The following is a 461,373-nucleotide window of genomic DNA, read 5'->3' on the forward strand; positions in this document are numbered from 1 at the left end:
TTTTTATCGTTGATGCAATCAGCGACGGGGTAGAGAAAAAGAAAATCGAATCGTATGGCCAGTATGTCAATGTGGATGGGAAAAAGATGAATGTGCTTATTCAAGGCAGTGGAGAACAAACTGTTGTACTCCTACCGGGACAAGGAACCCCGACGCCTGCACTTGATTTCAAATTGCTGATCGATGAAATTACCCCTAATTATAAAGTCGTGGTGGTCGAGCCTTTCGGTTATGGTTTGAGCGATGAAACCGAGAAGGAGAGAACGACTGAGAATATAGTAAGTGAGGTTCACGAAGCAGTGCAGCAACTGGGTTTAGACCGTTACATTCTAATGGGACATTCCATCGCGGGACTTTACGGAGCGACCTATGTGAACACATATCCGGATGAAGTTCTTGCTTTTGTCGGCATCGATAGCAGCGTTCCCAATCAACCCGGAATGGATGTCAAATTACCTTTGAACGCCATGAAATTTCTTCAAAAATCAGGTCTAATGAGATTGGTCCAAAAAGTGAGCGGAGATCCCTATGAATCGCTTGCGTTCGATGAGCATACCAAAGAACAGATGCGTTTGATTTCGAATCAAGTCGCGACCAATCCAACGTTGATGAATGAACTGGGCCACCTCGGTTCCAATTTCAAAAATGGAGAAAAAATCACAATGCCAAATGACTTGCCGCTGCTTCTCTTCGTTCAATCGAATAACGAGCACAATAAACAGTGGATTCCGCTGCATGAGGAGCAAGTCAAACAATCCGCACAGGGCAAAATGATCCCAATGGAGGGGTCCCACTATCTGCATCATACAAAATACAAAGAAATCGCTGAGGCATTCAAAGAGTACATGAAACAAATTCAAATTCAATAGTAGGGTTGATAATTAAACTGCGGAGCCGAACTTGGTTCCGTGGTTTCTTTGTTTTTTCATTTATAAACACGATTTTTAAACCTTATTCCTGGGACATTGGAGTATGGTATACCTCAAGACAAATTTTGGTCATTTCGTCTATGGATTTTGCAAAGTCTGATTGTATCCATTTAAGGAGAACATTATAGAGGGCCCCCGCTTTAAAGTATATTCGGTACACATTCTCGTCGCTTTTGTCATGAGCAGTAGAAAGCATCATTTCATTCAAGCAATCCAGAATTACATGATCAAACTTTGCACTCTGAAGTGCTTTGTAGATGTTCCGCTGCTGAAAAATAACTTCAAAAAGCACTTTGATAAATTTTTGAGGTTCTTTAGCTTTGCCTGTTAATTCATTGGTGTAAGGTAAGAGTCTTTGATTAATTTCGAAAATAAGCGAATCGACCAAATCCACCAGGATCTCTTGCTTGGAGGAATAGTTGTTGTAATAGGCTGTTCGAGAAACCCCTGCGCGCTTCACAATATCGGTGATGGTGATTTTGTCAAAAGGCTGTTCCTGGATCAAGAAGACTAATGCCGTACAGATGGCTTCTCTTGTCAAACGGTTGGTTTCTTTATTGGAACGATGCTTAGAGGTATTTGGACTGTATAATTCATGATTTGAGATGACATTTCCCCTCCATTTGTACATTCTGATGTTCGTTTCATTGTTTTTCATGAGTATTTTCAATATGCTAAAACCATAAGGCATTACAAATGTAATGTCAAAATAATCGTTAGTTAAAATGGGAGGGCGTCATGTTAGAAATCTTATATAGACGATTGTCAGTGGTGCTGCTTTTGATCCTAGCACTATGTGCTACGGTATTCATTGGCAAAGAAACGGTAATCTCGATCATGACCATTATCTTTTTGTTAGCAGAATTAGGCATCTCTTTTTTACTATTAAAGAAGCGTGAGAAGTTACATGTAGTATTTATTAGTGCGATGGTGGCAGAAGGGTTATTTTTAATCACAAGAAATTTTTGGCTGCTTGCGCTTTCTATCCTCTTGCTGATCATAGCGGGCATATGGAGAGGACTCTTGGGGCAAAAGGTAAGCAGAAGAGTTACTCCGTTTCTAGTGGTTCGTAAAGTGTTATTCAGCATTGCTGCACTTATCGTTACTGCACTTTGGGGTATTGGAATCTATGCAAAACCTATTACAACACCTGTAGCATTAGCTGCTGATACGACAGTGACGATCGATGAACGCAAATTGGATTCTGCAGCAGTGATGCTCAAAGATATTGAAGTAATGAATTCTTTTGGAAGCCGTACAACCGGCTCTGAGGGTCACAATCAGTTTATTGCTTGGCTGAAGCAGCAGGTATCGGATATGGGGCTGCAAGTTTATCGTGATCGCTATACTTTTGACCGATGGGAAGAAAAGAACAGCGCTTTAATGATTGATCAGCAGGCAATTCATGTCTCTTCAGCTTTTCCCTATTCCGGGGAAACTGACGAAAAAGGTGTAACTGGGGAGCTGGTGTATACGAAGCGTGGTGAATATGGCCAGGCCAGCGGAAAAATTGCTGTCATTGAAATTGAGAATTTCAGAAATTTTCCAAGTGGGATCGTTATGAATATGCGGGATTCATCACCAATGGACAACCAAATTACCCCAAATGAAGGCGATCTAGTCCTCACTACAGCTTTAAAAGAAGCTAAATTGGAGCAAGCGAAGGAAAAGGGCGTAAAAGCTGTTGTTTTAGTCTGGAAAGGGGTATCTGACGATAAGGTTGAAGAGCAATATGTGCCTTTTACCACCGATTATGCTGGAATCCCTGCGATCTGGGTTAATGAAACGGAAGGGCAAAAGGTTATCAGGGCAGCTCAGGAGCATAAAGAAGGTACGGTTATTTTAGAAGCGGTAATACAAAAAGATGCCCCCACAGAATCCTTTTATGTGAAAATTGACGGTAAGAATAAAGACGAAGCAATTATCGTAAATACTCATACGGATGGGATAAATGTGGTGGAGGAGAATGGCGCTGTGGGCATGCTGTCTATGATTCGTTACTTACAGCAGGAGCAGCCGGAACGTACGATGATATTTGCTTTTGTGACAGGGCATTTTAGATTACCGGAGTTCAAAGGGTCCTCTCAGGCAACTTCCACCTGGATGGAGGGGCATCGAGAGCTGTGGGATGGCAAGAATGGCCATTTAAAAGCTGTAGCTGGAATTACGGTCGAGCATTTAGGCAGCATGGAGTGGAAGGACGATGATACGGGTCACTATGGTCCAACTGGACAAATAAGTACAGAATATACCTATGCGGGCAATGAAATGATGGCAGCCATTTGGCTGAAGGCTATTGAAAAGACAGATAGCACACGTACTGTATTATTGCGTGGACATAACAAGTTTGAGTTTGGAGAGAGTCAGCCCTTATTTGAAGCAGGGATACCGGTGATTGGTTTCATTCCAATGCCCGACTATCTGCTCGTGGATAGTGACAACAGAGAGATGGACAAATTTGATGCAAAGCTAATGCATACGCAAATTGTATCGTTGCTGAAAGCGGTCAAGCTAGTGGACGGAACGGAGACGACTAAGCTTGGGAAGTCAGATGGGTATTCTTTTTTCTACGGCCGTACTAAATGATATTGGCAGATCAAGATTTGTCATGACGAAGATGACATTAGCTTTAATTCAAAAAACACTGATGATTTGAGTCAGTGTTTTTTTATTGCAAAAGGGGGATATATTACGGCTCAAAATGAGAAAATATCGTTTTTTTGCCAGCATCGAAGTAGGAGGGAACTTGTGACATCATATATACACTAATCAATCAATAGCTCCTTCGGGTACTTTTTGTGTTATTCACTGAGTTGTCAGAAAGATTTGACCCTTTCTTGAACGTTTAGGGATTAAGAGATATCTGTGATTGAATTACTTGCAATTTAAGATAAGATGATTTTAATTATTAGGTCACATTATAATTTTGACTGCTCAGTATCAGGTAAATCGGGCTCGCCAACTCTTGCTTTGTGAATTTTTTCTCTTTTTACATAGCAAAGAACGATGAACGTCATACTAAAACGAACAGGCAACGATGTCGCTGAACCTTGCTAAACCTGATATTGAATGCAGCCAACAGTTAGCAGGCCTAATCATAGAAAAATGAACAGTGTTTTGAAGGGAGCAGTAAAGAATGGCAATTGATACGGTGCTATGGAGCAGGCTGGTGACAGGCTTGACTCTCGGGTTCCACGTTATTTTTGCGACGATTGGCGTCGGTATACCGCTAATGATCGCTATAGCAGAGTTTATCGGGATTCGGAAGAAGGACCCCCATTATACACTTATGGCAAAGCGGTGGTCTCGAGGATTTGTCATTTCTGTGGCGGTTGGTGTCGTGACCGGTACAGCGATTTCACTACAGCTGGCCCTGGTATGGCCGAATTTTATGAAACTGGCTGGGAATGTCATTGCACTTCCGTTATTCATGGAGGTGTTCGCGTTCTTCTTTGAAGCTATCTTCTTGGGCATTTATTTGTATACATGGGGTCGGTTCAAAAATCCGTATATCCATTGGCTGCTGACGATACCGATTGTCGCCGGGGCAGGCATGTCTGCCGTTTTTATTACGACGGTGAACGGATTCATGAACCAGCCTGAAGGCTTTGTCATGGAAGCAGGCCAATTCACAGCGATTAACCCGGTGCAAGCGATGCTGAATACGGCGACGTTCTCCAAAGTGTTCCATGTATTAAGCTCGGCCTATTTGACAGGAGCTGCCTTGTTAGCCGGGATTGCAGCCTTCGCGATGCTGAGAAAAGGTGTGTCCGCATACCACAAAAAATCTTTAAATCTCATGATGGCGGTCGTTTTACTATTCGGTTTGCTGAACACGTTAGCCGGTGATGTGTCTGCCAAGTTTTTGGCCGAGCATCAGCCAGAGAAGCTTGCAGCGGCAGAGTGGCATTTTGAGACGAGCAGCAGTGTGGATTTGGTACTATTGGGATGGCTGAATGCAGAGCATGAAGTTCTAGGGGCTCTTCATCTGCCGAAGCTGCTCAGCTTCCTGGCCTTTGGAGACTTTAATGCAGAGGTGACGGGGCTCGAGGAATTCCCCAAGGAAGAATGGCCACCGCTTCTCGTTCATTATCTGTTTGATTTAATGGTCGGAATTGGATTTACTCTGCTCGCGATTTCGTTTCTATATTTTCTGTTTGTGTTCTGGAAAAAGCGTAATGAGCTTAACAAGTGGATGCTTCGCATCATCGCACTGAGCGCCCCTCTCGCTTTTCTGGCTGTTGAGCTGGGATGGTTTTATGCAGAGATTGGCCGACAGCCGTGGATTATCCGTGGATATATGCGTGTTGAGGAGGCTGCCACGTCTTCACCGAATGTAAGAATTATATTCTTCGCCTTATTGCTCTTGTACATCGTTCTCGGCAGTATGTGTGTAATCGTGCTGAGACGCTTGTTCAACAATAATCCGGCAGAAGCTGAGATGGAGAAATGGATAAAGGATCATCCTAATCAATTTACGGAAAAGGGGGGCACTGAATGATGAGTTACGAATTGATTGGCATCTCGGTGCTCTGGCTGTTTTTGTACGGCTATTTAATTATAGCTTCCATTGATTTCGGAGCGGGTTTCTTCGCCTTTTATGCACGTTTAACAAAGCAGGATCATCTCATTAATCGTCTGATTTCCCGATATTTATCACCCGTATGGGAGATTACAAATGTATTTTTTATCTTTTTCTATATTGGCATCGTCGGTTTTTTTCCGGACACAGCCTATTATTATGGCTCCGCGTTACTTGTTCCGGGAAGCATTGCAGTGATTCTTCTTGCGATTCGCGGTTCATTCTATGCTTTTGAAAATTACGGTTCCAAGAAAAACATAGTATATCTTTTTTTGTACGGAGCTACAGGTTTGCTTATTCCAGCATCGTTGTCAGTGGCGCTAACTTTGTCTGAAGGCGGCTTTATCGTGAAGCAGGGGGAAACGGTTTCTCTAGATTACTGGGCGCTGTTTACCAATCCGTTATCGTGGAGTATCGTTGGACTGGCAATCGTGTCCGTTTTGTTCATTAGCGGCTCATTTCTGACATTTTACGCTTCTCGGGCGGAGGATCATTCCGCGTTGAAGCTGATGCGCAACTACGCCCTGTTTTGGAGCACACCGACGATAATCCTCGCACTGACAGCATTTATCTATTTGGGTCAACACAATGAGCGGCATTTTCAAAATATGATGGATTTATGGTGGTTGCTGGCACTTTCCGTTGCTTTCTTCATGATCGCGATGTGGCTATTATATAACGGACGCCGTTACGGATTAGCTTTTATATGCGTCATGTTGCAGTTTTTCTGTGCCTTTTTTGCTTATGGGATTGGGCAATACCCTTATATTCTTGATCCGTATATCACGATTCAGAGCAGTGCAACTTCACCTGCAATGGGTTTAGCGTTAGTTATTGTGTTTATCGGCGGTCTATGCCTGTTGATCCCATCCCTTATTCTGGTCTTCAAACTCTTCCTGTTTGATGCAGATTATGTAAAAGGGAAAAAATAAAGATGTTTAATCCATTACGGCATGTTTGAGGTTTCCCTACAAGCCTATAGATAAAGGAGGTGTGATCTGTGAAGAGGAAATCCAGTCTGATTTCTCAACAAATGTCTTCACAAAGGAAAAACAGGGCTCTCCTCGCAATCATTTCACTAGCGCTTGGTATAGCTATTGTGAGTCAGGCTGGGCTGCTTGCTGAAGCAGTCCAACGGATTTTTGTCGAGAAAGCTTCATTTTCATCGGTTATCCTGTTGCTCGGCATACTTCTAGCTGTTATGGCTGTACGCACACTGTTGTCTTATGGAAACGGTATAGTTGGCTTACATATGGCTGCCACTGCTAAGACAAATATGCGCGCTGCCGTGCTGCAAAACTTGACTCATGCCTCCATGCCTTCAACCCTTCGTGGACAGACGGGAGGAAAGGTCAGTGTTGCTCTGGATGCTGTGGATGAGGCCGATAGTTATTTCAGTCAATACATGCCGCGTATGATGGAAGCTGCTATCATCCCGGTTCTGATTTTGGTCGTTACATTTATCCAACATGCCAACACAGGTTTCATTCTATTGTTTACTGCTCCGTTCATCCCGCTGTTCATGATTTTGGTAGGGCTGAAAACGAAGAACAAATCCGAAGAAAAATATGCGCAACTGGCTGAGTTCTCAGGGACGTTTCTGGATTCTCTTCAAGGACTGGTGACATTGAAAATATTTGGACGGGCTTACCGTCAGCAACAGGAGATCGAGCGCAGTAGCTTGGGTTATCGTGATGCCACAATGGGCATTTTGAAGATTGCGTTTACGAATACCTTCATGCTGGAATCGATCGTAATGCTTAGCATTGGCATTGTCGCTCTTGAACTGGCCATCCAGTTGCTCGTTTTCAAAGCTATGACGTTCCACACCGCCTTTCTCGTTTTGCTGCTCGTTCCCGAGTTTTACAACCTGTTAAAGAATACGGGAACGGCCTTTCACAGTGGCCGAACAAGTATGGGTGCGGTTCGTAAGGTGGAACAGATGCTTGAGGAAACGGCAGGGGGGAGCAAAAACCCGAATAGCAATGAAGGCGCAGGGACATCCACTGAAATCGACGTGATCACCAACATAGATAAGGTTGGTGATAGGACCGACAGTATAAGCAAATTGGAACTTACCCATTCTGGAGACCTTTTAATACCGCCGTCCATCGTAATTGACCAACTCCGGTTTCAGTATGCTCCAGATTCTTTCGAGCTTAAGACGGGGCGGATCCAGCTTAGTCCAGGAGAACACATTGCCATTGTTGGCAAAAGCGGTTCCGGAAAAACGACTTTGCTACATCTCATTGCCGGTCTGCTGAAACCAGAATCGGGAACGCTTCTGGTGAATGGAAGTCCACTCTCGCAATACGATGAAACCGAATGGTTCGAACATGTTAGCTACATTACACAGCATCCGTATATTTTTGCAGGCACATTTTCTGAAAATATTGCGATTGGTGCTCGTGGGAGCATCTCCAGAGCAGAAATTGAGCGGGCGGGGGAAGAAGCAGGACTCGCTGCGCTTACAGCCCAATTAGAGCATGGATTTGATACCTTTGTTGGTGAAGGAGGCCGGGGACTGTCTGGTGGGGAAAAGCAACGGCTTGCCTTAGCACGCGCTTTTTTGAAGCGTCCTGCTATCATTTTGTTTGATGAACCCACAGTTGGACTGGATTTGCACACCGAGCGGGTACTGCAACGCTCCATAGCCAAACTGGCAAAAACGGCTACAATGATTACGGTAGCTCACCGATTATATACGATTCAACAAGCCGACAAGATTTTGTTTATGGACAATGGAGTGTTGGTGGACTCGGGACGACATGACGAGCTTCTGGAGCGCCTGCCTCAGTATGCCGAGATGATTGATGTAGAGCGGAAAGGGGGGATATCCTCATGAATGAACTGGCTGTTCTGTCAAAGGCGATGATTCAGGAGCGCAAGGATATCATTCTTTCGATTTTGGGTGGATTTATCGCCGGCATAGCCGGTGTGGCACTCTTTTCTGCGAGCGGATATCTGATTTCGCAAACGGTATTTGCGCCACCGCTTTATACTTTAATTGTACTCACCTCCATGGTCAAACTGCTGGGTCTGCTTCGGGCGGCGAGTCGTTATGGAGAACGCTTGTATTCTCACCGGGCGACATTCTCCATGCTTAGCCGTTTACGTACATCCTTTTTTGCCAAGCTTATTCCTTTAACGCCTGGTATATTGAACAAAAATCGAAGCGGGGATCTGCTTGCGCGGATCGTTGGGGATGTGGAAAGTTTGCAAAATTATTTTTTGCGAGTCGCTTATCCTCCGATCATGGTCGTCATGGTGTTTTTGGCTACGGTGCTGTTTACTTCTACCTTTTCGATCTGGATTGCCGTTTTGTTTGTAATAGGTATGCTGGTAACGGCATTCGTTGTACCGGGAATTGTGTTACTCGGGCAGCGGAGAATACATGGACGCGTTCGTGAGCAGAGGGCGCAGCTGTCCACGGAAGTTACCGAAGTGTTGTACGGTTTCCGGGATTTAAAAGTATATGGTCAATTGGCACAGCGGGAGGAACATCTCCAGCATGCTTCCACTGTATTGGCAGCTGAGCAGCAACGAGCAGCCGGGCAACTGCTGCGCGGGCAGTCGATGCACACTTTTGTTACGTTTTTCGTTTCCTGGGGAGTGCTTACGCTTGGCGCCTATTTAATTATGGAAGGAGCGCTTGCAGGCGTATTTCTTGCCATGCTGGTTATGGCATCACAAACCGTATTTGAAGAAGCGGCGGCTATGGCCACATTACCCGCGTATAAAGAGGATAGCGAACACGCAGCCAAACGACTGACGGAAACAGTTCAGACCTTTGATGAGCAGTCTTCGCAGCCAGGTGGCACATTGTCTGTTGATCATGCCGTTACGATGGAGCTATCCGATGTTACGTTTCAATATGAAGGGGAGTGGAGACCGGCGCTCAGGGATGTATCCCTACACATTTTACCTGGTTCCAAAACGGCGATTGTCGGGCCGAGTGGATCAGGAAAATCAACGATTATCGAATTGCTGCTCAAGCTGCGAACACCAACGGCCGGCGATATACGGTTAAACGGCATTTCGGTGAAGGAACTGGATGAAACGAGCATTTGGCAAACGGCTACTGTAGTGTTTCAGCAAAGTCATTTCTTCCGGGGAACGATCCGGGACAACCTGCTGCTGAATGGAGAAGAACATGCAGACGAACAATTGTTGGATGTGCTAGCTAAAATGCAGCTGCCCGATACATCGTTGACCGATATGGTGTATGAAAAAGGGGAGAATCTGTCAGACGGCGAGAAGCAGAGGTTGGCTCTGGCGCGAGCGATGCTCCGCAAAGGACGGGTATGGCTTCTGGACGAACCCACTTCATCGCTGGATTATGTGACAGAGCATCATGTTTTGAAGCAACTCTACGCACAGGCGGCTAATGATACGCTTCTCCTGATTTGTCATCGGCTAACCGGATTGGAAGAGATGGACCAGATTGTGGTCATGGACCAAGGCAGGCTAGTCGAAACGGGGTCCTATTCGGAGTTGATGGGGCAAAAAGGCTATTTTTATGAGATGAAACAAATCGAACAGCAAATGATCGGAGAAGTTGGAGTGTAAAAAAAGCAAGAGCTCCTCTGAGCATTCGATCAATCTTACCAAGCAACAGGCTAAAGAATAACTTCCGGTGTAATATCGGGAGCAGTTCTTTAGCCTGTTTTGCGATTCTCGCCTAGACTATAATCCACGTTTGTCTTAAACGATGAGCAGTTCTTCAAAAACTGGTAATAAAAATCGCTTCAGAGAAAAACGCTAAACCGGCTCAAATTGTATTAGCACACGTAAATTGGAACGTCTGGAAGAAGAAATATATAAAATTAAACAGTAAAATATCCATTATATCCATTAATGATGGCATGTTGAACGATGGGGAGGTTTAATCTCGGAGAAGCCCTCAATTTACGTGACACTAAAAAGTTGATCTATTTTGCAGATCAACTTTTTAGTTTACTATGTTAAGGGAGAAGAGACATCTTGTAGGGAGATTATTTTCAATGATTATTGCTTATAAATTTGTTCTCCAAGACAGGATACCCGCGTTCATGCTCCTGCACGCCTTCATTGCAGATTCTGGGGTATGAAGTTCCTCACCCCAAGTAACATAATATCGGAATTCATAGAATCCTCCCAGTGTCGCCTTAAAGTTTGTCTCCCAATAATTATTCATGGGCCATGAGTACAGGTGGGCTGGATCATGGGCAAGCTCCGGATGGCCGCTCAGAAGACGATCCTCATAGTCTAATGAACCGATTTGAATCAGCGGCGTGTCCGGCATGGCAATCGCAATCCCTCGTCCTTCACTGATATACGCCACACCCTCATCAACACAGTAGAAATCGGCAAGGGAACCCGGGAGTTGGTCGATACGCGGTCGTACTGACGCACCGGTTTTTTCAATCCATAGTTCTTGCTGCGGTGAAGAGGGAGCACTTCCGAACGGAAGAGAAATGTATAGATTTTCTGGGTCCCATACACTTTCCTTATGCATGCGTACGGCAACATCAATTCGCGCACGATCACTGTATAAGGTGACAAGTAAGGAATAATGACTGCAGCCATTGACGCTGTATGTCAGACGAACTTTAGCGTATAGTGCGCCTTTTTCAACAATATCAACATTAACCAGTGTTCCCACAGAAGTAATTGCATCAGGGCCTCTACGATTGCGTCCCATCTTGCGCCGAACATCATACATACCAAATTCGTTAGCTGCCCGAGTCACATTATAAACAGGAGAAAATGCATGGTGATTCCGATCTGCACGAAGCAGGTTCTGATTCACGGTCTTGTCGATCCATTTCGTGATGCCAGCACCGATCTCCCATTCAAGTCTTACGTATTGCGATTCCATATATTTCGGCGTAACGTGAAGCTTCGGTGCGACTGGCGGGATGATATCCAACATACGATCCGAGCCTACATAATCTGTTCGATACGCAGTTACAGGTTTGTGATTGATAAGTGACTTGATCGTCAATTGTACCTGCTGCTTTGGCTGAAGCGTTACCGGAATGGTAAGGATGACACCGCGGTGCCCTGTAACCATTTGCACCTCATATTCAGTGCCCGTCGATTCATCCATGACTTCAAAACCGTTCTTCAATTCCGATATATTCCAGCCTTCCATAATGAGTTCAGCATAATCAGTTTGCGCAAAATCATTAGGATTATATAACTCAAATTTCATTGGACAATTAGGACGAAGCAAAGCGTCACCGCGAGCCTCAAGGATGTCGTATAAAGCGGTATGAGCGAGTGAGCTGGCATTGGCCGCATAGGCTTCTTTCCTGCAGCCAAGCTCTTGAACGAACGGATTCCAAGGTTCGGTGACCGAGGAATGATAACCCCATGTATGCTCAGCGAATAGCGCTAGCTCATATTCCATTGCTTCAAGACGTTCTTTGGAGACGATCTCGCATGCGGGATCTAATAGCTTCACCTTTGTATAGACACGCTGTGCTTCACGGAAAATCTGTACATGCATCGGCGTCGTCGCCGAGCCATCTGTCCACCAATCTGGCCAGTCCCCACGGAAGGTCTCGATTTCCTCGGGATGCTCCTCTGCATAAGCTCTCAAATCTGCAAAGAAATCGTCCAAGGTCGCCGGTTGAATCCGGATGCGTTCGCCATGCTTCTCATTCCATGGATTCACAAAATCCATCAACGCTGCGTTCGGCGAGCCGTTGTCGGTAGGAAGTCCGGACACCATCACCGGTACGAACGGGAACGTGTAACCATCAGCAACCAATTGCTGTAAATAACGATCAAAACGTGCTTCGGCCACTTCAAAGGATACACCGTTTCGGACATCATGATCATCGCGAATCGTATAAGATCCGCCAATGCCTGGGGTCAATCCAAGATCATTGCCGAACATGTAATGCTCACCGCTCCAGGTGAGAATACGATCTCCTTTCGGCGTTTCCCACCAGAACGGAATCTGCTTCTTCCACAGTGGAAACATGGAATGATGCGTATGAATACATGTAATCAAATTCTCGATACCTGCATCCGCCAGCACTTGACTGTATCCCCAACCAAAGCCTGTAATGTCTGCCGTCATCGCAGAACGTACCGGGAATTGAATCGATTGTCCATAATCTGTTATCCGCTTAATCATGATAGAGAGTATCTCTTGATTTAATTGCTCACCGAAATTGAGATAGGTGCCGGAGAGACCGATATAACCTTTCTTCACCGCATGAGCGAGTTCTTCTTTTTCTATGTCTGTGGCTTTCAATAGGAAGGATTCAACAGGCCAATAGGTTTCACATACCCACTTATAGCCTTTTAAGTCAGGTCTGGCGCCGCTCTCAATATCACGTACAATTTGCAGAGCCTGCCGAATATAATTGACATGATATTGACGAATTTTTTCTTGACGCTCGGTATAGCCGACATCGGTATGGGAATGTTGAATGACGTAAATTGTCCAAGGTTTGTGCTGATTCATCGTAGAGCTCCTTTCGGAATTACAGGATTATCGAATCGAGATATAAACGAAGGGAAATTATATATGTGATTGAAAATACAGCTTGAAGCGGAACAAAGCATCTTCTTCATACCATGCTTGGAAGTTCGTTCCCCATACATTGTTATGCAAATTCACATGCATACCTCCGGTAAGCGGAGCAAAAGTATGATCAAACTGAAGCAAGCGTGGCTTTCAGGACAGATAAGTGCAGCATCCAACGTATCGATTTGCACTTTTCCATCTGCTGCTGCATAGTACATCCCTTGCTGAACCGCATGCATGTTGAGATTTCCACCTTGAACGACATCCAAAGGTGAGATGAGTTGTCCGATTTTGTCCAGCTTCCATTGATTTGGATTGTTCACGATCGGATTAAAGCTCATCCAAGAAGCTTCAGGAAGGCGATAGGCATCTTTGTCAAACCACTGCAGCTTGCATTCCACTGTATGCGTATGTTTTTTAAAGACATACTCAAGCGTTAATTCCCGTGGAGCGCCCATACGCTCACATGCCGCTCTCGGCATACGTAGGTTTGCAAGCACGACATCTTGCTCTTCACAAAAGACAGCCTGCAAAGACTGAAGCCTTGGTGTCATAACTTCATGTGCTATCCACTCGTGGGTTAAGTCCATCCCTGGTTTCCCAAAATCTCCGGTTGCCCACACATGCGTATGTCTCCATCTGAGATGATATTCACGATACCATCGGTCATAATCGGCCTGCGAATAAGTTTCGTAGGAGAATAAACCAATTTGATTTTTTGGACCGGCCCATGCCCGACCGCGAGCATCTTTCAGTCCGACAATTGCGCCACTATCCTCAAACACAACCTCAAAATCTCCTAATACATAAGGCTGGTCACTTGATAAGATAGTTGCATCCGTTAGAGTGCTACGAGATGGTTTCAACGCGAGCAGGGCAACTTCGGCTTTCTCTTGTCGTTCAGGTTGAAGTGCTTGGATTGCTTGTTTCAAGTATTCACGCTGTTCCTGCCAAGACTTCTCTATAAGACTAAAGGAACGTGCATTTAGCTTGGCATCGGCTTCCTCACCAAACATTTCAATCATTTCAGCGCGGGAGTTCATTTCGTAGAACCGATATTCCAGCGGGTTTAAGTTGATATCGACCTTATCGCGTATGCGTGCTTCTTGGAAGTCATCTTTACCATAGTGGATATAATCTGCAAGATATCTTTTGATATCTACACCCCACGTATGCTCAGGAATCATAATTAACTCATCACAGAAATTGCGATATTCTTCATCGCTGTCTGTTAACGCCCCTTCTTGCAGCCACTTACTCTTCAAGCGTAGCAATTCTCGGTAACATGCTAATTTGTAAGGGTCGGTGGAAGAACCGTGAATCCAGCTGTCGCCGATTTCTTCTTCTACGACAGTTAAGGTATTACGAATAGCCCATACCTTTTCGGCATACTGGTCTAATGTGGAAGCTTGTATCACTGCCTGCGGATAAGCTTCTCGCAGCTTGGCGAACTCAGCTTCAATCTGCTGCACCGTAGAAGGGCCATGATTATCATGGGTATGCGCGAAGTAAAGGATATCGTTCAAACTTTCGATGTCAAAGGTTGTGCCGTAATCTTTGCTGTAGTGGACAACAATTTCAGATCCGTCCGTATTTCGCCATAAGAACATTTCAGGAACGTTAGGAACATTGCTGGAAGGGTTAACGCCTAAGTGCAAATACTTTAGACCAGCCTTTGCCATATGCGTGATTAACGAGCGTGTATGACCGGGAACGTCCGTCATTTTGGCTGCGATCGTACGCTTGCCAAATCGCTCATCAAGTCGCGTCGCCATTTGAATGCCATAGTCAAGCAATTCGCGATCATATAACTCGGTATATGTGGTGAAAGGAAGACCATGCCATCTTAAATAATCCTTTGCAATCGCTTCTTCGACTTGTTGTCTTACTTCGTCGGAACCGTGCTTTAATAGATGATGGATTAACCATGAGCCCGTTGTCCAGATAAAGGAACCTTTCTCCGGGTTCTCGGCAAAATATTTCGCTGTTTGAATCGCACTTGGAAAAAATCGCCTCATATATCGGTCCGTCACATTTTTCGCGAAATCCGTGTAGCCAATATCCAAGTGTGTTTTGAATATAACGTGAATGTGTGTTGCGCTCTGATTCAAGTTCATCGCTCCTTCCTCATAATCACGATTTCAGTGTATAGCAATTTATCTCATTTGACTTTTCGATTTATATTGAATAGGATCAGAAACAAATCATGCAGAGGTGGAGTATAGATTGTGGCGAATTATATCAAAAATGAACGGTGGGTATATGTCATAGAGGGAGAGAATGGCAACTCGGCTCGAGTAAAGGATTTATTGTTAATGGGGTATGACCATTTTAGCAAAGCGATGCCTTTAACGAATCATGTGCATGAGGATGCATACGAATTCGTCTATGTTGATCAGGGGGCTGTCGACTGGGAGATCGGAGACGAAACATACCATACGAATGCCCAGCAAGTTATACATACAAGTCCGGGGGAACGGCACCGTGCCAAATTTGATTATATTGGTCCATCCACCATTTGGTGGATGATTATTCGCGACCCAGCCCGAAACAAGGAATGGTTCGGGCTTCAAGAGGAGGAGCGTCAGATCTTCGTTAATTGGATGCAGAACTGTCCACGCATTCAATTGGTCAGCAAGGACGTTGTCGTCTATTTCAAACAATTGAAGCAGCTTCTACAGAACCAGAGTACGGTACTGCTGGAATTTCAACTTCGGCATTATGTCATGGAAATTTTGCTGCATCTATTTCATCATTCGCAGCTTGTTGTGCATTCCCCAAACATGCATACCTACACGCAGCAGCTGAAGGACAGACTTCAGCAGAATCCATCTGCTCGTTATTCAATTGAACAGCTTGCAAAGGAGTTCGGGTTGAGTGAGTCGCATTTCTATCGTGTGTTCCGAGAGACGAATGGACAATCGCCTATAGTGTATATGGAACGAGTTCGTATAGATTGTGCAAGCCAGATGCTGAAGGAATCGAAGATGTCCATCACGGATATTGCCATGGAACTTGGATTTAAGACAAGTCAGCATTTTGCTACAGTATTTAAAAAAATGATAGGGGTGACACCGAAGGCCTGGAGAAAGCAGAATATGCAGCGATGAATTTGGTATTGAAATTTTGAAAACACTCGTCATATAACGGAGTGGTCATATGAACTTAAAGATTGATCGGCAGGACTTGATGAACAGGTTTATTCTCGAACGCCGGCCCGGACAGTGCTTCTCAACTAGCGCATTGGATGTACTTAAATCTTTCAAGTCAAATAAAGCGCTTAAAGCTTTCGGCAATTTGTTGATGTTTCTACGGACGCGATTCTGAGATACAGCATCGCTTACGCTACAGCTCATTAATAGTATGGAAGTTTCTCTAGATTCGTTGCATGTAATAGTGTATAAATATTGGATAAACTTATAACAATTTGGGTATTCAAACAACTCAAACAAAATAAGAAAGGAAAACTTCTATTATTAAGATAAATCTATTATGGGAGGTTTTATTATGAAGAAAAAATTGATGATTTCCTTATTTGCCTCAGCTTTACTTGTGCTTCCAGTAATACCGGTGCATAGCTTTGCAGCGGATACATCCAAACCTACGATCATAAATAACGGCCAAATTAACAACGGTCGAGTTCTCATTCCGTTACGAGCTGTTTCAGAAAATTTAGGCGCAAGTGTGGAATGGTTTCAAACGGAGAAAGAAGTAAAGATTAAAAATGGAGACTCGACCCTCTGGCTTGCTGCAAATTTCAAACGCGCAATTATTGAATCACCACCGACTACAGATAACCCGGATATTCCGCACCGGGAATATATTGATATAGATACTGCCACGCAGGTCATTAAAGGAACAACCTATGTTCCGCTACGCTTTGTCGGTCAATCGCTAGGTGCAAATGTCTTATGGAACCAACAGTCTAAGCAGGCGACCATAACATTGGGGGGTAAGGAACTCGTAGTCAACATGGAGCAACAACCTATTCAAATCTCTGATAAGCAGAAAATTATGGATCCACGGTTAAAACAACTCTCCGATAAATTAAATCAAGCAGCTGATATCTCTTCAAATAAAAATATTAGTTCCTACTTCAAACCGTACTTTACCGATAAATTAATTAAGTCTATCGTTCAAAATAAAGGCTTGAATACAGCTAGTACCTATGAATCGCCTGCCTCGTCGCCAGTATACATTAACAAGACTTTAGCCACGCTTGCGCAATCGGTTATATTGGCAAATGGTCTAACAGGAGAAGATCAATATGCCGAGGATCGTACGATCACTCTCGTATTTACGAATGGTGTATGGAAGGTCGATAGCGTCAGCAAGGGGTTGAGGGTACTAATCTCAGGGTTCTCAGATTTTCAACCTCAATAATTATTCATAGGCTCCTGATATTTGAGTAAGAAAAACAAAGAAAGCCCTCACAAGAAGGGCTTCTTTGTTATGTTTATTAATATTAAAGTTTGAAAAGCAATATGTGCCAGGGGAGATGCTAAAAAACGAGGGGTTAATAAAGAAGATTTATTCTTGAGATTTTTATTGCAGTCACATTTTAGGTTGAGCTCTTCGTTGTATAGAGTGAAAGGGGGGGAGACAGCTTGAATGATACGGAGTTAAATCAGATCATTGTAGATGTGTTGGATGGGAACACAGAACAATTCGAGAAAATCATGGAGATTTATCAAAAACCGATTTTTCTCTACTGTTATCACATGCTGGGCAATTATGCCGAAGCCGAGGAAAACGCACAGGAGGTATTTTTGAAGACCTTCAGCACCTTGAAAAAATATACCCAATATCAGATGGATTTTGGTGCCTGGGTATACAAGATTGCCTACCATCAATGTATCGACATCATCCGTAAGCGAAAGTTGGTGAAATATTTGCCTTTCTTTTACCAAGATGAGAAAGAAAATAATGAAGTCGATTTGCATATTGAAGCCAACTATTTTGATGAATCCGTACATCAAGCCATGGCAAAATTATCGGCGGAAGAGCGTAATTTGTTAATCTTACGTTGTGTCGAGGATAAAAGCTACCAGGAGATCGGATTGATTCTCGGCAAAAACAGTGCCAGCCTTCGTAAAAAGTACGAACGTGCATCTGCAAAATTTCGAAAGTATTATGCTCAAGTGAAGGGAGTGGGAGTGTATGAATATGGACAGGGATCGGGATTTGAAAAGACTGTTTGATGACCCGAGCATTCCCGACGCCGACTTGACAGGAAAAGTAATGAGAATATTACATGCTAAGCCAAAAGAAAAGGAGAGGTTTTTTATGAAATATAAAGTTGTTTTGACTGCGTGTGTAGGGATGATGTTAATGGCCTCCACAGGTTATGCGGCAGTTCAATATCATTCTTTGACGAATAAGGATGGCGAAGTCGTATATGAGACTAAATCGACGAAAGATTACGGAAAAACAGAATCGAAAGATGAGATAGAGCGTTACAAGGCATTTTATGAACTTAAGGATAAGGTGCTAAAGAACGGGGAAGCTGGGCTGTTCTATATGGTTGCCAATAATCCGAATCATGAAACAATTCTTGGAACGAAGGTGACTATCTTCCAAGATCTTTCTCAATTGAGAGATAAGATTACGGATAAATCCATTAAGATCGCAGACAAAGTCAATGGAAATTATACATTCCAAAAGGCGGACGTAATCTTTAAAAATGCTCAGGAAGTGAATCCTCCTTCTTCGGAAGAAAAAAAGAAAATGGCAGAAAAGCTGAGAAGGCAGGCGGAAGAATCCAATCAGGGATATGCCATGATGCCGGTTGAAATGACAGATCAGTTTTTCCTTCTCTTTGCTACGTATCAAAATGGCGAAGATAAAATCGGGGTTAATATCACTAATCTGAGTGGAAAGAGCGATCCTACAATGTATATTGACGAGAAGGTTGAATTTAAGCAGGAGAAGGTTCAAGTGAAGGGAGTAGAAATGCTGCATACAGAATTTGCTCCTTCGCAGACGCACGAGCTGAAATGGGTATACGAGAGCCCAGACAAAAAGGTGAAATACGCCTATACTTTACGTGGAGACATAAATAAAGTAAGCAAAGAAACTTTGATGAAAATTGCAAAAGGCTATTTGGAATAATAAATATTAAAAACAACGGGAATCTTCTCCCATCCAATTGGGGGGATTCCCCTCTAGTAAACCATAGTCCTTCTTCATTTTTTATCATAATCGTTTCTAAGCACCGATTTTAATTCCGTGGAACAATGCAAAAGAACGGCCGCTGTTCGCATCATTTGCGACAGGGCCGTTTTTTTGTTTTTCATAGGTTAGCTGTAAATTGCTATTCTTGCCAAACACTCATAGGGTCCCATGGCTTGATCTGATTGTCATATTTTCCAGCCAAAAAAGCTTTCATGTCTTCCAGCTTAGCAGGCACCTCATTCCAAACTGGATGGGGTGGTAACCCTCGTTTGCTTTTCAATAGGATATCCACTGTAACATACAAGCGTTCTGGCTGAATCCAATGAAGGAAGCGGGAAATATCCATTTGCTTGGTCAGGGACAAGGAATCGATTTCGTCATTGTAATGCTTGTTGAACTCGCTGATCAGGTTCAAGAGGTAGTCTCTCTGCTCCTTCACGAAATCCAAGCCGCAAATGGCGCCATGCCCTGGAACAACGATTTCGGGTTTAATTTCATCAATAATGCGATCAAGCACTTTAACCCAATTGAGGGTTCCCTCTTTGCTGTATGCCGTACAACCATTAAACACGACATCGCCAGCGAACAGCACTTTTTCTTTTGGCATCCACAACAGTAAGTCACTATCAGAGTGGGCTGGAGCTACGTTGTGAATCATAACTTCTGTATCACCAAGACGGATGTTGATATCGTCCTTTATCTCAATATTCGGGAGCACCCATTCTACGCCTTCCAGGTCAAATCCTTCAAATTCCGCTGCAAAAAACCGTTCGCCCGGAGTCGATTCCGAAGAATTTTTTCCTCTTCTGATGACGCTGTCCATCCAAGCGATATTTTCGGTGAGACGCTCTCTGGAGGCTTCCTTGTGCATAATAATACAAGCATCTTCAAACACTTTGTTTCCCCAGGCATGGTCGCTGTTATAGTGCGAGTTCACCACATATGCGGGAGAGCCGCCATTGCTTACTTCCATAAAAGCCTCCCGCATTTCCCGCGCATGGAACAAATCGAAAAACGTGTCATACACCAACCCGTCACCCTTGTTGATGAATCCGGCATTGGCCCAACTGATCCCGCGATACGGCGAAATACCAGCAAAGACGCCATCTGCGACTTCAAAAAATTTAACGCGAGGTTTTTGGATAATACGTCCATACTTCATAAAAATTCTCCTTTACGTATATGTTTTTAGGATAAGGCATACTGACTATGGCTTTATTATAGAGAACGGAAAACATAAATGCAAGCATGTACTTGCATGCATTTATGCTGTACGATATGATAGTAACAGAACAACATCACACTACATGTATGGAGGCGCTGCAACATGAAGCTAGTAACCTTTCAAACCAAAATATCCCAGGAACCTTTGTTTGGGCTTGTAATTAACGAGAAATTTGTCGTGTCTTTTACCGCAATCATGAAAAAGCAGGGAACATTCGTTGACAGTCTTGAAAGTATGGACAGCTATCTTCATTATTTGCCGGCAAGTTATGATGCCGCTAAGGAGTTGATGCAATATGCTGTCGAACAGTCGCATCAATTTAATGAAAATGAAATCTGCCCGATTGTAGCGGTAAAACTGCTGCCGCCAGTTCCAAATCCGGCTGCGCTTATCGATTTCGGGCTGACGCCAAGACATCTGAGAAATGCTGGCGTAAATCTGCTGCAAAGAGAATATACAGGGCCGGAAAGAGAAGAGCTTAAACAAAAAATCGCTGAAAAATTCCAGCAAGATCCGAATAAAGTAACTTTCAGTTATTACAAATGTAACCATAATGCATTAATTGGCGATGGAGATACGATTCATTGGCCTTCGTACTCTTCCTACCTGGATATTGAGCCGGAGCTGGCCTTTGTTACAGGGATGGAGAACTGCATTGCAGGTTATGTTATTTTTAATGACAGTACTGTCCGCGATGTGCAATGGCCGGATTTCCAGGGGCTGACCGGACCGACGCGCTGCAAAGATTTTGATCGCAGCAAAGGCATAGGGCCATTTCTGGTTACGCCGGATGAAATCGACAATCCGCTGGTACTGGATGTGAATGTATGCATCGGGGAGAGACTGCACTGGAAGGGGAGCACATCCGAGTATTCTGCACACCCTGCAAAAGTGATGGAGGAGGTTCTCAAAGTTTTCACGCCGCTCCCGGGCACGATTATTGGAATGGGGACGATACCGGATTGCTGCGCAATCGAGACCGAAGAATGGCTGTTGCCCTCTGACCGAATCCAGATTACATTTGATAAATTAGGCACGCTCACGCAATTGGTGCCTGATCATGTCAAGATTACGGAACCAAGCCGCTGGGAAAAAAGAAGCGATTTGCCTTAAAAAACGTTTATCAAAATGATGAACCCCGACCCTGCTGCATATGCAGAACTTGTAGTAGAATAGGATTAACATATGCAAAAGGAGAACTACAATGCAAACTTCAGACAGAATCATTGAAGCCGCGACACAGCTCATCAAAAAGAATGGCTATCGGGGAGTAAGCACCAAAGCCATTGCAACGGAAGCTAAAGTCAATGAATCTACGATTTTTCGGCAATTTGGAAGCAAGCAAGGCATATTGGAAGCCATCATTGAAAGACATTCGGATATTCCGCAATTTGAGAAGCTGTTAAAAGAGGAAGCGACCGATAATCCGGAAGTCGATCTGCTGAATGTAAGTCAGCAGTACCGTTTGTTTTTCCATAAAAATGCGGACATCATTTTGATTGGCATCCGCGACAAAGGAATGCTTCCCGAATTAGACAGAGTGCTCGCGGATCCGCCGGCGAAGCTTCACTCCTTGCTGGTTGAATATTTTGAACGATTGCAGAAGAAAAAAGTTATCGCCAGACAGGATGAGCGTCTTGTCGCAATGTCTTTTCTCTCGATGTGCTACGGATTTCAGATGAGCGAGCTGATTCACCGGCAATATCAATCCCAATTCGTCACCGAGGAAGAGTTCTACAAGCATAGTGTCTCATTGTTTGTTAAAGGAATTTTAGCCCAGTCATAAGCATTATTGATTTATCCCATTCATCTAATGGAAGAGCATGCAGCGAGGGTTGATGATGTGGTAATTATTAAGCATGGAACAATCGTTGCAGATGGAACATTGGAGAAGTAAAAGGTAACCCTTCCACGATGGAGGATACCTTTTTTTGCTCATGAATGTAGTTTTTAGTAATGGAAAATAAAATACGTGGATGCATTATATAAAAAACATGACTCATTAAATTAAGCCCAATTTTTTCTAGGGCTTTTTTTGTTTGGGTCCTCAGGATTGTATTTGGTCTATACTCAAACTTTCGAGCCAGAGTTATTGTACAGCTTTAAATCAAGACAATCATGCCTATTGCATTGGAATTATCCAGGGCTGTACTTACTTAATATCTTATAAGAAATTCTTGAAATTACAGAAATTTATCCAGTAGGGGGATGCTATTATACAAATACAAATAAAGACGAGGTGATGATATGCAAGCAAAATTGGCAGCGGACGCCATTCCCCTCCCCAAAAAGCGGAACTCATGGATAAGGACGATAAAAAAGTATAAAGTGATGTACGCTCTCTTGTTCCCGGCATTAGTTTACTTTGCCGTATTCAAATACATTCCTATGGCGGGAATCATTATTGCCTTTAAAAACTATAACCTAGCTTTGGGACTATGGGATAGCCCATGGGTGGGATTTAGAAATTTCACAGATTTTATGAACGGCGTTTATTTCTGGGACATCATGAGAAATACGATTATCATATCCCTGTATAAGCTGTTGTTCGGTTTCTCAGCTCCTATCATACTTGCTTTGCTGCTCAATGAAGTTTATACCCAATGGTTTAAGAAAATCGTACAAACGATCACTTATTTACCCCACTTTCTATCATGGGTCATTGTTTATGGAATGATGGTGGCATTATTAGCCCCAGGGGATGGTCTTTTTAACATGATCTTGAAGGAAACTGGAGTTGAACCCATCTCATTCCTAACGGAACCTGCCTGGGGCAGACTGCTGATCATCTTATCTGAAATATGGAAGGATATTGGATGGGGAGCGATATTGTACCTTGCAGCATTAGCAGGAATCGATCCAAGCTTATATGAAGCGGCTAGAATTGATGGCGCTTCCAAGTGGAGACAGCTATGGCATGTAACACTTCCCGGCATTCGAGGCGTGATGATTCTGATGCTGATCCTTAAATTAAGCCATATTCTGGATGCTGGTTTTGACCAAATATTCATGTTTGCCAACAGCTTTAATCAGGAGAAGATCGACATTATCGACACATGGGTATACCGTGAAGGGCTCGAGCGACTTAAGATTGGCTTGGCTACTGCTGTGGGATTATTTAAAGCGGTCATCGGATTTGTTTTAGTGTTGGCAGCGAATAAGCTCGCCAAAAAATTCGATGGGCAAATTTGGTGAGGTGGTTATCAAAATGATCAATTTGACAATCGGAGAAAAGGTCTGGCAAGCATTCGTTTATTTTATTCTTATTTTGCTAGCTCTACTTTGCTTACTACCCTTTCTATATGTGGTTGCTGTTTCAGTAACGCCAGAATCGGAAGTGCTAAGAAGAGGAATTGTTATTATACCAGAAACCTTTACCTTTCTAGCCTATAAAGAAGTATTCATTTCTCATGGTATTGGGCAGGCGTATAAAATCACATTGTTTCGAACGATTGTAGGCACTGCTCTCAATGTGTTCTTTACGGTAATCGCGGCATATCCGTTATCCAAAAAATATTTGCCGGGTCGCAGCCCATTTTTACTATTCATTGTCTTTACCATGATGTTTGGGGGAGGATTAATTCCGACTTATTTACTAGTCCGCTCTCTGGGATTGCTAAACAGTCCGTGGGTACTGATTATTCCAAATCTCATTAGTGCATTTAATCTGGTGATCATTAAAGGCTTTTTCGAGCAATTGCCTGCTGAAATCGAGGAATCAGCGAGGGTAGACGGTGCAAGTGAACTTCAGTCGTTATGGCGGATCATTTTACCTCTGTCCTTGCCCGTCCTTTCCACAATTTCTTTATTTTACGCAGTCGGGCATTGGAACAGTTACTTCGATGCTATTGTTTATATCAATGATTCCAACTTAATGCCGCTTCAAGTGATCTTGCGCAACATCCTGCTTAACGTCGCAACACAAAGTGCTGATTCGCTTGCCAATACCGGAGCTGTTAGTACGTTCGCTATACAAATGGCAGCAGTTGTCGTAACTACAGTTCCGATTTTGATCGTTTACCCATTTATGCAAAAGCATTTTACCAAAGGTGTGCTCTTGGGATCGGTTAAAGGTTAAAAAGATATTCCAACCTGAGTTGTTACGGGGAAACCGTGATAATATAGAAGCAAAGGAGAGGTCATTATGCAACGTAAAGCGATTACATTTGCTATTCTGACAGCAATGGTCGGTGTGGGAACAGTATTGTCAGGCTGTGGGGAACAAAAAGAGGTTACATCGACAGCTTCGGGTAATTCACAAGGCCAGTCTAGTCCCTTTGAAACCAAATTGAAAATTTCGATGTTTAACCAAGGAACTTTCAATGCTGCTGCTCCGATTCCTCCCCGTGAAGAAGATATCCAACGCCAAATGTTGGAGAAAGCAGTAAATATCGACTTGGAAATGATGATTCCTCAATCAGGGCAAGCAACGACTAAATTAAATACGCTCATTGCTGGCGGAGATATTCCAGATTTGATCTTTTTAAAGAGCCGGGCTGATCTCGCGCAATATTATGACCAAGGCGTTCTTGCAGATTTGACACCGTATCTGGATCAATTCCCTGAACTGCAGAAACGTTTTAGCAACGACTCCTGGGAGGCGATGTCCTATCAGGGAAAAACCATTGGGGTTCCAGGTTATGATAACGTAAACGGTATTAGTCGAAGCTTCTTTATCCGTAATGATTGGCTGAAAAAGCTGAATATGGAAGTGCCAACAACACCTGACGAGCTATTTGAAGTTATGAAAGCCTTTACAGAGAAAGACCCGGACGGCAATGGTAAAAATGATACGTACGGATTCATAGGCGGTATGAATAAAGAAGGCAATCTGCAAACCTATGGCTTCGATAGTTTGATGTGGATGTTTGGAGTCAATCCTCCCTCAGCCATTGATGTGAAAGACAATGAACCAGTGTTCCTGTTTACCGACCCAAAAATGAAAGAAGCACTCGCTTATATCAATAAAATGATGGAAGCTAAAGTTGTAGATCCAGACTGGGTGACGATGAATACTCCCGATTTATTGGACCAAAAGTTATTTAAGGGTAAAGTTGGCTTTATGATAAGAGATGCCCGCAGGCTGGAACCAGATTATCAGCAAAAAATGAAAGAAATCAGTGGAGAGGTGCCGGAATGGATCGTCATTCCTCCAATGACAGGTCCTTATGGTGATCAAATTGTAGAGAGAAAATCGTTCCAAGGCAATTCATGGGCCATATCCAAGAAAGCGGATAAGGACAAAATCATTCGGATCTTGTCCATGCTGAATTATCTCTTTACCGACAAAGACGCATATCCGAATTTTGCATACGGAATTAAAGGGATTCATTGGGATTTGGTAGACGGCAAGATCAAAAATAAAACCTCCGAATTATCAAAGGAAATGAAAGAAAAGTACTTATGGGTCGATCATTATAGAATGCCGCGTCGTGGTGATGATGCTGAGTACTTCAGCTTCCAGAATCCTAAGACGGCAGAAGCTTTTGAGAACAATCAGAAATACGTGGCGGCTACGTTGCCCGGGAATTTATTGACTGAAGACCCGAACGATTCATTGGCTGCTGACCGCCAACGCTACATTAATGAAAGCTTGGTCAAATTTATGACTGGCAAAGAGCCTCTTTCGAACTGGGACAATTTCCTTAATACATTGGAAACTAAGTTTGACATGCAGAAGTATAAAGATTCAGTAATCAAGCAATTTAAAGAAGCAGGCTTAATCAAGTAAATCAAACGAAGAGAGCGGCTATAATTAGCCCCTCTCTTTATTGAAATATAAGAAAGTATAAGTTTTACTTTATACTTTATCCTTCTATTTTTCGAAGAAACGCTTATCGTCCTTAAAAAGGACGCCGAAGGCGTTTCTTCTTATCATATGCTATTATTTGTATATTACAGATTTAAAAGGAAGATGATCGATGCGAAGAAGAATCAGCTTGCCTTTAAAACTTTTTTTTATCGTGTTTGCATTTGTATTAAGCTGCATAATCTTGATAAGCCAATTGTCTTATCGTTATGTCCAAAAGGAAATAAGAACCTCTGACATTTATTACACCAACCAAATACTTGATAAGATTGATCAGTATTTCACAGTTAATTTTTCCTCCTTCCAGACGATGCTGTTCTCGGTCGAGTCATCGGTGAAAGCCAACATTGACAATCCGGACGTGATTAAAAAGCAATTAAGAGAGCTCTATGAACTCAACAGTAATTACGTCAGTAATATTTATTTGATCAAAAACGATTTATCTATTCTAGGCGGAAGTACACCTACCCGAATATTTGATGAACCTTTAGCTGAAAGAGAACCATTGTTTGATGCAGCTGACAAGAATAGAAGGATTACATTTGTCAGTGATCCTTACAAATCTAAATATTCCGGCTGGACAGTTACGATGGTCCGATATCTGAACAGTGCTCCGTTTCCTATGGCCATTGCAGTAGATTTAGATCTAAATGCCATTGAAGATACCTTGTTCAAGATTAATAAAAAAGAACAAATGAATCTGGCTCTAATCACCGCATCGGGAAAAATCATTGCCGGATTTTCGGAAAATAAAGGCCCCCTGAATGTTCAAGATCATACTTTTTCAATCGGTGAAACGTCAGCAGAAGAAATTCTGGATACTACAGAAACAAACCTTCAACTGCACACCAAGGAGGGGATTCAAGTTTCCCTTCTAAAAAAACCGACTGAAAAATTCAACTGGACCATCATCTCAATCAACGATGAATCACGCTTGAAAGCTGCTTTATCCAGATTGGAAACCTATTATATCGAGCTTCTAGCTGCTGGTTTTCTCTTAAGTCTGTTCGTTTCCTTCTTTATTGCCAAATATATAAGGAACCCGCTCTATGCACTCAAAACAAAAATGAAGCGGGTGGAGCAAGGCTCCCTCACAACTACAATATCGATTAACCGAAATGATGAGTTTGGAGATCTCTCCCGAGCATTCGATCGTATGCTGCAGCAAATTGTGGAACTGATTCGGGGAGCAGAGCTTCATAACGAACTTGAACGAAAGCTGGAAATTCAAGTGCTGCAGTCTCAAATAAACCCTCATTTTCTGTATAACACGCTTGGTTCTATCAGTAATGTCATACGACTCGGACAAATAGAGAAAGTAGATGTGGTGATCGAGTCTCTCATTTCAATATTGGAATATGGGATAGCCGACGCTTCGGAGAAGGTATCACTGCGTCAGGAATTGCAAAATGTATCAGACTATATCGCGATCCAGAACATCCGCTATAACCGAAACTTCCACTTAATCGAAAATATCGAAGCAGGGCTAATAGATTTTCCGGTTTTTCGAATGCTGTTGCAGCCCCTTGTGGAGAATAGTATCTTCCATGGTTATAACGGAGGGGGGATCGAAGGCCCTATTACTATTCACGCGTACAGGGAGGGTGGCAACGTCATCATAGAAGTAGTTGATCAGGGCGAGGGAATTCCAACTGATAAAATAAAGCATATTTTAATTTCAGAACCGGGGGATGTGGAATTGAAAAGGAAAAGAATCGGGTTAAATAATATTCATGACCGAATCAGACTTCACTACGGAGAACAGTTCGGGCTCCAAATCATAAGCATACCTAAGGAAATAACCCGGGTTCGCGCCTTATTCCCAGCAGGCTTGTTTAAAGGAGATGCATGATGATGAGAGACTACACCTGCTTCATTGTTGACGATGAAGATCTAATCATTCAGAGATTGGAATTGTTTTTTCACGAGCGCTCCCTTAGGGATAAGCGATTTCATTTAGTGGGAAAAGCGAATAATGGGCTGAAGGGGATAGAGGAGATCGTAAAGCTTAAGCCGGATATCGTAATATCTGATATCGTCATGCCGCGAATGGATGGGATTTCCATGATTGAGCAGCTAAAGCCAAAGCTTCCCCATACCCAATTCATTCTTTTGACCGCTTATTCATCCTTTGAATACGCCCAGAGAGCTATTCAAGCCAACGTATTGGAGTACATTGTTAAGGTTCCGCTCAGAGATGCGGATTTGGATCGAGCTTTAGATAAGGCAGCCGGGATTTTAAATGAAGTTAAGAAAAAAGAAGCGGAATTTCAATCTTTAAACGTATCCGTGCTTGAAAATAAATATAGAGTCCGCAAGCAATTTTTTAACGAGCTTATCAGAGGCGAAATCCCTTCTCATCGGGCATCAGATTTTGCCAATCGTATGCAGTTTCATTTCTTTCAAGCCAACTATCGCTGCTTTATTGTCGAAATGAATATGTATGAAAGTTTCCGAAATGATTATTCAGCGTCTGATCAGAACATATTGAGGTATGCGATTACAAATATAATCGAAGAAACGGTGATGAATGGTGGCAGTGGTGTAGCTGCGGATCTATCCGATAATCGGTTTATTGGCTTTCTATCCTGGGAAAATAATCGTAGTGATCTGGAAACGGAATATGATTGCCAGACATTGGGGGGGCAGATCGTCTCCCATTTGCATCAATATTTGAATCAAAGGGTATCCGTCGCTTTTGGAGGTCCACACCGAGGCTGGGAATCCATCAAACAAGCTTACACGGAAGCACAAAATGTGAGTGATGATTTCTATTATCATACAGAGAAAGTAGTAAAAACACCCATGCATCGGTTCCATTACCATAATGACAGAAAAGAAGAATTTCAGCAGAAATTGGCTGATTTTCTTGCTGGGGTGAAAAGAAAGGTTTCCAAGGAAGAGCTGGAGAAAGCATTTGCTGATCTGAACCAATTTGTTACGGACCATAAAATCCATAAGTCCATTATGGCGCCTATGTTAAGAGACTTGTACAGAGACATTATTGTGAAGTTTAAATCGGGGAACAAGTTGGCCACGGAAGTAGCAGAGTTTCCCATAGAATTTTTAGCTTTTCGGGAGCAGCTTGCCTATATTGGCGACTTTACCTTTGAATATGTGCACGCTGGCCAACTTTTGCATCGTATAGAAATCATGAGTGCTATGCGGTTTATAGAGAAAAATCTGAAACAGCGATTAACGCTCGAGGCGATTGCCGAGGAAGTGAATTTAGCTCCATCGTATTTTAGCAGCTTATTCAAAAAAACAATGAATGAAGGCGTTATCAGCTACATCAATCGTAAAAAAATCCAATTAGCTCTCGAGCTGTTAAATGTTCAGGATTATTCTATATTGGAATTGTGTGAGGAAGTAGGAATTGTGAATGAAGGTTATTTTTGCAAATTATTTAAAGAATATACGGGTGATACTCCTAAGCAATATCGGATAAAAATGACACGGTATGAATCCAATTAAGGTTGCAAAAAATGTGTGATTTTTTCGCGAAATCATGTAAAAAAAAAGGGAGCAAAAGGATTACCATGATAGAAGGATCTAATCATGGAGGTTATCAAAATGGAGCTTATTAAAGGAGATGTAACCGTCGTCGGCGGAGGTATTGCTGGGATATGCGCTGCCATTGCTGCCGCACGCCAAGGGCTGCAAGTGTCACTTATTAATGATCGACCGGTTCTTGGGGGAAATGCGAGCAGCGAGGTCAGGGTTCATATCAACGGGTCGGCATATCTCGGAAACAGTCCATCCTATTATGCACGCGAAGGAGGGTTGGTGGAAGAACTCAAGTTGAAGATTTTCCACTATAATCCGTTATACAACAAGAAGCTGATGCTTTCGCTTTCGGATACGGTCTTGTTGGATATGGTCTATGCTGAGCCTAACATTTCTCTATTTCTGAATACATGCGTGCATGAGACGGGCATGGAGGACGGCAGAATTAAATGGGTGGAAGGCCTTCAATTGGCTTCCGAAAGGAAATTCCGTTTTGAAAGCCGAACCTATATCGATTGCTCTGGAGATGGAGTTGTCGGATATCAGGCAGGTGCTCTCTTCCGATGGGGGAGAGAAGCGAAACATGAATACAAGGAAGAATTGGCTCCTGAAGTGGCGGACCATTACACCATGGGCGATACGATCCTGTTTCAAGCCCGTGACGTAGGATATTCCGTTCCATACAAAAGACCTGGCTTTGCGTATGATATTACGAAGTTGGCCTTTTTCGATAGTATCAGAAAAGGCTTAAACCATCGGGCTTTTCCAAGAAAAATCAACGGGCTTGGCGGATTGTGGTGGCTGGAATACGGCGGACATATGGATATTATCAAAAATAATGAAGATATCGCGTTGGAGCTGCGGAAATTGGTATACGGGATTTGGGATTATCTCAAAAATAGCGGTGAATTTGATGATGTAGACAATCTCATTTTGGATTATGTATGCCCGATCCCGGGAAAGCGGGAGTCGAGGCGGTTTATTGGGGATCACATGTTGTCTCAGAACGATCTCACAGCAAAGCCGCATTTCGAAGATGCTGTATCCGTCGGTGGATGGTATATGGATTTACATGCTAATAAGGGCATCTACGATGAGGGACCGGCTACAGCTTGGAATTTCGTGCCTGGATTGTACAATATCCCTTTCCGCAGTTTATATTCACGAAATATTCCTAATCTCATGTTCGCTGGTCGCAATATAAGTGCTACCCATGTGGCTTTCGGATCTACAAGGGTTATGGCAACCTGCGGTTGTATGGGGCAGGCGGTTGGAACGGCTGCTTCGTTGTGCTCGAAATATGAGGTAGACCCCGCGGCCATAGTCGAAGCTCATATGGGGGAGCTGCAGACGCTATTGCTTCGAGACGGACAAACCATTGTAGGCCTTCAAGAGGAATTGGATCCTTACTTCGCTGACGGATTAACTATTCGTGCCTCGTCTCAGCGCAGCTATGACAATCTTCATCCAACCGAAGAGATTTCCTTGGAGAAAGGGTTATGTTTGGTCTTGCCGATTCAGACATCCGTGGCTGAAAGCGTACGGTTCAAAATTAAAAATAGCTCCAAGCATTCGGAAACTCTACATGTGAAGCTTTTTGGCGGGGAATGGAAGGAAAACTACATTCCAACCAGCGAGTTGAGAGACTACCACTTGGTTATTACAGCCGGTCATGACGACTGGATTACGCTAGACTTGGACTGCAAGAAACCGGCTGACGACAAAATCTACATCATATTGGAGGGCACGGCGAGCCTTGCCATATACGGTAATGAAGAGAAATTGACAGGAGCGGTCAGCTTCCACTATAGGCCGGAAGAGCCGTCCAGGCTGAAGAAATTCAATAAGAGCATTTGCTTTAAGGACCTGATGCCAGCTCAGAATATGTATAGTCCTGAGAATGTTGTCAATGGCTACTCCAGACCTTATGGCCAACCGAACGGCTGGATTTCTGAACATTCGGAAGGACAGGAATGGTTGGAATTCTGTTTTGCAAGCCCCAAAAATCTGGACGAAATCCATCTTGTTTTTAATTCGCAGCTGGATTTGGAGCATTTCAACGACCCGATTGAGTCCCTTATCCAAGATTATGATATGACCTTGACCTTAGAAGACGGAAACGAGAGGACAATCATAACTCGTGGAAATTATCTCACGTTGAATAAACATAAGATAGATGCGAATGGTGTAACCCGAATCCGGATTAATTTCGGAGCAACTTATGGTTCGCCTTATTTTGAAGTGTTTGCTGTGAAATTGTTTGCTCCTAAAATCGATAAATGAGGACAGGTGAAGTCACGATGAAGGAATTATTCCCTCGTAAAGGGCTCCCCAATATAATTCAAAAATTGGAAAATGGGGATACCGTAACAATCGTCTATTTCGGCGGCAGTAATACACGTTCTGAAGGCTACAGGGTTATGACGGCGGATTGGCTTCGTAAGCAATATCCTAAGGCGGATATCCGCTCTGTGAATGCAGGCATTGATGGGACAGGATCGGATTTGGGTTGTGCCCGTTTGGAGACAGATGTACTGCGTCATCGACCTGATCTAGTATTTGTTGAATTTGTCGGTAATGATGGCGGAGATCCCGAATCCAAGGCGCGGATCGAAGGGATTGTCCGTCAGATCCGCAAGCGGAGCCGGTTTACTGATATCCTGTTCGTTTATACGCTGAAGGAGCGGGATGTGGCCTTATTTCAGTCTGGAGAATACCAGAAGGGGGCTCTAATGCAAGAGGAAGTGGCCGACTATTACGGTATTCCTTCGATTCATCTGGGCGTAGCGGTCAGTCACTTGGTGTCGGAGGGAAAACTCGTTTTCACCTCAAGGGAAGACGTGTCCATTTCCGGAGCCGTTGTTTTTACACATGATTCGATCCATCCGACTATTCCCGAAGGACATCAGATTTACACGGATACGATCACCCGGTCATTTGAAAAAATTAGAGAACTTCAGGATCATCCAGGAAGGTCAGTACATCACTTACCTCAGAATCCGTTGGTCCCGGCTAATCCTTGGGAATATGCGAGCATGCTGTCATTGGATAGTCTTACCGATTTTTCCGCAGGATGGTCTTACATGACTCCCGATGATTGTGCTTTAGTACGCGAGTACAATTGGTTGTTCCCCGGCCTGTGGCGAGCAGTCGATCCTGGAGAGGCTATTACGGTGCAGTTCGAGGGAACCCATATCGGGTTATTCGATATCGGGGGGCCTGATTCTGGCAGATTGAAGGTGTCGGTGGATGGTGGGGAACCCTTTATTGTCGATCGATTCACACTACACAACGATCATAATCGTAATCAGTATGTATTCTTGCCGGAGCTCCCGAATGGGAAACATACGGTGCGCTTCGAAGTCGATACCGAAAAGACAGACAAAGCGGCTGTATTTGAGGCATGCGGCAATGAACGAAGTATTGAGCATGTTCGGCAGCATCCAGATTGGTATGATCAAACGGTGATCCAGCTTGGGAAGTTGTTATTGGTGCAGCCGCCATTATAATTAATCATAAGGTTTTCTCCAATTGAAAGACCTATATCATACTGACTGCAGTTGAGCGGCCAGTTATGATGTAGGTCTCTTTTTTAAAGGAAGACAAAGTCGTTTCTTCTTGCTTAAAATCTTATAAGAAATTCTTGAAATCAAAGAAATTTCACAGTTACGTGACATGCTATGATAAAAACGACGGAGCGGGATTAGCCAGAAGAATACGGCTGATTGCTTCTTTATGATCTTAGAACAAAGGAGGGTTTTATTATTTTGTAAGCGTTATCAACTTAAGGGAGGCTGTGAGTTGTATGATAAAAAGGAAGCTGTTTTTCTTAATCGTTTTCATCGTGACGATATTAGTTCCTTTCAGCCTAGACGGAATAAGGACCGCTTATGCAGAGACCTTACCGTATAAGACGATTATCATCGATGACGGGAGCATCACGATCAATGATGTTGTGACACCTGATGTGGGTAACGAGAACAACGGATATTCGGCTCCAAATTGGACCACAAGTACAGGGGTGAAGGGGTATGATAACTCCAGCTCCAAATATACGAGTACAGCAGGCAGAACGATATCATGGAATCCACGATTGGAAGCAGGAACGGCGAGAATTTCGTTATACAAGCTTAACTGGGAAGATAAAGCGGATAGCAATGTAAAAATTGAAATCGTCCACAATGGAACGACGGATGTTCTCTTTATGGATTTGAGACCTTCATTTGGCGCTTCTGTGGGATGGGTTGATTTGGGAGAGTACTATTTTTCCGGAGTTGGTAACGAATTCGTTAGATTAACTCGGTCTACCAGCACAACCAGCACGATACTTACTCGTGCAGATGCGGTCAAGTTCGAAGGGAATATTCAGCAAAAAGAGCCTCATAAGACGATCATCATTGATGATGGAAGCATCACGATTGATGATGTCGTCACTACTGATGTAAATAACGCAAATAACGGGTTCTCCGCTCCTGATTGGACTACAAGTACGGGAGTGAAGGGATATAATAATTCCAGTTCCAAATTTACCGATGCAGTAGGAAGAAGCATCACATGGAATCCGCGATTAGAAGCAGGGACGGCGAAAATTTCATTCAACAAGCTTGATTGGGCGGATAAAGCAGACAGTAATGTTAAAATCGAAATTGTTCACAATGGGATTACGGATGTCATGTTTATGGATCTGAGACCCTCGTCGGGGCCATCGGCCGGATGGGTTGATTTGGGGTCCTATTATTTCAGTGGTGATGATAGCGAATTTGTCAGACTGACTCGAACACAACCTACGACCGGAAAAATCATTACGCGGGCCGATGCGGTCAAATTTGAAGGGAATATACGGCAGCAAGCTCCGCCGTTGCCTCCGCTGCGCAGCCGTACATTGGCGAATCTCAGTTACACGGAAAAAGGCAGCATCGAAAATGCCAGCTATAAGGCTACCTTTTATGAAGCTGCTTGGGATGAAGGCAAAACCATCGTTCGTGATATGTTCTACAAGGATACGGATACGGGGAACTGGATGCCTGTTAATAATGTGGCGGAAAGACTTGAAGAACAATGGGTCTTATTGGATGGGAATGCGGGGAGTCGAACCAATTATTACGATACGATGAACAAACGCTGGATTACATTCGACGAGATCAATTTCCCAGACAGCCACACGGCGATATTAACCGATTCTTCACATGAAAGCGATTACGATTTACAAGTGAACTGGTCTATGTCAGGGGACAAACCTGATGTTTCCTTCGCCTTTACACCTCGCAAGGATGGCAATTATGTAATCGGTTATCAGTCCTTCACAACAGAGCAAATCTCAGACGTCAATGAAGTGTTAAATGGTTTCAGATCACACGCCAAAATGGTAGGTTCAGTGGAATCAACAAGCTTAAGGGAACTAAGCGCTCCGATGAGTCTACTTGAGAAGAATGACGGTTCGGGGAATCCATTGACATATGGGGTATTTGTACCGTCGGATGAGCTTCCGGTTGAATTTGAACCGACGGGAGGCGTTACGAAGCAAAGGCTTGGCATGAGCCTTGTCAACAACGAAGGCAGCGTGCAGCCAATCTTGTATGCTCCTCAATTAGGGACCTATTCGCAAATGAACGCAGAAAGCACTTATCAATTTCATATGGGACTAATCGCTCAAAAAAGCAAATTGTATGAGTCCTACGCGGATATTCTTCGCAAAGAGTACGGTTATTCTGCATACCGGGAAAATGTATCAGATCAGTCGCTTACTGACGCGATGTTCAATATGATCGATTTACTTAAGATAGAGCCGCAAGGGGATGACTCTGTTGATTATGTCCCGTCACCCAGCGGGTGGTGGAGCCGTGCCAAGGGCTTTATTGACATCGAAAACGAGGATAGCGTTCGAACAAGCTCGAATGCAGTTCTTTTGGGGGCTTACTATTTGACTGGGGATGACCAGCTCTACGATACGAGAGCATTGCCGTCCGTCCAGTATGGCTTATCGCGAAATGGTATAGGCTGGTCGCCTACGCAAAAGCCAGTATACGGTGTGCCGTCGTTATGGAAAATGGCAACCTTGCCGTTTGATTTTTCAAGCGTAACCGCTCTCAATCAGATGATGGGTACTTCGGCAGGAATTGGAGCACTGGCACAGGAAGAATACCTCGTGCGTGATCCTGACCAGAAAGACCGTGGTCCTGTCATTCAACCCCTGATGATGTATCGTATGACGGGAGATACTCAGTATTTACAGGCTGCCAAGGATGCAGCCGACAGCTATATCATGCAGCATATTGATACGCCTGCATCCGTCAATCTGAGTAAAAATGAGTTCATTTATTATTATAGCAAGCTGTGGATGGAGATCTTGGAGCTTTACGAGGAAACTCAGGATCCCAAATACTTGAATGCCGCTTATAAGGAAGCAAAACGGTATGCAACGATGTTTGTTGCTCGTCCGGTTCCTGAAGGTAGCGTTACGATTCCGCAGCCTGAGACGTATAATTACGCGAAGTCGTTCCATTGGCCGGAAAGTGGTAAATATCAATATCCTCGGATCAAGCTCCCAGAAGATCTAGCCGGAGGCGTACAAGCGGATAGTTGGCTTGTTTCTCCCAATGGATTGACGTTTGAAGCGGGAAGTACAACTGGCTATTATCGGATGAATGCTCAGGAAGCTCCATTCATGCTGAGATTGTCGCTCTATACAGGTGATAAACTGCTGCAGGATATTGCTCATAATGCAGTTATTGGACGATATTCTAGTTATCCAGGTTATTACTATAAGGGCTTCGCCGTTAGCCAACTTGAGCCAGAGTTTCCTCTGGAAGGCCCAAGCGGGGCTACATCCATCTATTATCACCATATCCCGGGACAGCTCGGGCAAACGATGGATTATTTGATCAGCGAACAAACGTTGAAATCGAATGGTAGTATTACATTTCCTTCTGTTTTTGAAACTAATTTTTTATGGTTCAAATATCACCTCTATGGAAATAAACCAGGGAATTTTTACGGTAATTCCGACGTTTGGCTCTGGATGCCCAAGGGGATTATCAAGACCAACCAACCTCAATTGAACTGGATAACGGGAGAGAGCGGGAATAAATTCTACATCGGGTTAAGCAACGAATCATCAGCTGAAGTCCAGACTCCGATCGAATTGAATGCGCAAATCATTGGGTTCAACCCGGCACAAGATTATACCGTAACCATCATCCGCGACAATGGCACACCAGAGCAAGCGGTTATGAGTGGTGGAATCATTCAAGCCACGGTTTCAAGCAAAGGAATAACCGCTATCATTGTAGAAGGACTCAACATTGATGTGCCGCTGCACCAGGTCAGAACTGCTGATACATCGGATGCAAGCTATTTCTTCGATATCCACAGTCCAATAGATGCGGTTAAAGGTATGCTGATCGTCAAGCCCGACGAAACGGCCTATGATGCTTATGTGCAGGCAAAAACGACAAAACCAGCGACGATCCATTATTCCTTGGATGGCGGAGTAACGTATACAACCATTCCAGATACGATCTATCCGATGGAATGGTCGATACGGGTAAACGATTTATCCCAAACCTTCACTTATTATGTGGAATCGGATGGGAAACAGACCCGCAAGCGGACACTCTATTTGCCTGATCAAGTACAAGAAACTCCAGTTCAACCGGATTGGCAGGAGAGTTCATCGATCATTGTGGATAATACGGAGGCAGAGACAGAAGGCGTCTGGATACGGGATACAACGGCTAACGACTATTACTATGATAACTATGTGTACGCCAAATCGACTGCCGGCACAGCGACAAGCAGAATTAAATGGCGGCCTGAGCTGCCGGAAAGTGTTACTTACAGTGTGTATTACAAGCTTCCGCAAATAACCGCTACAAGTGAAAATTGGGCAACGAATGCCTCATTTACCGTTTATTATAGTGGAGGCTCCGAGACGGTTACCGTTGATGAGACAACGGCCAATGGGACTTGGGTGCACCTGGGAGATTATCCTTTTGCAGCAGGCGATAGCGGATATGTCGAATTAACCAATAAGGCCAACAAGTCACGGGTAGTTGCCGATGCGATGATGTGGGTGGATCCAAACAGTATGCCGCAATTGGAGTCTGTGGTGATCCTGTCGGATCGGGGTGAACTGCAAATGACTCAAACCGCACAACTAAGCGTAACCGGCTATTTGGATAACGGTCTGATTGGTGATCTATCACAGGCAAATGTGCAGTATTTCGTTGATCGAACCGATCTGGCTGAAGTGGACAGTAGCGGTATGTTGACCCTTCTAAGTCTCGACGGAGAAACGGATCATATTGAGGTATGGGCCACTGTAACGATTGACGGGGTGACCTTAACAACACCTTCTATGACAATTGCGATCAGGGACTTAACGGTTATTGTCGACAGCACGAATACGACTGGGTTATACACGACAGAAGGATCTTGGAGCCAAAGCAATTTAGCTGGATACAAAATTGGGGTTAAGTCCCGTTATTCTACCGTTCAAGGTTCATCAGCGACGTGGAAAGGCCAGTTCCCAGAGGGGAAATATACGGTCTCCATTTACAAGCTCGTCCATACGACGGCAAACGATAACTATGTCAAAGTGGAAGTGAAGCATCAGTCGGTTACCGAGGTTACGTATATTGATGCAACCGTCGGCTCATCAGGTTGGGTTAATCTAGGAACGTTCGACTTTACTGGAGACGGCAGCGAGTACGTTCGTCTAACCAGGGTTACTCCGACAACGGTAGATCCGCCAACTCTACCTGTCGATATGATTTATACGAGGGCTGATGCAGTCAAGTTCGAACGGCATTCCGTTAGCCCGGAATTGCTTGCAAATGGGGTGCCAGGTAAACCGATACTTTCGAATAATAGCGGTGTTGCGACAGGTATAAATGATGGCAATTATGAGGTTACAATGAATATGTGGTGGGGAAACAATGGCTCACTGTATAAGTTATACGAGAATGGTCAATTGATCCAAACGAAGTCACTGGCCGATGTTTCGCCAGCCGCCCAGACTTCCATTATTCCTATTCAAGGAAAGCCGAATGGAACCTATGTGTATACATGTGAGTTATCGAATTTGTATGGAACGACTTCATGTGATCCACACACCGTCACCGTGGCTGAGGCGAAGCCCGGCAAACCTGTTTTGTCTAGTGACAACTGGGATCAAGATGGGGACTATAACATTACTGCTAATATGTGGTGGGGCACGAACGCAACACAGTATCGATTATATGAAAATGGCGAACTTATTGAAACGCAATCTTTATCTTCACAAACACCAAGTGCTCAATCGGCCACTACACAAATTTCAGGGAAATCTCCTGGCATCTATCACTATCGCGGTGAGTTTATGAATGGAAGTGGAACAACGGAAAGTGATACGATACAGATTATTGTAAAATAAACTTATGAGCTGAGTGGATGAGAACAATCCATTCGGCTTTTTTATTTCCTGGAATTTAGTATAGAGCTATACAAAAAGCTAATCTTTCAAGGCTCTCAACTGGGTGATATCTACATAATACTGCTCATGCTAGATTAGCAGGGCGTTTTCAACCAAACGTGGTAATTTGAACATGTCAAATTTGTTCTAATTCAGTCTAAATAAGCGCTTACATTAGGGGGTGGCTAAACTTACAATAATGTCTAACCATTTAAATTTGGGAACTTCTCCTGCAACGGAGAAGAATTTCACTGTCATGGCTTTCATGCAAAGCTAGGTTGAATATTGGAGAGGAGGCTGTCATGGGGATTACAAGACGAAAACCAACATGATTATCTTGTTTACCGCTCTGATTGTTCTTGCTTTACTCATGTTGGGCTTAACTAACAAAAAGGTGGAACTGCCTGAAAATTGGATATTTACAGTAGATGGATACGCCGTAACAGAGGAAGAATTTCAATCTTTTGTCAAAGAGCAGAGAGCTATAACGGTAGACTATTTCTTCAGAACTTATGGGGCCAAAGTAGATGAGGGCTTCTGGACACATCAATACGGCAAAAATCATGAAACCCCCTCTGAATACGCCAAAAATTCTGCGATGACAGCATTGCTAATGTCCAAGCAGGAGCAATTTATTGCACACAAGCGAGGAATCGCCCCTTACCAAAGCTTTGATGAGCTTAAATCCGACATGGAAGAAGAAAATGTTAAGCGAGCTAAGATGGATGATTCAGGAGAGACTTACTATGGGTTGCCTCAGTTTGATTTATATCAATACATGCAATATTTAAGTGGCGCCCGTTGGCCGGATTTGATAGAAACCCAGGTAAAGAAAACGAAAATGAGCGACACCGAGTTACAAGTTGAGTATGCATCAAAAAGTGAGGAATATGTTCGTGTTGCTGATAAATTAACGGCTGCGTTAGCGACAGCGGGGCAGGCCAAAGAAGAAAAAGTGCTAAATCGTTTGGATATATCCAAAGAAGATACCGAGTCTCTTAAGTTCTGGGAGTCTTTAGCTGCTGCTTCTGTAGGTGAGACAGTAATCGGTAAATATATGGGTGAGGATGTCGTTGCTACATTAACCACAAAACCGGAAATCACCAAGCTTAAACTGGAAGAAGTGAAAGATTCCATTCTATACGGATCGGCGGAGTCTGACTTGCGAGCGTTAATTGCAAATACGAATGAATTGAAGATCGTGTATAACGGTAATCGATTCAGTGAGTTAGTAGTGAACTAGAATAGTTAGTTTTTAAGTTTATAAAAATCTATGTCTATTGAGACTTCCATAGATACAGATTTTTTATAAAGTATAAATTTATTAATTTCAAAGGGAGGAAATTTTGGAATGATACGATGGAAATGGATGCAAAAAGCTTTGTCGATAGTTACAGCTACAACGTTGGCATTCCCTGGTCTGTTCGGCTTGGCACCTTCTTCCGAAGTGTCAGCTGCGGGAGGGAGCGAATCTTTTGACTCCGTTGTACTAGAATTGACACAAGCGGCAGGTCAAACAGGTAGGGTAAATCTTACGTATAAAGGTTCACCTTTAAGCAGTCTGGTTAAAGGACCGGTTATTGACGAGGTAAGTTATGATTCCAGCAATTCACAACTTTTAACTGTTAATAATCAGGGGAACATTACTTTATCTAACGGTTATACATTTGCGTCGCCAGATGCTCCGGGCGTCCCGGTGACAATCACGGCCAGGGCGGGTTATTACCCTGACTCAGAAGTGTTAATCATGGAGGACTTCGAGAACAACAATGGTCCGATGACATCTATGAGCAAATTAAGCTCGTCATTCACGCTGTCCGATGCACAGTCCCGTTCTGGATTGAAAGCGATTACACCTTCGGATGATACGAATAATGAAAAGGTAGCTCAAGATGTGGCATTGCCGGCTGGCAGCAATTATAAGATGACGGCATGGTATTTTGACCCGTATCCTAATGAGGAGAAGACTGCGACGGATAGAACGCAATTTGCTATTGTAGATGGTAAAAATGCCACCTTTGCCGGGACATTCTATCAAAGTTCAGAGGCTGATGTTATTCATAACCCGACGAAATATACTTGGGCTTATGCACCATCATCAGCGGGTACAGCAGGCAATCGTTGGAAAGATAGCGGGGCTTTACGTTCCACAGGCTGGCATAAATTCGAGTGGCTTATTACACCGAATGGTGCGACGTTACAAATAGACGGAACATTAATATCCGATTCAGCGCAAAGTGATATTTATAAAGCTATGAAGAGCGGTACAACCATTCAGCCTAAAATAGCTGGAGGATGGAACAGCCAATCAGGGAATAAAGCTTATATTAAAAATAAACATCTAATTGACGATTTTTATGTTGTAAAAGATGTGGCTACAACAACAGGTATCAGAACATTAACAGTGAATTTGGTACCTCCCGGCGGATTGCCAAATTTAGAAATAATCACTCAGCCAACAGCGGCAGAAGTGAAACAAGGTGAGACAGCAACATTTAGCATTACGGCATCAGCCGCTGCTACTGCTTATCAATGGTATGTATCTGATGATGAGACTGGCTTGAGCGGGACAAAAGTCAGCGGAGCTGATAAGGCAGTATTAACACTTTCCAATGTGGACGCAGCTTCACAACAAGGCAATTTTTATTATTGCGAGGTTTCCTCGGCAGAGGGAGTTGTAGTGAAATCCCATGCTGTACCGTTGTTGATAACCACCAATACGCAGGGGAATGCACCAATTAATCCAACGCTTGACTCGGATTCGGGTATTTATAATGGCTCTTCCAATTACGGGGATACCCTTGTAACACTGTTCAAAGACGGTGTACCTGTTGGTTATTATTTATCGAAAAATGGGGGACCCGACCAGCCTAACAATCATGAAAGGCATCATGTTCTGCCCTATGCAAGGGCACTGGGAGTGGGCAACTACACGGTTACAGCTATTGTCATAAATAATGCGGGAGATATCAGTGAAGAAGTTGCAGCATCCGGAATATTAAAGATCGAGAAATTGCCTGTACCGGCAAATGCCAGATGGAACGGCACGTACGCTACATGGGATCGCGTCGCTAACGCATCTGCCTATTCGGTTCAACTCTTCAGTAATGGAGTGGCTAAAGGAAGCCCGATTGCAGCAACAAGCAATGATGCGGCTTTGTCCCCGACTTTAAATGATACATTTAAAATAAAAGCAAACGGCAACGCAACGTCACGATTCTTAGACTCCGATGAGTCAGGGGAGAGTGCACAATATTCAGCGAACATTGCGCTAATTCGCCAGAACGATACATTACGGGCAGGAGATAGAACGCGGTTAATGGTTGACACAGCTGATGTGTTCGTTGCTGATAACATCAGCTTCAGTCCGGCGGATCAAGACAAGGATAAGATTGAAGTTGATGATGCCGGATTCGTGACGGTTAAGAAAGGTTATATTCCGACAGGGAACGAAGAAGTTACTGTACATGTGAGCGTTGATTACTTCAATAAGGCTGACACTAAGTTTCACGATGGATTTGAAGGGGAGAAGAAATTTTCAAATGGTGCGAACGGATATGTTCACAGCGATGTGATGTCCCGTACCGGAGGAAAGGCCGCGACATCAAGCGGCGCCGGTCAGGTGGCGACTGTTCCAGGTACCTATAATTATGCCCCTGCAACCGGTAAGACAACAATCGTTACTGCTTGGTACTATGATGATGGCAGAGCGGCTTCCAATGACCACGCTGTCTTTGGTTTAACCCCATCATCCAATGAACATATCGCAATAAATTATGGCAATGGAGATGGCGATTGGGCCGCAAATCTGACCAATTACGCAGTCAGGCCTGGTTCATCCGGGAGATTCTATCCTGTAGATGTCCAGCGAAGCGAAGGTTGGCATAAATTTCAATGGTTCGTTACATCAACAGGAACAACCTATAAAATCGATGGACAAGACATTCAAAGGCAAACAACAGCTGGCGGAAATTTTGATACTCCAGTTAAGAACAATATTTCCAAGATCGATGCATTGCAGCTTGCTACGAACTGGGGCAACAAGCCTGGAACGGTTAAGGATATACAGAACAGGCATTTTATCGATGACGTATATGTTATCGATAGTGGAATAGCAGCCCAAACCGGAACAGCTTCTATTACGCTAAAGCTCTTGCCTAAAGAGTATAGTCACTTGGAAGACAGCACATATGTTATTGGTCTGGATGACTATAATATCACCGTAAATCCTGATTTAACGGATCTGGCTGGAGTGAAGATCGGCGCTGTAACTCTGCTGCGGGATGTGGATTATACGGTTAGCGGTAATGTATTGAAGATTAACAGAGAATCATTCACAAGAAATAATATCGTGCCGGGAAAATATACCGTTAGACTTGATCTGTATCCTGCCGAAATCACCTTCGAGTTGAACATTGTACCCCTTGAAGTCCGTGATTATTATCTCTCCAATAACGGTGACGATCATGCAGATGGACGCACACCAGCTACGGCATGGAAATCAATCTCCAAGATTAATGAATATGTATTTATGCCAGGTTCAACTATTTATCTGGATGCGAATAGCGTATGGAACGAACAAATCAGACTGCGCGGCAATGGTGAGGAAGGAAATCCGATTACACTTACAAAATATAATACGACCGACCCTAACCAACGCCCGGTAATTAATGGTGGAGGAACAGCGTCGAGCCCATCAGGCATTTCCTTAAACGGTACCATAGAGTTATATGACGTAAACTATTGGGTAGTCAGTGGAATTGAAGTAACGAACATCGGCAATGCGGCAGGTGACGGCCGCTCCGGTATCGCTGTAATGTCACGGATTTCCAAGCTGGGACAAGGTCAGTTTAATATTCAAGATTATGCTGATGCTCGTATGCAAGGAATCGTCATTCGAGATAACTATGTTCATGATGTTAATGGGCTGCACCAAGCAAATGGAGCAAGTAAGGTATCCGGCGGCATCATTATTAATGGTTATGTGGATATATTGGTTGAAGGCAACAAAACCCTTCGTTGTGATAACGAAGGTATTCGCAATAATGCCTACGGGCCAAGCAATCCTGGGACTAATAACACAGGCATTACTTGGAGTAATTCTAGCTATCCTTGGGCATCCAACGCTGTGTTTAGAAACAACTGGGTTTCTAGTTCGGTTGGAGATGGCATTGTCATGTCCGGCGGGAACAACTCCCTTGTGGAACGAAATGTGGTCACAGACAACGGTTATAGCTATTTAAGCGATAAGAGCGGCAATCTGGTTACGAACTGGGGGCCAAATAATACAACACCAACATATCTAGGTTCGCAAAACTATGCGGCTGCGTGGATTATGGCAAGTAAAGGCACCATCTTCCGCTATAATGAAGCTGTGGATAACCCTTATCATGCAAGTAATGACGGTATGGCTTGGGACATTGACAACTATTGTCAGGACAATGTGTATGAATACAATTACAGCCGAAATAACTATGGTGGTTGGTACTTACAGATGAATGCTGCCAAGGGCAATATCGTTCGCTATAATATTAGCGTGAACGACGGCCGCAGCCCCGATTTTAACAAGAGCTTTAACAGTCTAATATTGCTTGCAGGAGGTTCTTCAACGAGCGAGGAATTAAGTGGCTTATACTATAACAATGTCATCGTCACACCATTGAAGAATAGCAGTTCGTTAGTATTTGACCCGACAGCCTCCAACTTGCACATTTATTTCCAAAATAATATATTTGCCTACACTGGGGCAAACAACCAGGTTGGTCTGAAAGGCGGGGGAACATCAGCTCCATTTACAGCCGGACGGTTTACGAACAACATTGTGTATCCGGCTAATCTTTTTGGCAGTATGAACGCAGGTGGAGGCGGATATCTAGGTGCAGGCGTAACAGCAACAGACAACCGCTATGTAACGGAAGAGGAACTGAATTCTATATTAAAAGACTATAAATCTGCGCCTGAACATTGGATTACCAACAGTGGGACAGTGGATGCCAAGCTTGATTACAGTGCGATGAACGGGTTCCGTCTTGCGGATGGTAATAACCTGGCCTATGGTGCAGGTGCCGAGATTGTAAGCCCATATGTGGATCGGGCGAATGCTCTGCCTCATATGACGGAGAGAACAGACTTCTTCGGCAATTCACTTAGCACTCGAACGCATTCCATCGGCGCGCACAACCCTTATGCGGTAACTTTTGATTCCAATGGGGGCAGTGAAGTTGCGGTGAAGTTCGCTGACATGGGCGGTACAATTACCGAGCCAACAGCGCCGACAAAAGATAAAACTGTTTTCGGCGGTTGGTATCAAGATAAAGGATTAAACGATGCTTGGAATTTCGATGCTGATCCTGTTACAAGGGATATTGAATTATATGCGAAATGGGCTGAAGACGCAGGTACGGCACCAACGATAATGACGAATTCGCTTGTGGATGGCAAGGTAGGACAACCTTATTCGGCAGTTCTTACCACTGATGGCGATAAGCCGATCAAATGGGCCGTTGTAGAGGGGCAATTACCATCAGGATTGAGCTTGGATGAAGATGCAGGTGTTATCTCTGGTACACCGGATCAATGGGGTCAATTTAAGTTCAAAGTTCAAGCAAACAATGACGTTGGCAGTGACACAAAACAGTTCAATATAGTGATCACTGAAGATGTCTCAGTTGATACAGCTCCGGAGGTTATCACTAAGAATTTACCAAATGGCAAAGTTGGACAACCGTATACAGTAACACTAGCGGTATATGGCAGTGAACCGATTTCTTGGAAGGTCCAGGAAGGAGATTTGCCAGTAGATTTGAACCTAGATGAAGCAACAGGCGTTATCTCGGGTACGCCTCTAGAGGCGGGATATTACGAATTCACTGTTGCAGCAACGAATGATTTTGGTAGAGATGAGCGAGAATTGAGCATCGAGATTAAAGAAGATAAGCCAGTGGATACAGCTCCGGAGATTATCACTAAGAATCTGCTAAGCGGCAACGTTGGACAACCGTATACGGTAACATTAGCGGTTTACGGCGACAAACCGATTACCTGGAAAGTGAGTGATAATTATTTACCTGCTGGGCTGAATTTAGAAGGAGCTACGGGTATTATTTCAGGCGTGCCTACTGAAGCGGGAACTTACAAATTCAATATTACGGCTTCCAATCATGCTGGCATGGATACGATAGAGTTAACTATTGTAATTACTACAAATGACAGTGGTGGCCATAATGGCAATAACAATGGCGGCAATTCAAATGGCCACAGCAGTACGCCGACTCCTTCGCCAGAGTCATCAGTAGCGGAGCGTATTGATGCTACAATCAAAGAGCAGCTGAAGAAGGGTAATTCCATTGAATTGACGATGTCAGCCGGAAAAGATGAGCTTGAGATTCAAAGCGATACGATCGGTGCGATTATTAATGCCGACAAACCGCTAATCGTTACGAATGACACCATATCTGTTAAATTGTCCGCTGAATTGTTGAAGCAGTTGAATACAGGAAAGCGGATGAAGGTTGTCATTATACCTGTAGATGAAAGAGGCGGAGCTATAGGGCGGGGATATGAATTAAAGATCTTCGTGGATGGCCGGGAAGTAACGGATTATACAGGGCTTATACCCGTAACCTTCGATCTGTCAAAAGAGAAGTTGTCCACAAATGATCTTAGCCTGTTATGCGGTGTCATGCTTCGGTTGAACGGTAACATGGAGCGTTTAGGCGGCAACTATGAGCGTGAGACAGGTAAATTTACTTTCACGGCAAAAGGACTAGGTTATATCTTCATTACAGCCAAGCCTGAACCTGTGAAATTGGAATTCACTTTAGGAAAGACAGGATATAAATTGAACGGAATCGAAATGAGTATGGACGTTGCTTCAACGGTAGTTAAAGGCAGAACGTTAGTCCCACTGCGCTTCATTGCCGAGAGCTTAGGAGCAAATGTAAGCTGGGATAACGTTACGAAAACCGTAATGATTACTTTGAAAGGTCAGACTTTGTCGATTAAGATCGGTGAACTTGCACCAGGGATGGATGTAGCAGCTGAACTTGTAAACGGTCGTACTATGCTCCCATTACGTTTCATTGCTGAGTATTTTGGTGCAAATATATTCTTCGATAATACTTCGAAATCCATTAGTATCATGAAGTAGTATTTCCTAAAATTAGCAGCTATGCTCGAAACCCTCTAACATGCACTGCCATGTTAGAGGGTTTTCTAGTGTGCGCCCGGCATAGACGATAACTTGGCGGTGAAAGTCCTCTATTAACGAACAATAAAATTGTCTTAACTGGAAACAATTCTTTAGATTGTGTTAATCTGTCTAATAGTGAACTCGGTTTAGAAAGAGGGAAGTTACTTGAAAAGAAACGTGTTATATATTGAAGATAATGAGAAGATAGGCAGTTGGGTAAAGGAAGAATTGGAACAACGAGGATTTTCAGTACAGTGGCTGCTTTCTGGTGAAGGAGCTGAAAAAGAAGTAAATCAGCATGAAATCGTTATTTTGGATATCATGTTACCCGGTTTAGACGGATTTACTGTGGGGAAACGATTAAAAAAGGCAGCTCCTGCTGTTCCTATTTTGCTGTTAACTGCTCGAACATCGATAGATGACAAGGTAGAAGGGTTACAATTTGCTGATGACTATTTAACGAAACCATTCCATACGGATGAACTAATTGCTAGATTAGAAGTATTAATCCGTCGAAAGGGCGGAACACATTCCGAACGCATTTCATTAGGGAATTATATTGAAGTAGATCCGGAAATCCAAACGGTATTTGACAAACACACAGGAGAAGAAATTATATTGACAGGGAAACAACATCATATTTTGATGTACTTCTTACGCCACCCTAATCAAGTTTTACCAAAAGAACAAATCTATGAAGCCATCTGGGAAGAAGCTTATATCACAGGTGATAAAACATTAATGGTACATATTCATCGACTGCGTCAAAAGCTGGAACGCCATCCAGACTCCCCAGAGATTATTGAAACATTGAAGGGAATAGGCTATCGGGTGAAACTATGAAACAGACTAAATCATTATTTCGTCGTTTTCTAAAAGGACATTTTCTATTTATCTTTTTACCTCCGATCGTACTTATTTTCTTATCTGCGTTCATTGCGTCTCCTTTTAATGAAGAAGAGCTGAATAAGTTAAATTATTTTTACATTGTACTTCTTGTGTTTGGTTTTATTATTGTCGCATTTGTGGTAATCTCTTGGATTTTCTTCTTGAGACTTCGTAAACGTCTCACCTGCTTACAGGAAGTCATGTCATTTTCAGCTAATCATAACTCATTTCCTAAACCAATAGCTGTTCAAAGTGATCGTATGGATGAAATAGACCAGTTAGGAAGTTCCTTTAATTGGATGATTCAACAGCTTGAAGACAGTCGCAAGCGAGAACATGAAGAGGAATTGTTACGACATCGACTCATCGCGAATTTATCTCACGACTTACGAACGCCGCTTACCATTTTGAGAGGACATGTCACCCGATTAAATAAAGAATCAATGAGTCTAGAAGGACAAAACTCATTATCAGAGATGAACCATACGATTACTAGAGTCGGAGATCTAATGGATGATTTACTTTCCTATACATTGCTTACATCAGGAAAACATCCTTTTGAGCCCACTTCAACAGATATTGGACGTTTAGTAAGAGCATCTGTTGCTGCGTGGTATCCTGTATTTGAAGAAAAAGAAATCCGAATCGAGGTTGATTTACCGACAGAGAAGACTTTTTATTGGGAAGCAGATCCTAAATGGATGACACGTGTTCTGGATAATTTATTTCAGAATATTCTTCGCCATGCAGCAGAGGGGAAATATGTAAACATTGTGGTTGATGTAGAAAAAGAACAGATCATTGTTGCAGACAGAGGTCCGGGGATGGATAACTCTTCCTATGAGCGTGGGGCGGGGATAGGTTTATCGACTTCAAATTATATGTTGAATAAAATGAAGCTTAAAGCTGACTTTACATCAAATGAAAACGGCACAACAGTGGCTATTGGTAGAGCTTAACCTAAAGTTAAACCAGAAGTAAACAGCAGGATAACCGAGATGTAACTTTGCTTCTTTATAATTAGAACCATAACAGAAAGGAAGTGTTATGGTTGCTTACAATTAATAACTTAGTCAAACATCGCGGAACTGGGAAAATCTTATCAGGTATCAGTTTTAAAGCTAGACCTGGCAGAGTAACTGGTTTTCTAGGTCCAAATGGAGCAGGTAAAAGCTCTACACTTCGCATCCTGCTTGGATTAGATCGTGCTACCTCAGGGAGTGCACTAATCAATGGAAAGCCATACGCAGAATTACATAATCCTGTATCAACAGTAGGTGCCGCACTTGATGGATTTGGAGCTCATCGTATGCGAACAGGACGGGCACACTTGCGTTGGATTGCCCGTGCCGCAGGATTGTCTAACTCACGTGTCGAGGAAGTTCTGGAAATAGTAGGTCTTACTAATGCAGCCGGAAAAAGAGTTGGGAAGTATTCTCTTGGTATGGGGAGGAGACTTGGAATAGCAGCTGCGCTACTCGGTGATCCAAAAGTATTGATTTTAGATGAACCCGTAAATGGGCTCGACCCAGAAGGAATTCGGTGGATTCGGACATTTTTACGTGAACGTGCTGAGTCTGGAAATACGGTGTTGTTATCCAGTCATCTAATGGGAGAGCTTGCAGAGACGGTTGATGATGTGGTGATTATTAAGCATGGAACTATCGTTGCAGATGGAACATTGGAAGAAGTAATAGGTAACTATTCCACGCTGGAGGAAGCCTTTTTTGCCCTGACATCTGAAAATGCGGGTGAAGTTGTATGAGCGCATTTAACGCGGAACTATCTAAATTGTTCTCCTTACCGGGTATTTGGCTTGCTTATCTCATTGGAGCGTTTGCCCCAGCGCTTATTGCTGCCTTGGACAGCATAGCACAAAAAGAGGAGATTATAGCTGGAGTTAGCACGCGGCTATCGGAAGTTGGCTATATCGGGTTAGCTCTTGGTGTGCAAGGCGTTATTATTCTTGGTGTGCTTGCTGTCAGCAGTGAGTATTTGACAGAGAGCAGTGAATCTGGTGGAGGACAACAGATTACAACGAGTTTAACTGTTGTTTCATCCCGTCTTCATTTTTTGCTGGCAAAAGCAGGCGCTGTGACTTTGATCAGCATACTGCTTTGTATTGTTGCTATTATGACAACTGTGTCTGTAAGTCATCTTATTCTTGGTGAATATGCCCCTGCATTTGAATGGTCCAGACTTATCGGTGCCATTTGTTACTGGACATTCACTGCTCTTTTAGCACTTGGAATTACTTTGCTAACTAAGAATGGCATCCTCCCGCTTGCTGTGCTCATAATAAATTCATCCGTTGTATCATTTAGTGTCCTGTTGTATAGGGTTACAAAGTTGGCGTTTTACTTACCAGATAGAGCTGGCGCTGAAATGTTTATGTTTACGGACAACACGTCCACAGGCAGTTTATTCGAGAGGTTTCACACCCCCTTCACAGGCGGTTTAGTCATGTTTGCCTGGGTAGTCGTTGTTTTCATTGTTGCAGCTATTGTATTCCATAGGAGGGACGTTGCAGCATGAGTGTCTCATCTAGTAGAAAGATAACACAAATCCTGGGTGCTGAACTGGATAAATTAGTTACATTACCATTGATAGGGCTCACTCTTTTGGTTACATTCATTCTTAATTTAGGTTTAGCCGCCGCTTTTACTTCTGTTGATCTACAAGGGGCAGCAGGAACGCAAAATATACTGAATACAGGACTTTCTTCTATGGGATATCTTCAAGCAGGATTCATTATTCTTGGTATCTTAGCTACTTGTTCAGAGTATACAGGGGGACAGATTCGAACTACTTTAACTACGATACCTTGGCGAGGGTTTCAATTATCCACGAAGTATTTGGCCTTGACCATTATAACCATTCCTGCGGCGTCTTTTACTACTGCATCAGGTGTACTATATACCTTTATCATGATGAAAGACACAGCAGTAGTGATTGAAATAGACGAAATGATAAAATCATTAGCAGGTGCAACAGGCTATCTAACTTTAACCACACTTCTCAGTGCAGCTATAGGTGCTTTATTAAGACGAACTACGCCTGCTTTAGTGGTACTGCTTGGCTATTACTTCATTGTCAGTCCATTGTCGAAAGATTTTCTACACAATACTAAATATTTTTTTCCAGATACAGCAGGATATTATATGTATATGCCGCCTTCCTCCGATGAAATAAATGTCCTTACACCAATGGAAGGGACAGGTATTTCCCTGTTATGGACACTGATCTTTATTACAGCAGCTATTATATTTTACCGTAAACGAGATGCCTAACTCTGAACTAGCTGATTTGATCATTAAACTAGAATAATATGCAACAAACATTGATGTTTGGATAAAAGATGTTTATGAGCAATTCAATGACTAAGTATTTGCTCTTAAGAACGGACACCAATATGAGTGTCCGTTTATTTTATAAATCTGGACTGATCAGTTCAGATATGTTATATTTCAATGACGGGAGGTGTTACTTATCGCTAGGACAAAAGAATTTAACAAAGATCAAGCGCTGCATCAAGCTATGCTGTTGTTTTGGAAAAAAGGATACGAAGCGGCTAGCATACCGGATTTACTAGAGGTGATGGGCATTAGCCGATCCAGCCTTTACGATACGTTTTCCGACAAGCAAACCTTGTATACAGATGCCCTTGAGCATTATAAAAAGGGGAATTTCAATAAGCAGGCTATTCTTGAACATGCATCTAGTGTTAGAGATGGAATTCTTCAATTTTTTGAGTATCATATTGCTTCAGCATACGATACCAGCCTGCCGGGCGGGTGTTTTGTTACGAATGTAGCTACAACATTGGAGTCGCCAGATGAAAAAATTAATGAGTTGATAAAGACTAGTTTTTTGGAATTAGAGCAAGCTTTTTGTGACCTTTTAGAAAAGGGCCAGCAACGGGGAGAAATTGATAAAACGACTGATATCAAAGCGTTGTCTTATTTATTGTTGAATTTACATCAAAGCATTAATATTATGGCCAAAGCAGATCAGAATCCGGAACGTGCAAAAGAGATGATTAGCTTTGTAATAGCAGGAATCTAATTTTTTTTAATTATTTCGGAACGATCGTTCCGTTATCATGTTTCCCATATTTTGAAGGTGCTAATTAAGGAGTATGTGTTAGACTATATTTTTTTAATTATTACGGAACGATCATTCCATTATTGAGAAATCCCTCAAAATAAGGAGAGGTGTCTAATGAAAGTATCGTTTATTGGGCTTGGAAATATGGGGCTCCCAATGGCCCAAAATCTATTGAAAGCGGGTTATGAATTAGTCATCTTTAATCGGACCCCTGAAAAAGTTGAACCCTTAATGAAACAGGGAGCACGATATGCCAAAACACCGCTAGAGGCAGTGAAAGAAAGCAATCTTGTAATTACCATGCTTTCTGATGATGCTGCTTTGAAGGAGGTCGTCGAGGGACCAGATGGTGTTCTGAATGGATTGTCGGAAAATGGAATTCACATCTCTGCCAGTACAATCAGCGTAGATCTGGCTCGAAAATTATCCGTCTCGCATGCGGAGCGAAAGCAACACTTTGTGTCTGCCACGGTGATGGGGCGCCCAGATGCCGCTAAAGAAGCTAAATTGCGTATTATTTTAGCCGGTCCGGAACAAGCAAGACAACGGGTACTTCCCGTTTTAACAGTATTGGGTCAAGAGATAGTAGAGATTGGGGATCACGGCGAAGAAGGGAACGTTGTGAAAATTGGTGTTAACTTTCTAATTGCTTCAATGCTGGAAGCTTTGTCGGAAGTGCAGCTAATGGTAGAAAAGCACGGTATTGATTCGTCCCGATTTATGAATGTCGTGAATGCTCTTTTTCAATCTCCAATATATCAGAACTATGGAGCGATCATGAGCGAACAACGCTTTGAACCGGCCGGTTTTAAAATGAAGCTTGGGTTAAAAGATGTTGCATTGGCTATTGAGGCAGCGAAGTCCGTTCAAACTCCTCTACCTTTAGGTCAGCTTATCCACCATCACTTGTCTGAAGGAATCGCCAATGGTTATGGTGAGTTGGATTGGACGGCTTTAATCCGTTGTCTTGAGCATTCTTCTTAAAAAATTGGGTTGCACCGATGATGTCGGGCGAATTGCTAGAGAAAATATAAGGAGAGATTAACTATGGAAATAGGTGTTACTTCGTTCATAGAAACAAAGCCTGATACTGAGACCGGAGTTGTGATGAGTCACGCACAGCGATTACGAGAAGTCGTCGAAGAAATCGTCCTTGCGGATCAGGTAGGACTTGATGTGTTTGGCATAGGTGAGCATCATCGTGAAGATTATGCAGCTTCATCACCCGCAGTGGTGTTGTCTGCTGCAGCCCCCCTAACAAAGCGGATTCGATTGACGAGTGCTGTGACGGTTCTTTCATCAGCTGATCCTGTCCGTGTGTTTCAGGATTTTGCCACGCTTGACGGCTTATCCAATGGACGTGCCGAGATTATAGCGGGCCGGGGTTCCTTTGTTGAATCCTTTCCGCTTTTTGGGTATGACTTGCATGACTATGAGGATTTATTTAATGAAAACATCGAGCTGCTTCTGAAAATACGGGAATCTGAGAAAGTTACATGGAGTGGAGGACATCGATCAGCGATAAATAATCTGGGTGTATACCCGCGCCCTGTTCAGCACTCTTTACCCATATGGATTGGTAGTGGCGGTACCCAGGAGTCTGCCGTGCGTGCAGGACTTCTGGGCCTGCCATTAGTCCTGGCGATTATCGGTGGAAACCCAACCAATTTTGCACCGCTTGTACAACTGTATAAAAAGGCGGCAGCTCATGCCGGACATGATGCATCACGGCTTCAGGTAGGTTCACATTCCATCGGATTTGTTGCAGAAGATACGGAACAGGCAGCAGAACTCTTTTTTCCGTCAACCCAGTACGGTATGAATAAGCTCGGCAAAGAACGGGGGTGGGCGTACTACGATCGTTCCAGCTATGATGCTGCCCGACGCTTTGATGGTGCGTTGTATGTAGGGGATCCGGAAACAGTCGCCCAAAAAATAATCCATCTGCGTAAGCATGTAGGGATTACACGATTCATGATGTATGTTCCCTTAAGTACGATGCCGCATGAGTTGGTTATGCGGGCTATAGAACTGCTCGGTACAGAAGTTGCGCCGCGAGTACGAGAGGAAATTGCCAAGTGGGAAGCTCAAATGGGATAAGGATTATCTATGAATAAGACGTAAACGAACGAATTCATTATTTTATTTGGAGGGATTATTATGAGTGTTGAACCACGTATACTACCAGAATTAAGAGAGGTTTATTCACAATTTCCTGGGTTTGAATTGGAGAAGAATTTAGAGTGGAGCAGGAGCTTAGTTTCAGCTGCATCCGTGGAAGGATCAGAGCATGTAAACACAACCAGGCGCAAAATCCCGAGGGATGGAGGCGAGATGCTGGTGAAAATTTATGAGCCTGCCGGGCGAACGAATGACTTGTTACCTGCCATGCTATGGATTCACGGGGGAGGATACGTGTTAGGACATCCGGATATGGACGACGAATTATGCGAACGTTTTGTTCAGACAGCTGAATGTATAGTCGTATCGGTTGATTATAGGCTTGCTCCCGAGCACCCTTATCCGGCGGCGATCGAAGATTGTTATGCTGGATTGGTATGGATGACGGAGGAGGCAGCCTTGCTTGGCATTGATGTGGATCGGGTTGCAATTGCCGGTGCTAGCGGTGGCGGCGGACTGACAGCAGCACTCGCGCTGATGGCGCGTGATAAAGGAGGACCGTCTCTTATTTTCCAAATGCCATTATACCCGATGCTTGACAACCGTAACATCACACCGTCCAGTCATGAGATTACGGAAGCAGACGCAATCTGGAAACGAACAGACAACATAGCAGCTTGGAACATGTACCTGGGCGAGGAGAGCGATGTCAGAGGAGAATCTACTTATGCAGTACCCTCGAGAGCGGAGAACTTGGCAGGTTTGCCGCCAGCCTATACTTGTATAGGTCAGCTCGATCTATTCCGAGACGAGACAATGGAGTATGTGGCACGACTTGCACAAGCAGGTGTGGATGTCGAATTCCACCTGTATCCCGGTTGTTTTCACCTTTTCGAAATTTTTGCTCCAGAAACAGAAGTGAGTCAGCGCGCTGTTCAGGGCTATATGGATGCGATGGCCCGGGCACTTCATCCTAGCTAATTATAGGGACTAAAATAAACTGCGAATACGCAGAAAAAGTTGAATGGTTATTTAAGTAGAGACACGTAATTATTCGGGAAAGATTCATAAAAAAGATGAGGTTGTTGATTTTAAAAACAGCCTCATCTTTTGTTATATATTATTGATTTCAAAAAAGGCTTAGATTACTATCGTATTGTTCATTGGAAGCTTATTTCTTCAATTTTTATTTACATGATGCAAAACAGTTTAAATATTGATAGGGTAGGCTTATATATTTGTAGACAGCTTGATCCAAATTATATCTAGTGATAAGGAGAATACAACATGTGGGATAAGATTAAGGGTGGGCTTTACGGCTTATTGATTGGAGATGCTCTTGGTGTCCCCTATGAATTCAGATCAGTGGAGCAGCTCCCACCTCTGGAGCAGATTGAGTTTACTCCTCCTGTGGGCTTTCAGCCCACCTACCGAGATGTTCCAGCCGGCACCTGGTCGGATGATGGTGCGCAGGCACTATGTCTGCTGGAGAGTCTGATCGATAAAGGTACACTGGAGCTAACTGATTTTGCTGACAAATTGGTCGACTGGTATCATGAAGGTAGATGGGCAGTAGCCCAACAAGTTTTTGATGTTGGAATACAAACCAGTCGTACGTTGTCTACTTATTACCAAGGAATGTCCCCTTACGAGAGTGGCAATACAGTTCCTGATGGGAAAGGGAATGGGGCGCTAATGCGCGTGCTACCACTTGCCTTGTGGCACAAAGGAACAGATAAACAACTCGTTCAGGATGCACATACTCAATGCCTTGTAACTCATGCACATATCTGTAATCAGGTATGTTGTGCCTTCTATGTGTTAATTGCACGTGAACTGTTGCAAGAGCAAGACTTCAATCTGTGCTACCGAACTGCTCTTAGCAAGCTTCGAACGATCTACCAGCAGATGCCTGAGCATGAACGGGAGCTCGAAGAGAACATTCATCCAGATAAAGTATTCTATGGCGAAGGATCTGGTTATGTTGTGGATTCCTTGTTCAGTGCGTGTATGATCCTCCAAACCTGCACTTCCTACGAAGATGCCGTCAAACGAGCAGTTGCCTTAGGCAACGACACGGATACAACAGCCTGTATCACAGGTGGTCTTGCCGGAATCCGATATGGGTATGAGCATATCCCTCAGCGCTGGATCAACCAGCTGCGAGAGACAGATCTGGTTGATCAACTGCTGCTCCGTCTTCAATCTGCATGAGGAGTACTAGGTTCTATTAGCACTAACTATGAGGAGGAATGGGAATGAACGCAGCAGTACAGAGGTTTTTAGACGATGTGTGGAGCGAGATGATAACCATATACAACAAAGAGACTATAAGAATAAATGAATTCATAGGAAATCGTCCGCTCCAGGCAGGGATAAAGGATTATCTTCAGGTAGCTTGGCGTGACGGAAAAATACATATTGAAGTTGAAGAACCGTTCGATTGGACGGACAGCTCTTATGAAATCGAAGCAGGTCCTTATATCGCCGAACTCACGGATGAATTAATTAGATCTGAACTTTACCCGGCATTATGCAAGAGAGTGGAGGAGCTTTTTTTATCAGAGAAGTTAGGTCCTCGTTTTTTTGATTACCGATTCCAGATCGTACTTTCCTTTGAAATGGAGGACGAAGACTTAACACTTTGCGTGCATCTGGTTAACGAAGAGAAGCTGAACGAACTCCGCAAATCATTACAGAAGTTTATAACATCCAAAATCATGTCTGATCTTCCCGTATTGCCGAGTGTTGATGACCAGTTTTTCTTTTCTCATCACTTGATGAACCCTGATCTTATACAGCAAGAAGAAAATGCGGTTGGCCCATTAATTGAGCATTTATCCGACAAGCTCAGAAGTAATAGGCGACGCTTAGACGAATGGACTGGCCAGTATACTTTGGCTATGGATAATTGGATTCAAAATATTTTTCTTCCATGCTATTTTGTGCGTACAGGCAGCTTTAGAATGGATTGGATACCTAAAGAGGATATGGCGCTTATGGATCCGAATGCAGATCAACTTTCCTTTTTTGTATATGCCGCTCTGCAAATTGGAAAAACGAAACCGGACATCCGGGAACAATATTTGAAACTAGCTGTCCAGCTTGGTTCAAAACACGCAGCGGAGTATATCCTGAGGGGAAGCGGGAAATTCACTCCAGTATATAAAGGGACCCGTGTTGAAGTTGATAATAATGATGTAACACAGAGCATTGAAGTCCGGATTTTGAACGAGGAGGAAGCAGCTTATGGAGAAGCATTGGATCACATTACCGAATTGCTGCAGCAGGGATTCCCGAAGGAATATAACCTGAAGCTGAAAAGCAAACAAAGGAACTATCTTCCTCTAAAAAAAATGGCTAAATCAGGTCTTCATCAGTTTTTTGCTGGTGCACTAGCCTATCCGTCTCTTTTTCCTAAGCTGGCTGCGTATGCGGATATCGCTATGGAGCCCTATGCGTGGTACAAGGACACGGAACCGGGTGAAAAGTCGGTCATGCCTGGTACCTATGCTGTACTCGGATTAGGATTATATAGCAAGGAATATTTCTCACTCGTCTCTCGTTATATGGAGAGGGTAGATTCGGAGCACCAAATGATACAGCATAGTTATGCGGAGACCTTTATTGATACGCACGGTGTGGAGGCTGAGCTTATGCCAGTTCTAGTCGACATTCTGCTAGCAGGAAATGAGGAAGCAAGAGCTGTCAAAAACTTCGTGATCGATCGGGTCGAGCTTGCAGAAGCGCTGCTTCAAGAGCTGTCGCCTAAAGAAATATATGAACGGGAGCAGGTTCTATACCGGATATTCGGAAGCCGTGCAAAGCTGGAAAAATCCGTGAAGTCAGAGCAGACGGAACTTGAGCTTAGAGTTATTCTCTCGGAGCTACTGACTCTTATAAGTTAATTACGATATATAAAAATGGAATTCCCTATTGGTTCGGGCAGGAAGATGATGATGTTTTTATTGTGGCTTCAGTGGAGCCAAGTGGTTTATCATTTTATGCACAGATGAGTAATAGTGATTAGAGTTCTTGGATAGAGAGATTTAAATTGGAAGCGACAAAAGTATTAGGATTTGATGTTGGTGAACCCGAAGACGGGTTTATGTAATGAAGTGCACAATTTAATTGTGGGGATGATTTCGTGTTTACTGAAATGGTAGCTCAATATTTACCTGTTCTCTTAGAAAAAGAGGGTGATTATTTATTCGAGTATAAAGACGGAATAGTAAACCTTAAAAAAACAGTCCACCTATTGGTACGTTAGTTGAACAAGATTAGAGGAAATCCCTTTTAATAGGGGTTTCTTTTTATTTTTACAAATTTAAAGTTAGTTCTGTTGATAAGCCTTAAATAAGTACCTGCCTGTGGAAATAGAAGAATTTGCTTGCCCTTCGCAGAATTTTCTGTTATTTTTGATAGTAACAATATGTTATTAACTAAATGATACTAAGTATAACTAATTTTTTTTTCGCTCTATGAATGAGTGGAAAAAGCGGAGGGATGTAAGATGAAAAAGGTAGCGGCTAACTGGAATCTGTTCGAAATTACGTGGTTGATACTATTTACCTCAATCGCTGTCGGGTTTACAGTGATTACAAAGGACTCTTTATTCGGATTCACGGTATTTATTACTGGGGTGTTATGCGTGGTGCTAGCAGCGAAGGGCAACCTGATGAGCTATGTTTTCGGCATGTACAATACCATCGGTTATGCTTATTTGGCCTATATTAACGGTTTGTTTGGAGAGGTTATGCTGAATCTGCTATTCTTTGTTCCAATGAATGTCATTGGCTTCTACATGTGGAAAAATAATCGCCAAAAAGACGGTAGACTGACCATGCGGCAGATGGATCTTAGAAGACTGCTCCTCGTTGGGATGGTCTGTGTAATCGGCTGTTTAGTGCTCGGATTTGGGCTTTCGTTCATTCCGGGACAGAATTCGCCTTACATTGATGCCACTACAACGGTACTGTCTGTTGTGGCGACCTTCTTAATGGTTAGAAGATTCAAGGAACAATGGCTGGTCTATATCGTGCTAAATCTCTTTACGGTGCTGCTGTGGGCGATTCGCATGCTGGAGGGCAGCGGGGAAGGCCTACTGATGATCGTGATGTGGAGCGCGTATCTGGTCAACGCAGTTTACGGGTACTATATTTGGAATAAAGGGGCGAAGGAGGTGGCGGCATGAACACGCTTGGACTAACACTGGGGAAGTTTGCCCCGCTGCATAAAGGCCATCAGTTCATGATTGAAACGGCGCTACAAGAGGTCGATGAATTGATCCTAGTCATTTACGAAACGACAGTCACTCCGATCCCGCTTCATGTCCGGGCAAATTGGATTCGCAGGCTCTATCCGGAAGTCCGGGTAATCGAAGCTTGGGATGGTCCGGATGGATATTCGGATGACAGGGAGCATGAGGTTCGGGAAGAACAGTATATACTCGGTTTGCTGAACGGAGAGCAAGTAACGCATTTTTACTCGAGCGAATTCTACGGCAAACATATGAGTCTCGCTTTGGGTGCAATAGACCGGCGGGTGGATGAAGCCCGAGAGCGGGTCCCGATCTCAGCGACGATGGTCCGTTCCAATCCATATCAGTACAGGGAGTTCGTAAGTGATATCGTGTACCGGGATTTGATCACGAAATTGGTATTCGTTGGAGCGATGTCAACGGGTAAGTCGACGATCACCGAAGCACTGGCACAGCGATATTGCACAACGTTCGCAAGCGAATACGGACGCGATTATTGGACCGAACATCAGGTGGACCGCCGAATCGGCTTGGAAGCGTTCGATGAAATCGCGGTGGGTCATATCGAGCGCGAAGAACAGGCAATGCTTGCGGCGAACCGGGTTCTGTTCGTCGATACCAATGCGATCACGACGTATATGTTCGCCCTAGATTACCACGGCCGGGCCCCCGAGCTGTTAACCCGGATCGCTCTGGAGAACGCGCAACGTTATGATCTGTTCTTCTTATGCGCTGACGATATTCCTTACGACGATACGTGGGACCGCAGCGGGGATCAGAAGCGGCATGTCTTTCATAAACAGATTATCGCGGATTTAAAGGAGCGGCGGATCCCCTATATTACGCTGTGGGGGAGCCTGGAGGAACGTATACGCAAGGTAGATGAAGTGTTGGCAAAGTTCGAGCCTTACGGAAACTATTTCGGAGAGCTGAACGATTAATTCAAATATAAAGGAGGCATACCCACTTGGATTTGTTGGATAAGGATGGACTTACGGAATCTGAATTTTTGAAGCAATACAAGGCAGGCGATTACGAGCGTCCTTCAGTGACAACGGATATGGTTATCTTCACTGTGACGGAAGACGAGGCTGACAGTTATCGCAAACTACCAGAAAAAGAGCTACGCGTCCTACTAATTCGCCGGGGGGCTCACCCCTTCCTGGGCAAATGGGCGCTGCCTGGCGGTTTTGTCCGGCCGAATGAGACGACTGAGCAGGCAGCAGTAAGGGAACTATGCGAGGAAACCGGCGTGGAAGATGTTTATCTGGAGCAGCTGTATACGTTCAGTGATATCGGGCGCGACCCACGAACCTGGGTAATAAGCTGCAGCTATATGGCTCTGATTAACAGCGACAAGTTGGAGTTAAAGGCAGGAGATGATGCAGCAGACGCCGCCTGGTTCAAGGTATCCTATCGGCCGCTGCGGGAGCAAAAAGAGCTGTTTGAGGACGGATACATCAAGACGCTGGAGTACGAACTCAAACTAAGCAGTGAAGAAGAAGAACTTTCGGCGGTCGTGGCGAGGACTATGACAGCGAAGACTACATCGACTGGCACGGATTATGAGATCGTATCGAATGACGGATTGGCCTTCGACCATGCGAAGATCATAGCATGCGCTATTGATCGGTTACGGGGAAAAGTGAATTACACCGATATTGCACTGCACTTGATGCCGAAGCTTTTTACCTTGACGGAACTGCAGCAGGTTTATGAGGTAATTATGGATAAAGAGCTGTTGAAGGCGGCCTTCCGGCGTAAAGTAGCCGATCTTGTAGTGGAGACCGATCATTATACCGAAAATGCGGGGCATAGACCATCCCGCTTATATCGGAGAAATTTGGAGGGTTAACGATGATTTACAATATCGATGAGTTAAGAAAAGCATATAACGAGGGGAAAAAGTTCAAATTCGTGTTTTTTTGGGGACATACACCGCCTAAGGACGGGAGCGTTGATAAAAGCTGCTTCAGCCAATGGTGGCTGTGCACGTTCACGGTAGAGGGAACGCAGTACTCATGTGCCGAGCAGTTTATGATGGCCGAGAAGGCAAGGTTGTTCGGCGATGACGAAATGCTGGAGTCCATCCTTAAAGCTAAGCATCCAAAGGAGATGAAGGCTTTTGGACGTGCGGTCCAGAACTTTGACAAAGATATTTGGGATAAGGAATGTTACAGCATCGTCAAAAGAGCCAGCTTGGCCAAATTTTCGCAGAATCCGAAGCTTAACGATTATCTTAACTCCACGAAGAACCGCATCCTCGTCGAGGCTAGCCCGCGGGACCGTATTTGGGGGATCGGCATGGGCCAGTCCAATCCGGATGCGGAGAATCCCATGAAATGGCGGGGCAGAAATCTGCTGGGGTTCGCACTGACGGAAGCGCGGGACGAGTTGCTGCGGAGTTAGATTTATACAAGATTAAATTAATGGACTTGAGGAAATCAATGACAGGATGAGGGATGACCGTGAAATATACCGATTATATCTGCCTGAAAACAGGAAGATACCAATCAGTAGGAAAGTTTGGCGATAATATTTATGCATATGAGGTCCTTACGGGGGTAACCGACTCCCCGGAGTACCATCAAATTTCTAAGGCGGAATTCGATTCTTTTGAAACTTGGAGCCAAGAGTACATTTCGGATCTTAAAAAAATGTATGAAATCATTAACCGTCCCGTTATCTGCAGCGGCTACTTAGGGAGAGCGGAACTTGATCCTTCACTGCTTCGGAATATTTAGCTGTAAATAATATCTTCTACTGAGAGTATAGAAACGATTCTTCGCTCAGAGGACAAGAACATAGTCTCACTGGATGCCGCGCTGTGCGCGGCTTTTTTTATCGGTACATGTTCTTGTCTTTTGTTTAGGGCAAGAACTTGTCCCCAATGTCACTTAATGATGATATACTTACCTCATTAATTATGATATTGATAATCAATATCAATTGAATTGATAGGTGATATATAAATTGCAAAAGGTGAGATGAAGGAGCGCAGATAGATGCAAGACGAAGCAGCAGCAAGCCAGGTATTTACACCGGAGATGATCGATACGATGGCCCACATTTGGACACGTTCGATCATTACATTAATAGATGTACGTTTTCAGAATGTAGCGTCCCAATACCCGTTGGAGCAGTATAAAATGCCTAGTAGCATGTTTATCTATGCATGTGGAGGAGAAGCACAAATTCAACTGAATGAAACCACATTTGGAATGGAACGCTTTGGTTTAGTTCACGGAGGGAAGGGGAGCCTGCTCAGTATTTCGCCTAAAGGGGAGAATGTGAAGACCTTTATGGTATTTTATAAAGCAGAATTACCTCTTTTTTTCAAGAGGCACCTGCAGCAATTACTGGAGGAAGTAAATCCATTTGTTCAACAGTATGGTTATACACCAAGTAATCCTATCTTGCTACTCGATTGGTTTCAACAGATGATGAATGGCTGGAACCGCGGCAAAGCGATGGATCAGCTGCAGGCCAAAAGTTTTCTATATCAATTGATACATGGGGTGTTCAGAGATTTTGAGAGTGGTGAAATTCGGTATCTCCAGCCAGATCCAGCCTGTTCTGCCAAGATATATCTCGATAAACATTACATGCAGCCGATTATGTTCCAAGAAATTGCTGATATGTTTGGGATCAGTGGCGGGCAATTGACGCGGCTGTTCAAAAAAAAGGAAGGCATGAGCTTACAGGAGTACCTCATTCAGAGAAGGATTGAAGCTGCCTGCCATGACTTGAAACATACAGAAGCAACCATTAAAGAGATCGCAACAGGATCTGGTTTTGCAGATGAGAAAAATCTGTTTCGGATGTTTAAGAAGTATTACAAGATGACACCAAGTGATTATCGGAAAATAAACGCACTATCTATGCAGGTTGATGGTATTGATAATGATTCTCATTTTCTTTACTATGAGAGGGAACTAGCGGGTCTAGTCCAGTCTTATAGAGAAGGGGAATCAACCATGTTTGGAAAAGTAAGAAGTAAAGAAATGATCTTGGCGGCGACGATGAGCTTGATGCTGTTATTGTCGGCATGTGCGTCGGGAACGCCATCGAATAACGGGGGAACGGTGAATTCAAACCCTGCGCAGACACAACAGACGACACAACCGGAAGTATCGGAGACGAATGCTTCAGAAGCAGTCTCGCAGACGAGAACGATATCCACAGTAAAGGGTGACGTTAAGGTACCGAACAACCCTCAGCGTGTTGTAGTCGATTATTTGGTTGGTGATGTGGTGGCCCTAGGTGTAACTCCTTTAGGAGTGGCGAGAGCGGCAAGGGACGGGAAAGAGGCTGTTTTTGCTAACCATATTACAGACTCTATTAAAATAGCTATGGAGCCGGAAGATGTCATGACTCTTGAGCCTGATCTGATCATTTTAGCATGGGGCGATGAAAATTATGAAGATTTATCCAAAATTGCCCCGACAATTTATGTCCCTTATGGTGATATGACTACAGAAGAGCGGATACATTTTATTGGTGATGTTTTGAACAAGCAGGAAGAGGCTAAGGCTGTTCTGAGTGCTTATGCCGGAAAAATAGAAGAAGCGAAGCTAGCCCTTCAGAATGCAGGTCTTTCAGACGTGACGATTACTATGGGGGAATTCAGTGATAAAAGTAACTACATCGCTGGAGCCAAGCATGCGGTTGGCGAGCTTGTTTATGATGGACTTAAAATGAAGGCACCTTCAAAAGTTCAAACTGATATTATTGACACAGATAAATATTGGGGAGATATCTCTATGGAGGTCTTGGCTGCTTACATAGGGGATTATCTAATCGCTATAGGAGATACGGAAGTCCCTACTGATAATGCGGTCTGGAAATCGCTACCTGCTGTGCAACATAATCGGATCATATCGGTGGGTACATCGCTATCTTGGTCCACGGATATAATGACTTCCAGTGCATTGATTGATCATATTGTAAATCAATTGCTGGCTATGGCTAGATAAGGATTTTGACGAGGTAAAAAGAAGTACTCCAATTTGTAAATATGACTATCAGTAGGTAAGGAAAGGAAAGCGTAATGAAAAACAAGCCTGAACAAAAACGCCGTGGGGCGGTGAATTTCACCATGTACATGGTGGTAGGGCTTGGATTAACGGTTCTCATGTCGGCGGCGTCGATTAGCTTCGGCGCCGCCGACATGAGGTTAGCGACTGCATGGGAGGCTATTTTCCGATTTGATCCAACGCTCACTGAGCATCAAATTATACAAACCCTACGTCTTCCGCGTACCGTAGCCGATCTGATCGTCGGATGCAGCCTTGCGGTATGTGGGGCTATTATGCAGGGAACGACGCGAAATCCGCTGGCTGACTCCGGGCTGATGGGCATCAGCTCTGGTGCAGCATTCGCGATTGCTCTTTGCCTGGCCTTTCTGCCGGGTTATTCGTATGGGCATATGATGCTGTTTGCTTGTCTGGGAGCAGCACTCGCGACCGGGATCACTTACTTCATCGCGTCACTGGGCAAGCGCGGGATGACGCCTCAGCGGCTGGTACTGGCAGGACTGTCCATCTCTATGCTATTTGGCGCACTCAGTCAGTATTTAGCGATCAATTATAATCTGGGTCGAGCATTAGCATTCTGGACAGCAGGCAGTACAGCGGGGGTTAAGTGGGGGGAATTGCTGATCATCTCACCGCTATTTGTTGGTGGTGTACTGCTGGCGCTGGCGCTATCTCCTTCTGTTACACTGCTCAGTTTGGGGGATGATGTGGCAAGTGGACTCGGTATTCGTAGCGGACTGGTCAAAGGTTTATCGACGATTATCGTGCTCGTGCTGACTGGATTGGCTGTTGTCTTAGTTGGTCCGATCGGGTTTGTTGGTCTGATTACCCCACATATTGTGCGATACATGGTCGGTGTCGACTATCGTTACATTATTCCGGCAGTTGCACTATATGGTGCGTTGCTGACCGTGTCGGCCGATCTGGCTGGCCGCTTGATCAATAAGCCGTTCGAAACACCGATTGGTATTATATTTTCTATCATTGGTGTGCCGTACTTTCTCTTCCTAGCTCGCAAGCAAAGGAGGGAATCTGAATGATCAAGCAGCGTTATACGGTGCAAAGGGGCATTATCGTCAATATAGTGCTTATGGTGCTCATCCTTATGTTTGCTGTCATTAGCATGAATTCTGGCAAAATGAATCTTTCACCGCTAGAAGTGCTGAATGTTCTCCTCGGAAACGGTACAGATAAGCAAAATCTGATCGTGTTCGATTTTCGCCTGCCACGAATCACACTGTCGATCTTGGTAGGTCTGGGAATGGGAGCGGCTGGGGTCGTGATGCAGAGTTTGCTGCGTAATGACATGGCTAGTCCAGGGACGCTGGGGATTAGTTCGGGATCGGGTTTGTTTGTCCTGTTCTTCGTCGTATTCATCGCATCGACAGGAAAGGGCTCCTTTATTGCCCTACCACTACTGGCCTTTGTTGGCGGATTATTTGCGGCGGGATTGATCTTCTTATTGTCGTATCGCCGTGGGCGAGATATTTCGCCAATCGGTTTGATCTTAACCGGGGTCGCACTCGGAAGCGGGTATGAAGCGCTGACCACCTTCCTGACTCTCAAGCTGAATGATTCGCAGATGGATTTCATGCTGCATTGGCTGGCGGGAAGCTTATGGGGCGCTGATTGGCGTTATATTTCCGTACTGGCACCATGGGTCTTGATTTTACTCGGCTATATTTTCTACAAGTCTCGCATACTTAACACCCTCCATCTGGGCAATCAGACGGCAGAAGGGCTGGGTCTTGCCGTGAAGCGGCAGTTTTTGGGGTTGTCGATCGCTGCGGTTGCTTTATCCTCTGGCAGTGTGGCCGTGGGCGGAAGCTTCTTTTTCGTTGGCTTGATCGCTCCGCATGTGGCAAGAAAACTGGTCGGGCCCGATCACAAATTGCTCATTCCGGCTGCCAGCCTGACCGGAGGATTAGTCGTGGTGCTGGCTGACACGATTACGCGCACGGTTAGCTTGGGGGGAGATGTGCCGACGGGAATCGTCATTACGGTCATCAGTGTTCCGTACTTTCTTTATTTACTATCGAAGGCCAATTAGGAGGACGTCATGGAAAGTATTACAGCGCAACAAATCGATATTGCCTATAATGACACGCTTATCGTAAAAGAACTGAACTTGCAGATTCCGCGTGGACAGATTACCTCGATTATTGGTCCCAATGGATGCGGCAAATCAACCGTACTAAAGGCAGTCGGTCGGTTGCTCAAGACGAATAATGGTACGGTTTATCTGAATGGCGCCGATATCCGTACGCTGTCCACCAAGGAAGTGGCCAAGCAGATGGCGATTCTGCCGCAGACGCCGACCGCACCGAGCGGTTTGACGGTCGGTCAATTAATCGCCTATGGGCGTTTTCCACATCAACGGGGCTTCGGCAAGCTCTCCAAAGAGGATAAGCAAGTAGTAGCCTGGGCTCTATCGGTTACACAGCTTACAGCGTTTGAGCATCGTGAGGTCGATACGCTATCTGGCGGTCAGCGTCAGCGCGTATGGATTGCGATGGCGCTCGCCCAGCAAACCGATCTGATCCTGCTGGATGAACCCACAACCTATCTGGACCTGGCGCATCAGCTTGAAGTGCTGGAACTGCTCTATGAACTAAATCGCAGTCAACAGGTGACGATTGTGATGGTGCTGCATGACCTGAATCTGGCAGCACGCTTCTCCGACTATATGGTGGCGATTCGTGAGGGTCAGGTGGTGGAGCATGGTTCGCCAGAGCGTGTAATGACGGTACGGACGCTGCGTGAGGTATTTGCCATTGATGCCGAGATTATGCTGGAACCACGAACAGGGCGACCGGTGTATGTGACGTACGAGCTCTTGCGTGATAATCGTAGAGAACAAGGTGTGGATCAAGGATTCCCAAAAGCTAAGGAACAGAAGGAGGCGATTGCCACTTGAAAATCGCATAGCGTGTCCTCCTAGGCGCACGGAAATACTGGTGCAGTTAGGCATTGGATTTGCCGGTGTCATGATAGCCACGATTCAACGCGTATAGCCTTTGGTGTAGCTTCCACAAGCAACTAACTCCATGAAAGTGGGCTAAGGCTTGTTGCAGAGGGGAGAGATAATAATAAATAACAACATATCCTAAATTCACAGCCGCAGGTAACTAGCTTGCGGGCTTTTTTTATTATTCGGAGCACTAGATTACGTGATTAATTTGAGAGAACCAGTATATATAACTCTAAATGAAGCAAGGAGGACTATTGAAGGTATCAGAGGAATGCGCAACAAGCAGATTGCCCGGAAACTGCAGATGGGGACCGCAACACAGCAGTTGAGAAGATCAGCTGGTTCAGACTCAGGCGCACAATCACAATAGAATCTAAACGTGGCTGAAATCTTGGAACAGATGTATCACACGGTGAAGACAAATCGGGCTGAACCGTACCATAAATAGGGTGAAAAGTTGAGTTGAAGGTTGAAGCTTTAATGCTAAATATATCAGGAATAGTTCTCCATCATTTGATATAAATAATTTCGAAAGTCTTCAACATAGGTTTTGGGCTCTACAACTTTTAGATGAGTGCCGAAGCTTGCTAAAAGTTGAAATCCCATACGATTTTGTGGGACATAAATGGTTGCTAATAAAAATCCAGAATTATGGTCTTCAATACTTCTTCGACCATACCTTTCGATGATTTGATCTTTTATGCTAGGCGATATCCAGGCCTTAATCGTGACGAATTCAGGTAGATAATTTGCTTCGTGTACTTGCTCTGACCAATCGTCTCTAGGATGAAACGCGCGTTCATCCATAGTAATATGATCGATCCGAGATAACTTGAAAGTTCGATATCCCTGTCGATGTAAACAGAATCCTTTCAAGTACCAACTCGATTCGCTAAAATGCAGCTCATAGGGCTCGACCATTCTATTCGTTACAGCCCCGTCCTTATCTGTATAATCAAACGAAACCAGCCTCTTTTTTGAAATGGATTCTTGATATGTCTTTAAGGTTTCAAGAATCTCGGACCGACCTTCCCAATCATAAAACGACAGTTGAATGGAACGATTTAGAGACAATGGACTAACCATTGCCTCTATTTTTTTTATCGTTCTTTCAACTTCTTCAGTACGGAGGATTTGTTCCAATCCGCCGAGCGCAGTTAATATATTCTGTAAATCGGAGCTGCTTAAAAGGCGTTTATCAACCTTGTATTCATCCATTATGCCGTAGCCCCCTTTGACCCCATTGACAGAGTAGATCGGGATGTTCGATAAGCTCAATGTTTCCATATCGCGAAGGATCGTTCTTTTGGAGACATTGAATAGTTGTGAGAATTCCGTTGTAGAAACAACCTCTTTTTTCAGCAATATCATGATAATCGAAATGAGTCTCTCCACTTTGTCCATAATTGCCCTCTTTTTTTTCATGATTTCAGAAAGGTGACACCTAGATGTCACCTTTTATTCATTATACTACAAGTATCACAAGAAGGAGGTTTTAATTCAATGTTTAATCCAACCGATTTTCCCAAGCCCACCCTTATTTCAGCCAACGGTGTGGAACTCGAAGTGTTTGAAGCAGGCCGAGAAAACGCAGGAAAACCTATTGTACTCTGCCACGGCTGGCCAGAGCATGCCTTTTCTTGGCGCCATCAGATGGACGCACTTGCCGCAGCGGGCTACCATGCCATCGTCCCCAACCAGCGGGGTTACGGCAACTCATCCCGTCCGACCGAAGTAACAGACTATGACATTGAACACTTGTCGGGTGATCTCATCGCGCTTCTCGATCACTATGGATACGAGGACGCTACCTTTGTCGGTCATGACTGGGGTGCATTCGTCGTTTGGGGACTGACCTTGTTGCATCCAAACCGCGTCAATAAAGTGATAAATCTGAGCTTGCCTTACCAAGAGCGCGGAGAAAAACCCTGGATCGAGTTCATGGAAGAAATACTTGGCGGCGATTTCTATTTCGTCCACTTCAATCGACAGCCAGGCGTCGCGGACGCCGTATTCGAAGACAATACATACAGGTTCCTTCGCAACCTGTACCGGAAGAACGAGCCTCTCAGAGCACCTGAGCCAGGTATGGCGTTGATCAATCTCGCCAGAGCAGAAACACCGCTCGGTGAGCCCGTATTGAGCGAAAGCGAGCTGGCCGTTTACGTCTCCGCATTTGAAACATCAGGGTTCACGGGCAGCATAAATTGGTACAGGAACCTTGACCGCAACTGGCGCTTATTGGCGAAAGTGAACCCAATCATCCAGCAGCCGACCCTCATGATCTACGGCGACCGGGATGTGGTTGCGAAGTCTGAAAACCTGACAAAGTTCGTGCCCAATGTGGAAGTGGTCAATCTGGATTGCGGTCATTGGATCCAGGAAGAAAAGCCGGAAGAAACAAACCAAGCGATTTTAAAATGGCTGGAACAATGGGAGATGTAGTTTTTTTCAACAACCAAGAAGAGTTTAACGATTGGTTAGAAGAACATCATGCTGAAGCTAGTGAAATTTGGGTGGGCTATTTTGGGATAAGTACAGGTCGTGCAAGCCTTACTTGGTCTGCATCAGTAGATGCCGCTCTTTGTTTTGGGTGGATTGACGGTATACGAAAAACCATTGATAAACAAAGCTATAAGATTCGCTTTACTCCGCGCAAAGTAAATAGTGTATGGAGTGCTGTGAACGTAAAGAAGGTAAAAGCACTAATACAGTTTGGAAAGATGAGACCTGAAGGAATGCACGTCTTTAACAACAGAACCGATGCACAAGGCTATTCCTCTGAACAAAGAAACGTGGAACTTGCTAAAGAATATGAAGAACAAATCAAGGCAAATCAAACAGCCTGGCTATTCTTCACTAATTTATCACCATCCTATAAAAGAGATTCAATCTGGTGGGTAATGAGCGCCAAGAAAGAGGAAACACGATTAAGAAGGCTTGGAATATTGATCGCTTCATCTGAAGAAGGGCTAAAATTTCAACATTGCAAAAAATATATTACAGAATAAGGAAATATAAATAACAAAAGAATGGTTAAAAGGATTTTTGGTACTGCATAAATCTGGGTCTATTGTTTCCCTGATCTATAGGAGAGAGGAGCTACTGTATTTCTCAATCAATTAGGGTTTAATTCTCATCAAAAGTCAGAACGTTTTAAATGCGAGGCATAAATCAAATCGCTAAATGAAGAAGGGATGAAACAGCTCATCCAAAATCGCAACCCCCTTCATTTTCATGGTACAGCCGACCCTCATGATCTATGGTGACCGGGATACGGTCCAGAGGTCTGAAAACCTGACAAAGTTCGTGCCTAATGCAGAAGTGGTCAATCTGGATTGCGGTCATTGGATCCAGCAAGAAAAGCCGGAAGAAACAAACCAAGCGATTTTGAGATGGCTGGAAGAGCAGAATGATGCTGAATAGAGTCGCTTAGCAAGCAAAACTTAGAAAAACAATAAGGACACCCAAACAGGCAAGGTCATTAAGTTAAGCTCAAAGGTAAGAACGGGAATAAAAATGGAATTCAAAACGGCATGGGAAAGCCCCGTGCCGATCGCTGTCAATACGAGTCCTGAATGAACTTCATTAACAATCTCTTGAATTTCAAGTACTGTCCATGGAGATGTCTCGTCCACGCTCAATGCATAATCAACATAGGTTAAGTTCGACGGAGTAACATCTGTTACTCCAGTAGTGTCAAATATTGAGTGGTCAGGCGCATCGCCAGCTTGCTGAACGTAGTAAGCATTAATCGTATCCAACGCGGCTTGTGGAGACAATGGTGCAGGTGTTTGTGTAGGTGTCTGCGTTCTATAGATGTTACGCTGAACCGTACCATTAAATAGGGTGAAAATTAGTTGTGAATGAAGTTTATATAGAGATAAAATTAACCCCTAAGATGACTCTTAGTTTTTTTCATATGACTTAATACAACAATATTTACAAATTCATGATACGATATTGCTAAATCGGGAGATAGATGCTCCATATTTAAGATAGAATTAATTATTGATAGAACTGTTGAAGATGAATCATAACAAAATGATTGATGATCAACCAAGAATGTTTACTGAAACTATTATGACTCTGTAGAATGGGGGCCAATATATGTCATTAGCTAATAAAAAAGAAGAGTGTTTACTTATAGAGACATTAAAATCGCATATACCAAATGTAGAGGAATTACTGAATCCAGCAGTTGAGGAATCAGAAATAAATCTTTTCGAGAGCATGATGAACTGCAAATTTCCAGAAGATTTCAGAAAGCTATACATGAATTTTAATGGAGAAGGAGAGCAGATTTTTGGCATAATGGCTGGTCTTGGTTGGATGAACATTGAATCGATAGTAAGCAACTGGAAGTCCCTTTTGGAATCAGCGTACGATATTATATCCAGCAAATCAGATGTAATAAAAGATGGGAACTACAGAGAAGGCTGGATTCCTTTTGCTGAAGATGGTGGTGGCTCATTTTTGGCAATAGATTTAGACCCCGGAGAAAAGGGCGTTTATGGGCAAATTATTACGATAGATCATAATTCTCATTTTTCCTATGTTATTGCAGAAAGTTTGGGACATTTCTTTGAATTTATCGATTCGAGTCTCAGAAATAGTAGTATTGGTATTCGTGAAGAAGAAGATATAATCATATTATCCCGTGAAAGTGGAAGTTTGTTAGATGATATTTTGGCTCTGACTAATTTGAATATCGAAGAGAACAGCCTTATCCCTGTAAGCGGATTTTGGGAAGAGTATTTTAAAGACGATGTTGAAAGTGGTTTTGTATCTTCAAAAACATTGAAAAAAAAGAGAATGGTATTTATTAGAGCTGATCAAGCTCAAAAATACGGAGCAATATCTTTGGATATTTTAACCCATATGGTTAATCTTAAAGAACTTATTATACATGCGGATGAAATTACTAATTTTGATGTACTTCAACGGTTGACTTCTTTAGCAGAACTTGTGATAGGATCAGAAGCTTTTAAAGAGTCTGATTTGAAGTACTTGGTTTCTTTAGATGGGTTAAGGAAGCTAACATTAATAGGACTTCCATTAAAAGATATACATACACTGAAAGATATAAAGAAATTAAAGAGTTTGAGATTATGTAGAATGAACTCAATTGATAGGGGATTAATTGGAACTATAAAAAATTTGAAGGAACTAAGTTTAGAAGAAATGGAGGTTGGCGACCTGCTTTATATTTCAAACCTTAGTAAGTTAATAAAACTAGAGCTCAAACAAGTGACAATACCACATTTATCATTCTTAAAAGCTTTAAAGAATCTAACGGTTTTTGAGACAGATAGCTGTGCAATAGATGAATCACATATAGAGGTTATAGGAGAATTGAAGAAATTAAAGCAGTTCACTTATCCGGTTGGAGATTTAACAATACTCAAAAATTGTATGAGTCTAAAGCAGATTGGAGTAGATGCATCAAGACTTAAAGGTTTGGAGGAAATTTCAGACTGTAATATAGTCGATATAACTATATTTCATGCAACATCGAAAGAGAATGCGAAGTCCGTAGTCGCGGAGTTTAATAAATACTTTAAACTTCAGTCATATGGATGGCAAGTAACATGGAAAGATTAATGAAGCTTGCCTACACTGAGCTTTATCATTATAGGGTGAAATTTTTATAAAAGAAAGGAGACTAGCCATTTTGGTTAGTCTCCTTTCTTTTTGCCGTTAGACCAACGCTGATACCTAATAAAATAGTAATGATGAAGCAGAAAAATTGTAGACATAAGATTTAAACCATTGACCTTTCCGCTAAGTAATCAGAGGGGCCTTTTTTGCGAAACAAGAAATAATATACATGGGTCTGTGAAGTTTACAATTGTAATCTAATTATTGAACGTCTAGCATTAAGTATATTGGAGCGACGCATTAGGCGGATAAGGCGTACTACAGGTTGTTTATATTATCCTCGCATAATTTACTCGAAATGGAGAGCTTATGAAAAAGACTATTGTTTGTGTAATAGCGATACTTATCGTATTCTCAGGATTCGCAACACAAAGTTATGCGGCGTTGTCAGATACGCAATCTGCGGCAATACACGCGTTGCTGGATGATGCCCGTCGTATATCAGGTGTGCCGGGAATGTCAATCTCGATACTAGCTGATGATGAAATTTTCTACTTTTCTTCCGGGTATGCAGACCGTGAAAGTGGGTTGTCTGCAAGTGAGAACACACTATATGAACTGGCCTCGGTCAGTAAAGCCTTTACCGGCATGGGTATTCTGCTGTTGGAGGAACAAGGGCTGCTGTCAATGACTGACACTGTCCAAAAATATTTACCTTGGTTTACGTTAAAGTATCAAGGAAAAACTGTTGATATGCAAAGCCTTACACTCAATAACTTTCTTCACCATACTAGCGGCCTAACAAATGGTAAGCATTCTCAAAATATTCCACAAGGCAATACACCAGATTTGCTGCAAAAGACTGTGGAAATGCTGGTAGATGTTGAGTTGGCGTTCCCTCCCGGTGAACAGTACAACTATGGGACCGTTAATTATGACGTATTGGGTTTGGTTATTGAGATTGTGTCGGGACAAAGCTATGAAGACTTTATGAGGGAACAGGTATTTCAGCCGTTAGGTCTTCACCAGACGTATGTTTATAAAGAAGATGCTCAAGCCACCGGACAGTTGGCACAGGGCTACCGTTCTTCCTTTTTTATGACAACTCCATATAACGCGCCGGATTTTTCCGGGAATAAACCCGCAGGCTACATCATTTCTTGTACAAAAGATATGGCGCGTTGGATGGGCATACAGATGGGTATTGTGAAGGACATACCCGAAATATTCCATACGGTTATCGAAAAATCACATCAGGGTGATATGTCTGTTCCGGCTGTCAACGAAATGTATTATGCGGCGGGCTGGACGGTAAACGCCAACCAAACGATTATAGAGCACCCAGGAGGAAATCCCAATTTTGGAACCGAAGTGATCATACTGCCAAATGAACGAACAGCCGTCTGCTTGCTGACCAATGGCGCAAATATCAATAGAAGCATGGTACTAAAAGTTAAAGAGATATTAGACGGCAATCTAACGCAGTCATATGAAATAAGCGGCACACAGCTTTTGGACATCATTTTATCGTCTACCACAATTATTTTTTGCCTATTGGCCGTTCTGTTCTTTCTCTTAGGATTACGCAGAAGGAAGACGAATGAGCGGCAGCCAATGACAAAAAAGCGAATAATCGTAACAGCTATTTTGCTGATGGCTACGATTGCCCTGTGTATAATGTGCTGTGCATTAGATTGGCCAACGATACTTATTTGGCAAACATATAGTGTTCTTACAGCCTTGATTTCTTCAGCATTATTAACAGCAAGCATTACATGGTTTGTATACACTCAACGGTATAATAGTCTCATAAGAGGTGGGGCAGAGCGCGGTTTTTTTGATTTATAAATACATGTTCTTGTCGCGATCAAAGGACAAGAACATGTAACCATTGCCGCTAGAAGCAGAGGGGGAAGGAACATAAAAGGATATTTTTGATTTTAGCAATTTATTTTACAACCCGATTGCACCTATTGAACTTCCATATCACTTATTTAGCATATTTATCAGCATTGTCTAATCCTCATCCTTAGCTGGTCCTCGCTCTGACCCTTCCTTACGACAAATCCTTTTTATACTGGATGGCCATGTAAATTCCACCAGCTAAAAACGCTAGCGCATATTTGAACAAGAAAAAGATGTTCCACATATACTCTTTAGGAAAAATCATGTCACATAGAATAATTGTCAACAGCATAAAGTAACTGCTTTTCAAAAAGATTTTATTTGTCCGTTCATCGTCTTGCCCAATCTTCTTATAAAATACATAGGTGAAAATCGCACTACCCATGAGCAGTAAAAAACCTACTCCAATGAGAATATTCCAATTTCCCGTAGATTGCTCAGCCCAGGACTTTAAAGGGTGAAAAATTGCGTTATGGATATCAGAAATAGACTTAATTTTCATTTTGATCATTTCCTTTCAAATAAGTAAAAACATCGTTTACATCAACATTAAAAAAATCGGCAATTCGAAAAGCCAATAGCAGAGTCGGCACATAATTCCCTTTTTCCATTACGAAAATGGTTTGTTTGGAAACCCCGACTTTCTCTGCTAATTCTTGCTGAGACATTCTGGCAAGTACACGATATTCATAAACCTTATTGGATATCGAATCACCGAAATCTTTCTTCATGACCATCACCTCTTGAATCAAATTATAAACTGATTTTTAACAAATGTAAAGTATACTTATACTTAGTTACATAATACATTTATGTTTACCTGGAATACTTTTATTTAACAAAAGCCGGAATGCAGAAAAAACCTGACGAAATTCATGATTCCGTCTGGTTCACATATCGATCTAATGTAATTTATGTTTTTTTGTGGTGCAAATCGATGAATGATTGCCACGATCGTGCAAGAACAATTCACAGTCAATAGCAGACGGATCGCAATCGGATTACTTAACGGATCTGGGATGGACGAAATCCATGCCTTTTAGCACACCAGGCAACAAACAGAGCAAGAAGGTATTGATAGGCATCACGATATCCACACCTTGCTTCCCCGCAGCCTGAGCAAGTGCTGTCTGCAACAATGTTGCCGCACCACCGAATGTCAGCCCCCACAGCGCAACAGAAATGAAGATAATAGTACCATGCTCACTCCAAAGTCCTAGTACAAGAGATATCAGAGCAAATCCGGTAAAACTGATGAGAACCAACGGACGCAACCAACGATCAATGAAAATCCCAATCACCCAGATTCCCACCAGTGCCATAATTCCAAAAACAAGCAGAACCTGGCCAAGATAGGGTTCAAGCCCCATATCATCTAGGAAAGGAGAGATATAGGTGTACAAAATATTATGAGCCAGCATCCAGGCAAGAACCACAACCAAGATAGGAATCAGCCCAGGTGTGAGTAAAACTTTGAATACTGAAATGCGTTTATCAGCCGACTGTCGCTGTTCAATTATCATTTCCCGGTAGTTTATTCAAGGATGCTACGAAAAAACTATATATTTAGATTTTCATACTCAGATTAATGCCTGATTGAAGGATTTAATGAAAATAAATTAAAAAATACCATACTATTTTAACAAAAAATTACGGAACATGTATTTCCGATTTGATATCATGTTGACTTAAAAATTTCATTAAATCATTACTCAGCTGTACAATCTCATTGTTAGCATTATTCGCATAATCCGGCAACATCATATCCCTAACCATCTTAGTTCGTAGCCATGTCATAAAGAAAATATCCAAAAATAAGTTTGGAAATTTAAGCACCATTTTAAGTATTGGAGGATCAATTAAAACGCCCGCTTTTTGTATTTCCCTAAGATACGCTTTTAAAGTGACTGTTATTTTGCGTGCCGTCTTTCTGGTTCTGGCTGTTTTTTTGTCAATAATCTTATTCTCAGAATGCAAAAAACTCAACATGGCAATATCTGATACGGAATGTGTGATTAGATACGCTTGCATATCCTTTTTAATAACGTAGGGAAGCTTTGCTGTTTTAAATAGTTTTGCGAGGTTTTCTATGCGTTCTGTCGCTACACCATTAATTTCTCCAAATGCAGTTGCCGCTATATACTTTGGTAGAAATCGCGCATGTAATACCCCATCTTTAATCTGTCCGCCGAAGCCGGGAAAAGCTGGTAAAAGTCTATCCCCTACGATATCCAGCCACGAAGAAAATCCAATTGAATTACTAATCATCGTAACTATATTTTTGCTTTGATTATCTTTTAGCGCTAACAATGCTGATTCGGACCGATCATAACGAACAGTAACGAAAATAAAATCGTATACATCGTCATTTTCGAGCGTATCCATGACATTCACTTGTATCGATCTAACTGTACCTTTTTCTATATACTGCAGGCCATTTTCTCTTAATGATGTATATCTATTCGAATGTGCAAACAGGCTAACGTCATACCCTGCTTCAATAAGCTTTATTGCGTACATGCTCCCGATGACACCTGCACCAAAAATTAAAATTCTATCTTGTTTTGCTGACATATAAACCACCCCTACTTGTTAATATTTCCTTTTTATTATCCGACAACATGTTGTATGATGTGATTATAAATCTTCATTATTCCTTGATCAACCATCAGTTTTTTATGATTTGTCGGATGATATTCTTATTCACTAGTAGGAGGGACACATGAAAAAGCAACCCCAAATAACGGAGAAAACGAGACAAAAATTTGTAGAAGTTTTTTGTGAGCTATATAGCCAAAAGCCGATTGAGAAAATTTCGGTTCAGGAAATTTCCAATAAGTCAGGGTATAACCGCAGCACCTTTTATCAATACTTTACTGACATTTACGAATTGTTAGACTCTGTTGAAAATGACCTATTGAATGAAATGAAAAAAGAATTGGCAAATAAAGAGCTATCGATGGATACGGTTCAAGACACGCTCTATTGTCTGGATAAAAAAGAACATCTCCTGGTTCTTAATGCCCTTTTGGGTGATTATGGAAGTGTCCGTTTTTTAAAACGCTTAAAAAAAGAAATCGCTTTGAATCAATTAGAATTAAACGTTCCGCAAAACCAATCCTTAACGCCATACTTCATTGAGTTTTACCTGACAACTGCTCTTTCTTTGTTTCGTCTTTGGCTCCAGCGTCAAAAGGATTTATCGTCAGAAGAATTTTTCAAGTTAGTGGAGAACCTATATTCAAGAGGGATTACGCCCTATTTTAAAGAATGAGTCTGTCATTCAAACCAAATCCATATGTTCTGTAACAATAAAAAAGCGCGCATAAGCTTGTTTACACAATATACTCCATAAAAACTGACCTAACTTACTCTTAAGGTGGACGATGTTATAGACCAAGAGATGGGGCGTTATTGCTTATATATGTACGGAGTGAGAGATATGAACATCATTAATCAATATAGCAATGAGGATTTAGCAGATTTTCTACACAGTGCTATTATGCATCATTAATCTCAATTGTGAACAGGAAAATTGGGCTGAAAATAGGAAAACCACAGATTGAACTAACGGGAAACATGGGGAACTTCATCGTTATAGGACCCTTAATGAAGTATATTCATGCTGGCAATGGACAACGCTTAAGGTTAAGTATTATCTTATGCGGGAGGTCATCACTTCTTGAAATTTGAACTAGGACGTTGCTTACTGAATGAACGATTGATGGAATCCGGGAAGTCAGCGGAATGGCTGGCAAAAGACTTGCTTTTTAAACCGGAACGAGTTTACGACTTTATTGAAAACAAAAGAGTGATGCCACTCAAAATTGCCATATCGATCGCCGATTCCATCGGTTGTGATGTTCGTGCCTTGTATGAATTAATTCCGAATGATAATGAAGTAAAGGGAGATTAATGGAATAAGTGGTAGGTTGCATTAAGACTACGAATGTGATCCATTAAGCTAAGATAATGGGAAACGATAGCTCTATCAAAATAAGAAGGCAGCCGGTCAAATGATCGGCTGCCTTTGTTAAAATAACGGGCAGTTTAGATTACTCATGATGAGGATGACGAGAATCACAATTGGAGGAACAGCTTGAGCCAGATCCATGACGACAGCCTTGGGATTGAAGAATTTAAAATCCATGATGCTGCTCGGCATACGCGTGTAGCGCATCCAGCTTTCTTCCCAAAAGCAGGTCGAGTTTGGTTTCGCCTCGAATATCGTGAATACCGGTGTTGTAAGTGTGTTCCTTTTTAATTGCAAAGTATCAGTTCCGCCTGGTCTTTCGCTTGATGCCATGCTTGCTTGAGCAAATGATGGCTCTCTGCCGGAGCTTCTTGCATTCTGACACGATGTGTTGCCGTGGAGACCAGTGCCTAGTTTACGGACTGCAAACGAAAAACAAGACTGTATTGTTCCTTGGAGCCAACACACGAATAAGACCAAACAAAACCAATATTGCACCGCGAACAGGCCAAGCGTGCAAAAAACACTTTTTACCAAAGATGCTGAAATGACGAATCTTGCTCGACGTATTACGGCCATCTCGCTTTATAACTTCTTCGGAGTGGCATAGAGGACAGGCCTGTTTGTAGGCTACCAGTGAGGCTTCCAAATGTACTTCTGTTTCATGGATCGAGACAACGCTATGATGTTGTAGTTCTGGTAATCCAAGCAGTTCGTTAATATACTGGATGGGCATCTGTCATAGCCTTTTCGTGTTGTTTGGTTGGACTTACAACATTACAAGATTTGCAGATGTTTTTCCATTTCTATCCTCGGTTTTACTCCGTTTTAATTTTCAACCGCAAAATTTGATTTTGAGCCTCAATTAATTGTGTAATTTGAGTGAACTCCCATCGTTTTTGTTACCGAAATATGTATATGGGCATATAACTAATTCTATAATTTAAAAGTCGAAAGGATGATAAACTTGTCTAGAAATTTAACTACACCAGATGGAACTACAGTATTTCCCTTTATAGCTCCTCAAGTTATTAGTGACCAAATTACACAAGGTAGAGTGGGGCACTACTATAAATCTTCAATTCCTGGGTTTGGATTAGTAACTTGGCAACTTGTAAGTTTCACGGTGCCAGCACCTGGAGCTGATATTGGATCAGGTACAATCTCAATGAATATTATCAATCCCGATGGTACAATGAGTTTTACTCAAGTAAGTAACCAAGATATAGTTGGGTTGCAATATATCGGTCCAGTATTGCCTGTTACCCCACCGCCACCTTCTGTTACACAACCTAAGCCCGTATGGTGTTCTTCAGCACCTTGGCATCCGGCTTGCTGGCGCGCTGAAGGCCCCTATCAGTATTATAGAGGCTATGATACGTACTGGGTACCTGTTCATATTCCTAAGAATTAATGTTGTCATCAATATCTTTAGAGGGAGTAACACTTCGATTTAACCACTGATTACAAAAAGAGAAAGTAGTAACATGTGATGTTAGTTTCTAGCTTCAAACTCCATTAAAGATTTCGGCTAGTGATAATATGTATTCTCGTAAATCAAGTTATTTCATATAAAAAAACAAGCAACCTACAGTTGATTTTTATGTAGGTTGCTTGTTTTGATTTCTAGTCCTCTAGGTTGTATTATCGGAGTTCGCATTTTATACTCTTTTCCCGGCCTTTGAATTCATCTTTTATTAGCCAAGTGACGGTTTAATCACCTTACCTAACTCACTCACTTTTTCGGGTAACTTTTTTATGCATGGTTTATCAAATTTGAATTTGGGGGCTCCTTTTTTGATGCCAAAGTGTTTCTCAACTTAGATCTACTATTTGTTCCATTTATAAGCGTTAGTGTGAAATTATAAAAATTGATCTCATCGAATCCGACAAAAATTTGTGAGTGCCACCAACACGAGTGGAAGTGTTGGATGAGTACAATACGCGTTTAATGGTTCTGTAATATAAGGAATAAATGGCTCAATCAGAAAAAATGAAAAGATACTGTCCCGTGTAAAAGGAACAGTACCTTGCCTTTACGTTTGGCTTTGCTTCTAAGCGATTGAGATTTATTGTCATTTGGTGCTCGCCTACTTTTTCGTAGGATAATCTATCTTATGAAAAAAAAAAAAAAAAAAATGACTTTACGTAACGTTCATCCAACTTATTGAACGTGACAGGAAGATGTCGTTACGCGGGCATGTTCTTATCTCGACTTTGCTTGGATTATCTTAAGCCTGGATAGTTCTTTCGCTGTGAGGCGCCGGGTATAGGCAGCATTGCCGTTATGCGTATCGACTATCTTGATTCGGCCCGCACTCTGACCCGCTGGACGTGCCACACGGACTCGGAGTGCACTTAATGCCCAATCAATGGGAAAGGCAACCGAAGTCTTTCCATCCGTTGTTCCGGCATAATTTACAGCGGCCGCATAGTTATCTGAACTTCTCAGCCAGACTGAGCCCGAGTCGCCGGGAAGTGATATAGGTGTATTGCTCAGAATAATTGATTGATTGAGGAAGGTAAGCACGCCGATATCCGAACCATAATCTACTTGTACATCCGTATTTACCGAATCTACTTTTCCTCTGGTCAGTCCAGATGTCCGTCCTACTTTTTTGAAGCGTTCGCCTACACGGTAGGAGGTGACATGACCGGGAATAGTGCCTATCGTTGCATACTGTGGGCTGACAATGCTGTTGCTTAGCGGACGGGACAAGGCTGCATCAACCCGGTTTGAACCGCTGGTAGTCAGGGTAATAAACTGCGATAAATACCCGACACGGTTCCTTGGTGTCCTGCTTTCATCCGATCCGCCGGGCTGCAGTGTTTCTGCGCGATTGCGGGAGTTGGTCGGGTTGGTGAGCACATGGTTATTGCTGAATAAATACTGTTGATTGCCCCTGCTTACAATTAAGCCTACGGTTCCTGATCCGCCTGTGGTACCGATACTGTATCCTGCGATTACCGGACGAATCCGGTCCATGTAACTTGCGTTGCTGCGGATTTTTTGGGTTTTCACTACTCGTATCGGGACTTTTACAGTCTTGCCTCTAATTTGTGAGGAGAGCTTCGAACCAAAGCCTAGCGTCGTGCTGCTGACCGCATTAGCATAGAGGATCACGGCTGCGCCCTTTTTAGGATGTTTGGGATCATAGTATCCGACTCCGATCCCATGAATTCTCCGGTTCTTAAGTACTGTTTTCGAAATGTTATTCTTGATCACAAGAGCTTCAGCAAAAGAGGCCACTATTCATCACCTAATCTCATTAGAATAAGATAGTATATTAACCATGCGCACAAAAGGAATGGGCACTAATCATTGCATTTATGTGATAATGGTGAAATTGGTTAATAAAGATTGACGACAGTTATATCTGTCCAGCCATTATCTCCTCTTTAATTTAAGCTGTGAGCGATTTGTCGAAATACTGCTTATATGAGCGACATAGTTCTAAACGTGCTAATAGCCGGCCATTTAACTGAAAAAACCTTCATATACGTCAAGAGAGGCCGAACCGATGCAAAGCTTGAATGCTGGAGACGAGGATGCCTAAGGCACGGAAAAGGGAATAAAATAAGGGGTTAGAGTGGAAAGGATGCCTGATTACATCTTGTGAAGTCAATATTTCAGCATATTGGTCTTACTTTTGGTACGAGGCACTACGTACACGTAATGTTTTCGATCATTTAAACCACCATCATGAAACTGTACAGAAGATATATAGTGAAAGAAGTTGGGATATCGATATTTGGCTGACATCTTGGAAATTTACATCCATGATTTTGTTGAATCGAAAAGATATATACTCGATTTCTACAAAAATCTGATAAATAAAATATTGCTGTTGCTGAAGTTGTTTTAATCAACTATTTTAAGCCCCATATAATAAAGATTTCAAAAAAATATTTCAGTCATCGGAACATGAGTATAAAGAATGTTATGTATTAGATCTCGATTATGTAATTGAGGAGTTTGATACAACTGGTTTAGGTTTTAGGATCAAGAGTCAAGTGTTCGAAATAAGTAAAGAATATTTGTTAAATATACATTTGATTCGTAATCATCAAACCTAGCCCACCTGTAGCCCTTAAGCAAATAGTAGGTCCCACCAGTTCCATTTCCGATAAGCCAAAATTGGATTTGAGCAGCAGATATTTAAACATCCGCACCGGATCAACTACGGTTCGCCCGTTATCGTGGCAATAGTTTTGTTCAATTCTTAATATACAAAGCTAAAATAATTCGTTCATTTGACGCAGCAGGGGATCGTTAGGAATCAAAATATGGTTAAGCTTTGCAAACGGGCTCAATATAGAAACTCTGCTGCTCAGGGAGCATCAAAACCACCAGCCTTTAATTGGATACTTTAAAAAAGAAAAAAAAGAGACATTCCTCATAAAAATGAGAAATTGTCTCTTTTGGGGGGCGTAGGACTTTTTAAGTGACCTCTTTCTAGATGAGGTAAATGTTATTGTTGTTACTACTTAGCAAGTTAAGCGTGAATATTTGTGACTCTCCTTTAATCTGCCATTAATAAAATTAAATCACTTGAATTAGCACGGTGTCATTCGAAGACGACAAGTTCCTCCTGAACCAGAGCATCTAAAAGATACAGTTTGTGCAGTGGCAGGAACTTGATAAGTCGCTAGCGTGCCACCAGGATTTAAAGAGATCTCTGATCCAGGAATAATAAACCTTCCATCATCTGCAACCAGTGTAAATGTACAGCTACCAATATTTGAAATGGCTTTTAATTTTGGTGCAGGCCCCCCAAATCTTTTCACAAGAGTGAAGTTTCCACCACAAGCACCTATCAGGTCCACTGTATTTTCACTTATAGTCGATCTAACTCTGGATAACTTTGGTGCGCGAGTAATGGGAGCTCGTTTTCGTTTACCATTTGTACGAGTACTTGTAATTCTCTTAACTTTCTTAGAACAATTACATGACATATGTTATCACCTCGTAGTTTTAGTCTAGATTATACGTAACTCACCTTAACAAAAAGAAGTCCTTAGTATACATCTTCCACCTGTACCAGATTGACAACGGAATAAAATCTGATGTGGAGGAAATGCGTTAGGACCAAAAACATACCTAGCTAGTACATTGCCTGGTTGTAGCGTGTACTCCGAATTTTGAATTACATTTCCATTACGATCTACCGCGAGTAGTGTGAATGCACAATTTCCTACGTTACGAATTGTGTTAAACTCAGCAGAAAGTCCATTAGTTCTAGCTAAAATCAAGAGCTGACCACAATTTCCTGAAAAATCAAAAGTCTCACTCAGTTCTGTAGATCGAACCTTTCTTTTTCTTGGGACTCTAATTTCAGAAAGATTGATTTTTTTTAGGCGAACTGTTTTACTTTTGGTTGTTTTTCTGCATTTACATGACATTGAACTTACCTCCTTACACAAGATAAGACAGTATATTAAGGGGAGAGACAATACGTATGATCTATTATCCAATTTTTATAAAATATACCTTAGCCCTGTGATTGAAATAACATTTCAAGTTGAATTATATGGAGGAAGTATCTTTTAGAGAAAGATCATTTTTATAGTATAAGTACAAGAAGTAATGATGCAGCTTTAAATGGAGGAAGTTCAGGTTTTGAAATGATGACCAGTGCAATTCAAAGTTAAGTGAAAGAATACTCCAATCTATAATTAGACAGAACAAGGAGAAGGGGATTAGTAAAAATATTCTATTATGGATTCACGATCAGTGGTTGCGAGTTTCTCTATACTATTTTTCTGCAACTGTTTAAATTATTCAGAGTCAAGGTTAACGCAAAAATCTAATATTAGATGGATAGAAGTTCTTGAGTTAACAAAATCTAAATTCAAAATTGCTTTTAAGCTAGTAGAATCAATGACAAAAATTAAAGTGGATGTTTTATACAAGAAATAGAATAGTGCTGATTCAGACTTTAAAAAGTATAAGTGACCTAAGGAGTACATGGATTCGTTTATAAAAAAACATGACAGATAAATTCAAAATCAAAAAATATTTGTAGTTAACGACTGAAACAGCAACCGTTCTTTGACCGGTTGCTGTTTCATTAGAAGGAGGAACTTTCGGCAATGGGACCAAGTTCTTGTGCGACAATGTCGAAGGACAAGGACTTGGTACTATTGCCGATTTGAAAACCATTAAAATACATAATCATGTACAATAATCAATAAGTAATTATACACCATCAGACCTTATCCATATCAGTTGAAGCCGCTAGTAAACAATGAAGAGAAAGCTATAACTGCGTTACATCAAAATTGAGGCCCAAACAATTCAACAAGAAAAACATTCTTCCTATCTTTAAACAATACTGTAGTGCCCAACTATACTAAGTTTGTATCCAGGTTAAAAAACCTCAAGCCCAATAATGCTGAGTTGAAAGAAATACATAACTACTATCTGACAGGGGCAAAACTCCAGCTGGAAGGGTTCATTAGTAAATACTTCAAATAAATAGTTTAATAAAAAGAACCCAAAGTACTTTAAGGGTTCTTTTTTAATGGTTGACACGAACTTTGCTACATTCCCGATATGATTTCATCTACTGCAGAAAGTTAAAAGATGCCATTGTTCTTAAGCTGACGGGCAGGCAATATGGTACTATTTAGGAGGAACTGAGATGTCTAACCCCATATTTGTTCATTCATGGAGGGACTTATGAAGCTGTTGATCGTAGAGGACGATATTGGAATATCGCACACAATTGCAAGAGTTATGCAGGATGAAGGGCATAAGGTTACGGAGTGTCATAACGGAGAAGAGGGCTTGCATCACGCATTGTACGGCGAGTTCGATTTAATTATTTTGGATATTATGCTGCCTAAGGTTGATGGATTTACGTTCATCCAAGAGCTGAGGAAGCAAAGAGTGGATACCCCGATTCTTTGTCTGACGGCAAAAGACGGATTGAACGACCGGGTAAAGGGGTTAACGATCGGAGCGGACGATTATGTGTTGAAGCCATTCGAAATTCCAGAGCTGATTGTCAGAGCTAAAGTGCTGTTGCGCCGTTATGGCAAGGTTAATCAAGAAGAGCAGATTAGCTACGGCCCGATTGCTATTCAAGTTCGAAATCGAGCAATAACGGTCGCAGGAGAAGAGCTGACTTTAACAGAAAAGGAATGTGAGCTGCTTGAGTACCTGCTCATGAATAAAGAGCAGATCGTGACGAAAGAGCAAATCTATAACCGAATTTGGGGACTGGATTCGGAAGCGGGGATTGGCATCGTCGAGCTCTATGTCCATTATCTAAGAAAGAAGCTGTCTTCATGGCATGCCGATCAATATATCCAAACCGTAAGAGGTTTGGGCTACATACTCAGAATAAACAAGTAGTTTTTCAAAGGGAAATCAAAGGTTCATCTTATATATTCTTCTTATACTCTATAAAGGAGAGATTGATGAATGAACCTTGTAAGACAGATGTTTAAGAACACCCGATTGACTATTTTATTAGCTGTGGTACTTCTCGTATTGCTGATTGCAGGCGGTTTGTTTGGGCAGACCCAACATCAGCCAGAGAGTTTAGACGGATTGATTCAGAAGATGGCGGTAGATACGCTTAAGAATGACCCTGAGACACAGCTTTATTTTGACGTGAAAAATGTGGAGGGAATCCGATGGGATCCCACTAAGCTTACGGACCTGTCGGATGCCGATTACGAATTATTAAACGATAAGAGAAATGACTTGTTAAAAAAATTGAATAACTATGATGCTGCTATGCTTTCCCCGGAAGACAAACTCACCTACGATATCCTAAAATGGGACCTAAGCGCGGCGCAGCAGGTATATAAATATTGGGATTTGAACACGAATGACTACCTTTCCCTAACCAATTTTCCGCCGTATTTCGCGAACAACTATCCGATTCGCAGCCAAGCAGATGCAAAGAATTATATCGTTGCGCTGAACGGTTTTTCAGATAAAGTCGCACATGTCATTAATAGAATTCAAGACAGACGGGAGAAAGGTATTGTCCCTGCTTCTGAATTTCTTAAGGAAATGCTTACGAGTTACAGCAAATTGCAGAATACGAAACCGGAAGAAACGATTCTGTACAGTTTGTATGCAGAGAAATTAACCGAGTTAAAACTCGATCCCTCCGAAGAGGAAACGCTGAAAAAAACGTTAGCGCAAACCCTAACCGATCATGTACTGGCTTCTTACGGCAAACTTGCCGATGTGATCAAGAATGATCTTATGAAGCAAGCATCCGTGAACCAAGGAATCTGGAATCAGCCGGGCGGCAGCGAGTATTATTCTGCAAGGCTCAAACTTACTACGGGTACTGACCTTAGTCCTCAGAAAATTCACGAGATCGCTAAACGCAAGGTAGAAGAGATCGAGAAGGAGCTAAGAAGCGGGGCTTCGGGTCACGCACAAACTACATCTGCAGCCAGATTCCTAACTGGAGATAAATTGCTGCAAGCGTTAAACAGCAGTTTGTCGGATGCCACGCCCTACTTGTCCGATTGGTTTGAAGAGGAGCTTATCCCGGATCATCCCGTGGATGTGCGGGCGTATTCGGCTCTTTTCGCATCGGCAGGTGGAATGTATATCCCCTTATCTATAGATGGTGATAGGAGCGGGAGATTTGTCATTCCACTCGAAAATCCGACCTCCGAAGAAATAGTTAAATTGCTTGCCTTGCATGAGGGTATTCCAGGACATCACTTTCAATTCTCGATTCAATATGATCAACCATCCATTCCATTAATCCGCAAAATAACGATGACGGCTGGATACGTAGAGGGATGGGCGGTCTATATGGAAAGCTTATGCGCGGAGAAGGGGTTGCTTGATCGGAATATGGTACTAAACCGTTTTCTGGGCAATTCCATGGGTACCGTGATAGATACGGGTATCCATGGGCTGAAGTGGACAAGAGAACAAGCTAATGAGTATCTGGTTAGGGTTACCGGAACGGGGAACGATGCTTTGATCGACAGTGTCATTGCCTATCCTGGACTTAACGAAAACTATGCGATCGGATCGGAGCAATTCCAATCCCTTCGGGAGAAGGCGGAAAGCGAACTCGGGGATCGCTTCGATATCAAGGCATTTCATTCCGTTCTTCTTCGAAACGGGAATATGCCATTTCCAATATTGGAACAGCAAGTGAATCAATACATCAAATCCGCCAAATAAAAGGAGAGCAAACCCCGGTATGATTAAACGCACGTTAGTACGAATGACGATATGGAACAGCACGGTTGTATTTTGCTTGCTCGTCACACTGGGGGGAGCGTTATATGGGTTGGCACATTATCGGATCTATTCCGATATTGACCGTCATCTGGTGTTTAATATTGACCACATGCAACAAATTTCTCTAAGTAACGGGGAGCAAGTACTTAACATTGATTCGAAGGAACCGGAACGTTTTATGATGTCATTTTATTGGGATTCCAACGATGCATTGATTCAAAGCGTATATTATAAAGTACCATATATCGAATTGAGTTCGATGCTTCGGGAAAAACAAAACCACATGCGGCCCGAGTCGATACTCGTGGGTAAGAAAACCTATCGATTCGTGAGCAGACCCTATCAGGGTAAATTGCCAATAGTCGAGAAACTGTCGAACATTCCTTTGAAAACAATTCAGATATTTACGGAAATTTCCGCCGAGGTGTATTATTTGAACCGGTTATTATGGTGTATTAGTATTGGAATCGGTGTCGGCGCGTTATTATCTATCATCGCAGGTTACGCTTTGGCTAGACGGGCGCTCATACCAATTCAGAAGGCTTGGGATAAGCAGCAGCAATTCGTTGCAGATGCCTCTCACGAGTTGAGAAGTCCGCTCTCGGTCGTCCGAGGGCAAACACAAATATTGTTACGCCATCCCGATCATACAATCGAGGAAGAAAGCGCTCCAATTTCAGCCATTCTGAAAGAAACCAAAAGAATGAGCAACATGGTAGACGGCCTACTTCTTCTGGCAAGAGGTGATTCACATGAGGAGGTTATCTCATGCACACCTGTTCGTATTGACGTGATCATTAAAGAGATCGCCAAAAAAATGGAGCCAATAATGGATTACAAGCAGTTGCGGGTACAGCTTCATGTCGAAGGCTCGGAATTGCTCATGAATGGAGATGAGAATCGTCTCATACAGTTGTTCATGATTTTGTTGGACAATGCCATTAAATTTACGCAGGTGGATGGGCAAATCGATCTTGAGTGTCTTAGGCAGGGGAAATCAGTTCTTGTAACCGTCAAGGATAACGGAGTGGGTATTTCGGAACATGAATTACCACTCGTATTTAATCGCTTTTATAAGGGAGATTCCTCTAGAAGTAGAGGGGATCATGGAGCAGGTCTAGGGCTATCGATCGCACGTTGGATCGTCGATCAACATCAAGGTACTGTCCACATTAGCAGCGGGGTAGGGTGTGGTACGACAGTTATGATTCGTTTTCCGGTGATTAGTTAAAAATAATAGTACTCTTCAAAAGAGACTTACAATTGTTGTCGGGACTTTTGGGTTTGGGGATATCTATAGAACGCAGCAAAGTTCTTTATTATCCATTATTTTCAAAAAAAAGGGAAACTAGTACATACTGTGCAATAAGCGAAGAAGATTATCTGGTTTCGCTACCGGTTATTAGCGCATATAAACAAAGAGTGATTATCGCTCAATGTTTAACTTGGATGTGATGCCTTGTACGAATTTCAAAAAAACCGTTGAATCAGCTCAACGGTTTTTTTAAATGCATTTGTGTGTCGTCCTATAAGTGGTTGATGAAACTCAGAGCAATTGATATGGCTAGTCGAAATCGCAAGGCTCTAATTAATGATGTGGTTATTGCTCGGAACTCGGAAGAGGAAGTGATAAATAGATCAAATAATATAAACCCCTAGATTGTGACCATAATCCATATTGTAAGAGGACAAGAACATAGACCTATTGGATTCCGCGCTAGGCGCGGCTTTTTTGTTTTATCGGTACAAGTTCTTGTCCTTTGCTTAGGACAAGAACTTGTACCGATTGCCGAAAATGGACAAGAACATGGTACTATTGACGATTTGGCGAATATCTAATTCGGATATTTATGACATTCAGCAATGGCCCCAACATTATTCTTAGAAGAAGTTTAAACGCTATTGTTATGGTAATACTAGCGCTGGTCGAATCTGGTAGCGAGCCGAGCCAAGAGACTCATATAGAACTATGTATAATCTAAGTAGAACGCATCTTAGTAACATATGTACAAAATACGGGTTTTGTGAGGAAGTAGTATATAAATTAAAGGAACCAACCAATTTGATTCAAATTATTGCCAATTTACTGTCTATTAATGATTATCTAATCAATGTTCAAAACTGTTCAAAATAACTGCCCTTTCCTAAGCAATTGATTCTTATTTAGTAATCGTATTATCTAAAACGAGTATTAAGCTTTAAAGCTCATCAAGTCACGCATAAAACATTAAGTACTAATAATGTTTTTATTGTTTGCATTAGATTACATAACTCTCGATCATATAAAAAGTCAAATATTCCCATTATTTAACTTTTATAATCATCCTCATACATGTTCATCTTTAAACCTTCAATTACAAAGTAACTCTTCAGCTATCCTTAATTGTCTTTCCCGTTCTTTAGTAGCTGCCTCTGCAACTGAAGAATGATCTGATATGTAATTCACCAGTTTTACTGCATAGTCACTGCAAACCATAGCGTGTCCTCGCATATGTCCAGTTGCAATGGCTTGTGCAAAAGAACGGGCAGCATACTTACTAGCCTCGGTTGTGGACTCTTTGGCCAATTCATTGACTATGAATCCAACTTTTCTTAAATCAAAGGCTCTAATCTCACCAGTTATACGCTTTTCTAGCGTTTCTATACCTAAATCAACACGCGGGTCATTTACAAGCTGTTGGTCCAGATGATCCAGGTGCTCAACTGCTACTTTCAAAGCCCATTTGGCCAGAAACTTCTGTGGCAGATTTTCAAGCATGACTTCAAGTAGATTTCTTAATTCATGGTTATCTATAATCTTTATCTTTGGACTAGTATAAGTAAACATGTTAGTTTCTCTTAATTGCTGTTCATGTTTATTCCATGCATATTCCTCAATATTCAACGAATCACTCCCCCATTACAACACGGCACTATTTAATTGCTTCAGATCTTCTTTTATAAAAAGAGTGTACCATACTGAAAAAATGTAAATTATCCATATTCTACGCGAATAGTCGCCTTTATTACTCCGGTGCTGGGTAAACATTTCTTCGATGATATTCATATTGAATATTTCTTCAATGCCACTATAGCGGATTTGTTCAAACATTATATTTGAAATTGGAGTTTTGAGCCAATCACGAATGGGCACGGGAAATCCTAGTTTCGGGCGATTCACAATAGCTTCCGGAACGATTCCTTCCATAGCTTTACGCAAAGCAAGTTTTGTTTTTTTTTGCCCAATCCGATTGGACACAGGTATTTTACTAGCCGTCTCGAAAACCTCTTTATCTAAAAACGGGACTCTTAATTCTAATGAATGTGCCATGGACAGCTTATCTGCTTTTGATAAAATGTCTCCAGGTAACCAAAAATTCAGATCAATAAACTGCATTCTTGTCGTAGGGTCTAGGTGAGCTGTCTTATCATAAAAAGGCTTAACGATATCCGCGGGATGTAAAAAGCTATTCTGAGCGTGTACCGATTCGTGGAGCAAGTTCATCTTACCGCTTTTGTTAAAGATATTAGCATTTCCGAAAAAACGCTCTTCTAAAGGTGTCAGACCCCGAAGTAAATAATTTTTGCCATAGAAATGATAGGGATATACAGATAATGATTTTCGTAACGAATCCTTTATGAAGTTAGGCATCCAGGTTATCGGTCTTAATGCATTTGGCTCTCTATAGATTCTATACCCTCCGAATAATTCGTCAGCGCCTTCCCCTGATAGGACCACCGTGACATGTTCTTTTGCAAGCTGGTTTAGATGATAGAGTGCAATAGCGGAAGGATCTGCAACAGGCTCATCTAGATGCCAGACCGTTTTCGGGATACTTTCAAAAAAATCTTTTTGCGATAAAATGTGAAAATAATGATCTGTCCCCAGTTTGGCTGCCGTTTGATTTGCGATGATTGTTTCATTGTTCAGCCCTTCAAATCCAATCGAAAAGGTTTTTGTTGATTCTTCTGCTCTCATCATTGCAGCTATTGCGGTGGAGTCAATTCCACTGGACAAAAAACATCCTCTATCCACATCACTTTGTAAATGAAGGTTTACAGACTCTTTCAATTTCCACTGAATTTCTTCGGCATAGTCTGCTAAAGATCGTTCTACCGGTTGAAAATGGGGTTCCCAATATTTCTCGATCTTCATTTCACCATCCGAGTTAACAAATAATCGCTCCGCAGGTCCTAATTTATGAATGTGTTCAAACATCGTATCAGGATGCGGGACATACTGAAAAGTTAAGTAGCTGAATAAACTTTGATATTGAAGCTTTCTGGGTACCCCTTGCACTGCAAGTATGCTTTTAATTTCCGAAGCAAATAAAAGATTATTTTCGTCTTTGTAATAATAAAAAGGTTTGATCCCGAAATGATCTCTGGCAGCAAAAAGAGATTGTTCCTTAAGATCCCAAATCGCAAAACTAAACATTCCACGTAAATGATGGACACAGTCCTTGCCGTATTCCTCAAATAAATGCACAATGACCTCTGTATCTGATTGCGTCTGAAAGTGATGTCCTTTTAGCTTTAACTGATTTCGTAGTGTTTTATAATTATAGATTTCACCATTAAAAACAATCCAAAGGGTACGATCTTCATTCGTCATCGGTTGATTACCATCACGTAAATCAATTACAGACAATCTGCGAAAACCAAGTCCAATGTGAGAATCGAGCCATACTCCCTCATGATTGGGACCTCGGTGATTCATAACCCCTGTCATTTGTTTTAAGGTTTCTTCATGTGGTGGCTGTCCATTATATTTTAATATTCCTGCTATTCCGCACATACTATGGTAGTCCTTCCTATAATAAAGATTAGGATATAGAGTGCCCATAATTGCTTTGATAAATTTATCATTTTTTTCTAAAGGATTCACTTATTTGAAAATACAAAAAAAGAAAAGCCTGTATTAGCAGGCTTTTCTCATTCATTCTTACTTTATCTCTCCCATAAAACTTCTAAAGTTCTCGACGATATCTTTGGATCGGGTATGGTGCAAATAATGCTCCCCATCAAGCAACATCAATTTCCCGTGTAAGGAGTCTTTAATCTGTTCTTTATGCAGGGATTCCCAGCCTGGAACATCCGTATTTTCTTTCACTAGGAAGAAAATAACAGGAAGATCTTTTGGGAAATTTAATGTTTCCGTGGCTTTGAAATTACTTTTAAAATGCTCTGCTTCGCTGATGATATTTGGATTCATCATGTTTTTAAGTGAAATCATTCTATTTTGTTCTTTAGTTTCCTCATCATCACTTGGTGTAACGATTTGGGCTGGATTGAGCTTTACCAGCAATCTCATAAATCCTGAGTTTTTAAGCAGCTTATAGGTTCCTGATGGAAATTCTTCATCGTTGCCCCCTTGTGTGGGTACGCTGCTGTCGATGCCTACGAATGCACTAACTTCGTTTTCGTATTTGTTCACATAGTCCAGTCCGTAAATTCCCGCTATAGAATGTCCCATCAGAATATAACGATCTATCTTTAATTCTTGTAAGGCTTCATGAAGCTCACTCACGATATTGTCGACCGTTCGTTCTTTTGTGGTGACATCGCTTAGTCCATAACCAAACGGCTCAACTACTACAACTTTATAGAAAGGAGTCAGTTCATCTACAAGTGGTTTGAAATCAATTACGGGTGATGCGGTTCCAAACCCTGGGAGTAACACGACTGTTTCCTTGCCTTGCCCTTGTATGGTAACATTCATCTTTTTCCCGTCGACAGGTACAAGCTGACCATAGGGTTCTATTTTTCCTTTCTCCACTTTATTGCTGATCACATTGACTGTAAAAACGATGACCAGAAAAAGTGCTAGGAGTATGACTATAGCGACTATTACTTTAAGTAAAATTAATAATGTTTTTTTCATACTTTCATTTCCTTCCTTGATGTTTCTTTTAGTTTCTCCAACTTCTGCACCCCTTCATGTTATCCCTTATCTTTTGTCTATTTCATTCTAACAATCCAGTCTTAGATCCTGTGTAACGCAAGTTTAATTGATTCTTAACTTTCACCAGCTCCTAATGATAACGAATTAAGCTTCTGTTAAGATTTATATAACAAAAAACACCTCTAGATATCCGTCGATCAGCCATAGGCTAATCTAATGTTATCTAAAGGTGTAGTTTCCACTTATTAGTTCATTGATTATTTACGCGCTGCACGAAGCTTCTCAGGGGTTACATCGTTTCCATCCGGATCTAAAATTGTCACGCCAGAAAGACTGTTACGAACTTGTCCACGAATTTCACGCAGATAGTCTTCACGCAATGCGATCTGTTCAACCCATTCGCCTTGTGTCAAGCCTACTTCACGTTCTTTCTTAGCTAATTCATTGATGCGAGTCAAACTTGTAATCATCTATGTTCCTCTTTTCTTAGTTTTAATTAGCTTACTAACGGTTATGGCGATTAGTCCCAGATTCAAGCTAAATTATCGGCCATTTGTTTCATAAGTCTTCTTAATAATAAACGTTCTTCAGGTATAATTCCGGCTAGTAATTTATCCAGCTGTTTGTTCCAGATCTGTTCCACAGGTTCGCAGAGATTACGTCCGGCTGGGGTTAGATACACTCGGCTAACTCTGCCATCTTCAGAATCTCTTTTTCGAACAACAAACCCATGATTTTCAAGAGATTTCACCATATTTGTTATGGTTGGAGGCTCACAATTCAAGCGTTCACTTAGCTGTATTTGTGTCATTCCATCTGTTCTCCATAACCGGCATAATAACTGTTCTTGACCCACATGAAGATTAAGTTCTCTAAGCAGTTCTGCATAATCTCTACGCATTTCCGCTGATATTCTATCCAGTAGTTCCCTTATCTCATCTTCTATCACAGATATTTCCTCCGTACTGCCTTACAAATTACTTAGCAAGCTAATAATATCACGATTTATTAAAAATTTCAAATAAATGTCCGGTAACGTTCATCCTGTCTGCTGACCAAACCATAAAAAAAGGAGTAAAACCACAAGATCACATAGATCTCGGTTTTACTCCTGCTTAGTCGACACTTGACTTCGTTCTCAATTATTTTGTGGAAGCCGTACTTCAAACATCGTCCGCACTACACTGCTTTGTGCAGAAACTGTTCCAGCATGTTGTTCCACAATGTTTTTAGTGATAAATAAGCCCAGTCCCGTACTCCCTGTGGGATGCGTTCGCGCTCGATCCCCGGTGTAGAACATATCAAAAATACGCGGGAGCTCTTCCGGATCAATACAATCTCCATAGTTAATGATCTCAATAACGACTTCATTTTCCTCTAAATACCCATGAATATCAATAAATTGACCGTCGCTTCCATATCGCGCTGCGTTGGTGAGGAGATTCTCAAATACACGCGCCAGCAGCTCACCGTCACCCTCTATCTTCAGAGGTTGGGTTACATCCAAGCGGGAAGTAAGACCATTTTTCTCAAAAACGGGATATAACTCTTCATTTAACTGCAAAAGAAGCTCACTCAGGTCGATCGAGGTTTTTTCAAGCGTAAGCTTACCATAGTTCATTCTTGTGATTTCAAATAGCTCATCAATTAATTTTTCCAAACGTTGAGATTTAGTATAAGCGATCGTTGTATAATGTCTGGTCTGTTCTGGCGTTAATTCATTGTCCTTCAGGATAAAATCCAAATAACCTATAACGGAGGTAAGTGGTGTACGCAGATCATGTGCCAGATTTAATACAAGTTGATCTTTACTGCTCTCCGCAAAGTCGCCCCGCTCGATAGCTTCCTGTAGATGATCAATAGCCAGATTGATATCATGGCCAATAAGGCCGAACTCATCTTTAGAAGGGATATCCACCCGCTCCGAGAAATCACCCGACGCCAGCTGATGGATCCCTTTCGAGATTTCCTTGAAATAATTTGCATATGGTTTAGTAAATATAAAAAAGAATAAGATGGCCAAAGGAATGAAGATAATCAAAAACGCATTAACATCACCGATATCCCGCATCAAGTAGCGAACTTTAGTCAATGGATTTTCTAATAAGACCTCTGATCGATAATATCTCTGCAGAATTTTATAGATTGAAAAGGTAATTCCACCGGATACAAGCATACTGGCCATCAGCAGCATAATCATTTTTGTGCGAAAGCTATAGATCATTTTAGGCATTGGTTATATACCCTTCCCCTACTATTTATCTTTGTAGTGACAATGGTATATGAATTCATTCAAAATCTCAAATCCTTCGAATCAAAGATCTTTCCGCACAAAAATCCGCAGAGAAATGATATATGAACAGCTAAGCAAGAATATATAAGCCAGCCCTAGGATTATAAAGGGAATGACCGTACCTTTCACTCCAAAACTCAGCCATCTGTTCACATCAGGTATCCACTGGATCAAAAAGCTAAACACGTTCGGTCCAAACATAACAATCATCATAAAAACAAGATTAACCACTTGCGCTCCCTTTGCCCCTAACCAGTAATGAATCGGTAAATAAAGCATCGCAAGGAGAGGGAAAATGGATAACGTAATACCAACCTCTTGCCAAAAATGAGGGGTTACGGCTTTACCTGTTACAATAATCAGGAGATAGGTAAAGGACGTGGCTGCCAGCCCAACAAGCGCATACGGAAGGATCGAAAAATATTTGGCACGGACAAGCTCTTGTCTCCTTACAGGGAGATTAACGAGAAACCGTTGCGTCATCTGCTGAGTATCCATTGAGCAGGAGCTTATCAATAACAGCATGGGTGGCATTACCGTAAATAAACTGAAGCTATGATAGTTCGAGTAAGCTATAAAAATAAAAAAGGGGATTAGCAGCATCAGAAATTTACGCAGAAGAATGAAGTCTTTTTGAATTAAAAAAAATGATTTATACACTTTACGTCCTCCTTAGCTTATAACTCTTCCTTGCTAAACAATCGTAGTGAAATCCTATAAGAGCAGTACAATATGGAGAGATAAACAATCCCTATCAAACCAATCGACAACAGATGATCCTGCAGCTTTATGTCGGTAATTGTTAAGAAAAAGGATGAATTTGAGAGTGAAGATCCAGTGTTCAGGGTGGTAATCGTTATTACTACATTAAAAAGGATATTGAAGTAATAGTTTTTGGAACCAAGCCAATAATGAATCGGCAGATAAATAGACGCAGCCAAAGGAATCATAAGTAACGTTAAAGATACCCCTATCCAATAAAACGAGCTAATGGAATATCCAAATGAAAAGGAAATTAGTAACAAAGCTAAAGAGCAAACCAAACCGATGAAACAATAAGGAATAAGTGATAAGTATTTAGCCAAGATAATCTCTTGCCGTCTTACTGGTAACCCTATCACAAACTTTGTGTTGTTATTCTGTGCATCCATAGAACAGGAGTATACGAGCAACAGTAAAGATTGAAAAGTAGCAAACATGCTGGAGTTATCCAGTTGAACATATGCGATGAACAAGATACTCAAGAGAAATATAGGGATAAAATTCCGCAGGAGAATAAAGTCTTTTCGAATCAGCAACAAGAGATTAAACATACAAAGCGTTTCCCTTTACCGTAAAATACATGATTTCTTCCAGAGTAGGTGTTTCGCATATGGCATGACCTCTAAAGAAGTGTTCCCCCTCAGAGCGATTGTTCAGAAGACCCTCGAAACCAACTTCCGTCTCTCTAAGCCCGATGAACCATTTTCGTACATCCCGATCAAGCAACTCTTTATTGCCTTTTACCAGCATGTATTTGTTGGCTAGAGATTCTTTCATTTCATTAAATACTAGATGCCCTTCGTTCACAAAAACAATATAGTCCGCGATCCGGTCCAAATCAGTCGTATTATGCGTTGAAAAAAGAATAGACTTCTTCTCATCTTGGATATGCTCACTAAGCAAATCAAGCAACTCTCTTCGGAATATAGGATCAAGTCCTGCAGTAGGTTCATCCATAATGAGCAGATCTGCACCATGTGATAAGGCAATGGCGAGCGAATACTTCATTTTCATTCCTTTGGAGAGCTCCTTAATCTTTTTCCGCGGGGAAAGCTTGAACATCTCTATGTATTTCCTATACGTTTCTTGATCCCAACGACTATAGAAAGGAGCAATAATCTTACTCATCTGATCGATGGTTAATTGATCGTAAAAGTAATTCTCATCGGAGACATAGCCAATCCGATCCTTATTCTCTGCTTCATGGATAGACATCTCTTGGTCAAAAATCTTGACGCTGCCATGATCAGGAAACACCATCCCCATCATCATTTTTATTAATGTTGTTTTCCCTGCCCCATTCGGTCCAATTAGCCCCGTGATATACCCTTCTTTGATACCGAACGTAAGTTCGCATAGGCTAAAATGGCCATATTTTTTAGATATTTGGTCCAATTGAATGACTTCTTTCATTCTGTCTCCTCCTCATAAAGCAATTTCAACATCTCACTAAACTCAGCAAAATTAATCCCCAGCATTTTACTCTCGTCGATAATCTCCTTCATTTTGTTCTCCATAATCCGTAGCCGTTGTTCCCGAATAAACTCCTGATCTGCACCAGAAACAAAGGAACCTTTCCCCACAATTGAATTGATAAGCCCTTCTCTCTCCAGTTCTTCATAGGCTCGTTTCGTTGTAATTACGCTAATCTGCAGCTCTTTGGCTAATAGCCGGATAGAAGGTAATGGGGTGCCAGACACTAACTCTCCTTGCAGAATCATCTGGCGGATCTGGCTGACAATCTGTGCATAGATGGGTTCACCGGAAGTGTTGGATATCAATATGTTCATGTAATCGTGCCCTCACTCCTAGTTTATGTGTTATCAATGTATATATGTAATATATACACTATACCCATTGTTGTCAATTACCTTTCTTGTATCGGCAAAAAAGCTGATTCCTAGGATCTAAGAACCAGCTAACACAGTTATCAGATATTTTCTCTATCACAATAATCCCGCACTTTTTAAAAAACGGCTAACAATATCTATCTGATAGCGAATCCGTAGCTCACGATCAAGGCTCCAGCAGGTTTCCACAGTAAATGCTTTAGCCCCTAATATACGGGTAACGGCTGCCCTTGAGGAGCCGGGGCGCTCCCGTAAACGGATATTAAAATGATAAGCGGTTTTGGGAATCGTTCGATTAATGCCTTTGATGACACGTTTTGCTGTACCTGTTCCTCGGCTTCCCGGAGTGACGATGATCGACTGGCCAAGTCGCTTCGGATTTTTTTGTGACAACCCATTTGCTTCATGAAGATCCAGAAACCAGGTGGGACGATATCTTAGTACTAGCTGTAGCAAAGCTGAAGCTAATGGATGTTTTGCCGCCGTTTTGCTAGAACGTGGAAAGGTGCGATTTAAATCGGGTACACCTCTGATCCGTTTGCGGTAAGCTTTTTGATTCATTAGAGGTACTACAATGATCGTGCCCCGGTGTATATACAACCTTCTCTGGTTAAAATGTTCTACAATGATCTGTGCGGCACGAATACTTCCTGTCTCATTCCCATGTATCCCCGACACCACCATAAAGACAGGACCAGGAAGCTCACCTCTAATCACATAATAAGGAGTAGCATAAGCTGTGGACGATGCTAAGGTATAGCTTTCAACGATCATAAAGGATCACCTCCACATTTAGATAATCCATATATGTGTATTCCGATGTCTCCCAGTTGTCCTAGACAGATAAGCAAGAAGAAACGACGTGGTCTTTTTTAAAGATAGCATTCGGTTTTCGTAGAAATACAATCAAAAAAAGCCTGATTTCTCAGGCTTCCTTAGTCCTAACTAGTTAATTTATTTATACGCCGGGAGCCAGTTTCCATGGGCTGTGATCAGCTCGTCGCACATATTTGTAATGTCATCCATCGACAATTCAGCTGCTGTATGTGGATCGAGCATTGCGGCGTGATAGATATGCTCTTTCTTATGGGTAATCGCTGCTTCGATCGTTAACAACTGTGTATTAATGTTTGTACGATTCAGTGCGGCGCACTGTGGAGGCAGATCTCCCACGTAGGTCGGAGTTACTCCGCTTCTATCTACTAAACAAGGGACCTCTACACATGCTTCTTTTGGCAAATTAGTGATAAGACCTGTATTCATAACATTGCCACCTATTTTGAAAGGCACATTAGTTTCGATAGCTTCCATAATATAAGACGCATATTCATGCGAACGTTCATGTTTAAGTTCTTTGTTATTAACCAATTCTTCACGCATTTGTTGCCAACGTTCAATTTGATCTACACAGCGGCGTGGATACTCGTCGAGTGGAATTTGAAACCGTTCGATAAGCTCTGGGTAATTACGTTTGATAAAATAAGGATGATACTCTGCGTTATGTTCCGAAGATTCCGTAATGTAGTAACCGAATTTAAGCATCATTTCATAACGGACCATGTCTCCGTGATGTTCTTGTTGCTTCTCAGCGGCACGGCGTTTAATTTCCGGATACAAATCCTCGCCGTCTTTAGTAACCTCCAATAACCAAGCCATATGGTTAATCCCAGCGATCTTAGCCTGAACACCTGTCTGATCCATACCCAGATGCTCGAACAAGCCCGGAATACAATGCTGCACACTATGACATAATCCCACCGTCTTTACACCGCCATAGGTATTCATCACATTGGTCAGAACTGCCATAGGATTTGTATAGTTCATAAAGAGTGCGTCCGGACAAACCTCCCGTACATCCGCAGCAAAGTCCAGCATCACTGGAATAGTACGCAGGTTACGGAAAATCCCACCTATGCCAACTGTGTCCGCAATCGTTTGCCGCAAGCCATATTTCTTCGGAATTTCAAAATCTGTGATGGTGCAAGGATCGTAACCTCCCACTTGGATTGCATTAATGACATATTTAGCTCCACGCAAAGCTTCTTTACGATCCGTATAGGATTTCACAACACAAGTGCTGCCGCTGCTCTCTTTTATATTATTTAGCATATTCTCGGAATCTTTCAGGCGTTGTAGATCAATATCATACAGGGCAAGTTCAAACCCTTGCAGGGCTGGCGTTCTCATACAATCTCCCAACACGTTTTTGGCAAATACGGTGCTACCCGCTCCGATAAATGTAATTTTAGACATGTGAAATTTTCCTCCTTATAGGTGAGGTGAACGGTATTAACATCGCAGTTTTATGGAGTAGAGTAAACTATAATTCCCTTATAAACACTAGGATGTCAGATCATAACCGTCTGCTCTCTTCACTAATCACTATAAATGAGAGCGGTCCCAATGAGTATGGAGAAATACAAGAGATATATGGACGTTTGTTGCATTTGTATATTCAATCCTATAATCTAAATGTATTATAAAAGCAATCTTGGGGAGGTTCTAAGTAAATGGCTTCAGAGCATTATCATTTTACAGCAGGGTTTAATCTGGCTCCCGATGATCATGACCTATCTGTATTATTCAGCGGAGAAGGCAAACCCGTTCCTGGCCATAAAATGGGCCCCTCTGTTCATGATTACTATCTCATTCATACAGTAATTGATGGGGAAGGAGTTTTTCAAAGTGGCAGTAATTCGCAGGGATGTAGTAAGGGGGATACCTTTGTTATTTTTCAGGGGGCGTTATTTAGCTATCAGGCAGACATGGATCGTCCGTGGACATATGTATGGGTGGCCTTACAAGGGGAAGCGGTTGAACAGCTACTACACGAAGTGGGAATTACAAGGGACAAGCCAATAATCCACTTAGATAACCTAATAGAGATACATAAAATATATGAACATATTCGTTTATCCTTTCAGCAATCTGCTTATCCTCGACTGGAGAGCTTAGAAGCTTCGGGTTGGCTGCGGCTGCTAGTGCACAAATTCGGTGTTGCGAACATAAGTTCGCTTCCCTCTCAATCGATAGAATTACCGGATGTTATCGACCGTCAGATCGATCAAGCGATCCGTTGGATTTCTCTACAGTTTCATCAACAGATCAGTATCGACCATATGGCATCGTCTCTAGGCTATCATAGGGCTCACCTCTCTAAAGTCTTTAAACAAAAGATCGGCATGTCTCCCAAACAATATTTATTAAAGGTTCGTATGGATAAAGCAAAAAAACTGCTAGGAGGCACGCTGACCATCGACCAGATCTCTTCCTCGGTCGGTTTCAATGACGCGTTATACTTCTCCAAGCAGTTTCGTAAATGGAGTGGCATGTCTCCAAGTGAATTTCGAAATCATCTTCGAACGGGCAAATGATTGATGTATCTTACGTTTCTTTCATGGCTTTAGATAAAATTGAGCTAACAAACGTTGTCTTTCCTTCACAATAAGCATCAATGTCATAACGATGTTGTTCTGCCAAGCGTTGTTTAACCTCTGCATACGCTTGACGCGCTGCTGTATTCGATCGCAGATAGTCTCTGAAAGCGATATGCTCCAAGTAGCCTTTTCCATCCTTAGGACATACATACAGATGATATTTCATAAATCCATCATCCTGAAGTCTTTGAAACGCTTCTCTTCCCTCTATTCCCAAGTTCCCTTGGTGTTCATATCCATGCTGTTGTAAACGTTCTATGATTTGTGGGAGTACATCGTAGCTGTCCATCACAAGATCAAGGTCGATGATAGGTTTAGCAGCTAGCCCTTCAATCGAAGTACTGCCCACATGCTCGATAGAAATAATAAGATCTCCGACATAAGATAAGAGCTGTTCTTTTAATCTATTGAATTCTGCCTTCCACTCTGGGTTATACGGGACAACCTCTATAACTTTCGTCTTCTCAGCGATGATCAAACACCTCCCGGGTATAATAAAAGGTACTGTAATCCGTTTCTAGCTAATCTCTGGTATATCCTCTTTCTCGATCACTCTATAGACGATCCATATGCATAAAGCGGCTACAACTAGCGTTCCCCCCATTAAGCAGACACCACTCCAGCCCCAATGCTGCCATGCAAAACTTCCCAGCGTGGATCCAATCGCTCCACCTGTAAAAGTGCTGACCATAAAAACAGTATTAATACGACTGCGAGCCGCTGGTTCAAGTGCATATATGCGTGTTTGGTTACTGACCTGTGACCCCTGTACCCCAAGATCCAGAATTATAACTCCTGCAATCAAACTCCAGATCGTAAATCCGGCTAAACCAAAAAATCCGTAAGCAATTAATGTAATTAACAGTAGGATTCCTACAATCTTTTTGGGAGCAATTCTGTCTGCTAACCTCCCGATAAATGGAGCACCAGCAGCACCTGCTACACCAATAAGACCAAACAATCCTGTAATAGAGCTACTGTAGTGATAAGGTTCTCCTTCCAGAAAGAAAGCTAGAGAAGTCCAGAACACACTAAAGCCGCCAAACATGCAAGCCCCAATTAAAGATGACTCACGAAGCGTCGAATATCTGCGAATCAGTTGTCCCATTGATTTCAGCAGATCTGAGTACGAGGAATTATTGTCTGGTTTCGTTGCCGGGATTAGCCGATAAAGAATAAGGGATAACAATAACATGACTACTGCGGCAATCCAGTACATCGCTCTCCAGCCGAACATATCCCCTATAATTCCGGATATTGTTCTTGCTAGCAAAATACCAAAAAACAATCCGCTCATTACTGTGCCTATAACCTTCCCCCGCTCCTCCGGTAAAGCTAACTCAGCCGAGAGAGGAATGATGACCTGCGGCACCACCGTAGTTATGCCGATAGCAAAGCTGGCGATATACATCCAAGTGAGGTTTTGTGCGGTAGCGAAACCAATTAGTGACAGTGATACAGCAATAAGAAGTCCTGATATCAGTGTTCTGCGTTCACGAATGTCACCTAGTGGAACAAAAAATAACATTCCCAGCGCGTAGCCGATTTGAGTAAGCATCGATACATATCCCACTGCGTTAGAGGAAGCATTAAATGTGCGTCCTATCTCAGCTAGGAGCGGCTGATTATAATACATATTTGCCACGCTTAGTCCTGATGCAATGGCTAGAATTAGGATGAATTGCTTAGATAGACCTTCTCCTACACGAACAGCAGCGCCTGTGATAGATTGTGTCATGAAATTATGTGCCTCCGTTCACGTATGCTGCTTCAAACAGCGAGCTTTATTTTCCCTAATATATTATAACAGTCAATGTCAACCTTCCTTCTTCAATAGATTAATGATTAGTAAAGGAAAAAATATAAATATCTTCATAAGTACAATTTATAGTAAAATATATAAATCTGAGCTAGGAGTGGATGAACGTGCACCAGAACGAACGAATCATAAACAAATTACAAACGAATCCCTTAAAGAATGTAAGTTTGTTAAAAATGTTAAACTCCTTCCACGAAGTCATGGAAACACATCTAGTTGAGCATGGTGATCAGTGGGGTATTGTATTACTTCTTCCAGCCACAGCATACGCATATGATCATAGGGTATATCCTCAAGCGGATTACATCGTATTTTTGGATTACAGCTGCCCCGATATATTTCCAGCTTTACTACCACTGCTCCCAGCACAGGCGAAGCTTGTTTTTAAACTACAGGATGTGAAGTACCAAGAGGCACTGTCTGCGCATTTTTCTTTAGAAAAAACTCGGGGGTTTTTCTCTTACAGCACAACTGAGGGGTTAAGGTATAGTAAGGACAAAGAGGTGTCAATCAATCATTCATTTGACGACAGACTACTTCCACTTTGGGCTGCTAACCATTACAATAAGGAAGAAATTGAGGAATATTTCCAAAAAGGAGCGTTTTCCGTTTCAATCTTTCAGGGCGACAATCCGGTTAGTACCTGCCTAGCGTTCCGAAATGAAGAGCAGATTTGGGAAATCGGCGCTGTTCATACTTTAGAAGCATTTCAAAGATACGGATACGCGAAAATGGTAGTTCGCACAGCCATACAAGAAACGTTAGAACGAGGCTTTATTCCACGCTATCACGTCCTTGAAAGAAATCAAGCGTCCATTCGTCTAGCTGAATCTATTGGACTTGTCCCTTGTGTGCAGCTAGAGCACTGGATTAACTACATTCAATAACAATTTCTATTGGAGGTGATTTTAATGAGCTATCCACCAAACGACAATTTGAATTATTATCAGCCTCCACCCCCTCCGGCACCGACGAATGGCAAATCAATCGCTGGTTTTGTCTTGGGAATCCTCTCTATTGTTGTGCCTTATATTGGTTTTCTGTTAGGAATTATTGCGATTATTCTATCCGCCTTATCGCTGAAGGAAATCCGTAATCGTTATGAACAAGGCAAAGGCCTAGCGATTGCAGGCCTGGTATGTGGAATTGTGGGCACGCTGATGTACGCAATTATTATATTATTCGTCGTTGTGTTTGTTTTTGCAGCTTCTACTTACTAACCACGAAAAGGATCTCAATAGCCATCATCGGCTGCTGAGATCCTTTTTGTGTTAACACGTTTATCCAAGTGAACTCTTCATTCAGTCGTGGAACCAAAATCGGTGATTTTAAGCTTTACATCAAAGGTCAATGGCATCCGAATAAATTCCTCGTCCCAATGATCCTTGATCTTTTTCCAAACCTGCGGTTTTTCTATGCTGAACCAATTTCCGAACCCTGCTATATCCACTTTGTAGGTAGAATGCATTTTGTGAATAAGAGCATTGATTTTTTCGGTTAATTTTTCCTCGAATATCTTCTCCAATTCTTTGAAATAGGCAACTTCCGCGGAATGCTCATTATCATCCCAATTCTCAATAAGACGTCCATCAGACTCAATGGCTACATGAATAGAGAACTTCTCATCCGCAGTCTCCTTCAGCGTAATCTTGCTCTTAACTGATTTAATTTCATAAGTAATCGCTTCATTCAACTGATTATAGGCTTTAATGCTCCCACCTTTTATGTCCCCTTTGATCCAGGCAATACTCTCCACATCCTGTTGATCAATATTGCCAATCCACTGTCCTGTGTCTCCCTTGATAATACCTGCTCCGGAAAATTCCACCTCACCTTGTGCCTCCACAACGTTCTGTAAAACAAAGCTTTGCCTGGAGTACATAAGTGCATCTAGATTAGACAACGTTATGCCCTTCATAACTTTACTGGTTCTGAAGTGGTTATGAATCATGTCTGCCAGACGAAAAGAAGGAATCTCCTCCGAGGTTGTTTTAAGTGTGTCGGATGCAGGCCCTTGGCTAAGAAATATAAGACAGCTAGGGCGGATATCATTATCTCGCAGTAAAAAGTCCATTAGCCGTCTGATCTTCTCCTGTTGCACCAGTTTCTCAGATATGACAACAACCTTGAGGTGATGACCTATAATCGGACGGTTCTTACGTATTGAGATTTGGCGGAATATCTCAAGCAGAGAATCCCCTGTCTCAGAAATATTGTGATAATGAGTTTGTGGTGTTGCGCCATCTTTGCCAGAGTTTCCGAGTATTTTTTCAGGCACAATTTGTACCGTAGCCGTCAATTTATTTTTCTTAAAATAGCTTCCTCCGAGTTCCTCAAACTCCCGTTCGACTCCTTTCGGCTCCCCCTTGTCAAGCGCCAATCCCGTATAAACACTCAAGTCTTCAATCTCCTTACTGCTCCAGCAGCCAGACTGCGTAAGCAGAATCACGAATACCAATAGTAGGCGAATAACCCGCTGTCTAAACATTCTGCTTGAGTCCTTTCTTCCTAATGATTAATACAATCGACAATAACAGTGGCAGCATTATAAAGATCAGCACACCCATATAGCCAATCGCATCACCAAGACTAAAGACATCATTGATGCGCTGAGGGATCATCGTACAGATGAAGATGATGGGCATTAAAGCGAACATAACCGGATGGATCTTTAGGTGGAATACCTGGGAGATGCCAAGTGATGCATTAAAGAAAAAGCTGCAAAAATTACAGAACATCTGCATCAGCCAAATGACGAGCAACGGAAATTCAAATCGTTCAAAAAAGAACCCTGATATTTCAAAGCTCCGTACCAAATCTATCGTAGGCCAGGTGCTGGTGATTACAGAATTGATGGATAGGCCGCCGATAACCATCACAACAGTAACCAGATACAATACCAGCGGGATACTTAAACCGACCATCATTCCTTTGACCGCTTGCTGCGGATGCTCCATAAAGGCCGTCATTGTCATCACAACCTCACAACCGGTAAAAATCAGGATGCTCGACTTCATGCCTCGGATCACCGGCATCATGCCTTCACTCAGAAAAGGACGCAAATGCTGGATATCAAATATTCTGGTACTTAAGATATAACAAATAATCAGAATAAAAATACTGATCGGAAATACAATCTGAAACACGCGGGCCATGGAATTAATCCCGCCATACACCAAATAAGTGCCCACCCAGATGAACGGCATCACAATCGCCCAGATCGGTGTCCCTTCCAGAAGAAAGAACAATGTTACTTCCGCCAGAACGCGGATTTCGAAACCCGCAATCACAATAAAGTAAAGAATCAATATTGTACTCATTACACTGCCTGGAAAATTCCCAACAATTCTTTTAGAATACTGAAAGACAGTCTTCCCTGGAAATTGCTGGCTAAGCTTCACCATAACCAATATGACCAAAGATACGACGATACCTCCCAGCACTACTGAAATCCAGGCATCGGGAGTCTGCACAGCCTTAACAACATTTCTGGGCAAAGTCAAAATTCCCGCACCTAGCATTGAATTGGTCAAGATTATGGAAGCCTGCGAGGTTGTGATCTTATCATCAGTTCGTTTAAACACTGTGGTCTCCCCTCTGCTCCTGCTAAGAATACATTCTCTAGGACCTGCGCTTTTTCTTCTGGGTCTTCAGCATCTCCGGTCTTCGCTTCATGATCGATAACGGTGCACGAACGAACAAATCCTTCCAGTCACTTAAGCGGAAAGGGGAAATAGGGGTGACGTAAGGAACTCCAAAGCTTGAAAGCCGAGTCAGATGGCTGCAAATAAGCAGGAAGAAAAGGATGGTTCCGAACATGCCCAGGACCGCCGCAAATAACATGCCTGCGAATCGTAAGATCCGGAGAGTAATCCCCGCACTGTACATCGGTATGGAAAACGAAGAGATCGCTGTCACAGCTACAACAATTACCAAAAAAGGACTTACAATACCAGCCTGTACCGCGGCATCTCCAATGATTAGACCTCCGACAATCCCCATTGCCGGACCTATGGGCTTCGGCAGCCGAATTCCAGCTTCACGCAAAATTTCAATGGAAATTTCCAGAATCAACACTTCAATTAATGCAGGAAAGGGTACACCTTGGCGTGTTTCGATAATGGAGATCGCCAGTTGTGTAGGAATCAGTCCCGGATGAAAAGAGATAAAGGAAATATACAGCGCCGGAGCCAACAGAGCCAGAAATGATGCGCAAAACCGGAGTATCCGCAAAAGTGTACCCGGAATCCAGCGCTCATAATAATCCTCAGGAGACTGCAAAAGCATACTGAACGTCACTGGAACAACGAGTGCAAACGGTGTGCCATCCAGCAAAATCGCGACTCTTCCCTCTAACAAGGATGCAATTACCCGATCGGGTCTTTCCGTATTCTGTGTCTGCTGAAACGGGCTTAAATAATCATCCTCGATCAACTGTTCCACATAGCCGGATTCCAGAATAAAGTCCATATCAATTTTGGAGATACGTTCCTTCACTTCCTGGAGCAGATCAGGATTCACAATGTTTTTCATATAAGCGATAACCAGGTTCTTCTTGATTTCGCTGCCTACTTCAACCATTTTCATTTCCAGATTCTTATTAAGCCCTTGGCGCCGCAGCATAGAGGTATTCTCACTAAGCACCTCAGTAAAGCCAATCCGAGGCCCACGCAGTAAAGCCTCCGAGGTCGGCTCAGTAATCGCGCGCACGGATCCATGCGGAGAACCCACCAGCAACATCTCACGCATGCCTTCGACAATCAGCGCAGTGTATCCGAATAGGACAAACTCCTGCAGTTGGTCTAAATCCTTGGCTTCACTAAGCTGAGCTAAGGGGAGCATATTCTGTTTCAAGTAGTTGTATATTCCTTCTGAAGCCTGCGTTTCGCCGGCATACATCAGATTCTGCAGCACCTGCTGATTGATTAGCTCCTCGTGCTGCATCCCCTCTACATAGACCAATGCGGCACGTGCCTGTATACCTTTAACTGAGAATTCACGAAAATGTACATCACTGTTCTCCCCCAATGCCGTTTTTATCGCTGTCAGATCGGCATCATAGTCCTGGGTAAAAGCAGTAGACACAGGAGGCTGCGGATTTACTTCCCGATTGTCATTCTTCTTCAGTTCCGCATCCTGTGATTTGGCCTCTGTTTCCTTGGAGCGTCCGCTTCCAACATAAAAATACAAATGCCTGTAAAGATAAAAAATCCCTACGGGAAAGAGCAGCGTAATCGCCGCCTGCATAAAAATTGTCCAGTCCGGAATATAAGAGACTATTTTAGGCCACATCGCAATCATCCTCTATAGGAATCTGTTAGTACTATTCTCCTTCCACCCTATTCTTATGCAACATTTGAAACTTAAGGAAAGTTCATATATCAGCATTGGTCCGGACATAACAAAACGCCCGCATAAGCGGACGTCTGCAATTTAGAGTATTTTCAACAGGTACTGCTTAAGGTTAATTAGGTTGCTGCCACTGCTTTAAAACCTCAATCAAACCCGGGACATCTAATCCATCCAAGGAAAAAGCTTTGCGCAGCAGCTCATGCGGTATGAACTCATCGTATTTTCCGAGATAGGGTGCTTCATCTGGGGATAACAATGATAATGGATCTGTGGCAGCCATACTTTCGGCAATGATCTCTGCTTCCAGCGTTTCTGCATCTGTTTTACCAGCAACGACCATATAATAAGGTTCCATGGGAACGATAGAACGCAGTCCCAGAGGGCTCTTCAGATTGTTCTTCAGAAGGCGCTCCAGCGTGCGGAATTGCCGACTGCCCGCCCAGGGCAGAATGAACATGGAATCTCCACCTGCCGGCATAACGGACCGCACAAGCATTCCACTTTCCTTCGCTAAACGACGAGCTCGTTCGAGCCGCGTAGCCGCACTCGGAGCTAAATAAGGATACAATGAAGTGGCTCCTAAGATTTCACGGATTTTGGTCATGATGCGTGTATGTACATCCCCACCCGCACCAAGCCACAACGTATCTACTTTGCCGCGTGAGGTTTTCACATAAACGGCTTTATGGCGATTATCCACCTCTTCTACCTTCCAAAGCTTACCTGCCAGAGTAAAACAGTAGCCTGGTGGTGGAACCGTTGTGATCGATCCGATTTCCTCAGTCCCGTTATAGACCACATGCTCTTCATCATCTTTGAAGACCGCGTAGAAGCGGAAGTTATTCACGATCTTCTCTCCCGCCATCCCGATGATCAAGCTGCCTTCGTCCATCTTCTCAATTTGTCCCATGCCTAACATATAGGTCATGAAAATATCATAATCAGTAGGATCTATGGTTTTAAACGAAGGCAAACTCAGAACCGCTTCTTTTAAATCATCCGGTTCGGCCTCACCCATACTTTTCAAAATGCTCATCGTCTGATGGTACAGCAGTCCAACTGGCAGCTGACGCACGACCAGGGGTTCCACCCATTTCTCGCGCACATATAGCTCAATTACCGCTATCGCTCGAAGCAGTGTCCACGGCATCCGCGCCGGAAGCTGAGCTTCCTCGTCCTCTTCCTCGGGCGTGACAAAGATCATCTCGGATGCAGCGTCTCCACGCCTGCCCGAGCGGCCTAACCGCTGCACAAAGCTTGCGCAGCTATAGGGAGCGCCGACCTGTAGCACTCGCTCCAGCTCGCCCAGATCAATACCCAGCTCCAGCGTCAATGTCGCTGCGGCAACAGCCGGTCCGGTGCCTTGCCGCAGCGCGGCTTCCGTCTCTTCACGCAGCATCGCGGAGATGCTGCCATGGTGAACGTGAAATACATCCCGTTCACCACGCTTCGCGGCCGTTCTCCGCATCTCTAGGGTCGCCGTCTCCGCATCTGAGCGGCTGTTGGTGAAGATCAACGCCTTCTTCAGATGCGTATGATCATAAATAAAATCGTAATAAGACTGCTTCGCACGTTCTAAATGCTCCGCCTGCACCTCATCCCGTGCATCCGGGAAAGAAAAATGCTCCACACTTAAACGGAGCTTACGCCCGCCTTGTGGAGCGGACACTTCAACGCTCTCCCGCGTGCCCGCCGCCAGCCACTCTGTGACAGAAGCGTAGTCACTCAGCGTAGCTGATAGACCGATTCTGCGAGGATGACATCCCGCCATTCGTGAGATTCTCGCCAGCTGGCTTAACACCTGGATCCCCCGGTCAGCTCCCATAAAGGCATGCACCTCGTCAATGACAATAAAACGTAGATCATGGAACAACGCTGGTATAGCATTCGGGCGGTTCATCAACAATCCTTCAAGCGATTCCGGGGTGATTTGCAGCACGCCTGAAGGATTCTGCACCAGTTTTGTTTTATCGGCTTGAGGTACATCTCCATGCCAGTGCCACACCGGAATATTGCCTTCACGAAGCAAATCATTCAAACGTGTAAATTGATCGTTGATCAAAGCTTTCAAAGGGGCGATATACAAAATGCCAACCGAACCGGAAGGACGTTCATACAGCTCAGTAAGCGCTGGGAAAAAAGCTGCCTCTGTCTTACCTGAAGCGGTACCTGAGGCAATCAGCAGATGATGCGGGGTATCAAAAAGCACCCGGCAGGCATCCACCTGTGCCTCACGCAAAGTCTCCCAGCGGTTCTTATAAATAAACTCTTTAATGAAGGGAGCCAGCCTATAGAACGGATTATCACTCATAATTCAAACTCCGCCAGGAATCCATCCAGTTCATTTTGCTCGGTCTCAGCTGGCTTAGCCGTTTTTTCGCCGACTAGCTGTTCAAAAGTAATCTCCGGATGCTGGTGGAGCGTATGCAGCAGATCCATGAAATCACGTACTACCTCCCGTGGAGTCAAGAGTTCCTCAGCCCCTAATCTTCCAACCGCTTCCTCCATAAAATGAACCAATTGTTCCTGTGATAAACGTGCTTCATAACCATAATGTAGGGCGTGAATCTCTTTAAGCTTTTGCAGCAGTACAAGAATTTCCTCGTGTGATAACATGTCCAGTGCAATGATAGGTCCAGTATAATTGTTCAGACCCGCCGCCACGTACCGGCCAGCAACCAATCGCGATCGCAGTGCCTCATAACTAAATAAACCACGCCGTCCATCTTCCACAAATTGCGGAGTTCCCCCTATAAAAATCCCTAAGTTCTCTGCCTTCCCCTGCATCGTATCATTGAACATGGTAAGCAGCTTTTCATAGTTGCTCTGACGGGAAATACTGTTCGTAATTTTATAAAGATTGACACCTTCATCAATAAACAGCAGCAGACCTTTATAGCCAATAGCCGCAGTAAATTCCGCCCAAAGCTTCATATAGTCATACCAATTATCATCATCAATAATCACGCCAACTCCAAGCGCTTTGCGGGCTTCTGTCCGAGTTGCAAATTCTCCACGCAACCAGCGAAGCGAATCCTGTTTCTGGTCATCATCGGCCAGCTTGTGTGCATTCCAATAAGAGGCGAGCACTTTGGCAAAATCAAAACCATGTACCAAACCACGCATTTCAGAGGCTACAGCGTAAATTCGCTTCTCTACTTCTTCACCAAGCTGAGGGTGATCAGGCCCATATTCCTTCTCCTGCATCACGGACTGCTGTAGCGTAATAATCCATTTCTGCAGGATGATCTCCAACGCTCCACCATCTGGACGTGTGCGGGTCGATAAATGGCTCATTAGCTCCCGGTAAGTCGCTAGGCCTTGTCCTTTAGTTCCTACTAACCTACGCTCAGGGGACAGGTCAGCATCTGCTACTACAAAATCCCGATCCATCGCGTAATTACGGATCATCTGAAGCAGAAAGCTTTTGCCGCTGCCGAATTTGCCTGTAATCAGCTTAAAAGCTGCCCCACCCTCTGCAATGTTCTCCATATCTCTTAATATGGCCTCAATCTCCGGCCGACGGCCAACGGCTATGTGCTCTAGTCCGATACGCGGAACAACACCAGCCGTCAACGAATTGACTAGCGCAGTTGTCATTCGTTTAGGTATTTTTAATTCACTCATCCAAAGTTCACCTCATTAAATATTGCGCAGCATAGAGATATATTCCTCAACAATGTCTTCCCCCTCAATGATCAGATCACCAAGAATGTCCATTGCGATTTCATTAATCTCATCAATTAGAAGCTCTGACATCGTGCCATTAGCAGCAGCCAGCTTCAGTAAAGCTTGACTTCCATTCTCATCCAAAAGAGCAAGCAGTGCTTCCCGTTGTAGTGGACTTAAAGCATTGGCAAACTGTTCTGCCTCCGATCCTATGCTAACCGCTTGAGCTTCTTCAATCACCTCTACAGGCAACAATTCTTCCTTACTATCTTGTATTGGATCAATTTCACCGATAGTTGCTTCGAGCTTGCTATCCTCGTAATCTTGCTCGTCCATATTCTCAACCGTAAGCATCGTCCGTACAATTTCAGAATCACTTTGCAGGCGTTCTAGTTTCTCCGGATCTATGACGACTGTCGGCCCTTTGTCTTCCTGCGTCTCTTTAAGGTACTCACGCTTTAGAAAACGAGTGATCAAATCATCCATATCGGCCTCTACATTAATACCTTTAAGTCGTCCGCGGTAGCCCATCAGTTCCCGGAGTTTATTCTCAGTCAGACGAAATAACCTTGTAATCAGACTGCGAAGTGGTGGAGATTTACTAATACGTACAACCGGTATAAGAACAGAATAGCCATATAATGAAATATCATATACGGCACTTCGGAATAAATAACGCTCCCGCATCACCGCTGGTCCAGGCGGAAACATTTCAACTAGATTGGAGCCGTGTTTCCGGGTGACATAAGCATTAATTAACGCCACGACCTGCGGAATGTATTGTTCAAGAGCCTCATTGCCTTCTCCGATGTAGAACTTGGATTTACTAATATCATAGTCCGACATTGCCGTTAATACTGCGAAGGTTAGCTGCTCAGGAGCAGTCGTCAGTCCTCTCATTAATTCAAGCTCCGCCAGATCCCCAGCAAGACCACGTGAACGAGCCACAATGATAGAAAGCGGGACATCCAAATGATGTACAAAAGAGAAGTCCGCGATCCAGCCGCCAAGATATTGATCCAAACGTTTATAACTTTCCCGGTAAGCTTCCCAGATCAGATTTAGCTGCCTATAGCCATCATTAGGGTCAGTCCACCCCACGCCATTAATAAGCTCATATACATGCAGAAAAATATAAGAAAGATCTGTTTTCAGATATCTGCCTTGTCTAACTTCATTCCGCCAATAAAAATACCATCTGCTTTGCGTGCCTGTCATATGGCCATATGTAGGCCAGTAACTCTTAAAAGGAACAAAAAGCGCTGAGTCCTCAGTTTTTTCAACTAATTCCTTCGCTCTTGTTACGAACTGGCCTTCGGTGGTAGTCACAGGCTCCGGCGTTTCCATCTCTGTATCCCAAAGCTGCAGCTGTAATGAAGGTTCAGGGGTTGAATTTGTTTTGCCATTATTCTTAGAAGATGACTTAGGCAGCGCAGGTTCAGGGGAATTTCGCGGCGGAATCGGTACATTTTGTTCCGTACTTTCCCAGACTAATTCTGTGAAATGCGGTTGCTTCCTATCATTACTCATGTGCGATCGCTCCGTCCTTATAAATAAGGATTAATGTAAAAAAACGGTCCTGTTCACAACTGTGAAGGAACCGTTTTGTTCTTACGTGAATAGTGGTCATCCATACAGGACGACAACATCGTTTCTTCTTGATATTTTAGCATTGTTGATAGATTAACATCAAGTATGTAATGCAGAATCTCACTTTAGAGAAGCTCGGTTCCCTTTGTTTCTTTGCCAAGGAACAATACCGCTAATGCACCGATAATAATCGTTACAAAAAATAGCATAAAGATCGAGCCAATCGCCATAGATTTACCTACTAGAACCCCTACCAGCAAAGGTGCGATAATGCCCCCAATCCGGCCAAAGGAAGTTGCTAAACCAGCGCCTGTGGAACGAATAGCCGTTGGGTACAGCTCTGGCGTATAAGCATACATGCCACCCCAAGCGCCAAGATTGAAGAAGGATAAACAAATTCCTGCAGCCATCAGCATGCCTTCAGTAGTCGCATTTCCGAACCATGCAGCGCTAACTGCAGTGAACAGCATATAGATGACTAGGACAAATTTACGTCCGAACTTTTCAATAAAGTAAGCGGCAGTAAAATATCCAGGCAGCTGAGCGAGCGTCATAATAAGCACATACTCGAAGCTTTTGACCAAGCTGAAGCCTTTAAGTACCATAACTGTAGGCAGCCATAGAAACATGCCATAATACGAGAACACCACCGTAAACCATAAAATCCACAACATAATTGTAGAACGGCGATATTCTGGCGACCATACGGTAGCGATCCTTTTCTTCAAGGAAACGGGTGCCTTTTTAATCTCAGCAAATTTCGGTGAATCATCAATCGCCCGTCTTAGATATAAAGCGTAGAGTGCAGGTACAGCCCCAATTCCGAAAGCTATACGCCAGCCATAATCAGGGATAATGAAGAACGCGATTAATGCAGATGCAATCCAACCGACTGCCCAAAAGCTCTCCAAAAGCACAACCGCACGGCCTCTCTCCTGAGCAGGCATGCTCTCTGAGACCAAGGTAGAAGCGACAGGCAGCTCACCGCCAAGTCCAAACCCCGCGATAAAACGAAGCACACAGAGGATCGCAAAGCCTGTTGCAAATGCAGATAATCCGCTTGCCGCCGAGAAAATAAGGAGTGTCCACAGCAATACCGGTTTACGGCCAAAGCGGTCTGCTAATATCCCTGCCGCTGCAGCACCTACTGCCATACCGACGGAATTAATACTAGTCAATATACCGATCTGCTCCGGTCCCAGATTCCAATCCTTAGCTAAAGCTGCTACAACAAAAGAAATCATTCCGACGTCCATCGCATCGAACATCCAGCTCAAGCCAGCGCTGAAGAGTAATTTCCTTTGTTTCGGATTCCGCAGCAGTGTCATTTGATTCACTTCGAAGCCCCCTTATTTCAACCTGTTAACCAATAAACTTACTTTTGATTGTTTCACTTATACATTTTAAAATTGAAGTGCTCAAAAATCAAGAAATAAAGCAGCATTAAAGTATTGCCTAGCCAGCGATTGAAAATAACAGGTCTGCACAGAAATTGTGGCGATAAGCAGCATATTACGAACGGATTCTCTCTGCGCTCTCGACAAATGTGTCAGCCGGTTAATCACACGATCTATAGAGCTTTTTAATGAGGTATCATCTTTCCAAGAGAACTCCTTGTGCAACACTTGATCTACTTTACATTGCGTCTGAATCGATGGATTGCTTTTGATCTCCTCAAAAAGCCCTGCATAGGCGTAATACAGCTTGGCCGGTTCAATTAGATCATCATCATCGCGATCCGGCTTTAGGAACATTAGCTGGAACAGTTGGCGGATACTTTCAAAGTTAAGAGCAGATTTGAGATCATCGATAATAAACAAAAGCGCCGCCTGATTAACCGAATATTTCTTTCCTTCTTTAGGCGAACCGAGATATTCCTTGAAGTCGCGCTTGACCCAATTTTGCATAGCTGTGACGGTCAATGTGGAATACTCTATAAGATGGCCCAATGAAGCAATTTCACCAAGTGAAAAGCCTTTTACATGGCCGCCTTTAATGATCTTTTGTAATATGGGTGGAACATTGGTTGATAAAAAAGCGGGCAACGAAGTCCCCTTTTGTAATTCTTCACGGTGAAACTTTGCCCATGCCTCTTGGAGGATATTCAGCGGTTTCCGGTCTGACAATCCGGTCAATGAAAGCAGTAGACTGGACATCTCCACACGAGTCAATGCAAATGATTCCATATCTGTTTCCCTCCACCATTTGATATTTTACTGAAAAGTTCGTAGAATAGTTCATAAGAACTCATAATAATGAGTATAACCTATTTTAGGAACGAAAGGGATGGTAAAGATTATATGGGTATAGGACTTAGTTTGACGTTGGTGGTTATTTTGATTATTTTAACCGCTTTTTTTGTAGCAACAGAATTTGCATTGGTGAGACTTAGAGGTAGCCAGATCAGTCAAATGGTGCTAGACGGAAAGAAGAATGCCTTAGCAGTACAGAAGGTATCCGCTAATCTCGATGGCTATTTATCCGCTTGTCAGCTCGGGATTACTATCACTGCGCTGGGTATTGGTGCACTGGCAGAGCCTGCATTCGAACAGTTATTGCTTCCTATTTTCGACTGGGCCAATATCAGTTCTAGTGTGAGTCACCCTCTTGCGTTTTTACTCGCATTCATCATTGCAACATTCTTACACGTCGTTGTCGGAGAACTTGCTCCTAAGACGGCAGCTATAAACATTCCGGAAAAAATCGGTCAAATTACTTCACCGCTGATTATTTGGTTCTACAGAATTTTGTACCCTCTCATTTGGTTCATGAACGGTTCCGCTAATATGCTTGTTCGTCTTTTTGGGATGAAACCAGCTAGTGAGCATGGAGACGCGCATAGTGAAGATGAGATTCGTTTGATCCTGTCCGAGAGTTACGAAAGCGGGAAAATCAATAAAGCCGAATATGGCTATGTTAACCGAATCTTTACTTTTGATGAGATGCTCGCCAAAGAAATCATGGTTCCGCGAACCGATATGGTATGTCTTTTCACCAATCATTCGTTGAAAGAAAATTTCGAAATTATCCGCAAGGAGCAATATACTCGTTTCCCTGTGGCACAAGGCAGCAAGGATAATATTATCGGAATGATCAACACGAAACAGCTCTATTTGCAGTATGATAACAATCCTGATTTTGATTTTCATAGCTTAATTCAACCCGTACTGACAGTATCTGAGGTGACACCGGTCAAGAATCTTCTAACTCGTATGCAGTTGGAGCGTGTGCATATTGCCTTGCTGCTTGATGAATATGGTGGAACATCCGGTCTCATCACGATTGAAGATATTTTGGAAGAAATCGTTGGTGAAATCCGTGACGAGTTTGACGGTGATGAACGCAGAGAAGTCGAAAAAATAAGCGATACTAACTATCTGTTCGATGGTAAGGTATCTCTGTTAGAGGTCAAGGATCTTACAGGGCTTGATTTCGAAGATGAAGAAGTGACCACAGTTGGAGGCTGGGTATACAGTCATATCGCAGATCCAGCCATTGGCAAAAGTATTGTTCGTGACCATGTAACATTGACCATCCGCGAGATGAACAGATACCGTGTCCGCAAGGTTGAAGTTGTTATCGAACAATCAAGCAACACTGAATCATCATAAATTACGAAATCATAACCTTTATTCATAAAAAAAAGGATAGGGTCATCAGATTAAATCTGACACTCTATCCTTTTTTCTTTTTGGAGAATTTTGCTCATATAATACTCATCCACCCACTTACCATCGACAATAAGAGATTTCCGCTTCGTCCCTTCGATTTCAAACCCGCTCTTGGTATACAGCCCCAAAGCAGCTTGATTATGGGTCATGACGGATAACTCAAGACGAACAATCCCATTGTTCATAGCCCAGATGTCCATCTCCCGGAACAGGCCAGCCCCAATCCCATTCCCCTGATATTGTTTCTGAATCCCAATCACTATGTACGCGCTATGTCTATTGCGTCTAACACTTCCACCTCTAACAGACAAGTAACCTGCCAAATGATCGTCAACCTCTGCCCCTATAAGAATTGAAGTTTCTGCTGCCAGAAAGCTTTCGAGCATTTCTTTGACCTGACAAAGACTAGCTTGTCTTTCATCCGGTTCCAATACCATAAATTTGGACTCTTGGTCTAACTGATGCTGAAGTCGAAGCAATTCACCTGCATCCTCCGGCACCAGTTCTCTAAGTGTAACCATCATATCATCACTTCCAATCGTAAATAACTATAAGTACTTCTTGAATACCTTACTGGAGCTGCTATCATAACCAAGAATTTCGTAGAAACGATGCGCTTCTTCTCTCTTTGCAGCACTTGATAACATAATCTTAAGGGCTCCCTTGGAGATTGCTACATTCTCGGCATGTCTCATTAGCATTGCGCCATACCCTTTTCCTCGTACTTTTTCAGCCACAATGACTCTTTCTATGACAGCAAAGGGCCTATCGTCACACAAAGCATCCATACAAAAATGAAGATGTAACGACCCGACAATTGTTTCTTGTTCTTCGCACACATATAGAAAACTCTCCGGATGATCTGCTATCTGCTTCAGCCGCTCAGGAGATACATGAATAGCTGGATGCTCAGGCAGCAAAATCCGATAAAGTTCTTCAATGAAGGTAGCGTCTTCGGGCACTGCTTCTCTTATCATTCGTCTACTCCCTTCTATACAACGATTAACAACGACAGACCATGATCACATTTCCATCGGGATCTTTAAAATTAAACCAATGATCATGCTCAATATCCGTGAGAATCTCTCCTCCGTTGGCCTTTACATAATCATAAGCAGCATCAATATCCTCGGTGTTAAGATGAAACGAAGGGATGTTTAGAACAGATTCAGCGGTGTAAATCTTACTGTCCAAAACGATGCCCGGTCCCTGCATAGGGACTACATATAAATGACCGAATAATACCTCTCCATCTAATGGGAGTCCAAGCAATTGGCAATACCATTGTTTTGATTTCTCAATATCCTTTACCGGAATAAAAACAGCACCAATCTGATTCAGAATCGGACTTATCATCATTAAGAAAGCCTCCTCTTTTAAGTTGACGGATAGGGTGTTATTCTAGAATAATTCGATAAAATATGTCAATTACCTCCCTCCATTTAGGGAAGGGCTGGTAAGTTGTGTTATAATTCTGTGAGCATTACTCCAATATCACGTACGTCAGGAGAATTACATTGGCTAACCTGAACTTCGGTGGTTTTAAAATGACCCCGCCCAAAGTTTTATCACTAGGATTCTTAATCCTTATCACTGCCGGGACTTTTCTGCTTAGTCTCCCGGTCTCCTCAACATCCGGACAAATATCCTTTATCGATGCCTTGTTTATGGCGACTTCAGCCACTTGTGTAACAGGCCTTGCGGTCATTGATACGGGAACTCAGCTAACTACCTTCGGACAAGTTGTTCTACTCATTTTATTTCAAATCGGAGGATTAGGCTTTGTAACGATGGCTACTTTGATTACCTTGGTCCTTAATAAACGGATATCCTTGAAAGAGCGAATCCTTTTGCAAGAATCCATGAACCAAAATTCGATGCAGGGAATTGTACTCTTAATCCGTAGAGTCCTGATCTATTCTCTTGTTATTCAGCTGTCGGGGGCCGTGTTGTTTGCTGGAAGGTTTATGATGGATATGCCCTTTGGGAAAGCAGCATATTATGGGATTTTTCACAGTATATCTATCTTTAATAATGCAGGCTTTGATCTCTTCGGAGATATTCATGGGCCGTTTAGCGGACTTACTCGTTTTGTAAATGATCCCATTGTTAACTTCACCTCAATGAGTCTCATATTTCTTGGAGGGATTGGTTTTATCGTTCTGTCTGATCTTATGGACTTTCCTAAACGCAGAAGACTCACTCTTCATTCAAAGGTTGTTCTATGGACTTCTCTTATATTGATTGTTATTGGTGCGGGGCTGTTTTTTTTACTGGAGTTTAATTCTACGCTGAAGCCCTTGAGTGCAAGCGGAAAGTTTTGGGCGACCTTTTTACAAGCGGTAACTCCGCGATCTGGTGGTGTCACCACCATTGAAGTTCCACTTTTACGGCAATCCACACAATTTCTGATGATTCTATTGATGTTTATCGGAGCTGCACCTGGGTCGACGGGTGGAGGAATCAAGATCACTACATTCGCCGTACTGGTTACTGCAGTAGCTGCGCGATTACGAGGGAAAGAAGATATTGTAATGTTCCGCCACCGGATCGCTAAAGAAAATGTATATAGAGCCCTTACTATCACATTAATGTCTCTTATGCTGCTTGTCATCGCTACGATGTTATTATCCTTAACCGAGAGCGCTGAATTTCTAACTGTACTTTTTGAAGCAGTATCTGCTTTTGGAACCTCAGGCTTATCTATGGGCCTTACTCCGGAACTGACTACGGCAGGAAAGGTTCTAGTGATTATCCTGATGTTTATGGGCCGGACCGGACCACTTACACTTGCTTATGCTTTGAAACCAAAAGGCAGTAAAGAACTGTACCGTTACCCAGAAGGTAAGATAACGATTGGATAATCATGATATGGCCAGCGGCTACCAGATAATGCCGCTGGCGTCATATCAATAATATTATTGTTCTTCCACGATTTCTTGTTGATCAAGTGCAGCATCCAGCAACTGATTGTACACATCATCGTTATTCTCCAGCAATGCATCCGTTTCTAAGAACTGTTCCTCGCTCCCAGGCTCACCCGCAAAGCTTAGACTGTAATCCCATTCCGTTCCTCTTGTACTGAAGAAAGTAATTTCATATGGAGCCTTATGATTTTCGAGAGTGAATACAGTCCTCCCTACATAACTTTTATCTTCTTTACGGCTCATTTCAGCACTTACGATCTCTAAATTCATCCACTTATCTTCCTTCCTATCATCAAATCAGCTACCCTTTCAGTATATCATTGAAATGAATGTAATTCCTTCTCTTTGCACTGTAAATTCCACGTAATTGACTTTTTTCATCCGGCGGTTAATAATTTAGTACAATGCTTGTAAAGTACTAAACTATTAGTAAATGGAGGAAATTACAATGACTGATTTTCAGGCTAAGCTTAGTAAATATGCAGATTTAGCTGTACAAATAGGTGTTAATGTTCAACCCGGGCAAATTCTAGTGGTGAATGCACCGATTCTTGCCGCTGATTTCGTACGTCTAATTACCGCTAAGGCATATGCTATCGGAGCAAGTTTAGTTAAGGTGAACTGGAGTGATGCAAGCATTACACGCCAACAGTTTGAACACGCTGCACCAGAGGTATTCACTCAGCCTCCTACTTGGTACGCAGGTGAAATGACTGAATTCGCCGAAAAAGGTGCGGCTATCCTTAACGTGATCGCTGAAGATCCTGATGCACTTAAAGGTATTGATCCAGTACGTATCTCCAATTTTCAAAAAGTACGAGGAGCTGCCCTCACCAAATATCGTGAAATGCAAATGTCCGACAAAGTGAGCTGGAGTATTGTAGCTGTTCCTTGTCAAGCTTGGGCGGATAAAGTATTCCCTGAGGTTCCAGCCGAAGAACGTGTAGATAAACTCTGGGAAGCCATTTTCCACACTGTGCGTCTTGACCGTGAAGATCCAGTAGCTGCATGGCAGGAGCATCTTGACACCTTGGAGCAAAAAGCGAATGTACTCAACGCAAAAAAATATAAAAAGCTGCATTACATAGCACCTGGCACTGACCTTAGCATCGAGCTTCCTGAAGGCCATATCTGGGCACAAGGAGACAGCATTAATGCAAAAGGTCATTCTTTTGTAGCCAATATGCCTACCGAAGAAGTCTTCACTGCACCACTAAAGACTGGTGTTAATGGCACTGTAAGAAGTACAAAGCCACTTAGTCATGGCGGCAACATCATCGATGGCTTCTCTATTAGCTTTGAGAACGGCCGTATTATAAGTGTTACTGCTGAGCAAGGTCAAGAAGCGCTAGAGCACCTCATTAGCATGGATGAAGGAGCGAAATACTTAGGGGAGGTTGCCTTGGTTCCTCATAAATCCCCTATTTCTGAATCCAACATTCTTTATTACAACACATTGTTTGACGAAAATGCTTCTAATCACCTTGCTATAGGTATGGCTTATGCCTTCTGTTTAGAAGGCGGTAAAGACATGAATCCAGAGCAGTTAATTGAGCATGGCCTCAACAATAGTGTAACCCATGTGGATTTCATGATCGGGTCAGCTGAGATGAACATTTACGGGATAACTGCTGATGGAACTGAAGAACCTGTCTTCCTGAATGGAAACTGGGCGTTCTAATTTAAGCACACAAGAGATACAGGATATTGGGAGGAATAGAAACTATGTTGGATTTCAAGCAAAAGCTGGAGAATTACGCATTGCTGGCCGTGAAGATTGGCGTTAATATTCAACCGGGTCAGACACTCGTTGTGAATGCAGATATTGTATCCGCAGAGCTTGTGCGACTTGTGGTTCGTAAAGCCTATGAAGCTGGCGCGAGACTTGTAAAGGTAAACTATAGTGATGAAGTTGTATTACGTACACGTTATGATCTTGCTCCATCTGATTCCTTCCTGGAGCCGCCGCAGTGGCAAGCCGATGAATTAGAGGATCTTGCTAAAAAGGGAGCCGCATTTCTAACCATTATCTCCGCTGACCCAGATCTTTTAAAAGGCGTTGAACCTGGAAGAATTGCAGATAATCAACGTATTTCTGGGCAGACCCTAGCACCTTATCGTGAGTACTTAATGGGGAATCATGCGAGCTGGAGCGGCCTTGCCTTCCCATCAGCCTCTTGGGCGGCAAAAGTGTTCCCTGACGCTCCATCAGAGCAGCAGGTTGAACTATTATGGGACGCCATCTTTAAAGCCACACGTGCGGATCAGGAAGATCCTATTGAAGCATGGAGCCGCCATTTAGATGGACTCAAAACTCGTTGCGCTTCCTTGAATGAAAGTAAGTTTCGCAAGCTGCATTATACAGCACCTGGTACAGATTTAACTATTGAGTTGCCGGAAGGACACATCTGGTGTCAGGCAGGAGCTGTGAACGGTAAGGGCGTCCCTTTCCTAGCCAACATTCCAACGGAAGAAGTGTTTACTGCCCCTCTGAAGTCTGGTATTAATGGTAAAGTGAGCAGCACTAAGCCACTTAGCTACGGCGGCAATCTAATCAATAACTTCACGCTGACCTTTGAGAACGGTAAAGTGATTGATTTTACTGCTGAAGAAGGCGCAGAAACTCTGGCATCACTAATCGCACTGGATGAAGGCTCTTCCTATCTTGGTGAAGTTGCTTTGGTGCCTTTCCACTCTCCGATTTCTGAGAGCGGTATTCTTTATTACACTACGTTGTATGATGAGAATGCCTCCTGTCATTTGGCTTTAGGTGCAGCTTATGCCTTCACAATTCAAGAAGGAATTACGATGACTAAAGAACAGCTGTTGGAAAAAGGAATGAATCAAAGCCATACCCATGTTGACTTTATGATGGGCTCACCTGAAATGAATATTGACGGAATTAACGATGATGGAACAACAGTACCTATCTTCCGTAATGGGGATTGGGCTTAAGGCTTAAACAACACCCGTTAGATCCTAGATAGAACCAACTTCAAACAACCCGCTTAGCTCTCTAATTAGAGAGTAAGCGGGTTGTTTTTGTTTTAACAGCAACATTTCAGGTGGTAAGATGCCCAAATTTGAATAAAAGTTCAATATTTGTTCACACTATTGTTGATTTACGTTCACAAATATGTCACAATACAGTTAAGGATTGAATTTCCAAGGAGGGGATTATCATGTTGAGAGACCCAGTATCCAAAGAAGTTGACAGCCTCGAAGAAGAACAGCTAGAAATTCAACCACCGGTAGATTCAAGAATTGTTGCATCTAATGCTATTAAATACACTGCCTATGTTATGCTGCTTTTTGGATTCTTGTATTTCCTGATTGCTTACTTGGCGCCTATGTTGGAACCTTAATGTGATGGATATAATTTTATTGGAAAACGCTTACGGTTAATCACTCTCTATGGAGCAGTGATTAACCGTTTTTATTAATTCCATGAGAATGCTTTGTTTGTCCAAGCTATTGCTGTTGGCGACCATACCCCGTTCATCTTCGTTTGTATCCAAGCTACGGCCTCTTCTCTATCCCCTTCAAAAGCGGATAAACCGTTATCTGACATCCAGTGACTGACCGTCTCGAACGAGGTGCTGCTCCAACCATTTAAATCACCTTCATCATTCAGGCGTTGGTTGATGCCTGAGATCACCATATCTAACGATCCTTGCAGCTCAGTAACCGCGTTATCGAAGGCTGTTTTCTTTTCTTTTGCCTTCATATCAGCCTCTGCCCGAAGTTTACGTGTATCAATGCCTTCATGTTCACGAACAATCTGCAGTAAGGTCACAGCTTCTTTACTAGCCAACCCATCCTTATACCGCTCTTCAATAGATTTGGTACTGCCTACTGCTGCTACAAATGCCGGGAACCACTCCCTTGAGACCAAAATAGCCTTTTTCTTAATAAACTTTCCGTATCCTGCAAGACCCTCACCTGGAAACTGCGCACGCCATGACCACGGATCTAAATCTGTTCCAGTATGCCAATTCTCGGGCTTAGTTAAGCCGTTTAAAGACGGGTGCCCGTGAATCAGCGCAGCAAGCGGTAAAATCCCCAAATTCGCAATAATCTCTGCTGTTTCCCCATAAGTGGTGACACTACCTTGTTCATATTCCTGACCCATTTGTTCATCATCTCCTAGATCTAATTTAATCTGATTTCATATTTCCAATTCCGGTTATAAAAGTGCTAATCAAGCGGGTTAGACTCTCGTTAGTATCGAGCGCCATACCAAATCCACCCTTTTGCTCCAATGAGGCGAATCCATGTAGAATACTCCGTAATCCTCTTACGGCATGAAGTTCTCCTTCTTCACCTAATTGATAACTCTTCATCACCTGAATTATAAACTGCAAAATATGCTCACCAGCCGCTTCAAGCTCCGTGTTCTCCTGTTCAGGCGCTCGTAGTGTAGTCTCATACAAACCTGGTCTACTTCTAGCAAAATCCACATATGCTCGGCCCATCGCGTGTACAGCAGCATCTCCATTTAATCCCTCAGCTGCGTTCGACATGCATGTAAATAATAACTCTAAACCGTAAATGGCGAGCCCAGTCCGCAAATCCTGCAGGCCATTTATATGGTTATATAGTGACGGGGAACGAACACCTAGTTTAGCTGCTAGTGCAGCCAAGGTAACAGCTTCTATACCTTCAGCATCGGCAATTTCTGCAGCTCTAATCACTAGCGTGTGACGATCTAATCCTGCTCTAGGTGACATTTAATTACTCCTATCCTGAATCATTTGTGCCTTACGTATGGCTTTCTCCATCTCTTGCTTTGGCGCTTTAAGTAAGTTGCCGTGACCCACAGCAAGTAAAGCTGGAGATAACTCTAGAAGCTTAATCGCACTATTCAGAGCTTGAGCTTTATTCCATGTAGCCATTGCTGGAAAAGGAAACAGGGGGATGATGGTTCCTGCCACCGCAGTTCCCCGGAAGGTCTGAAGAGCATCCCCCACGATTACAGCACCGCTGCGTGAATCAAAGAAAGACATAGAGCCGGGGGTATGTCCTGGAGTGTGAATCGCTGATAATGAGCCAATGGTATCCCCTTCGTGGAGAAGGACGTCTGGCTTGGTAGCTATCTTCTTCGGCACGCCTCCCTTAATAGGGGTCTGAGGTTCTCCTTCCCGAAGTGAACGATCTCCATGAAGTAATGCCGAATCTCGCTCAGAGATGTACACCTGAGCCTCTGGACGTTGCTTTTTCAGTCCATCCAGTGCCCCAATATGATCATCATGCGCATGCGTTAAGATTATGCGTGTAAGCTTCTTATTTAGCTTCGCTTCAGTCTCCATAATTCCTTTTAGACTAAATGGCATAGCGGCATCTATTAAAGTCAATCCATCGTTTTCCTCAATAATGTAACAATTCACTGGAAAAAAATTTGGCATCCAAGTCAACTGCAATAAATGACCTTCACGTGTTACTCTCATCCTTATCCCTCCGATAAACTAATGGTATTAGCTTAAATATAAACTAATGACATTAGTTTTGCAAGAGGTGGTTATCTTTAATCTTTAATCTTTAATCTTTAATCTTTAATCTTTAATCTTTAATCTTTAATTCTCAATGTTCTTGTCAGCATTTTTGTTGGATTTATTAATTATGTACCACATCGCCCAAGTGATCCCTATGAAAAAAACAACCGCCCCCACGAGAGTACTCGATATATTTTTTCTAATATCCACTTCTCCCGCTTCTCTAAAATCAAGCAAAAATGTTAGCGTGGCCCAAATAATCGTGCTGATAACTCCCGATATTAAATGAATCTTCTTAAACCGTCTGAGTTCTCCTTCCTTACTAGGCAGCAGGTATATCCCATCTTTGACACAACGAACGGTAACATACAAGCAACCTAACAGCACAATCCCAAAAGTATCAACCCAATATTTGATGTCCCACTCCAGGATAAATACTTTTACCAAAAGGCTAATCATAAATCCCACTAACACAATCAACAATCCGTGCGTACTAAACTTCTGAATTTCTGTGATAATTCGTTCGTCTTTAATTTTTGGCCCTTTCACAACTAATCCTCCCAAAAAATATCGTTTAATGACGTATCCAACGCCTTGCAGATGGCTATGCACAGCTTAATCGTCGGGTTATAGTTACCAGCTTCAATCAGGCCGATCGTCTGCCGTGTAACCCCTACAACTTCCGCTAACTGTTCTTGGGAAAGATTCTTTTGGATCCTAGCCAGCTTCAACTTGATGTTTTTGTTCTCTCCCACTCTATAACCCCTTTTAATGTTTGTCATGCATTCCATTTTCCACCATTGTAATCTATATCGGTCATTATGTACATTATATATTGCATTTAATTGGTGGGATCAACGTTTGACTTTAGGATCGACGTGTCATATTAGGGGCAACGTTTCATATTAGGATCCAGACTCCATTTTCCATTCCCTCTCCGTCAGGAAATACTTTCTCCCCACCGTTGGATCAAATGGTGAAGAGTGATTGTAACTGAGTACATAGCCAGTCAGCTGCGATGCCTAACTCGCCGCCTTTGCTAGTATGTAAGTACACTTTTGCCAATATTTCGGACTCAGATGACCTTATTATGCAAATTCGAGTGTTTTCTGCGGGGCATCGGACTCAATTGCAGCTATTTACTCAAAACCACACAGATTCTGCGCCGTTACAAGGTAATAAGAGCTATGCGGTCCGATACATCTGCAAAATGACTCAAAAAGCTCAAATAGCTGCAATACGGTCCGTAACATACTGAGGGTCTTTAGTTAGTTTGGGTAGTTTAGGTTAGTTTGGAGTTAGTTCACTTATTCGCCGTTGCATCGGACTGAGGAGTCCTTATTTCGTAGATTTGCAGCTAATTGACGTGCTATCGGACCCAGTTGCAGCTATTTACTCATAACCACACCAATTCTGCACAGTTACAAGGTAATAAGAGCTATGCGGTCCGATAGATCGGCAAAATGACTCAAAAAGCTCAAATAGCTGCAATACAGTCCGTAACATACTGAGGGTCTTTAGTTAGTTTGGGTAGTTTGGAGTTAGTTCACATATTCGCCGTTGCATCGGACTGAGGAGTCCTTATTTCGTAGATTTGCAGCTAATTGACGTGCTATCGGACCCAGTTGCAGCTATTTACTCATAACCACACCAATTCTGCACAGTTACATGGTAATAAGAGCTATGCGGTCCGATAGATCGGCAAAGTGACTCAAAAAGCTCAAATAGCTGCAATACAGTCCGATACGGAGATCAGTAGGAAGCCCGCAGAAGGTCAATAGGAGATCACTATGAAGTAAGTAGAAGGTTGAGCCACATCAGCAGAGGAACCGGCAGCGAAACGTGATCAGCACCCAGTAGCCCTCCCCCTACTTTCGCTAGTCTAAGCAAAAAAAAAAGCATCCCTAAGGATACTTTTGATAATTCGACGCTTATGATATTTCGATACTTTTGATCTTTCGATACTTTTGATCTTTCGATGCTAATGATCTATCGATGTTTTTGATCTTTTTGATCTTTCGACGCTTTTAATATACGAATGCCTTCGACTTTCCTTATTCCACTACGCCATTCTCTGGATAGAAGTCTACGATCTTCAGCAGCTCCGAAGCGTCTGTGCGTGGACGGCTGTCAGGTACAGTCTCCGGATATCCGGCATGGATCATGGCTACAATTTTTTCGCCGGGCTTCACACCAATTTTAGTGCGGAATTCAGGGTTGTTGATGTATGGATCAGTCTTCCAAATTGTCCCTACACCTTGCTCCCAAGCTGCGAGCTGGAAGTTCTGTACAAGTGCGGACGCTGCTGCAAAATCCTCGTCCCACTCTCTCTGCCGAGGATCTTCAGGCATTACTACGATTACTGTTAATGGAATATTCGAGATATATTCTTTACGTTTAGCAGCCACTTCTGGATCAGCTATAGCACGTTTTACAAAAGCAAATGCAGATTCAGCTAGGAATTTCGAACCTTCCCCTTGAAAAGCAATAAATCTCCACGGCTCACGCACACCATGATTCGGTGCCCATACCGCTACATTTAATAATTCCTCTAAAAGGCCTTGTGGAAGTGGATCTTTTTTAAAAAGCTTAATCGAGCGTCGTTCTTTTATTATTTCGGCCACACTATTCTGTTGAGTCTGTTGAGATTGCGTCATAAGATCCACTCCCTAATATAGTAATAATGATAATCATTATCACAAATGATACAGCATCTTTCTGCCTTTTGCAAATAACAGGTAACCTTTCGAATCACAGTTAATTTCATATAAAAACAACCGATATACTTCGCAGAAACTTTCGGATGTTATTGTTTCTCTGCATATTAACTCTTGAATTCACAAAAAAACACCGTTCCCGAAGGAACGATGTTCACAGCTTCAGCCGAATCGGCCCATGATATATTCTTGCGTCATTTGATTCTCTGGATTGGTAAAGACTTTATCCGTCTTATCATATTCGACAAGGGAGCCAAGATAAAAGTATGCAGTATAATCAGAGATCCGAGCTGCCTGCTGCATATTATGTGTCACAATAACGATGCGAAGCTCTTCTTTCAACTCCTTGATTAGCTCCTCTACTTTACCTGTGGAGACCGGGTCTAGAGCTGATGCTGGTTCGTCCAAGAGCAGGATTTGCGGGTTAACCGACAACGCTCTAGCAATACAAAGACGCTGCTGTTGTCCACCGGAAAGTGCAAGCGCTGAATCTTTTAAACGATTCTTTACCTCATCCCACAATGCTGCTTTGCGAAGACTGCTCTCAACAATCTCATCAAGAGCCTTTTTACCTTTAATGCCATGATACTTAGGTCCAAAAGCGATGTTATCGTAAATCGATTTATAGAACGGATTTGGCTTTTGCCATACCATCCCGATCTTCTGACGCAGCTTAATCACATCCGTACCCGGAGCATTAATATCCACTCCATCAATCCAGATGCTTCCTTTTGTTTTTGAACCAGAAATTTCGTCATTCATCCGGTTCAAAGAACGAAGAAAGGTTGATTTACCACAGCCGGAGGGGCCGATCAGTGCAGTAACCGTATTTTCAGCAAATGGAAGGCTTATCCCCTTTACTGCCTCATATGTTCCGTAAAAAATACTCAGGTCTTCGGTTTGAAAAGATTCACGCACTGCTGTTGCCGACGTTCCCATCGATTACTCCTCCTACATCTCTACTTTAATTTGTATGATTAGTTCATTCTTTTTGAAGCTGTAAGCTTACGATAAATAAATCTTCCGAAATAACGTGCTGCCAGATTGAAGATTAACACCATAATTACAAGCACCGCCGAAGCTCCCGCAGCAATCTGTGCAGCATCTGGAGCTAGACCTTCACTGTTGACCTTCCAAATGTGGACAGCCAGCGTTTCCGCTGGACGGAAGGGATTCAGTGGTGAATTCGCACTAAGTGGATTCCAGTTGGTGAAATCCAATCTTGGACTACTCATCCCTGCTGTGAACATCAACGCAGCTGCTTCCCCAAAGACACGGCCAGCGGACAAGATAGTACCTGTAATAATTGTAGGTAATGCTACCGGAAACAACACCGAGGTAACAATTTTCCACTTGGACAATCCTAGTGCAAAACCGGCCTCTTTTTGTTGTTTTGGAACACTACGGAAAGCTTGCTCCGTAATCCGCACCATCAGCGGCAGATTAAAGACCGTCAATGCCAGCGCACCGGAGATTAAGGAGAAGCCCAGATTGAAATAGTTAACAATCAGCAATAGACCAAACAAGCCGACTACGATGGAAGGGAAAGATGACAATACTTCAACAATCAAGCGAATAAAGCCGGTAATCTTACCGGGACGAGCGTATTCCGCCATATAAATACCGGCACCCAGTCCAAGCGGAACTGTAATAATAAGTGTCAGTACCAACAGGAATAAGGAGTTAAATAGCTGCGGTCCGATCCCTCCACCTGCACGAATCTTTTGCGGTGCGGAGAAAAGAAAATCCCAACTGATATGGCTTAAGCCTCTAATGAGGATATATCCCAAAAGTCCAAGTAGAATGGCAACGATGAGCATCGCGAAAAATACAATAAGACTGGTGGCAATTTTATTTACGGTTCTCGGCTTCAAATTTTATTTCTCCTTTCAAGCATTCTCACAAAGAAGACAAATACGAAAGTCATCAGCATGAGAACCAGTGCCATACTCCACAGTGCATTATTGTGAGGTGAGCCCATGGTCGTGTTCCCCATACCGAGTGTGATCACACTGGTCAAGGTAGAAGCTGACTCAAAGAGTGATTTTGGTACGAATGGCGCGTTCCCGATAACCATTTGTACAGCGAGTGCTTCACCGAAAGCACGAGCCATTCCCAATACAATCCCTGTCATTATGGCAGGAAAGGTTGTTGGAATAATCACCCGCGAAATCGTCTGCCACCGGGTGGCACCAAGCGCATAGGAAGATTCTTTTAAGTTTTGCGGCAATGAAGCCAGCGCGTCTGCAGCCACGCTTGTAATCGTCGGAAGAATCATTACCGAGAGCACAAGCGCGCCTGCAGCTACCCCGATGCCTTGGCCCGGCAGGTTGTTGCGTAGAAACGGTACAATTACACTTAATCCGATGAAACCATATACTACCGAAGGAATCCCTGCCAAAAGCTCAATAACAGGTTGAAGTAATTTTTTGCCCCACCCTGGAACAATCTCAGTCATAAATAACGCAGCGCATAAGCTAAGTGGACTAGCAATCAATGCGGCAAGCAAAGTAACCAGGAAGGAGCCCGAGATAAATGGAAAAGCTCCGAAGGAAGGCGTATCCGCTTCAGGCGACCACTTTGTACCGAAGAGAAATTCAGAAACTGTAGCATTGCCACTTGTGAAGGTTGAAATTCCTTTAGACGCTACAAAATATACCATCGATACAATGATTGTTATCAACAGTAATACACAGAAGGACATATAAGTACGTCCAACAAAATCTTCAATATGATGTTTTTCGAATCGTGAGTTCTTTAGTTTCACCCTCAATTGCTCCCTCTTTCTAAAGTGAAAAGAGAGGCAGATGTATCCGCCTCTAATCACTTGAGATTCTAATCAATAACATTGCCTAGAATTAAATTACTTAGCGGTAACAGTTCCTGCAACGTCGCGAACAACTTGCATTTTAACAGCTGGGATGTATCCAAGTTCAACAACTTCACCTGTTTGCACTTCGTCAGTTAAGAAAAAGTCGAGGAATGCTTTTACTGTTGCATTAGGTTCACCATTTGTGTACATATGCTCGTAAGCCCATACTGGGTATTTACCCGAAACAACATTGTCAACAGATGCTTCTACACCGTCAAGACTAAGTGTTTTAATGGAATCATCCAGGTAAGAAAGAGCAAGGTATCCGATTGCCCCTGGAGTTTCACCGATCATTTTCTTAACCGTACCGGAGGAATCTTCTTGAATCGAACCTGGGATATCTTCTGTTTTGGTTCCAAGTGCAAAGCTTTCAAAGGTAGCACGAGTACCGGAGCTGCCTGGACGGTTGATGATTTGGATTTTTTGATCCGCTCCGCCGACTTCAGACCAGTTAGTGATTTTACCAGTGAAAATGTCCACCAGTTGTTGTTTAGTCAAGCTATCCACACCAGCATCAGGATGAGATACTGCTGCGATCGCTACTACTGCTACTTGATGATCTACGAGTGCTGCTGCTTTTTCCGCATCTGCATCTTTTAATTTTTCTTCTGCGAATACGTCAGAGTTTCCGATATCTACTTGTTTCTCAGCTACTTGAGTAAGACCAGTACCACTGCCACCGCCTTGAACTTGAATGTCCACGCCAGTGTTTTTATCCATGAAATTCTCTGCTACCAGCTCAACCAAGGGTTGTAATGCTGTTGAACCTGAAGCCAGAATCGAACCACTTATTTCAGCGCCGCCGCTTCCTTCGTTAGTTGCTGCAGCGTTTCCTCCTGTGTTGTTAGCCCCGCCGTTACCGCAAGCCGATAGTGCCAGTACGCTTGTTAAAGCCAAAGTCATGATCCATGATTTTTTGAATTGCATTGTTTTGTCTCCTCCTAAATGGTTTGTTAGCATGGCTCCCTGATCAGTTCATACCAAACTGGCTTCGAAAGCTTTAACATGGTGTTGTGGAGCTTGGCCCCCATATGCATGGTTACTGTAAAAGTTCATCAAACGCATATGTTATATGTTGTCCGGGACTTCTTGGCCCCTCTGACTCTTCTTATTCTAGAGCTCGTTCGTTAGAGAAACTTCTTATCTTTGTAAAGCGAACGAAAAAAATACCAATATAAAGTGTATACCTGTATAGATATAATCTATAATGGAGATATAATTTATAATCCAACTTAGCATTATGTGGAGGAAAGTCATGAATATTATGAAATTGAACATCGTAGTTCTAATTGAAAAATATAAAAAAGTAACCGATGTAGCCGCAGAATTAGGCCTTAAACAACCTACTGTATCTTTTCATATGAAGAATCTGGAGGCTGAGCTCGGAACCCCTCTATTTCTTTACCGAAGCGGAAGAGTGCTGCTTACGGATGCTGGACGGGCCCTTTATCAATACGCCCTCAAAATCGTCTCTCTCACAGCAGAAGCTGAGCGCACAGTTAAACAATTTTCTTCCCCCTCAAAAGGAACATTAGAGCTGGAAGCCAGTTTTATTCCTGCAACTTATATTTTACCTAATGTGTTAATCCAATTCATGAAACTCTATCCGGGGATTAACAACTCTTTGACTGTTCAAAGCGATGCTTTGTTACGTGAGCGTCTCCGTAGTCGGGATATTCAGATGGCCATTTTACATACTGCGGATTGGCAGGACGAATCTTTTGATTTTCAGCTTATTGTCCGTGATGAACCTGTCCTAATTTTTGCAACTGGTCATCCATTTGAAGGCCTAGAGAAATTAACACCTGAACTAATTGCCAATGAGCCGTGGATTCAGCATGAGCAAGGATCTTGTTTACGAGGGTATGCCGATCAATGGGCACAATTCAATCAAATCCGTTTATGGAACCGATCCGAGTTGAATTCTCCAGAAGTGATTAAGCAGTTAGTTAGCGGGAGTGATTGTGTTGGTATATGTTCTAAAGCGGCGGTTAAAGCTGAGATTGAGCTAGGTAAGCTTAGCTATGCCAACCTGCCAGGGATTCTGCCTGAAAGCGGCGGGTTTGTGCTCGGCTGGCGTAAAGATCATATTTTAACACCGTTGCAGCAATCCTTTGTTGATATAGTAACGACTCTTGATCTTTAAAAAACAAGGAAGCTTCTAAAGCCGCAAACGGTTTTAGAAGCTTCCTTGTTCATTTATTCTATAAAAGGAAACATTAATTTCTCATTTTCACTTAAATACATATTCTCCTTCGTGATGATCACGGAGCCTGTATCTATTATCCGTTCCACTTTCTCACCCTCAACAGCTTCAATCGCCGTCTTCACAGCTAAGTACCCCATATTAAAAGGCTTCTGCATTACCGTGCCAAGCAAGATCCCTTTTTCGAGGAGCTTCACCTCATTGCTAGAATTGTCGAACCCAAATAATTTCACTTTGTCCTGAAATCCCATATCCATAATCGCCTGCCCAGCACCTAGTGTAGAAGGTTCATTAAGACCTATTATCCCCTTTAGATTTGGCTCGTCCTTTAGTAAATCAACAGTTAACTGGTACGCTTTTCGCACGGAACCATCACTGTATAATGTAGGCTGCACATCATGAACTCCATTCTCTAAAAGGGCATCACGAGCCCCTCTTTCCCTCTCAATTGCGGTGGCAGAGCCTTGTACAAAGTTAACGATAGCGACTTTATCCTCTGGATCGATATATTTTCTTAACTCCTGTCCTGCCTTACGTCCTGCTTCATAATTGTCTGTAGCAATAAAACTCTCTGATACACCACCGCTTAAGCCCGAATCTACAGTAATAAGCGTAATGCCAGCTGATTTGATCTTTTCCGCGATTGGAATGAGGCGATAATAATCCGTAGCAGATAAAATAATGGCGTCAGGCTTTTCCTTAATTGCTTGCTCCAGCAGTTCTATCTGTTGATCTACATCAAGCTCTGTATCCGTTCCAATCGTGCGAACCTCTGCGCCGAACTCCTTAGCCGCTGTTGCCACACCTTGTTTCATCACTTCCCAGAATTCAATACTGCTATCGATAGTCTTGGGCACATAAATAATGGTCCTAACCTTTGCGTCAAGCTCATTTGTAAACATACGATAGGCTAATGAACCCAAAGTAACAATGAAGAGCAGTAGCAGAGTATACAGGCCAATTTTTGACCGTAAAGCGCTCATTGACTCTCCTCCTCATAAATCACAGGTATTCGTAAAGTGGCCGTCGTTCCTTCCTCCATCTCGCTTGCAAAAGACAAACCGTATTTCACACCGAAATACAGCTGGATACGATGGTTCACATTCGCGACACCTACACCGCTGCCAGTCTTGAAATCTGATTTTTGCAGCAGTACCTTACCCATTTGCTCTTCATCCATCCCAATACCGTCATCAATGACCTGTACGATAATATCGTTCTGTTCTTGTCTTGCTCGGATCAGAATGTGCCCTTGCTCAGGATTATGTTTTATGCCGTGATAGATCGCATTTTCAACCAAAGGCTGAAGTACCATTTTTAAAATGCTGCAGGTTAGGATATCTTCTTGTACCTCTATGGAATAAGTGAATTTATTACGATAACGCATGTTCTGAATCGTTAAATAGTGCAGAATATGCTCTAATTCTTTGGCCAGCGGAATCAATTCCTCACCCTCACCAATTGTTGAACGAAGCAGCTTGGATAGAGATGAAGTCATCTCCACCACTTCCTCCATCTTTCCTGTCTCTGCCATCCAAATAATCGAATCAAGTGTATTGTACAAAAAGTGAGGTTTAATCTGCGCTTGCAGTGCCTTCAGTTCACTCACACGTTTCATCTCTTGCTCCAGAACGATCTGTCCCATTAACTCTTTAATCTTCATCATCATAAGATTAAACGTACGAGCAAGCTTGCCGATTTCATTCGTGCTCTCAATCTCCACGCGTATGTCGAACTCTCCACGTTCCGCTTTTTTCATATTCAGCTCCAAATTCTTCAGCGGTTTGGTCAGTGCGTAAGAGAGAAATATCGATATAGCCATAGCAAAAATCAAACTAATTGCTCCCCATAAGGCGGCGGTTCCTTGCATACGTTGCTTGTTCGCGACCAAATCATCCGGATAAGTGACTCCAACTATTTTCCAGCCAAAGCTGGTAGTGTCCACAGTGTACAGTTTCTGATCATTCCCCGTGTTAACCGTAACAGATCCACTCTTGATCCCAAGGACCGTCTCTAATTGTTCGAACTTGAGCTGGGAGTAGATCAACTGCTGTTGTGGATGATAGACAAGGCTACCTGCGGGATCGACGATAAAAACATAACCTCGTTTTCCCAGTTCGATTTGTTTACATAGATTATTAATTACACTGTAATTGAGATCTACGAGCAGTACACCTTGTTGATCCGCTTCCGTCATAGCATTCGCATTCGAGAGTTTTCGGCTGATCGAGACTACCCACCGGTATTCATCTTGAAAGATGTGCTGCACATGAGAGGAAGAAACTGCAACGTCTAATTGATTCATAGCTTTTTGATACCAATCTTGAGCTATTAGTTCAGGAAGCGGTTTCAAAACAGCATGCTGTCGATCCGAAACGGTCATGCCATCTGAGCCTGCATATAATATAGAGGAAATATCCGAGCGGGACTGAACGACTGACCGGAGATAATGACTGGCAAGCAGTTTATTCTTAAGCGCCTCTTCTTCATCTAATTTCGAGCTTTTTATATATTTCTCTAGATCACTGCTAGTTAACACCAGAGCAGCTATGCTTTCCATATTACCAATGTAATTCTCGATATTTAGTTTTACTTGTTCTATTAATTGTGAAGTATAGGCTACAGAATTGCCCTTGACCGCGGCTGAGGACAGGCGATAGGAAGTATAACTCAGGACAATAGTTGTGCAGAGGATAAGAAGTGAAAAGGAGATAGCAATATTAGTATGAATACTTCGGCTGCGGAAAAAGCGCTGTGATCTCATAGAGAGAGATTCTCCTTCTGCCGGTGTCGATATTCCTTCGGTGTGCTTCCTACATTACGTTTGAAAATAACACTAAAATACTGTGGATCAGCATAACCAACTCTGGCAGCGATATCATATGTCTTCAACTGTGTGACCGTAAGGAGTTCTTTTGCTTTTTCCAAACGGAGTCGAGTCAGATACTCTATAAATGTTTCACCGGTATGCTGTTTAAAAGTTGCACTGAAATAACTGATGCTCATAAAAATATGGCTGCACAGCTCATTGAGTGAAAAGCTGTCATTACAATAATTCTCGCGAATATAAGCTTCTGCGGCTTGCATCTGAGAAGTCCGAACCGTTGTTCTCTGTTCCGATAGTTTAAGTATCAGCGCATGGCAAGTCCTCTCCAGATAATGCCTTGCTTCATCTAACGTCTTAAGCGTAGCAACCTCTGCGAACATATTATGCGAAACAACTACTGTATTTGGGAAGCCGATGTCGACCACATAGTTCATCAAAGAAACCAGCAGCTGATAGATGCTGCTACGGCAGCCTTCTATAGAGGAGGTATTACTTTTAAGCTCCTGAAACCACTTCAACAGAATTTCCGATACAGCAGAAGCTTTACCTGTCTTTAAAGCGGATATAAATTGCTTTTCCCATGAGGTGAAATGCGCCTGATCCAATCCCTTCCCAAACTCAAGATCCTGTATGGAGATAACTTTATCTATGCCTAAAAGGTAACGATATTCTATGGAGGAGATCGCTTCTTGGAAGGATTGTGGAATTTGTTGCAAAGTATTATATTTTCTACCGATGCCTATGGTGGATGACAGCTTCAAATATTTATTTAAGCTACCCTGGACTTGCTCTGCAAGATGCTGTGTTGTTACTTCTACCGTCTCTGAATTGCCGGATAATATCGCAGCGATTTTTCCATCTCTCGTCTGGAATACCACTCCGTCTTGCTCTTTCTCAAGCTGCTCTTGAACAATGTTAAAGGCGCCGAAACGCAGTAGCTCTGCATCAAAAGCTAGGTCCTGGCTTCGTTTCTCCAATTCTATATCTATAACGAGCGCAAGGTACACTTGACCCTGCAACGGAATATGAAAATAACTCAATTTATTCTCGATTTCTTCGCTTTTCATTCGAGTAGTTACCAGCTGCTCCAAGAATCGTTCCCGCAGCAATGGAAGACTCTGATTAAGTTGCATACGAAGCTTAACTAAATTCGCTTTTTGTAGATGCTCTTCATCTAAATCCTGCTTCATCTTACTTAGAAATTCAGCAAACTCACGTGCATTAATCGGTTTTAATAAGTACTCAGTCACCTTCAGTGTTATGGCCTGCTTCGCATATTCGAAGTCTTCATATCCAGTGACGATAATGACCTTCATATCCCGGTACCTATCCATCACAGCTCTGGCCAATCCCAGTCCATCCATAAAAGGCATACAAATATCAGTAATAATTACGTCAGGACGATGCTGCTCGATTGCTTCCAGTGCATCTCTGCCATTATCAAAATCACCAACCAGCTCAAACCCATATTTACTCCATGAGATCTTATGTTTGATCCCTTCACGAACCTCATCTTCATCATCAACCAGAATTATCTTATACATCCAACACCTCCACAACTTTGAACTTATCAGCATAAGCATAATAGAGGCCGCCTGCGGGAGGCAACCTCTATTATTAAACTCTATTCGTATAGTAGAGGTTTGATCTCATCGGAATCCATATTGTTTTTATCATACCAGTGGAACCCCGTGTCGATGTTCTTTTCAACCGCTTCCCCTTTAATCGCTTGCACAGCTGCCTTCACAGCTTGATAGCCAATACCAATGGGGTCTTGTGTAACAGCACCAGCCACAACACCACTGCGGATAGCATCCATCAACTGCTTGCCAGAATCAAAGCCGACGACTACGATCTTACCATTCATTTGCAATTCATTAACTGCATTAGCCACACCTACAGCAGAGCCTTCATTAGAGCCATAGATTCCTTTCAGATCCGGATTTGCCTGCATCATCGCTTTCGCAAGGTCTGTGGACTTTAACTGATCTCCACCTCCATATTGCGGCTCTAACACTTGAATATCCGGATATTTTGCTTTCATTTGTTCCAAGAAGCCATCGCGACGCTGTTGCCCTGTGCTGCTCGTTTGGTCATGTATGACAAGGCCCACTTTACCTTTCTTGCCAATCAGTTCAGCCATTTTATCTGCGGCCAAAGCAGCTGCTGCTTTATTGTTAGTCGCTGCTGTTGCTACAGGGATATCACTGTCTACACCAGAGTCAAAGCCGATGACCGGAATCTTATTTTCCTTTGCCTTTTCTAGATAAGGAATCGCAGCTTTGCTGTCCAGTGCAGCAAGCGCAATTGCAGCTGGCTTCTTGTCGAGAGCGGTTTGCAGCATCTCAATTTGTTTATCCACCTGACTCTCATTTTCTGGACCTTCGAAGGTAATCTCAACATCAAATTCCTTAGCAGCTTTCTCCGCTCCTTGCTTCACCGCTTGCCAGAATTGATGCTGGAACCCTTTTGATATGACTGGAATGTATGGTTTGTCTGAACCGGATGCACTCTTGTTACTATCATTGTTGTTACATGCACTCAGCAATGTAGTGACTAATAATAGACAGGCAAGCATGATAAACCCTCTACGACGCAGTTTCATTTGAATCTTCCCCCTCGTCATTTGCTTTGTATATCACTCCGGATGGAGATCATACCAAGTTTATTGCTTACGGCGGCGTAGAATATCAGCGTAAACCGCAATAATGATTACAACACCGACAATGACCGTCCGCCATTCCTGAGCCACGGACATAATCTGCAAGCCATTCGTCAGCACACTCATAATCAGTGCGCCAATAATCGTGCCTAGAATAGAACCTACACCTCCACTTAAGGAAGTTCCGCCAATGACCACTGCCGCAATAGCCTCTAGTTCATAGCCAGTGCCCAGTGATGGCTGAGCTGAATTCAAACGTGATGCCATCAGGATTCCTGCGATTCCACTAAAGATTCCTGTAATGGAATAGATAATAATCTTCCATTTGACTGTGTTCACACCTGATAAGCGAGTAGCTTCTTCATTACTGCCAAGCGCGAAGTTGTAACGCCCAATAATCGTCTTAGACAAGATTATGCTTGCGATCATACCGAGTAATAAGAAGATAACGATGGTGTTGGGTATACCGGGGATCATTTTACCCATGGCGATCTTGGCGAAGATCGGATCATCGTTGAAATAAATAGGTTTGGCTCCGGTGATGACAAGCGACAAGCCTTTGGTGACCATCATAATCGCCAGAGTGGCGATGAAGGGTGGAATGTTCATCTTCGCCACCATCAAACCGCTGACAAAGCCACACAGTGCTCCAGCCAGAATCCCACCTACAATGCCTACCGGGACGGGCAGACCCCAGAATGTAATAATGACTCCAACCATAACAGATGAGAATGTCATTACAGTACCGAGAGCAAGGTCGATGCCGCCCGTAATAATAACAAAGGTAGCTCCAAGCGCTAATACTCCGATTACAGCTGTAGAAACTAGAATTCCGACAAGATTTGAGAATTGAAAAAAGTTGCTGGAGGATAAAGAAAATACGATGACCAATATGATCAGACTGGCAAATGCCAATATTTTTTGTTTGAATCCGGATTGCCCTCCCGATTGCTTCATACCCGCTGGCTGACTAATCTCTTTATCCGCGATCTTCATAGTCCTGACACCTCCGGTTAACTCTTGAACAGTTATGAACGTTTCGTCGCATATTTCATAATCGCCTCCTGCGATGCTTCTTCTGCGGGGAGTTCTCCTGTTATACGCCCTTCACTCATAATGATAATCCGGTGGCTCATTCTTAGAATCTCAGGAAGATCTGAAGAAATGATAATGATCGCCTTCCCTTCGCTCGCAAGCTGATCCAGCAGCTTATAAATTTCACTTTTCGCGCCTACATCAATACCTCGTGTGGGCTCATCGAAGATGAGTACATCACAGTCTCTAGTCAACCACTTGCCGATGACCACTTTCTGTTGATTACCTCCGGACAGAAACTTAACCTTTTGACCTACACTTGGAGTTTTGGTGGCTAGCGCTTCAACATGCTGCTCCGCTGAGCTTCGCATCTCCCGCTCCTTCATCCAGCCAAATGAATTACGGAATTTATAAAAGGAGGCAATCGCATTATTCATGCTGATATCCATATCCACAAGCAATCCGAAACGTTTGCGGTCTTCGGACAAATACCCAATACCATGCTGTACCGCTTGATGTGGCTGACGTATCCGAACCGATTTTCCATGGAGCATAATTTCACCCTCATCGATGGGATCGGCACCAAATACGGCACGTACAACCTCGGTACGTCCAGCTCCCATTAAACCAGCGAAGCCCAAAATCTCACCTTTATACAGATGAAAGCTAATATCCTTGAACGCATGCCCTCTAGAAAGCTTCCGAACTTCTAAGACAACTTGCTGAGTCTGTTTCGCAATCGTTGGTTTCGACGTTTGATATAATTCACGTCCAACCATCATGCTGATGATCTGATCAATCGTTATTGAATCGGTACGAACGGTATCTACATAACAACCATCACGCATAACTGTAATGCGGTCTGTAATTCGCTTCAATTCATCCATGCGGTGAGAGATATAAATAATTCCCACACCTTTATCTCGTAGCTGCTCAATCATTCGAAATAACTCGTTAATTTCTGTATCTGTTAACGCGGCGGTTGGTTCATCCATGATCAATACCTCGGCTTGGAAAGACAAGGCTTTAGCGATTTCAACCATTTGCTGATTAGCAACAGTCAGGTCTGATACCAAAACTCTGGGATCCAGCTTCAGATTCATTTGATCAAACAGTACCTGTACCCTGCGATTCATCTCCACATCATCAACGAACCATTTCAGAGCTTTACGCGGCTCTCGTCCAATGTAAATGTTTTGGGCGACTGTAAGATGAGGCATTAAATTCAATTCCTGATGGATGATACTAATTCCAAGCTCCTGTGCTTCACGGGTATTAACAATCTCCACTTCATTTCCCTTGTACCACATTTGACCAGCATCCTTGGAATAGACACCTGTCGCAATCTTCATAAGGGTAGACTTGCCAGCGCCATTTTCTCCTACTAACGCATGAACTTCACCACGCTTCAGCTCAAATTGACATTCATTCAAAGCATGAACACCTGGGAAAAACTTGTTGATTCCCTCCATACGAAGCAACACTTCGTTCATTTTGATATCCACCTCAAATTCTTTGAGAATGCCTTAACCCTTAAAGTAATCGCTTTCAATCCGGAATGTAAAATCATTGTATTCCCTATAAGTTGCCATTGTAATGGAATAATCTCCGTAAAAAAGTTTAAAATTTTATGTTTTACATACAAAAAAAGCTGAACCGAGAGCACCTCAGTTCAGCACAAATGTTATACCCTAAAAATCACATGTCAGCGAACCCTCCTAAAGGCTTGCGCCATTTCCAGCCACCAATGTGAAGGTCTTAGGAATTCCCTTATCATACACGTCGGAAGATAGATTAGGTTCTTCTACTAATTGGCGGATCACTAGTCCGCTATTAGCTGCTGCGGTTACAATTTCTCCGAGTGTCCAGCGGCGCCAATACACAACACTATGCTCTTGTTCACCTGCTGGTTTACCTGTGGAAGGCAAATACTTGGAATAGGATACCTTCTTCTCTTCCAATGATGAGTCAAAATAATCTCCGTTTACTTTGTGTTTGCGTACCTTCGCAGTAGATCCCTTCGAGGAAATAAGCTTGGTCGTTACCGGATGAAAATCGCGGAGTACAAATACGCCTCCAGGAGATAGCAATCGGCGAGCTGTTTCCATGAATAGTGTAAGGTTGGTAAAGTAATGAACAATGCCTAACTCTGCAAAGACGATGTCATATGAACCATCAAGGACGTCTTCTGGCAGCTTAAGAATATCTGAGACGATATAGGTTAGTGGTACCCCTGCTTCTTGGGCAAGATCAGCCGCATATCGCGCATTGGCTTCCGAGAAGTCAGCAACCGTTACTTCCGCACCTAGTAATGAGAGTGCCACGGCCTTCATCCCGTTTGAGCCCATTAAATTCATCATTTTCTTACTCTTCACCTCTCCAAAAAAAGAAAGGAGCGGGTGAAGCTTTGCACTTGGTTCCTTTATTAATTTTGCAGCTGCTTCTGACGGTGTACCAAACCGAGTTACCCAAGCGGTATAAGTATCTTCGTTCCAAAGCTCTTCGCTTGTTGGCACAGCGTTTTTTTCTGCCTGATTATTTGAATATTGATTCTGCTCTTCCATCCATTGCTACCCCTTTATGTGTAAAATATCTGTTATGAAACATTCTGAATGGCATCAGCCATCCGGATGGTTTTCCTTCTTCCCGCGTACAAATATACTGCGAGGCCAATCATAACGAGCAGCCCACCTGCCCATTGTAAGGTTGTTAGCTGCTCACCCAAGAGTAAATACGCTAAGATACTGGCACCCACTGGTTCTCCTAAAATGTTCATTGAAACCGTAGTCGCGGATACATATTGTAGTAACCAATTAAACAAAATATGGCCAAACACCGTTGGCACCACTGCTAACAATACAAAGATTCCCCATTCCTTGGCCGGATAATTAAAAAAGGAAATCCCCATGAACAGATTGTATACGGCAAACACGCCAGCGGCTGATAAGAAGACAATCAAGCTATATAAATAAGAGGGCATGCGCACCACTAGCTTTTGACCGATCAGCATATGTACAGCTACCGCGACAGTGCCTCCGACCGATAATAGATCACCTTTTAGATTATCCGCAGAGATGCCGATATCCCCCCAGCCGATAAACACGACACCGCCAATCGCAATGCCAAGCCCTAGAATAGCGGACAGAGCTGTCTTTTCTTTATACAAAAAATAAACACCCAGCATAATGAATACAGGCTCCAGCGCCATGATCATTGTTGAACTAGCTACCGAAGTATACTTTAATGATCCCATCCATAGCAAAAAGTGCAGCGCAAGCATTGCGCCTGAGAGGATGAGCATTAGCCAGTCTTTTTTACGAAGAGCAAAAGCAGCTCCACTATAGGGTCTTGCAAAAGGCAGCATCAGCAGTGAGGTAAATAATAATCTGTACATGCCTTGTATAGATGCAGGTGCATCAGACCATTTAATAAAAATGGCGGAAAAAGAGATGGCCACAATCCCTATCAACATTAATAGTGGAATCGGAAGTGGCTTTTTTTTAAGTTTCACATGTTACGCGTCCTTTCAATATCTTAAGTCACTTATGTTAATTTAACGCAGACCGTGAAAAAATGCATCTATTTTCATAAGATTTCACTAAAAAAAGCACAAGCAATGTCATTTCTGACGAAAGCTCATGCTTCTTAAAAGGCTACGGCTTCAGAACAACCTTGATGCAATCCTCTTTTTTCTCACTAAAAACGTCATAGCCATGCTCCGCTTTACTAATTGGCAGGCGATGCGTAATGATATCTGTAGGATCAAATTTATTTTCTTTAATCATCTTATACAGCAACGGCATATAGTGAATCACCGGCGCTTGTCCCATCTTTAATGAAATGTTCCGTTCAAATAGCTGACCCAGCGGGAACATATTGTAATTAAGTCCATAGACTCCTACAAGCTGGATGGTTCCGAATTTACGTACGATATCTGCGGCCATTCTGAATGCACTGAGCGAGCCTCCTTGCAGCTTCAGAACCGTTTCCACTTTCTCCAAGGCAGATATTTTGGCATCTAGACCCACACAGTCAATAACCACATCTGCGCCCCCACGAGTGATCTCCTTCAAATGAGCCCCAATGTCCTTGATCTCTTCGAAATTATAAACTTCAACATTATTGGTCAGCTTCGCATGTTGCAATCGGTAGCCGATATGGTCAACAGCAATGACTCTAGAGGCACCTTTGATCCAAGCAAACTTTTGAGTTAGCAGTCCAACGGGCCCGCAGCCGAGAACAATGACTGTATCTCCCGGCTTCACTCCCGCGCTTTCTACTCCCCACCAAGCAGTAGGAACGATATCCGATAAGAAAAGAAGCCGCTCATCTTCCATTTCTGCATCCTCAGGAACGACAAAAGGGCCGAAATTACCATAAGGAACCCGCAGCAATTCAGCTTGTCCGCCTGCAAAACCGCCATAAGTATCGGAATAACCAAGATAACCGCCTGTGTCCTTGGCGTCATTTGCATTGTCGCATTGGCTCTCCATCTCATGCTGGCAGAAAAAACACTGCCCACAGGCGACATTAAAGGGGATGATGACTCGGTCACCTTTTTTGACTTTAGTTACGTCAGGACCCACTTCTTCAACAATCCCCATCGGCTCATGACCAATAACATAATCATCATGCATACCTGGAATTTCCCCGTTATAAATGTGCAGATCCGAGCCACAAATCGCCGTAGTGGTAATCCGAACAAGGATGTCATCTTTTTTCTCAAGTGTCGGATCAGCTACTTCTTTAACTTTCACTTTTTTCTTCCCTTGGTAGGTTAGTGCTTTCATGCTGTTAATCCGCTCCTTTGGAGATGGTCTAGAGATATAATTTTCATGCCTTTCTATGTTATATCCCTAAGCCCTAACCCCTTATCCATGAAGAAGCGGAGAATACATCATTAGTGCGTAATTATCAGTTACAGCTTCATCTCCAATTAGATCTCCAGAGCGTGTATATACTTTTCGACTGATCTTGTTACTGCGTATATATCCGCCCCAAGGCTCTAGACTAATCCTATGATCACTTTCGTATACTTCATAATCATAAAGGGCCTGCTCATTGCATCTCCACTCCCCGTGTAAATGGCTATCGTCCAGCCAGAGCTTTAGTTGATACGTTTGAGCGGTGTTATTTTTTAATTGAAGATCCAAATAGTTATAAGAACAGGTCGCCCCGCTTCCAAAAGGTTGCGTACGTTGTTCATCTGGAAATACATCATAACTGTGACGATGCCGTTCCATAACGGTAAGTGGCGTATGCAGTGCCATCCAATAGATCAGATTAGACAACTGGCATAAGCCTCCTCCAACCCCGGAATGAAAACCACCATAATGCAGCACCATACCTTGCAGATACCCTTTTCGCTTAGTGGGCTTACCAATACTTCTCCAGTAGGAAAAAGTCTCCCCCGGGTGCACAACAAGTCCATCCAGCTTCGCAATTGCCAGCCGTAAGTTAGTTATTTTATTGTATTGAAGCACCATATCTACATTCCGAAGACTTCTTAATAACGGGGTAGCATGAGTCATAGCTGCATAAGATAATGTTTCATCCGTACGCTGCCTCGCTATTTTGCTTCGTCCAGTGCACCATTTCAAATATCTTTTCCAAATAAAATATCGTTTGCCAGCAAACAATCTAAGGCGAGAACGCTGAATAGGCTTCATGGCAGCCTGGGGTGTATTCATCTAGAACTGAACCTCGCTTTCAGCTCGTAACTGGGCGAATCTACCTCCAATTATCGCATTATGATGCTTAACGATCTCCCTACTACTCAGAACCCCATTATCAAAGGTGCTATGAGCGTCTGAGACCAGTACACTTTTATATCCCATGCTGTATGCGCGTCTTATTGTCGTATCCAGACAGAATTCACTTTGCATCCCACAGATCACCAGATTCGTAATCCCGAGCTTCTGGAGTTCATCTTGCAGTTCCGTTCGGTGAAAAGCATCCCAAGTAGGCTTCTCAACGATAACTTCGCCTTCCTGCGGTGTGATGCGGTGACTGATCTGCCAAGTGGGTGTACCTTTTGTGTACTCCTCATCTTCGGTATGTTGAATATACACAATAGGAGTACCTGCTAATCGAGCTTTTTGCTGAAGGGAGACAATCCTGTCCATCACACCCTCTTCATCGTACAGCTTTAGATCATAGGAGAACATGGCTTCTTGAACATCGATAATTAATAGTGCTGTTGATTGTTCCAAATGAATAACCTCCAAGAGCTTTTTTCAAAATCATACCAGAAACTGGGACAGACTATCTACCTACTAGAAGTTACAAATGTTAAAAATAAAAACCGAGTATCTGTAAGCAGATACCCGGACGATTTCATCAATCTTTTACTTGCCACGCTTATTATGCCAGATCAATGCATGCAGCTGTGGAAGTACACGAACCTTGTTCATATCCGAATCCACGATTACTTTATTAAACAACCACTCCAGCCTTCCCAGAAGTCGAGCAGAAATGTTGCCCTCTTCCGTGACATCATCATTACCAGGCTGCAGAAAGAGCTGCACATTCGGATATCGCTGGTGAACGTTTTTCGCATAATCAAAATCCTTATCATCAAACACTACGACCTTCAAGCTATGCGTAGAACGACCCAGTTTCTCCATCTTACTCATGATGTTATCTAGCATTTCCCAATTCGTTGTCATTCCTGAGCTTGGGGGTTTAGGACTGATTGTCAGCACATCCACGTCATTGAACCAATCCTGCCATTTACTCCCCTGAGTTTCTATCGCTGCTTTTATTCCACGCTCATGAAGCAGTTTGATGAAGGTACCTATTCCTTCACCAATCAAGGCAGGATTACCGCCTGAAATCGTAACACAGTCGAAATTATCTCCAGCTAACGCCAATAATTCATTTATGATTTCTTCTGCTTCCATCATGCGAACCTTATTCTTAGCCGTACCATCCCAAGTAAAAGCGGAGTCACACCAGCCGCAACGATAATCGCAGCCATAGGTGCGGACAAACATCGTCTTCACTCCAATTACCGCACCTTCGCCTTGAATAGTTGGACCGAACATTTCAATTACAGGAATCTTACTCACAGTCACAGCCTCCATACAAACGGTAGGATGGCCCTTCATCCGGAACATCTTCAGCCAGCACCTCTGCCCAAGAGGTTGGAGTCTCCCATAGCTTTACCGAGTACAAAGGCAACCCTGCTTGCTTAAGCTTGTAGGCAATATATGAAGACATATTCTCTACTGTGGTGCGGAAAGACAACAAGGCTACTTTGGAGCCCGTATTCGTTAACGTCTCTAACACAGGTTCATTTCCCATGGCAAGAAAAGCGTGATCTAAACGATCTACAAGGCTTTGTTGTACTGTCATTTTGATATCGCTGAAATCAATGACGAAACCTTCATCCGAGTGGCCTTCCGCGGCCATAGGTTTGCCCTTAAGCACTACTTCGAGCTTATAAGTATGTCCGTGCAGGTTGCTGCATTTCCCTTTGTGTCCCACTAACTGGTGTGCCGCATCGAACGTAAATATTTTGCAGACTGAAACCTCGTTAAGCATTAAGAACCGGCCTCCATTCTCTCCACCTCATATTGCTCAAGACCACGCTGACGCAATAGACAGGCTGGACAAGTACCGCAGCCACTGCCAATAATACCGTTGTAACAGGTCAGTGTGTGTTCGCGAACATAATCAAAATACCCAAGTTCATCGGCCATTTTCCACGTTTCTTTTTTATCCAGCCACATTAGGGGAGTGTGGATCGCAAACTCATAGTCCATAGATAAGTTCAGCGTAACATTCAATGATTTCACAAAAACATCACGGCAGTCCGGATAACCGCTAAAGTCCGTTTGGCAAACCCCAGTGACGATATGGGAGTAGCCCAGTTGTTTAGCTAATATTGCGGCAAAAGATAAAAACAACAAATTCCGTCCATCAACGAAAGTACTTGGAAGCTCATCTCCTTCACCAGCCACGATATCTATATCCTGACGGGTAAGTGCATTGGGTGCCAGCTGATTGAGCAGCCCCAGATCAAGAATATGCTGTTTTACATTAAACTTAGCTGCTATCGCTGTTGCAACTTCGATTTCAGCCGCATGACGTTGATTATAGTTGAAAGTAACTACCTGCACTTCCTCATACTGCTGCAATGCCCAAACCAGGCAAGTGGTGCTATCTTGTCCGCCGCTGAATACGACGAGTGCTTTTTTGTTCATATGAATCTCTCCTTATCACAAGTTGGAATTTAGCGGTTGTCCACTTTTTCTGGATAGAGGTCGTGATTGATTAAGCGGTGTTCCGCCATCGCCTCATACTTCGTACCCGGTCTTCCATAGTTGCAATAAGGATCAATTGAAATGCCTCCGCGCGGAGTGAACTTGCCCCATACCTCAATGTAACGCGGATCCATCAGTGAGATCAGATCATTCATAATAATGTTGACACAGTCCTCATGAAAATCACCATGGTTGCGGAAGCTAAACAGATACAGCTTTAATGATTTGGACTCCACCATTTTTTGTTCAGGAAAATACGAAATATACAGCGTGGCAAAATCCGGCTGACCCGTTACAGGACACAAGCTAGTGAACTCAGGGCAGTTGAATTTAACAAAATAATCACGCCCGGGATGTTTGTTATCAAACACCTCCAGAATGTCTGGATCATAACCAAACTTGTACTGTGTTCCCTGATTACCAAGCAAAGTAACTTCTTGCATTTCCTCTTTCAATCTTCCTTCTGACACGACAAAAAACCCCTCTCTTTTCCTTCGGCCTTGGCCGGTAATGGAAAGAAGAACGAGATTTCGAAAACTTGGCTCCACTAAGAAGAAACGGAAGCAACGTCCGGATAAAGGACAGCAACCGCTTGTACTGTTTAATATATTCTTAGTTTTTTATAGAGGGAGTTCGCGAACCTCTCCTGCACAACTTTAGCGCAGACTTCTTCTTAAAGCATATTGCGTCTTGAACTATACCATGGGTAGCCCGCTCCTGACAAGTTCTACTCTTTACTGTTACCTTATATAGATCAACAAATAACTCCAGGTTACCGCGGATAGATCTGCGTATGTAGAGTTTATGAAGTTCAAAAACAATGCCAATTTGCTCGTGAATTTATTTTTTAATCACATGAATTATTCATACAGTTAATTAATATGTGGCAAAAAAAAGGATTCAAATCCTAAGAAAAGGGTAACTTATTCATAATAATCTTCGAGCTAAGGGTGGGAGCATTTTATGGAACAAAGTATACAGCAGCTTATGGATTGGCTTAACAATCATTTGAATGAAACAATCGCTATTGAAAAGAAAGAACTTCGTGATTTGGATAAAGTTCATTTCAATTTAGAGTCCGTAGATTTCCGGAGTGCAGACGACGTAATTGATGAATATCTTGGAAGTGCACTGATATTAAGAGGTTTTGGCAGCACACTTAACGCCGATGGTGAACTGGTATCCCTGCCACAATCCACTTATGATTTAGCTGTTGAAGGTCTTCAAATCGTAGACTTAGCCGACCGCAAGGCAGAAATAACTACGGACAGAGCTAATTACACCCTTTCAGTAGATTAAACGAACATGATTATGATAAGCAAAAAGAGCCCACAGTGATCTGCGGGCTCTTTTTGCTTATCATTTATTCTTCTCCAATGATCTCCACTTCCGTTTCCAGCTCTACACCGAATTTATCCTTCACAGTCGCTCTTACATGGTGGATTAGCCCGATGTAATCACTGGCTGTTGCATTATCTGCATTCACAATAAATCCCGCATGCTTCTTGGATACCTCAGCACCGCCGATTCTTGTACCCTGTAAGCCGCTCTCTTGAATTAACTGACCTGCAAAACGGCCTGGAGGCCGCTTAAATACACTCCCACAGGATGGATACTCAAGCGGTTGCTTCGATTCACGTAAATAAGTTAGTTCATCCATTTTTGCCTTGATCGTTAAAACATCACCGGAAGTCATAGCAAATTTGGCCTCAAGTACAATATACTCACCGCTTGCGAATACACTTTTTCTGTATCCCCATTGCAGCTCATCTCCTTGCAGAGTTACCAATTGCCCGTTCTTATTTATAGCTAGTGCACTATGCAGGACATCTTTGATCTCACCGCCATAAGCACCTGCGTTCATATAGAGCGCTCCACCAACTGTTCCTGGAATGCCACAGGCGAACTCAAGACCCGTAAGCTCCTTATCACGCGCATATCTGGAAACATCAATTATTTTGGCACCACATTGCGCATATAAGAGATTGTCGCGAATTCCCATTTCGGTAAGTCCTGCTGTTTGCAGAACGATTCCACGTACCCCTCCATCACGGATAATCACATTGGAGCCATTCCCAAGTACCGTAAGGGTTATCCCATTTTGTTCTGCATATGTAACGATCTTTTGAATTTCATCATAAGTAGCTGGTGCAGCCAAAATATCAGCTTTGCCGCCCATTTTAGTGTACACGTGATCTTTTAAATTCTCATGACTTTTCACTATTCCTGCGGTCATTAGCTGCTCTAGATCATCTTGAATTTTGTCAATATTCATGTTTTCATGCTCCTTTAACCATGTATAAATGATGGTCCTTGATCTATTTTAAAGAGTTATTATGAAATTGTAGGCAACCACAACTGTAACAACGAACAGGCTCCCTTGTCAATGACGGGAGCCTGTTCGTTGTATGATTTTAGATGATAATTACACAGCTTTATAGGCAGCAAGCTCGTAAGGAAGACACAGTGGCACACCCGTACGTGGATCCGGAACGATATCCGCTTCAATTCCAAACACTTCCCGCAATACATCTGGTGTCATAACCTCAGTAGGTGAGCCTTCGCTAACCACAGTACCGGACTTAATCGCTACCATATGCTGCGCATAACGAGTAGCATGATTCAAATCATGCACGACCATGATAATGGTACGGCCTTCTTCCTCATTCAGCTTTTGCAAAAGTTGAAGAACTTCGAGCTGATGCGCCATATCTAGGAACGTTGTAGGCTCGTCAAGGAATAAAATATCTGTTTCTTGAGCCAACGCCATAGCGATCCAAGCGCGTTGACGTTGTCCACCAGAGAGACGGTCAATAGGGCGATCATGAAAAGATTCCATGCCCGTAACAGAGATGGCGTTGGAGATGATGTTGCGATCCTCTGCGGTCATCGTGCCAAATCCTTTTTGATGAGGGAAACGACCATAGCTGACCAGCTCAGATACCGTCAGACCGTCAGGAGCCGTTGGGTTCTGCGGTAGAATCGCTAGCTGACGAGCAACCTCTTTAGTTGAAAAGTTATGGATCGATTTGCCGTCCAGCATTACGGTGCCACTCTTCGGCTTCATAATCCGGGCCATCGTTTTGAGGATTGTAGATTTACCGGAGCCGTTAGCGCCCACTAGTGCGGTGATTTTCCCCGTAGGGATAGACAAGTTCAATCCCTTAACTATAGTAGCCTCAGCATACCCAATACTTAATTCTTCTGTATTCAAACGTTCTGACATGATCTACAACTCCCTTAAAAGTTTTATGGAGCTATGCTCCTAAGTATGAACTAATTTACGCTTTCGACTTGGCGAGTAAATATAAAAAGTAAGGTGCGCCAATAATCGCAACCACAATGCCAGTAGGAACTTCGGCAGGTTGCAATACCCATCTACCAATGGTATCAGCGGTAATCATAAGAAGCGCCCCTGTCAAAGCACTAGCAGGTAATAACACCTGATGACGGGGTCCCACCAGCCTGCGAGCCAGGTGTGGTGCTATCAGGCCGACGAAGCCAATACCTCCACTTACCGCGACGCAGGAGCCGGCAAGCGCTACGGCTGTTACCAGAAGGAGAATACGTTCCTTCTCCACACGCATTCCTAGACCTAATGAAGTATGGTCCCCTAGATTCAATACATTTAGAACCCGGGCTTTATAGAAGGCGAACGGTAACAGAATCGCGATCCAAGGCAGCAAAGCAAGGACGAATCTCCAATCCCCACCCCATATTTTCCCGGCGATCCAAGTAGCTACAAATTGATAATTATTAGGATCAAGCCTAAGTGCCAATACAAGCTGGCAAGCATTGATTCCTGCAGCGACCGCAATCCCGATAAGGATCAGCCTTGTAGGAGACAGACCATCTGCCTTCCGGTAGGCAAGAATATAGATTAAAGCTGCGGTCAGGCCAGCCCCACCAAGCGCTAGGAGAGGCAAGACAAATACCGGAGCTGCTGTTGTAGCCGGAAAAAACGAGATAAAAATGATTACCGCAAAACCTGCACCAGCACTTATGCCCAGCGTAGCCGGTTCTGCGAGTGCATTACGTGCGAGACTTTGTAGAATACAGCCCGATACTGCAAAGCCCGCTCCAACTAACAATGAAATTACGATGCGGGGTAATCTGAAATCAAATAAAATAAGCTTTTGCTGATGTGTTCCATCACCCATGAGTGTATGTAATACCTCTAGTGGGGATAGACGCATAAACCCTGTATTCATACTGACTATAAACACAACGACGATCAGTATAGCAAGGAGCACTAACACCGTTAAGGCGCGTGTGCGGCGTTCTTTTTCATCTGGAGTAAGGGTTAATTTGGGCATTACAGCTCCCCCTTCCGCTTACTCGCTAAATAAATAAAGAACGGTACGCCGATGATGGCAATTAAAGCTCCTAGCGGTGTCTCATAAGGTGCATTTATCATTCTTGCGGCAATATCTGCAAAGATAATCAATAAGCTCCCTAGAACTGCCGAGCAAGGGATAATCCAGCGGTAGTCCACTCCAACGAAATAACGTGTAACATGTGGAATAATTAGTCCTATAAAAGCAATCGGGCCAACCGTTGAAACCGCACTTCCAGCTAAGATAACCACAACAATCATACATGCCAATTGAACTAACCTTGTCCGCTGCCCCAGACCAACCGCAACTTCTCTTCCTAAGCTGAGCAATGTGACGGATCGTGATAACATCATCGCTGCAATTAAGGCTACGGCCACCCAAGGGAATATAATCTTGATCTGAGTCCAGCTAGCTCCACCCATCCCACCAGCTAACCAGAAGGCTATGTCCTGAGATAAGTTGAAAAGAATAGCTACTCCCTGACTAATAGCAACCAATAAAGCACTAACTGCCGAACCTGCTAATGTCAATCGCAAGGGGGTCAGGCCATTAAAAGAAAGCGAACCGATTCCGAATACGATAAAAGAGGCCACAGCGGCACCGATAAAGCAATACAACATTAGTGAAGTGAATGAGAGTGAGGGTGCAAAAGCAAATACTATGGCCAGCGCTACCCCTGCTCCTGCATTCAAACCTAACAGCCCTGAATCCGCAAGCGGGTTTCTTGTCATCCCCTGCATGATAGCCCCTGCTACTGCGAAGCAAGCACCGACTAAGGCGCCAGCAATAGCACGTGGAAATCGCAGTTCTCTAATCACCTGATGTTTTTGTAAATCTGGATTGAAATGAAATATAGCTTCCCATACCGTAGCTAACTTGATATCTGCCGCACCCACTGAGACCGAAAGTGCCAATCCGAAGGCAATGGCAGCAAGTCCAAAAATAAGAATACCAATGGCAGCTGCCGGTCGGGTATGTAGAGCTTTTTTGGGTTCATTTTTAATACGATTTGCGAAATCTGAGGGTGAAACCATGAGTCGTCTCCTTATTCAATAGTTACAATGGTTTATATGATAACAACAATCATTCTCATTATCGCAAAAATATTTATGTTGTACAATTGCAGGAACGATTTTTCCGTACTATGGGATTGGTTTATAAAAAAATGGTGCAGATCTTTGTATCCCGAGATACTTGATCTGCACGCCCTTCCCCACCGAAATGATCAGTCTCATTCATGGTGAATTACGACTTTTATTTCACAAGACTTTTTAGCACATCGTCAATGATTTTGCTGCCAGCGTTCGCCCCACTGTAAAGCCAGCTGCTTGTTGAGCTCATTTCATGCACATTTCCAGCTTTTACAGCTGGGATGCCCTTCCAGATTGCACTATCTAGGATTTCCGAACCTTCAGTCTTATCACTATTTACAAGGAAAATATGATCTGCGGTCAGCTCAGAAAGCTTCTCTAGTGAGATCGGATTCCAAGTTGCTCTTGTTCCTACTGGGATCTCTGTTACTAAGTTAGGCAGCGTTACGCCAAGGTCTGTATATAATACAGCTCCACTGCTGCGGGTTTCGTCTACAATATAGAAGTTTTTTTGCACCAACCATAAAATAGCCGCGGACTCTTGTCCAATAGCTCCTGTAAGCTGTTCTTTCGCAGCCGCTGCTTTAACATCATAATCTTTAATGGCTTTTTCTGCTTCAGGGGTTTTGTTCAAAATCTCACCCATCTTAAGCAACGATTTGCGCCAATCTTGATTTAGTTCATCCCCAATTACATAAGTGGGTGCAATCTTATTCAACTGATCGTAAATCCCGTTCTGAACAGAAGACTCCGATGGGATGATAATAAGATCCGGAGCAAAGCTGGTTACAGCCTCTAACGGAAGGTCGTAACTAATTGTAGGAACATCCTTCAATTCAGTGGCCAGATAATCCTGAACGCCGTTTGTAACTGACCATTGAGCTACTGGAGTTACACCCAGAGTTACCAAAGAGTCTTCCAAATATGAACCCAGAACGCGCTGTGGATTAGCCGGAATCGTTACTTTATGACCCATTGCATCTGTTAACGTCTTAGGTGCAGCAGGTGCCTCTGTAGATTCTGCTGTAGGCGCTGTTGTAGGCGCTGTTCCTGCATTTGATGAGCTTTCAGCATTATTATTACCACAAGCGGAAAGTATTAGCGTCATCACTATTAGTCCGCTCATCGTCACTTTCATGCTTCCTGATCTTTTTCTGTTAAGCCAAAACATTAAAAACCCTCCTATATGTAACTGCTTTGATATTCAAAGGTGACCTTTACCTCTGCTTCACTTTTAAATGATATTGATTCTCATTCTCTGTGTCAACATATAAATTTCAAATTCTGTGGATTTGCAACAATTTCCTTCATATAAAATACAAAAGAGGTTATATTCCGAACGTTCCGGATATAACCTCATCTTTAATCTTCTACTTATTTATTTAAATGATACGGGACAGTCGCTACTACAACGTCCTTTTGATTCATTAGATACGAGCGGATTAAAAAGCTGGTCTGATTATGAAGCACGGCTTGCCACCAATGTTTGGTAATAAACTGTGGAATCAAAATCGTGATGTGATCCGTCGCAGCGGTCTTCCACTCTACCGTATCGATAAACTTCACTAACGGACGAATGATACTACGATATCTGGAACGAAGAACAATCAGGCGTACACCTGGATTCCATTCCTCCCACCGTTGCTCCATCTTATGAATGTCTTCTTCATCAAAGCCTACATACACAGCAACAACATTATCTGTTAGAGACTTCGCATAGCTGATGGAATGTAATACAGCACGTGTAACCCCTGCAACAGGAACAACTACAGTACTTCCTTTAATTACAGGTTTATCAGTAGCCGGACATATACGCAGTTGATCCGCAGTATTCAAATAATGCTTATGAATACGGTGGAACACGAACATTACAGCAGGTAAGAAAATGAATGCCATCCATACGCTCGAGAATTTAGTAATGATAAATATAAGCGTAATCGTCAATGTAGTCAGCATACCGATGGTATTTACTACAAATCTTTTCACCCATCCAGCGGGTCTTGTTTTGATCCAATGCACCATCATCCCCAGTTGGGATAAGGTAAAAGGAATGAACACGCCTACCGCATATAGTGGAATCAAACCTTCCGTATTCCCATGGAATGCAGTCACAAGTATGATAGACATAACTCCTAGAAAAATAATGCCGTTTGAGAAGCCCAGGCGGTCACCACGGACCATAAATGCATGTGGCAGATATTTATCTTTTGCAAACATAAAGGCGAGCAGCGGAAACGCTGAATATGCTGTATTAGCTGCCAAGAACAAAATCACTGCTGTAATCCCTTGAATGAAAAAGTACAATCCGCCACGGCCAAAGGTCGATTCAGCGATCTGAGAGACAACCGTAGCCTTTTCATCTGGCACAATCCCATACCAATATGCCAGCACAGTGATTCCGGTAAACATAAAGCCAAGGATAAGTCCCATGATCATTAGCGTCTTGGCTGCATTTTTCTCAGCCGGTGCCTTAAAGTTTGGGATCGCATTAGATACGGCCTCAACCCCCGTTAGGGCTGAACAACCAGAGCTAAACGCTTTTAATAGTAGAAACAAACTTACATTAGATACGGCGCTGCCTATTTCAGGAACATTCGCATGCGCGCCACCCATTGCATATTTAACGATACCGGAGATAATCAGAACAACAATCGAAACCACAAACAAATACACTGGAATTGCGATAAATGAAGCCGATTCAGTCACTCCGCGAAGATTAATGATTGTTAATAAAACGATAACAGATACAGCGATGAGAACAGTATGATTATGAAGACTTGGAAAAGCCGATGTGATCGCATCCGTCCCTGCCGAGGCACTAACCGCTACGGTAAGAATGTAATCCACCAATAATGAACCCCCAGCGAGCAGCCCTGTCGGAATACCAAGATTACTCTTGGCTACGATATAAGCTCCGCCTCCTTGCGGATAAGCAAAAATCGTCTGCCGATAGGATAAAATCAGGATGGCCAGCAGGCCCAATACGGCTAATGCAATTGGCAGGGAATACCAGATGGCAGTAAACCCGGCAGCCACTAGTACAATCAGAATTTGTTCCGTTCCGTAGGCTACAGACGAGAGCGCATCAGAAGACAGAACAGCCAGTGCTTTAACCTTGGATAACTTTTCATGATCGAGTTCATTCGACTTCATCGGACGTCCGATCAATAGTCGTTTTACCTTGCTTACCATGGTGGATACAGTTCCTTTCTTTGGGAGCTGAAACGGAATTTCCGTGCGCTGTTTTCATCGGTGGATTTCATAAATGCAGACACAAAAATAAGCATACGGAAATGATCCGCATGCTTATGCATGGTCATTTTCCCACCTTGCTTACGAGGTTAGCTGGCGGATTCGGGCTGTGGTTATAGCCCTACGGTAGAGGTCTGTTCGACCCGGTTCCGATTCACCCCATTGGCATGAATGCCAAGTTTGGTTCCCCCGTTTTTCCTAAGAAAATTCAGCGCATATTCAACTTCTCACAAGGTCTAATATTAGTCTACAAAGTGCCTACAGTAAAGCGTTGAAAAAAATGAAAAAAGAATGAAAAAACATCCAATAAGCTCAAATATAGCGTCTTATTGGATGCTCTCTTTCATTATCTTCAATTATCCCTCTAGCCCGTGATTTTAATACCTTTTCAGCTTTTTTGTAACTTCCAAAGTAAAAACTAAAATCCTAAGCTCTCCTCAGCATCTACTTCAATCACTTCTTCTTCCCTACGTCCATACCAAAGAAGGAGACTTATTAGAGCAAACGCTATTAAAGCTAACAAAGGAATCGTTATAAATCCGAAGTAGTTCAAGTAATCTTTATTACAAGGAACACCAACTGTACAAGGTAGAACTTTACTTAATGCTGGAATCTTCTGTTCCGCATAATGATAGATTGAGATACTGCCACCAATCAAACTTAATGGAAGCACATAAGGAATGATGCGCTTATCTCCACGGAAAGTGGCAATTCCCAACAAAAATAACTGCGGATACATAAAAATCCGCTGAAACCAGCAAAGCTTACAAGGTTCATACTTCAAGACTTCACTTAAATACAAGCTACCAGCTACAGCAACCAAAGAGACGAACCAGGCCAGATAGAGGCAGTTACGCTTGCAAAAAGATAGGAATTTTGTCACTTTGCCTCCACTGCTTTTGCGGCGGTGTTAATTTCAGATGTAATCGCTTCAATATCGAAAGGTTCAGCCGTTTTCACTCCATTAATGTAGAGCGAAGGCGTAGTTGTCACGCCTGCGTCAGTTGCCAACTGAATGTCTTTCTTCAGCTCATCTGCATAAGTTTTCTCTTGGATGTCTTTACGCAACAGATCGTAATCGATCGCTAATTTCTCTTTTTCAGCAAGGCTTACCAAGAAATCCTCAGTGGCCCATTCCACGCTCTCATCCCCTTGCTGCGCATACACAACATCATAGAACTTCCAGAATTCATCCTTATTCTGATGGTATACAGACAATGCAGCTAGTGAAGCTGTCTCAGAGTCAGGACCAACGAAAGCCATATTTACAAAGTAAAGAGCTGCTTTTCCCTCGTTGACAAAATCTTGAACAATTTTCGGTTTCATGGAGCCAGCAAACTGGGAACAAGCTGGACATTTGAAATCACCAAATTCAACAAGCTTAACAGGTGCATCCTCATTACCAATCCTAGGTAGCTCACTGTAATTGAATTCTACCGGTTCTCCTGTAGAGACATTCTTTGCTGCATCTTTCGAAGCTAACATAAACAATCCAACAAAAATGATAACTACTACAGCTATTGAACTAATAACTAAAATTCTCGTTTTCTGCTTCTGTTGCTCCTGTTCTACCCGTCGTTTCTCTTGTTTGCTCAACTGGGGAACATTTGGACTTTTTTTAGGTTTACTCAAGGAGAATTCCTTTCTGTCCTCTAGGGACTAATGTAGTTTTTATCATATACATTTAAAATTATATAATTATTAATCTCTTTTTGGCAAACAGTATGGTCAAAAAAAACAGCGTGACTCCAAAAGGAGAAACGCTGCTCTTATATTAAAAATATATAATTCCATTAAGCTCCAGCTTCTTCATTCAATAACTGTAACCGCAATAGCTTAATTCGAGAAATTCGCTTATTCTCAGTCTCTTCTACAATAAATAGATGATCATCAAATTCTACGGATTGCCCTTTTTGAGGTGGATTAACCTCCAATTTAGAATACAGCCAGCCGCCTATCGTATCGTAATCCTCAGTCTCCATATGAAGACCTAAAAGATCATTAATCTCTTCAATAAGCATCAAACCGTCAATGGAGTGTTCATCCTCGCCAAGCTTCTCAACACCGGGACGTTCCTCATCAAATTCATCCTGAATTTCTCCAACAATTTCCTCCATGATATCTTCCAGTGTCACCATTCCTGAAGTACCCCCATACTCATCGATCAATATGGCGATTTGTGTCTTCGCACGCTGCATAACTTTCAGCAAAGCGCTAATCTGAATGGATTCCGGCACGGTCAATATTGGACGAATTAATTTCTGATAACTTTGTGGACGATCCTTAATTAAGTCCTTTATATGGATGAAGCCTAAAATATGATCCTTATCACCGTCACAGACGGGATAACGTGTCCTCATGCCATCATAGGCAATCTCAAGGTTCTCCTCAGCAGAAACATGATTATTCAGACAGATCATCTCTGTCCGCGGAATCATGATCTCCCGAGCCATGGTATCCACAAATTCAAAAATATTGTCAACTAACGCCATTTCAGTATTATCTATAAAGCCGCTTTTGTTACTTTCCTGCATGATAATACGAATTTCTTCTTCCGTATGCGCCGTTCCCAGCTCTGAAGCCGGGGCTAATCGGAAAATTTGCAGTAAACCACGCGCCAGCCCATTAACGATCCATATCACTGGATACATGATTTTGTAAAATACATTCATCGGTCCTGCTGTTAGTAAAAGGACAGATTCAGCCTTGTTAACAGCAATGGTCTTAGGTGCAAGCTCACCTAATACGATATGCAAGATAGTAATGAACATAAGAGCAATAACCAAAGATACAACATTAACAGCAGTTTCTCCTAAACCTATGCTTCCTAATAAAGGCCCGATAAGATTAGCTATAGCTGGTTGACCCAGCCACCCTAATGCAAGCGAAGCCAATGTAATGCCGAGCTGACAGGCTGAGAGATAGCCATCCAGGTTGCTGACAATGCTTTTTGCATTAAAAGCTTTTTTACTACCTTCTTCAATCAGAGTATCAATTCTACCACTTCGTACTTTCACCATTGCATATTCGACTGAAACAAAAAATCCGTTTAACAATACCAACAAAATAATAAGACCAACATGTAATATACCGGGTAAAGGGTCGCTCAATTTATACTCCTATCCACCATTTTCCGTACATGGATGGATAGGCCCACCTCCTTCGTTTTTTCAGAGTATTGGCAAAATAATTGCCGTTTGTTCCTTTCAGTATCAATTTCCCAATGGTTTCATCTCCAGTCTAGAATCACGTTTTTGAATATATACTTTATTATATTAATATATTGGGGCAAACCGCAAGCATGCGTGTCCTTTTGAAAAAAAATGGGCGATGATTATCAAGATTATTCCATAAATTCATCACAAAAAAAAAGAACTCCTAACCGTTTGGCGTTGGAGTTCTTCTCATCGAAGATAGGTTAATTTAGCGACAATTTCTCATCGTTGGAGGATTGCCAATTACACCTGGGTATTGGTAAGTAAGGGGCTCATCGAAGGTAGCATAATCAAAATAAATCATAAGTAAGACGGTGCGTTGGCCGGTCGCAGGGTCACTGATAATAATGTGGTCACGGCCTGCCGCTTCCAGCACACCCTTGTAAACTTTGGCATTCCAGTCTTTATTGTTCTCATAAGTAAAATAAAACGTACCTACTTTTCCTAAATTCAGGCGGAAAATATTCTCAATGTAGGATTGTTCGAACGTTTGTGGTGGATTCTGAACTACTACTCCCCCTGGAGTCATTGGACTGCCACTGCTTACTTGGGGTGGCATGCTGCCCATGCCTTGCATTCCAGATGACATCGGCATTCCGGAAGACATTGGCATACCTGAAGAAGAGACACTACCGATGGTATAAGTTACGGGGCGGTAAGGTTGAACGATCATTTACTGAAACCTCCTAAATGTTTATCAGAGCATAAGCTCCTTTGGACACTACTGAAACTTACATTTGGACACAATTGAAATCACACTTACTTCTGTGAGAATTACTCATTTTATTGAGTAATTCTCTTTGCACAGTTACCATCCTAATTGCCGATAAATACAGTCGGGCAATCTTCTCCGGTCGGAGTAAAGAAGCAATGGGCTTTAAAGCGGCCTGTGTTTTGTTGGTTATACCAGGTTGCAGGACAATCACCTGCGGGTCTGAAGAACCACAAAGCATTGGTAGCTGGCCAGGTTCTTTCACCAGCAATTACACGTTTGGCTAGACGGATATCTGCTTCTCTGGCTCGCTGGTAGAAGTATCCCTTCTGCGGCGCTTCGAAACCTCCAGGACTTTGATAGACCATATCATTCACATTCCGAATGTTATTAAAGTCCAAGCAATTGCCAAGAATCCGGTTGACGCCAACATTGCCGACCATGAGCATGCCGAGATCTCCATCTTCCTCAGCTTCCGCTCTCATCAACCGCGCCAGCACCTTCACATCTTCCGAGTTCGTTTTGATGACGGCCACGCTGTCTCCTCCTTGGGGTCACTTCTTGTAGCAACCTCGTTCTTAACTGCATGCTGTATAGTATGTGCATTCGCCTAAGAGGTGACAGTTCCCGCCTATTTTTTAGAGTAGGGATCTTTTCTTTTAACTACTCAGCAAATCCCCATTATCTACACTCTAAGCTGCGTATGTCCATATGCTGCATATGTCCAATTACATTTGCGCTACAGCGTCGGTGTCGGGGTCGGGGTCGGTGGCAGCATCAGAGTTGACGTCGGGGTTAGCTCAGTGCCAGCATCAGAGTCGACGTCGATGTTAGCGTCGAATCGGTGTCGATGTTAGCAACAATTATCAACGTCAGCTTCGATGTTCTTGTTAACGACAGCTTTAGCATCAGAGTCGACGTCGGTGGTAGCGTCGAACGGTGCTGGAATCGGGCTCGGTGTTAGCAACAATGTCCACGTTAGATCAATTTTCTTGTTAGCAACTGCGTCAACGTCAGCACCCGCTCAGAAGGCGCTATCGGACACAGCTGACCTTATTCGCGATATTAATCCACTTTTCGGATTCTAACGGACCCCAAAGCCCCTATTGGCCCGCAAAGCACCGATTATAAGCCTCTTTCTAATGAATAGCTGCATTGGAGTCCGAAACTAGGCTCAAAAGACTGTGAATTTGCAAATAACGTCATCTGGGTCCGCAAGGTGCGAGGGTAATGAAGATCTGACACTTAATAGATGATCGCACCTACAGTTAGCTTTCAGAGCTACAGGACCAATGAGCTTGAATGGTACATAACCAAAACGCAAAACAGCGATCCACCATGAGCATGAGGATCGCTGTTTTGATTTAATACATATGACTACTCCGCAGTTGAGTATTGTGCCTGTCGTTGGAATCCATGATATCTGGTTCCTTGATAAGTAAGCATTCCTCTATCGCCTTCAGCACTCAAGCCATATTCATGGCCATCTACTTTAAATTCCATGCGACTACCGCCCTCCAGCTCGTACGTTAAATAGTAAGTTGTACTTGTACGAGTTGAGCCATTCTCTTCCTGAAGCTGCTGCTGTCGTACTTCAGTCCGTTTGCTAACGATATGCGCAGGGATTGTTAGTATGGGGGAGCCATTGTTCCTGCCCCATTGAAGCAAGCCCCTGCCTGCTGATATAGCAAGAATACCAATCATAACAACGATAAAGATCGGCATCACCGTTCCGGCAAAATCAAACATCCATGAAAGATCCGGGCCCATTCCCATGACAGTTTCCCCCTTCTTCCTCTTGTAATTCAGCCTAATTGCTGCGTTCTGAGTACTTCTGTACATGTATATGCCTCATCTAGTCCAGAAAGCATTAAATAAGTGAGACTAGATGCAAAAAAGACCACTTCGTTTTCTTAGAAATCAAGAATTCGAGTGGTCTCTATACAGAGTTTTCAGTTATTAAATTAAGCATGAACTAGGTCTAGCAATTTCTTAGTTTCGTCCGTCTGATCGTCTAACATTCCATTCTCAGCCCAGCAAGCTCTGCATTGTTCTTCAGTTTCACAAAGATGAGCGTCATCACAGTTGTAGCAAAGTTGCATAAGGTTTCTTGTCATATAATCTGTTTCGAATGTTTTCATTGTAATCTCTCCTATTCGATGTCTGAGTTTGTGAAAATTTGAACTTGTTTTCTATGTGTTAAATATATCACAGGATTCTTTAAATGTCATGTGATTTTTTTCACATTTATAAAGAAAATTTTAAATAAGTTTTTTCCTTATATTCAATCATTCACAAACAACAATAACCCCCCACTCTTCTAACAACAAAAGAACCTACCATCAGGCAGGTTCTTATTCCTTATTACATTACGCGCCAGCTGATACCACCATTCGTAGTCTGTAACAGTATCGAGCGCTTGTCCTCTTTTTTCTCAATCAAAAGCCACCCCACCTCAGTGGAAAAAAACTGCAGCTTTACAATCTCCGGATATTCCAGAAGCTTAGATCGCAGTACACTGCTCTCTTTAAGAGGTAACCAGGTCGCTCCTTGATCAATCGTATGGTAAAGGGTGTCGCCGAGTATGGTCCAACCGATCTGTGAATTCAAAAAAGTCGGAGCAATTAGACGATTAACACCAGCTTGTGCGTTCAATCCAAAGGAAGCGAATTTCCAATTAGCACCGCCGTTAGCTGTAAAATATCCATGGTAAGTGATCGTTTTTTCTTTATCCTTTTGACAGCCAACAGACATCCAACCAGTAGACTTAGTAGCATCGAAGAACTCCGGTTTGCCAGTAATTACTCGGTCACAATCTTCTAAACGTTCGTTAACTAGAAAAGCTGGCCCGAGGCTCCAGCTCTTACCGCCATCTTTTGTCATAAAGATTTTGGGAAGAGCACCTGTCTGTAGTGTCACAAATCCATGTGTACTATTGCGAAAAATCATTCCAGTGGTGACCCCGGCAAACGGTATCGAATCATTTGGGAAATTCGGATTGTATTGCTCATTCTGCATCACTTCTTCCCAAGTGGCCCCACCGTCTGTCGTTGAAAAAAGTGCCTTGTTCTCTTTATTGGAAGAAGCGTTCCATGAGGTCATCAGCCAACCCTTTCTGGGTGAGTTGAAATATACAGAGGATACTGTATTCACATCTCCTAAAGATGAGATTTTCCAGCTTTGGCCACCATCTGTGGTTCGCAGCACAATCGTTTCTGTCGAGCCAAAAGCACTTCTTATAATCCAACCATGAGATGGATCCGTGAAGAAAATCCCCTTCCCATACACAGGATTGGAGAGGAACTGCACATTTGGTGCTGGTGAAATATTAGCCCAAGTTGCTCCGTTATCCCGGGTCAAGTACAACCGGAGTTCGTTTTTGGTAACCCCCCAGGCCAGACCCTCACTTTCACTAAGTAGCTGAAAATCTGTAAGACGAGTCTGAATTTGATATTTCGGAGCGCTATCATTGTCAATATGATTGGCGTCTGGAGTAATCAGGGTTATCGTCTGTCCTTCTTCAGGTGCCTCTGTCGGCTGTGGCTGCTGAGTAGGTTCAGGGGGAGGAGATGAACAAGCCGTGACCACCCACGCTAACAAAATCAGCATCAATATTAATCTTATTCCCTTCAATCCAGCAATCTTAGATGCCAATAACCTCTCTCCTCTCGGATGGATTGAATCTTATTTATGATTCAAATTACTATTACGATAGCCATATAGTGCATAGATTAGAAGTCCAACAACTGTCCAAATTAGAAAACCAATCCAAGTCTCACTTCCTAGATTATACATCAAAATACCACAAGTTGCCGCACTTAACAGCGGAATGAAAGGTACCCAAGGAACTCTGAACCCTCTTTTTAAATCCGGATGAATATATCTAAGTGCGATTACCCCTAAAGACACTACAAAAAAGGCAAACAATGTTCCTATGCTTGTCAGATTTGCCAACCGGTCCAGTGGGATGAAACCCGTTAACACAGCTATTAAGATACCTACCATCCATGTGCTTCGTACAGGTACCTGTGTTTTAGCATTAATCTTAGATAAACTTATGGGCAGTAGGCCATCACGTGAGATGGCAAATAACAGCCGAGTTTGACCGAATAACATCACGAGCAGTACCGTAGTCATTCCCGCAATGGCTCCAACAGAGATCAGACCGGCAATCATATCCTGATTTACAAAGCGAAGCGCATAAGATACAGGATCACTAACATTGAGATCAGTATATGGAACAATACCCGTTAATACGAGTGAGACAAGAACGTACAAGACAGTACAGATAGCAAGGGATGAAATAATTCCAATCGGCAAATCACGTTGGGGTCTTTTCACCTCTTCAGCAGCGGTTGCTAGCGCATCAAAACCTATGTAGGCAAAAAACACTGTGGCCGCGCCATTGATCACGCCATGGTACCCAAAAGGGAGAAACGGAGTCCAGTTCTCTGGCTTCACATAGAAAAATCCTGTTACGATAAATAGAAGCACCACTGCTATTTTGATAAAAACCATGATTGCGTTAAAGCGTGCCGTTTCCTTGGTTCCCCGAGTCAGTAAATAGGAAATCAACAAAATGATGATTACTGCAGGCAGATTTATTATTGTACCCGCTTGTGCATTATAAGCCCCCGATAGTGCGGTTGGAAGATGTATCCCAAAGCCCTCTAATAACCCCTGAAAATACCCTGACCAACCGCTGCTTACAGCCGCTGCGGCAACTCCGTATTCCAAGACAAGATCCCAGCCTAAGATCCAAGCTAATAGTTCTCCAAAGGCTACATAACTATAAGCATAAGCACTCCCGGAAACAGGAATGGTCGAAGCAAATTCCGAATAACATAATGCCGAGAGCACACAGGCAAACGCCGCTAGTAAAAAAGAAATTATAAGACCAGGACCTGCATGTTCTGCTGCGGCAACTCCTGTCATTACAAAAATACCTGTGCCGATAATGGCTCCTACCCCAAGCATTGTTAGATCCAGGGCACCCAACGTCTTGTTTAACTGCGTCCCCTCAGAACTTGTGGGTATGTGTAGAGCCTTTTTACGAAATAAATCCATCCTTACATTCTCTCCTGTCTAGTCTTGCTAAGATAATGAAATAAAAATCACATTTTAGTATGGCCTTAATTAGGGTAATGCATTAAATAAGATCAGCTTGAAAACACTACCGTTAACGATTATGATGGACAAGATTGAAACCAAAAATTTGAAATATTAAGGAGATGGAGACATGGCCCCCCCAAAACCCAATCGGGTCGTAGTTATCGGTACTGGAGCAGTTGGTACAACTACAGCCTATACATTATTGTTACGTAGACGTATGCCCGAACTCGTACTTATTGACGTTAATCATCAGAAAGCACTTGGCGAAGCACTGGATATGAATCACGGCATGCCTTTTGTCGGTGGTGTGAAGTTATGGGCTGGTACTTATGAAGACTGCCGTGAAGCAGATATCATTATAGTCACTGCCGGTGCATCACAAAAACCGGGAGAAACCCGGATTGATCTGCTTCGTAAAAATATTTCGATTTTTAAAGATATCATTGAAAAAATTACAAAGTATAACCAACATGCCATTCTACTTATTGCAACTAACCCTGTAGATATTCTGTCTTACGCGACTTTGAAAATAAGTGGGTTTGACCGCAGACGTGTAATTGGTTCTGGTACGGTACTTGATAGTGCTCGTTTTCGTTATTTGATCGGTCTTCACAAAGAAATCGATCCTCGCAGTATTCACGGGCAGATCATCGGTGAACATGGAGATTCAGAGCTTCCGGTTTGGAGTCTTGCGAATGTAGCTGGGATTGATCTTGGTTTTGACGAAGCAGAACGCGAAGAAATCTTCCAAGATACCAAGAATGCAGCCTATGAAATTATTGATGCCAAAGGCTCAACCTCTTATGCAATAGCTCTTGCACTGGACCGAATTGTAGTCTCCATTCTTCATAATGAAGGCGCCGTGTTGAATGTTTCTACTTTATTAAACAACTATAACGGGGTTTCGGATGTCTATCTCGGTGCACCTTGCGTAGTAGACCGCTCGGGTGTTCGGCAGGTACTGGACCTCCCACTCAATGAAACCGAACAGGCTTTATTCCAGAAATCCGCTGAGAAGCTAAAAGCAGAAATAGCTAAGCTAGAATTGTAAGCGTATATGGCTGGAAACAGCCTTTTTTGAATACAAAAGACACAAGAAACCGTCCTTTTTATGCGTGGAGCGTTGCCTCCACTATGAAAAGGACGGTTTTTAATATAACACGAATTAACTTAGCCTGCCAATGACAAAAAGATCCTTTAGCAGGCCAGGCTCACCTGAAATTCCGGATCTTTTTTATCAATTTATTTAGTGATAGGCTGCTTGTAATATTCTTTGAGAACTTGTTCGGCTTTTTTGCCATAAATATCAAAACCACGGTCAATGGAAGCCTCTTCCAAGGCATATAATTTCGTGCTCCAGTCCCACCAGAAGTAACCGGCAAACCAAGGTTCATTCCAGAATGCTTCCAGCGCTGACCGATAGAAGTTGGCTTGTTCATCTTCTGAATACGGTAAGTCTGTGTATGTAAAGTCCCATGGCATGGTGGCACATCCATGCGCACTTCGGCATCCAATCTCGATGAATACGAGAGGCTTGCCAAATCGCTCAGAAAGTGACTTAAGCCGCGGTTTCTGCCGCTCCCAACCTGCCAGCATATTCTCATAAGAATCTCCCGGCACGGAAGCTACCGGATAATAAGCGCTGGTTCCGATAAAATCCACCTCATCCAGCCACTCGATTCCTTCTTCTTTGCCATGATTGGCATTATAAATGATCGGCCCTGTATAAAGATTGGTGACCTCTTGAATCAATTGTCTCCATTCCGCAGTTCTAGACTCTGTGCCTACCATTTCGCAGCCGATACAGAACATCTCACATTCAAGATCTTCCGCCAACTCTGCATAGTGTTTAATGAAATTTGTATAAGAACGGAACCATGCTGCCCAATAAATCTCTCCCTCTTCCGGAAATCCAATCCTAGCTCTCCAAATGCCATCCCTCGAATTCACAACAGGTTTAAGACAAACTTTAAGACCAAGCTGTTTTGCCTGTTGTACCGCATGTGCGAGATCACGATCTGTCACCGTGTAACCGTAATCATAATGAATTTCTGTTGAATGCACTGTGTCTTGCCATGTCCAAAAAGATAAGGCGATCCATTCACTTCCTGTCTCCGCCAGCTTTCTCATCGAATCTTCTGCATATTCTGTACGGTATTCACCTCGTTTTGATCCCCAGCCATAAGTCATCCCTTTTAGAAATACATCCTTCACGATTAGGACCTCCTATAAAAAACTCTTAATAACTGTTAGAATAAATCAATACCGTTATAATAACAAGTTGTTTTTTGTTATCAATTTCCTAAGGAGGTTTCTTTCTTTTCAATCACAGCTGGATTTGTAATTTAGACATAGCCTCTTCCTTCTCACGACTGGTAATATGTGTGTATACGGTTGTAGTCTGGATCGAGGAGTGACCAAGCAGTTCCTGTACAGTGCGCAGATCTGCCCCTTTTCTCAGCAGCATGGTTGCAAAGGAATGTCGGAGCTTATGACTTGAATACGGACGACGCTGTGCTGCTGGCACATCCCTTTGGAAACGATCAAAGGTATCTGCTGCAATTTGCTGAATGCCGCGGATCGACAACCTGCGTCCTTTTTGTGAAATGAACATCGCTTCCTCTTTACTGCGCCAAGGATCTAACCTTTCTGCTAACGCAGAGTCGAGAAAAGGTACTACATCCTCGGGAACCGGCACATTACGCCATTTACGCCCCTTCCCAAACACACGGAGGGAATGTCTTTCTACATTATAATCACTCAAATTCAGTGTGTGGACTTCCCCCACCCGAAGCCCCATATAGGACATCAACAAAAAAACTGCTAAATTGCGCTTTTTGTATTTACCATCTATAGAAGATAAAAACCGACCCAGATCACTTTCATCTAAGTAGACCGGCTCACGATTGATCTCCGTTTTGGATTTCTTAATCCCGGCTGCCGGGTTGTTCTGAAGTAATTCCAGCTCGATCAATGCCTTGAAAAAACAGTTAATCGCAGCATGCTTCCGGTTACGGGTCGCATCACTCACTCCACGTTCGCGGACAGAGGTCAAAAAAGAAATGACATGCAGCTTCTTCACCGTCTCAAGCTTTTTACCATTCAGGCTGTCTAAAAATTGTTTCACATCTACTAAATAGGATTTTTGCGTATAGGGAGTGTACCCGGCATCCTTCATCCAGATGAGAAAGGCCTCCAGCCCTTCTTCGTAGTCTTCACACCACTCATTCATGCCTTAGAGCCTCCTTGTTAACGTTGATCTATATTAGACTTCTCCATTGCTCAGCATGTTTTTGTATCGCAAGTAAGAACTCCGTCAGTACGGGCGATTTCCATTTCTTATGATGATAGGCGATCTGCGTCGCCACACGCTGTGATTCATCATTCCAATTCAACCTGGCAAGTTTGCCTTCGGAGAGTTCATTTTTCACAGTAATTAATGGAAGAAAGGCAATGCCAAGATCAGCCATCACACATTGCTTTATCGCCTCGATGCTCCAAAACTCTAACGTGGGGTCAGGAAATACACCGTAACTGTTCAAATGCCGTTCAAATAAAGTCCGGTAGGAACAGCCCGTTTCAGTATGAAGTATGGTCACTCCTTTTAAATGAAGGGGTTCTACCTCAGCAAGGTTTAATAAGGGATGATCTGGCGCTGCGATCAGCGTCATCGGCTCATGTACTAATGTTTCTATATTTAAATCTTTATCTTCCGTCTCAGGTTGCAACAAGAACGCTAAATCCAGTTCACCCGAACGGACAAAATCTGATAGTTCCCAGCAAGCTCCAGGCTTCAGAAGAATTTGCACCTTCGGATATTTAGCGCGAAACTCCTTAATAATACCTGGTAAGCGAAAAGCAGCTAGAGATTCAGGAGCCCCAATCCGTAAAGAACCCGTAAGCTCACTATCCGAGCGTAACGCGTCCTCTGCTAAAGTGTGCATTCTGGATATTTCCTGAGCGAACGGGAGCAACCGACGCCCTGCGTCGGTTAGGATAATCTTTTTACTGATCCGATCAAATAATGGCTGGCCAATTTCAGACTCTAGTGCTTGGATTTGTGCAGTAATACTGGACTGTGCATAATCAAGCTTCTGTGCTGCTCTAGTAAAACTGCCCGTCTCCACTACCACTAAAAAGGTAAAAAGATGACGTGACTCCATGAATTTCCCCCTAAATGAAAATGAACCATCGGAATATCGAATGGATACTATTCAAAAATTCTGTTTTTCCAATGGATCTATTATCTGCTACTCTAGAACAAAAGACAAGGAAAGCAGGATAAAAAAACATGAAGGAATCCGGTTCAAACACTTTACAAAAAAACATTGGCATGCCTCAGGCTATTGCCCTTTACATCGGGGCTGTGTTGGGTTCTGGGGTCTTAATTGTTCCTGGTTTAGCTGCAGAAATGGCGGGTCCCGCTTCATTACTGGCGTGGGGATTTATGTCGTTGCTGATTTTGCCGATGGCCTTATCAATGGGTCTGCTCTCTGCTAAATTCCCTAACGCTGGAGGCGTGTCCCATTTTGTAACGCTTGCTTTTGGTCCAAAAGCTGGCTCACTGGTAGGATGGTTCTTTCTGATGTCCGTTCCGATTGGCGCACCTGTTGCTGCACTGACTGGAGCTGGTTATATGACCGCCGCTATGGGCTGGGACGAATCTGCAAGAATTACTATTGCCGCTATTATGTTGGTCATTGGCCTGATTACGAACTGGATTGGTATGCAGGTAGCTGGAAAGGTACAAATAGCGGTAGTTATAGCGATTGTTGCTGTGCTGGTCTTCTCCTTTGCTACTGCACTGCCCCGTATGGAAGTCGAACACTTCACTCCCTTTATCCCACATGGATGGATGAGCATTGGCCAGGCTGCTGCAATCTTATTCTGGTGTTTTATTGGCTGGGAGGCTGTCTCACACCTATCTGAGGAGTTCAAGGACCCACAGCGTGCCGCCGTTAAAGGAGTAACTATCGCCGCTATTATAGTAGGGATTCTATATTTTCTCTCCGCACTAGCAACTGTTGGTACACAAAGCTACCTCAAAGGTGGATCAAGCACTTCACTCGTCTGGATTATTAGTCAGCCTCTTGGGCGCTGGGGAGGATTTATTGCCGGACTTACCGGTCTGTTCATCTGTACAGCCACAATTATTGCCTATGCAGGAGCTGCCTCACGTGTGGCTTATGCTTTATCCCGCCAAGGCTCTGCACCGAAATGGATGGGTAAAATATCCAAACAGTATCATACTCCTATCGGTGGCATAGCTTTTCTTCTGCTCTGTTTTGTATCGGTGATGACGCTGTATGGCAGCGGGTCCCTCTCCATCACCACTCTGATCCAGTTTCCGAATGCTACTTTTATCCTGACTTATATCGGAGGTTGTGCTGCAGGAATACGTCTGCTCAAAGGAAGTCGCTTAGGTGTGACGATAAGTTGGATTTCCTTTTTAGCAACAGCTGCTGTGTTTCCTTTTACGGGCTGGGCAATAGGCTATCCGCTACTCATTACTTTGGTATTCGTTTGGATTATCCGTAATAAGCGTAAACAGAGGATGCGTGTCACTGAAGAGATTGGTCCTGAAATGCATGAGGAACAACAAAAGGTGTTGTAAGGCTCTAACTGCGTTTGAACCTCTCCCTAAGGAATAGTTGTACTGGTGTCCGAAACCGTGCTCAATAGGCGATAAATGTGCAAATAGCGTCAAATCTCTAACTACTTCTAAACTGGCATTCGTTTCAGCAGCTGCTTAGATGGTTATGGAATGAAGAGGGTATACTAGACTATGACCAGTCAAAGGAGACGATAAATCATGCCAAACAAAACTAAGATCATTCTTGAGCCAGCTGCTCAAAAATTTGCTGATGATAATGCGAAACCTCCCTTTCTACCTGACCTTGGGCCAGAAAAAGGCCGTGAAACGGTAGATAGCGTACAATCCAGTGAGATATATAAACCTGAAGTTGATATTGAAGATCTAATGGTGCCAGGTGGACCTAACGGTGATGTTTCCATAAGAATCGTTCGTCCCCCAAGCTCCTCATCAGCGTCGCTGCCTGTTATCCTGTACATTCATGGCGCAGGCTGGGTGTTTGGGAATGCTCATACCCATGATCGCCTGATCCGTGAACTAGCTGTCGGAGCGGAGGCCGCAATTGTTTTCCCAAATTACAGCCTCTCCCCAGAAGCTAAATATCCTACAGCTATTGAAGAAATCTATGCAGTACTCCAGTGGACAGCTGAAAAAGGAAGCGAGCACGGATTAGATACTAGCAAGCTTTCTATAGCCGGAGACAGTGTTGGTGGGAATATGGCCGCTGCTATTACTCTAATGGCTAAAGAACGGAGTGGGCCGAAGATAGCGAAACAACTATTATTCTATCCGGTAACGGATGCCTCGTTTGATACTGAATCCTATCATGAATTCGCCGAAGGCTATTTCTTGCAGCGGGACGGCATGAAATGGTTCTGGGATCAATATACTACTGACCCTGAGGAACGTAATCAAATCACGGCCTCCCCTCTTCGTGCTAGCCTAGAACAGCTGCGGGATTTACCAGATGCACTGGTCATTACTGGTGAAGCAGATGTGCTACGGGATGAGGGTGAAGCTTATGCCGCCAAATTGCGGGAAGCTGGCGTGAATGTTACGGCTGTCCGCTTCCAAGGCATCATTCATGATTTTGTCATGCTGAATCCTTTAGCCGAGACTCATGCTAAAAAAGGAGCTATCAAGTTAGCGACAACATGGCTTCGTGAAGGTTTCTAAACAAATCAACTGTTGACATATTCTTTTACTAGGCGAATTGGTTCACACAGAATTCTTGTGCGAAACTGATTCGCTTTTTATTGTTAACATAATATTTATTATGTTAACAAGTGTATTTTTACAATTGAGAAACAAATATCCATTCTCTGCGTCAATATATTATAAATGATGTATAAGGAGCTAAAATCGTGAAATATGTACCGTTTATCCTAAAGACCGTTATATCTTCCTCCTTGCTCGTATCTGGAGCTGGTATATATTTGTCTAGTGCTCAAGCAGCAGTAACAACCTCTGCCTCCTCTTCAACAACCGTCGACTCTATCACCACAATTCAACCCTTATGGCACGACAAGGCAGATGGTCAAGGAATTTATAGCCAACTGGCTCCTATTGCAAATGGATTATTCTATTATTCATCAGGCGGGACACTAAAGGCCGCCGATCTCACTACAGGCAAAGTTAAATGGTCCTACAAAAACGGAACAAATCCTGAGATTATAACGAATAACTCGGTTTTCTTTATCACTTATGAGGGTTATCTTGTAAAAGTTAATGCTCAAACGGGGAAATTGCTTTGGAAGGTTAAGGCTGCCAAAGATCCGATTGAGATCGGTGCTTTCGCGGAGTTAGTTAACGGAGTGTTGTACTTCCGGAACGAGCATGGTGGAATTGCAGCTTATCATCCGGTCACTGGTAAAAAGATCTGGGAGAATAAAGACATCCCTATGTATGTAGGAAGTATCGACGGTCTTTATAACGGGGTATTGGTAGTATCCAGTACCGTTGATAATAGACGCACACAGTTTTTCGGTCTCGATCCGGCTACAGGCAAGAAGTTATGGAGAATTCAGGGATTTTATAGCTTTGTTGCTTACCGGGATGGTGAATTATTACTCCGCGAACAAGCCAATGCTGCAAATGATGCCTCTAACGAGCCTCTTAAAGGCTATCAGTTGACCTTGATACATGTAGATGTTAAAACTGGAAAAGCGAAGACCAAAAAGAACTACAAACCGCTCGAAGATGTCAGTAGACTCGGTAATTATTTTACATCACTTCAAGGCTCGTATCTATATACAGTCGATGGAGGTTTAGACCAATGGGGTGGTCATCCACTATACCGCTTTACCTTAGGTCAAGAAACAGCGAGTGAACCCAAAAGTTATGAGGAGTACGGAAATTGGGTGGCTGGTCCAGTAAATAACATGGCTTTTTTCCAAAAGGATGCACAGATTACTGGCGTTCAAATGAACGATAATCGCATTATAAGCTTCAACGGTCCGGACAGTCCCGCGCTTAGCGTTCAATTTCTGGGTAAGGGGATTTACGCTGGCTATGAGAATGGCTACTTCTATATCATAAATGCAGAAACAGGCAAAGCGCTTGGCAAAGTAAAGACCGGAGCACAACAATACGGCACACTATTTAGTGCGAATGGTATTCTCTACATCCAGACGGAGGACGATATATTCGCGATTTCCCTGCCAAAAGAATTAAAATAGTTGTTGTTACTCCTCATCTTTTGCAGCCACTTCTCGTTTAAACTCACTGGTTCGACTCTCCAGATGAACTGACCCGCTGTTTCCAATCTGGAAGGTCGTGCCAGACCCAATCGATAGAATTTTAATATATTGTATATTAATTGTTGTTTCCACGGAATCCTTTAATATCACAAATTCATCCGCTTCATTCCCTTGCTTTGTCCATACAGGGATAGGAATGTCTATGAGTGTAGTATCTTTCGGGTGATTATTAATCTCCTTTATGTTAAAAAGATAATTCTCCTTGCTTCCCAGGAATTTAGATTGAACCCGGTTTACAGATCCACATATAAAAATAGAACTGTCGGACAGATTGTTGATATAAACATCTTGTATGCGTGAGGTGTGCATAGGTTAACTGCCTTTTTTGACTTGATCTGGCGCGCTCTGAGTATATTCTATTACGCTGTCAAACGCCGAGGAGCAATGAATGGATTGAGTATCCCCTACTAAAAATACTGATGAACCCGAGATCGAAACGACTTTCACTGCATTGACACTAATATCTCTATTGATCACCGTTATCTTCATTCGTCTCCCGCCTTCCGGTTATATTTATTTCCAAATGCCGCTCTACTGCCATAACGATATCTCGTTTGATTTGCTCTACAATAGAAGCGCATTCCTCGTCAGTGTATCCACGCCCTTCTTCTGTGGCAGGGAGTTGGTTTACATACTCGTTAATCCGTCCATCCATTTGATTCAGCAGATCCTGAGTCACCATTTGGATATATTGCTCATCAATGCTTAAATTCTTCTCTTTTTCTAAACGTGAAAATTGCGAGGGAACCTCTTCTTGCACATACTTCAAAATCTGTGGGCGAATCTGATCCGATAAGGCAGTTGTACCATCCTCCCGCTCCCCTATAGGTTTACCGTTGATCATCGCTTCATCCAGATTGTTTCCCTCATTCGGTGTAATGCCTATATTTAAAGTGCCTTCCAGCTTTTCGATTTTTAATTGTTCAAAATGATAATTGATAGGTCCTATACTTGCAGATTTATTGTTCTTTATGCTGTCTACATCGCCTTGCAAATCGCGAAGCTGCTTCTCTAACTGTTGAATCTTCTCCGCTTGCAATCTTAGTGTATTAAAAACCTGCTGAGCGTAATACGGATGCATACAACCCCCTCCTATGGTTTATTGTATGCGGGGACAAAGAGCCTAATTCAGATGTGCATATAGTTCCGCCGCTGGCGGTAAGGATACAAGGGGTGAAGCCATTTTTTCCGCTGGAGTCGTTGGAGCCGATGATGGAGCTCCAGAGGTCTCATAATTATGAGACAAAGTATTGATTCGTCCCGATGTCCCTACCTGAAGAACCGAAGAATTAGAGATAGTGCCGATTTTTAGATTATAGATCGATATGCATTGATATACCGTAATGTTCATTTAAACCCCACCCTTAAGGAGGTGATACTTGATCCACCACATCTGAATCCATCGTATTTGTACTGCTGGCCGCATTATTCGTTATATTCGTACCTATGGAGTCACCTATGGAGAAGGAGTTGGCACCGGCATAAATTTTAGAGTTGCTGCTCAGGATAACGGATGCCGTATTTCCTACTAAGACTGTGGAGCTGGGGCCTACGCTATTGATTTTAATATTGCCGATGATTGAAACCACCAAACCACTCCTCCTTTCGGAATGATAAGCTATTCTATGTAGATATTCGCCCAGATGTCACTGAATAAGTCAAACGCCCATACAATGGATAAAAACCGTAGGAGGCGCAGAGCTATGAGTCCCAATAAGACGAACCCTTTAGATTGGATGAATGAAGATCCCTTTTTTAAGAAAAAGTTATCCTTGAAAGCTCTTGAAGAACAGTGGAAGTTGGATCCTAACCAAATTGACGGGTATGTCGAAAAAGTAATCCGTGAAGCAACTGCAGCGACCTCCTCTTCATTTATGAACGAAACCACAAGTTTAAGTTTTGAGCATATCGACACTCATAATCACCTGATTACCAAAATTCGTATTCCGAACGGAATTCACCCCGAAAGTATATGGGCACAAATCAATCGCACACAAATTAAATTAACAGGTTTAGGAAAAGATCATAGCGAGATTATTCAGTTGCCAGTTCCCGTCATTCCAGATCAGAGCAGAGGCACTTATAAACAAGGTTCCCTGCAATTCAGAATGCCTAAAATGTCAGCGGGAAGATTCAAAGATATCGACATCCGATATTTATAAAATATCCCTTTAAAATCCACCTGTTTTACTCGTCCAAGTGCCCCATTCCCCCTAAAAAAACGTCTTAAAATCAAAACAGCGTATAATTTAAGTTATACGCTGTTTTTTGAGGGTGTTTTTTGCCCCTTTTTCATCCGATTTTCTATTCTTTTCGCTCTTCGAACTTTAAGTTCTTCTTGGTCATAAGATGGAGTATCAAGAGTAAAGGTGGGGGCAAATTATGTCTAAAAACAAACGCGGCAAAGCACTTTGGCGCATTCCATCCCGGGCTAGAGGAACATGTCCGATCTGTGGCAGCACACGTATTAAGCTGTTGTACTTCGGGAAAGGCATTTCAGGTGAAAAGCTTAATGTATGTAAGAAATGTGATGGGAAGCAAAAGGCATGAAAGCATTTAGCAGATAATTCACAGAACGGGTTACCAAATAAAGTGCGACCTTAACCTCGAAACTAAGCTCGACAAAAAAGCTATCGCACTTTGCTTGGTAATCCTTCACTTACAAAAACTTTTATAGTTCAATCCGATAGCGTCTTTCCTCATTCGTTAGAATGAAACCGACAGATTCATATAGCTGTAATGCAGAATCATTTTCCGTAAGCACCATCAGAGATGCCTCTTCCAGTCCGTGGGTTCTAAAATAGCTCAATGCTTGAAAAAGCATGTACTTAGCAATTCCGGATCTTCTCCATGGCTCAAGTACAAATACATTTTCGATGTAGCCACCCTTCTCTTCCTGCCAGACCATTAAGCTACCCGCAACCTTCTCCCCTTCTCGAACAACAAGTGATGTCCAGAGCGGATTTTGTTTAAATTCAGCTAACCGTTCTTTCCCTAGCGGAGTTTCCGGCCAAATCTCAGCTTCTAATTCCAAATAATGCTCGTCTTCTTCAGGCGTCTCCATATTCCAGGTTGCGAATTCAAGTTCCTTAGCCAGAGTGGGTTCAGACAAGCCATCACTTAGATTGTGTTTCATCTTAAATAAGCTATTATAATGAGAGAAGCCCTTCACTTTTTCGAAAAATTGAGTATTCAAGACTTCTGCCGAATCGTTCCCTACACATAGAGTGGTTTTGTAATCCTTTGATAACGTTTCTTTTAATTCGAGTGCTCTTAATAAGAGTGACTGATAAACTTTTTCTAATAAATCATAATCGCCTTCACGTTCTGGTATTGTTTTTAAGTTCAGGTAGATCGAATGTCTGCTATCCTTGGAACGGCCGGGCGGAACAATATTGATGATGCTCACTTGACCTTTGGCCACCATTTTACCGTCCTCGAAAGCGCAATATACATTTTCCCAATTTTCCTCTGTGCCAACCCACCAAAAAACAACATTCCCCTTTGAAGATACTGTGTTATAAAGTTCACCAAGTAATGGCATGTCACCTTGTTCAAAATGACGGATAGTAGTCAATACAAAACCCCTTTTCAAATCATTAATATGGAATATATTTATAATAACATGCAAGTCCACGCTTGATTTGGTAATGAATTTTTATAACTAACTTCTCCTTGTTGTAACATTTTTTAAGTAACCCCTGTCTTACTTATATAGGGGGACTGAAGGATGAGAAAACGATTTTTTATAGGGATTACGATATTTCTGATTACTTGTGGAGTTGCTCTTGGTGTTGGGACGATATCAAATCTTCTGAGTCCGTTTAAAAGCTTCTCAGTCATCGTAGATAATCAATCTGATGTTGATATTAGCTCTATCGAAGTAGGATTAATTCGTGCGGATTCAAAGAAATTGTATACAAGTCCAATAAAAGCAGGACAAAAGAAAAAATTCAAACCAAAATTGAGTTTAAATGGTGAAGGTGCTATATATCTTCGATATACCAACTCTAACGGACAGTCTAAAGAACAAACCGTGTGCGGTTATACCGAATATTTATCAGGTCATTCCAAAGTCACGATTACTAATGAACGCACAACCGTTGTTCAGCAATGTAATTAAATCCATTCACATCTGACCTTCAATTCTGCTTCACTCTGATGAGAGATATGTCTTCTAATAGGATAAAAAGCCGCCATTAAGGCGACTTGCTAATCAAATAAGATTTAGTTTTTTAATTTGGAAGATGGGTCGGATCCAATCCTAGAGGGAATACTTCCTCAAAGTTATCTTGCTTTTCATATAAGCTATACCAAGTCTCTGCAATAACATCAGGATCACCAGCTGTTCCTGCTTGTATCATTGTCCCTATGGAAAGATGGCCGACAAATACTCCTTTATCTATTAACTCATTGTGTAACGCAGTAGCATAATTTCGTATACCAGACATAACAATGCCGCCATTTCCTACAAAAGGCAAAGGGAACATAGCAGAAATACCAGTGGTAAAAAGAATGGCTCCTGATCCTCTATGGATCATATTGGGTAATACTTCATTAACCGAAAGAACGGCGGGTAGCAAGTAACTGTTTATTTGTTCCAACACACTTTGAGGTGTAGTTTCCAGCACATGAGTGAATTTATCCCACCCTGCATACGGACTGAACTCTAGTACATCGATTGAACTAAACTCTTTTATTATCGCTTGAAAGACTTGTTTTAGAGCTGCTAAATCTGTCACATCCGCTACAAAAGATTGTGCTTCAATATTAAGTTTCTTAAGTTCACTAATGATCATTGATAATTTCTCGGGATTGCGTGAAATGACAGCCACCCTAAATCCATTAACTCCGAATTTTTTAGCTAGAGACAATCCTAACCCAGGCCCTGCACCCACGATAACAATATTTCTCATTTTTGATGAACTCCTTTTCTATGATATATTAAAGTAACAGCTGTTGCTTTAATTGCTAATATACAGCTACTAATTTAATGTATCAATCAACAATCAACCTGCAAATGTTGCTATAGCAACAAAATTGCTAAATTGTTGGGTAGGAGTGAAGTAATGGCTACTAAAGTAAACAATATTCGGCTGACACAGACTAAACAGTCTTTAATTGACTCCTTTTTACGGTTAGTTTCCCTGAAGGATTTTGAGAAAATAACAATCGTCGATATAACAAAGGGAGCTAAAGTTAATCGAGCCACGTTCTATGCGCACTTTAATGATAAATATGAATTATTGGATTATATTATGGGTGATTCGGCATCCGCTGCTATTGTAAAACATACTGAAGGTGAAATTAAATTCGATCAAGAAGGCATCACTCAACTCGTATTATCGGTATTCGATTTCTATCAGCAACCAAACATACAATGCCGCAGCAGTTATATAGGGATGGTTGTCCCTCAATTGAAAGAGAAGATTATAAATGAGCTGAAGGTTCACTTATCTAACGCTTTAGGAGATATCTACCCAGATAACGGGAAAAGCTTTTATGTACCGATCATCGCACAAATGATCCATGAAGGTGTCTATCAATGGGTAACAGGGAATAATACTATAAATCAACAAGAAGTCGCCGAGAGAATTTCATCATTAGTCTTACGTGGGCTGCAATCGTAATTTAAAATCAGAAGATTCCTCAGACCTTTCCGCTGCCTGAACACTAAGGGGCCGAGTACGTCATTTTACAGACGAACTCGGCCCCTTGTGATACAGAATATTATCTGACCGTGCAACACATCAATCGATTACACATTCCCCGAAAGATTTAATTGCCATGACACACCAAATTGATCCGCTACCCAGCCAAATTTCGAACTGAATGGATATTCGCCTAGTGGCATGAGCACCTGTCCACCCTGGGATAATGCTGCATAGACGCGGTCAATTTCGGCTTCACTTTCACAATTCACATATAAGGATACCGCTGGAGTAAAGCTGAATCCATGCTTCACGTAGCTATCTATACACATAAAGACTTGTCCATGTAATGAAAAAGTAGCCTGCATGACACTCCCTTCAGGGCCTGCTTCATTTGCTCCATAACGTTTAATACTGATGATTTCGGAGTGATCAAATAAAGAAGTATAGAAATTCATAGCTTCTTCAGCTTTTCCTTCGAACATTAGAAATGTCATTATCTTTTGATTCAGTTGCTTCATAATCGTCCAGCTCCTTAAAGTAATTTTATGCAGATCATCTCATATCATTAACGCTTTCGTATACTTTCAAACGGGCATATACGGTTTCGAGAATGGGATACACAACTTGACCAGGTACAGCCATCGCCAAAAGTGCACCATGCAGATGCTCAGCTTCCACTGGCAGATGTTTTAGCATATCCCTATGCATAGAGGAAGTAAATTCGGGTAGCACCGAATCCATCTTTTGCATCGTGGCAGTCACCATATCTGCTCCAACAGGCATACCTGCACTTTGCGCTATACTCACGATCTCATTCAGAAGCTGTTCATAAATAGTACGCGCTGTAGATGAGGCTAAAATGGGTCCAACCGAGCTATCCATTAAAGTTGTAATCCCGCTTAAACTAGCTACGAATATATATTTCTGCCACACTTCGTGCTGAATATCAGAGCTTAGTATCACAGTGAATCCTGCTTTATCCAAATGACTGAGAAGTTTCTGCGTTCGTTCTGACTCCCCACCCGCCCATTCACCAAACACAATACTATGAAAAGAACTACTTTGTATGATAGCTCCATTAGAACCTAACGTTGTCTCGATATAACAAAGACCACCCAGTACCTTTTCTGCTCCAAAATGCTGCTGCAAAATACCAAAATGTTTATACCCATTAAGGAGCGGGAGAATCATAGTCTGTTCACCGACGAAAGGGGTAAGATCCATCATCACCTGAGGCAAATGATAGGCCTTCACTGCAATAATAATACAGTCAAAAGGCTCTGCCTTCTCCCCATATGTAATCGTCCGAACGGGAGTCTGAAAGTCACCATGCACACTTTTTATTGCCAGACCCTCATCTTCTAACTGCTTTTGTTTAGTAGAACGGACTAGAAAAGTTACATCTTCCCCTTTTTGAACCAGACGCCCTCCAAAATAACCACCAATAGCTCCTGCACCCACGAATAGAAAACGCATGTAAGTCTCCCCTTTTTTCACCTTATTTTTAACAAATAAAAAGACCGCTTAGCTTATCCGCTAAACAGGTCCGAATGGCAAAAAAAGAGTCAAGTATCGACCGTTCTTTTGTCTCGGTCCATACGGATCTGAGCAAAATCCAACGAGTTCACCTCCATGGCTACAAATAAATTACTATTCATAAATCTGATCCATCTAGAGCGCCATTCGATTCTATCGATACAGCCTCCCTGGAAAGTATAACAAAAGAAAACCTTAAAGCCTAGTTTTAATCCATAACTTAGAGATGTCCAGAAACCCGAAGGAACCGGTGTGCAGACCAAACAGGCTTTGATTTAGCTGAGCTTTTTTATTCATATGACAGCCATGCAGCACCCAATAATTGTCTCGTAGAATTCCCTCCGCTTGATTCAGCAGTTTCACCCGTTCATCCTTTGGAGATTCTGTGAAAGGACCTAATACCTTCGAAAACAATGAAATCTGGTCCTCTCTAAGCAAAGAAAATAAATAATTAGATTTATTATTAAAGTAGTTAATCATTCCCCATTGCCAATCATCTTCTAAAACCTCTTCAGCAAGCTGGATCTCGGCTGTTGTCTGTATATAATCTGCCTTAAATTCATTGAAAAAATATAACTCAATTTGCAAACCTACGGAGGCAGCGCGTGTTTGGAGCCATAACGCTTCTTCTCGTTCTTCTTTTTTATCCTTAGTTGCTAAAGTAATGACTTCTCCCTGATACCCGTTTTCCGCTAAAAGCGCTCGGGCATGTTCCAAAGTTGGATCTAGAAGCTCTCTCTTACTGCTCTCCCATGGCAAAAAGCTATCTGCTGGAGTGATACGATTGCCACCCAATTCTTTTATTAAAGCCGTTCGACTGTAAAGGATACGGATCACTTGGCGAAACCATAGCTGCTGATGAATTCCCTCTCTATGAAAATTAAACAGAATATATCTGCAGCCTAAGGCTGGGTAATCTATACTGTGATTGCTGATGATATCAGGTAAAAGTTCCCCATGTTCAGGATCTGGCAGCTGGTATTGGCGTTCATTAGAAGCCTCTTTTGGCAAATACCAAATCTCAACACGATCCAGGAGCGGCCGAATTCCAAAATAAAAATCAAAAGCTGCGAGCACCAAAACATCCTCATTCAGATCCAATAAACGGTAGGGACCTGTACCGCTTACTTCACTAGTGATGTCTATATCATAAGGAAGAATGGACATGTGAATACAACTGAACAGATGCAGAAAAAAGAGATTTGGACGTGACAACACAAACCGGATTCGATGATCTCCTTCAACCTCTACTCGTTCGATATCCTTATAAAGGCTAACCGCTGGGCTGTTCAAGTCGATAAGCCGTTGCAGCGTCTCTTTTACATCTCTCGAGGTCATGATTCTTCCGTGATGAAAGCGTACCCCCTTGCGGAGGTAAAAAATATAACTTGTATGGCCCTCATTAGCTTCCCACATATGGGCCAAACCAGGAAGAAAGGTATCGGTCGTTGCGTCATAAGTAACTAGTGTGCTATAGATTTGACCCAGCAAATAGGATTCAAAAGCGGTGTATACATAAGCAGGGTCCAGCACTTCCATATGCCGGTTACGGGTAATCCGCAGGACGTCCAGCCCTGAGGTTGACTCTGCTTCACTACGGAAACCCATCTGTTTATTTAACATCGTTAATAATCGTTCCTTTAAGGGTCCGGTCACCTGATCGCTGCTCATCAATTCGATAGCTTCTTTTATCTTCCCTTTACTGACTAACTCCTGAAAGCTATCCTCGAATACCTCATCAATACTTTTTAAAAAAGTAAGTTGAGAGATATGCCCCCTGCCTCTCCCCGGCTGCCATTGAATATATTCCTGCTCTTCCAGTTTCCGCAGCACGAATTTAACATTACGTGGAGTGCAAATCAGGATCGAAGCCAATAAATCTATCGTCACAGGAACAGGTTCATTCACTTTGAACGAACTAGTAACGCCTGCTGCTAAACATAAAAAATGATTACTTATCTGGTCCAAATGGTTCACTCCTTTAAAGGTGAAATGGTCAATGTAATTCTTACACTTTTCCTTCCCCCTTTTATCATTATAATTATACATAAATCAACAAGGAATATGCAGCAACAATATTAGAGCAATAAGACTAGGAGATCGTAATCATTATGAATCAGCATCTAAGGCACATTCACCCACTAGCCTGGACAATTATCATCGGCACCATGTTCGGACGTCTGGTGACCTCGATGAGCATCCCGTTCTTATCCATCTATCTAACCCAAGTTCTCGGAGCTTCCCCGACACAAACAGGGATTACGGTCGCGGTTAGCTCGCTGGCAGGCGTATTGGCCAGTTTTTATGGCGGTTATATTTCTGATATTGTTGGTCGTAAAATCGTCATGTTAATCTCGGTATTTGGCTGGGCAGCCGTCTTCTTCGGATTCTCAGTGGCTCAACATCTATGGGTATTTTTCCTGGTGAACACCTTGAACGGCTTATGTCGATCTGTATTCGAGCCTACTTCACGGGCACTTTTGTCCGATATTACACCACCCGAGAGTAAGCTGCTTGTCTTTAATCTTAGATATGCAGCAATTAATCTTGGTGTAGTATTTGGTCCAATCATTGGGCTACAGCTTGGCTCTGCGGAATCAACTTTTCCTTTTCTAATCGCAGGAATCGTATATGTTGCATATGGAATTGTATTATTCATGCAATTTAAGGCACATCGTTCAAGCATGCCCGCCCGTACACAAGCTCAAGCACCACGTTTACTCGAAGCTTTGACAATCACCGGTAAAGATCGTGTGTTCCTACCTGTACTCCTGGGTACCATCTTTTGTGTATTAGGATACGGTCACTTCGGCTCAACAATGGCTCAATATTTAGCGATGAATACGCATTTCACCAATGGTGGGCAATTATTCTCCTATATGTTGTCACTGAATGCTATAACAGTGTTAGTAGTGCAGTACCCCATTGTACGAACGGCAAGTAAATTCCCGCCGATTGTCCCTTTAATCCTTGGGAATATCTGCGTTGCACTTAGTCTTCTCTTAGTGGGGCTTGCTGGTGGTGTGGCTCTATTAATGATCAGTGTAGTTCTGTTCACTATAGGGGAAGTCTTACTCTTTACGATGATGGATATGTTGATCGATCGGATTGCCAAAGCTGAAATGAAAGGAACGTACTTTGGTACGATTGGCTTTAATAATTTAGGGAGTGTTATGGCACCTATCTTCGGGGGTGTGTTGTTAGACCATTATGGCGCTCAGAATGGCCTTGCGATCTTCGTACCCTTGGCTTTAACAACAGCTTTTGGTCTTCCTTTTCTTCTCGTAGCGCACAAAAGACTTGTTGCCAGAGAGAAATTAACACTTGGTGTTGAAACTAGAGCAATAAAAGGATAACTTATCCAATTAAATACGTCATTTACTGGATCATACTCATATTAGTTAACATAATCATTATTATGTTAACTAACTATATGAATTAATTCATTTATCAGAAAATCGGGACCGTATCTTTGCAGAATATGCAATAGCTACGGTCTCTTTTACATAGAAAAAACGGTTAATCATATATTCCCTGCAGAAAACTCAACTGGCCTTTCACATATTGCCTTAGCTCTAAGGGCTCAATGATTTCGGAATGTCCTATTATGCTCCAGATATTAGCACATGCACTTTCATAACCAAACATATTCACCTTTAAAATGAATGCATCCCCTTCTTCTCTCATTTCCATGACCTCTAGCTGAGATAAAGAAGACCTTGTTCTCTTATCGGCTCTAATCACAACAGGATAGACCTCTTCCTCTTTACAAGCTTGCTTAAAAACCTGTCCCTGCTGCTTCCAGTGCTCTTCTAATGAAAAATCCATAGGTATAGAGTACTCTTCTTCCACAAGCTGCGTAGAGGCAATTCGCTCACATTTAAATGTGCGGATGTGCTTAGCTTCTTCACAGTAGGCTATAAGATACCATTCCTCTTTTTTCACCACAAGACCATAGGGCTGTAATTTCCTGTATGATATTTCTCCGCTAACCTTTTGGTACGCAATCTGTAGTTTATGAGATCGCCAAACGGCTGTCCGAATAGATTCCAGACAGGGAATTTCTATTCGTTCTGTCCACCAAGGTGTGTCATCAAAATAAAAGCGTTTTTGCGCTTTCTGAATGTCAGGTTGGTAGGATGCGGGCAATGTTTTTTGTAATTTCAACAGCGTCGTCTTCAGCTTAAGACCCGATTCAGAATGGCCCCCAGAATAGATGCCCATACCTGTTAAATATAGATTGATTACATCTTCACCATGTAACTGCTTCAGGTTAACTGTGTATCCCTCCATTAAGGAGATGCCACCATTGGGCCCCGACATAGACAACAAAGGAATTCCAGCTTCAGCTAGCACATCAATATCTCTATAGATTGAACGTACAGAGGTCTCCAAGGCTTGAGCTAGTTCATTAGCCTTCATTTTCCCTCTCGATTCCACTAATAATAAAATAGCAATCAAACGATGCAAGCGCATGAGAACCTCCGAGCTTTTCTTTTTTATCTAGTATACTTCAAAATTCTTGCCATGATGTTGTCAACAATAACAGGTTATGATTAGTTCATTACATAAAGGGAGCTGAAACATATGAAAATTGCCGTATTAGGAACAGGGTTCGGAGCTTATCATGCAGAATTATTGACGAAAAATGAGCGTGTAGACAAAGTTATTGTTTATGGTAGAAATGAAGCTAAGCTGCAAAATTTAAAACAAACGTTAGGCGTTGAGATTACCACAAATATAGAGGATATCATGCTTGATACCACGATTGATGTGATCGATATCTGTCTGCCCGTGACTTTACATAGACAGTATGCCGTTGAGGCGCTTAAGCATGGAAAACATGTATTCTGTGAGACCCCCGTATGCTTTAACACTGAAGATGCCCTTGCGATGAAGGAAGCAGTACAACGGTATGGTAGACGAATCCTCGTGAACCAATTTATTAAATTTGATCCTGCGTACAAATATTTATACGAAACCACTTCTAAAGAGAAATATGGAAAGCTTTTAGCCTTCACCTTAAAAAGAGAAACGTCTCCTCTCTGGGGGGATCTCGGACTTCATTCTATCTCCACAAATCTGATGATTCACGAACTTGATTTTGTAACGTGGCTGCTTGGATCGTTAGAAGAATACTTTGTGTGGGGAACCGATGGTGGACGAAGTGAACAAGCTTTAGTGCGTACCCATTTTCAGAAAACGAATGTCTCCGCAGAGATCGTTGTATCCTCACAAATGCCAGCTGGTTATCCTTTTTCCGTAGGGTATGAGGCTTATTTTGAACAAGGAAAGCTAGTCTATCAAGAAAGTGACGACATGAACGGCACGGTTGAAGGATCATTAATTGAATATACCTCTGCAGGTAAACAGCAACTTTTGTTAGAACAAGCTAATCCTTTTGAAAAGAGTATTACGCATGCTCTCCAGTGCTTAGAGGAGGGTTCTACATCAATAATCGAGTTAGACTATGCCTTACAAGCTATGGAATTAGCAATAAAAATAGAAAAAAAGCTTGTTTAAACATAAGGGTTGGTGTAGATATCCTTTTTCATGGTTTTTGTTTGTATGGGCGTAGAATTTGTAGAATTACTGGTTAGTAGCTAGGGAGAGGAATAGGTTTTGAGTTTTCTATTGTGAATTTTTCATATGTTGAAATTGTAGAATAAAGTAGTAAATTTAGTCCTTTTTGGAACGCTATGGTTAGTTCTTGTTCATAAAAAGCTGTTATTTCACAGCATTTTGGAGGGATTTCATCCTTGGGATTAAGGTCTTTCAATTAGAGGATAAACTAGTCATACGATGGAAATTCTCAAAATTAGAATGGCTCCTTATAAAACCAGCGGCAGTCTCGGACTGGGAAATAAAGTCCTATCTTTACTCCACCTCTATTTACTTTTCCCATTTAAAGTACAAACCTACATCACGTTATTCTGCCCGTTAGCTGAACAGGCTGCCTATAATCTCGGCAGCCTGTTGTCATTGTGCTATCGTGCCCCATTAGCGTAATCGCGAGATTTATTAAATCTAACGATTAGTTTCAGAAAACTGAATCGATTGGATTGTATCAGTTAGCGGGTCAAATTGGATCGATACAAAAACTCCAAACTCGTTACCTGCTTTGCTTCTAATCCATAGTTTGAATTTCTCTTCAGACTTCTTAGGTGTTAGTTCAGTACGACCAATGTGCTTATAATCAATTATGACTGCATTGTATCTTTTTTGTGTTTCCTCTACTGCAATTTTGCCCCATTTTGCGTATTCAGGCGCAGCCTCTACTGTAACAGTGGAAAAAATAAGTATCGCCAAAAATGATATCAGTATTTTTTTCATAATAACCGCCCATCTGGAGAAGTTTTCAGTAATATCTCCCACTTTATCCAAATGTATTCTTAGACAACTTAACGCCAGCGTGCAGTCTACAACTTTATTTTTAAATTTATCAAGATCTAGATTTAGGAAAGTCAGATATAATAAAGGGTTCCACATATTAGTCATGACTAATATGTGGAACCCTTTATGCTTAACTATCGTACTCCGTTAGGATTTCTGTGGAACGAATATTTTAAATCGCATTGTTACTCATACGGCATCTTGTCCTTACCCATATATAACACACTGTTATATATGGGGTAATAGATGTAAAGTCGTTGGGTGTTCCATTCTTGTATATTTACCTGATACTCCCATATCTTTTATTGTATTGAATTCATCAACTCATAGTAATATTTAGAATCACTAGTCTTATTAAGGCTATACCAGGCGTCTAATGTTTTTGGAGAAAACACATCCAAAGCTTTCAAGATGTGTGCAGAAAATTCCAACGGAGCTATTCCAGATGCGGTGATCAGTTTTCCATCAGTTACAGCAGACTCCATTTTGTAATACTTTTCTCCTGTATAAGTGGGACAGATCATTTTAAGGTATTCTAGATCATTGCTTGTATGCCCACGTGAATTCAGCAATCCTGTCTGGGCAAGTCCCATTGTAGCACCACAAATCGCTGCAACCCATATACCTTCCCTTAAACACCTTTCAGCGATTTTTAAGAGGGGGTGGTGAATGGTTTCTGTCCATGTATCTCCACCGGGTAAAATCAATAGATCGGATCTTTCAATACTGCAATCATCCAATTTGATGTCAGGTAATATTTTTAATCCGCCCATTGTAGTTACTGGAGTCTTATCAATTCCCACGGTAACTATTTTTGATGGGGCCAGCCCCTTTTTATAATATCTTCCCGAGTTCAGTTCGGCAGTTACGTAGCCTATTTCCCAGTCTGCCATTGTGTCAAACACATAAAGATATACCGTATTATTCATTTGCAAGTTCTCCCTATTTTACAATTCATCAAGTGATACCAACCATCGGTAATCAATGATTATCATCATTATAAAATGACTTCACTGACATCCGCTGTCAGTGAAGTTTTTAAAGTTGATAATATTCCATTAACTCCGACACAACACCAACAAGTTTTTCCTTCAAACTCTGTGGTTCGATTACTTGAATGGATTTCCCGTAGGATAAGAGAAAATTAGGAACATAGGTATGAATTGATTTTTCCTCAAGTAAAAAGATTGCTTGATTTGATGTACGCTCTTTCAGATGATGCCCCAAAAACCAATGCAGGCATAAGTCATCCAACGCCTCTGACCTACCTTCGATAATTAAAGCAATTAACCCGTCCTTGCCGACTAAATCAGGTAATAGATTTCGCAAAAAAAATTCCCGAGCCAAAAAATCTTCGGAACGTTTAAATATGTTTTGAGTCCGCTTGATTTGTAAAATCCGTTCTACCCGAAAGCTGCGGATCTCATTTCTCAGGTGGCAAAATGCAACAATATACCATTTATTGTTCCAGTACACCATTCCATAGGGATCTATCACCCTAGTCTTGGGTTGATCATCACGGCGTGTGTGATAATCAATTTCTACAGAGAATTCGTTTGCTACAGCTTGCTCCAATTCCGCCAATACTGGCTGAATAGAAGGGTCTCCCTTACGGTTTATAACTTCAAATCCGGCTAAATGATGGCTGAGAACACTTTCCTGTTCCTGATTCGAATACATTTTCAATTTGGATGTCGCATTAGCTAAAGCCTCACTCAAAGGGTATCCGGCTTCTTTTGCAAAAACAGCAGCATGAAGAAGTGCTTTTTTTTCTTCAATATCAAATAGCAGAGGTGCTCTGATAAAATTATTCAGTAAGCTATACCCGCCATTATGACCAGTGTCGGATATTATAGGCACTCCACTGGCACTTAGCGCATCAATATACCGATAGACTGTCCTTATATTTATTTCTAACTTTTCGGATATTTGTTTTGCGGTCATTTTAACACCCGAATTCAGCATCCATAGGATTGCCAGCATATTATCGTTTTTTGGCATCACATATACCTCATCTTTTATTAGGATCGCTCAAAATTATTTGCTTTGCGAATCACCTGCATCCCTTTATTCATCAATCTTTCAGCCTTTCAATCCTCACTTAGCAATCTATAAACAACAATCTGCAATTTTTAACATTGCTGCTCTTAGCTCAACTCAACATTCTACTTTACCACAACTTGTGATACAGTTCACCGCGCTGTTTGTAACGGTAAGTTTTTGGGCCATCCTTTGCAGAATGCTCTTTCTTTGATCCGCTAGGTTCCAATTGCCCTAACCGCCGTTCAGGGGACTAAAGAATATACACAGCATATACATCACCTGGAAGAATGGATATTTCCAGTTTCAATAAACTTGAGTGATGCGTATAGCCTTTACCAAGTAGACAGTTAATAACGCCTTTACACAAAAACAAACTTACCATGCGTCTGCTCATGAGCAGTAACGCACGGTAAGTTCCATCAATAATAACTCTTTATTAGGTAATATGTTGTATTTTTTTGAAAATATCTTCCTTCTTCATTTATTTATGCCGTCATCAGTATTTAAGCTCACTATTCTTCCACATGGTATTCCCTTCCTTGTCGAAGCCTGTCATCTCGGTAGCGCTCATCAATTCGCCTGTTTTGACATCAAAGAAAGCGCTCATTCTCAAACTGTCATTCTCACGATTAGGAGAATTCGGCGAGATACCCATAACTCTTAGCAGCAGACGTGTTTTGGAGGAGTTAGGATCAGTATTATACCCGCTGATAGTAAAATGATACCCCTTGATCCAGTCATCTGCTATAGCAGGATTTCCTGGTTTCATCCCCAGTCTCTCAACAGCTTGTTTAACTGCATCGGAAGAATCGATTTGAATATCAGATATCGCATACTGTCCTTTTACAAGTAAATTCTTATCGTGCTTTTTCACATCAGTCTTAATGGCCATTCCATTATCGATCTTGATATAAATAAAAACATTCCCTTTCTTGCTGCCAAATTCGAGATTCCAAGCATCTCTTGTTCCATCCGAACCATCGGTTCGTTCCTGGGAAACAGAAGTGTCATCCGTGCTTGTTATGTTAATAAGTAATGGCTCTTCTTCCGTCAGCTTCTTCGCCTCTGAGTACCCAAGGCGCAGTGCCTCCATCGCGGTTACGCTCTTCTTTTCATTGGTTCCCTTATTCGTTATTGTGGCAGCTGGTTTCTCTATCTCGTTAATCATCTCACTGGTTGTTGTGGCGGCCTGTTCCTCTGATTTGTTAGAAGAGCCGTCGAAAAGAACATTTTTCATACTGAAGAATAGAACGACCATAATCACAACCAATGTAATTGAGGCAATGCTAACATATTTCTTCTTACGCAAGGCTGCTTCTCCTTAGTTAATGAGTATAAGAAACTTTGGTTACGCCATAATTAACTGCTGAAGTAGTTTACGTACTGTCCACACAATGACGATTAAATTTTCCAATTTTTAACACACCAAAATCATACAATATTGTTTCCTTAAATGCAATTCTTGTCGCATATTTTAAAATAACGGCTACTATTTACATTAGCTCGAAACGAAATTGATCCTAGCTCACTGGTTTCAAGGGTTAAACTTGCCCCTATTTATGATACGATTCACCGAGTCTGATCTTAAACTAAGCTGCCCGTAAGTGAATAAGTTAACAGTTATTCCCTCGAATCCTTTGATAGACCTCCGCATAGGAAAACTTAAGTTGTTCTCGCAACTTTTTATTTTCTTCTTCGAGCTTCTTCATCTTTCGTTTTAACGACGCAATGATGGTGTCCTTGTTGTTTTCATCGAACGCCAACAAATAATTGCATTTCTCCGCCTCATGCGTTACACTCTTTACATTGACAAATTTGCAGGTCTATAAAAAGGAGGTTAACGCGCCCATGTGCCCCCGTACCAAAGAACAAAATGAGCTCATACGCATGCAGCGCAGGGAACAAATCCTGGACTTCGCCGCGCGCACCTACTTCCGTACGGGCGGAAGCTTTGATATTCGCGACGTCGCCCGCGAGGCTGGTCTCGGTTATGGCACGGTATACCATTATTACCCCAACCGGCATTTACTAATAGAAGATGTGCTGAGCAGCGGCTTCGAGCGATGTGAGCAAACCCTGACTCAATGGGCGAACATCAGCCGGGACACCCCTGACGACAGGCAGTTGTTAACGTATTGCAAGACGTTACTCCGGTTGTGGCAGTCAGATGCCCGCGCATATCTCGTCTACAAAATGGCAGCGGAACATTTTACAGGCTTGCCAGAGAAAGATCGGCATCCTGCCAAAAGACGATTCACGGAAAGACTGTATGTTCCACTCCAATCGATCATCCAGCGCGAAGACGACAGCGTCGACCTTATGCTTGCCGTGTTGGTCAGCTGCTGCGGTCTGCACTACTATGCGAACACTTCCGAGTTGGACATCGATCGAATTGCCCAGCTCGCGATGCAAGCTATTACAAAGGAGTCCTAATACAAACATGGTTATCTTAAAAAGCAAGTATGAAATCGAAGCCATACGCAAGGCATGCCAGGTTGTGGCCGAATGCCATCGCACAATTGCCCCGCTCATCAAACCGGGCATCACAACGAACGAGATTGAGCGCATATTCGAGGATATTATTTTGAAGCACGGCGCCAAACCATACACGAAGGGTTACAATGGCTATCAATATGCGACCTGTGCCTCCGTCAACGACGTAATTGCACATGGCTTTCCTACAAATAAGCCACTTGAGGAAGGCGATATTGTGACGATCGACACGGTAGCGGAGCTCGACGGCTGGCTCGGCGATTCAGCCTGGAGCTATGCGGTCGGGAAGATCTCACCGACGGCTGAGAAGCTGATGCGCATCACGAAGGAGTGCCTTGACCTCGGCATCGCGCAGGCACAGCCCGGCAATCGGCTCGGAGACGTGACGAGCGCAATCCAGCGGCATGCCGAATCGAACAACTTCGGTGTCGTGCGCGACCTTCTCGCTCATGGCATCGGTCGTGACCTTCACGAGGAGCCGACCTATATGCATGTCGGCAAGCCCGGCAAAGGCCCCCGCATCAAGGAAGGCATGGTATTCACGATCGAGCCCATGATCACTGAAGGCACCTACAACATGACAATTGATCAGGACGGCTGGACCGCCCGGACGCTGGACCGCAAGCTCGCCGCCCAATACGAGCATACGATCGCCATCACCTCTGAAGGACCACAAATCCTGACCGCGCAATAGAACAATTAGAAGCCGACCAACGAGAGGGTCGACTTCTTTTTTATTTATTGAGCAGAAAACGAATGGCCCGCGGACCGATTAAATTCTTAATGCGAAAAGGATGCTAAACTTAGAAACAACAAAATCCCCCTCAATCTGAGGGGGGGGGTCTATCGCAATGCATTACGTTTCTCCTAACATTTCCTACAAACACTAATGATAGATGAAGATGACAGAGAAAACGGCATTTTATCCCAGTCAGCATATTGATGTTCGACGCAAAAGCCGTGACGAGTTAATAAAGAATGTAGCGTATTCGGATCCGTGAACCGACAAGCAATTCGGGAGGTCGTTCGCTTATACCCCCAATCACGCATCGTGACCCAATGCATGATATGCTGGCCAGCATCGTAACATTGGGTGCCTGATACCTTGACGTTATTTCCATCCTTATCAATAAATGATCCCCATTCTGTCTCCTCTTGATCGGATAAATCCGTTCCCTCCGGATTTCGGGTCTCAAATGCAAAGATTCCATGAGGTTGTAAATGTTTGTGAACGGTCGTGAGCAAATCGCTTTGATCTTGATCACTTAAAAATGCCTGAAAAGCATTACCAGTCAAATAAATCATCGAAAATCGCTTGTCCGATTCGAAGGTACGGGCATCACCTTCCATAAAAGTAACAGTCAGCCCTTTCGCCTTCAACCGCGCATACGCAATCATCGCTGAAGAGATATCTACACCGGTCATTGTTATACCGGCTTTCGAGAGGGGGATCGTTGTTAAGCCTGTACCACAAGCAAGTTCTAACACTTCCCCAGGACTCGATCTGGCAAGCTCAAGATAGAACTGATATTTGTCCATTTCACCGTCAAATTCAAGATCGTAATTTACCGGATCTTGAAATTCTTCAAGATTGCTATGTTCAATCAACACCATTCCCCCTTTCATTCCTTGTTAGAATATAATCGAAATAAATGCTAATCGACAGCCATCGCGCTTAACAGTATTATTTTACTATTTTTTTGATAACACGTTTGGTGATAAACGGTTATAATCAATTTTTATCAAACATACCAGTCCTCGTTAGTTCAACCTGAACGTTCCATTTCATATTTTATAAAATATACTTTCACCATTGAGGAAGGGGCGACAATACTCAGCGCATAATTTGGGCATTCTTTCACGCATCCAATCATGAACATGTACATTCTCTATCTGGAAGACGTAATACCCAATAATAGCGACCAACATTAAACCTTCTAACTGTAGTAGATCACTCGCTGTATTTTCACACTCTCTGTAATAACCCTTTAGGAAAGTATCTCTTCGATCGGAAGGCAGCATCATAGCTCCCATGGCTACATCAAGTAAAGCATAACCTTTTCCGAAAAAGCCAAAATCGATAAAACGCACCTTTCCTTCGGTTGTGATGATGATATTACCCATACACAAATCCCCATGAATAAGGTCCGGGCCAGCCTCCCCGCCATGGTCATCTAACCGGGAGTTGATCAATTGCAGCGTTTGTTCAATGACATTAGCATCAGGAGGCGTAAATAAATTCTTTTTCACACCCGAATGAATCACACGGATCATCCGTTCATTATAAGCTTTGCCTTGACTCGGGCGAATCTCCATACCTGAATGTTCGTACTGCCGAAAAAAAGTATGCAGTTCTGCTATTTGAGATCCCAGTTCTTTTACCAGTTCAAGATTGTTAACATCATTCATATTCATGTCTCTTCCATCCAACCAGGTGAGGACGGAGCAGTTTAGCAGTTCACCTTCGTATTCAATGATCGTAATAAGTTCACCCTCATTGTTTCTTACGGGAGCCTGTATTTCGTTGGTGCTCCAGCTTCCCAGCTTCTCAAGCATTTGCAATTCTCCAAGAATGCCGCTGTATGTATGTTGCAGACCTTTCATGTCCTCTATAAAAGGGTCATGAATGCGGAGTAAATATGATTTTCCCGTTCTGTCATTAACACGATAGGTTCTGTTCTCGTTATGCCTTAAGAAAATAATCTCAGGCTGTTGGATATCGTACCTGCCTAGTAAGTCCAAAAGCTTCTCGTTCGTCATAAGGGACTCCTTTAAAATAGAAGGATTCATTGATTCAATCTTCGTCTGAGTCATAAAAATTGAAATCTACTACATTCTAAAAATCATTCAATTCACCAATTGTACTTCTACAACATTTTCGAAATATCCTGCCTATAGCTTGACGAAGCTGCCGGAATGATTTTTCGCGGCAGCTTCGTTGTGAAAGGATATTCAGCGCTCAGTTTCAATAGTCCAACCAAACTCTTTTATTTCTTAGTGATAGGCACCCATATTTCACTTTTAAAATTTGGCGATGTGATATCTTTGTGCTCATTCCATAGAATTTCAGGCCCTTTAATTAGCTCATATCCCGATGACGGAGCCCATTCCGAATATATTCGCCCCCAGATCTCTTGTAGCGCACTCGGAAAAGAGCCGACGACTGTGAACACAGCCCACATAGAGGCCGCCACTTCCAACTGATCCAAGCCATTCCATGCGTCTTTCGTAGTGGCAACGCCAATATAATGATCGAACTCTCCTTTTTCCTCCATACGTCCTTCAGAAAAATTTGTAGAGGCGCTTATAAACCCTGAGGGCTCAACATCAGAAAATCTCTTCATCTCATCAATCATTTCCGGCGTCAACCCTTCATACATAGACGCAATCTCCGGATTGACCCCTTGGAAAATGATTGGAACCCGTTTTTTTATGCCCACGATGCGGAAAGACTCTTTGTTTTCAATCCGGTAATTCATTTCATTTCCTCCTTTGATAGTCAGCTGAAACGACATCCGAGGGAACGCCTTAAGGGAATGTCCATGGACCCGAGCTTCTGAAGGACTAACCCCATGCAGGCTATGGAAAGCCCTAGAAAAGGAATCCGGCGAATTATAACCATACTTCAGAGCGGTATCGATAATTTTGATATTACTTTGTGAAAGCTCGAGTGCTGCCAAAGTTAGACGTCGACGCCGGATGTATTCCGACAGAGTAATGCCTGCTAGGAATGAGAACATGCGAGTAAAATGATATTCCGAACAGCAGGCTATTTTCACAACCTCCTGATAATCAATGGGATTTGTTAGGTTCTCCTCAATATAGTTTATTGCTTTGTTCAGTTGTACCAGCGTATCCATGACGTTGCCTCCCCTCGTTAATTATAAGGTTATCAGAGATGGTTTTTATCTTCCCGACTTTATCTGCACGATTCTGTAGGGTTTTTTCATGTTTCGATGAACAGAGACTCAATACGAGGAAGTTACTCTCTTCTCACAAGAAGGACTACTTTTTTTGAATGTCAAAATCATAGTTAACATAATAATAATTATGTTAACTATGATTCGAAGTGCGTTCAGAAGCTCGATCGTCCACTCACTTTCACAACCTTTTCATAGCAAGAGCAAAACGCTCTATCGTCTCTTTGGATAACCCATTTACGTTCTTATTTTTTCCTTTTACCATCCGCAGTACAAACCGGTCTAACAAAGTTAGCTTCTCTTCATAGATCTCATCTCCAAAAACTTCTTTCGTCACCGATTGGTCATATAACACTTCTGGAAACGCAGATTTCAATTCTTGTGAGGCCTGTTCACCTGTTGCTCCTGCACAAACAAACAATCCTACTCGTTTTTTCCCTAGTTCATTTTGATATTTTGTTGTAAAATCAGTCATTTGTTTTTGGATTTTCCCATAATAAATAGATCCTCCCAAGATGACCGTATCATATCGTTCCAGTGTCGGCTCTTTAGCATGCATCAGGTTAACTACTTCGGTTTCTTCGCCCAGTTGAGATTTTAATAAATAAGCCGCTTTCTCCGCACACCCATATTTCGAGGTATACATAATTATTGTCTTCATTCTAATCACTCCCTGCCGCTCGCTGGTCACATATTATCTTAAGGGTTCACGTACATGCTTTAACAAAATAACCATACAAGCAGCAATAGCTACAGTCATCGTCGGAAAAATTACACATTCGGCTATAGACACAGCCACACCGCTATAGATCATTGCCACCAGCATTGCCGTAATTGCTAGCAGTAATGTAACTCCTTTAAAAACAACGACAGTTGCCAGTAGGTACCCAAAAGGTTGTCTACGAATGACCATAATCCCCGTTACAATTGCTAATGGGACTAAGATCGCAAGATCCAAAACTTGAATTACCAATGTACTATAGTGCTCTAGCCCTTGTGGCGGTGTTCCCCCCAGTAGTGAATTCAGTATTTTCCCTAGCCAGAGCAATAAAATCATAAAAGCAATAACCATTAGGGAAAAGCCGATTCCTTTAGAAGGTAAACTGTTTTTAAAGTAAGTATGTATGGATTCTTTGTCGAAGGAAAATAAGGCTAGGATGAATGCGAAAAAACTTAAAGAAAACAACAGCACATAAACTAAAAACAATGAATTGTACATCGTCAGAAAGCTGTAGGATACGTAAGTATATAAAAAGTACCCCAAAGTGCCCGTAAGGAGCATCCTCCCCTTTATCGAGCCTTTAATTGTCATGATGAGCGAACTGAGCAGTAAAGGTATGGCAAGAAATAATGTAACTCCATCCTGTGCTTTAGCTTGTGCCGCCGCAGAGACAGAATCATGGCTGTACACTCCTGACCCCTGAAGCTTTACATCCTCGCCCCATATTGACGTGAAAGTATATTTTGTTCCATCACTTATCCCATCTGAAAACAACCCAACCGCTGTTGCAAACACTGCAATAACCGAAATCAACACCGACAGCGCTACGACTTTCCTTATATGTTTTATAACAACCTCCCCCTCCCTTCATGAAAATATTTAGATTTCACCTGGAAGCAATAGCAACCATTGAATCCAAATGACATGAAATCAGAGCTTCGACCTGATCATCAGGCAGATCCTTTTCGACAAGCAACCGCATAATTAAACCGAATGCTGCACTCCATATCACCTGAGCAGTGAGTTCTACGAAAGCTTCTTCACGGTTTTTTTGTGCTTCAGATCTGAGCAGGCCCTGGCAGAGCATCCCAATCGCTTTACGCTCCTGTGCAGCTCCTCTAAATAGAACAGCTGTGTAACTAAGAACAGCCGGTGTATCGTTTAGCATGACATTCCGGTATTCTACACCCGTAGAAAGAGACATCCTGATGAACTTCTCCAATGTTCGTTTTAAAAGTGTATCTGGAGGTAATTCCTGCTGTACCTCTTGTTGCACAGACTGAAGCTCAGAAAGCATATCCGTATATTTTTGTTGCAAATAGTTCTCGATAATCTCTTCTTTGCCTTTAAAATAATGATAAATAATTCCCGGTGAATATTCGATTTTCTCAGCGATTTTTCGGATAGACAGCTTCTCTATTCCCTCTTCGGCAATCAATAAAGCTGCATTTTGCAGGATTAGATTTCTCATTTCTTCACGCTCACGTACTTTTCGTTGTTCTTTAGTCATAAATTTGTCTCCTCATGTGTTGAACACCGTTTAATCTTTGAACACTGTTTAATATATGTTTTGGATTAGTATTATGTCAATATCCTTAGTCACATGTATTCCCCTCCTCCAATCTACATATCTGGACATAAAAAATCCGCCAGTCTATATAGACTGACGGAACCTTTAATTTGTGAAGTTAAAGGACTACAGACAGAGGGTTTTAGTAATGATAACCAACAGGATAAACAGAACCAGAATAGCTCCTGTGGAAGTGAAACCACCGTATCCTCCTGCAAATTCGCCCATTGTTGACTCCTCCTTTGTAATTGAGTACATCATAAGATATGCAATATTGCCCTCACTGACTGGGTATTTTGAACACAAAAAATAAACCAACGACCTTTTTTATGGTGAATGGTTTAATAGGTTGACATAATAAATGTTATGTTAACTATAATAGAGAGCATAAGATGCTCCCTACATCACAATTCGTATATGTTCTTAATAGCTAGCCCGTTTTATAAAAAATCACAATTTCCTGACCTTCCGTCTTGACGCTCTCTTTGTCATTCTCTACTGTCTAGCGCTCACTCGCTTAGCCCCTTTTTCAATCCATTTGCCGTTAGTAGCAAGCTCCTTAGCTAAAAGAAACCAGCAATATAACGGTTTTTATTTCTTAATCCTATTAATAGTTAATGTGTTGAAGTATTGGCTGGGGTTGCCTTGCTGTGGATTAAAGCGCTCTTGAAACTCTCCATGGGTATAGTCCCCGATCACTTTATGCCAGAAATCACGAGCAGGTGTATTCGCACGGACTTGTGAAACCTTCCATTCGCCAGGGTACATATCAAAAAGCTTATGCGCAGCCCATGTACCTACACCACTTCGGCGGTATTTTTGCATCACAAAAAACTCAGTCATATAAAACTGGCCTTCAGGATTACGCAGTAATCTGTCCACTAAAGCAAAACCAGCAATATGCCCGTCCACCTTAAACAAATATGCGAATTTATTATTTCCGCTACTCCAATAAGCTTCTAGTCCCGGATAGGCCGGAAATACCCCGTCTTGATTGACATCAAATTCTAAATAACGGGTGAAATCATATAGGTAGAACTGCATTAATCTGCTTATAGTATGCTTACGTTCTTTGGGAACCAGCTCAATTTCAAGTTTCATTATGTGCACCTCTGACATTTATGTTTACTTCACATCATGTTTCAACCAAAAATCCCTTTAGTACCAAGGGTTTTCTCTTCTCCATCAGGTCAAAATCACAAATAGGTCACATTTTCTTTACTAAAGACTCATTACCCTGTCTAACGTGTCTGCAACTTCTTGCTGCATAGATGGGATCACATGACTGTAAGTATCCAACGTTATGCCGACTTTAGAATGTCCCATTCGTTCTGAAAGGATCTTCACATTAATGTTTTCCTTTATCAGAATCGTAGCATGGGTATGACGTAAGCTATGGAACGGGATGTGTGGCATATTGGCTTTTATCAAATCTTTTTTATATGCTGTAGTAAGAGCGTCTGGAAAGATATTCTTCCCATTTTTATAATTAAAAATAATCAAATCCATATCAATGAATCTTGATCCTAGCCGCAACTTAAATTCTAAATACTTTTTTCGCTGTTCCTTTAGGATCTCAATAAGTGCGTTTGGTATAGATACTCTACGGACACCAGACGATGTTTTTGCGCCTTGTTTAATGGTCTTTCCGAAGTTAACCAATGTCTGATTGACTGCAAGCTCTTTTTTCTCAAAGTCGATATCCTGCCATCTTAGTGCACATATTTCACCTTTTCTAAGTCCGCAATATAGAGCTAGTGCATAAGCACAATAAAATCTATAATCTTTTGCTACTTTTAAAAATTCCATAGTTTGTTCAAGAGTCCATATTTTCATTTCGAGTTTCACATACTTGGGAAGTGTTACTTTTCGCATTGGATTGTCTTTGATAATTTTATACATTATGGCTTTGTCTAGTGCCTTCTTTACAACTGTTACGACTCTATCAATTGAATTTCTTGCATAACCCTCTTCATGCATACCTGTAACGAATTTTTGACATTGCATTGGGGTAAGTTTCTGAAGTCTTATGTTACCGAGTTTAGGTTTAATATGATTTTTAAAAGCCAAATAATTATGATAATAAGTTGTCTCATTAACCTGTAGAATTCTATCAGTCTTGAACCAATCCTCAAAGAAATTAGCAACAGTTAATGTGTTTGGAGAAGAGTATTGTCCAGCGTTGACCTCGTTTTTGAGTTCAAGCATTTTTTCATCAGCTTCACGCTTAGACTTAAACCCCTTTCTTCTTATTTGTTTTCTTTCACCAGTTTCATCCTGATAATCAAATATAAATCTCCAAGTCTTGGTTTTTTCATCGTATTTAGGAACTGCCATTTCAACACTCTCCCACTCTAATAGAATAGGAGTCAAAGCATGTGACTATCTTATATTATAACACATGATTTTGACTCCTATATAATGTTAACTATATGTATTATTAATCATATTAATCACTTTCCTTCTCTTAGCCACTTATCAAAAACTTCTTCATGCACTAAGTATCTTCGACCAATTACGAGTAGTATTGAAGTGATATTTGCGCCAAATTGTGGAGTTTCTTTATATATAAGGTTTATCCATGATTTAGCCCCGTTTTCCTGATTTCCTACCCCATCCAATTATGAAAGTGTAAGCAATCCATAACGAGCCGTGAAGGTGAATTGCCGTAGGCAAGAGGATGGTGCGGCAGGTCTATTATTTTGACAGTACTGCTTGCCAGTGCTGGAAATATAATAGAGTTGGTATTAGCATCCTGATTTTAACTTGAACTATGAACAATAACTAAAGTGCAAGGTCAAGTACACCGTCATAAAACTTGCACAAGACGCAAGTAGTATTCCGTAGCCATCCAACTGCATTGGCTGTCCTCAAGTTGATTATGGTTATGTTGAGTTTAACTATTCCTCTCACATCAATTCTAAGCTACGATTTGTTTGATTACTCTCATATTTCAGACTTCTATGTGGGTAGTGATCACTTTAGTTGCATGAAGATATGTTAATTGTTACCATCTCCAATCATATTTTAAATTGCAACACAAAAATGCCCTACCAAAATGTTCGACTGGCAGGGCATTAAATATTTATGTTCTATAGATTAAATCTTTAGAATTGTCTTGCACTTACATCAACATTAAGCGCATGTCCAGTGGTACTGTAGATATATACTCCAAAAGTATCAGTTATTCCGCCACCTAACATATCCTTAAATGAGATTGTTTTCTGCTCACCAGCAGCAATCTTAACATCTGTAAACACGCTACCATTCAATTTTATTTGAAATTGAACTGGATTACTGCTCTTATTCTTCATCCAAATATTTAAGTTAACACCATCAGAAGCTGTACAAGTAAATGAATCATTAAAAGCTCCACCTGTATGAGAAACAGGGATTATCTTATACGCCTCTGAGAAAAGTGAAACTAATGGTGGTTCAATCCCATTTCCAACCTGTAACCTCGTACCTGGCCCTTCAATAATATTATTTTCAAAAGTATATTCACCAAAATGAATTACATCAGTATTTTCAGAGAATGGAGATACTGTAGAAACTTCAGACACTGGAGTTACTGTAGATACTGTAGAATTTTGCGTCGTCGTTGAATCTCCAAAACTTGTTGCAGAAGCAGCAGGAGTCAACAGAAGAGATGTTGCTAAGCCTAGTTCTAGTAGTTTAATCAAATAAATCGCCTCCCAGAGATATATTAATTTGGATTACATTGTTATTATACCATTATTACCCTTATTTGTTTATAGTATCTTATTACTATAATTACTAATCTGTTTATAAGTATCATATCTTCTACAATTTTTGTTTTCAATCGATAATTTTTAATATTTTTCCACACATCATTTACCTTATATTGTAATTTACGTGGATATTGTTTTACATTAAAATCCCCTAATTAATTATTTTATTAGTTATTTTGAATCATTTACACTTGTGTAATTGATAGAAAACAACTAGCTAACAGTAACATTATCCTTAATTATACAATTTTACTGTTATAAACATAAAAGAAACACCTGACCAACTTTTGTAGGGAGGATGAAATTTCGTCCCCCTTTGCTGTTACATAAGTTCAATACACCCCATCGTTCAGCAAAATTTTGCGTAATGTTAGTTATTTCGTATCACCATAGCGCTCCGTCAAATTTGACGGACAGGTTAGACAATGTATGTTCAACATCCCCCCTTTACTTGCTTTGGGGTTCCCAAAACGGTAGATGTCTGTCAATTATCGTGAATCCCGACAATCGGAAATTTTCCGGTGGCTACATCCCCTAACGGTTCAAGAGTTCATAAGTATTAATCCTATTTACAGAAAATCCGTGATTTGAACGGTGAATTATATATGAGTTTCTGTTTTCCCTTTTAGGGTAAACATTGTCACATGCTTTGACTCGGTTTAGAAATCACAAATAGGTCACAAAAAGCAGTCAAAACGACTTATTTTCAGTCATTTATCAGTACAAGTCAGTAAATACAATTTCGTCACTAACCCTTTAACAGTAAGCTTTCTCAGTGTTTTCAAGGCTTTTTCAGAAGGCTAAAAATAGCCCATATGATTTTTACTTCACATCATAAAGCTTAGCGGCATCAGGAGCAAGGCTCGGACCTAGTTTCCCCTTCATTCGAAGTCCAATCTGGGACAAAACATGTTAAGATAGAAGGAAGAGATTTTATGCAATCTATGGAAAAAGGTGAATCACATGAGCGTTCAAAAGAACGATGACCGTAAAAAACTTGATCAAAAGCTACCCCTCATGCCCTGGTTCGTTCAGCAGTTTATTGATTATAAACGCCCTGATCTCTCCCCTTCCACACTGCTGGAGTATATCCGGGATTATGAATCTTTTTTCGGCTGGTTGCGTGCAGAGGGCTTATCTCAAGCCGGCTCAAATACCGAGATCACACTTCTAGAATTGGAAACCCTACATATGGACAGTATTGTCGGATATCGGTTGCATCTAACTACTCGCGCCGAGGGAACGAACACTCGAGTTACTGTATCCCGTAAGTTATCTGCATTACGCTCCTTATTTCATTATTTAAGTCAAATCGCCGAGGATGAGAACTTTTATCCATTGCTTAAACGCAACATTATGGCTAAGGTTGAGGTCAAACGAACACATAAGCCAAAGGATACTGCCGCTAAGTTAAAGGGTAAGATTTTGGAAGATGAGGAATTACTGGAGTTTGTGGGGTACATTTATGAAGGTTATGGACGGGATGTGGAAGGTAACAAACAGGCTTATTATTCGTTTCAATTAAATCATGAGCGCGACGCCTGTATTGCCAGCTTAATTCTGAACTCTGGCCTGCGTGTGTCTGAGGTAGTCAATCTAAACGTAGACGATTTGGATGTTAACAACAAGCTGCTATATGTCACCCGCAAAGGGAATAATGACGAAACGTTCAAGACACCTGTCTATTTTCGAGAGCAAGCTAAAGATGATCTAGCTCTTTATCTTAGTCTGCGCCAATCTCGCTACAAAACACCCAAGAGAGAAAAAGCCTTGTTTATCTCTCTCCCTAACGGGCGTCAAGAAGGCAAACGTATGACCAAACGTGCGATTCAAGAAATGATTATTAAGTACGCTAAACGCTTTGGTAAACCGTATCTTACGGTTCATAAGCTGCGTCATTCTTTTGCAACAGATTATTATCTGCAAAATGATATTTATAAAACGAAGGAACAGCTCGGGCACGCATCCACCGAAACAACTGAGATCTACGCTCATCTAACGGATAAAACGATGTCCGAGGCGATCGAGCGGCGTACCGATAATTAATCATCACCAAGGGGAGCTTATACTTCGGATGAGTAGCCGCTCTTCGCTAGTGCAGAGTTGTTATCGGTCTCAGCGGACCTTAAATGCAGGATTATCTCACATTTGGGTGGCTAACGGACCCCCAAGGTCGCTATTGGCCTGAAATACGTAAATATGAGCTCCATTCTATGAAATAGCGACGCTGAGGTCCGAAACCCCGCTTAAAAGGTGATAAATAAACAAATAAGATCATCTGAGTCCTTAAGCATCCGCGGGGGATTAATCTCGGCAGTGGTGTAGGCTAATAACTCCAACCAGCAGAGCAGCGACTCTTCCGATAGGAGAATTGCTATGATAGTGTTGCCTACCCGGGCATTTCATTCTCGCTTTTTTTCAAATTTGAGTACAACCGGCGGGCACCCCTAACCCTTTTATTGTTGCACTAAAAACCCACTTACGGTACGCAAGTGGGTTTTCTTATTCTAGTTTCTGGGGTAAAATCTCCCTTTAAACCGGTTGTAAGCGACTATTGGGTTAGCGCGAAAACTGTTTTTTGTTTATCTATTGTGAATTTTTCATATGTTGAAATGTTGGCAATAATAACGTTGGCTTAGCAATTATATGGCGATTTCTGTGCGTGCGTGGATATCAAATACCTTTTAATCATCGATGGCCAGAGTACCCTCCACATCTAGCCCCGAATCTCTCCTGGCAGCTTGATCACTGTTACCTTATCTCCGGCAGATAGCCCCTTTTCTTCTGGGGGTACAACTATCAAACAGTCGCTATCCTTGATCGTGACCGTTACGGAAGATTCATCAATGAGTGCCGGATAAGCAAACAGGCTGCCGTCTTTAATTTCTAACCGAGCTCGCACAAATCTAGTAAAATTATTCACTCTTTTATAATCTGTGCCGAGTGTAGCGCTCCATTCCGGTAAAAAAGGCTGAGAAGCACTTTGCATCAGTGAAATCACAGGCCGTGCAAACAGTTGAAACCCAACGAAACAAGCCCCCGGATTCCCGGATAAAGCTAACAGCAGCTTACCCCCTCTAACCGCAGCAGTAGTTACGCTTCCCGGACGCATCGTCACTTTGTTGAACAACATATTACCACTTTGTTCGCGAACCAAGTCGCCCATGATATCATAATCCCCCACAGAAACGCCACCCGTTGTAATCACAAAATCATAAGTTTCCAGCGCCATCTGTACTTTACTTCTAGCCAGCTCCAGATCATCCACAATAGCGCCTAACATTACTGGAACCCCCCCTGTTTCTTTGACTAGAGCTTCTAGCATAGGGGAGTTACTATTGCGGATTTTGCCAGGCTCCAGCGGCTCATGCACTTCCAGCAGCTCTGTTCCTGTGGCAAAGATGGCTACCTTGGGACGACGATAGACTTTCACGGTATGTAATCCAAACGCTGCAAGAACAGCTATATCCCCCGCAGAGATTAACCTTCCTGTAGGCAATACAAGATCACCTTGGCTTAATTCGAAACCTTGAGGTGTGATATTGCTGTTTGCTTCTAGTTTTTTTCGAATTCCAACGTAAGTCTTTCCTTCCTCTTCACGTCTCTCCGTGACCTCCAGCATCACCACAGCATCTGCACCAACCGGTACTTGTGCACCCGTCATAATTCTTGCGGCTGTTCCCGGAGTTATATCTAACGCAGGCACTGCGCCACACGGAATATTATCCACAATTTCTAACCATACCACTTGTCCATTAACACAGTTACGGGTATCCCCCGCGATAATCGCATATCCATCCATACTAGATCGATTAAACGCAGGAAATGGGTGTGGAGCAATCACCTTTTCAGCCAAATAACGTCCACAACACTCATCCAGCGATACGTCTTCTGATTCTAGCGGATTGGCATATTTGATTATTTTGGCCTGAGCTTCTTTTACTTGCAGTGCTTCACGCTGAAATTTATTATCCTTCATAAAGACCTCCGCTCTGAATCGTCGATGTTTGCAGTAATAGGTATTATTTTAACATGAGACCTCTTGAAGTAAAATTATAAACACAAAAGGCCACCATCCATGTTTATGGGCAGCAGCCTTTTCTACAATATTTTTTCCGGTATAGTGATCCATTACTTCTCTACTAGGCTAGGATGCTCTAATTACCTTTACATCCCCAGGGATTATTTTCTCCCCTTCATAAAGCATAAACCGTCCATGTTGCCACTCTACACGCAGTAGACGTGAATCATCTGATTGATATTGCCACACATGCTGCTCTCCACCATTCATAAATGGCGTCTGACCTGCAACAGCGACAAAACCTTCATATTCTTCCTCCAGGAAAAATGTATAGCCATCGAGCTCAAGCGTTGCTGGAACCTCAGCAGGATTATCTAACCGCCCATCGATAGGTCTGTACAATCCATATTGCAGCTGTTCCCGCTCTTCTATATGAAGATAAGATATCTGGCTTCCATCTCTAAGGGTCAGAACTACAGCATTACGGCCCCGATTATGTGTCCGGCCAGTAACTTCATAGGTGACAAGCGATACTTCACAAATGTCTCCGGGAGACAAATTAAGCATACTTTTTTGAACTTCCTGAGGCGCTGGCTTAGAGAAAAGGTTACCTATACGTTTCCACATACTCAACTTGATCGTTCCTCCTACATAAAGGCAGTAATAATTAAAGCACCCGTAATTTGCAGTGAACCTGATAGCAGGCCATATCCGATTTTACCAAGCTGTGTACCATGATCCAGATCCAGCTTCCCCCAATTTGCTAGTAGAAGTCGAACCGTTCTTTCTAAAATTAACAAAAGCAAAAATGATACCAACGAAATCAGCAACGCATCTAACAAACTATTAGAAGCCGCTATCGATGAAGATAAAATGAAGGCCTGAGCTAAAAGCTTCATTACAAACCTTGTAGTCACCGCCATATTTCCAGCCTTTAACTCTTCTATATCGTTATAACGAGTAAAAAGTGAATCTATATACATCAGTACAAACAGCAACACAGCGCCGCTCACCGTCCACACGACCATGGACACCAGAATATGGAGATCCATTCTATAGCCCCCGCTTAATCATTTTGCATGCCTTTCATAAGCATAGATAAAGCGAAGAAGAAACGAATTTCTGTCTCCCCTTCGCCTGTGAACACCAGCCGTGAACCGGCTAAAGATCAAATGTTATTGCTTCTCGTATTGTTTCATCAGAGCCGCCAGTTCATCTTCAACCGCTTGATCTTTGTTCAGCTTCTCGAATTCATCATCCAGAGATTTATTGCCTGAACTCATCTCATTGCTGGCTTCAGCCTGAGCTTCTGCTTGCAGCATTTTATCTTCCATACGTTTGAGTCCTGCAGACGCTGAATCGGAACTAAATCCGCTCATTGCTTTGTTGATCTCGGTTTGAGCTTTGGCAGCGTTATAACGTGCAACCAATGTCTCACGTTTGTTCTTCATTTGGGTAAGCTGTTTGCGCATCTCTTCAAGCTTGCCACGAAGGTTATCCGCAGAGGCTTTGTTCTGATCAAAGCTGGCTTTGTATTCTACCAGTTTAGCTTCAGCAGCATTTTTCTCTTCCAGAGCGCGGCGAGCAAGGTCAACATTACCCGCTTGAGCTGCTGCATGAGCCTGTTGGGTGCGTTTGTTAACAAGCGCTTCTTGTTCTTCATACAGCTGTTTGAATTTCTTCTCAATGGCGATTTGCGCCGCTACAGCTTTTTCTGCATCTTCTAAATCTTCGGTCATATCACGAATGTATTGATCTGTCATTTTAATCGGGTCTTCTGCTTTGTCAATAATCGCGTTCACATTAGACATGGTTAAATCGCGCAATCTTTTAAATATAGACATGGTTTCATTCCTCCAAAAGATAATTTAATTCCTCACATGCTATCTTTTACGTAGAATTGCCACTACCGTTTCATATTTGTTGCGCTAAATATTGATTTACTTTTAAATTCACAATTTCCACGACTTCCATAATACCTTCTTTCGTGAGATTGTCGTAATGAATCCCCATCACTACTGTGACCGTCTTGTTCAGCGCTTCAGCTACTCTGATCGCAATGGGCTCGCTTATCGTGTGCTCTTTATGATGAGGAACCGCTGAAGTCAGTACTTTAACCTGCTCCCCCTCCAGATAAGCAGTACTCGTCGCACCAATATGCCGAACACCTCCACTAATTAAGAGCAAGAGATCACGTCCGACAGCCGTCGCCTTCAGCTCAATATCCTCAGGATCAATCTGGTTAGTAGTCATTAGTATTCCCCTCACTACTTCACTTTATATAATGCCCCGTATTTCCTCTAGTGATTGAATATTTTCTTCAACCATAAATTGCTCAAGCTCTGCAACTAGCTGACTACCTGCACGCAAGTTCATAAAATTATAAGTTCCCACTTGGATAACTGCAGCACCTGCCATAATAAACTCGATGATATCCGTTGCTGAAGTGATGCCACCCATTCCGATCACGGGAATCGTTACGTTTTGTGCGACTTGATGCACCATACGCAGAGCGACAGGCTTAATCGCAGGTCCAGACAATCCAGCATATAAGTTATTGAATACACTGCTTCTACGGCGGACATCAATCTTCATTCCTGAGATAGTGTTGATGAGCGAGACAGCGTCTGCACCCTCCTCCTGACACATTTGTGCCATTTCAACGATATTTTCGGCTCCCGGCGACAGCTTTACAGCGAGGGGCAGTTTAGTTGCGCGTCTAACAGCCTGTACTACTTTTTGAGCTTCTGAAGTTTGGATCCCAAACGCAATGCCGCCCTCTTTAACATTTGGACAAGAAATATTCAATTCAATCATGTCTACTGCTGTCTTACCTGCACTCGCACGAGCATCTGCATCCCGCTGAATCATCTCAGCTCCAAGAACATAATCTTCAAGTGTGCCTCCACCCAGGTTGACCAAACGAGCGGTGTCGAGTGTTTCCCAATAAGGGCATTCTTTATCTAAAAATGCAGCTACACCCGGATTCTCGAGTCCCACACTATTCAGCATACCAGAAGCTGTCTCGTATACACGAGTGCCGGGATTCCCCGCTTTCGGATTGAGGGTTAACCCCTTGCCAGAGATTCCGCCCAGCAGAGACACATCATACAGCTTGCCATATTCACGGCCAAAACCAAACGTTCCAGAGGCCATTATTATTGGATTTTTAAAATGAACGCCAGCAATTGTTGTGTTCAACTTAGTCATGGAAAAGCACCTCCTCAGAAAGAAACACAGGTCCGTCTGCACAGGCCTTCTTTTGACCATCACGGCAGGATACACTGCAGACCAGACAGGCTCCAATCCCACAAGCCATTCGGTTCTCTAGAGAAAGGTATACTTTCGTTCTACTGCCTGCTTCTTCAGCAGCAATGCCTTTACGTTGAGCAGCTTTAAGCATAGGGTGTGGGCCGCAGACAAAGACATGATCATATTGGCTGAAATCCACACTATCCAAAATTAAACCGCCAACATCGACTACAAGCTCACTTGCAAGTGGGCGAAACGCTTCTGTCCGGTAAGCTTCACGGCTAAAGCCCAAAAAAATATCACTCCCCGGATGCTGCTTCGCACAATAATAAAGCGGTGCAATTCCGATCCCACCGCCGATGAGTGCAACCTTCCCTTCGACCTGTGGAAATCCATTTCCAAAAGGGCCCTCAAGCTCTACCGAATCACCTGAACCCAGTCGTGAGAATATCTCCGTACCTTCCCCAACGACGTGATACAGAAATTCAACACTATCCTCGTGTACTTCATGTATACTTAAGGGTCTGGATAGGATGGGGTAAGCTCCCCATGCCCGTAACATGTAGAATTGACCCATTGCTCCGCCACTATTCGTCTCTACCTTAAGGTGATACACACCATCTGTCAGCCGTTCGTTACTTAGAACCGTCCCCACGTTATCAAGCTCCTTCAAATTTTATCTTTATTAAGATTGCCTTAGAAGGAGCATAAAATCTGTGACAAACTTCACACCGAAAATGGTCTAGCCTCTTTTCCAAATCCCACGTTCATAAGGTTTAGGTACATCATGTACGCCACCAAGCGCTTCTTCAGCATGTAAAGCCCAATAAGGATCACTTAACATCCCACGGCCAATAGCTACAAGCTCCGCCCTTTTTTCTGCAATGATGGACTGTGCCTCAGAATAGGCTTCAAGCCGTCCTACCGCAATTACTGGCACTTGTAATCCACTGCGAATATATTCTGCCAGATCTGCTTGGTAGGCTGGGCCCGCATTAGGTCCACCATTAGAGCCAATGGGACCTTCACCACCTGAAGACACATGGAACATATCCACTCCAGCATCCTTATATCGGCGGCAAAACGCCAGGGCATAGTCAGCATCATATCCACCATCAACATATTCTTTCGCGGAAACCCTCATGATCAAGGGCATATCTACTGGCACTACTTCTCGAATTGCTGCAACTACTTGTACTCCAAAAAGTGCTGGATCTTGTCCATATTCATCCAATCTGATGTTGGTCAGAGGTGAATGAAACTGGTGAATTAAGTAGCCATGCGCACCATGAATCTCCACAGTATCAAATCCTGCCTCCACAGCTCTACGAGCGGCAGCACGAAAGGCTTCTATCATCTCAAGGATGCCTTCCTTAGAAAGCGCCTGTGGCTGCTTAGAACGAGCATCAAATGGAATTGCAGAAGGGGCAACCGGCGGTTCAGCATCGACTGCTTTACGTCCAGCATGACCTAGTTGAATGGCTATTTTTGCCCCATAGGCATGTACACTATCTGTGAGCTTACGATAAGCCTCTATATGTGTATCACTCCAAATCCCTGTATCCCGGTTCGTTATTCTACCGTCTGGATGGACTCCAGTCATCTCGACAATGATTAGACCAGTACCTCCAACAGCACGGCTTACATAATGAACAAAATGCCAATCATTAGGAATTCCATCCTCTTTATCCACCGAATACTGGCACATAGGCGGCATAACAATACGATTTTTCAGCGTTAAACCCTTCAATTCATAAGGTGCAAACAATTCTGACATCCTTGTCCCCATCCTTCCACCTGTCTATAATTGGCCCGGGAATATCCCGTTCTATTTAGTATACACGCATTAGGGTGTGCAAGAAATCTTTACCAGAGCCCTTGAAGAAACGGCATAAATTCATCCTTCAATGGAGATAACAATGAAGAATATGGTGATGATCAGGTAGTAAAGGAGGCATAGGGGGATGTATGATCAACGGAGAGTCCAGAAACTGCTAGTAGTATTAGGATCAATCATTGTCCTGCTATTTCCAACCTCTTCAGCAGAGGTTGCTTCAGCCCCAGCTCAGAGTCAGAAACCCTCACAGGATCAAATTAAAAGCACGCAAACCACTGACGAAGACAAGGCGATATCTGCGGGAACTTCTACTACAAATAATTCAACGAGCAGCAACAATAAGAACACTAAGGGCTTGTCTCTGAGTCAGCTATTACACAAATATCCCGAGACCTTTAAGACCAGCGGTCCTCGGAATAAAGTCATCGCCTTAACTTTTGATGATGTGCCTGACCCAAGGTTTACACCCCAATTGCTAGATGTTCTTAAGAAATATCATGTCAAAGCTACCTTCTTCGTGGTGGGAAGCCGAGCTGAGAAACATCCCGCTCTAGTGAAGAGGATGATTAGAGAAGGACATGCTATTGGAAATCACTCTTATGATCATCCTCAGTTTGTGAAGCTAAAGATGCATGATTTCAGATCACAGATCATTGAGACCGAGAACATTATTCAAACCTTAGCCGGATATAAACCACGCTTGATTCGTCCACCCTATGGAGATATCTCTGAGCAACAGTTGAGATGGGCAAAAAATCATGGTTATAAGCTTGTAAATTGGAATGTGGATTCGTTGGACTGGAAGGGACTTTCCAAAACTCAAGTTAGAAATAACATCTTAGCTAATGCTGGAAAAGGAGCAATTATCCTTCAGCATGGTGGAGGTGGGCCGGGTAGTGATCTTCGCGGAACGATTCAGGCTTTACCTGAGGTAATCACGATTATGCGTAAACGTGGCTATTCCTTCGTTACCGTTCCTCAATTGCTGCAGGTCTCTAAAAATAAATAAACAAGAAACGGAGGCAGCCGCTAAGGACTCCCTCCGTTTCTTGTTTAACCTATTTAACCCATTTCATATCTCTATAATAAATCTCTATATTTTTATCTAGCTATTTAACAATGTATAATTGTACATATTGATAACCAAAATCGGCTACAAAGCTTTGGCTGCCTGGGATAAAGATATCGATCCGGTTACCTTTAATGGCACTTCCCATATCGGTTGCAGTAGCCAGAAAAGCTTCTTTAGGCAATCCTGCGTGTGAATGTCCGGTAACCAATACTTTTGTTCCGAGAGGAATTACACTTGGATCAACTGCGATGGTTCCTAGCTTGAGTGGGTTCCCGAAATAATCAACGGCACCCCAGCCTCCATTCTCACTAGCCGCTGAGGAATAAGCAGAAGCCTTAACTTGTATCGATTTCTCGTAGTTAAAGGACTTGCCCCATGCTTCAACTGTTTTTGATTCTGGAGTAACATTCAGGCTTGGTGTAAGCACTGGAGTTTCTGTCGTAGCCACAGACTCTGCTTGCATTTTACTTGGGATCGTTATTTTAAGTCCATCGTAAATATTAAGAGCAGCAACGTTTGGATTAGCTTTCATTAAATCATTAACACCGACATTGTATTGCTGAGACAGAGTATAGAAAGTATTGCCTTCCTTTGCAATATGAACGCTGTCTGCAAAAGCAGGAGCGGTGTGCAGCAATGCACTAATTCCCATAACTGCAGCAAGGGTTTTAATGGTTCTGAACTTGTTCTTCATAAATGCCTCCTCTTTAGATGGGCGTAAGCGGTATGACTTCCGTATACGCTCGTGTACATTTCCTGTACTTATGTACATCTTGTGTGATGTCCTGATGTATTGTTGTCATTTGTAAAACTGACAGGACTTAATATATCACAATTTTGTAACCTATGCGTATGTAATTGTTACCATTCTGAAATAACATGTTTAATTATTGTCTTTTGTCCATTAAGAAGTTAACGTAATTTTGATTATGTTAACTAAATAGCGACAATCACATCCTATTATATAAGATAATTAAATAATATTCTTTGAGATTTTACATAGATTTAACATTTCGTGCCTCATCCAATAGTAAAATGATAGAATATGATAAATAGATTTGAGATATAGACATCGAAGCATATTTGGAGGTCCCATGAATACAGAAGAGATTAAAAACAATCAGAGCAGTCCAGCCACTGCTTACCTCAATAGGGATTTGAGCTGGATCGAATTTAACCGCCGCGTACTCAAGGAGGCGCAGGACCCTGATAACCCTTTAATGGAACGTGCCAGATTTCTGGCGATCGTCTCGAGCAATCTGGATGAATTCATAAGCGTTCGTGTGGCGGGAATTCAGGATCAGATCCGGGCGGGCTATACTAAAAAAGATTTCACAGGCTACACCCCTTCCGGGCTGTATAAACGCCTCATCAAACGCGTAACCAAAATCATTGCCGATCAATACCGGACGTTCCGTGATATTTCGCGGAGTTTGCATAAAGAAGGCATCGTATTTGTGGATTATGAGGATCTTACCCATGCCCAAGAGCAGTCCATAGAACAGTATTACCGGGATATCATCTATCCTGTACTAACGCCAATGGCTGTTGATCAGAGCCGGCCGTTTCCACTCGTGCACAGCCAGTTTATCTACCTAGCTGTTGTTCTTACTCGTAAGAATGGTCTTGAGGAGGAGCCTTATTTTGCTATCCTGCAAATTCCTTCGAATCTGCCAAGATGTATCCCTCTTCCCCACCGCTCTAATAGTAAGAAAAGACAATTTGTATTTATTGAAGATGTGATCCGCCATCACATTCAAACCTTATTCAGCGGTTACGAACCTGTTGCGGTTAGTGAGTTTCGTTTGACTCGTAACTCAGATCTTACGATCGATGAGGAAGGTGCAGAGGATCTGCTGGAAGAGATCGAAAAAGAGCTGCGCAAGCGTCGTCGCGGGGTGCCAGCCCGTTTGGAAGTACAAAAAGGTATCCATCCCTATGCTCTTGAGCAGCTGCAAGCGGAATTTGAGCTGGAGGACTTCGTATTTGAAATTGAAGGTCCGCTTGATCTAGGCTTTCTTCGTAATTTTGCCGGAAGCTTAAAAGGTTTTGGTTACATGAACTATCCACCTATTGAGCCGGTTTATCCTGCTGAATTTCAAGAAAACGAGGATTTCTTCGAGGTGCTGCGTGAACGGGATGTATTAGTCTACCACCCTTACGAGTCTTTTGATGCAATGACAGACTTTATCATTCAAGCTTCAGAGGATGAGCAAGTGATGGCGATTAAAATGACCTTATACCGTGTCAGTGGAAATTCTCCACTTATTACTGCACTAGCCAATGCTGCGGAGTCTGGTAAGCAAGTTACAGTGGTTGTAGAGTTAAAAGCTCGATTTGATGAGGAACGGAACATCGCTTGGGCACGCCAGCTTGAAAAATCAGGCTGTCATGTCGTTTATGGTCTGATCGGACTCAAAACGCATGCCAAAGTGACCTTGATTGTCCGCCAGGAAGGCCCTGAACTGCGCCGTTACGTGCATGTAGGCACAGGAAACTATAATGACAGTACAGCCAAGGCCTACACGGATCTCAGTCTATTCACCGCCCAAAGCGATATCGGACTGGACGCTTCTGAGCTGTTTAATCAAATGACTGGATATTCGGCTAATTTTGACTGGCATTCCTTCATTGTTGCACCGACGAATATGAGCTTATCCTTGCAAAAGCTAATGATGCGTGAAGCTGAACATGCACGGGCAGGCAGACCCGCTCGCATAATCGCCAAGATGAACTCGCTCTCTAATCAGCAAGTGATAGACGATTTATATAGCGCAGCCCAAGCCGGTGTCTCCATTGACTTAATCGTGCGAGGGGTTTGCTGCCTACGTCCGGGAATAGAGGGCTTAAGCGAAAACATTACCGTACGCAGTATTGTAGACCGTTTTCTGGAGCACTCCCGGATCTATTATTTCGAAAATGGCGGCAAACCTGAGGTGTATTTATCCAGTGCTGACTGGATGACTAGAAACCTAACCCGCCGGATTGAGCTGATGTGTCCTGTCAGAGACAGCGGCATCCGTAAACAGATCGTCAAAATTCTAGAGTTGTCTCTAAAAGATAATGTTAAAGCCAGCTTCTTGCAGGCTAATGGATATTACGAACAACCAGACGACAAAAAGGCCCCTTTCCGGAGCCAGTTTGCTGCGATGGATGTTACACGTTGGAAGGGAAGCCGAGTTTTACCTTCACCGCCCAAGCATTCTTAAATGCTTTTATCGCGTTCTCAATGTCCTCTAGGCCAATTAGCAGTGACGATGCGCCCTCTAAGTCCAGATGAAGCGTATTGCCGTGCAGATTGGCCTTCAGGCCGCTTACAATTCCAATCTCCGTGCTGTCCAACGCAATGCTAAGCTGGACAAGCGACCCGAGCTTATGAATCCACTCTTCGTCGGATGGCAGCAAAATGTCCTTATGTTGTTGGGACAATTTCTGCTTCCGGCTTTTTGTGCTGTATGAGGCAATCATGGCGCAAAGAATAAGCTGACGGTGGGTAAGTCCACGAATCGGTGAATTCATCAACCAATACAAAGTATGTCTTTTGGATTGGTAATAGTTAATATTCGTTCCCGTACGATGCAGCATGATGGACACGTAAATTAACATCTCGTGCTCTGCTCTATTCGATTCATCTTTAAATGCGTCAAACAGGCTGAGTGCCAGCTTGTTGATATGATCTAAATACCGTTTAGAAGTATGAATATCAAAGCGAATGATCGTGTTTAAGCTATATTCCAATGCACTATCACGCACTGGCTGCTCCGGCTCCAGCAGATCATGCAGCAAGCCTTCTCTGAGCCCTTCCCCGCTGATTACCGCCTCACTCGCCCCAATATACTGATACACCGTATGGAAAATAATCAACCCGGATACAATGATATCCGCCCGACTCTTAGATAATCCATCTAAATCCTTACGTTTTTCGTAAGGCATTGAAGGTAGGGTGTTCATAAAGTGCTCGATCGTCTCACTGGTCATCGTATAGCCATGGGAGTTAGGCAATGAGTATGCTCGTGTCTTCTGATCCAGCTTCCCTAAGGAACGAACCGTCCCTCCTAAACCGAATAAAGGAAGCCCAGCTTTGGCATTTAGCCAATCATGCTCAACCAGTCTGCCCAGAACAAAGGTCTGCAGCTTGTGAATCTGCTCATCGCTCCAATTCCCACCTTGGCCAAACATTAGGTTGGTATTTACTGCCCCGAACGGGAAAGAAATGCTGTGTTGATAACGCCGCTCACAAAAAAGAGTGATTTCAGTACTCCCGCCACCAATATCAATGACATAACCATCCTCTACATTAAAGGCATTAATAACACCCAAGAAGCCATAATATGCCTCCTGGTGGCCACTGATCACCTCAATCGGAATGGAAGAGGATTGTGACAAAAAGCTTATTATTTCACTTGAGTTAGCCGCATTACGAATGGCTGCCGTTGCACCCGCCCGAATGGTTTCCACTGCAAAAGCGTTGCAGATTTCCTTAAACTGCCGCAAGACCGGAACAATCGTTTCCATGTCCTTTTGTTCCAGTCTATTCTCCTTCGTAATCTTCTCACTAAGGCGAGCGGAGTACTTACACTCCTTGATGATCTTATAGCCTCCTTCGCGCGTTGTATCATAAATTACAAGACGAATGGAGTTCGAACCAATATCAATAATGCCTATCCGGCGTAGATCATCTCTCATTATGTATGTACTCCTTTTCCTGTTGATTGACTGACCATCTATTATACATGGTTTACATAAATAAATGAACTCAGCCCCCAGCGATATATTCCCACATTACCCTCAGGACCCTATAACAAAACGGCCACTGGATACTTGTCCAGGGCCGTTTTGACGAATTCTTTATAATACTTTACTTAAAAAATCCTTAGTCCGAGCATGTGTAGGATTACCGAATACTTGTTCAGGAGTACCCTGTTCAACGATGAACCCGCCATCCATAAACAGAATGCGGTCACCCACTTCACGGGCAAAGCCCATCTCATGTGTAACAATAACCATTGTCATTCCGTCTTCGGCAAGCTTTTTCATAACCTCAAGTACCTCTCCTACCATTTCCGGATCAAGCGCTGAGGTAGGCTCATCAAAAAGCATCACATGGGGCTGCATGGCTAATGCACGAGCAATCGCGATCCGCTGCTTTTGTCCACCGGACAATTGAGCTGGATAAACATCCTTTTTATCTTCAAGCCCTACAGTCTTGAGGAGCTCCATTGCGAATTTATCGGCCACAGCCTGCTGCTGTTTTCTTACTTTAATCGGTGCGAGCGTAATGTTTTGCAGAACGGTTTTGTGCGGAAAAAGGTTGAACTGCTGAAAAACCATCCCCATCTTCTCACGCGTTGCATTGATATCATGCTTCTTTGAGGTGATCGATTCCCCTTCAAAAGTGATCTCGCCACCTGTAGGCTGCTCCAATAAATTCAAGCAGCGCAGAAAGGTACTTTTTCCCGAACCACTGGGCCCGATTACAACGACAACCTCACCCTTTTTAATCTCCAAATCGATTCCTTTGAGAATCTCCAGCTTTCCGTAATGCTTCTGCAGGTTCTTAACGGCGATCATCGGTATTCAGCCTCCTTTCGAGTCTACCTAGGATCTTGGAAAGCGTAAATGTTAGAACAAAATACATAAATGCAGCAATCACGAGTGGTGTCATGCCATCATACGAAATCGTTGTAACTGTACGAGCTTGAAACATCAAATCCGTTACTCCGATAAATGAAATAATCGATGATTCCTTGATAATGGTAATGAACTCATTACCGATTGCCGGAAGTACACTTTTAAGTGCCTGAGGAAGTACAATATGACGCATGGTCATCCCTTGTTTCATTCCAAGTGAACGTGCGGCCTCCGTTTGTCCACGATCGACACCCTGAATCCCGGCACGAAAAATTTCTGCCAGATAAGCAGAACTGTTAATGGAGAGTGTAATCGCCCCGGACTGAATCGGAGTAAACTCAATCCCAAACGTCGCCAGCCCGTAATGGATGAGAAACAATTGCACAAGCATTGGAGTGCCCCGCAAAAATTCAACCCAAGCTGTGGCTAAGAAACGTAACACTCTCCATTTTGACATGCGTAGTAGAGAGACGATAATCCCAAGAATGAAGCCAAATAATACACCAAGAACAGCAAGTAGCAAGGTATATTGTAGTCCAGTCAAGAAAAGATCACGATAATCATAAGCCATTCTAAATAAAGTAATATCCAATATCTTATCCTCCTATCTCCAAAAAAATAGAAAATAGCAAAGTTCCGCTATTTTCTGTAATACACATACATTTTACTTCAGCAGACCTAAAGCAATATACATTCCATTCCTTACTTCGTGCTTTCAGCAAGCTCGCTGGCAGCCGCTACATATTCATCAATCTTACCTTCTGATTCTAGACGTTTAAGTGTAGCATTTACTTTATCCAGAAGCTCTGTATTGCCTTTTTTAATCCCAATTGCGTATCCATCATCTTCTACTTCAGGCTTAGCATCGGTAATTACAAGACCCGCTAAATTCTTAACAAAAGATTTGGCTACAGGTCCTTCAATAATTGCTGTATCGATACGGTTAGATTGCAATTGCAGAACGATCTCGGAGATTTTACCAAGAGAAGTGATCTTTGCGCCTTCAATCTCTTTGGCGATTTCTTCTTGAATAGAGCCTGTCTGTACACCAATTTTGGTACCCTTCACCGCGTCCATAGTAGCGTATTTATCTTTATCTGCTTCGCGTACTACAATAGCTTGTTCTGCTTTGTAATAAATATCTGAAAGTTCAACCGCTTTTTTGCGTTCTTCAGTCGGGCTAAGACCGGAAATCACCATATCTACGCGTCCACTGGACAATTCGTTAAGCAGTGAATCAAAAGGCAGATCCTTAACTTCAAGCTCAGCGCCCATGTCGGCAGCAATTTCCTTAGCAATGTCGATATCAAAACCTACGATGGTATCTTTTCCGTCCACTACTTTATGGAATTCGTACGGAGGAAAATCTGCACTTGTTCCCATAATCAGCTTTTTAGTAACTGCACCGGAATTTGCATTACCACTAGCAGCGGTATCATTATCATTTTTATTTTGACCGCAGCCTGAAAGCAGACCTACCGCTAATACCATTCCTAAACTAAGTTTACCCCATTTGTTCATTTCTATATCTCCCCTATTCATATGAAAAAATCTAAGTTGACCCAATGACTGACTTATTATAAATCAGAACGCATGAATATGCAAAGGCATAATTGTGACAATAACTTCCTTTTAATGGATTTCTATGAGGTGAATTCTATAATACGCAGCTAAAAAATCACTTTTATTCACGTTGAAGCTAAATTTATACATTTTTACTATCCCCTATACTGGCTAAATCATTCGACTGTTTATTCCTAATTTCATAAAAAAAGGACTGCTCCCAGAGTATTTACCATACTCCCAGGTGCAATCCCTTATTAACCCATTACAGAATTCGTTAAACTTTATCTGGTTATATCATCGTAGATATCCATGTACTGCTGAGCGGATACATTCCAGCTATAATCTCCCGCGAAAGCATTTTTTGTGATCTTTTTCCAATGTTCAGGCTGCTTGTAAAAAGAAAGCGCCCGGCGCAGCGTAAACATCATATCGTGTGCATTATAATTGCTGAACGTAAAGCCATTGCCTTCACCGGTTTCTTCATTATAAGCGTGCACAGTATCATTTAGGCCACCTGTCTCACGGACAACGGGTATGCTACCATACCGTAAAGCGAGCAGCTGGCTGATGCCACAGGGCTCAAACTTAGACGGCATAAGGAAGATATCGCTGGCAGCATATATTTTTCGTGAGAGTGCATCATTAAATAATATCTGTGAAGACAGCTTGGTCGGATACCGCCATGCCGCTTCCTTGAACCAACGCTCGTAGGATTCATCACCTGTTCCAAGCAGCACAAATTGAATATCCTCGTGATATAGCAGCTCATCCAGCACTCGGGTAAGCAGATCTAAACCTTTGGAGTCCACGAGACGCGTGACCATGGCTACCATTGGGATATTAGCATCCACAGGTAATCCCAGCTCTTCCTGCAAGGCTACTTTGTTCTCCGTCTTCTTGGTCAAATTAGAACGATAACGGGTAACAAGGCTCGAATCTGTCGCTGGATTATAACTTTTAGTATCAATGCCATTCACAATCCCACTTAAAACATCTGACCGTGCGTTCAACAAACCATCCAGGCCGTAACCATAATAAGGTGTGCGAATTTCTTCTGAATAAGTCGGACTGACGGTCGTGACCCGATCACTGAATACAATCCCGCCTTTTAAGAAATTCACATTACCATAGTACTCCACACTACCAAAATAGCTGCTATCCAGACCTAACAGCTCTCCAAGTACCTCATAAGGAAACACTCCCTGATACAACAGGTTATGTATTGTAAATACACTCCGCATTTCACTGTAAAATGGATTGTGGCGATAATGCCCCTGTAGCAGCATTGGAATTACGGCCGCGTGCCAATCATGGCAATGCAGTACATCAGGCTGGAAATCAATGGCTGGCAGACACTCCAGCACTGCACGATTATAGAACGCAAACCGTTCACCATCGTCCATATAACCATAAATTCCATCACGGCCAAAATAATACTCGTTGTCGATAAAATAAACGGGGATACCCTCATAGATAATGCGTTCAATTCCACAGTATTGTTTTCGCCAGCCAATTGGAACATACACTTCCGTTAAATGCTCCATTTGAGCGGTGAACTTGTCAGGAATCCCACGATATTTAGGCAAAATCACTCGTACATCTACCCCGGCAGCCTTCAGCGCTTTAGGTAATGCTCCAATGACATCGGCCAAACCACCCGTTTTGACAAAAGGATGGGCTTCAGCTGCGGCAAATAAAACCTTCATGATTATTTCCCCCTTAAACTGTACGGATTCTCTATTCGTACTTAGATCTATAACTCTTTTGCCTCTTTATTCTTACCCATTCGTGACGTTTTTTTAAACACCAGGAAGCTAAGGGGCGGAAGAGTCAGCTCTATGCTGTTCACCTGATTGTGCCATTCCAGCTTAACGCTCTTTTGAGGGACATTGTGCAATCCGGAGCCACCATACTCTTCATTTTCTGAGCTAAAGAGCTCTTCATAAGTCCCGGCCCGTGGCACGCCTATACGATAATTGTGCCGTTCTACCGGTTGAAAATTGATGACTATAAGCAGCGTATCTCCTGGTTTCTTCCCTCGGCGTATATACGAAATCACACTTTGATCATTGTCATCCGCATCAATCCACTGATAACCCTCTTGAGAATGATCCAGCTCCCACAACGCTTTTTCGGAGCGATACAGTTTATTAAGTGCAGCCGTGTAGGCAAGCATACGACGATGGCTCTCATAATCCAACAGCAGCCAGTCCAGCTGCTCCTGATCCTTCCACTCGATAAACTGACCGAATTCCCCACCCATAAACAGAAGCTTTTTACCGGGATGAGAGATCTGATATCCCAGCAGCTGCCTGAGACCTGCGAACTTTTGTTCATAAGCACCCGGCATTTTGTCTAACAAAGACTTCTTGCCGTGAACAACCTCATCATGCGATAGCGGCAATGCGTAATTTTCGGCATAAGCATAACATATTGGGAACGTAAGTAAATTATGATGATAAGGGCGCCCACCAAAATCATGTTCTATGTAGCCTAGCGTATCATTCATCCAACCCATATTCCATTTGTAATTGAAGCCAAGGCCCCCTTCATGCACTGGTGCAGTAACCCCCGGCCAAGCACTGGACTCCTCAGCCATCATCAATGCTTTTGGGAAATAATGAAAGATAGCCTTGTTCAGATTCTGGATAAATTTGATGGCCTCCAGATTCTCCAATCCACCATTAACATTCCGCCGATATTGATGATCCCGCTTTTCGAAATCTAATCGAAGCATACTCGTAACCGCATCTACACGCATTCCGTCGATATGATAATACTCGAACCAAAACAGCGCATTAGAAATAAGAAATGAAGAAATCTCCGGCTTACTGAAATCAAACGAAAGTGTCCCCCAGCCTGGTTTTTCAGCTAACATTGGATCGGCATATTCATAAAGTGGCGCTCCATCAAACATACGTAATCCGTGTGCGTCTTTGGCAAAGTGAGCTGGAACCCAATCTAAAATCACACCGATACCTGCCTGATGCAGCTGATCGATCAAATACATTAACTCATGGGGTTCGCCATAACGGCTGGTTGCCGCAAAATACCCCGTCCCTTGATAACCCCAGGATAGATCATATGGATGTTCTGCCAACGGCATAAATTCCACGTGTGTATAGTTCATCTCCACCAAATAAGGAATTAACAGCTCGCTCATTTCCCGGTAGGTGTAGAACTCTCCATCCTCTTTTTGACGCCAGGTACCGAAGTGCATTTCATAAATGTTCATTGGTTGTTGATATGGAGCTTTGCTTTTCCGACGCCATGCTGCATCTCCCCAGCGGTAGCCATCCAGTTCTGTTACTACCGAAGCCGTTGCCGGTCGAACCTCAGCTTTAAAAGCAAAAGGATCCGCTTTAAGGAAACTTGATCCATCTGAGGCAAGAATCCTGTATTTGTAAAAAGTTCCCGGCTCTATTCCCGGAAAAAAACGACTCCAAAATCCTGAATCGGGTATCTTATATAACGAGTCCACGCCCTGTGTTCCGTCCCAATCATTATGATCACCAGCTAGTCCTACATATGTCGCATGAGGAGCCCACACGGTAAAGCGCACACCGGTAACGCCTTCTTCAGCGGCAGTGTGTGCACCCAGCATAGAATAGCTACGATAATTGGTGCCCTCATGGAACAGATAGATATCAGCAGCTGACGGAAGGGTCTCGATTTTTGCTTTTTCAGCCAATTCTACACCACCTTTTTCAATGTGCTTGTACCTATTACCTTACCCGAATATTACCATTTTGAAAATGTTTTGATGTTAAAAGAAAAGATTTTCTGATAAAGAAATATTAATTGTAATTTTTCTGTTTACAAAGCAATATATTTCACCTATGTCGTTTCAAGCGCTTGTCGTAAGTTTATATTACAAGCATTGACAAAATAATGGGAGGGATAACAAATGAACAACAAAAAAGATTGTATCGCCATGTTATTGGCAGGAGGGGAAGGCCGCAGATTGGCTCCCTTGACTTCCAGTATGGCTAAGCCTGCAGTCCCTTTCGGTGGACAGTATAAAATTATTGATTTCCCGCTAAGTAACTGTGTAAATTCGAACATTGATACAGTAGGTGTTCTGACACAATACGAAGCTGACTCTTTGCATAATCATATCGGTGAAGGTGAGCCTTGGGGCTTAGTTAGTCAAAAGGATAAAGGTGTCACACTGCTTCCTTCAGGTGTTGAAGGCAGAGACAGTTATACAGGGACTGCTGATGCGATTTATAAAAACATTGACTTTATTGATAGCCGCAACCCAGAACATGTGCTCATTCTATCCGGTGACCATATTTACCATATGAATTACCGTAAGATGCTGAATTATCATATTGAAAAAGGAGCAAAAGCAACCATCTCCGTAATGGAGGTTCCTTGGGATGAGGCTAGTCGTTTTGGAGTAATGAACGTAAACGATGATCTGAAAATTTCCGAATTCGCGGAAAAACCTAAAGTACCAAAAAGTAATCTTGCTTCAATGGGTATCTACCTGTTCGAGTGGGCTTATCTGAAGGAGCACTTGTTGCGGGATGCAGCTAATCCTAATTCCAGCCATGACTTTGGTAAAGACGTAATTCCTACCATGCTGGATCAGAACGATGATTTATTCGCTTACCGTTTCAAGGGTTACTGGAGAGATGTAGGTACAGTCGGCAGTCTCTGGGAAGCACATATGGACCTTCTGCAAAAAGACAATGGCATGAAGTTAGACAAGACTCATTGGCCTATGTATAGTCGGGTTCGCCGGACTAAGCTTGCAGTTCATAAACCACGTGTACAGAACCCAGCAATGGACTCTCTCGTGAATGAATCCTGCTCCCAAGAAGGTAGTCTACAACGTTCTGTAGTCTTTAATGGGGTAGAAATCGGTAAGATGAGCCAGATCAAACAAAGTGTTATTATGCCTGGAGTTCGCATTGGCCGTGGAGTGCTGATTGAGAATGCCATTATTGGTGAAGGGGCAATCATTAAGGATGGAGCAGTCATCAAGGGAAGCATAAATAATATCGTTGTCGTTGGACCACATGAGACTGTGGCTGCCAAGCCGGCGGTCCGAAACCAACCTTCCCGTCTGTTTCAGGATGTGTATGAGAAGACAGGACGTTTGCGTGAAGTTCTTCCTTCATAACAACCATTATATAGAAAAATACTTTATATAAAAAGGGGCTGTTGTCCTGGTCGATCATGACCAGAGCAACAGCCCCTTCGGTTGTAAAGAATTAGTGATTTTATGAATTACGGCTAGCCGTCCATTCTCTGTCTAATATGCTCATTTCCACACAATCTACATATTGCTCACCGAATAAAGCAGACTCACGTTGAACACCATCCCGCTTAAAGCCAACAGCTTCATAAGCTTTCAGGGCAGCCGTATTGAAATCGAAAGCACCCAGAGACAGACGATGCAGGTCCAGACCTTCAAATCCGATTCGAAGCATCTCTTGCATCATCCGTTTACCAATGCCTTTACCTTGAAACTCAGGATCTACTACTACCCTGCCGATACGTGCAGAACGATTAACCCGGTCAATGGCTGAAAAGCTAATATGGCCCACTACCTGCTGCGTAGCTTCTTGAATTGCACAGAAGATAAGACGATCGGATAAGCCTGGATGATTAGCATCCTTTAAGTATTTAACAAGCTGCTCATCCTCTAAAGGATAAGTTAGCGAAGGTCCTGCCCACTGCTTCAGATACTCTGGAGAAACACTCCAGCGCTTTAAGTGTTCAAAATCAGATTCTGATATAAATCTGAGAATCAGACGGTCTGACTCAGCACCTTCCTCAAAATGTTCATATAAGTTCACTAAACGACCATTTCCCATATCGTTAGTGCCCATGTAGTGAAAACCCATGCTCTGATAATAACGATTGAGCTTAATGTTATGTGCCACAGTGTCAAACCTAAGGCTCTTACAGCCTAGATCTTTGGCTAGAACTACTGCATATTTAAGCATTTGCTGTCCAAGTCCTCGGCCGCGGTGGGAGTCTTTCACAGCCAATCGGTGCAAATAAGCGTAGGACTCATCATTTTTACTGCCCCAGTACTGTGGATCACTGAATTGCAACGTGAACATGCCAACTACAGCCCCATCGTCAAGGGCTAAATAAACATGTCTGTCAGCAAAATATCCTGCTATATCGGTCTCGGTAAATTGTCCGGGTGTCCATTGCTTAATTCCATTAAGCTCCATCCACCCCGCCGCTTCTTGCAGTAGCCTCAAGATGTCGCTAACCCGATCTGGCTCTCCACGAACTATACGGATCGAATTCTTCGTTACCCCCATCTCACGTTAGGCCTCCCAATCATCTAATTCAGGAAAGGTAGCTGTCACTTGAGTTACCTCTTCTGTGATAACTTCCGGCTGTGGTTCTGTAAGAGGCAAGATGACGGTAACTTCCGTTCCTTTTCCAAGCTCACTTACCATATCAAGTGTCCCATTATGAAGTTCTACAAGTTGCTGTGAAATCGCTAACCCCAAGCCTGTTCCTCCATTAAGTGCATCCACTTGAAAGAAACGGTCCTTCACTCTGGATATATGTGCTTCACTAATCCCTATCCCGCTGTCTCGTACCATAATCGCTGTTTCTGTAGCAGACAGTCTCTTTGCTGACAGTTCAATACTGGAATCTTCATGTGAGAACTTCACTGCATTGTCTACCAAGTTTAAGAATACCTGTTTTAGCCGATTGGCATCCCCTTTAACAAAGATCGCATCTTCACATTCCAGCAACAGATGTATTCGTTTCTTTTCCGCTTTAGCCCAAACATTCAGTATCGTCTCTTGCAGCAGTACCTTTACATCTACAACCCCAATCGACAGCTTCATCTGGTTCTGCTGCAGCTTAGAAAAGTCGAGAATTTCTTCCACCAGCCCAATCAGACGTTCACTTTCTTTGGAAATGATGCTGACTCCAAGTTTTGTCTCCTCCGGATCATACCCGCCGGATACCAAGGTTTCACTCCAGCCCTTGATACTTGTAAGAGGTGTCCGCAGCTCGTGAGAAATGGATGAGATAAAATCATCCTTAATCTGATTACTGCGTACAATTTCCTGAGCCATATAATTCAGCGTTGAAGCCAAATCACCAATCTCAAATTTATAGTCTCCCTTAATCCGTACGTTGAATCTCCCCTTCGCCATCTGAGCTGAAACTGCCGTTATATTATTCAGCGGCTTCACAATCGAGTTGGCCAGTCCGAAGCTAAACCCAACAACTACAGCCATAACAGCTGCAGCAATAGCAGTGGACAATAAAGTTAGATTAAGCAAATCATTATTGATTTCTTCTAGTGAAGTAATATACCTTAGGACATACTTATCCTGTCCATGAATCTGCAGCATTTTGGAAACCGCCATTACGCTCTCATTCGTGCCTGCCTGACGCCCTACCCAGCGTCCAACGCTGCCGCCAACGGCTTCTGGTACATCACTGGTCGTAATGGTCCGATCCGGCTGAAAGCCAGTGGAACTAGTGATGATATCCCCATTTAGCGATAAGATTTCCAGCTCCGTCTTGCTCAATGAGAACCTCTCCAGTACTTCTTGTAGCAGATAGATGCTATTATCGCTGGGTATCATGTTCTTTTGAAAAAACGACTCTGAAACAGAAATGTGATTTTTAATCTTGCTGTATACACTGTCATAATAATATGTTCTGATGGCCAGCAGGAAGATAACTTCTACGAGGAGAAGCGCCAAAAAAACTACAAGAATGTAGTGCAGAACAATCTGTCTGCGCATCCCCTTCTTAATCATTGTCCTTGGCCTTTCCATCTATATCCGTGCCCCCATACAGTCTGCAAAAATTCCGGCTCCGAAGGATTGTTCTCAATCTTCTGGCGTAAGCGCCGGATATTTACATCTACAATTTTGGGATCACCCATATACTCCTTGCCCCACACATGATCCAACAGAAGATCGCGGCTAAGTGGAGTGTTTTCTTTTTCAAGAAAGAATTGAATCAGAGAGAACTCCGTGGGCGTCAGTTCAATGGCTACATTATCACGTTTGAATTGTTTGGTAATAAGATCCAAGCTGAAAGGCCCCGAATGAAAAGAAACCTTGGCCGACTGTTCACGATGCACATTTACACGGCGCAGCAAAGATTGAATACGCGCAATTAGCTCCGTTGGGCTAAATGGCTTACTAACATGATCATCTGCACCTACGGACAAAGCGTAAACTTTATCCTGCTCCTGAACCTTGGCGGTAAGAAAAATAATTCCCAAGCGTTCATTAGTCTCCCTAATCCGTCTACAAACTTCAAATCCATCAATGCCGGGAACCATAACATCCAATAACGCAATATCAATATCAGGTATAGTGGTTAATTTATGCAATGCTTCATTCCCGTCAGCAGCCTCCAGCACTTCGAAACCATTACGCTTCAAATTAATGACTATGAAACTGCGAATGGACTCTTCATCTTCCAATATCAGAACTTTACTCATCTATTCCCTTCCTTTCAATAGGGGAGGCAATCTTATTGCTTCCTTCTTTAGTTGTACTTTGTTCTAGCTCACCACGGTAGCCGATGACTTTATCTAAATCCCGTCCAAGCAGCTCCCAGCCTTCATTCTTAGCCTTATCCCATTCCGAAGGAGAAAAGAAGGAAACCTCAGCAAAAGTCTCTCCGGTATCAGTCATGATGAACTTAAGGTTTTTATCCAGAACAGATTTCGTATCAATACTTACCTTTCCATGCAGCTCTGGATCAAAATTAATAGTAAAGCGATCCGATGGATCACGATATAGCTGGACTGCAAAGGTTAGGCCATCTTTTCCATCCCATTTATAATAGGAGGTGAAATAAGGAATATCTGCGGGGTCGAAATACTCCCATCCTTTTGGCGCTTCAAGCAATCCAACTTCAATAATGCCATCATGATCGATATCTTCGCTTGCAATCAGACGATCTTTGTAAGTCCTCGTATCACCTGGCAAAACCACGCGCAGCTTGTTATGCTCCATAAGAACCATTAAGCTGTAGGCGGATTGGAAATCCACCGAAGCGTCTAATACGATTCCTTCTTTATCCTTAGCAATCTTTCCTGCGACAATATTGTAATAATTAGAAAAATACGGATCGATATCCTCGATCTTATCGAGCACCTTAAAGCCATCATTGTACTGATAGATCGAAATGGTTGCAAATTCATTTCTTTTAAAATAAACAACGGTGATGTCTTCAATTCCATCCTTGTTAAGATCATCAAGCATATATTTGGTGTAAGGAAGTGAAAGCACTTCTTCCAATGATCCGCTGGAATAGCTATACACGACGAGGCCTTTTTCTTCCCCGCGTGAATAACCTGTAATGATATTCAGCTTCCCGTCACCTGTCATATCTTTCAGATCGACGGACTCCAGCATAGTTCCATCCCCATCAAAAACAAGCTTTTTGACCCAGGCATCTCCTTGCTTCTCTAAGATCATCCCGTGAATCTCTACAGCTTCGCTTGGCGTTCTATAGAACACCAACGACTCCATAATTCCATCGTTATTGAGATCCTCTGTGAAAATTGAGCTCTCATCATTAACCGGGCGGATCAACTCCGTACCCGCTGGAATATGTGAATTTATAGCAGCCATAAGTGTTGCTTTGTCAGCAGACAGCTGCGGAGCTTTCATCTTCGAAACGGGATCACTGATGAAAGTACAACCCGAAAGTACGGATAACGACAGTGTTGCAGCTGCCAGGCACCTAAGACTTTTTATACTCAACCTCATCACTCTTTTCCTTATCCGTGTCCGAACTTTACAAATTTGCGCGTTCCTGAGACGTTAATCTACGTCCCTTTATATCATGCTTAATTCGTCCATCTTCTAGTACCCATATACGTGAAGCGAAACGTTCAGCCAGTTCAATAGGCAGCACCGTCACTACGGTAAGACCCGTCTCTTTACACAGTCTGCGCAAAGTTTCCAATACACTTTCTGCGGATTTGGGGTCCAGACCCGTAACCGGTTCATCCGCTAGAATTACTTTGGCACCATGAGTTAATGCTCTAGCAATCGCTACACGCTGACGTTCTCCACCGCTTAGCTGGCTAGTCTTCATCTTCGCTTTGTCTAGAAGTCCAAGGGCATCTAATTCATCCATCGCACCCATATAATCATCTGAACGAACCATCCCTGTAACCATACGCCACATTGGCGTCTGTGCGGACTGGCCGATCAGCACGTTTTTCAGCGCTGTGCGGTTAGGATTGAGCTCTGCATTCTGCTCCAGGTAAGCCCACTCCCGTCGAATTTTTCTTTTTCCGGAAAAGGCACTCGCCATAATATCCGTACCGTCCACTCTAAAATTCCCTCTGTCCCACTTCTCTCGCAGCGCTAAACAGCGTAATAAAGTGGTCTTACCGCTCCCACTCGCTCCAAGTATGGCTACGAGCTCACCCGGCTCTAATTGAAATCCTATATCCTGCAGGACCGGATTTTTGTCTTCCCCAACTGCCTTGGCTAAGTGTTCAACTGTGATCATAGTTCAGCCTCTCCCTGTCTTCATCTATAATCTATAGTGTACTCTGAATGTGAGTTCAATTTCCATGCGAGCACTCGTTCTTATCTTACCTCAATTTCTAGGTTGTGGCGAGAATAATAACCCCAGCAAGCCGAACACGATATATAAACCACCCATCAGGGCGAAAATACCGCCGCTTAAGCCCACTTGCAGCAACAAACCACCAATGCCGGGGCCGATAATACTGCCAATACTAAAATGGAAAGAAGCAACCACATTAGCAGCAGGCAGTAGATGTCGTGGCAAAATATCCGCGGCCAGACTTAGCCCTAATGAGAAAAAGGAGCCCACTAATCCTCCTGCGATCATCAGAAGTACCATTGTCAGCGTAAAATGATCACCTGCCAGCGGCAACATCGCAAAGGCGATCCCGCCTCCGATCCCGGCAATAATCAGTACCCGCTTGCGGCCAAACCGGTCGCTCCACAGACCTAATGGAAACTGCAGAAGCAGTCCTCCAATCCCCGCAAAAGGCAATAACGCTGCAATTTGATCTGTGCTGTAACCGATACGCAGACCATATACCGGAAAGCTGCTATTTAAGCTGGCTTCCATAAAGCCATATAAAAGGGCTGGAATTAAAGCGAACCAGGCTAAGCTGTAACAACGACCGAAACGGCGAACCTGGCTTTCACCACTCTCCGCTTTATCTGGCCGGGAATCCGGCAGAATTGTAGTCACAAGGATTAAGACTAACAAAAATAGAAATGCGAGAACAATAAAAGGCACGGCCTGTCCATAACGCAGCAGACTTATCCCAAGTGGTCCTAAGCTAAAACCCAGACCATAGGACATGCCATATAGTGAAAGATTACGCCCGCGATGCTCGGCAGGTGTCATAAGCAGAACCCAAAGCTGGGCCCCGTAATTAATCGCAGCATCGCCCACACCCACAAGCAGACGCAATACAAACCATACCTTGATCCCTGTAAAAAAGGGAAACATGAGCAAGCTTACTAAGACTAAACTAATCCCACCAGCTATCAATTTTTTAAATCCAACCGCTCCAAGAACACGTTCAGCAATCAAGGTCATCCCAAATGATCCTATGTATAGTGCAGCAGCATTCAATCCGTTCAGTGACGAGGAGACTCCTTTTTGCTCCAAAAGAATGGATAGAATAGGCAGCAACAGCCCTTGGCTAAGCCCTGCGGCTATAGTAGCGGTAATAAGAATCATGAAAGTCATTTTGCTATTACTTCGTATAGATACTTTAAGCCGGTCTGACACGGATGATATCCCCCTATAATAAAAACAATGATGTGATCTAACGCCAATTGGCAAACACCGAACATTATAGTGGACAACCCTCTTCAAAACAAGAGATAATATGAGAAGTTACGGATTTCTGGGGGTGCATGTTACATGGATTACGAATTAAAAATCGACGTATCGCCGGTTTATGAACTGTTGGACAGTTTTATGATATATGTAACCAGAAAATGGATCTCCAATTTAGACCTCGGTCCCCACTGGGTTAGTGATGTGGAAGATCGCATTACTCCTCATAAAGTAACAGCTCTCATGCAAGCTGCCGAGTGGCCATTTACAGATTATGATGTGTTATATGCTTGGGTTTACAGCCGGGGGCCCGCAACATCAGTGCTGCATTTCCTGGATGATCTGGATTCAGCTTCTATAGAAGAGTGTTATCAGCAGATCGCACCGTTAATTCATGATTTCACCATAGATGAAGCTTCCCGGATCAAGAGCAGCTATAGTCCGCTTCTTAGACTCTGGTATGAGCAATATTTTCGTCATGTAGAACACAAGATTTTACCGTTATTAATTGAAGATGCCTCTGAGAAAAAAATGCTGGAAAGCAAAATGGACCCTATTTCTTTAATTGAATATGCATCCGGTGGTGTAGTTTTCGAGGATATACGGGATCTTAAGACTATAGTATTATTGCCTACCGTTCATAATCGACCAATTAACACCTACTGCTTCTACAAAACTATGGTGATTGTACAGTATCCTGTAGATGTGCCATTGGAAGATGAAAATGAACCACCGATGGTGCTATTGCGCATGACCAAGGCACTGTCAGATCCAACCAGACTCCGATTGCTTCGGTATGTCGCCCATGAACCCAAATCTCTATGGGAGATGCAGTCCGATCTAAATCAATCCAGAGAAATGCTTATGCATCACCTAATGATCCTACGCGTAGCCGGTTTACTCCGTATCCATCTTCGCGGGGAACAAGACGAGCGCTTCAGTATCCGTCCAGACGGCGCTTCTGAGCTTCAAATGTTTCTAGAATCTTATATTCACCTATAGAACACTATACAGATACAGATCCAAGGAGTGAGAGATATGAAATACACAACTCAACAAGTAATTTTCGATCTAGATGATACGCTGGTTCATTGCAACAAATATTTCGATTTAATTTTAGGGCAATATTTCGAGCTCATGACTGATTGGTTTAATGAATTTGGTCCAAGCACCAGTGAATTACGCAGCAAGCAAATAGAAATTGATGTTGATACCGTCAACACAAGTGGCCTGGCCAGCGACAACTTTCCCAAATCCTTAATCGCCACCTACCGTTATTTCTGCGCCAAATATAACCGTCCGACAGATCGCTTTCAAGAGCAGCAATTACACAAGCTCGGCCTAAGCGTCTATGACCAAGAAATTGAAGCTTACCCTGGCATGGTTGAAACACTCGATACGCTGAAGCAAGAGGGTCACCATTTATTCTTGTATACTGGCGGGGACGACACCATTCAGCAACGTAAAATTGAACAAATGAAGCTGGATGCTTATTTTGACGATCGTATCTATATTCGGAAGCATAAAAATGTTGAGGCGCTTGAAAATATTTTGGCTACCCAAAGCTTTGACCGCAAACGTACCTGGATGATTGGCAACTCGTTACGTACAGATGTACTTCCCGCAGTTACCGCAGGCATCAACAGTATTTACCTGAAGCAGCAAAATGAATGGAGCTATAACCTTATCGAGCTGGAGCAAGAGATGCAGCAAGCCGTGATGACTATTTCGTCCATCCACGAGGTGCCCCCTGTCATTCGCTCAGCCGCTAAATTCAAAAACTAATAACTAGCTACAACGTTACGTAGCATTGTTACAAATGACATATCTTCACTACCTACTGGATGATTATACTATTTTTATAGTATTCCTATATTGTCTAGGAGGTGAGATATGAATAAGAAAGTGTCAGCTAAACAATCTCAGACCAAAAGACCTTTGCTTCCCATGATATTAGGTGTCGTTGTTGTAATCCTTCTCGCTGTAATTGTTTTCATCTTAAGCAATAAGACTGATGATACAGCAGATCTACCCAACTACACCGACGTAAAGGGAAGCATTGTTGTTGATGGGCTGAAATATGAGAAGCAACCTCATCTTGGAAGTCCTGATGCCAAAGTTAAAGTTATCGAATTCGCAGATTTCAAATGTCCCGCCTGCAAAATGTGGACTGAAAAGTATCTGGATACTTTTATTAAAGACTACGTAGATACCGGAAAAGTGGAACTTTTCTTCATGAACTTTGCATTTTTGGACCGGGACTCTTATCTTGCCGCTAGCGCCGGCGAAGCCATCTACAAGCAAAGCAACGAGAAGTTCTGGGAATACCTTCATAAGCTGTACGCTAATCAAGGCGATGAGAGCGAAATTTGGGCCACTCAGAAATTCATTTTAAAATTCGTTAAGAATAACATCGAGGGCATTGATTACGCCCAATTTGAAACAGATCTCAAGAATCATACCTATATGTTCGATGTAAAAGAAGACTTTAAGATCGCTGGTTCCTACGGAGTCAACGGTACTCCTAAATTTATGGTGAACGGAGTGCTGCTTCAGGATTCTTCCTATGAAGGGTTAGCAGCAGCGATTGACAAGCAGTAATCAGTCTTTAAACTGCGCCCTATAAGCTGTTCACTTTGAAAAAAGTGACCTTCTTACAGGGCTTTTTTGTGTGTATGAATTAAAAAAGATGACTTCTGTGATATACAGAAGTCATCTGCTGATTACTTAATTAAGCCACTGCTTATTCTACCAAATGACACACGGCACTATGGCCTTCTGACACGATTTTCCGTTCAGGCTTGACAGCCATACATACATCCGAGGCAAAAGAACACCGCGGATGAAAAGTGCAGCCACTTGGTGGATTAAGCGGTGATGGCACCTCGCCTTGAATCGATACCATCTGCTGCTTCTGCTCCACACTATCCGGAATCTTCAAAATCGAATTTAGCAGGACCTGCGTGTAAGGATGCGTAGGTTTCTTGAACAATTCATCCGCCGGAGCTTGCTCAACCACCTCTCCTAAATAAAGAACCGCGATATCATCACTCAAATACTCCACTACTGCCAAATTATGCGAAATAAAGATATAAGTCAGGTTAAACTCCTTCTGCAAATCCTTTAGTAATTGAATGACTTGAACCTGAATAGATACATCCAATGCGGACACCGGTTCATCACAAATGAGCAATTTGGGATTCAGTGACAACGCTCTGGCAATCCCAACCCGCTGCAATTGTCCACCTGACAGTTCATGCGGATAAGCGTATTGGACTTCAGAAGGCAAACCGACCCGCTCAAGTAATTCGATCACACGCTCATGCCGGCTTACTTTAGTTCCAATTTTGTGGATAGCCATTGCATCTTCAATAGCGTCTCCTACCGTCATTCTCGGACTGAGACTCGCCTTGGGATCCTGGAAAATAATTTGCATATCCCGGCGCATCGCCCGCAGCTTCTCTTTATTTGCCTTTGAGAGCTCCACGTCCTCAAAAAATATTTTTCCTTTGTCAGATTCGAGTAGACGCAGAACCATTCGCCCTAAGGTTGATTTTCCTGAGCCACTTTCCCCAACAAGCCCCAGTGTTTTCCCCGCTTCCAGGGTAAAAGAAACATTCTCGATGGCATGCAGCTTTTTTCCTTGTACCCGAAAAGTTTTCGAGACATTTTCTACGCGCAAGAGCGGATTATTGGGCATAGGAAGCGACCTCCTCAGCATGATGGCAGGCGATCTGATGATCGGTGCTAAAATCACGAAGCTTGGGAACTTCATTCTGACACCGTTCAGTTGTATAGAAGCAACGATCGGCAAATGGGCAGCCGGTCAATGTCTGTGTAAGTGTCTTTGCCGTCTTTGGAATAGGCATTATTTCTTTTCCCTTGTGGCCCACTTCAATAATGGAGCGTTTCAATCCAAGTGAATAGGGATGCGCCGCCTCACTTATGAACTTGTCCGTAGTGGCTTTCTCCATGATTTGGCCCCCGTACATCACGATGATTTTGTCACAAAAGTTGGTCGCAAGGCCAAAATCATGCGTTACCATCACTACGCTCATCCCATGTTTTCTGCGCAATTCCTGCAATAGTGCAAGAATCTGCATCTGCACAGTGACATCAAGCGCGGTTGTTGGCTCATCGGCAATCAATAATTGCGGTTCACATGCCAAAGCAATAGCAATCATGATACGTTGGCGCATACCACCGGAAAATTCGTGAGGATAACTTTTAAACCGTGATTTAGGATCCGGAATCCCCATTTCATGCAAGAGCTGAATGGTTCGGTCAAAAGCTTCCTTCCGGTTTGCATATTGATGTGTCAGCATGGCTTCCATTATTTGATCCCCGATACGCATGATCGGGTTCAAGCTGGTCATCGGATCTTGAAAAACAACGCCGATGTCACGCCCACGAATATCTTCTAATTGTTTGGGACGCATTTTAAGTAAGTCCTTACCATTAAACTGAGCTGTCCCCGATGTTATTTTTCCATTTTCACGGATGAGCCCAATTGATGACATCAATGTAACGGACTTACCGGAGCCACTTTCACCAACAATCCCCAAGGATTCATTTTCATTGATCGAAAAACTGACGCCGTTTACGGCATAAACTTCATCTTCACTGCGGGAGAACTTCACATGAAGGTCTTCAATAGAAAGTAGCGGTTCACCCATATTAATTGCCTCCTTTCGGACTGAATGCTTCCTGGAGACCGTCTGCTACAAACAGAAACGAAAGCAAGGTTATTGCAAAGATACCTGCCGGAAAATACAGCAGCCATGGAAAGCCGAGAATATTCTCACTGGCTTGAGCAATCATACTCCCAAATGAAGGGATTGGCGGCCGAAGCCCCATGCCAAAAATACTTAAGCCTGCAATCTGGATGAGATCACCGGGAATCCCGAAGGCGAGAGAGACACCCATACTGCCGATAACATTCGGCAACATATACCGTCTGGCAATATGCGCCTGAGATGCGCCTAACGCTCTTGCCGCTTCCACCATCTCCCCGTCCCGCATACTTAGGACCAGACTTCGGATCAAGCGTGCATACCCCGCCCAACCCGGAATTCCAATTGCTAGAATCAAAGATAAATACCCACGTCCCAGCATAATGACTAATATCAAGGCGAACAAAAATCCCGGCAAGGTCATCATAAAATCCACAGCACGCATAATAATCATATCGGCGATTCCGCCGCGCAATCCGGCCCACAAGCCCAATATGATCCCGATAATGAAGCTGACCAAAGTCGCGCCAAAAGCAATAATCAGAGCGCTTCGAACACTGAACAGAATCTGGCTGAACATGTCATGCCCCACATTATCCGTACCAAAAATATGCTGCCAGGTCGGCCCTTGATTGATAGCCAAAAAATCTCCCGTGCGATAGTCATATGGGGCCACCCAAGGTCCAATGATCCCCGCGATCAAAAAAAGGATAACCCAGACCAAACCAATAACGGCAAGACGATGTCTTTTAAATCGCTTCCAACCTTGATAAAACTGGGATCTCTGAAGATTCTTTTTTCTCTTCAAAGCTACATCCGATTGAGTTGCTGCAACTGTGCCAGCCAATTGCTCCCCCTCCTAGGTTCGTATAGTCTGTGCCGCTTATAATCTGACACGCGGATCAATAAAGGCATAAATAATGTCAACGAGTAAATTCATAATCATAATCATGGATCCCAGCAGAAATACAGATGTGATGGCGAGCGGATAGTCGAAACTGGTAAATGCCGTCTGCATCACCTGACCAAGCGCTGGAATGGCGAAAATTTGCTCCACCCAGATCGTGCCCATCACGGTAAAAGCAAATTGAGGTCCGATGACGGTTATCATCGCAGTCAGCGAGTTTTTGACACCATGCTTAAAAATCATCGACCAATATTTGACCCCCTTAGCTTTTGCGGTTCGCATAAAATCCGACCTCATGGTTTCGATCAGACTGCCCCGCATATATCTGGCAACAACACCGACATTCGCCGCAGATAAACAAATAATCGGCAAAATTGCTTGCCTCCAGTGACCCCATCCCGTTACAGGCAGAATTCCTTGAAACACAACACCAAATAACAAAACCATAATCACCGCGAGAACAAATGCCGGAATAGCCTGACCCGTCAATGAGATGGTGCTTACCACATAATCAATCCAAGTGTTACGTTTGAGTGCTGCAATAATGCCAAGCGGAACCCCGATAATTACCGAAAGAACAACAGATCCAAAGGCCAAAAGTGTACTGATCGGCAAAGCCTGCTTCAGTTGAGTCGCAATTTGCAAAGATGGATTCTGCATCGAATTACCGAAATCGAAGGTTAATTGATGCCAAATATACTTCATGATTTGTTGCCACAGCGGTAAATTCAAACCATACCGGCTTTGAAACTGGTCCATGACTTGTTGATAGAGAACAGGGTTTTGCCCTTGCAGCGGAGCCAGTGCCGTAGCCATGGTATTCGTATTCATGAAACCGCCAGGTGAATAATACATCATGGTATAGCTAACTGAAATGACCAAGATTAAAGTGATAATAATTTGTAAAATGCGCTTTGAAATAAATTTCAATATGGTCAAATCCGACCCTCCTTTACCGATTCACGGGCACCATAATTGGCGCCCGCGATTGGTAATTATTCAACCCATTTAGGATTATTCTACAGATAAAAGATGTAGCCCATAGAAGTTGCCCCATGCCCAAGGATTTGATTGCACTCCTGTAATGCCGGGTTTTACCAAGAAGTATTGCTGTTGATAATACAACGGAACAGCATAAGCTTCTTCGAGCAGGTTATTAACTACCTTAGCCGCGATAGGAGCAGCGTCTTCGACGGTCAGCGCATTTACGAATTGCGCTTGCCACATTCTCAAATCTCTTAAGGTATCAGATTGATAACTGTTGTAATATACCTGTACATCAAGTGCATTTTGATTCAACTTGCCACCTGGCGCGTTTGGTGCTACGAAGGTCCAAGCGGTTACAAAGGCGGCATGTTTTTCATCGTTATTTTTAGCATTTTTCCAAAGGTCTACAATCTGTTGCCATTGTTCAGCGGCCGTTGGAAGCCCCGGTTGTTTCAAATAAGGCTGCCAATCTGCAGGCTGCTCTGCTGTCCATTTATCCAAAAAGGCGATATCCTCTTTAGCAGCTTTTTCTAATGCTGCCCAGTCGCTCCATTCTACACCGGCGTTCTTATTATCCGGATCCCCATATTTTTCAATGGCCGGTTTATAATAAGTTTCCTTGGTCCAATCCACGAATTGTTTCGTAGCTTCTAGCGGGGCATCCAGTGTTCCTATGGAATATAGTTGCTGCGTTGCACCCATGTCCAAACTTCCTGGTTCACTCCAGTTGGTTGCGCCCGACGCCAGGATAAAGCCTGGTTTTGCGTCGCCCTGAGGTCCGCTGTACTGATAAGCGTTAAACTGCGCCTCATTGAGCTGAACTAGCTCTGTTTTGATGCCAAGATTTTGTTGCAGTAATTGACCTAACGCCAAAGCGATTTGTTCACCCTGAGCATCTACTTGCTTGACCCCAACATACAACGATAGGGTTGGCAGACCTTTACCGCCTTCATAACCAGCATCCTTCAATAATTGTTTGGCTGCCTCGAGATCTTCCGGAAGTCCTTGCTCCAGTTTTTCCGTTGGCCAACCTGGTGAAGCAAAGATATTGGTCGCCCCGCCCATGCCGTTCAGCACCGATTCTACGATCGGTTTACGCTGGATCGCTTTGGCGATAGCCTGGCGCACCTCTTTTTTGTCATATGGAGATTCCGTTGTCGGGTTGCTCCAGAGCAAATATTTGATCGCATAAGTCGCTGCAGTATACAGCTGGGACTTTAGCTCCTCCGTTTTCTTCACGTATTGTAAATCAGACGCGCTTTGGATTAGAACGACATCTGCATGGCCGGACATATAATCCTCCACCGGCACGGTTGTCGCCGGAAGAACATGGATGGTCTCTACATTGCCGTGATTAAGCTGGCCGGCTGCACCTACATAATTCGGATTGCTCACCATGACGAGTTCACCGTTAGGTGTAAAAGATTTAACCATGTAAGGGCCATTGCTCACAAAATTCCCCGGTTCAAACCACTTACCAGGGTTCGCTTCGACCGCTTTAGGATTCATAGGCATCGACCCGGAAAGAACCATATCCCCCAGAATAGCGTGAGGCAGCGTGGTCGTAATTTCCAGCGTGTAATCATCAACTACTTTTAGACCAACTTCTTCTTTACTTACAGATCCGGCATGGTATGCATATCCGTTCTTCACAAAATTAAGTACGCTTAGCCAAAGTTGTGCGGTTGTGTTAGCTGGATCCAATTGATACATATAAGAAAAATAAAAATCATGGGCGGTTACTGGATCGCCGTTTGACCATTTGGCATCTTTACGGAGGGTAAATGTCCAAGTTTTTTTGTCATCGGAAACGGTATAACCTGTCGCAATTTTCGGAACGATTTCATTATCCTGATTGTAGCCATAAAGCCCTTCGAGCAAAGTTCCTTGCCCTACCAGAATTTGTCCTTGCCATTGTGTAGGATCGAGCGTCGGGATCTTTGGATTGAAAACGGTTACCGAACTTCCCGCTTTAATTTCAAGATCAGAAGCGCCCTCATTCTTAACTGCCGTTTGACCCACATCACTGGTTGCTTTTACCGAAGTATTGCTATTACCTGCAGCATTTTTACCGTTCTCATTGGCACTATTAGAGGAATTACTGCAAGCAGTCACAGATAACAAAGAAAATGACAGAAGTAGAGCTAAGAACGCGTTCTTTTTTTTCATCCTCAAGTGAACCCCCTCATACATAGTCATGAAACAAAAAAACTAACATTTTATTATCTTGTTATCTATGATGTTATCCTTCACCTTTTCATGCTTTGCCCCCCTAAATTTAAACTCCGATGTTTGTTGGTGAACTTACGAATATCTTCTTTTGAATATCACTCAGGAAACTAAGAGTAATCGCTTACATTCTAAAATTTTCCACAAAGATTGTCAAGAAAAAATGTTACGTTAGTTAGCATAACTAGTTATTATTAATATAACTTAATCTTATAATATGAATTTTTCGTTAATTTTTTATTAGCTTTTTTAGTATTATTTCGTAAATAACACTAACTTATTGACGAATTTTAGCTTATTTCTTGTAATGCTGATATAAATGCTATAGAAGAACTAGTTCTATGAGTTGAGTTCCTTAGGACATAATAAAAAGAGTGCATCCCGGCAGTCATTTTATGACCTTTGGGATACACTCTGAACCATTTAGATATGGGAATCGGAATAAAATACTGTTATCGATACAAATATCAGAATAGGTGGACTCCGCCTCTACCGGAAATTATCTACACACTCATGTAGAAAGGCGTCTAGTGTGCGTGGATCTCTGCCGAGTAAACGCTTCACAGTGTCATTTGGACTTTCTGGCACCATCCTAGACATGGTTTGAATTTCCACAACGTGGTTCGCGAGCCAAGGAGGCAGATTCCCATGCTCAATAAGATTACGGAGTAGTACTTGAGGGTCCATGTTGATGTAACTTATCGGCCGATTAAGCAGGGCAGATAGTCGACTCGCGATCTGGGGATAACTGAAAATCTCCGAACCAGTAAGCGTATATATATGGCCTGATACCTTGTCGTTGGTCAGAACTTCTGCGGCAACGTCTGCAATATCGCGACAGTCAATAAAGTTACACGGTGAAACGCCCATAGAGCCGAAGAAAACATTTTGGGTTGTGATCGTTGGTGCAAAGCGCATTAAATTTTGCATGAACGCATAAGGGCGCAATACGGTATGGGTGATACCCGATACTCTCAACGTGTTCTCAATTTCTTGATGCCACCCCGCCACTGCCACTGGAGCGCTCTGCTCAAAGGCTGGACTGGATATTTTTACGATATGTTTGATTCCAGATTCGGTGGCAATCTGAATGATTGAGGTTTCCAATTCGATTTGTCTTGGACTGTTGGACATGGCAAGGAAGAGCTGGCTAGCACCTGTAAACGCGCGGCGCACCGATGTAGGGTCAGAAGCATCCACAAAAGCGACCTCGATAATTGATCGGCTTTTTTCTCCGATTTGATCACGCAACTTCTCTGGCTCTCTGCTCAGCGCCCTGACAGGTACACCAAGATCAACCAAACGTTCCAAAAGCGCACTTCCAATCGTACCTGTTGCTCCCATAATAACTATCATTTTTATCTTCTCCTTTTGGATGAAAAATCAGTTGTGACGGCAAGTCGCCACCGCCATGTCACTATCGTGCTCGCTATGAATCCAGACAACGGGAAATCGATCCAGACACGATTTACCCAGACCAAGTGATTACTCGGAATCATAATTTCTACTACAACAGATGTCACCCATGCAGCGTATAGCCCAAATGAGGACCCGGCCATTGCGAATACCCCTACCACAACCAAGTGAGGTGCACCGATGACCCATCGCAAATGGCCCACTCGACTATGCAACAAAAGTCCAATTATCAAGGCCATCAAGGCGGATGCACCGCCAATAGTGGTCAATGCCGCTATTTGAAGCCCCCTATCTGCAGTAACCAATCCCCCGATACCTGCCATAATGGCAGGAGCAGCATAGGCCATTACAACTTCACGCCATAGTACAAAAGTCTTTTTCTTGGAACCAACAGCCTTGATGCTGTAAACATCATCTGTCTGATTCGGGTATTTCATCTGGTTCATTTACTTGCTCCCTTCTTCTTTGAAATAGTTCAACGATTGATTTCAGCGAACTATAATTAGGCACCTAACTATATAAGAGTAAAAATAGGCTAGCTTCACTAGCCCAATTCTACTCATTACTGATGTTTCCCCTTTGGTTTCGAGCCTAATTCGCCCGTAAGTGCTGAAATGCCTTGTGTAACTCGACCTAACAAGTCGAGAAATACGCTGCGTTCTTCGATGTTGAGCAACCCCACCATAGCTTCCAGCCGAGCGAAATGCTCAGGAGCCATTTCACGGAGCTTCTTCGCTCCTTCTTCCGTTAAAACAACTGATTTCTGACGGCCATCGTCTGAGCTTAATCGCCGAGATACTAGCCCATCTCGTTCAAGAATGTCGATAAGACCAGTCACTGTAGCACGTGTAACTCCTAGATGCTCCGCTAATTGCGAAGGCAACTCTTCTCCTTCGTTATCTTCAAGATCTGCCAATAAACGATAACGCCCTGTTGATAAACCGAATCTAGAGAAATGAATCTCCGAGGCGTGTCCAAGCATGGCTCCCGCTGCCATTAGCCTAGACGCGACGAGTATAGCCTGTGCGTCTATGTCTAGGTTATAGCGATCAATCTGACGCTTGGATTGTACAAGCGAGGGAATAGCCTCAATGTCGTTTATTTTTTTATTATTGTTGTTCATATATGTAGTATGGTCCCTAACTAATTTTATGTCAACTCATTTTTTTATACCTCGTCAACCCTGGAGTTAAACAGTTGCATTTGGTTGTAACTCTATATTTCTCCCAAAGCTTGATCAATCGACCTTCAAGATCTTCAATCCGTAGTGAATATTCTGCTCTTATTTTCAAAAGTAGTAGAAGTTCTGTCCGCATCATTCTACTATTCAAATTTTAACTGAAGCGAATCACAGATTGGCATATAGCCTATCTTTTGATAAATGCTATTAGATGTGGGATTTGCTAAGTCGGTATATAAGACGCATCTAGTAAACCCTTTATCCAATGCAAGTTGGCTTATTTGCGCCACAATTGAAGTTGCGTAACCCTTTCCGCGCTCATATGGAGGGGTATATACAAATGCCACGCCAATAGCCGTCTGCATCTCCCTTGTATATCCTGCCATAGAAACGGGTATCCCGTTGTCCTCTAAAATATATAGTTTTTTCGATGCTATTCGGTAGAGGTAAGGGTCTGCATCTTGCGGGATGGACATTTCTTTTTTACCATAACTCCCCGCTGCATAAAATGCTTCAGCCCAGTAAGGGAAAAAGTGAATATCCTTTTTATCTAGTAATCGAACGATACCAACCTTTTGAATGTCTGGGTTTACTGCCGTAAGTTCATATATACGTTGGGTCATGATTGTTTTAAAGGTTGTTCCCTTGCGCAAAGTATATTCTTTGGCAAAATACTCTGCCAAGGTTTTTTCGGTCATCACACCTGGAATTTCACGGTCTTTCAGCCCATCTACCAGACAGTTTATAGCTTCTGGGTTAATTATGTTGTCTTTTGCATAAAGCGTAATATTGTGTGGCGGTGTCATTATGGCGGTAAGTTGTATGCCCTTAGCATCCGAAATCGTTACCATAAGCCAATTTACAGGGTCACGCCAGTCTGTTTTGTCTTTTCCTTCATGCCCAAGTATGATATTGCCAAGAGGAATCAAATTTTGTGCTTCATGACGCATCAGCATACCATAGGTATCATTGTAAAACTCATACACATCCGTATACAACTTGAATTGCATTGCAATATCCCCCTTTCATCTGGTCAACGTTTTTCCGGATTTTTCGAACTAATCGTTCTTCTTACGGTTTGTTGATTTTTCGCCTGCCAATTTAATAATTAATTTATGAAGACGCAAAAAACCCCATCCCATTAGGGACGGAGTTGCTCCGCGTTACCACCCTGATTGACGTTTATAATAAACGCCCTCTTTGCCATCGTCCAACAACGATGCTTCTTTGTAACGGTAGAATCCCGGTCCCATCTACTATAATTCGGGGGACTGCTCTGAGGTGATTTTTGGATTCGGATATCCGCTGCCTCGCACCAACCGGCAGTTCTCTGAACGGCTTTTCCAGATCTATCTGTCAATAATTCAAACAACAATAAAGACCTTTAAACTTATATTGCTTCTAAAGCAGATAATCTAACTAATCATGCGACTATATGATTGTGGAGACTACACTACAGTCTGCTTATTTTCTTCATCAGCACATAGCACCTGCTTAATCTGTTTCGATTAGCTTAGAGGTCAACTTCACTACTGGCCTGATATACTTCAAAAACCGCTCCGGATCGTGATAAACGTAAATGATTCTCCCAGGGGAAGTATCAAAGCAGTAACCAGTGTCTGCAAAATTAAAAGTTGCCATTGCCCTTTCCATCTTTTCCTCTACACTACGATTTTCCTGCTCATAATTGAATGGCCCATGTTCAAAAACAATATACTCGGCTTCGAGAACATCAATCATAAGCATTTGTGGAGGTACTTCACCTTTATAATCAAAAGGAAGACGTACACCAAAACACTCTGTACGTGGAATACCCCAATCGCAGAGTCTGCCATCCGGGTCATTAATGTAAGCCATAATCTGACCGCTGCCACCGTTAGATTCACTCCCGCCATCGTCATCCAATTTGCCCTTGATACTATCGAGTAAGCCGCAAATTGTTTCGCAGTCCTGTCCTGTAATAAGACTTTGCTTTTGCCAAAAATCCCAATACCCATTACTCTCATAGTTTTTAATGTGCAAAAATTTGTGAGTGGGAATGGTTACAAAATAAATGTTAAGATCATCTGTAGATTTCATCATACCAATCTCTCCAAATCCGAAAAAGTAGCGGTCGAAAGAGTTTATTTTTGTACGAAGGGCGACAGGCATAGGCTTTTTCCGGTATTCACTTGGAGTTACACCATATGTTCCCTTGAAAGCCCTGGTAAAAGCTTCATGTGATGAAAAACCATAATCAAAAGCAATATCCAAAATGCTCTTTTCACTATCCCGAACCTCTTTTAGTGCAAAGGCTAATTTTCTATGCCGTAGATAATCCCTAAATTGCATTCCCGATATTTCCTTAAATTTTCTCGTAGTATGAAATTCGGAATAACCTAACTTGTGAGAAAGGAATCGTAGCGTTATTGCTTCACTGTTACGATTCTTAATACACTCGTCAATTTCATTAACGATTATTTGGATTTGCTTGTGCCACTCGTACAATTGGTCTGTTCACCTCGTTTCAACCACTCTATAGTCATTGTAGAGTAATGGAATTTGCATTGCTTGATTCTACTTGCGGAAAAGAGATGACAATTCAAACGTTTTGGTCCTACTATTTCGGAATCTCATCATGAAACGGTACCACTATTTCGTTTGGATCGTTAAGGAATACATATTGAATCTCAGATTTCCCCTTTGCATTTAGTGGTCGGTGTATAACCCTATCGTTCTGTCAAAGTTATTTCCGCAAGCAGCTTAAGCGTGTCATGCATTCGCAGGATGGACAAGAAGCATGGAGTTCGGGAGGCATTAAACAAAAGGGCTCGGACCCGTTGAGACATGGGAGTGAAAATCACATGCCCTTACAGTTGTTCCAAGCCACCGCCTCTTCAATTTCCTTCTTATCTCACATTTAGCTAAAGGTAAAATCCTACGAATTCATGAGCCTGCATGAGTAAACTAAATCATTTCGGAGGAGTTCAATGCCCATCTCATTCCGGGTAATGGTGATGATTAGGCCCTGTTAGAGTCTGGCGAACGTGATGTAATCGACTTGGACAGGTTCTGCCAATTCCATCCGAAGTGCCCGGTTGATCTGTCCCCGGTGATATTGCCCATGTAAAATGACCTGCGACAAGATATCCCGGACGGACGTTTGGAACGGGACTCCGTTCTGGTTCGCATAATCGACCCTCACGTCCAAATCAGATTCCTCGAGCCCTTCGATATACACACGATATTGCTCGGCGTTTTCTTCGAACATCGTTCGGATCGCCGTCAGGTCCTCTGCTTCCTCCCACAACGAATATTGCGCACTACCCTTGCCCTGCAATCGGGACAGCCAGACTCGTTCCGCAACCGCGACATGCCGAACCAGCTTCAGAAGGTCCTTGTTCTTCATCTCACTCTCCTCGAGCGCTTCTAAGATTCGTGCGTCCGCCCAGTAAAGGTGGTCCATCATACACTTGATCGTCTTCATTTTTGTTTCCCCCTCTTCGTCTCATTGATTAATTGAACCTACCGTTTCCCGTAATTGGTCATTATTTCTCAAATCGTCATAATCTTCATCAGTCCAAGGTTCTATTTTTTATCTCGCTCAATGGAATCAGGAGACGTGTGTCGTCTTTTGGTTAGAATCAGAAAATATAAAAGATGAGACCTTTGCCCTCGGCTACAGTTTGGCTGTAGAAGCGCCGGATTTCGTTAAAATGCTGTAGCAGGTAGGCAAAGAACGCATCCTTATCCTCGTCTGAAACAATATCAGGTTCAAGAGGATATACTTCTTCCTTAACCATGGCCGGGAAATCATACCGCAAGCGGAGCTGCGCTTCATCCAGCTCAGAAATAACCTGATGCGCTTCTGCAACTTGCTTGGCACGTAAGGAAAACGCCCCGAATGAGCCAAAATCGATGCCTTTGTCTGATGTCAGCGGAACAACATAACTAAGAGGGGCATCTCCATCGGAAATAACTCCACAAAGCAAGTAGTGAATCGCCTCCCAGGATCTATCAATGTCCAGTCCGGGATAATCGTCTATTTTCAAGCTATTCAATGCAATGTCGCCTGTAACAATTTGTTGCACTAGGTTGTCATCCATAGCAAAGTAATATCCACGCATTCCCATGTTGTCATCCTTCCTTCCATTCTAGTAGTGACTATACTGCCCTATCATAATGTAACCTCTGGATTTATCCCGCAGGATAGAAAAAGAGTGAAGATCAGCCCCCTACGTAATCATAATATCTTGTGCGCACAAGTTACTACATCCCGTTTAAGATAGGTATGTCCTACACTCTTTAACTAATGAATTTTATGTGTAAAATATATAGTCTCCCACAGCCGACACTGAAACCATATCCCATATACGGCGAGTCCGACTAATAGTCTTGACTACGGACCCAGCTGAATCTATTGGCGAATTTATTGCCGTTGGAGCAAGTTTGCGGACTCCAGTGCTGCTATTCTCCCGCAAGCGGTGCATATATAGCCCTTTTCATGCCAATAACGACTATGCGGTCCGATAGCAGTCCAAAAAGGACGTATTCCCGCGTTTAGGGTCATCTGTGTCCGCTAGCGGCTTCGTACATGCAAATGTGATGTAATCACCCGTGATCCATACAAACTTCTAGTTAGACTATGACTCCACTGTTAATTGACCCGTATCCATATTATTAAGCACAAGTTTGCCTTCCAGCGGGGTGCCGTCTTCGCTCGCAAGCTTCAGCTTACCCGTACGGCCCTTTTCAATCAATGCCTTTACTTGTGTATCTGTAAGGGTACGCCCGTGGTTCTCTTTCCAGATCACGAACTTGCAGCCTTCTTTGTAATGAGAGCAGCCGTAGCCTTTTTTACCCATAAAAATCATCCCGCCACAGCCAGGACGCGGGCAGTTTCCGATAATTTTCGGACCTGAATTTGCTGATTCTTCTTCGTTAGCTGGTTTACGTTTTCTTGGCGCGGCAGGTTTATCGCTGGTTTTACGAGATGTACCTCCACCACTCCGACCTTTAGCCCCTGTATTCACAGAAGGAGTTTCCCCTTCAAAAGAAGTTTTGGACGCCCGAGACTGCACACGAACCTTGTCCACGATCATGCAGGCAAATCTTTTTACATTCTCCATAAATTGTCCGTCCGACGCCGTTCCTCTTGATATTTCGTTCAAGCGACGTTCCCACTGGCCGGTCATTTCAGGTGAAGTCAACAGCTCGATGCCCGCTCCACGTATCAGTTCAATAGCCGTTCGTCCTTTTTGCGTGATGGCGATTTTTTTGCCTTGCATTTCAATGTATCCGACATTCTTAAGCCGTTCAATGGTTGCTGCTCGTGTGGCTGGAGTACCCAGCCCTGAATCCTTCATAGCATCCCGAAGCTCTTCGTCTTCAATCTGCTTTCCGGCACTTTCCATCGCTCTAAGCAGCGTGCCTTCCGTATAATGCTTTGGCGGCTGTGTATCTTTCTCTTTAACGATAGCGTCACTACAGATCACCTCATCTGCCGGAGCGATTGCGAACGGTTCATTCACTTCAATCTCTTCGTCTTCCTCATCATCCTTGTTTTTTCCCTTGGACGACTTCGCTTTATCTTTTTTCTGGTCCGCGTAAATGACCTTCCAGCCGAGGCTTAATAATTCCTTAACAGTAGTTTTGAACTTTTCGTCCTCTACCTCAGTCATAACCGTATGCACTTTATATTCCGCAGCCGGATAGAACTGTGACAAAAAACGCCGCACAATCAAATCATACAGCTTTCCCTCATCCGCACTAAGCCCTGTTGCTTTCCGATATGTAGGCAAAATCGCATGGTGATCCTCGACCTTGGAGGGATTGCAGATAAATTTGTTTCCTTTATGAACGAGATTACGATTCGCGCCCTTCACCCATTCATCATAAGCCGTCCCTTGGAGCGCAGATAAAGTCTTATGCATCTCCGGAATATTTTGTTCTGTAACATAGTTAGAATTCGTCCGCGGATAGGATATCACCTTATGCTTTTCATATAAGGCTTGTGCGATATCGAGTGTTTTTTTAGCGGAAAAAGCGTACTTCCCATTCGCCTCCCGCTGCAGCAGCGTTAAATCATACAGTTTATTCGGATACTCTTTCGTTTCCTTAACCTCATAAGAGTCAATACGTCCCGGTTTTCCTTTGACCTTGGCAGCCAGCGCCTCCGCCTTCTCACCATCAGTGAGCCGGTCACCCTGCCACATACCTTTATAAGTCATTTCATTTTGTGTAAAATGGCCCTCTACCTCAAAAAACTTAAGAGATGAGAACGCCTCAATCGTCTTCTGGCGATCATAAATAAGTGCAAGTACTGGGGTCTGAACTCTCCCCACCGACAGCAGCACATTATGTTTCGTAGTAAATGCACGTGATCCGTTCATACCGATTAACCAATCGGCTTCACTGCGCGCTTTTGCTGCTTTGGTTAGATTCTCGTACTCCGCCCCATCCTTTAGCTCTTGAAAGCCTTTGCGGATAGTCTCTGGGGTCAAATCGGAAATCCACAGCCGCTTCACAGGATGTTCAAGCTTCAAATGCCGCTGAATGAGCGAAAATATATGCTGGCCTTCTCGCCCGGCATCACAAGAATTTACTAGCAGATCGCTTCGTTTAGCCAGCTCTCCGATTACCTTCAGCTGATCAATGGTCCGCGCATTAGGAACCAGCTTGAATTGGTCCGGAATAATGGGAAGATCATTAATATTCCATTTTTTGTATTTTACATCATATGCATCCGGCTCAGCCAATCCGATTAGATGCCCTATTGCCCATGTAATAATGTACTGCTCCCCTTCAAGATAGGAACGGTAATTTTTAGCCTTTGGTTCTATTGCGGCGGCGATATTCCGCCCCATGTCCGGTTTCTCCGCAATAATAAGTGTCTTCAAAAACATTCGCTCCTTACCTTCTCGTTCTTAAGTCCAAAACAGGTCCAGTACTCTATTATAACATTAACCTCGGTTTTTTTTAATCGACCGGACTTTTCATAGTCTTTCGTTTGATTTAAAATAAGTTGGTATAAGCGTATTCATGTATCGGAGGGAAACAAACCTTGTATGAGAATCACAGATTTACAGAACCTTTTTCAGATCGAAGCCTCGCCGCCCTGAAGGCGGATTGTGAGCAGTGCTTTGGCTTGTGTTGTGCCGCATTGCCTTTTGCTGCTTCCGTAGATTTCGCTAGAGACAAAGACGCTGGACAGCCCTGTCACAATCTACAGTCGGACTTTCGCTGTGGTGTACATACAGAGCTAAGAGAATTAGGCTACCGTGGTTGTACGGTCTATGACTGTTTTGGAGCTGGGCAAAAGATTTCTCAAGTCACTTATGCTGGAGAAGACTGGAGGAAAAAGCCGAAAACTGCGAAGCAGATGTTCGAGGTATTTCCGATCATGTGGCATTTGCACGAGCTGCTTTGGTATTTACATGAATCTTTGAACTTAAAAATAACCCGTACAATCCATACGGAGCTGCAAACAGCTCTCGATGAAACGGAACAGCTCACTTTACTTAATCCTGAAGCTCTTGTAAAAGTGGATGTTGCCGCTCATCGAGCACAAATCAATATGTTACTGTTGCAGGTCAGTGAGCTTGTACGAACTGAGGCTCGCCGTAAACTAAAGAAATCAGCGAAGAATTTCAGTCGAGGTGCCGACCTTATGGGAGCTAAGCTCAAAGGAGCCGATCTTAGAGGCGCCAATTTGAGAGGAGCCTATTTAATAGCCGCAGACCTTAGGGACGCTGATCTCAGAGGTGCAGACCTTATTGGGGCAGACTTTCGCGATACTGACCTCAGAGGTGCTAATTTAGCAGAAGCTCTCTTTCTCACTCAGGCACAGATCAATGCGGCAAAAGGCAATACTCTCACAAAATTACCAGCAACACTCTCCTGCCCTGATCATTGGCATTCCCATTAAATGAAAAAAGATCATTTATATCAGCTGTGAATAGAATTGTTTGATCCGAGACACAGCTTCCATAATTTCTAAGACTTCTTTCCCCGCTGTGTTTCGGTTCAGATACTCTACTCTTCCCTGTGATGCTTCCTTGCCCACAACTATTGATAGAGGTATCCCGATCAAGCTTGAATCTTTAAATTTCACGCCAGCGCGTTCATCCCTATCATCAATCAGCGTCTCAATACCAAGCTTGGTTAGTTGATCATAGAGACCTTCGGCAACCGTCCGCTGCTCACTATCCTTGACGGACATTATCAAGATATGAACCTGATAAGGTGCCAATGCTGCTGGCCACATTAATCCATCCTCATCATGATGCTGTTCAGCAATAGCGGATAAAAGCCGTGAGATACCAATTCCGTAACAGCCCATAATCATAGGTTGACTTTTGCCTGAAGAATCTAAGTAAGAAGCGCCTAGCTTTTCACTGTATTTAGTACCTAATTTGAAGACATGACCCACTTCAATCCCTTGATGAAAATGCAAAATACCCTCCAAACAATGCGGACAAACTTCACCTTCTGCTACATTCCGAAAATCCCCCACATGCCCAAGCGAAAAATCTCTGCCGGGTACGACATTACGGAAGTGATAATCTTTTTCTCCCGCCCCTGTAATCCCTTGAGTCATATCAGCTACTGCCGCATCTGCTAGGACAGTAAGCGTTAAGCCTACAGGTCCTACAAATCCACTTTCAACGCCCGCTAAGGATTTCACAGACTCGTAGTCAGCAAGCTTAATCTCATTCGTTCCTAAATATTTACTTACCTTTATTTCATTGACTTCATGATCACCCCGGACCAGTACAGCAAAAATCTGTCCGTCACCTTCATAGATTAATGTTTTGATAATCTGGTCTGGCCGGATATCTAGCTCCTGCTCTAGTTGCTCAATTGTGCGCAAATCAGGAGTGAGGAATTTCTCTATCTCCGGTACTTGTATGACAACTTCATTTTTTACAGGCCGCACGGACTCTGCCTGTTCCAGATTGGCCGCATAATCACAAACGGTGCATGCTGCAATCGTATCCTCCCCAATATCAGCCAGCGCCATAAATTCATGACTGCCACCCTCGCCTCCAATCGCACCGGAATCCGCATGGACAGCACGGAATTTCAATCCACATCGCTCAAATATCCGGTGATAAGCCTCGAACATTTGGATATATGATTTATCTAGACCTTCCAGGTTTGTGTCAAAAGAGTAAGCATCCTTCATCAAAAACTCTCTGCCTCTCAGCAGTCCAAAACGTGGTCGGCGTTCATCTCGGAACTTGGTCTGAATCTGATATACGGTAATAGGAAGCTTTCGATAGGAGCTGATCTCATTCCGTACGAGTGTGGTTACTACTTCCTCATGTGTAGGACCTACTATGAATTCCCGCTCATGACGATCCCGCAGCGTCATCAGCTCCTTACCGTATACCTCATACCGGCCTGATTCTTTCCAGAGCTCCGCAGGCTGCATAGATGGCATCAATACCTCCTGAGCCCCAGAGACATCCATCTCATGCCGCACAATCGCTTCTATTTTCCGTAAAACACGTCTTCCAAGCGGTAAATAAGTATACACACCCGCTGCTAATTGGCGGATATATCCCGCACGCAGCAGTAGCTGATGACTGCTTGTCTCCGCCTCTGAAGGTGCCTCACGCAGAGTTGTTAATAAAAGATTACTTTGACGCATATTTGTACCCTCCCTAAAAAATGAACGCTCTAAACGCAAAAAGACACATTCGTCAGGGACGAATGTGTCGTGATACCACCCTTATTTAACCGCCAGCCCGTACATAGTCTACACTTGATTTGGCGATCCTCGATCGAATAACGGCCGATTCCGGCAGCGGTTATACGCTGCAGCTACCCAGGCAGGATACCATCCACACGTATTTGAGGAACCTTTCAGCCGGTGAGTTCCCTCTCTGTTCTAACGCTACTAGGATCGTAAGTCCTTGGTCAATGCTTTTGTCATTTAAATATTGTATTAAATCTATATGAAAATAATATTTCCGTCAAGCGTCAGCTCCAAAAAAAGCCGCTTCTCCAGCAGGTAAACTGCTTTTGAAACGGCTTCTTGAATTAATGCCTAGACAAGAACGCTTGAGCCCATCAGGTATTTATCCACTTCACGTGCAGCTTCGCGACCTTCATTGATGGCCCAGACCACCAAGCTTTGACCACGACGCATATCGCCCGCAGCAAACACTTTATCCACATTCGTATTGAATTTGCCGTAACGTGCTTTCACATTGGTACGACGATCAGTCTCCAGGTTAAGCTCCTCAACAATATCTTGCTCCGGTCCATCGAAACCAATAGCGATGAGAGCGAGTTGAGCAGGATATACAGCTTCCGTTCCAGGAACGGGCTGGTAGATTTTACGACCTGTCTCATCCACGATCCGGCGGATCTGCACCGTATGAAGCTCCTTCAAGTTCCCCTCTTCATCCCCAACAAATTTAGTGGTCATGATAGAGAATTCACGCGGATCATCGCCAAAAATAGCTTTCGCTTCTTCTTGCGCATAATCCAAGCTGTACACATTCGGAAATTGTGGCCAAGGATTAGCAATCGGATCCCGTTGCAGAGGCGCTTTTTCATGTGTACCAAATTGAGTGATACTGCCGCAGCCATGACGAAGCGCTGTGGCAACACAGTCAGATCCTGTATCCCCGCCACCCAAGACGATTACATCTTTACCTTCAGCGGATACATAGTTACCATCCTCCAGATTGGAATTCAAGTAACTCTTGATCGTGCCATTTAAATAATCCATGGCATACATAACGCCCTTAAGCTCACTGCCTTCAATGTTGAAACGGCGTGCTTTAGTAGCTCCACCACACAGAACGACCGCATCATACTCATCAACAAGCTGCTGAGCCGGAATGTCTTTACCAATCTCAGTGTTCACTACGAAGTTAATCCCTTCAGCAGCCAGCAAATCTACACGACGTTGTACAACTTTTTTATCAAGCTTCATAGTAGGTATTCCATATGTCAGCAGTCCGCCAATGCGGTCACTGCGCTCAAATACAGTTACAGAATGTCCAGCCTTGTTAAGCTGTGCTGCTGCGGCAAGTCCAGCAGGTCCAGAGCCTACGATTGCAATTTTTTTGCCAGTCCGTTTCTCCGGAGGATTAGGTACAACCCAGCCCTCTTCAAAACCCTTATCAACGATCGCAAGTTCAATTGTTTTGATGGTTACCGGCTGTCCGATCAGGCCCACTGTGCAAGAGCCTTCACAGGGAGCGGGACAAATACTGCCTGTGAATTCAGGAAAGTTGTTTGTCTTATGCAGACGTTCCAGTGCTTCTTTCCAGAGTCCACGATACACCAAGTTATTCCATTCCGGAATTAAATTGTGTACTGGACAACCTGAGGTCCCGCCAGCCATATCAATACCTGTATGGCAATAGGGGGTTCCGCAATCCATACAACGTGCGCCCTGTGTCCGAAGCTCGTCCTCGGATAAATGATGGTGGAATTCTTCCCAGTCCTTTACCCGCTGCTCAGGATCCCGATCACCTGGGAGCTGCCGTTTATACTCCATAAAACCTGTAGGTGTAGACATGTTTACGTTTCCCCCATCCGTTCTCTTCGTGTTGAAGTATAGTACATTGTAGCATATTGCGGCTTCGTATGGTTGTCAGCAACGCAATGAAGTACCTGCACATTCTATTCTATACCTATACATAATCATTTCTAATTTTAATTATAGTAACATTCATCACTTTTGCACAGTAATGGATAAATCTACTGATTATTTGTACTATTTCACATGTTATGTCAGAGAAAACGTTTTATTGCTATTCCGTACGTTCATAAACAAGGAAACGGTAATCATACGGATTCTTCTCATCACGAATTCCCTTGATATTGGAGACCTCTTTCCACATCCTCCAGTCAATCTCAGGAAACCGGGTATCTCCTTCAAAATCCTGTTCGATCTGCGTCAACATCAACTTGTCAGCATACGGCAACATCAACCGGTAAATTTCCGCACCACCGATTACCATCAGCTCATCTTCTTTTCTACCCTCGCTGAGAGCCTCTTCAAGCGTGTGTAGAACCTCTGCACCTTCAGCTGAATAATCAGTATCCCTAGTTAGAATTAGGCTCGTTCTGCCCTTCAAGGGCTTGCCTCCGAGCGAATCCCATGTTTTGCGGCCCATTAGCATTCTTTTGCCCAATGTTTCTGCTTTGAAATAAGCAAAATCCAGCGGCAAATGCCAAGGCATATCGTTATCTTTTCCTATGACATGATTGGCACCCATTGCCCATATTAAGCTAATACTCATGAAGTTCTCTCCTTCCTCCATACTAAAGTAAAAAACTATATTGCCAAAAATTATATTTGCGAATCTTCATTTACAATTACGTTATACTGCGATCGGCGCTTTTATCGAAGGATGCGGATTGTACCCCTCAATGACCAGATCTTCCAGTTCAATATCAAAAATTGATTTCTTCTGTGAATTAATAACCAGTGTAGGTAATGCTCTTAATTCTCTTGATAATTGCTCTTTCACTTGCTCAACATGGTTTGAATAGATATGCGCATCACTAATGCTGTATACAAACTCGCCTACTTCTAGCCCACATTCGTATGCGATTAAATGTGTAAGTAAGGAGTAAGATGGAATATTGAAGTTTGCCCCGAGAAAAGAGTCCGCACTGCGTTGCAGCAAGTGACAGCTTAGTTTACCATTTGCAACGTAGAACTGGAACATAACGTGGCAGGGCGGTAACGCTGCTTTGCTTCCTTTCGTCCCAGCATTTATAACATCTTCCGGGTTCCATGCGCTGACAATTAAACGCCGAGAATCAGGATTTGTTTTGATCTGATGAATAACGTCTTGTAATTGGTCAATTGATTCGCCAGTTGAAGATGTCCAATTCCGCCATTGCTTACCGTAAACGTTTCCTAGCTCGCCATATTTCGCAGCAAACTCATCATCTTCTAAGACACGATCACAGAATGCTTTCATCTCTGCTTGATATAATTGATTAAAATCTTCATCAACTAAACAACGATTCCCGAAGTCTGTCATATCCGGGCCTGCATATTCGTCCGATTCAACCCATCTTTTAAAAGCCCATTCATCCCAAATATGATTATTATTTTTCAATAAATAACGAATGTTGGTATCGCCTTTAATAAACCACAATAACTCACTTGCAATTAAGCGAAACGGTGTACGTTTTGTTGTAAACAGCGGGAAGCCTTTTGATAAATCAAATCGCATCTGATAACCAAATACACTAATTGTACCAGTTCCTGTACGATCTTCTTTTTTCACACCATGATCCAAAATATATTGTAAAAAATTCAAATAGGTTTGTTCTAACTCATTCGTCAAAGTATTGCACCTCCGTAATATTTCACCTCATATATTATATCTGAAAAATCCGATTTTTGTAGAAGGTAAGATAATTTTTAAATATATTTAATAATCTGGTTACCTATTCAATTATAAAGGATTGATTCAGCAATTGTATCTCTACTCCGCCATCCTAAGCTCCACTCTTGCCCCATAAGCCCGAAGGCTTGCTTGTCCACCCACAGGAAAGGTAATCATCGGCGATGTATGTCCAAAGTCCACGTCTGCAATCACAGGAATATCGGATAATTCTTCTTTTGAGCGGATAATTGTGGTCAGCTGCTTCTTTGACATACGCGATTCTTTTTGGAACCTGCCGATCACCAACCCTTTGACCTCTTCAAACTCAGGCTGATGAATTAGGGATTGCAGATCTCGATCAAAGGTTGCAGGTGCTGACTCATAATCATCCTCAATGAACAAGATAGAATTTTTTAAACTTGGCATATACTCTGTTCCCTGCAAAAGATTTAAAGTGCATAAATTGCCACCAATAATCGTTCCTTTCGCTTCCCCATCATTGATAATGAAAGGACCTTCATTTTTAATAAATATCCGGTTTTCCTGATCCAGATACCACTCATCATCACTCCAATGCCTGGAGGGCTGCACTAGAATTTCTTTATTGTCCATCATCAGCTTGCGGAAATATTCGATGGTATATTCATTATCGTGGAGCATCGCAAATGTGGAAAAATGCGGTCCGGAGTATGTAACTAATCCTGTCTGAGCATAAATCGCATTACTTAGTGCAGTAATATCCGAATAACCACATAAACGCTTTGGATTCTCTGCAATGATTGAATAATCTATATAACGCAGGAGCTGGTTACTATTGAAGCCCCCAATGGTCGTTAATATTCCTTTCACTTTGGGGTCTAAAAAAGCTTCGTGCAAATCCTCAATTCTCGAATCAATAGAAGAGGAAACAAAATCATCCGTCTCAAAAGAATTTGTTGAAATGGATATCCGAAAACCTAACCGTTCAAGCTGCTCTTTAGCGATTTTTCTTTGCTGAGCATCGATTAATGACAAACTTCTGGAAGGAGAGATAATACGCAGCTCATCTCCAGGCTTTAATTTATCAGCTCTCATCATTGAACCTCCCTATATTTATAAAATACAGATTAAGTAATTACTCTTCCTCCCAGTATATCTCTTTTCAAAAAAGTGGAAAACACAAAAAAAGGCGGAACGCATTTGCGTCCGCCTTTCTGTTGCCTGCTAGAGCAATTTTGGAGAAAAATTATTTCATTACATGAATTGGGTGACCTTCAACCAATTCAGCAGCTTCCATGACGATTTCGCCAAGGGTTGGATGCGCATGAATAGTCAAAGCGATATCTTCAAGCGTTGCGCCCATTTCGATTGCCAAACCAAGTTCAGCGATCAAGTTGGAAGCTTCGATACCAACGATTTGAGCTCCCAGTACCAAATTGTTCTCGGAGTTAGCAACAATTTTGATGAAGCCTTCTGGGCTGTTCAAAGATACTGCGCGACCATTTCCTGCGAATGGGAATTTGCCGCTTTTCACTTTGTAGCCTTTGTCTTTTGCTTCTTTTTCAGTCAAACCAACGCTTGAACACTCAGGATCTGTAAATACAACAGCTGGGATGACTTTGTAGTCAACAACAGATGTAAGTCCTGCAATTGCTTCAGCAGCGATTTTACCTTCGTAAGAAGCCTTGTGAGCCAAAGCAAGACCTGGAACAACGTCGCCGATAGCGAAGATGGTAGGAATGCTTGTGCGTCCTTGGTGATCAACTTTGATCAATCCGCGCTCGTCGAGCTCAAGACCGATCAGATCCAGACCAAGTTCACCGTCAGTGTTAGGACGACGACCTACAGTTACAAGCAAGTAATCTGCTGTAACTTCTTTGGACTCGCCACCAACAGAGTATTTCACGGTTACTTCTTTGTCGTTCTGAACAGCACTTTCAGCTTTAGCGTTAGTTACGATTTCGATGCCAGTTTTAGCCATGTTTTTCGCAACAAGACGAGTCATATCTTTATCGAAGCCTGGAAGTACAGTATCCAAACCTTCGATGATTGTTACTTTAGTGCCAAATTTAGAGTACATTTGACCAAGCTCGGCACCGATGTATCCACCACCGATTACGATCATGCTCTTCGGAATTTCTGGAAGTTCCAGAGCTTCAGTCGAAGAGAGAATACGTCCGCCGAATGGGAAAGGTTTAAGTTCAATTGGACGGGAACCTGTAGCAATGATGCAGTGTTTGAAGCGATAACGTGGAGATTCATGATCATTGAACACACGTGCTTCTGTGTCGCTGATAAACATGCACTCGCCGTTAAATACTTCAATTTTGTTGCCCTTCATCAAGCTAGTCACACCGCTAGTCATTTTTTTAACTACGCTGTTCTTGAATTCTTGAGTTTTGGCAAAATCCACTTTAACATTCTCAGCTGTAACGCCGAAAACTTCACCATGCTGTGCGGATTCAAATTGATGCGCAGCAGCGATCAAGGCTTTAGAAGGAATACATCCACGGTTCAAACATACACCGCCGAGTTCCGATTTATCCACGATGAGGACTTTTTGGCCGAGCTGGGCGGCACGAATTGCCGCCACATACCCACCAGGACCTGCACCAATGACCAATGTATCAATATCTAGTGAAGCGTCTCCTACTACCATAATTATACCTCCATAACCAGCAGCTCAGGATTATTGAGCAGCGATTTAATGTAGTTCATAAAGTTTTGAGCAGTCGCACCATCGATAATACGGTGGTCAAAGCTGAGTGACAACGCCATTACTGGAGCAACTACGATTTCACCATTTTTCACAACTGCTTTTTCACTGATACGGCCAGTTCCGAGGATAGCCACTTCAGGGAAGTTGATGATTGGAGTAAAGAACATACCGCCAGCAGAACCGATGTTACTGATGGAGATCGTGCTGCCCTTCATTTCGTTAGCAGACAATTTACCGTCACGGCCACGAACGGCCAAGTCAGTGATGCTGCTAGCAATCATCCAAATGCTCTTACGGTCAGCGTCTTTGATAACTGGAACGATCAAACCGTTTGGTGTATCAGTAGCGATACCGATATTGTAGTATTTCTTGTAGACAATTTCGCCTGCTTCTTCATCAATCATAGCATTGAGTGCTGGGAATTGACGGGAAGCTGCAACAAGTGCCTTAACGATGAATGGAAGGTAAGTAACCTTAACGCCTTTTTTCTCAGCAATAGGTTTCATACGTGTACGGAATGCTACCAGTTCAGTAACATCTACTTCATCCATGATGGTTACGTGTGGAGCAGTGTAAGCCGATTTAACCATTGCGTTGGAGATCGCCTTACGAATACCCTTGAATGGTACACGTTCTTCTTCAAGACTAACGTTACCGCTAGCTGCTGCAGGTGCTGCTTTAGCTTCGGTCTTAGCAGCCTTAGGAGCTTCAGACGACGCTGCTGCTGCAGGAGCTGCTGGTGTAGAACCACCTTTCAAGAAGGCTTCTACGTCTTCACGAGTGATTTTACCACCTTTTCCAGTTCCGTTCACTTTGGAAATATCCACTTTTTGCTCACGAGCAAATTTGCGAACGCTTGGTGTAGCCAATACATCGCGGTCAGGAGCTGGAGTTACACTTGCAGATCCGCCTTCTTTAGCATCAGCAGGGCTTGTTGCTGCAGGGGAAGAAGTAGTGTTTGCACTTCCTTTTGCTGCGTCGGCTTCAGCAGATGCATGACCTTCTTGTTCAGGAACGTCGCCTTCAGCAGCAATAATAGCAACAACTTCGCCTACGCGGCAAACTTGGCCATCTTTAGTCAGAACTTCCAATACAGTACCATTCACTGGACATGGAACCTCAACTACAGCCTTATCATTTTGAACTTCCATGATGATGTCATCATCCGTTACCTTGTCACCGGCTTTGATATGCATTTTGATGATTTCACCTTCATGCAGACCTTCACCTAGCTCAGGGAAGCGATATTCAAAATTCGATGCTTTGTTAGATGCTGGAGCAGCTGGTGCAGCTGGCGCTTGAGCAGCAGGAGCTTCAGTAGCAGCACCCTCTTGATCAGGCACGTCACCTTCTGCTTCGATAATAGCCACTACTTCACCGACACGGCATACTTGACCGTCTTTAGTCAGAACTTCCAATACAGTACCGTTTACTGGGCAAGGCACCTCAACTACTGCCTTGTCATTTTGAACTTCCATTACGATATCATCATCCGTTACCTTGTCACCGGCTTTGATATGCATTTTGATGATTTCACCTTCATGCAGACCTTCACCTAGTTCAGGAAATCGGTATTCAAACTTTGCCACTTTGAAAACCTCCTCGTGAAATTGGGACTAACCTTATGATTTAAACTTTATAAGATGAAACAACGTTGTCATCCATATGGATGACAACTGTTTCTCGTAAAAATATTTAGAATTCCAAAACTTTCTTCACGCCTGCAATAATACGTGCAGGGTTTGGAAGCCATGTATCTTCTATTTGTGCGAATGGATACACAGTATCAGGACCTGCGATACGAAGCACAGGTGCTTCCAAGTGCAGTAGTGCTTTTTCATTGATTTGTGCGATAACTTCAGCAGCTACACCCGCACTCTTTTGTGCTTCTTGCACCACGATAGCACGGTTAGTCTTCTTCACAGACGCTACAATAGTATCGATGTCGATTGGACTTACAGTACGAAGGTCGATAATTTCAACATTAACGCCTTCTTTTTCGAGTTGCTCGGCTGCTTTGGTAGCTGTATGTACCATCAGCCCGTAAGTAATGATCGAAACGTCAGAACCTTCACGTACTACGTTCGCTTTACCAAGTTCAACTGTATATTCACCTTCTGGCACTTCAGCACGGAATGCATGATAAAGGTTCAAGTGCTCCATGAAGAAGACAGGGTCATTGTCGCGGATAGACGCGATTAGAAGTCCCTTCGCATCATATGGGTTTGAAGGAATTACAACTTTAATCCCTGGGCTTTGTGCGATCAAACCTTCGAGTGAGTCAGTGTGAAGCTCAGCAGCCTTAACTCCGCCACCAAAAGGAGTACGGAATACTACTGGAGCGTTATATTTACCGCCAGAACGCCAGCGCAAACGTGCTGCTTGAACAACGATTTGATCCAGTGCTTCAAAGATAAAACCTACGAATTGAATTTCAGCAATCGGACGGAAGCCTTGTACACCAAGACCAAATGCCAGACCGCCGATAGCGGACTCAGCTAGTGGTGTATCAAAAATACGATCTTCGCCAAATTCCTTTTGCAGACCTTCAGTTACACGGAAAACGCCACCTACATTACCAACATCCTCTCCGAAGATAAGAACGTTAGGGTCACGATTCAGTTCAACGCGCATCGCGTCGCGAATCGCTTCTTTCATATTCATTTGTGCCATTGCCTGATATCCCCCTTATTCAAAATCGGCTTTTTGCTCTTCCAGATGTTTAGGTGTTACTTCGAACATACTGTCGATCAAGCCAGGTATTGTCATTTTTTCGGTTTGTTCAGCTTTTTTGATCTGCTCGTTAACAGTAGCTTTCGCTTCATCTTTCACGCGCAGTGTATCTTCTTCAGTCCAAAGACCTTTCTTCTCCAAATACTTGGCAAGACGGGCGATTGGATCCTTTTCACTCCATTGTCCTTCTTCTTCTTTCGAACGATATTTACTTGCATCGTCAGAAAGGGAGTGTGGACGGAAACGGTAAGTTACAGCTTCGATCAATGTAGCACCTTCGCCGTTGCGTGCACGTTCTGCAGCATCACGTACAGCACTGATTACTGCAAAGATGTCCATACCGTCAACCTTAATCCCTGGAATACCAGCTGCAACCGCTTTGTGAGCGATCGATTTGGAAGCCGTTTGTTTAGCGAACGGAGTCGTAATCGCATAACCGTTGTTTTGAACAAAGAAGATTACAGGCAGTTTAAAACGACCAGCAAAGTTCAAGCCTTCGTAGAAGTCACCTTCTGAAGAACCGCCATCACCAGTGTAAGTAATTGCAACATTCTTTTGTTTTTTCAATTTGAAGCCCATAGCAATACCAGTAGCGTGCAGGATTTGCGCACCAATGATAATTTGTGGCATCAATACATTAACCCCGTCAGGAATAGCTCCACCATGTTGGTGACCGCGGGAATATAAGAAAGCTTGGTACAATGGAAGTCCGTGCCATACTAGCTGCGGAATATCACGGTAGCCTGGGCATAAGAAGTCTTCTTTCTCCAAAGCGAACTCACTACCAATCATGGTAGCTTCTTGACCGGATACCGGTGCGTAGAAACCAAGGCGACCTTGACGGCCAAGGTTTACTGCACGATCATCCCAAGTACGGGTAAATACCATACGATACATAATTTCTTTCAGTTGATCGTCGGTTAAATCTGGCATCTTATCCTTATTGATAATTTCTCCATCCGGGGAAAGTACCGATAGAGCCTCGACGTCCTCTGTATACACTTCATAAGGAACTTTACTCATTATCTTCACCTCAATAAAAAAATTTGAATATCAGCTGCCTCTGTTATAATATTATTATACACCTGTTTAGTTACTTTCGTCAAAGAAATACTTATAAAATTTATATTCCTTCAAATTTTGTATGTATAACAGGTGAGGAAATTTTATATAACAGTTTAACACTTTTCCAACAAGTAAATGATTAATAACACAGTTACACATTTAATAATTTTAGCGTAACTCTGTGTGTATTGCAAAATTCGACAAGAAAGGTGACGTGACAACGATGAGCGATTCTGTTTTTCTGAAACGCACAATTGTAAAAGAAACGCTTTGGAGTGAACATCTGCAGGAGGAACGTAAATTACGTATCTATCTGCCCCCAGGCTACAATGAAGTTCTGAGTTACCCCGTGGTGTACTGCCAAGACGGAGAAGAATTTTTCAACTTTGGACGCATTGCTACACTTGCTGGACAACTTATTATAGAAGAAGATGTCGAGCCCTTCATTATCGTTGGTGTAGAAGTTAACGTCGCTGTTCGGACTCAAGAATACGCTCCGTTCGGCAGCCGATTCAAACAGTACCTATCTTGCTTTTCCGAAGAGATTATTCCCTTCATTGAAAAAAATTATCCCGTACGCCGTACACCCGACGAACGAATCTTAGCCGGCGATTCTCTTGGAGGCAGCGTCTCCCTCCATCTGGCACTTGCTTATCCAGCTATCTTCACACGTATCATCAGCCTATCCGGTGCATTCTATCCCGAATCACAAGCCATGCTGGCTAAAGAAGAAGATCTCTCCTGGCTCAACATTAATATGGTCGTTGGACTGCAGGAAACAGATTACCAGACTGATACAGGGACCTATGATTTTGTTCAGATGAACAGAGAAACAAAAGCTTTGCTTGAAGCACGTGGAGCTACCGTATCCTACCGCGAGAAAGACGGTCGTCATCTCTGGGGCTTTTGGCAAAAGGAACTCCCTGAATCTCTACTCTATTTTTTAAACACATAATGTCTTATTGATAGAAGCAAAAAATGAACATCTAAAGAACGTATGTAGATTTCAGCCGTGTTTACGCTTACAGTTTAATCCAGCAAATTTCCTTAATTTACTTTAATACTAATCAGAGAGGCTGGAACCCAACCGGGTTACAGCTTTTCTCTTATCACCATTTCTAGCAACACGTCACAGCCTGCATTGATCAAATCATATACCTGTTCAAAATTACCTGTAAAATAAGGGTCTGGTACTTCTCTCAATTCTTCCTCAGGCAATAAATCCATGAAGAACAAAAGCTTAGCCTCTTCCCCACCAGGAACCTTTCGAACATTCTCTCCATTAGACTTGTCCATGCAGACGATATAATCAAACTTCTGAAAATCCTCGCTACTGACCAAACGCGCTGCCATATTTGCATAACTAATCTTGTTTTGATCAAGTATACGTCTAGTCCCTTCATGCGGTTCCTTACCTATATGCCAATCTCCAGTTCCCGCAGAGTCAACCAGAATCTTATGTGAAAGCTCTCGTTCATCAATCTTATGGCGCAGAACGGCCTCCGCCATTGGTGAGCGACAAATATTACCCAGACAGACAAATAGCACGTTTACGATTTCATTCACCTCCCAATTGTTAAAACATTAGTAAATATGAATTTATGCACATAAAAAATCGCACACTATCATTTTAGCGTTGTCATGGTCAATTGTGCAACTTTTCGATCTGCATTATACTGGGACAGGATAACCAACTAGAGTTTTAGAGGAGGAATGGATGTTATGCCATCCAAACGAGTCGTTATTTTTGCCGGTGGAGAACTATCTCCGGATTATTTCGCTCTATTAGATGAAGAAGATTTTATTATCGGTGCGGACCGGGGTGCATTATTCCTCATCTCACATGGATATATACCAGATATTGCGGTAGGTGATTTTGATTCTGTATCGCCTGAGGCTTTTCAGGATATTCAATCCAAAAGTAAAAAAACAATCACTTGTGACGCCGTGAACAAGGATTTAACCGACAGTGAGATGGCACTCGATATTGCAATGAATCAACAACCTGATTCTATTTTACTATTAGGAGTTACAGGCACTCGAATTGATCACTCCTTAGCCAGCATTCAAATGATGACAAGGGCTCTACAACGGCAAATCAATTGCTACGTGATGGATTCTAATAACTATGTGACACTTACCGGATCCCAAACAGTCATTGAAGATTTGGGCTACACCTATGTATCTTTGCTTCCATTAACTCCTGAAGTAACAGGGATTACATTAGAAGGATTTCAATATCCTTTGAATGATGCTACTTTAAAGCTAGGGCAATCTCTAGGTGTAAGCAACAAACTGATTTCCTCCACTGGAACAGTTAGAATACGTAGTGGATTATTGCTGATTATTCAGAGCAAAGACTAAATACATAGTGATATAGAAACATCCTTGTAACTTTTGTTTCAAAATTAAAAAGCCGTTAAATCCTTTATATATCAAGGGGTTTACGGCTTATTTTATTGCTCAAAATATCAAGTTATTAATTTTTTGTAACTTTTAATGAATTTTTAATAAAACGTTTACAACCCAGGCCCAGCCTCACTTTATTGCTGCTCTACCAAATTTTATGACATAGATAACCTGCTATACTACGAATCAGGCAAGCAAGACAAGCCAAGCAAGACAGATTGATATACTAACTTTGGAGGTACTTACAACATGAATAAACAACAATGGATAAAAAAAGCGATTGTTATAGGAATGGTTACTACAATGGGCTTAGGAACAATGATGGCAACTGGTGTAGGTGCAACTAAAGTTGAAGCCGCTACGGTGTCCAAAGGACAAAGCGTTGTCAATTTCGGAAAAAACTTTATGGGAACTCCATACAAATTCGGAGCCTCTACTTCTACTACTAAGGTTTTTGACTGCTCTTCCTTTATGAAACATATCTTTAATAAATATAATGTATCATTACCCCGCACAGCTGCGGCTCAATCAAAAGTAGGAACTGCTGTATCCAAAGCTAACCTTCGTGTCGGCGATCTTGTATTCTTCTCCAGCGGCAGCAGAGCAACTGGTAAAAATGTAACTCACGTAGCTGTTTACGCTGGAAACGGTAAAATTCTGCACACTTACGGTAAACCAGGTGTTACGGTTTCTGATCTTAATTCTGGTACATGGAAAAAGACTTATCTAAAGGCTCGCCGCGTACTGTAAACAACAGCTCTATAGTAGAGTCTTTTCTATAAAAGAGAATTAGTCTCAGGATGTGGTGCTGCCTTCGGGCACCCTCATTACATATCCTGTTCCGCGAACAGTATGAATCAACTTGTTCCGGTACCCTTTATCAATTTTTAAGCGGATATGCCTGATGTATACATCTACAACATTGGTATCTGCATGGAATTGATATCCCCATACTTGTTTGAGTATTTCCTCGCGGGAACATATAATCCCTCGATTCGCAGCGAGATAATATAGAAGATCGAATTCTTTATGCGTCATCTTAAGCTCGATCCCTTCACGGGTGACCAGCCTGCGGCTGGGATCGAGCATTAAACCATCTACCTTTAACAGATGTTTTAAATTTCGACGCCGACCCGTGAGGGTTAATAAATTTAGAATTCTACATTTAAATTCACCGGTATGTAGTGGTTTTGTCATGAAATCATTCCCTCCGGCTAAAAAGGCCGCAACTGCTCCGTTACCAGATAATTCTTCGGAAATCACCATGACCGGAAGAATCATTCCCTCATCTCTTACTGCGGAAATGATTTTCCATCCTTCCCATGTTCCCACCTCGCCTAAATCAGCAAGCAGTAATACCGGTTCTACTTCAGAAATGGATAAGCGAAGATCTTCGGGATCTTCGCTTTTTGTTATTTGCAGACCGATATCATTAAACACTTTCGCAATAGCGTCTAGTTCTTCCTCTCCTCTTCCGTTTCCCGCAGACATGTACCATATCATTTGCTCACTCACGAAGATCCCCCGTATCCATCAGACATGCATCAGCATCCCATTAATAGATATAGAATCCCCGGAAAACAAAGAGACCATTCCTATGAAATGGCCTGAGGATTTGTTTATTATGCTTTTTATCCAAAATATCGATGATAAAAGCTACGGGCAGCGGCAATATCCTTCGTTCCATGGATCAATGCCCGGCCATCTGCGAAGATCACCATCCGGTAAGGACCTTCCTTAAAGGAAATCAGATAAGGATTGCTCTCTACCTCACCGTCTCCTAAACGAGACAGACGACTGGCTGTTTCCTGCAAGTTAAGTTTCTGCGGCCGGGCAGGGCGGATCTGTACGGTATCCCTGCCACAAAGCACATCACTTCGTTCCGTATTTAAGGCTGTTAGATAAGGGTAGATCGGATGAGTCCCACAAGAAGGACAATTCTCCTTTTTAGCAATTTTCACGCCAATTTCTTGATGTTCATTACGCCATACATCGAAAGTCAGCAGTTTATTCCTTAATTGGTCCTTACGGTTACCGAGAAGCTTTAACGCCTCAGCTGTAGCATTTGCAGTAACCAATTGCACGGCCTGTGGGAGAATACCCGCTGTATCACAGGTATCTCCCCCTAGTGGGACTGTACCTAAAAGACAATGAAGACATGGCGTTTCTCCAGGCAAAATCGTATATGTAATTCCATAGCTTCCTACACATGCTCCATAAATCCAAGGGATATTATTCTTTTGGGCAATATCATTAATGATGAGACGTGTATCGAAATTATCAGTCCCATCCATAATCAGGTCCACCCCTGAGATGAGTCCTTCCAGCTCTTCCTTCCGCACATCCATAACATGCGCTTCTATGACAACCTCAGAATTAATCTGCTGCAGTCTGTTCTGGGCTGCAATGGCTTTTGGAGCTCTCTCCTGCGCATCCATCTCGGTATACAGCTGTTGGCGCTGCAGGTTACTCCACTCTACATAATCGCGGTCAACGATAAGAACATGCCCAACCCCACAGCGGACTAATGTCTCTGCAATCCCTGTACCTAACGCACCCGCACCAACTACAAGCACTTTTGATTTTGCGAGACCCTGCTGTCCTTCAGTTCCAAACGGCGCGAAACGTATCTGTCGTGAGTATCGATCTTCTCGCCCAGCGTTATGAAACATACATTATCTCCTCCCCATATCCAAAAAGCGGAGAACAGCAGGATGTCTGCTATTCTCCGGATTTATGATTATTCTATACCTGTACAGCTGACCACTGCTCAACATCCCAAATTTTCGTAACCCAATCTTCATAAAAATCAGGTTCATGAGATACAAGCAGGACTGTGCCTTTATATTCTTGCAAAGCGCGCTTCAACTCTGCTTTAGCAATAACGTCAAGGTGATTGGTAGGTTCATCGAACAGTACCCAGTTGCTTTCGCGCATCAAAAGCTTACAAAGTCGCACTTTCGCTTGCTCCCCACCACTCAGCATACTAAGCGGACGTGTAATATGTTCATTTTTTAGGCCACAGCGTGCCAGATGTCCACGAACTTCGTTCTGAGTTAAACTGGAGAATTCATTCCAGACATCCTCAATGGGTGTAAGACTAGCTGCTTTCACTTCTTGTTGGAAATATGCAGGGTTCAGATAATCCCCAAGATAGGTTTTGCCGCTGTATGTTGGGATCACTCCCAGAATTGTCTTCAGCAGTGTCGATTTACCCACACCATTGCAGCCAACAATAGCAATCTTCTCTCCACGTTCAATGACCATATTTAGCTGTGGCAGCAGCGGACGATCATAACCGATCTCGAAATCAATTCCCTCGAAGACGGTTTTCCCGCTTGCCCGGCTCTCTTTAAACTTAAAGGTCGGCTTAGCAGCTTCTTCAGGCCGATCAATTCGGTCCATACGATCAAGCTGCTTCTCACGGCTTTTTGCCCGGCCTGAAGTTGAAGCACGCGCTTTATTCCGCTGGATGAAGTCCTCTTGTTTTTTGATAAAATCTTGTTGCTTCTCATAGGCATCGATATGCTGGTTTTTGTTCATCTCCGCCATATCGAGGAATTTCTCATAGTTCGCCGTGTAACGGGTCAATTTACCGAACTCTAAGTGATAAACGACATTAACGACTTTATTCATAAACTCAGTGTCATGGGAAATCAATATAAATGCATATGGGTACTGTTTCAAATAGTTGGTCAGCCAATCGATATGCTCAACATCCAAATAGTTGGTAGGCTCATCAAGCAATAGTACATTGGGTTTCTCCAGTAGCAGCTTCGCCAGCAGCACTTTGGTTCTTTGACCACCGCTGAGAGAAGCAACATCACGATCTAGCCCAATCACGGACAGGCCTAAACCATTGGCCATTTCCTCTACTTTTACATCAATCAGATAGAAATCTCCGATATCCAGTTGTTCCTGAATGTCTCCCATCTGCTCCAGTAGTACTTCTAGTTCCTCAGGCGAAGCATCACCCATCTGCTCTGTGATCTTCAGCATTTCCTGCTCCAACTCAAGCAATGGCAAAAAAGCGTCCTTTAGAACATCGCGAATCGTTTTGCCCGGTGTAAGAATCGTATGTTGGTCCAAATAACCGTAACGCACCCGAGGGGTCCACTCTACTTTACCATTATCCTTCAAAAGCTTTCCTGTCAAAATATTCATTAGCGTCGATTTACCAACGCCATTTGCTCCAACAATTCCAACATGTTCTCCTGGTAACAACCGGAAAGACACGTTCTTGAACAATGTCCGATCCCCAAAATTGTGGGAAACGTCTTCTACAGTAAGTAAACTCATAAATTCTCCGCAAGCTCCTGTCTATACTTAAATAATGCGTAAATCAAATCACGTATAAATATATATTTTATCATACTTTAGCGGAACACTGAATTAAATGTTAGTCCCAATAGCCTATCTTAAGAAAAAACCACGGCGTTTTCCAACGTTTCGCTCGCCCTTAATGTCCCCTAACAGCTCAGCAATTACATCTGCCAACTTCCCTTTTTGTAAAAATGGATCTTGCTGACACGGTAGATTATAAACTCTATCTATACCTAAAGAATTTCGCAATACTTCAACAGATTGGTATTCAGCAAGTGGTAACCCCACTCTCCATTCCCGTTCAGGCTGCAGCCCACTCCGTTTAATCCATAATAAAGTTTCCTCCAATCGCCAATCGGCGCCAGAAGCAATCAGAATGGGAATATCGCTATGCTTGATTTCTTCCAGCGCTCCATCAAATCCACCCGTTCCCAGATCTAAGACAACAAATTGATAAACCCCTCTCATAAGCTCTGCTACATTCCCATGGAGAGGTCGCTTCCAGTAATGAACCTTCCTCCAGGAAAATGCAAGTTCAGGGCTCTTAGCAGGAACTGAAGCGCTCTGCGCGTCAAGCATACTGTGCATGCGATCATAAACAGATGAATCTGGAGATAGATTAACCCAAGCTGTTGAACCGATCTGTCCCAAATAACTGCTAATCGCAAATGAAGTATGTGTTGTTCCAAGTCCCGGCCCTACTCCAAGTAAGGCGATCACTTTAGCCTTCCGTTTATCAACCGCTAGGGGCACAGACACTGCTAAAGGATTACCTTCATCCATATCATTCTCCACACGAACCAGCGCTTGAATAACAGCTGTTGCCTCCTGATATCTTTCCTCCGGATGAGGCCGTAATAAACGTCTAATTATAGGAATAAAAGCTGCGGGAACATGGTCACGCAACTTATTTTCCATTCCAGACTCCCAGTGGCTGCATAAGCCTCCGGTAGCCATATACAAAAGTAATGCACCAAGACCATATAAATCAGAAACCGGCTGACTCTGCCCATTCCCATACTGCTCAGGAGCCGCAAATCCTACTGTACCAAGCTTCACCGTATCTTCAACGATTCCTTTTCTATAATTTCGAGCGATTCCGAAGTCGATTAACATCAATTCTTTTTGCTTTGTTAACATAAGATTGGAGGGCTTTAAATCACGATAAACAATGGGCGGATGATGACCATGTAAATATTGCAGAACTTCTAAAAGCTGTTTAGCTATTTGTAGGATGAACTCACAAGGTAAAGGTCCGGGATTATCCTTCATCAGCTGACTTAAAGTTATCCCTTCAATATAATCCATAACTAAATAAGAATACCCTTCTTTATCCGAAAGATAGTAATCAACAATACGGGGAAGCCGCGGGTGATCCAGACCCATTAGCATCTCCGCTTCCGCCTCAATGTCTGAAGGTAGTTCTTCTGAGCTTACACTTTCTTTTACAGCCCAGCGTTTCCCCTTTAAACGCAGATCCTCCGCAAGATAGACAATACTCATTCCACCTGTTCCAATCTGATCAATAATTCTGTATCTGGCGTCCATTATCTGCCCTACCCCAAGCTTCGATGCAAAATTCACCTGAACTTCCCCCTTTTTCACATAAAAAAAGAGAAAGCTTCCGCCATTAACGTTGTTACCGCAGATTACGATAACGTTAATAACGGGATGCTTTCCCTTAAGATTTTTAAATAACTTAGTATTTAATCATATAAAGTGTGATCTCATCACGATTATGAAACAGCTGCTTGGCCCGTTGAATCTGCATACGTTCGCCCTCAAACATTGCAATGATCTCTTTGATCATCGCTAGTGGTTTCTTATGCATCAGCTTTACGGTCACAATCGCTGTTCCGCCTGGGGACAGGCTGTGCAACAGCCCTGTTACAAGCTTCGCCATCAGTTTAGGGCTCCAGCTCATATCACATACAAGCAGATCAAATTCATTATCGCGGAATTTCACTTCTCCGGCATTTTTGCGCAGGATTTTCAGACCCGGGTAATTACGCAGCGATTCATGCATCAAAGCAGGGTCAACCGCTGTTACCTTCATTCCACGCTCCAGCAAGAAAGAAGTCCAGCCCCCTGGAGAGGCACCGATATCAAGCGCATTACGGAAGCTGTAAAAAGGAATACCGAACTCCTTCTCCGCTTCCATCAGCTTGAACTTAGCACGTGAGATTTGTCCGTCTTCCTTGCGGAAACGGATTGCACCGCCATTCCAGCCGGATAGATTCTCTTCTGGTCTGGACACTCCTGCATATAAGGCATTCCCGTCTGCGTAGACAGAAATGACCCATGCCGGATCTTGTACTGTAAATTCTGCACCCAAGCTCTGCAATTGCTCCTGCAGCCATTCACGAAGTTCGCCCGGACTTTCCTGCCAGAAGGAAGGATCCCCTTTACGAACATTTAAGGATACTTTCTCCCCCTCTAGTTCACTGCGGCGGCTTAAATAAACAGCCAAACGCTGCAGCGCATCCATGGTTCCTTCATCCTGAAACTGCACAGGCTGTATATGACGAAGGAAAATGGGCAGATTCTGTGTGAGCAATCGTGATACTTCCTCGGGTTCAGACTGCAAGGTGGCTAGAAAGATTTCTCCCGGCAGCAGCAGCGTACTCTTCACTGCGCCGAACAAGCGCCGAAGCTCTTCCTGAGCATATGGCGCAAAGCCGTGATTAGCTGTACAAATATATCGGGAGTACACCATTTCTTCCGGAGCAGTGGTCTGCTCTTCGTTATCATGTCTTAATTCGTTCAAATCGTTTTGCCTCCAGGTCTAATTTTAATCCAGGGACGACCGCTATCCCATTCTACATCAACAGGAATATCATAGGTGGCCAAGATCATTTCTTTGGTTAATACTTCTTCTTTCGGTCCGGAACCAGCTAGCTTACCGTCGCGAATTAAAGCAACATGTGTAAAAAGCGGGACAATTTCTTCCACATGATGAGTTACATATACAACGGAGACATTACGTTGTCTCAGCTTGTCTACTTCAGCCAGCATTTTTTCTCTTTCGTACAGATCAAGACCTGCACAAGGCTCGTCCATAATCAGTAGTTTGGGGTCAGCCATAAGACATCTTGCCAGCATTGCTTTTTTTCGCTCTCCCTGTGACAAGCTTCCAAAAGGATGAAGTGCCATATTGCCCAGATTCATATCCTCTAGCAAGCGGATTGCCTTCTCCTTCACTTCGTGTGGAATGCTCTCGTAGAAACGCAAATAAGCGTAAGCTCCTGTAGCTACAACCTCCCACACCGGATCATTTAAAGACATTTTCTCCATTAAGGAAGGACCAATATAACCAATCTCTTTACGAACCTCGCGTAAATCACATTGACCATATTTATTCCCCAATACCTCAACAGTTCCTTTGCTAGGGAATAAATAACCTGTCATAATCTCCAAAATTGTTGTTTTGCCCGAACCATTTCGTCCCAAAATGACCCAGTTTTCGCCTTCCTTCACTTCTAACGATACATCGTCCAAGATTAGGCTTTCTTCTCTGCGCAGAGATAAATGTTGTAATGAAATGATCATGATATAACACTCCTTATGTATTCCAGAATCCGCTCAACTGAAACCATTGAATAATAAATATGCGGATTCTCTATCCGGCCAGCAGAAGCCACAAGTAGAGCAGGGACACTGGTAATACGGTATTGTTGGACCAGATTAGGCAACATGTTCACATTTCCGGCAACCATTTGGAGTTCAGCAGGCAATAGATGTGCCGCTACTTCCAACATGCGTTCTGTAGCCTTACAGGTACCACACAGCGGAGTATGCAAAAATACTACCAGCGGTTCTCCAGGTCTCGTGAGTATCTCCAGTAAATCCGCTTCATTCATTTCCTTCATTTCAGACCCGTCTCCCCAGCGATATCATAAAGCTTATCAGAACTTAGGGGACCATTAAACAAGATCATCCCCTCAGGTTTAGCCGCGTATAAGATTTCATACATTTCTTTTCTCCCTAAAACACTGGAGGTGTGTAGATAGATTTCACGGGGGTACAGTCCTTCCAGAACAATCCGTCTAGCCACTTCCCCACCAGAATAATCATCCGGTCCCATATCATAATCTAACGATAAAATACCAACCTCACACTCACGCAACATCAGAAGACATTCTTCTGTTGTCCTGGCTAAAGCAAATCCAAGCGGACCTTTACGGAGATCGTCCATATAGATATGAGTCACTTTCTAGCCCCCGCTTCAAACCAACTGCGAACAGTAGCTATTTCATTCCGATGACTGCCATCTGGACCCTTTTCAGTTTCCAAAACAACAGATTTTTTACGTAATGGATCAGAAGTTATTAAGCGCTTAAGACCCTCTTCGCCGATATAACCTTTTCCTATTCCAGCATGCCGGTCCCGTCTCGAATCAAAGGGAAACTTAGAATCATTTAGATGAACAGCTACAAGATGCGGCCAAAATCCAAGCTGGTTTCCTCGTTCAAGCAAGTCTTCCGTATGCTCAGGATTCCAAATTCCCGCCGCAAAAGCATGACAGGTATCCAGACAAAATCCAATCTTCTCGGGAAACTGGCTAAGCTCACGAACCTTCACCAATTCTTCAAGTGTAATCCCTTCGGTACCATGGTTGCCCGCTTGATTCTCGATTAGCAGCTTGGCGTTACCTTCCCATGACTCCAGCGTCTCATTCATACATTCTATAATATTTTGATAGCCTTGTAACGGCTCCATTCCAGCAAAATGTCCAAAATGAACAACAATGCCTAAGGAACCGCAGGCTTCAGCAATTTCCAGATCATTAAGTAGGGAGTCTACATACACCTTTCGCGGGGTAGCGTCATCCCTATTCGCAGCCATATTGATTGCATAAGGGGTGTGGGCGATAGAGGTGATCCCTTTTTCTTGGCAAAAGAGTGCACAATCCCTTGTATCTCGAATATCAACCGTCTTTAACTTCAGACTGCGCGGATTTTTCGGAAAATATTGAAAACTTGTTGCACCGCTCTCCCAAGCAAATCGGGCAGCTCTCCCATATCCACCACGAATGCTGACATGAGCCCCTATTTTGGGTTTAGGCTTCATGCTGACAGTCTGGGCAATAAAATACTTTGCGTCCAGACAGCTCTGTTTTGATAATCGTTCCCCCATCGCGTAGGCAAGGCTCGCCCTCACGGTCATAGACTTTACATTGATCATTATAAGAACCAGTAACCGTATCACCGGTCATAAATGGCATTTCCATGTATCCGCCAATCTCTGTCGTATCAGTCAATACTTTTTGAATGCTTTGATACAGGCGGGAAATGGCTTCAGGTGATAAATTTTGTACTAAAACTGAAGGCAGAAGCCCTGCGTCAAAAGCAATCTCATCCGCATAACAATTTCCAATACCCGCCATTACATGCTGATTCACTAACAGACTTTTTAACGCACCACGCCGCCCTTTTAATATTCCTGCAAAACGTTCCGGCGTCATCCGTCGATCCAGCAGCTCAGGTCCAAGCTTACCCATCGTTGCTTCGCTTTCCTTCACGGATACTAAATGTAAGAACCCTAACCGCAGGCCCATAAAATAAAGGATCTGATCACCAAATGCGATTTCTACTTGCGTATTACGATCCGGCCGCTCTTCTTCTGAACCATAAAAAAGCAATCCACCCAGCATTAAATGTAATAGTAATCTTCGTCCATCATGGAGATGAAACAAAATGTACTTGGCACGCCGCTCTACAAAAACAACACGCGCACCGATCAAGGCATTAATGAAAGCTTCTGTTTCCATGTTAATTGTTTTTTCTCTGTTCACAATTACATTAGTTATCGGAACATTTATAATACGCTGGCTAAGCAGCTGTCTATAATTCTCCATTTCCGGCAATTCTGGCATACTCATCGTCCCCTCTAAGTTGGTGAAGTAATAAGACCCTAGCTATTATACACCGAGAAACATTTTAAGTTCAGCTAAATCGGCACATATTTCATCGGGAGTGATCCCTGTGATGCTTTTATAGTGCTCCAGGTTCTCTGTAGTGGTTAAACCGGTAAGAACAAGGATTGTACGACAGCCCGCATTAACACCGGCAGCGATATCCGTACGCATATTATCCCCAACAACAGCAGCATGTTCAGGTTGAATGTTCAGAAGATCTGTCGCATATTTGATCAGGTGGGATTCAGGTTTACCGATCACTACTGGCTTCACTCCACTGGCAGCCTCAATTGCTGCACCAATCGTACCCGCACCCGGCATAACCCCATCATCTGATGGTAACATTAAATCTGGATTGGTGAGCACAAACTTTGCCCCGCTCAAAATCCAACGCGAAGCTTGAGCTAACGAAGCATAATTAAAAGAACGATCGATACCTTGCACCACATAATCAGGGGATTCTGTGACGATTTGGAGCCCTGCCTCAATGCAAGCCATACGCAGTCCCTCTTCTCCAAGTATCGCCACTGTAGCCCCAGGTGATTCCTCAGCTATGTAACGTGCGGCTGCCATAGAAGAGGTACATACCTCCTCAGCTTTCGCCTCAATTCCCATTCCACTTAAGTGGGCAGCAACGTTAGCTGCCGTACGCGATGAGTTATTAGTAACAAATAAAAAAGGGATATCCGCTTCACGAAGAGCTTTTATCAGCAGATCAGCACCGGGAATCATTTTATGCCCATGGTACAATGTACCATCTAGATCAATCAATAATCCTTCAATTTGTTCCATCACTAACCCCTCAGTTTCCACAATAAATTTAATTAATATAATAAATAAATAATAGTATTAACAAACTCGTAGCCTTTGCCCTGCTTGGATTTACAGAAAAACTCAATCCCTTTAGGTGGAAGATATCACCTACTGATTTTCGGCAATATGTCCAGCCATTCGTTCGTCTTTTACTCCGTGATTACTTTAAATCTAACACACTTCGTCGAATGAAATCGAACAACCGTCCCATCCAGCATTTTTTAGCATAGCACTGTCATTTCCTGCGCTTTCCCGGAAAATAATCATTCCCCCTATTGCCCATTTAGTCTGCGAGGTACCGGATATGCATTAAATTCCTCAGCTAATAATGTCTCTGGGAATAGGAGTCCAGCTTCCTCAAGCAAAGGAATTAACTCTTCATGCGAGCTGTAACGAGAACTGAAATGAGTCAGCAACAGCTGTCCTGCTTTGGCTTCTTTTGCTAACTCTGCAGCCTGACGGGCTGTACTATGATGATATTGATACGCCATGTCAGCCAGATCATGGGCGAAGGTTGCTTCATGAACGATAAGGTCTGCATTAAGAGAGAGTTCTAAGGCTCCCGAACAAGGTCTTGTATCTCCAAGGATAGTAACAATACGTCCTCGTTTGGGTTCCCTGACAACATCAGCAGCACAGATTCGTACACCTTCATCCGTAACAACATCTTCACCTTTTTTTAATTTCCCATAAATCGGTCCCGGTTTTAAACCATAACTCTTAAGCAATTCCGTATTGAGGCTTCCGGGACTATCCTTTTCCGTTACCCGGTAGCCATAGCTGTCAATCCGGTGCTCAAGTAATGCAGCCTCAACTTTAAAGCTATCATCCTCGAATATAATTCCTCCTGTATGCTCTACAATCTCAATCTTATAAGGAATTCGGGATTGGCTCACAGCTAAGGAGATCTCTAAGTAAGCTTTTAATCCAGGGGGTCCGTACACCGTTAACGGTGCTGTCCCTCCCTGATAACCACGACTTAATAATAGACCTGGAAGACCAAATAGGTGATCACCATGCAAGTGGGTAATGAATAGCTTTTCCAGCTTTCCTAGCCGTATCGGTGAACGAAGAACCTGATGTTGTGTACCTTCCCCACAATCGAACATCCAAATACTGCGACGTTCTTCCAGCAGTCTTAATGTAACGGACGTTACATTGCGTTGTACCGTTGGCACACCTGCATTAGTACCTAAAAAATATAAATCCATTCTTTTTCCTCCCTTCTGCTTATTGGCTCAACCATCTCTTTTCAATTCTAAACGACCTTCTTCCAGCAAAAAACCCCCCAGTTACGGGAGGTTCCGCTGAAAGGGATACAATCCCCTACAGACCAGGTATATAAATGAAAGAATTACAGCTTCTCTACATTAAAATACTGCGCTTCTGGATGGGCAAATACCATAGCCGAAACGGAAGCTTCGGGCTCCATCATAAAGCCTTCTGTAAGGTGAACACCGATATCCTCCGGAGATAACAACTTAAACAGTGGACCTTGATCTTCTAAATCCGGGCATGCAGGATAACCAAATGAAACACGGATTCCTTGGTATCTTGCCCCATGTCTTTGCTTCATCGTCATATCCGCCGGATCCGGGAAACCCCAAGTATCGCGCATCATATGATGGACGCGTTCCGCCAGTCCTTCTGCCACTTCAAGTGCAACCGACTGCAAGGCGTGTGAACGCAGATAATCTCCGCTTTCTTTCAGCTGAGTAGACAATTCACGTACACCGTGACCTGCTGTTACAACTAGGAATCCAACATAGTCCATAATACCACTGTCAACAGGTTTCAAAAAGTCCGCCAAGCACAGATGAGGCTCTACCCCTTGTCTCGGGAAAGTAAAGGTATGCAGGATCTCGGACGTATTCTGTGGATTATACACTATAATATCATTCCCTTGCGATTGTGCAGGGAAGAATTGATACATAGCATGTGGAGTAATGGTACCCTCTAGCATCGCTTGATGGAGAATATCGTCTACGGTACCCTTCAGTTCAACAGTCCGCTGATCTCTAGCAGCTAATTGGGCTTCTACAGAACCCCGTAACCCCAAATGATGACCCAGCAGCATTTGCATATTCACATAGGGGATAATATGCCCCAATGGATAGTTACGCAGTACGTGGCGTTCTAAATCCGGTGGAACAAATACAGGTGCATCTGGAGATATTTTGGAACGCACTGCTCTGGTTAGTTTCGGCAGTTCTTGCTTAGGCGCCACCGCAACCGCTGCTTCTGCCTCCACACGAATTTCCTCGGCAATCTTCTCCCGTTCTTCAGGGTTCATAAGCCGATTGGCAATATCCAGCCCGTCCATAGCGTCCTTAGCATACAATACTAGACCGTCATATTCTGGACGAATACGGGTCTTCGTAAATTTACGGGTCAAAGCTGCGCCGCCAACCATAATCGGAACATCGATCCCTGCTGTACGTAAATCCTGAGCGGTGAGGACCATCTGCTGAGCAGATTTCACAAGCAACCCGGACAATCCTATCGCATCAGCTTTTTCTCGACGGAAGGCTTCGATAATGGTCTCTGGTGGTACTTTTATACCCAAATTAATGATCTGATAACCATTATTGGAGAGGATGATCTCCACTAGATTCTTACCAATATCATGCACGTCCCCTTTTACGGTTGCCAGCATAATTTTTCCTTTAACCGCTGTCTCATCCTTCTGCATAAACTGCTCTAGATGATTGACAGAAGCCTTCATCACTTCAGCGCTTTGCAGCACCTCAGCAACGATCAATTCATTATTATTAAATAACCGGCCGACTTCCGACATCCCTGCCATCAGCGGTCCATTGATGATCTCCAGCGGACCAGATTTAGTCAATGCTTCATTAAGGTCAGGAATGAGTCCTTCCTTCGTACCTTCAACCACATAGGAAGCTAAACGTTCTTCAAGTGACAGGTTGGAAATCTTCTCTTTTTTCTCTACTTTTTTACCACGGAAAGCAGCTACAAAAGCAGAAAGCGTCTCATCATTCGTATTATAAATCAGTTCCTCAGCAAGATGACGTTCTTCAGCAGGAATGGAAGCATACCGCTCCACTTTTTCTGTATTTACGATCGCATAATCTAATCCAGCTTTTGTACATTCATAAAGGAATACGGAGTTCAACACTTCACGACCCGCTTCCGGCAATCCAAAGGAGACGTTGCTAATGCCCAAGATCGTATGAACACCTGGAAGTGCTTCCTTGATCAAACGAATGCCGTCAATCGTTTCTTTTGCTGAACCGATATATTGTTCATCTCCGGTTCCTACAGGGAACACCAATGTGTCAAAAATAAGATCTTCTCCTGCTAAACCGTACTTATTCACTAGCAAGTCATAAGAGCGTTTAGCCACTTCCAGTTTATCTGTGGCCTTAATGGCTTGTCCCGTCTCATCGATGGTACCCACAACAATAGCTGCACCATATTTATGAATGATCGGCGTCACCAGCTCGAATTTCTCTTCACCATCTTCAAGGTTAATGGAGTTAATTATCGCCTTACCTTGACAGTACTGTAAAGCTAAATCGATAACCTTAGGATCGGTAGTATCGATCATCAAGGGTACTTTAACCTTTTTCACAACCAGTTCTAAGAAAAGCTTAATATCTTCAATCTCATCACGGTCAGGGTCTTGTACACACACGTCAATAACCTGTGCCCCACTCTTCACCTGAGCACGGGCAATTTCTGAGGCTTCTTCATATTTACCTTCGACGATAAGACGTTTAAATTTACGAGAGCCAAGTACATTCGTACGTTCACCAACCATGTATGGGCGGTTGTCGTTCTCAATATAGATAGGCTCAATGCCTGAAAGTGCAGGCGGATGATTACCTGCCAGCGGGCGTGGAGGATATTCTGAAAGTGCTTCCTTCATCGCACGGATATGCTCTGGTGTCGTTCCACAGCAACCCCCTGCAATGTTCAGCCAGCCTTTTTCGGCAAAGGCTGCAATCTTGCGAGCTAAAGAATCTGGAGATTCATGATAATGTCCGTTCTCATCCGGCAATCCTGCGTTTGGATAACAGCTCACGGCTGCGGAGGAGATCTCCGAAAGCGAACGAATGTGATCCCGCATAAACTCAGGACCAGTCGCACAGTTGAGGCCCATAGAGATAGGCTTCAGATGTTCTAATGAGATATAAAATGCTTCAATATTCTGACCCGCCAATGTAGTACCCATTGGTTCAATTGTTCCGGAAATCATAACCGGCAATGTGATGCCAGTCTTTTCAAAAGCATTACGAATACCAATACTTCCAGCTTTAACGTTAAGTGTATCTTGAGAGGTCTCCAGCAGCAAAACATCTACTTTACCGTCGATCAATGCCACTGCTTGTTCCTCATAGCTATCAACTAACTCTTGGAAAGTAACGCCTCCAGTTACTGAGAGCGTTTTTGTTGTTGGACCCATAGCCCCCACGACGTATCGCGGACGGTCAGGTGTGTCATATTTGTCTACTGCTCTGCGAGCCAACTCTGCTGCCGCTAGATTGATCTCACGTGCCCGCTGAGGAATATCATATTCAGCTAGCACAACAGAGGTTGCACCAAATGTGTTAGTCTCAATGAGATCAGCCCCTGCTTCGAGGTACTGCTCATGAATCGTCTGAATGACTTCTGGACGTGTTAATACCAGCATTTCATTACAGCCGTCCAGCTCATCGCCTCCAAAATCTTCTCCAGTAAGAGGCACCTGTTGGATCATCGTGCCCATTGCGCCATCAAGGATCAAAATCCTTTGTTGTAAGCTTTCCTCAAGTGTATATTTAGCCAACTAATAGTCCCCCCAGTAAAACATTAGAGTAAGTTTAGCAGAATAAAGGAATTTCGAAAAGCCTTCCTTTCCACTCTGCTTTATCTGTTATTGCTCAGTAACCTTTGCGAACCTTTGAATCATGGTTTCACAGACAGCTCTTTGCTAGGCATAGAGTGCTGTGTCCGGGCTGTCACATGTGAAGTGACATTATATTGTCCTTCCTTTTCAAGGGTCCCTTCTGCTTGATAGACTCCTTTACCAATTAGCTTTCCCTTAAGCTCTATTTTCTGTCCCTCATCATTTTTATTCACAATTTCGAACAGAACCTCTTTTGCATCATCTACTGCCTCGTTATCTTGGGTCACCACAGCTTCAAAGGTTACCTTTTGATTTACAACAACTTCTTCAGGACTCCATTGTAGTTCGACTTTGATAGGTTCCATAGACATGTTCATATTCATGTTATGTATTTCTGAATGCTTGGTTCCATTTGAAGAACATCCACCTAGTACTAGAAGTGTTGCACCTAATAATACAGCGACTAATTTCTTCGATCTCATCATTTGGAGCCCTCCCAATCATTATCGAATAATAAAAATCTACCAATTCATGTTATACATCTCCATCTATTATACACATTATTATTGGTTTTTCAGTATTTTGCATCAATTCCGCATTAGTCTTGTGACTTAAATCATTTACTTAAAAATCTAATGAAATCCTTATGTTAGTATGTATGTACAGAAAAGCAGCGAGTTTCTTAGGATCTCAGAAACTCGCTGCTTTTATAAAGTCTTTATGTTGGAGCTAATAGCTCTGTATATCTTACAAGGATTGAACTAGTGGAAGAAGTTCCTCAAGATGATTGATTTCATGATCCGGATGAATATCAAGACTAGGTGCTCTATCTTTTCTATTAATCCAGACCGTGGTCAACCCTGCTGCCAGCCCCCCACGGATATCCGTTGTCAGCTTATCGCCGACCATAACCGCTTGCTCAGGCGTTACATCAAGAAGCTCTAAAGCATGCAGGAAAATTTCCTTATCCGGTTTGCCTTTACCAAAGCTTCCGGAAATCACAATATGATCAAAGAAAGGAATTAACTCGGGCACACCATCTAGTTTCTCTTGTTGCAGTGCAGGACAGCCGTTCGTAAGTAGCAAAAGCTTCACTTGACCCCGTAACTGTTCCAGTACATGCATTGTTTCTTCATAGATGTATGGACGTTTTCTGCGCTCTGCTGCGAATTTAGTTGCCAAGGTCTCAGCTAGTGCTTCGTCTTCCACCCCTAACACTGCAAGTCCGCGACGCCAAGACTCTTTACGATATACCGGTGCAAGCTGCTCCAATTGACGGAATTCTGGCTGTTCACCTGCCGTAAAGTTAGCCCAGAGTGCTTCATAAGGATTAATTCCGATCATCTTTGTAAATGGGAACGTCTCATAAGATTCATACAAGCTACTTGCTTCCTTACGAACTGCAACTTCTAGTTCTTGTGGATCAATCGTATCCCCGGCGGCTTCACAAGCAGAACGAAATGCTTCTTCGACGCTCCGATCATCCCACAGCAATGTATCATCAAGGTCAAATAGTACAGCAGAAATTGGCATTACAGGTCTCCCTCTCCCTTTAACTGGTCTAGTTCTATTCGTGAACTACTTCAATGTTGTGAGCTTTAGCAAATGCTTCTAATCGTGTACTCATCGCATTAGTATCATAGCGATTCATAAGTTTTGTGAAAATCCATTTCGTACGTTTCCCTTTGTGCTTAATGACTACAGCTCCACGCGAAAGGGTGATTTTCTCAATATCTGCAGCTGGAAGTCCGCGTTCGCGATTGAATTTAATAGTGGACAGTCTTGCTTTTTCCACCTTCAAGTACGGACGACGGAAGAACAATAGCGCTGCCAGCAAATAGTACAGTACTACTCCCAGCCAATTAGCCAGCATGCCATTGCCTTTGGCCTGATCAATAGAACCAACTACCCAAAACATAGTGCCAAGTATCACTAACACTACCGGAAATGCAATGTTGCGACCTTTAAAGACTTCGGCATTCTGGGTAGGAGATTTAGAGGCATAAATCGTATCCTTGCCTTGTTTCTTTCTTTGCTTGTTGATTTGCTGTGTGTTGCGTTGAACCATTCTTTCCCAAGAACGGGCCATGTGCGTTCCCCCTAGTCATCCTGAAATATCTATGAAAAGGAACAGCGAGCTAATGTTTAAGCCCCTTGTTACCTTGTTCATGCTCATCGTTATCTACTACTTCAATAGTATTTAATTGTGCTCGGAAGTTATTGCGGATATTCCCCAGGTAAATTTCACGAAGCTTGGCGCGTTCCGCCACTTCCTCTTGATTAAGGCCTACGCTCTTCTGTTTGCGTGCCAATTCGTTAATTCGCGCGACCAACTCATCAATATTCAATACTTTCCCTCCCCCTATAAATTAATTCTAACTCTGCCATGAGAAAAAGAGCTTGTCAAGGTCTACTCCCTGCAAGCTCTACTGGTCATTCTATTATGTTCTCAGAAAATTAATAAATAGGTAAAGTAAGTATGTCTCCAGCGTTAATTTGACTACTCTTAATCCCACTTGAACGTTTAATTCCTTCTATATAAACAACTGTCTTCATATCAGCAGGTTTATTCTTAAGAGCAATACTCCATAGTGTATCTCCACGTTCAACCACAATCCGCTTCTCTTCCTTCATTATAGTCGTCGATCCTGCAAACACATTTCCCACTACTGTTAGGCCAGAAAATACTAGCACGATAATCAATATTAACTTAATAAAGAAATCTTGACGGAACAACGAAATCATCCCTCCAAGCAAACGTTCCGTTATCTCTTTCACCTTAGCGGAATTACGGGCAACGTCATTATGTCCTAAAGATTCAACCACTGGGGCCTTATCGTAGATGCTGCGGTATGTACTGTATTTTAGCATAATTATCATCCTCCAAACACTTGTTCTTACTTTCGAATTCATAATAACACGAACATGTGTTTTGTTCAATACTATTTCAGAACAATTGTTCTCTTTTTTTCGAGAGACTCAAACGGTTCATTTTATTATCATTCATCTACCATTTTTTAACTCTAGCAGATTAATATTTATAATAGTTAGAACTTATGTTTGTGCGAACGGTAGTTCTATGTTATAATTTTCCCAAACATTACTATATGGGGTTGATTCCAATGTCAAAGATTTCAAGTCGCCAGCTGGCGATCCTGGAATTTATACGAAGCGAAGTCCGCAGCAAGGGTTATCCACCTTCCGTCCGGGAAATTGGAGAAGCTGTTGGCCTTGCTTCCAGCTCCACAGTTCACGGTCATTTGGACCGGCTTGAGAAGAAGGGACTTATTCGTCGAGATCCAACGAAGCCACGTGCAATAGAATTACTAGGCCAAGAGGATTCAGAGAATGTTCACCAATTCGCGCAGACCATCTCACGGATTCCTGTCGTAGGTAAAGTTACCGCCGGGGTACCTATCACTGCTACAGAGAATATCGAAGACTACTTCCCACTTCCTACTCACTATGTAGGTGACAACAAAGTATTTATGCTGTCTGTCATGGGTGATAGTATGGTTGACGCAGGCATTATGAATGGTGACTATGTGATTGTTCGCCAACAACAAACAGCGGACAACGGAGATATCGTTGTAGCCATGACCGAAGAAGATGAAGCAACCGTTAAGACCTTTTACAAGGAACGTGATCATATACGGCTTCAGCCGGAGAATCCAGCTTATGAGCCGCTTCGCCTTAATCGCGTAACTATTCTCGGAAGAGTCATCGGATTGTTTCGAGATATCCACTAAGTATGCACTTCTAACATAAAAGGCTGGTCCGCATATGCGGACCAGCCTTTTTTCTACGTTTTTTTTGCTTTTCCAACCACAAACGAACATTTGTTCTCATTGGCTAAAATGGCCATTTTCTATGAATAACCCTTTAGGCGTTCTGCTCATATCCTAATTAGAAAGGAGTGTTGCGTATAATGCCCAACTACCGAATTATTGTAGATCTGACCCAACGAATGTTATATCTTCTGGACAATGATATTGTGATTAGAGGTTTCCCTGTCGGCATCGGTAAGATGTTAACCCAATCCCCGGTGGGAGAATTCACTATTATTAACAAACAACCCGACCCAGGGGGTCCCTTCGGTGTCTTTTGGATGGGACTGTCTAAACCACACTACGGAATTCATGGAAACAATGACCCTTCCTCCATTGGGAAAGAGGTGTCCCACGGCTGCATCCGGATGTACAACGAGGATGTGTTAGCACTCGCTGCTATTGTCCCAATAGGCACACGAGTAACGATAAGAAATTAAATTCGAATGGAGGCTCGGCAACCCCCAAATCACATTAAAAAATGGGGGTCATTACATAAGTAAGTATTTTTTCATTAGCATACTAGGAGTTTGATGATTATATGTCGAATATTGTTAACAGGATTGCAAATTGAAAAGGATGTGTTTAGTTTGAATAATTCAAAAATTAGAACCCTCGTCGATTTTAAAGTCGATGCACTGGGTAAGCTGTCCGGTTTACTTTTAAATGATGAACAAGCTAGTGGAAAAAAAGTGAATTTGCTCACCTCTTTTGGCAGCATTCAGGGAATCGTCTCTCCAACCGTCTCCAACAAAGAGGATGTATTTGATTTAAAATCGTTGATGGATGATGTAATTGTAGACGAATACATATCTTATTTGGGAGCAGAACACCCTGATAAAAATTTCAGCTATAACTTTGTTGTCCTCAATGACGTTACTGTAAGACCTTATGCAAGTTATGGAACTCCGATCGAATACAAACAGCTGATTGTTTATACTGATCATATCACTGCCTTCAATTTTCTATAGGTTTACATAATCACCTTAAAAAGCACCCTTGCAGCAACCCCCAATTTTGCATCATTTGCAGAATCGGAAGGTTTCTCTGGGTGCTTTTTTTGGGTTAATCGTGAAGCCGATCCTATAATTCCACGAATTCCCCTTTTAAAAGATACTAGTGGGGATCATTCAGGCATATCTTTCAATAAGCAACAATTTGAGTCTAATGAGATAACTAGGAGGTGTGATTATATGCTGATTATCCTGATGTACTTATTTGCTATTTTAGGAGTTGTTTTAATTCTAAGTGCCGCCATTATAAAATTGAAAACGCTATCTGCTTCATCTGAAATTTCTAAGCTAGTTAATGCGACCTCATCTTTTAACATCAGCTTCACCAAAACATTCATTCCCCCCAATCAATCTCACTTGATCGCACTTAACGAGCCTAATAAAAAATTAGCAATTGGCACCAAAAATCCGAAGAGTAACAAAAAAGCAGTAGCAAAGCTATACTCATTTGATAATGTAATGGGATCCGAGATTGTGGTTAACGCACTTACCCTTTCAAAAGTATCCAAAAGACATCAAAACAGCAAAACTACTGCAACAAGTGCAGATATTAATGTCCTTAAGGACACCGATGAAGAAGCTAATGTGATAGAAGAGCTTACGCTTAAAATATATATGAACAGCAAAGAAACGCCTGTGTATTGTATCTCCTTCTTGCCGGGTTTATTGCCTATTCAACAATCCGACAACCAGTACAAGGAAGCTTACTCCCAAGTACAACAATTACATGCACTGTTCAGGTCAATCGTATCTGAATAATTAAGTTGCTTTTTGCGCAATAAGATGTGTGAATTATTTTTCGCAAAAGCCTTTGATGTAGACGCCATATCGCCATACCCCCATTTGTTTTCGACATAAAAAAATCTAAAATTGCACACTAAACCCATCAAACTGGTGAATGCCCGTACCATGTGCTACTACCTTTTGCTCACGTAACTCACGAACCGCTTTTTTGACCTCTTGTAAAATAGATGGATCTAAACCCAGTGTATTATGAGAACCGAATACTTGGGTAACTCCTGGAATTTCCGTAATCTTTTCTAAGGATGCCACTAAATCAACCGGACTAGTCGAAGGGTAAAAGGCATAGATTGGCGTAACGTCATACAATAAATCACCTGTAAACAGATATCCGTTGGCATGATCAAAAAGGCTGATATGACCTGGCGAATGACCTGGTGTGTGGTATATTTCTATTTTACGCCCGCCTATGTCGAGCACATCCCCTTCTTGTAAAAGAGCTGTTGGTTTCCCTTGAAAAGGTATGTAGGTGTTAGGATCAAAGGTTTCAGGAACAGGAAGGCTGATGTCCCGGCTCATATCTTTACGAATCTGGGCAAGGGACAAGCCTTTTATTCCGTTAATCAGCCAATCCGCATCCTCTTTATGTACATAGATTGTCTCGAATTGCCCATGACTGCCAATATGATCTGCATGCACATGCGTAGTTATGACAGCGATAGGTAAATCCGTTAACTGATCCGTTATTCTTTTTATATTATCAATACCTAATCCCGTATCAATTAACGCGGCTTGTTTTTGCCCCAAGAGTAAAAAACAATGCACCTTTTCCCAATGTCCATATTCACTGATTGCATAGGTGGTCGGATCAATTTCCGTTACTGTAAACCAACGATCTTTAATCAATTACGCTCCCCCATTCCATTTTTCCCTTACATGCTCTTCTCCCTTACAATAATCCGCCTGTTCATCCGCTTGATAGATTTCTTGATAGGGCAAAATGTTGATTTTGCCTGAGTCTGGATATTCGCAAATATCTATTCCCTGATTCGTTCGGAGATCCAGATACCTGCATGGTGCATCGGAATGATTATAAAGCTGGTGCGCCCCTTCCGGTCCCATTTCAAAAAATATTACATCCCCTTCAGTAACCTCCGTAAAACCCTCGGGTGTTCTTAACATCGCTTTTCCCGCTAAAATCACAAATATTTCTTCAGCATTTCTATGAAAATGATAAGGAAAAGAATATTTATCAGGATCTAAAGATCTGATATCAAAAACTAAATGCTTGGAGCCCACCATTTCAGCTAACCTTTCACTCGTATGCCAAGCAAACTCTAGGATCGGGGACTGTTTTTGTGTAAAAGAGACCGTATTTTCATTAAAAATCTTCACCATCTGCAACACTCCTCCTTATGTTGTGCGTTCATTTACAACAAATAAAGAATCCCAGCTACAGCTAATGAAATAAGACCACCTAAAGCGGACCAATTCGCTACTTTGTTTTTAGCTTTACGGTCTTGCTTAGATTCCGAATAAAAGTTACCTCTTTGTTGTGTACCTGTCGTGAAGGCTCCAACACATATACCTGAAATTATAAAGAAGCCCAATCCTATGTAAATAAAAATTTGCATGAACTTACTCCTTCCCAGGAAAGAATTAGTTATCTATATATAAGATATTTTAACATTAAATCCCTCTACTACGTGCCATGACTTTCGGACCCAGATGACGCTATTTGCTAATTTTGAGCCTTTGAAGCATGGTTTCGGACTCCAGTGACGTTATTCCTAAGGATGAGGCTCATATTGAGTGTTTTTAATGCCAATAGCGACTATGGAGTCCTTTAGTATCCCAAATGTGAGATAAAGCTCCATATAAGGTCTGTTGGGTCCTATAGCGGGCTGATACGCGAAATTTGCAACCTCAGCAAACGGAAATTGGCGTTCGAATGAAGTAAGGTACCAAAAAAGAAGAAGAAGTGAGCCAACAACCATTTTTTGATTATGGTTATGGCACACCCCTTCTACTCCGCACAACTCCTACGGCTCTGATCACACTTAATTCCTTTCAAGTTCAAGTGTTGCCAGTGAAACCATCACCCAAGGTGCAAACTTATTCGACGAATCCCCCTTAGGATTGTGTATCCGAAAAAGAAAAGCTTCCCCCGCCTGATTCTTCCAGACCATATAATCTTCTATCCCTTTATCACCAGTTGCCTGCAGATATAGTTCAGCAAAACCTAGAGGATGTTCAATTAGTTCCCCGCTATGGTCGTTTGCTTTGCCAATTGCAGAAAGCTCGGTTTGTCCCTGCTGCTTCAAAGCTGTAAGATCGTAATCGGCAGGTAAGTGTTTAATTTCGGCATAATAGGTTGGATCCTCAGTTAATGATAAACGACCAGACTGTGAGTCTAGTGTGAAACCCTGAAAAACATACAGGGAATATCCATCACCTTTCCCAAGTGTACCTTCTTGCCCTGAGACCCCTCCCTCCTGTTCACCAAATGCTTTGGTCTTTGGCCGATCGGATGTTAGAGGATCAGTGGCCTCCGGACTGGCGGACTCCTGCGCCTCCATAGAAGGAGTAGCAGAAGGTTCAGGAGTGCTTGTAGCTTCAACAACTGGCATTGTCGCTGCACTTGACGCTGTAGGTTTTGCCTCGTCTGTTGTTTTATTGTTACTACATGCACCGAGAATTGAGGAAGACAGAAGAATACTAGTAACTGTAGTTAATAATATTTTTTTCATTACGCACCTCCTTATTACTATATTAGTTATTACCCACATGAGTGACGTGTCCTCTTATTCTTCAAACTTTTCTCAATTTTATTGCTACGGATTGAAAAATTTCAAACAATCGACTCGTTCTTATTTACAGCTATGGAGTTGTGCTCGAAATTCAAATTGTTCCCGGACGATTCGGGCACCTACTATCTTAATTAATGCCACCAGATTCCATAAAGTGACCCATGAGATCTTAGTTCTTCTCGGTTTCATAAGGTTAATTGGACTGAGCAAGAGCAAGGTAGACGATACAACAATTAAGTAAAACAAATTCCACAAAACACTTTACTTAACACATTTTCAGAAAAAAATTAAATAGCGACTCACAGCCAACCGCGGGGGGTCTGTAAATCGCCGTTCTCAATGATCTGTAACTCAGGTCTTGTGTCAATACTCTTTGATAAATCCTTTTATAGTCAGAGCGATGCGGGAATATAACCAATGACTGACCATGACTATGTATAATCGTCTATAGAGTTATTTTTTTGATTTATAACTTCTTACTAAATAACTAATACCTTTAAAAATCAAAACCACTAATATCCCGAAAATTATCAAAGTTAATATTAAGTTTGACCAAACTATATCCAAATTCACTCCTCCGTCTCTGCATTTAATTCTTCTATCTCCCATGATATCCCATTATTTATGATAAATGACCAACTTCTTACACATCGAAATTATTAGCCTGTATAATATCCTCGATTAACAAACTGTTTGTAGGCGTTTTATAGGTATATCATAAATGATACTCAAAAGGCCAGCAGGCTGCCTATACAAAAACAAAGTAAACCCTCAATGGCAAAGGCGTTAAAGTTTTATCAGTTTAAGATTACAGTTAGATTACAGTTACTAAAGCGGCACTTAGTCACTAAGCTGCTGATATCACTAAAAGCTAGATTAAATCCACGTTCATCTTCCCTGAGCTGCAGCTCCCACATAGCCCGTTGACTTTGTTGATTCCACAACCGGAGGAGCCCGTAAAAGCATAATAATCCCATCGCTACAAACACTTTAAACCAACAATTTAAGATTCTCAAACCCAACAGGGTTTGGGTCATTGTCATTATATATATTCCTTGCCGGGGATGTCGGTTGTATCTGGCTAGCGTAATGAATCTGTGAACACGTGAAATCATTGGATGGCGACTGGAAAATCATAAGGAAAACCAATTGTGCGCAAACGAATGTATGGATCGATAAGGTATCTTTCACCTGCTCGTTTTGCTGAGCAATTTACTAGAAAATCTATTTCTTACCGTCCACTTTTTTGACTTTGGTCTAATTAAGAAAAAGTAAGAAGTGAGATCATGCTCATACAATCAGTTAGCGAGCATATGATTGTTGATAGAATACTTATAAATTATTGGAGGTTTTGCTAATGTATATGGTGTATCCTTATTGGTTCAGATCTCAATTTGTCCCCATTTGGGCAACTTCAACTCAAGAGGCTCTTGAATTAATGAGGACTTCAGTCCAAGGTGAACGAAATGACGAACTTTTTTATGACCAACTCATTCAACTTGCTCCGAATAAAGAACAAGCTGAAGTTATTACTTCTATTCGGAATGATGAACGTGGGCATAATCTTATGTTTCGACAAATGTACAGAGAATTGACAGGACATGAAGTGACAGGAGTTAGCGACGAAGTCCCTGAACAAGTTAATTCGTATAACAATGGTTTGCAAAAAGCCTTTCAAGGTGAATTGTCAGCGGTTGAAAAGTATCGAAAGATATGGTTCGGTCTTCCGTATGGCGTTTATAAGGATACTTTATATGGCATTATTCTCGATGAGCAAAAGCATGCAGCGAAGTATAATAATTTATTGATACTAAATTCAGCTGCAAATCAGTAGTCATTGTATCGACTGCCCTTCAGAAATACACAACTTTACTTTCATAATATTAAGCGTGTCCCCTCTGCCTTCTCTCGAGTGCAAATGTAAGTCTTATCTTGTACCTGTGTCATGACGGCGCCTTCCCTAACACGTTGAACTCATCCACATTCTCGATCCAATCAAATGTCCCGCCCACGATGTGTGTGAACGATGCGTCAGCTCTATCCATACCACCATTATTCCCCGCATTTCTTTCTGATACTTCGTATATGATCGAACGTTTACTTTCCAACTGTCGGACTATGGTCTGCAGCACAATTCCCTCAAAAACCATATTCTTTGCCCTCATCCTAATAATCCACTTTTCGCTATGCAGCTAAGCTAGATGGTGTTAAGCCTTCTGGCTTTTTTACATTTTAGTCAAGAACGAATTCAAAGGTAACGCATGCTTTGGATTCGCCTTTGAATTGATTATCGATAACGAAACATACGAGTGAAATTTATCAAAAGGCCGTGCTCGCAATTCAAAAATTCAATCATTTGACTGAGTCATAGCATTCTCCTTATAAGAGGCTAAGAAGTTTTACCTGTCGCGAAAATGGCTTGTCCCAAGTTGGAGAGCATTCTTATAGTCCAATTCATAAAATCGTTTAGCCAGCTTATTACCCCTTTCAAGCTTTGGAATAACACGTTTAGGTCATGGTAGCATAAGAATCACAGCGCACATGTACACATATTTCAAAGAAAATAAATGAAAGCAGTATGGAGAAATTTGAAGCTCATATGAGAAGTATCCTCGAATGATCACTACATTTTTTGGGGGCATTACGGGGGCGTCCATAAACCTCTACAATATCTCCTATCCTTACCCCCACACACAAAAAAACCCTCAACACCAAAGGCGTTAAGGGTTTAAAGGTTCTAGTAAAGCGTCATATATTGGTTTCTTTCCAACTCATGAACCTGAGTACAATTTACAGTTTGCCTTTTTTTAATGGTCTGAATAGTACCTAACTCCGTTAAAATAAAGGGTTCTCTGAGAAAACGATTACGGATTTCAATGTCTTCCTTCTATTATTTGTGAGCATTTTGTGGGCGTTTATGTGTGCAGGAAATATAGCCCAATTTTCAATCAGAAGAGGTACTACAAATGCAATTGAAGATTTCAATCTAGGGAATAGAATCCAGAATATCGCTATCTTAAAAGTGGCTTGAAAATCGTATTGGGAGAATCATCGCCGTTAAAATTAACTTTAGATATCGGATAACCATCGCTAATTGGCTTCGTTCCGGAATCATTGGTGGATGTATCATAGGATCCATTGCCTCCGTGAGGGAAGAAATTTAATGTATGAACAAAAACCCTGCTACCATCATGGTCAGCAAGGTTTTATTATGACGCTTACTCGTAGAGTTGATTACAGATAAAACAAAATTTTTTGAGCAATAAAAGAGCAGTTCAGGTTATCCCTGTGATGACTCTTCTACATGGTACAACTCCTAACAGCAGCAATTCAATGTTACACAGCTTATCTACTACTAAAGGACAAGAAAAAAGGAACCATAAAACGTCGCCCGCGCGGCAAACGAAAATAGTTTCCCGGAGACGCCACTGATGCTACCGATACAACGACAGAACCATTACTCAAATGACAGGGCTGCTTACTTTGGAATGTCCCAGAGAACTTTTGAAGAACAAGGAGCACCCCCTAAATTATGAGATGGGAAGATTTAAAGCCGGGACAGTCCGTGCATATCTGTGACAATCACGATAGCGGATTTGGTGGAAGGTGCGGAAGTATTGTAGCTATTGGTACTTTTATTGGTATCAGCGAACGTATAGGTGCGTTGATTGACATATATGAACCGTTACTAATAATTATTTAACCAGAAGCCCTCGAAGAAGTCGACTTCGAATCACTGCCACCAGGATGGGCTGAATTTGATATAAGACCCATCAAATTATAATGCCTCGTCAGCATTATCACTGACGAGGCGATTTTCACAATCGTATTAGCTAGGTGTCTCATTGAGCTATCGTTCTCCGTTAGTTGAATCCACCCGTGGAATGTAAAACTTGGCCGGTAATCCACTCCCCATCATCGGTGGCTAAGAATGCAACCAGACGAGCTGCATCCTTAGGCAATCCTACTCTACCTGTTACAAATTGCTTAGATAACTGCTGTCGTAGGTCAGGAGTCATCCAGCCGGTGTCTGTGGGTCCAGGATTTATCGCATTTACGGTGATGCCTTTCGGACCCACCTCTGCTGCAAAAGTTCGTGTGAAAGCATCTATTGCCCCTTTCGTTGTGGCATACGAGATTTCACCAGCCATGGGGCCTAGTGATTGGCCCGATGTCATATTAATAACTCGACCACCTGCCGATTGCGTAAACCGTCTAGCGAATTCCACACTAAGCATAGTTACCGCCCTAACATTAATTGCGTAGTGTGCATCCAAAGACTCTGGGGTAATCGTGGTTAAGTCATCGTTAACCGAATAACAAGCATTGTTAACAAGAATGGAAGGTTCTCCTAGCTTCTGCTCAACGTTATTTAATAAATCCACAAAGCTTTCAGGTGCAGAAAGATCCATCATTAGGTGTTCGCAACGAACGCCCATGGCACGTATTTCCTCACAAAGTTGCTTTTGCTCCTCGTTATTGCTACCCCAGGGCATCTGTTGATCGTAACTAACCCAGTGTGTAAAAAATACATCAGCGCCTAGATAGGCCAACTCTTTGCACACTGCAGCACCGATTCCTGTGCTGCGACTTGCACCTGTTACTATTGCGATTCGACCTGTTAATCTGCCAAGTGTAGTATTCATGGGCCTTTTCTCTCCTTTTTATTTTGAAGTCGCATTAAACTGCGGTGACTATTGTGCAAATCTGCCCGTTACTTCAATGAAAACAGCAGGCTACCGTAGCGCCTGCTCATTAATGTGTATTATTCAACTAAAGTTCCCGTTAGCTCAATAGTCTTATGTTTTAATTAGAGTCGCTGCTTATAGTTGTGAGACTTGCCGAACACCTAACGCAGTGACGTCCCGACGGGCTTAGGGGGCTGGATGTGGTCACTCGCTTCTCAGAGTGACCCGGAGCGTCAATATGGTGTTAGCCGAAGGAAGTTCTGGAAGCAGCCATTGTATTTAAGGCGTTCTCAAAATAGCTATATACTTCATCTGCAATTCCCAGAAACTCTTCAACAAGTACATTACTATCCAAGTAACAAGCATACAGATAATCAACTAAAGCGGAGTCAATGTCACAATAGTTTAATATGGCATTCTTCATCTTAATAATGTCATCTTGCCATACACCTGTATCTTCTAAAACCAAAGAGTATAATGCACGAATTAATCTCTTAGAGTAACCTTTAATATATCTAGTTTTCATTGTGTTATCACTAGCATTAGAAAGTAAACTATGTATACGATCTACTTCCTCCTTGGTCTCTGTATTTAAGTCTAAAATGAACTCTGGAGAAATAATTATCGGTGGTACTTTTTCACCAACGTCATGACCATATATGCAAACACAAATTATCTTTACCCAAAAACCCCACTCATTTGGTTTACTTAATACATCGTCAATCGAGCAAATTATCGTATCAATCTTAGTTACTATTGGATATTCTTCCAAAAGCCTGTCTTTAATATTTGACAATCTTTCGTAATCAATATCTTTGGGATTTACACATACAATAGTAAAGTCTGCATCTGACTTAAAAGGTTTAGCAGTTCCTTTTGGAATCGAGCCACACATATAAATGCTATGAATCTTACCTTTGAATTCGGTAAGTATATTATCTATATACTTATCAACAAAATCCTTATATTCACTTTGTATTTCAATTCTATTTATAACTTTTTCTAATATCATATAGACTCCTCCTAAACTAAGAACTTCTTTCGGCTAACGCCTTTTTGCGAACTTCGTAAATTCGTCATGACTTAAATTATTCGCGAAATCATTCAACTATCCTGCCCAGTTAGCTTAATAAGGGATAAGTGAAAATGTATTCTGATAGACTACTCCAAGAATCAAACATTGGGGTATTTATTTTTTATGAAAAGAATTATTGTTCCAATCTTCATGTCACTTTTCTTATTATTGATGCCTGTACTTGCTGAGGCACATCCAGGACGCACAGATGCAAATGGGGGTCATTATTGCCGCACAAATTGCGCAAAGTGGGGACTGGAAAACGGAGAATACCATTACCACAACGGTGGAGGTTCAGATTCTAAACCGGCTGCCACATTTGTAAGACGTTAGATTTTTCAGCTGAGGATGAAGCAACTCTATTCGGAGATACAAAAACGTTTAATTCGCAACGAACGATAAAAATTAGTCAATCTATCATTAGCGATCTAAAGCAACACATTAAATATCAGAACCAAAATAAATTAGCTTAGAAGGGTTCCTATAAACATAAGTTAAACTTAGTTCTTTCTAGAGATGATGGTAATTTCATGCCGAAATCTTCTTTATTCAATTCTTTTTCGCGAATTTTGAAACGTATTGGTCTCCCGGCGATGCCGATTCATTCTTTTCGTCACACTCATGCTGTTCTTATACTTGAGGCTGGTAACGATATGAAGTATGTACTAGAACGTTTAGGTCACGGTAGTATGAGAATCACAGCGAACATATACACACATATTTCAAAGAAAATAAATGAAAGCAGCATGGATAAATTTGAAGCTCATATGAGAAGCATCCTCGAATGATCACTACATTTTTTGGGGGCATTACGGAGGTGTTCATAAACCTCTACAATATCTCCTATCATCCTTACCCCCACAAAAAAAACCCTCAACGCTTAGAGCGCCAAGGGTTTAAAGGTTCTAGTAAAGCGTCATGTATTGGTTTCTTTCCCACTCATGAACTTGTGTACGATAGATATCCCATTCGATTTCTTTCAGCTCGTAGAAGTGAGCCAGCGCATGTTCGCCGAGAGCTTCGGTAATTACATGGCTGCGAATCATTTCGCTTAGCGCTTCTTTCAAATCGGATGGCAAGCTTGGGATGCCTTCTTCAATACGCTCTTCCTCAGACATCACATAGATGTTACGGTCAATAGGAGCTGGAAGATCAAGCTTACGCTTAATTCCGTCTAGCCCTGCTTTCAACATAACAGCAAGTGCGAGGTATGGGTTAGCTGCCGGGTCCGGGTTACGAACTTCAACACGTGTGCTAAGCCCTCTCGAAGCTGGGATACGAATCATCGGGCTACGGTTACTTGCAGACCAAGCTACGTAACAAGGTGCTTCATAGCCAGGAACAAGGCGTTTGTAAGAGTTCACTGTTGGGTTAGTAATCGCTGCAAAAGCACGAGCGTGCTTCAAAATACCAGCCATATAATAACGTGCAGTTTTGCTCAGACCTAGCTTGTCACTTTCATCGTAGAACATGTTTTCTTTGCCATTAAACAAGGATTGGTGAGCGTGCATACCAGATCCGTTAATACCAAACAATGGTTTAGGCATAAAAGTTGCATGCAAGCCATGTTGACGGGCAACCGTCTTCACGACGAGCTTAAAGGTTTGAATTTGGTCAGCAGAAGTGATCGCGTCAGCATATTTGAAATCAATTTCATGCTGGCCGGAAGCCACTTCATGGTGGGAAGCTTCGATTTCAAAGCCCATTTCTTCAAGGGTCAATACGATTTCACGACGGCAGTTTTCCCCTAAGTCTGTAGGAGCTAAGTCGAAATAACCACCTTGGTCATTCAATTCTGTAGTTGGGTTACCTCTTTCGTCTGTTTTGAACAAGAAGAATTCAGGTTCAGGTCCAACATTCATCGCTGTAAAGCCCATTTCTTCGGCTTCCTTCAGACAACGCTTCAGGATACCACGTGGGTCTCCAGCAAATGGAGTACCATCCGGCATATACACGTCACAAATCAGACGTGCAACACGGCTATCAGTCACCCAAGGGAAGATTACCCAAGTATCAAGGTCTGGGAAGAGATACATATCGGATTCTTCAATCCGTACATAACCTTCGATGGAGGAACCATCAAACATCATTTTGTTGTCGAGTGCTTTTTCCAATTGGCTAACCGGAATCTCTACATTCTTGATAGTACCTAACAGATCTGTAAATTGCAGACGAATGAAACGAACATTCTCTTCCTTGGCAATGCGTAAAATATCCTCTTTAGAAAAGCTCACGTGATCCTCTCCCTTTCAAAACTCTGTATATTATTATTTATTAAAAAACCGGGATAACTCACCTTGAATAAGCGATACCTGTCCCGGTCTTTTACCGGAAACTAGTTCTTGCTTCAGCAAACGGTGAAGCTGCGAATCTGATAGCTCTCTACGTCTAACCTCTGTGTCAGGGGTAATCACAGTAGCTTCTTCGGATTCCTTCGAGACTGGGTTCATTACTTGCTTGATGCCAGCAATGTTAACACCCTTTTCAATCAAGGCCTTAATTTCTAATAGGCGCTCAACATCATTAAAAGAGAACAAACGTTGATTCCCAGAGGTACGTGCAGGTACGATTAGACTATGCTGTTCATAATAACGAATTTGTCTTGCAGATAAATCAGTTAACTTCATTACAATTCCAATAGGAAATAATGCCATATTTCTGCGGATTTCATCACCCATGACTCATCCAACCTTCCAATGATCTTTTTCTGATCTCATTGTACATTTCCTAATACAGCGTGTCAATGGTGTGTAAGATTTTCTGACAGTAATTTTCGATCACGCATACTTTGGAGTGCCATCAAAACGCCATATTTGACATGGGAGTAGGTTAATCCCCCTTGCATATAGCCAATATAAGGCGCACGGATAGGCGCATCTGCCGATAACTCTAAGCTACCACCTTGTATAAACGTACCTGCCGCCATGATGACAGGATGTTCATATCCCGGCATATCCCATGGTTCTGGAACTACATGGCTGTCTACCGCCGCAGCACGTTGAATTCCCTGCACGAAGGCAATCAAGTGATCCGGTCCATCAAAGGAAACCGCCTGAATCAAATCTGTACGAGGTTCATTCCACGCTGGTTTCGTCTCAAACCCGCAGCGCTGAAATACAGCTGCCGCAAAAATACTGCCTTTAAGGGCTTGTCCAACTGTATGCGGAGCCATGAACAGACCTTGGTATAACCCGCGGGTAGTTCCTAACATTGCGCCTACCTCGCCACCGATACCAGGAGCTGTAAGACGGTACGCTGTAAGCTCTACTAGATCTCTGCGCCCACAGATGTATCCACCCGTCTCAGCAATTCCACCACCAGGATTTTTAATTAATGAACCCGCTACTAGATCCACTCCAACCTGCGGAGGCTCAAGCTCTTCAGTAAACTCACCATAGCAATTATCAACGAACACAATAACATCCGGTTTCAATGACTTCACTCTCGCTGTCATGTCACCTATTTCGGCTACTGTGAAGGAAGCACGCCAATCATAACCACGCGATCTTTGGATTCCAATTACTTTAGTTTTCTCATTGATAGAGAGAGTTACCTCTTCCCAATCAATCTTACCCTCTGATGTAAGGGCAACTTCCCGATATGTAATTCCGAAGTCTGCGAGTGAGCCTGTCCCATCTCCTGCTTGGCCAATCACCTTGTGTAAGGTATCGTACGGACGACCTGTGATGTATAAAAGCTCGTCTCCTGGTCGCAGCACACCAAAGAGGGCTGTTGAAATGGTATGTGTTCCTGAAGCAAAATGAGGGCGCACCAAAGCTGATTCCGCACCAAAAACGTCAGCATAGATAAGATCCAGCACTTCGCGTCCACGGTCGTTGTAAGCATACCCCGTTGAACCCGCAAAATGATAATCACTGACCTGATGACGTTGAAACGCTTCAATAACCTTCCATTGATTCTTATCGACAATTCGATCAAGAGCTTTGACTGCACCTTCGATTTCAACTTCTGCGGACTCTGCCGCTCCTAAAATATCTTCTGCAAAAACTGCCATTAGTTCTTATTCGCTCCTTACATTTACTTGCCATCATAATGACAGAAAGCGACAGTTGCCTGACGCTTTTTGTCATTAGCTATTATTTTATACCTATACAACAAGCATTTCCACTTTAGGGGAACAAAGAAGATTACGGCTGGTCCACAAAATCAGCAAGCATGTAACCCCATTTATCATAATCCTCTTTATTAAGACGGACGTTATAGATAACATCGTTCTCGTCATAGGTAGTTTCCAGAACCTCACCCACTCTGTAAAGCAGAGAAGAAATATCGCCTCGGTCTCCAGGAATGCGAAAATTCAGCGTATCTCCAGCCAATTCATCAGAGATAATTTCAATAATCCGGGTTAAATCCTCAGGGTTAAATGCACTGATCTTCAAAAAACCTGTGCCTGTTGGCAGCATTTCCAGTTGCTCAGGCTCACATAGATCGATTTTATTAAAAAGCACTATTTGCGGTTTGCTGGCTGCCCCTAAATCTTGCAAAATAGTTTGCACAATCTCCATCTGCTCCTCACGCATTGGAGATGAGGCATCCACTACATGCAACACCAGATTGGCCTCATTGACTTCCTCCAGCGTTGCGCGGAAAGATGCTACAAGATCATGCGGAAGATTCTGAATGAAGCCTACAGTATCCGTAAGCACTACCTCTTTGCCACCCGTTAGTTGAAGCACACGTGAAGTAGGGTCAAGCGTAGCAAACAATTGATTCTCAATATAAACATCCGCATCCGTAAGCTGCTTAAGCAGCGTCGATTTACCAGCATTCGTGTAGCCGACTAGAGCAACCTGCACTGCCCCTGCCTTACGGCGGCGTTCACGGTGCAATTCACGGGTTTTAACTACCTCATCCAACTGGCGTTTCAACTCCGTAATCCGACCGCGAATATGACGGCGATCGGTCTCAAGCTTACTTTCACCTGGTCCTCTGGTTCCTATCCCCCCGCCTAATCTGGATAAGTTTTTGCCTTGACCGGATAACCGCGGCAAAAGATAGGACAGCTGTGCCAGCTCTACTTGAATAATACCCTCTCGTGTTTTGGCCCGCCCAGCAAAAATATCCAAAATGAGCTGCGTCCGATCAATAATTTTCAGATCCAGAGACTCTTCAAGGTTCCGTACCTGCGCTCCAGATAATTCCTGATCAAAAATAGCCGTATTAGCTCCAAGACCATCAGCGGCCATGCGAAGCTCTTCTACTTTACCTTTCCCGATAAACCATTTTGAATCCGGTGTTTCCTTATTCTGACGCAACACATCCAGGACTTCAACACCTGCTGTTTCTGCTAATTGTACTAATTCCTGCAGAGAAAGCTCTGGGTCAATACCGGTACGTTTAATTTTATCTGTGACGAGAGTGACCAATATCGCCCGATCTTGAATATCCGTTTCTGTATCATGCGTAGTTATTGCCATTTATTCATGCTCCTTATGACGGTAATAGAATCTTTGTGTACCATTTAATCAGTTTTTCACTTCTTGCTGATGTTATACAGCTGAACCTGTTCATTCACAGCGCTTCAAAACATTTTATCATAAGTTTCATTGGTAATATAGGCTGATAATGGAACGGCTCACCATTCTGTCCGCATTTTCATTATGATAATCTTCAATCTTTTATAAAAGATAAACCGACTAAGCACGTATAAACTTAGCTGGTGTCAATTTATTTAAGAAATTATACTCTCCCCTTTTGAATAATCATCGACCGGAAGAACAAGGTCTCTCGGTAAGATCTCCATCAAAGATTGTTTAGATATTTTGACATGCCTGCTTATTAATCTAACCGCTTGATGGCGGATTGCCTGTTCGAGGATATTGCGTACATAACGGGCATTACTAAAGTTTTCTTCAATAATTTTCTCATTAAGGATTAACTCTTTTAGTTTCCCGTTTGTTTCTGGAGTAATTATATAGTCTCTTTCAGCAGCCATTTTATGTGCAATCAATATCAGTTCATCTGTTGTGTAGTCCTGAAAATCGAGTTGAATTGGAAATCGTGAGGGAAGCCCGGTATTAGCCTCCATGAACATCTCCATTTCATTTGGATAACCCGCTAAGATAATGATGAGATCATCATTCCTGTCCTCCATAACCTTTACAAGACAGTCGATTGCCTCTTTTCCAAAATCCTTATCTCCGCCTCTAGCCAAGCTATAAGCCTCATCAATGAATAATACGCCACCCATAGCCTTCTTAACAAGGTCTCTGGTCTTTTGAGCTGTATGCCCTATGTATTCCCCCACTAAATCCGCTCTCTCTACTTCGATTAATTGACCTTTACTTAATATGCCCATATTCTTTAACAGCTTGGCAACGATTCTTGCTACAGTTGTCTTCCCAGTCCCGGGGTTGCCTTTAAACAACATATGATAAACCTGATTAACTACATTTAACCCCAGTTCTTGTCTCATTTTTTCCACTTGGATAAGCGCATGAATTTCATATATGAGATCCTTCACCTTTTCAAGACCGATAAGCTCATGAAGCTCTTGCAGGATTTCTTTTGTAGATTCTAAATGATTATTTTGAGCCAGCGCGCTCTCCAATGTTTCATTCGTAATATTTGTTGGGTCTTGATTTTTGAAAGTTATATTCATTCTGGAATCATTAATGGTTATCTTTCTTAAATTTTCTTCACCCATTGTAATCACCTCGTTAGAGCATTATATGCAATAACTGAATGACATCATGCACTTGTTTTAAAGAATGGGGTTTCGACATTGGATTCCCTGCTATCTCTCGCATCTTCTACGATGGTACACGAGGATAGAATGACCGAAATGCATAAAAGTCATAAGCAGAACTTTATTTTTTTATCATTTCACAACCCCATTATTTTTGATATACAAATAACAAATAGCCCCCCTTTAGAGTTTAGTCCATTTGGGGGCTGGCTTTTCTAATCAAGTCTCTTCCGGAATAGGAAGCATTATTAGAAGATTCTGATAATTGAGAACAATTACAGGAACAACTGCTGGATTTTCCATTTCGTATAGGCTAGAATTTCACGCGACTTATGCCTTGTCATCGACAGAACAGTGGATTCAGTAAGCCCCAGTTCAGGATTCACATAACCGAGCTCGTCCGCGATTTCGTGTGAACGCCATCCATGATATGTATGCGTAATAATAATTGCTGAGGACAATCCCTCACTTATCATAATTGCTTTGCTATACAGAAGATTCTCGTAAGTGCTGGTAGCTTTATTTTCAACAGAAATGGCGCTATCCGGAACTCCATGAGCTACTAAATAATTGCGCATGCCTTGACCTTCGGTATATTTCAGATCAGGTTTATCCAAACCTCCAGAAACTATGATATGCGGGAACATCCCCTCTTGATAAAGCTTAAGCCCGTAATCCAATCGTTCCTTCAATCCCGGGCTAGGTTCTTCTCCCCACATCGACATGCCAAGAATGATCCCTGTATCGGCTTTGAGCATAGGATCTGTCGTTGCGGCTTTATTGATATTCCTCAATGCGTACGCACACCACAACAAACCAACTACAACAATAACCATTAAAGCAATAAGCAACGTTCGTTTAGACCAAATTCGGCGTTTTTTGCGAACAATCCGAATCGGGGAAGAGTCTCTTCCATAAACGTACCATTCCATCTTTATTTCCTCCTGAATTCTCCATGATGAAATAATTCGGCACGATGTTTCAAAGAGAGTGAGAAATAAGGGAAAGCATGAGCATCGATGCCACGTAAAATAGTATGGGCAGTCTCCCAGGCTAGCTTATAATCGTTTTCTGAGATGTCTTGCCTCTCCAGTGCTTCCTCCAGTTCATCCTCATCGAGCAAAAACACCTCGCCGTTCCAAAGTACTACCACGTCCAGATACAAATCGTCAAACCAAGGCACACCTTGGTCAGTAACGCCTTGCACTTTACAGGTGTCTATGTACCATTGAACAATATTTTGTTTTTCGTCGAACATAGCCGTCACAATATAGTGACTATCTTTCGGAAAATATTGCAGCCAGGAATAACCTTTATCTGCAATACGATATGTATGTCGTCCATAGCTCTTCCACAGTGGTTCTTTCAGCCCGTAGATGGTATAAAGCGTAATATATCCGCTGAATTCCCGGCTCTCCACATAGCGGCAGGCAAAATGGCGACGCGTAATCCGGCGCCAGTTGGCCCGGTCTCCGAATTTACGTTTCATAGAAATTACCCTCTCCAGTATGGTCTATTCAGCTTAACACATTTAGAGGATACACTCAAAATATCCCGCAAAATACAAGAAATTTTTCTTCTAAACCTAATAAAAACGGCAGTCCAGCTTCGCTCTATAAATAAAGCAAAGCTGGACTGCCATGGATAAAGCTATTGTTCGAAATTCAAATTCGTTTTATTGAGTGGAAGAATCCCCGTTCACAAAACCTGTCTCTGGATCAGGGTTTGTGGATACATTCCCACTCTCATCGCCGGAACCCTCTCCACCGATAGTGGGTTCTGGAGTTGGGGTCGGCATTGGTGTTGGCGGTGGCGGGGTGATTTCAGGGATTGTAGTACCACCGTCATTTCCGCCACCCTCATTGCCGCCTCCGTTATTGCCACCATTTCCATTCTCTCCGTTGTTGCCACCGTCCTCTGGGGTCGGGGTCGGAAGATTAGGATCTATGGTGGGTTCAGGGGTCGGCATTTCATCCTGCACGGATACACTAACCACATTGGAGGGTTCGCTCTCCACTTTTAGCGCAGGGTCATAAGTAGTTACATAATACTCGTAAACCAAACCAGGCAGTGCACTAAAATCGCCTGCGCTGGTAGTCACTGTATTTAACAGTGAGGCAAATTCAGCTTCCGATGTCTCTCTACGATAAATACGATACTCAACGCCGGCAACAGGAACTGCCTCCCAATTGAGATTTACAGTCATCGTAGAAGGATCATATGCTGCTGATAGTCCAGTAACGGTCTGAGCTGTTTCTGGTGTTTCAGTAGGCTCAGGAGCAATCTCGTTATCGAGCTGCGGGAAGGATTTCTTAGGAACATCCTTCAGCGCTTCCTCCATGACCTTACCCCAGAAAGCAGCGGCAAGCGGACTGCTGTTCTTAAGCAGATGCTTTTTACTTGGCTTGTCGTAACCCATCCAGACTGCTGCAGTCCATTCTGGCGTATAGCCTACAAACCATACATCACGGTTCGAGCTGATTCCAGAATATCCACTTTGCGTCGTACCGGTCTTACCGGCAACAGGACGGTCAATCCTAGCTTTTCTACCCGTACCGCTCTCCACGACCTTCTGCATCATCTCAGTCATTTGATAAGCTGTTTCCTTACTCATCACTCGCTCAGGCGTTGTATTCGCTTTGTAGACCGTCTCACCACTGCTATCAGAGATGGATTTAATGGAATAAGCCTCTCTTAGTTCGCCGCCATTTGCAAAAGCGCTGTAGGCTTGCGCCATTTCCAGCGTATTGGTCCCTTTGCTCATGCCTCCAAGAGCCAGCGATAGGTTCTTATCCTCATCTTCCAATCCAATGCCTAGTTTCTTGGCAAATTTAAATCCGGTATTCACACCAATTTCATTGAGCAGCCAAACAGCCGGAATATTCTCTGATTTCTGAATGGCATCACTCATGTTGATGCTCTTAGAATATCCGTGTAGGTTGGTTGGACAATAGTTCGCGAAACATTGCTTCTCGTTGCTTAGCGTTGAATTCATGGTGAATTTCCCAGTTTCCAGCGCTGGAGCATAAGAGACAATTGGTTTGAAAGCAGAACCTGGAGAACGACGGCTGCCAGTTACACGACTGTAGCCTTTTTTCTCATAATTCCGTCCGCCAAGGAGTGCGACAATGCTGCCATTCTCCTGATTCACAATCGTCATTGAGCCTTGTACCAGCTCTTCATCTACACTCTTTTCAAAATTATCACTATCTGCAAAAGCATCTTCAACCGTTTCTTGAGCATGCTTATCCATGGTAGTGTAAATTTTGTATCCGCCGATATTCAGATCATCTTCTGACAATCCAAATTTTTCTTCCGCCTCATCTACTGCAAAATCAATAAATGCTTGATAACGCTGTTTCTTTTCTGGCGGCTTATAGTTATAATCTACGGCTTTTGCTTCGTCTCTTTCCTGCTCCGTAATGTACCCTTGCTCATACATAAGCTGAAGCACTACTGCCCGGCGTTCCTTCGAAAGATCAGGGTTACGCAGCGGGTTGTAACGAGACGGGCCTTTTGGCATAGCCGCCAATGTCGCGATTTCCCAAACCTTAAGCTGACTCAAATCACTTTTACCAAAATATCTTACTGATGCTGCTTTAATTCCGTAAATTGTACCCCCGAAGTTAATCCGGTTCAGATACATGGTAATAATCTCTTCTTTAGATTTCTGATTCTCCAGGGCTACGGCAATCGACACCTCAGTAGCTTTACGGAAAAACGTCTTGTCCCGTGTCAGGAAGATGTTTTTGGCGAGCTGTTGAGTAATGGTACTACCGCCCTCTACCATACTTCGTGCGGCTATATCCTTTACTGCTGCCCGGCCAATCGACCATAAATCCACACCAGAATGTTCGAAGAAACGTTTATCCTCTGTGGCTACAAAAGCGTTAACCAATAACGGTGGAATTTCTTCATACTCTACTGGATCACTTTTCTCCAGTGATAATTCGCCGATTAAATTAGCATTGCGGTCATATACCTTAGTCGTTTCATTCACTGTTAGCTTATCTTGGTTCTCAAGCAGAAGCTTTTGACCATTTAGCATAATGAACAGATATCCACCTAATGCACAGAAAATGGCCAATGCCGTAGCGAAGAACAAGCTCCACAGCACACGCTTCTTCGTCAAAAATTTCTTTTTCTTTTTTGGTTTTGATTTTGGTTTTGATTTGGAACTGGACGATCCTCTATCTCTATTGTGATTCGTCCTGGATGTATCGTCTCTAGACATAATGCCTCCTGACTCCCTTTCGGAAATAAACATAAATGGTCTGCCATGAATGAAAAGAACAACCTTCACAGGTTGCTCTCTCACACTCTATTCAAACGATTTATAAACAAGAAAGGTTTCAATTCATTTTTGATAAATGTTATTCTTCACTACTGCTGTCTTGCATCAGTGATACACTACGTTGTGGTGTGAACGTGGAAATTGCGTGTTTATACACCATTTGCTGGCGTCCATCACTGTCAATGACGATTGTAAAATTGTCGAATGCTTTAATTATTCCCCGGATTTGAAAACCGTTGGTCAGATATACCGTAGCAGGGATATTTTCTTTGCGTAGTTGGTTCAAGAATGTATCTTGGATGTTAATGGACTTGTTCATATGACGTACCCCCAATGGTTCAATTAGATTGTTCAGAAGTATATTCAAGACCTGAGAGAAACTTTCCTGCTATTATACCACGTATTTTTGAGAAATTCTCAGAAAAGTTTTGTTCACCTTCGACATCGATCCACTCGATTTCCTTCATGTGGCGAAACCATGACAACTGTCTTTTGGCGAATCGGCGAGTATCGCGTTTAAGCAGTATCACAGCTTCTTCCAGCGTCAGCTCTCCCGCCAGGTAAGCGGCAATTTCCTTGTAACCCAATCCCTGCATGGACACAAGGCTTCTGCTGTAACCGTTATCCAGCAGTCCCTTCACCTCAGCAACGAGACCATCCGCCAGCATGCTATCAATTCGGTCCTCAATACGTTTATATAGTATTTTCCGGTCCATTGTCAAACCTATGAGACATAAGTCATAGGGAGATTCCTTCTTTTGAGCAGCATGAGAAGCGGAAAGTGTAGTGTTTGTCTGGTGTTGAATTTCCAGTGCACGGATAATTCTGCGACGGTCGTTAGGATGAAGTTTGGCTGCGCTGACTGGATCAACCGCCTCGAGTCTGGCATGCAGTGCAAGCGCTCCATGTTCTTCCGCAAATTGATCCTGCTCTTTACGGAAAGCTTCATCAGCCACTGCTTCCGAGAACTGAAAGCCGTAACATAAAGACTCAATATACAGTCCAGTCCCCCCTACGATAAAGGGAAGCTTCCCTCTAGCGCTTATCTCCTCGATGAGTCTAGTGCCCTGCTCTTGAAATTCAGCGGCAGAATACGCATCCTGCGGATCATGAATATCGATCAGGTGATGGGGAATGCCGTTCATTTCGGCGGGTGTAATCTTAGCTGTACCAATATCCATGCCACGATAAACCTGCATCGAATCGCCGGAAATAATCTCAGCGTTATAAGCCGCTGCCAGCTCCAGACTTAACCGGGTTTTGCCTACGGCAGTTGGTCCTAACAGCACTAGAACCTTATGCCTTTCTTTAGTTGTCAATGTGTATCACCCCGTACGATGTTTTGGAGTTGCTTCGGAGCAGCTCAGTAAACCCTAGACGTTCAAATTCGCCACTCAAAGCCTTTTCTTTTAAAAGAACAGTCTTACGGGCGACCCTAACCGCTTCGGCTACACTCTCTGTCGATAAGGCTGCACGGTTAGCGAATTGCCGCAGCGGGGAAATCGAGGCAGAACCCGTCAGAGGCACGCGAAACATAGGATCAAAGTAAACAATATCCACACTTCGATCTGGTTGAGACCGTAAATAATCCAAATGTTCACTATGCACGACATTAACTCTGCGTAAAGCCTCATTGACCTTTACTTGCCCAGAGGTGTAATGAGACATCCCTTCACTGAGCAGTGCGTACAGCGGTAATGAGCTCTCCAAAGCGGTAACCTCTGAGGACTCACCACCATTTACAGCAAACAGTAAGGAGTCAGCTCCTAATCCAGCTGTACAATCCAATACGCTATCTCCGGGAAGCATTCGAGCCGCAACAAGCATCGGCTCGATCTCACCCTTTAGAATTCGTTTAGCGCGAACGAAGCCCATGCTCGGATGAAACTCCATAGGCTCCATTCCTAAGCGGTGTAGTCGAACAGCGTCCTGAGATAGAATCAGAATATCCTCATCTCCGTAATGTTCAACCATCCTTGTAATGGAGAGCTTCTCACGTGGAGCATAACTACAACCCGTTCTCTCCGCAAGGCTTTGCGCGCGTTCTACTATTTCCATTATCGGGCTATACCCCGTAGTTATAATCATGGTGCCTCCAGTCTTGCTCTTAACAAATTTCAAAAAATGTATAATTACATAACCCGCTTGAACAATTTCTCTAAATCATAGGATGAAAAAGAGATCACAATCGGCCGTCCATGTGGGCAAGTATACGGTTGTTTGCACTCTGCCAGTCGGGACAACAGAGCCTCCACTTCCTGTTCTGTTAGTTTATGGTTGGCCTTAATCGAGGCTTTACATGAACACAGAATCGATGACTTTTCTCGTAGCTTCGCAAGATCAATCATACGCTCGCTTAAGACCCACTCCGCCATTTCTTCAACGACCGCCTTCTCATCCCCTTCAGGAAACCAATAGGGCAAAGAACGAACAAGAAAGGTCTGTCCGCCAAAGTGCTCAAGGTATACCCCGGCCTGCTGAAACCAATGTAGACGTTCACTAAGCTGACGACTTTCAGAAGGCGTGAACTCCAGTGTAATCGGCAGTAGCAGCTCCTGTGAGGCATCCTCCGGCCGACCAAATTTCTCATAGAAGTATTCGTAATTAATACGTTCATGTGCCGCATGCTGATCGATTAAATAGAGTCCTCCATCATTCTGGGCAATAATATAGGTCCCATGATGCTGGCCTATATAATTAAGCTCAGGAAAGGCCGGAAGTCCAGGCTCTTCTTGTTGTGGTGGAGCCCATAGCTTCTCAACCGAAGGGAGCTGCTTCTGCGCCATTGACGTTTCTTGCGGGCGATAGCTATTGGAATAACTAGTATTCGCATTAGTTTGGCGCCCCTGCGAAGATGAAGACGGATAGCCTGATCCGTAAGCTGGAGCTACCTCGCGAGCTACCTGATGATCCGCCTGACCATCCTTGCTAAAATCACGGGAATTACGGTCAGGGTTCGATGACTGTAGTCCACTTAAGAAGCTGGCTGATCCCGTAGGGGCTGTATCCTTCTCATCACCATTCGAAGATGACGGCGGAACAGCTCCTTTGGAAAAAGCAAATTGCTCCTGGATAAAGGAGCTGCTGCCCTTGGGTCCGATTGTTTCCTTGCTTGGACGTGGAATCAGACTTTGCCCCAGCAGTATTTTGCGGATCTCCTGCTCAACAAAGGTGTAAAGCTCATTCTCCTTACTGAATCTAACCTCGAGTTTTGCTGGATGTACATTGACATCTACCAAAGAGGGGTGCATATCCAGTTCAAGAACTAATAACGGATAACGGTTAATCGGAAGCAAGGTGTGATAAGCACGCATGATTGCTGCGTTCAGTCCATTACTGCGAATATAACGTCCACCGACAATAGTAGTGATTGCATTTCGATTGGAACGTGTCCATTCTGGACGACTAATATATCCGGAAATCCGGTAATCCAAGTCTTCTGCCGTAATCGGCAGCATTGCTTTGGCGGCATTGGTTCCGTAAACAGCTGCGATGACCTGCAGCAGATCACCATTTCCGAGCGTATGCAGCAGTTGATTGCCATTATGATGCAAGGTAAAAGAGATCCCCGGATGAGCCAGCGCCATGCGGTACATGGCATCTGAGATATGGCCCAGCTCCGTCTGAATACTCTTCATATATTTCAGCCTTGCCGGCGTATTAAAAAACAATTCACGAACGGCAAGATCACTTCCCCGGCCGGAAGGAGCGTCCTCATTTCGTATGAGATTGCCACCCTCAATGTCTACTAGGCGCCCTTTGCCGTCATCGGCAGTTGCAGTTAGAAGCGATACCTTGGAGACCGCGGCAATACTGGGAAGTGCCTCTCCGCGGAAGCCTAAGCTTGTGATTTGAAATAGATCGCGGCCATTCAGAATTTTACTTGTAGCATGCCGGTAAAAGGCGGTCTCGCAATCTTCAGGATCAATCCCGGAGCCATTATCTTTAACGCGGATGCTCTGCAAGCCCCCCTCTTCTACCGATACCTCAATTCTTGTACTGCCAGCGTCAATTGCATTCTCGACAAGCTCCTTTACAACAGAAGCTGGCCGCTCTACTACTTCACCCGCAGCTATCTGGTTGGCAATATGCTCGTCCAATATATGAATTTTGGCCATTTCATTCACCTCTTATTTAGGCAATCAATTATTATAAAATCTTTATTGCAGATCCTTAACCTTCATCTTCAGCTCGTTCAACAGACTCATCGCCTGCAGCGGCGTCATATTCATAAGATCAGCGTCACGCACAGAAGAAATGAACTCTTTTAGCGCAGGATTCTCTTGGATTTCAGTTACCGCAACTTGATGTGCACTACCTTTGCGATTCTTGCGTGGTTCTTCCTCACCAAAGATAGACAACTGAACAACCTCATTTTCTACAGGTGCCTCAGTGATGACACTTACGGCTTGCGCTATCGAGGATGCGCTAGCAACTTCTCTTACAGCCGCCTGTCTTTCGAGGCTTCCCCCGTAATGAAGTTCAGAACCACCAGGATGGGCTGCCTGCTCAATGCTCTGCAAGAGACCATAAGCTCGGTCAATAATCCCTTCAGGAAGACCTGCAAGACGTGCACAATAGATCCCATAGCTGCTGTCAGCCGCTCCAGGAACTAGCTTGCGCAGGAAGTTTACTTTATCACCGCTCTCCTGAACAGCCATAGAGTAATTCCGCAGTCCTTTAAGACTCCCTTCCAAATGAGCCAATTCATGAAAATGCGTCGAAACTAGAGCTTTGCAAGAAATAACATCATGTACATATTCAATAACCGCCTGAGCGATGGCCATACCTTCACTGGTCGAGGTACCTCTTCCCAGCTCATCAATAATAATCAAGCTACGAGCTGTTGCTTTCTCTGTCATAACCTGGATATCAGCCATTTCCACCATAAATGTACTTTGTCCACCGATCAAATCATCAGCTGCTCCAATACGAGTAAAGATCCGGTCTATAAGCGGAACTTCAGCACTGTTTGCTGGTACAAAACATCCAATCTGAGCCATGATGCAGATCAGCGCCACCTGACGCATGTAAGTACTTTTTCCCGCCATATTAGGACCTGTAATTAGAAGAATATTACCTTCTTCCTTACTCAGCGTGCTTCCATTTGCAATAAAAGCAGAATCTTTAAGCACCGCCTCCACAACTGGATGACGGCCCCCTTCAAGCCGAAGATCATAACCATCCGAAAGGACTGGCTTCACAAAACGATGTTCGGCACTAACTGCCGCCAAGCATTGATATACATCAATTTCGGCAACCTTTTCCGCAAGATTTTGCAGGCGGGGAATTTGCCCGCTGATGCGATCACGCAGCTCGGTAAACAGGCTGTATTCCAAATCCGTCATTTTATCCTGAGCTTCAAGGATGAGTGCTTCCTTCTCTTTAAGCTCAGGAGTGACAAAACGCTCTGCGTTGGCAAGCGTCTGCTTACGTTCATATCTTCCTTCCGGCAGTGCAGCCAGATTGGATTTGGTGATCTCTATGAAATACCCGAAGATTTTGTTATAGCCGATCTTCAGTGACTTAATGCCAGTGGCCTGTCTTTCCTTAGCTTCCAGTTCAGCGATCCAACGTTTACCGTTACTGCTAGCTTCCCTAAGCTCGTCCAAACGTTCATGATAACCGGAACGGATAATGCCACCGTCGCGCACAGACACCGGGGCATCCTCGACGATTGCGCGGTCAATATCCTCTCGCAGCTCAGCGCATTCATCCATACTTGCACCGATCTCTCGTAAAGTAGCTGAACCGGAGGTCATACATAAATCCTTCAATGCAGGAATTTGCGCCAGCGATAATTTCAGAGCATTCATATCACGGCCATTGGCGCTGCCAAAAGCAATACGACCCACCAAACGCTCCAAATCATAAATTTCTTTAAGCGCTAAACGCAGGTCCTCGCGAACGATAAACTGATTGTACAAATAATCGACAGCCTCTAGGCGCCGTTCGATCGGAGCTCGCTGCAATAGCGGCTTATCAATTCTGCGGCGCAACAGACGGGCGCCCATCGACGTTTCCGTTCGATCCAGCAGCCAGAGCAGGGATCCTTTTTTGGAGCGTTCGCGAACCGTCTCGGTTAGTTCAAGATTCCGGCGTGTAAATGGATCTAGAATCATATAATTGCCTGGTTCATAAGGAGAAATCTGACTAAGCTGCCCTAACGAACGCCGCTGGGTCTCATTCAGATAAGAGATCAGAAGCGCCAGACATTGTCCACGTTCCTTCTCTAGACGTACCCATGCCGCTTCACCGAACTGACGACGTGCCAGCTCCTCCTCGCGTTTCTCCCAAGGGGTGTAAACTACAGGTTTGGCTAACAGCGGCGTTTCGCTTCGCAGGATCTCCAAAAGTGCAGCGTCTCCGATGATCTCAGCCGGTTCATAAATGCCAATCTCATCACGCAGCCATTCGGCTCCAGATAATACCGAAGTAACATACAGCTCACCAGTTGTTAAATCGCAGGCAGCTAATGCCATCATTCCGTCACTTTCGGTGACGCAAACGAGGTAGTTATTGCTCTTGTCAGCAATGATTTTTCCATCCATCACGGTTCCTGGTGTCACGACGCGTACAATATCCCGCTTCACCATGCCTTTAGTGACTGAAGCATCCTCTAACTGCTCACAAATGGCGACTTTATATCCTTTTTCTATCAGGCGTTGAATATATCCCTCGGCGGCGTGGTAAGGCACTCCACACATAGGGATTTTCTCCTCGCCCCCGCCTTCGCGGCCTGTCAACGTAATCTCAAGCTCCTTGGAAGCCAAAATGGCATCTTCAAAGAACATTTCATAGAAATCGCCCAGTCTAAAAAATAGGAAGGCATCCTTAGCCCCTTCCTTTACCTTTAAATATTGCTCTATCATCGGCGTATATTGTGCCATGGTCAACCTCCATGCCTATTTAATGCTGTCCCCCATTATAACAGAAAATTGATGGACAAAGTTACCCTGAAACCTCACATTAGTACAACGAAAGACTAGAATACTTATCAGACAAACACTTACATGAGGTATATTCTTCTGCTTTTAAATATTGTAAAATCTTAACACAGAGCGTCAGCCCATATAAAAATCAAAGGAGAATACAATATGATACGAAAGCTAACGAAGGATGATCAAGAGCTGCTGATGGCATTGCTGCGGAAAGAGCCGGCGCTTAATTTATTTATCATTGGCGATGTGGAGAATTTTGGGTTTGAGCAGGATTTCATGGATTTATGGGGAGAGATTGATCCAGCCGACGGGCGGATAAAAGCCGTTCTGCTGCGCTTCTATAGAAGTTACCTTCCTTATGCAGATGGCCCTTTTGATGTCGAGGGGTTCGCTGAGATTATCCGAAAGGATAATGACATACATATGATCTCCGGAGCCTCAGAGGTGGTGAAGGCTTTTGACGGGGAAATTAATTTCAAACAAGTAAAACAGCTGTATTTTGCTGAATTAAAAGAAATGAACAATAAAATAAGTGAGTCCTTCTCTTCAGCTGAGCCTATTAAAAAAGCTACGGTTCAGGATGTAGAAGCGATTTGCGCACTCACGGATACCATTGAAGAATTTGAAAGCAGCCGGAATGGTTCAAGAACCAGCCTGCGTAAAACGCTGGAAAGCAACACCGGCCGCACCTATTATATAGAACGGGAAGATAAGGTCATTGTCACCGCTTCAACTTCAGCGGAAAATTCCATGTCAGCGATGATTGTAGGGGTTGCCACACATCAAGCATTCAGAGAGCAAGGCCTTGCTTCGCGCGTAATGGCACAGCTATGTGCAGACCTGCTCCATGAAGGAAAGTCATTATGCCTCTTTTATGACAACCCACATGCCGGAGTTATTTATAAACGACTTGGTTTTCAAGATATCGGTTCATGGACCATTGTTAACATGTAGACCAAATAGTAAAATCACACTTTTACTTTGCTGCACCATAACTCACGTATATCCCGTGATTCATCCCACGTCCGTTCAGCGGCAATATAGTCGAATAAAGGCTCGATATAGGGGGCGGCAATCTCGTAGCCGCCTAGGGAACGCAGCTGCGCCAGCAATGGGGGGATTGCGGCGCGCAGCGGAGATTTATCGCCGCTGTAGTAGGCGATATGCAGGTCTTCCCGGTCGAGCGGGCGTTGTGTCAGGTCCTCATAATGGCTCACGATTAGGTGAGCCAGATAGACCGCGCCTTTAGCGATGACCGGGGATACCAGGAAGCTCGGCAAGGTCCGGTACTCGAAGCCGCCATGCGGCTGAGTCCGGAAATCGCCGAGCACGCCGTATCGGGGACGACGCGCCCCTGCGCGGACGTCTTCGAGCAGAAGCATGGGCAGCGCGAGATAGTTATCGAGCGCGCGCAGCAGCGGCGCCGTCAGCGTCACGCCGCTGAAGTGCAGATGGCCGCCGAGGGCCCAGCCCGTCAGCGGCATGCCTCCCGCCCGCCAGCGCAGCGAGCGGTCGGCGATGAGCCGGTCCGCCAGCGCCGCGGCGGACATCAGCTGCGCCAGCAGTGCGCGCGGTTCCCCGCGCGGCTGAGGGCGCAGCTCGGCGACCGGGAACGCGCCGCGCGTTCCCGGAGGTCCGGCGTCGCAGCCAGCGACGCCGTCCGTGGGCAGGTACCGCGACGCAGGCACGACGCGGCCGGTGGATTCCCGGAGGATGATAAACTCCGGGTCCATGCCCATCAGCAGGCCGCTGCGGCCCGGCTGCTCCAGAGCCAGCTTTCGTTCCAGCGCTAACGCTGCGGAACGATAAGGCTCGGGCAATCGTTGCCCGGAGGTCTTTACTAGTGGAGTGACTCCCTCCACCACATACCTCCGGTTCCCCATTGCCCTCAGCAGGACCTCACCGCTATCCAGCCCCAAGCTGTACAGCGTGCGGACAGCAATCCGCTGGAGCAATTTCATCACCCCGCGAAGCTCTCCCCGCAGTCGGCCTCCCGTGGTATTGCTCTCGGCATTAGCAATCCTCACAGCTTCGCTGTAATTATCGGCGGCCGCACGCATTCCAAGACCTGCTCCAAGCAAAGAGATGTGGAGGACAGTCAAATGATAAACCAATATCTTATAACACTGCCTGTGGCCCTTCTCAGTAGCATGTGAAGCATATGTATCGACAAACCGTTTTCCAGAGGGCGTCAGCGTTGCTTCAACCCCGCTTCTAAGCAATCTGGACTCTCTCTCTGCCACAGACAATTCTGAATACACCTTAAGACCTTCATTCATACTCTTTAGCGCCTCCATCCGAGCGTGAACCTTTTTTCATCCTAAAAATAAATAAAAAAAAGGAGGGCATTCGCCCTCTACGCCGCCGCACTCCCTACATATAATGGACCATAACCCATTGATACTCAGTTAACGGCGGCGTATCCTTCCTTACAGCTCATCATCCAGATTGTCAGGGTCCAGATCATCGTAATCGAAGCTATCACCTTCAAAATCATAATCCTTGTCTTCTGGATCATCACTTTGCTCAGTGACATACACACGGACTTTGGTCTCAGCCACCAACTCCACTTCGAATTCGCGCTCTACGCGAAGTGTCACACTGCCTCCGCCTGGCGATACGCCCGCTTCTACACAGTTGGGTTCCTGCGTTGCCTCCGCAGAGACCTCAACTGTTGAAGTGCGGTGTCTCGTGTCCAGGTAGGAAAGCGGAATGAGCTCCACATAAGAGACTGTTTCCTTTGCTACCTCGGTCTGCTTGTTCTTGTCGTACGAGTACCAGATGTTTACATCATAAGTACCAATTACTTCGATTCCGTTCCCGGCGGCAACCGCTTCGTATTGGTGGTTGATAATCCAAGCCCCCAAAATACTAGTCGGATGATGTGGCGGAGTCACGGTATGGGTTGCTGTAGAGAACTTACGACCTTTGCCGCAAATTGCCTTCGTAATGATCTCCCTTGTTTGACGTTTATGGCTTAATGACATCTTTGAACCTCCTCCATACAATCATTCACTATCAAGTGTATGCAGGTTCTAGGCATTTGTTGATTGTTAGACTATAAATAAATTTGAGTAAGCCCTCAAGAAGGCTTTTTCAGGAGACTCATAGTTCATTTTATTTCAAATTTTGTACATATATGAGTAGATTCCAAAAATGGTCCAACCTGTTCCGGAGCCATTCCTACCCCCTCAAAAAACCTTAAAACACCAGCTATTGCGGGATTACCCGCACAATTCCAAGCGATCTATGTTTGCTTAAGTCAATAAAATCCTCATCAATATTCACCAGTGGCCGCAAAGGGTCTGTAGCAAGAATCATAACAATTTTTCCTTTTCGCCCATCTGTCAATTCCACTTCGTTCCCTAGCATTGACTGCATTAACTTATTAATAAACACTCTGCAAATATAAGGGTCGAGCTTACCGAACACGCTCTCCTCCATTTGCAGTAATACTTCGTATAAAGGAGCCGCTTTACGATAAAATCGGTCGGAAGTCATCGCGTGAAACACATCAGCCACAGCAACGATTTTACTGAAATCAGTAATCCGGTTCCCAAGCACACCAAATGGATAGCCACTGCCGTCCATTCTTTCATGATGCTGTAAGGCTACTAGCGCTTGGGTATGGTTTGTGCCTACCGTATCCCTGATCATCTCATACCCAAAGGTCGTATGCTTTTTCATCAGCTGAAACTCTTCGTCAGATAATGGACCGGGCTTGGTTAATATGTCATCCGGGATTCTCATTTTGCCGATATCGTGAAGAGTCGCTGCAATGGTCAACATGCTCAAATCCTCAGACTTTAGCTTCAGCCATTTGCCTAGCAAGGTAGATATTATGCCCACAGCTACATTATGTCTGTATGTATAATCATCTTTGGTCTGCAAAGCAGCCAATACTCCGTAGAAGTCATTCTTTTCGCTTACCTGCTGGATAAACGGAATCACTTCATTTCTAACTTCCAGCATAGGAATTCTTTTATTTTTGTTATGACGAATCTGTTCAAAAATATTCTCAATCGCAGCTGTACAATCATCAATTGCAAGCTGGAAAAATTCCGCGCTATCCAGCTGGACGACGTCATGAGATTCCAGAGTGATCTTATGTTGACGAATTAATCTAATATGTTCAGCACTCAATAAAGTCAATGCGGGTAAAACAAATACTCCTTTGTCATTAAAGAGGTTAGCTACAAGTTGTTTTCCGATAAATGATTCCATATCTTTGTCCATACGCCTCACCTGCCAATGCGGAAAATTCGTATATGAATTCCCTGCTTGAATTTGAACTCACCCTATAATTGTTAATCCCTTTCGAAGATCAACTTTTAGTTCATACATATTTTATCGTGATTTCAGGGGCGAATGTTAATACTTCACTTTATTAAAGCCTAATTTTAAGCTTTTTTCCGGGTGAGCAAACGTTTCTCAGGCTTATAGCTGACCGGTATTTTATGGCGTTTCGCAATTTTTAAATAAAGTGCCAATTCTCTGCAAAGCTGCAGAATCGCTGATCGCACTTCAAATTCCTCACGTGTCTCTGGCAAATCCATGCTTTCAAACTCATGTTCAAGCTCTTCCAGCAAATGTTCCGTGCGGCCTGTATATTCTTCAGCCAAAACATCTCCGCTAAGCTGGTCGAACAATTCAGCTACCATCTCTCCATGCGGTAAATGGCGATATACTTGAGAAATCAGCTGCATCATGCTTTGTATCGATTCCAGCTGCTCCTTACGCATATAGAAATAGACATTCCAAGCTTCATCAGGATGAATTACATGATTCTCCATCTCGCGAGTAGCTGCTGTCAGTCCCCGCTGCACTGCATTATCCGCATCAATTAATTCTTTGCCATCCCACATATACGCAGGCTCACGCAAAGTACGGGCCATTTGAGTAAAAATAACTGAAAAGTATCGATCCACTTCCTTGCGGATTCCATAAATAACTCCCCCAGTCTGTGGCATGTAAATTAAGTTGACCACCCCCGCTGAACCGAGACCTATGGCCAGTAGCTCTACTTGCTGCAACAACACATGTAGCGATAACTCAGCTTGTCCAAACACACGAAACACAATAACAGAGCTAGTGACAATCCCTTCCTTGTAGCCAGACTTCACAATCATCGGAAAGCCAACAAGAACGTACAGTCCAAGTACCCAGTAATGAAACCCTAATATCCAAAATAAAATACACCCAAAAAAGAGTCCCACGAGCGAGGCCAAAAAACGCGCCGTTATCGTCCGGAAACTCCTTTTCAAGGTAACCTCCACACCCAGAATGGCTAAAAGCCCTGCACTTTGTGCATTGGGTATGCCTACTGCAGACGCGAGAAGAACGGACATTAACGTCGCAGCAGCTGTTTTAATCACACGAAATCCCATAACCCTATCTCTCCTTAAAAGCACTAACCGTTAATAGGTAAAGATATAGACATGTTACAAGATTTTGTGAATGGACACAACGTTACATTAGACTTACCGCCGGTATAACAAGCGCTTCTCCAGATACACTACCAGTTGATACATTGCCGTTGCTACGGCTGCAATAATCAGCAGACTGGACATCACAAGCGTGAAATTAAACACCTGGAATCCATATATGATCAGGTACCCAAGACCGGATTTTGCTACTAGAAACTCTCCTACGATAACCCCGACCCATGACATTCCCACATTCACCTTTAGGGTAGAGACCACCGTTGGAAAAGATGCCGGAAGAATCACTTTAAAAAACACCTGAACTTTAGAAGCTCCAAAAGAGCGGACCACCTTCACCAGATTAGGATCCACACTGCAAAAGCTATTGTAAACAACAAGTGTAGTAATAATCACCGTAATCGATAAGGTTGTCACAACGATAGCGGTGAAACCCGCCCCGAACATTACGATAAAAATCGGCCCCAAGGCCACCTTCGGCATACTGTTAAAGACAACCATAAACGGATCAAGCACCGCTGATAAAAACGGAGACCACCAAATAATCACTGCCAGCAGCGTTCCTAACAAGGTTCCCAGAACAAATCCTACCGCAGTCTCTCCTACCGTCATCCCCAAATGAGGCCACAAGCTTCCACTGATCATATCCTGCCAAATCTGCTTGAAGATTTTTGTCGGGTAGCTGAACAATAACTCATCAATCCAGCCCATTCTTGCTCCTGCTTCCCACAACACAAAGAACAGCAGCAATAGACTGCTTCTTACAGCAATAACCTGATTACGCCGGCGCTGTTTAGTTTTTTTGAAATCCACATGCATTTGCTGCAGCCACAGTTCACGGGAAGCTAAGACACCCGCTTGCTCTGTTCGTTTCATTAGCTTTCCCTCCCTGCGATCTCCATCTCTGTCCATACTTCATGAAAAAGCTCCGCAAACCCTGGCTGATCACGCGCATACAGCGGTGGGGCTGAGCGGATTAGCTCCGGAACAGGAAAAACTTTACGAATCTTCCCTGGATTTCGCTGCAATAAAATAACCCTACTGCTGACCGCAATCGCTTCTGACAGATCATGCGTGACCAAAATAGCCGTGGTTCCCCGGCTGCGTAAGGTCTCTGAGACTAAATCTTCCAGCTGAAGTTTGATCTGATAATCAAGTGCCGAGAACGGCTCGTCTAACAGCAGCAGTCCTGGATTGGTAGCTAATGTTCGTACAAGAGCCACCCGTTGCCGCATCCCTCCGGATAACTGAGAAGGATAGGCCTGTTCTTTCCCTTCTAATCCCATCTCGCGCAGCAGCTCCAAAGTCCGGTTATGGCTCTCCTCGTTTAAGCTTCCGGTCAGCTCCAGTCCAAGCACGGCATTGTCAAGAATACTCCGCCAAGGAAAAAGATAATCCTGCTGCAGCATATATCCAACCTCAGGTGAAGGGCCTAGAATGGGTTGGCCATTTACGAATACTTCTCCCTCAGAGGGCTGCAGCAGTCCGGCAATAATCGATAGGAGAGTCGTCTTACCACAGCCACTTGGGCCTACTAAGCTGACGAATTCTCCTTGCTCGACATTAAGATTTAGATCCTCAACGGCCAGTGAAGCTTCCCGATCGCCGAGATAGGCATGCGTTACTCCCTTTAATTGCACTACTGGAAGCAAGGTCATCCCCTCCTTATAGTTAACAAAATCCATTTAGGATCTTATCTCTCTTATTTAGAGCTACTGCTCTTTATGGTCTTTTCAGCTTTTTCAGCAAAAATATTATTCACGATCTTTTCTGCTGGAACACGTTCTTTAAGTTCACCTGCGTTGTCCATAACATCTAACAGATTATTCCATTCTTCATTATCAACAACCGGATTAATAGCGTAGGTGTCCTGTTCCTTGTAGCGTTTTACAGCAGAAATCACAATGTCACGATCCGTTTTATCAAAATAAGTTATTATGGCATCCGTAATTTCTTCAGGACTATGTTCCTTCACCCAAAGCTGAGCACGCTGGATGGCATTAGTGAACTTTTGCACGGTGTCTCCATTTTTGCTAATGTAGCTGTTTTTTGACATGAATACCGTATAAGGTAAATAACCGCTCTCCACCCCAAACGATGCCACTACAGCTCCCCGGTCTTCTCGTTCGAAGATAGAGGCCTGCGGCTCAAACAGCTGCACATAATCCCCAGTACCTGAAGCAAATGCACCGGCAATATTAGCAAAATCGATATTTTGGATCAAGGTAATATCCTTCGCAGGATCAATTCCCTTTTTAGATAAAGTAAACGCGCCTGCCATTTGTGGCATTCCGCCTTTTCTTTGACCAAGGAAGGTAGAGCCCTTCACTTTATCCCAATTAAAATCTCCATCAGCCTTACGGGCGAACAGGAATGTTCCATCCCTTTGAGTCAGCTGTGCAAAATTAATGACCGGATCATCCGAGCCCTGCTGATACACGTAAATGGAGGTTTCTGAACCAACCAACGCCACATCAATAGCTCCTGAGAGCAATGCAGTCATGGTTTTATCTCCACCGGGAATCGTCTGCAGTTCTACATCCAGCCCTTCATCTTTGAAGAAACCTTGAGTCAAGGCAACATACTCGGGTGCATAAAAGACAGAGCGGGTAACCTCCCCAATCTTCACCTTTACCGTCTCTGACTTTCCGCCGCAACCGGCAAGTACTGAAAAGCATAAAGTAATGATCATGAGCGACAATGACAGCTTTTTCCGAATCTTCATTCTTCATTCTCCTTTCTTACCGGGTCCTTCGCCCTTGCTTAAAGCATATGCACATGCCTACTGAAAGGTTAAAATCCCGAATATCGTGGGGAATTAAAAGAATATCCATGATATCAGCGGTTTTTATTGATTTTATGGATAAATATCACTGGATTTGCTGTTTTTATATCTGTGCAAACGTTTTACCTGAGGATTTGATTACAGTACTATAAGAATTAAAGCGCTTACCATTTCCTTTATAGGAAAATTGCAGCAGAAGGGGTTATTTTATATGGATAAACGAGCAACATCTATCGCCAAAAAACACACAATAAACGGACTTTTGACTCTTAGCTTAACTGCCGCTCTGCTATCCGGTTGTTCAGGAAATAATAACAATATTCCTTCCTCTGCCTCCCCTTCTCCATCGCCAAAAGCAAATACAGCTCAGAATACTACAACACCTCCCGCTGCAAAAACGATTACCACTGACGAACAGCCCTCAACGGTTTATTATGAGATTTTTGTTCGTTCATTCTATGACTCTGACGGGGATGGCATCGGTGACCTCAAAGGGATTACCAAGAAATTAGATTACTTAAATGACGGAAATCCTGACACCACAGACGATCTGGGGATCGGTGGGATTTGGCTTATGCCTATTAACCCTTCACCAAGCTATCATGGTTACGATGTGACAGATTATCGTGCAATCAATCCAGATTATGGGACGATTGAGGATTTACAAGAGCTCGTTACGGAGGCGCATAAACGTGGGATTAAAGTAATTATGGATTTGGTCGTGAATCATACCTCTAAAGAACATCCTTGGTTCGTAGATTCCGCTAAAAATAAGGACAGCAAATATCGCGACTGGTACATATGGGCTGAAGATCAAGGACGCCCTGCCAATGGAGCTAGTGCCGCTGGTAGTGGCAGTGCATGGCACTCTTTACTGGGTAGTCATTATCTAGGTGGCTTTTGGGAAGGCATGCCTGATCTAAATTTTGATCATACGGAAGTTCGTAATGAAATGAAGGATATCGGTAAGTTTTGGCTGGAACAAGGGGTTGATGGATTTCGTTTAGATGCTGCTAAACATATATACGAAGACCTTCTAAGCGACAAAAGCCAAGCCACAACCAATAAAAATGTATCTTGGTGGCAGGATTTCCGCAAAGCGATGAATGAAGTAAATCCTCAAGCTTATATTGTCGGCGAAGTATGGGAGAATTCTGCAGTCACCGTAGGGGCTTATTTGGATCAAGCCTTCGACTCTAGCTTTAACTTTGGGTTAGCCGAGACCCTTATTAATTCCGTGAAAACTGAAAAAGACAGCGGGACTGCCTTTACGCTGGAACGTACGTATAATTTGTACTCCAAAATATCTGATAGCCATTTTACCGATGCAATTTTTTTGACAAATCATGATCAAAACAGAGTCATGAGTCAATTAGACAGCAATCTGGATCATGCAAAAATGGCAGCAGCCCTGCTGTTAACCTTGCCTGGAAATCCTTATATTTATTATGGTGAAGAAATAGGAATGCTTGGTGTAAAACCAGATGAAGGAATTCGTGAGCCCATGAGATGGATGACAGCGGATCAGGGTGAGGGGCAGACTACTTGGGAGGTCGACAGCAATAACGCTGATGATGTTAGCATTAATGTCGAAAGCCAGACTAACGACAGCAGCTCACTGCTTAAAAGATACCGCGAACTCATTGCGTTAAGAAACGAAGTCCCAGCGCTCCGTGATGGCGGAATTCGAGACTACACTTCTGGCAATGCAGGGGTAATGGTCTACGAACGTATAACAACAGAGGATCAAGTCCTCGTTGTTCATAACCTAACTGGAGATGAACAAATCATTACGCTTCATCCAAATGCCGAGGGTATCTCTTACACCAAGATCCAAAAGACAACTGCTGACAAAGTGACCTTAAATTCAGATCAGCTTACTCTTCCTCCCTATTCAACGGTTATTGTGGACTAGGAAAAGAAGAGGAATGAAACACCCACTCTGCAACAGAACCAAATAATTGTGCTTTCGATATAGGAAGAGCTACAATCCAGTCTTGGGAAGGATCGCTGCTCATTCGCAGCAACCAACCACTTGAATGATCACTTATGAAGCTAGCATACTGAAACTTCCAGCCATTTTCACTAGAAATACAGAGTCGCAATTCTCCCTCTGCGTCGAAGCATTTCATCACTTGTGCAAGATGGTTGGAATGAACATCATCTCCTGTCTCTGCAGCTAAACACTCTGAGAGTCTGTGAACCGTAGAGGAATCAGAGCCTTTTTTCAGCTCCTCGAACCTTTTTTTTGACATTAGTAACGCCGGAATCCCGTGAGCAAAGGGCTCCATCGCTCTCTCACATTCGAACAACTCGAGACAAAAGCTCTCTGTTTCCTCTCTGTTCTTCAGCACACACGGAGGAGAGTCCGGTGTATTATTGCAGTAGGCTAGTATTTTATCCTTATGTATTTGTAAACACAGATCTTTAGTTTTCTCCTTCTCTCTATATTTGAATCTACCTATCCTTTCTGCTGTAGACGCAGTATTTAACAATTCATTTAAAACTACTTGGTCGGTTACCCGATCTGGAAATAAAAATTCCGTTAAATCCGTTAAATCCGTTCGTTCTTTCTCATTCACATTATTGTATCCTTCCTGTATTACATATAAATGTATATTAAACTAGCAATCTTTATGTTATCATAAGCTAATTTTAAGGTAAAATTAAGAAACAAGGGGTATGATCATTAACATGAAATACTTGTAGCGAGGTGATTTCAAAATGAGAATGCTCATCACATTTCAGAACAAACTTGTACCTGTGTATTTCACAACAGAAAATAAACAGCCCACTCAAAAAGTACTTAGATTACTTAACAGTACGCTGGAGCTCAAAATTCAAAAGGGCAAAAGTGCCCTCCAGAAATGCCTCAATTCTCTGATTAGTATCGAAATTAAAGGCTCTGAAGCTATATTGCACAGTTACAGTGAAAATGATTCATTGGCGCTATCCCTCTATTAATGGAGGGGTAGTTTTTTTGTCACAACATTGCTGTCCTCAGCTTTCTAATAAGGAACGTCCTAAGTATCCAAGTCGTGCAGCTTGGACTCGTTGTCTTTTTGAAGCTAAACTTGATCCAAAATGACACTCCGTTTGATTGAGATACTATTTGCGCATACATAGGTATACATAGCTTCAACTCTCAAAGTCAGGGACCTTGGTTCGCTGGTCCTGCTTGGTTCTGCTTGGTGCTACTTGGTTCTACTTGGTTCTACTTGGTTCACCTTGGTTCTGCTTGATGCCACTTTGTACTGATTTGTGCTATTTCATGGCACGTTTGGATTTCTGCTTGCCGGCCATCCCCATAGCCGGCTGCTATCGGACTCAGATGACCTTAATCGTAACTTTTGGGCTCATTTGGAATTCTAACGGACCCCAGGGTCACTATTGGCTCGAAAAACACTAATTATCGTCCTCAAAAAGCTAAATAGCTGCGCTGGAGTCCGAAACTCTGCTCTAATGTTCATAAATTCGCATATAGCGTCATCTGAGTCCGCGGTAATCTAAATTCGAAACTCAGTTTGCTTTAGTTGCTATTGTCGTGTACATAGTTGCTACTGTCGCGTACATAGTTGCTACTGTTGTAGCTTTAGTCGCTGCTTTTGAACTCATAGCCACTGCTTTCGGACTCAGATGACCTTAATCGTAACTTTTGGGCTCATTTGGAATCCCATCGGACCCCAGAGTCGCTATTGGCGCGAAAAGCACTAATTATCGACCTCAAAAAGCTGAATAGCTGCATTGGAGTCCGATACTCTGCTCTGATGCTCATAAATTCGCATATAGCGTCATCTGAGTCCGCAGTAATCTAAATTCGAAACTCAGTTTGCTTTAGTTGCTATTATCGTGTACATAGTTGCTACTGTCGGAGCTTTAGTCGCTGCTTTTGAACTCATAGCCACTACTTTCGAACTCATAGTACGATTCTATCGGACTCAGCTGACCTTAAACATAAATTTTGGGCTCATTTGTAATTCTATCGGACCCCAGAGTCACTATTGGCGCGAAAAACACTAATTATCGACCTCAAAAAGCTGAATAGCTGCGCTGGGGTCCGAAACTCTGCTCTAATGACTGAAAATTCGCATATAGCGTCATCTGAGTCCGTTGGCCGCTGAGGATACTTGGAAGGTCACTTAGCGAGTGATTTGTTGTCTGACTTAGCCGTTAACTTAGTGTGTAGCTCAGTGGGTTACTCGGCGGGTGACTTGGTGTTACTTGATGTGTAGCTCAGTTAGTTAATCAGCGGGTGACTTGGTGTTACTTGGTGTGTAGCTCAGTGAGTTAATCAGCGGGTGACTTGGTGTTACTTGGTGTGTAGCTCAGTGAGTTAATCAACGGGTGATTAGTTGTGTTAGTCAGTGAGGTGACTTAGCCGTTAACTTGGTGTGTGACTCAGTGGGTAACTCAGCGGGAGATTTGTTGTGTGACTTAGTAAGTCGTTTAGCGGTTGACTTAATGTGTGACTCAGTTAGTGACCTACACGTTACTAGTTATGTGACTCAGTTAGTAACTTAGCCGTTAACTCGGCGTGTGACTGACTCAGTGTGTAACTTAGCAGTTGACTTGGTATGTTACTCAACAAATGACTTTGCATTGGTTAGCAGATTAGATGTAGTGGGTGGCCTGACCCTACTAAGTCACCTGCCAAAAGTGACGTTTGTCGTAGGTTGGCTTTCATTTGCTGCCCCTTTATGCTGAAGCAATCTGCCAGAACTAAAAAACGCAGAGCAGTGATCCCCCCTTAACGGGAGGATCACTGCTCTGCTATATTTACGGACTTTTTTAACCCAAGGACTCTGTCTCATTCAGCGAAAAATCTACTATTAGGAAGAGCTAAGCAATTATCAGCTGATCTTGTAATTCTTCTGCTCTGCTTTTTCAGCTTTCTGGATTCGAAGTCTAAATAGCTTCACTAAATTCTGACGCGTATGCTCTTCGTGACAGCTGTCCAATTTTTTAATGATAAACCGATCGATGGACATGTCAATCGCTCCTTTTAGATCATTCTGGAACTTATAGAGGCAGGAAATTATTTCCTGTTCTTTGTATCACCTATTAACCTTGTTTTCATTTTTTCAAACTCCTTAAGCGCAAACAAATTTCAAGAACAAAAAAATAATTTACAAACAAAAGATTACATGCTATATTAAATATAGTTAATATTAAATACACACATGCAAGGGAGAAATCATAATGTCTAAAGTTCTATTTATTAAAGCAAACAACCGTCCAGCAGAACAATCCGTAAGTGTTAAGCTTTACAATGAATTCTTGGAGAGCTACAAACTCAACCACCCAGAAGATGAAATCACTGAGCTTGATCTGTTCGCAGAGCAACTTCCATACTACGACAATACCCTGATCACTGGTATGTATAAAGCCGCTCAAGGATACGAAGCAACACCTGAGGAAGCAGCTGGTGCCGCTATCGTTAATAAATATCTTAATCAGTTCATCGCTGCAGATAAGGTAGTATTCGGTTTCCCACTGTGGAACATGACTGTACCTGCTGTATTGCACACTTATGTAGATTACCTTTGCCAAGCTGGTAAAACATTCTCTTACACTGCTGAAGGTCCAGTTGGTCTTTTGACAGGTAAAAAAGCAATCGTTCTGAATGCAAGAGGCGGTATCTACTCTGAAGGTCCTGCTGCAAGTGCTGAAATGGCAGTAAACTTCATCGTTGGTAACCTTAACCTGTGGGGAATTAAAGATATTACACAAGTAATCATCGAAGGCCACAACCAACTTCCAGCACAATCCGCTGAAATCATTGAAAACGGATTGCAACTGGCTAAGGAAACTGCTGCATCCTTCTAAACCATAACCGTTTAGATTCAATTCAATAATGAAGGGCGCCCCTTAGCTGTCAAAAGCTAAGGGGCGCCCTTTTTCAATGTCTATGCCGTTATATCAATTCTTTTTAATATTCATCCAGCTCTTTACGCCATCCGTATCCTCTGGTTCTGGATGAACTCACTTTAGTGGAAGCTGCGCTTTTTCTCTTAAGCTTGGCTTCTTTATTATTTTGGTACAATACTTCTCGTTGTGTTTTTCGGTAGTTGAATAGTCTCTTCTCTTCCAGTTCACCTGTTTGGACTGCTTCCAGTACAGCACAGCCCTCTTCGCGTTCATGTCTACAGTTACTAAACCGGCACTTAGAAGCTAGACCGCTGATATCACTAAACGCTAGATCAAGACCACCTTCATCTTCCCAGAGCTGCAGCTCCCGCATCCCCGGTGTATCTACGATAATCCCCCCATCCGGCAAAACAAACAGTTCACGGTGGGTAGTAGTATGACGTCCGCGGCTATCCCCTTCTCTAACATCCTGCGTAATCTGAAGGTTCTTTCCGCATAGCCAGTTGACCATTGTCGACTTCCCACAACCGGAAGAGCCCGTAAGAGCTACTGTTTGACCCTCACCAATGTAAGGCAGCAGCTTCTCGCGTCCTTCATCTTGTATTGCACTAACAGCATGTACTGATACTCCGGGAGCCGCGCTCTCCATTTCAGCGATTTTACTGTCTGCATCCGGACAAAGATCCGCTTTAGTGAGTAGAATAACTGGATTTGCCCCACTATTCCAAGCCATGATCAGATATCTCTCCATCCGGCGAACATTAAAGTCATCATTCAACGCGCTGACCAGAAATAATGTGTCTACATTGGAGGCAACAATTTGCTCATCTTGTGTATTTCCTGCGACCTTGCGTGAGATCACACTCTGCCGAGGCAATACGCCATGTATGATTCCATGCTCGCCGCCATCTTGCATCGCCAATGCTACCCAGTCTCCAATGGCAGGAAAATCACCCGAGGCTACAAATGTGTGTCTCAGCTTCCCGGAAAGCTCTCCCCACGTCTCTCCTACATCAGTTAACACCTTGTACTTACTGCCAAAGTCACCAACGATTCTCCCGGGAATTTTATCCTCTGCATGACTCCACTTTTCATTCCATTTTGTACTCCAGTTTTCATTCCAACCATATTGCTTTATGCTATTCATTCATTTCCTCCTAAAAGATATGTTTATGTTTTTTCTTGCCCCTTGGCGTTTTCCGAGAACACAAAAAGCCGCCGGAAATAAAGACTCCGGCGGCGGTATATAGACATGTGGATTTATTACACCAAATCCAATCTTTCTATACACGCAAAAAAGCCACCGGACCCTATACGGTTCCCGGTGGCTCTAATAAGCGTAATTGAGCTTACCTGCTAAACTGCACGAATCAATTATTCGGCAGCAGCTGTTCCCGGAAGACACGTATCCACAACAGTTGAGTTCATTACATTTAAAACTGTCATAAAACATCGTCTCCTTCCGAAATTTAAGATGCTGTTATCATAATTGGTGCAGCAGTAAAATGTCAACCCCAAATTTTCCAGATTACAAAATAGCCTTTAATTCTTTCAGCTCACGGATCATTTTCCAAGGTTGGATGTCCAACTGATCGTCCCAAGGATGTTTCCTTTGCAGCCATATCCCTTCAAGGCCAGCCTTACCTGCCCCCCAGATATCATTTATCGGATGATCCCCTATAAACAAGGTTTGATCCGCAGAGGCACCCAGCCTGTCTAAAGCTAATTGATAAATCGCAGGATCAGGCTTCGCAATGCCAACTTCTCCAGATATAACAATAGCCTTGAAGTACTCTCGCAGGCCGAGAATATCAATTTTGGTGTTCTGGATTTCTTTTTTACCGTTGGTGACCAGCCCCAAAGTATATCCACGCTCCACGCAATACTCCAGAACCTCCAAAGCATGCTCCATGGCTGCACCATGATTGATGTAGCTCGCATCATAATACGCTCTGATATGTTCAGCCGACACAGGCTTTTCCCAAGGCAGGATCTCACTAAGTTCTAAAAAAAATCCGTCTTTATCACGGTAGCCATCAGCGTCTCTGTGGATCATATCCTCGATCACGGCCTGCGCTTCCGCAGGTTCAAGATGCCCAAGAAAATCCTGCACGAACTGAGTGCTAAAGCTGCGAAATGTATAGTCGCGATCCATTAAAGTATTGTCCAGATCAAATAAAATAGCTTGTACATCCTTCATCAAGCAATTCCCCTTACATGCTGTTAATTTTCAAACCTAACCTACAGAATGTAATTGTACTATGCCTTTAGAGACAAAGAAAAGACTATTCAACAAAAAGGATTTGTGGCTTCCCTTTTACTGAACAGTCTTTGTGAAGATTCATATCTACGTCATTCCTTTACTCGAAATGCTCTGCCCGATGGGTCAGCATCATTTCTTCATCCGTAATATACAACGGAAAAGGAGGTGTTTCTTTCAGATAACTTTCTGTAGATAACAACCGATAATGAACCTCTGGCAACCAGGTGTCTTCAAGCAGTGGTAGCTTGCCTGTATCACTAATATAACTGTCTACAGCAGCCTGAACTAAATCAAGATAATACGGTACTAACTTGTCTTCTTCCTCGAAAATTTCATAGGTCTCTCGAGACATATAGAAATTCCGTTCGGGTATTCCACCCAAATAACGTTTCAGACGACTCATATCGATTCTTTTGTCCTCTAAGATTAATGCTGTTCTATTAATAGGTCCAGGCATATCTTCTTCGAACTTTCGAATCGCCTGTTTCACTTGAGGTAATGTGACGGTTACATGATCTGATTTGGGTTGCTTTTTTGTGCGTTTAAATAACATAACGAAAGTCTCCTTTCTAAATATGTCTCAGATAACGCTTACAATTCCATTTTATTCGAAATTCGAATAATTAATCAGTACATTTCAAATCGACACAGAATGTTAATATTTAAAAGATCATTATTTGACATATTCCCACCGAGTCCATACTTCTCGAGGATTTAGTTCATACTTGTCCTTCTCACGATACATAAACTGATGCATGATGAATTCACGACGAATAGTGGCAAAATCTTCATGAAACTGCTTAATAAACTCATTGATTTCCTTTTCCGTATAAACAACACCTGGCTCTAGCTTCTCAACCATGTATTGAAGCGCTATCAATTTCTTCTTGTATTGTGCGGGAATTTGCCGCAGCCGGCCATCTTTAGAGAAAAAATTACGAATTACAGTATCCTGAAGACTATTCTCAGGCAATTGCTCTTCCATATTCTCAGCTCCTTTCGAAAAAATAAATTGCAGTGAAGCTTCAGCCCCATTATTGATAAACTCCGGATTCAACTTAAAGTAAACTGTATTTTTGTCGCGTCTTTCCTTTATTAGAGCCGCTTCACGTAATTTAGCCGCATGATGAGTGACTGTAGGCTGCGATAAATTCAACTTCTCAGCCAGCGCTTGCCCATGCATTTCTCCTTGGGACAGAAGCAACAATAAGCGAAGACGCGTTGGATCAGCTAAAGCTTTATGATAACTCACGATTTTCTCCAACTGCACTGGGTTCACGCTCCTAGAATTTCACAATACATTGATACATTAGATATATATCTAATTATATAATAATCAACGTTGTTCTTGCAATGGTTATTATACTCAATCTGCTCTTATGGAAAAATTCATGAATTTAGGGTAGGATTTAAAGAAAAGATAGTAACAATCAGGAGGTAACCCGCTTTATGAAAGATGTCATTATTATCGGTGCAGGTCCTTGCGGCCTCTCGGCAGCTATTGAATGCCAACGCCAAGGTTTGTCCAGCCTTATCATTGAAAAAAGCTTTATTGTGCACTCCATTTATTTGTATCCAACAAATATGCAATTTTTCAGTACGGCTCAGTTATTAGAAATCGGGGATGTTCCTTTCACTTCGACCAACGACAAGCCTTACCGTCATGAAGCGCTTGTCTATTATCGCCGAGCCGCCGAGCAATATGGTCTAGAGATCGCCGCTTATGAAGAAGCATTATCCATTGAACCGCTTGAAGATGGAACCTTTGCCGTACATACGTCAAATATGCGTGGTGAGCATCAGAAACGTATCACTGCAAATGTAGTTATAGCAACAGGTTATTTTGATCAGCCGAATATGATTGGCATTCCAGGTGAAGAACTACCTAAAGTTACTCATTATTTCGGTGAAGCCCATCCTTACACGGGAATGAAGGTAACTGTAATTGGCGGCAGTAATTCCGCAGTAGATGCAGCACTGGAGCTTATGCGTGTAGGAGCTACGGTAGATATGGTATATCGTGGTGAAAGCATCTCAGAGAATATTAAACCTTGGGTTCGGCCAATCTTCGAAGGCATGGTGCAAAAAGGGAAAATCACTCTGCACTTAGGCTCGCGTGTCACTGAAATTACTGCAAGCTCAGTAATTGTTACGGATCATAAGGGGGACAAGAAAGCATTGGATAATGATTTCGTTCTTGCCTTGACTGGCTTCCGTCCGAGCCGTACCCTCCTCACTTCAGCGGGTGTGATCATGGATGACGACATGGATAAGCCTGCTTTTAACACCTCTACCATGGAAAGTAATGTTCCAGGGTTGTATGTTGCTGGAGTAATCGCCTCCGGCCGCAATGCTAACGAAGTGTTTATTGAGACCGGAAGAGGGCATGGTAAGCTTATTGCAGATCACATTGTGTCAAAAGAAAGTTCTAATCCTAAGGAGTTGAAACATTAAGATGGACATGACCTCTTTGCTTTTGCTTGGACTTGCAGCGCTTGGAATTATCAGCAGCAATTCCCCTGTAACAATAGCAATGGTCGTCCTATTACTGCTAAGAGTACTTGGCTTACAGCAAACTTTTCCTTGGCTAGAAAAATACGGTTTAACCATCGGGATTATCATCCTGACCATCGGGGTCATGACCCCATTAGCCAGCGGCAAAATATCGCTGCAGACAGTCGGTCAATCCTTCTTGCACTGGAAGTCCTTACTTGCTATCGCTATTGGCATTCTCGTCGCTTTTCTTGGAGGCCGCGGTGCTACGCTCATGACCAACCAACCCACAGTTGTTGCAGGTCTGCTGATTGGCACGGTGATTGGGGTTGCGTTATTTAAAGGCGTTCCGGTCGGACCGCTGATCGCAGCCGGCATTTTATCACTTATGATCGGCAAAATGTAATAGAACAGCACAAAAAAGACCGCTTTTGGCGGTCTTTTTTATTGTGCCTTTTATTGAACCTTCTTCTTCATTATTCCTCCACCTGAGAAATGGACTGCGGAATTTGCTGCACCGCTCTTTTTTCAACGACTAATAAATCTTCAACGCCATACTCTGTCTTAATTTTCTGCAACTGCTTCAAAGCCTCTTCTTCTGTATTAAAATATCCTGCTTCCACGAGATATAAGCCCTTCTCATCCTTTAACATCCGCACATCCTCTAACCCATATAACATTTCTTCAGCCATACCCAGCGCCTCACCAGAAGGCTGTGAGACCGTTCTTAACGAATATACAGAGCCCCCTTTTACTTCGTCTCCTTTCTCTTTTAACGTAATCACTACCTGTGCTGGCTCTTTATATTCCTTTACCTCATAAGCAACCGAGTCCGTAAGCGTGACATTGAACCGAATAGCCGAATCATCTAGCGTAATTAGTGGATAAGCATCCTGGACATATCGGCTTTGTTTTAATGTCTCCAGATCTTTGACTGCTGAGAATTTTCTCGCCCCACTTACTGTAATCGTCATTGTTGCCGGATTTTCCGTAAACTTTACGTTATATGAGCTTGCTAACTGTTGTGTTTCATCTGGATTTGCAAAATTCAAAATCAATTGATCGCTATTCTTCAATTGTTTCACCGAAATAAAGTTCACATCTACTCCATCCTGAATGGTTCCACCACCTGCACTTCCTTCCGTAAATTGCAGAACACTGACCAGCTTACCTAGAACCGGTATTTGATCCATACTACTCGCAAAAGCAGGAACCGTATTTACACCCACCGTAAAAGAAATCAATACAGCAGCAGCTACTGATCCTGTCCATTTCAAGGCCCGTTTTGAAGAACTATTTTTTTGTTTATAGATTTTCCCTCTTTCAATTCCTTTACGAGAAGCGAATGATAGTTCTTTAGGAATTTCAATCTCATTATAGGCTTGCTGTAGACGTTCTAGTTGCTTATCCAAAGTACTCACTCTCCTCCATACTTATTTTTAATTTTTCCAAACCTCTATAAATAACGGTTTTGACACTGCTCAGGGGCATATCGAGAACTTCTGCAATTTCCTTTATGGGCAAGTCCTCCAAATATCTCATCACAATCACCATTCTTGATTTTTCATCAAGGCCGCTGAGCGCTTCATGCAAGTCCATAACTTCTTCCCTAGATTTCGGAGCATAGCTGCCTCCCAGCTCTTGATCTATATACACGATTTTTTTAGATTTACGGATAAAGTCCAGCGCACAGTTGACAGCGATCTTGGTGAGCCAAGTTTTAAAATATTGCGGTTGCTTCAATTTATGAATGGAGATATAGGCTTTGAAGACGGTCTCCTGCACAATCTCCAGCGCATCCTCTTGATTCCGCACATAGGAGTAGGCCATTCGGTATAAACGCTCCTGCATGCCGTCAATAAGCACAGTAAAGCTGTCTTCATCACCTGCTATCGCCTTTTCCTCAAGCGTGGTTTTATTCACGTTCCTCACTTCCTTTCATGATGTTTATAAGCTTTAGACGCACATGATCTCCGAAAAGACTCAGATTCCGTTTAGAATTTTTGCCATAGTATAAGTTACTGTGTGCCGCCACCCTGATTGGAATTCAAAAAAAGTGGCCTTCTCTTTCGAGAGGACCACTAAGTTGTTCAAGTATTTTTCCAAAAAAATATTAAGCGTCTAAATGCTGTACGTTAAATAATCGCGCATAACTACCCTCTATCGCCATCAGCTGTTCATGCGTACCCCGTTCAGTAATTTCACCATTCTCAAGTACGACAATCTGATCCGCATGTGTAATCGTTGACAGTCTATGCGCTACAATTAGTGTAGTACGTTCCGAAGAAAGAGACTGCAGCGCTTGTTGAATTAAATGCTCCGATTCCAGATCCAGCGCCGAAGTAGCTTCGTCTAATATAAGAACCTTCGGATCCTTGAGAAATACCCTTGCGATAGCAACCCGCTGCTTCTGTCCTCCGGATAGCTTAACACCACGTTCTCCCACTTCTGTCTCATAACCCAGTGGCAGCTGCTCAATAAAATCATGCGCATTGGCAGCTTTTGCTGCTGAAATGACTTCTTCTTCCGTGGCATTAGGATTACCGAACAAAATATTCTCACGCACAGATCCGCTGAATAAGAAATTATCTTGCAGGACCATGCCGACAGACCTACGCAAGCTTTCCTGTGTTAATTCCTGTATATCATAACCATCCATTTGGAGGCTGCCTTTACTGATGTCATAGAATCTCGGGATCAAGCTTATAAGGGAGGACTTTCCTCCACCGCTCATTCCGACGAACGCAATGGTCTGTCCGGGCTGAATACTCAGATTAATATCTTTTAAGACCCAATCATTCTCTTCGTTATATTTAAACCACACATTCTCAAAAGCAATCTCACCACGTGAATCCTTTAGCACTTTTGCTCCCGGCTTGTCTACAATATCATAAGGCTCATTCAGCAGCTCAAGCACCCGTTCAAGAGAAGCAGAGGCTTGCGTAAGCACCGTCGAGGAATTAATCAATCTCCGCAGCGGAGAATACATCCGGTCCAGATAGCCAAAGAAAGCTACAAAGGTACCTACTGTCAAATTGCCATGAATGACCTGATAACCACCATATCCGATGACCAAAAGAGGTGCTATATCCGTTAATGTATTAATTATTGCGAAGGTCATAGCATTCCAGCGGGTTTGCGCCATCGCTTTTTTAAGAAAGTTACCGTTGATGTCCTCAAACTGCTTCTGATCCACTTTTTCCATCGTAAAGCTGCGGATGATTGATATCCCTTGAATCCGTTCATGGAGATAACCTTGAATGCCAGCCAGAGCTTGGGAACGATCTTTCGTTAACAGCTTAAGCCGCTTATACAATTTGTTAACTGCAATTGCGTAAAAAGGTAATACCGAGATAGACACGAGCGCCAGCACCGGATTTAAATAAAACATAAATCCCAAAGCAAAAACTAGTGTAAACGTGTCGAGCCATACATTCATCATGCCGACTTCGACCAAATTTTTGGTCTGCTCAACATCGTTAATAAATCTGGAGATGGCTTCTCCCACCTTGGTATTCTGATAATACCGCAGTGACAGCCGCTGTAAATGACTGTAAAGCTTATTTCGCATATCGAACAACACTTTACTTGTGATAAGCTGAGCAAAGTATTGGCGATAATACTCTACGGGCCCTCTTACGATAACAAATAAAATTAAGGCACCACCCAGAATAAGCATCAAATGTGATACCCGTTCCTCAATCCCCATGCTCGGGTTCATTAGGAGGTCATCGACCACGTATTTCAGAATCATTGGCAGTGTTAGCGGAATACTGAATTTGATCATGCCGATAAACAGCGTAAACACAATCAATTTCATATAAGGTCGTACAAAAGTAAAATATGATTTCCATTGCTTCACAGGAATATTCTGTCCCTTCTCTTTAGTGAGTTGCTAAGTACAGTTGACTTTTGCTCTCTACAGTGTTTTTATAATTTTAGATCATAAGTACAATTGCAGTACCGAACTTCAGGAGGATAACGATGTCTAGACAATTTGTGACGGAAGCCGTCATGATGGCGATTTACGGCCAGCTTCTCGTATCGAGCAGCCCTGTAGAATATATAGTGCCTTATACTACCGTGATGGAACTATACGAACTGCGAGACAGCGATGATCCGTTGATGAACCGTCCGGACGACGACAAGCATGTTAAGTTGAAGATAAGTGAGCTCATTGCTTATTTTGAAGAACCGCTCAACGCGAAGAAGATCAACCGCTGTTTAGCTGTGCCTTGGGCGAAAAGCTCAGGTATTCTCCTTGGCGGGCAATCCAAAATCACCATCATTAACAGTATGGATACCGCTGCCTACGGTGAGATGTTCGATCCCATCGAAACAGAGCTTCTGCTGTCCTCACAACGTGAGAAAGTACCTATCCTAACGGATCAATTTGAATTGATTCAACGGATCATCGAGGGTGGAGTTCCAGTTCAGGTGTACGATATTGACGACTTCGACTTCGCTCTGGAGGAAGAAACCTCTCGCAATTTGCACTGATAACACCTATGTATCTCCAACTGGAATACCCTCATTTTAAAGACAGCATTTGAAAAGCCCCTGCCTTTTGGCAAGGGCTTTTCCTGATTAAAATAAACAATCATTAAGACAACTATACCTGCACTTCGCCGGATGCCGGCTTTGGTTCGTACTTATATTCAATGTCATCCTCTGACTCAGAGTATACGATAGATAGGTCATAACCTTCCATATACCACAAGTCCTGCTCCTCCATGTAGAACACAATATCATCCTGTTTGACCTGAATAGCTGGACGCCCAGGTGCTTCTGTAGCAATGCCCAGCGAAAAACCGGGGTGAAGTCCACCTCCCGAGCTATAACGGGGAAATAAACGAATATAGTCTCCATTCTTAAGGTCCAATTCTCTCTTAAACCAAGCTGCCGCTGCTTGACTAATTTCCATGTTCATTTCTCTCAGCTCCTTTGTATATTCTAATCATAACGAAAATAAGTCGATATTCAAACAACTTTATGCAATTAATGATTTCCCAATCCATTTAAAATTAAGTTTGACAAATTCGCGAACCGGATGATAAACTCTGAACATAACTAAACGTCTTCTAGTTATTACCAAATTAATGAAAGGGGTGAGCGCGGTGTTTACGAAGTTACAGCCATATTATTTTACTATTGTTGGAATTTTTACTCAACCGAATACCGAAGCAGCCCAAGTGATTAAGCCATCCTGAAGTTTTTGCGAGTCTTATGGACCGTATAACTTTAGTTCTTGAAGGTCTCTCACATGCTTGGTGCTGTAACGCACCGTGCGCATGATAGCTGTAAATTACAGGCATATCGTCCGTTTTCGGATGATATGCCTTTTTTGTTTGCTGAAGAGATAATCACTTGCGCTTTTATCAGCATCACAAGCAATCATTACAACCTGAAAGGAAGGGATTTACTTGTTCTCTGTTCTTCGCGATCTCGGCTGGTTTTTTCGCCGAGAAAAAAGGCGTTACCTGATTGGACTCATATTACTCATAGGTGTGGGCGTTCTTGAATTACTCCCTCCACGTCTGCTAGGCAATGCCATTGACGACATAGTACGCGGTTCGATTACTACAGCATCGCTTGCCAAATATATCGGCATGATCTTCATTTTGCTGCTAGTTATTTATTGGATTACCTACATATGGATGCACAAACTTTTCGGAGGTTCCAACCTTGTTGAGCGCCTGCTGCGCTCCCGATTTATGAATCATCTTATGACTATGACACCCTCGTTCTTCGAAAAAAATAGAACTGGTGACCTCATGGCCCGGGCAACCAATGATATCAGAGCCGTCTCAGCTACCGTAGGATTCGGGATGCTTACACTGGTGGATTCTACAATCTACCTTACGGTTGTGCTGTTTGCGATGGGCTTTCTCGTCAGTTGGAAGCTGACCCTTGCAGCAGTATTACCATTACCTCTAATTGCAATAGCTATGATTTTTTATGGTAAAGCTATTCATGATCGGTACAGCTTAGCGCAGGATGCGTTCGGAGATATGAATGACCAAGTGCTCGAATCTGTCTCTGGTGTGCGCGTGATCCGTGCTTATGTCCAAGAGCGTCTTGATGAAAAACGTTTCTCGGATATTACTGAAGATGTTTACAACAAAAATATGGCCGTAGCTCGTGTCGATGCTTTCTTCGAACCAACTATCCGCTTCTGCGTCGGACTCAGCTACATTATTGGTCTTACTTATGGGATTTACCTTGTATTCCGCAATCAGATCACACTGGGTGATCTAGTCTCCTTTAATATGTATCTCGGTATGATTGTATGGCCGATGTTCGCTATTGGAGAATTGATCAACATTATGCAGCGTGGTGGAGCTTCCCTCGAACGTATCGACGAGACGTTAAACTCCAAACCCGATGTTCAAAATGCTGCCCATCCCGTTCAAGTTCCCCACCCTACTCGAATCGAGCTTAACGATGTGACTTTCCGTTATCCTTCTTCGACGATAGACAATCTAACCCATGTCAACCTAACCCTGAACCAAGGGCAGACATTAGGTGTAGTCGGGCGTACAGGAAGCGGGAAATCTACACTGCTCAAACAATTGCTCCGCGAATATCCGACAGGTTATGGAGAAATCCTTATCTCTGGCGTGCCTATTCAACAGATTTCCCTGGATCAGCTGCATAGCTGGATGGGTTATGTTCCACAAGAGCAAATCCTTTTCTCCAAATCCGTTCGGCAAAACATTCAGTTTGGTCTAGACAACGCCGATGACGATACGATTATGCAAGCCATTACAGCTGCCGCTTTCCAGAACGACCTGGGCACATTGTCCGATGGTCTGGATACTCTGGTGGGTGAACGTGGTGTATCCCTCTCCGGTGGACAAAAGCAACGTGTCTCTCTGTCCAGAGCTTTTATCGCTAATCCTGATATCCTTATTCTGGACGATGCCTTATCAGCCGTTGACGCTCGTACGGAAGCTCAGATTATCGACAATATCCGGAATGAACGTGCCGGAAAAACCACATTAATCTCTACTCACCGTCTCTCTGCCGTCCAACATGCCGACATGATTGTTGTACTGGATAACGGACAAATTGTTGAGCGAGGTACACATCAGGAACTATTGGATTTGAATGGCTGGTACCGTGAGCAATATGATCGGCAGCAAGTCGAAAATAACTTGTCAAATGATTAAACTACAACCATAAATAAACGAGCTACGACTACGCAAAACATTTTAGGAGGTGTCACGGTTGACACAAAGTACAGGCAAACGCCTGCTGGAATATGCATTGACCGCAAAGAAAACCTTTATCGCAGCCCTTCTGCTGCTTTCAATCGGGGTAGCGGCAGAGCTGGCAGGTCCATTTATAGCCAAAAGCATGATCGACAATCACATGCTGGCCATCGAGAAGCCCTATTTCAGCACCACGTCTCCCGATAAGGCGGCTGAATATAACAATAGTTTATACAAACGCGGCGATCGCTTTGAGCCCGGTGAAACTAAAGGCCAAGAAATTCGTGTTCTTCAAGCAGGGAGAAGTTTCTATTTTATTAACGAAGCTGTAACACAGCCTGACGGTGAACGAAAGTTCATCGATGGAGAGATGCATATCACCCGTGGTGATAACGAAGTTATCTATCCCGCGGTTAAGCTGTCGGCAGATGAGCTGTTCGCTTTTTACAAACCCGAGCTTCCTGGGATCTATCAGTTGGTCGGAATGTATGCTATTTTCCTTGTAATCTCCATCTTTGCTGAATTCGGAAAAACCTACTGGCTGCAATCTTCGGCGAATCAGGTAATCCGGAAGCTGCGGACAGATGTATACGCGCATATCCAGCGACTACCCGTTCATTTTTTTGACAATTTGCCTGCTGGTAAGGTAGTGTCGCGGGTTACAAATGATACCGAGGCGATTAAGGATCTATTCATTGCGGTCCTCTCCAATTTCAGCACCGGTATTATCAATATAACTGGCGTGTATATCGCTCTGTTCTTACTTGATGTCCGTCTGGGTCTGATCAGCTTGTTCATTGTACCTATTCTTGTGCTGTGGATCGTGCTCTATCGCAAAATTGCGACCAAATACAATACGATCATTCGCTCACGTCTAAGTGAAATTAACGCCATTATTAATGAATCGATTCAGGGGATGTCAATCGTCCGGATATTCCGCCGTCAGAAGCAGCTTAGTGCAGAATTTGAGAACCTGAACGATGATTACTTGAAATATCAGAATAAAATGTTAAATCTGAATGCTTTCACGTCCCACAATCTGGTGAACTCACTTCGCAGTCTCTCTTTTGTGATGGTGCTTTGGTATTTCGGACATGGCAGTATTACTGGTTCAACCTTTGTATCCTTAGGCGTTCTGTATGCCTTTGTCGATGTGCTCGGACGTTTGTTCCAGCCTATCACAGGTATGGTGAACCAGTTGGCGAACCTGGATACTTCTATGGTATCTGCGGGACGTGTGTTTACGCTTATGGATGAACCTGGAGAGAATGTTACGGACGGCTCCATGCCACGCTACAAAGGGAAAGTGGAATTTAAGAATGTATCTTTTGCTTATAAAAAAGACTACGTCCTGCGCGATATCTCCTTTGAAGCACGCCCGGGTGAAACTGTCGCTCTTGTAGGTCATACGGGTTCCGGCAAAAGCTCAATCATCAATCTACTGTTCCGGTTCTATGATCCACAAAAAGGCGATATTACGATTGACGGTCAAAAGGTTACGGATATTCCGAAGCAGTGGCTGCGGAATCACATGGGCATCGTGCTGCAGGATCCGTACCTCTTCACGGGCACCATTGCTTCGAACGTCAGCCTAGGGGATGAACGAATTTCCCGTGAACGGGTAGAACGTGCTTTGCGTGAGGTTGGTGCGGATAAGTTACTCGCTCATCTTCCACAAGGATTTGATGAACCTGTCATCGAAAAAGGAAGTACTTTATCTGCGGGTCAGCGGCAATTGATTTCTTTTGCGAGAGCTCTCTCCTTTGACCCAGCTATTCTCATTCTAGATGAAGCTACCTCCAACATCGATACAGAAACGGAAAGCGTCATTCAGGATGCGCTGGAAGTTCTCAAAAAAGGACGCACCACTTTCATCATCGCTCACCGCTTATCCACGATTCGCAGTGCAGATCAGATTCTAGTCCTGCATCACGGAGAGATCGTAGAACGCGGCAGCCACGATGAACTGATGGCGCTTGGCGGAAGATACTTCCGTATGTACCAGCTGCAAGTAGGTGCTGCTGCTAACAGCTCTGGCGATAACGCTGGCGCAAGCAACCGTCCAGCACTCGGAAACTTGCAACCCTCTCTTGAGAAAATGTAATTTACAACCCTGAGTCACTTCATTGTGATTCAGGGTTTTTTCCTGCTTGATCTTAGAACAGATGTTCTGTATTATGGAAATTAATACATAACCTTGGAGGAGCAAACGATGCTTACTTATAATTTGACTAAGAAACAAGCCAGGCTTTTTCTGCTATCTCATCAAAAGTTAACTGCTGGAGCTATCCCTTCTGGAAAACTTAGTATTTATGACTATGTTCGTCACGTAGGCTGCATCCAATATGACCCCCTTAATATCGCTGGCCATAATCATGAGCTGGTCCTCCAGGCACGGATTCCGGGATTTACGCCAGAACTGGTCCAAGAGCTTCTGTATGAAGACAGACTGCTCGTTGATGGCTGGGACAAGAACATGTCTATTTATTGTACAGAGGATTGGCCTTATTTTAAGCGGAGAAGAACTGCTGCTGCCTCCCATCATCAGGCTAATGAGCCTGTAATGGTCGCTGTAGCACGGGTTCGTGAAGAGCTTCAGAAGCGTGGTCCCCTCTCCTCTCTGGATTTAGACGGAAAGGAAAAAGTAGATTGGGCTTGGGCTCCGACAAGATTATCACGAGCTGCAATGGAAAGCATGTACTTTTGGGGAGAGATTGTTGTCCACCATCGTGTACATACCCGGCGATATTATGATTTCGCTGAACGTTTGTTACCCTCAGAGCTGCTGAGTTCAGCCGATCCAAATGTCACGGAAGAACAATTTCATGATTGGTATGTGTTACGTAGAATAGGAAGTATCGGCTTGTTATGGAATAAATCTGGAGACGGATGGCTGGGCATATCCGGACTGAAGAGCAAAGAGCGTGCGGCGGCGATTCAGAGATTGCTGGAGAAGGATAGTCTCAGAAAAGTTTGGGTCGAGGGGATTAAGGTTCCGCTTTATATCCGCAGTATAGATGCTCCAACCTTGGAGTCTGTGATACTGCAAGAATCTGAAGAGATTGGGCTTCAACCACGTGATTCATTTGCGGCCGTTTTGGCTCCGCTGGATAATTTGTTGTGGGAACGTGAGCTGGTTCGGCAATTATTCGGATTTCATTACCGCTGGGAGGTCTATAAGCCGGCAATAGAACGAGAATATGGTTACTATGTACTGCCTATATTATATAATGATCGTTTTGTTGGCAGATTTGAACCGGTGATGGATAAGAAGAGCCAAACATTGAATATTAACAATTGGTGGTGGGAACCTGGAGAAAGCCTAACACCGGAGATGATTCCGGCATTAGGCGAAGCTTTAACTGCACTCTCTCGCTGTGTTAGAGCTTCTTCGGTTCATTTTAGACCAGAGGTTGTAACAGCTTGCGGATTAGAAGGATTATTACAATAAGTTTTCCTCCTCTAATCCAAGTTTCGTGAACATTTCTGTGCAGTAGCCTTGCAGTTTAACTTCAAGTCTACTTGCTTTATTTTTAAAACGTTTCAGCTCCCGAATCATTTTAGCCCTTCCGGCAGGCGTAAAGGTTTCCTGTATACGCTCTTTAAAGTAATCATGAACGATGTAATTACGTTGTTTCCACACTTCCTCCAACTGAGCGGTTTCTTGCTCCGAGAAAGGAAAATGATGTTGGATTTCTTTGATGAGTTGGCCGAGTGAATTGCTGAGTTTTCGCTGATAAAGGTCTGTCAGATCTGCTTCTGTTGGCGTTTTTCCTTGTGATAGCTTAGTAAGCAATAGCAAGTTGGTAAGCTGCTGCTCGAGGGCCTGTCCATAATAAACTGCCAGTCCAAAATAGGCGAATAACTCTTTTGATTGTTCACTCTCAGGTACATATGTATCCTTCATCTTTTCCCCCACTTCTGTATCCTTGTTCCTTTTATCTATACAAGTTATGTTTTGTTGTAATCCCTCTGTCTTGATCTGTACAAATAAAAACCGATAAGCAGTGTTATATATACTAATGCTTGTGTAAAGGAACCTAAAACCTTCGCTAATGACAATGTATCAGCTTTCATCATGGCCTCCATTACAGGAGTTACTGGCGGCAACAACCAGATCAAAAAATGAAATATACCAGGCAAACTTTCGCTGATTTGTGCTCCGCCCAGTGATAGTATAACGATAGCTAACAACATACCTGTCGCGTGACTGCCTTTTTGAACCCAAGAAGATTGAAAGAATAGGGCAATAGCCACACCAAGCATACCCAATAATCCATGTCCTATGAGCGCGAGAATTAACCGATATCCCCCGGGTGATTCTGCAAAATGACCCGTTACCCAAGGATAAAGGACAATCAATAGATCTAGCAGCAGCGTTAGAAATGCAAGCGTTAAGATACCACCTGCACTATGTTTAGCCGCACTTCGCATGTGAACAACTGCAATCTGCCGATGAACAGCGTGCTCATGATTCAAAAAACTAAGACTCATCCAAGCGCAGCTTATAAAGAGCATTACTGCTGTAGCGGCATAGCTATTCATAACTGGATTGGGCTTATAAGAATACAATATCAAGACTGCAATCACAATCCCTGCTAACGGGCCGAAATAACGCTGAGATCGAGTATAACTTCGCAGCATGTAAACGATAAACGGATACACGTAAGACCCCCTGTTCAACTCCTAGGATTCATCCATTTTTCTAAGTCATGCGATCCTCCGCGAGGTTCTACCGATTGTATTGAACCACCCGACTCCAAGATAACCCGCAAAAAAGTATCTGATTCTGAACTTGTTACTGTCAACGCCGTACGTTCTATGTTACAACTATCCTTAAACGTATTTATTGAAATGAAACCTGCCATTTCCTTCAATTGCTGCAGTTTCTGAATCGACAGATTAGACAATAGTATGTATGTAGAGGGTTTTATGTTTAGCTTCTCTGACCCCTGAATTGACTTTACAATTTTCCCTTCATGTATCACATGAACCTGATCCGCAAGCAATTCAATCCATTGGGGTTCATGTACAGAGAAGACTATAGCAGTCCCCTTATTTCTCAAAACGATGAGAAGATCCGCTAACTTATTCATTGAGGGGAGATCAAGGCCCGACATAGGTTCATCAAGAAGCAGCAACGAGGGACTTCCCAACAAGCTTTGAATCAAATTAATTTTTTGCAGCATTCCTTTGGAGAAATCTAGCATCGACTGCTTGCGAAAGTGCTCCAGTTTAAAAAGTTGAAATAACGTTGTTAGCTCCTGTTCGATCAGGACTGGCGCAAGGCCGCTAATCTGACCCATACTTCGCAAGTACTGTTCTGGGGTCAGCTTCAATCCTGGAAACATTTCAGGTGCATAACCAATTCTCAGATTTGGATCCTTACAACTCAGCTTTCCTGAGGAAATGTGGACAAGTCCAGCTAAGATTGACAACAGGGTACTTTTGCCGGATCCGTTTCGTCCGATCAGAGCTGTTACAGTTCCCTTTTCAATAGTGAACGATACATCCTCCAATACGGGTCGGCGTCCATACTGTTTACTGATCTGCTCTAATTCAATTAGGGAAGTAGCAACACCTATACTACCGCCGGCAAAGTTACGATCTACTAAGTTCGCCACTTAACATTCTCCCTTCATATCTACTGTTAATTCTCCGGTTCCCTACGAATTTCCTCTTCTAGGAATCAAAAAAAAGAAAGAACTGCCATAGCAGCCCTTTCTAAAATTTACTTTCAATCCAGTATTTCTCCCCTATTTTTCTACCAATAGCATGAATCAAACAGATCTGGATATAAAAAACCAGACTATTGCTATATTTCTACAGCAACAATCTGGCTATCAGTTCATATATGAGAGTTAAGTTATACGATTTTACGCGTATACCTCAACAGCATCGCTAATCAAACGGCATGCCTCTGCAGCTTTACGGCAGGCATTAATACATTCTTGGCAGTGATTATGTATATGCTTGCTGCTTTCATCCGCGCATGCTTCACATATTTCTGCACATAGTTTTAGAATTCCAGATACAAACGGACTTTGACGGGTCATTGCTTGAATGGCATAAGAACAAATATCCGCACATTCACGATCGAGCCGCATGCTCTCACGAAGAGATGCAAGATCATATTCTTTTAGGCTTGAGACATAGCTGTAGTTACAGGCATTCATACTTTCGAGACAAGCGTCAATGCACTCCTGATATTGAATTCGGGTCATAGCCTTCAACCTCCTGCATTTTTAATGGTATGCCTTACTATTAACCTACAAGATTAGGAATGAACCACAGCTTCTTCTGAAGCAGAACGGATTACAGGCTTCTTTTGATCGTTCCAGGCCGAACTAAAATACGTCCTTCCATCTCCAGCAGCTTCGTGCGTAACTCACTGGATGAGAAATGTTCCCCGATAAATACAGCTACGTCTGGCACTTCGCCTTGAGGTGTGATTTTCATAAAATCAGCTTCACGGTAAGCATATTGAAAAAGAAAGCGACTGGAGGTGTCATTAAAGGTCACAATGCCTTTAGCCCTATAAACATCACGCGGAAGCTCCTTGACGAACTGTTCAAAGGTCTCGCTGTTGACAGGTCGTTTGAAGTAATGTGTGTATGCCATCACGTGATCGTGGGAAGCGTGGGTGGCTCCTGAAGATTGCAGAGCTTCCTCATGCACATGGCTTTCGCTGTCGCTCTCTTCAAGCTGTGTATCCGTAAGAACTCCACCTGCGCTACGCAGGAGCTCCTCTGTGTCGATCTCACAACGCTCCGCTGGCATAATCGGTGCATAAGAATTCCATTTTCGCAGAACGGTTGTGATCTCTTCCGCTTCATCTGCTGAGACACGGTCAGTTTTATTCAGAATCAAAACAGAGGCGCAGCGAATTTGCTCCTGCATCAGTCGATAGGTTGCGCCCTGCTGCGCACGGTACAATTCGAGCAGATGCGCGGCGTCAACGACGGTGATCAAGCTTTTCAGCTCTACTTTTTGATACAGTGAAGTTTCGGTTACGCCATCTACAATTTCCAGCGGGTTCGCCGCACCTGTGGCCTCAATAACAACAACATCAGGTGATTCCTTCTTGATAAGAGTTGTTAGCTCTGTGCTGAGATCCCCTCGAATAGAACAGCAGATACAGCCGCCGAGCAGCTCTGCCATAGGAACGGTTTGCTCAACCAGCAGCCCATCCAGATTCACTTCACCCAGCTCATTCATCACTACTGCCGGGCGTAAGCCCTGATCTTTCCAATGTTCCAGCAGGCGCTGCAGCAGGGTAGTTTTGCCGCTTCCCAGAAATCCTGACAATATATACACAGGTACAACCTGTTCCATGATTCATCGCTCCTTGCAAATTACGGGTATGGTAGCGAGTTTACTACATGATGCCAAAGCACGCAAGCGGCACCCCTATATCCTCAAAAGATTAGCGCTGGATAACGAAACTTGTCTTTGCTTCCCCCATACCCTATCATGAGAACATCTCTAATTTAGGAGCTGATCTCATTGTCATCCGTTGAAGAACATCGGAAGGAAGCACCACAGTCCGTGTCCTGCTATATCATTACCGTCTCAGACACCAGAACTACTGAAACAGATACCGGTGGAGCTTTAATCCAATCCATGCTTGAGGCTGCCGGTTATGAAGTTATAGGCCGTACCATTATCAAAGACAACTATCAAGACATTCGTGAACTACTCTATAAAAACGCTGATCACACTGGAGTTGAAGCCGTACTGCTCACGGGTGGAACAGGAATTTCTCCCCGTGATACCACCTACGAAGCAGTTTCATCCTTGCTGGATAAAACGCTGCCGGGCTTCGGTGAGATTTTTCGAATGTTAAGCTACACAGAAGATATAGGTTCGGCGGCAATCCTTAGTCGAGCAATTGCAGGTACGATTGGCAACACAGCTATTTTTTCTATGCCCGGCTCCACTGGAGCCGTTAAATTGGCTATGGAACGGCTAATTATCCCGGAGCTTCGTCATGTAATGCGAGAGATATACAAACAATAATCCCACCCATTTTTTTATAAACTAGACAAATAACCAAGCATACCTTTGTTCTGTGCGTATAATACGGTAAGTTCACACACAAAGGAGCTGAAGGAAATGTCAGAAGAATGTCCAAAATGTCCGGCCCAAACTGTCACTGACCCACCTAAGGTGGTTTATCAAGATTATTACCACCCTCAAGTTGTGAATGTTATTCACCCGGTAGAAATCGTTAGACGCCATCACTGTGTCCCAGTTCCTCGCCATTGCTACACCTATTCTGTTAAAGATATCATGTGCGATAACTCCATGATGCCTAGAGGCAGAAGATAAAACTCTACTTCATAACTCTATTAAAAGAATCCTATAAGTGAGAGAAACATCCATGTCCAACACATGGAGATGTGCTCTCGCTTTTTTCTGCATAAAAGATTTGACAATCCTGACCATTCCCCCTATAATTTTGAACACTTTACGCGAAAGTGGTTTTTGATTAACCAAACAGTTAATCGGAAAGGAAAGAGATGAGCTCACTCCAAACTTTAAATCGAAAGATCAAAACGGTCGTCAGTCCTTTTCATGAGTTATTATGCAGTCTGCATGTCTTCCATCAACCAGAACACCATCCAACAAGATTACAATGGGCTTTGGAGCTCAAGAAAAGAATGCCTCTTGCTCTACAGGAGAACATCCACACACTTGGGCAGTTGTCAGAACGTTGGATCGCTCTGCTAGATTTACCGGACCGTATGGGTGTCCCTATTTCTTGCAATCAAGGAATCACCCTACTCAAAAAACTTCCGGATGCAGAGCTAGTGTATCTATTTATGAATCAAGAAATTGCACTAAGTACCATAGTCGAATGGCTGAATGAATCGGAAAGCAAACGTTCGCTGATGAAGTTGAGTGGAAACGTGAAGTACCTGATAAACAATCTGGCTAGTGTTCGCAAGCTGTTAATCTCAACATTAATTACATACGAACATGATTATTTCGGGCAGGAATGGGACTATATTGAACCATTTATGAACATCTCAGCCGCTCAGTTTCAAGACTTAGCCAGTCGTTCCCCGGAAAAGGCACTAAATACGCTCCACCCACGCCTCCTCTCAGAGAACGGGACTCTGACAGTACAAAAGGCTGTAACGTATTACTTTCCTTATGACCAGCTTGGACAAGTGTACGTTTTTCCTTCTACATTCATATTTCCGCATCTGCTTGTTGGCTGGTTCGAAGACACTTTATTTTTGCCTCTCACGGTGGATGTTCCCGGTCTTGCCTTTAGTGAGGGACCGCCGAGTGACCTGTTGCGCCAACTCAAAGCTTTAAGTGATGATACGCGGATGAGAATTCTGAAACTGCTGTGGAAAGGGCCGCATTGTACTAAGCAGCTTGCGCCAATATTGGGTATTTCTGAAGCTGCGGTCTCTAAACAGCTAAAACAACTAAGTGAAGCAGGATTTACCCAATCACAGCGAAAAGGGAATTATTTATTTTATTCAGTGAACAAAGAAGTCTTTGATAATCTGCTCATCCTGCAAAGGCAGTACCTTGAACAATGAGGTTAATGAAAGGTGTGAGTACATATGTGGCATATCGCTATCGCAACCCTAAAAAGAAACCAAAAATCTAATCTTAGAGCCTTTCCCTGGACCTTTACATTCGGGCACATTATTGATGGAGTTTATCTAGTCATCATCTCTTATTTTTCTTATGTGTATCTAATCAAAGGGGATATAGATTCAAAATTTGCTATCTATAGTGGCAGTGAGGACTATCTGACCTATGTAATTATTGGAGGTATGCTCAATATATTTTCCGTCAGTATGATGATGAATGTATCCAGGGCACTTATTACCGAATGGAGGGAAGGTACACTTGAGGCACTGTTGCTCTCCCCTTCAAGCCGGAGCGGTTATTTTCTAGGAAACGCTGTCCAGCAGTTGTATCGAAGTGGGGCGGAATTGCTGGTGGTTCTCTTCTTTGGCCTTTTAGCAGGACTTCGACTCCCCTCAGTTGACTTCCTATCTGTCTTCGTGGGAATTTTGCTATTTTTACTATCGTGTTATGCGATGGCGCTGGTGCTAGGAAGCATTATGCTTTATACAAGGGACACCTTCATTGTGCAAAATACTCTATTTACGCTAACTGCTCTACTGTGTGGATTTCAGTTTCCAAGGCAATACTTGCCTGACTACTTGCAGGTTATAGGTGAGATTTTCCCATTGACCTATGCGCTACAACTCCTTCGAGGCTCGTTGCTAACTGGAGAAGCAATACGATTACCTGACATATGGCCAATCATACTGCTTAGTGTTGTATACATAACGGTTGGTCAATGGACAAACCGGCGCATAGAGCGCGGGTTGTTCGAACGATTCTAAAACCTTGGAGGAGTGAAACCATTGATTAATATGCATGAAGTTACTAAGATTTACGAGAGCAAACATAAACTGAGCTGGTTCCGTTCGGAAAAAAGATCAGTGACAGCAGTGAAATCACTATCTTTAGATATCGCTGCGGGGGAAATCGTAGGTCTTCTCGGTCTAAATGGCGCTGGAAAAACCACTACAATACGTATGCTTTCTACTCTCCTAGAGCCAACCTCCGGCAGTATTGAAGTCGATGGAATGTTACTACACAAGAATCGACAGGCCATTCAGCAAAAAGTAAATATGATCGCCGGAGGAGAACGAATGTTGTACTGGCGGCTCACTGGTAGAGAGAATCTTGAATATTTCGGTAAACTCTATGGAATGAACAGCCCTCAAATTGCTAGAGAAGCAGAACGTCTTCTGGAGGAAGTAGGTTTGACCCAAGCTGCTGACCAACCCGTTGAACAATATTCTAAAGGGATGAAGCAACGGCTGCAAATCGCCCGCGGACTTATCAACGATCCACAATACTTATTTCTAGATGAGCCCACACTTGGCCTTGATGCCCCTATTGCCAGGCAGCTTCGCAGTACGATAAGAAAGCTTGCACTGGACAGTGGAAAGGGTATCCTTCTGACCAGCCATTATTTACAGGAGGTCGAAGAACTATGTGACCGAGTTTATGTACTGAATCGAGGCGAGCTTCTGCTCTGTGACAAACCTGAGCGGATTGTCCATCAGGTTGCAGGCTCGCAAACTGCTCATTTAGAGGTTACAGGCTGGCATGAATCACTTCGTCCCAAGCTACTAGAGCATCTACGAACATTTACTCAGCCTGCGGAATTAATGGGTGTCTGCGCAACAGAAAAACTAGAACTTCAAAATGATGGACTGCAGCGCATTTCTGTAAAGACACCTTTGGCTGATAGAATCATTACAGAGCTCCTGCCATGGACTACTGAGCAGGGGCTTAGCATTAAAAGCTTCGCATCCGAAAAACCTACTTTGGAGGATGCGATTATCCTCCTTTCGGAAGGAAGGGTATCATGAACTTACATAGCTTATGGTTTACCCTTAGCGCGGAGATCACTAAGCAGCATCGAAATAGAGTTAAGGGACGCGCAGTGTTTTTTTCACTTCTACTCTGGCCGGCGCTCACCTTTTTAACCACCTACTTTACTATGCAGCCCTTTAGAACCGGAGCAGGATCAGCACTCTCAACAGTAATACCAGATGGACGGATTCCCCTTTTTCTGCTGAGCGGATATCTCGTCTTTCAGTTATACTGGACGGTTGTGCAAGCCGCATGGTTATTCGAACAAGAACGCAAAGGGGGCACACTTGAGGTAGTGTTCCTAACGCCAGCGTCAAAAATGGCCTTCCTGTATGGACGTTCCGTATATTCACTATTTCACGGAATATGGATGTTCGCTTGCTTCTCCATTCTGACTTTCATTTTTCTTGCGGACGTAACGACTGTTAACTGGGGCGCCTTATTACCTGTATTAATACTTATCATGATATCAGCGGTTATATGGGGAGCTTTGCTGTGTGCGATATCTCTATTCTCAAGGGATTCAGGGCTACTCTATTACATCTTTCAAGCACCAATGGAGCTGTTTGGCGGGGTTCGTATTCCACCAGCAGTATTCCCAGCATGGGCAACGGGTTTATCCCTTCTGTTTCCACTCACATATAGTCTGGTTCTTGTGCGCGGGGCGTTATACGATAATATCGGTACTAGCTGGTGGTGGGCTCTCGGCGCTTTAATCGTAGGTAGTGCTTGTCTTGTCATTTGTACCCGCTATCTTCTGGTTAGAGCAGAACAACATGCAAGAGTAAAAGGAAACTGGACTTTATTCTAACTGTAAATGACCAAGTTTTTAACACATAGGACCTAAGAGACGTTATTTGCTGGTTTTTAGCTTTTTCAGAAGTTTCGCGGACTCCAGTGACACTATTCCTTCAAAAAGGGTTCATTTGGGGAGTTTTAGGGCCGATAACTGCTATGGAGTCCGTTAGAATTTCAAACGGGAGAGAAAGCTGTGTTTAAGGTCAGCGGTGTCCGAAAACTGCTTCTTACGCGCAAATGCTCCCTAACCACAAAATAACCCGGCAGACAAATCTGCCGGGTTATTTCATATTTTATATACTGGAGATAAACACAGCTTATAAGTCAGGATGTTCGTGTTTTGCCTTGAGACGATTCCAACGGCGCTCAACTTCTTCTTCGAAGCTGTGTAAAGCTGGCTCATTCTCAGGTTTCAACAAATGACGAGTTTTACCCATTGTCTTCAGCCATGCTGAGAGCTCAACACGTTTGCCCTTATCTTCAGGGTTATATGTGATATTCGTAGAACCATGCTCTACTTCATATAACGGGAAGAAGCAAGACTCAACAGCTAATGATACGATGTTCGTGCCTTCCTTATCATCAGACATCCAGTTTAGCGGACATGCGATCAGGATTTTACCATACACCAAACCTTCGTTTTGTGCGTACCACTGTGCTTTTGCCGCTTTTTTCACCAGATCCTGCGGATAAGCCTCCGAACCCGTGAAGACATAAGGAATGTTAGTAGCCGCCATAATTTGTGCTGTATCTTTATGCTGAGTAACTTTACCTTGCTGCTGCTTGCCGATACTGGAGGTTGAAGTACGGTGACCCAGTGGTGTCGAATAGGACTGCTGTGCTCCAGTATTCATGTAACCCTCGTTATCGTACTCTACAATAATCATTTTGTGACCACGCAGTGCAGCTCCAATTGCCGGTCCCATCCCGATGTCCATACCGCCATCTCCGGTTACCATAACAAACGTAAAGTCCTCTTTAAGCCCTAGTCCATCCAGCTCACCGCGACGTTTGCGTTCCCAGAACATCTCTACGACACCGGACAAGGTAGCCGCTCCATTTTGGAAAAGATTATGGATAAACGTTGATTTATGGGAGGAATACGGATACCCCGTAGTCGTTACCATGGCACAGCCTGTATGATAAAGTGCGACGATATCCCCTTCAATCCCTTTGAAGAAAGTCTCCAGTCCTGAGAAAATCCCGCAACCTGGACACGCACCATGCCCTGGGGAGAGCCGTTTAGGTTTCTTCGTTAAGCTGCGCAGTGGCGGAATCCGTACGCTTAATTTGCCTGTTGCTTCATCCTGTTTCACAGTGATTAAGCCTGTCTTCAGTAAGTCAAAGTCCATTGGCTTCAGAAGACGTTGCGGAGCTTTATCTGGTGTACCCGGATTGTGGCCATAATAATCAAATGGTATGTCTACTCGATCTGCAGCAACAGCATCTATTGCTAATTGGAAAAAGGCATGACCATCTTCTGCGTAGAAGTCCTTACCACCCAAACCATAGATACGGCTAATTACTTTAGTCGTAGTGTTGCCATATGTGAACAGCGCTGCCTTGATTTCATTGACCATGTTACCACCATGTCCGCCAACAGAATCTGCACGGTCACCAACGGTCATTGCTTTAACATTTTTCAGCGCTTCAGCAATTTGCTTCTGCGGGAAAGGACGGATCATATTCGGCGAGATTGCACCGGCTTTGATCCCTTGCAACCGAAGCTGATCCACAACATCCTTAATAATCTCAGAGGCAGAATTCATCAAGAATACGGCTACTTCAGCATCTTCCATCCGATATTCCTCGATCATTGGATAATGACGTCCGGTTAACTCAGCAAATTCCTTCGCAATTTCTTCAAAAACTTCACCCGCATTGTACATAGCTACGGACTGCTGATAGCGGTTGTTAATATAGTCAGGTTCGTTCATATAAGGACCAACCGTTACCGGATTATTGCGGTCTAAAGTATCGGTAAAGCCTGTTGGAGGCTGCGGTCCAACAAATTTATGAACATCCTCCCGATGAGTAAAAGCTTGAACGCGGCGTTTCTGGTGGGAGGTGAAATATCCATCTGAAGCCACCATTACCGGAAGACGAACTTTAGCATGTTCCGCAAGCTTCAATGCCATTAGGTTCATATCATAAACAGATTGTGGATCCCGGCACATTAAAATAGGCCAACCTGTATTCAAAGCAAAATACAAATCTGAATGGTCCCCGTGAATATTCAGCGGTCCAGAGATCGAACGGCAGATTAGATTCATAACCATAGGCATACGCGTACCAGCTTGTACAGGCAATTGCTCAAGCATGAACATATAACCTTGGGCACTGGTAGCATTAAATACACGTCCGCCAGCCGTTGAAGCGCCATAACAGATACCAGCAGAGCTATGCTCGCCATCTGACGGAATCAGCATAATATCATGCTGGCCATTCGCTTTCATCGTATCAAGAAATTGCGCTACTTCTGTCGATGGAGAAATCGGAAAATACCCCATTACATGATAATTTATCTGATGAGCAGCATAAGCCGCCATTTCATTGCCGGATTCATATAGGAATTTCTGCTCTACTTTAGCAGAGCCTACTTCTTTTTCATAATCTATAGCCACGTGTATTCCACCTTTCCTCCGTTAATTAGGCCTCAGTAACGAGATCAAAAATATGCCGGACCGTATGACTCTCTGCGTAGCCCTCTTCCTCACGTTCGCCAGACAAGGCAGTTGTAGGACAAGCTTCTACACATTTTAAACAGCCTTTGCAGTATTGATAATCAATACCTTGCAGGAACATTTGTGGACGTCCCTTCTTATCAGGCTGCTCATCCCAAACAAAACACAGATCAGGACACACCGTATCGCACTGCGCACAATGAATACAATCCTCCTGCTTAAAATGAGGCAGCAAACCGGAGCGAGAAATGCTCAAGTTCTTTAAAAAGCTGCTGCCAGGATTCGTAATGGTACCGCCGATTGGCTGTGTTTCATAACCCAATGCGGAAATATCAGACCGCACGAACTCAGGCATTGTCACGCCCGCAGGCAGTGGAAAATGCATAAACTTAACTTCATTAAATCCACGGTCGAAAGTAGTCAGTGCTGACTGTACTGCCTGTGGATATTTTTTGCCTAGTGATTTCTCTATAACGCCTTTCATAATTTCAGGGTCCAAGAAATCACACATCCGGAACAACGCGCCTAGCATCGCCATATTAACGCGGTTTTTCTCATCTAAGGCGATAGTTGTAGCATCAACGACTGCAATAGTTCCTGCCATCATATTCAGGGAGGATTTCAATTCCTCCGGCGATTTTGCTGAGTTCACCAATACTGTGCTATGTTCATAAATTCCGCTAATTACGTTAACTGTCTTTGCTAATGCTTCGTGAAATACCCCAACAACATGCGGACGCTCAACCGGAGACGTGTCACGAATAGGCGTATTCAAATCACAAAACCGGATATGCGCTTTTACCGCTGATCCCTTCTTCTCCGAACCATATGACGAAAAGCTGACCCCATTCATTCCAGCACCGACAACACCTGCTTCTGCAAGCATTTTACCAGCCAGGTTCGCACCCAACCCTCCAATTGACTCCAGACGAATCTCAAAAAATCCGAGCTCGTTCACTTTTGGTAACTGTACCACCGACATAGCCCCTTTCAGAATGTCATCTAGTATAATATCCTTTTGACTTTTTCAACGATTGTAACTTGATTTTGCAAGACGCGAAGTGACAAATCTTGCATTTTCCAAGTGTTGCCTAAGCTTATTTATCTACTTTCATTTAGCAATAAAATTAAAAATTAAGATGTTAAATTCATCACATTCTTCATGATAAATATCACACACCGATGAAAAATCACCTCTATTTCTACAAATGTGTATCATTTATACTTTTCAACTAGTCCATTTCAGGATAAACTGATTCTTGGTGTAATTTTTTGAACCTACTTAGGAGGCATTAAATGTGAAGTCAAACGAAGCATCATTACAGAAAAAATTGCTTCCACGGCATATCAGCTTTATGGCGATGGGCGGCGTAATCGGTACGGGGATTTTTAAAGGAAGCTCTGAAACGATAAGCATTGCTGGACCAGGGGTTGTTCTCTCCTATGTATTGGCAGGCTTGCTGCTACTAGTCGTTATGGGTGCAATTGCCGAAATGGCCACGGTATACCCGAACAAAAATATGAAGGAATTCATCCGCGAGGCTTTTGGAGAACGGCTCTCCTTTATCGTGGGTTGGCTATATTGCTTCATGTGGTTGACTGTCTGCGTGATCGAAGTGCTGGCGGCAGGAAGCTTCTTGCAATACTGGTTACCGGATGTTCCATTATGGCTACTGAGTCTAGCAAGTGGTGCTTTAATTATTGGCATCAATATGATGAGTGTAAGCGGTTATGGAGAGACGGAGTTTTGGTTAGCAGGAATCAAAATAGCTATGATTATCATCTTTATTATTCTGGGAGCTGCATTATTGTTTGGGCTATTGCCTATGTCTGAAGGGACTCCCTATTTAAGTAATTTTACGGATTATGGCGGATTATTCCCACAAGGCTGGACACCTATCTTCTCTGCCCTTCTGGTCGTCATGTTCTCCTACGGCGGATCTGAGCTGATTGGACTAACTTTAACAGAAACTCAAGATGCAGAAAAAGTGTTGCCTAGAGTTGTCAAAAGCTTCATTTTACGTGTTATTCTGTTCTACACCATTCCAATTCTGATCATCTGTGGGTTAATTCCTTGGAATCAGCTTAACGAGCATACCAGCCCCTTTGTGCAGGTATTAGCAGCTACAGGACTTAAGGGTGCTGACCATGTTATGAACTTCATACTGATTACGGCTGTGCTCTCTGCTGCTAACTCTGGTATCTACGGCGCCACACGGATGTTGCACTCTTTGGCTTCACAGGGTGAAGCTCCACGTAGCTTAGCAAAAACCTCAGCAAAAGGTGTGCCGATCAACAGTCTTAAACTTTGCGCTATAGTTCTTTTTGTTGGTTCTATGTTAGCGTACTTCGCACAGGATGGACTTTTCCGGCTGCTGATGGCTGTTCCCGGCTTCGTAGTAAGCTTGGTATGGATCAGCATCTGCCTATCACAGCTGAAGCTGCGGAAAACCTATCCTAAAGAGCCAAGCTTTAAAGTGTGGGGTTTCCCTTATATTACGATTTTGACGCTTATCTGTTTGTCGGTTATCACGATTTCCTTCCTTTTCGACACTCAGAACCGGATCAGCATAGGCACATGTCTGGGCTTCCTGCTGATGCTTACCATCTGGTCATTCGCGAAATTCCGGAAGAAGAACTAAACTATATATCTCGCACTAACATGAAAAAAGGTGTATCCATTGTTCTTCGCGATTGCGTAGAACGGGGATACACCTTTTCTTATGGGACCGTTGATTTGCTCACTCGCACCGGATACGCCCCATTCTGCGGTATATATACCGTTGATTTACCTACTCACACCGGATGCGCCTCATTCTACGGGATTTATACCGTTGATTTGCTCACTCGCACCGGATTCGCCTCATTCTGCGGGATTTATACCGTTGATTTACCTACTCACACCGGATTCGCCTCATTCTGCGGTATATATACCGTTGATTTACCTACTCGCACCGGATATGCCTCATTCTGCGGTATATATACCGTTGATTTGCTCACTCGCACCGGATTCGCCTCATTCTGCGGGATATATACCGTTGATTTGCTCACTCACACCGGATTCGCCTCATTCTACGGGATTTATACCGTTGATTTACCTAATCGCACCGGATTCGCCTCATTCTGCGGGATTTATACCGTTGATTTGCTCACTCACACCGGATGCACCTCATTCTGCGGGATTTATACCGTTCATTTGCCCACTCGCACCGGATACGCCTCATTCTGCGGGATTTATACCGTTGATTTGCTCACTCACACCGGATGCACCTCATTCTGCGGGATTTATACCGTTGATTTGCCCACTCGCACCGGATTCGCCTCATTCTGCGGGATTTATACCGTTGATTCGCCCACTCGCACCGGATATGCCTCATTCTGCGGGATATATACCGTTGATTTACCTACTCACACCGGATGCGCCTCATTCTGCGGGATATATACCGTTGATTTGCCTACTCTCACCGGATTCGCCTCATTCTACGGGATTTATACCGTTGATTTGCCTACTCTCACCGGATTCGCCTCATTCTGCGGTATATATACCGTTGATTTACCTACTCACACCGGATACGCCTCATTCTGCGGGATTTATACCGTTGATTTACCCACTCGTACTGGATTCGTCTCATTCTAGGGGATTTACTTATTCTTTTGGGGTATGGTAATTTCTCGATGTACTTTAAGTAGTGTTCTGTTGCACAAAATGCAACGAAATCCAAATCAGATATACGCGGACAAACTAGCTAAATATACTTTCAGAAAATAAACTTACGGCGTTCGAAGTTAACAAACGCAAGCTTCACCCAACGTCAGCTTCCCCCAAACGTCGGCTTCACCCAAACGCAAAAAAGCACAGGAATCTAATCTTCCCGTGCTTCTTTCCATCGAAACTACAAAATCTACTCGATCTCCGGCTGAATATGCTCCGCGATCAATTGTTGCTTGCTGGTCCAGACCTTCTCACTCAGATTCACCCGGTACACCTCTGGATTGAGCTTACGCAGATATTCCGGCCAGAACAGATCCTTCTGCTCCCGATGGTAACGGCGAACTTCATTCAGATCCGGCAAAGTATAAACTTGGAAGCCGTTCACGTAAATCGGTTCAAGCATTGGCAGTGCTTCATAACGCTCCACATACTTGTGCATGTATGGATGCAGCGGATTAAACAGCTTCACCCGACCGCCGTTACGTGGAGCTTCCTCTTCCGGGAAGCAGATATAATCTGCTAGCGCTTTGCCATTTTTCCCGATAATCCGGAATACGTCCTTGCTGCCTGGTGTGGATACTTTTTCAGGGTTAGAAGAAATCTTGATTGTCGGTACCATTTCTCCAGTTGCGGACTCAATTTCTACCAGCTTATAGACCCCACCCAAAGAGGGTTGATCCGAAGCCGTAATCAATTGTGTGCCTACACCCCATGTGTCGATGGCTGCACCTTGCAGCTTCAGATCCATGATTGTATTCTCATCCAGATCGTTGGACGCCACAATCTTCACATAATCGAGCCCCGCTTCATCCAGCATATTCCGTGCCTGCCGGGATAGATAGGCCAAGTCACCGCTGTCTAAGCGGATACCGATCATCTTTTTACCTTGAGCTTCAAGCTTTTTAGCGGTTCTAATCGCATTCGGCACACCACTGCGCAACGTATCGAAGGTATCAACTAATAGTGTAACTTCATCCGGCATCACCTTGGCATAAGCATCAAAAGCTTCCTGCTCACTGCTGAAGCTCTGAACCCAAGAATGAGCATGTGTACCTTTGGTAGGGATGCCAAACATTTTACCTGCCAGCATGTTGGAGGTTGCATCAAAGCCGCCGATATAGGCCGCTCTAGCGCCCCAGACCGCCGCATCCGCTTCTTGTGCCCGACGGGTACCAAACTCCAGCAGAATATCATTCGGAGCTACCTGCTTGATTCGGGAAGCCTTTGTAGCGATCAGCGTCTGGTAGTTCATGAAGTTCAGAATAGCGGTCTCCACCAGCTGCGCTTCCATGATCGTCCCTTCCACACGGATTAGCGGTTCATCCGGGAAAATCAACGCCCCTTCTTTCATCGAATAAACGTTGCCCTGAAAATGAAATTGCAGCAATTCTTCCAAAAAAGCAGGAGCGTAATTTTCTTCTTGCTCCGACAAGTAACGGATATCATCTTCGGTGAAACGCAAGCCGCCGATGTACCCCACGATACGCTCTAATCCTGCGAACACGGCATAGCCGTTTCCGAAAGGCAATTTGCGGAAATAAGCTTCAAATACAGCTTTTCGCTTATGGCTTCCATTCACCCAGTGGGCATACATCATATTGATCTGATATTTATCTGTATGTAGCGCAAGTTCTCTCTTCAAGTCCTCATCTCCTAATATCCACGTTGCTGTATGTGTATGTTTTTTATAGTATTATGCCTTAACAACGTCTGCTCCTAAACTTCCCCGGAAATGATTTAGTGCCCATTTATGTCCATCCGCGTTGAAGCTGGCGACCGCATCTTCGTGCACAGTAATAGTAAAACCTTTGTTATATGCATCCACCGCAGTGTGCAAAACACATATATCTGTACATACGCCAATCAAATGAAGGTCAGTAATGCCACGTTCCCGCAGCTTAATCTCCAGATCAGTTCCACTAAAAGCGCTATATCGAGTTTTGTCTATCCAATAGATGGAATCCTGGTCAGCTTCATAAACAGTTTTCAAACTTCCATAAAGCTCCCGCCCTCTAGTCCCTCGTACATTGTGAGGTGGAAACAGTTTACTCTCGGGATGATAAGGATCATTGTCTTCATGTAAATCCACAGCCATTACAACATAATCGCCATTTTGGACAAACTCAGACGTTAATTGGCTGATTCTTGGCTCGATATCGATTGCAGGCTGCCCAACCGGTAAATTCCCATCGACAAAATCATTGGTAAAGTCAATTACTATTAGTGCTCTCATGAGAATCGTCCCTCCCCTGATTTAAGACACTACGTATAAATGGACAACAATGGCTCGTGATCTGTAAACATATACAGCTGAGCCGGGCGTTGTGAGTATTGATTGGAGCTGAGTGCATTGCCCTCTTCATCTCTCACTTCTTTTAATATACCCTGACGGCTGCGTGTTGACGTGATTTTACGAATAAAATTTGGTTCTTTAAATTCTGGCACTACTGTCTGAATTACCTGATAAAGCTCACTTAGCGTAAAATGCCTAGGCAAAAACTGTCTTGCTATCGTTGTCTGCAGCATTTGCTGTTGGATACGTACGTATGCATCCTTGATGATTTCATGGTGGTCAAAAGCGAGCTCCAGTTCTTCTAACGCTTCCTGCAACGTAAATAAACCCACTTCACCCGCATCGTCGGAAGCTTGTCTTTGCTCCAGCATCCACTCTTCTACTAAAGCGAAAAAGGCATGACTGATAATCCATCCCCGAGGGTCGCGGCCAGGTGTACTATAAACCCCAAGATATTCTAAGTGACCTCCATCAACACCGGTCTCTTCTTTCAGCTCACGAGTTGCAGCATCATATATAGACTCATCTTCCTGACAGAATCCGCCTGGTAGAGCCCACATGCCTGCACATGGCCATTTTTTCCGTCTAATTAACATTACCTTCAACTCACGTAAAGGCAGCGTCTTGGTGACCGTCTTCCGCTCGCGTTTGGTAAGTGTAAACATTACAATGTCGGCCGGAACACCATCCGGTGTACGATATTTTTTGGCGTTATAGGTTAATTCCCCATTGTCGCTCATAATTGCCCCATCCTTTTCCGAAGCTGTAGTTTTACTTATTCGTATCTTTAAATGTACCAAACATGTTCTTCATAAATCAACAGATGAATTCCATTATTTTACATTATCCTACAAAAAAGACTATATGAGAAACGACGTTGTCGTTGAATTATAAGGATTATGTATTTTCATGTACTTTACTTCTACCTCTTATATTGAAATAAAGGGACGGATCTGCATCCGCCCCCTGAACTGAGTGTGGGTTATCCGCATGTGGTCGGAGGCGCTTCAGTGCCGGCTTCCACATTTATTTTTTCCGAAACGGTATCTCTAATCACGGAAATTACCAGCTGAAGCAAATAATTAATGTCGCTCTGGCTTTGCTGAAATTCGTTCACGACTGGAATACCGTCGATCTCATCTTGCAGCACTTCAATTTCACGTTCAATTTTGGCGACCATATCTTTATTATTGAAGCTTTCGAAGGCCACGATTTCTTTTTGTTTTTTCTTAATGGTCGCAATCAGTCCTTGCACACGCTCGTGATTAAGAATTTTTTGCTCAGCCTGCTGAAAATGGCGTACCTCTTCACTGGTTGAGATTAATGATGCTAGTTCTTTAGCTTTGCCCATAATATCCTCGCGAACGATCAGATCACGGGTATTATAAGTTTTCATTCCATATTTATTCAACTGTTGTTCTTCTGTACTCATTAGTCATCTCCCCATTCGTATGTGATTAATGAACAGCTGCGGCCTCGACCACAATATCCCCTTTAATGTACCATGTTTTGGTATCTGTAATTCTCACGTTTACAAATGTGCCGATAAGCTCCTTAGGACCTTCAAAATGGACCAGCTTGTTAGCGCGGGAACGGCCGGAAAGGACTTCGGAGTTATTCTTACTCTCCCCTTCAACCAATACCTCTACAACTTCACCCAGCATCCGGTCATTAATGATCCGGCTGTTCTCTTTGATGAGATCATTTAATCTTTGCAGACGTTCACTCTTCACCGACATCGGTACATTATCTTCCATCGCCGCTGCTGGTGTGCCCTCACGTGGAGAATAAATGAACGTATATGCCATATCATACCCAACCTCACGCACAAGCGATAGGGTATCTTCAAATTGCTCATCAGTCTCCCCAGGGAAACCAACGATAATATCGGTACTTAATACAGCATTCGGCACACTTATCTTAATCTTGCGTACTAATTCCAGATAAGCTTCCCGGGTATATTTACGGCTCATTTTCTTAAGAACGGCAGTACTTCCCGATTGAACCGGCAGATGGATATGCTCCACCAAGTTGCCGCCTTTGCCTAAAACCTCAATCAATTTATCGTCAAAATCTCGCGGATGCGATGTCATGAAGCGAATGCGCGGAATATCAATCAGACGCATATCATCCATCAGGTTACCGAAGGTGTAATCAATATCCGTAAAATCTTTACCGTAAGCATTTACGTTCTGCCCCAATAGCGTTACTTCCTTGAAGCCTTGGCGCGCAAGCTCTCTCACCTCAGCGATAACGTCCTCTGGACGACGACTGCGTTCTTTACCGCGTGTAAACGGTACGATGCAATACGTGCAGAACTTATCACAGCCATACATAATGTTCACCCAAGCGCGCATGCCTTCCCGCTTCTTCGGCAAGTTCTCAATAATGTCGCCTTCTTTGGACCATACCTCAACCACAAGCTCTTTACTAAATACCGCTTCTTTAATGAGGTGTGGCAACCTGTGAATATTATGCGTACCGAAGATCATATCCACGAAGCCATGCTTTGACATAATCCGGTTGACTACGCCTTCCTCTTGGGACATGCAACCGCATACCCCTAACAACAGACCCGGCTTCTCGATCTTCAGGTTCTTAAGATGTCCTAGCTCTCCAAATACCTTATCCTCGGCGTTCTCCCGAATCGCACAAGTATTCAGCAAAATGAGATCCGCGTCATTCCGGTCAGCGACACTGCGGTAGCCCATCTGTTCCAATAGGCCCTTCATCGTTTCCGTGTCATGCTCATTCATTTGGCAGCCATAAGTCGTTATATGATAATATTTGCCCACTCCGAAATTCTGCATCTCTTCAGGAATCTCGAAATCATAATGCACTTCTATTTCTTCCTTGCCGCGCCGTTTTCCTTCTTTATAGTCAGGCTGGCTATTAATTTGCACATTTCTTCCTTTAATCCGGTAAGTAACCTTACCTTCCTCTTCACTAATTACCTTTGCATCACTAAAATCAAAATATTTCGAATAATCCTTAGAACCCTTGCCGGATTTTAAGTCCGGTGAGTTATGGTTCCCCTTTGTCATGCTGTTTTCACGTCCTCTATTGTTCAACAATTATTTTTATACTTTGCTAATTTAAAATTATAACATAATGCTGGCCTAACATAGAAGTGCCCGGTCTATTAATGATGTAATGAAGCGTTGCATATCGACAAAAAAATACCCCGCCAACGTTTGGCAGGGTCAAGTTCTATCATATTAAGGGGGGTATGCTACTATTATAAGCAGATACACTACTCTTGAAACAGTTACACAACCTCTTACCTAAAAAAATAGTCATTGTATATTCTGCTAGTTTTAGTAAAGCGTATTCGTTGCTTCAGGAGTAAATGGGATGATTTCGTCTATCGCTCCACTTTGTACTTTGGCAGGCCAAGCCGGATCGCTAATAAGCGCTCTGCCCACTGCAACCAAATCAAACTCCTCCCGATCGAACCTTTCAGTTAACTCATCAATATTATCCTCAGGCTTCTGAGCTTTATCTTCCTCGAAGAAATCGCTTTGCAGGCCAATAGAGCCTACTGTAATACACGGCTTCCCGGTAAGCTTCTTAGTCCACCCAGCTAAATTAAGATCAGAGCCAGCAAATTCAGGTTGACTGAAGCGTCGGGTCGAGCAATGAAAGATATCTACACCCGCTTCGCTAAGCGGTGCCAGGAAACTTGCAAGTTCTTCTGAAGTCTTCGCCAGCTTCTCATCATACGCCCCCAGCTTCCACTGGGAAAAGCGCAGCACAATTGGGAAGTCTGGTCCAACCGCTTGACGGCATGCTTTAATGATCTCGACAGCGAATGTTGTTCTTCCTACCAAATCGCCACCGTAACGATCGGTACGTTTATTCGTTCTATCCCAGAAGAACTGGTCTATCAGATACCCGTGAGCGCCATGCAGCTCGATGCCATCAAAGCCAACGCTTTTGGCATGTTCCGCCGCTTGAGCGAAGGCTGTTACTAAGCTTTCAACCTCTTCTGTGGTCAGCGGCTCTGTCACCAGCTCACCTGCTAAATTCAGACCCGAAGGGCCTACAGGAAGGGCTTCAACGTTAGGATACTCGCCGATTGTACGCGCCATCCCCACATGCCAAAGCTGCGGGATGATCTTGCCGCCAGCTGCGTGAACCTCTTCCACAACCTTCTTCCAGCCTTCTAAAGATGCTTCTTCATGTATATTAGGAATATCTTGGTGACTGACAGCCGCTGGATGATTTATCGCAGTACCCTCAGTAACAATTAATCCCACTCCACCCTCTGCACGTCTACGATAATAAGCGGCAACATTGCTTCCCGGCACACCCTTCGGAGACTGCGCGCGTGTCATCGGCGCCATTACAAATCGGTTCGACAGCGAAAGATTCCCCACTTGAAAAGGTAAAAATAGTTGCTCTGTATTCATATGTTACCTCCAATTTATTAATTGATTACTTTAAGTAAGCTTATTATCTACCCAAAAGATGGGAAATGCAAATTTTAAGAAAAAGACAACAAAAACCGGACCTCGCAGAATCTACGATTGCCCGGTTTCACCAAATTATAATGACTCTCTAGACTTCAAGAATCCCCGCTTTAGGTGTAACTCCAAATGCTTTAGCTAAATCCCATAGCTGTTGGTCTGTGATCTTTTGTTTGATTTCTCTACCGCCAATCAGGTTGTAGATCGTCGCAGCCTTTTCAACCGTTTCTACTAGACCAAAGGTAGCATCCATGGTGGAGCCAGTGCCAAAAATCCCATGCTGCGGCCAGATGACTAAACGGTGATCCTTCATTTTTTTGGCAGTCTCACGGCCGATTTCACTGCTGCCCGGAACAATCCACGGAATAACACTGACCCCATCAGGGAAAACAACAAGGCACTCTGTGCACATTTCCCATAACGTTTTGGTAAACTTCAGTTCATCCAGATCATGCGTGAAGGTCATCGCGATAACATTTGTAGCATGTGTATGCAGCACGATACGGTGTGTGGGATCTACTTTCAGACGTTCAATATGACTCATAAAATGCGAAGCGAGCTCACTCGTAGGAACTGCACCATTCCGCAATCCCCACAATACTTCCACACTTTCGCCATTGCCGCTAACCCTTAACACACCCAGATTCGCTTCAGGGTCTTTAATCACATTTCTGAAATATTTGCCCGAACCTGTTACGATAAAATACTTGCCTGCTAATTCTTTTACCGGAAAGGTGAGTTTGATCGTGCGCAACGGCTCCAGTACATTAATATACTTAGCCACCTCATTCTCATCCAGTAAATAGCTGACATTCCCACCATTCAGTTCATCCCAGCCAAGCTCCCACATATGACGGGTGATCTCTGACATTTCCTGAATAAATGGAGCTTCACTGCTGGCAATATAACCTTTTGATTCTAACAAGGATGTACTCATAGTCTATTCTCTCCTTTGTATTTGCTGCTCTCCGTATCCACTTCTATCTTAAAGACAAAACGTCTTGTTCATAATTTTTCACTTCAGTAAGCCATTGCTCACGCACCGGTGTACCTTGTGATGCACAGTAGTAATCCCAGACCGCTCCAAACGGATACGATTTGAACTCTTCTACCAGAGCAAGACGTGAAGTATAATCCCCGGACCGCTCGATTTGCTTAAGTTCTTCCACTGGTTCCAGCATCGCACGCAGCAACGCCTTAATAGTGTTGCGGGTGCCAATGACCCATGCCGCGAGATGATTGATACTGCCATCAAAGAAATCCAATCCAATATTCGTACGAGGAAGTAAATCCCCGCGAACCAATTCACGGGCGATTTCCAGCAGCTCATCATCCATTGTTACCACATGGTCACTGTCCCAGCGGACAGGTCTGCTGACATGCAGCAGCAGCTGCTCACTGAACATCAGAATCGAAGATAATTTATTCGAAATCACTTCTGTAGGATGAAAATGTCCCGCATCCAAACAGATCGCTTTTCCATTTGTTAAACCATAACCCATATAGAATTCATGAGAGCCAACCACATAACTTTCAGAACCAATTCCAAACAGTTTACTTTCCAAGGCATCCATATTATAAAGCGGATCTATTTCCTGACTAAAAATCTCATCCAGCGACTCTTTTAAACGTACTCTCGGAGCTAGCCGATCTACTGGCGTATCCTTATATCCGTCTGGAATCCAAAAGTTCGTCACACAAGGCTGACCCAGCTCCCGCCCAAAATGCTCAGCGATCGTACGCGAAGCTTTACAGTGTCTGATCCAGAAATTCCGAATCTCCGCGTCCGAATGACTGAGAGTGAATCCATCAGCTGCTTTCGGATGTGAGAAACAAGTAGGGTTAAAATCAAGTCCTAAGCCCTGCTCCTTCGCCCAATCCACCCAGGATTGAAAATGTCGTGGCTCTAGTTCATCCAAATCTACAGGTTCATCTGTATCTGCGTAAATAGCATGCAGGTTAACCTTATGTTTACCAGGAATAAGAGATAACGCCTTTTCTAAATCTTGACGTAGTTCATCTGGTGTACCCGCCCGGCCCGGATAACTTCCCGTTACCGCAATGCCCCCGCTTAGTTCTTTTTCCTTAAAAAGAAAACCTTTTACATCATCACCCTGCCAGCAATGTATGGAAATTTTAATTTGCGCGAGTCGCTCCAGCACTTTATCCACATCAATACCGTGGGCTGCGTATAGTTTTTTGGCTTCGTTATAAATAGTGATAATGCTCTGATCCATGCTGTTTATCCTCCTAAATTAGTGCAACGTCTGTTTCGCTTAGATAAGCTCATTCACCTTGGACAGATGAAGGCTTCTCCAGCGATTTAGAATGTTATTAAAATGCTTGATCGGCTGCGGAATGTATGATGTTATTTCAAAAGATTGTTCGATAATAGCTCTTGCCTCAGTTATGTCTGCAATGGAATCTGTGCTAATCATCTGCACTACTATATTTCCTAGAGCAGTCGCTTCCGTTGGTCCAGCCTTTACTTCCCTGCCGATAACGTCAGCGGTTAGTTGGCATAAAAGCCGATTGTTCGCCCCGCCGCCGACAATTTGCAATCCCTCGATCCGACGTTCTGTCAGCTCCTCCAACTCTTCCAAATAAGTTAGATAGGATAACGCCAAGCTGTCAAAAACACAACGTGCTAACTGTCCAGGTGTCTCCGGAGCGGGCTGCCCACTCTCCATACAGGCACTGCGGATTTCTTCTATCATGTTCGATGGATTAAGAAACCTTGGTGCATTACAAGGGATCAGGCTGCGAAACCCCTCTTCTCCCTGTGCAAGCTCTGCAAGCTCCGCAAAACTATAACAATTGTTCAGTAATCTGCGAACCTCTTGAATAAGCCATAAGCCCATTACATTTTTGAGGAATCTATAAGTTCCGTAGGCTCCCCACTCATTGGTGTAGTTAGCCTGCATGGCTTTTAGAGAATTTAGAGGCTCCGTTCTTTCTACACCGAGTAAAGACCAAGTTCCACTGCTGATATAAGCTGAGCCTTCTTGAAGTGGAGCACCTAGCACTGCTGAGGCCGTATCATGGGAAGCCACACAGATCAGCTGGCATTCAGGCAGGTCATATTGTTGGATTAAAGCTTCGTCAAGAGGACCAACCACTACACCAGGCTCAGTTAATTTTGCAAATTGATCTTTCCTGATATTCAAAAATTCTAATAGGTCATCGTCAAAATCCCGGCTTTCCAGATTCAACAGCTGTGTTGTAGATGCAATCGTAACCTCGTTGATTTTACGGCCAGTCAGTCGGTAATATAGATAATCTGGTACAAGTAAAATCTGATCCGCTTGCGCTAGCTCTTCTTCTTTATGAACATATAACTGATTCAAGGTATTGATGGATAACTGCTGGATTCCTGTCTTTTCATAGACGGTTTGTGGTGAAAGCTGTTGTGCCACCTGATCCACAGCCAGATCCGTTCTGCGGTCCCGGTAGGCGTATACTTCCTGAACACGATTCCCGTCCGCATCTACCAGCACATAATCTACACCCCATGTATCAATACCGAGCGTACAGGTAGTAATTCCATCGGTTTTAGCCTTCCGAAGCCCGATCATAATCTGCTCTACTAAATAATCAATGTCCCAGAAACAGGAACCCTCTTGTTCCGTAAAGCTATTGCTAAAGCGATGAAGCTCTTCTAAGGAAAGAATACCTTCTTGCAATATTCCGCGCACCAGCCGCCCACTTGAGGCACCGATGTCAACGGCGATGTGATTATTCATAAACAATCTCCTATGATAAGGGGTGATTTATAATATTTTTTTGAACAGTGTAATAACTTCTTCTTTAGTAGGAATAAAAGGGTTCCCTGGTGCACAAGCATCCTTCATCGAATTTTCAGCCAAAAGATCAAGATCTACTTCTTCTACACCAAGCTCGGATAATTTGGCTGGAATCCCTACTTCTTTAGACAACGCCTTGATCGACTCAATTACGAAATCTGCGCATTGTTTATCCGTTTGGTTCTCTACATTAAGTCCAATCGCTTTAGCAATGGATCTGAATTTCTCAGGCACATATTTGGCATTTTCTTCTTCCACAAAAGGCAGCAGCATCGCGTTACATACGCCGTGCGGCAGATCGTATACGCCGCCCAGCTGATGCGCCATCGCATGCACATAACCAAGCCCCGCATTATTGAAAGCCAATCCGCCAAGGAATATCGCGTATACCATCTGTTCACGCGCTTCGATATCATGGCCATTCTTCACAGTACGAGCCAGATTAGCAAAAATAAGCTCCACTGCGGCTAGTGCCGTAGCATCGGTTACCGGATATGCTCCCGGCGTCACCAGCGCTTCAATCGCATGAGTCAATGCATCCATACCCGTGGCCGCGGTAAGTGCAGCGGGTTTATCAACCATAAGCTCAGGATCGTTGACTGAAATCGTCGCAAGGCTGTTCTTATCTACCATAACCATCTTCACTTTGCGTTCTTCGTCTGTGATTACATAGTTAATGGTCACTTCAGCCGAAGTACCAGCAGTGGTATTCACGGCGACAATCGGCAGTGATTTATGCTTAGACTTGTGTACACCTTCATATTCTTTGATATGACCGCCATTTGTGGCAATGATACCAATGGCTTTGGCAGTATCCTGTGGTGATCCACCGCCAATGGAAATCAGATAATCACAATTCTGCGCTTTGAGATAATCAACGCCATCGTGGACATTTTTACAGGTCGGATTGGGTTTCACTTCATCATAGATGGCATATTCAATCTCCGCTTCGTCCAATACCGTCAGCAATTTACCAGCAATGCCACTTTTCATAAGGAATTTGTCCGTAACAACAAGCGCCTTTTTTAATTTAAGCTCTTGGATGTATGGACCAATCTCCTGCAAGCATCCCTTGCCCATAATATTGATCGATGGAACATAATACACATGCGTGCTCATGCTTGACCAGCCTCCTAAAGTTAATTTATCAACACCAAAGTTTTACACACAACTCTGCAAGCTAGAGCGTAGTATTCCGGCTGCAGCGCCTCAGGTTGGTCTCTAAATCGCAACTGGGCCGGCTCTGGTATCTTTCAAATCTAATTACCACTACAGGACTTCTTTTCTCCTTCATCGTATGCCCGCAAATCTTTGTTGTCAACATTTTAAATATTATTTATGTTGTTTTTATTTGTTTTATATCCGTTTTGTGAATATTATTGGAAAACAAACATGATTTTACGTTGATTTTATTGCAAAACACAGATATTTGGAGCTATGATTAAGGAATATAAAGATTTCGGAAAGGTGATCCCTATGCTTGCAGCTGAAAGACGCAAAAAAATAATTGATCTTGTTCATCAGGATAAACGAGTATTAGTCTCTGATCTAAGCCGGATGTTTGAAGTTACAGAAGAGACGATACGCAGAGACTTGGAGAAGCTGGAGAAGGATGGCATTCTAAGCCGAACCTATGGCGGGGCCATGCTGAATCGTCACACGAACGAGGATTTGCCTTTTGTTACACGCAATGCGCTGAATACAGATATCAAACGGGGAATCGCCCTTAAGGCGCTAGATTTAATCAATGATGGAGATACGTTAATGGTGGATCCTAGCTCCACAGCCTTTGAGTTTCTAAAACTGCTTGGCAATAAAAACAATCTGACCATTATTACGAACTCGATTAATATTTTGCATGAGTTCTCGAATTCTGGGATGGATATCATCTCTACCGGAGGTTCTTTACGTTACCGATCCATGTCACTCGTGGGTCCTGTAGCACATGACACCATTCAAAGATACAATGTGGACACTGCGGTTATCAGTTGTAAAGGAATAGATTTGGAGCGAGGCATCACAGATTCTAATGAACCGGAGTGTGAGCTCAAGAAATATATGCTACGTCAAGCTAACAAGGTCATACTCCTGGCCGATCACACCAAATTCGATAAGACCGCCTTTACGAAGCTGATCGAGCTTGGCCAAATCGACTTTTTGATCACAGACCGCCAGCCTTCTGAGGTTTGGTTGAAGCGCCTGAACAAAGAGAATATTGAGCTTCTCTATTAATCGGGCTCAAACGCCTTCGCAGCCCATTTAAAAATGCCGTTCCCCAATGAGTAATGGGTGACGGCATTTGTTGTATGGAGATGATTATCTTTTTGTATAAACCTGAGAGATTGGGACTACGTTGACTGTTGATTTGGGATTTTCGCGTTGCACTTGCGTTGTAGTTTTTTTCCTGCAAATATATATAAGCGCTGGTGGAAAATTCAGCAGCACCCACTTCGTGTGTAGGATCTCAAAATGCTGGCTCAACTCTGTTTTCATCCGCGGAAAATATTCATAGGTTATAAACCACCCTCCTTCTTTTAAAGAAGAAATGATCTGTTCCATAAACCTAGTGCGGTCTGGCTTCGAGAAATTCATCAAAGACAAACTACTCACGATACAATCCAGCTTCTCCAGACTGCTGTTATGAAGCGCAAGACGCAGCCGGAGACAATCGTTGTTGCAGAAACATCCGGGGAATTCCTCTCTTAACTGACTGCGAAAATCAGGATCTATTTCAAATAGAAGAACATTCATACCGGTCTTTTCTCCACGCGGAATAAACCTTGTGATTGCACCAGTCCCCGCACCCAACTCAGCCATAGAATGCACTTGGTTCCAAGGCACTGGATCAAGCAACGTCTGGGCCAGCCAATGTGAACTGGGAGTTACACTACCATATTGTCGGGGCGCATGCAGAAATTTATTTAGAAAATGAAGTCGCTCACGAATTCCACTTTGCATGAAATCTCCCCCTTGCTTCCTAACTTACCCTTCTACCCCTAAAATATGTAAACTGCATTAAATTCGTACTCCATCTATACTTCCCATTATCTATTCCCCTTAAAATAAAAAGCCCAAATTTCTCCGCAACATAAATTGCGGGAAATTCGAGCTTGTAAACACTCAATTCAGAGTCGGCCAATCTTATTTAGTTTCCACAGCGTGTCCGCCGAACTCGTTCCGCAGTGCAGCAACTACTTTTCCAGTGAATGTGTCGGTCTCAAGGGAACGGTAACGCATCAATAACGCCATTGCGATGACCGGAGTCGCCGCTTGTAAATCAAAGGCGGTTTCAAGCGTCCATCTGCCTTCACCAGACGAATGCATAATGCCCTTAATCTCATCTAGTTTAGCGTCCTTCGAGAAGGCGCGTTCCACAAGTTCCATCAGCCACGAACGGATTACAGAGCCGTGATTCCACACCCGAGCTACTTCCTCAAAGTTGTAGTCAAATTCACTCTTTTCCAGAACCTCAAAACCTTCACCGATAGCAGCCATCATGCCGTATTCGATACCGTTATGCACCATTTTTAGAAAATGGCCGCTACCTGCTTTACCAGCATATAAAAAGCCGCTTTCTACAGCTGTATCACGGAAAATAGGCTCCACAACTTCCCAAGCTTCGGGATCTCCGCCAACCATGTAACAAGCGCCATTACGCGCCCCTTCCATACCGCCAGAGGTACCTGCATCCATAAAGTGAATTCCGTGCTCCTTCAATTCCTCATACCGACGAATCGATTCCTTATAATGCGAGTTTCCTGCTTCAATAACGATATCACCTTTAGACAACTGTGGAGTAAGTTCAGCGATTACAGAATCAACGACCTGATGCGGAACCATGATCCAAATGATTCTTGGTGTTTCCAATTGCTGTACCAATTCTGGAAGCGTTACTGCTCCACTAGCGCCTTTAGCTTTCATTTCTTCTACAGCAGGTGCATTCAGATCAAAAGCAACAACCTCATGTCCATGATCCAGCAAATTTTGACCCAAATTAAAACCCATTTTTCCTAACCCAACTAATCCTACTTTCATGTAAATTCCCTCCGATTTATAGATTCTTGTGATGTATTTTAGCTAAATTGGCAAAAAAAACAGGCAGGGGCTTAAGCCCCTGGCCGTATAGATTCCTGCGCTGCTGCAACTTCTGCTTGAGCGTCGAGAAGATCTGACTCCTGATCTGTATCATCAAACCACCAGCGGTCTTCACCCAAAAGCTCCATAGCCGCATCTGGACCATAAGAACCTGAAGCATAGGTATGAAGTGGCATTAGCCCCTCTTCCATAGCTTCCTGGATTGGTGTAACCCATTGCCATGACAGCTCGACTTCTTTCCAATGAGCGAAGAAAGTGGCGTCACCACGAAGTGCATCAAAGATCAGATTTTCGTAAGCTTCTGGTACGTCTGAAGTTCCGGCTTCATAAGTAGCGAGGACAGGTTCAAGTTTCCCTTTTTGCAGCTGATCCTTCGTATTCAACTGAAGCGTAATGGCTTCATTCGGACCGATCTCGATGATGAGCAGATTTGGAACGTCATTTCCTTTATTTTTGTTATTGTTATCATTAAACGGTTCTTTAAATTCTATAACAATTCTTGTTGATTTCTCTTTCATTCTCTTGCCGGTACGGATATAGAACGGAACTTCATTCCACAATGGATCATCTATAAACAAACGCGCTGCAATAAACGTCTCATTTTGTGAGGATTGGCTAATTCCTGGTTCATCTAAGTAGCCTGCAACAGATTTACCTTTAATTTCACCTTCAGCATATTGTCCGCGGACAACATATTGATTAACTTCGTCTTTACTTAGCGGAATGAGACGCTCCATGACATATCTTTTCTTCCCACGGATCTCTTCAGGTGTACTGCCTTTTGGAAGCTGCATCGCCATCATCATGAGCAATTGCAGCATATGGTTCTGGAACATATCACGAAGTGCCCCAGCTTTATCATAATAGCCTGCCCGTTCTTCAACGCCAACAATCTCACTCGCCGTAATTTGCACATTTGCGATATACCGATTTTTCCACAGTGCTCTAAGCACAGGATTTGAATATTTTAGAACTTCCAGATTCTGAACCATCGGTTTACCCAAGAAGTGGTCAATTCGGAAAATCTCCTCTTCAGTAAATACGGCATTCAAGCTGTCATTTAACTCTCTTGCTGTTTGCAAGTCTGTACCAAAAGGCTTTTCAATAATCAGACGCTTCCAGCCCTTCGTAGATCCCAGACCACTGGAGTGAATATTGGCGGCAATTTCCTTGAAAAACTCAGGACCCACCGATAGATAGAACATCCGATTCTCCGGAATGTTAAAAAATTGCTCACGACGTTTAACATGCTCCAGTAGCTTCAAATAATCTTCTGTGTTACCTACATCTAGAACGCTATATTCAAAAGCTTCCAAGAAAACCTGCAACTGTGGAGATTCTACTGCCGGTTGTCTAGAAAATGTCTGCAAAGATTGCAGGACTTGCTTACGGAAAGCTTCAGTTGAAACTTCTCTTCTTCCTAATCCAATCACTGAGAGAGGACCTGAAATTTGACCATCTAAAAAGAGGTTATATAGTGCAGGATAGATTTTACGTTTTGCTAAATCTCCTGTAGCGCCAAAAAGCACAAATGTTGATGATTCCACTTTCATTCCTCCCGCTATTATATATTATTTATTAACTTACTTTTAATTACTAGCATACTCAGTAGAATCAATCATACGACTGATATTTTTATTCGTCAACCTCATTTCGACATTTACGAAAAGTTATTATTTTCACAAAGCTTCGAATTGGTAATTATGATTAATGTCACACCAATTATCTTATTGGATTATTCGTATTAATTTACTAGGAAATAATCCGCAAATAAGATAACAACCCGCTCCCAGCATGGCTTTTGGCGTTCTTACTTTACACACTCTGATTTAAAATTCTTCATCCAAAGCTGTTTACAACATAAACAAAATTCCCAGTCGCTTAAATAAGCTCATCCTTCCCCTGTGTTTCAAACTAACTTTAAGTAATAGAGTGGTTTGGTCTCGCGCGCCTTGATGAAGACTATGCGATTTGATCCCAAATTTGGGAATTAAGCATAAAAAGTGACTGCTTCGAGGAATATTACTTGAGAAAACTTCGAAGGAATTTTCGCTGAGCACATTGGAGTGATTTGGAGTCTGTGAAGAGAACCTTGTGAAATGAAGTGAACCATTAGGATTGTCCTGAAGTTTGCTAGGTGAACCGTGTGGATGTCTTGAAGTTTGCCAAGTGAACCCTGTGGATGTCTTGAGTTTGCTAGGTGAACCATTGGGAATGTCCTGAAGTTTGCTAAGAGTACCCTGTGAGTGTAGTTTGCTAAGTGTGCGCTTTGGGGGATCACTTAAAAGTTCGCATAGAGCGTCTTTAGATCCAGTTTGGAGTAACATTTATGTTTACCCGCATCTCCGGCTACGGCGAGATCAGACCTTGGAGTCCTTAGACGTCGATTCTTACTCATCTGCGGTGGTTTTATGTCCACACCATGGAGGAAACGGACTCAGGTGCCCTCAAACGTCGATTCGTTCTCGTCTGCCGTGGCCTTATGTCCACACTAACTATCGGTTCGGACTCAGGTGACATTCTACTTCGATACTTACTCGTCTGCCGAGGCTTTATGTCCACACCATGTATGGTCCGGACTCAGGAGACGCTATTTCACAGATTTTGGTCATTTCGCCCTGCTAACGGACTCAGATGCAACTATTCGACCAAATATACTCCTCTTTGGAGCAAAAACTTGGCAATAAGAGCTATGCGGTCCGATAATTCTGAAATATGCTCCAAAAACACCAAATAGCTGCGATACAGTCCGAACGATGATGTAGATCTTCAATCTTGGCTAGTCCAGACTCAGATGACCTCAGACGTCAATTCGTTCTCGTCAGTTGAGGCTACATGTTTTCACTAACTATGGGTTTGGTCTCAGGTGACGCTATACGTCGATTCTTACTCGTCTGCGGTGGCTACACGTCCTCGCCATCGACGGTCCGGACTCAGGAGATGCTATTTCGCAGATTTAGCCCATTTCGCCATACTATCGGACTCAGATGCAGCTATTGAACCAAATCCACTCCTCTTTAGAGCAAAAACTTGGCAATAAGAGCTATACAGTCCGATACTTCTGAATAATGCTCCAAAAACACCAAATAGCTGCAATACAGTCCGAACGATGATCTAGTATCTTCAATCTTGGCTAGTCCGGACTCAGATGACCATAAACATCGATTCATACTCGTCAACCTAGACTGGATGTCCACACTAACTATGAGTTCGGACTCAGGAGACGTTATTTCGCAGATTTAGCCCATTTCGCCATGCTATCGGACTCAGATGCAGCTATTGAACCAAATCCACCCCTCTTTGGAGCAAATACTTGGAAATAAGAGCTATGCAGTCCGATACTTCTGAATAATACTCCAAAAAATCTAAATAGCTGCAATACAGTCCGAACGATGCTGTAGTATCATCAATCTTGGCTAGTCCGGACTCAGGTGACCTCAAACGTCGATTCGTACTCGTCAGTTGAGGCTGCATGTCTTCACTAACTATGGGTTTGGACTCAGATGACATTATACGTCGATTCGTTCTCGTATACGGACGCTGCAAGTCCTCGCCATCAATAGTCCGGACTCAGGAGACGCTATTTCGCAGATTTAGCCCAGTTCGCCATGCTATCGGACTCAGATACAGCTACTCGACCAAAAAGTGACCTCAAACGTCGATTCGTTCTCGTATGCTAAGATTGCAAATCTTCACCATCTAGGGATCGGACTCAGGAGACCTTACACGTAGATACCTCGTCATCCCCATGGATCAATTAGATCCGGAAGTCCTTATAACGCAGATTCAAACCACTCACATTAGACTAGTTACCTGCCAAGTTTACAATGCCATTTGTTTAGAGCTGGTACATTAAGTGTTATAGTTAATGAACATAAGATTTTTCATTCAGTTCACGAAAGGAAGGAGTATTTTCATGAATATGGAGCAATGGGAAAGAATTCGGACGGGACAGGGATTTATAGCTGCCTTGGATCAAAGTGGTGGCAGTACACCAAAAGCGCTGCTGCAATATGGTGTTGCAGAGGACAGTTACTCTAATGAAGATCAAATGTATGGGTTGGTTCACGAGATGAGAACGCGCATTATCAAGAGCCCTGCATTTGATTCAAAGCATATACTGGGTGCAATCTTATTTGAGAACACAATGGATCGTTCCATAGACGGGCAATATACTGCCGATTTTCTATGGGAGAAAAAAGGGATTGTGCCTTTCCTGAAAATCGATAAAGGTCTTGCCGACCCTGAAGACGGAGTACAACTAATGAAGCCTATTCCCGGCTTGAGTGATCTTCTGAAGCGGGCCAACGAACGTAACATCTTCGGTACAAAAATGCGCTCGGTGATTAAAGAGGCTAATCCTTCCGGTATCAAAAAGGTGGTTGAACAGCAGTTTGAAATCGGCAAGCAGATTTTAGCAGCGGGACTCGTTCCTATTATCGAACCGGAAGTTGATATCCACAGTGCTGATAAAACGGCTTCAGAGAAGCTGCTAAAAGAAGAACTATCAGCCCAATTGTCTACGCTGGGCAAAGACGTGAAGGTCATGCTTAAGCTCTCCATCCCAACGGAGAATAATTTCTACCGTGAATTAATGGAGAATCCTCATGTTTTGCGAATTGTCGCTTTGTCCGGCGGTTACACACAAGCGGAGGCCAACGATAAGCTCGCCCATAATCAAGGACTGATCGCCAGCTTCTCACGTGCGTTATCGCAGGGACTAAGTGCTGGGCAGTCAGAAGAAGAGTTTAACGCGCTCCTCTCCAAATCTGTAGAAGCGATTTATGCAGCCTCTATTAAATAAGATCCTCATTTAAACCAGCACATAAAAAGAGCTGTTTCCCTGACAGGTGTTCCCTGCTGGGTAGCAGCTCTTTTTTTATGATGAGAATTTACTTTAAAAGTCTAGAACTTTCAGATTAAACGCCATTCTGTCTACTCATTCAGCCCACACAAGCATGCAATGGGTTTGTTAAAGTCCCTTACATCTTATCTAAGGACCACACCTGTAGCTAAAACACATTAATCAACCACTTCTCTGTTGTTTCTTGGTACACCATCCATAATTCCTGTTTTTAATCCAGTGCATTTCTTTACCCAATAATTTCTTGATCTTACGCAAAAAAGGCTTCCACCACGCATGTACGCGAGGTAGAAACCTAATCGATTACTTCTATGTTATCTTAAATCGAAACCACGAGGATTAATGCAATTAAAGCTGGCAGTCCTTGCATAAATAAAATAGACTTTTTCACCGTCAGTCCGCCATATAACGCTGCCACTATAACAGTTGATAAGAAGAAGATTTCAATTTGATGACCGAAATTTACATTCGGATGAACCAATCCCCAAATTAAACCTGCCGCCAAAAATCCATTGTATAACCCTTGGTTCGCTGCCAGTGCTTTAGAAGCATCCGCAACTTCCTGTGTCATTCCAAAGACTCGAAGCCCTTTTGGCTTTGACCAAGCGAACATTTCTAAATAAACAATATAGATATGTATTAACGCAACAACACCGACCATAATATTAGCTACCCATACCATCAAAATAACCACCTTAATTTAATTTGTGTACAATTTAATTGTATCACATTAAAACTCAAAAGTGTATACAACATCTCATAAACAATTCGACGCTAAAAAAGAATAGCCATAATCTTCAAAAAAAGACTATCGCTATTCCATACGTAATGTTTTATGAAATTCTAAAATACTTTTGCAGCAATATAAACGGTTACGCTATTGTAAAAACCATAAAGAGAACCATTGCTCCAGACGAAATTGCTAGGATCTGAAATTCCCGTATTTTGAGACGCTTGATGTCCATGTTTCTCTGACCATAGACCTGAGCTATTTTGAAGCATGAAGTGGTAATCAACGTTATCCTCAGGAATATCGACTTTACCATTACCATTTGAGTCGATCCATCCCACTCTTAGTGCAATTCGATGTTCATCGGAATTAATCGCTGCAGTTCGGCCCGGAAGTATCCGCCAACCCGGTTTAAAGTATAAAGGATTCGTATTGCCATCTTGAACCACAAGACCAGCAGTATAATACACGTTAGTAAAATAGGCAGGATCTCTGACATTTGAGACCCCGTCTCCATCACCAGGGTTGATTGCCCCTGGAAATCTTAAGGCATAACCATAACAGTTAATCCCATAACTATTTTCGGCTGTATACGGCCACGCATGACCATAAGCGGAAGCTAGAGTTGCTTGCGGAGCATCAGGTTCAAAAGTAGGTGTTATTAGCTCCGGTGCTAACAATTCATTATTAATAAGATTGTCATCTGCCGGGGTACAAAGCTTGATGACTCTTTGAGTTCTCCAACTGTAGTAACATTTCCTTGTGTGTCCACAATAATCGTATCGTCGCCCTTCCATTCTCCAACCCAAGCCTTTTCCGGTCCAGAAGTTTGGACTTCTTTCAAATTACTCACGTCGACGTCGATGGGTGCGGCCATTGCAGCAGAGGACAGGGCCAGATTCAGTAAGAGCGTGCAGGTTATTGCGACTTTATAAGTCTTTTTCAAAATCACAAACATCCCTTTCTATGTAAGATAAGTAAAAATTAACATTTTATCCTAAAATAGAATATGAAGAATGTTATGGTTTTTCCGAACACCTATAAAGCTTTATATTCAAAATAGTCAAAATAAGCCGGCTTCGCTTGCTGATCCAAATCCTGAGCACATACCCCGACATAGGAACCGGTAAAGCCAAGCTTGCCGCCATATTCATCCGAAAGCGTACCAAAATCTAAGGGAGTACAGACAGCTGTCCAATTCACCCCGTCTGATGAAGCATAAAACAACAGATCACGTCCATGAATATCCGCCTTCAGGTAATAACGATCCCAATCTTTCACAGATAGCTGCATAGAGGAAATCTCATCGTATTTGCCACCTCTACACAGCACAACGCCCAAACTAGTTCCACGAATCTCATCTGCGGTAACACGCAAATAATAGTAATCACTGTCATCATAATAGAGGACTAACCCAGCCATTTGCAGGAAGCTATTCGGCTCGAATTCCAGACAGGTTGTAGCTGAGCATTCAAAATGTTGAATCGGCCGGGCAATTAAACTCTGATCATGCAGTGAAGCTAACGACTCTCTGCCGCGCAGACGAAGAAAACCCGGACGTTCCTTCAAGCTAACCCAAGATTCATCAAAAGGCACACGCAAGCTTTGGTATGGAAATCCAAGAACCTCTCCATCAAATTCATCTCTGTTTGGCAGCTCCTCAAAAGTGAATATCGGCAGTTCAGGAGCCACGGTCTCCAATGCAGGCAGCTTCCCTCCGTGGGCCAATCGCAACCAGCCATCCTCTGTCCATTCACAACGTTGAATCGCAGTTTCCCGGCCTAACGGATTCATCGTTGACGTTCCCGGAATCGGGCGTGTGCATAAATGCGCCATGTACCAGTCCCCATTCTGAGTCTCTACGAGCGATCCGTGCCCTGCTTGCTGAAACGGGTAGGTCAGATCATGCGCCGTGGTCATAATCGGGAAATCCGGATCCGTCTCATAAGGACCTGTGAGGCTTCGGCTTCTAGCTAAGGTGACCATATGGTTGATGCCGGTGCCTCCTTCAGCTGTCAGTAAGTAATAGTACCCATCCTTCTGGTACAATTGCGGACCTTCGGTCACTCCGATAGGTGTCCCTTTATAAATTTCATGGATAGGTCCCGTTAATTTGCCAGTCTCCGGGTCATATTGCTGCATAATGATGCCAGAGAAGTTATTGTGATTTTTACGGAAATCCCAACGCATATTAAGCAGCCATTTGGTCCCATCCAGATCATGGAACAAAAATGGATCAAATCCGCTGCCATTAAGTCTAACCGGCTCACTCCACGGGCCCATGATATCCGTCGCTGTAATTAAATAATTATGCAGATCTTTATATACACTTTTGCGAGATTTCACATCTGTAAATAGCAGATAAAATACGCCTTGATCATAAGAAAGCGCGGGTGCCCAAATGGAACCAGAGCTTACGTTACCACGCAGATCTACTTGTGAGGCTTCTGTCAGAACACGTGAAATGGAATGCCAATGAACCAGATCCTTGGAATGATGAATTTCTACACCTGGAAACCATTCAAAAGTAGAGGTTGCGATATAATAATCATCCCCTACTCTAATAAAAGACGGATCTGGATGAAAACCTGCCAACACCGGATTAACAATTTTTTGCGTCATAATGTTACCCTCCACTACCGGATTTTTCATAGTTTAACGTATTTATTGTATCGCTTTCATAACGATTAAAGTTATAATGAGATATAAGAAAATGTTTGTATTTTGTCATCTTGGAGGGCCTATGAAGCAGCTGTTCGAACCTGTTGTTTTTGAAGAACATAAGACCTTGATTTGGGATTATAAAATATATACCGCCGACTATTACAAAGGTTATTATCACTGGCATCAATGCTGTGAAGTCATGTTCGTGTATGGCGGACAAGGAAACGTTGTTGTGAATCAGCAGATGTACGATATCCGCAGGGGAATGTTATTCTTTTTCCAGCCCTATCAGCTGCACCGGATCTATTCTGAGGTTTCTCCCGAGTGTCCTTTTGAACGAACCATCTTCTACATTGATCCACATGTTGCTGAACACCTGCTGGAGGGTTTTGCGAAAAGGAAGGCTTTATTCACAGCGCTTTGGCAAGGGAAAAATACACATTGTGCCTTTGATCTTAAGGCTCACGTTGAGTCTGTGGAGTGGATTCTGGAGCAATATAATCACAATAAAAAAGTCAGTCTGACTGAGGATACCGAAGACATTTCACTGTTAATTCTTCAATTATTGAGCAATATAGGAACTGAAGATCAGCATGTATTCCAATCCGGAGAACGGCGAACCTTGCGTTATTCTGAGAAAATCATGAGTTTTATCGAAGAGCATTATCATGAGGAGGTTAATCTGGATCAGTTAGCTGAGGAGATTCACTTGTCCAAATCCTATATCTCCAGAATCTTTCATCAGGAAACCGGAGGAAGGCTTGTTGATTATCTGACTGCCCGCCGGATCAAACAGGCCTGCCGCTTGTTAGGAACGACAGACCTGCCTGTGGAGCAAATCGGAATCACTGTTGGTTTTCCAAATGCCTCTTATTTCAATCAACTGTTCAAAAGAGTCCTAGGGACGACGCCATTAAAATATAGAAAAAGTAATTAGATCCAATCTACACAACCGTATTTTTTTCAGTAACGAAGAGTATATTTTTAGCAAAATGATTAATATCTATCAGCTCTGGGCGGGGGACGTCCACCAATTCACCATTGATTTTTAAATTGACAAAGGTCACATTTTCAACAGCTCTCTCTTCGTCATATCCATAAATTCGTGAAGGGTTGGCCGTCCCGCTATAGCTGATGTCGCGAAATGTAATGTTCCGGATGCTTGTCCCCGGCTCTGGATTGTAGTCCTTGTTATAGACCACCCGCATATCAATTAGCTGCCCCTGCTCAATACGCTCCACACGTATATTTTCATATAGAACATTACATACCCTATTTCGATCCCCGGCATTAATCGCCAGTGCCCCCCAATAGTTCTCTTGCGGTTCGTGATGATTCAAGATATCAATATTTGCAAAAACAATAGACTCGATGGTGTCTCCGTTCTGTTCATGGTCCCCATGTGTACCAATCATCAATGGATGAGCGACATCCGCCCACAGAATGGAATCACGAACGTTAATATTACGGGTATCCCCATAAAAATCCCATCTCGAGCCGTAAATAGCAATACAATCATCCGAATTACGCATAAAAACATCCCGGATCCTAACCTCAGCACTAGACATAATATCAATGCCATCAGACCACCCCCGAGTGCTAAACGATTTGAAATTATCAATCACAATCTGCTCAGACTGCCCGATGAAAATGCTGTAATGTGGCGGATCAATCACGGTAATACCTTCCACATTTATAGATCGTGAAAAAACAATTCGTATCCCTCGAAAGGCCGAGAATCGATGAAAATCCGCAAGATAAATTATACCGCGACCACGAATGGATACATCATGAACTCCCTCGCATACCAAGGAACCTACAAGCACTGAACCTCCCGCAAGATACACCGTGGTTTCCGAAGGGACCGGCAATACTGTTTCTTCTATATAATGTGTGCCTGGAGCGAAATAAAGCACCTTCCTTTTTTCACGAGGATCAGCAGCGGCATTATCCAGCAGCCGTAAAAGATCAGGTTTCCGGTGTATACCCGGTTGGACTACTAGGACATTAGCATCCTCTGGTTGAGGGGCATCCTTCTCCTTAGGGTTAGCAAATAAATGCAGATTTCGAAAAATATCACCGTTGATCTCAATCGATAACTTTTGCGGACCTGTTAGCTTAAACAAAATGGTATTTCCATGATATTCGTAAGAGATCCCTCGCGAAGCCGGAGCAATGTTCACACAATCAATCTCCGTATAAAGACAGGTGACTTCAACTTCTACTGTACCTTCCAGATCAAAATAAGCCATGGATGCAGGACGCACCTCATGCATATCTACCTTAACCTCGTAAATAAACAAGCTATGCCATTCTCCTTCAGGCTGCCGTACTCTAACCTTATAATCCTCACGTCCCGGGATATCTTTAGGTGCTTTATATACTTGTAAATCATCCACTTTACCATCCTCCTGTTCATTTCGATTGTATCGCTTCCAACACCGATAAAGTTTTAATGTGTTATGCAGAAATGTTTGTATTTTGTCAGTTTTAGATTATAAGCCAACTTCAACATGACAATAATCAAACATTTCCTTATATCAAAACACAACTTTCCTGAGCTTTAGAAAGCTATACTCATAACATCCTAATTTCACTGGAGGCAGTAATAATGAAAAACCTTTATTGGCAGGAGATCATGGGGAGACTCGATACAAAAGTAGAACGTATGATAGAGCAAATCGGTGATAAGTGCCCGCATTTCGCCGGAAAAGATGGCAAATTTGATGATATCGGTTCAGACTGGTGGACCACAGGTTTCTGGCCTGGACTCCTCTGGATTATGCATGATATGACCGGAAAAGATCTTTACAAGGAGGCTGCTTGGCATTGGGACGGTACCTTGGAGGAATGGTTTGTTAAACCAACGGTTGAGATGCATCACGATGTGGGATTCCAATTCCTTCCGACAGCTGTAATCAAACATACAATTACAGGTGACGAAGATGCCCTGCGCAGAGGGATTGAAGCAGCGAATTTCCTCGCTGCCCGCTATAATCCTGTAGGCAAATTCATCCGCGCATGGAATGAAGATAAATACGGCTGGGTAATTATCGACTGTATGTTAAATATCTCCCTGCTGTTTTGGGCCAGCAAAGTGACAGGTGATCCCCGCTATAAGCATATTGCAATTAGCCACGCCGAAACGACAATGCAATATGGCATACGTGAGGATGGATCCACCAAACATATTATTTCTTTTGACGCAGAGACAGGTGCTTATCTTGAGAATTTTGGCGGTCAAGGCTACTCGGCTGAATCCTCTTGGAGCCGAGGAACGGCTTGGGGATTGTACGGCTTTATCAATACTTATCGCCACACTGGTGATGAACGTTTCCTGAACACTGCTAAGCGGATCGCACATTATTTCATCTCTGCTTTGCCTGAGGATCAAGTCCCTTATTGGGATTTCCGCCTAGAGGATGATACCCGGATGTTCCGAGATAGCTCCGCAGCCTCTATAGCCGCTTCAGGATTATTAGAGCTTGCAGATATCGTACCCTTAGGCGAAAAAAGTCTATATGCAAATGCAGCGGAGCGAATTCTGCGCTCACTGACGGAAAATTACGCAACCTGGGAGCTGCCGGAGCATGAAGCGATTTTATTGCACGGAACTGGCAGTGGCAATTCCTTCATTGATGTATCCCTGATCTATGGAGACTACTATTATATTGAGGCTATCGCTAAATTAAATGGCTGGAAACATCGGATTTTCTAATTGCAGATAGTTAATTTAAACAACAAAAAGACACCTCTCTTGAGGTGTCTTTTTATATTTCAGGCTATTCGTTCACCAGTGCCGCAGCACCCTCCAGCAGCATCAAGCCGCTGAGTTGAATACTCAGCTGAACCGGAAGCTCCGGTTTCACTTCCCAGGATGAACTGCATAGACCCAGTTGTTTATCCAGACCTTTTTCCCACAACTGCATTGCATTGGCCAATATAACCTCGCGAATACGGATATTTACAGGAGATATTTTACAGAGCTGAACCAAATAACGAATCAGAATGCCCTTGAACAATCCAGTATCATCAATGCCTTCATCAGGCAACATCAGATTAATTGGATCGCATAACCGATCAATACATGTATTAGCCGTTCGATTCGCATCTTCTAAGTAATGAACATCACCCGTATTCTTGTAAAGCTCTAGGCCAGCGCCTAGAAACACCCCCTGACAGTAAGTAAACTCCCAATCGTAATCGATCTGGCCATCCCCGAGTCTATTCATCCCATCCCACACAAAACCAGTCGTAGAATCCATCAAATATGTCTTGTTCCATTCATAGATACGGAGCGCCCACTCCAGATCCTTTTGCTTATGAAAAAGTTCATATAACCGGGCTGCAAGGATGACGGCAGGTGCATTGGCAGGTGTGTTTTTATAATCTAGCTGATCCTTCTTCCACGCCAGACCTCCACCCAACTGTTCATTCCAAGCCGTCTTAATATCCTCCCATAGATCAAGCACAGCATTTAAATAGGCTTCATGTCCTGTTACCCGATAAGCACGCAGCAACGCCAATGCTGTCCATTCCATATCATCATAGTAATTATGCCTGAAAGTCCCCCCGTTATAAGCTTGCAGACTCTGACTTAGCTCCATAATTTTCAAGGAATACACAGGATCTCCACTACGCTCATAACCATCTACTAAAATATCAATGACATGAGCCTGCCACCAATAATAAAAGTTTTCCCCCGCTAACGTTGTACGCTCTGGGATACCATTGGTTCATGATCCCCGTCTCAGCATTATAATAATTACGTAGTAGACATTGTTGGAACCACTCGGACTTTTCCTGCCAACTGACTGCTTCTATGGCTTCCTTTGCTTGTGTCATTAAGAACTCACCTCAACCCTGTTCTTTAGTTAATTCAGCCATCTTCTCAAGCAGCTTGATCGCACTAAGCTGGGAGCTGAGCTGAATCACACCAGCGGAAGTCGAAGTCCAATCTGTGCCAAACAACACTTTATCCTCTGACTTTCCTTGTTCCCAGAGACATTCTGCATTCGCTCGCAGGAAATCTACAGCTTTAACTGCTGCGGAATCAGCTTTGACCCATTCAGCTGTATAGCGAATCAGGATTCCTTTAAACAGTCCCGCATCACCATTTCCTTCATCTGGCAGCACACCTCCCTCAGAGTCAGCAAGTTCATGGGCTGCGGCAGCAAAGGTTAGACGAGCATCCTCTAAATATTCCTGCTCTTTAGTGATACGGTACAGTTCAACTGCTGCGCCAATGAAAACACCTTGGTTGTAGGAGTATTTCCAATCTTTATCGATCTTTCCATCGCCAGTGCGATTCATGCCATCCCATACAAAACCCGTTGCCGGATCTACTAGATGCTCTTTTTGCCATCTGTATATTTTTAACGCCCATTCAAGATTGCTAGCTTCACCAAAAGCTTGATACAAGCGTGCCGCAAGTATAGCTGCCGGTGCGTTGGCTGGTGTATTTTTATAATCCAACTGTGATTTCTGCCAAGCAATCCCACCGCCCATATGCTCGTTCCAACCTGTCTGAATGTCGTTCCATAAAAGAAGGGCTGTATCTTTATAACCTTCCACTCCTGTTGCTTGATAAGCACGAAGCCACGCGAGAGCCATCCATTCCATATCATCATACAACTCATTTGGCCACATACCACCATTTCGTTGTAGCAGACCTTCATGAAATGCGGAAAGCCTTTTGGCATACCAGTTCTCTCCAGTCCGCTGTAGTCCATCTACCAATACATCCACAGCATGGGCCATCCACCAATAATGAAAAATCGTGTTGCATTCTCCATTTGGACAAGGTGTTTCTATATTGTACATTTTGATCGCTTCATTCCAGAAGAATGAATCCAATGCAGCTTGTGCTTGATTCGCCCGTTCCTCCCAAATCCCTATCTCCAATTGATTCATATAGACTCTCTCCCTGGTTCGATTTTTATTGCATTAGCCCTTAATACCACTGAAGGCTATCCCTTGTACAAAATAACGCTGAAGCGCTAAAAACAACACCAATATCGGCAAGATTGCTACTAGCGCTCCAGCCATCATTGGACCGTAGTCTGTTTGAAAATTATAGGAAAAAGCTTGAAGTCCCATTTGAATCGTTGCTTTGTCGGGATCATTCAGCACAATCATTGGCCATAAGAAACTGTTCCAGCCCGCTTGGAAGGTAAAGATACTTAAAGTAGCCAGCGCTGGTTTAGTCAACGGCAAATATATCCGCCAAAAAATTTTAAACTCTCCACAGCCTTCGATCCGGGCCATTTCCATCATGTCACTAGGTAAGGTGAGAAAGAATTGCCGCATGAAGAACACAGCAAAGGTTCCAGAAGCGCCCGGAAGAATAATCCCCCAGAATGAGTTCATCAGCCCGTTACCCCCGCTACCAAAAATATCATTTCCTCCAAAAAGAGGAATATGGCGCATGACATAAACCGTGGGGATCATCGTCACAATGCCTGGTATCATCATCGCCGCAAGCAGCACGCGGAATATCGGCTTATTGAGCTTAAAATTCAATTTTGCGAACGCATAACCACTGATAGAACCAAAGAACAGATTCGCCAATACACCCGCTACTGCAAGTACAAGCGAATTCCAGAAATAGAGCGCAAACGGAACCGTAGTAAATGCCTTACGATAGTGTTCTAAGGTCAAATGTGAAGGAAACCACCGGATGGGCATGGCGAAGATCTCTTCGTCAGGCTTCAAGGATGTAAGAACACTCCAATAAAAAGGTAGAAACATTACGATAGCTATAACTATGCACACTATATAATAGATAGATTTGCTTAAGCTTCTTTTTAATAACGAACTTCCGCTAGTATCCATACCTCTATCCCCCTTCTGCATGGCAAGCCCGGCTTATACAATGGACTCCTCCGCCTTTGTGATCCGCATGTTTATTAGTGAGAAAATGAGAATCGCCACAGCAAGCACAAATGCTTGTGCAGACGCATACCCCATTTGCAATTGATTAAAGCCCTGCTGATAGATCAGATAAACTGGAGTCTTTGTCATATTCGCCGGACCACCCTGCGTCAGCACAAAAGCTTGGTCGAACAACTGCAACGCACCAATGATTGACATCGTACTGACAAGAAAGGTTGTTGGTCGCAGCTGCGGCCAAGTAATAAACCGGAAACAAGCCAGCTTATTAGCACCGTCCAGCCGTGCAGATTCATACAAATAGTCGGGCACGCCCTGCAGACCTGCCAAGTAGATAATCATATTAGAACCTACCGATTGCCAGAGGGTAAGCATAATAATGGATAACATCGCCGTTCGGGTCTCGGATAACCAAGCTGGACCCGTAATCCCAACATAAGACAACAATCCGTTAACCAAACCAAATTCAGGATGCAAAAGCCAGATCCAAACGGTAGCAGCAGCAACGGCGGATGTAAGGGTAGGCAGATAATTCAATGTGCGGAACAACTTTACCCCACGCCAGGATCGACTAAGCAGAATCCCGAGGAGAAGCGAAATCAGAATATTAAATGGAACGAAAATGATGGAATACAGAAATACATTTCGGAATGTTTTCCATAACAAACTGTCCTCTATCAAACGGCGATAGTTATCAAAACCGATCCAATCGTTTCTACTAAGTACATCGTAGTTGGTAAAGCTTAAATATAGCGCCATTACCACAGGGATGACTGTGAATACTGTAAACAGCAATACCGTGGGTGTAATAAACAGATAAGCCGTCCGCGCCTGATGTTTCTCTAGCTTTCTGATGGAAGCCATTTCAGCTACCCCCTCCTAAGCAAAAGGGAGGCGAAACCTCCCTTCACTTCAAATGTCTTACTTATTATTTCACTCCTTCATTATCCTTCAGCATTTTGTCGCCCTCTTCTTGCGATTTCTTCAAGGTCTCATCAATGCTCATCTTGTTTTGCTGATTAAGCTGCAAATTAGGGGCCAAAGCATCAGTCTCCATCACGGAATATCCAGGATGGTTCGGACGAACCTTGGCGAACTCCAACGTTTCCAGAAACGGCTGCCACTTTGGATCATCCTTGAAAAATGGATCTTCCATCGATGGCTTATAACCCGGCAGGTTTAGACTCGTCTTTGCCCAGAGCAACGCGTTATCCTTGTTCGCTGTCCACCATTTGATGAACTCCCATGCTTCTTCCTTATGTTTGGAGCCTTCTGGAATCACTAGCCCAAATCCACCCATGACACTACCTTTATCACCATTTGGTCCGGCTGGAGGAGGAACGATTCCATAATCCAGGTCTTTACCATATTTGTTATAGGTGCTGAGCATCCACGGACCGGAATACAGCATAGCCACTTTACCTGTGACAAAAGCATCTTGCCCTTCACCAAGTCCAAGTTCGAACCCTACTTTATACACTTTGTCCTTGTTCATTAGGCGATCCCAGAACTCAAGCACCTGCTTGCCCTGCTCATTATTAAAATTGGTCTTTCCATCCTCTGTAAGCATGGTGCCGCCAGCCTGTTGGAGATACATATTAAAAAGTCCCAAATCTCCCATAGAAAAACCTGCAGTCTCCAATTTATTGCCATTCCATTTCGTTAGCTTCGTAGCCGCTGCCTCTAGCTCATCCCAAGTTGTTGGAGGCTGAAGTCCTGCCTCTGCGAGCAGCTTCTTGTTATAGAAAAGAGCACGGGCATCTACTGTAAGCGGCAGCCCATATAATTTGTCATCGTATGAAAGCTCCCGTAGGGATTCACTGTAGAAATCATCTTCGGAAATACCGTCACGCGTTAAGTATTCATCCACCGGATGCAGTACATTTTTCGGGGCATACAGCGAAGTTCTCCAACGGTCCCAAAACAGTACATCAGGAGTGCCGCCATTGGTCGCAGAAGTTAGGAATTTCGTGATCATATCCTGTTGCAGCACATATTTTACGTGAATTTTATCCTGCGATTTATTAAAAGCATCCACCATGGTCTCGAATTGCTTCTGCCCCTCACCGCCCCAATCTCCCCAGAAGGTAAGCTCTGTCTTTTTCCCGGTACTGCTCCCAGCTTTGCTTGTGTTTCCGGTCTCTTTGTCCGCAGATCCGTTATTACCACCGCAGCCCGCAGCAAGTGCAGTAGTCATTACCAAAACAATTGAGGTAACCAGCCATTTTTTCATGTTCTCTATCCCCTTTAGAGTCGATTATTCAAACCTTGTTGGTCTCATCCGCGCTTAATCTGCTTACCGCAGCGCATGAGTACAAGCTCACAGAACATCATGTTTGCCCAAGAGAACCATGGACGTGTAAATTCATCAGGATTATCCACATGAAACCCTTCATGCATAAATCCAGTTCCTGCATCCGTCTTCTCCAGCAGATGAAGTAAGGCTTCCTGTTCCTCAAAGCGGGTAGATGTCATTCCCTGCATCGCTAAAGCTATGGGCCAGATATACCGATTTGGCGTATGCGGACTTCCAATGCCAGCAGCCGCTTTTCCTGCGAAAAAATAAGGATTAGTGCTACTTAAAATAAGTTCACGGGTATTTTTATAAATAGGATCATCAGCAGTCACATAACCCAAATAAGGGATAGAGAGTAGACTAGGTACATTTGCATCATCCATAAAATTCACCTGTCCCAGACCATCTACTTCATAAGCATAGACCGCTCCAAACTCTGGATGTTCTACAATTCCATACTCACTTATTCCCTTATTAAGCTGGTCAGATAGTTTTCTAGCTTTCTTTTCCAGCTCCTGATCACCTAAAATCTCACGGGCAATTTCACACACATATCGTAAAACAACCACCGCGAACATATTGGCCGGAACCAAATACCCATATTCACAGGCATCGTCACTAGGACGAAATCCAGACCAAGTCATTCCGGTATAAGCCGTCAACGTCCCTTTGCCTTCTCGAGCTAACGTATCCGTGGGCGGACAGTTCATCCGTTGAAAAAGATATTTTGAATCGCGCTCATGGTTCTGTTCGGTAGTCCATAATGTTATGATTCTTTCTACGCCTGTTACAAACGACTCATTAAACTGACTAGTACGGCCCGAATTCTTCCAGAGCAGATAACTCAGTTGGATTGGATAACATAACGAATCAATTTCATATTTTCTTTCCCAGACTCCCGGGCTCATCTCCGTCAGATCCTCTTGGTGGCCATGCCCACTTTCTTCTTCATTGAATGCGTTAGCATACGGATCAAGCTGGATGTAAGTAAATTGTCTACGTACAAGTCCCTCAATCATGTCTGCAATTTCTTCATCTTCGGAGGCAAGGATTAGGAAAGGTCTGACCTGTGCGGCGGAATCCCGTAGCCACATCGCTGGAATATCTCCGGTAATAACAAAAGTGCTTCCGTTTGGCATTCGTTTTAAGGTTGTGTTCCAGGTGTTGGCCATACATTTCTCGAACATTTCGGCTAATTTCGGGCGATCACTCAGCTGTGCTTTTACGCTAGATGCCAGTTTATGCATTGACTCGGGTATTTCTCTAGTTGCTTTCAGTTATAATACCCCCTTTTTCTTTTTAAATTTGAAGCGCTTTCATTGATTAGTATATTGTCATGTGATTAGTATGTCAATATGTTTATTTTATTATAATGATATATCAATACATCTATAATGATAAATACATATCTAAAACAAATAAAAAAACCCATCCAAAAAGATAGGTTTTTATAACAACTAATATATGTTTAATTTGGAGAATAAGCCAAAATTCTATTTAGAGATAGATTGTTTAGCGGAGCTTGTGGATTCACCAGAAATTAACTCAGCTTCCAGCATTATCTTATTGGACACACTCTGCCCGTTCATAATTCGCAATACATTTTCTACTGCAAGCCGCCCCATCTCTTCTTCATTTTGCCGTAAATGGGTAAATGCATAACCCGAACCAAGTGGAGTTGGCGGACTATCAAAGCAAATGATCGAAATATCTTCTGGAATTCGTAGCCCAAGTCGTTGGACCGCAGTTCTAGCCAGCAGCGCAATATTATATTCCACAGCAAAAAGCGCCGTTATTGTTGGATTCTTTTGCAAATGAGAAATTAGCCGCGAAATGTCATGTTCAATATTCTCATCGTTGAAGGAATCCGGTAGTGTTGAGGTCAAATCACTGACCCACAATCCCTTGTCTACAGCTATTCCCCGTTCCGCATGCGCTTGAATAAATCCCTCTACCCGCTCTTCAAGAGCTGTGGTATCCGCTGGAGGTGGAGAGAGAAAGGAGATATTAGTATGCCCGAGATCAAATAAATACTCCGTACCTTTGAGTGCAGCCTGCATATTATCAGTACTGATCGATGCTGCTGCCACTCCTTTTAAATGGCGATCTACCAGAACTAGCGGGAACCGCCCTATCACCAATTTTAGAATCTCCGCATTAAAAAATTCGCCTTGAGCCGGAAAAATGATCAGACCATCTACACCTAAGCTGAGCAACTTCTGAATAGATTTCTCTTCGTTCTCCGGCACCCCAAAGGTTCTTCTTAAAACCAGAAAACAATCATTATCACGTGAAGCCTGCTCCATGCCATAAATCAAACCTGTGCCATAGCTGTTGCCAAAGTCGGTAATAACCAGACCGATCGTCTTTTCCTCATGGTTAAAGGAATTGAAAACAGTTCCGTCGGAGACCGTCCCCGGAGATATCGCTGATTCCATGTAATCGACTGCTGGATCTGCCACAAATGAACCTCTCCCCGGTTTTCTCACAATTAATTGTTCCGCGGCGAGCATTTCCAGAGCTTTTTTACTCGTAATCCGACTAACATTATAGGCTTCAGCCAGTTCTTTCTCTGAGGGAACCCGTTCCCCTTGTCCATAGGATTTATTAACGATAAGCTGCTTCACTTCATCAAATATTTTTTCATACATCGGTTTGGATGATGTTGTCTCACTCATGACTTTCGTTATCTCCTGACTCTAATTTTTTCATCTTATACATAATAATATATCATGATATATTAAGTTTGTCGACAGTTGTGCGGCTACAGCAAAAAAAGAGGGAGGAAGGATGTAAAGTGGAAAAATACAAAACTTCGTATATAAACAGAGATAACCCGTATTCAGTGAATGCTGGTTAAATAAAGGCTAAGTAATCGCTATAAATATCATTTCTACTATATTCTTAGATAATATCAAACCGTATTTCATCTAACAAGTTTTTACACTTTTGTCCATTTGTTCTTTTTTTATTCAAAAACAGCTAACACAGGTCTATCGTAAATTGCTGTTCAGAATATATAATAGAGACTATCTGGTATAGAAAGGAAGTTGAATAGTTAATGAAATTTAATGATTATCGCTATGAGCGCCCGGATGTAGAGAAGTTCAAACAGGATTTTAACAACCTGCTTAAAGATCTCAATGACACCGAGCCATTAGAAGTGCAAAAGGCTTCCGTTACCGCTATTAACAAGCTTCGCAATGAGTTTGACACCCTGCAGACATTGGTTAGCGTTCGCCATTCGATCAATACAACAGATGAATTCTACAAGGCTGAACAGGAATTCATGGACGAGATTGGCCCTATCGTTCAGGAATACATAACGGACTACTACAAAGCACTCGTCAATTCCAAATACAGAGCCGAATTCGAACAAGAATGGGGCACGCAGCTGCTTCAGCTTGCAGAAGTAGCTCTGCGTACTTTTAGTCCAGAAATCATCGAAGATTTACAATTGGAGAACAAACTCTCTACAGAATACGCTCAGCTTATCGCGTCCGCCAAGATTCCATTCGAAGGCGAAGAACGCACGCTGACTCAGCTTACTCCTTTTGAATTGTCCACGGACCGCGATATGCGTAAACGTGCTTCACAAGCCAGATATGATTTTATGTCTGAACATGAAAGTGAATTTGATCGAATCTATGACGAGCTAGTTAAAGTCCGTGACCGCATTGCTAAAAAGCTTGGTTACAGCAACTTTGTTGAGCTAGGTTATGACCGGATGATGCGTACCGATTATAACGCCGACATGGTAGCCAACTTCAGGAAACAAGTTCTGGAGCATATCGTACCCGTCTCCCAACAGCTTAAGAAACGGCAGACCGAACGCCTAGGTCTGGATGCCTTGAAGTTTTATGACGAGAACTTCAGCTTCAAGACTGGCAATGCCACTCCTAAAGGAGATCCTGACTGGATTGTAGCTAACGGATCCAAGATGTACAAAGAGCTCTCTCCGGAAACTGATGAATTTTTTACTTTTATGTTGGATAACAATCTAGTGGATTTAGTAAGTAAAAAAGGTAAGCAAGGCGGTGGCTATTGTACTTATTTCAGCCAATACCAAGCACCTTTTATCTTCTCGAATTTCAATGGAACCTCAGGGGATATTGATGTCTTGACCCATGAAGTGGGGCATGCCTTCCAGGTGTATGAAAGCCGAAATATTAATGTACCTGAATATGCTTTTCCTACTTATGAAGCCTGTGAGATCCATTCCATGAGCATGGAGTTTTTTGCTTGGCCATGGATGGAATTGTTCTTTGAAGAGGATGCAGACAAATACCGTTTCAATCATTTGGCAGATAGCCTTCAGTTTATTCCTTACGGAGTTACTGTAGATGAATTCCAGCATTTTGTTTACAGCAATCCTGAAGCAACCCCTGCTGAACGTAAGCAAGCATGGCGAGAAATCGAGAAAAAATATTTGCCGCACCGCAATTATGAAGGTAATGCTTATCTGGAACAAGGTGGATTTTGGCATAAGCAAGGCCATATCTTCGCCTCCCCGTTCTATTACATTGACTATACACTAGCACAGCTATGTGCCTTCCAGTTCTGGAAACGTTCAAATGAAGATTTTAAATCCGCTTGGAGTGATTATTTAGAGTTATGTCAAGCTGGAGGAAGCAAATCCTTTATCAAGCTGGTTGAACTTGCGGGCCTGACTTCACCTTTTGAAGATGGCTGCATTAGTTCGGTCATTGGAGAGATTGAAAGCTGGTTAAACAGCATTAATGATAAAGAACTTTAATAATACCTTGCAGTACCGATAAAAAAGCAATCCCTGCTTCTTAGCTGGGATTGCTTTATTTTCATATTAAGGTTATTTAGCGATAACGAATCAACAAGTCCAGTGGATAACGACCTGCATTACGGCCATACAAAGCTAGCCCGCCGTCCTCTGCTTGCAGCTCCAAACGGAAAACACGATTGCGATCCAGCTTCGCTGCTAACTGCCCCGGTACACTTGCCTTGCATAGGTAGCCATAAGATCCAGCCTCATCCAGCTTATTCGCTATTGGCTGATAATGCCAAGACAAAATCCCTCTGCTATCAGCCGGATCATCCGGTAAATAGAAAGAACCAATCCGCTGCCCATCCACCAGAACGTTCACTCGGGAAGGATGACGCTCTTCATCCGTCATATAATACGTATTCGGATTATATTCCACCCTCGCATCTGCCCCATGCATAAGATCAAGGCCCATATCATTAAGCTTCGTACCTTCAACATGCCGCGCCAGCAATCGTTTAGCACTTGCTTCGAACATGATTTCGATCTCACCAATCATTGATTTATCTGCTGCATCTGGCAGTGTAACCTCGTATACATACTGACCTTGCCCAGCACCATTGATCTTAGATCCTTGGATAGCATCCCATTGATGCTTAAAGTTATGATCGGTATAAGCTCCCACTGGAATTTGAATAAATTCTCCTTCACCTTTAAACAATACAGTGTTATTACCGCCTCTTACATCAAAAGTAATGAAATTCCGCGTGATCGCTTCACCCTTCTCATTAATCAGAGAAACAGCAAGTATTGCAGCCGCCTCCTGACCAGGCATTGTAATGTTCAAAGAAGGAAGTATAGTGTTTCCAAAGTTATCCCATTTCACAGACATATGTCCACTTTGCGCAGTGACCCGAGTCCCCAAATTGTCGTACCACAGTTCCCATTTCAGCTTCAAATTATGACCGTGATAGCTGTCCGCGAAGCTGGAACCTAGCAAAGGTACTTTAACACTCTGCCCTGCTTCTACTGTCTGGCATGGAGGAGCATCTAACACGATAAAATCTGGGGAATGCAGATCCGCAATCGTCATCCCGGGAACAAAATCCCCATATCCAAAATCTTTATCGCTCCCGTCTAGCCGGTAATAACCATTAAACTCATTCGTAACATCACGGAATTCAGTAAATACGAATCCACATAGCTTATCATGCCGCCGGAATTCATTCATCATATAGCGGTAATGCCATGCCAAATCACTGTCCCCTGCACCACCTTCTATCCCCCACACGTTACCGCATTCGCTGTTCATTAGAGGGGCATCAGACTGTACGTTGCCGCCAATACAGTTAAACTCCGATCCCGGGAATGTTTTATCTACAACCTCATTTAAGTGGGCTTGCAGCTGCTCGTAACCATTAATGTAAAAGTGCCATGTATTAATATCCGATTCCACATGATCATAATTACACGGCGAGTTATCCTCAACAATTCTAGTCGGATCAAGCTGCTTCGCCCAGCGATATTTCTCCCGCACCCATTCCTGTGTCTCTTTAAGATAACTACTCTGCTGCTGTACATCACTTGTGAGGCTAGCCTCCTGAGCATCTGTCTTCAAACCCCAGGTCTCGTTGAACATAACCCACGAAAAAATAGATGGATGATTATAATCTCGTTCAATCACCTCAAGGGCTTCTCTCTCATAGGAGGCTCTGGCCTTGTCATCCGGATTACCCCAGAAACAAGGCATATCTTCCATAACAAGAATGCCAAGCTTATCCGCCCAATACAGCTTACGGGGTTCTTCGGGCTTGATATGAATTCGCACCATGTTTAGCCCTAAACGTTTCATTAGATAAATTTCATCCCGCATGTCTTCATCCGTTGGATAGGTGAAAAACCCTGTCTTGTGATAGGACTGATCAAGAGTACCGTTCAAATATATCGGTTTACCATTTAAGGTGATCCACCGATAATCACGATCTTCAAAGCGGGCAGTCTGAATTTCGCGAATTCCGAAATAAGTGCTGACTGTATCTGTACCAAACGATCCACTAAGCTGCAATTCACCTTCATATAAATAAGGATTTTCTGGACTCCACAAATGCGGATTGGGAACATCGATAGACAGCTTACATTCGTTCACCCCTGCTATAAGCTGCAGCTTCTCTGTATGAACAACAGAATGATCGGCGAATTGCAGCGTAAACTCTGCCGAACCCGTTTCATGCGCAATTATTCTTGTAGTTACCTTCACCTGTCCATCTATACGGGTCACAAACTTTGCATCTTTCATATAAGTTTCGGGACGTGCTTCAAGCCATACAGGCTGCCAAATTCCACGGATTTCTCCATATCCTTGTTTGCCCCGCGCTTGATAAGCATGATCGAAATCCTCAGCTCTTACGACAATATTATTCTCACAATTAGCTGCCCAGTAAGGTGTAATATCAAATTCAAATGAACCATATCCACCTTGATGTGAACCTACATGTTCTCCATTTATCCACACATCACATGAATAATCTACTGCCCCAAAACGTAAAAACAATCGTGTTTGTTGGTCAACAGCCTGCCCATTCACGGTGCGGCGATACCAGCCTATTCCTTGTTGATCGCAGCCAATTCCGGATAAGGGACTTACCCAAGAAAAAGGTACAGTGATCATTGAGTCGTAAGCGATTTCAGGATTGGAGTACCATAACGCCTTCATACCTTCATTGTTCGGATCAAACTTAAATGACCATTGCCCATTCAAATTCATCCATTCATGACGTTGCCAATGTGGATGAGGGTGTTCAGAACGAGGAATCGCAAGTGTCTCAGAAGCTAATATAGAAGTTGTCATATGGCGAGCACAGCCTTTCAAAATAAGAAGTTGAGCCCATTTTAGCACCAGTATATGTTTTTCGCAATGTTTATTATGATTTTACAATACTCGTTCTTCATTGTACAATAACCTCAACCCATCCTATACGAAAAGGAACAAATATGATGAATGATATTTCACAAGAAACGATACGTTATCCCGCGTCACGAATTTTAGATGTAGCTAAAGCACTGTCTGGTGACGTCCGCGTCCGCATTCTTGAAGCCCTTGGAGAGAAGCCTATGAGTGTCAGTCAATTAGCTGAGACGTTAGGTGTAGCTCAGCCAACGATATCTATCAATGTGCAGACGTTAGAACAGGTTAATCTTATCTCATCTACACAAGGAGCAAATCGCGAAAAAATCTGTGCGGTCACCTGTCGCTCTATTCAACTCGATCTCCCTTCAAAGCTAGGGGATGGGCTGCATCAAACTGAGGAAATACATATGCCCATCGGAATGTTCTCCCACTGCTCCATACAACCGTCCTGCGGGATGGCCGGAAAAGATGGTGGTGTCATTGGCTCCCAAGATGATCCAAGAGCATTCTACATGCCTGAACGAGTCGATGCCTCTCTCTTATGGTTCGCAGAAGCCGGTTATGTCGAATACTATTTTGCCAACCCCCTGCCTCCAGGCGTCGAGTTGGACGAAATCCGCATTTCGGCAGAAGTATGCTCAGAAGCCCCTTCATTTCGAGAGGATTGGGCCAGTGATATCAGCTTATCCATCAATGACCAGTTAGTCGGGACTTGGACCTGTCCCTCCGATTTCGGGAACCGCAAAGGGAAACTGACCCCTGAACGTTGGAGAAGTGGAACTGAATATGGAGCTCTTACTACATGGAGTGTCTCGGAATCGGGCAGCAGCTGTAATGGTTCTCTCTCATCTTCCACTACAATCAGCTCTTTAAAGCTGGCGTTTAATGAACCTATTCGTGTACGTTTTGAAATTCGGGAGGATGCACTCAATAAACGAGGACTAAATCTGTTCGGAAGTGGGTTCGGGGACTATGCCCAGGATATCATACTGGCGTTTGTACGACGTCCGAAATGAGGAAAAAGAGGCAGGAGTGCCTCGGAAGTGGATCCAATGTTCACCAGCATCAAGAAGAACATCAACAATGGATGCACACTTCCAGCCCTGACCAGATGGACCTCTCTATTTCATACCAGTAGAGACCTTATTTTGCTTCAACTTTTTTTAGATTCTCAGCGACTCTGAAGGTTACAATCTTGCTAATTAATTCATAAGGCATAGGCTTATCAATAGGGAATTGAACGGAACCTTTAGCACCTTTATAGCCCGATAATTCATCTTTAAAAGCATTAATTCCACTTGGAGTTGGATAGAATCCAATATGCTTGGGATAAGCAGCGAAATGCACCAAATTTCCGTGTAATGCAAAAGTAGGCATCTGATAGCTTATTTTTTCCTCTGCTTCCGGTGCCGCCTCTTTTATCACCTTTCTTAACGTATTAAGGATTTCCTGAACCTCAAGCGAAAACCCGGAAATATAGGCATCGATCGATTCATATGTGATTTTACTTTCATCCATGATATAACTCCTCTCTGGATCATCTCCACGATTTGCATAAATGTAGGGCCGCTAAAGCCTCAGCTTCAGTACTTTTGAACAACATTTTATCGCCTTGATTGCATTCGTAAATAAAATCATTCAGACTTTTGCTGTTATAGCTTGTAAATTCTCCTACGATAGCAACTCTCATCTGATAGTTTGTATATTTTTGTGCAATCTCACCAGCAACTCCAGACTTTAGCTCGAAAAAATCATCCGTAATCTGTTCCTTCCTCAGAAGCATTTTATCGCATCCTTGGTATTTCACATTCATCATTAAGTCTAAGGCATCCCTTACATTATTGATTATGATCTCCTCACCAGAGATTATAGCTACCGTTGAATCATTCTTATCATCCACTGTGATTTTCATTCAAGACTACTCCTTTTCCGCGAAGAATTTCTGCAACATTATGATTACTCTGCTTAATCGCAACCGACCATGCAGATTCACCACTTTTTATTTTAGCAGAAATGTCGGCGCCATGTTCGATTTACAACTCTATTAGTTCTACATTATCCGTATGAAAAGCAGCAGAATGTAAGGAAGTATAACCATCACTATCGAATATATTATTCTCCATATTCGCAAGGTGCGGATGAGCTTTCAGGATTTCTTTCAGCCGTTCTGCATGGCCTGATTGTGCTGTCTGAAATACATCATTAATGATTAATTATCGTATAAACGAGCTAAGCCATAAAAAGAAAAGAGGATTCGTTCAATGTTCTTTGAACGAATCCTCTAATGATCACAATTCTGGAGCTCAGTAGATTAGATTAAATCCGACTTTTCAAGTAGCCGCTTCACGATCTCTGCAACCTCAGCTCTGGTCATATCATCTTTCGGAGCAAGCCCTTTACTGCTTCTTCCCATGATAATGCCTGCCTGCAAAGTGTCAGTAACTCCACTGATTGCCCAGTTAGAAACCTTACTACTATCTGTAAATGGAGCTAACAAAACGTCAGCCGATTGAACAGAAAGCTTAGTCTGTAGCGCTGTAATTTTCATCGCTTTAGCAATAATTAACATCGCTTGTTCACGGGTAATATGTTCATCAGGGCGGAACATGCCATCTTCAAAACCATTGATTAATTGATAAGTAAATGCCGTGTTGATCGCACTGTTATACCAATCCGTGGTCTTTACATCTGAGAATGGTGTTGCAGCTTGTTCCATCTCAAGTCCCAGACCGCGCACAACAATCGCCGCAAACTCAGCACGGGTAATGGCTTGATCCGGAGTAAATTGACCACTACCTGTTCCCTCAATGACTAATCGGGAGCCCATATCGTTCACTGCCTCTTTTGCCCAGTGATTAGCTACATCACTAAATTCAAGCGGATGCCAGATTACGGAGTAAGTACCTCCGCTTAAGCTGTTGATAGTAGCAAAATATTTGCCATCAATTACAACCACTTTAGTAGGAACATGGTGTACCGAACCTTCGGAATCAACGTACACTCCCGTTGTAATCTTGTTCGGGTCCATCCCTTCAGGAATGGCTATGGTACGTTTAACATACGTATTGAATTGGGAAAGTTCAATACTCTTATCTCCGTAGATACCTCTAGCCGTAAAATTAACTGGTGCGGAAACTAATGAGAAGGATCCTTTTTGCGCAGCTGCTTCTAAAGCTTTAACTTTATCGGCTGTAGGAGCACTAATTTCAATCTGTATCTTAATATCTTGCAAAGCTACCGACTTGCCGATTTGCTCGTTCAAAGCGTCAATATTAATTTGTTGAGCAGGCAGTGTAAATGTCGCATTTCCCGCTTTAATCTCAAGAATCGCTTGATTACCCTGCATATTTTTAACCATTTGTCCATTTAATTCGCCAACTATAACATCAGATTTACTATTTGCACCGATAGAAACTACTGTACCTTTACCTTCAGTGGCGAGCTTGTCCTCTAGCTTCTTCTGATCTAACACAATAGTGGTTAACGTTTGCTCATTCCGTTTACCATTCGTTGCGGTTCCCACTGTTTCAGCTTTACCATTGATTAGAATGGAAGCAGCATTTACCACAGGTGCCGGAGTTGGTGATGGGGTTGGTTGCGACGGAACAACAACATCACCACCAGATGGAGTGCTAGGAACAACTGCATTGGACTCAGCAGAGAATTCGCTGATGCCAGCTTTATTGATTGCCTGTACCGTGAAGGTATAGCTTGTTCCATTCGTCAAACCACTGATTGTCAGAGGACTTCCAGTTCCTGTAACCGTCAAACCTCCCGGATTAGCAGTTACAATATATCCTGTGATTTCGCTGCCTCCATCGTTCACCGGCGGGATAAAGGTGATGATTGCTTGACCATTCTCTGCAGTTGCTGTTACGGATGTTGGAATTCCAGGTGCTGTAACTGGTTTAACAGGTGCCTTCACAGTAACGGTTGTAGAAGCCGTATAACTACCATCTTTCGTCGTTACCGTTATGATGGCTGTTCCTTCACCAATCGGTGTTACTACTCCATAAACAACCTTAGCTACTGTCTCATCGCTCGAGCTCCAGATCATACCTTTATTTGTTGCATTAGCAGGTGTTACTGTCGCTTGTAGAGTTCCCTCGCCTTCACCCACCGTTAAGTTAAGTTCTGTCTGGTCTAAAGTCACCCCAGTTACGATAACGTCAGGTGGCTTAGGAGCGGCTACATTAACTGTGGTTGTAGCTGTAAAACTTCCATCTTTCGTCGTTACCGTAATAACTGCTGTCCCCTCACCAACCGGAGTTACTACTCCGTTCACAACGGTCGCGACTGTTTCATCGCTCGAGCTCCAGATCACGTCTTTATCCGTTGCATTGGCAGGCTCTATTGTTGCTTTGAGGAGTCCATCAGCTTCACCAGCTGTTAAATTCAGTGTCTCCTGATCTAGCTTCACTCCAGTTACATCCACAACCGGCGGGATTGGAGCACTCACACTAACTGTGGTTGTAGCTGTAAAACTTCCATCTTTGGTCGTTACCGTAATAACTGCTGTCCCCTCTCCAACTGGAGTTACCACCCCGTTTACAACGGTTGCAACTGTCTCATCACTAGAGCTCCAGATCACGTCTTTATCCGTTGCATTGGCAGGCTCTATTGTTGCTTTGAGGAGTCCATCAGCTTCACCAGCTGTTAAATTCAGTGTCTCCTGATCTAGCTTCACTCCAGTTACATCCACAACCGGCGGGATTGGAGCACTCACACTAACTGTGGTTGTAGCTGTAAAACTTCCATCTTTCGTCGTTACCGTAATAACTGCTGTCCCCTCACCAACCGGAGTTACTACTCCGTTCACAACGGTCGCAACTGTCTCATCACTAGAGCTCCAGATCACGTCTTTATCCGTTGCATTGGCAGGCTCTATTGTTGCTTTGAGGAGTCCATCAGCTTCACCAGCTGTTAAATTCAGTGTCTCCTGATCTAGCTTCACTCCAGTTACGTCCACAACGGGCGGGATTGGGGCACTCACATTTACTACAGACGAAGCTGTAAAACTTCCATCAGTAGTCGTTACCGTGATGATCGCTGTTCCAACGCCAACTGGAGTTACCACCCCGTTTACAACGGTTGCAACAGTCTCATCACTAGAGCTCCAATTTACTGTTTTGTTCGTGGCATTAGCAGGTGCTATTACGGCACTAAGCGTGTCTCCTGCTTCTCCTTCCGTTAAACTGAGTGTTGGTTTATCCAGGGTCACTCCGGTTACGATTACATCCCCCGTATTGTTTACCGTCACATTAAAAGTGTAGGTGTTGCTTAATGCTCCATCACTTACCTTAACAGAAATCACACTGGTGCCAAAAGCATTCGCTGCGGGTGTTATTTCTAAAGTTCGTAACTCACCACTTCCACTTATTTCCAGTCCATTATTCGGAATTAAGAGCGTATTCGAGGAAGTAGCTGATACTTGTAGGTCATCTCCATCCACATCGAGAACCTTAAAGGATCGTGAGACCGACTTGTTTTTATCGGTTGTAGTATTCCCCATAAAACCTGTGTCCTGCTTCCAGGTTGCCCCAGTAATTGTGCCGTTCTTAAGGGGAAGACCAGAGGTATTAATAGCGACATTCCCATCATTGCTATTCGCTAATTTATAGTTTAAAGCCAGATTAGGCTCCGAGCCTGTCAAGTCGACATTCATTTCTCGAACAATATCACTTTGGGTCTTGGCTTTACTCCAGAACCTCACGTCTCTCATTCCACCGTTATAATCTCCGTCCTGTCTCCACGTGCTTTTTCCAAGCCAGTTATTCGGACGTGCAACGTTTCCTACTGTACTTAAATCCATGGCCCCTTCTGCCTTAAGTACACCATCCCAATAAATCCGTCCCTTTTTCTGACTGTGATCATAAACAATCGCGACATGAACCCATTTAGAAATCGGGAAATCCTCAGTGACATTAATATCTCCCTTATTAGTGTAGGCAGTGAAATTCATCCGTTTGCCGTTAAAACCTACAAAAATATTGTGGTTCTGCTCTGCGATCGATGATTCAAAAAATCTCATCCATGTCTGAAAAGCATCTACCTTCAAAAATCCTTCAACTGTAAAAGAATTCCCATAAATCCGTTGATCCGGGAACGTCACATAATCCCCGTTACCGTCAAAACTAAGATAGTCCCCACCATTTAGTTCTGTCAGATAAGGTGCATCATTCACTGGATTTACAGTAATTACGGCTATACCCGGATCTGAGCTGAACGCGGCAGATACTGTGGTATTCGCATTTTTTTGATAATTTTGATAACCGGATGCTGTTGTATCCCATAGCTTAAAGCTAATGGATGCCGTTCCGTTCCAGTCTTTCGCCGGGACAAAACGGATTTTCTCCGATTTCAGCAGCAGAAAAGCATTACTGTTTGACACCGGCTCGATATTATACCAAATTCGTCCCACCGTGTTGTAATACTGCCAGGCCCCTTTGGTATTATCTAAAGCTACTACAGCAATCCCTGTTGACGCTGGATCCGATACTTTTCCTGTCAAAAAGCTGGCTACCTCAACTCCTGCGTTGGAATAGTCATCTTCATTAATCGACGTTATTATAGCTGGGCTATTCTCGAGCCAACCGAAACTAGCTTTTGCACTTATGATTGGAGTTTGCATAGGACCCACCCCCTGCACCACAAGTCCAGTACATAACGAAATACTAATGCCTATTTTCATAAATGATGGCTTCAAACTCTATTTCCCCCTCTAGCATAAATCATGTCCTTAATTCGACAATAATCGAGAGTATTATACAAAATTAAGATAAACAAAAAATAAACAAAAAAAGAACCCTCGATAGCCATCCTTTCGAAGGTTCCTTCCATTACAATAACTTCTGTTTCATTAACGCTTTGAGTTTAGGATCGGGTGTTGTTCCGAGCTCTTGCTGCAGCATCTCTTCCAATTGATCAAATTTCCGCTGTGCTTCATTCATTCGCCCTAATTCAATTAATAAGTTAATGATTTCATGATAGATGTCCTCTCGCAAGGAATCTAATTTTATTATTTCTCCAAAATAATGCAGTGCTTGCTGCTGCTGATTCTGCTCCAACTGAAATCTTGCAGCCAGCTCCAGCAATCCTATATATTCATGCTCGAGTCTGCGCGTCCTGCCACTGGCCCATTCATAGGCTTTTCCTTTGAGTAATGCTCCTGTGTATAAAACTTCTGCTTGAATCATCCATTCAACATGTCTTTCAGAGGTTTGCCTGATTTGCTTTAACAATCGCTCAAATTCATACAGATCACAATAAATGCTGCTTTCTACTACATGAATTTCATTCCTGCTAGCTTTTATATAATTGGCGCCGATTGCTTTTCGAATATAATACAGCGTCGAGTTCAGATTCTTCCATGCTTTTTCAGGCTCCAATCCGCTCCACAACGTGTCGATAATTTCCTCCCGGCTAACCGTCCCTTTACTAACCAGAAAAGCAAATAATTCTTCTGTTTTTGGACTTCTCAGCTTGATTAGCTCTCTGTTCTGCGTTCTGCGGTACACTTTTAAACCATTAAATAAAAAAACTTCTAACGTAGGCTCAGCCGTTGTATTTCGATTTATTTTTTTGAGTTTCTCTAACGTCTTAGACAACCGCTCCGCAGTTACAGGCTTCAAAAGATAATCCACTGCACTCAGGTCAAAAGCCTGCAGCGCATACTCATCAAATCCGGTTACAAAAACCACATCTATCGATTCATCCAATTCATGCAAAAGGCTAGAAAGCTTCATCCCATTCGTCTCAGGCATAGAAATATCCAAAAAAGCTACATCTATCGGATTGGCCTTCGCAAAAGCATAGGCTTCCGCAGGATTCAAAAACGTCTCATAGACATCAATCTCTCCGCTCTGCGATAAGATCCGCTTCAGGCGTTTTACCGATAACTCCTCATCATCTACAATAATCGCTCGCAGCATGCCTCAACCTCCCATCCGCTTAAGCTGCTGTATTGGAATTTCAAAAGATACCGTTGTGCCTAATCCTTCAGCACTTTGAATATGAATATTTTTTCCATATAATAGCTTGATGCGCTGACTGATATTCCACAGCCCCACCCCTCTTTTATCTACATCTGACTGCATTACTTCTTTCAATTTATGCTCACTCATTCCAGATCCATTATCCTCCACAATAAAGCTAATCACAGAATTCTCTAATTCTTTTACAGATATAATTACCGTGCCACCCCGCAAATTGGACATTAGGCCATGCCTTATTGCATTTTCGACCAAAGGCTGTAGAATCAGCGGAGGAATCCGGTAATCCGTATTCACTCTCACATCATATTCCACATTTAATCTGGCACCGAAGCGTGCTTTTTCAATATTGATATAAGCCTCTACCAGCTCAAGCTCATTCTCCAGACTCGTTAGTGAATCCAGTTGTTTGAAATCAAAGCTGCTTCGCAAATACTGGGACAGCTGCAGTGTCAACTCTTCGGCCTTCTCAGGTTCCTCCACACATAGTTCAGCAATTGAATTCAGAGCATTGTATAAGAAATGAGGTTTGATCTGGGATCGTAAAAAAGCAATTTCGGCGTCTTTGGCAGTCTTCACGGAAGCTCTCAATCGGGTCAGACTTTTAACACGTGCCATTAGCTCTTCAGCTTCAAAAGGTTTTCCCACATAGTCATTTGCACCGTTATCCATGGACATCTTCATATCGCTCACCCTGTTCTTGGCCGTCAGCATTAACACAGGCAGCTCAAAAGGAGTAAATCTCTCTCTAATCTTTTGCAGAACCTCGTAACCCGAAATGTCCGGCATGGTAATATCCAGTACCACCAGAAAAAAGTCTGTGTTTTTCGCTAGCTCCTCAAGTGCCATCTGCCCGCGATTGACAACCACAATAGAATATTTCTCTAGCTTAAACAGATTGATCATAGATTGCAGATTGGCAAAATCATCGTCCACTACTAAAATGGGCTCATCGATCTCGCCTTTGATATAAAGGGGATACTCACCATGAGAGAAACTTAATTTTTTATAAGAATGTGCCGCCTTAAGGGTTGGCCTCGAGATTGGCTTAACCGCTTTATCCCACCGTGGAAGTGTAAAAATAAACACCGAACCTTTTTCCACTGTAGATTCCACAGCTATGTTCCCACCATGCAGTTCTACTAGCTTCTTAGTAATACTTAATCCGAGCCCTGTTCCACCATGACTATGAATCTCCGCCTCATCCACCTGCTCAAAAGCTTTGAAAATACGCTCCTGCATATCCGGTGAGATTCCCAAACCTGTGTCTGCCACACGTACTTCCACCCACTCCTGAATAACTCTGGCACTAATCTCTATTTCACCCTGTTCCGTAAATTTAATCGCATTATCAACCAAGTTGTGGAAAATTTGAATCAGACGATTTCCATCTGCATTCACCATAGGAAAATTCGAAGCGACTCTGTTAACGAGCAGGATCGACTTTTCTCCGAGCAAAAAAGAATGAATACCCATGACGGAATCAACAACGGCTTTCAAATCCAGGTTGCTTTTGTATAATGTGATGTCTCCATACTTCATTTTGGAATAATCAAGTAGTTCATTTACCATATGTGTTAATCTTCTGCCGCTCCCTATTACGATCGCTAGATTCTGCGCTTGTTTTTCATTAACTGGACCATCAACCCCATCCAGCAGCGTAGCTGTAATGTTCACTATGGCATTTAGAGGTGTTTTTAGTTCATGTGAGGTGTTGGAAAGGAATTCATCTTTAATTTTATCCAGCCCGATCAGCTGGTTTTTCATCTCGTCTATGGTATGGTAGGCTTCAAAAAAACGTAGAACAATCAGCACGATCATGATGATATTAAAAGCCACAATGTAAAACTGCCCGAGCCAAAGGTTCTCTTTTATAGAAAGAGCAAACAAAATAATGTCTATGGAATATAAATTAATAGCTAGAATCGCCATAAACATCAGCAGCAATTTGATTCTATTTACTTCTGCGCTTCTGATATATAGGGTAGCCACTCTGCATAACATCCAAATTAACATCAGCTCATATAAAATAATCACATACGGATAAATGACCGTGTAAGAACGAATCGGCAGGATGGCGACCAGAATTATAAAGCTGCCTAAAACAATCGTTATGGCTTGAGTAAATTTTAAAGATATTATGCTTTTGTGCATTTGGTAAAAAAATATTGCGAGCACAATAAAGCAGGAGATGGAGCTTATATCCTTTACTTTGTAGAGCACTATGAACGAAAGTTTAGGGAAAAAGAGTAAGAGTGAACGCTCGCCGATCAACCCATGATATATCGCAAACAGCAAACAAATAGTTGCAAACACAAGTAAAGAGTAATCCTGCTTACGGTATAAGGACGCTGCCCCAAAGCAGATAAAAAAGATAAGGGCAAGTGTGCCTAAAATAGCAACGGTGCTAAATTCACGGGCCGTACTCTTCTGCTGAACCTCCATCATTGCTGCTTCCTCACCAAAGGATAAAGAAACCGGAATGCCCCCATTCACATAATCGAAGTTGGAGACTTGAATTATGATTTCTACATCTCCCTTATCAGACGAAAAAAGCCCTATCAGCGGGATATTCCCTGACCGATAATCAGCTTCATTAGCAGCAGGATTTCCATCCTCAATAACTGACTGTCCATTAACAAAAATCCTGCTTGAAAAGCGGATATTTGTTTTTTTCAAGGCGAATACCCCGCTTACGGGCAGGTTTTTTAGAACCATCCGATAGGTGGCGGAACCGAAGGCGGGTAAAGGGCTTCCATTAACGATGTTGCCGTTCCACCGGGAGGGCACCTCCATCCAAGCTGTAGAATCAGGTATATCTGCGCTACCCGCCCTAAAATGCTCAGAAGTTAATAGCTGGTTCCAATAAAACTCCCATTCACCATCTAACTTGATAATCTTATCCTGTTCGTAATCCCAAGCCGCGAGATCCATGACTCCATGCTGCACTTGCAGGTGACTTCCTTGTTTATCGTGACCCATAAGAATGGATAGAGGAATCGCAGATAATAAAATTAAACCAATCAGATAGATAAGTAATGTCCTTTTGAGCATCGTATCGGCCCCTTTTATGGAAGAGTAAAGCTGCAGCAATCACCAGGGCCATCCTGCAACACGTGATGTAGAGTAAAAAGTTTAGATGAACATAGATAATTCTATAAAATTTTCTAATTTCCTTCACAATTCGACAAAGTAATAGGCCTTTATTAGGATTTTTTTCGGAAAAAGCGGGACTTGTATGAAAAGAGGGTCTGATATGACCATGATGAGTAGGATGACGGTATGAGCACGATGAGTAGGACGACGAAATGAGCATGATGAGTTTAATGATGAAATGAATGGACCAGTTGGGCGACTTGTGCTACTTTGGCGACTCGAACGCATCTGCCCGGCACTTGCGGACTCAGGAGACCTTATTTGCTGAAAAACGAGGGTTTTGACACGCTATCGGACTCAGTTGCAACTATATGCTCATAACCACCCTTTTTTGAGTCGATTTGCAGCTAATAAGAGCTATGCAGTCCGTAACTTTTGGAATACGAGCGAAAATGTACGAATAGCTGCAATACGGTCCATTCATCCCGGAGTTACATGACTTTGGTGACATGGAAGACATGAACACAATGATATCTGATATCTTGGACTAGATAGATAAATCCGACATCGTTGGTGACTCTGAATACTTACACCGCGCGTTTGCGGTCTCAAAAGACCTTATTTGTTGAAAAACGAGGGTTTTGCCACGCTATGGGGCTCAGTTGCAACTATATGCTCATAACTACCCCATTTTGAGTCGATATGCAGCTAATAAGAGCTATGCAGTCCGTAACTTTTGGAATACGAGCGAAAATGTACGAATAGCTGCAATACGGTCCGCAACGTTCGAAAATGAATAATGATATTGCGCAGAGCACGTAATCCATTTTTGCGGATCAGTAACCACATGATGTTCGTCCTAGAAAAGCCATGCGGCCGCGCGGGGGAAGGATCCGCTTTTAGAGTAACTATTAACTTCAGCAAATTCAGCTCGTTCACCCTGCTAGCTACCTTCCTTTAAAACCTACTAGAATTCGTCATCTTTATACACAGTAACTCATTGAAGAAATCCTCAGCACTCGTTATAATAGCAACTATAGGTCGTGAAGAACACGCCGCTTTTATACAATCTCTATCCTGGGTTAAGCTCAGGAGGAATTGTATGGGAGCGGCTTTTTCTTTTTTCAAAAAATTACTTAAGGAGGATATACAAAATGTCCAGATTCGAACAGCAACTAGAGGAATGGTTACAGATCAACTTGGATAAGGAGAACAATCCCCGCAGACAGGAGCTTCTTGCAAAAGGGTTGGGCTATGGAACAGTCGAATTTCTGCGTGCGGTATGGTTTCCTGCTGTAGGAAACTTCAACTACTTGTTCCCCGAATGGGAAGTGCGCGATTTCAACAATGGTTATCGTTATCTTGATCTGGCCTACATGCCAGGTGGAGCAAAGGGCGGAATTGAGATTCAAGGCTACGGTCCGCATGCTAGAGATCTTGATGTACGACGATTCAAAGATTTATGTAGACGCCATTCCTTATTATCGCTAGACGGTTGGACCTTCCTATCCATCGCCTATCCCTCAATCACGGACGAGCCTCAGCTATGTCAACAACTAGTACTCGCATTCATCGGCAAATTCATGGCTTCAGACGCGCCCTCTTCATTAACTTGGTTAGAAGCTGAAACACTTCGTTTCGCAAGACGTCTTCTGCGTCCTTTCACACCTGTTGAACTCACCCATCATCTTAGAGTCACTAATCGCCATGCCCGACGTGTTTTACATGAGTTAGTTGAACAGCAGCTACTAGAGATCGTCGGTGGAAAAGTACGCAATCGAACCTATCAGCTTATAATGTGATGATTTGATTAGTTTGGTTTGATTAGTTTGGTTTGATTAGTTTGGTTTGATTAACAAAGTTACGTTCGGACCGTATAGCTCTTATTTCCCAATTATCTTCGTTTTCGCCACGCTATCGGACTCAGTTGCAGCTATTTACTCAAAAACACTGCTTTGACCCAATTTTTTAGCTTCTTTAGAGCTATGCAGTCCGAAACTCAGGGAAAATGAGCGAATTAGCTAAAATAGCTGCATTACGGTCCGTAATGGCAACTCTAGGGTCATACCAGCAAGGCTCATACAAAAAAATGATCATGAATCTAATCCGTTGCACCCCCGCATTGTCCTTCCAAAATCTAAGTCTTTTTCATTACCATCTATTACTATTACTAATCATTATTCAGAAAAAAAGTGCTCTGCTTAGTCCGTATTTTAATCAACGCTTGACCTTAGGTCTGACCTAAGGTTTATAGTTATTTTATCAAATAACTTACAGTTAGGAGCACCGCCCTTGAATCCGTACCTTACAATTGGCGAACTATCAAAACTTATGAATGTATCTATCCACCAGATTCGATATTTTGAAGAAAAAGAAATCCTCTTTCCATCCTATATAGACAACAATCAGTACCGGATGTACGGCATCGATGAGATCTATCAATTGGCACATATCCTGTTGCTCCGCAAATTAAACATCCCTGTCAGCACCATTAACCAAAGTATGAATAAATCCGCAACGAATGACTACCAACTGCTGTTAGAGAAATCGTTAAACAAAATCAACTCAGAAATAAACCAATTAATAATGCTGCAACAATTTATACAAAAGGTACTAAAAGAGCATGCAGATTATGGCAACATGAAGGGGGATTATCAAATTAAACATGTGGACAATCGTTATCTGAAAAAGTGGTTGGTGCTAGAGGATAACGAAACAATAACTGCACGAAGTTTATATGAAAAAAGACCGCAGTACCATCATTTATTTGAAACAGATTTGCATTATGTATACGATTCTGAACAAGTAACCTTATGCTTTGAAACCATTGAAACCACTCCCGCCCCTGACATTGTTTTAGAAAAAGGGTGTTATCTCTATAAAGCATTTTTTGTAACAGACGATCAGGATGTAGATCATGAGATTGCCAAGCTGGAACACTTTTTAAATGGGCATCACTACATGGTATTGGGACCAATCATCATTTTGGAGAAATCGTACCTATCCATGTTTAACAACGACAAGCTTCATTATGAGCTTCAAATTCAAATCGAGCATGCCTTAGATGATACCACTAAATGAGTACAAACGAGGTTATCATCGCCCATTACCAGGAACAAGATCGTGAGGCTGTAAGCAGGCTTTTGGTAGATGCATTTCACGGGAAATTTCACTCTCTCCTCTCTCTCGAGGACAATGAAATTGCTGATCTACTTATAAGACTTTGGGAACAAGATTCTACTTCTTTATCATCCAAACAAATAATCGCTTATGAAAACGGAGAAGTGGTTGGCACTATCTACTTAAAATGGCAGGATACAATCTCCCTTAAAAAAGGATCAATTAAACCACTGAATCGGGCTCCCTTTTTGCAGCTATTCAAGAAATTTGGATGCTTAAATGTCTGTAAGTTAATCCTTGGGTTATATTTTTTGGATTATCAACCTAGAGCAAAAGAGTGTTATGTGGCTCATTTAGCTGTTCGGGCCAGTCACCGCAATAAGGGAATTGGCAAAGAGTTGCTGGGTTGGGCGGCGGATTTTGTAAACAGTCATTCTGAGGTTGAAAAGCTAACGCTACATGTTGCTAACAAGAATAAACGAGCCATTAATATGTACCAGCAGTTGAACTTTGAGATCCATAAATCTGACTATAGCGCGGTAAGACATTTACTTTTTAAAGAGCCTATTTGGCATTACATGATAAAAAAAACATCGCTACAATCTGGGGGATCAATGAATGAAAAAGAAAAATAAGCTAACTGTCTGGATGATTACCATTTCGTTGTTGATTGCAGCGGTCCTGTTCGTACTACAGCAACATTCTTTTTCAATGACTGAGCAAAAAATTGAAATAGATACGCCTCAAGGTCAACTAACAGGAACCTTAGTTCTGCCCGAAAGTTACTCTGGAACCGTCGGACTGGTAGTTTTTGTTCATGGGGATGGCCCAGTTAATGATACTTACGATGATGGATATAAACCTTTGTGGGAAAAGCTCGCCTCTGCCGGATATGCTTCCTTATCTCTTAACAAACCGGGTATTGGGGGTTCCTCAGGGAACTGGCTAGAACAAAGCATGGAGGATAGAGCGCAAGAAACTATTTATGCGATTAACTGGGCTAAAGCCTTACCTATGATTGATGCTCAAGCTATTGGTTTGTGGGGAGCAAGTCAGGCGGGCTGGGTGATTCCTAAGATTGTTAAAAAAGTGCCTGATCTCGCCTTCAGTATTCTTGTATCCCCCGCCATTCAATGGATTTCTCAAGGACAATACAATACCAGACAAGAGATGATTTTAGAAGGTTTTTCAGAACAGGAGATAAAAAAGAGAGAAGATTATAACGCGCAAATCCTACTGCTACTTAAAGAACAGGCGTCGTATGAAAAGTACTTGCGAATTGCACAATCGGACGAATTAATTTCCAAAGAAAAATGGGGTTTTTTCGCTAAAAATTATCAGTCAGATGCGAGCGGGGATTTAAAAAACTTCACTACACCTGTCCACTTAGTTCTTGGCGGGCAAGATATAAATGTAGATGTTGAGGAAACCGAACGTGTTTACCGTGAAAAAATTCCTGAAAACCTACTCTCCGTCTTCTATATTCCTGATGCTGATCACTCTATGCTCTCAAAAAAGAATGCCTTATCACCATTAAGAACATATTTGACCGCTGTCTTTTTTCCACGACATATTGTTGTTGAGCCATATTTAGATGATTTGGTTCACTTTGTAAGCCAGTTTTAATCTGTTTGCCATTCATTATGCACTCTCGCCAGCTGAACTCCCTACGTTCGGACTGTATAGCTCTTATTTGCCAATTATCTTCGTTTTCGCCACGTTATCGGACTCAGTTGCAGTTATTTACTCAAAAACACTCCTCAGTTCCACTTTTTCAGCTCATTAAGAGCTATGCAGTCCGAAACTCAGGGAAAATGAGCGAATTAGCTGAAATAGCTACACTACGGTCCGCAACCACCACGCGGAAGTACTTAACAACAGCACAAGCCCGTGTATTGGCTATGATTTCCCCAGAATCTACGTATCTTATAGAATACCTAGGTCTATCACCAATGCACTCCCTACGTTCGGACCGTACAGCCCTTATTTGCTGAATTTCCTCGTTTTCGCCACCTTATCGGACTCAGTTGCAGCTATTTACTCAAAAACACTGCTCTGATCCACTTTTTCTGCTCATTAAGAGCTATGCAGTCCGAAACTCAGGGAAAATGAGCGAATTAGCTGAAATAGCTGCGTTACGGTCCGTAACCACCACGCGGAAAGTACTTAACAACAGCACAAGCCCGCGTATTGGCTATGATTTCCCCAGAATCTACGTATCTTATAGAATACCTACGACTATCACCAATGCACTCCCTACGTTCGGACCGTATAGCCCTTATTTCCTGAATTTCCTCGTTTTCGCCACGCTATCGGACTCAGACGCAGCTATTTACTCAAAAACACTGCTCTGATCCACTTTTTCCGCTCATTAAGAGCTATGCAGTCCGAAACTCAGGGAAAATGAGCGAATTAGCTGAAATAGCTGCGTTACGGTCCGTAACTCCAATCGCGGGTGTAATTTTGACTCAAACGATCGCGGACTTCCACTGCGAGCATACTTATCGGCAGCTTCGGCGCCCGTAACCACCACGCCAGCGTACTAACCACCAGCAACAAACTCCGAAAACTCCACGTAAGTAGCAGAAGCAAAGGCATAAACCGGGTGTCATTAACTCAGATTATCCCTCTCCTGCTGCATAAACAGCGTTATATGGCGTATTGATTATAGCTGTACGCTTTAGTGATAACGTATAATTTCGGATGATCAAGCTTAGCTTTGGTCAAAATCGATCATATAAGGAGAGGTTTTAATCATTGAGAAAACAACAACGTTTGTTAGCCATGCTCGTAACCTTCCTGCTTTTGTGTTCCTCTTTTCCGTTATCGATGTTTGCAGAGGAAGCACCTGATCCTTATGAAGGAATGATTAACATTCAAAGTGAATGGCAAGGTAGCGTATTTGGTGATGTTGGGGGGCAAGACAAGATTACTGCGGCCAACTTTGGCATTACGGAGAACACGGATGGATCAGCAACACTGCGAAGCTCGAACGATAGAGGTAAAGTATCGGGCAGCACGGAAGGTATCGCTTATTACTTTAAAGAAGTTGATCCAAGCGTTAATTTTGAATTGAAGGCAACGGCTCACGTGGATGCTTGGACAGCCAATAACCAAGTTTCCTTCGGAATAATGCTGCGCGGCAATGTGTGGGATAACCAATTCGGAGCCTACTCTGGAGATTATGTCGCCGTGGGTGCTTTGGATCAAGAAATGAAAGCGTTTCATAAATTGCAAAATACAAGCCTACAGAAACTTGGGTACGTGTTTGATAACGCTAATCGCCCTGCCCAAGGAGAGAATTACGAATTAAGCATCAAAAAGACCGGAAATCTGTATATTGTCCGCATCGGCAATGAAACCAAAACGATCGAAAGCTTTGACGGCTCCATTCAATATGTGGGCCTTTATACTGCTAGAAATACTACGGTTACGTTCCGAAACATTCAATTCAGTCAAGAAGGCCAAATCGAGCTAGGACCTTGGGGCTTCAGCGCCTTCGGAGGCAATACTAGTCCAGCTAAGAACCCCGAACCAATAATTGAAAGTCCAACCTCTGTAACGATGACGACTTACGGCGGCAAAATCTCCAGCAGCGATGAGGGATTATCTTTTTATTCGAAAGAGATTCCTGTGGATGCGAACTTTGAACTGAAAGCGACCGCTTCAGTGATTGCTTTTAATAGCAATAGCACTGTCAGCACACCTAACCAGAAATCCTTCGGTCTTATGCTCCGCGACAGTATTGGGACGAACGGAGATACAAGCACAACCACTTCTAACTATGCGGCGGTGGGTGCTTTGGATCAGGTAATGAAAGGTTTTTATAAAAAAGACACCCAAGTGAAGTTAAATCCTTTTAGCGATATCCAGGCCCCGTCCACAGGAACTGTATATTCGCTAAGTATTAAGAAATCAGGAGATACTTATCGATTAAGTGTGGGTGATCAGACCGAAATCATAACTCTGGACGATACGTTCACAGATACTCTTTTTGCCGGAATTTATGTAGCTAGAGATGCAACTGTTACTTTCAGTGACATAGACATCCAGCTTGAATCCAAAATCGTAACCAGCTTAACCGCTGATACGAGCGCAATGACGAAAACCACTTATCTGGTTGGTGAGCCCCTTGATTTGACTGGATTAGTCGTTAAGGCTATTTTTTCTGATGAGAGCGAGGCAGTTTTATCTTCTACGGATTATATTGTTACAGGCTTTGATAGCAGCAAGGTTGGAGAAAATATCATAACCATTAACTACAACGGTGCTTTCGTGAGCATTCCTTTGCAAATCGTTCCATTATCTATGACCTCATTATCAGTGAAGTATTATCCAGCTAAAACCGTATATTACCCAGGGGATACCTTCGATCCAGAAGGTCTTGTTCTTGTTGCCAATTATAACGACGGCTTCCTGACCAAAGAGCTGACCAGTGATCTTTATTCCCTCTCCATTAACGGACAACCGGTCAGCGATTTATTACCGTATCTATTTACGCAATCAGGCTCCACAGCGGTATCCGTTACTTCAACAGAGGCGCCGGCAATCACATCGACCTTTAATGTGGAAGTAAAAGCAGCGACTTTATCCGCTTTAGAAATTCGAAATGAACCTAAACAAACACTCTACTATATCGGGGACTCCCTCAAACTAGAAGGACTTGTGGTTTATGCTCATTACAGTGATGGTACACAGATTCGGCTGTTGAACAATGAATACAAGGTCTCTCCTCTCGACACCACGACATCTGGGGATAAAAAAATCACAATTACGCATAAAGGCTTAACAACCTCTTTTCAAGTTAAGGTCAACGTTAAAAAACTAGTAGGCATCGAAGTCACCAGCTATCCTAAAACTACCTTTTTTATTAACGAAAACTTTGACAGCAAAGATCTCTTCGTATCCAAAGTGTATGATAATTCAGATAGAGAGAAGCTAAACAGCTATACGCTCGACACTTCCAAGTTCAACAATCAGGCAGCTGGAGTGTATGAAATTGGCATACTCCCTACCGATACTTCTATTATGCCCATTACGTATTCCGTTACAGTAAAAGAAAAGATGGATCCCGTTTGGAAAAGCATTCAATTCGGTCAGTCCACTTCAGCTACTAACAATCAGACGATTGTCAACGAGGATGGATCCGCCCAACTGATCGCTTTGGAAGGCGGCGGTAAAGTCACCGAAGATCATGACGGCATTACCTTCTATTACACCGAGCTAGATGCTGCGGAAGATAATTTCGTGCTGTCTGCGGATATCCAAGTGTTGGCTTTTGCAAAAAATCCATATGACGGGCAAGAATCTTTTGGCATTATGGCACGTGACGTCATCGGCACACAAGGAAATTCTAGCGTCTTTGCATCCAATATAGCTGCCATCGGTGGTTATAGCGGCGGGACGAAAAGCGATCTGGGCACACAGCTTTTTGTCCGTACGGGAGTTGAAAAAACGGATGGGACTGGCAGTAAAGGGATTCAAACCATCATGCTTCAAAAAGAACGTCCTGCACCTGCCAATACTGTTCCAGCAGCACCTTACCATTTAACCTTAGCAAAGACGAATAGTGGTTTTACAGGACAGCTCAATAATGGCCAGCAAGCTATTCATTTCACACCAGACATTCTAAGCGTACAGGATTCAAAAATGTATGTCGGATTCTATGCTGCTCGTTTAGCCACAATTAATGTAAGCAATATTCAATTAACAGTCACTTCAGCAGCTACAGATTCTCCTAAAATAGAACCACCTGCGACTCCCGTCACACCTAGCTTAAATATACTTTCACTAAGTAAAACCTCAGATCCAGCTTACCAAATGATTGTGCGCTCTAATGTCAACGGAACGGTGACGTTGAAGCAAGGTTCTACGATCATCGCTCAGGATATCGAGGCAATATCTGGTAAACGTCTTTCTATTCCCACGAGACTTCTTGATCAAGGAGATACGAACTTCAGCATTACTTTTTTACCAGATGATACTCAGTATTTGACCTCTTATGAGAAGATCATCAGCAACTTTACCGTCACCCTAAAAAGTTATAACGAAGATGATGAGATCTACGTATCCCCCACCGGATCAAGCTCCGGAGATGGAACAATCAATCTCCCACTTGATATCGATACTGCGATTGATTTCGTTAAACCAGGTCAGCATATTATTGTGCTTGAGGGTCGTTATGTGCGGAAATCACCACTTGAGATAAAAAAGTACAATGATGGCAAAGCCTCCGCCAAAAAGTATATAGAAGCAGCACCAGGAGCAAGACCTATCTTTGATTTTGACAAAAAAACAGAAGGCGTTCTCTTGAGCGGAAACTATTGGCATGTGAAGGGACTTGATTTCACTCGCTCAGCTGGGAATACCAAGGGCTTTACAGTGGGAGGCAATTATAACATCGTTGAAAATAGCCGTTTCTATGCGAATGGTGACACTGGTCTACAAATCAGCCGAACAGATGGTACCGCGATAGAACTCAGTGAATGGCCTTCCTACAACTTAATTCTCAACAGTACCTCCTTCGACAACCGTGATCCATCTGACAATAATGCCGATGGCTTTGCGGCAAAATTGACTGCGGGTGTTGGTAATATTTTTAGAGGTTGTCTGGCGCATAACAATATCGACGATGGCTGGGACTTATATACGAAAGCAGGCTCAGGTGCAATAGGTTCAGTGCTGATTGAGCACAGCGCCGCCTTCAACAATGGGTTCTTAACAGACGGAACCGTAGGTGCCGGTGATAAAAATGGCTTCAAGCTTGGTGGCGAAGGCATTCATGTCACACATACCATCCGCGATTCCATCGCCTTTGGTAATGGCGCTTATGGTTTTACAAGCAATAGTAATCCAGGTGTGATCGCCATCAACAACATCGGATTTAACAATACGCGTGGTAATATAAGCTTCACCACTTATGATCACATTACTGCAGACTTTACGATTGACGGTTTCTTATCTTACCGAACTGCCAACATTGCAAAAGACCAATATCCAGCTTCTTTAGCTGCGGACAATAATTTCATGTTTGACGGTACGCGATCGGCGAATAAATCAGGTTTAGAACTGAGCGATTCTAACTTTGTCAGCTTAAATCCTGTAGTCAATTACTCTCGGGATGCTGACGGGAATATAATCTGGGGCGATTTCTTGAAGTTCATTCCTTTGGATGGACCGGAACCAAGTCCGACGGCTTCTCCGAGTCCGACCGCTTCTCCAAGTCCGACGGCTTCTCCAAGTCCGACGGCTTCTCCGAGTCCGACTGTTTCTCCGAGCCCAACGGCTTCTCCAAGTCCGACGGCCTCACCGAGTCCGACTGTTTCTCCGAGTCCGACCGCTTCTCCAAGTCCGACGGCTGCCGCGAGCTCAGGCAGTTCCGGATCATCGGTTGGAGATTCGGCCACTACTATACTCCATTTGGACGGTAGCGTAAGGATTGAGATACCTACTACTATGAATGGAGAAAAAGCTAGCGCAATATTGACTGAATCTTCCTTACAAAAGATTATGGCTTTAGCCAAACCTAATTCCGCAGGCCACAAAATCCTAAGAATTCAGCTCGCAGAGGAACAATCGTCAAATGTTGGCTCATTTGAAGTCACTCTCCCTGCTGCAGCATTTCTTGTTGGAGCATCCACATTGCAGCTGGAGATCAATACATCACTAGCTACCTTTGTACTTCCGGATAATCTATTCCCGGCGAAGACACTGGACAATGTGAAGACGGTTACCTTGCTCCTCAAGCCTGTCGATACAACAGGAAGTTTAAAGAAGCAATTGGGTGAAAGTTTGCTTATTGATTACGAGTTACTTTTGGATGGTACAACAGTTCAATTAGAGAGTTTAAATTCGGCCATACAAATTGGGCTTCCTTATCCTGCAGCTGTACCTCCATTGAACAACGCCTTTATTGTAGTGTGGAACGTCAATGAGCACGGAGTCATCCAACCGGTAGTAGGCGGGAATTATGATTCAGATAAGAAGCAAGCTATTTTCTCAACAACAAATTTATCTGGACAATACGCCGCCGTTTACAATCACAAAACGTTCAGGGACATATCTGATTCTCATTGGGCGAAGTTTATTGTAGAAGTACTAACATCAAAAGGTGTCATTAATGGTGTAACAGAAACAGAGTTTAGGCCCGACCAGACTGTTACACGTGCAGATTTCGCACTTTTATTGGTTAGAGCTTTAGGTCTATCTGCAGCAGAAGGAAATAGCTTTGCTGATGTGTCACCTAACGATTATTTTTATGAGGGACTTATGACAGCTCAGAAATTAGGGGTCGTTACGGGCCAAACCGACGGCCTTTACCACCCTCATGACTCCATCTCCAGACAAGAAATGTTTGTTATGGCAGCTAGGGCATTGAAGGCTGCTGAGGTATGGGAATCGAATACGACCGCTTCCTCCCCCTCTGCATTAGACAGCTACACCGACCATAATCAAATTTCTAATTATGCGGCAAATGATATTGCAACGCTGGTATCAGCAGGTCTCATTAAAGGAGACTCTCAGCAGCAGCTTACACCAACTGCCCATTCCACACGTGCCGAAGCCGCCATGCTGATTTACAGAATTATGATGCAAAAATAAAAAAAGAACTCCAAGACCACTATACTCGTGGTTTTGGAGTTCTTTTTATCCTCTTCCCTCCCCCCTTTAAGTCTTCTAGTTCATTTCCTTATCAGGAGGATTGGAAACCCGATACCCTTTCGGCGATTGATGGGTGATTTTCTGGAAATTCCGATGAAATGACCGTAAGTTACTATAGCCGCAAAGGTTGGCAACTTCACCAATAGTCAGATTCGAGTTTTTTAATATATAACATGCTTGTGAGATCCGATAGTGATTCAAGTAATCTGTGAAGGGCATTTTCATCAGCTGGACAAATAGCTTTGATAAATACGGGTAATCATATTGCAGATGTTTTGCTACAGCTTTTAATGTGCAATCGGCAGAATAATTTTGTTCTACAAAAAGCAGGATTTTATAGAGCACCTTTGTTTGCGGGGACTGTTTGACCGGAGCAAATGATGTCTGACAGATCAACTGCGCGCATACACCATACAGGAAACTTTTCTGGCTATAAATTGAATCCAGCTTTGTACAATCAGGTTCATTCACAGCATGGAGAACATTATCATTTGGTATAAAGCTTTTATAATTCATGTGAAAATCACCTATCAATTCTGTGGAGAAGAGGATTACCATAATCTCCGAAAAATCAATCGTCTCAAATTCATGCATCTGATTAGGAAAAATAAAAACCAGATCATTTTTCTGTACCTGATAGCTTTTCCCATCAATGGTGATAGATAACTGCCCGTCTTTGACATAAATAATCTCAAATGCCCGATGAAAATGAAGTGGAAAATGATAGTTTTTCAATGGAATGAGTTTAAAGTAATCTTTTTCGCCGACACCATGTTTTTCAAAAAAGGGCCACAAGTAGATTCTCCTTCACGAAAACACTAATTTTGTCTTAAAGTGTACTATATAAAGTATAGAACTAACAACGTTAATTCCTATAATATTGGATAAAGTCAACCAAGCGGAGGTTATAGGACAATGGAATATCACGTATCAAAAACTGGTTCAGATCAAGGTCAAGGCACTCAACATAATCCCTTTTTAACCATCAATAAAGCGGCTTCAGTAGCTGTGGCTGGGGATAAGGTTATCGTTCATGAAGGGATATATCGTGAGTGGGTAAAACCGAGATACAAAGGATTAAGCGAACAAAGAAGAATTATTTATCAAGCCGCTGAAGACGAACAGGTTGTCATAAAAGGCTCTGAGCATATACAAGATTGGCAGCAGGTTGAGAACCAAATATGGAAAGTGATCTTGCCGAACACGTTTTTTGGCAGCTTTAATCCGTATGTTGAGGAAGTGTCTGGCGATTGGCTCGTCACTATAGAGGAGACAAGACACTTAGGGGATGTATATCTAAATGGCATGTCTTTTTATGAGGTCAGTCAGTATGATCAACTGGCAGCTCCTGTCGAAAAGCTGGAGTTCAAGGATCTCTGGACACAAGAGATGGTTCCGGTCCAAAATCCAAAACAGACGACCTACGTTTGGTTTGCCGAAGTAAGCCCTGACCACACCACGATTTACGCTAATTTCCAAGGTGCCAACCCGAACAAAGAACTGGTAGAAATCAATGTACGCAGATCTTGTTTCTACCCTGAAGAAACCGGAATTGATTATATTACTGTAAAAGGTTTTGAAATGGCGCATGCGGCAACACCTTGGGCACCTCCAACGGCAGACCAGCCCGGACTGCTGGGCACTAACTGGAGCAAAGGCTGGATTATTGAAAATAATATCATTCACGATGCCAAATGCAGCGCTATCAGTATCGGCAAAGAAGCTTCCACAGGCCATAATTACCGCACCCTTCGAAAAGACAAACCCGGATATCAATATCAGCTTGAATCCGTCTTTACTGCTGAGCGACAGGGCTGGAGCAAAGAATCGATCGGTTCACATCTTATCCGCCATAATACCATTTATGATTGCGGCCAAAATGCCATCGTCGGCCACTTAGGTTGTATTTTCAGCGAAATTCATCATAACCATATTTACAACATTGCGACAAAACGGGAATTCTGGGGCCACGAAATTGCGGGGATCAAGCTTCACGCACCGATCGATACTCACATCCACCATAACCGGATTCACGATTGTACTTTAGGTTTATGGCTGGATTGGCAGACCCAAGGGACAAGAATCAGCAAAAATCTGTTCTATCAAAATCATCGGGATTTGTTTATAGAAGTAAGCCATGGCCCTTACATTGTTGACCATAATATCTTGACAGCTAAACATGCTTTAGAGAATGTAGCCCAAGGTGGAGCCTATATCAACAATCTGATCGGCGGCAGGATGGTTCATCGAAAGGTACTAAACCGGTCCACGCAATATCATCTTCCGCATAGTACAAAAATTGCCGGTTTCTCACTTATTTATGGTGGGGACGATCGGTTCTATAACAATATCATTGTTGGAAAAGACGGATGGACAGGCGTGGGAACATCACATTTCAATCACTACACCACCTCTTTGGCGGAGTATATCGAGAATGTCCATAAGTTACACGGTGATCTTGAGGAGTTTGAACTCGTTGAACAGCCTATGTTCATTAATAACAACGCTTACTTAAACAGTGCAGAGCCTTTCGAAAAAGAGAATGTAAAGCTGGTTGAAGAAAGCTTTGATCCAGACTTCTTTATTGTAGATCAAGGAGATGAGGGATTCCTTTCCATTGATCTGCCTGATAGCTTCGTTAACTTCTTAGGTGAAGTACATTCAACTGAAACTTTGCCGCGGGTGCGCATCGTGGATGCCGAGTTTGAGAATCCGGATGGCAGCAATATAATCCTGGATACAGATTTTCTGGATAACAAGAAAGAGAATAAAAGCACTTTAGGACCTCTTACACTTTTGAATAAGGGCAAAAATTATATTAAAGTGTGGTGATCGGTAAAGCAGGTGGCTAGTCCACCTGCTTTTTTCATTGCAATCATTGAGTCTGCTACTTATTGGCCTTAATCTTTTGAATAGATACTTCGTTTTGTTCTATTATGATTTGATATTCAACAATCTCTCCTGCTTTAAATTCTTCGTTAAATTCTTTACTGACCGATCAAAGAATTGATCTGAAGGTCATGGACGATAAATAAAACGAATATAGATAAGTCTTGTGAAAAGTTATCTGAATGATACTCTAATTCAAAATAATAATCCTGCCCGTGATTACACCCTTTTCATCTCTGGAAAATTGAAGTGCCCTAGTTTCTTTATCGTCCGCACTGAAGCTTACGGAATCCGAGTAACCGATTTGCCCTTCCTCAAACATATTTTGGACAAAAAGCTTAACACTCCAGTTATCGTATTCATAATTGAAAGCCCCTTGTTCATCAACACGCACTTCCTTTACAGATTCAGGGATAATCGTGCCGGTGGAGATTTTTTTCTTCATATCCTCTATTTTTTTAATTAGTTCCTTCTCATCATCATCAATAGAGGCAGCTGCATCTGTTGAAACCGCTGAATCAACTTTGCTGTCGGCAGAGGGTTCTTTCAACAGCTCTTGTAAATAGCTCTCAGCTTTGACAGGGTCAGCTTTGGTTGGGTCCAGCGGAAGTTCAAATAGAATAGCGGTTCCCTTGTAATCGTTATTAGCGCTAATTTCCCCTGTACTTTCATTATAAGCAAACGCATCTTTGCTGAAAAAAGAACTACCATTACTGACAGCTAGATATACCCCTCGGTCAGCGAACATCTCCACTCCATCACATTCAATCAGCCGGTACATAATTCCATCTATAACAGCCTCGCTATAGCCACCATTCATTGTTGTGATATTAACCTGCCATGGTTTTAGTCCCTTTATAAGCGGTGACACAAAGAATGGATCCTGGCCATACTCCGGTTCACTTGTAGCAGGCATGGGGCCACCGTCTATTCTGGCGATGGATACAACGGCATAGGTTCTGTTTGGGTTAATATTCTGATCAGACTTACTCAGTTCTGAAAGACCTTCCCCCGAGACTATTCCATTCAACGTCACGTTATAATCACCAGATATAACCGATTGGTTGATTTCAACAGCATCCCTGCTTTCGAATGCTTTTGCCAGCAGTTGCTGGCCCAGATGCTCAGCAATCTGCTTGGGGCTAAATAGCTGTGTAGCTGCATAAGCCGTTAAAGACATTACAAGCGTGAATATAGCAACCATTAGTCCAATCGAAACTCTTTTTTTATAGGCTGGTTTCATTGGTTTAGTCTCCTTAAACTGTTGGATGATTCTTTCGTTTAATTCCTCTGTCGGCTCTGCTGTAGAAGCTAGCGCTTGCTTTAGCAGTTGATCCAACTTTTCGGAGTTATTCATTGGGATTCAACCTCCAAAATCTTTTTCATCGCCTTGCGGGCTTGGAAAAGTCTGCTTTTAACTGTGCCCGGTGGAATCCTTAGCGCTGAAGCAATCTCATCAACGGTCATTTCTGCGGTATAGTACAGATAGAGCGGTATTTTCAGTTTCTCATTCAGCCGGTCTGCGGCAGCATGAATCATGTGCCGAAGCTCCTGGGACAGCAATGCATCCTCTGGCATAACCTCTCCATCGGAAGTACACGCCAGATCGACCGCTTCATTATAATCTGCTGTAGGTGCAATTCTTTGCCGCCATGCCCATTTTCTGCGTTTGTTTTTGCGTAATGAGATAGCAATCGAGATAAGGAACGCTTTCGGATTTTGGTTCAGGTCCATTTTATGCCGCATTTCCATAGCTTTTAAAAAAGTCTCCTGATAGAGATCGTCAGTATCCACCCTATTCCCCGCAAGCGTAAAACAAAATGCGTAAATTGCTTTGCCATGTAATTTTATTAGGTCACTCAACTCTTCAATTTCCAAGTAGGCTACTCCTTTCTGAATGGCCATTCACCTATATATTGTCGTAACCTTAGAATCGGTTCACTATTTTGCTGTTGACTTTGACCTTAGGGTAAGGTGTTAAGTAGAGCTAGAACCAAACATCGATGTTTTGGCTTGGAAGCTTAATTAAAACGAAAAAAGGAGATGACTTTTTGCTGTCGATTGGAGAATTCTCGAAGATATGCGAAGTTTCTACGAAGACGCTTCGATATTATGATGAGATCGGATTAATTCATCCCGATGAGATTAACCCTGAGAACGGTTATAGGTATTACTCCATTAAACAACTTAAAAAAATGCTTTTTATCAATCGTCTGAAAGGTTATTGTTTCTCGCTGGAAGAAATCAAAGACATTTTACAAGGGGAACAGAATCATTCAGAAGAGAAGCTCTACTCAGCCCTTAATCTCAAGAAAAAAGAAATACAGGAGAAAATAAGCGCTTATGAATACACCTTACAACAAATCAATAGTGATGTTTTAAATCTGGAGAAAGGTATTCCCATGATGTCTTACCTGAATGAGATAAAAGTAGAGCTTGTTGAAACTCAGCCTATGAATATTCTTTTTATGCGTCAGATGTTGAGCAGTGATGACTATGCGTTAGGTTATGGACATTATTTTAGCAGGCTATATGAAAAAATCGCCACGGAAAAACTCACTTTGCTCGGTACGCCAATAACGATATATCACAGCCATGAATATAATCCAGCCGGAAATGATACAGAGTTTGCTCTCCCCATAAAAGAGGGTGTAAAAGGTACAAGAGATTTGCCTGATGCTCTTTGTGCGAGATCTGTTCTTAAAGGCGCCTATTCAGAATTGACCTCGGTCTATGCTCAGCTGAGAGAATGGATAGAAAATGAAGGTTATGAATGGGTGAACTCACCTTATGAAATCTACTTAACGGACCCGACACAGGTTGCTGTGCCTGAGGATCTGGTTACTGAGGTCTATTTTCCAGTAAAGAAAAAAAATTCATAAAGGAGTAACTTTCATGCTCAAAAACAATTATCCAACTTCAGATTGGCAAATCTCAGCCCCCGCAAACTTAGGAATGGATGCTGATATGCTTTCAGAACTAGAATCGAGGATCAAATCCGAGTATAGCAATATCAATGGGATTGTTGTGGTAAGAAATGGAACTATTGCTTATGAAAAATATTATAATGGCGCTGGCCTGAATGACACACATCATGTGGCCTCTGTAACAAAAAGTATCATATCCGCGCTCATAGGCATTGCCATAGATGCTGGCTGTATTAACAATGCAGATCAAAAGGTACTGGAGTTTTTCCCGGACTATGTTCCAAACGCTGCTCAAGATCCGCAAAAACAAGAAATCACCTTACGCCATCTCCTGACGATGACCGCACCTTATGCTTTTGCAGATTGGCACGAACCGCTGGAGCAAATGTGTATGCAGCCTGACTGGGTAAAATATACGCTGGATATGCTAGGCCAACAAGGAACAATTGGGGATTTCAAATATTCTACCGCTGGAGCACATCTGCTTTCTGCCATCATCACGCGCAGCACTGGACAAAGTGCCCGTGAGTTCGCCAACGAACGTTTATTTAAACCTATCGGAATGAATGAAATCCCGGATTATGAGATGAGCTCATTTGGGTTCGATGATTTGTTTGGGGTTAATGTGAAGGGGTGGGTGGAAGACCCCAATCGTATCACCACAGGAGGTTGGGGACTTACGTTGTCTCCACGCGATATGGCGCGTTTTGGTTTATTATATTTGAACCGTGGACAATGGGAGAATAATCAGATCATTTCGGAGACATGGATTGAGGAATCAACAGCGATGAACCCTAATCATTACGGTTACTTGTGGTGGCTACGCGAAGAAGACGGGGTTTACACCTACTCAGCGTTAGGTGATGGCGGTAATGTCATTTGCTGCATTCCAGAAAAAAAACTTGTCGTAGCCATCGCCTCAGAATTCACACTTCAGCCTCGTGACCGGTGGCCTCTGATTAAGGATTGTATTATTCCGTCTGTTGTAGAGTAAAGAAGATAGAAAACATGCTGGTTGCCACTACTTCATTAACAACTAGGAGAGCAACCAGCTGTCTACACTCTAAATCATTTTGCTTCAAGGAAAAATAATATCGCCTTCGTTGCTGCTTACATCAAAAAATCCTACTTTGTGTTTTATAGCCAACTCCCGCATCGCCGTATAAGCTTCCTCAGCTACAGAATAAGCGAAAGCCGCATAGATGACGGATGAGCCAAGCGAGTAGTCAGTCAACCGGTTATCCGTTCCGGCTTCCTCCATCGCTTCAAAAATCTCGTCCTCTACATTCATATTAGGAAATTGCTCAGACAACTCACTATAAAAGCGTTGCAACGCCTCCGATAAAACTGATGGATCATTATAGGCATGGTCTTCCGACCACTGCACTTGCTGTTCATACCACTCCATAAACGCTGCTCTCTCTTGCGGTGCTTTAGACGTCTCGAATGCCATCAAATCATAGCTCATTTAAAATCCTCCTCTAACCCACCCTAATCGTGCATTTTCAGTTCCTATAAATTGTTGGGCTGTTTTGATTATATATTAAAAATCATCAGACCCATACTATAGAATCATGATACTTCCTCACCCGTTAAATATCATGTGAGCTCCGGTGTATCCACAAAAGTAACCACTGGCTCCATTACGCCATGTAGTTCGAATAAGATTAGCTCGTTATCACCTTGACGCAGAAGCGGCGCTGGTAAGTACAGTGTTTTAGTTGGACCCTTCTCCCAGTAGCGCCCTAAATTAAAGCCGTTTATAAAAACCTGACCTTTACTCCATCCATCCAGCTGCAAAAAAGTATCCTCAGGCTTACTGACTTGAAAGCTCCCCCGGTAAAAAGTGGGCTGCTGACGTTGCTCGCAATCTATCGGTGTGAATGATAATCCCTTAAGATGGGTTAAAGGCAAAGAACGAATCGTCCAATCATGCAGGAATTGATAGCCGAGTCTAACGCCACAGGTTATGCCTTTTGGATCACGAAGCAGCGGGCCATAATTTACACGCCCCATATTCTCCACAAGGATGTCAATCTGCAGTCCCTCCGTTGGAACCTCTAATGGAATTCCTCGCGGATCCCAGCGTTCAACTGTACCGACAAAGGCCCCATTCGCGAATACAAGCGCACGATCACGTACTTCTTGAAGGAAGAGCTCCGTACTGCTGCGGGGTCCACTGATCTTCGTCGAATACAAAATGAACCCATAATTCTGATTCAGTTTCTCCATTGGCTCGGGACATGCTCTATGTACTGGGTGAGACAAAACGTCTAACTGAGTGAACAGTGGTGCTGCTTCTGTCATCAACACTTTACCATAAGCTTGTGACTTTATTAACGGCGGTAATTCCAGGGGCGGCAACGTTACGTATTTCTCAATTATTGTCCGAGCTGCATAGAATTTTGCAGTTGGCTTACCGGATTCGTCCAGCAGCGTATCATAATCGTAGCTGGTTACGATGGGCTCATATTTGTCAAAAAGATTTGCCCCATTCATAAATCCAAAATTCGTCCCCCCATGGAACATATAGAAGTTAACAGAGGCTCCTAAAGCCAGCATTTCATCCAAAGTCTCCGCTACTTCAGATTCGGGGCGTGTATTATGCGGTTTCATCCAGTGGTCAAACCATCCATTCCAGAATTCCATACACATCAACGGTCCCGTAGGCTGATATTCACGTAGTTTAGCAAAGGCATCCTTTGCCCGTGAACCGAAATTCACCGTGGCGAACACTCCGTCAATCATGCCCCCTTGGAGCATATGATCTTCAGCTCCATCTGAAGTAAACAGCAGAACGTCCATGCCGCGGGCGATCATTCCTGCTTTTAGATCATTCAGGTAATTCTTATCACTACCAAAGCTTCCATATTCGTTCTCTACCTGAAGAGCAAGCACAGGCCCACCGTTAGTGCTTAACAAAGGCCGCAGACGTGGAAGCAACTCATCGAAATAGGCATCCAACTTAGATAAATAGACGTTATCATTACAACGCAGCTGTATGTTATTCTCCGCAAGTAACCAAGCTGGCAATCCACCGAATTCCCATTCCGCACAAATATAAGGACTTGGCCGCAAAATCACGTGCAAACCAAGCTCTCCAGCAAGTCTAACGAAAGCCTCGATGTCAGCAAATCCAGCAAAATTGAAGCTCCCCTCCTCTGGTTCGTGTAAATTCCAAGGAATATAGGTTTCAACAGTATTCAATCCACAAGCCTTCAGCTTCAGCAAACGATCCTGCCAATATTCCGGAACGATCCGGAAATAATGAAGCGCACCAGAAAGCAACCGGATGGGTTGTTCGTCTAATGTAAAATGATCCCCTGATATGGATAACTTCCGCATATAATTTCTCCTCCAACATTGAGATAGACTATTTAATTATAGGTAATAAAAATATCAACCCATATGGACGATTCTAATGAAATATATGGAGAATTCATTGGTTGCTAGAGGCTTTTGTGATGCTATACACTATATTCATAGGGGGTTGTTACGGATGTCAAAAAGAACTCATATTTGGTTAATTACCACAGATCAAATGCGTGCGGACGCACTAGGTATCGAAAACGCTTCCGTACTGACACCTGAGCTTGACAAGCTTGCTTCGGAAGGCACACTCTTCACTGGTGCTTACTGCGCTAGTCCTGTTTGCACGCCTTCACGTTCTTCCATTTTTACAGGCAGGTATCCGCATGTTCACGGTGCCTGGAACATCGGTACCACACTCAGAGAAGACGAACTTACCTTATGCGATCATTTAAAGAAAGCGGATTATAAAACCATCGGTATAGGAAAGATGCATTTCCGCCCTCAGATGAAGGGGGACTTTTCACAAGAATATGAAGAGCCTGCTTATCGTGACCGCGGAAGAGCTTACGATGGAACGTACTACGGATTTGATGAACATCATATTACGGAAGATAATTGTATCGGGGAATATATGGAGTGGCTTAGAGAGCGCAACCCTGAAGCGGCAGAACGTTTCAGCAAGGACCGTTACAGAGCTTCTAATGCTCAAAACGATGTGTGGGAGAGCGAAATCCCTCCAGAGCTACACCAGTCATACTGGATTGCTGAACGGAGCATCGATGTGATCCTCTCTCACAAAACCGAACAACCGCTATTTTTATGGACCAGTTTCGTCGATCCATATCACCCCTTTGACCCTCCAAAAGCTTATGCGGATATGTACGCTGACACTGACATTCCATCTCCAGCCAGCGAAGCAGACGACGTGCATCTTCGTCCTCCACATCTGCTGCGTCAGAGTCAGGGAGGATATTGGCCTGGTGGCGGTGAGGAGCATTCTCTTGATGAAGCGCATATGAAACGGCTCACCCGAAATTATTATGCGATGATTACCTTCATTGACGAGCAGATCGGACGTATTATAAAAGCTTGGCGTCAAAAAGATATGTACGATGATGTAGTCATCCTCTTCACCAGCGACCACGGAGAACTGCTCGGTGACCATGGGCTGATTTACAAAGGGCCGTGGTTTTATGAAGGGTTAACACGAATCCCGATGATCGTACGCGGTCCTGGGATTGCTTCCGGGCAACGGGTCCCTGCTTTGATGGAACATGTTGATATTGTCCCCACACTGCTTGCAGCCGCAGGTCTCAAAACTTCCTACGGAATTCAAGGTGTGTCACAGATGGAGGTGCTGGCTGGAAGAGAGTCCCATGTGCGTAATTCTGCCCTAACCGCTTATATTGCTCATGATCGCGGCATTAACGCTAAGTGTTTGCGTACAACACGCTATAAGCTGGTAATCTTCGCAGGTGAGACCTACGGTGAATTGTATGATTTGAAAGAGGATCCTCGTGAGAACTCCAATCGTTTTGAAGATCCCGATTATAGTGATATTCGCCATTCGATGATTGAATTGCTCGTCCATCGAATGATTCAAGATCAGGACCCTTTGCCTGAACGCCGGAGTAGCTGGTAAATTCACTAACCTTTCTTTCTATCCTTAACAGACTTAGGGCAACCTGAAAGTTCAGGTTGCCCTAAGTTATGATTATTTCCCCAATTGGGATGCCTTTAGAATATGAGAAATTGGGCGTCCGGCAATCCATTCTCCGTTGTTTACAAACCCTTCCTCTCGTCCCTCCAGCTCGTGAATAAGACGCTCTCTCCATTCTTTTATGCGCTCGAATTTATCAATACAGCCTATCGCATTAATCTTCTCAGAGGGGTCTGCCGCTAAATCAAAATACTGCTCTTCCCCTGTCTGAGAATACCAAATAAATTTCTCTCTTCCATCCGTTAAGAAGTGGTGGGACTTTTCTCCATAGGCTTGTTCCCCATGAATATAAGATCGCCACAATGTCTGATCTCCCCTGCACAGCGGCAACACACTTTGCCCTTCTACTGTAAATGGTATTTGGACGCCAGCAGCTTCAAGAAATGTGGGCATAATATCGCGAAGCTCTACAATGGAATCAAGCCGGGAGCCGGCAAGAAGTCCAAGCGTTTCTCCCGGATCAAACACTATGAAAGGAATCTTAGCACTTCCTTCATAAGGAAGAGATTTCCGGAAGTAATGGTGATCCCCCATCATTTCACCATGATCAGAAGTAAATAGAATCAAAGTTTCATTTAAAACTCCATACTCCTGCAGCCCATTGATCAACCTCCCAATTTGGTCGTCAAGATGCGTAATTAGCGCGTAATACGCGGCACGGGCACGATCCAATCTGCGCTTTGGCAAATTAGTGAACGAAGAAGTTGGATCCTTAGCTCCGTTTAAGGCAGCACTCTCGTCCACCCAATCTCCGATTGGAGGATCAGGAAATTCCAAGTCCTTGTACATATCTAGATAACATTGTGGCGGATCCAAGGGGGAATGCGGGCGAACGAAGGAAGACCATAGGAAAAATGGTTTCCCAGGGTCTCTTCTCCGCAAAAAGTCTAGCGACTCGGTTACGCACCAATTCGTTGGATGCATCGCTTCCGGCAAGTGCCAGGGGCGGGCAACCGTTGAGGCGTTGCAATCGAGGCCTAAGTCAGTGATATCCGAATTGGTATCAGTTTGTCTTCGCAGCCACTGCAAATAATCGTCCACTTGATCATAGTGTTCATCATGGAACGTTTGGTTCTTATCCCGATTGTAGTGAAGATATCCATCATGAAGCACCACATTATGGAATCCACATAGATTACGTGCAGGATACACATGCATCTTGCCAACACACTGCGTATGATAACCAGCTTGAGCAAGCTCGCCGGCAATCGTATGGGCGTAATTCCATTCAACCTTATCCTGATAACCAACCCGGCCATGTGATCTTTGCCCCATTCCTGTCATGATAGCAGCCCTGGCGGGAATACAACTGGGGGTAGCCGAATACGCGTGCTCAAATAAGATCCCCCTTGATGCCAGAGCGTCCAGGTTGGGTGTCTCAACGACGGGATGTCCCATAATGCTCAGGCAATCAAAACGCATCTGATCTACGGTGATAAGCAGAAGGTTAGGCTGCTTTGTGCCCTTTTGATTGTCCAGATTAGTATCAATCATAACCTCACCCCCTTCTTAAACCCCAGCGATCACGGATGGTGTTGCAATCGTGTGCCATAAATTCGCACTTATCGCCCTGGGGTTGCCCTCGTCAACAAGGCCGTCGAACGTCAGAAGCTCCTCTTCTAATTCAGCAATCTGTTCCACGTTCCCTTCGACATAACGATTGATTCGATGAATCGCCGTTCTGATTCTCTGAAGCAATCCTCCCATACGAAGATCAAAGACATCAAGACCAAACACCTTATTTTCCTGCTCCCATTGCACTCGATAGTCGTCCATGAATTGTCTGGCCAAATCAGATAATTGTGGCAAAGTCACCTTGGCAAAGTGAGCCAATTCCTCTAAATCTCCACGATGATAAGCTTCGTGTATAGAAATCCCGATTTCGCTCTTTATTTCGAGCAAGCGACACAAGCTGGCTTGTACAGAAAATATGGATTGCCAAGGCGAATTGCGAGTGATCGCCTGTTCGAGCTTTTCTGCACTTTGCTGATAATGCTTCGAATACGAGCTAGGAATAACATGTCGATCGAACAAACCACATAAAATATCTTGATAAAGCAAGTATTTAGCCGGATTGATAGAACATCCCCCCGGTGCCGAATTACCCGGAACCAAGTTGGCCGCATCGAGTGCCATAAAGTCATCATAATTGCCTTGCACGCAGCTACTGAATCTTTCTTTGACATGGTTCTCCACGAAACATCTCGTGTAGCAGAGCTCCGCCCAAAGTTGAAGGGTAGGAAGAACCGAGAAAACGGAAGCTTCAGCGCCATTATCTCCCCATGCGGTAATCAACACTTCTTGAATTCCATACTTAACACAGCTATCATGAGCCAGCAGACTGACATGGCGACTGAATTCATTGTTTGGAGCGAAGCCCATCCATTTCCAAGCACCACCTGCAAATCCAATATGATCATTCAGCTGCTTATGTTTGCTTAACATCCCGTCGTATTTCTCCTGCGTTTCCGAATAATAATCCCAGTAGATCAAGGTAACATCTTCAGGAATCAGCTTTACAATATCAGGGCTAATTGGACTTTCAGCATCGTAATATTCTCCGGAACTGGCCAGACGAAAAAACATGTCGCTCCACATCATCGTCTGGAAACCATATTTTCTGGCGATCTCCATAACAGTGCTAAAGTGTTTTAACATTAACGAGGAGCGATCCTGATACCCATGCTTATCCAGGTATTTACCAAGTCCCATCATATGAGCTTCGTCCATCCCGATATTTATGCGGCGACTGCTTACATGAGCCGACATAAAAGCAAACATTCGATCAATTAACTCATAAGTTCTGGGATCATCAATAAGGAGAATATCCTGGAAATCCACAAGCGGTGCATGTGCCTGCCATTTCAACGCTTGGCCGAGATGGGCCAGGGTCTGAATACAAGGAACCAGTTCTATGCCAAATAACGCGGCATACTGTTCCAGCTCCCGAATTTGATCTCCTGTATATCGGCCTCGCAAATAGCCGAAATAAGGGTATCCCTCCAGTTCGTAGGTGTCTTCCGTATACAACTGAACCGTTGAATATCCCATAAGCGCTAAACGCCGGATCAATTCCTTATATCCTTCATAGTTAAGAACCGCATTTCGCGAACAGTCTACCATGAAGCCTAACTGTTCATAAACCGGCCGTTCATTAATTTCAACTCGTTCTCCGCGGCGTACGTTCTCAAGAAATCGGCTGAGTGCCCGGAACAATTGATGCTCCTGTTCATACGCAATGGTGACCTGAGCCTCATCGTAAGATATTCGAATGCCCTTCCCTTGCTTCTTACAAATCACTGGTATCCCTGAGCGTTCCATTCGAATACTCAATATTCCCGCTACTTCTGAAACAGCTGCTAACTGTTTCTCGGTTAACCCTGTCAAATGAATGCTAAGGTTCATAGACTTTACCCTCCCAATCTTATAAGTATGCGGTCTGTAGCGCCGCACAGTCTAAGCCATACTTCAAATAATTAAACGGAAGATCCGGGCTACTAGCGCCCGGATCTTCTCTATTCATCCATTATTCAATACCTTGTTCCTTGGCCTTCTCATTTACTTCCTCTATCATTTTATCAAGACCTTTAGCCTTATAATCGTTCACAATGCTATTCCAGTAACTCTCAACGGGTTCTTTGGAAAGCATGATCTTAAGCAAATCATCATGGTCAAGCACAGTAAATTTATCCTTTGTTGGGGTGGACATATAAGTTAACCTAATGTCGTATTCTGGCACCTTTGTATTGTTCTGAATCCAGTCGATGTAATCGACAGCTTCTTTGCGAATTCCTTCATTAGCAATCGTCGGGTTATCCATGTTATAGCTATCTGAAGTTTCATAAGCCACCAAATTCTTCAGAAATCTGCTAGCTGGATACTTCTCATTTAATGAACCCTTTTCAATGACAACCTTCTGCCCATTTTCGAGCTTATAATCTACACCTTCGATGCCATAAGTCAACAGATCCTTGCCTTCAGGAGACAACACATAATCATAGAGTGCCATGATGCGATCCATCTTTTTATCGTCAATCTTATTGCTGAAATAGCTTTCTGACCAGTATGTTTTAAAGATGGCATGTGAGCGTTCACCATCAGGACCGATAAGCGGCTTGAGCGCCTTCACGCTCTCCGTCATATTCTTATCCGGATAAGCTGTTTTCCAGCGTTTTTCATACATATCGCTATTTAAATTTATGAAACCTCCACCGCTTAGAAGAGCAGCTGCTTTGCCTGCTACGAAATTGTCATAGGACTCTGCTGGTTTGACGAGCGCGATGTCTGGATCGATCAATCCTTTTTCGTACATATTCTTCATGTTTTGCAGCGCTGGCAGCGCATTTTTAGAGAATACAGCAGGGATAAACTTTCCATCCTCTTTGATCCATTTAAAATCACTGCCGCTTCCATCACTAGTAGCAACCGGGTTGCCATACAACCAGAAGAATCCGCCCAGCATCTTGGTAGTTGTCGTCGTAAGGCCAGTAACATGCTTGCCTTCCGGATCCGACTTTACGATTGCATCAAGCATGGCTTCAAACTCTTCCCATGTCTCTGGCTCTTTGGTGATCCCAGCCTTTTGAGCAAGATCCCAACGATAGAAGACCATACGATCCAGTGCGCTCCAATCAACACTCGGGAACATCCGGCGAGGCACAGTATAATACTTTCCATCTACTCCTAATCCTTTAATATCTGGCGATTCAAAGTATTTTGCAAGGTTTGGATACTTTGAAAGATCCGGGAGCGCTTTGACAACGCCTTGATTCACCCATTTGCGCTGATATTGCGTGCCGACGGCGTCGATCGCGAAAATGTCTGGCAATTGGCCAGAAGCGGCCCACATTTGAATCTTCTGGGTATAGTCATCCCAAGACAAATTGACAGGTTTTAGTGTGATGTTGAATTTCTCCAATACTTGTTTAGCGATCGGGTCCTTTTCGATGTTAGCAATCTCGGCATCCGCATCCCAAAACCCAAGAGAAATGGTCATTGGATCCTTGTAAGGATTATCCGTGGAGTTAGAAGAATTCGGAGATGTTTCACCGTTTGAACCAGCCTGCCCTTTGCCGTTATTGCCTCCACCGCAAGCCGTGAGTACTGAAGCCAACAAAGTTATACATAATGCCAATGTCATTATTTTCTTTCTATGCATGCTTGAAACCTCCCTTTATACTATTTTAGGATAGAATCAATCTATTTAAAATCTTTCTTATCCTTTTATTGAACCCACCATAATCCCTTTATTAAAATGCTTCTGCAGGAACGGATAAACAACAATAATCGGAATACTCGAAACTACAATCGCTGCCATTTGAAGTGCAGGTGTGTAGACCTTCCCCGTCTGCTCCTGCTCGGCCATCGTTTGTGCCATTTGGCTTAGCAAGGAATTCGAAGTAATGAGTGTCTCCCGCAGATAAATCTGAAGTGGTGCTTTAGCAGCGTCACTGATAAAAATCAGCGCATACCACCATTCATTCCATCTTTCCACAGCATAGAACAAAGCAAAAGTCGCCATGAATGGAGCAGAGATCGGAATAATGATTTTGAAAAGAATGTACAGATCATTCGCCCCGTCCAGCTTAGCCGATTCTTCCAAGCTTTCTGGAATGGTATTGAAATAGTTTTTCATAATGATTAGATAAAACGTATTGAGACCCGCGGGGATGATCATGACGAGTATATTGTTTACGAATCCTAGATCCTTAACGACTAAGTAAAAAGGAATTAAACCGCCATTGAAAAACATAGTGAACAAGATCATGCTGAGCATTATGTTTCTGCCGGGCATACCCCGCTTGGATAATGCGTAAGCTCCCGCCACAGAGATTGTCATACTGAACAACACGCCAACCACAGTTACGATGACAGAATTAAAGATGGAAGTCCAAAACTTCATATCCTGAAGCAAAAGCTTGTAAGCGGACAGGTCAAACGAAAGCGGAAAAATATAAAAGTCACTTTTACTAATCGCTTCGAACTTTGCCACAGAGATAATAAGAACATTATAGAAAGGAAAAAATGTTACTATTGCTAGGAGCCCCAGAACCACGAATGCGACGATATCGAAGACACTCCACTTTTTTCTCTTTTTAACCGTTATGTCGGTCACTTGCTTCTCCCCTTTTCCTGCAGATTAATACAGCCCTTCCTCGCCCATCTTCTTAGCGAACGTATTGGCCGCCCATAAAAGGATTAGGCTGATAATGGACTTGACGACACCCACGGCGGTCATATATCCAAAGTCTCCTCCAATCGTGAAGGAAGTCCGATAAATGTAAGTATCGATCGTGTCGGCAACCGAATATACCGGCGAACTATACAGGTTGAAAATTTGCTCGAAGCTCGAACCTTGGGTTAGTAGTTGTCCAACTTGAAGGATTAACAGAACTGCGACCGTACTCTTCAAACCCGGCCATGCGATGTTTAGCAAACGGCGAAACCGGTTCGCTCCGTCCACTTCAGCCGCTTCAAACAGCTCAGGATTGATCCCTGCCAGAGCCGCCAGGTAAATGATTGAATCCCAACCGATCTCTCGCCACACATGCGTGATATACAGAACGGGTCTGAATGCACTTTCATCGACAAGAGGAGAATTCGGATCTCCACCAAACAGCATGATGATCTGGTTATAAATCCCGTCCTTGCTTAAAATATTGATAATAATCCCCGACAGTACAACCCACGATATAAAATGCGGGAACGTCAGGATCGTCTGAAAAAACCGCTTCATTTTTGTCCTGGAAAACTCATATAAAACAATCGCCAGGATAATGGGCATCGGGAAATGAGTGACCAGCTTCATCAAGCTGATAATGACCGTATTCCAAAACGCCTTGCGAAAATCGGGGTCGGTCAGCAGCGTTTGAAAATTCTCCAACCCAACCCAAGGACTTCCCAGAATCCCCTCACTGTAATTAAATGTTTTGAACGCTAGCGTTACACCGTACATGGGAGCATAGCTGAAGAGGGCATACCAGATTAACACCGGTAGAACCATGAGGTAAAAATACTTGTACTGTAAAATCATTTTTCCTAAACTTTGCTTTGGAGCACGAGTTTTTAAGCTTCGTTTAGGCGTACGAGCGGTTACAGAATCAGCCAATCTTCTCCCCACCTTTCTGTATGAGTTTGTTATGCTTGTAAGCGATTTATATGGTAAATTATATCGGGAGTGTAAATTCTCTTGTATAGAGAATACAACTCCGATCATGTGGATTTTTCACACCTTTGCGGGAGACCTTCCTGTGGCACGTAATATCGGACATAGTGAGCGTAAGATCGTCCATACCCCCCTTGGTCCACAATCGCTAGGATAAATCTAAGAGCTCTATAAAGAGAGGGGGATACACTTATGCGTTCAGTAATTATTGCAGATGATGAGAAGTGGATTGTAGAAGGAATTAAAGCAGGAGTGAATTGGAAGAAATACGGCTTTGAAGTGATCGACGATGCCGAAAACGGGCAAGAAGCCCTTCAATTAATTCAATCGCTTCGCCCCACCCTTGTTCTAACAGATATCAAGATGCCTGTTATGAATGGACTAGAGCTCATTCAACGTGGCAAGGCCATCGCGCCGGATACGATCTTTATCGTACTCAGCGGACATGCCGAGTTCGCTTATGCACAAAAAGCAATGAATTATGGTACTTTCGGATATTGTCTCAAACCCTTTGAAATCGAAGAAATTGAAGGAATGCTCAACCGAATAGCCCAGCAACACGATTCCAAGACAGTTAAAGAACAACCTATCCACGACTTCGAACTTTATGAAGCGGTTTGTTCCGGAGATCTTGAACGAATTAACTTATGGTTGGATGAGAAGAAAATACCCTTGTCGAAAGATACCCCCCATATCCCCATTGTTATCCAAGGGTTAAGTTCACCTGTAGATGTCAGGCAGTTCTCTTCCCTGGTCTTCCCAATGAGCCGCCGTCGGTATGGTTACTTATTGGAAGAGTGCCAATACGAAGTCTTCCTCCAGGGTCTTGAACAAACAGAAGTTGTACAAGAGTGCGGAGTCGGGATCGGTCCTCCTATTTCGGATATACACCAATTGGATGCGTCTTTAGAGTCCGCCTCTCATGCTGCTTTCAGTATGTTCACAACGGGGATGCCCGGATGTTACCGGGTGAATCCACAACAGGAAATACCGATCGACGAGAAGCTCAAAGAGATTTCCCGGATTCTTCATAATAAAGACCGGCTCGGTTTCATAGCAGCCATGGAATCGATAAAGAAATTATTCAAAGAGGGAACGTTCACCATTAAAGAAGCCTATTTGCTCTATACATCGATCCTCTACTTATTTCCTCGGGAAGGGACTCGGGTTAGCGGCCGTTTTTTTGAAGGATATGAACAGCTCTATTATCGGTACGGCACGGCTGAAGCTATGATCGATGATCTGATTCTTATGACACTTGATATTTTTATGAACAGAAACGAATCTGATATTTCACGAATCTCAAACCACAAAGTCAAAGAAATCATGTTATACATCCGCAACCATTTCAATCAAGAAATTTCGATCCAGCAATTAGCCAATCAGTTTTTTTTAAGCCCAAATTACTTATGCCAATTATTCAAAAAAGAGGTCGGCGAGACCATCATCGAACATATCAGTCGTTTACGAATTGAATACGCTTGTAAAACGCTGATCGAAACCAACCTTTCCATTTACCAAATCGGTGAGAAATGCGGTTTTCAGGATTATTTCTATTTCACACGAATTTTTAAGCGGCATCTCAAAATGACACCTACACAATATAGGGAACTAAACAATGAAGACATTTAAGAGACTATCCATCCGTACTCAGGTTTTGCTATTCGGGTTATTTATTGTTGCCATTATCCCAATCATCGTTTCACGAGTCTACCAACTATCAAGCGAGACTATCATTAATCAAAATACGCAATACAATACGGAGCTGGTCTCCCTCCTCAAACAACGGATTTCTGACAACTATGCCAACGTCTCTTCCATGATGATGAATGTGGGTTACGATTCGACCGTCCAAAAGTTCCTAGTCGAGAATGATAAGCTTCGAGTCTACGATCTATCCCAAAAAGTTGAAGGATTGTTGAGCATCGCCCGAAATATGAACACGGATATCTTAGATATTATTGTTATCGGTAGCTCAAACACACGTATTTCCTTAGCAGGAAGAACAAAATATGCTATCGATCTTATGAAAACAGCTGAGGAGGATGGAATCGTTCATTATCGCGGATACAGTCCTCCAGACAAAGTCATCGACAAGAGAAAACTGCTTTTCGGGATGAACATCTTCGCTTCAGGTGACACGTCCCTATATGGTGAAAAAATTGGCTATCTCGCAGTTATTGTAGATATGAAAGCCATTCAAACTGAAATTTCTGAGTATCCCCGATTGGTCGGAACCAGCTTTTTTATGATGGATGATAAAGGCATGATCTACTCTAATAGCTATGAGCCGGAGGATATGCTCCAGCAGTTTCAAACTCGGGCAACTGGAAGGGATGGAGAGTCCATCGTTGAGACGGTTCATGGAAAGAAATATGCAATTCAGTCCTTTAGCTTACCGGAGATCTCTGGAAAAATCATAACTGCTGTTCCTGTCCATAATTTAATGAAAGAACTGGAGAAATTGAAGAAGGTCAGCTATGCTCTTCTAGCCTTAATCTTGCTGGTCGTCTCTATTCCCTATTCTGTACTTATGATGAATCTCTTAAGACCGTTGTCTAGGCTTATGCGCTATATGAATCAATTAAAGGGTGGAAGTCTGGGGATATTGAACAACAAGGTCGATTTAAAGGGCTATGCTGAGATTGAAATCATCTCTCGACAGTTCAACGATATGACCACACGGATCCACGATTTGACGGACCAATTAATCGATGCTTCAACTCAACTTTATCTGACCGATCTGGAAAAGCAGCGGGCGGAATATTCGTATTTACAAAGTCAAATTAATCCGCATTTCTTAAGCAATACTTTAGATACAATCAAGGGCGTTGCGATCGTAAAAGGAAATCGGGATATCTTCGAGATGACTACCGCCTTAAGCACAATGCTCAAGTACAGCATCAAAGGCAAAGAGGAGGTAACTCTTGGGGAAGAGCTGAAAATCGCGGAATCTTGTGTGAGGATTTACCAAGGCCGTTTCCCGGACAAATTTACTTACAAGCTGTTGTGTGCACAGGAATGGTTACACATTCCCGTGCCTAAAATGATCCTTCAACCTATTGTTGAAAATGCGCTTGGTCATGGGCTTGAGGCACAAGGACAAGGAATTTTGCTGATCTCCGTAGAAAAAAACGAAGCGGGGCTGCTTGAAATCGTGGTTGAAGATAATGGTGTAGGTATCGATACAACAAGACTGGAACAACTTACGGAGTTGCTGGCTGGTAAGAATATAGAATCAGGAGATCATATCGGTCTCCTAAATGTCAATAATCGTCTAAATCTTAAGTATGGCGATCCTTGCGGCGTTCTGCTGTACAGTAAGGAGGGTAGCGGGACGAAGACCGTTTTGAGGCTTCCCGGATCTTTAATAGATCCACAAAAAGCGAGAACATAAATAGGGAGGTTGCCCATTCAGGGCAACCTCCCTTTCATATGTCTTTCATTCACCGCATTTACTAGGATATTATTAAGCATCCTATAAGGATGAGCTCAGATACTCTTTGGCATGGTAGGGTCCACCTTCCATAAGTACCGTCCATAATGGATCGATATCACAATCCATGGAGCCCATCATATGATCATGCCATTCATTCAACAAATAGACAGCCTCCATACAAACGTCTTTACGCACTTCGGCAAGATTATGTTGTTCATAAGGATCATGCTTCAAATCAAACAGCATTTCTTGCGGGAATCCATGGTGTCCGTCATGATAGGTACGTATATATAACCAATCCGCAAACCGGACGCTGCGTTGACACACATGCGCGCATTGTGAGATTACGAGATACTCACGCCCTCCCAAATTCCCCTCCAGAATGGCACCTGCATAACTTTCACCATCCCAAGAAGCAGCCCCTTTCAAATTCAAAAGGCTCGCTAATGTAGGTCCTAGATCAAGGTGATAATGTAGCCCCTCCTCCACGATTCCCTTCTTGCCCCCTGGCCAGCGAACAATCATCGGAATACGGCAAGTCGCCTCGTCTGCTGTGCCATGTTCGGAGTAAATTCCTAGTTCACCCAGACTCTCTCCATGATCCGCAGAGATCAAGATAGCCGTATCTTCCATCACGCCAAGTTCTCTCAGCTTAGAAAAAACTTTCCCGAGATGCTCGTCCAGATACTTAACTCCAGCATCATAGTTGTCAAAGATAACACGCAGGTCATCACGGTTCTCTATCTCCTGCTGATGCCTGAAATGCTGCTGATAATGCGATTTCGCGAGCGCATTCATATCTTCAATACTATGCTGCCCCTTCTTATTTCGGTGAAGCTCAAACACTTCTTCCGTGATCCAATCGGGTAAAGGCTCCTTCTCGAACGGATTACCGTAGCTCTCGGGTGTACGATAAGGTGTATGCGGATCCCAGAAATTCAGGTGCAGAAACCAATTTTCGGACTCCCCGTTATCCTCAAGCCATTTAAGTGCCACTGGAAGCACCTGCTCTGCCGTCTCATGCCCTCTGCCACCAACATTAAACACTTCTTGGAACCCGGCGTTAAAGGTCCACGCCGAGTGTCGTTCGGAGAAGGTGCTGATCGATGCGGTTTTCATCGCCGCTTGCCTTAATATAGCCGGAAGGCTCTCCATCCCCAGACGGTCATTGAATTCACGTTTGGCTCCTTCTCTACGCATATCAGCAGCGGTTCCGCCATGCCCTACAATCCCATTATGAATGCCAAATCGCCCCGACATTAAGGCGGAACGAGACGGCAGGCAAGGAGCATCTGAACAATAGTAGTTGGTAAAGGTGACACCTTCTTTAGCGATTGAATCGATATTCGGGGAGGTATTCCGATGATAGCCATAACATCCCAGATGGTCCGGGCGAAGCGAATCCAAATCCAAATACAAGATTCTCATGAGTTTTTCCCTGCCTTTCCTTTTCATCGAAATGGTTACGCTCGATTCGGGGAGCTTAGAATGATCTGCTCATGCTTATAAGAGTAAATGAATATGGAAAACTCCGCTATGGAGCAGCGATGTTTGTTTTTGTAAATTCGATACTTTTCCGGTACTCTGCCGGCCCCTTGCCGTATTCGCCACGAAATACCTTGCTGAAGTGTGAAGCATCATAATAACCACATCTCTGGGAGATATGCTCGATTGTATAATCCGTATATTCCAGCATTTGTTTAGCTTGCTGCAGCCGCAATTTTCGCAGCATTTGCATGGGTGTCAGTTTATATATTTTCTGAAATGCCCGGCTAAAATAAACAGGATTCATATGATAGAGCTTGGAAAGCTCCTCTCTACTAATCTCCTGATCAAGCCTCTCCTCCATATATTGCAACGCTTCGTTAAAGCGGTCCGTGATAAAGGGATCTCGTGAAGAGCGGCGCCCGCCAAGCTTGGTACTCTCCATAATTTCATAAAGAAGAAAAAATGCCAATGAACCGACCTGAACATTCCTGAAATCATCTTCCTCCTGCAACCACAGGCTCCGCAATTCGTCAAATCTCCGCTCATATTCGCTTCGATCCCGGACCCGAATCACCTTGCCTAGAGGGAATAACTTAAAGAAGTCATCTCCGTCTTTAACTTTAGCGTTAATATTAAACAGATAATGTATCCCATCCGTTTTGGAGATCACATTAAAAGGCTCGTTAGGACGGTGGATCATCACGTCTCCGGCAGAAGCAACATATTCTCCTTCGGAGGATGTCGTCAATACCTCACCTTTTTGGATATAAGAGACGGTATAACAAGACTGGACGTAATCGAACAGGATCCGCTTCTGATATTGAATCTTTAGGACGTCCAGCACGCTGATGTCAAACTGACTATGGATGATAGAGGACAAGGAAGTTCCTCCTTCTTATGTAGTAGTCGTAAAAGTGCTCTAACCTGTATAATCAGCCGCACATCGAAAGCCAATATTTCCGGCAGAGCTGTCTGGAGTATTTTTGCTTCTAGCCGCCACCCGATAACGGTTGCAGTAAGATTTATGGCACAAATATGATCCTCCACGCATCGATCTTGCGACACCACTTACTGGACCTTTCGGATTCACGGATTCGGAAAATAAATGATAATCCTTAGTAAACCAATCCGCGCACCATTCCCACACGTTTCCTGACATATTATAAAGACCATAGCCGTTGGGCAGATAGGAACTTACAGGTGCGGTACCTGCAAAACCATCGCTGGCATGATTTTTATCGGGAAACTTTCCCTGCCATATATTACAGCGATGCTCTCCGCCTGGTTTTAATTCGTCCCCCCAAGGATACCGTTTCTGAACCAGTCCTCCTCGTGCGGCATACTCCCACTCCGCTTCCGTAGGCAGACGTTTACCAGCCCAGCGACAATATGCATCCGCATCATGCCATGATAGATGAATAGCCGGATGATCAAGTCGTTCATCTACATGAGAATCCGGACCTTCAGGATGACACCAATCCGCTCCCTCCACCACCCACCACCAGGGGGTTTGAGTGGCTACTTGGGTCACCTTTTTCCCAGTCTCCATGGAAACAAAAGAATGAAACACGTAAGACCATCCAAATCGTTCCGCATCTGTAACATAGTTTGTTTCCTTGATAAAAGCAGCAAACTGCTTGTTCGTAACCGCCGTTGCATCCATCAAAAAGGAAGATAAGGTAACCTTCCTAGTCGGCCCTTCTCCATCTGCGAGGAACCCTTCCTTATCATCCGTCCCCATAAGAAAAGTGCCTCCAGGGATAAGGATCATGTCCGAGAAATCTTTCACCCCTGTTACTCCTTGAACCGTTGTGTTCTCCTTACAAACATCAATAGATTCTTGTTTCGCGACTTGATTTCGACTAGCTGAACAACAAGCCCGTATATTCTCTGACATGATTTACCTCCAATCTGGGATCGTCCCGGCTCTGTCTAAAAAAAAGCTACCCCAAGAATGCCAGAAGCAACGATAATGGTGAGCGGATGCAGCTTATATTTCATTAAACCATAAAGTGCAGCGAATACAATGATCAACATGCCAAGGGTCTGCCAAGTAATAAAAGCATGTTCCACGCTATTTAAGCCAAAACGAATCGCAGCATAGGCAATCAAGCCTGTAATCACTGGCCGCAAACCATAAAATAACGTTTTAATCCATTGACTGTCCCTCACCCGATAAAAGAAGACGGAAATAACGATGATGATTAAAAATGAGGGCAGAACCATGCCTAATGTTGACACAATCGCTCCTTCGATTCCGGCTATACGATATCCGATCAAGGTTGCACTGTTCGTTGCAACAGGCCCGGGTGACATCCCTGCGATGGAAACTACCTCTTGGAATTCCCCTTCGGATAACCACCCCCCAGCCATAGCTTCATGCTGAATCATCGGAATGATGGCGTACCCTCCTCCAAAAGAAAGAAGGCCAATTTTTATAAAAGTGAAAAACAAACTCCAAATCACATCGCTTCCCCCTAGATGTAATACTCCGGATAATTCGATTCTTCATCAGAAGCTTTCAAGGACTCCTTCTCCGTTCGAACTTGGAGCCCTAAGAGCTGTTTAATTTGCAGATATACAAACCCAATACATAAACCAATTGCAATCACGTAAATGGGATTAATTCCGAAAACCAGTAAAACAACCGGTATAACTAACGCCGTAACAGCGGTAGTCTTGTCAATTATAGCGTTCTTGGCCATTCGATATGCAGCTACTAGGATCAAGGCAATAACAGCACCATTTATCCCTTTCATAGCGGCAATGACTTTTGGCTGGTCTGCCAGTTGGGAGTATACGGCGCTAAGCAAACAAACAATGATAAAGGTCGGAATCGTTATCCCTGCGATTGCAGCAATCGCACCCTTCACACCAACAAGACGATAACCAATGAATGCTGCTGCATTTACACCTACACCACCAGGTGCAGCACCAGCTAAAGATAGAATTTCATCCATCTCCTCTTCACCCAGCCATTTTCGTTTAGCGGAAATTTCCCGTTCGATCATAGGGATCATCGCATAACCTCCCCCGAAGGTTACAGGACCAATTCGAACAAATACCCAAAATAACTGAAACAATAGACTTATCCTCAGGTCTGTATTCGGTATCATATTTGTTTTCATAGTTGTTCTCATGGAATCCACCCTTATATAATCTGTCGTAATTTCATTATATCACTTTTTCCCAAAATGGAATTAAGTTTTTTGAACGGTAAAATACAACCAAGGGTTTATGAGTTATACTATATTCATGTTAATAAATACAAACTATATAAAAAACGATCTTACAAGTTCATCCTATATATAGCTTGGAGGTATATCGTGGAAAAGCGCTCGACACATATTCCGTCACCAAAAAAACTCCTATACGACCGAATCGCCGAACAAGGCACTGTTTCCAAGTTGGATCTTTTACAGACATTTTCGCTTACCAAAAGCACAATGACCCGGATATTAGATGAGATGACGGAAGAAGGCTTGCTGATAGAAAGCGGATTTGGAGAATCTAGCGGAGGCAGAAGACCTATTTTATACCAGATCAATCCTTCCTACGGTTATATAATCGGTTTAGAGATTTCCAGGGTGTATTCTTCCCTTGGTTTATTTGATATGCAAATGAACCCAAAATCAATAGTTCACTGGCGAATGGATCAGGCATTCACACCTGAAAGATTTATAGATCATATCAGTATTCAAATACGCGCTTTCCTTAGGGACCATCAGTTAGTGGACAGTCAAATCATCGGGATAGGAATAGGGGCTGTGGGGCCACTTGATCGGGAACAAGGCTTGATCCTAAAACCGCTGCACTTCCCTTCTTCAGGCTGGAACAATCTGCCGATTTGCAAACTGGTAGAGGAACGGACGGGGTTCAAGGCATGGTTGGACAACGGTGCCAATTCTGCACTGCTTGGGGAACGATGGTCTATCCGTCACGCAAACATTCAGCATATGCTTTATGTACATGCTGGAGCAGGACTCCGCTATGCGATGATGTCGCATGGAAGTATTGTTCATGGCACAATGGATATGGAAGATGCAATTGGTCAAATGATCATCCAGACAGATGGACCCCGATTAAATCATGACGGGAACTACGGGGCTCTGGAAGCATTCGTATCTGTGCAGGCACTAGAACAAAGTGCGCGCTCAGAGGCGAAAATGGACAACGATCTGATCCTCCAAAGATATAAAGTGGCGCCTGAGAAGCTGACTTATGATGTATTGGTACAAGCCTTTAGAGACGGTAATCCACACGCGCGTGAATTATTTACCCAAGCTGCCAGCCACTTCGGGATCGGACTCGCCAACGTTATCAACCTGTTTCATCCAGAGACCATCATTCTAGGCGGTGCGCTCATTCACTCTCACGAGTTGTTTTTCCAAACAGCGGTGGAGGTGGCACAGAGAAACACTTACCGTTATCCTGAATACCAACCTCACTTCTCCCTAGGTATATTAAAAGAAGAAGCTGTGGTGACGGGTGCGGCAATAATGGTGAGAAATCATATGGTTCTATAGCATAACAAAAAGGTTGTTCCCAATCCTTTGCATGACTGTTGGGACAACCTTCTGTAGTCAAAGCTTATAATGCCTGACAGCAATTTTTGAATTTCTTCCCGCTTCCGCAGAAACATGGATCATTTCGACCTGGAAGTGGTTTTGCACTTTTCCTGTACTCCAGCATCCGCTCCGATCTAAGTCGGTTCGCCAGTAATAACATGCGTTCATAGGCGTATGAGTAGAACATTTTGTAGCTGTGGCAGAAATAATCAACCTCAGTCCGATCATTAACATCAAGCCAATTCCGGTTGCGCGGACATCCCCCATTGCAAAAGCTAAGGTACTCACACTTATAGCATGATTCATTCATATTGGGCTTCATTAACAAAAAATCATCATATAATGGGCTGGTTAGCAGCGCTTCCAGGTCAGTTTGGCCGATATTTCCTAGCCTATGCTCTTCATCGATAAAGAAATCGCAAGGGTAGGCATCCCCGTTCGTTTCAAGCACCATCATCTTCGGGCAACATGAGTTGTGAACGCATAACTCTGCCTCACGATGCATGAATACAAGAAGCATATTCTCAAAAATACGAATAGGAAGCTCTGGGTACCCCTCATTGTACCAAAGGTCAAATGTACGGCATAAAAAGACTCCGTATTGTTCGGGTGTAATTCGGAAACGTCCCGCTACATCACTTTTCTGAGAAACAAAATCCATGCAGGGGATAAACTGAATATTCGGAAAGGTATGTTCTAGATAAAATGCCATCAACTCATCTGGTTTCGTCACGTTATCTTCATGAATCACCGTCAGAATACTATACTCCACACCCTCATTCTGTAAATGACGAATCCCACGCATAACTAGATCATAACTGCCTTTTCCCGAACCCGTTACACGATGAGCATCATGAATAGGCTCTGGGCCATCCAGACTAATCCCAACCAAAAAGTTATACCGTTTAAAAAATTTCGCCCATTTCTCATGGATAAGCGTTCCATTGGTCTGCAGTGCATTACTGATCATCGTATGAGGTGGAGCGTACTTAGCTTGGAATGAAATCACTTGTTCAAAATACGAAAGTCCGGCCAATAATGGCTCCCCACCCTGCCAAGAGAAAGTCGCTATCCCTGATGATCTTTTCATGTACTGAGCGATAAACCGCTCCAGAAGCTCCGTATCCATCACCCGGATCGGTTGCTGAGGATGTCCCCCGGCTGTACTGTAATAGCAATAATCACAGGCTAGATTACAATCCTCTGAGACGGTTTTCCACATGACATGAAGGGTCTTCTGCTTAGAGGTTTGTATACATGCAGTCATACGATTCTGCCCCTCCTATGTAATACTATCTTTGTAAAACCTAATTCCTATTTGTTCAATTAAATCATAGATCTGCGAGTCAACGATGAGTAAAACATCATAGCTGGTCAAATAACTGGGCACAAAAAAACTGCACTCCCCATTGTCCGTTGGGACAAAGCAATAAGGGTGTGCAGTTTCTTTGTGGATGAGTCTAACGGTAGTTAGAGACTAGTCTTATTAATTACGGACGTATTCTCTATTTGCTGTTTCCAACATGGATTTCCAATCCGCAAACTTCGTCTCCCTAACAACATGACGATCAAACAGTTCATCAGGTATGTCAGCAACATCTTCTTCTGTCTTTACTTGAAAGTTCCCTTTGGTTACAAACTCATCGAAACTTTTGTAATTGGAATACTTACTCATAAACGCTTCATTAAACAATTTCTCGAAAGAGATGTGATTGGGATCTTCTTGATACGTTTTCTGTCCTTGTAACTCATTCATTAATTCTTCCATGGTCATTGGTTTTTGTCTTCTCAAATTACCACTCCTAATTTTCTGTTATAGTTGTAGAATATCATGTTAATCCATAAATTACACGAATCCTAAGCTTACCATAATTTTGACGATTTCACCTTTCAAATTTCACTTAATATGCAAATAGTCGGCCTCTATACTTAAAATACAACAAAAAACCTTCCTTATTCATAAGGAAGGCTTATTATTATTAGGACAATTTCACCAGGCTGTAGTTTTTCTTACCCTTACGGATAATGATAAAACGTCCGCCGATGGCTTCGCTGGCTGTAACTTCAAATGCTACATCGCTAACTTTTTCACCGTTCATGGAAATTGCGCCTTTGGTGATGTCTTCACGCGCTTGACGTTTGGATGGCTCAATTCCTAGATCTACCAGCCACTCCACAATATTTTTGGACTCCAATGTCGTTTCGTAGGTCGGCATTTCCTTGAAGCCTTGCTCGATCTCGTCAGCGGTCAGAGATTTAATATCTCCACTGAACAGAGCGGCAGTAATACGTTTAGCCTGCTCCAGCAATTCCTCACCATGCACGAATCTGGTCATTTCTTCAGCCAGTGTTATTTGCGCTTCACGTTTATGCGGTTCGGTCTGCACCTTTTCTGCAAGTGCATCAATTTGTTCTTTAGAGAGGAATGTAAAGTACTTCAGGTATTTCACAACATCACGGTCATCTGTATTCGCCCAGAACTGGTAGAATTCAAAAGCTGTCGTTTTGTTCGGATCCAGCCAAATGGCTCCGCCAGCTGTTTTACCGAATTTTGTACCATCGGCTTTCAGCATAAGCGGGATGGTAAGTCCGAATGCTACCGCCTCAGAACCTTCTTTTTTACGAATCAGATCTAAGCCACTTGTGATGTTCCCCCATTGGTCTGAACCACCGATTTGCAGCTGCACATCTTCATGCTGGAACAGGTGCAGGTAGTCCAGGGATTGCAGGATTTGGTAGGAGAATTCCGTAAAGGAAATTCCGCTGTCCAATCTGCTCGCTACAACATCCTTGGCAAGCATCGAATTGATGCTGAAGTTTTTACCATAGTCACGCAAAAATTCGATAACATTGATTTTATGCGTCCAATCGTAGTTGTTCACCATGCGGATTTGATTGTCGCCATCAGTCACGAACAGTTTTTTCATCTGTGCTGTAAGTGCGTCAACGTTGGCTTGGATTTGCTCCAGCGTTTGCAAAGAGCGTTCGGATTGACGTCCACTTGGATCACCAATCGTTCCCGTAGCCCCACCAATAAGAATCACCGGACGATGTCCTGCCAGTTGAAATCTTTTGAGCACCATGAATGGAATCAAGTGGCCAATATGCATACTGTCACCTGTTGGATCTACACCGCAGTACAGGGATACCGATTTTTGATTGGTCAGTTCTCTAAGCCCTTCGGCATCTGTTTGTTGATTGATGGCATCGCGCCATTCTAGTTCGTCGATAATATTCATTGCCTTACACCCCTCAAAATTAGTAGTTATCCTATAAATGAAACATCAGTCCGCCAAGCGGAAACGGTTCGCCCTCCTGATTAGGACGGGACCGTTTCAGCGAGAAATATAAGGAGCATTGATGAAGCGAACCCTATAAATCCTTATATTTAAAAACAAAAAAATCGTCCCCTTGTCTATTGTAGACATAGGGACGATTGAATAACCGTGTTACCACCCAGATTGCACCCATGAAACGCTTATGCTCAAGCATACCATTGATACCACTCTTGACGAGATATCGTTCGCCATTCCGCTCGGTATTACCCGAGATACTCCAAAGTGTAATTCGCAAGCTTAGTGTGTACCGGGTTTCATCAACCCCCGGCTTTCTGAAACAGGGACTAAGTTACTACTGGGCTCCTTCAACGTATATCGTATATAAGATTACAGCCAGTATAGTGAAATAATTCTTTTATGTCAACTATCTTCAGGAGAGAATGCCGTCACACACTTCTACTGTAAAGCGCTACTAGGCATTTCCACTTTTTTTCTGATACAATTACGAAAAAAGAGGTGAACGAATCCGCATGTTAGATCCTATCGATAACCATATTTTGATGCGGCTGGCCCAAAACAGCAGAATTTCCTATACTGATCTAGCTAAAGAAGTCAGTTTATCAAGTGTCGCGGTGAAAGATCGTATTGATCGGCTAGTCAATCAAGGGATTATTGAACAGTTCTCGATTGTCATCAGTGCTGAAAAGCTAGGAAAGAAAATCTCCGCCTACCTGGAACTTGAAGTAGAACCTGCTCATTTAAATCATATCGTCGATGTATTAAAGGAAAACGAACGCGTAGCTGTATTATACGAAATGACGGGACCATGTATTCTGCATATTCACATCTTGGTAGAGAATCTTGAAGAGATGGAACGGTTTATGCATGAATCAATCTACTGTCTGGATGGACTGGTACGTGTAGAAAACCAAATCTTATTAAAACGCCACAAAAATCAGGACGGATTGAATATATAAGAAAAAGAACCGCCTATAAAAACGGTTCTTTTCTCATATGGATTTTTTTAGGATTATCGAATAATTGCTATTACGTCCTACTCTGTCTTAGCCAGCTTAGCTTTATAAAAGTTCACGAAATATTCGCTGACCACGATCTTCCCGTTCACAACACTTATTGGGGCTGCAAGCTTCACTGTCTCTCCGTTGTAAATCCCCGTTGTCGCTCCAACCTTCATCTCCAGAACATTGCCATTGTAGCTTAGCGTAACTGTCTTAGTGGCTGGCTGCCAGCCAACCTTTGCTCCAAAGTTCTCAAAGCTGCTCCGTAAAACCACGGGCTTGCGCTCGAAATCGCCGAATTGACCTTTATCAATTAAGGCGTGTACGCCCCAGTTTCCATCCACCACTTGTGTAATTCCAAAATCAGCTGACACAGACATCAGAGAGTACGCTTCATCTTCGCTCAATTCCATTCCAGCCATTAAAAAATCTTTTGTTTTACGAGCGGCATCCTTCATCGCTTTGTCGATGGACGAGTTTTTGAAGATATCCGTCTGAGCACTAGCCCCCAGCTCCTCCAAATAATTGGCGTAGCTGAATCCATGCACAACCCACTCGTTCTCATTTTCAAGTAATGGGAAGTTTAAACCTTTCAGCTTGTTGTTAAGCGATGCTTTTTTATGAAGAATGACTTGTATATCCCCAGTGACCGATGTCTCGATCGCAGTTCCGTTAATCTCCGAATCACCTTGACCGGCATGCGGGTCACCGATCGACAGAAGTGCACCAGCTACGGATACTGGATAATACATCGTTGCACCTTCGGTAATCCGCCAATCATCTACGTTACCGCCGTTGTAAGAAGGTGGAACGGAGTCAACAACATCCGCTTCTTTCGGCGCCACACCCATTGTACCAAAGTGGAGACGAACCGGAATTTTCACACCTTTTAGCACATCGAAGTTCTTATCAATCGTATTATGGTCAACGATAACACCCGGGTAGTCAATTGTCGGGTGCACTTGACCATCTGGATCGGTTTGCACAGACCATTTGTAGTTATATACAGCTGTTGCATAATCTGTTCCACCCTCCGTATCCATCTCGTAGATGGTTACTACCTCACGCTTTTTCGGCTCCTCCACCATATCTCCATATAGATAACCCCAGTTCGCTGCGGCATTCACGCCATATGTTTTGCCAGCGTATTGGTCATTCCCATTTGGTCTCAGCTTCATGTCCAGAATCTTAACTTCCAGCACATCTCCTGGTTCAGCACCTTCAACAGCGATGGGACCCGTCATAATATGTACGCCTGGCCCGCGGAGCGCTTCGTTCTTCTCCCCCTCAATCCAGTGGAAAATATCCTCTACTCCCGCATCTCCTTTAATCATCCGCTCGTAATCATCACCAGAGTGATGTGTAATGGCCTCAACCGTTACGATGTCTCCCGAATGCACAGTTAGAGCTGGATCTCCCTTACCTATATTCCCCCATCGAACAGTCTCCGAATTCGCCTTCAGAACATGGGTTTTTGGTTTATACGCATAGTCCGTTGTGTTAGAATACATAACACCAGATAACGAATTCACCCCTAAAAATAGGGATAACGTGACACCCACATTACGAATTATTTGTTTTTTCATACGAAAATCCTCCATCCCTTTAATAAGTGTTAGTTTTTATAACATTTGGTGTTTCTGAGTATAACAGATGACTTGAGGATTAACAATATAAATATTTTCACGAATTTCGGTTTAAATAATAAACACGAAGGAGTCTTTCTCTTGAATTATCCAAGTTAACTCCACAATAAAAAAACGCCAACACTTATTAGCTCATAGTGTTTGGCGTTGGATTATCCAGTCTAAAGTAATGCACTAATTTTATTTTTGATCAGTAATACTTCTTGTTGCCCGGGTTACAATCCGCTTTGTTTCCTTGGTACCTGATAGGTTCAACCATTCATCACAAATTTGCTGTACCCATGCCGGATGGCTTTTGCTAGCATCATTTAACCAATTGCTTACAGAATCCTGAACGTATTTTGCCGGATCAGAGTTAAGAGGTTCTAATAGCGGAAGGGCAATCGCTGGATTTTCTTTGAGTGCTGTAATATGCTTTGCCCATACCCCATGTGGGCGCGTCAATTCGATCGCAAATCTCCTAATATTCGCGTCCTGATCATGAACCCAATCCTTTAATAATTCAATGGAAGCATCCAGCTCGGCAATGACTGATTCCCTCAAAGCCATCCATGAAATCTCACGCACCCCAAAATGCTCATCCGCTGCAAAAGGACGGATTGCTGTTAGTTTTTGAACTAGACTCCATTGATGATTCTGGCCCACGATATAAGCAGCCCAGCAGCGAACACTATCGGATTTATGATGAGCCAACACAGCAAATAGCCGGGAACGTTCCAGCTCTGATTTACAGTCAAATAGAAGCTGCCACTCACGTGAAATCACCGGGATGAGCTTCATGATTTTCTTTTCCGATAACGCATTCAGCCTTTGTAAAATTGGTTTAGCTTCCTGTTCAAAACCTAGCTCATTCAGTACATTTTCCAACAAGACAAGATGATCCACAGCAAGCCATTCCGTTAAATTCACGCTCTGTAAATATCCTTTATTCAGCAGTTCTACAATCTCAACGGGAATTTCAGTAACCCTCCGAGCACCCTTCCTGTGTTCCATGGAAATCGTCCCTTCACTATGATTTGAAAGCTTAAATCACCTTCATGTCATAGCTAGGATACCGTTGTTTCTAAAAATGAAGCTGTAATCTCGTTTACAACTCGATAGCTATGTTATATTTGTTTCCAAAATCTTGTCTCGCTGGATATAGATAGTTCTGAACCCTGTCTGAATAACCTCCGCTTTCACCAATTCTTGCAATGCCACTGTTACAGCTTCTCTGCTGGCTCCAATTAAATTAGCGATTTCTTGATGCGATAGAGGAACATTAATTTTCTAACAATTATCCTTATGCTCAACCCCATGCTGATCCGCTAGCTTTAAAAGAACGCACAATATTTTATCATGCAGATTTCCGATGGCTAGATTTTGAGTTAACTGACTCATACTTTTTATGCGGTCGCTCAATACTTGCAATAATGACATCATAAACCTAGGCCGGTGAGAGATAAATTCTTCAAACCTTGCAGGATCAATTGTGCAGATATGGCTTTCCTCAATCGTTTCAATATAATGTTCCTTCGTTCCAAAAGAAATCATACCCATTTCACCAAAAACATTACCCTCACTGAGGATATCCGATGTAAATTGCTTACCGTTTGCGTTTAATTGGTATAAGCGAACCTTTCCTTTTTTCACAAAAAACAGTCCTTCAGAAAAGGTTGACGGTGTTTGGATATATGTATTTTTGGGGACTACTGTTATTCGCGTTAATTCTTCCATTTCAATAAGATCTTCCAGTCCTAACGATTGAAGCAAATTGAATTGAGATAAATAATGATTTTTTTCCATTGCCCCTCCTGTATAAAACGCTATTCATTTCTTCAGTATACCTTACAAAAAAAGCCACGTCCTAAGGACGCAGCTTACTAAATTACCGGTTACTTGCTTCCCAGCGCGCTACTTCTTCCCGCACACGTGGGGCCACTTCGGTGCCCAGCAGTCTAATCACCTGCATAACATCCTCATGAGGCATCGTGCCGTGCGGCACATGTAAAAAGAATCGCGTAATTCCCACATGCTTGCGCAGATGAATGATTTTATTAGCGACAGTTTCTGGATCACCTACGTAAAGGGCGCCCTCTAAGCTGCACGCTGCATCATAATCTGCACGATGGTACGGAGGTGTTCCTTTTTCTTTCGCCCGCACATTGGTCCGGGCATGCGTTGAAGGAAAAAATTTCTCCAGCGCTAACTGATTAGTCTCCGCTATGAACCCGTGTGAATGCGAAGCGATTGGAAATTTTGAAATATCATGCCCGGCTTCAGCTGCTGCTTTTTTGTAAAGCTGTACATGTGAAGCATAATCCAGTGGTAGAACATTCCCTATAATCGCTAAAACAAAAGGCAAACCTAGTGATCCTGTGCGGATCGCAGACTCTGGACTTCCTGCACTCCCGATCCAAATCGGTAAAGGATCTTGAACCGGACGCGGGTAAATCCCCAAATTTTCTATAGCTGCTCGGTGTTTGCCTTTCCAGGTCACTTTTTCTGACTTTTGGATGGCTAATAACAATTCCAGCTTCTCATTAAACAGTTCTTCATAATCCTTCAGATCATATCCGAATAGAGGAAAAGACTCTGTAAACGAACCCCGGCCGATCATAATCTCCGCACGTCCGTTTGAAATTCCGTCCAGCGTTGCAAAGTCCTGAAAGACACGCACCGGATCGGCTGAAGACAGGATCATTACAGCACTACTCAACCGGATCTTAGTAGTCAACGAAGCAGCCGCAGCCAGTACAACCGCAGGTGAAGACGCCGCATAATCATGCCGATGATGCTCACCTACTCCGTATACATCTAATCCCACCTCTTCGGCAAGTACAATTTCCTCCACTACTTCACGTAGTCGTTCTGCATGACTTATTGTCTCACCCGTTTGGACATCAGGTGTGGTCTCGACAAATGTACTTACTCCAAGTTCCACTATTCATTTCCTCCTAATATTCTGCACGATGCATTATTCTCTGGATGTAAAAAACCATAAAGGGACTACCTAATTATAGACTAACTAATTTAGGTCCCTTCGACTATAATCGAAGTTCATCTAATTAGATCCCCCTCACTATAGATCGGACTGAGGAGCCGTTAATTTAATAATTTCATTCATTTTGCTAAATTATCGGACTTAGATGCAGCTATTCGTGCAAAGTAGCTTCCATAATGTGTGTTTTTATGGAAATAAGCGCAATACAGTCCGAAACTATCGCAAAATGAACTAAAAAGTGAAAATAGCTGCAATACAGTCCGAACAAACAAAACCTCGTGTGAACTGACCATAATACAACAATTATACTGGGACTTTACCGCCAATGTGCAAGAGTGCAGCTAATGCGTGGTAACGACGAAGTTTGTTTAATTGTATTTATCACCAACGCACAGTGCAGCTAATGCGTGGTAACGACAAAGTTTGTTTAATTGCATTTACCACCAACACACAGTGTAGCTAAGGCGTGGTAACGACGAAGTTTGTTTAATTGCATTTTGTGCAACTATATACGCTTTGAGGGTAGCCTTTGTGGATTTAGTTGCACTCTGTACACTTAAATACGAGCAATTGCGTCAATATGGCGGGATTCTAGAATAATAGTTGTAAAATATGCAATTAAACTGCCCCAAAGCTGCGAGCATAAGAGCTTAAATGTACTTTATACAACTATTTTGCTTTTTTAATGAGAATTGAGAGGATGCTGCTAGTGCGATGTAATAGCGATGTAATAGCAATGTAATAGCGAAGTAATCGCAATAATACAAAAACAAAAAAGACCACTAATCACCTAAACACAGACGATTAGCGGCCGGTCAAATCCAAGCTAGTTTGCATTCCCAATATTCGGAGTTATCGGCTTATCCAGCGATTTCGGTGGTTTGCTTGGGTTTATCCCAACGCCGATCCGACCGAATACAAACGCTCCGCCAGGAATTCGATTCGCTAAATTCATTATAAGTGCCGAGCCTACCACACAACCGACAAATTGCAGCAGAACACTAAATAGTCCAAGGTTTTGCAACCCAAATGAAGCTGGAAGCTTAACGAATATAGCCAATAGCAAAGGATGAAGCAAGTATATGCCAAAAGAATATCTGCTGCTCCATTCCAGCACACGTGGCACTTTCTTCATTTTCGATGCCACGGAGAAGAGCAGCAAAATCATGCTTAAGGCGAATAGAAGCATATCAATTCTTTTGGAGCTATGCGCCGTTATCCAGCCTTGACTATTCACGAACAGCACTAGCGCACCTGTCAGAACCGGGAGCGTGTATACGGCTATGCGGAACTTTTTTAATTTTTCCCGGAACCACAGCTCATTTCGTCCCAAGTAATAGGCTACTGTAAAGTAAAAAATCCAACCAGGTGCGAAAATCCAGTACATTTTATCCCAGAAATAATGGGCGGCAGCCGTATCTGCGGGCGTAGTAAAGTTGAAGAAACCCAAATAGATAACGTTAATAAGGAACGATACGATTAGAATATTGCGGGGGTTAAGCCGCTTCGCATACGTCTGAAACCAGAGGAATAAAGCATAAAACTGAAAGATAATCAGTATAAAATAGCCATGGAAATCTCCAATCAGCAAATGACGCCAGAGGTAATACCAAAAAGCCTGCAGCAAAGGAATACCGTCACTACTCGACAGCTCCAATCCTTTTAGTCCTGCATACAAGGTCCCGAAAAAAAAGTAAGGCAATAAAATATACTTGATTCTTTTCTCCCAAAATCTCGCTGGAATTTCATTGGGATAGGCAAATGACAACACGAATTGGGAGATAAATACGAATACAGGTGTGCCAAACGTTAGCAGTAAACCCACCGACTCTACCCAAGATGTATTTCCATCGTCATAAACCCGATAAAGAGCATGCAGCAGGGCTATACTTAAGCAGGCTACACTACGAAGAACGAACATTTCCGAGTTCATTTTGCGTTCCATGCGGAGTGCCCCTTTCAATGGGTGCTTTTAATGATCTACTGCGCTTCCTACACTTAAGCGGTCAGTAATTGTTTTTTCCAGCCCGGTATGAAAGTTATGGTTAGGGAACCAAGACAATAATTCCTGGGCTTTTTGATTGTTTAAATAGCTATGGAGAATATCCCCCGGACGGGGCTCCGCATAGGTTGTCAGGAAATCACCACCCGTGATGTCGCTTATCATCCGAACCATCGTATTTATCGAGGTTGGTATTCCGCAGCTAATATTCATCGTCTCATTATTCACCCTGCCTTCGGTCTGAACCGCGTCAACAAACGCTTGCGCCACATCCTCCACATAGACGAAATCTCTAGTTTGCTCACCGTCCCCATAGATTATGAGATCCTTCCCTTGCTTTATACGATCCAGAAAAACGGAAACAACGCCAGCTTCCCCATGTGAACTTTGCCTAGGCCCATATACATTAGCGAGACGCAGTATCGTATATTTTAGCCCATGTAAGCTGGCAAACATCCGAATATATGACTCTGGTACACTTTTGGATACACCATAGCAGGACTCGGGATTTAAGGGATGCTGCTCATCAATGCTCAAATATTCCGGGTTCCCATAAACTGCTGCCGACGAGGCATAAACTAGCTTTTGAACCTGATGGATCTCGCACATGCGCAGTACATTCAGCGTGCCAACAATATTCACATTCGCATCAAATAACGGGTTCCGCTGTGATTCTCTGACGTCGATCTGTGCAGCTAGATGAATGACTGCATTTGGCTTTTCAAGGTTAAACACCTCATGCAAAGTCTCATCCCG

General features: G+C 43.2%; 396 protein-coding genes, 3 pseudogenes, 2 riboswitches and 1 other annotated feature (2 of these 402 only partly in view). Of the genes and pseudogenes, 129 read left to right on the plus strand and 270 right to left on the minus strand.

The window, feature by feature from the left end; genetic code table 11:
• Nucleotides 1-869, plus strand: partial view of an alpha/beta fold hydrolase gene (locus NSQ91_RS16720; RefSeq protein ID WP_076190287.1) — the 3' portion only. The gene continues 121 nt to the left of window position 1, outside the view; 869 of the gene's 990 nt are visible here — the last part of the coding sequence; its start codon lies beyond the left edge, outside the window; the stop codon is at nt 867-869.
• A gap of 82 nt (nt 870-951) precedes the next feature.
• Here NSQ91_RS16720 and NSQ91_RS16725 read toward each other — a convergent pair whose 3' ends face one another.
• A complete protein-coding gene (locus NSQ91_RS16725) occupies nt 952-1,587 on the minus strand; it encodes a TetR/AcrR family transcriptional regulator (protein WP_218642199.1) in 636 nt (211 codons plus the stop codon).
• A gap of 80 nt (nt 1,588-1,667) precedes the next feature.
• Here NSQ91_RS16725 and NSQ91_RS16730 point away from each other — a divergent pair, with 80 nt between their 5' ends.
• The 5 genes from NSQ91_RS16730 to cydC all read left to right on the plus strand — a co-directional run bounded on the left by NSQ91_RS16730 (nt 1,668) and on the right by cydC (nt 10,080).
• Nucleotides 1,668-3,515, plus strand: coding sequence for a hypothetical protein (locus NSQ91_RS16730; protein ID WP_340918929.1), 1,848 nt, complete (start codon nt 1,668-1,670; stop codon nt 3,513-3,515).
• A gap of 550 nt (nt 3,516-4,065) precedes the next feature.
• On the plus strand, nt 4,066-5,430 hold the full coding sequence (locus NSQ91_RS16735; RefSeq protein ID WP_340918932.1) for a cytochrome ubiquinol oxidase subunit I: 1,365 nt from the start codon (nt 4,066-4,068) through the stop codon (nt 5,428-5,430).
• A complete protein-coding gene (locus tag NSQ91_RS16740) occupies nt 5,427-6,443 on the plus strand; it encodes a cytochrome d ubiquinol oxidase subunit II (RefSeq protein WP_076126522.1) in 1,017 nt (338 codons plus the stop codon). Before NSQ91_RS16735 ends, NSQ91_RS16740 begins: the two co-directional genes overlap by 4 nt.
• A 68-nt stretch (nt 6,444-6,511) precedes the next feature.
• Nucleotides 6,512-8,356 carry a thiol reductant ABC exporter subunit CydD gene (gene cydD / locus NSQ91_RS16745; RefSeq protein WP_076303688.1) on the plus strand — a complete coding sequence of 615 codons (1,845 nt, stop codon included), beginning with the start codon at nt 6,512-6,514 and terminating at the stop codon, nt 8,354-8,356.
• Nucleotides 8,353-10,080: a thiol reductant ABC exporter subunit CydC gene (cydC, locus tag NSQ91_RS16750; protein WP_076303687.1), complete on the plus strand. Its 1,728-nt coding sequence runs from the start codon at nt 8,353-8,355 to the stop codon at nt 10,078-10,080. The genes cydD and cydC overlap by 4 nt, the downstream gene beginning before the upstream one ends.
• 445 nt (nt 10,081-10,525) lie before the next feature.
• Here the strand turns inward: cydC and NSQ91_RS16755 are convergent, their stop codons facing one another.
• A complete protein-coding gene (locus NSQ91_RS16755) occupies nt 10,526-12,973 on the minus strand; it encodes a glycoside hydrolase family 38 N-terminal domain-containing protein (RefSeq protein WP_340391759.1) in 2,448 nt (815 codons plus the stop codon).
• Nucleotides 12,974-13,125: 152 nt separating this feature from the next.
• Nucleotides 13,126-15,147: a DUF5054 domain-containing protein gene (locus tag NSQ91_RS16760; protein WP_340918938.1), complete on the minus strand. Its 2,022-nt coding sequence runs from the start codon at nt 15,145-15,147 to the stop codon at nt 13,126-13,128.
• A gap of 117 nt (nt 15,148-15,264) precedes the next feature.
• Between NSQ91_RS16760 and NSQ91_RS16765 the strand changes: the two genes are divergently transcribed.
• The 4 genes from NSQ91_RS16765 to NSQ91_RS16780 all read left to right on the plus strand — a co-directional run bounded on the left by NSQ91_RS16765 (nt 15,265) and on the right by NSQ91_RS16780 (nt 19,147).
• Complete coding sequence (locus tag NSQ91_RS16765; RefSeq protein ID WP_339187094.1) at nt 15,265-16,146, plus strand: AraC family transcriptional regulator; 882 nt, start codon at nt 15,265-15,267, stop codon at nt 16,144-16,146.
• 397 nt (nt 16,147-16,543) lie between these two features.
• On the plus strand, nt 16,544-17,419 hold the full coding sequence (locus NSQ91_RS16770; RefSeq protein ID WP_076190280.1) for a stalk domain-containing protein: 876 nt from the start codon (nt 16,544-16,546) through the stop codon (nt 17,417-17,419).
• 224 nt (nt 17,420-17,643) lie between these two features.
• Nucleotides 17,644-18,237: an RNA polymerase sigma factor gene (locus NSQ91_RS16775; RefSeq protein WP_340918941.1), complete on the plus strand. Its 594-nt coding sequence runs from the start codon at nt 17,644-17,646 to the stop codon at nt 18,235-18,237.
• An 85-nt stretch (nt 18,238-18,322) separates the two neighbouring features.
• Complete coding sequence (locus tag NSQ91_RS16780) at nt 18,323-19,147, plus strand: hypothetical protein (protein ID WP_076190278.1); 825 nt, start codon at nt 18,323-18,325, stop codon at nt 19,145-19,147.
• Between the two features lie 202 nt (nt 19,148-19,349).
• On the opposite strand, the gene NSQ91_RS16785 is transcribed toward NSQ91_RS16780, so the two are convergent.
• Nucleotides 19,350-20,372 carry an MBL fold metallo-hydrolase gene (locus NSQ91_RS16785; protein ID WP_340918945.1) on the minus strand — a complete coding sequence of 341 codons (1,023 nt, stop codon included), beginning with the start codon at nt 20,370-20,372 and terminating at the stop codon, nt 19,350-19,352.
• Between the two features lie 165 nt (nt 20,373-20,537).
• Here NSQ91_RS16785 and NSQ91_RS16790 point away from each other — a divergent pair, with 165 nt between their 5' ends.
• From NSQ91_RS16790 to NSQ91_RS16945, 32 genes are all read left to right on the plus strand, one after another.
• A complete protein-coding gene (locus NSQ91_RS16790) occupies nt 20,538-21,548 on the plus strand; it encodes a fumarylacetoacetate hydrolase family protein (protein ID WP_076190276.1) in 1,011 nt (336 codons plus the stop codon).
• A gap of 91 nt (nt 21,549-21,639) precedes the next feature.
• The gene (locus NSQ91_RS16795) at nt 21,640-22,221 is read left to right on the plus strand and encodes a TetR/AcrR family transcriptional regulator (RefSeq protein ID WP_076126541.1); all 582 of its coding nucleotides are present in this window, start codon (nt 21,640-21,642) and stop codon (nt 22,219-22,221) included.
• Nucleotides 22,222-22,682: 461 nt separating this feature from the next.
• A complete protein-coding gene (locus tag NSQ91_RS16800; protein WP_036677080.1) occupies nt 22,683-23,630 on the plus strand; it encodes an ABC transporter permease in 948 nt (315 codons plus the stop codon).
• A 13-nt stretch (nt 23,631-23,643) separates the two neighbouring features.
• Nucleotides 23,644-24,513 (plus strand): carbohydrate ABC transporter permease, encoded by an 870-nt coding sequence (locus NSQ91_RS16805; protein ID WP_036677077.1) that lies wholly within the window; start codon nt 23,644-23,646, stop codon nt 24,511-24,513.
• A gap of 66 nt (nt 24,514-24,579) precedes the next feature.
• On the plus strand, nt 24,580-26,166 hold the full coding sequence (locus tag NSQ91_RS16810) for an extracellular solute-binding protein (protein ID WP_076190275.1): 1,587 nt from the start codon (nt 24,580-24,582) through the stop codon (nt 26,164-26,166).
• 190 nt (nt 26,167-26,356) lie between these two features.
• Nucleotides 26,357-28,096 carry a sensor histidine kinase gene (locus tag NSQ91_RS16815; protein WP_076190274.1) on the plus strand — a complete coding sequence of 580 codons (1,740 nt, stop codon included), beginning with the start codon at nt 26,357-26,359 and terminating at the stop codon, nt 28,094-28,096.
• Complete coding sequence (locus NSQ91_RS16820) at nt 28,093-29,718, plus strand: response regulator (protein ID WP_340391764.1); 1,626 nt, start codon at nt 28,093-28,095, stop codon at nt 29,716-29,718. The genes NSQ91_RS16815 and NSQ91_RS16820 overlap by 4 nt, the downstream gene beginning before the upstream one ends.
• Nucleotides 29,719-29,802: 84 nt before the next feature.
• A complete protein-coding gene (locus tag NSQ91_RS16825) occupies nt 29,803-32,034 on the plus strand; it encodes an FAD-dependent oxidoreductase (protein ID WP_340918950.1) in 2,232 nt (743 codons plus the stop codon).
• Nucleotides 32,035-32,051: 17 nt separating this feature from the next.
• Nucleotides 32,052-33,260 carry an SGNH/GDSL hydrolase family protein gene (locus NSQ91_RS16830; protein WP_076126551.1) on the plus strand — a complete coding sequence of 403 codons (1,209 nt, stop codon included), beginning with the start codon at nt 32,052-32,054 and terminating at the stop codon, nt 33,258-33,260.
• Between the two features lie 296 nt (nt 33,261-33,556).
• Nucleotides 33,557-39,163: a golvesin C-terminal-like domain-containing protein gene (locus tag NSQ91_RS16835; protein WP_340918956.1), complete on the plus strand. Its 5,607-nt coding sequence runs from the start codon at nt 33,557-33,559 to the stop codon at nt 39,161-39,163.
• A gap of 367 nt (nt 39,164-39,530) precedes the next feature.
• Nucleotides 39,531-40,445: a hypothetical protein gene (locus tag NSQ91_RS16840; RefSeq protein WP_340918961.1), complete on the plus strand. Its 915-nt coding sequence runs from the start codon at nt 39,531-39,533 to the stop codon at nt 40,443-40,445.
• Nucleotides 40,446-40,553: 108 nt separating this feature from the next.
• Nucleotides 40,554-47,351, plus strand: a complete 6,798-nt coding sequence (locus tag NSQ91_RS16845) for a stalk domain-containing protein (protein WP_340918963.1) — start codon at nt 40,554-40,556, stop codon at nt 47,349-47,351.
• Between the two features lie 207 nt (nt 47,352-47,558).
• Nucleotides 47,559-48,236, plus strand: a complete 678-nt coding sequence (locus NSQ91_RS16850; RefSeq protein WP_076190267.1) for a response regulator transcription factor — start codon at nt 47,559-47,561, stop codon at nt 48,234-48,236.
• Nucleotides 48,233-49,240: a sensor histidine kinase gene (locus tag NSQ91_RS16855; protein ID WP_076217650.1), complete on the plus strand. Its 1,008-nt coding sequence runs from the start codon at nt 48,233-48,235 to the stop codon at nt 49,238-49,240. Before NSQ91_RS16850 ends, NSQ91_RS16855 begins: the two co-directional genes overlap by 4 nt.
• A gap of 83 nt (nt 49,241-49,323) precedes the next feature.
• Nucleotides 49,324-50,046 (plus strand): ABC transporter ATP-binding protein, encoded by a 723-nt coding sequence (locus NSQ91_RS16860; protein ID WP_249267692.1) that lies wholly within the window; start codon nt 49,324-49,326, stop codon nt 50,044-50,046.
• Nucleotides 50,043-50,816: an ABC transporter permease gene (locus NSQ91_RS16865; protein ID WP_076303674.1), complete on the plus strand. Its 774-nt coding sequence runs from the start codon at nt 50,043-50,045 to the stop codon at nt 50,814-50,816. The genes NSQ91_RS16860 and NSQ91_RS16865 overlap by 4 nt, the downstream gene beginning before the upstream one ends.
• Nucleotides 50,813-51,571 carry an ABC transporter permease gene (locus NSQ91_RS16870; protein ID WP_076126564.1) on the plus strand — a complete coding sequence of 253 codons (759 nt, stop codon included), beginning with the start codon at nt 50,813-50,815 and terminating at the stop codon, nt 51,569-51,571. Before NSQ91_RS16865 ends, NSQ91_RS16870 begins: the two co-directional genes overlap by 4 nt.
• A gap of 190 nt (nt 51,572-51,761) precedes the next feature.
• Nucleotides 51,762-52,346, plus strand: a complete 585-nt coding sequence (locus NSQ91_RS16875; RefSeq protein ID WP_249267693.1) for a TetR/AcrR family transcriptional regulator — start codon at nt 51,762-51,764, stop codon at nt 52,344-52,346.
• A 156-nt stretch (nt 52,347-52,502) separates the two neighbouring features.
• A complete protein-coding gene (locus tag NSQ91_RS16880) occupies nt 52,503-53,372 on the plus strand; it encodes an NAD(P)-dependent oxidoreductase (RefSeq protein WP_076217647.1) in 870 nt (289 codons plus the stop codon).
• Nucleotides 53,373-53,435: 63 nt separating this feature from the next.
• Entirely contained in the window at nt 53,436-54,488 is a 1,053-nt protein-coding gene (locus NSQ91_RS16885) for an LLM class flavin-dependent oxidoreductase (RefSeq protein ID WP_076303673.1), read from the plus strand.
• Between the two features lie 60 nt (nt 54,489-54,548).
• Entirely contained in the window at nt 54,549-55,490 is a 942-nt protein-coding gene (locus tag NSQ91_RS16890; RefSeq protein ID WP_076303672.1) for an alpha/beta hydrolase, read from the plus strand.
• Nucleotides 55,491-55,796: 306 nt separating this feature from the next.
• Nucleotides 55,797-56,723: an ADP-ribosylglycohydrolase family protein gene (locus NSQ91_RS16895; RefSeq protein ID WP_076303671.1), complete on the plus strand. Its 927-nt coding sequence runs from the start codon at nt 55,797-55,799 to the stop codon at nt 56,721-56,723.
• Between the two features lie 44 nt (nt 56,724-56,767).
• A complete protein-coding gene (locus NSQ91_RS16900; protein ID WP_340918977.1) occupies nt 56,768-58,417 on the plus strand; it encodes a DUF6138 family protein in 1,650 nt (549 codons plus the stop codon).
• A 605-nt stretch (nt 58,418-59,022) separates the two neighbouring features.
• Complete coding sequence (gene pnuC, locus NSQ91_RS16905; RefSeq protein WP_076217644.1) at nt 59,023-59,703, plus strand: nicotinamide riboside transporter PnuC; 681 nt, start codon at nt 59,023-59,025, stop codon at nt 59,701-59,703.
• Nucleotides 59,700-60,710, plus strand: a complete 1,011-nt coding sequence (locus NSQ91_RS16910) for an AAA family ATPase (RefSeq protein WP_340918980.1) — start codon at nt 59,700-59,702, stop codon at nt 60,708-60,710. Before pnuC ends, NSQ91_RS16910 begins: the two co-directional genes overlap by 4 nt.
• A gap of 26 nt (nt 60,711-60,736) precedes the next feature.
• Nucleotides 60,737-61,624 (plus strand): NUDIX hydrolase, encoded by an 888-nt coding sequence (locus NSQ91_RS16915; protein WP_340918983.1) that lies wholly within the window; start codon nt 60,737-60,739, stop codon nt 61,622-61,624.
• 2 nt (nt 61,625-61,626) lie between these two features.
• On the plus strand, nt 61,627-62,178 hold the full coding sequence (locus tag NSQ91_RS16920; protein ID WP_076184876.1) for an NADAR family protein: 552 nt from the start codon (nt 61,627-61,629) through the stop codon (nt 62,176-62,178).
• A gap of 59 nt (nt 62,179-62,237) precedes the next feature.
• A complete protein-coding gene (locus NSQ91_RS16925) occupies nt 62,238-62,513 on the plus strand; it encodes a hypothetical protein (RefSeq protein WP_143763838.1) in 276 nt (91 codons plus the stop codon).
• A gap of 261 nt (nt 62,514-62,774) precedes the next feature.
• Nucleotides 62,775-64,745 (plus strand): AraC family transcriptional regulator, encoded by a 1,971-nt coding sequence (locus tag NSQ91_RS16930; RefSeq protein WP_340918988.1) that lies wholly within the window; start codon nt 62,775-62,777, stop codon nt 64,743-64,745.
• A 74-nt stretch (nt 64,746-64,819) separates the two neighbouring features.
• The gene (locus tag NSQ91_RS16935) at nt 64,820-65,845 is read left to right on the plus strand and encodes a FecCD family ABC transporter permease (RefSeq protein WP_076126583.1); all 1,026 of its coding nucleotides are present in this window, start codon (nt 64,820-64,822) and stop codon (nt 65,843-65,845) included.
• A complete protein-coding gene (locus NSQ91_RS16940; protein WP_076303664.1) occupies nt 65,842-66,855 on the plus strand; it encodes a FecCD family ABC transporter permease in 1,014 nt (337 codons plus the stop codon). Before NSQ91_RS16935 ends, NSQ91_RS16940 begins: the two co-directional genes overlap by 4 nt.
• Before the next feature lie 9 nt (nt 66,856-66,864).
• Entirely contained in the window at nt 66,865-67,722 is an 858-nt protein-coding gene (locus NSQ91_RS16945; protein ID WP_076190254.1) for an ABC transporter ATP-binding protein, read from the plus strand.
• Nucleotides 67,723-68,268: 546 nt separating this feature from the next.
• On the opposite strand, the gene NSQ91_RS16950 is transcribed toward NSQ91_RS16945, so the two are convergent.
• Nucleotides 68,269-69,180 (minus strand): helix-turn-helix transcriptional regulator, encoded by a 912-nt coding sequence (locus NSQ91_RS16950; protein ID WP_076126589.1) that lies wholly within the window; start codon nt 69,178-69,180, stop codon nt 68,269-68,271.
• A gap of 99 nt (nt 69,181-69,279) precedes the next feature.
• Here NSQ91_RS16950 and NSQ91_RS16955 point away from each other — a divergent pair, with 99 nt between their 5' ends.
• The 3 genes from NSQ91_RS16955 to NSQ91_RS16965 all read left to right on the plus strand — a co-directional run bounded on the left by NSQ91_RS16955 (nt 69,280) and on the right by NSQ91_RS16965 (nt 71,202).
• Complete coding sequence (locus NSQ91_RS16955; RefSeq protein ID WP_076281777.1) at nt 69,280-70,221, plus strand: alpha/beta fold hydrolase; 942 nt, start codon at nt 69,280-69,282, stop codon at nt 70,219-70,221.
• The gene (locus NSQ91_RS16960; protein WP_232061375.1) at nt 70,197-70,787 is read left to right on the plus strand and encodes a YdeI/OmpD-associated family protein; all 591 of its coding nucleotides are present in this window, start codon (nt 70,197-70,199) and stop codon (nt 70,785-70,787) included. The genes NSQ91_RS16955 and NSQ91_RS16960 overlap by 25 nt, the downstream gene beginning before the upstream one ends.
• Nucleotides 70,788-71,031: 244 nt before the next feature.
• The gene (locus NSQ91_RS16965) at nt 71,032-71,202 is read left to right on the plus strand and encodes an alpha/beta fold hydrolase (RefSeq protein WP_217696906.1); all 171 of its coding nucleotides are present in this window, start codon (nt 71,032-71,034) and stop codon (nt 71,200-71,202) included.
• Nucleotides 71,203-71,222: 20 nt separating this feature from the next.
• On the opposite strand, the gene NSQ91_RS16970 is transcribed toward NSQ91_RS16965, so the two are convergent.
• Nucleotides 71,223-71,540 (minus strand): hypothetical protein, encoded by a 318-nt coding sequence (locus tag NSQ91_RS16970; protein WP_076302981.1) that lies wholly within the window; start codon nt 71,538-71,540, stop codon nt 71,223-71,225.
• A gap of 346 nt (nt 71,541-71,886) precedes the next feature.
• Between NSQ91_RS16970 and NSQ91_RS16975 the strand changes: the two genes are divergently transcribed.
• Both NSQ91_RS16975 and NSQ91_RS16980 read left to right on the plus strand, forming a co-directional pair.
• On the plus strand, nt 71,887-73,380 hold the full coding sequence (locus NSQ91_RS16975; protein ID WP_340919000.1) for an SMI1/KNR4 family protein: 1,494 nt from the start codon (nt 71,887-71,889) through the stop codon (nt 73,378-73,380).
• A 366-nt stretch (nt 73,381-73,746) separates the two neighbouring features.
• Nucleotides 73,747-75,225: a serine hydrolase gene (locus NSQ91_RS16980; protein WP_340919002.1), complete on the plus strand. Its 1,479-nt coding sequence runs from the start codon at nt 73,747-73,749 to the stop codon at nt 75,223-75,225.
• A 208-nt stretch (nt 75,226-75,433) separates the two neighbouring features.
• Here the strand turns inward: NSQ91_RS16980 and NSQ91_RS16985 are convergent, their stop codons facing one another.
• The 4 genes from NSQ91_RS16985 to NSQ91_RS17000 form a co-directional block, all read right to left on the minus strand.
• On the minus strand, nt 75,434-75,784 hold the full coding sequence (locus NSQ91_RS16985; RefSeq protein ID WP_036677002.1) for a hypothetical protein: 351 nt from the start codon (nt 75,782-75,784) through the stop codon (nt 75,434-75,436).
• Complete coding sequence (locus tag NSQ91_RS16990; RefSeq protein ID WP_036677000.1) at nt 75,774-76,013, minus strand: helix-turn-helix transcriptional regulator; 240 nt, start codon at nt 76,011-76,013, stop codon at nt 75,774-75,776. The genes NSQ91_RS16985 and NSQ91_RS16990 overlap by 11 nt, the downstream gene beginning before the upstream one ends.
• A gap of 270 nt (nt 76,014-76,283) precedes the next feature.
• Nucleotides 76,284-76,805: an MFS transporter gene (locus tag NSQ91_RS16995; protein WP_340919005.1), complete on the minus strand. Its 522-nt coding sequence runs from the start codon at nt 76,803-76,805 to the stop codon at nt 76,284-76,286.
• Between the two features lie 127 nt (nt 76,806-76,932).
• Nucleotides 76,933-77,856: a ketopantoate reductase family protein gene (locus NSQ91_RS17000; RefSeq protein WP_340919008.1), complete on the minus strand. Its 924-nt coding sequence runs from the start codon at nt 77,854-77,856 to the stop codon at nt 76,933-76,935.
• A 148-nt stretch (nt 77,857-78,004) separates the two neighbouring features.
• Here NSQ91_RS17000 and NSQ91_RS17005 point away from each other — a divergent pair, with 148 nt between their 5' ends.
• Nucleotides 78,005-78,556 (plus strand): TetR/AcrR family transcriptional regulator, encoded by a 552-nt coding sequence (locus tag NSQ91_RS17005; protein ID WP_340919011.1) that lies wholly within the window; start codon nt 78,005-78,007, stop codon nt 78,554-78,556.
• A 408-nt stretch (nt 78,557-78,964) separates the two neighbouring features.
• Entirely contained in the window at nt 78,965-79,198 is a 234-nt protein-coding gene (locus NSQ91_RS17010; protein WP_076106729.1) for a transcriptional regulator, read from the plus strand.
• 117 nt (nt 79,199-79,315) lie between these two features.
• On the opposite strand, the gene NSQ91_RS17015 is transcribed toward NSQ91_RS17010, so the two are convergent.
• Nucleotides 79,316-79,552 (minus strand): hypothetical protein, encoded by a 237-nt coding sequence (locus tag NSQ91_RS17015; RefSeq protein WP_340919018.1) that lies wholly within the window; start codon nt 79,550-79,552, stop codon nt 79,316-79,318.
• A gap of 118 nt (nt 79,553-79,670) precedes the next feature.
• Nucleotides 79,671-79,991, minus strand: a complete 321-nt coding sequence (locus tag NSQ91_RS17020; protein WP_143762384.1) for a hypothetical protein — start codon at nt 79,989-79,991, stop codon at nt 79,671-79,673.
• Nucleotides 79,992-80,222: 231 nt separating this feature from the next.
• Here NSQ91_RS17020 and NSQ91_RS17025 point away from each other — a divergent pair, with 231 nt between their 5' ends.
• Nucleotides 80,223-80,669, plus strand: a complete 447-nt coding sequence (locus NSQ91_RS17025; RefSeq protein WP_340919021.1) for a hypothetical protein — start codon at nt 80,223-80,225, stop codon at nt 80,667-80,669.
• Nucleotides 80,670-81,461: 792 nt separating this feature from the next.
• Here the strand turns inward: NSQ91_RS17025 and NSQ91_RS17030 are convergent.
• Both NSQ91_RS17030 and NSQ91_RS17035 read right to left on the minus strand, forming a co-directional pair.
• Entirely contained in the window at nt 81,462-82,505 is a 1,044-nt protein-coding gene (locus NSQ91_RS17030) for a hypothetical protein (protein WP_305953553.1), read from the minus strand.
• A 1,751-nt stretch (nt 82,506-84,256) separates the two neighbouring features.
• Nucleotides 84,257-84,658 carry a hypothetical protein gene (locus tag NSQ91_RS17035; protein WP_076126607.1) on the minus strand — a complete coding sequence of 134 codons (402 nt, stop codon included), beginning with the start codon at nt 84,656-84,658 and terminating at the stop codon, nt 84,257-84,259.
• Nucleotides 84,659-85,937: 1,279 nt separating this feature from the next.
• Between NSQ91_RS17035 and NSQ91_RS17040 the strand changes: the two genes are divergently transcribed.
• The 3 genes from NSQ91_RS17040 to NSQ91_RS17050 all read left to right on the plus strand — a co-directional run bounded on the left by NSQ91_RS17040 (nt 85,938) and on the right by NSQ91_RS17050 (nt 89,721).
• A complete protein-coding gene (locus tag NSQ91_RS17040; RefSeq protein ID WP_340919025.1) occupies nt 85,938-86,615 on the plus strand; it encodes a response regulator transcription factor in 678 nt (225 codons plus the stop codon).
• A gap of 69 nt (nt 86,616-86,684) precedes the next feature.
• A complete protein-coding gene (locus tag NSQ91_RS17045; RefSeq protein WP_340919028.1) occupies nt 86,685-88,430 on the plus strand; it encodes a DUF885 domain-containing protein in 1,746 nt (581 codons plus the stop codon).
• 19 nt (nt 88,431-88,449) lie between these two features.
• The gene (locus NSQ91_RS17050; protein ID WP_340919030.1) at nt 88,450-89,721 is read left to right on the plus strand and encodes a sensor histidine kinase; all 1,272 of its coding nucleotides are present in this window, start codon (nt 88,450-88,452) and stop codon (nt 89,719-89,721) included.
• A gap of 1,119 nt (nt 89,722-90,840) precedes the next feature.
• Here the strand turns inward: NSQ91_RS17050 and NSQ91_RS17055 are convergent.
• From NSQ91_RS17055 to NSQ91_RS17105, 12 genes are all read right to left on the minus strand, one after another.
• A complete protein-coding gene (locus NSQ91_RS17055) occupies nt 90,841-91,374 on the minus strand; it encodes a putative immunity protein (protein ID WP_076303659.1) in 534 nt (177 codons plus the stop codon).
• Nucleotides 91,375-91,389: 15 nt separating this feature from the next.
• The gene (gene asnB, locus NSQ91_RS17060; protein ID WP_076303658.1) at nt 91,390-93,267 is read right to left on the minus strand and encodes an asparagine synthase (glutamine-hydrolyzing); all 1,878 of its coding nucleotides are present in this window, start codon (nt 93,265-93,267) and stop codon (nt 91,390-91,392) included.
• Nucleotides 93,268-93,414: 147 nt separating this feature from the next.
• Nucleotides 93,415-94,353, minus strand: a complete 939-nt coding sequence (locus tag NSQ91_RS17065; RefSeq protein WP_076126624.1) for an alpha/beta fold hydrolase — start codon at nt 94,351-94,353, stop codon at nt 93,415-93,417.
• 278 nt (nt 94,354-94,631) lie between these two features.
• Nucleotides 94,632-94,844 carry a DUF896 domain-containing protein gene (locus NSQ91_RS17070; protein WP_036676956.1) on the minus strand — a complete coding sequence of 71 codons (213 nt, stop codon included), beginning with the start codon at nt 94,842-94,844 and terminating at the stop codon, nt 94,632-94,634.
• 62 nt (nt 94,845-94,906) lie between these two features.
• Nucleotides 94,907-95,323, minus strand: coding sequence for a MarR family winged helix-turn-helix transcriptional regulator (locus NSQ91_RS17075; protein WP_248548678.1), 417 nt, complete (start codon nt 95,321-95,323; stop codon nt 94,907-94,909).
• A 189-nt stretch (nt 95,324-95,512) separates the two neighbouring features.
• Nucleotides 95,513-96,607: a HAMP domain-containing sensor histidine kinase gene (locus NSQ91_RS17080; RefSeq protein WP_036676951.1), complete on the minus strand. Its 1,095-nt coding sequence runs from the start codon at nt 96,605-96,607 to the stop codon at nt 95,513-95,515.
• Between the two features lie 81 nt (nt 96,608-96,688).
• A complete protein-coding gene (locus NSQ91_RS17085; RefSeq protein WP_076126625.1) occupies nt 96,689-97,327 on the minus strand; it encodes an ABC-2 transporter permease in 639 nt (212 codons plus the stop codon).
• A 17-nt stretch (nt 97,328-97,344) separates the two neighbouring features.
• Nucleotides 97,345-97,980, minus strand: coding sequence for an ABC-2 transporter permease (locus tag NSQ91_RS32075; protein WP_076126627.1), 636 nt, complete (start codon nt 97,978-97,980; stop codon nt 97,345-97,347).
• Nucleotides 97,973-98,842, minus strand: a complete 870-nt coding sequence (locus NSQ91_RS17090) for an ABC transporter ATP-binding protein (protein ID WP_076126629.1) — start codon at nt 98,840-98,842, stop codon at nt 97,973-97,975. The genes NSQ91_RS32075 and NSQ91_RS17090 overlap by 8 nt, the downstream gene beginning before the upstream one ends.
• Nucleotides 98,839-99,219 (minus strand): GntR family transcriptional regulator, encoded by a 381-nt coding sequence (locus NSQ91_RS17095; protein ID WP_076126630.1) that lies wholly within the window; start codon nt 99,217-99,219, stop codon nt 98,839-98,841. Before NSQ91_RS17095 ends, NSQ91_RS17090 begins: the two co-directional genes overlap by 4 nt.
• A 156-nt stretch (nt 99,220-99,375) precedes the next feature.
• Nucleotides 99,376-100,053, minus strand: coding sequence for a M99 family carboxypeptidase catalytic domain-containing protein (locus NSQ91_RS17100; protein ID WP_076126632.1), 678 nt, complete (start codon nt 100,051-100,053; stop codon nt 99,376-99,378).
• A 180-nt stretch (nt 100,054-100,233) separates the two neighbouring features.
• Complete coding sequence (locus tag NSQ91_RS17105; RefSeq protein ID WP_076303657.1) at nt 100,234-101,532, minus strand: alpha-glucosidase/alpha-galactosidase; 1,299 nt, start codon at nt 101,530-101,532, stop codon at nt 100,234-100,236.
• Between the two features lie 257 nt (nt 101,533-101,789).
• On the opposite strand from NSQ91_RS17105, the gene NSQ91_RS17110 reads away from it, so the two are divergent.
• Nucleotides 101,790-102,653 (plus strand): AraC family transcriptional regulator, encoded by an 864-nt coding sequence (locus tag NSQ91_RS17110; RefSeq protein ID WP_076303656.1) that lies wholly within the window; start codon nt 101,790-101,792, stop codon nt 102,651-102,653.
• Nucleotides 102,654-102,663: 10 nt separating this feature from the next.
• Here NSQ91_RS17110 and NSQ91_RS17115 read toward each other — a convergent pair whose 3' ends face one another.
• Entirely contained in the window at nt 102,664-103,194 is a 531-nt protein-coding gene (locus tag NSQ91_RS17115) for a GrpB family protein (RefSeq protein ID WP_370510713.1), read from the minus strand.
• Between the two features lie 39 nt (nt 103,195-103,233).
• A complete protein-coding gene (locus NSQ91_RS17120) occupies nt 103,234-104,454 on the minus strand; it encodes an MFS transporter (protein ID WP_076106745.1) in 1,221 nt (406 codons plus the stop codon).
• Between the two features lie 188 nt (nt 104,455-104,642).
• Here NSQ91_RS17120 and NSQ91_RS17125 point away from each other — a divergent pair, with 188 nt between their 5' ends.
• Both NSQ91_RS17125 and NSQ91_RS17130 read left to right on the plus strand, forming a co-directional pair.
• Nucleotides 104,643-105,422, plus strand: a complete 780-nt coding sequence (locus NSQ91_RS17125; protein WP_076126639.1) for a GNAT family N-acetyltransferase — start codon at nt 104,643-104,645, stop codon at nt 105,420-105,422.
• A gap of 24 nt (nt 105,423-105,446) precedes the next feature.
• Nucleotides 105,447-105,755 (plus strand): DUF4190 domain-containing protein, encoded by a 309-nt coding sequence (locus NSQ91_RS17130; protein ID WP_036676925.1) that lies wholly within the window; start codon nt 105,447-105,449, stop codon nt 105,753-105,755.
• Nucleotides 105,756-105,832: 77 nt separating this feature from the next.
• On the opposite strand, the gene NSQ91_RS17135 is transcribed toward NSQ91_RS17130, so the two are convergent.
• The 8 genes from NSQ91_RS17135 to NSQ91_RS17170 form a co-directional block, all read right to left on the minus strand.
• Nucleotides 105,833-107,023: a Ger(x)C family spore germination protein gene (locus tag NSQ91_RS17135; RefSeq protein ID WP_076126641.1), complete on the minus strand. Its 1,191-nt coding sequence runs from the start codon at nt 107,021-107,023 to the stop codon at nt 105,833-105,835.
• The gene (locus NSQ91_RS17140; protein WP_076184847.1) at nt 107,016-108,119 is read right to left on the minus strand and encodes a GerAB/ArcD/ProY family transporter; all 1,104 of its coding nucleotides are present in this window, start codon (nt 108,117-108,119) and stop codon (nt 107,016-107,018) included. Before NSQ91_RS17140 ends, NSQ91_RS17135 begins: the two co-directional genes overlap by 8 nt.
• Nucleotides 108,120-108,156: 37 nt before the next feature.
• The gene (locus NSQ91_RS17145; RefSeq protein ID WP_076126801.1) at nt 108,157-109,827 is read right to left on the minus strand and encodes a spore germination protein; all 1,671 of its coding nucleotides are present in this window, start codon (nt 109,825-109,827) and stop codon (nt 108,157-108,159) included.
• A gap of 172 nt (nt 109,828-109,999) precedes the next feature.
• A complete protein-coding gene (locus tag NSQ91_RS17150) occupies nt 110,000-112,198 on the minus strand; it encodes a DEAD/DEAH box helicase (protein WP_076303655.1) in 2,199 nt (732 codons plus the stop codon).
• Nucleotides 112,195-113,514 carry an ATP-binding protein gene (locus NSQ91_RS17155; RefSeq protein WP_076184846.1) on the minus strand — a complete coding sequence of 440 codons (1,320 nt, stop codon included), beginning with the start codon at nt 113,512-113,514 and terminating at the stop codon, nt 112,195-112,197. Before NSQ91_RS17155 ends, NSQ91_RS17150 begins: the two co-directional genes overlap by 4 nt.
• 15 nt (nt 113,515-113,529) lie before the next feature.
• Nucleotides 113,530-115,086: a TerB N-terminal domain-containing protein gene (locus NSQ91_RS17160; RefSeq protein ID WP_076303654.1), complete on the minus strand. Its 1,557-nt coding sequence runs from the start codon at nt 115,084-115,086 to the stop codon at nt 113,530-113,532.
• 185 nt (nt 115,087-115,271) lie between these two features.
• Nucleotides 115,272-116,474, minus strand: a complete 1,203-nt coding sequence (locus NSQ91_RS17165; RefSeq protein ID WP_036677382.1) for an MFS transporter — start codon at nt 116,472-116,474, stop codon at nt 115,272-115,274.
• A gap of 90 nt (nt 116,475-116,564) precedes the next feature.
• Nucleotides 116,565-117,332, minus strand: coding sequence for a DUF1836 domain-containing protein (locus NSQ91_RS17170; RefSeq protein ID WP_076190239.1), 768 nt, complete (start codon nt 117,330-117,332; stop codon nt 116,565-116,567).
• 114 nt (nt 117,333-117,446) lie between these two features.
• Between NSQ91_RS17170 and NSQ91_RS17175 the strand changes: the two genes are divergently transcribed.
• On the plus strand, nt 117,447-118,757 hold the full coding sequence (locus tag NSQ91_RS17175) for a hemolysin family protein (RefSeq protein ID WP_076126650.1): 1,311 nt from the start codon (nt 117,447-117,449) through the stop codon (nt 118,755-118,757).
• Between the two features lie 50 nt (nt 118,758-118,807).
• On the opposite strand, the gene NSQ91_RS17180 is transcribed toward NSQ91_RS17175, so the two are convergent.
• From NSQ91_RS17180 to NSQ91_RS17190, 3 genes are read right to left on the minus strand one after another with little or no spacing between them, the layout of a single operon-like run.
• Entirely contained in the window at nt 118,808-119,341 is a 534-nt protein-coding gene (locus tag NSQ91_RS17180; RefSeq protein WP_076303653.1) for a GNAT family N-acetyltransferase, read from the minus strand.
• A gap of 24 nt (nt 119,342-119,365) precedes the next feature.
• Nucleotides 119,366-119,794 carry a GNAT family N-acetyltransferase gene (locus NSQ91_RS17185; RefSeq protein WP_076184843.1) on the minus strand — a complete coding sequence of 143 codons (429 nt, stop codon included), beginning with the start codon at nt 119,792-119,794 and terminating at the stop codon, nt 119,366-119,368.
• Between the two features lie 25 nt (nt 119,795-119,819).
• Nucleotides 119,820-120,173, minus strand: coding sequence for a VOC family protein (locus tag NSQ91_RS17190; protein WP_036677380.1), 354 nt, complete (start codon nt 120,171-120,173; stop codon nt 119,820-119,822).
• Nucleotides 120,174-120,364: 191 nt separating this feature from the next.
• On the opposite strand from NSQ91_RS17190, the gene NSQ91_RS17195 reads away from it, so the two are divergent.
• On the plus strand, nt 120,365-121,681 hold the full coding sequence (locus NSQ91_RS17195; protein WP_076184980.1) for a TrkH family potassium uptake protein: 1,317 nt from the start codon (nt 120,365-120,367) through the stop codon (nt 121,679-121,681).
• Between the two features lie 54 nt (nt 121,682-121,735).
• On the opposite strand, the gene NSQ91_RS17200 is transcribed toward NSQ91_RS17195, so the two are convergent.
• Nucleotides 121,736-122,014, minus strand: a complete 279-nt coding sequence (locus NSQ91_RS17200) for a hypothetical protein (protein WP_076126655.1) — start codon at nt 122,012-122,014, stop codon at nt 121,736-121,738.
• A 178-nt stretch (nt 122,015-122,192) separates the two neighbouring features.
• Here NSQ91_RS17200 and NSQ91_RS17205 point away from each other — a divergent pair, with 178 nt between their 5' ends.
• The 3 genes from NSQ91_RS17205 (at nt 122,193) to NSQ91_RS17215 (ending at nt 125,109) form a co-directional block, all read left to right on the plus strand.
• On the plus strand, nt 122,193-123,425 hold the full coding sequence (locus tag NSQ91_RS17205) for an aminopeptidase (RefSeq protein WP_036676902.1): 1,233 nt from the start codon (nt 122,193-122,195) through the stop codon (nt 123,423-123,425).
• A gap of 44 nt (nt 123,426-123,469) precedes the next feature.
• Entirely contained in the window at nt 123,470-124,699 is a 1,230-nt protein-coding gene (locus NSQ91_RS17210) for an aminopeptidase (RefSeq protein WP_076126659.1), read from the plus strand.
• Between the two features lie 227 nt (nt 124,700-124,926).
• Nucleotides 124,927-125,109, plus strand: a complete 183-nt coding sequence (locus tag NSQ91_RS17215) for a hypothetical protein (protein WP_076126661.1) — start codon at nt 124,927-124,929, stop codon at nt 125,107-125,109.
• 74 nt (nt 125,110-125,183) lie between these two features.
• On the opposite strand, the gene NSQ91_RS17220 is transcribed toward NSQ91_RS17215, so the two are convergent.
• The 10 genes from NSQ91_RS17220 to NSQ91_RS17265 form a co-directional block, all read right to left on the minus strand.
• Entirely contained in the window at nt 125,184-125,876 is a 693-nt protein-coding gene (locus NSQ91_RS17220) for an AlkZ-related protein (RefSeq protein ID WP_076303652.1), read from the minus strand.
• 25 nt (nt 125,877-125,901) lie between these two features.
• A complete protein-coding gene (locus NSQ91_RS17225; RefSeq protein WP_076190237.1) occupies nt 125,902-126,474 on the minus strand; it encodes a TetR/AcrR family transcriptional regulator in 573 nt (190 codons plus the stop codon).
• Nucleotides 126,475-127,191, minus strand: a complete 717-nt coding sequence (locus NSQ91_RS17230) for an MBL fold metallo-hydrolase (protein WP_076303651.1) — start codon at nt 127,189-127,191, stop codon at nt 126,475-126,477.
• 126 nt (nt 127,192-127,317) lie between these two features.
• Nucleotides 127,318-127,785 carry a DUF6773 family protein gene (locus tag NSQ91_RS17235; RefSeq protein ID WP_076303650.1) on the minus strand — a complete coding sequence of 156 codons (468 nt, stop codon included), beginning with the start codon at nt 127,783-127,785 and terminating at the stop codon, nt 127,318-127,320.
• 2 nt (nt 127,786-127,787) lie between these two features.
• Nucleotides 127,788-127,991, minus strand: coding sequence for a helix-turn-helix transcriptional regulator (locus tag NSQ91_RS17240; protein WP_036676881.1), 204 nt, complete (start codon nt 127,989-127,991; stop codon nt 127,788-127,790).
• A gap of 1,299 nt (nt 127,992-129,290) precedes the next feature.
• On the minus strand, nt 129,291-129,893 hold the full coding sequence (locus tag NSQ91_RS17245) for a nitroreductase family protein (RefSeq protein WP_076099095.1): 603 nt from the start codon (nt 129,891-129,893) through the stop codon (nt 129,291-129,293).
• A gap of 222 nt (nt 129,894-130,115) precedes the next feature.
• Entirely contained in the window at nt 130,116-130,892 is a 777-nt protein-coding gene (pstB, locus tag NSQ91_RS17250) for a phosphate ABC transporter ATP-binding protein PstB (protein ID WP_076304140.1), read from the minus strand.
• 38 nt (nt 130,893-130,930) lie between these two features.
• On the minus strand, nt 130,931-131,827 hold the full coding sequence (pstA, locus tag NSQ91_RS17255; RefSeq protein WP_076304139.1) for a phosphate ABC transporter permease PstA: 897 nt from the start codon (nt 131,825-131,827) through the stop codon (nt 130,931-130,933).
• Nucleotides 131,824-132,726 (minus strand): phosphate ABC transporter permease subunit PstC, encoded by a 903-nt coding sequence (pstC, locus tag NSQ91_RS17260; RefSeq protein WP_036687519.1) that lies wholly within the window; start codon nt 132,724-132,726, stop codon nt 131,824-131,826. The genes pstA and pstC overlap by 4 nt, the downstream gene beginning before the upstream one ends.
• A 90-nt stretch (nt 132,727-132,816) precedes the next feature.
• Nucleotides 132,817-133,752, minus strand: a complete 936-nt coding sequence (locus NSQ91_RS17265) for a phosphate ABC transporter substrate-binding protein PstS family protein (protein ID WP_076126671.1) — start codon at nt 133,750-133,752, stop codon at nt 132,817-132,819.
• 328 nt (nt 133,753-134,080) lie between these two features.
• Here NSQ91_RS17265 and NSQ91_RS17270 point away from each other — a divergent pair, with 328 nt between their 5' ends.
• Entirely contained in the window at nt 134,081-134,971 is an 891-nt protein-coding gene (locus NSQ91_RS17270; protein WP_076304138.1) for a LysR family transcriptional regulator, read from the plus strand.
• A gap of 53 nt (nt 134,972-135,024) precedes the next feature.
• Here NSQ91_RS17270 and NSQ91_RS17275 read toward each other — a convergent pair whose 3' ends face one another.
• The 15 genes from NSQ91_RS17275 to queF form a co-directional block, all read right to left on the minus strand.
• Nucleotides 135,025-136,014 carry a substrate-binding domain-containing protein gene (locus NSQ91_RS17275; RefSeq protein ID WP_076304137.1) on the minus strand — a complete coding sequence of 330 codons (990 nt, stop codon included), beginning with the start codon at nt 136,012-136,014 and terminating at the stop codon, nt 135,025-135,027.
• Entirely contained in the window at nt 136,011-137,795 is a 1,785-nt protein-coding gene (locus tag NSQ91_RS17280; protein ID WP_076304136.1) for a cache domain-containing sensor histidine kinase, read from the minus strand. Before NSQ91_RS17280 ends, NSQ91_RS17275 begins: the two co-directional genes overlap by 4 nt.
• On the minus strand, nt 137,792-139,402 hold the full coding sequence (locus NSQ91_RS17285) for a response regulator (RefSeq protein ID WP_076304135.1): 1,611 nt from the start codon (nt 139,400-139,402) through the stop codon (nt 137,792-137,794). The genes NSQ91_RS17280 and NSQ91_RS17285 overlap by 4 nt, the downstream gene beginning before the upstream one ends.
• Before the next feature lie 80 nt (nt 139,403-139,482).
• Nucleotides 139,483-140,463: an ABC transporter substrate-binding protein gene (locus NSQ91_RS17290; RefSeq protein ID WP_076277598.1), complete on the minus strand. Its 981-nt coding sequence runs from the start codon at nt 140,461-140,463 to the stop codon at nt 139,483-139,485.
• A gap of 60 nt (nt 140,464-140,523) precedes the next feature.
• The gene (locus NSQ91_RS17295; protein ID WP_076279361.1) at nt 140,524-141,516 is read right to left on the minus strand and encodes an ABC transporter permease; all 993 of its coding nucleotides are present in this window, start codon (nt 141,514-141,516) and stop codon (nt 140,524-140,526) included.
• A gap of 32 nt (nt 141,517-141,548) precedes the next feature.
• Nucleotides 141,549-143,048: a sugar ABC transporter ATP-binding protein gene (locus NSQ91_RS17300; RefSeq protein WP_076304134.1), complete on the minus strand. Its 1,500-nt coding sequence runs from the start codon at nt 143,046-143,048 to the stop codon at nt 141,549-141,551.
• Nucleotides 143,049-143,273: 225 nt separating this feature from the next.
• Complete coding sequence (locus NSQ91_RS17305; RefSeq protein ID WP_076217755.1) at nt 143,274-144,119, minus strand: class I SAM-dependent methyltransferase; 846 nt, start codon at nt 144,117-144,119, stop codon at nt 143,274-143,276.
• 32 nt (nt 144,120-144,151) lie between these two features.
• Nucleotides 144,152-145,066, minus strand: coding sequence for a DMT family transporter (locus NSQ91_RS17310; RefSeq protein WP_179088160.1), 915 nt, complete (start codon nt 145,064-145,066; stop codon nt 144,152-144,154).
• A 142-nt stretch (nt 145,067-145,208) separates the two neighbouring features.
• Nucleotides 145,209-146,345 (minus strand): zinc-dependent alcohol dehydrogenase, encoded by a 1,137-nt coding sequence (locus NSQ91_RS17315; RefSeq protein WP_076304133.1) that lies wholly within the window; start codon nt 146,343-146,345, stop codon nt 145,209-145,211.
• Between the two features lie 81 nt (nt 146,346-146,426).
• Nucleotides 146,427-147,245, minus strand: a complete 819-nt coding sequence (locus NSQ91_RS17320) for a VanW family protein (RefSeq protein ID WP_076126687.1) — start codon at nt 147,243-147,245, stop codon at nt 146,427-146,429.
• Nucleotides 147,246-147,767 carry a cysteine hydrolase family protein gene (locus NSQ91_RS17325; protein ID WP_076190233.1) on the minus strand — a complete coding sequence of 174 codons (522 nt, stop codon included), beginning with the start codon at nt 147,765-147,767 and terminating at the stop codon, nt 147,246-147,248.
• Between the two features lie 135 nt (nt 147,768-147,902).
• Nucleotides 147,903-148,625, minus strand: a complete 723-nt coding sequence (queE, locus tag NSQ91_RS17330) for a 7-carboxy-7-deazaguanine synthase QueE (RefSeq protein ID WP_076304132.1) — start codon at nt 148,623-148,625, stop codon at nt 147,903-147,905.
• On the minus strand, nt 148,618-149,100 hold the full coding sequence (locus NSQ91_RS17335) for a 6-pyruvoyl trahydropterin synthase family protein (protein WP_036687544.1): 483 nt from the start codon (nt 149,098-149,100) through the stop codon (nt 148,618-148,620). The genes queE and NSQ91_RS17335 overlap by 8 nt, the downstream gene beginning before the upstream one ends.
• The gene (gene queC / locus NSQ91_RS17340; protein ID WP_076304131.1) at nt 149,100-149,762 is read right to left on the minus strand and encodes a 7-cyano-7-deazaguanine synthase QueC; all 663 of its coding nucleotides are present in this window, start codon (nt 149,760-149,762) and stop codon (nt 149,100-149,102) included. The genes NSQ91_RS17335 and queC overlap by 1 nt, the downstream gene beginning before the upstream one ends.
• 29 nt (nt 149,763-149,791) lie before the next feature.
• The gene (queF, locus tag NSQ91_RS17345; RefSeq protein ID WP_218641822.1) at nt 149,792-150,265 is read right to left on the minus strand and encodes a preQ(1) synthase; all 474 of its coding nucleotides are present in this window, start codon (nt 150,263-150,265) and stop codon (nt 149,792-149,794) included.
• A 163-nt stretch (nt 150,266-150,428) separates the two neighbouring features.
• Nucleotides 150,429-150,472: riboswitch (PreQ1 riboswitch) on the minus strand.
• 313 nt (nt 150,473-150,785) lie between these two features.
• Between queF and NSQ91_RS17350 the strand changes: the two genes are divergently transcribed.
• Complete coding sequence (locus tag NSQ91_RS17350; protein WP_036687547.1) at nt 150,786-151,121, plus strand: hypothetical protein; 336 nt, start codon at nt 150,786-150,788, stop codon at nt 151,119-151,121.
• Nucleotides 151,122-151,185: 64 nt separating this feature from the next.
• Here NSQ91_RS17350 and murB read toward each other — a convergent pair whose 3' ends face one another.
• The 15 genes from murB to NSQ91_RS17425 all read right to left on the minus strand — a co-directional run bounded on the left by murB (nt 151,186) and on the right by NSQ91_RS17425 (nt 167,496).
• Nucleotides 151,186-152,097, minus strand: coding sequence for a UDP-N-acetylmuramate dehydrogenase (murB, locus tag NSQ91_RS17355; RefSeq protein ID WP_076304129.1), 912 nt, complete (start codon nt 152,095-152,097; stop codon nt 151,186-151,188).
• A gap of 150 nt (nt 152,098-152,247) precedes the next feature.
• Nucleotides 152,248-153,048 (minus strand): ABC transporter ATP-binding protein, encoded by an 801-nt coding sequence (locus tag NSQ91_RS17360; protein WP_036687549.1) that lies wholly within the window; start codon nt 153,046-153,048, stop codon nt 152,248-152,250.
• 55 nt (nt 153,049-153,103) lie between these two features.
• Complete coding sequence (locus NSQ91_RS17365; protein ID WP_076302575.1) at nt 153,104-154,138, minus strand: FecCD family ABC transporter permease; 1,035 nt, start codon at nt 154,136-154,138, stop codon at nt 153,104-153,106.
• Nucleotides 154,138-155,193 (minus strand): FecCD family ABC transporter permease, encoded by a 1,056-nt coding sequence (locus NSQ91_RS17370; protein ID WP_076217749.1) that lies wholly within the window; start codon nt 155,191-155,193, stop codon nt 154,138-154,140. The genes NSQ91_RS17365 and NSQ91_RS17370 overlap by 1 nt, the downstream gene beginning before the upstream one ends.
• 220 nt (nt 155,194-155,413) lie before the next feature.
• Nucleotides 155,414-156,421, minus strand: a complete 1,008-nt coding sequence (locus tag NSQ91_RS17375; protein WP_081387190.1) for an iron-hydroxamate ABC transporter substrate-binding protein — start codon at nt 156,419-156,421, stop codon at nt 155,414-155,416.
• Between the two features lie 203 nt (nt 156,422-156,624).
• Nucleotides 156,625-158,442 carry an APC family permease gene (locus NSQ91_RS17380; protein WP_076126699.1) on the minus strand — a complete coding sequence of 606 codons (1,818 nt, stop codon included), beginning with the start codon at nt 158,440-158,442 and terminating at the stop codon, nt 156,625-156,627.
• Nucleotides 158,443-158,566: 124 nt separating this feature from the next.
• Nucleotides 158,567-158,726: riboswitch (cyclic di-AMP (ydaO/yuaA leader) on the minus strand.
• A 194-nt stretch (nt 158,727-158,920) separates the two neighbouring features.
• Nucleotides 158,921-159,385 (minus strand): disulfide oxidoreductase, encoded by a 465-nt coding sequence (locus NSQ91_RS17385; protein WP_076126701.1) that lies wholly within the window; start codon nt 159,383-159,385, stop codon nt 158,921-158,923.
• Nucleotides 159,382-160,134, minus strand: a complete 753-nt coding sequence (locus NSQ91_RS17390; RefSeq protein WP_081391833.1) for a DsbA family protein — start codon at nt 160,132-160,134, stop codon at nt 159,382-159,384. Before NSQ91_RS17390 ends, NSQ91_RS17385 begins: the two co-directional genes overlap by 4 nt.
• A gap of 161 nt (nt 160,135-160,295) precedes the next feature.
• Entirely contained in the window at nt 160,296-161,612 is a 1,317-nt protein-coding gene (locus NSQ91_RS17395; RefSeq protein WP_036687555.1) for a hemolysin family protein, read from the minus strand.
• 313 nt (nt 161,613-161,925) lie between these two features.
• Nucleotides 161,926-162,390, minus strand: coding sequence for a spore coat protein GerQ (gene gerQ, locus NSQ91_RS17400; RefSeq protein WP_036687556.1), 465 nt, complete (start codon nt 162,388-162,390; stop codon nt 161,926-161,928).
• Nucleotides 162,391-162,533: 143 nt separating this feature from the next.
• Complete coding sequence (locus tag NSQ91_RS17405; protein ID WP_076126705.1) at nt 162,534-162,965, minus strand: cell wall hydrolase; 432 nt, start codon at nt 162,963-162,965, stop codon at nt 162,534-162,536.
• An 841-nt stretch (nt 162,966-163,806) separates the two neighbouring features.
• Nucleotides 163,807-164,199 carry a DUF2500 domain-containing protein gene (locus NSQ91_RS17410; RefSeq protein WP_076190442.1) on the minus strand — a complete coding sequence of 131 codons (393 nt, stop codon included), beginning with the start codon at nt 164,197-164,199 and terminating at the stop codon, nt 163,807-163,809.
• 194 nt (nt 164,200-164,393) lie between these two features.
• Entirely contained in the window at nt 164,394-164,570 is a 177-nt protein-coding gene (locus NSQ91_RS17415; RefSeq protein WP_179088159.1) for a hypothetical protein, read from the minus strand.
• Between the two features lie 223 nt (nt 164,571-164,793).
• The gene (locus NSQ91_RS17420) at nt 164,794-166,083 is read right to left on the minus strand and encodes a VPS10 domain-containing protein (RefSeq protein ID WP_081386226.1); all 1,290 of its coding nucleotides are present in this window, start codon (nt 166,081-166,083) and stop codon (nt 164,794-164,796) included.
• 30 nt (nt 166,084-166,113) lie between these two features.
• Nucleotides 166,114-167,496: an amino acid permease gene (locus tag NSQ91_RS17425; protein WP_076302576.1), complete on the minus strand. Its 1,383-nt coding sequence runs from the start codon at nt 167,494-167,496 to the stop codon at nt 166,114-166,116.
• 172 nt (nt 167,497-167,668) lie between these two features.
• Here NSQ91_RS17425 and NSQ91_RS17430 point away from each other — a divergent pair, with 172 nt between their 5' ends.
• Nucleotides 167,669-168,592 (plus strand): L-lactate dehydrogenase, encoded by a 924-nt coding sequence (locus tag NSQ91_RS17430; protein ID WP_036687562.1) that lies wholly within the window; start codon nt 167,669-167,671, stop codon nt 168,590-168,592.
• Between the two features lie 191 nt (nt 168,593-168,783).
• Here the strand turns inward: NSQ91_RS17430 and NSQ91_RS17435 are convergent, their stop codons facing one another.
• The 3 genes from NSQ91_RS17435 to NSQ91_RS17445 form a co-directional block, all read right to left on the minus strand.
• Nucleotides 168,784-169,755 carry a glycoside hydrolase family 113 gene (locus tag NSQ91_RS17435; RefSeq protein WP_256716487.1) on the minus strand — a complete coding sequence of 324 codons (972 nt, stop codon included), beginning with the start codon at nt 169,753-169,755 and terminating at the stop codon, nt 168,784-168,786.
• Nucleotides 169,756-169,867: 112 nt separating this feature from the next.
• On the minus strand, nt 169,868-170,773 hold the full coding sequence (locus NSQ91_RS17440) for a tyrosine-type recombinase/integrase (protein ID WP_076106781.1): 906 nt from the start codon (nt 170,771-170,773) through the stop codon (nt 169,868-169,870).
• A 28-nt stretch (nt 170,774-170,801) separates the two neighbouring features.
• The gene (locus NSQ91_RS17445) at nt 170,802-171,704 is read right to left on the minus strand and encodes a LysR family transcriptional regulator (protein ID WP_076133707.1); all 903 of its coding nucleotides are present in this window, start codon (nt 171,702-171,704) and stop codon (nt 170,802-170,804) included.
• Between the two features lie 128 nt (nt 171,705-171,832).
• Between NSQ91_RS17445 and NSQ91_RS17450 the strand changes: the two genes are divergently transcribed.
• From NSQ91_RS17450 to NSQ91_RS17460, 3 genes are all read left to right on the plus strand, one after another.
• A complete protein-coding gene (locus tag NSQ91_RS17450) occupies nt 171,833-173,155 on the plus strand; it encodes an APC family permease (RefSeq protein ID WP_076310591.1) in 1,323 nt (440 codons plus the stop codon).
• 198 nt (nt 173,156-173,353) lie between these two features.
• On the plus strand, nt 173,354-174,310 hold the full coding sequence (locus tag NSQ91_RS17455) for an alpha/beta hydrolase (protein ID WP_076217745.1): 957 nt from the start codon (nt 173,354-173,356) through the stop codon (nt 174,308-174,310).
• 188 nt (nt 174,311-174,498) lie between these two features.
• The gene (locus NSQ91_RS17460) at nt 174,499-175,812 is read left to right on the plus strand and encodes an outer membrane protein assembly factor BamB family protein (protein ID WP_076304126.1); all 1,314 of its coding nucleotides are present in this window, start codon (nt 174,499-174,501) and stop codon (nt 175,810-175,812) included.
• A 6-nt stretch (nt 175,813-175,818) separates the two neighbouring features.
• On the opposite strand, the gene NSQ91_RS17465 is transcribed toward NSQ91_RS17460, so the two are convergent.
• Genes NSQ91_RS17465 through NSQ91_RS17485 form a run of 5 tightly spaced genes read right to left on the minus strand, consistent with a single transcriptional unit; the run spans nt 175,819 to nt 177,482 of the window.
• Complete coding sequence (locus tag NSQ91_RS17465) at nt 175,819-176,202, minus strand: hypothetical protein (RefSeq protein ID WP_076304125.1); 384 nt, start codon at nt 176,200-176,202, stop codon at nt 175,819-175,821.
• Between the two features lie 3 nt (nt 176,203-176,205).
• On the minus strand, nt 176,206-176,382 hold the full coding sequence (locus NSQ91_RS17470; RefSeq protein ID WP_111504304.1) for a spore gernimation protein GerPD: 177 nt from the start codon (nt 176,380-176,382) through the stop codon (nt 176,206-176,208).
• Nucleotides 176,360-176,974, minus strand: a complete 615-nt coding sequence (gene gerPC, locus NSQ91_RS17475; RefSeq protein WP_076126719.1) for a spore germination protein GerPC — start codon at nt 176,972-176,974, stop codon at nt 176,360-176,362. The genes NSQ91_RS17470 and gerPC overlap by 23 nt, the downstream gene beginning before the upstream one ends.
• Before the next feature lie 42 nt (nt 176,975-177,016).
• Nucleotides 177,017-177,244, minus strand: coding sequence for a spore germination protein GerPB (locus NSQ91_RS17480; RefSeq protein WP_076184389.1), 228 nt, complete (start codon nt 177,242-177,244; stop codon nt 177,017-177,019).
• A 13-nt stretch (nt 177,245-177,257) separates the two neighbouring features.
• Nucleotides 177,258-177,482 carry a spore germination protein gene (locus NSQ91_RS17485; protein WP_036687577.1) on the minus strand — a complete coding sequence of 75 codons (225 nt, stop codon included), beginning with the start codon at nt 177,480-177,482 and terminating at the stop codon, nt 177,258-177,260.
• Nucleotides 177,483-177,596: 114 nt separating this feature from the next.
• Between NSQ91_RS17485 and NSQ91_RS17490 the strand changes: the two genes are divergently transcribed.
• A complete protein-coding gene (locus tag NSQ91_RS17490) occupies nt 177,597-178,055 on the plus strand; it encodes an Hsp20/alpha crystallin family protein (RefSeq protein WP_076126722.1) in 459 nt (152 codons plus the stop codon).
• 220 nt (nt 178,056-178,275) lie between these two features.
• Nucleotides 178,276-178,443 carry a hypothetical protein gene (locus tag NSQ91_RS17495; protein ID WP_169744777.1) on the plus strand — a complete coding sequence of 56 codons (168 nt, stop codon included), beginning with the start codon at nt 178,276-178,278 and terminating at the stop codon, nt 178,441-178,443.
• Between the two features lie 121 nt (nt 178,444-178,564).
• Here the strand turns inward: NSQ91_RS17495 and NSQ91_RS17500 are convergent, their stop codons facing one another.
• The gene (locus NSQ91_RS17500) at nt 178,565-179,437 is read right to left on the minus strand and encodes a GNAT family N-acetyltransferase (RefSeq protein WP_081387774.1); all 873 of its coding nucleotides are present in this window, start codon (nt 179,435-179,437) and stop codon (nt 178,565-178,567) included.
• 186 nt (nt 179,438-179,623) lie between these two features.
• Between NSQ91_RS17500 and NSQ91_RS17505 the strand changes: the two genes are divergently transcribed.
• Nucleotides 179,624-180,016, plus strand: a complete 393-nt coding sequence (locus NSQ91_RS17505) for a hypothetical protein (protein ID WP_076184390.1) — start codon at nt 179,624-179,626, stop codon at nt 180,014-180,016.
• Nucleotides 180,017-180,128: 112 nt separating this feature from the next.
• Here the strand turns inward: NSQ91_RS17505 and NSQ91_RS17510 are convergent, their stop codons facing one another.
• Nucleotides 180,129-180,809, minus strand: a complete 681-nt coding sequence (locus tag NSQ91_RS17510; RefSeq protein ID WP_076304124.1) for an SDR family NAD(P)-dependent oxidoreductase — start codon at nt 180,807-180,809, stop codon at nt 180,129-180,131.
• 153 nt (nt 180,810-180,962) lie between these two features.
• On the opposite strand from NSQ91_RS17510, the gene NSQ91_RS17515 reads away from it, so the two are divergent.
• On the plus strand, nt 180,963-181,523 hold the full coding sequence (locus tag NSQ91_RS17515; protein WP_076304123.1) for a TetR/AcrR family transcriptional regulator: 561 nt from the start codon (nt 180,963-180,965) through the stop codon (nt 181,521-181,523).
• 128 nt (nt 181,524-181,651) lie between these two features.
• On the opposite strand, the gene NSQ91_RS17520 is transcribed toward NSQ91_RS17515, so the two are convergent.
• The 3 genes from NSQ91_RS17520 to NSQ91_RS17530 all read right to left on the minus strand — a co-directional run bounded on the left by NSQ91_RS17520 (nt 181,652) and on the right by NSQ91_RS17530 (nt 185,051).
• Nucleotides 181,652-182,065 carry a VOC family protein gene (locus NSQ91_RS17520; protein WP_076304122.1) on the minus strand — a complete coding sequence of 138 codons (414 nt, stop codon included), beginning with the start codon at nt 182,063-182,065 and terminating at the stop codon, nt 181,652-181,654.
• A 34-nt stretch (nt 182,066-182,099) separates the two neighbouring features.
• Nucleotides 182,100-183,023: a ketopantoate reductase family protein gene (locus NSQ91_RS17525; protein WP_076304121.1), complete on the minus strand. Its 924-nt coding sequence runs from the start codon at nt 183,021-183,023 to the stop codon at nt 182,100-182,102.
• Between the two features lie 255 nt (nt 183,024-183,278).
• Entirely contained in the window at nt 183,279-185,051 is a 1,773-nt protein-coding gene (locus NSQ91_RS17530; RefSeq protein WP_340919099.1) for an ABC transporter substrate-binding protein, read from the minus strand.
• A gap of 143 nt (nt 185,052-185,194) precedes the next feature.
• On the opposite strand from NSQ91_RS17530, the gene NSQ91_RS17535 reads away from it, so the two are divergent.
• Nucleotides 185,195-186,439 (plus strand): MDR family MFS transporter, encoded by a 1,245-nt coding sequence (locus tag NSQ91_RS17535; RefSeq protein WP_076304119.1) that lies wholly within the window; start codon nt 185,195-185,197, stop codon nt 186,437-186,439.
• Between the two features lie 163 nt (nt 186,440-186,602).
• Here NSQ91_RS17535 and NSQ91_RS17540 read toward each other — a convergent pair whose 3' ends face one another.
• Nucleotides 186,603-187,559 (minus strand): helix-turn-helix transcriptional regulator, encoded by a 957-nt coding sequence (locus tag NSQ91_RS17540; protein ID WP_076304118.1) that lies wholly within the window; start codon nt 187,557-187,559, stop codon nt 186,603-186,605.
• Between the two features lie 111 nt (nt 187,560-187,670).
• Between NSQ91_RS17540 and NSQ91_RS17545 the strand changes: the two genes are divergently transcribed.
• Nucleotides 187,671-188,606 (plus strand): Gfo/Idh/MocA family protein, encoded by a 936-nt coding sequence (locus NSQ91_RS17545; RefSeq protein ID WP_076304117.1) that lies wholly within the window; start codon nt 187,671-187,673, stop codon nt 188,604-188,606.
• A gap of 504 nt (nt 188,607-189,110) precedes the next feature.
• Here the strand turns inward: NSQ91_RS17545 and NSQ91_RS17550 are convergent.
• From NSQ91_RS17550 to NSQ91_RS17565, 4 genes are all read right to left on the minus strand, one after another.
• Nucleotides 189,111-189,581, minus strand: a complete 471-nt coding sequence (locus NSQ91_RS17550; RefSeq protein ID WP_254848769.1) for a DUF3889 domain-containing protein — start codon at nt 189,579-189,581, stop codon at nt 189,111-189,113.
• A 197-nt stretch (nt 189,582-189,778) separates the two neighbouring features.
• Nucleotides 189,779-190,405, minus strand: a complete 627-nt coding sequence (locus tag NSQ91_RS17555) for a type 1 glutamine amidotransferase family protein (RefSeq protein ID WP_340919108.1) — start codon at nt 190,403-190,405, stop codon at nt 189,779-189,781.
• A 109-nt stretch (nt 190,406-190,514) separates the two neighbouring features.
• Entirely contained in the window at nt 190,515-191,477 is a 963-nt protein-coding gene (locus NSQ91_RS17560) for a helix-turn-helix transcriptional regulator (RefSeq protein ID WP_340919111.1), read from the minus strand.
• A gap of 538 nt (nt 191,478-192,015) precedes the next feature.
• Nucleotides 192,016-192,828: a hypothetical protein gene (locus tag NSQ91_RS17565; RefSeq protein ID WP_076184400.1), complete on the minus strand. Its 813-nt coding sequence runs from the start codon at nt 192,826-192,828 to the stop codon at nt 192,016-192,018.
• A 539-nt stretch (nt 192,829-193,367) separates the two neighbouring features.
• Here NSQ91_RS17565 and NSQ91_RS17570 point away from each other — a divergent pair.
• Together NSQ91_RS17570 and map are read left to right on the plus strand one after the other, a co-directional pair.
• On the plus strand, nt 193,368-193,952 hold the full coding sequence (locus NSQ91_RS17570; protein WP_076184401.1) for a TetR/AcrR family transcriptional regulator: 585 nt from the start codon (nt 193,368-193,370) through the stop codon (nt 193,950-193,952).
• Nucleotides 193,953-193,959: 7 nt separating this feature from the next.
• Entirely contained in the window at nt 193,960-194,706 is a 747-nt protein-coding gene (gene map, locus NSQ91_RS17575) for a type I methionyl aminopeptidase (RefSeq protein WP_340919116.1), read from the plus strand.
• 173 nt (nt 194,707-194,879) lie between these two features.
• Here the strand turns inward: map and NSQ91_RS17580 are convergent, their stop codons facing one another.
• The 10 genes from NSQ91_RS17580 to NSQ91_RS17625 form a co-directional block, all read right to left on the minus strand.
• On the minus strand, nt 194,880-195,620 hold the full coding sequence (locus NSQ91_RS17580; protein ID WP_081383371.1) for a class I SAM-dependent DNA methyltransferase: 741 nt from the start codon (nt 195,618-195,620) through the stop codon (nt 194,880-194,882).
• A 177-nt stretch (nt 195,621-195,797) separates the two neighbouring features.
• Nucleotides 195,798-196,772, minus strand: a complete 975-nt coding sequence (locus tag NSQ91_RS17585) for a phosphotransferase enzyme family protein (RefSeq protein WP_076184404.1) — start codon at nt 196,770-196,772, stop codon at nt 195,798-195,800.
• Between the two features lie 227 nt (nt 196,773-196,999).
• Nucleotides 197,000-197,872, minus strand: a complete 873-nt coding sequence (locus NSQ91_RS17590; RefSeq protein ID WP_076126750.1) for an AraC family transcriptional regulator — start codon at nt 197,870-197,872, stop codon at nt 197,000-197,002.
• 241 nt (nt 197,873-198,113) lie between these two features.
• On the minus strand, nt 198,114-198,593 hold the full coding sequence (locus tag NSQ91_RS17595; protein WP_076277030.1) for a flavodoxin domain-containing protein: 480 nt from the start codon (nt 198,591-198,593) through the stop codon (nt 198,114-198,116).
• 33 nt (nt 198,594-198,626) lie between these two features.
• Nucleotides 198,627-199,469: a hypothetical protein gene (locus NSQ91_RS17600; RefSeq protein WP_081388295.1), complete on the minus strand. Its 843-nt coding sequence runs from the start codon at nt 199,467-199,469 to the stop codon at nt 198,627-198,629.
• Nucleotides 199,470-199,539: 70 nt separating this feature from the next.
• Nucleotides 199,540-200,163 carry a TetR/AcrR family transcriptional regulator gene (locus NSQ91_RS17605; RefSeq protein WP_076308322.1) on the minus strand — a complete coding sequence of 208 codons (624 nt, stop codon included), beginning with the start codon at nt 200,161-200,163 and terminating at the stop codon, nt 199,540-199,542.
• A gap of 186 nt (nt 200,164-200,349) precedes the next feature.
• The gene (locus NSQ91_RS17610; RefSeq protein WP_197069683.1) at nt 200,350-200,451 is read right to left on the minus strand and encodes a sporulation protein YjcZ; all 102 of its coding nucleotides are present in this window, start codon (nt 200,449-200,451) and stop codon (nt 200,350-200,352) included.
• A gap of 363 nt (nt 200,452-200,814) precedes the next feature.
• The gene (locus NSQ91_RS17615; protein ID WP_076308323.1) at nt 200,815-201,324 is read right to left on the minus strand and encodes a GNAT family N-acetyltransferase; all 510 of its coding nucleotides are present in this window, start codon (nt 201,322-201,324) and stop codon (nt 200,815-200,817) included.
• A gap of 120 nt (nt 201,325-201,444) precedes the next feature.
• Nucleotides 201,445-202,560 carry a site-specific integrase gene (locus NSQ91_RS17620; protein WP_076190210.1) on the minus strand — a complete coding sequence of 372 codons (1,116 nt, stop codon included), beginning with the start codon at nt 202,558-202,560 and terminating at the stop codon, nt 201,445-201,447.
• A 770-nt stretch (nt 202,561-203,330) separates the two neighbouring features.
• The gene (locus NSQ91_RS17625; RefSeq protein ID WP_076190209.1) at nt 203,331-203,906 is read right to left on the minus strand and encodes a hypothetical protein; all 576 of its coding nucleotides are present in this window, start codon (nt 203,904-203,906) and stop codon (nt 203,331-203,333) included.
• A 1,032-nt stretch (nt 203,907-204,938) separates the two neighbouring features.
• Between NSQ91_RS17625 and xerS the strand changes: the two genes are divergently transcribed.
• A complete protein-coding gene (xerS, locus tag NSQ91_RS17630; protein ID WP_076190208.1) occupies nt 204,939-206,021 on the plus strand; it encodes a tyrosine recombinase XerS in 1,083 nt (360 codons plus the stop codon).
• Nucleotides 206,022-206,691: 670 nt separating this feature from the next.
• On the opposite strand, the gene NSQ91_RS17635 is transcribed toward xerS, so the two are convergent.
• The 8 genes from NSQ91_RS17635 to NSQ91_RS17670 form a co-directional block, all read right to left on the minus strand.
• A complete protein-coding gene (locus NSQ91_RS17635) occupies nt 206,692-207,954 on the minus strand; it encodes a molybdopterin molybdotransferase MoeA (RefSeq protein ID WP_076304113.1) in 1,263 nt (420 codons plus the stop codon).
• A gap of 168 nt (nt 207,955-208,122) precedes the next feature.
• On the minus strand, nt 208,123-208,629 hold the full coding sequence (locus NSQ91_RS17640; RefSeq protein WP_036687616.1) for a DUF4178 domain-containing protein: 507 nt from the start codon (nt 208,627-208,629) through the stop codon (nt 208,123-208,125).
• 14 nt (nt 208,630-208,643) lie between these two features.
• Nucleotides 208,644-209,048: a DUF350 domain-containing protein gene (locus NSQ91_RS17645; RefSeq protein ID WP_036687618.1), complete on the minus strand. Its 405-nt coding sequence runs from the start codon at nt 209,046-209,048 to the stop codon at nt 208,644-208,646.
• Nucleotides 209,049-209,171: 123 nt separating this feature from the next.
• Nucleotides 209,172-209,840: a PspA/IM30 family protein gene (locus NSQ91_RS17650; protein ID WP_036687619.1), complete on the minus strand. Its 669-nt coding sequence runs from the start codon at nt 209,838-209,840 to the stop codon at nt 209,172-209,174.
• Between the two features lie 70 nt (nt 209,841-209,910).
• Nucleotides 209,911-210,249, minus strand: coding sequence for a prenylated flavin chaperone LpdD (gene lpdD / locus NSQ91_RS17655; protein WP_076218215.1), 339 nt, complete (start codon nt 210,247-210,249; stop codon nt 209,911-209,913).
• Nucleotides 210,250-210,273: 24 nt separating this feature from the next.
• Nucleotides 210,274-211,206, minus strand: coding sequence for a dihydroorotate dehydrogenase (locus NSQ91_RS17660; protein WP_076098788.1), 933 nt, complete (start codon nt 211,204-211,206; stop codon nt 210,274-210,276).
• A complete protein-coding gene (locus tag NSQ91_RS17665) occupies nt 211,199-211,903 on the minus strand; it encodes a dihydroorotate dehydrogenase electron transfer subunit (RefSeq protein WP_076190203.1) in 705 nt (234 codons plus the stop codon). Before NSQ91_RS17665 ends, NSQ91_RS17660 begins: the two co-directional genes overlap by 8 nt.
• Before the next feature lie 87 nt (nt 211,904-211,990).
• Nucleotides 211,991-213,025 (minus strand): NADH:flavin oxidoreductase/NADH oxidase, encoded by a 1,035-nt coding sequence (locus tag NSQ91_RS17670; RefSeq protein ID WP_340919135.1) that lies wholly within the window; start codon nt 213,023-213,025, stop codon nt 211,991-211,993.
• A gap of 187 nt (nt 213,026-213,212) precedes the next feature.
• Between NSQ91_RS17670 and NSQ91_RS17675 the strand changes: the two genes are divergently transcribed.
• On the plus strand, nt 213,213-214,094 hold the full coding sequence (locus tag NSQ91_RS17675) for a polysaccharide deacetylase family protein (protein WP_076130048.1): 882 nt from the start codon (nt 213,213-213,215) through the stop codon (nt 214,092-214,094).
• 100 nt (nt 214,095-214,194) lie between these two features.
• Here the strand turns inward: NSQ91_RS17675 and NSQ91_RS17680 are convergent, their stop codons facing one another.
• Nucleotides 214,195-214,851: a 3D domain-containing protein gene (locus NSQ91_RS17680; protein ID WP_076130047.1), complete on the minus strand. Its 657-nt coding sequence runs from the start codon at nt 214,849-214,851 to the stop codon at nt 214,195-214,197.
• Between the two features lie 400 nt (nt 214,852-215,251).
• On the opposite strand from NSQ91_RS17680, the gene ppk1 reads away from it, so the two are divergent.
• Nucleotides 215,252-217,366 carry a polyphosphate kinase 1 gene (gene ppk1, locus NSQ91_RS17685; protein WP_076130046.1) on the plus strand — a complete coding sequence of 705 codons (2,115 nt, stop codon included), beginning with the start codon at nt 215,252-215,254 and terminating at the stop codon, nt 217,364-217,366.
• On the opposite strand, the gene NSQ91_RS17690 is transcribed toward ppk1, so the two are convergent.
• The 6 genes from NSQ91_RS17690 to glgB form a co-directional block, all read right to left on the minus strand.
• Nucleotides 217,314-218,843: a Ppx/GppA phosphatase family protein gene (locus tag NSQ91_RS17690; RefSeq protein WP_076130045.1), complete on the minus strand. Its 1,530-nt coding sequence runs from the start codon at nt 218,841-218,843 to the stop codon at nt 217,314-217,316. The two genes, ppk1 and NSQ91_RS17690, sit on opposite strands and share 53 nt — an antisense overlap.
• A gap of 162 nt (nt 218,844-219,005) precedes the next feature.
• Nucleotides 219,006-219,728, minus strand: a complete 723-nt coding sequence (locus NSQ91_RS17695; protein ID WP_076130044.1) for an amino acid ABC transporter ATP-binding protein — start codon at nt 219,726-219,728, stop codon at nt 219,006-219,008.
• Nucleotides 219,715-220,380 carry an amino acid ABC transporter permease gene (locus NSQ91_RS17700; protein ID WP_232061382.1) on the minus strand — a complete coding sequence of 222 codons (666 nt, stop codon included), beginning with the start codon at nt 220,378-220,380 and terminating at the stop codon, nt 219,715-219,717. The genes NSQ91_RS17695 and NSQ91_RS17700 overlap by 14 nt, the downstream gene beginning before the upstream one ends.
• Before the next feature lie 110 nt (nt 220,381-220,490).
• Nucleotides 220,491-221,309 (minus strand): transporter substrate-binding domain-containing protein, encoded by an 819-nt coding sequence (locus NSQ91_RS17705; protein WP_036687634.1) that lies wholly within the window; start codon nt 221,307-221,309, stop codon nt 220,491-220,493.
• Nucleotides 221,310-221,635: 326 nt separating this feature from the next.
• A complete protein-coding gene (gene glgA, locus NSQ91_RS17710) occupies nt 221,636-223,060 on the minus strand; it encodes a glycogen synthase GlgA (protein ID WP_076130043.1) in 1,425 nt (474 codons plus the stop codon).
• 47 nt (nt 223,061-223,107) lie between these two features.
• The gene (gene glgB / locus NSQ91_RS17715) at nt 223,108-225,045 is read right to left on the minus strand and encodes a 1,4-alpha-glucan branching protein GlgB (RefSeq protein ID WP_076304107.1); all 1,938 of its coding nucleotides are present in this window, start codon (nt 225,043-225,045) and stop codon (nt 223,108-223,110) included.
• 216 nt (nt 225,046-225,261) lie between these two features.
• Here glgB and NSQ91_RS17720 point away from each other — a divergent pair, with 216 nt between their 5' ends.
• Nucleotides 225,262-226,485: a glucose-1-phosphate adenylyltransferase gene (locus tag NSQ91_RS17720; protein ID WP_076304106.1), complete on the plus strand. Its 1,224-nt coding sequence runs from the start codon at nt 225,262-225,264 to the stop codon at nt 226,483-226,485.
• A 100-nt stretch (nt 226,486-226,585) separates the two neighbouring features.
• On the opposite strand, the gene NSQ91_RS17725 is transcribed toward NSQ91_RS17720, so the two are convergent.
• From NSQ91_RS17725 to NSQ91_RS17750, 6 genes are all read right to left on the minus strand, one after another.
• Nucleotides 226,586-227,644, minus strand: coding sequence for a GNAT family N-acetyltransferase (locus NSQ91_RS17725; protein WP_081391829.1), 1,059 nt, complete (start codon nt 227,642-227,644; stop codon nt 226,586-226,588).
• Nucleotides 227,645-227,650: 6 nt separating this feature from the next.
• Complete coding sequence (locus NSQ91_RS17730; protein WP_175618929.1) at nt 227,651-229,117, minus strand: HAMP domain-containing sensor histidine kinase; 1,467 nt, start codon at nt 229,115-229,117, stop codon at nt 227,651-227,653.
• A complete protein-coding gene (locus NSQ91_RS17735) occupies nt 229,114-229,812 on the minus strand; it encodes a response regulator transcription factor (protein ID WP_036687642.1) in 699 nt (232 codons plus the stop codon). The genes NSQ91_RS17730 and NSQ91_RS17735 overlap by 4 nt, the downstream gene beginning before the upstream one ends.
• Nucleotides 229,805-231,085 carry a hypothetical protein gene (locus NSQ91_RS17740; protein ID WP_254847685.1) on the minus strand — a complete coding sequence of 427 codons (1,281 nt, stop codon included), beginning with the start codon at nt 231,083-231,085 and terminating at the stop codon, nt 229,805-229,807. The genes NSQ91_RS17735 and NSQ91_RS17740 overlap by 8 nt, the downstream gene beginning before the upstream one ends.
• A 34-nt stretch (nt 231,086-231,119) precedes the next feature.
• A complete protein-coding gene (locus tag NSQ91_RS17745; protein ID WP_036687647.1) occupies nt 231,120-231,845 on the minus strand; it encodes a phosphonate ABC transporter ATP-binding protein in 726 nt (241 codons plus the stop codon).
• 90 nt (nt 231,846-231,935) lie between these two features.
• The gene (locus NSQ91_RS17750) at nt 231,936-233,072 is read right to left on the minus strand and encodes an MFS transporter (protein ID WP_341004285.1); all 1,137 of its coding nucleotides are present in this window, start codon (nt 233,070-233,072) and stop codon (nt 231,936-231,938) included.
• A gap of 177 nt (nt 233,073-233,249) precedes the next feature.
• On the opposite strand from NSQ91_RS17750, the gene NSQ91_RS17755 reads away from it, so the two are divergent.
• From NSQ91_RS17755 to NSQ91_RS17765, 3 genes are all read left to right on the plus strand, one after another.
• A complete protein-coding gene (locus tag NSQ91_RS17755; RefSeq protein ID WP_036687649.1) occupies nt 233,250-234,167 on the plus strand; it encodes an ArsR/SmtB family transcription factor in 918 nt (305 codons plus the stop codon).
• Between the two features lie 36 nt (nt 234,168-234,203).
• Nucleotides 234,204-234,950 (plus strand): HAD family hydrolase, encoded by a 747-nt coding sequence (locus NSQ91_RS17760; protein WP_076098782.1) that lies wholly within the window; start codon nt 234,204-234,206, stop codon nt 234,948-234,950.
• A 108-nt stretch (nt 234,951-235,058) separates the two neighbouring features.
• Nucleotides 235,059-235,766, plus strand: coding sequence for a DsbA family protein (locus tag NSQ91_RS17765; protein ID WP_036687653.1), 708 nt, complete (start codon nt 235,059-235,061; stop codon nt 235,764-235,766).
• A gap of 142 nt (nt 235,767-235,908) precedes the next feature.
• On the opposite strand, the gene NSQ91_RS17770 is transcribed toward NSQ91_RS17765, so the two are convergent.
• The 13 genes from NSQ91_RS17770 to NSQ91_RS17830 all read right to left on the minus strand — a co-directional run bounded on the left by NSQ91_RS17770 (nt 235,909) and on the right by NSQ91_RS17830 (nt 251,495).
• The gene (locus NSQ91_RS17770; RefSeq protein WP_076130038.1) at nt 235,909-236,865 is read right to left on the minus strand and encodes an ABC transporter ATP-binding protein; all 957 of its coding nucleotides are present in this window, start codon (nt 236,863-236,865) and stop codon (nt 235,909-235,911) included.
• On the minus strand, nt 236,855-237,841 hold the full coding sequence (locus NSQ91_RS17775; protein WP_076304105.1) for an ABC transporter ATP-binding protein: 987 nt from the start codon (nt 237,839-237,841) through the stop codon (nt 236,855-236,857). Before NSQ91_RS17775 ends, NSQ91_RS17770 begins: the two co-directional genes overlap by 11 nt.
• A 1-nt stretch (nt 237,842) precedes the next feature.
• Nucleotides 237,843-238,745 carry an ABC transporter permease gene (locus NSQ91_RS17780; RefSeq protein ID WP_081383373.1) on the minus strand — a complete coding sequence of 301 codons (903 nt, stop codon included), beginning with the start codon at nt 238,743-238,745 and terminating at the stop codon, nt 237,843-237,845.
• Between the two features lie 36 nt (nt 238,746-238,781).
• Nucleotides 238,782-239,744, minus strand: a complete 963-nt coding sequence (locus tag NSQ91_RS17785) for an ABC transporter permease (RefSeq protein ID WP_076304104.1) — start codon at nt 239,742-239,744, stop codon at nt 238,782-238,784.
• Nucleotides 239,745-239,819: 75 nt separating this feature from the next.
• Nucleotides 239,820-241,961 (minus strand): peptide ABC transporter substrate-binding protein, encoded by a 2,142-nt coding sequence (locus tag NSQ91_RS17790; RefSeq protein ID WP_076130036.1) that lies wholly within the window; start codon nt 241,959-241,961, stop codon nt 239,820-239,822.
• A gap of 549 nt (nt 241,962-242,510) precedes the next feature.
• The gene (locus NSQ91_RS17795) at nt 242,511-243,377 is read right to left on the minus strand and encodes an SDR family oxidoreductase (protein ID WP_312148827.1); all 867 of its coding nucleotides are present in this window, start codon (nt 243,375-243,377) and stop codon (nt 242,511-242,513) included.
• A 2-nt stretch (nt 243,378-243,379) separates the two neighbouring features.
• A complete protein-coding gene (locus NSQ91_RS17800) occupies nt 243,380-243,883 on the minus strand; it encodes a hypothetical protein (protein ID WP_340919154.1) in 504 nt (167 codons plus the stop codon).
• Nucleotides 243,884-243,999: 116 nt separating this feature from the next.
• Nucleotides 244,000-244,560 carry a MarR family winged helix-turn-helix transcriptional regulator gene (locus NSQ91_RS17805; RefSeq protein ID WP_076279322.1) on the minus strand — a complete coding sequence of 187 codons (561 nt, stop codon included), beginning with the start codon at nt 244,558-244,560 and terminating at the stop codon, nt 244,000-244,002.
• Between the two features lie 200 nt (nt 244,561-244,760).
• Nucleotides 244,761-245,627 carry a GNAT family N-acetyltransferase gene (locus tag NSQ91_RS17810; RefSeq protein ID WP_340919159.1) on the minus strand — a complete coding sequence of 289 codons (867 nt, stop codon included), beginning with the start codon at nt 245,625-245,627 and terminating at the stop codon, nt 244,761-244,763.
• A 484-nt stretch (nt 245,628-246,111) separates the two neighbouring features.
• The gene (locus NSQ91_RS17815) at nt 246,112-247,104 is read right to left on the minus strand and encodes a helix-turn-helix transcriptional regulator (RefSeq protein WP_076304100.1); all 993 of its coding nucleotides are present in this window, start codon (nt 247,102-247,104) and stop codon (nt 246,112-246,114) included.
• Between the two features lie 523 nt (nt 247,105-247,627).
• Nucleotides 247,628-248,083: a DinB family protein gene (locus NSQ91_RS17820; protein WP_076304099.1), complete on the minus strand. Its 456-nt coding sequence runs from the start codon at nt 248,081-248,083 to the stop codon at nt 247,628-247,630.
• 157 nt (nt 248,084-248,240) lie between these two features.
• Nucleotides 248,241-248,729, minus strand: a complete 489-nt coding sequence (locus NSQ91_RS17825) for a YfbM family protein (protein WP_076130031.1) — start codon at nt 248,727-248,729, stop codon at nt 248,241-248,243.
• Between the two features lie 510 nt (nt 248,730-249,239).
• Nucleotides 249,240-251,495: a type IA DNA topoisomerase gene (locus NSQ91_RS17830; RefSeq protein WP_340919164.1), complete on the minus strand. Its 2,256-nt coding sequence runs from the start codon at nt 251,493-251,495 to the stop codon at nt 249,240-249,242.
• A gap of 164 nt (nt 251,496-251,659) precedes the next feature.
• Between NSQ91_RS17830 and NSQ91_RS17835 the strand changes: the two genes are divergently transcribed.
• Nucleotides 251,660-252,523 (plus strand): pentapeptide repeat-containing protein, encoded by an 864-nt coding sequence (locus NSQ91_RS17835; protein ID WP_076302603.1) that lies wholly within the window; start codon nt 251,660-251,662, stop codon nt 252,521-252,523.
• A gap of 15 nt (nt 252,524-252,538) precedes the next feature.
• Here NSQ91_RS17835 and NSQ91_RS17840 read toward each other — a convergent pair whose 3' ends face one another.
• From NSQ91_RS17840 to pdhA, 9 genes are all read right to left on the minus strand, one after another.
• The gene (locus tag NSQ91_RS17840; protein WP_340919166.1) at nt 252,539-254,251 is read right to left on the minus strand and encodes a proline--tRNA ligase; all 1,713 of its coding nucleotides are present in this window, start codon (nt 254,249-254,251) and stop codon (nt 252,539-252,541) included.
• Between the two features lie 399 nt (nt 254,252-254,650).
• Entirely contained in the window at nt 254,651-256,138 is a 1,488-nt protein-coding gene (locus tag NSQ91_RS17845) for a glutamate synthase subunit beta (RefSeq protein ID WP_076130028.1), read from the minus strand.
• A gap of 235 nt (nt 256,139-256,373) precedes the next feature.
• Nucleotides 256,374-256,865: a dihydrofolate reductase gene (locus NSQ91_RS17850; protein ID WP_076130027.1), complete on the minus strand. Its 492-nt coding sequence runs from the start codon at nt 256,863-256,865 to the stop codon at nt 256,374-256,376.
• Between the two features lie 81 nt (nt 256,866-256,946).
• Complete coding sequence (locus NSQ91_RS17855; protein WP_076184426.1) at nt 256,947-257,927, minus strand: thymidylate synthase; 981 nt, start codon at nt 257,925-257,927, stop codon at nt 256,947-256,949.
• Nucleotides 257,928-258,068: 141 nt separating this feature from the next.
• Nucleotides 258,069-259,043, minus strand: a complete 975-nt coding sequence (locus NSQ91_RS17860) for a S66 family peptidase (RefSeq protein ID WP_076184427.1) — start codon at nt 259,041-259,043, stop codon at nt 258,069-258,071.
• Between the two features lie 151 nt (nt 259,044-259,194).
• A complete protein-coding gene (lpdA, locus tag NSQ91_RS17865; RefSeq protein WP_036687684.1) occupies nt 259,195-260,607 on the minus strand; it encodes a dihydrolipoyl dehydrogenase in 1,413 nt (470 codons plus the stop codon).
• A 2-nt stretch (nt 260,608-260,609) separates the two neighbouring features.
• On the minus strand, nt 260,610-262,256 hold the full coding sequence (locus NSQ91_RS17870) for a 2-oxo acid dehydrogenase subunit E2 (RefSeq protein ID WP_076184428.1): 1,647 nt from the start codon (nt 262,254-262,256) through the stop codon (nt 260,610-260,612).
• A gap of 106 nt (nt 262,257-262,362) precedes the next feature.
• Nucleotides 262,363-263,340 (minus strand): alpha-ketoacid dehydrogenase subunit beta, encoded by a 978-nt coding sequence (locus NSQ91_RS17875; RefSeq protein ID WP_038571553.1) that lies wholly within the window; start codon nt 263,338-263,340, stop codon nt 262,363-262,365.
• Nucleotides 263,341-263,355: 15 nt separating this feature from the next.
• Complete coding sequence (gene pdhA, locus NSQ91_RS17880) at nt 263,356-264,423, minus strand: pyruvate dehydrogenase (acetyl-transferring) E1 component subunit alpha (RefSeq protein ID WP_038571556.1); 1,068 nt, start codon at nt 264,421-264,423, stop codon at nt 263,356-263,358.
• Nucleotides 264,424-264,688: 265 nt separating this feature from the next.
• On the opposite strand from pdhA, the gene NSQ91_RS17885 reads away from it, so the two are divergent.
• Nucleotides 264,689-265,420 carry an alpha/beta hydrolase gene (locus NSQ91_RS17885; RefSeq protein ID WP_076184429.1) on the plus strand — a complete coding sequence of 244 codons (732 nt, stop codon included), beginning with the start codon at nt 264,689-264,691 and terminating at the stop codon, nt 265,418-265,420.
• A 137-nt stretch (nt 265,421-265,557) separates the two neighbouring features.
• Here the strand turns inward: NSQ91_RS17885 and NSQ91_RS17890 are convergent, their stop codons facing one another.
• Complete coding sequence (locus tag NSQ91_RS17890) at nt 265,558-266,022, minus strand: low molecular weight protein-tyrosine-phosphatase (RefSeq protein ID WP_076184504.1); 465 nt, start codon at nt 266,020-266,022, stop codon at nt 265,558-265,560.
• 165 nt (nt 266,023-266,187) lie between these two features.
• On the opposite strand from NSQ91_RS17890, the gene NSQ91_RS17895 reads away from it, so the two are divergent.
• The gene (locus NSQ91_RS17895; protein ID WP_036687693.1) at nt 266,188-266,829 is read left to right on the plus strand and encodes a thiamine diphosphokinase; all 642 of its coding nucleotides are present in this window, start codon (nt 266,188-266,190) and stop codon (nt 266,827-266,829) included.
• A gap of 294 nt (nt 266,830-267,123) precedes the next feature.
• Nucleotides 267,124-267,624: a C40 family peptidase gene (locus tag NSQ91_RS17900; protein WP_076128433.1), complete on the plus strand. Its 501-nt coding sequence runs from the start codon at nt 267,124-267,126 to the stop codon at nt 267,622-267,624.
• Between the two features lie 45 nt (nt 267,625-267,669).
• On the opposite strand, the gene NSQ91_RS17905 is transcribed toward NSQ91_RS17900, so the two are convergent.
• The 18 genes from NSQ91_RS17905 to NSQ91_RS17990 form a co-directional block, all read right to left on the minus strand.
• Nucleotides 267,670-268,389: a response regulator transcription factor gene (locus tag NSQ91_RS17905; RefSeq protein WP_076128431.1), complete on the minus strand. Its 720-nt coding sequence runs from the start codon at nt 268,387-268,389 to the stop codon at nt 267,670-267,672.
• A gap of 116 nt (nt 268,390-268,505) precedes the next feature.
• Complete coding sequence (locus NSQ91_RS17910) at nt 268,506-269,546, minus strand: ThiF family adenylyltransferase (RefSeq protein WP_340919174.1); 1,041 nt, start codon at nt 269,544-269,546, stop codon at nt 268,506-268,508.
• Nucleotides 269,547-269,619: 73 nt separating this feature from the next.
• The gene (locus NSQ91_RS17915) at nt 269,620-271,173 is read right to left on the minus strand and encodes an ABC-F family ATP-binding cassette domain-containing protein (RefSeq protein WP_036687697.1); all 1,554 of its coding nucleotides are present in this window, start codon (nt 271,171-271,173) and stop codon (nt 269,620-269,622) included.
• Nucleotides 271,174-271,287: 114 nt separating this feature from the next.
• Nucleotides 271,288-272,781 carry a serine/threonine protein kinase gene (locus tag NSQ91_RS17920; RefSeq protein ID WP_340919176.1) on the minus strand — a complete coding sequence of 498 codons (1,494 nt, stop codon included), beginning with the start codon at nt 272,779-272,781 and terminating at the stop codon, nt 271,288-271,290.
• Nucleotides 272,782-272,896: 115 nt separating this feature from the next.
• The gene (locus tag NSQ91_RS17925) at nt 272,897-273,913 is read right to left on the minus strand and encodes an SAM-dependent methyltransferase (protein ID WP_076128443.1); all 1,017 of its coding nucleotides are present in this window, start codon (nt 273,911-273,913) and stop codon (nt 272,897-272,899) included.
• Nucleotides 273,914-273,960: 47 nt separating this feature from the next.
• Nucleotides 273,961-274,746 carry an ABC transporter ATP-binding protein gene (locus NSQ91_RS17930; RefSeq protein WP_370510754.1) on the minus strand — a complete coding sequence of 262 codons (786 nt, stop codon included), beginning with the start codon at nt 274,744-274,746 and terminating at the stop codon, nt 273,961-273,963.
• Complete coding sequence (locus NSQ91_RS17935; protein WP_076304091.1) at nt 274,743-275,066, minus strand: thioredoxin family protein; 324 nt, start codon at nt 275,064-275,066, stop codon at nt 274,743-274,745. The genes NSQ91_RS17930 and NSQ91_RS17935 overlap by 4 nt, the downstream gene beginning before the upstream one ends.
• Nucleotides 275,063-275,407 (minus strand): cyclic-phosphate processing receiver domain-containing protein, encoded by a 345-nt coding sequence (locus NSQ91_RS17940; RefSeq protein WP_076184432.1) that lies wholly within the window; start codon nt 275,405-275,407, stop codon nt 275,063-275,065. The genes NSQ91_RS17935 and NSQ91_RS17940 overlap by 4 nt, the downstream gene beginning before the upstream one ends.
• On the minus strand, nt 275,404-276,267 hold the full coding sequence (locus tag NSQ91_RS17945; RefSeq protein ID WP_076304090.1) for a deoxyribonuclease IV: 864 nt from the start codon (nt 276,265-276,267) through the stop codon (nt 275,404-275,406). The genes NSQ91_RS17940 and NSQ91_RS17945 overlap by 4 nt, the downstream gene beginning before the upstream one ends.
• Nucleotides 276,257-277,072 (minus strand): Fpg/Nei family DNA glycosylase, encoded by an 816-nt coding sequence (locus tag NSQ91_RS17950; RefSeq protein ID WP_076304089.1) that lies wholly within the window; start codon nt 277,070-277,072, stop codon nt 276,257-276,259. Before NSQ91_RS17950 ends, NSQ91_RS17945 begins: the two co-directional genes overlap by 11 nt.
• A 45-nt stretch (nt 277,073-277,117) precedes the next feature.
• Entirely contained in the window at nt 277,118-277,906 is a 789-nt protein-coding gene (locus NSQ91_RS17955) for a TIGR01457 family HAD-type hydrolase (RefSeq protein WP_076128417.1), read from the minus strand.
• 293 nt (nt 277,907-278,199) lie between these two features.
• Nucleotides 278,200-279,138 (minus strand): ribonuclease Z, encoded by a 939-nt coding sequence (gene rnz / locus NSQ91_RS17960; RefSeq protein WP_340919182.1) that lies wholly within the window; start codon nt 279,136-279,138, stop codon nt 278,200-278,202.
• 143 nt (nt 279,139-279,281) lie between these two features.
• Nucleotides 279,282-282,659 (minus strand): methionine synthase, encoded by a 3,378-nt coding sequence (gene metH, locus NSQ91_RS17965; protein WP_370510755.1) that lies wholly within the window; start codon nt 282,657-282,659, stop codon nt 279,282-279,284.
• 179 nt (nt 282,660-282,838) lie between these two features.
• Complete coding sequence (locus NSQ91_RS17970) at nt 282,839-283,264, minus strand: FixH family protein (protein WP_038571571.1); 426 nt, start codon at nt 283,262-283,264, stop codon at nt 282,839-282,841.
• A 262-nt stretch (nt 283,265-283,526) separates the two neighbouring features.
• Complete coding sequence (locus NSQ91_RS17975) at nt 283,527-284,312, minus strand: HAD family hydrolase (RefSeq protein WP_076304086.1); 786 nt, start codon at nt 284,310-284,312, stop codon at nt 283,527-283,529.
• Nucleotides 284,313-284,346: 34 nt separating this feature from the next.
• Nucleotides 284,347-284,868 (minus strand): hypothetical protein, encoded by a 522-nt coding sequence (locus tag NSQ91_RS17980; protein WP_076128411.1) that lies wholly within the window; start codon nt 284,866-284,868, stop codon nt 284,347-284,349.
• Between the two features lie 49 nt (nt 284,869-284,917).
• Entirely contained in the window at nt 284,918-285,127 is a 210-nt protein-coding gene (locus NSQ91_RS17985; RefSeq protein ID WP_036687717.1) for a DUF896 domain-containing protein, read from the minus strand.
• Nucleotides 285,128-285,236: 109 nt separating this feature from the next.
• A complete protein-coding gene (locus NSQ91_RS17990; RefSeq protein ID WP_036687719.1) occupies nt 285,237-285,650 on the minus strand; it encodes a LysM peptidoglycan-binding domain-containing protein in 414 nt (137 codons plus the stop codon).
• A 251-nt stretch (nt 285,651-285,901) separates the two neighbouring features.
• Here NSQ91_RS17990 and lexA point away from each other — a divergent pair, with 251 nt between their 5' ends.
• The 4 genes from lexA to NSQ91_RS18010 all read left to right on the plus strand — a co-directional run bounded on the left by lexA (nt 285,902) and on the right by NSQ91_RS18010 (nt 288,378).
• Nucleotides 285,902-286,528, plus strand: coding sequence for a transcriptional repressor LexA (gene lexA, locus NSQ91_RS17995; RefSeq protein ID WP_036687720.1), 627 nt, complete (start codon nt 285,902-285,904; stop codon nt 286,526-286,528).
• Between the two features lie 179 nt (nt 286,529-286,707).
• Nucleotides 286,708-287,046 carry a L,D-transpeptidase gene (locus NSQ91_RS18000; protein WP_076128407.1) on the plus strand — a complete coding sequence of 113 codons (339 nt, stop codon included), beginning with the start codon at nt 286,708-286,710 and terminating at the stop codon, nt 287,044-287,046.
• A 150-nt stretch (nt 287,047-287,196) separates the two neighbouring features.
• Nucleotides 287,197-287,577 carry a hypothetical protein gene (locus NSQ91_RS18005; protein ID WP_139329870.1) on the plus strand — a complete coding sequence of 127 codons (381 nt, stop codon included), beginning with the start codon at nt 287,197-287,199 and terminating at the stop codon, nt 287,575-287,577.
• 222 nt (nt 287,578-287,799) lie between these two features.
• Entirely contained in the window at nt 287,800-288,378 is a 579-nt protein-coding gene (locus NSQ91_RS18010) for a hypothetical protein (protein WP_076128403.1), read from the plus strand.
• A gap of 105 nt (nt 288,379-288,483) precedes the next feature.
• Here NSQ91_RS18010 and NSQ91_RS18015 read toward each other — a convergent pair whose 3' ends face one another.
• The 4 genes from NSQ91_RS18015 to NSQ91_RS18030 form a co-directional block, all read right to left on the minus strand.
• Nucleotides 288,484-289,266 carry an MBL fold metallo-hydrolase gene (locus NSQ91_RS18015; RefSeq protein ID WP_076304084.1) on the minus strand — a complete coding sequence of 261 codons (783 nt, stop codon included), beginning with the start codon at nt 289,264-289,266 and terminating at the stop codon, nt 288,484-288,486.
• Nucleotides 289,267-289,758, minus strand: a complete 492-nt coding sequence (locus tag NSQ91_RS18020; RefSeq protein WP_076304083.1) for a cupin domain-containing protein — start codon at nt 289,756-289,758, stop codon at nt 289,267-289,269. It lies immediately after the preceding gene.
• A 32-nt stretch (nt 289,759-289,790) separates the two neighbouring features.
• Complete coding sequence (locus tag NSQ91_RS18025; protein WP_076184440.1) at nt 289,791-289,994, minus strand: DUF5316 domain-containing protein; 204 nt, start codon at nt 289,992-289,994, stop codon at nt 289,791-289,793.
• A 426-nt stretch (nt 289,995-290,420) separates the two neighbouring features.
• Complete coding sequence (locus NSQ91_RS18030) at nt 290,421-291,110, minus strand: hypothetical protein (RefSeq protein ID WP_076128397.1); 690 nt, start codon at nt 291,108-291,110, stop codon at nt 290,421-290,423.
• A 1,417-nt stretch (nt 291,111-292,527) separates the two neighbouring features.
• Between NSQ91_RS18030 and NSQ91_RS18035 the strand changes: the two genes are divergently transcribed.
• Nucleotides 292,528-293,004: a ferritin-like domain-containing protein gene (locus NSQ91_RS18035; RefSeq protein ID WP_076220480.1), complete on the plus strand. Its 477-nt coding sequence runs from the start codon at nt 292,528-292,530 to the stop codon at nt 293,002-293,004.
• 109 nt (nt 293,005-293,113) lie between these two features.
• Here the strand turns inward: NSQ91_RS18035 and NSQ91_RS18040 are convergent, their stop codons facing one another.
• The 3 genes from NSQ91_RS18040 to NSQ91_RS18050 form a co-directional block, all read right to left on the minus strand.
• Complete coding sequence (locus tag NSQ91_RS18040; protein ID WP_076281708.1) at nt 293,114-293,335, minus strand: hypothetical protein; 222 nt, start codon at nt 293,333-293,335, stop codon at nt 293,114-293,116.
• 1,698 nt (nt 293,336-295,033) lie between these two features.
• Complete coding sequence (locus NSQ91_RS18045; RefSeq protein ID WP_076220481.1) at nt 295,034-295,816, minus strand: SDR family oxidoreductase; 783 nt, start codon at nt 295,814-295,816, stop codon at nt 295,034-295,036.
• Nucleotides 295,817-296,102: 286 nt separating this feature from the next.
• A complete protein-coding gene (locus tag NSQ91_RS18050) occupies nt 296,103-296,870 on the minus strand; it encodes a nucleotidyltransferase domain-containing protein (protein WP_076220482.1) in 768 nt (255 codons plus the stop codon).
• 186 nt (nt 296,871-297,056) lie between these two features.
• Between NSQ91_RS18050 and NSQ91_RS18055 the strand changes: the two are divergent.
• Together NSQ91_RS18055 and NSQ91_RS18060 are read left to right on the plus strand one after the other, a co-directional pair.
• A pseudogene (locus NSQ91_RS18055) lies at nt 297,057-297,236 on the plus strand (YHYH domain-containing protein); the annotation flags it as partial.
• A gap of 209 nt (nt 297,237-297,445) precedes the next feature.
• Nucleotides 297,446-297,721 (plus strand): annotated as a pseudogene (locus NSQ91_RS18060) (tyrosine-type recombinase/integrase); the annotation flags it as partial.
• Between the two features lie 117 nt (nt 297,722-297,838).
• Here the strand turns inward: NSQ91_RS18060 and glnA are convergent.
• From glnA to mutS, 13 genes are all read right to left on the minus strand, one after another.
• The gene (glnA, locus tag NSQ91_RS18065; RefSeq protein WP_036687730.1) at nt 297,839-299,167 is read right to left on the minus strand and encodes a type I glutamate--ammonia ligase; all 1,329 of its coding nucleotides are present in this window, start codon (nt 299,165-299,167) and stop codon (nt 297,839-297,841) included.
• Between the two features lie 33 nt (nt 299,168-299,200).
• Nucleotides 299,201-299,611 carry a MerR family transcriptional regulator gene (locus NSQ91_RS18070; protein ID WP_019910684.1) on the minus strand — a complete coding sequence of 137 codons (411 nt, stop codon included), beginning with the start codon at nt 299,609-299,611 and terminating at the stop codon, nt 299,201-299,203.
• A gap of 62 nt (nt 299,612-299,673) precedes the next feature.
• Nucleotides 299,674-300,948: a methionine gamma-lyase family protein gene (locus NSQ91_RS18075; protein WP_340919194.1), complete on the minus strand. Its 1,275-nt coding sequence runs from the start codon at nt 300,946-300,948 to the stop codon at nt 299,674-299,676.
• 133 nt (nt 300,949-301,081) lie between these two features.
• Entirely contained in the window at nt 301,082-302,371 is a 1,290-nt protein-coding gene (gene hflX, locus NSQ91_RS18080) for a GTPase HflX (RefSeq protein ID WP_076128387.1), read from the minus strand.
• 254 nt (nt 302,372-302,625) lie between these two features.
• On the minus strand, nt 302,626-303,600 hold the full coding sequence (locus tag NSQ91_RS18085) for an AAA family ATPase (RefSeq protein WP_076098759.1): 975 nt from the start codon (nt 303,598-303,600) through the stop codon (nt 302,626-302,628).
• Between the two features lie 317 nt (nt 303,601-303,917).
• A complete protein-coding gene (locus NSQ91_RS18090) occupies nt 303,918-304,574 on the minus strand; it encodes a YdcF family protein (RefSeq protein ID WP_340919198.1) in 657 nt (218 codons plus the stop codon).
• Between the two features lie 2 nt (nt 304,575-304,576).
• Nucleotides 304,577-305,131 (minus strand): DUF402 domain-containing protein, encoded by a 555-nt coding sequence (locus tag NSQ91_RS18095; RefSeq protein WP_076190185.1) that lies wholly within the window; start codon nt 305,129-305,131, stop codon nt 304,577-304,579.
• Nucleotides 305,132-305,317: 186 nt separating this feature from the next.
• A complete protein-coding gene (locus NSQ91_RS18100) occupies nt 305,318-307,876 on the minus strand; it encodes a transglycosylase domain-containing protein (RefSeq protein WP_340919201.1) in 2,559 nt (852 codons plus the stop codon).
• A gap of 139 nt (nt 307,877-308,015) precedes the next feature.
• Nucleotides 308,016-308,255, minus strand: coding sequence for an RNA chaperone Hfq (gene hfq / locus NSQ91_RS18105; protein ID WP_036687741.1), 240 nt, complete (start codon nt 308,253-308,255; stop codon nt 308,016-308,018).
• A gap of 19 nt (nt 308,256-308,274) precedes the next feature.
• Complete coding sequence (miaA, locus tag NSQ91_RS18110) at nt 308,275-309,255, minus strand: tRNA (adenosine(37)-N6)-dimethylallyltransferase MiaA (RefSeq protein ID WP_175619957.1); 981 nt, start codon at nt 309,253-309,255, stop codon at nt 308,275-308,277.
• Entirely contained in the window at nt 309,245-310,024 is a 780-nt protein-coding gene (locus NSQ91_RS18115) for a class I SAM-dependent methyltransferase (protein WP_076304079.1), read from the minus strand. Before NSQ91_RS18115 ends, miaA begins: the two co-directional genes overlap by 11 nt.
• A gap of 44 nt (nt 310,025-310,068) precedes the next feature.
• Nucleotides 310,069-312,054: a DNA mismatch repair endonuclease MutL gene (gene mutL / locus NSQ91_RS18120; RefSeq protein WP_076184447.1), complete on the minus strand. Its 1,986-nt coding sequence runs from the start codon at nt 312,052-312,054 to the stop codon at nt 310,069-310,071.
• A 42-nt stretch (nt 312,055-312,096) separates the two neighbouring features.
• Nucleotides 312,097-314,826, minus strand: a complete 2,730-nt coding sequence (gene mutS / locus NSQ91_RS18125; RefSeq protein ID WP_076184448.1) for a DNA mismatch repair protein MutS — start codon at nt 314,824-314,826, stop codon at nt 312,097-312,099.
• Between the two features lie 207 nt (nt 314,827-315,033).
• Here mutS and NSQ91_RS18130 point away from each other — a divergent pair, with 207 nt between their 5' ends.
• Nucleotides 315,034-315,831 (plus strand): GNAT family N-acetyltransferase, encoded by a 798-nt coding sequence (locus NSQ91_RS18130; protein WP_076304078.1) that lies wholly within the window; start codon nt 315,034-315,036, stop codon nt 315,829-315,831.
• Between the two features lie 14 nt (nt 315,832-315,845).
• Here the strand turns inward: NSQ91_RS18130 and NSQ91_RS18135 are convergent, their stop codons facing one another.
• From NSQ91_RS18135 to NSQ91_RS18165, 7 genes are all read right to left on the minus strand, one after another.
• The gene (locus NSQ91_RS18135) at nt 315,846-317,156 is read right to left on the minus strand and encodes a putative amidoligase domain-containing protein (protein WP_340919205.1); all 1,311 of its coding nucleotides are present in this window, start codon (nt 317,154-317,156) and stop codon (nt 315,846-315,848) included.
• Nucleotides 317,157-317,306: 150 nt separating this feature from the next.
• On the minus strand, nt 317,307-317,864 hold the full coding sequence (locus NSQ91_RS18140; RefSeq protein WP_036687755.1) for an outer spore coat protein CotE: 558 nt from the start codon (nt 317,862-317,864) through the stop codon (nt 317,307-317,309).
• Nucleotides 317,865-318,090: 226 nt separating this feature from the next.
• Nucleotides 318,091-319,113 carry an HD-GYP domain-containing protein gene (locus tag NSQ91_RS18145; protein WP_051491532.1) on the minus strand — a complete coding sequence of 341 codons (1,023 nt, stop codon included), beginning with the start codon at nt 319,111-319,113 and terminating at the stop codon, nt 318,091-318,093.
• A gap of 164 nt (nt 319,114-319,277) precedes the next feature.
• Complete coding sequence (locus NSQ91_RS18150) at nt 319,278-320,264, minus strand: aromatic acid exporter family protein (protein ID WP_076128366.1); 987 nt, start codon at nt 320,262-320,264, stop codon at nt 319,278-319,280.
• A gap of 93 nt (nt 320,265-320,357) precedes the next feature.
• Complete coding sequence (locus NSQ91_RS18155) at nt 320,358-321,194, minus strand: ABC transporter permease (RefSeq protein ID WP_076128364.1); 837 nt, start codon at nt 321,192-321,194, stop codon at nt 320,358-320,360.
• Nucleotides 321,194-321,970: an ABC transporter ATP-binding protein gene (locus NSQ91_RS18160; RefSeq protein ID WP_076128362.1), complete on the minus strand. Its 777-nt coding sequence runs from the start codon at nt 321,968-321,970 to the stop codon at nt 321,194-321,196. Before NSQ91_RS18160 ends, NSQ91_RS18155 begins: the two co-directional genes overlap by 1 nt.
• 50 nt (nt 321,971-322,020) lie before the next feature.
• Entirely contained in the window at nt 322,021-323,043 is a 1,023-nt protein-coding gene (locus NSQ91_RS18165; RefSeq protein WP_340919211.1) for an ABC transporter substrate-binding protein, read from the minus strand.
• A 271-nt stretch (nt 323,044-323,314) separates the two neighbouring features.
• Between NSQ91_RS18165 and NSQ91_RS18170 the strand changes: the two genes are divergently transcribed.
• On the plus strand, nt 323,315-325,018 hold the full coding sequence (locus tag NSQ91_RS18170; protein WP_340919215.1) for an alpha-amylase family glycosyl hydrolase: 1,704 nt from the start codon (nt 323,315-323,317) through the stop codon (nt 325,016-325,018).
• On the opposite strand, the gene NSQ91_RS18175 is transcribed toward NSQ91_RS18170, so the two are convergent.
• Nucleotides 325,005-325,685: a hypothetical protein gene (locus NSQ91_RS18175; RefSeq protein WP_340919219.1), complete on the minus strand. Its 681-nt coding sequence runs from the start codon at nt 325,683-325,685 to the stop codon at nt 325,005-325,007. The two genes, NSQ91_RS18170 and NSQ91_RS18175, sit on opposite strands and share 14 nt — an antisense overlap.
• 142 nt (nt 325,686-325,827) lie before the next feature.
• On the opposite strand from NSQ91_RS18175, the gene NSQ91_RS18180 reads away from it, so the two are divergent.
• Nucleotides 325,828-326,067, plus strand: coding sequence for a hypothetical protein (locus NSQ91_RS18180; protein ID WP_036687997.1), 240 nt, complete (start codon nt 325,828-325,830; stop codon nt 326,065-326,067).
• A gap of 1,886 nt (nt 326,068-327,953) precedes the next feature.
• On the opposite strand, the gene NSQ91_RS18185 is transcribed toward NSQ91_RS18180, so the two are convergent.
• Nucleotides 327,954-328,091: a hypothetical protein gene (locus NSQ91_RS18185; protein ID WP_170914292.1), complete on the minus strand. Its 138-nt coding sequence runs from the start codon at nt 328,089-328,091 to the stop codon at nt 327,954-327,956.
• A 211-nt stretch (nt 328,092-328,302) separates the two neighbouring features.
• On the opposite strand from NSQ91_RS18185, the gene NSQ91_RS18190 reads away from it, so the two are divergent.
• The gene (locus NSQ91_RS18190) at nt 328,303-328,929 is read left to right on the plus strand and encodes an FMN-dependent NADH-azoreductase (RefSeq protein WP_076128352.1); all 627 of its coding nucleotides are present in this window, start codon (nt 328,303-328,305) and stop codon (nt 328,927-328,929) included.
• Between the two features lie 103 nt (nt 328,930-329,032).
• Here NSQ91_RS18190 and rsgA read toward each other — a convergent pair whose 3' ends face one another.
• From rsgA to NSQ91_RS18210, 4 genes are all read right to left on the minus strand, one after another.
• Entirely contained in the window at nt 329,033-330,118 is a 1,086-nt protein-coding gene (gene rsgA, locus NSQ91_RS18195; RefSeq protein ID WP_340919223.1) for a ribosome small subunit-dependent GTPase A, read from the minus strand.
• A gap of 381 nt (nt 330,119-330,499) precedes the next feature.
• On the minus strand, nt 330,500-331,171 hold the full coding sequence (locus tag NSQ91_RS18200) for an HAD family hydrolase (RefSeq protein WP_076280028.1): 672 nt from the start codon (nt 331,169-331,171) through the stop codon (nt 330,500-330,502).
• Nucleotides 331,172-331,331: 160 nt separating this feature from the next.
• A complete protein-coding gene (locus NSQ91_RS18205; RefSeq protein ID WP_036688004.1) occupies nt 331,332-331,787 on the minus strand; it encodes a DUF3939 domain-containing protein in 456 nt (151 codons plus the stop codon).
• A gap of 120 nt (nt 331,788-331,907) precedes the next feature.
• Nucleotides 331,908-332,504, minus strand: coding sequence for a DUF2087 domain-containing protein (locus tag NSQ91_RS18210; RefSeq protein ID WP_036688006.1), 597 nt, complete (start codon nt 332,502-332,504; stop codon nt 331,908-331,910).
• A 179-nt stretch (nt 332,505-332,683) separates the two neighbouring features.
• Here NSQ91_RS18210 and NSQ91_RS18215 point away from each other — a divergent pair, with 179 nt between their 5' ends.
• The gene (locus NSQ91_RS18215; RefSeq protein ID WP_036688007.1) at nt 332,684-333,688 is read left to right on the plus strand and encodes a YpdA family putative bacillithiol disulfide reductase; all 1,005 of its coding nucleotides are present in this window, start codon (nt 332,684-332,686) and stop codon (nt 333,686-333,688) included.
• Nucleotide 333,689: 1 nt separating this feature from the next.
• Nucleotides 333,690-334,133, plus strand: a complete 444-nt coding sequence (locus NSQ91_RS18220) for a DUF441 domain-containing protein (protein WP_036688009.1) — start codon at nt 333,690-333,692, stop codon at nt 334,131-334,133.
• A gap of 70 nt (nt 334,134-334,203) precedes the next feature.
• On the opposite strand, the gene NSQ91_RS18225 is transcribed toward NSQ91_RS18220, so the two are convergent.
• The 3 genes from NSQ91_RS18225 to NSQ91_RS18235 form a co-directional block, all read right to left on the minus strand.
• Complete coding sequence (locus tag NSQ91_RS18225) at nt 334,204-335,139, minus strand: DUF4179 domain-containing protein (RefSeq protein ID WP_076128342.1); 936 nt, start codon at nt 335,137-335,139, stop codon at nt 334,204-334,206.
• Nucleotides 335,132-335,650 carry a sigma-70 family RNA polymerase sigma factor gene (locus tag NSQ91_RS18230; RefSeq protein ID WP_076273301.1) on the minus strand — a complete coding sequence of 173 codons (519 nt, stop codon included), beginning with the start codon at nt 335,648-335,650 and terminating at the stop codon, nt 335,132-335,134. Before NSQ91_RS18230 ends, NSQ91_RS18225 begins: the two co-directional genes overlap by 8 nt.
• Before the next feature lie 190 nt (nt 335,651-335,840).
• Nucleotides 335,841-337,589 (minus strand): ABC transporter ATP-binding protein, encoded by a 1,749-nt coding sequence (locus NSQ91_RS18235; RefSeq protein ID WP_076128337.1) that lies wholly within the window; start codon nt 337,587-337,589, stop codon nt 335,841-335,843.
• Between the two features lie 122 nt (nt 337,590-337,711).
• Here NSQ91_RS18235 and NSQ91_RS18240 point away from each other — a divergent pair, with 122 nt between their 5' ends.
• Nucleotides 337,712-338,227 (plus strand): hypothetical protein, encoded by a 516-nt coding sequence (locus NSQ91_RS18240; protein ID WP_036688017.1) that lies wholly within the window; start codon nt 337,712-337,714, stop codon nt 338,225-338,227.
• 112 nt (nt 338,228-338,339) lie between these two features.
• On the opposite strand, the gene NSQ91_RS18245 is transcribed toward NSQ91_RS18240, so the two are convergent.
• Nucleotides 338,340-338,657 carry a HesB/YadR/YfhF family protein gene (locus NSQ91_RS18245; RefSeq protein WP_076304075.1) on the minus strand — a complete coding sequence of 106 codons (318 nt, stop codon included), beginning with the start codon at nt 338,655-338,657 and terminating at the stop codon, nt 338,340-338,342.
• 493 nt (nt 338,658-339,150) lie between these two features.
• Here NSQ91_RS18245 and NSQ91_RS18250 point away from each other — a divergent pair, with 493 nt between their 5' ends.
• From NSQ91_RS18250 to NSQ91_RS18260, 3 genes are all read left to right on the plus strand, one after another.
• Nucleotides 339,151-340,899 (plus strand): ABC transporter ATP-binding protein, encoded by a 1,749-nt coding sequence (locus tag NSQ91_RS18250; RefSeq protein WP_340919229.1) that lies wholly within the window; start codon nt 339,151-339,153, stop codon nt 340,897-340,899.
• Nucleotides 340,900-340,957: 58 nt separating this feature from the next.
• A complete protein-coding gene (locus NSQ91_RS18255; RefSeq protein WP_076219221.1) occupies nt 340,958-343,045 on the plus strand; it encodes an ABC transporter ATP-binding protein in 2,088 nt (695 codons plus the stop codon).
• A gap of 108 nt (nt 343,046-343,153) precedes the next feature.
• Entirely contained in the window at nt 343,154-344,392 is a 1,239-nt protein-coding gene (locus tag NSQ91_RS18260; RefSeq protein ID WP_340919232.1) for a winged helix-turn-helix domain-containing protein, read from the plus strand.
• On the opposite strand, the gene NSQ91_RS18265 is transcribed toward NSQ91_RS18260, so the two are convergent.
• From NSQ91_RS18265 to NSQ91_RS18285, 5 genes are all read right to left on the minus strand, one after another.
• The gene (locus NSQ91_RS18265) at nt 344,384-344,848 is read right to left on the minus strand and encodes a hypothetical protein (RefSeq protein WP_038571625.1); all 465 of its coding nucleotides are present in this window, start codon (nt 344,846-344,848) and stop codon (nt 344,384-344,386) included. The two genes, NSQ91_RS18260 and NSQ91_RS18265, sit on opposite strands and share 9 nt — an antisense overlap.
• Nucleotides 344,849-344,892: 44 nt before the next feature.
• Nucleotides 344,893-345,606, minus strand: coding sequence for a hypothetical protein (locus tag NSQ91_RS18270; protein WP_340919235.1), 714 nt, complete (start codon nt 345,604-345,606; stop codon nt 344,893-344,895).
• A 14-nt stretch (nt 345,607-345,620) separates the two neighbouring features.
• The gene (locus tag NSQ91_RS18275) at nt 345,621-346,565 is read right to left on the minus strand and encodes an ABC transporter ATP-binding protein (RefSeq protein ID WP_340919237.1); all 945 of its coding nucleotides are present in this window, start codon (nt 346,563-346,565) and stop codon (nt 345,621-345,623) included.
• A gap of 252 nt (nt 346,566-346,817) precedes the next feature.
• The gene (locus tag NSQ91_RS18280; protein ID WP_036688030.1) at nt 346,818-347,165 is read right to left on the minus strand and encodes a four-helix bundle copper-binding protein; all 348 of its coding nucleotides are present in this window, start codon (nt 347,163-347,165) and stop codon (nt 346,818-346,820) included.
• A gap of 91 nt (nt 347,166-347,256) precedes the next feature.
• The gene (locus NSQ91_RS18285; RefSeq protein ID WP_076128306.1) at nt 347,257-348,276 is read right to left on the minus strand and encodes a CobW family GTP-binding protein; all 1,020 of its coding nucleotides are present in this window, start codon (nt 348,274-348,276) and stop codon (nt 347,257-347,259) included.
• Between the two features lie 165 nt (nt 348,277-348,441).
• Between NSQ91_RS18285 and NSQ91_RS18290 the strand changes: the two genes are divergently transcribed.
• The 5 genes from NSQ91_RS18290 (at nt 348,442) to NSQ91_RS18310 (ending at nt 353,179) form a co-directional block, all read left to right on the plus strand.
• On the plus strand, nt 348,442-348,960 hold the full coding sequence (locus NSQ91_RS18290; RefSeq protein ID WP_076128304.1) for a MogA/MoaB family molybdenum cofactor biosynthesis protein: 519 nt from the start codon (nt 348,442-348,444) through the stop codon (nt 348,958-348,960).
• A 503-nt stretch (nt 348,961-349,463) separates the two neighbouring features.
• Nucleotides 349,464-350,501: an ArsR/SmtB family transcription factor gene (locus NSQ91_RS18295; RefSeq protein ID WP_081390503.1), complete on the plus strand. Its 1,038-nt coding sequence runs from the start codon at nt 349,464-349,466 to the stop codon at nt 350,499-350,501.
• Nucleotides 350,502-350,525: 24 nt separating this feature from the next.
• A complete protein-coding gene (locus NSQ91_RS18300; RefSeq protein WP_076304070.1) occupies nt 350,526-351,323 on the plus strand; it encodes an ABC transporter permease in 798 nt (265 codons plus the stop codon).
• 30 nt (nt 351,324-351,353) lie between these two features.
• Nucleotides 351,354-352,364, plus strand: a complete 1,011-nt coding sequence (locus tag NSQ91_RS18305; protein ID WP_076304142.1) for an ABC transporter ATP-binding protein — start codon at nt 351,354-351,356, stop codon at nt 352,362-352,364.
• On the plus strand, nt 352,361-353,179 hold the full coding sequence (locus NSQ91_RS18310; RefSeq protein WP_076304069.1) for an ABC transporter permease: 819 nt from the start codon (nt 352,361-352,363) through the stop codon (nt 353,177-353,179). The genes NSQ91_RS18305 and NSQ91_RS18310 overlap by 4 nt, the downstream gene beginning before the upstream one ends.
• A gap of 304 nt (nt 353,180-353,483) precedes the next feature.
• Here the strand turns inward: NSQ91_RS18310 and NSQ91_RS18315 are convergent, their stop codons facing one another.
• On the minus strand, nt 353,484-355,790 hold the full coding sequence (locus NSQ91_RS18315) for a thiamine pyrophosphate-dependent enzyme (protein WP_076304068.1): 2,307 nt from the start codon (nt 355,788-355,790) through the stop codon (nt 353,484-353,486).
• A 25-nt stretch (nt 355,791-355,815) separates the two neighbouring features.
• Entirely contained in the window at nt 355,816-356,826 is a 1,011-nt protein-coding gene (locus NSQ91_RS18320) for a 2-oxoacid:acceptor oxidoreductase family protein (protein WP_038571642.1), read from the minus strand.
• Nucleotides 356,827-357,148: 322 nt separating this feature from the next.
• Here NSQ91_RS18320 and NSQ91_RS18325 point away from each other — a divergent pair, with 322 nt between their 5' ends.
• Nucleotides 357,149-358,492, plus strand: a complete 1,344-nt coding sequence (locus tag NSQ91_RS18325) for an amino acid permease (RefSeq protein ID WP_036688050.1) — start codon at nt 357,149-357,151, stop codon at nt 358,490-358,492.
• A complete protein-coding gene (locus tag NSQ91_RS18330; RefSeq protein WP_340919246.1) occupies nt 358,429-359,487 on the plus strand; it encodes a hypothetical protein in 1,059 nt (352 codons plus the stop codon). The genes NSQ91_RS18325 and NSQ91_RS18330 overlap by 64 nt, the downstream gene beginning before the upstream one ends.
• A gap of 265 nt (nt 359,488-359,752) precedes the next feature.
• Here the strand turns inward: NSQ91_RS18330 and NSQ91_RS18335 are convergent, their stop codons facing one another.
• From NSQ91_RS18335 to NSQ91_RS18380, 10 genes are all read right to left on the minus strand, one after another.
• A complete protein-coding gene (locus NSQ91_RS18335) occupies nt 359,753-361,204 on the minus strand; it encodes a nicotinate phosphoribosyltransferase (protein WP_076128292.1) in 1,452 nt (483 codons plus the stop codon).
• Nucleotides 361,205-361,255: 51 nt separating this feature from the next.
• Entirely contained in the window at nt 361,256-361,795 is a 540-nt protein-coding gene (locus NSQ91_RS18340) for a cysteine hydrolase family protein (RefSeq protein ID WP_076184470.1), read from the minus strand.
• Nucleotides 361,796-361,824: 29 nt separating this feature from the next.
• Entirely contained in the window at nt 361,825-362,595 is a 771-nt protein-coding gene (locus tag NSQ91_RS18345) for an NUDIX domain-containing protein (protein WP_036688055.1), read from the minus strand.
• A gap of 242 nt (nt 362,596-362,837) precedes the next feature.
• Nucleotides 362,838-363,287, minus strand: coding sequence for a RicAFT regulatory complex protein RicA family protein (locus NSQ91_RS18350; RefSeq protein ID WP_076128288.1), 450 nt, complete (start codon nt 363,285-363,287; stop codon nt 362,838-362,840).
• Between the two features lie 25 nt (nt 363,288-363,312).
• Nucleotides 363,313-364,899: a tRNA (N6-isopentenyl adenosine(37)-C2)-methylthiotransferase MiaB gene (gene miaB / locus NSQ91_RS18355; RefSeq protein WP_038571650.1), complete on the minus strand. Its 1,587-nt coding sequence runs from the start codon at nt 364,897-364,899 to the stop codon at nt 363,313-363,315.
• 273 nt (nt 364,900-365,172) lie between these two features.
• Entirely contained in the window at nt 365,173-366,267 is a 1,095-nt protein-coding gene (locus NSQ91_RS18360; protein ID WP_312150392.1) for an NADH:flavin oxidoreductase, read from the minus strand.
• Between the two features lie 148 nt (nt 366,268-366,415).
• The gene (gene rhaD / locus NSQ91_RS18365; protein ID WP_036688060.1) at nt 366,416-367,261 is read right to left on the minus strand and encodes a rhamnulose-1-phosphate aldolase; all 846 of its coding nucleotides are present in this window, start codon (nt 367,259-367,261) and stop codon (nt 366,416-366,418) included.
• 43 nt (nt 367,262-367,304) lie between these two features.
• The gene (gene rhaA, locus NSQ91_RS18370; protein WP_076281686.1) at nt 367,305-368,561 is read right to left on the minus strand and encodes an L-rhamnose isomerase; all 1,257 of its coding nucleotides are present in this window, start codon (nt 368,559-368,561) and stop codon (nt 367,305-367,307) included.
• Between the two features lie 39 nt (nt 368,562-368,600).
• Complete coding sequence (rhaB, locus tag NSQ91_RS18375; RefSeq protein WP_340919255.1) at nt 368,601-370,067, minus strand: rhamnulokinase; 1,467 nt, start codon at nt 370,065-370,067, stop codon at nt 368,601-368,603.
• A gap of 27 nt (nt 370,068-370,094) precedes the next feature.
• Nucleotides 370,095-371,246 carry an iron-containing alcohol dehydrogenase gene (locus NSQ91_RS18380; protein WP_076194676.1) on the minus strand — a complete coding sequence of 384 codons (1,152 nt, stop codon included), beginning with the start codon at nt 371,244-371,246 and terminating at the stop codon, nt 370,095-370,097.
• A 357-nt stretch (nt 371,247-371,603) separates the two neighbouring features.
• Between NSQ91_RS18380 and NSQ91_RS18385 the strand changes: the two genes are divergently transcribed.
• The gene (locus tag NSQ91_RS18385; protein ID WP_340394429.1) at nt 371,604-372,359 is read left to right on the plus strand and encodes a DeoR/GlpR family DNA-binding transcription regulator; all 756 of its coding nucleotides are present in this window, start codon (nt 371,604-371,606) and stop codon (nt 372,357-372,359) included.
• Between the two features lie 84 nt (nt 372,360-372,443).
• On the opposite strand, the gene NSQ91_RS18390 is transcribed toward NSQ91_RS18385, so the two are convergent.
• From NSQ91_RS18390 to zwf, 3 genes are all read right to left on the minus strand, one after another.
• Nucleotides 372,444-373,085 (minus strand): class I SAM-dependent methyltransferase, encoded by a 642-nt coding sequence (locus NSQ91_RS18390; protein WP_076194673.1) that lies wholly within the window; start codon nt 373,083-373,085, stop codon nt 372,444-372,446.
• Between the two features lie 183 nt (nt 373,086-373,268).
• The gene (gene gnd / locus NSQ91_RS18395) at nt 373,269-374,162 is read right to left on the minus strand and encodes a phosphogluconate dehydrogenase (NAD(+)-dependent, decarboxylating) (protein WP_036688068.1); all 894 of its coding nucleotides are present in this window, start codon (nt 374,160-374,162) and stop codon (nt 373,269-373,271) included.
• 71 nt (nt 374,163-374,233) lie between these two features.
• Nucleotides 374,234-375,769 carry a glucose-6-phosphate dehydrogenase gene (zwf, locus tag NSQ91_RS18400; protein ID WP_076278115.1) on the minus strand — a complete coding sequence of 512 codons (1,536 nt, stop codon included), beginning with the start codon at nt 375,767-375,769 and terminating at the stop codon, nt 374,234-374,236.
• A gap of 2,369 nt (nt 375,770-378,138) precedes the next feature.
• Between zwf and NSQ91_RS18405 the strand changes: the two genes are divergently transcribed.
• On the plus strand, nt 378,139-379,026 hold the full coding sequence (locus tag NSQ91_RS18405; protein WP_076194668.1) for a fructose bisphosphate aldolase: 888 nt from the start codon (nt 378,139-378,141) through the stop codon (nt 379,024-379,026).
• Nucleotides 379,027-379,405: 379 nt separating this feature from the next.
• On the opposite strand, the gene NSQ91_RS18410 is transcribed toward NSQ91_RS18405, so the two are convergent.
• From NSQ91_RS18410 to NSQ91_RS18425, 4 genes are all read right to left on the minus strand, one after another.
• Nucleotides 379,406-379,768: a DUF1304 domain-containing protein gene (locus NSQ91_RS18410; protein WP_076304064.1), complete on the minus strand. Its 363-nt coding sequence runs from the start codon at nt 379,766-379,768 to the stop codon at nt 379,406-379,408.
• 161 nt (nt 379,769-379,929) lie between these two features.
• Complete coding sequence (locus tag NSQ91_RS18415; protein WP_340919263.1) at nt 379,930-380,496, minus strand: hypothetical protein; 567 nt, start codon at nt 380,494-380,496, stop codon at nt 379,930-379,932.
• Nucleotides 380,490-380,762: a hypothetical protein gene (locus NSQ91_RS18420; RefSeq protein ID WP_340919266.1), complete on the minus strand. Its 273-nt coding sequence runs from the start codon at nt 380,760-380,762 to the stop codon at nt 380,490-380,492. The genes NSQ91_RS18415 and NSQ91_RS18420 overlap by 7 nt, the downstream gene beginning before the upstream one ends.
• 92 nt (nt 380,763-380,854) lie before the next feature.
• Nucleotides 380,855-382,438 carry a glycoside hydrolase family 43 protein gene (locus NSQ91_RS18425; protein ID WP_076304062.1) on the minus strand — a complete coding sequence of 528 codons (1,584 nt, stop codon included), beginning with the start codon at nt 382,436-382,438 and terminating at the stop codon, nt 380,855-380,857.
• 121 nt (nt 382,439-382,559) lie between these two features.
• Here NSQ91_RS18425 and NSQ91_RS18430 point away from each other — a divergent pair, with 121 nt between their 5' ends.
• Nucleotides 382,560-383,417: an AraC family transcriptional regulator gene (locus NSQ91_RS18430; protein WP_076304061.1), complete on the plus strand. Its 858-nt coding sequence runs from the start codon at nt 382,560-382,562 to the stop codon at nt 383,415-383,417.
• A 7-nt stretch (nt 383,418-383,424) separates the two neighbouring features.
• On the opposite strand, the gene NSQ91_RS18435 is transcribed toward NSQ91_RS18430, so the two are convergent.
• Nucleotides 383,425-384,879 carry a glycosyl hydrolase family 28 protein gene (locus NSQ91_RS18435; RefSeq protein WP_076304060.1) on the minus strand — a complete coding sequence of 485 codons (1,455 nt, stop codon included), beginning with the start codon at nt 384,877-384,879 and terminating at the stop codon, nt 383,425-383,427.
• Between the two features lie 212 nt (nt 384,880-385,091).
• Here NSQ91_RS18435 and NSQ91_RS18440 point away from each other — a divergent pair, with 212 nt between their 5' ends.
• Complete coding sequence (locus tag NSQ91_RS18440; protein WP_076304059.1) at nt 385,092-386,198, plus strand: glycoside hydrolase family 88 protein; 1,107 nt, start codon at nt 385,092-385,094, stop codon at nt 386,196-386,198.
• 64 nt (nt 386,199-386,262) lie between these two features.
• Here the strand turns inward: NSQ91_RS18440 and NSQ91_RS18445 are convergent, their stop codons facing one another.
• The 8 genes from NSQ91_RS18445 to NSQ91_RS18480 form a co-directional block, all read right to left on the minus strand.
• Nucleotides 386,263-387,207 carry a glycoside hydrolase family 76 protein gene (locus NSQ91_RS18445; protein ID WP_340921517.1) on the minus strand — a complete coding sequence of 315 codons (945 nt, stop codon included), beginning with the start codon at nt 387,205-387,207 and terminating at the stop codon, nt 386,263-386,265.
• Entirely contained in the window at nt 387,143-387,325 is a 183-nt protein-coding gene (locus NSQ91_RS18450; RefSeq protein WP_256716481.1) for a hypothetical protein, read from the minus strand. The genes NSQ91_RS18445 and NSQ91_RS18450 overlap by 65 nt, the downstream gene beginning before the upstream one ends.
• Nucleotides 387,326-387,337: 12 nt before the next feature.
• Complete coding sequence (locus NSQ91_RS18455) at nt 387,338-388,393, minus strand: glycoside hydrolase family 76 protein (protein WP_076304058.1); 1,056 nt, start codon at nt 388,391-388,393, stop codon at nt 387,338-387,340.
• A gap of 33 nt (nt 388,394-388,426) precedes the next feature.
• Entirely contained in the window at nt 388,427-389,314 is an 888-nt protein-coding gene (locus tag NSQ91_RS18460) for a carbohydrate ABC transporter permease (protein ID WP_076142466.1), read from the minus strand.
• 33 nt (nt 389,315-389,347) lie between these two features.
• Nucleotides 389,348-390,235 carry a carbohydrate ABC transporter permease gene (locus tag NSQ91_RS18465; protein ID WP_036688088.1) on the minus strand — a complete coding sequence of 296 codons (888 nt, stop codon included), beginning with the start codon at nt 390,233-390,235 and terminating at the stop codon, nt 389,348-389,350.
• 64 nt (nt 390,236-390,299) lie between these two features.
• On the minus strand, nt 390,300-391,604 hold the full coding sequence (locus NSQ91_RS18470; RefSeq protein ID WP_076128252.1) for an ABC transporter substrate-binding protein: 1,305 nt from the start codon (nt 391,602-391,604) through the stop codon (nt 390,300-390,302).
• Between the two features lie 44 nt (nt 391,605-391,648).
• Nucleotides 391,649-392,914, minus strand: a complete 1,266-nt coding sequence (locus NSQ91_RS18475; protein WP_076128250.1) for a glycoside hydrolase family 125 protein — start codon at nt 392,912-392,914, stop codon at nt 391,649-391,651.
• Nucleotides 392,915-393,160: 246 nt separating this feature from the next.
• The gene (locus NSQ91_RS18480) at nt 393,161-394,345 is read right to left on the minus strand and encodes a GntR family transcriptional regulator (RefSeq protein ID WP_076128248.1); all 1,185 of its coding nucleotides are present in this window, start codon (nt 394,343-394,345) and stop codon (nt 393,161-393,163) included.
• Nucleotides 394,346-394,728: 383 nt separating this feature from the next.
• Between NSQ91_RS18480 and NSQ91_RS18485 the strand changes: the two genes are divergently transcribed.
• Nucleotides 394,729-396,423, plus strand: a complete 1,695-nt coding sequence (locus NSQ91_RS18485) for a M3 family oligoendopeptidase (protein ID WP_036688094.1) — start codon at nt 394,729-394,731, stop codon at nt 396,421-396,423.
• A 76-nt stretch (nt 396,424-396,499) separates the two neighbouring features.
• On the opposite strand, the gene NSQ91_RS18490 is transcribed toward NSQ91_RS18485, so the two are convergent.
• Nucleotides 396,500-399,253 carry a glycoside hydrolase family 2 protein gene (locus NSQ91_RS18490; protein ID WP_076306118.1) on the minus strand — a complete coding sequence of 918 codons (2,754 nt, stop codon included), beginning with the start codon at nt 399,251-399,253 and terminating at the stop codon, nt 396,500-396,502.
• Between the two features lie 143 nt (nt 399,254-399,396).
• Between NSQ91_RS18490 and NSQ91_RS18495 the strand changes: the two genes are divergently transcribed.
• Nucleotides 399,397-400,329, plus strand: coding sequence for an ArsR/SmtB family transcription factor (locus tag NSQ91_RS18495; RefSeq protein ID WP_254848923.1), 933 nt, complete (start codon nt 399,397-399,399; stop codon nt 400,327-400,329).
• A gap of 127 nt (nt 400,330-400,456) precedes the next feature.
• On the opposite strand, the gene NSQ91_RS18500 is transcribed toward NSQ91_RS18495, so the two are convergent.
• The 5 genes from NSQ91_RS18500 to NSQ91_RS18520 form a co-directional block, all read right to left on the minus strand.
• A complete protein-coding gene (locus NSQ91_RS18500) occupies nt 400,457-400,831 on the minus strand; it encodes an iron chaperone (protein WP_076304056.1) in 375 nt (124 codons plus the stop codon).
• 19 nt (nt 400,832-400,850) lie between these two features.
• Complete coding sequence (locus NSQ91_RS18505; RefSeq protein ID WP_076128242.1) at nt 400,851-401,225, minus strand: DUF4180 domain-containing protein; 375 nt, start codon at nt 401,223-401,225, stop codon at nt 400,851-400,853.
• 399 nt (nt 401,226-401,624) lie between these two features.
• Entirely contained in the window at nt 401,625-406,019 is a 4,395-nt protein-coding gene (locus tag NSQ91_RS18510) for an Ig-like domain-containing protein (RefSeq protein ID WP_340919280.1), read from the minus strand.
• 133 nt (nt 406,020-406,152) lie between these two features.
• Nucleotides 406,153-407,244, minus strand: a complete 1,092-nt coding sequence (locus NSQ91_RS18515; protein WP_340919283.1) for a response regulator — start codon at nt 407,242-407,244, stop codon at nt 406,153-406,155.
• A 3-nt stretch (nt 407,245-407,247) separates the two neighbouring features.
• Nucleotides 407,248-410,358 (minus strand): ATP-binding protein, encoded by a 3,111-nt coding sequence (locus NSQ91_RS18520; RefSeq protein WP_340919286.1) that lies wholly within the window; start codon nt 410,356-410,358, stop codon nt 407,248-407,250.
• 1,196 nt (nt 410,359-411,554) lie between these two features.
• Here NSQ91_RS18520 and NSQ91_RS18525 point away from each other — a divergent pair.
• The 5 genes from NSQ91_RS18525 to NSQ91_RS18545 all read left to right on the plus strand — a co-directional run bounded on the left by NSQ91_RS18525 (nt 411,555) and on the right by NSQ91_RS18545 (nt 422,121).
• Complete coding sequence (locus NSQ91_RS18525) at nt 411,555-412,202, plus strand: transcriptional regulator (protein ID WP_076305731.1); 648 nt, start codon at nt 411,555-411,557, stop codon at nt 412,200-412,202.
• A 490-nt stretch (nt 412,203-412,692) separates the two neighbouring features.
• Nucleotides 412,693-413,481: a MerR family transcriptional regulator gene (locus tag NSQ91_RS18530; protein ID WP_076305730.1), complete on the plus strand. Its 789-nt coding sequence runs from the start codon at nt 412,693-412,695 to the stop codon at nt 413,479-413,481.
• Entirely contained in the window at nt 413,478-414,155 is a 678-nt protein-coding gene (locus NSQ91_RS18535) for a GNAT family N-acetyltransferase (protein ID WP_076305729.1), read from the plus strand. Before NSQ91_RS18530 ends, NSQ91_RS18535 begins: the two co-directional genes overlap by 4 nt.
• Nucleotides 414,139-415,146, plus strand: a complete 1,008-nt coding sequence (locus tag NSQ91_RS18540) for an alpha/beta hydrolase family protein (protein ID WP_076305728.1) — start codon at nt 414,139-414,141, stop codon at nt 415,144-415,146. Before NSQ91_RS18535 ends, NSQ91_RS18540 begins: the two co-directional genes overlap by 17 nt.
• Before the next feature lie 1,131 nt (nt 415,147-416,277).
• Nucleotides 416,278-422,121 (plus strand): bacterial Ig-like domain-containing protein, encoded by a 5,844-nt coding sequence (locus tag NSQ91_RS18545; protein ID WP_340919294.1) that lies wholly within the window; start codon nt 416,278-416,280, stop codon nt 422,119-422,121.
• Nucleotides 422,122-422,196: 75 nt separating this feature from the next.
• Here NSQ91_RS18545 and NSQ91_RS18550 read toward each other — a convergent pair whose 3' ends face one another.
• Entirely contained in the window at nt 422,197-422,976 is a 780-nt protein-coding gene (locus NSQ91_RS18550; protein WP_076194929.1) for an AraC family transcriptional regulator, read from the minus strand.
• A 120-nt stretch (nt 422,977-423,096) separates the two neighbouring features.
• Here NSQ91_RS18550 and NSQ91_RS18555 point away from each other — a divergent pair, with 120 nt between their 5' ends.
• Nucleotides 423,097-425,013, plus strand: coding sequence for a right-handed parallel beta-helix repeat-containing protein (locus NSQ91_RS18555; protein WP_076194926.1), 1,917 nt, complete (start codon nt 423,097-423,099; stop codon nt 425,011-425,013).
• 247 nt (nt 425,014-425,260) lie between these two features.
• Here the strand turns inward: NSQ91_RS18555 and NSQ91_RS18560 are convergent, their stop codons facing one another.
• Together NSQ91_RS18560 and NSQ91_RS18565 are read right to left on the minus strand one after the other, a co-directional pair.
• On the minus strand, nt 425,261-426,427 hold the full coding sequence (locus NSQ91_RS18560) for a hypothetical protein (protein WP_076305381.1): 1,167 nt from the start codon (nt 426,425-426,427) through the stop codon (nt 425,261-425,263).
• Entirely contained in the window at nt 426,424-426,948 is a 525-nt protein-coding gene (locus tag NSQ91_RS18565; RefSeq protein ID WP_081386240.1) for an RNA polymerase sigma factor, read from the minus strand. The genes NSQ91_RS18560 and NSQ91_RS18565 overlap by 4 nt, the downstream gene beginning before the upstream one ends.
• A gap of 173 nt (nt 426,949-427,121) precedes the next feature.
• Between NSQ91_RS18565 and NSQ91_RS18570 the strand changes: the two genes are divergently transcribed.
• Both NSQ91_RS18570 and NSQ91_RS18575 read left to right on the plus strand, forming a co-directional pair.
• A complete protein-coding gene (locus NSQ91_RS18570; RefSeq protein WP_076281665.1) occupies nt 427,122-427,952 on the plus strand; it encodes a MerR family transcriptional regulator in 831 nt (276 codons plus the stop codon).
• Nucleotides 427,953-427,965: 13 nt separating this feature from the next.
• The gene (locus NSQ91_RS18575; protein ID WP_076305382.1) at nt 427,966-428,991 is read left to right on the plus strand and encodes a serine hydrolase domain-containing protein; all 1,026 of its coding nucleotides are present in this window, start codon (nt 427,966-427,968) and stop codon (nt 428,989-428,991) included.
• Nucleotides 428,992-429,075: 84 nt separating this feature from the next.
• Here the strand turns inward: NSQ91_RS18575 and NSQ91_RS18580 are convergent, their stop codons facing one another.
• Nucleotides 429,076-429,465: a hypothetical protein gene (locus NSQ91_RS18580; protein ID WP_076133856.1), complete on the minus strand. Its 390-nt coding sequence runs from the start codon at nt 429,463-429,465 to the stop codon at nt 429,076-429,078.
• Between the two features lie 131 nt (nt 429,466-429,596).
• The gene (locus NSQ91_RS18585; protein WP_076305383.1) at nt 429,597-431,342 is read right to left on the minus strand and encodes a glycoside hydrolase family 35 protein; all 1,746 of its coding nucleotides are present in this window, start codon (nt 431,340-431,342) and stop codon (nt 429,597-429,599) included.
• Nucleotides 431,343-431,496: 154 nt separating this feature from the next.
• Between NSQ91_RS18585 and NSQ91_RS18590 the strand changes: the two genes are divergently transcribed.
• Nucleotides 431,497-432,951: a sulfatase family protein gene (locus NSQ91_RS18590; RefSeq protein ID WP_340919303.1), complete on the plus strand. Its 1,455-nt coding sequence runs from the start codon at nt 431,497-431,499 to the stop codon at nt 432,949-432,951.
• A gap of 72 nt (nt 432,952-433,023) precedes the next feature.
• On the opposite strand, the gene NSQ91_RS18595 is transcribed toward NSQ91_RS18590, so the two are convergent.
• From NSQ91_RS18595 to NSQ91_RS18615, 5 genes are all read right to left on the minus strand, one after another.
• On the minus strand, nt 433,024-434,523 hold the full coding sequence (locus tag NSQ91_RS18595; RefSeq protein ID WP_076129723.1) for an arylsulfatase: 1,500 nt from the start codon (nt 434,521-434,523) through the stop codon (nt 433,024-433,026).
• Nucleotides 434,524-434,538: 15 nt separating this feature from the next.
• Complete coding sequence (locus tag NSQ91_RS18600; RefSeq protein WP_076305386.1) at nt 434,539-436,434, minus strand: family 20 glycosylhydrolase; 1,896 nt, start codon at nt 436,432-436,434, stop codon at nt 434,539-434,541.
• A gap of 121 nt (nt 436,435-436,555) precedes the next feature.
• On the minus strand, nt 436,556-438,187 hold the full coding sequence (locus NSQ91_RS18605; protein ID WP_076305387.1) for an extracellular solute-binding protein: 1,632 nt from the start codon (nt 438,185-438,187) through the stop codon (nt 436,556-436,558).
• A gap of 57 nt (nt 438,188-438,244) precedes the next feature.
• The gene (locus tag NSQ91_RS18610) at nt 438,245-439,144 is read right to left on the minus strand and encodes a carbohydrate ABC transporter permease (protein ID WP_081391970.1); all 900 of its coding nucleotides are present in this window, start codon (nt 439,142-439,144) and stop codon (nt 438,245-438,247) included.
• 24 nt (nt 439,145-439,168) lie between these two features.
• Nucleotides 439,169-440,137 carry an ABC transporter permease gene (locus NSQ91_RS18615; RefSeq protein WP_076305388.1) on the minus strand — a complete coding sequence of 323 codons (969 nt, stop codon included), beginning with the start codon at nt 440,135-440,137 and terminating at the stop codon, nt 439,169-439,171.
• A 249-nt stretch (nt 440,138-440,386) separates the two neighbouring features.
• On the opposite strand from NSQ91_RS18615, the gene NSQ91_RS18620 reads away from it, so the two are divergent.
• Together NSQ91_RS18620 and NSQ91_RS18625 are read left to right on the plus strand one after the other, a co-directional pair.
• The gene (locus NSQ91_RS18620) at nt 440,387-441,826 is read left to right on the plus strand and encodes a response regulator (RefSeq protein WP_076305389.1); all 1,440 of its coding nucleotides are present in this window, start codon (nt 440,387-440,389) and stop codon (nt 441,824-441,826) included.
• Complete coding sequence (locus tag NSQ91_RS18625) at nt 441,813-443,591, plus strand: cache domain-containing sensor histidine kinase (RefSeq protein ID WP_340919308.1); 1,779 nt, start codon at nt 441,813-441,815, stop codon at nt 443,589-443,591. The genes NSQ91_RS18620 and NSQ91_RS18625 overlap by 14 nt, the downstream gene beginning before the upstream one ends.
• Nucleotides 443,592-443,672: 81 nt before the next feature.
• Here the strand turns inward: NSQ91_RS18625 and NSQ91_RS18630 are convergent, their stop codons facing one another.
• From NSQ91_RS18630 to NSQ91_RS18650, 5 genes are all read right to left on the minus strand, one after another.
• Nucleotides 443,673-445,061 (minus strand): sulfatase, encoded by a 1,389-nt coding sequence (locus NSQ91_RS18630; RefSeq protein ID WP_076305391.1) that lies wholly within the window; start codon nt 445,059-445,061, stop codon nt 443,673-443,675.
• A gap of 106 nt (nt 445,062-445,167) precedes the next feature.
• Nucleotides 445,168-446,001, minus strand: a complete 834-nt coding sequence (locus tag NSQ91_RS18635; RefSeq protein WP_076305392.1) for a helix-turn-helix domain-containing protein — start codon at nt 445,999-446,001, stop codon at nt 445,168-445,170.
• 39 nt (nt 446,002-446,040) lie between these two features.
• Nucleotides 446,041-447,018 carry a formylglycine-generating enzyme family protein gene (locus NSQ91_RS18640; RefSeq protein ID WP_076305393.1) on the minus strand — a complete coding sequence of 326 codons (978 nt, stop codon included), beginning with the start codon at nt 447,016-447,018 and terminating at the stop codon, nt 446,041-446,043.
• A gap of 35 nt (nt 447,019-447,053) precedes the next feature.
• Nucleotides 447,054-447,587: a chromate transporter gene (locus NSQ91_RS18645; protein ID WP_076129733.1), complete on the minus strand. Its 534-nt coding sequence runs from the start codon at nt 447,585-447,587 to the stop codon at nt 447,054-447,056.
• An 11-nt stretch (nt 447,588-447,598) separates the two neighbouring features.
• Entirely contained in the window at nt 447,599-448,261 is a 663-nt protein-coding gene (locus NSQ91_RS18650; RefSeq protein ID WP_305953712.1) for a chromate transporter, read from the minus strand.
• A 186-nt stretch (nt 448,262-448,447) separates the two neighbouring features.
• On the opposite strand from NSQ91_RS18650, the gene NSQ91_RS18655 reads away from it, so the two are divergent.
• On the plus strand, nt 448,448-449,647 hold the full coding sequence (locus NSQ91_RS18655; protein ID WP_076182375.1) for an ROK family protein: 1,200 nt from the start codon (nt 448,448-448,450) through the stop codon (nt 449,645-449,647).
• A gap of 64 nt (nt 449,648-449,711) precedes the next feature.
• Here the strand turns inward: NSQ91_RS18655 and NSQ91_RS18660 are convergent, their stop codons facing one another.
• From NSQ91_RS18660 to tyrS, 3 genes are all read right to left on the minus strand, one after another.
• Nucleotides 449,712-450,956, minus strand: coding sequence for an anaerobic sulfatase maturase (locus tag NSQ91_RS18660; RefSeq protein ID WP_076305395.1), 1,245 nt, complete (start codon nt 450,954-450,956; stop codon nt 449,712-449,714).
• 219 nt (nt 450,957-451,175) lie between these two features.
• Entirely contained in the window at nt 451,176-451,463 is a 288-nt protein-coding gene (locus NSQ91_RS18665; RefSeq protein ID WP_036688213.1) for a hypothetical protein, read from the minus strand.
• A gap of 205 nt (nt 451,464-451,668) precedes the next feature.
• Nucleotides 451,669-452,928 (minus strand): tyrosine--tRNA ligase, encoded by a 1,260-nt coding sequence (gene tyrS, locus NSQ91_RS18670; protein ID WP_076129736.1) that lies wholly within the window; start codon nt 452,926-452,928, stop codon nt 451,669-451,671.
• A gap of 186 nt (nt 452,929-453,114) precedes the next feature.
• Nucleotides 453,115-453,345, minus strand: a binding site (T-box leader).
• A gap of 152 nt (nt 453,346-453,497) precedes the next feature.
• On the opposite strand from tyrS, the gene NSQ91_RS18675 reads away from it, so the two are divergent.
• Entirely contained in the window at nt 453,498-453,944 is a 447-nt protein-coding gene (locus NSQ91_RS18675) for an Lrp/AsnC family transcriptional regulator (protein ID WP_038571749.1), read from the plus strand.
• 77 nt (nt 453,945-454,021) lie between these two features.
• Here the strand turns inward: NSQ91_RS18675 and NSQ91_RS18680 are convergent, their stop codons facing one another.
• The 6 genes and pseudogenes from NSQ91_RS18680 to NSQ91_RS18705 all read right to left on the minus strand — a co-directional run.
• Nucleotides 454,022-455,572, minus strand: a complete 1,551-nt coding sequence (locus NSQ91_RS18680) for an acetamidase/formamidase family protein (protein WP_340919319.1) — start codon at nt 455,570-455,572, stop codon at nt 454,022-454,024.
• 240 nt (nt 455,573-455,812) lie between these two features.
• Complete coding sequence (locus NSQ91_RS18685) at nt 455,813-456,625, minus strand: DNA alkylation repair protein (protein ID WP_076305396.1); 813 nt, start codon at nt 456,623-456,625, stop codon at nt 455,813-455,815.
• 108 nt (nt 456,626-456,733) lie between these two features.
• Nucleotides 456,734-457,417 (minus strand): annotated as a pseudogene (locus tag NSQ91_RS18690) (Crp/Fnr family transcriptional regulator).
• Between the two features lie 82 nt (nt 457,418-457,499).
• A complete protein-coding gene (locus NSQ91_RS18695; RefSeq protein ID WP_076305398.1) occupies nt 457,500-458,555 on the minus strand; it encodes an LLM class flavin-dependent oxidoreductase in 1,056 nt (351 codons plus the stop codon).
• Nucleotides 458,556-459,441: 886 nt separating this feature from the next.
• On the minus strand, nt 459,442-460,560 hold the full coding sequence (locus tag NSQ91_RS18700) for an acyltransferase family protein (protein WP_076305399.1): 1,119 nt from the start codon (nt 460,558-460,560) through the stop codon (nt 459,442-459,444).
• 27 nt (nt 460,561-460,587) lie between these two features.
• Nucleotides 460,588-461,373 carry the 3' portion of an NAD-dependent epimerase/dehydratase family protein gene (locus NSQ91_RS18705; protein ID WP_076305400.1) on the minus strand. The gene runs 159 nt beyond the window's last position, so the window shows 786 of its 945 coding nt (coding positions 160-945); its start codon lies beyond the right edge, outside the window; the stop codon is at nt 460,588-460,590.

This window comes from Paenibacillus sp. FSL R7-0048, assembly GCF_038004505.1.
Taxonomy (GTDB): domain Bacteria; phylum Bacillota; class Bacilli; order Paenibacillales; family Paenibacillaceae; genus Paenibacillus_AQ; species Paenibacillus_AQ odorifer.

Coding starts and splice junctions, on each gene's coding strand:
- NSQ91_RS17660 (WP_076098788.1), bottom strand. CDS start 211,206: ATGACTAAGTTGAACACAACAATTGCTGGCGTTCATTTTAAAAATCCA.
- NSQ91_RS17820 (WP_076304099.1), bottom strand. CDS start 248,083: ATGAAGACGATCAAGTGTATGATGGACCACCTTTACTGGGCGGACGCA.
- NSQ91_RS17035 (WP_076126607.1), bottom strand. CDS start 84,658: ATGTCATGTAAATGCAGAAAAACAACCAAAAGTAAAACAGTTCGCCTA.
- NSQ91_RS18305 (WP_076304142.1), top strand. CDS start 351,354: ATGCATGAAGTTACTAAGATTTACGAGAGCAAACATAAACTGAGCTGG.
- NSQ91_RS17100 (WP_076126632.1), bottom strand. CDS start 100,053: ATGATCGTTGAAAGCTATACCTTAGCATCGTCCACAGCTTATGCTACT.
- NSQ91_RS17605 (WP_076308322.1), bottom strand. CDS start 200,163: ATGACTAAAGAACAACGAAAAGTACGTGAGCGTGAAGAAATGAGAAAT.
- NSQ91_RS18145 (WP_051491532.1), bottom strand. CDS start 319,113: ATGGACAAAGATATGGAATCATTTATCGGAAAACAACTTGTAGCTAAC.
- NSQ91_RS18040 (WP_076281708.1), bottom strand. CDS start 293,335: ATGAGGGCAAAGAATATGGTTTTTGAGGGAATTGTGCTGCAGACCATA.
- NSQ91_RS17455 (WP_076217745.1), top strand. CDS start 173,354: ATGCCAAACAAAACTAAGATCATTCTTGAGCCAGCTGCTCAAAAATTT.
- NSQ91_RS17295 (WP_076279361.1), bottom strand. CDS start 141,516: ATGAAGATCGCGGATAAAGAGATTAGTCAGCCAGCGGGTATGAAGCAA.
- NSQ91_RS17570 (WP_076184401.1), top strand. CDS start 193,368: ATGTGCCCCCGTACCAAAGAACAAAATGAGCTCATACGCATGCAGCGC.
- NSQ91_RS18260 (WP_340919232.1), top strand. CDS start 343,154: ATGCTTACTTATAATTTGACTAAGAAACAAGCCAGGCTTTTTCTGCTA.
- NSQ91_RS17480 (WP_076184389.1), bottom strand. CDS start 177,244: ATGAACATTACGGTATATCAATGCATATCGATCTATAATCTAAAAATC.
- NSQ91_RS18185 (WP_170914292.1), bottom strand. CDS start 328,091: ATGTCCATCGATCGGTTTATCATTAAAAAATTGGACAGCTGTCACGAA.
- NSQ91_RS17170 (WP_076190239.1), bottom strand. CDS start 117,332: ATGGAATCATTTGCATTGACTCGTGTGGAGATGTCCAGTCTACTGCTT.
- asnB (WP_076303658.1), bottom strand. CDS start 93,267: ATGTGCGGAATAGCAGGAATATTAAAATATAATGGACAGCCACCACAT.
- NSQ91_RS16995 (WP_340919005.1), bottom strand. CDS start 76,805: ATGATAATTGAACAGCGACAGTCGGCTGATAAACGCATTTCAGTATTC.
- NSQ91_RS16895 (WP_076303671.1), top strand. CDS start 55,797: ATGTGGGATAAGATTAAGGGTGGGCTTTACGGCTTATTGATTGGAGAT.
- NSQ91_RS18280 (WP_036688030.1), bottom strand. CDS start 347,165: ATGACCCGAATTCAATATCAGGAGTGCATTGACGCTTGTCTCGAAAGT.
- NSQ91_RS17450 (WP_076310591.1), top strand. CDS start 171,833: ATGAAGGAATCCGGTTCAAACACTTTACAAAAAAACATTGGCATGCCT.
- NSQ91_RS18590 (WP_340919303.1), top strand. CDS start 431,497: ATGTCAAAAAGAACTCATATTTGGTTAATTACCACAGATCAAATGCGT.
- NSQ91_RS16755 (WP_340391759.1), bottom strand. CDS start 12,973: ATGAATCAGCACAAACCTTGGACAATTTACGTCATTCAACATTCCCAT.
- NSQ91_RS17210 (WP_076126659.1), top strand. CDS start 123,470: ATGTTGGATTTCAAGCAAAAGCTGGAGAATTACGCATTGCTGGCCGTG.
- NSQ91_RS17335 (WP_036687544.1), bottom strand. CDS start 149,100: ATGCTTAACGAGGTTTCAGTCTGCAAAATATTTACGTTCGATGCGGCA.
- NSQ91_RS17040 (WP_340919025.1), top strand. CDS start 85,938: ATGAAGCTGTTGATCGTAGAGGACGATATTGGAATATCGCACACAATT.
- NSQ91_RS17050 (WP_340919030.1), top strand. CDS start 88,450: ATGATTAAACGCACGTTAGTACGAATGACGATATGGAACAGCACGGTT.
- NSQ91_RS17120 (WP_076106745.1), bottom strand. CDS start 104,454: ATGACACAATCTATCACAGGCGCTGCTGTTCGTGTAGGAGAAGGTCTA.
- NSQ91_RS18625 (WP_340919308.1), top strand. CDS start 441,813: ATGAAGACATTTAAGAGACTATCCATCCGTACTCAGGTTTTGCTATTC.
- NSQ91_RS17690 (WP_076130045.1), bottom strand. CDS start 218,843: ATGAGAGATGATCTACGCCGGATAGGCATTATTGATATTGGTTCGAAC.
- NSQ91_RS17825 (WP_076130031.1), bottom strand. CDS start 248,729: ATGGGAATGCGTGGATATTACTTTGCTATGGATGACAACCTAGTGCAA.
- NSQ91_RS16865 (WP_076303674.1), top strand. CDS start 50,043: ATGAGCGCATTTAACGCGGAACTATCTAAATTGTTCTCCTTACCGGGT.
- NSQ91_RS16810 (WP_076190275.1), top strand. CDS start 24,580: ATGCAACGTAAAGCGATTACATTTGCTATTCTGACAGCAATGGTCGGT.
- NSQ91_RS16980 (WP_340919002.1), top strand. CDS start 73,747: ATGAAAAAGACTATTGTTTGTGTAATAGCGATACTTATCGTATTCTCA.
- NSQ91_RS18465 (WP_036688088.1), bottom strand. CDS start 390,235: ATGGCTTCCATCAGAAAGCTAGAGAAACATCAGGCGCGGACGGCTTAT.
- NSQ91_RS18130 (WP_076304078.1), top strand. CDS start 315,034: ATGATACGAAAGCTAACGAAGGATGATCAAGAGCTGCTGATGGCATTG.
- NSQ91_RS17775 (WP_076304105.1), bottom strand. CDS start 237,841: ATGGGTGAACCGCTACTTTCTATTGAAGACCTTCATGTGAAGTTCTCC.
- rhaD (WP_036688060.1), bottom strand. CDS start 367,261: ATGAGTACATCCTTGTTAGAATCAAAAGGTTATATTGCCAGCAGTGAA.
- NSQ91_RS17620 (WP_076190210.1), bottom strand. CDS start 202,560: ATGGCAGTTCCTAAATACGATGAAAAAACCAAGACTTGGAGATTTATA.
- NSQ91_RS17145 (WP_076126801.1), bottom strand. CDS start 109,827: ATGTGGCCTAAAATAGTCTCTTATATTCCGGACTGGACAATTTTTATG.
- NSQ91_RS17320 (WP_076126687.1), bottom strand. CDS start 147,245: ATGAATACACCCCAGGCTGCCATGAAGCCTATTCAGCGTTCTCGCCTT.
- NSQ91_RS17415 (WP_179088159.1), bottom strand. CDS start 164,570: ATGAAAACATTCGAAACAGATTATATGACAAGAAACCTTATGCAACTT.
- NSQ91_RS18575 (WP_076305382.1), top strand. CDS start 427,966: ATGCTCAAAAACAATTATCCAACTTCAGATTGGCAAATCTCAGCCCCC.
- NSQ91_RS18585 (WP_076305383.1), bottom strand. CDS start 431,342: ATGCGGAAGTTATCCATATCAGGGGATCATTTTACATTAGACGAACAA.
- NSQ91_RS17695 (WP_076130044.1), bottom strand. CDS start 219,728: ATGATCGCCGTTAAGAACCTGCAGAAGCATTACGGAAAGCTGGAGATT.
- NSQ91_RS18540 (WP_076305728.1), top strand. CDS start 414,139: ATGAAAAAGAAAAATAAGCTAACTGTCTGGATGATTACCATTTCGTTG.
- NSQ91_RS17490 (WP_076126722.1), top strand. CDS start 177,597: ATGAGTCCCAATAAGACGAACCCTTTAGATTGGATGAATGAAGATCCC.
- NSQ91_RS18425 (WP_076304062.1), bottom strand. CDS start 382,438: ATGACGCAAAAAATTGTTAATCCGGTGTTGGCAGGTTTTCATCCAGAT.
- NSQ91_RS16955 (WP_076281777.1), top strand. CDS start 69,280: ATGTTTAATCCAACCGATTTTCCCAAGCCCACCCTTATTTCAGCCAAC.
- NSQ91_RS17495 (WP_169744777.1), top strand. CDS start 178,276: ATGTCTAAAAACAAACGCGGCAAAGCACTTTGGCGCATTCCATCCCGG.
- NSQ91_RS17845 (WP_076130028.1), bottom strand. CDS start 256,138: ATGTCTACACCTACAGGTTTTATGGAGTATAAACGGCAGCTCCCAGGT.
- NSQ91_RS17360 (WP_036687549.1), bottom strand. CDS start 153,048: ATGTCAGAACGTTTGAATACAGAAGAATTAAGTATTGGGTATGCTGAG.
- NSQ91_RS18380 (WP_076194676.1), bottom strand. CDS start 371,246: ATGAGCACGCATGTGTATTATGTTCCATCGATCAATATTATGGGCAAG.
- NSQ91_RS17350 (WP_036687547.1), top strand. CDS start 150,786: ATGGAACAAAGTATACAGCAGCTTATGGATTGGCTTAACAATCATTTG.
- queF (WP_218641822.1), bottom strand. CDS start 150,265: ATGCAAGAAGTTACTTTGCTTGGTAATCAGGGAACACAGTACAAGTTT.
- NSQ91_RS17150 (WP_076303655.1), bottom strand. CDS start 112,198: ATGAGTGATAATCCGTTCTATAGGCTGGCTCCCTTCATTAAAGAGTTT.
- NSQ91_RS17185 (WP_076184843.1), bottom strand. CDS start 119,794: ATGATAAGAGAAGCAGTGCCCGAAGACGCTACCTTCATTGAAGAACTT.
- NSQ91_RS18535 (WP_076305729.1), top strand. CDS start 413,478: ATGAGTACAAACGAGGTTATCATCGCCCATTACCAGGAACAAGATCGT.
- glgA (WP_076130043.1), bottom strand. CDS start 223,060: ATGAAGGTTTTATTTGCCGCAGCTGAAGCCCATCCTTTTGTCAAAACG.
- NSQ91_RS18165 (WP_340919211.1), bottom strand. CDS start 323,043: ATGAAGATTCGGAAAAAGCTGTCATTGTCGCTCATGATCATTACTTTA.
- NSQ91_RS17705 (WP_036687634.1), bottom strand. CDS start 221,309: ATGAACAAATGGGGTAAACTTAGTTTAGGAATGGTATTAGCGGTAGGT.
- NSQ91_RS18660 (WP_076305395.1), bottom strand. CDS start 450,956: ATGACTGCATGTATACAAACCTCTAAGCAGAAGACCCTTCATGTCATG.
- gerQ (WP_036687556.1), bottom strand. CDS start 162,390: ATGATCGTTCAACCTTACCGCCCCGTAACTTATACCATCGGTAGTGTC.
- NSQ91_RS17520 (WP_076304122.1), bottom strand. CDS start 182,065: ATGAAGCAACTGAATCAAAAGATAATGACATTTCTAATGTTCGAAGGA.
- NSQ91_RS18090 (WP_340919198.1), bottom strand. CDS start 304,574: ATGGAATGGTACGTTTATGGAAGAGACTCTTCCCCGATTCGGATTGTT.
- NSQ91_RS17585 (WP_076184404.1), bottom strand. CDS start 196,772: ATGACGAACGAGAAGCTTTTGGACTTACTAGGCAGGTACGATATCCAA.
- NSQ91_RS16740 (WP_076126522.1), top strand. CDS start 5,427: ATGATGAGTTACGAATTGATTGGCATCTCGGTGCTCTGGCTGTTTTTG.
- NSQ91_RS16880 (WP_076217647.1), top strand. CDS start 52,503: ATGAAAGTATCGTTTATTGGGCTTGGAAATATGGGGCTCCCAATGGCC.
- pnuC (WP_076217644.1), top strand. CDS start 59,023: ATGAAAAAGGTAGCGGCTAACTGGAATCTGTTCGAAATTACGTGGTTG.
- NSQ91_RS17365 (WP_076302575.1), bottom strand. CDS start 154,138: ATGCCCAAATTAACCCTTACTCCAGATGAAAAAGAACGCCGCACACGC.
- NSQ91_RS18050 (WP_076220482.1), bottom strand. CDS start 296,870: ATGATATTAGAAAAAGTTATAAATAGAATTGAAATACAAAGTGAATAT.
- NSQ91_RS17135 (WP_076126641.1), bottom strand. CDS start 107,023: ATGTTTAGACAGCGGGTTATTCGCCTACTATTGGTATTCGTGATTCTG.
- NSQ91_RS18140 (WP_036687755.1), bottom strand. CDS start 317,864: ATGTCATTAAGCCATAAACGTCAAACAAGGGAGATCATTACGAAGGCA.
- NSQ91_RS18410 (WP_076304064.1), bottom strand. CDS start 379,768: ATGGTATGGGTAGCTAATATTATGGTCGGTGTTGTTGCGTTAATACAT.
- NSQ91_RS18460 (WP_076142466.1), bottom strand. CDS start 389,314: ATGGATACTAGCGGAAGTTCGTTATTAAAAAGAAGCTTAAGCAAATCT.
- NSQ91_RS17675 (WP_076130048.1), top strand. CDS start 213,213: ATGTATGATCAACGGAGAGTCCAGAAACTGCTAGTAGTATTAGGATCA.
- NSQ91_RS18190 (WP_076128352.1), top strand. CDS start 328,303: ATGTCTAAAGTTCTATTTATTAAAGCAAACAACCGTCCAGCAGAACAA.
- NSQ91_RS17200 (WP_076126655.1), bottom strand. CDS start 122,014: ATGAATTTAGAGATCGTAAGTGCTGAAATGAGCCGTAAAGAAGATAAA.
- NSQ91_RS16795 (WP_076126541.1), top strand. CDS start 21,640: ATGCAAACTTCAGACAGAATCATTGAAGCCGCGACACAGCTCATCAAA.
- NSQ91_RS16940 (WP_076303664.1), top strand. CDS start 65,842: ATGATCAAGCAGCGTTATACGGTGCAAAGGGGCATTATCGTCAATATA.
- NSQ91_RS17795 (WP_312148827.1), bottom strand. CDS start 243,377: ATGATAGTTATTATGGGAGCAACAGGTACGATTGGAAGTGCGCTTTTG.
- NSQ91_RS16900 (WP_340918977.1), top strand. CDS start 56,768: ATGAACGCAGCAGTACAGAGGTTTTTAGACGATGTGTGGAGCGAGATG.
- NSQ91_RS17680 (WP_076130047.1), bottom strand. CDS start 214,851: ATGAAGAACAAGTTCAGAACCATTAAAACCCTTGCTGCAGTTATGGGA.
- NSQ91_RS17000 (WP_340919008.1), bottom strand. CDS start 77,856: ATGTCAGCAAAACAAGATAGAATTTTAATTTTTGGTGCAGGTGTCATC.
- NSQ91_RS18490 (WP_076306118.1), bottom strand. CDS start 399,253: ATGACAACTTCTATATTAGCTTCTGAGACACTTGCGATTCCTCGTTCT.
- NSQ91_RS18520 (WP_340919286.1), bottom strand. CDS start 410,358: ATGCTCAAAAGGACATTACTTATCTATCTGATTGGTTTAATTTTATTA.
- NSQ91_RS17130 (WP_036676925.1), top strand. CDS start 105,447: ATGAGCTATCCACCAAACGACAATTTGAATTATTATCAGCCTCCACCC.
- tyrS (WP_076129736.1), bottom strand. CDS start 452,928: ATGAATATTATCGACGAACTAGAATGGCGCGATGCCATCAATCAACAA.
- rnz (WP_340919182.1), bottom strand. CDS start 279,138: ATGGATTTATATTTTTTAGGTACTAATGCAGGTGTGCCAACGGTACAA.
- NSQ91_RS16930 (WP_340918988.1), top strand. CDS start 62,775: ATGCAAGACGAAGCAGCAGCAAGCCAGGTATTTACACCGGAGATGATC.
- NSQ91_RS16975 (WP_340919000.1), top strand. CDS start 71,887: ATGTCATTAGCTAATAAAAAAGAAGAGTGTTTACTTATAGAGACATTA.
- NSQ91_RS18345 (WP_036688055.1), bottom strand. CDS start 362,595: ATGAGCGACAATGGGGAATTAACCTATAACGCCAAAAAATATCGTACA.
- NSQ91_RS17720 (WP_076304106.1), top strand. CDS start 225,262: ATGAACAACAAAAAAGATTGTATCGCCATGTTATTGGCAGGAGGGGAA.
- NSQ91_RS17505 (WP_076184390.1), top strand. CDS start 179,624: ATGAGAAAACGATTTTTTATAGGGATTACGATATTTCTGATTACTTGT.
- NSQ91_RS17935 (WP_076304091.1), bottom strand. CDS start 275,066: ATGAAGGAAATGAATGAAGCGGATTTACTGGAGATACTCACGAGACCT.
- NSQ91_RS17430 (WP_036687562.1), top strand. CDS start 167,669: ATGGCCCCCCCAAAACCCAATCGGGTCGTAGTTATCGGTACTGGAGCA.
- NSQ91_RS32075 (WP_076126627.1), bottom strand. CDS start 97,980: ATGTTTAATCTCTTGTTGCTGATTCGAAAAGACTTTATTCTCCTGCGG.
- NSQ91_RS17930 (WP_370510754.1), bottom strand. CDS start 274,746: ATGATCATTTCATTACAACATTTATCTCTGCGCAGAGAAGAAAGCCTA.
- NSQ91_RS17810 (WP_340919159.1), bottom strand. CDS start 245,627: ATGCAATTCAAGTTGTATACGGATGTGTATGAGTTTTACAATGATACC.
- NSQ91_RS18215 (WP_036688007.1), top strand. CDS start 332,684: ATGAAAGATGTCATTATTATCGGTGCAGGTCCTTGCGGCCTCTCGGCA.
- NSQ91_RS18010 (WP_076128403.1), top strand. CDS start 287,800: ATGCTGATTATCCTGATGTACTTATTTGCTATTTTAGGAGTTGTTTTA.
- cydC (WP_076303687.1), top strand. CDS start 8,353: ATGAATGAACTGGCTGTTCTGTCAAAGGCGATGATTCAGGAGCGCAAG.
- NSQ91_RS18285 (WP_076128306.1), bottom strand. CDS start 348,276: ATGGAACAGGTTGTACCTGTGTATATATTGTCAGGATTTCTGGGAAGC.
- NSQ91_RS16945 (WP_076190254.1), top strand. CDS start 66,865: ATGGAAAGTATTACAGCGCAACAAATCGATATTGCCTATAATGACACG.
- NSQ91_RS17220 (WP_076303652.1), bottom strand. CDS start 125,876: ATGGGTCAGGAATATGAACAAGGTAGTGTCACCACTTATGGGGAAACA.
- NSQ91_RS17090 (WP_076126629.1), bottom strand. CDS start 98,842: ATGAAAGAAGTCATTCAATTGGACCAAATATCTAAAAAATATGGCCAT.
- NSQ91_RS18245 (WP_076304075.1), bottom strand. CDS start 338,657: ATGAACATGGAAATTAGTCAAGCAGCGGCAGCTTGGTTTAAGAGAGAA.
- NSQ91_RS17840 (WP_340919166.1), bottom strand. CDS start 254,251: ATGCGTCAAAGTAATCTTTTATTAACAACTCTGCGTGAGGCACCTTCA.
- NSQ91_RS17650 (WP_036687619.1), bottom strand. CDS start 209,840: ATGTCTATATTTAAAAGATTGCGCGATTTAACCATGTCTAATGTGAAC.
- NSQ91_RS17550 (WP_254848769.1), bottom strand. CDS start 189,581: ATGACTAATATGTGGAACCCTTTATTATATCTGACTTTCCTAAATCTA.
- NSQ91_RS16815 (WP_076190274.1), top strand. CDS start 26,357: ATGCGAAGAAGAATCAGCTTGCCTTTAAAACTTTTTTTTATCGTGTTT.
- NSQ91_RS17470 (WP_111504304.1), bottom strand. CDS start 176,382: ATGAAGATAACGGTGATCAATAGAGATATTAGTGTCAATGCAGTGAAA.
- NSQ91_RS17155 (WP_076184846.1), bottom strand. CDS start 113,514: ATGAGTGAATTAAAAATACCTAAACGAATGACAACTGCGCTAGTCAAT.
- NSQ91_RS18180 (WP_036687997.1), top strand. CDS start 325,828: ATGAGAATGCTCATCACATTTCAGAACAAACTTGTACCTGTGTATTTC.
- NSQ91_RS17635 (WP_076304113.1), bottom strand. CDS start 207,954: ATGAAGGATAATAAATTTCAGCGTGAAGCACTGCAAGTAAAAGAAGCT.
- NSQ91_RS17095 (WP_076126630.1), bottom strand. CDS start 99,219: ATGAACATATTGATATCCAACACTTCCGGTGAACCCATCTATGCACAG.
- NSQ91_RS18555 (WP_076194926.1), top strand. CDS start 423,097: ATGGAATATCACGTATCAAAAACTGGTTCAGATCAAGGTCAAGGCACT.
- rsgA (WP_340919223.1), bottom strand. CDS start 330,118: ATGAATAGCATAAAGCAATATGGTTGGAATGAAAACTGGAGTACAAAA.
- NSQ91_RS18095 (WP_076190185.1), bottom strand. CDS start 305,131: ATGAAACGTAAATTCGGAGACCGGGCCAACTGGCGCCGGATTACGCGT.
- NSQ91_RS17805 (WP_076279322.1), bottom strand. CDS start 244,560: ATGAACAACAATAATAAAAAAATAAACGACATTGAGGCTATTCCCTCG.
- NSQ91_RS17860 (WP_076184427.1), bottom strand. CDS start 259,043: ATGAGAGCTGATAAATTAAAGCCTGGAGATGAGCTGCGTATTATCTCT.
- NSQ91_RS16770 (WP_076190280.1), top strand. CDS start 16,544: ATGAAGAAAAAATTGATGATTTCCTTATTTGCCTCAGCTTTACTTGTG.
- NSQ91_RS18220 (WP_036688009.1), top strand. CDS start 333,690: ATGGACATGACCTCTTTGCTTTTGCTTGGACTTGCAGCGCTTGGAATT.
- rhaA (WP_076281686.1), bottom strand. CDS start 368,561: ATGGATCAGAGCATTATCACTATTTATAACGAAGCCAAAAAACTATAC.
- NSQ91_RS16910 (WP_340918980.1), top strand. CDS start 59,700: ATGAACACGCTTGGACTAACACTGGGGAAGTTTGCCCCGCTGCATAAA.
- NSQ91_RS17215 (WP_076126661.1), top strand. CDS start 124,927: ATGTTGAGAGACCCAGTATCCAAAGAAGTTGACAGCCTCGAAGAAGAA.
- NSQ91_RS17615 (WP_076308323.1), bottom strand. CDS start 201,324: ATGAAACTTGAAATTGAGCTGGTTCCCAAAGAACGTAAGCATACTATA.
- NSQ91_RS18075 (WP_340919194.1), bottom strand. CDS start 300,948: ATGGCAGTTTTTGCAGAAGATATTTTAGGAGCGGCAGAGTCCGCAGAA.
- NSQ91_RS18495 (WP_254848923.1), top strand. CDS start 399,397: ATGATGAATGATATTTCACAAGAAACGATACGTTATCCCGCGTCACGA.
- NSQ91_RS17900 (WP_076128433.1), top strand. CDS start 267,124: ATGAATAAACAACAATGGATAAAAAAAGCGATTGTTATAGGAATGGTT.
- NSQ91_RS16840 (WP_340918961.1), top strand. CDS start 39,531: ATGATTATCTTGTTTACCGCTCTGATTGTTCTTGCTTTACTCATGTTG.
- NSQ91_RS18580 (WP_076133856.1), bottom strand. CDS start 429,465: ATGAGCTATGATTTGATGGCATTCGAGACGTCTAAAGCACCGCAAGAG.
- NSQ91_RS16990 (WP_036677000.1), bottom strand. CDS start 76,013: ATGAAGAAAGATTTCGGTGATTCGATATCCAATAAGGTTTATGAATAT.
- NSQ91_RS18640 (WP_076305393.1), bottom strand. CDS start 447,018: ATGTCAGAGAATATACGGGCTTGTTGTTCAGCTAGTCGAAATCAAGTC.
- NSQ91_RS17645 (WP_036687618.1), bottom strand. CDS start 209,048: ATGGATCTCCATATTCTGGTGTCCATGGTCGTGTGGACGGTGAGCGGC.
- NSQ91_RS18405 (WP_076194668.1), top strand. CDS start 378,139: ATGAATATGGAGCAATGGGAAAGAATTCGGACGGGACAGGGATTTATA.
- NSQ91_RS18300 (WP_076304070.1), top strand. CDS start 350,526: ATGTGGCATATCGCTATCGCAACCCTAAAAAGAAACCAAAAATCTAAT.
- NSQ91_RS16960 (WP_232061375.1), top strand. CDS start 70,197: ATGGCTGGAACAATGGGAGATGTAGTTTTTTTCAACAACCAAGAAGAG.
- NSQ91_RS18310 (WP_076304069.1), top strand. CDS start 352,361: ATGAACTTACATAGCTTATGGTTTACCCTTAGCGCGGAGATCACTAAG.
- NSQ91_RS17020 (WP_143762384.1), bottom strand. CDS start 79,991: ATGCCCATCCAGTATATTAACGAACTGCTTGGATTACCAGAACTACAA.
- NSQ91_RS18685 (WP_076305396.1), bottom strand. CDS start 456,625: ATGGAACACAGGAAGGGTGCTCGGAGGGTTACTGAAATTCCCGTTGAG.
- NSQ91_RS18350 (WP_076128288.1), bottom strand. CDS start 363,287: ATGAGTACAGAAGAACAACAGTTGAATAAATATGGAATGAAAACTTAT.
- NSQ91_RS18085 (WP_076098759.1), bottom strand. CDS start 303,600: ATGGGTGAAGAAAATTTAAGAAAGATAACCATTAATGATTCCAGAATG.
- NSQ91_RS17850 (WP_076130027.1), bottom strand. CDS start 256,865: ATGAGTATTAGCTTAATATGGGCAATGGGTGCCAATCATGTCATAGGA.
- NSQ91_RS17500 (WP_081387774.1), bottom strand. CDS start 179,437: ATGCCATTACTTGGTGAACTTTATAACACAGTATCTTCAAAGGGGAAT.
- NSQ91_RS18295 (WP_081390503.1), top strand. CDS start 349,464: ATGAGCTCACTCCAAACTTTAAATCGAAAGATCAAAACGGTCGTCAGT.
- NSQ91_RS18030 (WP_076128397.1), bottom strand. CDS start 291,110: ATGAAAAAAATATTATTAACTACAGTTACTAGTATTCTTCTGTCTTCC.
- NSQ91_RS18675 (WP_038571749.1), top strand. CDS start 453,498: ATGTTAGATCCTATCGATAACCATATTTTGATGCGGCTGGCCCAAAAC.
- murB (WP_076304129.1), bottom strand. CDS start 152,097: ATGAATATTGACAAAATTCAAGATGATCTAGAGCAGCTAATGACCGCA.
- NSQ91_RS17275 (WP_076304137.1), bottom strand. CDS start 136,014: ATGAGCGCTTTACGGTCAAAAATTGGCCTGTATACTCTGCTACTGCTC.
- NSQ91_RS17005 (WP_340919011.1), top strand. CDS start 78,005: ATGAAAAAGCAACCCCAAATAACGGAGAAAACGAGACAAAAATTTGTA.
- NSQ91_RS16845 (WP_340918963.1), top strand. CDS start 40,554: ATGATACGATGGAAATGGATGCAAAAAGCTTTGTCGATAGTTACAGCT.
- NSQ91_RS17230 (WP_076303651.1), bottom strand. CDS start 127,191: ATGAGAGTAACACGTGAAGGTCATTTATTGCAGTTGACTTGGATGCCA.
- NSQ91_RS16805 (WP_036677077.1), top strand. CDS start 23,644: ATGATCAATTTGACAATCGGAGAAAAGGTCTGGCAAGCATTCGTTTAT.
- NSQ91_RS16870 (WP_076126564.1), top strand. CDS start 50,813: ATGAGTGTCTCATCTAGTAGAAAGATAACACAAATCCTGGGTGCTGAA.
- NSQ91_RS18450 (WP_256716481.1), bottom strand. CDS start 387,325: ATGACACAAGCAAAGGAAGCCATAGAAGCAGTCAGTTGGCAGGAAAAG.
- NSQ91_RS17730 (WP_175618929.1), bottom strand. CDS start 229,117: ATGATTAAGAAGGGGATGCGCAGACAGATTGTTCTGCACTACATTCTT.
- hflX (WP_076128387.1), bottom strand. CDS start 302,371: ATGGCAATAACTACGCATGATACAGAAACGGATATTCAAGATCGGGCG.
- pdhA (WP_038571556.1), bottom strand. CDS start 264,423: ATGAGTAAAGTTCCTTATGAAGTGTATACAGAGGACGTCGAGGCTCTA.
- ppk1 (WP_076130046.1), top strand. CDS start 215,252: ATGAATACAGAAGAGATTAAAAACAATCAGAGCAGTCCAGCCACTGCT.
- NSQ91_RS18500 (WP_076304056.1), bottom strand. CDS start 400,831: ATGGATGAAAGTAAAATCACATATGAATCGATCGATGCCTATATTTCC.
- NSQ91_RS18155 (WP_076128364.1), bottom strand. CDS start 321,194: ATGAAACGAACAGAGCAAGCGGGTGTCTTAGCTTCCCGTGAACTGTGG.
- pstB (WP_076304140.1), bottom strand. CDS start 130,892: ATGGGAACGTCGGCAACAGCAGTGCGTGAATCTTTTCAAACCGAAGAC.
- NSQ91_RS16885 (WP_076303673.1), top strand. CDS start 53,436: ATGGAAATAGGTGTTACTTCGTTCATAGAAACAAAGCCTGATACTGAG.
- NSQ91_RS17070 (WP_036676956.1), bottom strand. CDS start 94,844: ATGATTACAAGTTTGACTCGCATCAATGAATTAGCTAAGAAAGAACGT.
- NSQ91_RS17760 (WP_076098782.1), top strand. CDS start 234,204: ATGAAATACACAACTCAACAAGTAATTTTCGATCTAGATGATACGCTG.
- NSQ91_RS17425 (WP_076302576.1), bottom strand. CDS start 167,496: ATGGATTTATTTCGTAAAAAGGCTCTACACATACCCACAAGTTCTGAG.
- NSQ91_RS18560 (WP_076305381.1), bottom strand. CDS start 426,427: ATGAATAACTCCGAAAAGTTGGATCAACTGCTAAAGCAAGCGCTAGCT.
- NSQ91_RS17955 (WP_076128417.1), bottom strand. CDS start 277,906: ATGGAACAAATTGAAGGATTATTGATTGATCTAGATGGTACATTGTAC.
- NSQ91_RS16790 (WP_076190276.1), top strand. CDS start 20,538: ATGAAGCTAGTAACCTTTCAAACCAAAATATCCCAGGAACCTTTGTTT.
- NSQ91_RS18665 (WP_036688213.1), bottom strand. CDS start 451,463: ATGACCATGGAAGAATTAATGAATGAGTTACAAGGACAGAAAACGTAT.
- NSQ91_RS18020 (WP_076304083.1), bottom strand. CDS start 289,758: ATGGTGAAGATTTTTAATGAAAATACGGTCTCTTTTACACAAAAACAG.
- queC (WP_076304131.1), bottom strand. CDS start 149,762: ATGAACAAAAAAGCACTCGTCGTATTCAGCGGCGGACAAGATAGCACC.
- mutL (WP_076184447.1), bottom strand. CDS start 312,054: ATGGCCAAAATTCATATATTGGACGAGCATATTGCCAACCAGATAGCT.
- NSQ91_RS17535 (WP_076304119.1), top strand. CDS start 185,195: ATGAATCAGCATCTAAGGCACATTCACCCACTAGCCTGGACAATTATC.
- NSQ91_RS17370 (WP_076217749.1), bottom strand. CDS start 155,193: ATGGTTTCACCCTCAGATTTCGCAAATCGTATTAAAAATGAACCCAAA.
- NSQ91_RS17315 (WP_076304133.1), bottom strand. CDS start 146,345: ATGAAAGCACTAACCTACCAAGGGAAGAAAAAAGTGAAAGTTAAAGAA.
- gerPC (WP_076126719.1), bottom strand. CDS start 176,974: ATGCATCCGTATTACGCTCAGCAGGTTTTTAATACACTAAGATTGCAA.
- NSQ91_RS16920 (WP_076184876.1), top strand. CDS start 61,627: ATGATTTACAATATCGATGAGTTAAGAAAAGCATATAACGAGGGGAAA.
- NSQ91_RS17165 (WP_036677382.1), bottom strand. CDS start 116,474: ATGACACTGCTGCGGAATCCGAAACAAAGGAAATTACTCTTCAGCGCT.
- NSQ91_RS18135 (WP_340919205.1), bottom strand. CDS start 317,156: ATGAATGAAGGTCTTAAGGTGTATTCAGAATTGTCTGTGGCAGAGAGA.
- miaB (WP_038571650.1), bottom strand. CDS start 364,899: ATGACAAAGGGGAACCATAACTCACCGGACTTAAAATCCGGCAAGGGT.
- NSQ91_RS17970 (WP_038571571.1), bottom strand. CDS start 283,264: ATGATGAGATCGAAGAAATTAGTCGCTGTATTATTAGGTGCAACACTT.
- NSQ91_RS18650 (WP_305953712.1), bottom strand. CDS start 448,261: ATGAGAACAACTATGAAAACAAATATGATACCGAATACAGACCTGAGG.
- map (WP_340919116.1), top strand. CDS start 193,960: ATGGTTATCTTAAAAAGCAAGTATGAAATCGAAGCCATACGCAAGGCA.
- NSQ91_RS18440 (WP_076304059.1), top strand. CDS start 385,092: ATGAAAAACCTTTATTGGCAGGAGATCATGGGGAGACTCGATACAAAA.
- NSQ91_RS17180 (WP_076303653.1), bottom strand. CDS start 119,341: ATGATGGTTACACTTAGAGAACTGGTGCCGGAGGATGCAGGTGAATTG.
- NSQ91_RS18605 (WP_076305387.1), bottom strand. CDS start 438,187: ATGCATAGAAAGAAAATAATGACATTGGCATTATGTATAACTTTGTTG.
- NSQ91_RS17245 (WP_076099095.1), bottom strand. CDS start 129,893: ATGACGCAATCTCAACAGACTCAACAGAATAGTGTGGCCGAAATAATA.
- NSQ91_RS17280 (WP_076304136.1), bottom strand. CDS start 137,795: ATGAGATCACAGCGCTTTTTCCGCAGCCGAAGTATTCATACTAATATT.
- NSQ91_RS17080 (WP_036676951.1), bottom strand. CDS start 96,607: ATGCCTAAAATGATCTATAGCTTTCGCACAAAAATGATTATGCTGCTG.
- NSQ91_RS18205 (WP_036688004.1), bottom strand. CDS start 331,787: ATGTTATTTAAACGCACAAAAAAGCAACCCAAATCAGATCATGTAACC.
- mutS (WP_076184448.1), bottom strand. CDS start 314,826: ATGGCACAATATACGCCGATGATAGAGCAATATTTAAAGGTAAAGGAA.
- NSQ91_RS18070 (WP_019910684.1), bottom strand. CDS start 299,611: ATGGGTGATGAAATCCGCAGAAATATGGCATTATTTCCTATTGGAATT.
- NSQ91_RS17410 (WP_076190442.1), bottom strand. CDS start 164,199: ATGGGCCCGGATCTTTCATGGATGTTTGATTTTGCCGGAACGGTGATG.
- hfq (WP_036687741.1), bottom strand. CDS start 308,255: ATGAACAAGTCCATTAACATCCAAGATACATTCTTGAACCAACTACGC.
- NSQ91_RS18390 (WP_076194673.1), bottom strand. CDS start 373,085: ATGCAAAGTGGAATTCGTGAGCGACTTCATTTTCTAAATAAATTTCTG.
- NSQ91_RS17225 (WP_076190237.1), bottom strand. CDS start 126,474: ATGTCACCTAGAGCAGGATTAGATCGTCACACGCTAGTGATTAGAGCT.
- NSQ91_RS18430 (WP_076304061.1), top strand. CDS start 382,560: ATGAAGCAGCTGTTCGAACCTGTTGTTTTTGAAGAACATAAGACCTTG.
- NSQ91_RS17975 (WP_076304086.1), bottom strand. CDS start 284,312: ATGCCAATTTCTGCTGTACTATTTGACCTTGATGATACATTGCTGTGG.
- NSQ91_RS18505 (WP_076128242.1), bottom strand. CDS start 401,225: ATGAAAATCACAGTGGATGATAAGAATGATTCAACGGTAGCTATAATC.
- NSQ91_RS17790 (WP_076130036.1), bottom strand. CDS start 241,961: ATGAAAAAAAAGAACGCGTTCTTAGCTCTACTTCTGTCATTTTCTTTG.
- NSQ91_RS17195 (WP_076184980.1), top strand. CDS start 120,365: ATGACCCCGCCCAAAGTTTTATCACTAGGATTCTTAATCCTTATCACT.
- NSQ91_RS18100 (WP_340919201.1), bottom strand. CDS start 307,876: ATGTCTAGAGACGATACATCCAGGACGAATCACAATAGAGATAGAGGA.
- NSQ91_RS17950 (WP_076304089.1), bottom strand. CDS start 277,072: ATGCCAGAATTGCCGGAAATGGAGAATTATAGACAGCTGCTTAGCCAG.
- NSQ91_RS17525 (WP_076304121.1), bottom strand. CDS start 183,023: ATGCGTTTTCTATTCGTGGGTGCAGGAGCTATTGGTGGTTATTTTGGA.
- NSQ91_RS17875 (WP_038571553.1), bottom strand. CDS start 263,340: ATGGCACAAATGAATATGAAAGAAGCGATTCGCGACGCGATGCGCGTT.
- NSQ91_RS18700 (WP_076305399.1), bottom strand. CDS start 460,560: ATGGAACGCAAAATGAACTCGGAAATGTTCGTTCTTCGTAGTGTAGCC.
- NSQ91_RS18035 (WP_076220480.1), top strand. CDS start 292,528: ATGTATATGGTGTATCCTTATTGGTTCAGATCTCAATTTGTCCCCATT.
- rhaB (WP_340919255.1), bottom strand. CDS start 370,067: ATGAATAATCACATCGCCGTTGACATCGGTGCCTCAAGTGGGCGGCTG.
- NSQ91_RS18360 (WP_312150392.1), bottom strand. CDS start 366,267: ATGAATACAGAGCAACTATTTTTACCTTTTCAAGTGGGGAATCTTTCG.
- lpdA (WP_036687684.1), bottom strand. CDS start 260,607: ATGGTAGTAGGAGACGCTTCACTAGATATTGATACATTGGTCATTGGT.
- NSQ91_RS17440 (WP_076106781.1), bottom strand. CDS start 170,773: ATGAATGAGTGGTGTGAAGACTACGAAGAAGGGCTGGAGGCCTTTCTC.
- NSQ91_RS16830 (WP_076126551.1), top strand. CDS start 32,052: ATGAAGGAATTATTCCCTCGTAAAGGGCTCCCCAATATAATTCAAAAA.
- NSQ91_RS17205 (WP_036676902.1), top strand. CDS start 122,193: ATGACTGATTTTCAGGCTAAGCTTAGTAAATATGCAGATTTAGCTGTA.
- NSQ91_RS17560 (WP_340919111.1), bottom strand. CDS start 191,477: ATGCCAAAAAACGATAATATGCTGGCAATCCTATGGATGCTGAATTCG.
- NSQ91_RS18600 (WP_076305386.1), bottom strand. CDS start 436,434: ATGAACCTTAGCATTCATTTGACAGGGTTAACCGAGAAACAGTTAGCA.
- NSQ91_RS17160 (WP_076303654.1), bottom strand. CDS start 115,086: ATGAGTAATGATAGGAAGCAACCGCATTTCACAGAATTAGTCTGGGAA.
- NSQ91_RS18470 (WP_076128252.1), bottom strand. CDS start 391,604: ATGAAAAAATGGCTGGTTACCTCAATTGTTTTGGTAATGACTACTGCA.
- NSQ91_RS17595 (WP_076277030.1), bottom strand. CDS start 198,593: ATGAAGACAATAATTATGTATACCTCGAAATATGGGTGTGCGGAGAAA.
- NSQ91_RS17045 (WP_340919028.1), top strand. CDS start 86,685: ATGAACCTTGTAAGACAGATGTTTAAGAACACCCGATTGACTATTTTA.
- NSQ91_RS18115 (WP_076304079.1), bottom strand. CDS start 310,024: ATGATTATAACTACGGGGTATAGCCCGATAATGGAAATAGTAGAACGC.
- NSQ91_RS16890 (WP_076303672.1), top strand. CDS start 54,549: ATGAGTGTTGAACCACGTATACTACCAGAATTAAGAGAGGTTTATTCA.
- NSQ91_RS18475 (WP_076128250.1), bottom strand. CDS start 392,914: ATGCATAAACTGGCATCTAGCGTAAAAGCACAGCTGAGTGATCGCCCG.
- NSQ91_RS16785 (WP_340918945.1), bottom strand. CDS start 20,372: ATGAAGTATGGACGTATTATCCAAAAACCTCGCGTTAAATTTTTTGAA.
- NSQ91_RS17065 (WP_076126624.1), bottom strand. CDS start 94,353: ATGAAAAAAACATTATTAATTTTACTTAAAGTAATAGTCGCTATAGTC.
- NSQ91_RS17990 (WP_036687719.1), bottom strand. CDS start 285,650: ATGCTAAAATACAGTACATACCGCAGCATCTACGATAAGGCCCCAGTG.
- NSQ91_RS17750 (WP_341004285.1), bottom strand. CDS start 233,072: ATGACTTTCATGATTCTTATTACCGCTACTATAGCCGCAGGGCTTAGC.
- NSQ91_RS17945 (WP_076304090.1), bottom strand. CDS start 276,267: ATGAAGCCTAAACCCAAAATAGGGGCTCATGTCAGCATTCGTGGTGGA.
- NSQ91_RS18485 (WP_036688094.1), top strand. CDS start 394,729: ATGAAATTTAATGATTATCGCTATGAGCGCCCGGATGTAGAGAAGTTC.
- NSQ91_RS17270 (WP_076304138.1), top strand. CDS start 134,081: ATGAATATTATGAAATTGAACATCGTAGTTCTAATTGAAAAATATAAA.
- NSQ91_RS18515 (WP_340919283.1), bottom strand. CDS start 407,244: ATGCTGCGAGCGATTATTGTAGATGATGAGGAGTTATCGGTAAAACGC.
- NSQ91_RS17915 (WP_036687697.1), bottom strand. CDS start 271,173: ATGAGTTTACTTACTGTAGAAGACGTTTCCCACAATTTTGGGGATCGG.
- NSQ91_RS18240 (WP_036688017.1), top strand. CDS start 337,712: ATGTCTAGACAATTTGTGACGGAAGCCGTCATGATGGCGATTTACGGC.
- NSQ91_RS18680 (WP_340919319.1), bottom strand. CDS start 455,572: ATGAAAAAACAAATAATTCGTAATGTGGGTGTCACGTTATCCCTATTT.
- NSQ91_RS16835 (WP_340918956.1), top strand. CDS start 33,557: ATGATAAAAAGGAAGCTGTTTTTCTTAATCGTTTTCATCGTGACGATA.
- NSQ91_RS16820 (WP_340391764.1), top strand. CDS start 28,093: ATGATGATGAGAGACTACACCTGCTTCATTGTTGACGATGAAGATCTA.
- NSQ91_RS16725 (WP_218642199.1), bottom strand. CDS start 1,587: ATGAAAAACAATGAAACGAACATCAGAATGTACAAATGGAGGGGAAAT.
- NSQ91_RS18200 (WP_076280028.1), bottom strand. CDS start 331,171: ATGAAGGATGTACAAGCTATTTTATTTGATCTGGACAATACTTTAATG.
- NSQ91_RS17745 (WP_036687647.1), bottom strand. CDS start 231,845: ATGATCACAGTTGAACACTTAGCCAAGGCAGTTGGGGAAGACAAAAAT.
- NSQ91_RS17510 (WP_076304124.1), bottom strand. CDS start 180,809: ATGAGAAATATTGTTATCGTGGGTGCAGGGCCTGGGTTAGGATTGTCT.
- NSQ91_RS18620 (WP_076305389.1), top strand. CDS start 440,387: ATGCGTTCAGTAATTATTGCAGATGATGAGAAGTGGATTGTAGAAGGA.
- NSQ91_RS17755 (WP_036687649.1), top strand. CDS start 233,250: ATGGATTACGAATTAAAAATCGACGTATCGCCGGTTTATGAACTGTTG.
- NSQ91_RS18025 (WP_076184440.1), bottom strand. CDS start 289,994: ATGCAAATTTTTATTTACATAGGATTGGGCTTCTTTATAATTTCAGGT.
- NSQ91_RS18150 (WP_076128366.1), bottom strand. CDS start 320,264: ATGGGATTTCGTGTGATTAAAACAGCTGCTGCGACGTTAATGTCCGTT.
- lpdD (WP_076218215.1), bottom strand. CDS start 210,249: ATGACTACTAACCAGATTGATCCTGAGGATATTGAGCTGAAGGCGACG.
- NSQ91_RS17765 (WP_036687653.1), top strand. CDS start 235,059: ATGAATAAGAAAGTGTCAGCTAAACAATCTCAGACCAAAAGACCTTTG.
- NSQ91_RS17265 (WP_076126671.1), bottom strand. CDS start 133,752: ATGCAATTCAAAAAATCATGGATCATGACTTTGGCTTTAACAAGCGTA.
- NSQ91_RS17540 (WP_076304118.1), bottom strand. CDS start 187,559: ATGCGCTTGCATCGTTTGATTGCTATTTTATTATTAGTGGAATCGAGA.
- NSQ91_RS17980 (WP_076128411.1), bottom strand. CDS start 284,868: ATGGCCCGTTCTTGGGAAAGAATGGTTCAACGCAACACACAGCAAATC.
- NSQ91_RS17925 (WP_076128443.1), bottom strand. CDS start 273,913: ATGGTGTACTCCCGATATATTTGTACAGCTAATCACGGCTTTGCGCCA.
- NSQ91_RS17895 (WP_036687693.1), top strand. CDS start 266,188: ATGCCATCCAAACGAGTCGTTATTTTTGCCGGTGGAGAACTATCTCCG.
- NSQ91_RS16855 (WP_076217650.1), top strand. CDS start 48,233: ATGAAACAGACTAAATCATTATTTCGTCGTTTTCTAAAAGGACATTTT.
- NSQ91_RS17555 (WP_340919108.1), bottom strand. CDS start 190,405: ATGAATAATACGGTATATCTTTATGTGTTTGACACAATGGCAGACTGG.
- NSQ91_RS17885 (WP_076184429.1), top strand. CDS start 264,689: ATGAGCGATTCTGTTTTTCTGAAACGCACAATTGTAAAAGAAACGCTT.
- NSQ91_RS17445 (WP_076133707.1), bottom strand. CDS start 171,704: ATGGAGTCACGTCATCTTTTTACCTTTTTAGTGGTAGTGGAGACGGGC.
- NSQ91_RS18385 (WP_340394429.1), top strand. CDS start 371,604: ATGCTTGCAGCTGAAAGACGCAAAAAAATAATTGATCTTGTTCATCAG.
- NSQ91_RS16985 (WP_036677002.1), bottom strand. CDS start 75,784: ATGAAAATTAAGTCTATTTCTGATATCCATAACGCAATTTTTCACCCT.
- NSQ91_RS18480 (WP_076128248.1), bottom strand. CDS start 394,345: ATGAGTGAGACAACATCATCCAAACCGATGTATGAAAAAATATTTGAT.
- NSQ91_RS18630 (WP_076305391.1), bottom strand. CDS start 445,061: ATGAGAATCTTGTATTTGGATTTGGATTCGCTTCGCCCGGACCATCTG.
- NSQ91_RS18340 (WP_076184470.1), bottom strand. CDS start 361,795: ATGAGAGCACTAATAGTAATTGACTTTACCAATGATTTTGTCGATGGG.
- NSQ91_RS16950 (WP_076126589.1), bottom strand. CDS start 69,180: ATGGACAAAGTGGAGAGACTCATTTCGATTATCATGATATTGCTGAAA.
- NSQ91_RS17105 (WP_076303657.1), bottom strand. CDS start 101,532: ATGTCTAAAATTACATTTATCGGAGCGGGTAGCACCGTATTTGCCAAA.
- NSQ91_RS16935 (WP_076126583.1), top strand. CDS start 64,820: ATGAAAAACAAGCCTGAACAAAAACGCCGTGGGGCGGTGAATTTCACC.
- NSQ91_RS17380 (WP_076126699.1), bottom strand. CDS start 158,442: ATGGTAAGCAAGGTAAAACGACTATTGATCGGACGTCCGATGAAGTCG.
- xerS (WP_076190208.1), top strand. CDS start 204,939: ATGAGCGTTCAAAAGAACGATGACCGTAAAAAACTTGATCAAAAGCTA.
- NSQ91_RS18330 (WP_340919246.1), top strand. CDS start 358,429: ATGTCTGGGCTTCCTGCTGATGCTTACCATCTGGTCATTCGCGAAATT.
- NSQ91_RS18265 (WP_038571625.1), bottom strand. CDS start 344,848: ATGAAGGATACATATGTACCTGAGAGTGAACAATCAAAAGAGTTATTC.
- NSQ91_RS16800 (WP_036677080.1), top strand. CDS start 22,683: ATGCAAGCAAAATTGGCAGCGGACGCCATTCCCCTCCCCAAAAAGCGG.
- NSQ91_RS18000 (WP_076128407.1), top strand. CDS start 286,708: ATGCCCAACTACCGAATTATTGTAGATCTGACCCAACGAATGTTATAT.
- NSQ91_RS17610 (WP_197069683.1), bottom strand. CDS start 200,451: ATGGGCGAATTTGCAGGAGGATACGGTGGTTTCACTTCCACAGGAGCT.
- NSQ91_RS17175 (WP_076126650.1), top strand. CDS start 117,447: ATGGGTATAGGACTTAGTTTGACGTTGGTGGTTATTTTGATTATTTTA.
- NSQ91_RS17375 (WP_081387190.1), bottom strand. CDS start 156,421: ATGTTTTGGCTTAACAGAAAAAGATCAGGAAGCATGAAAGTGACGATG.
- NSQ91_RS17285 (WP_076304135.1), bottom strand. CDS start 139,402: ATGTATAAGATAATTCTGGTTGATGATGAAGATGAGGTTCGTGAAGGG.
- NSQ91_RS17725 (WP_081391829.1), bottom strand. CDS start 227,644: ATGGGGGTAACGAAGAATTCGATCCGTATAGTTCGTGGAGAGCCAGAT.
- NSQ91_RS17545 (WP_076304117.1), top strand. CDS start 187,671: ATGAAAATTGCCGTATTAGGAACAGGGTTCGGAGCTTATCATGCAGAA.
- NSQ91_RS17290 (WP_076277598.1), bottom strand. CDS start 140,463: ATGAAACTGCGTCGTAGAGGGTTTATCATGCTTGCCTGTCTATTATTA.
- NSQ91_RS16735 (WP_340918932.1), top strand. CDS start 4,066: ATGGCAATTGATACGGTGCTATGGAGCAGGCTGGTGACAGGCTTGACT.
- NSQ91_RS17770 (WP_076130038.1), bottom strand. CDS start 236,865: ATGCCCAATAATCCGCTCTTGCGCGTAGAAAATGTCTCGAAAACTTTT.
- NSQ91_RS17190 (WP_036677380.1), bottom strand. CDS start 120,173: ATGATAAGTCCGATTCTGAATCAGATTGGTGCTGTTTTTATTCCGGTA.
- NSQ91_RS16965 (WP_217696906.1), top strand. CDS start 71,032: ATGATCTATGGTGACCGGGATACGGTCCAGAGGTCTGAAAACCTGACA.
- NSQ91_RS17515 (WP_076304123.1), top strand. CDS start 180,963: ATGGCTACTAAAGTAAACAATATTCGGCTGACACAGACTAAACAGTCT.
- NSQ91_RS16730 (WP_340918929.1), top strand. CDS start 1,668: ATGTTAGAAATCTTATATAGACGATTGTCAGTGGTGCTGCTTTTGATC.
- NSQ91_RS17300 (WP_076304134.1), bottom strand. CDS start 143,048: ATGAACGAAGTGTTGCTTCGTATGGAGGGAATCAACAAGTTTTTCCCA.
- NSQ91_RS17910 (WP_340919174.1), bottom strand. CDS start 269,546: ATGTTTCATAACGCTGGGCGAGAAGATCGATACTCACGACAGATACGT.
- NSQ91_RS16825 (WP_340918950.1), top strand. CDS start 29,803: ATGGAGGTTATCAAAATGGAGCTTATTAAAGGAGATGTAACCGTCGTC.
- NSQ91_RS18455 (WP_076304058.1), bottom strand. CDS start 388,393: ATGAATCAATTGGAGATAGGGATTTGGGAGGAACGGGCGAATCAAGCA.
- NSQ91_RS17305 (WP_076217755.1), bottom strand. CDS start 144,119: ATGGAAGAGCAGAATCAATATTCAAATAATCAGGCAGAAAAAAACGCT.
- NSQ91_RS17465 (WP_076304125.1), bottom strand. CDS start 176,202: ATGCACACCTCACGCATACAAGATGTTTATATCAACAATCTGTCCGAC.
- NSQ91_RS18170 (WP_340919215.1), top strand. CDS start 323,315: ATGGATAAACGAGCAACATCTATCGCCAAAAAACACACAATAAACGGA.
- NSQ91_RS17110 (WP_076303656.1), top strand. CDS start 101,790: ATGGCTTCAGAGCATTATCATTTTACAGCAGGGTTTAATCTGGCTCCC.
- NSQ91_RS17670 (WP_340919135.1), bottom strand. CDS start 213,025: ATGTCAGAATTGTTTGCACCTTATGAATTGAAGGGTTTAACGCTGAAA.
- NSQ91_RS18525 (WP_076305731.1), top strand. CDS start 411,555: ATGTCCAGATTCGAACAGCAACTAGAGGAATGGTTACAGATCAACTTG.
- NSQ91_RS17800 (WP_340919154.1), bottom strand. CDS start 243,883: ATGAACCAGATGAAATACCCGAATCAGACAGATGATGTTTACAGCATC.
- NSQ91_RS16780 (WP_076190278.1), top strand. CDS start 18,323: ATGAAATATAAAGTTGTTTTGACTGCGTGTGTAGGGATGATGTTAATG.
- gnd (WP_036688068.1), bottom strand. CDS start 374,162: ATGAAAGTAGGATTAGTTGGGTTAGGAAAAATGGGTTTTAATTTGGGT.
- NSQ91_RS17590 (WP_076126750.1), bottom strand. CDS start 197,872: ATGGATACGCTGGTACAACTGAACAAAGCAATAAACTATATTGAGGAG.
- lexA (WP_036687720.1), top strand. CDS start 285,902: ATGTCAAAGATTTCAAGTCGCCAGCTGGCGATCCTGGAATTTATACGA.
- metH (WP_370510755.1), bottom strand. CDS start 282,659: ATGGGCACGATGATCCAACAGGTGCCTCTTACTGGAGAAGATTTTGGA.
- NSQ91_RS18595 (WP_076129723.1), bottom strand. CDS start 434,523: ATGATTGATACTAATCTGGACAATCAAAAGGGCACAAAGCAGCCTAAC.
- NSQ91_RS17735 (WP_036687642.1), bottom strand. CDS start 229,812: ATGAGTAAAGTTCTGATATTGGAAGATGAAGAGTCCATTCGCAGTTTC.
- NSQ91_RS18045 (WP_076220481.1), bottom strand. CDS start 295,816: ATGAATACTACACTTGGCAGATTAACAGGTCGAATCGCAATAGTAACA.